Raw genomic sequence first — 461,373 nt, 5'->3', positions numbered from 1 at the left:
ATATTATCGGTTTCGATAATATTGAGTTGACACAGTATACGGAGCCCCGTCTTGCGACGATTGATTACTCGAAGCGAAAATGGGGATCATTGGCCTCCGAACAGCTATTAAAACTGATTGCGGATGAAGAGGTCGATCACGAACGCATCTATGTGACTCTAGTCAAAGGCGAATCTGTACATGCGGTATGAGAAAAGAGGTTATCCCTTAGTCATTCAATGACTTCTGGGACAACCTCTTTTTGCGATTTTACAATCTGCGCAATTGCTTTGGATAGTGTGTCAACACTTCGACCTGACCGTTTGGCTGCACGTACACATCGTCCTCGATTCGAACGCCGCCAAGCGACGGCAAGTATATGCCTGGTTCAATCGTGAATACATGTCCCGGCTCAATGAGCATCTCGTTTTCACCGTTAATTGAAGGATCTTCATGCACATCCAGACCTAAGCCGTGACCGATCCGATTATTAAAATAAGCGCCATATCCCTTTGCTGCTATGACACCTCTCCCCGTTTGATCGATGACTCCGTATGGCGTGCCCACTTTGACCGCCTGAATGGCTGCGAGATTCGCGGTTAACACCGTTTCATAAATCGTTTCCTGCTCTTTGGTTCCTTCCCCAACTAAAAACGTTCGGGTAATATCTGAGCAAAATCCGCCCGCATAAACACCAAAATCGAAGAGCAAAAAATCATTCTCCTGGATCGAATAAGCTCCTGGTTTGCCGTGAGGCAAGGATGACCTTTTTCCGGTCAAAATGATCGATTCGAATGACGGCTTATCGCCTCCGAACATCCTCATCTTATATTCCAATTCAGCCGCAAGTTCTTGTTCCATCATGCCGACTCTAACTTTTTGCACGGTACTTTCAAGCACTTTCTCGGCAATATCAACCGCCCGGCGGATGCTGACAAGATCTTCTTCGGACTTAACCAGCCGTTCTTGTATAATAAATGGTTCGATATCCTCACAATGCAAATCGGGAAACAACGCCTGCAGCTGCTCTACCCTGTAAAGGCTGATCGCCTTTTTTTCCAATCCCAACGTGCCGATGCGAGTTCTACCCACTTTGTCTTTCAACAGAGCGTAAGGATTCTCACTATCCGAACAGGGGATCAAATCGCGAACAAATGAATGCTGCTGCGCAGCTTCCAAGTCCAAGCCGGGAACAATCATGCTTTCACAGGCGTTGCCAATGTCGACGATAAGCGCCATGAATCGCTCATGCGGATTCGAATGGAACCCGGTAAAGAAATAAATATTCGTTGGATTCGTAATCAAGGCGATATCAATTTGCTTTTTCTCCAAGTAATCACGCAGTTTGTGCAATCTCAATTCATAAATGGAACTCATACATATACCCTCCCGTTTTCGTATCAGTCTTCTTTAGATTAGCAAATTACGTGCCAATATTTCCAGCTTTACCTTTGTCTGATCAGATTGGCGCGATTTTTGCTAGAAACGTGTAGGAAGGAATCGCACTAAACCGAAAAGAAAGGAATCCCATGAACATGACATCCGTTATTGTTGTATTTTGTGCAACAATATACCTTCCTTACGCCGGAGTAGCCTGCTATTGTTGTATTTCGTACAACAATTCGAGCTTAAAACGCCTATTTCTGAGCGATTCCCACCAAATTGTTGTACGCTGTACAACAAAAAGCCAATTTGACCAAAGAAACCGCTGGATTGTTGCACAAAATACAACAGTTCGGCGGGCAATGGATAATTTCTAGTCGGAATCGCACCATTGATCTCAAGAATGATTTTTTTGATCTAAATTTGTGAGTCCGAACTTTATCAACAATGAATCGACGGTCTCATATTCCAATATTTTAGACACTCAATTCCCCTCTATGTCTAATTCCTTAGACACTTTTTCACGCTTTCCTTTGCCCAAATCCTGCAAATGATCCATCACAACGTCCAAAGCTCCCACTGGAACATGCGGATCTCTTACAATCTGAATAGCTAAACATTCCTGCAGGCTTCTTCCCTCGACACCGCTTCCAGTTCATGCATACCAAAAAGCTGCTGATAAACGAATTATCAGCAGCTTTCTATACTTAATTAGATAACCGTTAACACATTCACCGCGAGCTTACTGATCATTTTGATCGTTCTGATCGTGCCTGCCCTTTTAATTTGACGGCACTGCAGTTACACTATGCCCTATTGGCACTTTGACTTCTGCGTAGCTAATCGTAACACCGTTCACGCTTTTGGTTTCTGCCGGTATGGCCGACCCATTCACTTGGATATAACGGTATGAACCCGCAAACTGCACTTCCCAAGCGACCCCTTTTGTACCGGCATTGTTTCTTAAAGTACTCTTTGTCGCACCGTCGTGTCTCAAGTAGACATCATGATCTCCCAAAGAAATATGGTTGAGTTCCAGCCACTGAATGTCTTGCGGTAAACGGGATATAGTAGACAACTTGTTTTGAGGCGCATTCGGAGTCACTCCCATCAATCCTTCCACCGTTTGGCTGATTAACGTATAAGAGACTTCCGGATAATCCCCGTTCGTTCCTTGGCTGCTTACCTCATGCGGTTCGTTTAACCTGTCGATGATATACTTCATCCACTTCCAACCGAGTTCATTTTTTCCATAAGGGAAAAAGGTATCCGGCAAATACGTGATTGCTTCGATATTTACCGGCGCCGTTCCTAGAGTTTCACACTTGTTGTCGATCAGCTCAAGGAATTGATCTGTCCGATCGCCCGCTTCGGTGATTAGCTTCATCGGCATGAACCAGCTTGCTTCTCTTCCGAAGTTACTGTAAGCTTTGCTCCCCGCTTCATAGCCTCGCACATAACTGGACTCAATGCCTTTTACTCCCCAGTCCGTGTTAAAGTATTTTTTTAACGCTCGCGACTTTTCTTTAAACTCCTGGTACTTTTTCATGTCGCCTTTTTCTTTGGATAAATAGGCATAAGCCATCAGCGCTTGATACTGGGATGCGATTCCATCCCCCGATTCTACAATAGCCTCACCGTTGCTTTCATCATAAGAAGCTGTGCCATCGAAAATGCCTTTTCCTGTTCCTTCAGCGACTCCGTTCTTTATTTGTCCGTCATGCAGCGCAATAAATTCCGTCACTGCTTTATCGTAGTAGGTCCAAAGCGTCTCATCGGTCAAATAGTGCTTGTCGCCGGTCCATAAATACATGCTGTAGGCTTTTTCAACGAGCTCGAACACAGCGGGAACTTCTCTAACAAAACTATTTGCGTTGCGATAATCCAATTTGAAAATCGAGCCATCGAAATTGAGCGCCCATGCTGGGTACCATTTATGCGTTTCGTTCGCAGTTCCGGCAAATGCCTTCAACATGGAGAAATTTTCCCGATCCAGTCCTAGTAGATGGGCGCCCGCCATCTGATGAGCCATATCCCTGGAATAGAAGGCGTATCGGTGAGCATACCCGGCCCAGTAGGATGGCATATAACCCTTGGTTTCAGGTGAGTTTCTAAAGGTTTCATCCCTATTAATCAGGCCTTGTCTACCCGTTCTTACATATGACTTTGCTTTGGGCTTAGCCCAATTGAAAGCATCTTTGATTTTCGCATTGGAGGAATCGATCGTGATTTCTTTGTCAGCTACTGAACACTCCACTGTCCACAACTGCGTTGTGCCGTTCTTCCCTTTGACCGTATAGGTAACCGGATGGGTAAAGTCTTTCACCTCTCCTGTTGACGGAGTAACGGAAGCCCCCTCTGAAACCGTAATTTGCGGGGCAATCGCCTTCACATTCGTACCAAAAGGCATTGTAAACGAAACTTTCCTAGCTATTCCATCTACCCTCGAAACGCCGACTTGATTCTGTACCGCAAAAGAGACGATATTGGCAAGTTCAGGCAGTGGATTCGTATTTGAGATGTCGCGCAGCAAATAAGAGTCGTCAATTTCAACCCATTTGTCATTAGCGTTAATGCCTGTGAAATACACTTCAACAAGAGCACCTTTTTCCAGTAATATGCCATTAATCGTCTGTGTCATAGGTACACTACTCTTAGGTACGTCGCCGTTTTTGATATCACTGCCCTCAGGGAACCTGATGCCGAACTTTGCACCGGTTTCATCGGCCATGTTAAATAAAGCCTGTAATTTATAATATCCTGTGACAGGCACCGTTACGTTTTGGGACAAGTAAGACGCCCCCGGATCCAAGTAGGCAATAACATTATCGCCTGAATTGTATGTAAACGCACCATCATAAAGCCAATGTAGTTTCGCAGCATCAAAATTTGAATTTCGGATCAAATTCTCAGCTAGTGGTCCAATCGGATTGCTCATGGCTGCTTGCCCCTCCTTACCAAATAAATCTACGGGAGTTACTTCAAATCTCACATCTCTTATTTGTAACTAAATCCATAACGTTCCATACCATCTACAAGATAAACCTAGCCTGCGACTAGGTCCTTTAAGATAGCGGATTAGGTAGAACTGAGTAAGCAAGCTCAGTTTGCTTACTCATTCTAATATCGTGGCATCTCGTCATATTAAGAGCACAGCACATGCTTATTAGTTATTAAACGTTACTTTCATGGCGTATTAGCCAACAATAAGCACGACAAGCTTGCTTATGCAAGCAGAACAGGACTATGAAGTGAAAATAAGCAACTTTAGTTGCCTTACTCACTTCTTAACCCACATGCTTACTCCATAACCCAAAACATATTAATTCTGGCGTGTAAAAAGAGGGGGAATCCCCCCTTTTTTACTTGAACGAGGGAAGCCAACTTCCGTGTGCTTCAATGAGTTCGTCGCACAGCGCAACGGTATCATCGATAGACAGTTCAGCAGCCGTGTGCGGATCCAGTAAGGCAGCATGGTAAATATGTTCTTTCTTCCCAGTCATAGCAGCCTCAATGGTAAGCAATTGCGTATTGATATTCGTTCTGTTCAGCGCAGCGCATTGCGGAGGCAAATCTCCTACATAGGTCGGATTCACGCCACTTGAATCAACAAGGCACGGTACCTCTACGCAAGCTTCCTTCGGCAGGTTTGTAATCAAACCTGTGTTCATGACGTTTCCGCCGATTTTAAACGGATTGTTCGTTTCCATCGCTTCAAAGATGTACGACGCATATTCAAGCGTCCGATTATGTGTCAAGTTTTTATTGCTGACAAGCTCTTCCCGCATCGTTTTCCAACGCTCGATTTGGTTTACGCAGCGGCGAGGATATTCGTCAAGCGGAATATTAAATCTGTCAACAAGTTCCGGATACTGCCGCTTGATGAAATACGGATGGTATTCCGCATTGTGCTCGGATGACTCCGTAATGTAATACCCGAAACGAAGCATCATTTCAAAACGAACCATATCATCATGCTTCTCTTTTTGTTTCTCGCGCGCACGTTGTTTGATTTCCGGATATAAATCGACGCCATCCTTCTTCACTTCAAGCAGCCATGCCATATGATTAATACCCGCAATTTTCCACTGCACGCCGCTGTGGTCCATGCCCAAATGCTCGAAGATGTGAGGCACACATACTTGAACGCTGTGGCATAAGCCGACCGTTTTGACACCGCCGTAGGTGTTCATGACATTGGTCAACACAGCCATCGGATTCGTATAGTTCAGAAACAAGGCATCCGGGCATACTTCCTGTATGTCTTTTGCAAAATCAAGCATGACCGGAATCGTACGCAGATTGCGGAAAATCCCGCCAATACCGATTGTGTCCGCGATCGTTTGCCGTAAACCGTATTTTTTCGGAATTTCAAAATCGGTAATGGTACAAGGATCGTATCCACCCACCTGAATAGCATTGACTACATAAGCAGCTCCACGTAAGGCTTCCTTACGGTCGGAATAGGCTTTGATGTTACAAGTGCTTCCTACCGTTTGCTTCAGATTATTAAGCATATTTTCGGAATCCTTCAAACGCTCCGCGTCGATATCAAACAGCGCCAGTTCAAATCCTTGAAGCGCTGGTGTGAGCATACAATCCCCTAAGACATTTTTTGCGAAAATGGTGCTTCCTGCACCTAAGAATGTAATTTTTGACATGTATGGTTCCTCCATAATATATAGGGATCTTTGAGCTTGCTCAAAGTCTCTCCTTATTTTTCATCAAACACAATTAGCCCTTAACTGCCCCGAGCGTGAGCCCTCCGACAAAATATTTTTGCATGATCGGATAGACGAAAAAGATCGGTAATGTAACAATCATCGTTAATGCAGCACGCAGTGTAGTTGGCGATAAATCTCTCATTTTTTCGCTAAGTGCTAGCGGATTTCGTAACTCTTCGAACGCTTCCACTTCAAGCAGCAGTCTTTTCAAGTAAATAGGCAGTGTATCCCAGTTCCCGCTTGAATTGTAGATCACTGTATCCAGCCAATAGTTCCAGTGACTTACCGAACTGAAAATGGCAATCGAAGCAAATACAGGAATCGAAACAGGGACCGCAATACGGACGAATATGCCGAGCTCGCTTGCACCGTCAATTCTAGCTGATTCAAATAAGGAGTCAGGTATACTTTCCATATAAGAAGCCATATACAGCATCCAAGTCGCGTTAAACATGGCCGGAATCCAGTACACATTGAACGAATCCGTCAATCCGAGGCCAAGAAATACCAGATAAGTTGGGATCAACCCGCCGCTAAAATAGATCGTTATAATAAAGATGACTTTCATCATCTTTCTTCCGGAGAAATGTTTAATCGTAACGATATAAGCCAAGAGTCCAGTCGAAAGCACACAGGTAAGCGTGCCGATAACTACCCGCATGATAGAGATCGATAAACTGGAAATGAGTCGCTTGTCCTGAAACAGAAACTCGTATGCGCTGAACGATAATTTGCGTGGCCACAAATAGATGCCGCCTTTCAATGCATCAGTTCCATCATTGAAAGAGAGCGCAAGCAAGTTTAAAAAAGGATATACCACCAGCAAGCCAAAAATTAATAAAATAATAAGATTTACGATATCGAATATTTTGCCGCCTAGCGATTGTTTCGAGAATGTAGTGACCATGTAGGCACCCCCTAGTAGATTGACGTATCCATCACTTTTTTCGTAAAGCGATTGGCCCCGAATACTAAACTAATCGCAATGATTGATTTGACTAATTCAATGGCGGTTGCAAAAGAATAGTTCCCGAGCTGAAGTCCATATGTGAACACATACGTATCTATGACTTCCGAATAGTCTCTGGTTTGAGAATTCCCGATCAAGAGAGGGGCTTCCAGTCCTGCCGTAAAAATACTGCCCAAGCTCAGAATCCACAATACGACAATCGTGGGGCGAATAGCGGGCAGTGTAATGTGCCACATGCTTTTGAATCTGCCGAGACCATCCACTTTTCCTGCATCATACTGCTCCGGGTCAACACTTGTAATTGCCGACAAGTAAATGATGGAGTTCCATCCAACATTTTTCCACACGCCGAGTCCCGTGATAATCCCCCAGTAATATTTCCCGCCTTCACCCAGGAAGGCTATAGGCTGATCACTGAATCCGAAACGCAGCAAAAATTCATTGAAAATCCCTTCATTACCAAATAGGGTAAAAGTAATACTGGCAATGACTACCCATGAAAGAAAATAGGGCAAGTATGATGTGGATTGGATAAATTTACGAAAAGGCTTACTGCGAACTTCATTTAGCAGCAAGGCCAGAATAATCGGCGCCGGGAATCCAAACAAAATATTCAGCCCGCCAATTGCCAGCGTATTCCGCATAAGCATGGGGAAATCCGGCGATGCAAAGAACGTTTTGAAATGCAATAGGCCTACCCATTCACTCTTGAAAACAGAAGTTCCGGGAATGTAATTCATGAAGGCTGTAATCACGCCTAACATCGGTAAATACTGCATGATCGCAATAAAGAGGAGGATGGGGATGCAAAGCATCCATATTTGACGCTCTCTATAAAATCGTCTCTTAATCAATTGAAACTTTGTCTTCTTTTTCACCATAGAACTTGTTCGATAGTCATTCAGTTCATGCACAGTGCTCTCCATAAGTACCTCCAAATCCGATTGTTTTGATTTACTGAGACAATTCGGACAAAGGAAAGGAAGGCGTGACCCTTCCTTTCGTTATTGTTATTTCCACTCTTTTAATCTTCTTTGGTATTCATCGGTTTTATATTTTTCAATCTTATCCAAGCCTGCCGCATTCAGCTTTTCTTTCAAGGCTGCGTAATTGCTCCGGCTCTCTTCTTCCGTCTTGCTCATAACCGCTTTAGCCCACTGCGACTCCAGCAAATCTTTTACCTGCTTATCGGTTATTGCAAGCGGATCGTTGGCAGGAATTTTGATATCCCCAACGGTATTGTCATAAATCGTATCTTTCAAATTATCGTTCATCATCTTTTTCCATTTCGCATTATCGTTGAAGTTTTGATCAAACCAATATGCGCTCTTACCGTCATCCTTCGTAATGCCTTGGCTAGTCACCAGATTATACATATCCATGCCGAGCAGATCACCAGCATCGTAATCAAATTTGGAATCAATAATTGCTTGTTTCTGTGATTCAACAAAACTAGCTTTCCCGTCTTTGAAGTTCCATGTCGACTTTTCGGTATTCGGAACTCCCCAGCCGATTAATCGAGTACCGGTATCCGTCACAGAGAAGTTTAACCACTTCATTATTTCTTCTGGATTTTTGGCTTTATTCGTTATCACCGTCATACCAGTGCTTCGCGAATTCTTCCCTGACAAGTATGCTTTATCAGCAGTCGCAGCTTTAGCGCTCACTTGCATAAAACGCTTCTCTTCATTCCAGTTTGGATCGCTCTTCTGCCAAACTTCATGCCCTGCGTTCCAACCAATCCACCATGCGCCAATGAAGCCCATAACACGATCCGTTGACATTTTAGCTTTCATATTCTCGTACTTGTTAATAAATGTATCCGGATCGAGCAAGCCATCGCGATAGATCTTGTTCATGAAAAGCGTAAGCTCAAGACCTTCAGGCGTGTTAATCCAATGCGTAATCTTGCCGTCAGCGCTGATTTTATTTCCGTCTTTCAGTCCCCACATGCCGGCCAGCGTCGGAACGATCTTCTCCGTAACCGGTGCAAAACCAGAAAGCGCGTACGTCTTTTCACCTTTATCATTCTTCGGATGCTTCTCCTGAATTTTCTTCAGTACATCATAGTATTGATCTGGTGTTTCAAACTTCGGCGTCCCAAGTTCTTTCCAGTAGTCATAGCGAATATGTGCTGAGAAATCCGGGATTGGCAGTGATCCCCAATAACCTGGAAGGGCATACAATTTGCCGTTCGTTAAGTATGTTTTATACAGATCACCCAATTGCGTCTTTACATTCGGCGCGTATTTGTCAACATATGAGCCCATTTCAAGCACTTTACCTTGTGCGACCCACTTGGCTACCGTCGCCTCGTCCATATTGGCAATCACTTCAGGATAATCACCAGAAGCAAGCATCAAATTCAGTTTATCTTCTTTCTTCGCATCAAAAGTAATTTTATTTATGTTGACATTAAACTTCTCCAATAGGAATTTATGCATCAAATCGCTATTCTTTTTGGTCTTGTCCGGGTTGATCGAATCTGCATAATAGTAACTAAACTCAATCGGCTTACTAGGCACTTCCCAGCCAAATTCGTTCGTTGCGGCTTTTGCTGTTTCCGTTTTTGTTTCCGTCGTAGCTTTTGGTGTTTCTGATGCTTTGTTGTCAACCTTCTGTGTGGAGCATCCAGCAACAACACTCATCGTTAGTGCAGCAGATAACATAACCCGCAAAGTCTTTTTCAAATCCGACCCCTTCTTTCAATTAAAGTAGTTTAAAATGATTGCGCTTTCAAAACCATCCTTTAAGAATTTCCTCCTGCATCTCAGCTTCCCAATTCTGTGACCGTGCATTCTGTTATAAGCAAGTTGTCTTTGCAAATTTAAGTGGTGAATCATTCCACTTTTTTATTTTACTAATTATTTTCTAAATATACAATAGTTTTTACTAAAATATTTTATGTTTTATTCTTATTTAGCGAATAAATTTACTAAATATAATAAAAAGTAAAGCGAAAGACTCATCTATTCGCTTTACCATGCCTTAATCGTTCATTATCATGCGTCCGCAGTGTTCGCACCACAGCTCTTTCTCACCATAAGTTTCGTTGGAATGGTTACATGCAGCGGCAGTCCTCTACCTCTCAGGCGGTCAATCATCAACTTAACGGCTGTTTCCCCCATTTCTTCCATGTACACTTTGATACTTGTTATTGGAGGAGTCACAAACGAAGCTAAATGAATATCGTCAATACTGACAATGGCTATATCGTCAGGCACCTTATAATCGGATTCGCTCACCGCCTTAAGCGCAGCTATCGCCATAGGATCGCTGCCAATCACGAAGGCGGTAGGCACATCTTCCGCTTCCAGCGCTTGTTTCATTAGCTCATACCCAACTTCGGCGCGCCAATCACCGACAAACACATAATTAGGATTGAATAAGTTTAATTCTTTCATCATGACTTCAAACTCTTTTTGCCGAGCATCCGTATTAAACACTTTGCCTTCCAAGGTTCGAATATAGCTGATTCCGCCCATATAACCAATCTTCCGATGACCTAATTGAAGTAAATGATCCAATGCTTGCCTGGCCGCTTTGGGCAAATCGAACATCACGGAATCAAATTCATCACTAAGCACATAATCGATAGAAACGATATTTGGCGTACGGGTCGATTTGTTGATGATATCGATATCCACCTTTCCAATCAGGAATAATCCGTCCAACTGATGGGCATCGATATTCGTGTTAGAGTCATCCATAAATCGGAACACTCTGCTAATGTTAATCCCGTACTTGACGCATTCCTTCTCGATGCCTTGGCGGATAGACAAATAGAAGGGATCCGAATATTCCATTTGCTCGGAACACCAGATCAGTAAACCAAACTTTAGCTGCTGCATGTCATTTGGTTCCGTTTTCTGCTTCCGCTCATTTCTGCGATAGTTCAACTTACCTGCCGTCTCCATAATTCGCTGCCTTGTTTCTTCAGGTACACTGAACGTCGTATCGTTGTTTAATACCCTTGAAACCGCAGCAGAAGAAACTTTAGCGATTCTGGCAATATCTTTAATCGTAGCTATCTTTATCACATACTCTCCATACATTTTTGACGCTATTCGTATACCGTTGCCACGCCGCAAGGGGGAATATCCAAACGATGAATGCCAGCTTTCAGTTCCAAACGTTCCTTAGTGATCAATTGCCCCTTACAATCACGAACCTCAACCCATTTCGCGCCCCAATCCTCTTCAATCTCCACATAAATCCGCGAGTTCAACGTTCCGTTCACGAACAAAACAAGCTCGGGATGAATGCTTCCTTGTTTGACAGTTACATCGCCATAGGCGCAAACAATCCTTTTATGCCCGTTATCGGCGATAACTAATGGATAAAGAAAGTCTGGATGCTGGGGTCTCAAACGGCCGTCTAACAATACATCGCGATGCTCTCTCCAAAAAGATAGCCAATAACGCACCATTTGAAGATGCTCTTCCGGTAAGCGATCTAGCAGAACAGAAATTTGCGGAACGGAAAATAGCGTGTTGACGATTTGGAGCGCAGAGCTTTCAACCGGCTCTTGAGGATGCCACATCACCATATCGGAATGAACAACCGTATCTCCACTAAGTAACCGGACATCGAGCGTTCGGATTCTATTTTCGATCGCATCATTCGGACAATCCGTTGCCCTAAACATGTTCCCGTATTTTCTCATTAAGGGGCCGATGTAATTTTGACGAAATTCGATCATGACGTCAGGCTTTATGAGCCTCAATCTGTCGATAATATTACTCATTAAGCAGTCTACAGCCTCAGGAATTGAGATGTAGTCCATCGAGCTATCTTCCTTATAAATCGTCTCTTCAGTTCCAACGAAGCTATCTACAAAATCAAGCTTAAAGCCGTCAAGATCCCACTCCACCAAAGCTGTTTCATACAAGTTAATAATGAATTCCCGCACATCAGGATACCGCGGATCCAGCACGCCTGTTTGCAAGCTATCGATCGACTTTAGCATTTTGCCTTTAAAGCGATCCCAATTCTTACTCTTGAATCCAACAAAAGGAACCGAATACCATAACAGATATTTCATCCCCAGTTGATGAACGCGTTCAACATGAGCTTTCATATCGGGAATTTTCTCATCACATACTTCCCAATCTCCGCAATAAGCGTAACCACGCGTGTTATCAGAGGTTTGCCAGCCATCGTCGACAATGACCGCTTCGCAGCCTAATTGTTTGGCTAGTCTACACTCTTGCTCGATCCCTTCCGAAGTAAACTGCTGATGGAAGCTGTACCAAGTTGAATACATGGGAAGTTTGGCTGATTCAGGTACAAGTGCAGGCGTATAGCCAGGAAGGGAAACCCACCACTTTTGAACATCGTTCAAGCATTCATAATACGCGATTTCTCTCGTGTCCAAGCGCAAAGTCGCTTCGTAAACAGACATGGGTGCACTTGGTTCAAAGAATAACTTGACCCCGCAGCGGAACGTGGCGGTCTCCTCATTGACACCTGCTGACAAGGCTACGGAATTGAGCGCATCAGAGAAGGCGAATGTGAGTCGGTTGCTGCCCTGTACGTTAAATAAACTAAAGACTGGCGCCGAATACGTTGATTTGGAAACGACTCCTTCTTCCCAATCTACACGAAGTCTCTTGGAACGATAGACGCTTGGGTACCAACTGCCCTGAATATCGATGCCCGGATGATGCCAAATTAATTCAATCGTTGGCGGTTGCTGCAGATTCTCCCCTTCCAACTTGATGTGAATAAGTTCTACACCTTCCTGAACGGTCGCCCGAGTCATTGAGCCGCGAAACTGCTCGTTGCAGCCCGATAATTGAAAATGATAAGGACCTACCTGTAACGTGTCATTGTTCAAAGCTTTCTCTTTCATGTTGATTCCTCCATCACAAAGTAGATAAAGTTTACTAAATATTTACTCGATTTTAGCATTTAAAATCGAATTTCTCAATCGTTTTTTATTCGGTATTCAGTAAATTCCAATAAAATCAAAAAAAGCCATCCCTCAAATCTATATGATCTGAGTAGACGGCTTCTTCCTATTTTTAAGATTCTATTTTGTTCCACAACTCTCACGAATAATAAGTTTGGTTGGAATGGTCACATGGAGAGGAACATCCCTGCCGTTGAAACGGTCAACCAGCAGTTTCACAGCCGTAACCCCCATATCTTCCGTAAGCACTCTTACAGTAGTAAGTGGAGGGGATACGAACGAAGCTAGGGGAATATCATCGAAGCTTACGATGGCAATCTCATCCGGCACTTTAATATCCGATTCCTGCAACGCTTTGAGCGCGGCTATAGCCATCGGGTCACTGCCAATCAAAAAAGCAGTTGGCCGATCGTCCAATTCTAACGCTTGCTTCATCAAAAGGTAGCCCTGCTCCGTACGCCAGTCATCCACAAATAGGTGGGCGGGTTCGAACCATCCTTTTTCCCGCATGATCGCTTCGTATTCTTTTTGACGTACATCAATGTTATACACTTTGCCCTCTAGCGTACGAATATAACTGATTCCGCCAATGTAGCCGATTCTTTGGTGACCAAGCTGAAAAAGGTGATCCATAGCATGTCTAGTCGCTTTGCGCAGATCGAACATAACGGAGTCGTATTCGTCATCTAACACATAATCAATCGAAACAATATGCGGTATCTGCGTCGATTGTCTCAGTAAATCTATATGCACTTTGCCGATGACGATTAAGCCATCCAACTCCTCTGCAATATTCATATCGAAGTCATCCATGAACATCACCTTGTCGACAGTAATCCCTTGCTTAGCACACTCTTTGCCGATCCCTTGACGAATAAACATGAAATATGGATCTGAGGACTCCAACTGCTCCGAGCCCCAAATGACTAATCCGATGTTTTGTTTTTTTTCGGCCTCTATTTCAAGGTTCTTATTTGCACGTGATTTCGTTTTTCTATAGTCCAGTTGCTTGGCAACTTCAATAATTCGCTGTCTGGTTTCCTCTGCAACTTGCAAAGTCATGTCGTTATTAAGAACGCGTGAAACTGTGGCGCTTGAAACTTGCGCTTTATTGGCTATATCCTTAATCGTTACCATGCTATCACATTCTTTCGCCATTTAAATAAACAGATATTTACTAAACATTCTACAGACTAACGGCAGCAATGGCAATCATTTGACATTCCAAAAAAAACTGTGAGTTCATCATTATAAGTTAGAAGACAACCTTTCCCTTTTTGAACATTCAAGCATCTTCCCCTTGTGGCGTTCTAATTTCGTTAAGTCTGATTTTATAAATCTCCCCCCATTCTTTCATAGATACTATGATCGGTACTAACGTCTTTCCAAAATCAGTTAGCGAGTATTCAACTCTTGGTGGTACTTCTTTATAAACTTCTCTATGAATGATCCCATCCCGTTCAAGCTCCCGTAACTGCAGTGTAAGCATAAACTGCGTAATACCCGGATTGAGACGCCGAAATTCATTAAATCTTTTCGTTCCGTCAATGAGATGATAGAGAATGACCCCTTTCCAAGCCTCAAGATGCATAGTGAAGGTGGGGCAAGAATTCGACAATTGAAAAGAAAAAAAATCCGACTTGCCTATTGAAAGGAAAAGTCGGATTTCTCTTCAATCTATCTTTGCACCGTATGAACGCAAAAAACTAACAGCTTGTTCTCTGTCCATCCGTGCGCCTTTGACAACAAGCGTTTTAAAGTCGATTCCATCCATATTGGCGCCACGCAAATCCGCACCCTGAAAATTTGCTTTTCCAAAAATTGCACTTGTCAGGTCGCAATCTCTTAGATCGGCCTTCTCCAGGTTAGCATTAGAAAGATCTGCTCCATGAAAACGAACTCCTCGCATAACCTGTTTTGCTAATCTGGCTTGTCTCAAATTGGTATAGGACCAATCCCCTTGAACCAATGTAACACCATCCATTTGTGCACCTGCAAAGTCTGAGCCTGTCATTTTACAATAGTTAAATTCTGAAACGAAGAGATTAGCTTCAGTAAAATTGCAGTTTTCAAAAGCAGATTCTGTGTGAATCGAACCATTCAACAAAGCTCCGCGAAAATTGCATTCTATGAACCGGCATTGGTTTATCGTGATTTCCTCCATCGAGCTGCTAGTAAATGTACAACGTTTAAAGGTGCAGCGAATGAGTTCGCCGTATCTTAAATCCCGCCCGTAGATAGGAATGAAAAATTGGTTGAGAGGGATAATTAGACCCTACTCAACCAATTTTCTTTGTTTTCACCGATCAAAGTACGTCGAATGGAGCCATCATAGCCGGTGAATATTGAATTCAAACGCTAGGTCTTGATCGGCTTTGATCAGATACTCATCATGTACCGGCGCACCCCAGCTGTCGTCACCACCAACGCCCATCTGTCTGCCCGCTACCGTGACGACCGTGTAATGAACATTCGGCAGCTCGTAATGATGGTAGGCATTTTCCAGCTCGAATGCCGTAAACGGCGAAATGTTACATTCCACCGGCTGAGCAGCTGGTGCGGTTATCCGAATACCGTGACCATCGTCGTTCGTAATATTCACACGGCGGACACCCGTGCGGTTCCCCGACTCTTGCGGTACGACATATCCAGACACATTATCAGCAGCGTCATTCTTGAACACCCCGAGCCTAGCTCCGAAGGCGCGATCGATATAGTTCTCCTCCGGTCCCATCGCGTACCAATCCAAATGGAAATAATCAGCTGGAACCTTGAACGACAACGCGAATATCGGCAGTTTCGGAAGACCTGTTGCCCCCTCGTAGCGAGATCTGACGTTCAAACTGCCGTCGGCATACACCGTGTATGCAACCGTCACTAGAACGTTCGCGCTGATGCTAAGCTTGTAACGAAACGTTACCGTAACGATTCCCGTTTGCTCCGTCAATTCGACTCCTATGCATTTGCGCGTTAAGCTAGCCGCGAACCAAGCGCCTGAATCAAAGCCAAGCGAGAATCCTTTATCGTTATCCGTTGTCGCACGCCAGAATAACGGCGCTGGCGGAATGGCGATCATCTCTCTGCCGGCATAGTTCAGTGAAATCAGGCTTCCCGCCTGCTTCGAGAACATGATACTAAAATCTCGTCCATGAATCCCTATGTTTACATCGCCATCCACGACTCTGAATGATCCTTCAGGTTGTGCAGACGAAGCCAGATCATCAACCAGAATTACGTACTGCCCGAACGAAACCTCATATCCAGCTTCAGCCCATAGGGTACTCTCCTTCAAATTGAGCGACGCATGTACGACATACTCACCTGGCTCATCAACAGTCGGCAGCTCAAGCGGCACATAAGCCTCGCTTTGCGCCGGAACGTCGATATTCCTCTTGCCTCGGAATATCTCCTTGCCTTCTTTATGAAGGACAACTAGGAGATCATAGGCCTCAGTACCTTCGAACAGGTTCTCGTTCGTCACCTTCACACCTTGGCGATCCAACACAAGCTTGATGTTCTGGTACAAGAACTTCACTTCCTGCATCTTTGGCGACACCTTGCGGTCCGCATAAACGATACCGTTCGTGCAGAAATTATAGTCGGTGGCGCGGTCGTCGAAATCGCCACCGAATGCGAGAAACTCTTTGCCGTAACGATCTTTCTTGACGATCACCTGATCGATATAATCCCAAATAAATCCACCTTGATACATAGCATATTTCTGTTCGAGCTCTGTATATTTATGCATACCGCCTACCGAATTACCCATCGCGTGCATATATTCGCAGCTTATATACGGCTTCTGTGGGTTATCGTTTAAATAGGCCTCGATGTCCAACGGCTTCGCATACATACGGCTCTCCATATCGCTCGTATCGTTATACTTGCGGTTATGAAAAACCCCTTCATAGTGAACTAGCCGACTAGGATCCATCTTTCGGAAATAGTTGGACACGCCCAGCAGGACTTCACCCGCATAGGCTTCGTTACCGACCGACCAGATCAGAATAGAAGGATGGTTCTTGTCGCGCTCGACCATCGAAATTGCCCGGTCCATCACGATTTCCTGCCATTCTGGCTTATTCGCCGGAATATTCCAAGACGGCTCAACTGCGCCCATCTTCTGCCATGAACCATGTGTTTCCAAATTCATCTCATCAATGACGTAGATGCCGTAGATGTCACACAATTCGTACCATAACGACTGGTTCGGATAATGTGACGTCCGAACGGCATTTAAGTTGTTCCGTTTTAGCGTAGCGATATCCCACAGCATATCTTCCTTCGTAATGGCCCGTCCTCTGCGGCTGTTGAATTCATGACGGTTCACGCCCTTGAAGACGATCCTTTTGCCATTGAGGTGCATGATTTTATTCATCATCTCAAATTTGCGGAAGCCAACCTTCTGCGGAATAACCTCAACGAGCTTGCCTGTATGATCATATACGCTGACATACAGAACGTACAAATAAGGCTTCTCTGCACTCCAAGTAGTAACTTGCCCCGCATCGATAGACAACGATATAGCTTCGAGGGTTGACACTTCGGAGCGAGCTGTTGCAACAGTGTGCCCCATCGCATCCTTCAATTCGAGCAAGAAGCTAGCTGACTGCACGCTCGTCAGCTTCAAATCCGCACGAAGGCTGCCATTCTCATATGCAGCATCAAGATCAGTATGGACAAAAAGATCGCGAACGTGAATGCTCGGTACGGTATATAAATAAACGTCACGGAAAATGCCTGAGAAACGCCAGAAATCTTGATCTTCCAGCCAGCTGCCTGTGCTTCTTTGATACACTTGGGCAGCAAGCTTATTCTCACCCTCCTGCAGGAACGGAGTCAGGTCAAATTCCGCCGGCGTAAAGCTGTCTTCGCTATAGCCGACAAATTCTCCGTTCAACCACAAGTAAAAGGCTGACTCCACACCTTGAAACGATATGTAGACGGGCCTGCCCTTCATATTATCAGGTAGTGTGAAGTACTTCACATAACTACCGACCGGATTATCATTTTCCGGAATAGCTGGCGGACGAATATCATGATGTCCATCCCATGGATACATCGTATTTACATACTGCGGCTTTCCATAACCCTGCAATTGAATGTGTCCTGGCACTTCAATATTGCTCCAACTGCCGCACTCGTAATCGAGCTGGTGGAACAACTCGGGACGGTCAGCAGGCTTCACGGAATAGTTGAATTTCCAACTACCGTTCAGGTCGTGCCGCAGCTCCATTGGCGCTGTCGCTTCTGCTTCTTCAAATGTTTCGTAATAACGGTGATCTGAGTGCGCCGGCAGACGGTTCACAGCAAATACGCCTACATCTGTGAGCCAGCTTAGGTTTGGCTTCGTCAATTTCATTACATTTCCCCCGTAAAGTTATTTAAAAGCCAGGTGATATGCGCTGTGTGCGTAATCACCTGACTTTCTTTTTTTCTATTTCACCGAGCCTGTCATACCTGCTACAAAATGCTTCTGCATGAGGAAGAAGACAAGTGCAGTCGGAATCGTCGAAATCACGATTGCCATCATAATAACACCATAATCAGGTGAATAGCTTGATCCCAAATTCGATATGAGCATGGGTATTGTTTTTTTCTCTGGTGATTGCAGAACAATGAGCGGCCATAAATAGTTGTTCCAGCTCGACATGAACGTAATGATGCCCGCTGCGGCGTATGTCGTCTTCATCGTAGGCATGAAAATACGGAAGAATAGGCTTAATTCATTCAACCCGTCAATTCGACCAGCCTCCAAGAGCTCCCTCGGAAACATCTTCGTATTTTGACGGAAGAAGAAAATCAGGAATGCCGTAGTGAATGTCGGCAGCACAACGCCGGACACCGTATCCAGCCCGATAAATGGGATAACGCGTGAGATACCACCGAACATTTGAAACAACGGTACCATGATAGCCGCGAACGGAATCATCATCGACAGTAATAGAATGTTAAATACGACGTCCTTCGCCTTACTTCTATAAATTTCAAAGCCGTACCCGGCTAAGGAGCCGATTAACATGGCTAATACGGTCGTTGTAATCGAAATTTTTGCGGAGCTCAGCAAGGCTGGTACAAAATCTACGGAACTAAACAAGTTTGTTATATTTTCCACAAGGTAGCTTCCCGGCAGCAATCTTCCTTTGGTTACATCGGCCGACTTATTCGTAGCGCTGATAATCATCCATAGAAACGGAAATATGGAAATAAACGCAGCGACACTCAGAAATATATAAATAAAAAGACGTTTCCATTTATCCATTTTTATCACCTGCTGCTTTAAACTGAACAAACGCCAATATAATGATCATAATCACGATGGAATACGACACGGTTGCCGCATATCCGAAATCCGCAGAATATTTAAAAGACAAATTGTAAATATACTGGGAAATGGACATCGACGAGTTCCCCGGTCCACCCTTCGTAATGTTAACAACCTCATCAAACAACTGCAGCGTACCAATTGTGGATGTAATGGAAGTAAATAAAATGATGGGCTTGAGCAATGGCATCGTTATTCCGAAAAACTGTCTCGTTGATGAAGTTCCATCAATTTTTGCAGCCTCGTAAATCGATTGATCGATATTTTGAAGCGCGGACAAGTAGAAGATCATATTATAGCCTGTCCAGCGCCATGTGATTGCAAGAATAACCGTCACTTTCGCCCAGAACGGATCCGTGATCCATTGAATCGGACCTGCTATAAGATGAATCTTGATCAGAAGTTTATTAACCAAGCCCTCCGTAGCAAACAAATATTTAAAAATAACGGAATACGCTACAAGCGAGGTAACAGCCGGCAAGAAAATCGCCGTACGGAAAAAGCCTTTAAATTTTAACTTACTATCGTTCAGTAACACAGAGATAAACATAGCTAGAACAATCATCACTGGAACTTGGATAATCAAATAAATAAACGTGTTCTTAACCGCGGTTATAAACGTTTTATCGCTAAACAGACGAGCGTAGTTATCGAAGCCGACGAAGGATAAATTCATTCCCTTACCCGATTTAAATGATAAAATAAGAGCTTGAATCATGGGATAGAAATAGAACGCTGCAATCATGATGACCGCCAAGATAATAAACATCCAACCAGTCAAGTTAGCTCTTGTGCGAATATTTACGCCAGGCCGCGCTGCTTTCACGTTAGCCTAACCCCTTTCTTTACGGAAATAAAACCATGGAACTTCCTCCAACTCCTGCTGCCGGAACGTTAACTTAGGAATCAGGAGAAGGCGAAGCTCCAGGTTTTATTAATTGCCGTATGATCTATTTAACTTGTGTTTCTGCTTGAGCTTGAGCGTCAGTTAACACTTTGTCGATATCCGCACCTTTTAAATAATTTTGCATTTGGACGACAAGGATATCTTCAATCGCATACGTATGCATACCATAGTTCACCTTTGGAATTTGCTCTGTCCATTTGGCGAAATCAGCAATTACTTTTTGACCACCGAAGAATTCGTCAGCTTGCGTGTACGCCGGTCCGGATGCCGCGGCTTTTAACGTACCGATTGCACCAATCTCCGTAACAAGCTTCTGATACAATTCAACGTCAGATCCAAATGTTTGTTTCAAGAAATCTGCCGCAGCTTCTTTTCCATCGACATTCATGACGTACCACGAGCTGCCGCCAAGGTTCGATGCATGAACGGATTTTGGGTTGTTTGTCAGTTTAGGGAACGGTACGACAGCCCATTTGCCGGACTGTGAAGCTTCTTTTTTAACCGAAGCCGTAATCCAGTTACCGGTTGGAATCGTAGCTACATCACCACTGTTGAATGCGCCAACGAACTGGCTCCAATCCGATGTTGCCTTCACAATGTCCGCTTTCATGATTTCTTTATAGGTTTCAGCCGCTTCCTTCAAGGCCGCGTTGCCTGCCAAGTTAGGCGTCTTTCCATCTTCTTTTAAATACCACGAGCCTGCGGACTGAATCATCATGCGAATAAGCCCAAGATCGTTCGGATCTTGCGTTAGCAGTTGTTTGCCCGTTTTGGCTTTCACTGCTTTACCGATCTCAATCATCTTCTTCCAGTCGATATCCTGCAGATCCTCAACCTTGTATCCCGCTTGCTCTAAGTAATCTCTTCTTACATACAATCCAGCAACGCCGGAATCAAATGGAACCCCATATTGTTTGCCATTTACACTTGTAGGTCCGATTTTGTAATCGGCGAAATCAGTCGGTTTAATCACATTTGTTAATTCAAAGAACGAATCAGGATAAGCTTGCAGGAAGCTTTGTGCACGATAATCTTCTATCAATACGATTGTCGGCAAGCTTTTTGTCGTGCCTGCATTCAATCCTGCGTTCAATTTCTGAATGATATCGGCTTGCGCGTTTTCCACAATGTTGATCTTCAAACCGGAATTGGGATTTTTCGCCTCGTAAGCTGCTTTTGCACGTTCCATAGCGCCAACATTAAATACTTTATCCCACGCCCATACTGTAATTTCCTTTGCAGCTGCAGGCGTAGCTTCAGCGGTTTTTCCACCCGTATTCGGCACATTATTCCCTTTGCTCGAGCATGCCGTCAATAGTACTAAGCTGGCCAATAGGATGGCGAGTACCTTTTTCACAAAAATTCAGCCCCTTTTAAATTACTATAAATTAGTTTTGAAAGCGTTTGCCCCGCTAACAATTGTCATTATAACAATTCGTTAAAATGACCCGTTAGTAATATATTTGTGTGGATTTGTCATTCTATTGTTAGCTTTCTATTGGTTGTTTATGTAAATAGTAATTAATTTGTTTATTGGTATTTTTTTTAGGTATGAAGGAGTGGAAGCTTTATTTTCACTCTCGTTCCCTCGCCAATGTTACTCACAATGGTAACGCCGTATTCCTCTCCGTAAAGCAGTGCTACACGGTCATGTACATTTCGAATTCCAATACCGGAGAAAAAACGACTGCTGCTAACGGAGCTCTGCGAATTATTCCCATTATCAAAGCCTTTCATTCCAATACCGTTGTCGATGACCTCGCAGACCAGCGCATTTGCCTCGCGCGACACCAGCACATAAATGTACCCTTCGTTCCTTTCATGAAAGGCATGAAAAAATGCATTTTCGATAAAAGGCTGGATGATGAGCTTAGGAACATGATAGGACATACAATCTTCGGATACAAAATAATCGACTTTGATCTGCTCACCGTAACGTATGTGATTAATAAATACATAATTTTTCAAATTAACAAGTTCTTGCTCCACGGTTATTGTTTCACTAATGTTGCTGACGGTATTCTGGAGAAGGGAGATAAGGGAGTTGATGGTAGCAGCGGCTTTCTCCTTATTCCCCTGCTGGACCAAAATTTTCACGGATGCCAACGTATTGTATAGAAAATGCGGGTTAATCTGCATTTGCAGAGCGTATAGCTCCGCGTTGCGCTGGTCCTTCTGTGTCTGAATCAGCTTCTTTATATAATCGTTAAGCTCATCCAGCATGTAATTGTATGCATGTCCGAGCTCCATGATTTCATAGCTGCCAGTAACCGTTATATAATTATCGAAATTATTTTCCGTAATTCTCGACATTTGTCTGGCTAGCAGGGTCAATGACTTTGTCAAACGTCTTGAAATCAGAAATACAATGAGCAGAGCCGCGAACACGATAGCCATACAAATAAGCGCAACCCTTTTGACATCAACCATCTGGCTAAGCACCATTTGTTTATCAATGAGATTGACTAGATAAAAATCATACGTAGGAAGGTACTCCGAAAGCACTAGACTGTTTTTCCCCATTACACTTACATCTTTGACATTTATCTTTTTTTGTTCAATTTCTTTAGCGTAACCAAGTAAATCATGCGCCTCTTCGCCAATGAACTCATGGCGGTTACTTGATACGACGTTGCCTGAACGGTCTAATATGATAACGTCGTTGCCTTCGCTTGTGAAGTTCGTGAAGAACCGCTTAAAGTCACTTTCTCGTATAGCAAAATAAAGAACACCATATGGATTACCGCTCGTTCTCTCCATAAGTGCCCTAGAAGCGACAATCACCGGGTCAGCTTCAGACGAATTGGTGATGCTTTCTTTATCCAATTGGTAGATAAGCCGCTTTGGCGTGGCCAGGGTATTGACAGTTAACTTGCTGTTTCTCAGCTTTTCCAATGAGCTCGGCCAATAATAGCTATCTGTCGAGTGGCTTTTCCTATTCATTCCACTGATCGTAATTGTAACTGGGTATGCTGCTACATTAGACTGAATCCGTTTCATCTCTTGGCTAGCCTCATACTGACTTCGCACCGTAGAAAGTGTGTCCATATCCGTATTCGTCAGAAACTCTTTTATCGTGCCGTTCTGCAGCACATTATTCGATGCCGTAACGATAGAATAATTGAACGATTCGAAATTCTCTTGAATCTGGCTAATGATTTTTGAGTTCGTAATACTGAACGTATTCATGAAGAGCCGCTCCGACATTTGAATCATGACAAGTGAAGTTAGCAACGATACGGAAATAATACTAACCACCGTGACGATAAACATTTTAATAAAAAGACCATGATATTTAAATTTGTCCAGAAGTCTCCTCATAACCTAGTTCCTTTTCTTGTTGAGATGATTTTTTTTGTATTGGCTCGGTGATATGCCCGTTAATTTCTTGAATACTTTTGTAAAATAACTATGGTCCGAATAACCTACTTTCCCGCTAATTTCGGATATGGATGCGAAATCCTGCTTCAGAAGATCCGCTGCCTTCTCGACTCTGATCTTGTTCAAATATTCGCTGAAGCCTTCTTTATTATGCGATGTGAAATAACTCGACAAATAAGAAGGATTAAAATGAAAATGCTTAGCTATTTCCGTTAGGCTGAGTGGCTCAGCGTAATGCTCGTGGATATAATCAAGAAGCATCGTCATATTCGGATTTCCACCCGTTGACCGCTTCGTTTTTATTACAGCGTTTGTCTCCTGTATAAATGTCTCAAGAAGCCTGATAGCTTCGCTGACATGCGACGCCTCACCTATCGATTTGAAATAAGCATATTTCGCTTCTTCCAAATTCTTCATATCCAATTCCAAACGGCCAAGCACAATGGTTATATTAAAAATGATGTTTCCCAAAAAGGACTTGAACTCAAACACATCCGTTTGATACTGGTTTGACGCGGCTTGAATGTACCTGAGCAACTCCTGAAGAGCCTCTTCGAACTGTTGTCGATTCATTTGTTCGGTAAAGCGAGTCATATTAAATTTCGCAACCTCTTCAGAAAATTTCGGCAGTTCCCCATATACAATTAAATTGTTGGTGGCAGGTAAAAAAAAGCGATAAGCGTTTATTTTCAGAAACCCATCCCTAAAGTTCGTGCCGATCTGTTTCAAATCGCTGAATACCTCACCGACCGTCCAACCAATCTCCGGCTGTTGATTCCTTGTCCATGCGGCAAGTTTCCGAACGATAAATGTGAAACGATCCCACTCGCTCTTGTCCATGTTTACCAGCACAACAACCATGTTAGGGTCCGCGGGAACGGGATAATAAACCGCATGATCGAAGCCACTATCTAACTCAGCAGCAATCTTCGCCATCCATTGTGAAGCGGTATGTTGATCCTTGCTCTTGCTCGGCAATTGCTTGAGATCAGCGCCAAGCAGGATGTAATTAGGATATGGAAAAGCAGCGGTGATATCTTTGAAATCGTCATCGACCTCATAACCGGAAATAAGCTTATCGATGATATTTTTAATAGACAAGCTGCCATCGTCATTGGACTCTTCCAGCTTTAAAGAGGGAATCTTACGCGCGGTGCGCTTCAATATGTCGAGCAGCTGTTCAGCTTCAAGCTTTGGCTTTAAGATATAATCAGCAATCCCGCTTTGAAAGGTGGACCTCACATAATCAAACTCACCAAAACTGCTTAATATGATCACTTCAATTTCCGGGAACTGCGACTTTATCACACGAGTAAGCTCCGCTCCTCCCATTACAGGCATCACGATATCGGTAATAACGATATGCGGCTGCATGCGCTCTATTTGTTCAAGAGCTTCTTTGCCGTTGGAAGCCTCTCCTACGATCTGAAACCCCTCTTGTTCCCAGTACAACAAGTGCTTGATACCCTGTCTGACTAAAATTTCATCATCTACAATAAGTACACGACAAGAACGAGCCATCCCTTTACCTCCGCATTGAATATCTATGGCTTTCTTTAAATCATTCGTAATAACTTCGAATCACGATGTCTTGATCATAGTTGCCGAATCCCCTACCGAATAAGGTTAATCCACCTCGACCTCGAGCGGTATCTTCAGCACTTATTCGCAATGTCCACTGCGTGCTATCCCATTGTACATCCTTGATCGTGACATCAGAAATTTGCTGACCATCTATGAATGTACCGTTTGCATTTATTCGAAGTACTTTCATTAATCCATATTGATTGACGTCAGAATGCCACCAGTCTGGTGACAATCTACCTCTCATTCGACCGAAATCTCCGGGACTCGTCCACATTCCCAGTAATTTATCATTGATTGTAAATCGGATGTCCGAAGGCCAGTTTTCATTAATATGGGGAGCTTCGGAACCGATTTCCATGGAGATTTCAATTTCTTGTACGATTTGATCTTTGAAGAGATAGTTGGGTAATTTATATTCGACAAACCCTCTAGCAAACCACAAAATGCCTGCATGAACGCGTTCAGGATCCAAAAAATAGGTCGGATTATCGTAATAACCGATCATCTTTTCTGTTGTTGCAATTCCACACGTAGGGGATGCCGCGAAATCCGTGTATTGGCCGACAGGCATAGCAACCTCAACGAATTTTCTTTTCAAAATAGAAAAACTTGATAATTTTATTTGTAGGTACTCCGTTGACAACGAACAAAATTTATAGGTCCCGCCGTTAACCCTTTTCATTTTATAGCTTACAAGCCCTGCTCTCTGCAGTTTGGTAACGTGCGTACTGACAATTGCACTGCTTAGGTAAAGCTCAGAAGCCAATTCTTTAATATGCATCTCCTTTGTATATAATAAATCAATAATCTGCAGCCGCACCTCGCTCGCCAATGCTTCGTAGACCCGAAGCGATTCCGAATCCGTTGTTAAATACATGATTACACACCCATTCTTGAATTAGTAATTTAGTTAATTCTATGTTTTTCACATCCAACGCATTGAAAGTATTTATCTATTATGATAAATATTATATACAATATCAACAATTATGATTTAACCATTTCATTAATTCAACTAGGAGGATTATATGCTATGTCCATGAAATCGACTATGCTTATTGATAAGAATTTCACCATTTCAGAAGTAGATCCAAGGCTCTATGGGTCATTTATCGAACACCTAGGACGTGCCGTATATGGCGGAATTTACGAGCCAAACCATCCAACCGCAGATGAGAACGGCTTCCGACGCGATGCTCTGGATGCTATTCGTTCACTGAATGTTCCAATCATTCGCTATCCAGGGGGAAATTTTGTTTCCGGCTATAACTGGGAGGACGGTGTTGGTGCAAAGGCCGAGCGGAAGCGTCTATTGGATCTAGCGTGGTGGACAACAGAAACCAATGAGATGGGAACAAATGAATTCGCGGATTGGGCTAAACTAGTCGGTTCAGAAGTCATGATGGCCGTTAACCTTGGTACCCGCGGCGTTGACGCGGCTAGAAATCTCGTCGAATATTGTAACCATCCTTCTGGTTCTTACTGGAGTGATCTGCGAATATCACATGGTTATAAAGATCCGCATAATTTCAAAACGTGGTGCCTTGGGAATGAAATGGATGGCCCTTGGCAAATCGGAGCAAAAACGGCTGTCGAATATGGCAGATTAGCGAATGAAACGGCCAAAGCTATGCGGTGGGTTGACCCTTCCCTAGAGCTTGTTGCATGTGGCAGCTCATCAAGTGGGATGAGTACATTCGCTGATTGGGAAGCTACCGTGCTCGATCTTACCTACGATCAAGTGGATTATTTATCCTTGCACACCTATTACAATAATAATGAGAATGATTCCTCTAATTTCTTGGCGAAATCGCTTGATATGGATCAATTCATTTACAGTGTAACAGCTATTTGCGATTACATGAAAGCGAAGAAACGGAGCAAGAAAAAGCTCATGCTTTCTTTAGATGAATGGAATGTTTGGAATTCCATTGGAACAAGCCGTGCTACTGAACGCTGGCAGGTTGCACCGCCGGAATTCGAAGATGTTTATACGTTGGAGGACGCTCTTGCAGTAGGCTGCTTCCTGATTACACTGCTGAAACATGCAGATCGTGTTAAAATGGCGTGCATAGCCCAATTGATTAATGTGATTGCACCGATTATGACTGAAAATGGGGGCCCTCTTTGGCTGCAAACCACTTATTATCCGTACCTTCATGCCTCTTTGTACGGTAGAGGAACGGTGCTTCACCCCATTACTTCATCACCTAAATACGATTCAAAGGATTTCACCGATGTTCCGTATCTAGAGGCCATCAGTGTTTTCAATGAAGAGCAAGGTGAAGTTACGATCTTCGCTGTAAATCGTCATTTATCAGAGGGGCTCGAGCTTACCGTTGACGTCCGCAGCTTCGGCGAAGTTAGCATTCTCGAGCATTTAGTGTTGGAGCATGTAGATTTAAAAGCGACCAATACAAAAACGAAGCCTGATAATGTCGTCCCTCACAAAGGCGGTAACGCCAAAACAGACGATGGATATGTAAAGGCTGATCTCAGCAAAGCTTCATGGAATGTTCTTCGACTGCAAATAAAAAAAACCTAGAATAAATAATATTAACTGATCCAAGATATCCGCGTGGACGTACCCAGGTTCCATCAAAAAGAGTCTGCCACCATAAAAAAAACGCAGCCGAGTTGACTGCGTTTTTTTGTATAGTGGAGCCTAGGGATCTAACCCCTGACCTCATCCCTGCCAGTGAGGTGCTCTCCTGTCATACCGGTTTCACTATGCTAGTCGGAATAATTTCTAACCATTCAAGCCGAACGGGAGCACCTTTAGCTTGAACTACAATGCGATGTGTACCTGGCTCAAGCGTGAACGGTTCTCTACTATTTTTGTTCTCGCCATCTATCGAGATTGCAAGACTTCCGTTTTCATCAAGCTCGTTAAGGTATACGTTGATCTCATAAAGCGTATAATCCATAAACTTAGGCACATAAATTTCATAGGCCAGCCAATCGCCTTCAGCTAAGTGTACTTCTAGGCGCTCGTTCTCCTGCCATGTCTCACCTTTGCCATGTTCGAAGTTTGCTGTCTCCCTTGCACTTGCGACAAACCGAATGTCAGTGCGGTCATTGATGCGAAAGCCAACATTCTGATTCGACGGCTGCTGGATGCCATAACTGACACCTTCTCCCCGATACCCGTAGAAAATAGCAGGTATTCGAACAGGAGGTCTGCCTAACATGGCGTCAACAACATCGCGGTAATACACACATTGGTCGAAAGCTAAATTAGTTAGATATTCCCATAAGATCCGTTGTGCAGTTATCTCATCTGGCTTCGGACCGCCTTCTAAGTACTCGACAAGTATCTCCCAATCGCGGGGCACCCTAACGCTGCAAGGTGAATTATCCTTGCCCATCTTCTTCCAAGTCCAGAAATTCCATGAGATATTGTGATCTTCAAAAAGGCGGAAAGCACCGGTGTACCATGCTTTGTTATTCTCACCGCCTTCACCCATGTAAATGGGCACGTTCCACTCTTCACGCTTTTCTAAGTAGACTCTGATGCTCTCCGTATCTGGATTATTCCAATATTTATGGAACTGGAGCATCAGATTATCATCGATTTTTTCCGTAAAAATCGACCAGTCCGTTGCCCAATGGGCACCCTCTAGAATAATAAGGTGGTGATCGTCTACTTCTCGGATCGCGTTGACGATGTCCCGGTAAAGAGGCATTACCTCACCGTTATAAGCAGAGAACCAGTTGGGCAGCGGCTCATTGAGCAGATCATAGCCGGCAACAATCCACTCATCCTTGTAGTGCTCTGCGAGAAAACGCCATAACTGAACCGTAAGACGCTTATTATGTTCTTCTGTAAATAGCTCTGGCAAGTCGCGTTCAGAGTCGTCAATATTCGTACCCGTCTGGCCCCCAGGTGCCCCGTGTAGATCTAGAATCACATAAATTCGGTGCGTACGGCACCATCCGATAAGCCGATCAATGAGTTTCAATCGATGTTCTTTCACCCGAAGGGGCTCGCTGTCTTCAATTAAAAATCTTGCGTTTATTGGCACCCTAACGGAATTAAACCCTTCAGCGGCTATCTGCTGAATATCTGCCTCCGACGTGTGAACATCATAGTAAATGTTCCAAAATCTTTCGGCCTCCCGTTCGCCGATCAGCTCTTGTATCATCTTTTCAATACGCCTCGGACGATCCCCCTGCTCCGGAAACATCCACATGTAGCCCTCTGGGAGCAGCCAGCTTCCGAAGCCAACGCCTCTAAGCAGCAACTCGCGACCTTCACCATTAACGAGTCTCTTCCCCTCCGCTTTAAGGAAGCCGACAACTTCATTCTCACGAATTGAGCTCAATAATTTTCACTCCTATCCCTTTATTGCACCGTCTGCTATACCCTTCATAATGTATTTTTGCAGTAATAAATAGAAGAGAACGACTGGCAGCATGGCCAAAATCAATGAAGACAAGATGGCCGACCAGTCATTATTCCCGTATTGACCGAAGAGCATGTTGGTGGATAATAGCAGGGTATACGTCTTATAGTTGGTCAACATCAGTAACGGCAGAAGAAAATCGTTCCATATCCATAACAGGTTTAAAATCGCAATCGTAGCCGTAATAGGCAGTAATAACGGAAATATGACAACAAAAAATAATCGGAACTCACCGCACCCATCGATGACAGCTGCTTCATCCAGATCGCGGGGGATAGACTTCACAAAACCATGGTACAAAAAGATCGCAAAGGCGACACCTGTGCCTATATATATCAACCCTAGACCCGTCGTTGAGCCCTGCACGGATAGCGCTTTAGAAATTTTAGTCAGCGTTATCATAATAGAGTGAAATGGAATCAACGTGGACATGACGAACAGCAGAAATATAAATGCACTTAACTTTCCTGGTGTCCTAGATAGTTTATATCCAGCCATCGACGCGCAAATGATAATGCCTAACAAACCAACCGATGCGATATATATCGTATTTCCTAAGCTTCTAACAAAATTAGTCTTATGGAATGCGCCAATATAATTTCCTACTTCCAAATGGGTAGGCAGCGACAAAATATTGTTCATCATGGCGCCTTCCGTCTTAAAGGAGTTAAGCAGTCCCATGTAGATCGGAAACAACGTAAATATGGCAGCAGCAAGGAGGAGCAGCAGAATCATAAAGGAACCGATTCGCTTCATGATTCCACCTCTCTTCTCTTCATCAGCCACAGCTGAATCAAAGTGATCAAGAACACGACTAGAAACAAGATCATCGCCTTAGCATTCGCGTACCCATATCGATTACTTGATTTAAATGCTTCTTCAAAAATATTCAGCGCGATGACCTGCGTTGATCTGCCCGGACCACCGCCGGTTAATGAGTAGACAGCATCGAATGCTTTAAACGAGCCGTTAAGAGTAAGAAATATACCAATCGTTAGGGCCGGATAAATCATCGGAAGCGTCACATAACGAAACGTTTTAAAAGCATTCGCGCCATCAATCGCAGCCGCTTCTTTCAGATGCTGGGGCACTCCCTGTAAGGAGGCGATATAGATCACCATCAGGTAACCGACGCCTCCCCATAGGGACACGATAACGATGGCGAAGAACGAATAAGCTGGATCACCGATCCAAGATTTATCCAAAAAGGCGAATACCGAATGTTCAGCTATATATGGAAGTACTTTGGTGAAAATAAATAACCACATAAAGCCGCCAATGATCAAGCTAATCATATTGGGCATGAAAAAAATCGTCCTGAACCATACCTTGCTGCGCCGTCTGGATTCCACGAGAACCGCCAAAAGCAGAGCGATCACATTCTGAAGCACAACCATGAACACGACATATTTAAGGGTGAAGCCTACCGACTTCAGGAAGAACGGGTCCGCCGTTAATGCCTCGATGTAATTAGCCAATCCCACCATCCGATACGTGCGATTCAGTCCGTTCCAATTCGTAAGGCTGTACCATGCGCCCCCGAATGCGGGGGCGAGTACGAATACAGCGTAGAATAATAGAGCGGGAAACACGAAGGCTAATAGGATGACCGTCTTTTTTCGTTTCGTTGTCATTAGCCTATTCTCACTCCCGGTCACCATAAATATCCATGCTATTGCTGAGCCTTAATCGCGTCTGCCCATTTCTTATCCAGCGCTTTGATAATCTCGTCTTTCGTTACTTGCTTCGCATAGTAACTTTGCAGCAGTTTCGCTTGTTCATCAGTAACGCCATTAGGAAGAGACAAGTCCTGATAAGCCTTCCCTTGAGAAACGTAGGTCATCGCTTCATCGATCCAAGGGAATGATTTATACGTGTGAACCTTAGATACGGGATTGAACTTTAATTCTTGGAACAAGGCTGATGAATCCTTCGGATCAAGGATGTAATTTAGAAGATCCATAGCAACCTCTTTGTTTTTGCTTGTTGGAGATACTGCTAGAGACGTGGACGTTGATAGGTTGATCATCGTACCTTTCGGGTTATTGCTCACCGGAAGCGGTGCAACGCCGAATTCAATTTTCGGGTTAACCTTTTGAATGGCCTCTGCTTGCCATGGACCTTGAACCCACATTGCCGCTTTCCCGTTCGCGAAATCAGTAGAGCCTTGGGCGCTGCCTACTTCGAATGGCTTATCTGTCCCATTTTGCATAACAATATCAATAATATTGAATACGTCCTGTACGTCTTTGTAGGAGGCTTCACCCTTGTTCATCTTTTGGATCCAATCCGGATGCTCCGAAGTCACAATCCCACCGAGCGACAGCGCCATGATCAGCTGCGGAATCCATGCCTCTTGGAAAGACAACTCGAAGGGTGTCACTTTATTCGCTTTCAGCTTCTCTACAACCGCTTTCATTTCATCAACTGTTTGAGGAGCTTTCAGACCTAAATCATTGAACACTTTCTTATTGTACAAATAACCCCATTCCAAGCTTTCAAGCGGTAATGCTACAATTTTTCCATCAAAGGTTACCGTCTTTTTAACGTTATCGAACAAGCCTGCCGCAAATGGCTGATTGGATAGGTCACTCAAGTAACCGGCTTTGTAATAGCTGGGGACGTCTGCTACAGCGTGCAGGGTGAACAAATCCGGCGCATCATTAGAAGAAAGGCGAGTCTGCAAGATTTGCTTGGCTTGATCCGGATTCGGCATTTCAAGATTGATGGTGACATCAATATTTTTTTCCGCTTTTTCCTTTGCCTTAAATTGTTCGAAATATTTGTCAAATTGATCCTTAAATCGCGGAAAGCCCATAAATACTTTCAATTCTACTTTCTTAGCTGGAGCTGGGGCAGTTGCTGCCGGTTTTCGAATCTGCCGGAGCTGGCGTAGCCTCTTTTCCGCCATTACTGGAGTTGGTGTTCGTGCCACAACCGACCATTGCGCCCAATAAGGTAACGCTTAGCATGAAGTGAAGCGCTTTCTTCATTCTTCATTTCCCCCTAAAGAAGATTAGTAACTACAATTTCAGTATAGAGGAGAAGGGTTTTATGAATCATTTGATGAAATTAGCATTCGTTATTGCACTTTATTGATTTCCGAGCTAGTCCTTACGCATCTCCCCAGGGGTGAGTCCAAAATGTTTCTTAAACACGCGATAAAAGTAAGCAATATCGACATAGCCAGTTAGCTCTGCTACACGTTTGATGGCAAGTCGTTGATCCATGATTAATTCCTTAGCTTTTTCCATTCTCTTACGAACGATATAGTCGGATAAATTCTCTCCAATAGCAGCCTTGAATGCTCGACTTAAATGCTCCTTGCTCACAAAAAAGTGATGAGCTACCGTCTCAAGGGAAATCGTTTCTTGGTAGTGGCGGTCGATGTAAGCCTGCACGTCCTCAGGGGCTAATCGATTTTTATTTTTGCGGTACGCCTCTATAGCATCTATGGCATCAATTAACCACTCACGCAGGATGGTATGAATTTCTCCCAAAGAGTACCCACTTAACAATGCAGCACGTTCACGTCGCTCCTCGATCCAAGTTGAATCCAAACCATAATCCGTACCAGCTGTAAACTCTTCCAGCAAATGCAGGAAATCATGCACAATTCTAGCCGGTATTCTTCCATCCTGTGTCACTGTATATCCTTCGGATAGGAGGTCCTCTATTTTTTCCAGCGTGTGGAGCACTGCAGGGCGATTGAGTTCCAAGAGATATTCATAAACCTGCTGCCGATAATTCACATAGGTGTCGAGCATCTTTTTATCCGTAAAGACATGCGTATCCCATGAAGTTGGTAGTTGTAGTGAAGCTTGCAGCTCCTCCACGCACCGAGAAAGGGCAGCGTTCAATTCGACTGGATTGATTGGCTTCAAAAGGTATTCAACGGCACGGGAACGTATCGCCTGCTTCAAATAAACGAAATCGTCATAGCCGCTCATCACGATGATTTTAACTTCGGGGTATCGTTCATTTAATACCTGCAGGAGCTCCACACCGTCCAGTCCCGGCATTCGCATATCGGTGATCACGATGCTCGGATGCAGCATCTCAATCAGAACAATTCCTTCCCGCCCGCCATCTGCTTCCCCAATGATATTCAGTCCGAGTTTGTTCCAAGCTCCCAATGATCTAACGACTTGTCTGGACCATAGCTCATCATCGATGATCAATACGTTCAGCATCCGTTTTGCCTCCTTCCTCCTGCTTATCAGCAGCCATTACTATTACAACCAAGGTCCCCACACCTGTCTTGCTAAATATGCGAACACCGCAGCCCTTGCCGAATTGCAGCTTGAGCCTTGCATGAACATTTCTTAAGCCGATTCCCCTTTTCTTTCTTACATTGTTGTTCCTTGTTCGAGGCGCCAGTCGTCCATCTCTCAAATCCGTTCGCAACTCACTTAAATGCTCCTCGTCAACGCCTATCCCGTCATCCTTAATGAAGATATAGACTCGTTTACCTATGAGCCTTATCCGAATCTCGATATTCCACCTGCCTTCCTTACGCTGCAGTCCGTGTTCAAACGCATTCTCGAGGATCGGTTGAAGTGTGAATTTAGGAAGCCTTGTAAGAAGTGCCCTCTCATCTGTAGATATATGCATACCGCAACGATCAGCGAAGCGTTGTTCCTGAATATATAGGTAATTCCGCATATGCTTGATTTCGTCTTCCAGAGGTACCAAATCACCATCTGCGCTGATGGAATAGCGTAAAAGCTCTCCCATTACCCGGGTAATTTCATAAATTTCAGGAGCATCCTTCACCAATGCCATGCCCCCCATCAAATTCAGGGTATTATTGAGAAAATGTGGATTGATTTGCGCCTGCAGGGCCATTAATTGCGCATTCTTCAGATCAATTTCCTGTTGATATTCAACCTCGATCAATTCCTTAATACGTTTCATCATGGAATTATAGCCGTTTTCCAGCAATCCGATTTCGTCCCTGCTTTGGACCGGAGACATTTTAAAATTATGAATATGTGTCATCTTCATGGTTTTGGCAAGCTTGACAATCGGCCTGCTAATCCGAAGCGATACGAAAATGGAAAGCAAAATTGAGGCTATAGCAAATAGGGTACCTGTTAAAATCCCTGCTTGGATCGTCGGTTGTGCGCTTTGGTTGACTGTGCGAAGTGGAATAACCTTCACCACCGTAAGTTGACCGTCTCCGACCCGTTTCAAGAAATAGAAATCCGTCTTGGTTCTGCGAAATGCCAATTCAAAATCATTCTGGTCGAGGCTTTTAAGTTGGGACTGAAGCTCTGCAGCATTCATTGTCTCCGTTGAACCAGACAAAAGCTCCCCTTGATCATTAATCAAGTAAACCGAGCTTTCCGATTCTGATTTTAAAATATTACTGACTTCCCTCCACACTTGCTTGTTTATACGGACGGAAATACCGCCTAACAACATACGATCCTCAAATCGATTCATACTGTGATATGCATAAATGGCACTGCCGGATTGTTTAAAATACATATTGATGGGTGCTTGAAGCATACGTCCCCAATTGCCTTCCCGAATGTTTAAGGAATAAACGGTTCCGCTGTTTGCATAACTGACTGAGAATGCCTTTTGGATTGGATGAATATATAAATTCAACTCGTCTATCTTTCTGGAATTTGCATAGAAGGCAGACGTAAGTGTGTTTTTGATATAATTTTGCGTGTTAAATTGTACCCCGATATCAGGGTTGTTCATATCATTAAGTCCAGCCATGAGCGTCTGATTAATTTGCAAGGAATAAAACAGAATATCGATTTGCTGATGGAGTTCCTCCAAATATTGATCGGCCCATAACATCCTCGAATTGTTCGCATTAATGATTTCCTTCTCTACGGAACTCCGTGTATTATTCGTAGCAATCCATGTGACGGTGACAACCGGCAGCGTGGTTAAGCAAATCATGAGTACCATCAATCGAAGACGTAGGCTTGTTCGCATCGCAGTAGAGTTCCTTTCTGAACGAAGATAGCGCTTACCTTCATGTTACTTTATCTTTTGAGGAATAGCATTCCTATTTTAGGTTTCATTTTTTATTATTTTTTACACGAAAAATAAATCGAAAGTCTTGATTTAAAGCGCTCTCATATTTTAATTTTAGAGTTGCAGCATGCTGATGTCATTCTAATTTATTGATTAACACTATTAGAACATATTGATTTCGTGAAAATAATAAGAGCTGTCCCAAAGTAGTTCATAAATCTACTTGAGGACAGCTCTTTTAGGTCTTTTGACCATATGGAACATTCGAATCGGTATTCAGCTCGAAATTATAATTCCATTGGATTTTTCCAATGGAATTGACTCTTAGACCTCGAAATTCGCGTTCCTATTGGAAATAATCCAATGGAATTGACTTTTAGGCGGCCAAATCCCTACTTCCACTGGATTAATCCAATGGAAGTAGCATTCGGGCATTGAAATTCACAAAGCAGGAACTGAATATACCAAATATGATTTTTGGGATAGCCCCTAGCCTATAACGAAACTAGACGTTTCGAAGATCATTCAAACACGGCTCATCTCCTAATTTTCATATTCACAATATATGTAAGCGCTTTTATAATGAGGAAAAAGAAAAGCGCTTCCTCGCGCTAATCTTACAATCGATGACCTGCTTACCCTTCCGTTGTTAACTTCCAAACGTCCAAGCTTTCCAGAGATACTTCTCCATTCCTGGCAAACAGCTTGATTCCCAGACTGTCAGGTTTTGGGTAAATGCGGTTCGTTACGGTTTTTAGCCCGTTATTAGCAAATATCTCGACAGAAGAGCGATCAATAAATATCTGCAGCTTAACGCGGCCATCCTCTAGAGGAGTCAACTGCACTTCGCTCACACCCGCTTCGCCTGCACCGGAGTGACTGCGATCCACTTTCAGCTTGCAGTCGGCTGCTGAATAGCTCACTTCCGTGTACTCGGAACTATCCTCTGAACAGCGAAGCAGCAAACCGAACTCAGCATCACCAGATGATTGATTTGTATCAAATACAGCGATAAGTTCAAGCGCGTCCCCATGAATTTCTGGCAAAGGTACTTCCGTATCCGCACAGATGGATAGATTACTGACACGGTGATGAGTCCCGCGCATGGCTTTCAATTCCTCCACAGGCTCTATCCGCAGCGTTCCGTCCTCTGAAAGTGTCAGCTCCCGAGGTAATGTAAAAGCCCCCATCCAGCCATGCTCCTGCTCCGGCATTTGAGCGCCCCAAATATTCATCCAGCCAATGAGAATACGTCTTCCCTGTCCGTCCATGAACGTTTGCGGGGCATAGAAATCGAAGCCATAGTCCAGCCGCTCTGCGTAGCGGTAGTCGAAAACGCCGCTCTCATAGCTAAGCTTGCCAGTTAGATACATCGTCTTGGTCGTTCCCATATTCATTGGGGAAATCACCAACACGTGGTCATTTCCGCTCCCTAACGGAAACAAATCCGGGCACTCCCACATATCCCCCATCGTGCCATCGCTTTCAGCTGCGACCCCGATATAGCTCCAATCCCGCAGATTTGAAGACTTATACAGCAGCGCTTTGCCCAAACCGTCTTTCCCGAATCCAATAACCATGTACCATACACCTGCATGCTGCCAAACCTTCGGATCCCGAAATCCGAAGCCACCTTCCTCTGGCGCGCCAGCAATAACCGGGTTATTCGCTGCTTTGTTAAAGGTAACCCCATCTGTGCTTGTCGCTATGCACTGAACCTCAGTGGGTGTGCGTCCATCAACATGCCCCGTGTAGATCAACGTCAGCACACCGTTATCGTCCACAGCACTGCCCGACCAGCAACCGTATCCACCGGTTTCTCCCATATCGTAATTTTCTGATGGCGCCAACGCTACGGGCAGATGCTCCCAGCTCACCAAGTCTTTACTTTTAGCATGTCCCCAGTGCATCGGTCCCCATTTGGGCTCATAAGGATAGTGCTGATAAAACACATGATATTCATCATTAAAATAAATCAGGCCATTCGGATCATTCATCCAGCCTGCTGGAGGCATCAAATGATAGTAAAGCCTGAAGTTGTCCTCTGCCACTACTGTTGCTGCTGAAGCTTGCTCCAACGCCGTATTGGCTAGAACTACTCGTTCCTCGTGAACCTTATTCCGTTCCTTGTCACCTTGATGACTCATCCTATTTCCCCCTCATTCCTACGCTTCTATCACACATTCCCGGATCGCATTAATGCTTCAATTTCTTCAATTGTACCAAGCGATGGAATGGCACCTTTCCGAGTCGTCGCTAAAGCACCCGCTGCATTCGCGAATCTCAAGGCGCTGCTTAGTTCATCTTCGCTCCAGGCCTGTAAAGGTTTTCCCAACATTAACACTTGGTATAGAAAAGCTCCGAGAAAGCCATCCCCAGCACCCGTGGTATCAACGGTATGAACCGAATAGCTGTCCACCTTCCCCCACCAATCGTTCATTCGATAAAATGAGCCTATAGATCCAGCGGTTACTAATAGCAATTGAATGGAATACCGCTCCATTAACTGTTTCGACGCAATCTCTATGTCCCCTTGTCCTGTGAGGAAGATGACCTCTTCTTCGGATACTTTCACCAGATCAACCAATCTCAAGCCCGCATGAATAGCCTCCCTAGCATGCTGCTCATCTTCCCACAAAGAAGGACGCCAGTTGGGATCATAAGAAATAAGCGCGCCCTTCTCCTTGGCTTTCTGCACAGATTTAATCGTAGCTGTGTAGGAGGGATCCGCTGTCATCGAAATCGATCCAAAGTGAAAAACCCGCGTTCCCTCAAGCATGGCCAGATTCACTTCTTCCTCTCTCAACAGTTGATCTGCACCGGGCTTTCGTGAGAAATGAAAGGATCTCTCGCCTTGCGAATCCAAATGTATGAAGGCCATTGTCGTATGAGCCTCGTCAGACGCGACAAGCCCGCTATCTGACACACCTTGCTGCAGCAAGGCTTGCCGTAAATACCTACCAAAGGGGTCATTGCCTACCTTCCCAATGAACCCGGTCTTCATGCCAAGCTTAGCCATAGCGGCCACAACGTTCACGGGAGCTCCTCCCGGATTGCGCTCAAACACAGGCTGTCCGGCTTCAGATAATCCTTGAGGTGTAAAATCAATTAAGTACTCCCCTAGAGCAACTGCATCATAGTTCATCTTAAGCTTCCTTTCTCCGCAATATGCAAACTCCTTAGATCAACCCTTAATACCTGACATTGTGATACCCTGAATATAGTAGCGCTGCAAGAACAAGAACAGCAGCAGAATCGGCACTGTCGATAGCGTGTTTGCCGCTAATACTTTGGACCAATCCGTCCCTTCGTTAGAGGAAAATGTGGAAATACCCACTTGAATCATTTGCATCTTTTGATCATTGATCACAATAAGCGGCCAGAGATAGGAATCCCAGTTGCCTAGGAACGTCATCAGACCGAGTGTAATTAATGCGGGAACTGCCGCCGGAAGCACGATGGATACGAATGTACGCGGTAAACTAGCTCCATCTATACGTGCCGCTTCCATCATTTCGTTCGGAACCTCTGCGAAAAATTGCCTCAGCATAAAGATGCCGAACACGGACAACATCGAAGGTACGATCAGCGCTTTATAAGAATTAAGCCAGCCTAGATCATGCATGAGCAAGTAGTTTGGCACGAGCGTAACTTCACCCGGTATAATCATCGCCGACATAAACAATGCGAAAACGACCGTTTTGAAGCGAAACCTGAGTTTAGCAAACGCAAAAGCCGCCATCGAGTTAATGATAAGCACTAGCGCCGTCACGATCGAAGCCACGAACAAAGTATTCCAGATATAACGAAGAAACGGATTGCGTGCATTGAAAATAACATTATGAAAATTACGTCCCGTCCATTCCACAGGGATCAGCAGATGAATATTCAGAGACGTATATTTAAAAAGCTCCTGGTACGGACGAAATGAGCCAGCGACCATCCATAGGATCGGAGCGACAGAAATCAAAGCGATCACAATCATGATGATCATTCTTACGATGCTGGTTACCCTCTTCATGGCAATTCCTCCTAATATAGGGATCTTTGAGTGGAGCTCAAAGTCTCTCCTCTTTGGGATCTTTGAGCGTGCTCAAAGTCTCTCCGCTTTAATCAGCGTCTTTGTTAAATAACTTCATTTGGATAAGTGAAATGGCTAGCACGATCGCAAAGAGCACAAAAGCCGCCGCTGTCGCATACCCCATTCTCATTTGCGTGAAAGCCTGCTTGTAAATATAGAAAACAACAGTTTCCGTCGAGCTGTTCGGCCCCCCATTTGTCAATACGAAGACGAGCCCTGACAGCTTAATCGCATCTATCGTGGTCATAATGACAACAAAGGCCATGGTCCGATTCAATAGCGGAAGCGTAATTTTGAAAAACTGCTGAATCCTAGAAGCGCCATCCACTCTAGCAGCTTCGTACAGGTCTGGAGAAATATTGTTCAAACCTGCCAGAAAGATGATCATGAAAAATCCGGCGCCTTTCCAGATCCCGAGCACAATAATGCCATTCATCGCCGTGTCCGGATCAGATAGAAAGCTTGTAACCGGCAGGTGCAGAGCCTTGAGAACACTGTTCAAAAGCCCAAACTCTTTATTGTAAATCAGCTTAAAAACCGTTGCAGCCACCGCTGTCGAAATAATAACCGGGATAAAATAGAGCGTTCGGAACAAACCTGCCGCCGCTGTTTTCTTTTGGATCAATAACGCTAACCCCAGAGCGATGCTCGTTTGAATCGGAATCACAATGATAGCAAAATAAAACGAATGCTTCAGACTGTTAAAGAAAGCGCGGTCCTTCATCAAATGAACATAATTATCCATTCCGACAAATACATCGCCTGCACCAACCAATGAGTAGTTTTTGAAGCTGATGATGAAGGCTTGCAGCATTGGGTAGAACACGAAGACAAGCAATAAGGCTATCGCCGGGAAAATAAACCAGAATGCGGTTGCTTGCTCATGCTTTCGGAAACTTCGCGATTTTATTTTGGTTTCTACCGCTGTTTGTATCGCTGTATCCATGGTCTATCTCTCCATTCCACTTATTTATTTTCCGTCGTAGACAAAAACCTTGAAGCTCGAAACCACGCTGCCATCTGGGCTGATCGCCTTGATCTCCGCCTGTCCAGCCTGAACACCCTTCACCATAGCTCCACCATCAACCGCTGAAACTGTAGCTATCGCCTCGCTGCTAGACTGCCATTTCAATAGCTGCGGAGCGCTTAATGGAATGACCGAAGCTTCGACCTGCTGACTGCTATTCACTGGCACATCGAGCGTGCTCTTACTTAACACAATCCGCTGCGGCTTGGCAGCATTCACATCCTCATTCCGCCATACCGTCTGCATCGGATAAAAATGAGCATTGTCCAACGTGACGCTGCCTTCCAAAGCGGTTAACTCAAGTCGGTTACTCGTCGGATCCGGGAATATCAGACTGGAGACGACAGCCTCGCCATCGTTCGCAAATACCTCAAGACTAGATTCATCTACGAAAAATCGGAGCTTGAGCTTGCCGTCCTTCAGCTTCAGCGGCGCTGAAACTTTCTCAGCGAAGCCCTTCTCGAACGAGGTGATGCCGGAGCGTGTTCGATCTACCGTCAGCTCCTCCGTCTTGGTATCGTAACTGACGCTCGTTTCTTGGTCGCTTCCTTTTCTAAGCTTGAACGCTAATTTCGCATTCGGCTGAACAGATAGTTCTGTAACCAACTCATAAGATGTTCCTTTGATGGCGTCGAACGGATTATATCCTGCAGATAACGCCTGCTTGGAGACAATAACTTCCTTACCTCGCAAAGTCTGAAGTTCCTTAATCGGCTCCTGAATCAGCCGCAAGCCTTGATCAGGGATATTCCTCAGCCTAAGCTCGCGGGGAATGGACATGTTCCCCTTCCAGCTGCCCGTCGGCATCGCGAACGGATAACGCCAATTCGACATCCACCCTAGCCAGATGCGGCGTCCATCTTTGACTGGAATATCCGAATAGGACACAGCGGCATAGAAATCTTTACCGTAATCCGTCCATAGCACATCCGATGGCTTATTATCATTCTTGAACGTTCGCCCGTCGAACGTACCGATGAAGTATTGCGCAGTGGAACCCTTCGTCGTATCGTTGCTGCCGATACTTACCGCTAGTACCCACTTTTTTGCTTTGGAGCCCTCGACAGGCAGCTCGAACAAGTCCGGGCATTCCCATACGGCCGCGTGCGAACCTTGATCGCTTCCGAACTCGCTCGTCATTTTCCATGATTTCAGGTCAGGCGATGAATAGAAACGAACACGGTTATCCACAGACACTACCATCACCCAAGAACGGGTAGGCGCATGCCAGATGACCTTCGGATCTCGAAAATCCTTCAAGCCCGGATTCGGAATCACCGGATTTCCTTCATATTTGGTCCATGTCCGACCTTTATCCGCGCTGTAGGCAATGCTTTGCGACTGAACACCGCCTTTGAAATGGGTAAAAATCGCGACCAAGCCTGCTTTGCCGCCAAAAAATCCACTCGTATCCTTGCTATCTACCACAGCGCTCCCTGACCAAATCTCTCCCAAGGAATCCCGAGCTAGAGCTACAGGAAGATGCTCCCAGTGGGTCAGATCCTTACTTACCGCATGTCCCCATTGGCCGCTGTTTTGATAAAATTGGTGATACTCACCTTCGAAATAGACCATCCCGTTCGGATCACTCATATTGCCGGATTCTGGTGATAAGTGATACTGAGGACGGAACTTTTCTGTATAATAATTCGGATCACTCGCATACGTAAAAGCTGAGCTATCTGCTGCATCCGACGATCTGCCATCCCATTTAACCAGAACCGCCACCCCCAATCCTAGAAGTACGACTGCGGCAGCACCAACTGCCCATAATCCTAATTTCTTCCGCATACTTCCTCCTTGTGCATGTCACCATCATTTTCTGTATGATAATTGTACCGAGTCTGCACGAAGAAAGATTTCAAAATCATCGGGTATTGCCTTTCAATTTTATTTGCAGTAGTTAAACACTTCCAAGTAGCTAGCTTTCCCACCCAATCAACGACAAATAAGAGCCCCTAAAGACTCTTATCCCGCTCCTATAGCCACTTTCCGCGCAAATAGAAGCTCCCAGAGACTCTTATTTCTCCAAGTAGCTATCTTTGCCCTCATGGTCGAATTGACCTTTTGGAACAGCCCCATTTCAAATCTGCATCTTTTAGCTGCTACACTTTCTTACTTAGCAGCTCTTCCCGATACTCCTTCGGCCCTTTGCCATAATACTTTTTAAAAGCTGTGCTAAAGTAACTTGAACTGGAGTAGCCAACCAGCGTAGCGATATCCGTTAGCTTCAGCTCATTTTCTTCCAGCAGCACCGTGGCCTTACTTAGACGTAATTTCGTGACATAATCACTAAAAGTAACGCCAACGCTCGTCTTAAACAATCCGGACAAGTAGGTCTCATTTAGATGAAACATGTCCGCAAGTGAAGCCAGCGTGAGCTCATAGGAGAAATTCTCATCTACATAGTTGCGAATCGCTTCGATCATCTGCTGGCCGCTGGAGAACCTCGTTTTCCTCACTTCGTTCATCACCAATTGCGCCATTTCATGAAGCTGCTCCAGCACTTGCTCCCTAGAGGAATAGTCTCTCACTGTCATCTGACAGTTCCATAGATAGCTTTGCAGCGAGGCATCACCAAGTTCGAACTTCTTGGCTATCGCATTAAACAGCAAAATAATCCGCAGCGTCAAAAAGGTAAATACAAACATCGGCGTGTCCCGATCAGCGGAGAAAATGGTATGCAGCTGCTTAGTGAATGCAGGCATATCCAGACTTTCAATGGTTTGCATCAGCTTGCGCTCTACTTCCGGCGAAAAAGCATGAGTCATTGCGAGCATATTTCGGTTCGGCTCAGCCTTGTCTGATTGGATCGTGCTTTGGCTCCAGGCCAGCATGCTCGATGCATAACCATCCTTCAACTGCCTCAATCCGTTGATGGACTCACCTATGCCGACTACACTCTCCACTCTCAGGTAGCTTTTGATATTCCGCTTGAGCTTGCGCACGAAGTCCTCCATGAAACGACCATGCTGCGCAGGATCTTGAATAAGGATCAGGAAATGCATCATGGCAGGATGACTAATAGGATAAAAGGGATACACCTGCTCCCAATTTTCGGCAGACTCCCGGCAAATCATCTGGAATGCCAGGTAGAGTAAGTCTTTCCGCTCACTCCAATCGTCCAAGCGGCCTTGCGGAATTCTCATCTCCACCGTCACAAACTGCGCATGCACATCATCTATGGTCAAAGAAGACAGCTGTAATTGCTGCATCCGTTCTTTCACGGTTGATACACTAAACCATTCATCCTTCACCAGCTGCCAAATTAATTGCTCCTGCATGAGTTGAAGCTGTTGATGATTCTTCATTTCCTCTTGGTCTTGTTCGCGTATTCGATTGCGGTCATCTTCCAATTCTTCGGACAGTTTGGCAAGGAGTGCCGTTAATTCGCTGCGCACCACAGGCTTTAGCAAATAATCTTTCACACCCAGCTGGATGGCTGCCTTCATATATTCAAAATCCGAATAGCCCGAAAGCACGATGATACGAAGATGAGGGAACTTCTCCTTACTAGCTTTGATGAACGCTATACCATCCATTTGCGGCATTCGGACATCCGTAATCACAACATCGGGCAGCGGCTGCTCACTAAGAAGCTGCATGGCCTCCAGCCCATTAGCTGCTTCTAATTCAATTTCGAATCCGGCGGATTTCCAATCGATTTTGGCTTTAATACTGTTTCGTACGCCGACTTCGTCATCAATCAGCATGATTCTGTACATCTATGTTGTCAGCTCCTTAGCAGAGGAAGGTACAAGGTCATTTCCGTCCCCTCGCCCAACCTGGAATGTAAGCCTAAGTGAAATTGCTCCCCATAATTCAACCGACATCGTGATAAAACATTGCGAAGTCCTATGCTTTGCCCCTCGCTGCTGAGAATGGCAACGGAATCACCCGTCTTAATCTCTGTCAGTAAATCTTGAACCAACTCGGGGGACATACCGATACCATTATCTTTGACACAGATCAACAATCTATCGTCCAGCACCTGTGTACGCAGCATAACCTGTGCGACGCCGTCCTTCTCCAGACTATACTTCACTGCATTTTCCACCAGAGGCTGAATAATGAACTTGGCAATCATGAAATCCTTTGCAGCCGGATCTTCCTCTATCACGACTTGTAACCGAGCTTCATGTCTCAAATGGAGAATGAACAGATAATCACGAATATAGCTCATTTCCTCGGCTACTCGGACCAAATCACTGTTCAGGTTCAGCGAATACCTCATCATTTTACCTAAAGCCTCGGTGGCGTCCATCACTAGGTCTTCCCGCTTCATGGCCGCCAGACCGCTAATGATTTCAAGCGTATTATTATAGAAATGCGGGTTAATTTGCAGCAGCAGCGCCTTATATTCAGCATTCTTTCGACGGAGATTCGTTTCGAACTCGGTTTCGATCAAATATCTCAGTCTGTGCGTCATTTGCTCGAAAACACCCGTCACATAGCCTACTTCACTATGTCCTTCCCTGACTTTCGGCATCACATGCAGAGCCTGATTAAATTCGCCGCGCTGCACATGCTTCATCGCTTTGCCCATCACACTAAGCGGTTTGGTAATACCTGCGGACAACCAGAAGGCCGTCAGCATAGCGAGAATAAGCAAAAATGCGGTAACCAAAAGCATCGTTTGCCTGATATGGGTGATCTTCTCATACAATTCACCTTCGGGAACGGTGCCTACAATCGTCCAATTTTGAGCAGGCAATTTTCGGAAAAAGAGCAGATTCGTACTCCCTTTATCCTCAATTGGGAAAATCCCGCTACTCTCCTCCACGAATCGTTTATCGATTTGCTCAAGACCACTCCTTAGAATGTCCCGTTCCTCTGAAATATCTTGATCCAGCACACTATTGCCTTCTCTCGTTAGCAAAATCACTTTCCCCGTCTTCCCGACCCGAATCTTCTCAATTGCATTTCGAAGCAAAGTTGTGGGGTAATTGACTTTAATGAACCCGACATTCTTTAACGACTGCAGCTGCACCAGTGGAAAAAGAAAGCTGTTAATCGATCTTGCTCTCATGAATTCGTCTGATTGATCGATATCTTTATGCGCTGTCGTCCAGCGCTTACCCTCAGTCATAAATGCCGTAAACCACTCGCTATTTTTATAGCTTCTATCTTGCGTCCACAATCCACCGGCATCCTCAGCAAAAGCGCTAATCGATATGCCATTAGAGTTGTTAACGGCATACGAAGAAAAATACTCCCGCAATCTCTGCTTTGTAAGAACTCGCTCCTGAATCGTATTATCGGGATTCAAATGAACCGTAAGCCATTCCTGCGTCGTTCGGCTGCTCACAACCTGATTGCCCGTATCTTCAACCTGAGTAAGCAGAGTCACGACATGCGAAGCAAATTGTTCGATGGTTTGAGCGGTTGAAGATTCAATCGACGCTTTAATCGTTTTCGACGCTTCCTCACTAAGGATATAAGCGAGTGCGGCAAAAGGGAGGATTAGCAATATAGAGAAAACAGCCATCAGACGGCTCCTCAATGAAAAAAACATGAAATCCCCCGTTTCTTATCCAGTCATCACACCATCTATTTATCATACACGTCAACCTTCTAGGGAAACAACGACAAAGAGACGATCATCGAAATGATTCGTCTCTATGAACTTCAATAACCTACTTTTTCTGCTGCGCCTGCACATCCGCATAAGCCTTATCGATCGTCGTGATCGCTTCAGCAATGGATGCGTCAATATTCCGTTTGCCGATGGTGACATCTTCAAACATTTTATTCACAGCATCGGACATTTGCGGGAAGATCGGCGTAATCGGACGCGGTCTGCCGTACTTCTGATTTTGAATGACGAAGATGTTCTTCGGATACTCATTCAATTCAGGGAAATCCTTCGCTGCCGAATAACGGGACGGGATATCCTTAGTCATGCCGGCATACGTCTTTTGTCCATCATGCCCAGTTACCCAATTGACAAACTTCCACGCTTCATCGGGGTGTTTGCTTTTGGCTGAAATGCCAAGCGCCCAGCTGCCATTCGCTACGGCTTGTGCAGTTCCTTTTGGCAGAGGAGCAATGTCATAGTCTTCCCCAAGCTTGAAATTCGGGAATTTCTCTTTCAAATTTGCCAGTGACCAGGAGCCATCAATCGTAATTCCCAGTTTGCCGTTCGGGAATGGATCCGGTGGATACTCCAGAGCAGATACTTTATCTTTGTTATACAAGTCCGAGAAGAATTGAATGGCTTTCTTCGTTTGCGGTGAATCCAAAAAGCCTTTCGACGTTTTACCGTCAGGACTCATAATTTCTCCGCCAAGCTGCCAGATGATCGGATACTTGAAGTAGGCCGTGCCTCCCGCATTGCCGAAGCCTTGTGCAGGATCTATACCGAAGATGCCACTCGCTGGATCATTGATTTTCTTTGCGGCATCGAGCACCTGATCCCAAGTCCACGGCTCATCCGGATTTTTGGAAGGAAGCGGAATGCCCTTCGCTTGAAACATCTTTTTGTTGTAGAACATGGCAATCGAAGATTCCGTTAATGGCGCCATGTAAATTTCATTTTGATACGTGTAAGTCGCAAGTGTTGATTTAGGAACATCATCGATATTCCCGTCCGTTTTGAAGTATGTCGTCAACGGCTTCAGAGCCCCGGCATTTGCATACGAACCGACCGTAGGAGCATCTAACGCCATAATATCCGGCGGGCTGCCCGAAGCAATGGATACTCGTAATTTCGTGTCATAATCGGAGTACGGAATCGGTGTCATTTCAACAGAAATGTTCGGATACTTTTGCACGAAGGAAGCTACAAGCTTGTCATAGGCTGCATTCTCCGTATCATTCCCCGAGTTTCTCCAGAACGTCAGTTTGACTTTCTCTTCTTTTTTAACAGCATTATCCGTTTGGCTGGGCGCTGAAGACGACTTATTTCCACCGTCACTTTGCGTTGAACATCCCGCCAATAAACCACCGACTACGATAGCGCTTACTACTGTTTGACTTAGTTTTTTCAAAATGTAAATGCCCCTTTCATATATCTTTGTTGTTGTTCTTGTCATCATCATATCAAAGGGGACGGGATATTAAATTCAATATTCTCTGCTTAGAACTTATAAAATTATCATGATCTATGACTAATAAAGTCTCTTTGAATAGCTTTCTTCTAATCTTTCAGTAATTACCTCAGCGGTTACTCCCTCAAGGTTTGCATGAGATGATAGTATCTTTGCAGCTGACGGTAATTCATCTTTATTCAACCAAGATTCAGGCTCCCACAATCTTGATCGTCTAAATGCTTTTGCGCAGTGAAGAAAACACTCCTCAATGGCAACCACAATACCTAGTAAGGGTATTTTTCCATTCACAGCCATCGTATTTAACAATTCACTATCTTTAGTTACAAATGCACGCCCATTTATTCGCAGTGTTTCTCCAAGCCCTGGAATTAGAAAAATTAGACCTATTTCTGGATTGGAAATTATATTGGTTAAGGTGTCCATTCTTTTATTTCCTGGTCGTTCAGGGATTACAATGTGCTTATCATCAACTACCCGGATAAAACCAGCCGAATCACCTCTGGGAGATACGTCACATCGGCCTGTAGAATCAGAGGTTGAAATAACTATGAAAGGTGATTTGGCTATAAAGTCCCTGCAATGTTCATCGATATGAGAAATGACCTTGTGTTGAACAAGTTCGCTTGGGTAGCCAATAAGCGATCTAAGCTCTTCGACTGTAGTAATGAGCTCTTTATTATCAACTTTGATCTCCATGATTTAGCTCCATTCCTTATCCATCTATTCTAATCTCCTATGTTCATTACATTCTATCTAAAAGAATACCAAATTTGATAAAAGCTCCTTAGCGAATAATTATTTCGGTATGATTGGAACCCATAGTTCATGCCTTGGTTTGTGCTTTGGTCCGTAATAACACTCGATACATGGTAAATTAGCCAGTTCATAACCTGAAGTTGGAACCCATTCTGAATATAAACGTTTCCATGCCTCCGTAATATTCGGAAAAACTGCCCATGTACTTGGAGGAATTATAAGAGTTTCCATATCACTTGGAGATTCCCCTTCATAACGAACCCCCATAAAGTAATCAAATGTATCTTCCGTTATAGTCGCTTCTTTTCCACAAACCCCCAGGAGGCTTTCAAGTGTACATTTTGGATTTTCCCATGACATATCCATTAGCTTTTGCATAGATCCATCTTTTTTTGCACTGTTCCAAAGCGTAGGGATCGTTTTAAATGCTTTGCTTGTTTTAACAGACTGACTTTTCCCTATAATTCTTAATTCGAAATCAAGATTCTCAATTCTGTACTCCATTTCAGTGTCCCCTTTAATTGAAATTTGAAAGGATATCCTTGGAAAAGCTTTTAATTGCACCCCTAAATTGCGGCTTTTTCGTCCGACATTTCATGCACAAAGACGTCGGATATCTTTATTTCCCAACTGGTTTAATTCTAATAATCTTAGGAAATATCCTTCTTGTACTATCCTGATAGTTACTTTAATAAAACAAAAGAGGAGCTGCCGCGATGCAAACTCCTCCACTATAGTTGTCACATTCACATCTATGCCATCTCTTCCGCCCCACGCTCGCCACTTAAGTCATTTTCCTGAACCCATGCCCACATAGCCGCAAAAATAGGCTGCAGATTCCACCCTCGCTCAGTTAGCTCATATTCGATGTGCAGGGGCACACCGGGGTACTGCGTGCGCGTTATAATCCCCTTCTCCTCCAACACCCGCAGTCGATCCGTTAACGTCTTCGGGCTAATCGGGTGTAGCTTCCGCCGCAGCTCACCAAATCGCTTGGTGCCGACAAACAACTCTAACAGAAGAGGAAGGGTCCACTTACCATCCAAGATTTCCAGCAAAGGATCAATGGCTTCAATACAAGAGCGATCCAACATTGACGTTTCCTCCATAGTTCATTTTTTGAAACTATTGCACTTTATTGTAACTACTTTTCAAATATACCACAGTGTTGTAGTCTTAATGAAGAGCCGAAACACAAAATTCTTCTTCATATCGATAGCAACCCCTGAGTGGTGCGCGCAACCGGGGTGCTTAATCGATATTAACAGGGCTTTGAAACACATCAATAATCTGAATATTTAGACAACTATCCCATGCGATTTAAACGCTGCTTGAAACAATTAGCAGATTGGAGGCATACATGCAAAGACCGTTTGATGTAGATGCATCGGAGTATCCGTTCAAGGACCACTGGATGCCTTATCGCGATGGCATGATTCATTACGTTGACGAAGGGCAGGGGCCTGTCATTCTTCTCCTACACGGAAACCCCACCTGGTCGTATCTTTACCGGAACGTCATCAAAGAATTGAGCGGCGAATGCCGTCTGATTGCATTGGATTACCCGGGACTCGGAATGTCACGAGCTCCTTCCGATTATGGCTATTCGCCGAAGGAGCATTCTGAGGTAGTCACCGAATTCATCCGACGACTGGATCTTAAGGACTTCGTACTAGTAGTCCAAGATTGGGGAGGCCCGATCGGATTCAATTACGCCGTAAGACACCGTGAGAACCTGCGCGGAGTTGTCGTGATGAATACCTGGGCATGGCCGGCCACGCTCCCTGCGATGAAGCTATTCTCGTTTGCCATGGGCGGATGGCCCTTTGGATATTGGCTGCAGACAAGACGAAACTTCTTCGCCAAGAAGATTGTCCCGCATGGGATTTATCATTCCGAGAAAATCACGGATATCTTGAGAAAGGCCTACACCGATCCATTCCCAACCCCAAAATCCCGGAAACCAACATGGGTATTCCCAAGGCAGATCCGAAAAGCGCGTCCGTGGCTCGCGGAAATCGAGGCGAAACTGCCGGTTCTAGCCAATTTACCAACACAGATTCTGTGGGGGATGAAGGATAGCGCGGGTTTTCCACCCGAAGAGATGGCTAAATGGCAAGGTTATTTGAAATTGAACGAAACCGAAACGTTAGACGATGCCTCCCATTACGTGCAGGAAGATCGGCCGGACCGGGTGGTCGCATCCATCCGCAGAGTCCTAGAACGAACATCGCAGCAATCAAGAAAGCTAGGCTGAACTTAATCATTATTTATTTTCATCGACTATTAGGAGGCTATCCAATGAAAACAATTCTATGGGCAACACTAACAGGCAATGGCAACTATGCGCAATCGAGTCCGAATAATCCCCCAAAAAAGGAAGCACTCGGCGATTTTGCGGCACATGTTCAAGCAGCTGGTAATTTCATTGTCGGAAGACGCACGTTTGAAGGGATGCAAGCGAGCGGAGGCGGGGGTGCATTTGCCGGCATGGAAATCGTCGTCGTATCGGCAAGCGTGAAAGAAATTCCCGGTGTGACGGTTGTCGGCTCGCCGCTCGAAGCCTTGAGCTACCTGCAGGATAAAGGTTATCAAACCGCCCTCATCTCGGGGGGCGCGGACCTTCACAATGCTTTTCTGGGTCAAGGGCTTGTTGACGAACTGATATTCAATGTTGCACCGGTACTGGAAGGGAAGGGACTCAATCTATTGATTGACACGGAGAAGTACCAATACAAGGAAGTGGAATTGTTGAACTTCAAATCACTCGGAAGCGGCGTCGTTCAATTGCACTATGCTATTGGTAATTAAAACGGCAGCCAGGTAGATCGTACCATATGTATGAGTAGGGCAATTGAGCAATGATCAAATCTTAACAGTTCAACGAGGCCGTCGATCGTTTCCGCGGCAGCCTCGTTGTGTATTTGCTGCTGAAGAGGATAAGGAGAAGACCATCTCTGCAATCTCTTCAGGTTTAGCAATAAAGATATTTGACGTGAAGCGAAATCCACAATTATCTTTTACGATAAAGTGGGTAAGCCACCGTTGTTGGAACCTTGATGAGAATCAGCCGCATTGCCTCTTCATCCGTGTTCGTAATTGTTACCTCTGTCGCTGACTCAGCTGCTGCAAGGATGAAATCTTTGTGATGAAACTGTACAGGTTGTTTCGATGTTCCCGTCTCCCCCCAAGTTCCCTGCCCGCGAATTGCTAAAGCCGTTAATGTATAGTCGGCATCAATCTTATGTTGATAATGAGCACCGCTATTTACTTCAACATCCCACATTTCAATATCAGCAACCAACTCTATAGGAGCATCTGCACCAATGACCGTTTTCACTTTATATCCTGCTTCATGGCTTACTTGTGGAAATTCTTCATGCTCATACTGGCGATAGGTTGGCTTTCTCCGCATTGCTTCCGTCAATTCAGGCTCGAACCAAATTTGAAAAAGCTCCGCATTGGCACTTAGCTTTTCTTGATGACTAACACCAGAGCCTGTTTGCATGACCTGCGCCCCGCCTGCTCCCACTGTGCTGTTCGTACCCAAGGTATCCCCGTGAAAAGCACTGCCTTCAACCACATAAGTCATAATCTCAAAGCCTTGATGAGGATGCAGGCCGATCATGGCCTCGCTGCTTGAAGTGGCCCATGCCCAATAAAATAAGGGACCCACTCGCTTGATAACTGATCCTTCGCCTGAAAAGCCAATCGGCTTTTGTTCTTTGATTTTCCCACCGTCAAATTCACCAATTCCCTGCATGGCAGGTGTGTATACTCGTGCTTGCATATGGAACAACCTCCTAAATGTTAATTTTCATCTCAGCCAACCAGCCTACCCATGCCTACCCTTCCAGCACTCCTTTCCCCAATTTCTTGATCAGTTCAATTGCCACTTGCTGCTCCTCTTGCGTAACAGCCTTCATTAAAGAATGGATTTTAGCGGCATGCTCGGGAAAGATTCGATTAAACAATTCATTCCCAGCGTCCGTAATTTCAGCATAGATCACCCTGCGATCTTCATTGGAAGGCACCCGTCTCAAAAGATCCTTCTTCTCCAATTTGTCGATATTGTAAGTGATGCTTCCGCTTGTAATTAATATTTTCTCTCCAATTTGCTGCAAAGGAATCTTCCCCTTCGCATACAGCACTTCAAGAATCATAAATTCTGAAGATGACAACCCGTATTGTTTCGCATCCTTTACAGCTTGCTCCGTGATCGCTTTGTAAGCCTTGGAAAGAACAACAAACAACTTAAGGGAAGTCTCATGAGCATCATCTAGTTGAATGGGCATTCCTATCACCCCGTGTATATATCTCGGATTCAAATATCTTTAATTTAAGATAAATATATACCTTGAACCAGTTATTGTCAACATGTATATGAAAAATAGTTTAGGTATTCGCTTCTGCTCTTGTGGCTTCCTACTAAATAAACACGAAGGAACAGGAACTGTTCTTATTTCGTCGAACACCTAATAAAGAATATCCTCTATAGGGAGCAGATATGATGACCGATAAGAAGCACCTGATGATCATAAAAAAATATAAAAATCAGATTATTGCGAAGTGGATTCGCGAGTTCATTCATTGTTATCCTGAATATGACAGAAAAGTTCTGAAAAAAGATGCGGAAGGCTTCTATACATATATGTCAGACCTTCACATTCCCGCGGCAGAGCATTCTCGTTTCCTAGCAATCCCTGAGTCCCAAAAAGTGTTTTTGAAGAGAAATGTTTCTATTAGCCATGTTGTACATAGCAGTCAACTGTGGATTGACGCCATTTTATGGTTCATTCAAGAAAACCCTAGAGGGAAGACGATTTCCATGAGTCTGACTAGGAAAATTATTGCTCGGGTCAGCTTATATGAAAGATATTTTCTCCATCAATACAACACCATTACGAAAGAACTGCTGTCGGGTCAAGAACAGACGATCACGGAGCTGCATGAAGCCCGCCTGACGATTATCGGAAAGATGGCGGCAAGCATGGCGCATGAAATCAGAAATCCATTGACAGCCATACTTGGGTTTTTAAAAATCTTGCGCAAGCAACTATCGATTCAAAATTACCAAAAAATCAGCTCGTATCTGGATACGATTGAAAGTGAACTTCTAAGCATTCAGATGCAGATCGCAGGATTCCTCAGTTTTTCAAAAAAGGATGCCATTGAGGAAAGTTTTGAAGAAGTGTCTTCTACATCGATTATCGACAATGTCCTAGCAATGCTTGCGCCTAGATTAGTAAACGATAATATTGAGTTAATTTTTCAGCAAGGGGATGATATTAAGCTCAAGGTTCAAAAAATAGCCATTCAACAGGTTCTTTCAAATATTCTGAACAATAGCTTGGACGCGTTGTCAGAAAAGGAAGGCGAGAAAGGTTTAAAGATCGCTTCCATGCTGGAAGATGATGAATTCTTAATTATAATTTCCAATAATGGCCCTGAAATCCCTACAGAGATAAAGGACTCACTGTTTATTCCATTTGTGACCAACAAAAAGGATGGTACTGGTCTTGGGCTCGCCATATGTAAGCAAATTATGACCAAAAATAAGGGAGACGTCACGTTTGATTCCAGTCCGAATGAAACGTCATTTCGCTTAAGTTTCAAACAAAGGTGAGATGGACTTTTGCTAAATTAGATTTAATTGACCATTCGTCAAAAAAAGAATGGAATCGACATCACAATTGGTTCGATCAACCCATGTTTTTTATGTATTCTGTCACTTACAATTTATTAGAATGGAAATTTTTCACAAATTGAAGGAGGACTACTATGAAGCGTAAGTGGACAACCCTGGCCGTATCCAGCATTTTGGCTGTCTCAACTGTAATGGGTGGCGGCATATCTGCAATGGCAGCATCGAAGAGCAGCACAGGTGGAACAACAGCTTCAGCCAAAACATATGCAATCGCTTTCTCGAAGCAGCTTCCAACCGATTATGAAGCAATGATTCAAGCGGCAGGCGGGCAAGTTGTTCGGGCTATTCCTGAGATTGGAGGATTGGAGGTGCGTTCGTCCAGCACTGAATTTATGACCAAGCTGCAGTCAGTCAAGGATATTGCTGCAGCTAACGTTCAGATGGTACATAAGCTAAGCGATGGTACAGTAGATCCCTCAGCAGCTGACGGTCAGCCCGTTACAGATATTCCCCAGCCGGAAGCAACGAGCAGCTACTGGGATTATCAATGGGACATTAAGAAAGTGACGAATAACGGAGCTTCGTTTGCCATTGAAACCGGCGGCTCAGGCAGCACGCATAAGGCCATTGTAGGCGTTATCGACAGCGGTATTGATGCCAATCATCCCGACTTAAAAGCTAACTTCCTCGGTGGCATGAACTTTGTACCTGCAGGAACAGATACCAGTGAAACTGGTGATCCTAACGATCTACTGGACCGCGAAGGACACGGAACACATGTGGCAGGTTCCATTGCTGGGAACGGCAAAGTCAGAGGTGTCGGCCCGAATCTTGGCATCCGCTCCTACCGTGTATTTCCCGGTGGACAAGGTGCGCCTACGGCCTGGATTGTGGCTGCTATCGTTCAGGCAGCGAATGATAAGGTTGACGTCATTAACATGTCGATCGGCGGCTTTGACTCCCAAAAGTATTATATTGATGGAACCAAATATTCGGATATTGCTGACATTTTGCTTTGGAAACGTGCTATTCAATATGCTGTGAACCATAATGTAACGGTGGTAACAGCAGCTGGAAATGAAGGTCTCAACCTACGCGATAACAAAGCGATGACTGATTATCTAAACGCTACATACGGTTCCCCTAGCTTTGTATTTAAAGGGAAAACAACAGAAACACCAGGCCAAATCAATGGTGTCATCAATGTTTCTTCCTCGAACAAGTGGTCGACGAACAGTATCGCATTTTACTCCAATTATGGAAAAAATCAAATTGATGTAGCCGCACCAGGCGGCGACAATGGGCCTGTATATGCGGCAACTCTGGATTTGAACCAACGGGATTTCCACTATCGCGCGCTTAGCACATGGCCTACCTATTTGCCTTCGTACTTCACTTCTAACCTGCATAGCTACGCGCTGCTCCACGGTACATCCATGGCAGCTCCGAAAGTGGCTGGTATTGCAGGCGTCATTAAAGCGGCTCATCCGGAGTTGAACCCTGCTCAAGTTGCCGCGTTAATCGAAAAAACGGCGATCGATTACGGCCCAACCGGCAATGATGCTTTATACGGCGCAGGTGAAGCGAATGTGTACAATGCTCTAGTCAAATAAATTCATGATCAAACAAGCCCAGTGCCAATAACGGCACTGGGCTTGTTTGATCTACCTCTCGGTAGGTCGAATTCACCTCCGCCAATCATTTCTTTGAATTAGATAACCACTACACATCCTCTCTCTGATAACTGATTATTACATTGATCTTATCGACAATATCAGAACGTAAGAATGCTTTTCCTTCTTCGTTCCCGGTTAATTCAAGCAAGATTGGTTCGTCTTCGTTACGTGAGATCACAGTAAATGCCTTCCCAGATACTTTTGTATTGTACTCGCTTCTCTTTTGTAAAAACAGTATGGCAACAAGCAACCGGTATTTCTTTACCCATGTTTTTGTCCACTTACACTATTACAAGAATTACAGCTGCATCCGGATATATTACAAGCTGATCCGCTTGCCTTCCGTCGCCTATAGACAATGACTCCTACAATCACAAAAATTAGAGTCAACACCGCAATAACTACCGGATTAAAAAAGAAAGATGAGATGCCTAGGACTGCTGCACCTCCGAGCAACGGTATCGCGCAGCATAAGGCACATGCTCCAATAAGTCCAAGACCAGCGAGCAAATCCTTTTTCTTCATTTACTTCATCCTCCCATGCGAGCTATAATTATATCATAAAACTTAAAGTTAACTTTAAGTCAAGGGGTGAAATTTATGGCGGAGTTAAGTATTGGTCAGCTGGCGGTAATGGCAGATGTGAACGCATCAACACTTCGTTATTATGAATCCATCGGTTTGTTACCTTCTCCGAACCGGAAAAACGGTCAACGCCGTTATGATGAAAGACTACTTGACCGGATCAATTTTATTAAAGTTGCACAGCAGACCGGATTTAGCATTCAGGAAATAGTAGTTTTATTAGAGGGCTTTGAAACGGATAATTCACTTTCCCAACGATGGGAGCAGATGGCGCAACAGAAACGCTTCGAGTTAGAGGAAAAAAAGAGACAGATTAATTCAATGATCCAAATTTTAGACAACGGCTTAAGCTGCAAATGCATTACCTGGTCAGAATGCATTGAGAAGATTCAAACCAAAGGAATGTGTTAGGAAGGGGAATTTCTTTGTGCTGTTAGCTATATTCATTTTTGTGCTTGCTGGACTCGCTGAAATTGGCGGTGGTTACATGGTTTGGCTGTGGCTACGAGAATCGAAGCCCCTTTGGTATGGTATTGTCGGAAGCATCATCCTAATTTTGTATGGTATCATTCCAACCTTGCAAAGTTTCCCATCGTTTGGACGAGTCTATGCGGCTTATGGCGGCGTATTTGTTATTCTGGCTGTTTTATGGGGATGGCTAGTCGATAAAAAAACACCTGATATGTACGATTGGCTAGGAGCTGCTATTTGCATTGTAGGCGTGTCTGTCATGTTATGGGCACCAAGAAGTTAGTGCTCTAATGGTACATATCCACCACACAAACCTGCTCGTTAGATGAACGAAATGCTGCCGTTCATGCCGGCAGCCTTGTTCTTATTTAATGTTCAACTATCGTTTCCCGTCCCTCACAATGCAGCTTAGGCAGTCATCTTTCATTTTAAAATAAAATAGGTCCCCTAATGTCCATAACAACGGCCGCCAGCTGCGAACTTACGGCCTAGCGGCTCGCCGTCTTTCTGGCTCCAGTCCTGGTCCAAACGGCGTCGATGCAGAGAAGCCACACAAAAATCGTTCAAGTACACGATAACCTGATTATGAAACATTTTTCGGTCTGCTAGCCAATCCTCTACTCTAATTGCAGACTCTTTTATCTGGGTATGTTTTAATTTCTGATGGATGAATTGCTCTCTTGCAGCGTCTCCATCATGGTATAAAAATATTTAGAGTCGCCAGTATTGAAGTAGTTATACCACGCTTCTAACGTTTCATTTTTAAATAGATCCAGCAGCGCAATAACCTCACGCGCTAATAGAAGTCCCCCGGCAGCACCGGTTGTGATAAGATTGCCATCTGCAACGATCTTCTCGTCTTTATAATAGGCAGCGCCTTTGTATGTGGGGCAGAACAGAGTCAAATACTCCAGACTGTTGCTCGTGTGTTGACGATCATCCAATAAACCGGAATCGGCAAGTGCGGTGGTCGCTCCGCATATGGCTGCAACATTGCCGCCTACGTCCAGCAGTTGTTTTGCTTTTTCAACAACTGGTGCATGTTCGGGATCCTTCCAATTGTCTGCCCCCGGCAAGAGCAATATCGCGGATGTTTCATGCGTGATCTCATCTACCGTCAGATCCGGTAGGATCGTCATGCCGCCCTTTGTCGTGATCGGACGTTTGGAAGCCCCCACCATTTTGACAGGAATACGGCTCCCTTGATTTTTGAAATATTGACCCGAGTTGAGCTCTGCAATTACAAAGCCAAGCTCCCAATCCGCCATCGTATCTAGCACATAAGCATAAGCGTATTTCATGTACTCCTCCTTGATTATCTATGATTTCGTCACTTGAACGGATGTCGAATCTAAAGTCAGTCCGATAATCCCGCAATATCGCCCGGCAGTCGACTTGACCGTCGAAAATGATGGTTGGCATAAATACTCCCAGGGACAATTTTGCGTGTATACTCCGCTCTCCTTTCCTATAGCTAATTGTAAACGTCTAATGTTGACAACAGTATGTCAGTGATCCTAGGTCTGTCAGAATCTTTTTCCAGTTTATAACTTTACTTTCTTTAGGTAACTATTCTGCCCATTCAATAAACAAAAAGGAGCTACATCGAAGCAAGCTCCTTAACTATCGTTTTCCGTCCCTCGGTTTTAAGGGTTTATCTCACGTATGCTCACTCACTCGCAGGATTTCATCACCTTATAAATCAGTATTTTTCAGAAAGTAAGTTGATTAAAACCGTTGATTCATATTTTGGGCGTGCGGGAATAGAGGAACATATGGAACATTTCCCCAGATCCTACTCTACTGCACGCATGCTCCACAAAATCCTTGGAGGTTCACCCTCCCACGGCTCAACGGGTCTATGCCCTTACATTCCTTCGTTATACCTGACCAAGGTGTGGAGGCCGATAGCGTTTAGCGGATGGGTCTGTGCCCTTTTGGAAAACGAACTCGGTACTCCGTGCTTTCTTTTTGAAAACTCCTGCGAATGAGTCAATTTACGTTATATTTAAGAAGTTTTAGGCAGCTAGAGCGTAATTGGGAATTACTTTTCCAGGTAAAAATGACTCACCTCTTTGAACAATGCCAACGAGGATTCGTGCCAATTTTCCAAGTAGCTTAAAAAGAGACTGTTGTTTCTTCATTTGCTTGATCTGAACATTATTCTCATGCATCTGTCGAAAGACTGGATTCGTTCCTACGAGCGTGATCGTTGCCAGATACATATACTTGCGCAACGTTGCATCTCCCCGTTTCGAAAGCTTGATTTGTCCCTTGTGTTTTCCTGACATCCTTTCAGCTAAGTTTAGACCTGCTTTACGCAATAACTGACGTCCATGCGCATACTGTCTAAGGTCACCAGCACATGATAGTATGGCAGCTATGAAGATTGGACCCAGGCCTTTAATCGATCGAAGTTGAATGGCCATTGGAATCTCACTAAGCAGTGCTAGAATGTCCTTTTCAATCTTTTCTAGTATTTCAACAATACGTTCAAACTCCTCTAGTAACCGCCGTAAATCTTGCTTGGCTTCATGAAGAGCTGTCTTCTCTCCTACACTCTGCTTGGCTTGCGAAATTAGCAACGCAGCTTTCTGAGTCCCCGTAGAACCACCCGCTCGTTTCATATGCTTTCTCCAACTTGTAATCACCTCAGATACCGTCAGAGACTGTAGATCTAGCGGGGAGGGTAAATCTTTAAGCGTAGCTAAGGAACGTTTGGAGGTCCAGTCTTTAAACACCGAGGTATACTCGGGGAACCGAATATCTAACCAACGGATGATCCGGTTCTGCATTCTTACACTATTCGTCACCCAAAATTCCCGGTCACTCATAATGGTACGTAACCGTTGAAAGACAGTAGACTGTCGCGTGTATTCATAGTAATAGCCTCGGCAAACGACATCTGCAATGACAAGTGCATCTTTAGGATCACTCTTGGAAGGACAATTATCTCGGTTTTCCTTGTTTCGTTTGGTGGTAGCAGGATTCACCATGACAACGTTTATCCCCTTGTCGGAAAGCCAATTAGCCAGGTTAAACCAGTAATGTCCGGTCGGCTCCATACCGATGATTAGGGTCTTCAACTGGTGCTTCTGTTGTAATTCAGCCATCCAACGTTGTAATCTTTCGAATCCTTCTAAGTCGTTTGTAAATGGTAAATGCCGCTTAGCAAGAACGATACCTCGAAAATTAGTAGCCTGTGCGACATGAATTTCCTTCGCCATGTCGATACCTACTACAAGATGAGAGGTGGAAATTCGTTCAATACGTTGATTTTGTCCATCGTTTTGTTTAAACTTCATAGTAAGAGCGCCTCCTTGATGGTATTGGGTTTCGAACCCGTGCACAAACCCATCATACCGAGGCGCTCCTTTTTTGACAAAGTCCAAATCTTAGTCATTACAGGAATGTTTAGCGCAACAACCAAGCATACATAAAGAGCTCTCCAGCCCCGTGCCAAAGAGATAAAAAATGAAGACATCTGCTCGAATTTGCAAAGGGCAGATGTCTCTTTGATTTTTAGAGGTTCCGCTAGGATGAGAAGCGTTAGTTCTTCAGTAGTTCACCGTTTTGTTAAAATTATAGCCCTATCGAGTCATGCTAAAAAAAGAATACAGACTAAGGTCCAGTGGCCGCTCCAACTTTAGGCGAGCCCCTCTACCGAACCACAGACAGATGTTATATTCATCTTGTCGTGGTAAATTTTATGGGCAAATAATCTAACTGTAAGGAGCGAAGCAAGTGAAAACTGTATTACGCATCATTATCTATCTCATCGTTTTTGTCGCCGTGGTAGGGGGGACAGGCGCGGTCGGGTTCGTCAATACGATGAATGCCGGAATGTCGGTTTACGATAAAGCCCCTCCTGCATTGACGGATGTGCAGATACCGAAATATGACGTGAACAAACCGACAGTGGCTGTGCTGCTGGCGAGCGAAGCGACGGAAGTGTTCGATTTTCTCGTCCCGTACGAGATGTTTGCGATGACTGAAGCTTACAATGTATACGGTGTTGCCCCCGATCGCGAAATTAAATCACTAACCGGCGGACTCGATATCGTCCCGCATTATTCGTTTGACCAAATGGATGTGATGCTCGGCAAAAGCCCGGACATTATCGTCATTCCGTTTATGCCGATTTTGGATGAAAAAAAATATGCGCCTGTCCGTGAGTGGATTCAGAAGCACTCGGGCGCCAAGACGACATTAATCTCCATTTGCAACGGGGCTGAAAACCTGGCGGATACCGGCTTGCTGAACGGTAAATCGGCCGCGACGCACTGGGGAGACATCAACCGGCTCATTAAAAAATATCCGGAAATCCAGTGGGTGAAAGATCGACGCTATGTACCGCAAGGCAATATCGTATCTTCTGCCGGTCTGACATCGGGAATCGATGCTACGCTATACGTCATCTCCCAGCAGTTAGGCGAGGCTGCGGCGAAGAAAGTGGCAAAAGAGATGAACTATCCCTCTTACGATTACGTCACAAACCCGCAAATGAAACCGTTCGTTGCCGGGTTGAGCGATATAACGTACGTACTGAACAACGCTTATCAATGGAATAAAGTAAAGGCAGGCGTGCTGCTATATAACGGGGCCGATGAATTGAATTTGTCTGCCGCATTCGATACGTACGCCGCTTCCGGTACGACGACAACGTTGACCGTTTCCAGCGCGAACGAACCAATAGTAACGAAGCACGGCCTCAACCTAGTCGCGCGTTATCAGATAAAAAACGTGCCGAAGCTGGCGAAGATGATTGTCGTCGGTGCCGATGCCGAGTCTGCAGCCGCCGAAGACATCAACCAATGGAAGAACAGCGGCAACAGCGCTAAACTGCTGTTCCTGCACCGCGATGCGGCGGATCGGTTTTCAATGGATCCCGCATTCGAGGATTTGGCTGGGCAGGAGGATATCCAGACGGCGAAATTTGCCGCTAAGCGACTCGAATATCGCGCTACCGACCACCTGAAGCTGGAAGGCAACTCCTTCTCCTTTGAAGCGTTTAGCGTACCGGTTTTGCTCGGCGTACTTTCCTTGCTAATCGCCTTTTTCATCGATCGGCGCTTCATCCGTAAGAAAAAGGGATTGTCCTCTGATATAAGCGCATCGAGGTAGTGCTCTATACTAAAAGAAAGCAATCGAGGATTGAGTTTGAGGAGGCTCTGCTATAGGTACTGGGCATGTACCAGTCCTCGATTCTGTATTCCGTTTATTTCCAAGTTTAATAGTGTAACCTGCCAGTTAGGTGAACAAAGAGTGGAGCAGCTGCTGCGGCATACTGCTCCACTATCGTTACCCGTTAGTTTAATGAACACAAATTTATTTCCTTAAGGTACATCGCAGGAACAGCAAATCGTTTTACTAAAAGGAGAAGTTCTGCCTCTCCTGAAATCCTCAAAATTATATGCAGCCATCTGACTCACTGCCTTAACAATTTTAATAATGATTTTACACTACTGGTCATCTGAAGTAACTTGGACACAATATAAAAAAAAGCGATGGCACTTCACAGACCATCACTTTAAATTTTTTTCTTATTATTTTTTGTAAAGAATTGGGTTTAGGTGACTTTCGATCAAATCCCCGGGCTTTGCACCAGGAATCCAAGCTGCCAAATCACCCTGGCGTGGCCTTGTTTTTACCGTCTGGGCTACTCTGGCCCCATCGGCTACATAAATGATGGTCATTACTTCGCGTGTTCGGTCTGTCGGATTGCCGGGGGCGGCGTGCATCGTCCATCCATTATGAAAGGTAGCATCTCCGGCAGCCATAGCACCGTATGTGACGGTCTCAATTGCTTTGGCTTTGATCAGGTCTCTCAATGTGGTGTGGGATTCATCGTTGATTGATAAATCTGCGGCATATCCAAGCTTCTGGCTACCTGACGCGAAAGTCATGGAGCCTATCTCTTCAGAGATATCAACCAAAGGCATCCACATCGTAATCGTCTTCTCATCAATCGGCCAAAGCACCTGATCCTGATGCCAAGGTGTGTGACCACCGCCAGGTTCCTTGTACAGAGCCTGATCATGGTACATCCGCACCCCATCAACACCCATAAGCTCTGCAGCAATCTTAGCAAATCTGCGGGCAAATGAAAATTTCTTTACTTCTTCCGAGCGCTCCCATATGTTCATAACTTGTATGAATGCTTTCCCATACGTATTTCGTGTTGAGATTGGATCGGCTTGTATCGCGCTTTGCTGAACAATTTGTCCAATTACTTTTCTGTAAGCCGTAACTTCCTCCAAAGAAGCTACCTCTCTTAAACAAATATGGCCTGTTTTCTCAAAATGCCGGACTTGCTCCATGGAAATATCGTAATTCGACGCTAACTCCGGCAACGGCTGTTTTTGAGCTTTTTGCATGTGGATCTCCTCCTATTATGAATTGCAGCTTGTATGGTTATTATAACTATTTCGAATGGCAGCAAGATTAGTTATATTAAGATCCTTGTGTGTTTTTTTGATCTTTTCTTGATTATTTTGTTATAATCAAGGCAATCAAAAATCTCATTCATGAAGGAAGAGGGATTATATGCATGACATCATTAGAGAAGAGCATTCATACGATCCTATATTTCCATTTGTTTGGTTCTATCATATGAGGGGTAATCCTGCGCACAAAGTGAACTTTTATCATTTTCATGACTGGTATGAAATCGTATTCGTGCATGAAGGCGGTGGCACATTCTTTATTGACAAGGAATGGTATTCCATGAAAAAGGGGGATGTTTACACCATTACAGGGGATGTCATTCATAAACCTCTTCCATCTGAACCTGATCCTTATGATTGCAGCGTTATATTATTCCACCCCTCCCTCATCCACTCCCATTCCCTCGGAGAAGTATTTACGCTATTGCAGCCATTCGAAAGAAAAACAGATAACACAGGCTACCGGCATACCCTATCGGAAAATGAATTAAGTCGTTGCGAATCTTTGCTGGATGAAATCAATGAGGAATTGCATAGTGGGCGAAGTGGAGGCCGGCATGCGGCAATGATCCTGCTGCATCGAGTTTTGCTTGAAGTCAACCGTGGACAGAACCGTAAAGACACTTCTCCAACCATGGGTAAGCTTACCAAAAGCGAGATTTGGCTGAAAGAAGTGCTTGTGTACATCGATGATCATTTCTTGAAAACACCGCTTACCTTGAATCTTCTAGCCTCCCAGGCGCTGGTAAGTCCGGAGCACTTCAGCAGGGTTTTCAAACAGGTTACCGGTTTCACCCTGCCTGCCTATTTGGGAGCAAAACGAATCATCAAAGCCAGAGAGCTGCTTATTCAAACGGAGCTTACCGTATCTTATATCGCGGATACCTGTGGATATAGCAGTGTTTCTTACTTTCATCAAACGTTTAAAAAGCATGTGGGCTGTACACCGGAAAGCTTCAGGCACAAAAATGGTATTGGTTTCTAAAATAATGGAATCCCGTATTAAGGTCGTTATATCTCGATAGCTCTTTTTTTAGGGACGGTGTTCAGAACGTCGATGGTGAAAGCAGGTCATTAAACTACCATGAAAGAACGGATTAACTTTCATGCTCTGTGGTGTAACGCAGGGGGATGCATGGATTGCTAACGGGTAACGTTAGTGCAAGAAGATTTCCATCAATATTTTCCGATAGGTTATTCAACTAATCTGCCCGTTAGTTCAGCGCCACCATGGAGTCTAATACTTTATTTTTCAGTCTAACACTTTATTTTCACAGAACATTTCCCATTTCCCCGCTCCGAATATAGGACGCGGCGCCGTTTACTTCTCAAACCAAAAGCAACTGACCTCGTCTTGAGAAGATAGTTCAATCAAACTAAGCTTTCATTCCATCAATAGCTTCCACTAAAAATATCTAATAAACAATAGAAACCATACCATAAAGGTGTGGTTTCTTTTGTTTAACTAAAACAGGACAAGTAGGCCGTCAGAAATCCGATCAGCCTTACAATCGCTATCAGAATAGGCACAGTATGAACGATTTCTGAGTAATAGCTAGGATTTTGGTCACAATGATTTCATGCACGAGCTGCGCGAATTTTTACGTAAGTAGACGCAAAAGTGATGTAATGCGCCATTTAAAGGAGCTGCTTTAGAAAGCGAATTTACCGGTAGAGCAAGCGGCGCAAATCATCGTGACCAAACATCCTAAAGGCACTATGCAGGTCGCGGCGTTTAATGCAACGGTTTCTAAGCCCGATCTTGTACTAAAAAAAAGTGGGAATCATCTCTTCTTTTTCCGTCGAAAGTGTCACAACTCAGTTGTTTTGCTATCAGTATTTGTAATAGTCAAACTCCACTTGGATTCAGATACAGGAAGCTTGCTTTTAAGGGTAATTCGATAAAGAGTGGGGCCCCATACCGCTTGCAATTTGGGATCGGACACGACAATTTCTTCTTTAGATGCGGCTAGTAAACTTTTATCATAATCCATCTGCACCTGGCTGTCTTCTGTACTCTTTAAGACAATAGTACCTTTCTCTTCTATTTGAGGATCCCATGGGGTTATAAAGTGAAGCTTGATATCATCTGTAGCACAGTTAAGCTGAAAATCTTCCTCAATCAAAATTTGAGCAGCCTTCTGACGCAAAAAGGTAAATGTACGCTTCCAAGAGACAATTCCCGATGATTCAGGGTATGCGGAAGCTATGTTCAAAGAGAACCGGGCTGAGTCCGGAGTCGAATTGTAATGTACATCGCTCGCCTTGAAGTTATTTCCTGGCAGTTGCTGGATGCCATTTACCATTGGTACGTTGTGGTACGCCGACTGCATCGTCCAAATGTCATAGCGATCCTTGCTAAACGTTTTAGCACTGTATGTTTCTACACCGACATCAATCAGATAAGGGATGCCGTCGGAATAGACCATAAAGTGACCGAGGTCATTATGATTGTGACTCTCTGCATTATGTCCGCCTTTCGCTGCCAAGTAGAGCCCGCAGCTCGAGCCTTCTTGCTCCCTTGCTGCCATGACCTCGATTTCGTTCAACCAAACGTCTTTTATATATGGAGCCGAAGCATCATCCTTCAGCTTGTCTCCTACCTCGAAAAGCGCAGGCAGAATGCGATGCATCGTAAGCCAGCCTGACAGCGGTTTGGCATTAGGCGAAAATGCGCTTCTTGCCAAACTAACAAGATGCTGATCCCCGATCCGAACCCCGTACCGATAAACGAGATCTGATTCTATTTCCAGCATAGCGCTTCCATCTGCGAAATTGACGTAATAATTTTCATCAATATGGACTCTGTACAAGTATCGCCCTAACTCTTGAATGAGTGGCTCATTGTACACATTTATTTGCCCTCCAGAAGCTTCGTATAATAACTCCAAGCAATCGAATAACGATCCTGCGGCACGATGCCAGTAAACTGGCCCCTCTTCACATCCGCCATCCCTTTCGGAATCATTAATAAATCGATCCAAGCTGGTTATCATCTTTGTGATTCCCATAATGCGCTTCTCCTCATCCGCTTCCAATAATAAGAAGCAGAGAAGCACATTCGAATTTACCCACGGATTCCAATTGTTCATTTTTCGATTCGGATCCATACCCATCCACCATAAATCGGTACGTTCCAAATACGGATCAAGAATGCGACGATTTATTTCATGTTGAATTCGCTCGCAAATGCTTGTGCTGACTTCATCAAACGACTCTTTTAAAAGGAAATATGTCGTAGCAAGTAAGCTCGCAGTCTCGCCTGCGCATAAATCAATAAACACATCCGTTACATCAGGTAGCGATAATTTGGCGCTAGCCTTGGATAAAACCATATGGGAAGGGATGATCCATGTGGTTTCTTCACAGATGCTCCATATTCCGTTAATGATTATATCTAGAAACCGGCCGCGCCCCTCGATACACTCTGCCAAAACTAGCGTAGCTAGCACAACTCTACGTTCTCTTAATTTATGTTCATACCGCACAACGTTGCCATCTCGCGTGTATGACAAAAAGTCGGTAGCGGAAAGCGGAAGCCAAGGATATGCCAGGAATTCCTCTCCTCTAGTAACCCAATCCTCCTTTACAGATTCATTGAGGGATTGCCACATATCCCTATCGCTGAATTTAGGATATGGAAGAAAATTCGTCTGCGGAAGTAACAGATTCTTTAGATTATCCAAATAACGTTCTTTTAGCATAAGCGCACTCCTCTACTTTACCTCTACCAGTATCCCTTCAACCCTTTTTCCATACGCACAAGAGCTTCCAAATAATAATAGTCGCCCCAAATCATATAATCGTCTGGTCCGCTGTTTCCGCGTACGTGATACGAACCATGCTGCAATAAGCCTTCGGCATCGGGCAAATGCATTGTCGAGTAATTCTCGACCAGTGATGTCATGGAGCGCTGAAGTCCAGCCTCGAGCAATGGTCGATCAGAGTCGTCTGCCTCAAGTACATCCAGAAGTTCGAGCAAGCCCGCTGCAACAATCGCCGAAGCGGAGCTGTCCCGCGGTGTGTTCTTTTCAATTGGAACGTCGAAATCCCAATAGGCAACGTGGTCTTCCGGTAAATACTCCAAAAAGAATTTAGCCATTTCTTTTGATGTCTGTAAGAAAGCTTTATCTTTCGTGTAACGATAGCTAAGGGCAAATCCATAAATGCCCCAGGCTTGCCCCCTTGTCCACGTCGATCCGTCCTCGTAGCCTTGATGCGTTCCCCCGTGCAATGCATTGCCATTTGTTTGATCAAAATAAAACGTATGATAAGAGGAATAATCTCCTCGAACCAGAAACCGACGGCTTTTATGCGCATGACGATAGGCTATATCATAAAAATCTTTCTCGCCTGTTTGTTGATAAGCCCAGAATAATAGCGGGAGGTTCATTAAACAGTCGATGATAATGCGTCCTCCATTTTTGGGATCGCCTTCTTTTCCCCATGCTTGAATAGCGCCAATCGTAGGGCGCCAAAGATCCCTAAGTTCGCGGGCCGCTTGCAAGGCTACAGCCCGAGCCTTTTCATCTCCGGTAATCATCCACTGCGCAGTAGCAGAAAGTGAATATAGAAATCCCAAATCATGATGGTCAAGATGGTAATGCTGATCCAAGCGCTGACTAAAGTTTTCCAGAAAGGACTCCGCGCTTTGTTTAAACTCCTCATCTCCGCTGTATTCATAAGACAACCACATCATGCCGATATAAAAGCCTTCTATCCAATCACCGTTTTCTCCCCATTTGTATCTTTGATTTTCCGTAATATGGGGGAGCAGTCCAGGATGGTTATGGATATTATTTTTTATTTTTTGCATTGCATCTTCAATTGCCGAGCGCCACATGAACTCCACTTCCTTTTTGTTGAGTATCATTCAACAGTAGTTGATAGTAGTCGTGTAATGAAATAGACTGACCATGATTCAGACGAGATTGCTCAGCCGCAAAAGCCATTAAGTGACTTCGAACAGATGCGGAAGCGGAGGTAAGACTGTCACCGCCGTTGTAATTGCGAACCTCATTTAGAAAGCGCTTCATAATCCCGCTGTCTCCCCCTCCATGTCCGCTTGTCTGCTTAGCAATCTTTATTTCAGTTTCCTCATGAGTCAAGAAATCCATCAGCATGATTCTTCCCTCTTCACCGCGGATTTCTCCTCTTGTTCCCATGATCTGAATACGGCGCTCCTGGTGTCTTGTGAACCCGGACATGCTGAATATCGCAGTGGCACCATTGGCGAAGTTCATATTGACTACCTGATGGTCAACCACGTTATTGTCAGATTGATAAACACAGCGGCCATAGTCGTTTTCCTGCAAACATTTAATAATATTTTCTCGCGTTTTTTCTTTTGTAAAATGTCCTGCCCACCCTATCCCTTCGCCTAAATAAAATCTAGGAGCCGAGTAAGGACATTGCAATTCCACGGCGCAGCCGTCCAAACAGCGCGAAGTAGAACCCTCGGGAGCATTCCCTTTATGAAAATGCATGAGGGATCCATAAGAGCTCACGTGCGTACAAGGCTGATCCATCAGCCAAGATATTGCATCCATATCGTGGCAGGATTTAGCCAAAATCATCGGACTTGATTTGTCAGAATTGTTCCAGTTACCCCGAACAAAGCTGTGCGCGATATGCCAATACCCTACGTTCTCATTTAGCTGAATAGAAACAATTTCGCCTATTCTTTTTTCAGTTATCAGCCTCTTAATCGTTTGCCAGAACGGACCGAAGCACATGGCAAATCGTCAGCAGCTTTCCTGCTTCTTTCGCTGCTTGCTCCATTCTCACGCATTCAGCTGGCTCCGGAGACATCGGCTTCTCAAGTAGAACATGATAATCCTTACTGAGCGCCTGCAAAGTCGGCTCAAAGTGCATGCGATCCTGTGTACAAATCAATGCAAAATCTGCAAGCTTGGGCTGGTCCAAAATCTCTTCCCACGAGGAATAACAATTCTCTTGTGGAATGTCGTGCTCCCGAGCAAATATCTCAAGCCGTTCCGGATCGGGCTCCGCTACGGCGACAAATTTCAATTCATGAGGGAAATCGAGTGCATATGGCGCATAGCTGCGTGCTCCACGCGCTCCGGCACCAATCAATATAGCTTTCACTTGCTGCATATCAGTCACTCCTCTAAATAGATATATGTTAACGATAGAGTTGGCTCACTTCATGTGGTCATTGTTGCAAAGTCTTTACATGCTTGGCCCTGTATTCCCCAGGCGTAACTCCTGTAAGTCGCTTAAATGCGCGTATAAAATTTTGCGAGTTGTTATAACGAAGCCGGTCGGCAATATCCGTCACTTTTAAATCCGTTTGCGCGAGTAATTCTTTCGCTTTATCAATTCGAAAGGCGATCACGTAATCGGTAAACGTTACGCCAACCTCTTGCTTGAATATGCTGCTGAAATGTGAAACCGGCATCATGACCATTTCTGCGAGAAACGGCTGGGATAAGTCTTCATCATAATGTTCGTGAATGTAGTGCAGAACTTTATCCGCGATTAACGAGTTCCGTTCACTTCGCAGATGACGAATATGAGTAATAATCGTCGGGAACATGACCTTCTTGAGCCATTGAACAACGTGTTCCATCGTCTTAAAACCATTTACGGTCTGGTAGACATTTTCTTCAAACAGCGTTGGCCCTTCCGTGGGGTCAAGTTCATATAACGTACGCATTGTCGCTGCGACAAGCTGAACGAAAGATTGACGGACATGGTCTGTCGTTAGCGAACCTTTCATTTTTAACGATACAGCGAAATCATCGACCGCACTGCTTGCTTGTTCAAGATTTCCAAGTCTTAGATTTGTTAATAACGATTGTTCTTGCTCCACCGGATACGTTAGCGTAGTTGCTTCCGGATTAACCTGTTCAATAAATAGAACCGTACCCGTTCCTTCCAACAGCTGGTATTTAAGCGCTTCAACCGCTTCTTTATAGGATCGTTGAATGTTCTCAAGCCCCAAATAGCTGTGGCCGACACCAATGGTTGCCGTTACTCGAAGCACTTGCTCGATTAAGGTTCGTATTTCTTCAGAAATACGAAATATTTCTGCTTGCAGAAGACTCGGCTCATCGCTTTCCAAGCCGTGATTGATAACAACAGCAATTTGATCGGATTGCATTCTAACCACCATGCCGTTTGTATAATGGCTTATGATCTCTTTAACAATATTAATCGCCCCATAAAAGAACAAATTAACGTCTTGCTCAGATTGGCCGCGCAGATTATCCAGCTCGATACATAATACCGTATAAAAAGAGCATTTTACCGGAATTTGATAATAATTGAGCTTTTCATTAAACTCACCGGAACGAAATGGCTCTGTAAGCAGGCGCTGAATAAAGTTGGCGCGCAAGAGCGGCATCGATTCTTTTATTTGATTTTCAAGCTCATCATTCTCTGAACGTATCGTTTCCACGTAATAATGGATGAGACCGAACTCGTCCATTTTTCGCTGTGACGTCGGATTAAACTTTCCAATCACACGAATCGACTCGGCAATACCCGAAATAATCCGAAACAACCGCTTTGACAGCAGAATAGAGGCAAACAAGCCCATCAAGATAAGAGCCAGACAAATAATAGTAGTCGTATATTTGATAGATTGAATTGGTTTTGTCAGCTCTCTTAGCGACAGAATAGATACATACCGCCATCCATTGTAGTCCGATTCCAGCGAGCTGACCAACATCGAATCTCCGTTGATCATGATCTTATCGGATGATTCCGGAATATCGGACGCCATTAAGGCGCGGATGGAGTGATCGCTGAGTAACTCCCGATTGAGCGGCTTATGCCAATCCGACAGAACACTCCCTGACGGTGTTAGAATCAGCATCTCACCGTTGGTGCCGGCATACAAGCTGCCAAATACATTAAAGATCGCCTGTTCGTTCAAATTGATAATCAAATAGCCAAGCGCCTGATCGGACGAAACTGGCAAACGACGTACCAAAGTAATGACATGAGACCCGCCATTCAATTCTGATCGAGTCGTATTGTGTTCATACCAAAAAAAAGGCTCTTTGCTTTCATTAATGCGTTGAAGTAGCTCCGCTCCGAGCTTGGGTGCATCTACAATGCCCTGACTTGGATTAATAGCTAGCTGCTGGCGGTTCATGTATAAATAAACGGAATCCACATTGTCGATCAGCATTTCCATCGTATTTAATATGGTCGTTACATTTTTTAACGATTGTATATTGTCTAGAGGATCCGGCTCTTTTAAAAAATCAGTTAACGTCGGATTGAACGCTTGCTGCAAGACAATCTTGTCATTCGTCACCAGCAGCTTGTCAATTCGCTCTTGGACTTGCCGCATCGTTTCTTTGTTCGTCTTGCTAATTCCCTGCATGATACTGGAACTCGCGATCATGTAAGTTATGAAGCCAAGTACAATGACTGGAATGATAGAAATAAGCGAAGCAGCAAGCAGTACTTTTAACTGCGTGCGATAAGTTGACTGTCTATTCCATATTGTACGTAGCACTTTGCACCACCCTTCGAGGAAACAACTGGAAGACCATTTCCCATGAGGAAATGACCTTCCCTTGTTGATGATTATTGATTGCTTTTATTTTTTGTTTGCTTTATACCAGTCATTTACTTCCTTCGTGAGTTGACGGCCACCTTTATCCAGCCATTCATTCGCGAACTTGTCGAAATCCTCGACCGGTCTCTTGCCCATCACTACGCTGACGAAGAATTCATCGCGCATCTTGTTCAGATCAGCACCCTTTTCGATCTGCGTAGGCGCCAGGTAACTGATTGCCGGGTTTTTTACGCCTTTATCTAGATCATAGTCAAGCATATCATGCTGCTTTTTTTGGACTTCAGGCGCAGCTGTTTTCGAAACATTCAAATAAGGATCGAATTTGTTTTGGGAGAGCAAATTTCCAACGGCATCGGCCTTCAGCTTGTCGGTATTTACCTTTAAGGTTCCATCGGCATTCTTCGTATAATGGACGCCTTCTAATCCGTAATCCTTGAACGCGGCTCCTTCATCGCTCATTTGCCAATCCAGGAAACTGATAACCCGTTTTACTTTTTCCGGATCCTTCTCAAGCTTGGCTGGGATCGCTTGCAAACCATAAAAACCGATCTGTTCGTTCACACCCGATTTACCGGTTGGTCCAGTAACAAGCGGGATCATTTCGAATTTTGCATTCGGGTTAATTTTTGTTGTATCCGCCACAAAATGAGCATAATCACTGATGTTACCAATGTAAATACCCGCATTGCCGTTGTTGATTTTATCCCAAACCTGTGTTGTTTTTAACACAGCAAAATCTTTATCGATGGCGCCTTCCTTATACAGGTCTCTATTAAAGGTGAGCGCTTGTTTGCGCCCTGGAGTAATGGCGCTGTTCATTAAAGTGCCGTCCTCCATCACTCGCCAGGCGTTTCCGGTATCGAATGCGTGCCAAACCGTTTCGAGGAACGCAAGGTTTTCACCGACGGCAAAGCCGAACGTATCCGCTTTCCCATTTTTATCAGGGTCGTTCTTAGTAAATGCTACCGCCGTTTTAAACAGATCATCCGTCGTTTTGGGAACTGGCAATCCTAGATTATCGAGCCAATCTTTGCGAATCATGATCACGGTATTCGCTAATGGGCGCGGACGAGGAATGCCATAGATTTTACCGTTAATTTTTACGTTGTCCCAAACTGACTTAGGCAACTTCATAATATTTGGCGAATTTTTGATATAGTCGTCAAGCGCGAGGAATGCGCCTTGTTGTGTATAATTGTAGAAATCGGCTGAAGGGAACGATTCCCATACCATGAAATCCGCCATATCGCCTGATGCAACGGCGAGCTTCTCTTTTTCTTCCGAGCTATTGTTCGGGATGGCTAGTGGCTCATAATCAATGTTGAATTTATCTTCAATAAATTTCCATGTCTCTGTCTTTTGCGCCGGATCGCCGTAGAGCGGGAACATCGAGCTGATCTTGATATGCTTGCCGGTGTCTGCCTTAGCCGTAGACGAAGGCTGGGTCGAGCTGGCCGTATCATTCTTTGAGCAGCCGATTGCGGAGCCCCCAAGTATCGCTACCACCATTGAAAGGTAAAGAACGGTCTTAAATTTGCGGTTGTTGTTCATGCACTGACCTCCTGAATATAAGATGATATGGTAAGAGAGCGATGTAAAGAATTAGCTCCCTCTAAACCCGAAGGTAAATCTACCCTTTTACTGAGCCTAGCAAAACTCCCTTTGCAAAATGCTTCTGTAGAAACGGATAAATGATCAGGATCGGCACGGTTGCAACGATCGTTGCCGCCATTTTAATACTTTTGGGCAACACTTGCGCACTGGCTTCGAGTGCAGCATTTTGAAATTGCTCGACTGAACCCTCGATGATCATTTGACGCAGCAGTACCTGAATTGGCCAGAGGTCGGACTTGTTTATATACATAACCGCCGAAAAATAGTTGTTCCAGTGACCGACCGCATAAAACAGTGTAAATGTAGCTAAGGCTGGCATGGATAGCGGGAGTACGACTCGAAACAGGACACCAAAATTGCGACAGCCATCAATCCGGGCGGCCTCCTCCAGCTCTTCGGGAATACTCATAAAGAAGTTTCGCATAATGATCAGATTAAATGCGCTGATTGCGCCTGGCAAAATTACGGACCAAACTGTGTTGAGCAAATGTATGTTTTTAACAACAAGGTAAGATGGAATCAGACCGCCACTGAACAACATGGTTACGACGACTAAAAACAGAATTACACCGCGACCTTTTAGTCTTTTTTTCGAAAGCGGATAAGCCATTAAGGTTGTAAACAAGAGATTGACGAATGTACCCGTTACCGTAATAAAAATGCTTACCCATAACGAATGGACAAAATGCGTATTGGAAAAAATCGTATAGTAGGCGCCCCAATCGATTGTTTCCGGCCACAGGATAAGCCCGCCTTGCAGCACCTGTTTCAATGGAGCGAGTGAGGTCGCAGTAACATATAGAAACGGAATTAGTGTGATGATCGAGAAAAGAAGAAGAATGCACACATTGCCAATATCAAAAGCTCTGCTGCCAATAGACGGTTTATAGTGTAACAAATCGGTGCCTCCTATCAGAATCAGGGGCTCTACTTGATTAGTAGACGCCTTCTTCGCCGAATTTTTTAGTCAACCAGTTAGCTCCCATAATGAGAATCAAACCAACAAAGGATTTAAATAGGCCAACAGCCGTTGTATAGCTGAACTTTCCGCCAATGAGTCCTTCACGGTACACATACGTCTCAAACACATCGCCTACGTCATTTACCGTCGAATTAAGCATGAGGAAAATATGCTCGAATCCGATATCAAGAACGCTGCCCATGCGCAATATGAGCAATATGAGTATCGTGCTGCGAATCGCCGGAAGCGTAATGTGCCAGAGCTGTCTCCACCGTCCAGCTCCGTCAACGATGGCCGCTTCATAAAGCTGCGGATCGACACCTGCTAGTGCTGCAAGAAAAATAATCGTCCCCCAGCCGGCTTCCTTCCAAATGCTTTGGCTGACAATCAATCCTCGAAACCATTCTTTGGTCGTTAAAAAAGCAATTTCTGTTCCGCCGCCTGCTTTAATGAGCTCATTAATGAGACCACCCTGCGTGCCAAGCAGCATGTAAGTTATGCCGACCACGACGACCCAAGAAAGGAAGTGGGGTAAATAAATAACCGTCTGAATGAATTTCTTGAATACGGTAGCTCGAATTTCATTTAGCAGTAGCGAAAGCACAATCGGAACTGGAAAAAAGAAAATTAGATTATAAAAGCTGATAAGCAGCGTGTTGCGAAGCAATAACCAGAATCCATTATAATGAAATAGCGTTACAAAATGCTTAAATCCGACCCAATCGCTCCCTGTGATTCCTTTATAAGGGCTATAATCTTGAAAGGCAATCACAATTCCCCACATAGGGACGTACTTAAATATGATAAAAAACAAGATTCCCGGAACAAGCATGATATACAGTTCCCAGTCGTTAATCATATGAAATCGTTTCTTCTGCGAGATTGCATTCGACAACTTAACATGTTGCGCCGTTGTTGAATCCATGGTGTTTCCCCTCCCATCATTTTTCATCTCTATGTGTCTCGTCGATGATAGTCACATTAACATATGGTTATATGAAATTAAATAATCTTTTTAAATGAGTATTGATCATGACTTGTGTGGAGTGCTAAATAATGGCGGAGAAGCGAAAAACAAAAAAACACCGGGAGACCCGATGTTCCACAACAAAGGAATAGCAATTCCTCTCCAACAAATTTCGCCCTACTTTCGTGTTGAAGCAGCCATTCCTTCCACTTGTATTCGGCAATACCTATTTATATTTCCCTAGTTTCTTCCCTTAGCCATCCGCTCTCTTCTTCATTTAAATAAGGAGCTAGCTTCGTATATACCTCTTGATGATAATTGTTTAACCATTGCTTTTCACTCTCTGTTAACATATCTTTATTGATACCGGCTAAATCAATTGGGCAATACGTAATTGTTTCAAACCTCATAAATTGACCAAACTCTGTTTTCTCGTCTTCAACTACTAACATCATATTTTCAATTCTAATTCCATATTTACCTTCAAGGTATATTCCCGGTTCATTCGTAATAATCATGCCTTTTTCTAATGTAACATTATTATTATTCCTTATACTTTGTGGTCCTTCATGAACATTCAAGAAAAAACCTACCCCATGTCCTGTCCCGCATTTATAGTCTAAACCATACTGCCAAATTGGTTGCCTTGCTAAAACATCTAAGTTAGAGCCTGTAGCTCCGTATAAATATTTTACTGAGCTTAATGCAATAAATCCTTTTAACACCAAAGTAAAATCTCTTTTTTGTTCATCGGTAAGTTTTCCTAAAACAATCGTTCGTGTAATATCTGTTGTTCCATCATAATACTGTCCGCCTGAATCAATTAAAAAAAGACCTTCATTCTTAAGTGTAAATTGCGTTTCTTTATTGGCTTTATAATGCATCATCGCAGCATGTTCACTATAACCTGCTATCGTATCAAAGCTAGGTCCAACATATCCTTCCTGCGCCCTTCTGAAATCTTCTAATCTTTCTTCTGCAGTAATCTCTGTAATTTCTTCTTTGTCTACAACGTTTTTTAGCCATTTTATAAATTTCACCATGGCTAAACCATCTTTTATTTCACACCATTTTACATTTTTTATCTCAACTTCATTTTTAATAGCTTTTAAATTAGTCGTGATGTCAGGACTTTCAATTTTCTTTGTAATACTGTTAATGGCATTATATAATCTGCTATTTGTTTTATTCGTATCTAAAATAATGGTATCTCCGCTTGAAAGATTTCCTAAGAAAGTTTGTATTTCATGATTCGCTTTGAACTCGATTCCTTCAGCCTCCAGTTCTAATTTAACCAAAGAGGGAACCTTGCAAGAATCAATGAATAAATAACATTTATGTTCTGCTACAATTACATTTGCTATTACAACTGGATTGTTAGGCACATCGGCTCCTCTTATATTCAAAAGCCATGCAATGTCATCAAGGGAAGTTAAAATATAATAATTGGCTCCTATATTTTTCATTTCTTCTCTTACTTCATTTAATTTTTCTACTCGTGATTTGCCTGCATATTTTACGTCATGAGTAAAAAATGGGCCTTTAGGAATCTCCGGTCTATCTTCCCACAGATCACCAATTAAATCTTGATTCATTTTTAATTCGATTTTCTTTGCTTTTAGATCTTTTTCCATATTTTTAACCATATTCATTGAAAAAACATTTCCATCAAAGCCCACAATGCTTTCTTCTTTAAGAACATCCGCTAGCCATTTGGTATAAAATGGAACCCCGGGATCCATCATTCTAAATAATCTGATTCCTGATCCCTCAAGCTGCTTTTCAGCTTGAATATAGTATCTGCCATCTGTCCATAACCCAGCATCATCTAATGTAATAACTACTGTACCTGCAGACCCTGTAAACCCTGATATCCATTGTCTACATTTCCAATGTTCTGCTACATATTCACTCTGATGTGCATCAAAACTGGGAATGATATAAGCATCCATTTGATTTTCTTTCATTTGCTGTCTTAACTTTTCGACCCTATCCCTGATATTCATTACGAATTCCTCCATTTTTCTTAAGACTAAATTCTTTATTTTCACGATCATATAGCCATGCAGCTAGTACTATACTAATTATTCCGGCTGTAAGCTTTGATATGATGAACGCTCCTAACATGTCTGGGGCTACTCCTGATACAAATCCTAACTGACCACCAAATACAAATGCTCCACTTACGCCAAAGGCAGCACATACCACTTTTCCTTTAGGATTCATTTCCTTATATGTTCCAAATATCAACAGATTACTAGCCAAATTTCCTAGTATGCCTGCTACTGACACTGAATTAATTCCAAATCTCTCTCCTATTCTTTCAAAACTATTTTTAAAAATTCGAATAATAAGTGCTAGCATAGGATAGGCTCCACCTAAAATTAATGCGATTTTGCCTACGATAACTGTACATTCAGATAGGGGTGCTAATCCTGAGACAAGCCTTACACCAAATATCAAATCTATACCCTGTAAAAGCAATCCAACAGTACTCAAACTCATGATAAGCTTTCCAAATACATTAAAAGCCTTTATAAAAACATGATGAGCTTTTAATAATCCAACCCCTAAAATAATGGCAAAAACAAATATAGGTACCAGATTCCATACTAATATGCCGATATTTATTTTTTGCCATAAACCTGCTGCAAGACATCCTATAGGTATAGTAATAATTCCAACAAGTACACCCTTAGAAAAATATTTTTCATCTTCTTTAGAAAGCATCCCTAACGCGACGGGTATTGAAAAACTAATTGTGGCCCCTAAAGTAGATGCGATGATAATTCCTGAGAATGCCCCCATTTCCTTTGTTAATGCTAGCTTATCAGCGATTTGATATCCCCCCATATCTACAGCTAAAAGTGCTGCAGGAACGATAGAAGGATCTAAATTAAACACGCTACAGATTGGAATAATCACAGATGATAACAAATTTGTAAATAGAGGGACTAAAGAAAGTATTCCTATCATGCCAAGCCCCAAAGTCCCCATGGTCTTTATGCCTTCTTCAAATTTCCCACCCAGTTTCAAATGATTTCCGGTAATATAATCAATAGCTCCGATTACAAAAAAAGAACCGATGAGACATAATACAAATTTATCCATTTTTTATCTCTTTCTATTAAATTTATATAACTTTACTAATCAGCATCTTTAGTAGATGACCTACTATTGTAGATATAATTAGGCGTATTAACAGCTATAAGCTGGACCTTTTTGTTCGTATAATTAGCCCAATTGTGTGCAATATTTGAGTCCATATGAACACTGTCACCAGGATACACTTCATGCCTCGTACCATTTATGTAAACTGTTAATATACCCTCTAAAACATAAATGAACTCTTCTCCCGCATGCTTATAGGATAATATTTCTTCATTTTTCTTTTGAGGAAGAATTTCTATAAGCCTTGGAAAAAGTTGTTTATTTTCTAAATTTGTACTTAAACTATACTTAATAAAACCACCTTCTACTGAATCCATTAATTCTTGTTCATAACTTCTTAAAACCATATCTTTCCTTTTAAGTGGATAATCAAAAAAATGTGTTAAATGTACTTCCAAGATATCAGCTAGTTTTTCAAGTGAATCAACTGCTATGGTAGTAAGCCCCCTTTCTAATTGAGACAGAAATCCAACAGATAGTTCGCTTTTTTCACTTAACTCTTTCAAAGTAATTCCTTTTTCAGTCCTCAATTTCTTTATTTCCATTCCTATATTCATCACTTCACCCCGAATTTTCATTAATGTGAATAATGTAATATATATTAGAGTAAAACGCAATATATTATAAAATAATTTCATGAATATGAAAATCAATTAATTAACGTAATCATCTATTCTCTCGAGAACAGTCCGTAGAATTACACAATCTGGCACAAAAAAAGACGCTTGATCTATTAGATCTATGCGCCTAGATTGTTAAATAATAAAATACGAAAAAGAGCTATCTTATTGTGCTTTACTCAACTAAAGCGCCAATAACTCGAAGGAGAGTAAAGATACAGTCTGCCTACAATTTGATTAACCAACCTCAGTCTTCTGGTTAGGTCATGTTTTTTAGGTACAGATCTATATTTAAATGAGGAAAAATTTTCTAGTTTTGAGCAAGTTTTGAAACTTCCCCCTGATTTTGTTGCATTGCAAATAGTTGAATTTGGATGATTACTTTCAAAAACAACCACCTAAACCGTTGTCACAATAACGTTCTAAGTGGTTCTATTTTTAACCTCACTTACTTATGATACGGTTCAGCATATCACAATTAAACTAATCTGCCCTTTAGCTTAATAAGAACAAAGAGCAACGGCAAACTGCTAATGTCTCTTTTCTGTAATGGATGGTCGAACTAATCACATTGTCATTCTTAGGTCTAACAATAACATCACCTACGTTATATGATTTGGTTGGTTCAATACCAAGCAATTGCGTAACTTCATTTACAGGAAATCTGTCCCCGAAAATACTGAAATACGCCATGACAGTGGTTTTATCCATTATCAGTCACCCCAGTCAATTCATATATTTATCTTATTGCAATTGTACCTTTTACTTAACAAATCTGCCCATTACTTCAACGGACAACGGCAGCTGATCGTATACCGGCTGCCGTTGAGTTGTGATTGAACTATCGTTTTCCGTCCCTCGGTTTTAAGGGTTTATCTCACGTATGCTCACTCACTCGCAGGATTTCATCACCTTATAAATCAGTATTTTTCAGAAAGTAAGTTGATTAAAACCGTTGATTCATATTTTGGGCGTGCGGGAATAGAGGAACATATGGAACATTTCCCCAGATCCTACTCTACTGCACGCATGCTCCACAAAATCCTTGGAGGTTCACCCTCCCACGGCTCAACGGGTCTATGCCCTTACATTCCTTCGTTATACCTGACCAAGGTGTGGAGGCCGATAGCGTTTAGCGGATGGGTCTGTGCCCTTTTGGAAAACGAACTCGGTACTCCGTGCTTTCTTTTTGAAAACTCCTGCGAATGAGTCAATTTACGTTATATTTAAGAAGTTTTAGGCAGCTAGAGCGTAATTGGGAATTACTTTTCCAGGTAAAAATGACTCACCTCTTTGAACAATGCCAACGAGGATTCGTGCCAATTTTCCAAGTAGCTTAAAAAGAGACTGTTGTTTCTTCATTTGCTTGATCTGAACATTATTCTCATGCATCTGTCGAAAGACTGGATTCGTTCCTACGAGCGTGATCGTTGCCAGATACATATACTTGCGCAACGTTGCATCTCCCCGTTTCGAAAGCTTGATTTGTCCCTTGTGTTTTCCTGACATCCTTTCAGCTAAGTTTAGACCTGCTTTACGCAATAACTGACGTCCATGCGCATACTGTCTAAGGTCACCAGCACATGATAGTATGGCAGCTATGAAGATTGGACCCAGGCCTTTAATCGATCGAAGTTGAATGGCCATTGGAATCTCACTAAGCAGTGCTAGAATGTCCTTTTCAATCTTTTCTAGTATTTCAACAATACGTTCAAACTCCTCTAGTAACCGCCGTAAATCTTGCTTGGCTTCATGAAGAGCTGTCTTCTCTCCTACACTCTGCTTGGCTTGCGAAATTAGCAACGCAGCTTTCTGAGTCCCCGTAGAACCACCCGCTCGTTTCATATGCTTTCTCCAACTTGTAATCACCTCAGATACCGTCAGAGACTGTAGATCTAGCGGGGAGGGTAAATCTTTAAGCGTAGCTAAGGAACGTTTGGAGGTCCAGTCTTTAAACACCGAGGTATACTCGGGGAACCGAATATCTAACCAACGGATGATCCGGTTCTGCATTCTTACACTATTCGTCACCCAAAATTCCCGGTCACTCATAATGATACGTAACCGTTGAAAGACAGTAGACTGTCGCGTGTATTCATAGTAATAGCCTCGGCAAACGACATCTGCAATGACAAGTGCATCTTTAGGATCACTCTTGGAAGGACAATTATCTCGGTTTTCCTCCCTCGGTTTTAAGGGTTTATCTCACGTATGCTCACTCACTCGCAGGATTTCATCACCTTATAAATCAGTATTTTTCAGAAAGTAAGTTGATTAAAACCGTTGATTCATATTTTGGGCGTGCGGGAATAGAGGAACATATGGAACATTTCCCCAGATCCTACTCTACTGCACGCATGCTCCACAAAATCCTTGGAGGTTCACCCTCCCACGGCTCAACGGGTCTATGCCCTTACATTCCTTCGTTATACCTGACCAAGGTGTGGAGGCCGATAGCGTTTAGCGGATGGGTCTGTGCCCTTTTGGAAAACGAACTCGGTACTCCGTGCTTTCTTTTTGAAAACTCCTGCGAATGAGTCAATTTACGTTATATTTAAGAAGTTTTAGGCAGCTAGAGCGTAATTGGGAATTACTTTTCCAGGTAAAAATGACTCACCTCTTTGAACAATGCCAACGAGGATTCGTGCCAATTTTCCAAGTAGCTTAAAAAGAGACTGTTGTTTCTTCATTTGCTTGATCTGAACATTATTCTCATGCATCTGTCGAAAGACTGGATTCGTTCCTACGAGCGTGATCGTTGCCAGATACATATACTTGCGCAACGTTGCATCTCCCCGTTTCGAAAGCTTGATTTGTCCCTTGTGTTTTCCTGACATCCTTTCAGCTAAGTTTAGACCTGCTTTACGCAATAACTGACGTCCATGCGCATACTGTCTAAGGTCACCAGCACATGATAGTATGGCAGCTATGAAGATTGGACCCAGGCCTTTAATCGATCGAAGTTGAATGGCCATTGGAATCTCACTAAGCAGTGCTAGAATGTCCTTTTCAATCTTTTCTAGTATTTCAACAATACGTTCAAACTCCTCTAGTAACCGCCGTAAATCTTGCTTGGCTTCATGAAGAGCTGTCTTCTCTCCTACACTCTGCTTGGCTTGCGAAATTAGCAACGCAGCTTTCTGAGTCCCCGTAGAACCACCCGCTCGTTTCATATGCTTTCTCCAACTTGTAATCACCTCAGATACCGTCAGAGACTGTAGATCTAGCGGGGAGGGTAAATCTTTAAGCGTAGCTAAGGAACGTTTGGAGGTCCAGTCTTTAAACACCGAGGTATACTCGGGGAACCGAATATCTAACCAACGGATGATCCGGTTCTGCATTCTTACACTATTCGTCACCCAAAATTCCCGGTCACTCATAATGATACGTAACCGTTGAAAGACAGTAGACTGTCGCGTGTATTCATAGTAATAGCCTCGGCAAACGACATCTGCAATGACAAGTGCATCTTTAGGATCACTCTTGGAAGGACAATTATCTCGGTTTTCCTTGTTTCGTTTGGTGGTAGCAGGATTCACCATGACAACGTTTATCCCCTTGTCGGAAAGCCAATTAGCCAGGTTAAACCAGTAATGTCCGGTCGGCTCCATACCGATGATTAGGGTCTTCAACTGGTGCTTCTGTTGTAATTCAGCCATCCAACGTTGTAATCTTTCGAATCCTTCTAAGTCGTTTGTAAATGGTAAATGCCGCTTAGCAAGAACGATACCTCGAAAATTAGTAGCCTGTGCGACATGAATTTCCTTCGCCATGTCGATACCTACTACAAGATGAGAGGTGGAAATTCGTTCAATACGTTGATTTTGTCCATCGTTTTGTTTAAACTTCATAGTAAGAGCGCCTCCTTGATGGTATTGGGTTTCGAACCCGTGCACAAACCCATCATACCGAGGCGCTCCTTTTTTGACAAAGTCCAAATCTTAGTCATTACAGGAATGTTTAGCACAACGCGGATACCTTTTTATTCCAATAGCCGTGTCAGATATATGTTTCTGCTTTCCGTTAATGCAATTTGAGTGTTAATTCAGCCAATACCTTCCTACTAGGATAGTCCTTACAGAGCTGATTATCTTTTCCTTAGTTGCGTAATCAGCAGGCTCAGACCTAAAATACCCGCAAGCAGGCCGAACAGGTAGGAAAGCGGGATTAATCCGAATGGTTCCACCAGTCTTCCGTCCGACGCAACGTAGCTGCCGATGGCGTGATAAGCACTCAGGCAGCCGAAGCAGGCCAGGATCGAAACAAGAAGCGCGCCTTTGAGAAACGCAGATTTTTTGCTTTTTTTCCATGTCTTTGCTATATTACGGATCGGTTCCGCGTCCCTCATGTTGTCAACTCCCTTGATGTCGTCGTCGATTTTTTCAAGCTCAACCCTGCACGATTCGCAGGTCTTAAGATGATCCTCGATCTGTTTCTTGCTCTCCTCACTGCAAACCTTGTCGTGATAGAGCGGAAGCAGGTCCCGGATCATATCGCACGGAATATTCATAAAAGCATCTCCTTCAGTTTGATTTTCGCCCGGTGATACGTGACACGCGCCCAACTCTCAGTTTTGCCAAATAGCTCCGCGATCTGTGCGAAGGATAGCTCGCCGAATATACGAAGCGTCAGGACTTCCTTGTAGGGCTCGTCCATTTTGTGCAGGGCCTTGTGGATTTCAAAGGCCGATTCATCGATCAAAAATGTCTGTTCCGGTTCGTTTCCACCGGTATGTTTTGGTATTTCGTCGCAGGAAACGTAGCGATTTTTCTTTTTGCAAAGAGAAAAATACGTATTTTTCGCGATCTGGCACAGCCATACGTACACCTTGCACTCGCCCTTGAATGCGCCAATGCTCTGCATAGCCTTGAAGAAGGTCTCCTGCGTGACTTCCTCGGCCTCCGCTTCATTCCTGCATAGTGAAAGAGCATATTTATATACATCACGGAAGTACCGTGCGTACATATCTTCAAAATCGGTCACATTCTCACCTCGCTTTTCCTTCATAAGACTCTTGAACTCCCGATTCGTTACAAGTTTAGGCTCATAAAAGCGAATTCTTCCTTCTCTAAGCGAATGTGATGCTATCTATGAATTTATTTGGAGTTGCCCGAAGCAAACCCCTTAACTAAAGTTCTCCGTTAGCGTAACGAGAGTGTAATTATATTTTTTCAACTGGAAAGTATAAGTACAATTCGCCTGTGTTATCTTTAGGATTATAAAATTCTTGAATTGCTCCAACGATTTGATAATTGTTTTGAGGTAAATATTCTGCAATCATATGTTTAAAAATGTTTTGATAAGAATCTTGAGTACATTTTGTTACAACGTACTTGAAAGCTGGAATGACCCATTTTGTCCATCCATTTGGGACAATAGCGTCGTCTTTAACTTCGCATCCTGCTAAATACTTACCTTCTACTTTCCACCTTTCAAACTTCTCATCAACATCACTCATAGCACCCCAAATCCCAGTAATGTTACCTTCAGCATCCAACTTCGCGAGATTGCTTATCTCAGCAAAATTACTATTTGCCTCTTGCCATAATGGAGGTATCCACTTTGGACCTTCAATCGCAAGTCCTTCTCCCAATTTGCCAATAACTGAAAACTGCTGTTTTTCGATTATATCGACCACTTTTTCTTCCCTCCTGTATTAACGATTAAACATATGTTTTTTTGTACATTTTACCATATTATACTTATCAAGATTTATTGAACTATGCTGCCTGTTAGCTGAGAAGGCTGCCGTTCTATGTAGTCGGCAGCCTTCTCCTGATGTCTATTGAGCTACAGTTCTCCCGTTAGCTTAATAAGTAAGGATGAAGTCTTCCATGGTCGGGATTGGGATCAAAGTCTTGTCATACGACAAAGCAGCTAATGTTGTTAGATTTTAATGTTAAAGTTATAATTATCATTTGGCTTGTATCTGTCGAAAGTTTTTTGCTTCCAAGATGGCTTTTTACATACTCCTGTTTCGACCAAACAACTCCTAAAAGAGTATAATTATTTTTTATGTATAGGACAAGGTCATATTAATTCTAATAAGGTGGTAATTCAATGAAAGAACAAGAGGACAATACAGGTGATTCTATTCTCCACAACGCTGGTCTAGTAATGGCACTGGGAACAGCTGTTTTTTTACTTGGATTTATCCGTTTATTTGGTGTTCAAGTATCTAATTTATTTCTTCTAGGTATATCCACTTCTTCCCTATTATTAATAATAATGGAAGCTTTACGTATAAAAGGAAGAAAAATATTACTTTATCAATCGCTTGCGCTAATCGCTTTGATCTGTCTCCCCAATATCCCTGCTTTACAGAAAATTGATAATAACTATTTAGCACAATATAACGACTCTTTTTCTCTATTTGTAATGGGACTTACGCTTTTTCTCATTAGTCAGAAAGGATTACGTGAGATTGTTTCTATTCTAGGATCAAATAACCAAGTTATACACGATCTAAAAAAACAACTAGAACACTCTGAAGAAAAATATCACCAATTAATAGTTAGAATTGAGGAAATTCAAAACGAAGTTAAGGATGCGAAAACATTGGCTGAAGAGGGCATGGCTATTCTTTCAGAACTAGATCACGAAGAAAATGAAGAAAAGTGACCAATTATGTTATTAAAATGCAGCTGTACAATTAATACTCTTAAAGATACAAGATTAAACATATTTGTTACTCCAAAATGAAGTCATGGTAGTAACATGCATTCAAGATACAACAATATAAAAGAGGAGTGGCTGCAACCACTCCTCTTTTGTTTACAACGGCTTTTGGAATAACCACTAGCTGCTGTATTTTCCAATTTAGTATTATCCTTACAGTTACTTCAACAGACAAAGGTAGCCAATCGAGTGCCGGCTACCGTTATGTCGTGATTCGTTTAGCGGAATGGCTGCTTGCCAGAATTCCTAAATAACTTCTGAAATAAAATAGCTTAGAATGTTGAAACAATTATCATCGCTTTTAGAATGATTATTATCAACAGAAACAAGCTTATTATGAAGGTCAACTTTATATATATTTTCTTTCTTAAGACTTGACTCAGCGATCATCTTTTCAAATTCAACCCACTGTGAATTAATGATTCTTTTACTTGAGATAAAAATGAAAATGTTCGATTTTCTTATAGCGTCCTCAATTTGAATATGTAAGTTCCCTGACAAATCTAAATCCTTCATATCAAACCATGTTTCGAATCCATGCTCCTCCATTATAGTTTTTAAAGACTCAGCGTAAGCTCTATCTTCATGAACATAACTTATGAAAACCCGTTGTTTAAGCGTTGCCACTGTCATCACCCGTATTTTTAGAGGATATTGGATTTGGGACATTGTCGATTTCTACGCTTCTAGCCCCTTCCCTAATTTTCTCAATTGCATTAGCATAATTAATTCTACGTTTGCTATCTTCGTCGCCAAATGATTCAGGATCATTCTTCATTTTCCTTACCAACGTATATACAGACGACTCAAATAACCTGTATTTTTGATAAAGTTCTTTCATTTTAAAAGTGGAATGCAAGCCAAACATAATTGCAGAAAAAGCCGTTGCAACTTGAACCAGAATCTTAGAGTAATTTCCGTCCCCAATATATGGTATTATAAAAGGCAAGGATAAGGATATAATAGCAGTCCAAATTACTACAAAATAGTGCATCGCACCGTATCTCCATGCTCTTCTCTGCCATATTGTTAATAAGGGAATAAGGCTTTCGTAATGCTTTTCAAGCCATTGCTTTAGCTCGTCCGAAACTAATGGTATTCCATCAAATGCATTGTTTTCCTGTTTTTGACCAACTGACTTTACATTAAATTTTGGTTTAAATACTTTGCAGATAATGATCACTGAAAGCAGAACACAAATAAAGAACAAAATCATTATTACGCCCCAGAAGTCATTTAACATCCTTAAATCCCCCCAAAAGATTTCCGCAACCGGTATAAATTTAGCTATTTGAAAGTCTTCTCTTCAAAGCCATAATAATTCATATTTCCAAAGAATCAGGTGTCCATGTCCGAAATTCCATCCTTCCCTAGAACAGTATATTCCATAAATAGACTGCATTATCCTCCCGTTGCTTCAACGAAAAATAGGAGCTGCATCGTTGCAAGCTCCCTCACTATCGTTCCCAGATAGCGCAATGCGAAACGTTATAACACATGTAAATTTTAAATTGTAAAAGATAAAACATTTATTGATTCGCAAGATAATGCTAAGTCGCTTCATTGCTTATCGATCCAAAGTTCAAATTCCATAACATATCCGGAGTCATCGTTGTACTCAATATAATTTGTTTTTTTTAAAACTAAATCAGGGAGAAGAGTTATTACTACTTATTGAATACGTCACGGCTTATCTTTATAACTTTGTATGTAGACTTTCGCTCGTGTTATTCCCATGCACTTCCCTATTGTCAACCGATGGTTCCCCCCACCATCAATATAGTAGTGTCCATTATAGTAGATAACAGAAGGGAGATCGTTATCCGGTGAAGAACTTAATATGTTTTGATACGTTTCTGGGGGATGTTCAAAGTTCGTCATTTTGTGAAGAGAACCCAAATACTCTATCCAATCTATAGCTTGGGTAGAACGGCATGTACCTACCAATAAATCTAGATCAATAGTATCTGGCCCTGTCGGGCCTGCGCTATCCTTACAAATGTCATTGAGGTCCATTTCTTTAAAGGCTAGTTCTCTCATTTTGTGCTCCTGTGCTGTATTTATATTCAAATGTAAAAGCCTCTCTTGTAAAGTTAGAGGTTCTTTGATGACTGATTTAAACATATCCGGATAATTTTCACGTAATCTTTTTAGCAACTTCCCCATTTTTCCTCACTCCTGATTTACTCATAGATTTCCTCCACATGTCAGAAGCCTTCAATGCTGCTTTGTTAAGTTTGAATTTGTTTTTTTATTTTTGAATCGAATAATCAACTCAAATGCGTTAGTTGTATCACAAGCGCTTCTTCTCTCGGGAAGAAATTTTCGTGATGTATAGCTCCTGATACTCTCTCATTTGGGGCATAAAGGGTGTATATCAAAGGATAACTTACGAATTCGCCAGAATTCACTTCCTCGAAGGTTGGTGCCATCCAATCACGTAAATCAAGCGTGTTGTTATCAAGTTCTTTCTTAAAAATTTCGAGACCGGCAGCTCGGTACTGGTCATGATTAATTCCGACTGATAACAGCTCGTTTTCCTCAATATTATTTAGCTCCCGAATGTCTGATTTACAACGGCTCTCGCACATGAAAGGACCACTGGAAGTGTCATACCCGAAGATAATCAGAGAGCTAGAGGCTCCGTCTTTAACTTCGCGGTTATAATGGTAGTCATGTTTCTCCTGAATGAACTTAATCATTTGATCCAGATTTAAAGACAACCTATCCAATTCATCACAAAGAGAACTATTTAGCCTTTGGCCAGCCTCGTTGTGTACCAACCGACCAACTGAAGCAATACTCAAAAAATAATTCTTCATTCCCCATAATTTAGGCTGGCTTGTATTACGCTCTTTTAAATCCAGGCTGAATGAAACGGAATCAATAAACCCAAATGCAAGATCGTTTGTGCGAAATCCTAAAAAAATTGTCATTGCGTCCCCTTCTTTCCACGAATGTATAGTTAAATAAAACTAGAGGGAGCCGCTGCCGCGTGGCGATCTGCTCCCTGGTTATAACACCCAATATATTCCGTTTTCATTCTACATTATCCTACCCGTCCCTCAGTTTAGGTTAAAAAGCCCACCGATCCGCTGGCAGCCTTGTTTTGGTAGTCTAATTAGCTATCGTGTCCCGTTAGCTTAATTTCCGATGGGTTTAAGGTGCATTACACCGAGGCAGACGAACTTAGCCAGTGCAGGGTGTCAGCAGATTCCAATTTACCGAAAATCCTCTTCAGACCAAGGGCCCTCAGGCCCGTCGCGTGAATACGGTGTTAGGCGACTCCTTTGAAGTACCAACAAAATCTTTAAAATTACATCGAATCTATCCAATCACTAAACTCTTTTATGCTTTCATTTGGATTTATTTCTTTATTAATTTCAGCTATCAAATCGTAATATTCTAATTCGTGAATAATTATAGGAATCTCTTTGTTGAACTTGCTTACAATTACACCATTTGCGTGTAGTCTTCTAACTACATTTTTTATAATTTTATAAAAATCATCTTTCATTCTTTCACCTAACTCAAGTATTCGGTCAAAATTTTCCTCTTCTTCTTTGTCAGTATAATACCACGGAGATTCTAATACCCAATTCTCCCTCATCAATTCTTCTTCCCAATTATCCTTTAGAGATGTATTGCCAATTACTACTTCTTCATTTTGTAACCAGAATGCATAATTCCATCTAGCCTCTAGATCACTTGATGCCTTCGAGATATTATTAAGGTAGTTACTAGATGTGTTGTATCCAAAAATTAACCGGGGTTTCCTATAATCATCATTTTCAAAATCAATATAGAATGATAAAACATATATTTCGTTAACAAGCTCTGAATCAAAACCGAAAATTCTATTCTTTACTGTTTGATAAATATATTCTTCCATGAATTCGTCCCCCAAATTAATATTTACTTACGAGAGTTTCGCCAATCTGCTATTACATGAAATTTGCAGATATTTAAGTATTCGCAACCAAACAATAATTTCCTTTTTTTGTAACTATCCTGCCCGATCGTATAGTTTAATCATAAGTGAGCAAAAAACTTTAGAAAATCGGGCTATCTTATGCCTGCTGCGTCGATGATCATAAGCGGGTGCGGATTATCCATGGCACAGCCGTCAACGATGAGTGTTGCTATCGGATCAATCTCACCGAACGAAATCGGCAAAACATCTGGAGTTAATATTGAAATGAAACTTGATGCCGTAACCAGCGTGAAGCCCGTGTGAACATGTCAATCGCATTTTGAGAACAAAACAAAAAAAGGTCTGTCCCTGGATTTGGACATCCATGACGACAGACCTGACTACTCACATTCTCCAGCTTGTTTCTCCAGAAACGCACGAATGGAGGGATCCATGCACAATCCGATGGCGCGGCTATAAGCGGCACGGGCTTGTTCGTACCTCTGCATCCGCTTGAACAAATGGGCGCGCAGGGCCCAATAAGGTTGATAGCTCTTGACCGCATCGGCCGGTACTTCTTCCAGCAGCGCCATCCCGATTTCGGCTCCATGCGCCTCAGCAACGGCTGCCGCCCGGCCGACGATTGCGCCGATCGTTGGCGCGATACGCACGAGCCCCTCGTATAGCAACGCGATCGCTTCCCACTCCGTTCGGCCAGTCCAGGCACGCTGGGCGTGCACGGATTGAATCGCCGCTTCAAGCTGGAACCGCCCAATGCGGTTCCCTTGCGCGGCAACACGCAGGCAATGCTCCGCTTCCTCGATCATCGTGACTGACCAACGAGAATGATCCTGTTCAGTTATCGGAACATAGTCACCTGCCTCATTGCGCCGCACATGGCGGCGTGCTTCGCAGTGCAGCATAAGCGCCATCAATCCCAGCGCTTCTGGTTCCCCCGGCATGAACCGTAAGATCAGTCTTCCCATGAAAATCGCTTCTTCGGCCATTCCTTTCCGGCGTGGATCTACGCCGACCACATCATCCCAGCCGCTTCCATAGGCTGCATAGACAGCTTCAAGCACAGCTTCAAGGCGCTCAGGCCATTCGTCCTTTCCGGGCAAATCGAAAATAATGTCGTCGCTTTTCAGTTTTGCTTTCGCGCGGGTAAGGCGCTGCCCCATCGTTGCAGGCTTAACAACGAAGGCAGAAGCAATGCGGGCTGCGTCAAGGCCAAGCACGGACTGGAGCATGAGCGGTGTACGCACGACTGGATCAATTTCGGGATGGGCACAAATAAACAGCATCTTGAGCCGTTCATCCGGAAAAGACGCTTCGAGTTCGGCCCATTGCTGCGTATTTTTCGCCATTGCGATCAAAATCTGCTCCGCACCGGCATGCACTCGGGCATGCCGGGTACCGTCGATCAGTCTGCGCTGCGCAGCAGTAAGCAGCCAGGCCTCGGGATTATCCGGCACTCCTGCCGCAGGCCATGATTCCAGCGCGGCCAGGAAAGCGTCGGCAAGCGCATCCTCCGCTGAGGCTAGGTCACGCCAGCGCACAGCCAGAAAAGCAACCAGACGGCCGTAGGAATCACGGGCCGTCTGTTCAATCAGTTGATGAGCATGCATGGCGCTCATAACGAAACTGGATGCAAGTTAGGGCGAACCTCAACCGAGCTGCCGGGACAACGTGCTGCCCATTCCAATGCGGTGTCCAAATCTGGCACGTCGATGATCATCAAACCGCCAAGATGTTCCTTGGTTTCGGTGATCGGGCCATCCTGAACCAGCAATTCACCCCCCCTGAGGCTAAGCGTGGTTGCGGTTTCGGGGGCCTCGAGACCTGCACCGTTTACAACAATGCCTGAATCGAGCATCGCTTTGACATAATGGGCCCAGCTTGCGGCATATGCCTCCTTGTGAATCGGATCGTTTCGTTTGGCGAAATCCTCCGTCGTTTCATACATTAGCAGTGTGTAATTCATGGTTATTGCTCCTCTCACATTCATAATGCGTTGTTTCATGTCTTCACTATAATGACGATCCAGTTCGATGAATTTCTACATCATGAGAAATTTTTTTTTTGAATGTCAGATGACGCAACTCAGAATAAAAATTCCAATCCATCCATCGTGCAGAGCTAGGCATTAGTTAATTAGAAAATCAGTTGACCTGCTTTCGCCTGCTATCATTTCGGCTCCGGAGCACACCTTTGGTATAAATTTTTCGTCATCCTATTATGCTAAAATAATACCATATATTAGGACTATCCTGCCCGTTAGCGGAGTAAAGGGCTGCCACGCGGCAGCCCTTCAATTGTTTAACTAGCGTTCTCCGTTTAGTTTAACAATTTCCTTTTTAAAATAATATATTTTTACTTGTATATAGGATAGGTTCTTACTTTAAGTTAAAAATGCCCTTCCCAGTTTCCATACTTATTGGCAATGATGAATGTGTATGTGTTATAGTCCAAGATTCATTTTCTTTTCTTAAACAGAATGTGAATCTATTTGTCATCTGACGAAGTTTCTCTCTAGATTCGTTGTAAGCAGCGAACGTAACAGCACAATGAACGAAAGCGAGATTCGAATTTTCTTCAACTACTACATCATCAATATCGGTTTTGAGTAAAACACCTTCCTCGATTAAACCATTAAACCATTCTTTCACTATTTCCTTCCATTGAGAAATGCCGACGCACTCCCAGTTTTCCCAACAATCATAAATATGTATGTCAGAAGCGAATGTAGATACAAATCTCTCAACATCTTTCTCATAAATTGCAGATTTATAATTTTCCAGAACGTCCTGAACTTTATTAAAACCAAAACTCATGAATTCATCTCCTTTATTACTCTCATAAATTTATTTATTACAATTACTATCTTCTATGTCTACAACATGTTTTCCTACTTTCACTAAACTCCCGTTACTTGAATGAACAAAAAAAGAGAAGCTGCTACGATACAAGCTCCTCCGCTATCGTTCCTCGTTACTTCAACAAATTATTTGGCCGGCGGCGTTCTTTGGCCCATCAGCCGACAAAACCAGTCGTTGAAAACAATAGAGATAATGCTTTCTTAAGATAAAGGAAGTATCAGACCATCTGCATTAATGATGGTTAGAATGATGATTAACGCAGTAAAAACGATGGCCGCTGCTGTTTTACTGATTGGATCTTTGACCCTGAAATGCGCGAGACACGCCAATAACATAGTGACTCCAAGCCAAATGCCAGCCCATGCGACCGCCCCTACATACCAGTAGCCGATGATGAGTAATGCTGCTCCGACTAACTGGACGATACCTGTGACGACACGAAACCACTGCGGTAGTCCAAGATTCTTGAAAATATCAACCCAGTATTTGGCCCCTGCGATCTTGGCGCCTCCTGAAAAGGCATAGTATACGACTAGCAAACTTTGAAGAACGATGGAAAATACAGTCATTAGGATTTCCTCCCTTTTTTTAAGTACCATAAATTTCGTATTACCATTCTGCCAACATCTTTTCGAGCTGCCCACTCACTCCCACCTAATTGATTACTGGCGACCTTTTGTAAGGATTCGGAACGTGATGCCGAATTTATCCGTAACATTGCCGTAAGCGGGGCTGAAGAAACTAGCTTGAAGCGGATCGTTCACTTGACCATCTTCCTTCAATGCTTCAAAATATTTGGTAGCTTTATCTTTATCGTTGGTTTGAACAACGATGGTGATTTGTGTTCCCTTCTCGTAGGTGCTTCCAGTGATATGATCTGTAATCTGTAGTTCCGAATCGCCGATTTTCAAGATAGCGTAATTAACCTGGTCCTTCTTTTCCGGAGGCAGTGGAGCTTTGGGATCTTCCGGCATGTCACCGAATCGCAGCATATAGGCGACCTTGGCATCCAATGCCTTCACGTAAAAATCTATTGCTTCCTGGGCACTTCCGTTCATTTCAAGAAAAGGGATCAAACAAGTACTCACAACAATCATCTCCTTAGTTTAAATGTTCTTTCCGGGAAACCCTCGGTATTCTTCGTATGATCAGTTTTCCCTTGTCACTTACTATGTCGTAAGTCAGCAAGGAAACGTGACGGATACGGTGAAATTTTTTTTAGGATAAGAAAATGCAGATTTCGTACATCTCCGTTGTCACGTTTGCCCAGTTTCGTACGACATATAAGTAAAAAGGAACCGAAGGAAGGAATGTGATGTATGAACGATCATGATTGGCTTGTGGGACAATTCGAGGCGCATCGAAATCATCTGCAAACGGTGGCTTACCGGATGCTCGGATCTTCAAGCGAAGCGGATGATGCTGTACAGGAGTCATGGATTCGTCTTAGCCGCACCGATACTAGAGATGTCGAGAATATGGGGGGATGGCTGACAACGATCGTCTCTAGGGTGTGTCTGGATATGCTGCGAACTCGTAAATCGCGGCGTGAGGAACTTACGCTGGTGAATGTACCTGAACCGGTTAATAGCCGTCAGGACGAAAGCAATCCTGAGCACGAAACATTGTTGGCCGACTCTGTTGGTCTTGCGATGCTGATGGTCCTTGGAAATTTGAATCCCGCCGAACGCATCTCATTCGTATTGCACGATATTTTCGCCTTATCTTACTCGGAGATCGCCCCGATTATAGGGCGTAACGAGGTTGCAGCCAGACAACTTGCGAGCCGTGCACGCCGTCGGGTACAGGGAGCAAAAGCGACAGCGGATTCGGAGGAGTTCAAGCGAAAACGGGAGCTTGTAGATGCTTTCCTAGCTGCGTCGCGCTCAGGAGATTTTGAGAAGCTTCTTGCGGTATTAGACCCCGATGTCGTGCTCCGAAACGATCCTGCATTTCCACCGGTCGCAGCATGGCCACTTGTTCACGGTGCGGAAGCTGTGGCCAAGGGCTTCGCTGGTCGCGCCCAGGGTGCACGGCTGGTGCTCGTGAACGGATCTGTAGGCGTGGTTGTTGCTCCTCGCGGTCAAATGCTTTTCGTACTCGAACTCAAAATTGTGGATGGCAAGATCACCGAGATCGACATGATTGCCGATCAAGCGCGCGTTCGCCAGCTCGACTTAGCAGAAATGAAGGATTGATGGGTGTACAACTTTATATGATGACCCGTCAATAGGTACAGATTCTTGTTATGGCACTTCCGCAAGATGTTATACCGGTAATAGACCGCGATTTTCGCGGTCTATTATTTATGACTCTCAACAATTGTTGTCCAACGAGAATGGTACCAGCTTCCAAGTCTTCACCTGATTTGTCGAAATTTTTTAGAAAAAGACGTACGCTTGCGTATGGTCAAATAAGTATGCTTGATCCCAGATGTATCTTTGATCCTTGTTGTTTTTTGATGCCCGTCCAAGTTTTCCATTTAGATCCATTAATGCAGACTCAATTAATTCGGATCTCACGGGTCCCCATGCCTCTTGTTTTTGTCTAACGTAGTTCAAGCTCTCAACCAAGGTCAGACCTTTTATTCGCTGAAAAGGAGCAGCCCACAAAACCGTATCACACTTCATGCTTTTACAAGGGATCGCAAATCCCCTTAACCCACATGCTCCCGTCTTTGTAGAGAGAGCAATTAGCCCACAGACATAAGCTGTGCTGTGTTCAAATAAGAGCTTTTCTGTAAGCTCACTGTCAAATCGAAAACATTCTATTTGGGTAATCTTACAATGCTTCAAACTTTCAAACGAAAGATCTATAACCGAATTTTTCAAATTTAACGAAGAACTACGAAGGGTACGAGTATCCTGGTGATACTCGATTGTCTCATTCATCGTAAAAGTGATCCCTTGGTTTAAAATCTCTTTGGCTGGCAGATTGTCAGGTATCGTGATCGCCATCCTGTTCCCTCCTATTACACTAGTTTTGTTTGTTAATGCAAACAAAAATGACCTTCCCTGGAATTAGAGAAAGGTCATAAAAATTCAAAGTCATATCCTCACTCTTATCTCCCAGATTCGCTTAAGATCAGCGTTTCCGCAAGAATTAGCACCGTGCATTCCTTGTTTAACAAGGGTTTGTCGGTTGCCGGGTTTCATCGGGCTAGTCCCTCCACCTGCTCTTGATAAGAAAATTCAACATATTCAATTATTTCTATATTACTATAAAGTTCTCCGATGTCAAGGGATTTAACACTCCCTGATCAATCAGCCCAATTTGCCTACTCAATACCAACTTGTAAATACAGAAGAAGTCCCATAGGCTAACGGAAATGCTGCTCCGACCATCAGTACTGGTCCCCACCAAGTGAAGAAAGAGATCCCCATGCATAGGCTGATTAAGATCAGCGCCGGCAATACAAGGATAGGAATTGCAGATTGTAGAGCTTGATGTTTCGTTGTGTCCTGTATAGGAAACAGAGTCAGAAACGGAGCTGTCAATTCATCCTTACAGAAAGATTTTCTCCAAAATACCAATAGGCATGCAGCAAGGATCCAGATCGTAATTTTAAGGGCACCCGGCAAAATAAACATAGCTCCACCGATCACAGCAACGAACTGTATCGTTTGTTTCCACTGTGTACCATTTCTAAAAAAGGATTTCGTTAATAAATCAGCGATTCCGTTGCCGGCACCTTTCCCTTTGAACAAGCGCTGCGATTTCCCGAATAAAAGGGGATACTTCCGTGTCGGTTTTCTTTTCCGCTCAACAACACGAATTAACATCAGGGAGACAATGCGCATCCGTGAATCTCTTTCTCTAGCGATATCAGCGAAGAAAGCGCCTTTCTCTTGCAGCCGTATTCGGCTTAAGAAAACAACCAGCACTAGAAAAAGAAGAATTGCCGCCCAACTATAGGAAGTGTTATGACTTACCTCTGTAACTAACACTTGATACAAGAAGAAAAGTCCGACAAAAATCACAATCCGCAGCAACCAAAACACAATGCCATATACACGAAGTGCAAGCAATTGGCGAAGCAAGCCTAGGTTAATTTTCAGCAAATAGGTAAGCAACCATAAACAAATAACTTGCAACACGCTATAGGAATACGTTTGAACTAATAATGGAAGAAATACGAGCATCAATATTAACGTCGTGATTCCTTGCAACACTAGAGAGTATCTATAGCCAAGGAGCATGAGATGCCGAAACCATTTCTGGTTCTGTCGGAGGAAAAGCTGGTCCCCCTCTTCAACAAAGTATCGAATGGTTCCCAGCCATGTGAACACATAGAAGACCGCCGTAATCATAAACATCGATATCCAACTAAACCAAGATGGCTGAGTCGCCCACCAGGAGTAATATTGATAGCCAGCCACAATCATCAGTGGAATGACAAAATAAATCGCAATGACCCAATCCACAGCCATTCGCAAAGCCCGATACTGGAAATGCCAATCCGAGCGCACTCTTCGTGTGAAAACTTGAAAACTACTCTTCAACCCATGGTCCCCCTTCATAGTAACGAATGGAAGCAGTCGAACAATGGCGCGTCAGGCATGCCGCATTGCTGCTGAATGTCCTGCAGTGTTCCATTTGCTACCAATCTGCCACCTGAAAGAAGTACAAACGAACTGCAAATCCGCTCTGCTGTATCTAACACATGGGTACTCATCAGAATGCCTGCACCGCGCTTGCGTTCCTCATCCAACATCCCTAGGAAATCTTTGATCGCTTTCGGATCCAATCCAATGAAAGGCTCGTCCACAATATACACATCTGGTTTATTCAAAAAGCCGAGGATGAGCATAATTTTCTGCTGCATCCCTTTGGAAAATTTTCCGGGCAATTGATGCTTCTCGTCCAGCAGTCGAAACCGATGCAAGAGATCGTCTGCACGCTCTAGGAACACCGTTCGATCCAGATCGTAGACGGAAGCAGCAAATTCCATATGCTCCCATAATGTCAACTCATCATACAGGATTGGATGCTCCGGAATGTAACCATAGCTTTTTCGTTCACCCATAAAGGAGATTTTACCCTTAAAATCCTTCAATAATCCAAGGATGCTCTTAATCGTCGTACTCTTCCCAGCTCCATTTGGACCTAATAGCCCCACCAGTTCACCTTGTCGAACATCAAAGTGAACATTTTTAACAATATCTGGAACCTCATCATAACCAGCCTGATCGATATGCACTTCTAATACAGCTAAACGTTCTTCTGACATTCTCGGTCACGATCCCTTCTATCCCCATCATATATCACGGATCTACACATTTCCAATATCATATATTGGATTGATTTACGGAATATGAATATCGGGGCTATACACCAAATCCAAACCTGATGTTAAAATAAAGGAAATGGTTCTTTAGTCCTGGGAGGTTATTCATGTTTTCCTTTGTCCGTCTGCTCTGTTCCTCTTTCCTTCAGTACAAACTGCAGACTGCTCTTCTGCTTGCTGCTCTCTTGGTAGAGCTGGCCTTCGAAACGTTCATGCCGCTCAGCTATAAATTCATAATTGATTTGGCCATCGTTCCGCAGCAGTATAACCTGCTTCTGCTCATTCTGTCCTTGATGATTTCCGGCGCTCTTGCTTCAGTCGTGGTGGGCATGTACCGCGATCGCATGTTTGCAGGTCTCGGTTCCCGCATCGTGACGAATTACTATAAGCAGCTCTTTGAGAAGCTGCAGAGCCTATCTACCGACTTCTTCCATCGAATGAGCGGTGGCGACATCGTGTCTAGGTTCAATAATGATCTCATTTCCATCGATACGTTTATCAAGCTGATCCCCTATGCGCTTTTATCCATTCTAGGGCTTATTTTGAACGTAGCGGTGCTATTCGTCCTGCAATGGCAGCTTGCGCTGCTTGCAGTGATTGGATTGCCGCTCTGTCTGATTGGACCGAAATTATTCGGTCAGAAGGCTTACGATGCCAGTTATCAGTTAAAAGAAGAGCAGGCCAGCATCGCCACTGCCGTTCAGGAAAATGTGAGCGCACAACCGGTCATTAAAGCGTTCGGGCTTCAGCCGTTAATGATTGGGCGCTTTGCCGATCGTATGCTGCAATACGGGAAGTTATCCACCCGATCCAGCTTCTTAAATTTCCTGATCGACCGTACGACCAATTTGGGCACGATGATTTTGAACTTGATGACGATTTGCGTTGGATCGATGTTAGCTTACTACGGCATTCTCTCTATTGGTTCGCTGCTCGCCTTCAGCGCGATTCTACTGAGCCTGAGCTACCTGGTTGCGGCTATAACATGGCTTGCCCCTCAATTTATTGAAGCGACATCCGGTATGCAGCGAGTCCGTGAGCTGCTCGATGAGCAGCCGAGCGTTCCAAGCAACGAACAAGCCGATCTGTTGCCACATTTTGAACGCGACATTGAATTTCGCAACGTCACGTTCGCTTATAGCCCGGAGCAGCGTAGTTTGAACGGCATCAGCCTGACGATTCCCAAAGGCACCTTTGCTGCATTTGTTGGAGCCAGCGGCTCCGGTAAAAGCACGATCATTAACTTGCTGATGCGCTTCTATGATCCGCAAATGGGCTCCGTGCGCTACGACGGAACTGACATCCGTGAAATCGCGCTGCCATCGCTCCGTTCTCAAATCGGCATCGTGTTTCAGGAAAGCTTCCTCTTCCGATCCTCGATACGTGAAAATATTCGTCTCGGCAAACCTGAAGCTAGCGACGAGGAAGTGATGGAGGCAGCTCGCTTAGCCGAAATCCACGATTTCATCATGAGCCTTCCAGATGGGTACGATACGGATGTCGGCGAACGTGGTGGACGTCTGTCCGGTGGTCAGCGGCAGCGCGTCGCGATCGCCCGTGCCATTATTCGCAACCCGGCCATTCTTATCCTGGATGAAGCAACCTCGGCGCTTGACCCGTCCACAGAAGCAGCCATCAACAAGACGTTACAACAAATAACGGCCAATAGAACCGTCATATCCGTGACCCACCGACTCGCTTCGGCTGAGCATGCTGATTGTATCTATGTGCTGAATCAAGGCGAAATTGCCGAACAAGGCAGTCACCAGGAATTACTCAAGCTGCCGGAAGGACGTTATAAGCAATCGTGGACGAAGCAGACTGGCTTCGACATTAGCGAGGACGGCTATCATGTAGAGGTTAGTTCGGGGCGTCTGAAGCTATTTCCGATTTTTTCAGAAATGGATGAATCGTTATTACGGGACATCTCCCACTTTTTCGTGACGGAATCCTATGCCAAAGAGCGGACGATCATCCACGAAGGTGATCTGGGGGATAAGTTTTACATTATTGTAAGGGGCAAGGTCGAAGTGTTGAAAAAGAACAGCACCGGAACCAATGATCGGCTTGCCGTGCTGTCCGACGGCGATTTCTTTGGGGAAGTGGCGTTACTTCGCAACATTCCCCGAACGGCAACAATTCACACTCTAACACCGGTCGTCTTTATCACGCTGCAGCGCGAATTTTTCCAAGACTTAATGAAGCGTGCTCCTCATTTGACAACATTCTTGGAATCACGGTCAAAATGAATGGCCCGAATGGAATCCACCAATCGCTGCTCTTTAGCAGCGATTTCTACTTTATTTTGAAATTCCGGGCGAATGAGATGCGCCAGTGGCTGTACGACCTCATAGTAATGCTGGAAAGCGTCTAACGCCTGAGCATCCCACACATCAGCGTATTGCTGCAAATCGCCGGGCATCACTCGCGTTCGATCGGTTCCTTCCTCCGGGAAGCATTCAAACGGTTCATCCACATTCAGCGAGCCGTAATCATCGGTTAGCTGCTCCCCAGGGTGAATATCACGGACCGCGATTTCAATCTCGTACGCCGTTCCAATACAGTTGGCATGGAAGCTGTGATTCACATAACGGCCATTGTCCCAGCAAAGGATGTACTTCCCATCCTGATTGCGATAGGAGTACTTTAGAACTAGCTTCTTCCTATCTTCCTCGAGCGCCTGAACCGCTTCTGGCTCCAGAATTTGATCCAAATCATCGAGTGCCCAAGTAATCGTCCCTTTGGGAATAAGCCTGGTAGCGAAAACCCCGAAACCGATCTTGTCATCAATGTATCGCAATTCCGTATGCGGATGCATCATGTTTGTACTCTCCTTACCGAAAATCGGCGAAATTTGTCTTTTTATATTATATTATCGATTGGTTTGTCGATTCCTGCTTTTCCCAAGAAATTCATGATTCAAAGATTTCAAGAAGGTTCCGGTTCCCGATAAGCATCGACAAGGAACGCTGCGTGATCTTTGATGCTCTCGCGTAACGATTGTGGCTGTAACACGCGTGCGTACCGCCCCCAACTGAGTACCCATTGCAGAATATCTTGTTCATTTCGACAATGCAGCGTCGCAAGGACATCGTCCTCTCGTTCCTCCAAATTTGTTAAATAGAAAGAGGGATTTTCTCGAACCCAAGAAGCTGCCTCTTTTGCGAACGATACGGTCACTTCTACAAGAAAGTTTTGTTCTGGCTCATACTCACTCATCCGAAATTCGGAGGGACGCTCAAAGGTGCTTGTTAACAGAGCAACAGACTCCATACGTTCCAAACGAAATTGACGCAGTTCATTGCGCATGGTGCAATGACCCACGAAGTACCAGATTCCTCTCAAATGAATGAGTCCGTAAGGATGAGCGTTTCGTGTACACGAGGGTTCTTCGGATACATAAGGGGAAGATCGGCGGCTTCTATACGTAAAAGAGAGCTCACGTTGTTCCAAAACGGCTCTGCGTACAAGCCCTAATATTTCTTGATAGGATTCCGTGATGTTCGGGGCATGAAAAGCTTCGTCCAAGTTCAGAAGATGAATACTGTCACGCAGCTGTTGAACCTGTATCCGTTGCTTTTCAGGCATAATTGCCTCTATTTTCTCTTGTGCTGTATGCGAAACTTCAGCATATGTGCTGTCAAAAGTAGCAGCAACATAGTCGCTCCCGAGTAACAGCATGGACGCCTCTAGAGCCGTAAATTGAATCGGTGGTAGAAAGAACCCTTCCATGAGCTCATACCCAATACCTGGTGTTGAGCGGAGTGGTATGCCTGATATCGAGAGGGCCTCCATATCACGGTACACCGTACGGATGCTCATTTCGAAGCGTCTTGCCAAATCTTCGGCACGTACTACCCCTTTTCTCTGTAGTTCCAGAAGAATCGCTAGCATACGATCTGAACGTGTCATGAAAAATCCTCCGTTCTGCTCCTGACAATATGTTGTCAAGAGCAGGTTGTTATAATGAACATATTCTCACTTCAAGTAGGAGAATCCTACATCAGAAAAGGAGAAATTTCTCATGACAATCAAGATTGGGACCGACATCCAAGAATTTACAGCAGACTAATCATAAAAAGAGGAGCATTAAATTGTGGAAATTTGAACACAGCGTTACAACCTATGCGAAGGCGGAAACCACCTGGGGTCTTTACAGCAACATCGACACATGGAAAGAATGGGACGAAAAATTGAACTCGAGGCTGTGTGAATTATATGGAAAATAATAATCTTCGTTATTGGATCGGAGTTGTCTCTAAATCGCACGTCATGAGAGGAGTAGAAGGCGGGTTTGCACAATTGTGTCACGGAAAATCCTCTCCCTTAAAGCGAATGAGACAGGGAGATTGGCTAATCTATTACTCCCCAAAAACGGATTTAAACGGCGGTGAACCTTTACAGGCATTCACAGCAATTGGAAGAGTGAGAGATGACGAAGTGTACGAGTATCCTATGAGTGAAACCTTCATTCCATTTCGACGTAACATAGATTATTTTGAGTGTACGGAGGCTCCCGTCCATTCCCTCTTGAACAGAATGAGTTTCACCAAGGGAAACCGAAATTGGGGATATCGATTTCGCATGGGACACTTTGAAATTGATCTAATGGATTTCACAATTATTTCAGAGGCTATGAGAAAGCAATGAGTTTTCTACAATTGAATTCGTAAATGAATAAAGTGGGATCCCTTATTAAAATAAAGGATTCCACTTTTTGTTTTTAGAGTTTGTCCCTCACGTCCGTTTGGCTAATGGACTGTTCCGTTACTTGCAAACAAAAAAGGCCCCTCAAGGAGCCTTCTCTGTTCAAAAATAATTATTTAGGATAGCAAGATGAAAACGAAAGAGCTATTTATACCGGTTGAGTCTTTTTCAAATACGCCCGCCAAGTAATGCACCATTGCTTCGGATCGTCTAGAGACGACTCGTCGTTCCGGTGAACAGTACTGTTATGCGGAGCTGACCGCACAATATCCGGCTGTGTGTAGGCTTCATTCGAAATATGCTCCAGCGCATGGATGTATTCGTCCAGATCCTCTTTGGAATACGACTCTGTCGGTTCCAAGGTAAACGGCTGCTTCACGATATATGGGTGATGGGACGTCCAGTAGTGCAGGCCGAAATCACACATGCGGCGAGTGATATCCTCTGTCGTGACACCTGTCTCATCGGTAAGCTGCTTCCAGCTGTAGCGAACCTGCTCGAGGCGGCGTCCTTTGATATAAGGTGCGCTCGCTCCGCGGATTTGCAGGATTTTATGATACAGATAATTGTTGTTCAGAACCGCAATTTGGGCGACATCCTTCAGCCCATCCGGACCGAGGCTCATGATCCAAGCGTAAGAACGCAGGACCGTCTGTGCAACCCCGTGGAAGCTCCGTACTTTGCCAATGCTGTCTGCCGTCTGATTCGTCAAAACATAACGGCTTCCGTCGTAATCCACAAGCGGTCCAGGCAAGAAGCGTTTCAATTCCTCGCTTACACCAAGTGCACCCGTTGCTGGACCACCGCACATATGAGGAGCCGCAAATGTCTTATGCAGATTGAAGAAGCACATATCGAAGCCCGCTTCCTTCGCTCGCGTGATGCCAAGCAAGCCGTTTGCGTTGGCCTGATCGTAGAAGCAGACTCCGCCTGCTTCGTGGACAAGGTCGGTAAACTCGCGGATTCGGTGGTTATAGATGCCCGTATCCTCCGGGTTCGCAACGACAAAACCAGCTGTTCGCTCGGAGATGACACTCTTCAGCTTCTCTATGTCTGGGAAGCCATCTTCATCAGGATGCAGCGTGATGATTTTGTAGCCCTTAACTGCAGCTGTCGCCGCTTGGGAGGGGTGGGAGAAAATCGTCGTAATGATCTCATCCCGCTGATCCCCCTCACCCCGCGAATCATGATAAGCGCGAACGATGGAAGCCATCGCTAGCAAGGCTTGTGTGCCGCTGCTCGGTTGGAACGAGAAGGCATCCATTCCGCTGATCTCACGCATCGCAAGGTCCAGTTTATAGAAAATCTCCAGCATACCCTGCACGGAATCAGCTTCCTGTAGAGGATGGAGCTCCATCATATGGGGTGTGCGGATAAGCATTTCGTTGATGCGCGGAATATACTTCATCGTACATGTGCCTTGTCCGATCTCGACATTCAAATCGGAGCCAAGTGTCTCTTGGGATAGGCGTAGATAATGCCTAAGCACCTTTGCTTGGCCTATTTCGGGTAAAGCCGGCGCTGATTTTCGCTTCATAGAAGAAGGTATTCGTCCAATACCATCTCCCACTTCATCTGCAATGCCAGCCTCCGTTCCTGGCGGAATGACCCCTCGCTCACCCTGACGGTGAAGCTCAAATATAACCGGCTCATCCCATTTGGCTTGATGAAAATTACGGACTTTATGGTCTCTGCGAATTCGTTTCATGGCGTTCCGTCCTCTCTATATATGTCGATCACGGTTTGCGAACAATGGTTTGAATGGTATCTGCCAGACGATCTAGATCAGCCTGCGAATGAATTTCAGTAACGCAATAGAGGGCACATTGTCCCCAAGCCGGGAAAGAACCGGACAAATCTTTGCCTCCGAATATTCCTGCTTCTGACAGTTGCGCATTAATTTCAGCTACCGTTAGGCCTGTATCGTTGAAATCAACAACAAACTCCTTGAAGAAAGCTGTTTCTGCGAACCTAAGGGAAATGCCCGGAATAGCGGAGAGTTTCTTAGCCGCGTACTGCGACTTCTGCATGATGGTCTCGCCGACCTCCTGCATACCAGTTGGCCCAAGTAAAGATAAGTAGACACCTGCTGTTATGCCCCATAATGCGGTCTGGGTACCGACGGACTCCTTCCCTTTCTCACGAAGCGCGAAGGATGTGCGCTCATAAGCTACATCGCCGAAGCCATATTCGCCTTCTACCTCCGTCGGCACGATGCCGAACAACCGTGAAGGATATTCCATGACATAGGTCTCTTCATCGCGCGTCGCGATAAATCCGGCTTGCCCGCCGCCGTAGTTCATATGCATCCCCAGCGGCTGCAAATCTCCACAGACGATATCTGCGCCATATTGGCTCGGAGGCTGAAGAACGCCAAGTGAGATTGGGTCCACGCCAACGATGGAGATGGCATTCACGGAATGAGCAAGCTCCGAGATTTCTTGTCCTTGGTCTTCGATGATCCCGAGGTAACCAGGATTCTCGAAGTATACCGCAGCTATTTCGTTGGATAGCTTGCTGCGCAAATCATTCAAGTCCATTTTGCCGGTTGCCTCATCAATTTCAACAAAACGCAGCTCCATCACGGGTGTGCAGTAGTTGGTAATGATCATGACTTTGTCGGGATCGACTGACTTTGGAAGCAGTGCAACACTGCGGCCGGTAATGCGGCCCGCCATTCGAATCGCTGTTGAAGCCGCTTGTGCCCAGTCAAAGGTAGGGACATTAACGACGTCCATATCAACCAACTCAGCCATTAAACTTTGGTACTCGAAAAGGGTTTGGAATCGTCCGTGATCTTCATAAGGTTCACCGGCATATGCCGTAACGAACTCGGAACGCTGATTGATTTCGTCACAGACAGCCGGAATAAAATGCTGCCAGCAGCCCGCTCCGAGGAAATTCAGATAAGCGGAGCCGTGTTTGTTCTTGGCGAGCAATCCATCTATATGACGGCGCAGCTCATATTCCGTCATGGCTGGCGGGAGGTTCATCTCCCGATTCAGCTTCAAGCTATCTGGAATGGCGTCATGAAGCTGATCCATCGAGGTCAGGCCGATTTCCTTCAGCATCGCATCACGAACCTCAGGCACGGTATTCGGTATATAAGGATGGGCATAATTTCTGTTATTAGGCAAAGGTAACGCCTCCATTCGTCGTTTTCTAACTCATAGATTCTTACTACCAAGCGGAAGCTGGACGTGAATCGCCCTTAGGCAATGCCCCCGCCATCTACAACAAGCACGCTTCCCGTTACCCAGGAAGACATGTCACTCGCCAGAAATAGGACCGCATTAGCGATATCTCGCGGTGTTCCGAGCCTCTCCAGCGGGCGGCCGCCAGCCGAGGCGATTAGGAATTCGGCCTCGTTTCGCTGCAGCTGCTTCGCTTCATCACGCAGCAGCGGCGTGTCCGTATCGCCTGGCGATACGCAGTTCACACGAATGTTCGCGACGCCGTGATCGATAGCCATAGCCCGCGTTAAATTCACAACGCCAGCCTTGGCAGCGCAATAAGCAGCAGCGCGGTCTCCGCCTTTAAGGCCCCAGCCGGAGCCGGAGTTAATGATGCTGCCTCCGCCCTCACGCTCCATGATCGGAATGATATATTTGGACAGCAGATAAACGCCCTTCAAGGAGACATCAATGACTAGGTCCCAATCGCGTTCTTCCAGCTCAACGACCGTTTTACGGCGAATAATACCAGCATTGTTGAATAAAATATCAATTCGTCCGTGTGCAGCATCAATTTCTGCTGCAACACGCTGGCAATCTGCTGAGGAAGACACATCACAGCGGTAGAAACTCGCTTGACCTCCTTGCTGTTTGATTCCAGCCACCGCTTGTTCACCCTGCACTTCATTAATATCTAGAAGGACGGAATATGCTCCAAAGCTGGCCAGAAGTTCAGCGGTCGCAAGGCCGATCCCTGAGGCACCGCCGGTCACAACCGCTATTTTTCCCGATAAGTTCAAAACGTCCTGTGTATTAAGCATGGTTTGTACCCTCCTGTTGTAGCTGTTTCACTTCAAATTTCATTTGATGGCTCAACCGCTCTGGTGAAGAATCTTCGGATAGATATGGCTTAAGCAGCATCTGGAAACGGAATGCTTCTGATGTGACTGTGTTCTCCGGAGACTGAGCCGGCCCACAGCTGTTGCTGCCCAGACCATTCTGCCTGTAATCCAAGTTGAGTGTAATGAAATCCCGCGGAACAAGATCACTTGCATGCTTGGCTGCTTCTAAATCAGCGTCGGTATAGCGTCGTGCACTGAATTCAAGTGTCGGTGCTCCTACCGCGAGTAGACCGATTCCGGCACCATCTGTAATGGATACCCACCTTACATCTGTGCGGTTGCCGTTTTCCTGCGGATAAATATATGGCGTGAATAGTTCATCTACAGACTTCCGATACACACCGAACCGCCCTGCTTCTTTACTATCGGAGTAGTTCTCCCCCGGACCACGGCCGTACCATTTCACAGCGTCCATGTCTCCCGGTATCTCCATTTGGAGTCCAATCTTCGGAAGCATGGCAGGCGGCTTGCCTTCTGGAATGCCGTGCACGTCGATCACGATAAGACCTGAGCCCGTTATGGTGTAAGTCGTTTCACATCGGAAGCCCCAGTCGAATACTGGTGGTGCAATGCGAGACTCCCAAGTTATACGAACCGTCCCTTCGTCCAACCGCTCCCAGCGGCAATCATCAATTCGTTCGCTGAGTCTATTGAGATGCGCCTTGTACCAGTCAGGCAGGACATACATATCGTTATCAATCGGCGCACGCCAAAAATTAAGACGCGGCCCCGTATTCACTAGCTCTTGGCCGTTCATTCGCAGCGAGCTTATTCCTGCACACCGGGTGTCGAATGCGATACGGAATGAATCGTTTGCTAGGATGAGCTTGCGCCCTTCCTCTGCGCAGGATAAGCTCCGCATAGGCAGACTAGCTGCTTCATAAGCGGACGAATCGGCGCTAACTCCGGCATTTCTCGTTTGCTCACTATTTCCAACTGCATCTAGAGCGAGCTGCGCCCAAGCTACCTCATGTCCTTGCTCACCCCAGATGCAATCTGCCGCAAGCGTGAAGCCGACATTCAACCAGCGCTCAGCACCTTGATCCAATAAGGCTAGCTGCATATCTGCTCCAACGGGAACATACAGCTCTGCACTTTCGCCAGGTCCAATTCGCGGCAGAACAAGCACGCCGCTTTGAACGGTTCGCCCGTCTACCGTCACACTCCAATCTGCATAGAGGTGATCTAGCGTTACAAAATCATAGCGATTCATGATGAGTATGCGATTATTTTTTATATACTCGACCCTTACAGGCTCAATAATTTTCTTGTATTCAATAAGACCTGAGGAAGGTGTCCGATCCGGACGAACAAGACCGTCAATGACGAAATTGCTGTTATTCGGCACATCGCCGTAGTCTCCGCCGTAAGCGTAGTCGTCTTTGCCATCCGCTGTCTTCCTGCGGATACCGTGGTCGATCCATTCCCAGACGAAACCGCCCTGCAGCCTTCTATAAGCATCGAAGGTATCAAAATACGGCTTGAGTCCGCCTGGACCATTCCCCATGGCATGGGCGAATTCGCATAGGATATGCGGTTTAGGATGGTCCACTAGCTGACCGAAACCGGCCATCTTTTCAACAGAAGAGTACATGGTGCTCACAATATCGCACACTTCCGCTTCGCGATCTTCTTCATAATGAATGAGCCGCGTTGGATCTGCTTGTTTGCACCAGGCCGACATCGCACGGAAGTTGCAGCCGAAGCCGGACTCATTGCCAAGTGACCAGAACAGGACAGAAGGATGATTCTTATCGCGCTCCACCATACGGCGTATGCGATCGACATAAGCTTCCTGCCAGGCAGGATCATCGCTTAGCCGTGAAATATTGCCCAGAGGCTCGAAGCCGTGTGTTTCCAAGTCGGTTTCTTCCATGACATATAAGCCATATTCGTCACAAATATCGTAGAACCGCGGATCATTCGGATAATGAGCGGTTCTGACCGCATTGATATTATGCTGTTTCATCATCTTTACATCTTGAATCATGGTCGACAGCGTCACCGTGCGTCCCGTATCCGGATGGTGATCATGACGGTTTACGCCTTTCAGCATGATTGCCTTGCCGTTCACCAAAAACTGGCCATCCTTCACTTCGATCTTGCGGAAACCTACTCGTTGAGCAACCGCCTCCACCAATTTACCGTGCTGATCCATTATGCCTATCGTCAAATGATACAGAGTTGGAGCTTCAGCGCTCCATAATGCAGGCTTCGTCACTGGCATTGAAAATTCCAGAATCGTCTGGCCAGCAGCGGCGTCAGTGATTTGTTTTTCGGCCGAAACAACATGTACGCCTTCATGATCCAGCAGCTGCAGTTGGAGTTCCCCTTGCAGAGCATCTCCATGCAGTTCAACTTGAACCGATAGAGTCGCATCGCCGTAGTCCGCGTCCAATTCGGTAACGATTCGATAGTCCACGATCCGCGTGGAGGATGGCTCCGAAATTAGATACACATCCCGGAAAATACCGCTCATATACCACATGTCCTGGTCTTCCAAATAGCTGCCGTCTGACCACTGATAGACGCGAACCGCCATACGATTGATCCCCTGCTTAACATATGGCGTCAAATCAAACTCTGACGTCAATCGGCTTCCTTGGCTGTAACCAACGAATGTCCCATTGACCCATACATGGAACGCACTATCCACGCCGTCGAATTTCACGGCCAGTTTTCTGCCGTCCCATTGCGGTGGAAGCTCAAACTCTCGCACATAGCTGCCTGTCGGATTATCGTTAGGCACATGCGGAGGATCAACCGGGAATGGATAATATAAGTCCGTATAATGCGGATTGCCATATCCTTTCAGCTGCCAGTGGCTCGGAACTTGAATCTCATCCCAGCCCGACATGTCATAATTCTCAAGGTAAAAATCATCCGGCGCCCATTCAGGCCCCTTCGCATAATGAAACTTCCAACTGCCGTTCAATGATTTGAACCAAGGGGAGCTCCCTCGGTCATAGCTCAAAGCTCCGGCCGGGTCGGAATGTGGGATGAAATACGCGCGGCTCTTCGCGCGGTTGCGTTCCAGTACCGTAAGATTATCCCAATCGCGTGCCGCTTTCTCGTTACGCATGGTTGTCTCTCCTCTCGAATCTCTCTCTATGGATCTATGGATCTACTGTTTAAAAAAATCTAAAATTCCCTCATCGCGGAAAAAGTATACTGCGAGATCGAGACGCAACACGTATCTATTGGAATAAATACAATGGTTTTGCCCAATCAAGCCTTGGATAACATGCTCTATTGGAATTAATCCAACAGAAGCTCCAATAAAAGCTCAATCTAGGCGAAAATGCATGTAACTCATTGGATAATTGCAATAGAATGATGATATTCACTGCAGGAAATGGGATTTGATTGTATAAATTCCAATGACTTTTATCATAGAATGGACCAATCTACCCCTTAATCCCCGTACCCGCGATGCCACCGACAATATAGCGCTGTGCGAAGAAGAACACAGCCAACGGCGGGATAGAGATCAGACAGGTAATAGCCATAATGGACTGCATATCGACGCCAAACATCCCTTTGAACTGCGACAATCCAAGCGTCAGTGTATATTTCGATTGATCATTAAGGAAAATGAGCGGTCCCAGATAATCGTTCCAACAGCTCATAATCTGGAAGACACCGACTAAGATGAGCGATGGTCCCATGAGCGGAACAATGATTCGCACAAGAATGGCAAATTTATTAGCTCCGTCAATCGTTGCCGCCTCATCTAGTTCACGCGGAAGCGTCAGAATGAACTGTCTCAGCAAGAAGATAAAGTAAGCCGAACCGAACCACGACGGAACAATAAGCGGTTTGAGCGTATTGATCCAGCCCAGGTAGTTAAACTCCATATACTGCGGAATCATGGTGACTTCCCAAGGGATCATCATCGTAGCAAGCACAATCAGAAACAGCAGATCGCGCCCTTTAAATTGGAATCTCGCAAACCCGTAAGCTACGAGCGTACAGGAAATCAGTTGGCCGAGCGTTGACATCAACGTCACGATGACGGTATTTTTCAGGAATAAGTTAAAAGGCTGAATCGTCCATGCATCGGCGAAATTGCTGAATTTCCAAACGGAAGGAATCCATTTTGGCGGGAAAAGGTACAGCTCAGCAGGCGATTTCACCGCTGTCGTCACCGCCCAGAACAGCGGAGCGATGAACAGCAGCGAGCAGATAATCAGCATCAGATATACGATGATCCGTTTCATGCAGACCGCCTCCTTCCGCCGGATATCACTTTCTTCTGTGACTTTTGCTTCATTTCACCTTCATAGAACACCCAAGCCTCTGACGATTTGAATACAAGGAAAGTCAGACTGAGGACAATAAGGAACATGAACCATGCGTTAGCCGCGGAATAACCCATTTTAAAAAACTTAAAAGCATTCTCGTACATGTACATCGCATAGAAATACGTTGATTTCAGCGGACCGCCCCCGGTGAGCAGGAGCGCAAGGGTCAACTGTTGGAACGCCGCGATGATGGACGTAATCAGATTGAATATAATGGTCGGGCTGAGCATCGGAATCGTCACGCTGAAGAATTGTCTGAGCTTACCCGCACCATCGATGGAAGCAGATTCGTATAGATCCTTCGGTATCCCCTTGAGCCCTGCGAGAAAAACGAGCATCATCGAGCCTTGCCCCCATAGGCTGGCAACAACCATCGCTACCAGAGACCATTGTTTACTATTCAACCAGTCTGGACCCTGGACACCGATGATCGACAGAAAATAATTCAGAATGCCGTAATCTCCGCTGTACACCCAGGACCAGATCATAGCTAGCGCCACGCCTGAGATCACAGAAGGCAGATAAAATGCGGTTCGAAAAATCGCGCTGCCGCGAATTTTCTGATTAAGCAGAATCGCTAGTCCAAGAGCAACCGCTATATTGAGCGGAACAAACAGCGCTGCGAACTTGATAGTCACCCAGAACGATTTCCAGAACAGCGGGTCTTTCGTAAACATATCCACATAATTGCCTAAACCGATAAAGCGCACTTTACCTACAATCGGCCAATCGAAAAACGAAATAATAAGCGAGAATAACAACGGCCCTAAAGTGAACACTAGGAATCCGAAGATCCATGGGAAAATGAAGAGGTAGGGAGCTACCCCACCCCAACTTCGTTTCCTTCTAGGCTTAAGGCTGGCCATTTGTTTCCCTGCGTTTGCTTGCTGCGGGTAGGTCTGAGCCATCTCCCTAACCTTCTTTCTGTAGAAATCTTATTTCAAATAACGCTCACTGTCTTTGACGGCTTGATCCAGCGCATCCTGTGCATTGCTGCCAAGCACGGTAGCTTCTACGGCCGAAGATAGCTGACGGTTCACTTCATTCCACTTGGCATTAAGCAGGAATGCCGGCGAATTATCTGAACGCTGCAGCATCGTGTAAAACGGCTTGTAAAGTGGATCCTGATCCTTCTTAAGCTCGTTAACGACACTTACTCTGACCGGTAAATCCGCTACGCGCATCTTGATCGCTTCATTGGAAACATAATATTTGATAAACTCCCAAGCAAGATCCTTCTGTTTCGAATCCTTCGCAATCGATAGGGCAGATTCAGCAATCACGCCTTTGACAGGTTTGCCTGGAAATGCCGGCATCTCCACTGTGCCTACATCAATCCCGGCTTCCTTGAACGATTCCAGCGGCCAGATACCGCTTTCCCACATGGCGATTTTGCCGCCTTTGAAGATATCTTCACCGCTTTGCTGTCCTTTGCCTCCGGCCAGCACGGCCGAACCGTTCTTGACCATATCCCCGAACATTTGAATGGCTCCGGCTGTTGCTTTACTGTTCATAAAACCATTTATCGTCTTGCCGTCATTAGAAATATAAGAGCCGCCGTTACTCCATACAAATCCTTGCAGATCGTACGTATCGTTATCCGCTCGAACACCGAAACCATACTGTTTCTTGGCTTTATCCGTCAGCTTCTTGGAAATTTCCTGGAAATCATCCCATGTCCAGCCGTCCTTCGGATAAGGAATCTTGGCATCATCAAACATCTTCTTGTTGTAATACACTACACGAGTCGTGAAGCCAGCTGGGATTCCATAGAGCTTGTTCTCGATCGTAGCGTAATTGAACAACCCTTTGTAGAAATCATCCTTTTTCAAGTCCTTGTCCCCGTCAGCGTAGCTGCCCAGCGGCTCAAGCGATTGATGATACGTTGGGAAATCCCACATGTACATCACATCGGGAGGATTCGTTGCGCCGAAACCCGCAGCTAGCTTCTGGTCGAAACCGTCAGCGTACGCTTCTACCTGAACCTTCGTTCCAGGATGGTTTACTTCGAACTTCTTCGCGATATCCTGCTCGATCTTCAGCGCATCCCCGGTATCCCATGTAGCGAATCGAAGCGTCTTCTCTTTGGCAGCATCGTTACCTTTCGCCGGTTGTGTCGCCTTGCTAGTCGTACCTTCGTTAGTACTGCTGCATGCTGTAAGCGCAGTCATCGCCAGCGCAGTCGTAAGAACAATGATTGATAGTTTCTTCTTCATTCTGTCAGCTCCCCTATCAGTGAATGAGTAGATAATAATTGAACCGCTTTCATCATAACTAAAATGAAAGCGGTTCAAAACCGATAACTATTCGAATGTTTGTGCGTTTTTGTTCGATTCACCGAGGCGGGTGTCCATATGTTCGGAGCGTGCCGTCTTTATGTTCGGCGCGGTACTGGCTTGGCGTTTGGCCTGTGCAGCGCTTGAACCATTTGCTGAAATATTTGCTGTCTCCAAGCCCCGTACGCTCAGCAATATCCTGCATCGTCAGCGGCGTATCCTTTAATAATCCATAGGCCAGCTTGAGCTTACGTTTGTATTGAAAAGCCACGAAGCTGTCTCCCAGCGTTTTCTTGAAAATGATGGAGAAGTGGCTTCGGCTAAGACCAACCTGTCCAGCCACATCGCTGACAGACCATTCCGCCGCCGGATTGTCATGCAGAAGCTTAACCGCTTTCCAGATCGGCTCCGGCCAATCTGCGGCTGTTACGCCATAGGCTTTCTCCAATTCCGCTGCTTTATGCAGGGCTAACAACGCATCAAGACGTTCCTCTGTGCTTGTGAGCGGTCCTTTTCTGGCCCACTGCAGCTTCGCATTCTCGCTCTTTCTCTCCACAAGCAAGCCCTCCGCAGCATTCAGAAGCGATTCGGGCACAATATAGTAGCAGCGCTCATCCCCATAAGGAATGACTGCTCCTTTACATAGCTGGCGATCTTCCTCTAGCACTTCCTTCAACAGTTCCAGCCATGACGCCTCACACCCGGAAGTCTTGATCAGATAGACATAAACCGGTTCACCATGGAAAGACCACACCTCGCGGGTACGTTTTTCCATCTCCCCAACAAGTTTGTCATTATGGCCATTCAGCCAAGCATATAGCAGGGTACCCAATCGCTCATCTTCGTCTTCGCTGCCAGCAGTCTGGGCGACTATTGGTGACGAAGGAGCTATACCAAGCTCATGTTGAAACTTCGCCAGCATGCCTTCCAGCTCTTCATCCTCGAAGGCGGTTTTGAGCAGATAGCCAGCTGCTCCCAGCTTCATCCCCTGCTGCGCGTACTCGAAATCTCGGTGGCAGCTGAGCAGAATGATTTTCGTATCGGGAGCTGCTTCCTTGACTCGGCGCGACAATTCAATGCCATCCATTTCGGGCATAACAATGTCGGTAATGACGACTTGAGGCCGATGCTCAAGGAAAGCTTCCCAAGCTTTGCGGCCATTCGGGGCGTCCGCCACCACTTCCATCCCATATTTATCCCAAGGAACCGTGGAACGAAGTCCTTTACGGACGATGCTCTCGTCATCTGCGATGATTACCTTAATGGTCTTGATTGTTTCCATGCGGACTCTCCTCCTTCTTAGGCCATTCTATGATGATCGTTGTCCCTTCACCTTGGATAGATTGTACCGTTAGCCCATGCTGCAGGCCAAAATGCAGTTTAAATTTCTGATCGGCATTTTGCACACCCAGACCTCCCCTGCCCTTACGTTTCGTATCGCTTGGCCGAAGCAGGCGCTTCAGCTTATCCGCAGGAATTCCCGCTCCATTATCGGTTAATGTAAGAAGCAATTGATTGCCTTCTTCCCGAACAGTTAAGCGGATCACTCCCTTGCCGTCCTCGAAGCCATGGAAGAAAATATTTTCGAACAAAGGCTGTAGTGTCATGCGGGGAATCAAATAACGTTTGAGCACTTCATCGCATGCCAGTTCATACTCGAAAACGGGGCCATATCGGACCTCTTGGATTTTCAGAAAATGCTCAATCATCCGCAGCTCTCGACCAAGTGGTATCAGCTCCTGCGAGATATCCAGATTGCCTTCGAGCACCATCGTGAGATGGTACAGCATTTGGCGGATGTCCTCCGCTCCCTGAAGCCTGGCTTTCCATTGGATGGAGTTGAGGGTATTGAAGAGCAGATGCGGGTTGATCTGATAATGAAAGGCCTTCAGCTCCGCTTCCTTCTTGAGCCGTTCGCTCCGTTCAACCTCGCCAATCAAAGTCTGTATGCCGCCCACCATATTGTTAAAGCTTGTATCCAAAATGCCCAGCTCATCATTGGCTTCGACCGAAGTCCTTGTATGCAGCTTACCGAAGCTGACCTTCTGCATCGCATCCTTAAGACGACGAATCCTTGCAGTGAATCGGGAGGAGAATAGATACGCAAGACCAAAAGCCAGCAAACAAGAAGCAACAGCAACCATAATGGTATTCGATCTTATAATGCCGGAGGAGCGATAGAACGACTGGGCAGGCAGCCTCGCCTCGATCGTCCAATGATTAGCCGCAAGTGTTTTGTTCCAAACAATATCACTGGTTTGCGATGTGAAGGCAGCTGCTGTCTCATATATAATTCGTCCCTGCGGATCTGCTATTCGGAGATGAGCCTTCGTATCGTTCTCGAACAGCCTGAACATATGAAGCAGGTCTTCCGCATTTTCCTCAATAAGAATTTTGCTGCCCCGCAGCGCTCCGTAAGGATTGTTAATCGGCACGGCTAAGCCCAGTACGGTCATCCCGGAATCTTCGGTTTCCTTCATCCCATGATTTTGAGCATAGAATCCTAGCCAGTACTTCCCTTCATTAGCGTCCGACATGGATTGCCAAGCCGGTATTCGGCTGAGCTTCGACACATCGAGATTATTTTCTCCATAATAGTAGCCGGAGCTGGTGATAATGTAGATGCCTGTCGTTCGGTCCGTTTTAAGCGCTTTCAGAAGGACTTCAAAATCATTCTTATCCATAATTTCTTTGTAAGTCGTCGGAACTTGGTTCCCTAGATCGACCCTTGCTGGATCAAGTAAATAGGAATAAACCGTTTCCGTCGTCTGATTCATCCGGTTCAAATAAGAACTCATCTGCTGCTCCAATTGCGCCACAGCATTTTCCCCGTATTTGCCAAACTGAGAATTAATAACCTTTGCGGACTGGTAATAAGACAAGGCCCCAAGCGAGAGCAGCGGAATTATCGTCACAATGAGAAAACAGAAGAGCAGCTTCGTGCGAATACTTCGATAAGAGCCGGACAAAAGGCGGATGTTGAATCGCTTATGCAAATAACCTTTGATGATCGCACCCTCCCTCCAGCTTCTCTGAAAAATCTTACTCTTAAGTGTAGCATGGAACACTTTCAGCGAACAATGTATCTTCCATCCATGAGATTCCGTGTAAATGACGATGGCTTCACCATTTTGAGATGGAACCCCCGAAACCGGAAAAGCACCTCCCCTCTGCTCATTTTGTAACAGGAGGAAGTGCAGGTTTTATTTAAGTTGTGTACTCATTTCCTAAAATCAAGAACACGCTCGATGTCCAAGTAAAGGCCCGATCGCGCAAGCCTTGTCCTGTAATCGCGTCAAAATTCTCGGCCATTCCGCTGCGATCCAGCATGGTGCAGAATCGACGCGCTACCTCTTCTGCCAATTCACGATCACCCGCCGCAGCTACTCCTTCCACGAGCAACATAGTTGACGGCGCCCAGATCGGACCTCGCCAATAGCCGTCCGGATTGTAGAAAGGACTTTTCACGCTTTCTGTCGCCCAACCATTATGGGTTAAGAAACGTTCTTCATCCCTCAGCCCCTTCAACAAAGCTGTGCAGATCGGCTCGGGCAGACGTTTGCCCAGAAGAATGGGAACGAACAAGAGGAGGCTATCACCTTCGGATAACTCGTGCGTGCCTGAGCGGCAGGCCGTAAAGCGGTCATCCTTCCAGAAATGACTAATCATCTTCTCCAGTGTGCCCTCAGCAAGCTGCCGCCATTCTTTCGCATCTTCTGCATGTCCTAGCAGTCCCGCAATCTCAGCAAGCAGTTCTGCTTGAAGAATGAGAAAGGCCGCTAAATCCGGGCTTTCAACTGGAATGCCATTATTGAAGGCTGTGCTGTTATCCCAACCAGAGTCATTGCCGTGATTGTATTGCGGAATGCCATCTCCATCGCCGTCGCGATAGCGGAACCACCATTTCGTCCATTTGGAGAGTGGTTCATAGACCTCCCGAAGCTGTGCATCCTTAATATAGTCCGTTCTGGCCATCATCCAGGAAAGCGTCCAACCGTGTATTGGCGGCTTGTTGCAGTTCCAGAGCTCATACTTATTGTTGATAAAATCCGGAATCAAACCGCTCTCATCCTGGCGGTCAAAGAAAATCATGAATTGATCCCATGCCAGCTTCGGATCATGGCGAACGAGCGCCATCGCGTTGAAGCAGTGATCCCAGCTCCAAATATTCGTCATCCAGTTCTTCGACATATACATCGCCGGCCTGGTCAGGCACCCCCCTGCAGGAACGAGGCAGGACCACGTGATATAAGCCGCAAGTTCCCGACTTTCATGCCAGTGCTCAGGCAGAGGCAGAGAGCGATCCAGCCATTGGTTAAACTCTTCCTTTACTTGCTTTACAGCGTCATCGAAGGATTCCCAAGCCATGCGCGGCTCCCACACGGTGTGGAATTCCTCTACCGCAAACTCGGAAATGCCCGATTTACCGTCAGGCAAGAAATCTGCGATTACGTAGGAGCTTTTGATTTTGTCCCATGGCACTTCCATATTCAAATCGCCAACCAGCGCTGTTAGCATGAACCTGCATTCATGGGTGAAACTGTTCACTTCCCAGCTGCTGGAGGCTGCTTGATACGCGTAATCATAGGCAGCCGTGCGGAAAGTTAAGCGAATTCCACAGCCATTCGTGCGAATTCGAAATGTTCGACGATCGGAGATACAGATCTCAGCCGTTAAGCCGGTCGTCGATTCTAGCCGGATCAGCTCAGGGCAAGCTATAGCCTCGAATGGCACAGATTGACCGCTTTCATCCAACATATCCATATGAAACGCCTCGCCGAATTTATCATCGCCGCCGCGCACCGTGCGCAGGTATAGGCCTTGTTGTCGATCTTGGGCTTCAGGCAGAATCGAAATCGCTAGGAAGGATTCTTTCCGGCTGAAGGGTACAACGTTCAGGTCAAAGTTCATGATCAATTCTCCTTTACGAAAGCAGTATGCGCTTTCATTGTATCGAATGGAGAACGGGGGAAGAACCGACAGTTGTTTGTGATGGGTAGGTAATTTGTTGCCTATTGAGAGTTGTGAGGGACTGAGGGGGCATTTTGTTCGGTCTGATTAGTCCTATTGTTCGAAATATAAAAAAACCTCCCATCATAGGAGGTAAGTTTTGAGAATATCGATTTACAAATAGATGATAGCTATTGCCGTTGTTGAACCTTCACACCTTTAACCAGAAGCCAGAAAGCTAAGGATAGCTCTCCAATCACACCAGGTACGGCTACAATCAGTTGGAATATCGTTTGGTAGTCGGCGTAGTTGGATAGAAGAAAATGTGCAAGACTATCTATGACATATCCCGCAGATGCTAGAATCAAGAAGATCCCAATTATTCTTGGTATATAGCCTCCTGACTTGATGATTAAATAACCAACGACCAACAAATGAACTCCGAAAAACACCAATCCAATTAGCCATCCATTGTTAAATGCATTGATCAGCAACATCACCTGAGCGTATAACTTTAACTGATCTGTTGTGAATATCGCGAAGTAATTAGCACCGCTTAGAAGTGGTAAAACATTCAACAAATTAGACAAGGCGACTCCAAAAATAGCGGTGTATACCAACCTAAACCACGCCGCGAGCATGGCAAGGTTCTTATTAACGGGTTTGAGTAGAACATACAATGCCCAAGCTACCAGCACATCAAGAATAAGCACGATGACAAAGCTAATAAATCCACTCCGAAATAACATCTCATTGGCTATGATATTATTAGCAGTTGCGGCTCCATCATCGGGTACAATAAGACCTTCAAGAACAGAAAAATTTGAAAACATAGCAAGTATTGCCATGAGTAGAAGCCCGAACCCTGCGACTCTAGCATAAAAAAGCGGTGAAGCTTCTGTGCTACGGTTTGTCATTATTAACCCCTCCTAATTTTCCTCAAAAGAGAACACTTCTTCCAATTTCAAGCCGAAGACGTGAGCAATACGAAAAGCCAATTCCAGGGACGGGGAGTAATTTCCTTTCTCGATTGCAACGATAGTCTGTCTTGTCACCCCCGATTTATCTGCTAATTGTTGTTGGGTCATTTCATTATGGTTAAAACGTAAGGTCCGAATATTGTTGCTAATATGCGCTTTGCCCATCTTAGACTCCTTTCCGATAAAGGTACAGCTGTGTGATGATTCCAATCACTTCTGATAATAACCCTGAACTAATCAGTATGATGAACATGACATAGGGAGGTTGGTCCATGACCAGCGATATCATCGATAGAAGAAAACCAATGATAAAGACATAATGAGAATTTCTCGTAGATTTCAATGCAATTAATTTGTCCAACTCATCCGTAATTAATGGTTCTTTCTCCTTCGTTGCTACGGTATTGATTATGCTGAATACGATATGAATGATGACTTTTGCTACAATCGACACCGGGATTAAGATTAAAATGAAGGCTCCCCAGAAGCTGAATTCATTCGATGTATGAAAACTCCCTTCCTGGTACTTTTGAAACACATACAAGCTATAGACAGAAAAAATGAGTAAGGTGGTAAATAAAGATACAATATTTCTCTTTTCTTGAAAGGACATGTTCACCTCTCCTTTTTTGTTATATTATCGATGAAAAGTAAAGTATTATTTACACAGTATATTGTTAACCATACATGATGTCAAGTATTCTTTACACGTACACCTGACCTCTCGTTTGGCGGAACGTCGATTCGTTATTTTGGGGAATCTAAGCTAGAAATCGAATAAGGGGAACGTGGGTGCGCTATTTGATCCATATTGGACGATCCGGAGGCAAAAATCACGAAATAACGCATCGTCATTCCTCTTCCTCATGATTTCGGGTGTTTTTCGTCCAAATAGCGGATCCTCGTTCCCTCAGCAAATTCTGGTTACCATAGATTGGGAGAGAGGCATAACATCCAAAATGCCTTTGGGACAACCACTATGCAAAAAGAGCAAAGGCGGTTTAAGGCCCTTGCTCTTTTTTTCAATTAATCTTCTGTAGAATCCAACTGGCACTCTTCCAGTTTTAACACTTTTGTTTTGTATTTCCACTTGTAGCCCAGCCAAAATGCCAAGAACAGGGGAATTCCAATATAGGAAGCCAGTAACAACTTCCAGTCCACCTGACCATCCGAAAACGCGCTAATGCTTTGGCCAATAATGACAATCATACACATTACGCCTGCCAAAATCGGCCCAAACGGGAACCATTTGGAGCGGTATGGAAGATCAGCTACTTTGCGCCCTTGTGCAACGTAAGCTTTCCGGAAGCGGTAATGGCTAATTGCAATACCAAGCCATGCGATGAATCCGGACATACCGGACGCGTTCAATAGCCAAATGTACACTTGACCATCGCCAAAGAAAGAGGCAAGGAACGTAAGCATTCCGAGCGCGGCCGTCGCGAACAGAGCGTAAACGGGAATCCCGCCTTTATTTAATTTAGCGAACAATTTAGGCGCTTTGCCTTCTTTGGCCAATACCCACAGCATTCTTGTGGAGGCGTACATCCCTGAATTACCCGCAGATAAAACCGAACTTAGGATAACGGCATTCATCACTGATGCTGCTATACTTAAGCCAGCTTTTTCGAAAATAATCGTAAAAGGACTTGCTGCAACGCTGTCGCTAGCCAATGTATCAGTGGAATACGGAATCAGCATCCCAACAACGAAAATAGCCAAGATGTAAAACAATAGAATTCTCCAGAATACGCTGCGGATCGCGCGAGGTACGCTCTTCCGTGGATTCTCGGACTCCCCTGCTGCAATACCAACTAGCTCTGTACCTTGGAAGGAGAAGCCGGCAGCCATACAAACACCAAGTACGGCAAGCAAGCCGCCCGAAATCGGCGCGTCACCTGCTGTAAAATTACTGAATCCAATCGCTTCTCCGCCCCAGATGCCGACGATCATTAGTAATCCGATACCGATAAACACAATAATTGTTACAATCTTTATCATAGCGAACCAATATTCCGACTCGCCATAGCTTTTAACCGACAATAAATTAAGACCAACCATCAAGGCAAGGAATAAAGCACTCCATAAGAACGACGGACTGTCTGGCAGCCAGAACTTAATAATTAATGTCGCCGCGGACAACTCTGCCGCGATTGTAATTGCCCAGTTATACCAATAATTCCACCCTAGCGCGAAGCCAAGGGATGGATCTACGAATTTCGTTGCGTACGTACTGAATGTTCCGGATACCGGCATATATGTCGCCATTTCTCCCAAGCTTGTTACCAAAAAGTAAACCATAATTCCAATGATGAAGTAGGCTAACAGCGCGCCGCCTGGTCCAGCCGTATGAATTGCCCCACCGCTGGCTAGGAACAACCCTGTTCCAATTGATCCGCCGAGTGAAATCATCGTCATGTGGCGAGACTTCAGACCTCTACGTAACTTGTTCTCTTTCAATTTCTGAACGCTCCCTTTACATGTTTCTTTAAATAGAAGGCTAACAACGCAAAAAAGCCGCCTCTCTTTCATAAATAAGTCAGGCAGCTTCTACTCCCTCATTTATCCTGGTTCAAGATAGCACAACACACTGTTTTGGATGCAACAGCATGACAGTTCCGTCCCTTTCGGAAACGGCCCCAGCCGGGCGCGGTCAGTACACCGTGCGGCTTCGGCAATGTTGCCTTTTCATCAGAATCAGCAGTCTTTACTGGACTTCCTCTGATGTACTCTTCAACATCGCGACCTCTACCTCATCTAGGTTGATGAGGGCTTCTATTTAGTTTTCAATAACTTTTACTATTTTAATTAGCTTCAGGTGATTAATCAATAGATATTTATTCCAATTTGAAATACTGACAACACAATTGATATTGTGTTTTACTGTCACTTACTGCATATTTATATGGACAAGCCCTTATTTTCAAGTTAAATCAATATGTTGAGGTGAACTGCTATGAAAGAACAAAAAATACATACGTATGAAGAAGCCGTTCAACTTATTCATAAAGTCGGTATTCTACCTTTAGCTCCATTAATCCCAGATCACCCATCACTCTATCAGGTCACTCACGGTGAGCCGTGGTTAACTGGCACTGATTTAGATCCTTGGGTGTGGCGAGCACGGTTTCCGAGCGACGGTACGGCTGCCTATGGCAAATTCCTAAAAAAAAAATCAGTTTTCATTTCACGCGAACTGTTTCCATGGATCAAAGCCATATTAGGAAGCCCTCAACCCATTGCAGATCGATATAAGCACGGCCTTGTTTCAAAAGCTTCTGTAGAGCTCTTCCAGCAAATCAAAGAAGACGAAGGGATTGAAACAAGGTCGTTAAGATTTAAATCGGGCATGAACGCCAAAGAAATGAAAAAAGTCTTTGGACAAGGTTTATTGGATTTACAATGCACGTTGGATATCGTCATTTCCGGTGTCAAAGAAAGTAGAATTTCGTTAAATGAGAACAGCGCATGGCAAAGCACTTCATTCGAAACAGCGGATCATTGGATGGAGAGCGTTGGATTACACGAATTCGACATTGACCCCAAGATTGCCAAAGAAGAATTGCACGCTCGATTAAAAAGCAGTTGTAGTCCCGATTCAATGAAATTTTTCACTAAACTGTTTCGGTTCGAAGCCTAATCTTAGGTTAACCTGTTAAATGATAAATCAATTAAATAATACCGATGTATCCTGAGATTCATACATTTGAGCCGCACAATGATCCAATAGGTTGTTAACCTTCCGGTACAATGCACCTCCAATACTTAACCGTTTGACTCCAAGCTCCTTGAGCTTATTGCAGTTAGTAAGTCCCGGCAAAGACATAATATTTAGTGGGGCATTTATTTGTGATATGATTGCTCTGATTTCGTCATCTTCTTTCAATCCAGGAACAAAAATACCGCTTGCTCCGCTTTCGACATAGGCTTTTGCTCTGTAAATCGTTTCATTTAGAGGATCTTGATTTTGTAAATAAGTATCCGTCCTCGCGTTTATATAAAAGCCTTGATATCCATTCTTCTCTAATGCGGTTCTAATTTTCGATAAAAGATTGCATTGTTGGTCCAGTGGTTTGAGACCTGCTTGGTTCTTGAGCGAATCCTCTATATTGATTCCTGATGCACCTAAATCTGCAAGTTTTAACACATTATCGACTACCGTTTGATCATCTTTTCCATAACCTGACTCAATGTCTGCAGTGACAGGTATCTTCACATGATCTACGATCATTTTCACAACGTTAAGCTGTATGGCAAATTCAATCATTTCGCCGTCCGAAAACCCTAAGCTTTTCGCTACTCCCCAACTCGTTGTACCGATTGCTTTGAATCCGGCTTTCTCAAGTGATAGAGCAGATAATAAATCCCAGGCGTTCCCCAGCAATAAAACTTCATTTGATTCATGCAATGCATTAAACTCCTGAATTTTATTCATTTTAGCACATCCCCTTTACTATTGAACTTATAATTCTCTACTAATGATGCAATAAATAGTTTTAAAATAGAAGCTAGGATTTGATTTTAATTAAAATATCCCTCTCGTTTGAGCTTTATCTTTTATCTGAGAGAGGAGAGGCTCCCCAACTCATCTCGTAGATGAGTTGGGGAGCCTCTTCAAAACTTAACTACTTCGTATAATCATAACTGCCCGGGGCTAATGCGAACTGGATCCCATCCGGCACACCTTTTCAACTTCTTTGGCAATTTCATTGAGGTTCATCTGCAAAATCTAGGTATAAATATTATTTATCGTAGTATATAGCCGGTTCCCAATCAATAACATCATATGCCGTATTGCTATTCATATTAACAAGGAAATATATGGCATCTCCTTTCGAGACATCTACGGTAACATCATGGACAACACCGGTATTGCTGATTTCGTTCCAAGGTACTGTTTTAGGCCCCCATATGACTGTCCTATTTTGTACGATTCTGACATTAACGCCATCTCCGCCATCAGCAGTAAATTTATGAGGTCCGCCGGAAATTGTGATGTGCCCTGCTTTTGGCGCAATCCAAACTCTTGCAGCATCGTAATTTGTACCTGGGATTTGCCAATTCGAACTAATTTTTAGGTCCGAATCCGTACCATACCACAGATTGTTTATATTGTCCCAGCTCAAACCCGGATTTGTGGTGCCATTCCACTGCTGATACAGCCAGTTATTGTTTCCTTGAGTATTACTAAAACCTTCTGTCGCTTTCACAGGTAATGTCTCCCTGTAAGCTATTGTAGGATCCCAATTCGTTGAGTCATAAGAGTTAGTTCCATTTTTATTTACAATAAAGTATATGGTATCCCCTGCCATAATGTCTGTTACTATGTTTTGATTTACGCCTGTCACCGTATCGGAACCTGATATCGATTGGGGACCCCATATCACATTGCTATTTTTCATAATCTTAACGATAACTCCATCTCCGCCTATAGAGTTCATTTTAGCATTTCCAATAATTGTTATTTCTCCCTCTTTGTTTGAAACCCATTTCCTTACAGAATCATATGAAGTGTCAGGGTGCTGCCAGTTGTCTCCTATAAGCGCATAGGCTTGGCTTCCCATCCACCTGTTATTTGTTGCATCCCATGTCATATTGCTATATGAGCTTCCATTCCACTGCTGGTAGTACCATTGATTCTGCCCCTGAGTCGAACTAAACCCTGATGATGCAAGCGATTGCGGAGGAGGGGACGGTTTGCCGTAATAAATGGTTGGATTCCATGACGTACTGTCATATTGATTATCACCATTCATTCCAATCCTGAAATATATGGCATCTCCGGCATTAACATTAGTGGTAACTTCATGGGTTAGCCCAATCATATCATTGCCTCCTATTGTATACCGTCCCCATATGGGGGCATTATTCTTCAAGATCATCACGGTAACACCATCACCGCCAACTATCCCCTTTTTAGGGTTACCTGTAACGGTTATGGTTCCTGAACTTGGCGCAACCCATTTTCTCACAGAATCGTAAGAAGTGTCAGCGTGCTGCCAATTACCTCCTATAAGCGCAAAGGCTTGGCTTCCCATCCACCTGTTATTTGTTGTATCCCATGTCATATTGCTATATGAGCTTCCATTCCACTGCTGGTAATACCATTGATTCTGTCCCTGAGTCGAACTAAACCCCGATGACGCTGTCCACGATGAAGGCGATGGGGGCGGTGTCGGGCCTGGTCCCACAGCGATTGCCGTAGTCTGCGATGATACATTGCCATCACCATCTACCGTACGAACTTGATAAACATCTGAATAGCTTCCGTTTTTGTCAAAATAGAACATACCCTTGGATACTTTGTCTACAGATACTCCGTTCCTGAATATCTCGTAATAGGATACCCATCGATCATCTGTGCCAGCAGTCCAATCCAGTTCAATGCCATTACTACTCATATATGTTCCTAATTTCATACTAACGTTCGTAGGGCTTGTTGGCGCAACAGTATCAGTGCCTGCTCCGGGCCTGTCAGTTAAATTGAATAGGATCGTATCACCACTTTTATATGGGGTCAGGCTTATTCCGTTTGTCATCCAGTATGACCCCGTCTGTGTTGATGATGAACGGCTCCCCTTCAGGGTTGATATTGTATAGTTTGAGCCTGCAGTAAGCCCTTTTGGATAAACGGTTATATTCTGTCCTACAAACGGATTTCCTTGCTCAAAACTTATTATACCTTTTGTTGAATCGCTGCTCATGCTTTGTAATAGGAATGTTTTGTCGCCTGAACTCACAGCCGGTCTATAAACCTTTACATATCTACCAATGACACCCTTGCTATTCAAGTAATGAAAGAGTTCAACATCTTTTCTTATCGTTTCCTTATCATATGTCAACATAGATCCCGCAGCATCAGCCATATTCACAGCAGTAACAATGCCACTATTCTCTTCATTATACCTGGTTCCCCAAGTTTGTTGGCTGTTGCCCATTTTGCTTAAAGGTACGATTAAAGATGTCCAATACCTGGTAAAATGGCCGCTTTCACCGTCAGTGACCTGCTGAGAATCGCTATACCGAACTGATTCTATGCTTATTGCCTCTCCCCCTGAGGAACATCCGTTTATTCCTGCATTAGGATTGTTATCCTTGAATGCTTTCAGCAAATCATACCAGTTGCTGGATTGCATCAGCATATCATTATCGCTGCCGTTTGACGGCCAAGTTATATTACCATCATAGCGCCAAGAATAGGAACCCCAATTGGTTTGCTTGGTGTTCAGTAAATTACTTATCCATGTTATGACGCTTGAGTTCGCCATATTCAAATGCCAGCCATAGAAACCAGAGGTGTCTTGACCCACCTGCCAAGAAGGGTTATTTGTCAGTACGGAAGATCCCGCACCCACTTGCCACGGGGGCATCCATACCATCATATTCATCCCATATTTCTTCAAGTACGTATTAACTGCCGAAAAATCACCATCGGTTCGGTTATTCCAGTCTCCTTTTATATCGTACCAGTTATCATCAATATGAATAATATCACTACCCACATATCGAGCATTATTAATCATATTGAAGGCATTTTTCATCTGGTTGCCTTGAATCCATTGATATGCTTCTGATTTTCCAAAATAATTATCGCGTGTATAATCCCATTTATATTTGTAAATATAATCATTAATCGTGTTTCCCATATCATCCAAGTCACCGGAAAATACACCAGTCATACTTTTCGGTGAAGTTATCGTATTGTTTGCCTCTACTGCAAGGTTTACTATTTTTGCTGCGCCTTTCAGCAGCACATTCCCGCTATAGTTTCCAACATTTGAACCCCAGTGTCCCATATAGTCAAATGTAAGAAATACACCTTCAGATAAAGAGCTATTCCTTATTGCATAAAATTCATTCCAAATAGAAGATCCTTGTTTATTGTCATTCGTCCAATCCCTAATAATGCCATCAACAGTCGAAAGTTCCGGTGAATCATAGGAGTCGAATGCACGTGTATAACTCGTAGTTAAATTTACGGTTTTTAACATCAAGCTCCCTCTAAAATTCCCGCCACCTGTCATATAATGAAAATCGAGATTGCTGATATCATTAGACATAATTCTTTGATTAAAAATGGACATATCTGTAAAACTTTCAGTGCTGCCCGAAATATTTTTGAAAACGGACCATTCTTGTATGACTCCTGTACTAGGATAAATAATATAGTATCGGGTCACCTGTACAACACCATTATGGAATATAATACTTAACTGTATTTCTCCCTGGCTCAACATCGATTCCAAATAGCTGTCATACACCCATCCTGTGCTTGCTCCCGTAAATGAAGTACCATTAATAGTTACAGCGAATTCCTCCGAAATCTGTCCCCCCTGAATATAATCATGTCCGGTTATCTTATTCTTGAAGCTTGTCAGCAAAAACTGTCCTTGACTATTTAACTGTACCTTTTTTTCAACCTTCCCTGTTCCCATCGTCCAAGTTTTCGATCCCGAATCGTAGCTTGTGTAAGCGTCACCAGATGTTGCGGCCTTTGCCGTTGATGAACTTAACAATAAAAAGCTGCCGAGAACCCCGATCATCAAAAAGCTGAACATCGATAATCCTAACCACTTTTTCACCTTTTTCTTCATATTCGTCATCCTCTCCTTTTTGATGGAAACATTCATCGCCGAATTTGACCCATTTTTCACCCCCTTTAGATTCAATTTCTGGCTCTACCCCTTTACTGCTCCTGCGGTAAGGCCTTCAACGATGTATTTTTGAGCAAGGGCATAGACCACAACCATCGGCAGCAGAGCAATCGTCATGCTCGCGAAAACAAGATTCCATTCGGTGCTGTGCTGAGACACATTCTTGTAAAGCCACATCGTAATCGGATAATGAGTGGAAGTGCGCATGTAGTAAAGCGGCGTCTGAAAATCATTCCAGATCCCGATGGCAACAAATACCCCGAGTGTAACTGCGACAGGCTTTAATAATGGCACAATAATAGAGAAAAAGGTGCGGGACGCGCTGCTGCCATCGACAAAAGCCGCTTCATCTAAGGCGATCGGAATATTTCTAATGAAGCCGGTCATCATAAAAATCGAAAACGGAATCGACGCACACACATAAATCAGAATAGCACCTATAAAAGTGTCCATTAAATGCAAATTTTGCATCACACGAATTTGTGTAATGATAAAAGGAGGGAGAATCAAGCCGGCAATAAATGTGTAATAGATTAGAATTGTCAGTTTGCTTACCCGCCGAGCGAGCAAATAGGCACACATGGCGTTAATGAGCAGCGATATGGCAACGCCAATCGAGGTATAGGCAATCCCATTGAAGATGCTGTGGATAAAAGCGCCGTTGCCGAGTAAGCTCTGAAAGTTGCTGAATACCCATATCGACGGAAAAGTGAAGCTGAGTTCCGCCGCTTCGCGGCCATTCTTGAACGCACCGAGCAGAATAAGCAGCAGCGGGATCATTATGAGCAAAGTACAGATAAAAATAAGCACCTCTGAGATCCAACGTCCACCCGATTTCAGAAAGGAAATATTCATTAGTGCTGTACCTCCCGTTTTCGCAATGTAGGCAGAACAAGCAATGTGATGGCTAAAATGATAATGAATAAAACAACGTTAGCTGCGACGCCATATCCAAATCTACCCGAGGCAAGCTGTTTATAAATATAGGTGAGGAATACCTCTGTTGCCGAACCGGGCCGCCTCCGGTTGTCACATAAACCAAATCAAACGTTTTTAAAGAGCCAATCATCGATAGAATGAAATTAACGGTTATAGCGGGTCCGACTAAAGGGAGAATGATATGGTAAATCCGTTGGAATCCATTGGCGCCTTCAACTTTGGCCGATTCAATTAATTCCTGAGGAATGTTTTGCAAGCCCGCAATATAGATGGACATACTGAAGCCTGTCCATTGCCATAAATTGATGAAGATCAACGCCGTCATGGCTTTATCTGGTTCGCCTAACCATCCTTTTACCCAAACGCCTAATCCGAGCCAAGTCAGCATTTCATTAAACAAACCATGTGTGTCAAGTATCGCCGTAAAGGCATAGCCAATGACCAATGGACTCAGAATACAAGGCAAGAATAAAATGGTTCTTGCCCAATTACGTACAACCAGCTTTTTCATCATGAGTAGAGCTAAGAAAAAGGCTAATATATTTTGGAGAATAACGGTTGAAAATGCAAAGTAGAACGTATTTTTCAAGATCAGCGTTAAATCAGCACCTTCTTTAAATAAAAGCTGAAAATTTTCCAATCCGCTAAATCGGATGTTCTTGTTGTAAAGATTCCAATCCGTGAATCCATAAAACATACCGCTCAATAGAGGATAAAGGGCAAAAATAAAGTAGATCGTGAATGCCGGTACGATAAACATTAGCGGATATTTCATGGACATACCGCTCGATTTCATAGAGTCCCACTCCTTCCGTAGGTGAAGAAGGTTGACGTTTCCATCAACCTTCTTTTTCGTGTTTCAACTGTGTTTAGAAGCCCGGGACGTTTTGACTTTTTGCAGTCGTGTCAAGAATAGTTTGAATTTTCTTGGCGACATCCTCCGGTTTTTGTCCTGCGATAGCATCCTGCAGACTATTTTCAAATCCAGCAAAGTTTACAACAAGTGAATCTTTAAAGTTCAAAATAACCTGACCATTCTTTACATATTCGTTTCCGTCTGTACTAATTGCAGATAATTGGTTCGTTACACCCTTGTATACAGGGATGGAGGGATTAGCATCATAGAACAATTTCAAACCTTCAGGGGATGCCACAAATTGCAGGAACTTCTTAGCTTCCTCAACATGCTTGCTCTTATTGAATACCATTAGACCGCCGGTGGCAAAGGTAGAGACAACCGGTTTATCTGCGGCCAAAGGATTAGCAAACAAGCCTATTTTTGCATCAGGAAACTTTTTAGCAAAATCGCCGTTTAAAAAAGTCGCCATTTCCCACATCGCTGCTTTACCAGTTGAGACCTTCTCCATCGCAGATTCAACCGTGGTGGAGAGCGCATCGCTATTCATATAGCCTTTTGTCTTCAATTCATTCATATCCGCGAGCATTTGAACGAAAGCTGGGGTTTTATCAAAGGTGGTTTTATGCGAATTGATATCGCTAATCCAATTTTTGTTTGCCGCTACATATGCGCTGAATGAATCAAACGCCATCAGTTGTGTGGACCAAGCGTCCTTCGCTCCCATCACATAAGGAATCAGGCCAGCAGCTTTGATTTTTTCGCTAATTGCATAAAACTCTTGTTTATTTGTTGGAATCTTCAGTCCAAGCTTCGTGAATACATCTTTATTGTAAATGACTCCGCCGACATCCAAGCCTCCAAGAAGAACAGAGTATACTTTACCGTTGAATTTCGTCCAATCCTCCACGCCGGAAACCAGCTGTTGATTCAAATTCAAACCGCCTAAATCCACTAAAGTCTCTTCAGACTTCAAGGATTTATAGCTCGGATCGCCCGTATGGAAATAAGTAAGATCCGGAAAATCTGCCGTTGCGATACGAACAGGAATCACTTCTTCAAACTTGGGCACTGCATCGATTTGAATTTTGATATTCGGATTTTTCTTTTGGAAAGCATCAATAATTTCAAGCAATCCCTTGTTTCCGCCCCAGGTTGGATCACTTGAGGTAAAAAGCTTTAACGTGACGGGCTGAGCATTCTTGGCAGGCGCTTCAGTTGCTTTTTCTGTGGCCTTTGTGGTGGGAGCCGTGCTTTCCGTGCTGGTGCTTGTTTTGGTGCCCGACGAACATGCAGATAATACGACTAAAGTTACAGCCATGAGTAGAAAACTTATACGTTTTGCAGCTTTTTTCATTGTTAGAGCCCCTCTCGAATCGTTGTATGATGTGGATTCACCTTTAGATTACTTAATATTGCCCTACTTGCAAATAGAGAAAGCATACTTGTTTCACATGTAAAATACATACCATTGTCGCACCCTGATGTTAGCCCTTATAATAAGTTAAGTTCATTCCGGTCGTTGGAGATAGGGGGAAGCAAGATGAGTCGGATGAGTATACGAATGCGGCTGTTTCTATCCTTTACGTTAATGAACTCTTTGATCATTTCCATGCTCAGCTTTTTCTATTATCAGCATACCTCACAAGCGGTATGGACGAATACGATTCAAGTTACGCATCAAGCACTGCTCGAGCAAGCAGCTACATTAGATAAAATGATTCAGGACATGGATCGAATCTCAACTCAGGTTACCTTTAACCCCGACTTTTTGAGCTACTTCAATAACCCGGTTTCACTGGATGGAGAAAGCATCGAGTCCCTATCTGTTCGTAGAAAATTAGAGCAGATTCTGGAATCGTTTAATGGTCCCAGTTTTACCACAAGCCAAATCAACGTATTTAATACACAAGTTGATATCGTGAGTGTTGGGCTTTATACCTCTGGAAACTTGACTCAACAAAATCTGAATCAGACGTTTCCATGGATCGAAGCCATAGCAGCGAAAAAAGGAGAACGCACCATAATCCCCCCTCATGTGACAGACTGGTATATTAACAAACCTTTTATATTCTCTCTTTGCCGTACACTCCCTGTAGCAAAGGCGAAAGGCCCTGCAATTGTTGAGGTGCAGCAGCCTTATATTAAGCTGAAGGACTTGGTTGAGAAAATCCCATTTCCTACCGTTGAAGTGTACATCTATAATGATGAAGGTAAACTGATGTATCCCTTAAATCAAAACGATCCATCGGATAAGCTGCCTTTTAATCGCGAAGATGCAGTACCTTCCGGTTCGGAACAGATTTTAGATAAAACGATCAATAAAAGCTTTATCAGCTTAAATCGTTCCTCCTACAGCGGCTTAACACTGGCCTATGTGCAGCCTACGGAGCAATTTTTGCTGCCCATCAAAAAGCTGCAATACACCACCCTCGCGGTTATTCTTGCGGTTGAGCTGATTTCCATTATATTGTCTTATTGGGTAGCGGCAGCGTTAAGTTCGCCTGTAAGGCTTCTTACCAAGTATGTCAAAAAGCTCGATTACGAGAGCTTGGCCGGACCGTCTCCACAAGGGTATCTTAAGCTAAGCGGGGAAATGTATGATTTGGGCCAGGCCTTTGACACGATGAAAAATCGTTTGAGCGATTCCGTTTCCACGATCATTGAATCTCAAAAGCGCGAAAATGAAGCCTATATGCAAGCCATGCAAGCTCAAATGAATCCGCATTTTTTATTTAATACGCTGTATTCCATCGGTAATATGGCGGAAGAGTCAGGTGCGACGGCGTTTGCGGAAATGTGCTATAAATTGATTTCAATGATGCGTTACATCACACAGCCCGTAGAGGAATCGAGTACCCTCGAAAAAGAACTGGCATACACGTTGGCTTATTTGGATCTGATGAAATTGCGGTATGAGAGCAGTTTTGCATTTCAGGTTCATCTGGATCCCGCATTGAAGGATAAAGCCATTCCTAAATTAACCATCCAACCCATCATCGAAAATGCGTTTAAACACGCCTTTCATCTTGTCCCTCCGCCATGGGATCTTTCTATTATTGTTGAGCAGGCATTGGACGCATCCGACTCGTGGTCGATTACGATAGAGGATAACGGAAGCGGAGTTGACGCTTCTATACTTGTGCATTTAAGAGAATTGGCGGAAAAAATCCGCAAAGGCCAAACCAAAGAGATGAATCAGCTTAGCAAAAAGTCTTTAGGCGGCATGGGGTTAATGAACACCTTAGCAAGAATTAGATTATTTTACGGCAATCGTGTTAGGATCACATTGGATAATTTGCAACCGGGCATGAGAATTGTCATTCAAATCGGAGAAAAGGAGGGGCAATTCGATGTTTAGATTAATTATTGTGGAAGATGAGCCTCCTATTCTTCGAAACATAAGAGAGCGAATTAAAGCCGTGGATTTGGATTTCAAAATCGTTGGAGAATACTCTAATGGTGAAGACGCTCTATTGGAAATTGAAATCCTTAAACCGCATGTGGTGTTGTCCGACATTCGCATGCCTGTCATGGATGGTATCGCATTTATCGAAAAGCTAAAGCTGAACCATCCCGAAATACAATGCGCATTTCTTAGCGGTTATCAGGATTTTGAATACGCGAGACAGGCGATGATGCTGGGGGTCCAGGATTATCTATTAAAGCCGGCGACAACAGACACAATTCGAGTCTTCTTGCAAAAAATGAAAAAAAACCTTACCGAGAATCAACGCTTTGTGGAAGCGGAGCTTCTTCGTGCATGGGCATCTTCACAATCCTCAATGATCGTAGAGCATACATCTATGGAACAAGAATATTTTTACCATCCCGTCTACATTACATGCTACGTATGGAACAAGCATCCATTTTCTTCGCAGGAGCAAGCAGAATTTTCAACCCTATTCCAGAATTTGTTGTCAGACGGAGAGAAATATTACTCATTTTCTAATATTTTGGGCAATGAGTGGATTTGTGTTCTCGGTGTCTATCAGTTATCTGCGCAGCGAATACAGCAATGGCAGGAAAAACTCGAAAATGCATTTACTATGCAAGTCTCCAGTGTCTTACTGCCTACTATGAAGCTCAAACATCAACTCAAGGAACTTTTGGAGAAAGCGCGCACTTCCGCTAAGCTCATTAATCGGATCGGCCTCTCCACGGTAAGGTTTGTGAATGAGACTGAGGGTCAGCCTGTTGAATTACCTCCTGTCATGCCGGAAGAAGATCATCGTTATCTCATTTCTTTCTTTGAGAATAAAAGAAAACAAGAGTTCCTTAGCGAATTAACCAACTATATTCGTCAAATCAATCTTTCCTCAATCACACGCGGTCAATGGGTACAATCCCTGAGGCTGCTTCTGAATACCTTATGGCTTAAGGCTTCCATGGCTAAGGAACAGCTATTGGTCATGCAGGGGGATATAGAGAATGTCATTTGGCAAGCTGATTCCATCACAGATCTGGAAACCAATTTGAATCAATTGTTTGCTTCCCTTTTTCAGGATGCCCTTCCAGAGCCGGAGGCTTCATGGGTTGAAGATATGGAACAATACTTGCATTTGCATTACGCCGAAAATATTACTTTGCACTCCTTATCCGAACGTTATCACTTAAATGCGTTGTACTTAAGCAGAGTATTTACTCGTAAAAGAAACCTTTCTCCCACGGATTACTTAATTCAACTTCGAATGTTGGAAGCCCAGCGATTAATTAGGGAATATCCACGGTTGTTGTTTAAAGAAATCGCCGTTCAAGTTGGCTATACCGATCCTTACTACTTCAGTAAGCTCTTTAAACAGTACTTCGGAGTAACCTTAACCGAATACAAAAATAGTCTCTCCTAATCGTGGAATAATAGCGTTGGATCTCGTGATCATCCAACGCTATTAACACGTTCGCATTCAACCCATATATTCGTAAGCAGGGGGGGTTCCATCTGGATACCTCCCATCCCCCCCACTCAGCAATCCAAAGCATTCCCTCCTGGTCAATCGTCATACCATCAGGAATCCCCTTCTTATGTGACAAATCAATGATTGTTCTGCCATTTTCAATGCCTCCTGTTTCCACATCATAATCGAATCCAATAACCTTGCGGGTAGGGGAATCAATAAAATACATCGTATGATTAGAGTTACCCCATGCCAACCCATTGGATATATGGATGTTATCGCGTATTTTATGGCAAGTATGGTCTTTATCCAAACGGTACAAGGCCCCTTTACCTTCTTGCTCTTGGATATCCATGGTCCCTGCCCAAAATCGTCCCTTCGGATCACACTTCCCATCATTAAATCGGTTTGAAACGATATGATATTCAGGATCACAAATTGAATCCAGCGTTTCACTCTCCAAATCCAAATGAAAAAAGCCATTCTTTAATACCACTGTCACGTCACCTGTGTGTCTAGGCACAACTGCTCCAATGAACTGACCCAGGTGAATACTCCGATTCGTATTCTTTAACGGATCATAGAGGAATAAATTCCCGTTTAAGATATCAACCCAATAGAGAACTCGTTTTCTTGCATCCCAGCATGGACCTTCCCCTAATGCGGCTTTTGCATCAACCAGCAATTCCAACCGTTCATTCATTCAAACCCTCCCTCGCTCCGTTACAATTCGGCTGTCATTCCGCCGTCAGAAACCAAGGTGGCTCCGGTCATAAATGAATTTTGTTGGCTTGCCGCAAATAGGATAACTGCCGCAATCTCTTCCGGGGTTCCCACTCGGCCCATGGGTTGGGACTCATTCCAGCTTTGCATAATCTGATCTCTGGGTGTATCCAGGTTCTTAATGCTTGATTCAAGCATAGGCGTGTGGACAGCCCCTGGGAGAACCGTATTCACTCTAATATTTTGCTTGGCAAAATCGAGCGCAATAGCACGAGTTAACGACACAATCCCGCCTTTGGAAGCAGCATAAGCCGAATAGCCTTCCAAAGTGCCGATGGCATGGACGGAACTTACATTGACGATATTGCCTCCGCCGGCTTGCAGCATATGCGGAATGACTTCTTTGCAAAATAAAAATACAGAGGTCAGGTTGCTTGCAATCACGTTATTCCATTGCTCTAAGCTTAATTCCGTCAATCGTACCTGCGGGCAAACAGCCGCACTATTTACCAGAACGTCAATTTTCCCGAATCTGTTCATGGTCTCAGCGACAACTCTCTGGATATCCGCTTCTGAGGAGACGTCACCCTGAAGCGCAATTGCTTCAAAGCCCTCATTGGTAATTTCTTCGGCAGCATCTTTCCCTTTTTGTGCCGTTCGGTTTACGATAACAACACGGGCTCCTTCTCTAGCAGCTTGCCGACAAACGGCTTGGCCAATGCCGCTGCCTCCACCCGTTACAATCATTACTTTACCTTGCCAACTCATAGCGTATTCCCTCCGATTGATATACGAGAGTACTAGTTTCTGGATATGAACTGGTTACGCAACGTGCCAATCCCTTCAATTGCAGCTTCTGTAACATCACCATGCTTCAGCCATATCTGCGGTTTTTTCCCCATCCCAACCCCTGGAGGCGTTCCCGTGCTAATGATATCTCCTGGCTGCAACGTAATGGTATTCGATAAGAATGAGATTAAATAAGGAACGTTAAAGATCAGCTCTTTCGTATTCGATTGTTGCATGACGTTACCGTTCAAGGTCAAGGAGATGGACAATTGATGCGGATTAGGGATTTCATCAGCTGTTACGATCCATGGGCCTACTGGAGCAAACGTATCGATCGTCTTGCCACGAGTCCACTGCGGTTCATTCAATTGAATATCCCTTGCGCTTACATCGTTCAAAACCGTATAACCAAACACATAATCCATCGCTTCTTCTAGTGGAACCTGTTTGGCTGTTTTTCCGATTACAACAGCTAATTCAACTTCGTAATCACACTGCTCAACCTCTTCAGGGATGATGACAGGGTCATCATTTCCAACGATACAGTTATTATATTTGGGGAAGAGTACAGGCTTCTTTGGTACCTCCATCTTTGATTCTATCACGTGATCATAATAATTCAGTCCGATGCAAATGATTTTCTCTGGATCGGTTAAAGGTGACAGCAGTTTTACAGTATCCAGTTCGTAAGTCTCTTTTGCGTGTTGGATTTGCTGCTCGATTTCCTTATTGTCGATTGCCGAAGTGGAAAGACTGCGGATAAAGTCTCGCATATTCCCATGTACATTCAGTTGAATAATGGTCCTCTCACTGATTAAAACCCCAACATGTACAGTCTTATTGGGATCTAACAAATGACAAAATTGAAGCAGCTTCATAGTATCCTCCCGATTCAATCATAGATTCTATCTTAAACTCAATAATATTTTTGCAACTTTTCCGGACCGGAGATTAATTTCTCAAAGCAAGCGCTTCCTTCTTCAAGCGGAGCCACCTCTGTCCAAGGCGTTAAGTTCACTCTTCCTTCACCAATCCATCTCAGTGCAACCTCGAAATCATTCGGGGCATAGGCAAAAGCTCCTGTCATTTGGACTTCGTTACGAATCACATGATTAATCGGAAGCCTGCTGTCTGCTTCGTGCAAACCAGTGAAAATGATTCGTCCACCTGGTCGAACGGCCTCTATACACTTTGTTCGGGTTACTTCCATCCCTACTGCATCGACTGCGGCGTCAAACCCATCATTCCTGACGGAATCGCCCAACTTTTCTACACCGGTTACTGCAATTCCTCCAAGCTCTTGTGCGATTTCCAATCTGGACGTATTCAGATCGACAATTACAATATCACGAAGCCCATAAACTTGAGCTGCCTGAAGAGTAAACAAGCCAATGGGGCCTGCTCCAAAAATAATCAAGCGATCCGTAGGAGATAGCTGCAGCAAACGGCAAACATGCACCGCGCATGCAAAAGGTTCGACAAACGTGCCCTCCTCCAGGGAGATATGATCGTCCAGCTTGTATGTGCTCGCTTCCGGAACAACAACAAACTCAGCAAAAGCGCCTGGCTTATGTGCGCCAAGCAATTTTCTTTCCTTGCATAGCTGGGCCGAGCCTGATCGGCAATAATAGCACCCCCCGCAGGAAATAAGCGGATTCGCAGTAACCCTGTCGCCCTTCGTAAACTGGGTTGCACCACTTCCCGTCGCTTCTATAATTCCCGAAAACTCATGCCCCATAATAAGCGGTGGTTTACGCAATGAATTATGACCCAAATATCCACTTAATTCAGAACCGCAAATACCTGCTTTCTCCACGCGTATTAACACTTCTCCTGCGCCAAGAGTTGGAACCTCCACCTCTCGAATCACCATGTTACGCGGACCCTCATATACGAATGCTTTCATCTTTTCAGCCATTTCCCATCCCTCCATGGTTAGTCATTTCTTTCCCGCCGTTCCCAGCCCTGTTTAAAAAGCGGAAGCCAATTCCCTACATGATAAGGATGCTTTTGCAGTTCCTCTAAATTCAATTCAACGCCCAATCCAGGAAGTTCAGGCGGTTGCAAATAACCATTCTCTACCTTCAAAGCGGGCAGCAAGACGTGTTCTTCCCAAGGCTCATTAAACTCATCAAAAATTTCGTGAAGATAGAAATTTGGCGTAGCCATATTCAAATGGGAGCATACCACAGAGCAAACCGGTCCTTGTGCACTATGCGGAGCAGTAACACCGTTAAACGCATGGACCATCCCGCAAATTTGTTTGGAAGCAGAAATACCTAGAAATTGCGGCTCCAGCTGAATAATATGCACCGCATCATGCTGCAGCAGCTCGGCGAATTGCTCCCGCGAATAGTAATCTTCTCCGCAGGCAACAGGTACCGGACTTCGTTTTGCTACCTCGACCATGGATGCTACGCGATGTGGCGGAACAGGCGCTTCAAACCAGGTTGGTTTATATGGCATCATGGCTTCCGCAAACTGTAAAGCCGTATGAACTGAAAAACGATTGTGCCCTTCGATGAGAATATCTACGCTCGGACCAACAGCTTCTCGTACGGCTGCAATATTGCGCAGAGCCAGTTCAAAGTCGTCCCGCTCCACTGTTCTCCACGCTGCCCCGAAAGGATCAAACTTTAAAGCCGTATAGCCTTTTTCGACGACAATCTTAGCCTTCTCATAAAAATTTTCCGGCGATCTTGGCCCACGGTACCATCCATTTGCATAACAACGCAGTTTATCGTGGCAGCGACCTCCCAATAATTTATATAACGGCAGATTTGCTGCCTTACCCATGATATCCCAACATGCTGTCTCGATAGCTGCCAATGCGGAGCCTTGTATTTGACCACCATCTGAAAATACGTCTCGTGTCATTCGCAAGCCGATGGTTTCGACGTCATAGGGATTCATGCCGATGACCAAATGCTTTAATTCATGAATGGCAGCCTCTACCGTTTTGGCAAATCCGTTTAGGGTGCCTTCACCGATACCGGAAATTCCTTCACTCGTTTCCACCTTAACAAACAACCAATTTTTCCACGGATTCCCTAAAATATAGGTCTCGATATTTGTTATTTTCAAGCTATGTACCCCCTCTTACTTTGATGAGATTATCGTAGCATATCGATAAAATATGCTCAATATGTCTAACTTGTATACATTAAATAATTTTGCATAGAATCCCTTCATTAGGATTCCCTTTGTCCAAATCTTACAGCATAATCGTCTTCACATATTCAATATGTTTGGCTACCAAATCTTCCGTAACTCGCGGATCCTCACCCGCCAGGGCTGCTCTTATGGCAAGATGCTCCTCCAAACTCCCCCACAATCGTTCCTTGTTTTTAATAAACGTCGCCCTCACCGCCATTAAAAACTTATCTTGAATTCTTGTCATAACCTCGTTAAATTCTTCATTATCCAAGCCTGAAATGAGCATCTCATGAAATTTTTCATCCAATTCAACATAACGAACGATATCCTCACTACGAATAGCATGGGCCTGTTCATCGAGATTCTGATCAAATAAGTCAAAATGCATCTTACCCAGCTTACCCGTTAACTGCCGTGCAGCAAAAGTTTCCAACGACAGACGAAGCTCGTAAATCTCCAAAACCTTTTTTAACGATACTTCCTGCACAATAATTCCTTGCTTTGGCGAGAGCTTCACAAGACCATTCATCTCTAAACGGTCCAAGGCGGAGCGAATCGGAGTCTTGCTCATTTGCAATATCTCGCTCAAAAACTTTTCCGTTAAAAACGTTCCTCCTGTCCATTCTCCAGACACAATCCGTTGTTTGATTTGATCATAGGCTATATCTTTTAATGTTTTTTCCCGAAATATTGCCGTCATTCCCCTGACTCCTTTCATTTCTTTCTAATGAAAAGAATATGGTATAATTCGAATAGAATCAAGCTACTAGGAAAGGTTTGACGTCATCATGTTACCTTCTTCATTACAAAAAAAAGCCTATGAATCTATCCACAATATGATCATTCAAAATGAACTTTCCAAGGGGGCCGTTACTTCCGAGGTTCACCTAAGCCAGCTGCTCAGCATGAGCCGTACCCCCATTCGCTCAGCGCTTCAGCGTTTGGAGTTGGAAGGTTACTTGCGTATTATTCCTAAACACGGCATTTTAATCTTGGATCAATCCGCACAAAAAGTCGGTGACCTCATTGATCTCATAGCTGCCGTCTTCCTGTTTACACTCACATCCCTGCGCCATTCAAAACAACTGCTCCTTGCTACGTACATAGCAGAACAAGAACGATCTTTCCAAACACTCATCTCAGAACATGCCGCGCATTCCATTGAAACCTCGAAAGCATTGTGTGATTTTGAATTCAGCATGTTTCTTGGGCTTATTGATTTCACTCATAATATGGAGATGAATCATCTCTTTTCCCAAACGGCTAACCGGTTATATTGGCATAGCAATACCAGACGCTGGAACCAACCTCACTTTCATTCTTCAATTACATGTTTTCAAGCGTTTTTTCAAGGTATCCTTAATCCGGAGTTAACGGTTTATGAGGCCATCCATCCCTACATTCAATTATTAAAAAAAACATGGGCTTAGGTAATCTGACAGTCAAGCGTTTGTTCGCATAAAAAAACCTCCGCCGCATGGTGAGGGGAGGTTAAAATATGGCTTTTATTCATTAAATATATTGTCCAACTGATGTTTGACCTTACCCTGATTCCAGATTCCACTCTCAGCTGACCTTCTTCATGATCATCCGATGTGATCCCGATTAATTAATTGCGAAGTGATCGCCCCAACGATCAGAGCATTGCCCTTTCCCAAATCATTATGGAAACAACTCCGTCTTGCAGCATACGAGAGACTACTTGGTTACATTTACTATCATCTTCTCATATAAATTGTACGTCCCGCCATTGGTTCCCCACCACATGTTCATGCTGACTTTAAAGTTGCCGTCACCATCCCAGTTATCATTGGAAAGAACCGATTTTTACGGTGCTGCTTTCGTTACTGTTACCACGTGTGTAGGGCTCGTTGTTGATGGCAGCCAGTGTAACTGTAACCGAATTCACGTACCAGCCATTTTGTCCATCTGGCTGGGCAGGTGAAACGGCCGCTACGAAACCATGTCGTAGCCGCTTTCTGGAATAACGTTTTGCTATACAGCCCCCGTTTTCTTTTCCATATGCTTGAATATCCCTTTACGTGCGCCCATGCGGGTCGCACGTAAAGGGCAGTCGAAGTAATAAGTTCGGCTGCATCCTGCGCCATGAAATTTATGCTGCCTTATAATGCTTGTGCATCCCGAATCAGGTATTTGGCGGCAGCCGTTGAGACGTGTTTCCCACTCTGCGCCTGCACCTCGTTGATGAAAGCACCTAGATTCCCTTCGTCCAGTTTCTTCTGCAAACTGTTTGAAATTCCGCCGTTATCAATCCATCCACTACCCGTAAAACGTGTGACCAATGCCTTTAACGAGGCAATGCTTGTAGTGGTTTGAAATGTCACCGATTGGATCGAACTATTTCCTGCCGTATCAACTGCTGTTACCATCGCTACGTGTGAACCCAGTGACAAGGTATAGAGAGGAATTGTGGTTCCCTGCTGCATGTTTTGACCATCCAAGGTCAAAACAGTCTTACCATTATCAACTCCGGATAAGTCATCCGTAACCGTAAACTGCGGTGTCATGTCATCCGCATCGCTATAAGATTGTGCTGCCGGTGCGGAAATGGAAATCGTGGGAGCTACCCTATCCACGTTGAAGCTAATCATCTGTGATATCTCTACATTTCCTGCATGATCTGTCGACCTATAGCTGAAGGTGTACTTGCTATCCCGATCAAACGTTATTGGTACCATAAAGGTCTGCCATGTGGTTCCGCCATCCAAGCTATACTCTGTCTTCGCCACACCCGACAAATTATCAGTGGCGCCCAGTGTTACCGTGACCGGATTCACGTACCAGCCATTCTGTCCGTCCGGCTGGGCAGGTGACAAGGTCGCTGTTGTGACAGGGGCTGTTTTATCGACATTAATTGTCAATGTGCGTGCAACTTCCACATTACCCGCTTTATCTGTTGAACGGTAGCTCAATACGTTTTGCGCATCTTTATCTAAGGTTAGCAGATTCGCATAAGGCTCCCAAGTCGTTCCGCCATCCAAGCTATACTCTGTCTTCGCCACACCCGACAAATTATCGGTGGCGCCCAGTGTTACCATGACCGGATTCACGTACCAGCCATTCTGTCCGTCCGGCTGTGCAGGTGACAAGGTCGCTGTTGTAACAGGGGCTGTTTTATCGACATTGATAGTCAATGTGCGTGCAACTTCCACATTACCCGCTTTATCTGTTGAACGGTAGCTCAATACATTTTGCGCATCTTTATCTAAGGTTAGCGGATTCGCATAAGGCTCCCAGGTCGTTCCGCCATCCAAGCTATACTCTGTCTTTGCCACACCCGACAAATTATCAGTGGCGCCCAATGTTACCGTGACCGGATTCACGTACCAGCCATTCTGTCCGTCCGGCTGTGCAGGTGACAAGGTCGCAGTCGTAAGGGGGGGCGTATTATCCGCCGTTACCGTTATCGCTATGCTGCCGACGAAGGGACCGTACGATGCTTGAATGATCGCGCTGCCTTCCCCAATCGCCTTCACTGTGCCATAAGTATCCACGGTTACGGTTGATGCATCGGATGAACTCCAAGCAGCCTTGCCGGATAAATCTACAAACCCGCTTGCCGTCAGTCCTCGGGCACCCAGAGTCTGTGTTTGCCCCTTTGTCATACTCGTTTGAACTGCTTCAACAACTAGCCCATTCAACGTCCACACTTTCCCATATTTCGCCGGATTTTTATCACTGCCTATCCCGCTGCTCCACTCAAGCCATCCAAGCCGACCGCTGCCATTATTGTTGTTGACCAACACCGACAGTCGAAGCGGATTTTTCGGATCATGTACATAAGGATACAATTCAGAAGAATTCACATGGATGTAATAGGTCGTTTCATTGGGGACCGTTTGATCTACCTTTAAGGACGCGTACTGTGCTACGCTGTTCCCCGGTGTCCAATTTGTTGGCAAATTGCCGCCAACATAAGGCACCAATTGTTTATAAAGCACGGGACCCTGCGGTGTCAATGCTGCCTGGAATTCCACCTGATCTCCCGTAAAACCCTGTCCGAATGTATCGATTGCGAACTGTACGCTGTCCCCTTTCCAGAAGCTTCCGAGTGGATTATCCTGAACAAATGTCCCATCCTTCACGCGAACGATCAGGTCCAGTCCGCTATCCGAATATCCAGCCGCAAATGAAGCGTCAAAATCCGCTGGTTTCGTCGGCTGGGCTGCTGCTTTATAAGCCCAATTATCGGTAATCCAAACCGCATGGTCAGCGACTTCTAAAGTGGTAGGATTGAAAAGTTGTCCGCTGGTTCCCTTCGACTCAGGGACTACGATATGATTCGTATTACGGTCGAAATCCGAGATCAAAAACGGCTCTGAGATCGGTAGTAGCGCTAATGCTGCGCTATCCGCATTACTTATCCAATATACCTTGCCAGGGTGTACGCTAAGTAGGTTATTGGCACTTTGCGCTTTGCCCTCCCAGTCCGTAACGAGGGTTTCACTCGTGAAAGCAGCCGCTAGACGCGCATCGATCGGAGCATCAGAAGATGCGTCAGACCACAAACCTATGAGCCTGGCTCCGTCATTATCAAGTACAACTGCTTTTTGTCCTCCCTCGAGAACATACTCCCCTTTATAAACGAGCGATTGGCCAGCAAGATCGAGAAAATGGTGGGCTACTGACGCTGCGAGTCTCGGTTCCACTCGCGGCTTTGAACGGAATAAACCCGATGCGTGCGTAAAAGTACCGGTGCTCTTTGCATAAGATAAAGTTTCCATCTCCGATAAATTCAACATATGAAAAAAAGCGATTTTTTGCGTTCCCCATTTGAGCTGCGACAGGAAGTCAACGATCATGCGCTTGGCGATCTCAGATTCCGTAGGCACTGTGCCTGTTACCGAATTCGAATTGACCAGAACCGCATGACTCTCCGAATCGGCCCACTGCTTGGAAGCGATTCCAAAAGCCTGATCTATGCGCTGGAATTCGCGCGGATCTGGCTGGTAACCATGCAGCGAGAGCTTATCAAAATAGGACGCTCCACCCAACCTGAGCACCTCTTTATAAAAGTTCAAATAGTTGCGTCCTGCGAGTCCCCCAATCCATACATCTGAATCCGGCTGCTCCTCTTTAATTGTCTGATACGCAGTTTTCAACAGCTCAACGAAACGTTCCGTCGAATCCAGCCAAAACCCGCTCAACCCTGGCAAGTTTGGCTCATTCCATACTTCCCACGTCTTAATCCGAGTATCGTACCGGGTAACGACGGCACGAACAAAATCTTCCCAGTCCTTCATATCCACAGGAGCATAAGCGGAATATGCCGGGATACTGATATTCACCTGCGTTTGCTCGGGATGCGGCGATGCCCACTGCGGCGTGTATAACAGATTTCCAATCAGATCGAAGCCGTAACTTGACAGCTTGTTGATTTCCTCATCGAATCTCGACCAATTATAAACACCGCGGGACGGTTCAATCGCCCAGCTCGTATCACGGAACTGCGTTCCCCATGGCACTGCATGAATCCGCGCAAAGTGAAATCCCACTAAATCAGCCAGTTTCATGGCATTCTCGCCTTCCGAAAGCTGGTAGCTAAAGCCCATTATCGGCCACCTTTGCGATATTGGCTTCGTTGGACCCTGACTTACTACCAATGAATACCGCTCACGCGAAAACGTAGTCAGATCCGTCTGTGAATATGTATATTTAACGGGCAAATCCGTTAAATCCGTAGAACCGTTCTGTTGATACGCAAAAGCAATTTCGTAATACCCCGGCTCCGAAGGCGTCCAGCTCCAGCCTTGATCGAGAAACGTCTGTCTCGATACAGGCACTTGTGCAATCAATTTATTATCAGAATTGTAAACGCTGCCAAATATAGATTTAGCGGAACTCGGTACTGCTCCGGCGTTCAATTGATACACTACGGGGTCCCCCAGATTCCACCAGCTTGCAAATTTATTGGATTTCAAAGTAAAAACAACGGGTCCCAGCGATTGGTTCGACGCTTCCGCCTTCACATCATCGAAGTAAAGTTTGCCGCTTGCCGGTGTCGCAGCATTTATGCTGGTGGTCGTCAAATTCAGCACAAGCGTGTTGGTGCCTGCCGGAAATTGGCCTCGATCCACGGTAAACGATACCTCCGTCCAATCTGCCAGCGACAACCCCTCCGTCTTATCCGTCGTGTAGGACCCTAAGAACGTCCCGTTATTCTGGAAGGAAACCCACAAACGCGGTTTATTGCCCGAATAATCTGGGGATGCCTTCAACTTGGCTGTAATTCGAAACGATGTCATATTCGAAGGAAGTGTTAGGGGACTCGACACCCATCCCGCGTATCCGCTGCTGACACTGTTTATGAACACCGAGCGCAGACCACCGCTTTTTTCGTTCTCTGTATAATTAGCAGCCGAAACTGGCGGATTGTTCGCGGTTCCGTTCCACCACCAAGTTTTCCAATCTTTTGGACTGTTAACACCATTCGTCACGGTCAATGTCTCGAAGCCCGGATTCGAAACCGGCAGTTGCTGAACAACCGGAATCGGTTCATCCGACGCCTCCACCATCACATCATCGTAGTAAAGTTTGCCGCTTGTTGGAGTCGCCGTATTCAGGCTGGTTGTCGACAAGTTCAGCACAAGCGTGTTGGTGCCAGCCGGAAATTGGCTTCGATCGACGGTAAAGGACACTTCCGTCCAATCCGCAAGTGACAACCCCTCCGTCTGATCCGTCGTGTAGGACCCTAAAAAAGTCCCGTTGTTCTGGAAGGAAACCCACAAACGCGGTTTGTTTCCCGAATAATCTGCCGATGTCTTCATTTTGGCGGTAATTCGAAACGAACTCATATTCGAAGGAAGCGTTATGGGATTCGATACCCACCCCGCGAATCCCGTGCTGACACTGCTGATAAATACGGAGCGCTGCCCTCCGCTTTTCTCATTCTCCGTATAATTCGCTGCCGCAATCGGCGGATTGTTGACGGGCCCGCTCCACCACCACGTCTTCCAGTCTTTCGGACTGTAAACGCCGTTCGTTACAGTCAGCGTCTCGAATCCCGGATTCGAGACCGGCAGCTGCTGTATAACCGCCGCATGAGCGGCGCGTGCTCCAATTACCATAAAAAATAATAGCCCCAAAACACAAACAAATTTCTTATACTTCCCCATAATACCCCTCCTCATATTCGTGTAAGGATAACGTAAAGCTGAGGACCGCAAATTGTATAACGGCCCCCATCCTTTGTTAAATGCGCGTTGCTTATTTCTTCATTTGCGCTTGTTTCGCAACGGTCTCCCATAAATCTTTCATCATGAAACTGTTGTCCTTACTGGTTTTATACCACTCGATTATGAAGTCGTCCATTTGTTTGCCACCGGCTTTATCCCATGCAGTCTGAACGTCCTTGTAGGCTTGATCAGCAGAATATTTGTCCCCGCTTATGACTGCTTTCAACCACGTATCGGTAATTTGCTTTTTGACGGTGTTAAATGACGGTTGCAAATCCTTGGGGAAAGACGGTATTAGCTCTTGCAAGGTGACGAAACGGTATTTTTTAGTCGAATCGAGATATAAGGACTCGGCTTTTTTGAACATGTCAAGTCCGGATTTTTGTTCCGGAATCTCAGGATTGAATTGATTTTGTAAGAACGCACACTTCCCGAGCAGCAAACGGGAATAGAAATGAGCGTAGTCGCCCGCCCAGCTAACTTCTGCTTTCGTTTTATTCGGATCTATGTTTTGCGGACATCCGTTTGCATCCTTCTTATAATGCGTGCCTTCCAATCCGAAAAGCAGGCTGGTACCCGTCGAGACACGATTGATAAAGTCGATGTATTTGATCGCTGCAACCGGGTCTTTAGTCTTTGCATTAATCGCAGTTGTCATTTGCACTGGGCTTTGTACGTCCGGAATAAATTCACCTACTGGACTTTTTGGCAGTGCGATAGGAATCACATCAGCTTCTGGGACAGCCTTTTTCAAGGTTTGTATATCCGTTACTGTCGATTCGAACCAATTTCCTACAAAAGTCGGGTAAATACCCATCTTGCCATTTAAAAAGTCTTGTTTGGCCTTTGCCCCATTTTTGTCATTCACGAAGTCTTTATCGATTAGCCCCTCATCAAACAAGCGTTTTTTGAACTCCGTCGCCAATTTCGCATTTTCAAATGCACGGCTCGGTTGATCGTTTACAAGACCATACAGCTCAACAGGGTTCCCGAACATCATATCGATCGCAAACTCGGAACGAAAACTCAATGCCATTCCGTATGTGTCCTTCTTTCCATTGCCGTCAGGGTCTTGCTCCGCAAACGCTTTTGCTACTTTATACAACTCCTCGGTCGTTTTGGGAACGTCCAGATTTAATTTTTTCAACCAATCTGCACGAACGAAGACCGCATAACTTGGAGCTGATTCCAGTACCCGTCCAACTTTGTACATCTTCCCGTCGGGATTGGTCGCGACTTTCTTCAATGCGGGATAATCCTGAAGAACCTTCTTGTATTCAACGCTGTTCTTGTCGATTAGGTCGTTCAGCGGCATAAGCTGCTTCTGATCGATGAGCGGGTTCAGTATATTCGGATCAAACTCGTTAATAATGTCAGGCGCCGATCCCGATGCAAACAGCACATTGAATTTTTGTGCCGCATCGTTGCGCGGAATTGGCACGTATTTGACATTCGCAGGACCATTTTCATTAATAAATTTTGTCCAACGATTATCTTCTAATGTTCCTTCTGCAGCAGGAATATTTCCACGATCATACACCGATACGGATATATCCCCTTTCTTGGCTGGCGTTGTTGATGCAGTTGGCGTTGTTGAATTAGCAGAGGAACTCGGTTGTACAGTAGGTTTCGTGCTGCATGCCGTTAGCACCATTGAAGTCGATAATGCCATCGTTAGTGATGTCGCAAACCATTTTTTCATGTTTGATAAACCCCTTTTGAATTCGTTATTTGTTTGCCTAAGCTTACCTCATCGGATCTTTAAGAACCACATTTCCCTTTGCAGCACCACCTCCTTATCGCCCTCATACTCCTATCCTTTCACAGAACCAAGCATAACGCCTTTGACAAAGTATTTTTGCAAAAATGGATAAACGACCAACATCGGGGTAATCAGGACGATCACGCCTGCAGCTTTAATTCCTTCTTCCACCACATGAACCTGTTCGTCAGGCTGCACTATAAAGGATTGCTGCAGCACGCTCTGATTTTGAATCATTTGCTGTACGAGCACGGTTAAGTTGTGCTTATCGGTATCGTTGATGTAAATCAGCATACTAAAAAAAATATTCCAGTACGCAACACCATAAAAAAGCGTTAATGTCGCGAGAACAGGCATAGAAATGGGCAATACAACTTGAAGTAGAAGACGTACTTCGCTGCAGCCATCCATTCGTGCCGCATCGTCAATTTCAGACGGGATGTTCTCGAAGTACGTGCGTAGAAGCAACATGTTATACGTACTTACTAAACCAGGCAACCAAAGAGCCCAATAGGAGTTAACTAGTCCCAAACTTTGAATAACCAGGAAAGTTGGGATAATGCCTCCTGTAAAGATCATCGTAAAGATCATCCAAAGCGTAAAAAAACGTCGTGCATAAAAGTTGGGACGCGATAAAGGATATGCGGCCATAATTGTGGTGAGCATACTTAACGTAATACCTACGAACGTGATCACAGCACTGTTGCTGAATGAGCGGATGATCGGTGTTCCCTTGAACAAAACATTAAACGTATCCCAGGTGAAGCCGATGGGCCACAGATTTACTTTCCCGGTTTCGACGGCGGACGAACTGCTAATGGAAAGCGCAATTAAATGAAGAAGTGGAAACAAGCTTGAGCAGGTAATTAAGGCTAATACAATATAATTTATGATGTAGAAGATTTTATCTCCATTGGATGCACGCATCTCGATTCCTCCTTTCTAAAATAGACCCTGCTGAAAGCGACGTGCAATCCAATTGACAGAGAGCAGTAGAATTAAAGCAACGACTGATTCAAACATGCCCATTGCTGTAGTTAAGCTAAATTGCGCGCCTTGCAGTCCAACGCGATAAATATACGTGCTGATGACATCCGAAACGTCGTTCACCGCAGCATTTTTTAAGACGTAAATGGGGTCGAATCCGACTTCCATCACGCGCCCCATAGAAAGAATAAAGACCAAAATGATGGTCGGCGCAATTCCGGGAATCGTAATATGAATAATCTGTTTCCACTTATTAGCACCATCCATACTTGCTGATTCGTAAAGCGACGGGTCGATTGTTGTCATTGCCGCCAGATAGATGATGGCACTGAAACCCATATCTTTCCATATTCCCGCACCAACAAAGATGGTGATCCATGATTTGATATTGTATAAGAATGGAAATGGTTCCATCTTAAAAAGGGTCATCAAATGACTTAACCAGCTTCCTTCGATTCCGAAAATACTAAAGACGATCCCACCGACAATAATCCATGAATAAAAGTAAGGTAAATAAACAAGCGTTTGAACGATCTTCTTGAACCACATTTTTCTCACTTCGTTCAAAAGAATAGCTAATAGGATCGGAAACGGAAATCCCACGAATATGTTTAGACTGCTAAGTAGAAGCGTGTTTCGGATAATTTTTAATGTATTTACGTCATTGAACAGCTTTTGAAAATTTTCAAATCCAACCCAAGGACTGTGAAACACCCCATCAAAAAAGTTATAATCTTTAAAAGCAATGATCAGTCCAGCCATTGGCACGTATTTGAAAATTAAGTAAAATAAAATGACGGGTATGAACATAAGGAGAAGCGGAATATTCTCCCTTAATCTCTTCATGTCGACTCCCCTTCGGTCTATTGCTTTCATATCGTTCCCTCTTTCTTTGTTGTAGCCTGCGATCCAACTGTACAACTGAAAAGTGAGGTAGAACAATCGTTCATTTTCCCTCGATCAACAATATTCTCAAATAAAAAAAGAACCGTCATCCCTGGCTTTTTCACCAGTGAATCCGATTCTATGGCCATCCAAATCCTATAAATCAACAAAAAAACACCAATCAACAAAGTTCATCTTTATGATTTCACTTGAGCAGTCTTCCGAAAGTCTCCTGGGGTTTGACCAACCAGCTTTTTAAATGATCGAATGAACGTGTTCGGATGCAGATATCCGATTCTGACCGTAATCTCTTGTATGGAATGTTCGGTTTGAACCAAAAGCTCTTTCGCGTGTTCCGTACGAATTCGCGTCAAATAATCAATAAAATTCTCGCCAATTTCTTCTTTAAACGTACGACTAATGCTTTTCATATGCACATGGAACACATCACTTAAATGAAGCAATGAAAGATCCGGATTCTGGTAATGTTCCTCCATATACAATTTAATTTTGCGGATAAGCATATAATTGCTGCTCATCTCACGCAACGTCGCGATTGCTTCAGTTGTTTCCGTAAGAACACTTCTCAACATTTGCTGTAGTTCGTCCACGGTGTCCCAGTCGTCTACTGCTTTTTGCAGTTTATCCTGCACGCCGTTTGCCCATATTTTTTGCACATCAGCTGGTAGGTCCGTAAACTCCTTATCAAGAAAAAATATCATGTAGCTCATTAAGTTGTCCAATTCCTTACGCGCATACAAACCGGCTCGAATACCATCGAAAAGTTGTGCGAAGCTGCCCTGCCAATCGCCTTCCCCCGTTCGTAATGAAAAGGCAATCTCACGGATATATTCGAGCAGATCGAGCGACTGTTGCTTGCCCTCGGGCTTAATCTGCCAATAACAGATCACACTATCCTCACCTAGTGAAGGTTTGTATTGAAGTGCTTCCAAGGCTTCGACGTATGCGTAATGTACAAGCTCTATGCGATCGACTCCTGAACCTATGCCCATTGTAATATTGAAATCAAGGTTGGACTTCACCCATTGCATCATGTCATTCGCTATATCACTCGCGATCTGCTCGGGCTTACTTTCCGACGATACGTTCTGGACCAAGTGCAGCAAAGTCAATTGATCCTTGGACGTCCACTCTGTCCATATGGTTACATTTCGGCCAATTGCGATTTCCTTTATTACGCTACACAAAACGAATTTAAGCAAATTTTGATCATGATCGGAATAAAGACTAGCGAATTTACTGTATTTATTAATTTCGAGCACACTAACACATAGCGAGTCAAAATCGCAAGGCATTCCAAGGCTCTCCATCTCCTGCTGCCACTCTTCATACTTCAAAGGACGATTCCCATCCATCCATTCAAAAAAGAAATGCTTTCGCTTAAAAATCAAATCTTCCTCGTGCTGCTTCTGATAGGCATTTGACTGCTCCATCAAATTCACCAAGGCGGTATCGATGAACTTAAATTCATCTTGATTGCCTTTACGAAACAGTTCGGCGCTTTTTTGCTGGGAGAATAATTGGATACGCTGTATGATCGTTTCTACAGGCTTATAGTTCCGTCGGGTAACCACAACAATCCATACAACGCCGATAAAAAAGAAAACTGCACAAACGAATATCCAATATTTGGATATCGCGGAGACAAGACGAAACAAATTACCATTCGCCACACTGCTGGAAATGGCCCATTCGGAATAATCGGAATGCATCTCCGTCATTAGGGAATCGTTCCCATGAATATCACCATAAATAGGCGTACCCTCGCGGTCATAAAGGCTGAGATGATTGGAATTTGCCGTCGTTAGTGTTTGAACAAAATGGGCAATCGCTTGAAGCTGCACATTGACAACGATTAGTCCGTCATTACCGAAATTCAATGGGACATATCGCACTAACGATACGAAATCGGTGGGTTCGCCTTGTTCCGTGTAACCTTTCCGAACATCTGTCCATAGATGATTTGGCACGGATTGCTTCAAAGCTTCTACAATCAATTGTTTATCGTTAAATGCAGCTAGCTTGGAAACGGAGTATGGCGTCTGCACCGTATCGTCCGACAGCCTGTATAAATAGATCGAATCGATGAGAGGCATCGTTGCCATGAGACTTTTCACTTTTAAAGACGACAAATAGCCTGAATAATATCGATCGCTCTGTAAGGCAGGATTAAAAAAACCCAATAGCGTATCATCGCTGGCGATCTCATTCGTGATCGTGTTATCGATCAACTTCATCTGATTGTCAATGGATTGGAGCAATTGCTTGGTGAAAATTTTATTCGATTCGACTGCAGTTTTTCGTGACAATTCACTGAATGCCATCAAGAGGACGAACATGAGAAGAGGCACAATAAAAAGGAAAATCGTTACATAGGAAAACAGGAGACGACGAAACCATGTCTTGTTCATCGAGATATTCTTTATCATCGTTTACTCTCCTTTTCTACAAATGTTTCTATGGTCAGTGTCTGATCACCCGTACCTGTTGCGGAAAATCGTGGGCCCACTGTCCATGGTTGTATGCAAGGCGAATCAATCCAGAAGGGACGCGGACTTCCAGCGAAAAATGCTCCCAGTGAGCTGGGATTTTTGGTGAAAATAAAATCTCCTTCCACCCCGGTTTTGATGGTTTCAGTCCGATGATTTCCTCAATCAGCAAGGGTACCGGAGCGCTTGCCCAAGGATGACAAAGACTAGTATTCCACTTTTGTTCTTTCCCCCAGGCCTCAAAACAAGTCGTAGCGCCTTCTTTCAGCATATTTCCCCATGAATGTTCTTCTTCTGAGCTCATAAGCTCATATATCAACGAATGTTCTCCAACCCTCGCCAAAGCTTTTAAGACAAAATAGGAAAAGTACACGCCGCACGAAAATCTTTTCTCGCGAATTTGATCTACGATGGATGGAACGGATTCCTCCGGAGCCAGGTCAAACAGCAATGGCAGCACATTGGCATGCAGCGCGTGATGTCTGCTTCCCTCCGCATCTGTAAATAAACGGCTGGTCGGATCATAAAAAACTTCGATGAAGCGTTTTTTTAACCGTGGAAGATCATCCTCGTAAGAAATACCGAGCAAATCACGTATCTCATTCACTGCATGGATGCAGCCAAGATAAAACGCATTAACCACGTTATGGCAGCCAGGACCTATCGGCTTCGTTAGCTCAAAATCGTATTCATCGCGCAGCTCCTTCGGCCAATCCACCAAATTCCATTTATCGGTGATTTCGTGTAACAATCCATCACCTCGATCATAGGCTTGAAAATGACGGAGCAGTTGCTCCGCATACGGATACATGTCCCGCAAAAAGGTCAGATCCCCGCTGTATCGATAATATTCCAGCAGCTGCAGCGGCCACTGAAGTGAAAAGTCAGCAATCTCCTGCATAAAGTTCCCTGGAACGACTGACATGAGACCAGGGCACGTAGAGGAACTAAGAGCAAATTGCTCAATTGCCTTCTTATACAATCGCAAATCACCGCTGAGGAGCATGTGAGCATGCCCGATCACCGTATTATCGCCCAAATATTGTCCCTTCTCACGGGTCGGACAGTCTACAAAGTTTTCTTGGGAACCATATTTGACTCCGTTTTTACATATTTGAAAAATTTGGTTCATCAAGTCATCCGAGCTTTGAAAACGGCAGCTTTCTTCATCCAAAGGATAGTGTCTGACGATCGCTTGAAACGAATCGGGACGAATCGCTTGTTCAGGACCGAACACTTCCACGTATCGAAAGCCTTTGTAATCGTAAAGGTCCAATTTATCGTTATCCCCTGATAGCGTCCAACGATCTTGATAAGTACAGTTGCAGCGCATGTTAAATCTGACCGCTTGTCCATCCTCTTCCAGTTCTTCCCCACAGCGGATTTCGATTTCTGCGCCTGCTTCCCCTTCCGCCTCCATGGTAAACTGGCCAGTGATTTCCTCACCAAAATCAATCCAGTAATGACCGGGAGCCCTTCTTACTACGCTATGCGGTTTCTTCTCATAAACCGACAATATCGGTGTCGGCTGCTCCACAAGCGTATAATCCGTTTGATCGTTCGTCTGGACGGGAAGCCAAGCGGAGTCATCAAAGGAAAGATCCTTCCAGCCTTTTTCCGACTTTCTGGCATCGATATGCTCGGCAAATTGTGTCAAATAGCCAAAAGTCTCTCCTTTCAGGAATTCTGCTGCCCGTTTAGCTCGCCAAGTCTCATCGGTTTTTACGAGAACACGGTCACCCGCTGTTAGCTCTGCTATAAGCCCCTGCCTGTAATCGCCGCTGTTATATGCCCGATTAACTAGCCCTTGGTAATACACGTGGACAGCGATGACATTGTTCCCCGCTTGGAGAAAGGGACTAACCTCGATCCGATTGTAATAGTAGTGGCCGGCATCGTTTTGAGCAGGTCCTTGAGCAACAAAACGGCCGTTAAGGTACAGCTTGTAGTAATCGTCTGCCGTGATGTTCATATATAGGGGAACGCTTTCAAGATCAATAGACGCTAGATCAAATGTAGTCCTCACAAGCCAATGATGATGCTGCAAATCCTCGCGATGAGTCTCTGATTCAACTGCATCCATTTCTTTATGAAATAAATCCAATGGTTCCATCGAACTAAACGAGTTATCCGTAATCCAACGTGCTTGCCAATGCTTAGACATTCTTATCTCTCCCCTTAAGTTGAAATCGAATATTTGTAGTTGAACAGAAGAACTAAAATTCTCCTGCGATCCAACTGTACAACTGAAAAGTGAGGTAGAACAATCGTTCATTTTCCCTCGATCAACAATATTCTCAAATAAAAAGAATCGTCATGATGCTGCAAATCCTCGCGATGCGTCTCTGATTCAGCTACATCCATCTCTTTATGCTTCCGATTCCACAATATGGGTTTCAGAAGCCAAAGTCAACACTTCAGGAGCTCGATGGTACGCCGGCATGAACGCCAATATTTCTTGACATGCAATCACAATTTGTCCGTTTAGCTGACGTTCATTATTCGACTATCTTCTACACCCTCATTCGTGAACAACATAACGAAACTTATAATATTGAAACAATTATCATGATTAAAGGAGCATCGAATGCTGACCAATATGGAGGAAAGAAAGATCACGAATGGAGATATCGACCTGATGATTGCCGAGATAGAGGAAGGCTGGAGAGAGTTGAGTATGATCAGTAGGTCTTGTAGGGATATTAAGGAGGATCTCGTTCGGCTTTCGCAAGTTTTGGATGAAATCAATTATTGACCTGCCGGTCTGCGATCCCGTTTGACATTTCCTGGTGATTCTCGCTTAAATGGAAACATAACCCAATGCACTTGAAAGCTATTTATGTTTTAATTAATATATCATTGATTGAAATTTGAGAGAAAAGGAGTTTATAACTATGAAAATAGCCTCTTTTCTATTACCTAAAGACAAAGTTGCCTTTATCACATCGTCAGCTTCCATGCGGGAAGCATTGGAACAATTAGAAAATCACTATTACACGGCTCTTCCCCTTGTTGATAATGATGGGAAATATACAGGTACATTGTCGGAAGGTGATCTGTTGTGGGCGTTAAAGAATACACCTGGGATTCATTTTGATAATTTGGATCAAGTGCAAGTGAGCGAAATCGAGAAGCATATTCACAATGAGTCCGTTTCGATTAACGCATACATGGAGGATATGCTGGCACTTGCAGCTGATCAAAATTTTGTTCCCGTTGTAGATGACCAAAATATTTTCATTGGAATTATTCGTCGAAAAGATATTATTGAATACTATATGAGAAACATAACTGATTGATGAACCGAATGCCCATGATTCAAGTTCCATGAGGATTGACTCGGCAAGGCAATATCCTTTCCCCTTTCTCCACTACCTCGAAACCTCTTTTTAAACACTATTGCCTCCTCAAATTGCCGAATTAACAGTCAATCCCACCTTTTCATCTAAGCTCAAAAATGACGGAACAAGCTGCCCAATGACATTGCGGCAGCTTACTTGTTCGTCATATCTTCATCACGATTTAGTTAGTTGTCTTCTATCTTCAACTTGTGGTGATTCCTCCATCCATCCGTTTTTGATCATTATTTCTCCACCGTCTTTGATAAAAGGCACAATTTTCGAAGTAAGTCGAGCCATCGTCACCAGCAAATCACTTCGCAAACTAAAAGCTCCACCAAGTGCATTGCTCCCAATACTAAATGATCCTAACAAGTTAGTGATATACATCATTAACTTATCCGAAAATGGAGCAACCGTAGAATTCGTCGCTTTCCCTGCATGAGTAGCAGGCGGCTCTATGTAATCCTGACGTAAATATTCACCTAGTGTTGTTTCAACTTCCTTAGACAATTTCATTCCTTCAACAAAATATTCTTTTACTTTCGTATCATTAGCTACTTGGGCGAAACCAATCATTAATTGCATGCCTGTAAGGTTGGTCTCTATGGCATGATGTATAAGGGAAATTTCAATGGCATTTAATGCTCTTGTTTCCCTTAGCAAATTAGACCCTGATAAATAATTTTTATCTTTAACAAAGGTAACTTCTTTGGGCATTGTCATAAAAGGCGGGCGGACAAGAACCCCTTTATCTAAAAGAAATTGGGCACATTGGTCAAACATTTCTTGTGCGTTTGCTGTTAATTGCTTAAATAGTTGTCTTATGTCTTTACGATAGGACATCGTTGAGTACAATGCAAAAAGACTAGCTTCTATCTTGCTTATCATATGTAAAAACATGGGTTCATATAGAAAATCGAATAACTTAGGAACTCCTTTATTAACGTCATTCTCCGTAAAGCCAAGTGGAATAACGGCTCCTTCTTGTTGGAAAATATGTTTAATGGACTCTACACTTTGTTGCGTTGAATCGTAAGTCGACTTTAAGATTTGTTGAATTTCTTCATCCTCAGCATGTTCAAGGAAATACTCTAAGAACCTCAATAACATTGTTTTTTCTTGATAAGTCATCCACAAGTTTCCTATTTCTGATGATGTCAATGGTACATGGCTTGAATTCATATGCTATACTCCCTTGTTTTAATAATTTGTTGTGGTTATTATTCCCTCCAACTTCGTGGTTTAGTATTAAAGTACCCGATACTTGAACTAGAAATAAAAAAGAAGCCGCTTCAATAGCAGCTCCTGCATATACTCAAGTATAATTTGGTATAAAGCGGTCGCAATTGACCTATCCGAAGGTGAGGTCGACCCTATTGTATAAGATGCTTGAAACGGATGCGGATCTATTTGTTGCAGCATTATCTCAAACCCCGGTTACCGTGTTGCAGACGGACGCCGATGGTGTTTACTGCGAAGTAGATCGCGGAATCATCGAAAAGTTCACTAAGAAATCCGTAAGACTAAGCACGAGAACGGATGATATCGCCTATTACTTTCGTGATGATGGGACCATTTTTCGAGTTGAAACGTAAAAAAGTCCAGGTTAGGTTCCGATGTACTGCTCATAGGCTTTCTTCGATAAACCATTCTTCACTCCTTTTCAGCGTCCGGAGCTCCATCGATATAAGCTCCTCTAGTATCGTTCTCCGTTGAACAAATTAGCTTTTGTCGTCTATAATAATATTCGTTGGCCCAGGCGTAAATGTCACAATAACACTGTGAATCAGAAAAGTTGTCACGTTAAATAGAATCCCCCCATTTCTCTTATCATGGTGCATATTATATAAAGGAAGCGAGAGTGAAGATGTGAATATTAGAGTAGCAAATGAATTTGACTACCCAGCTTTAAGAAAGATATATTTGGAATCCCGTCGTAAAAGTTTTCATTGGGCGGATATAGAAACAATGACTTTAGATGATTTTGATAAGCATACAGAAGGAGAGTATATCTTTTTAGTAGAGGAGAATAATCAAATCCTCGGATTTGCTTCTCTGTATTTGCCGGATAACTTTATCCATAATTTATTCGTCCACCCCGATTTCTCCGGTAAGGGTGTTGGTGGTCTGTTGCTCCATGCCTCTATAGAAAAAATGAAAAAACCGATCAGATTGAAGTGCGTATCAGAAAATCACGCGGCGATGAAATTTTATGAGAGTAAGGGCTGGAAGAAAGTCGTTGAAGAAGGTAATCCGCACGAAAAATATTGGGTTATGGAATACAATTGACCTCTCCGCGCATGAAAGCAAGGATACTCCGCCGCCTTACCCATACCCAATTTTTCGCCGTCACTTATGATACGATTCACCGCTCATGATCTTAAACTATCCTGCCCGCCACTCCTCCTCCTCCTCCACTTTACCATGTATCTCCTTTTTCTTGCGATAAAACAAAACCCGCGGTGATTCTAAATCACCACGGATCGCCACTCCCAGAACACCACCGCCTCCGCAACTACCTGCCTGGTGGTCTGTCTATGTTCAGTTCACTAAAGAACTTTATTTTCAATTAAAGAACTTTATTTTCTTTCAAAGATAATTTGCTTATCCCCGCCCCATGCGTTACAATTTTTATATCGACAAATTTGCAGGTCTATACAAGGAGGTTTACGCGTCCATGTGCCCCCGTACCAAAGAACAAAATGAACTCATCCGCATGCAGCGCAGTGAACAGATCCTTGACGCCGCCGCGCGCACCTACTTCAACACGGGCGGCAGCTTTGATATTCGCGACGTCGCCCGCGAGGCCGAGATCGGTTACGGCACGGTGTACCATTATTACCCCAACCGGCATTTATTGATAGAAGATGTGCTGGGCAGCGGCTTCGAGCGATGCGAGCAAGCCCTGGCAGAATGGGCGAACATCAGCGGCGGCAGCCCGGATGACAGGCAGCTGTTGACGTATTGCAAGGCGCTGCTCCGGCTGTGGCAGTCGGACGCCCGCGCATATCTCGTCTACAAGATGGCGGCGGAGCATTATGCAGGCTTGCCTGAGAAGGATCGGCACGCCGCCAAGAGACGATTCATGGAACGGCTGTACGTTCCGCTCCAATCGATCGCCCAACGCGAAGACGACAGCGTCGACCATATGCTTGCTGTGCTGGTCGGCTGCTGCGGACTGCACTACTATGCGGGCACTTCCGAGCTGGACGTCGATCGAATCGCCCAGCTCGCGATGCAAGCCATTACGAAGGAGTCCTGATACGAACATGGTCATCTTAAAAAGCAAGCATGAAATCGAGGCCATCCGCAAGGCATGCCAAGTGGTGGCCGAATGCCATCGCACAATCACCCCGCTCATTCAACCGGGCATCACGACGAACGAGATTGAGCGCATCTTCGAGGACATTATCTTGAAACACGGCGCCAAGCCCTACACGAAGGGCTACAAGGGCTATCAATATGCGACCTGCGCCTCCGTCAACGACGTGATCGCGCATGGCTTCCCTAGCGATAAGCCACTTGAGGAAGGCGATATCGTAACGATCGACACGGTCGCGGAGCTCGACGGCTGGCTCGGCGATTCGGCCTGGAGCTATGCGGTCGGGAAGATCTCGCCGACGGCCGAGAAGCTGATGCGCGTCACGAAGGAATGCCTTGACCTCGGCATCGCGCAGGCGCAGCCCGGCAATCGGCTCGGCGACGTGACGAGCGCGACCCAGCGGCATGCCGAATCGAACGGCTTCGGCGTCGTGCGCGACCTTCTCGCGCATGGCATCGGCCGGGACCTGCACGAGGCGCCGAACTATATGCATGTCGGCAAGCCCGGCAAAGGCCTCCGCATCAAGGAAGGCATGGTGTTCACGATCGAGCCCATGATCACCGAAGGCACCTACTACATGACAATCGATGCGGACGGCTGGACCGCGCGGACGCTGGACCGCAAGCTCGCCGCCCAATACGAGCATACGATCGCCATCACGGCTGAAGGTCCACAGATCCTTACCGCGCAATAGAATAATTAGAGGCCGACCAACGAGATGGTCGACTTCTTTTTTACGTATTCGGCATAGCATCTTTCTTCATCCGATACATGCGTTCATCCGCTCTCTTACCCCGATCCGCTTCCTGCTGGCCCCACAGGACCTTGCGGTCCTGTTGCACCCGTAGCCCCAGTTGTACTTGCTGGACCCTGCGGGCCAGTTGGTCCGTTAGTTCAATAAAATAAGCAGACACGAGGGTCTGCTCATTCGTTTTAATCAACATGAAAATCACTGATGAACAGAATACGTTTAGTTATTTGTTACTTCAATCGAAATTCTATTAATAACACTTTTAACGCCCAAAACCAACCTTTTTTTGCGGTTGAGCGCGGATAGACGGTAATTACATCTTCGTGTTAGTAAATTGAAGTCCGTAGTATCTTTCAGTTCATCCAACCCAATAGGTTCATTATTTAATCCTTCAAAAGGGGAAGGTTAAGAGAGAATACGATCGTCTAATTATTACAAAAAAGGCGACTTAATAGTCATTAATCAATGCTAGCTTAGATCATACACACAATCACTCTACTATTTTTTTCATATATTGAGGTATCAAAAAATAGGAGTGATTAATTTGGTGCGTATTCTTGATAAACAAGCCGTTCAGCCGCTTCGTAGATTTAACTTATCAAAGTCTTTCATTATCCCACGTTCCCCAAAAAGGGTTCTCCTTGCATCCATTCGTATAAGAATTCCATCGGTCAATGCTCAACCTAATCGGGTTGAACTGGTTGCAACAGTTGGTGTAAGGGGTATTACGGGCATTGCTCAAATTCTCTTTAGAATCTTCCGCGATGGCAGAGAAATTTTCAATACATTACAAGGGATTGAATCTGCTGCTTCTGAACAAAACTATGCTGTTACATTTCAGGCAATCGATAGAAATGTAAGTTCAGGAAATCATGTTTATACCGTGACCGCGGAAAACCAAACCGCAAATACAAGAGCTGATGTTGTTGGTCCGATTTCTTTTAGTGGGTTAGCTGTTAAAACTAGAAGTTAATTCTTTGAGCACCTGAATAAGGTGCTTTTTTTCATGTAGAATGGACTCATAAAGTGCTATCGTCACCCGTTAACGTAATAACGGTTTCTTGAACTCTCTTGCCCGAGAGATGCTTAAGTGATCACTTCTTGAGTTCGTAATGGAGCACTACGTTACCTGATTGGAAGGCTCTCGCCTCTACAAGAGAAAGATCGAACTGGTGTACATGCTGGAACAACGGTTTACCTTCCCCAGCGATAACGAAACTCTGTTTAACATTTTGATTTTTCTCATTTTTTGTCACTCCTTGGTTTAAGTTGATTATATTGTAGTTCTAAGTCCGCTGCTTATACTTGTAAAATGCCGTCCATTTATTCTAAAACATGAAGATGAACGTATCTTTTACTCAAAATCACGTTGGACGTACAGGACGATCAACTTGGAACTCCATAACTTTCAATAAAAAAACTCCTCTCCTTATGTTCTATCCCAAACATAAGAAATCGGAGCTGCAAAAAATTGTATTAAGCCAACACTTTGCTATAAATAAGAAGCGCCTGCTTCGTCACTATGAAATTCTCTTACCTTCATCATGATGCTTTTGGGACTTACCCAGGAGAAGGCTTTGATATCACGGATAAAATGTGACTGGTCGAAATAATTAAGCGCGCTGGCTATATCCACAAACCGCTCAAAGCACCCCGACTTCATCATCTGCAACGCCTCATTCACGCGCACAATCCTGATATATAGTTGAGGCGACATACCTACAACACGGGCAAATCGCTTCTGCCGCTCCGAGATATGAAAAGCAGCCACGATATCTTTCACCGAAATGGAAGAAACCCGTTCTCGAATAAATTCCAACGTCTGTTCAATCAATTCATCCCGTTTATCCGTTTCTTCCATTTTCTTCGTTAAGAATGTACAAAGATAGGTAGTCCGATCTTCGTCTGTCGATGCTGATTTTAACTGATTTTCGAGTTCACTTGCACCGAATTGACCGGAAAGCAGGAAACCTTGATGGAGGGAATTAGCTTCCAAGCCGAACAAAGAATAAAGAGCGTGCGGCTTTAACACATGAGCTGTAAAATTACAAATCGGATAATTTCTAGGAAGCTATAGCTTTTTGTTAGCGCAATGATACGAAATAAATATTCCAATGATAACAACGACAAGGATACCTGCACCCTTCCATAACCGCGACAGCAGACAAACTCGTAAAATAAACAGAATAGCCCTCCCTTTCGCTTTTCTTTCGAAGAGAACTTCGATCAAGAAAACAGGGATTTTTTTGCGATTATTTTATAAGGCGTTCTTCCGCGAATTAACCGCTGCATGCGCCGTCTCTCTTTTATCAATAGACCATATAACTGTACAGTATAGGGCTTTTTTCATTGGAGGGAGGCGGCTGATATCCGGGGGATTTCCATCATCACTAGTACGAATCGGGCGCATTTTAAAAAAAATATATTTAAAAACTACAAGAGGCAAACATGGAAAAAAAAGGAGCTTATTATTATTCTAAACAACGACGACTTCGACATTAACATCTATCGAAAAATGGCAAAAAAATATAAACATATATCGGTTTACCGTCTTCCGGAAAAAAAATCGTTGGGGAAATGTTTAAATCTGGGGGTTAGAAAATCCAGGCACGGGATTGTAGCGAAATTTGACGATGATGATTATTATGCACCCGCTTATTTAAAGGATTGTATGCGGGCATTTAAAAAAAGCCATGCGGATATCATCGGCAAACGTGCGCATTTTGTCTGGCTTAAGGAATCAAAAGCACTTATTCTCCGTTATCCCAATGACGAAAAAAAGTTTGTGTCTATCCTGCCCGGCGCTACGTTGGTTTTCAAAAAAAAGGTATTTAAAAAGGTCCGTTTTTCAAACCTGACGGTTGGGGAAGACGACAAGTTTTGCCAGGACAGCCTGGCAAAGGGCTTTAAAATATTCTCCGCAGGTAGATATCATTTTGTTGCCATCCGGAGGGAAAGCTCCGTTGGCCATACCTGGATCGTAAGCGACAAAGAACTATTGGAAAGCGATATCAGGCTGATTCCCGGGGTGAAAAAATATAAAAAATATGCGGCAAGGAAACGGACCTAAGAGGAGTCAAAGGAGGAGAAAGAAGTGAGCATTCGTTACAGCGTAAGCGTCAAGCAGCCCCCACCTTGTCATTAAGTTGAGAGCTGCTCTATGTTGTAATCAAGATTTGAACACGCGACAAGTCAGTGGCAGTGACGGCGACCAAGGCAGCAAGCTGATCCCCTGGTCTTACTTAAATAGTCTATCTTATCATTCCAGTCATATAACTTGCATCAATTCTAACACGCTTTAAAACGTTAGAACCCACAATTTTCGAATAAGGTGATTCTGTTAAATAAACAGCACCTTCTCGCGCTGCCTCCTCTATTTCCGCCTTATATTCAGCCGTTTAGGTAAGAAATGCCTGAATTTGCTCAATGTTCGTTGCGGCATACCCTCCCACGCACATGGTCAAATACATTCCAAAAGGAGCTATCGCGATAGCTCCTTCATCGTTTGTATAAAGCCTTTTATTGAACTTCCTCGGTACGATTCAGTTTTATCACGAATGCTCGATTATTCGCAGGATTTCGTCCTGCTCAAAATTCCTAGCTACAGTAAAGCCATCGGGACAGTCACGTTTTTATCGTCCATTCTAATCCTCTCTTCTCAACATTTATATACATATTATTCCTTGGTGGGGATATCAAGTATCCTGCCCGTTACTTCAATGAGAAAGAGGGAGCTGCTTCGCTGCAGGCTCCTCCAATTCGTCTCTGTTTGTTAAGTCAGGAAAACCTGCTTTTAACTTCTTCTACTATTCAATCAACTATGAAATCTGTATGTGATGTAGAACCTGTACTACTCATTCAGCCGTTGTACCTGGTCTATCCATTGCATAAACGATTGTACATAGCGCTGCAGATATTTGCGGGTCGTTTCATCTATGAGCTTGCGAGTATCTGAATCAATCTTATCCAAAACTTGAGATATATACATTTTTTGAGACGGCATAACATATGACTGGGTGGCATCCAACGTTTGCCTAATTTGCTGCTGCGACAGAATCGTTCCTTTTGCGCCAGGCGTTGCACCTATCACACCTGCAGGCTTATGAATTAGGACGGCTGTTTTGGTTGGTGTCGATGCCCAGTCCAGTGCATTTTTTAGTACACCCGGTATTCCTGAGTTATACTCTGGGCTAACGATGATGATACCATCCGTCTTTTGAATCGCCTCACGATAATGCATAACTGGGTCTGGCCCTTCTCCATGATCCAAATCCGCGTTATACAAGGGAAGATTCTCAATCGATATGTATTCATATTTCGCGGAATCTACGAGTTCAGGGATCGTATTCGCAATCATTTGATTAAACGAATTCCCTCTTAAACTACCAACAATAATCCCTATTCTTTTCAAATCAGCCAACCTCCTCATAGAATTTAGAAGCCATTTTCTTCAATCATATAATATTTTCCTCATTTTGTGTGCAATGGCTTTAGTTTATGGTGCTTTATAACATAAATTTAACAGAGCCTTCTAATAAGGATTGCGGTTTGGAGAAATACTTTTATGGAATAAGACCGGAGGTGAACAATAAACATGAGCAAAACTAAAGACACTAACAACCCAAAGCATGCCACGTCATCAGGTAAAACTGGAGAACAAAAGAAATCAAAGTAATGCTGTTACGTACCAGGTCAAATACATTCAAAGCATCAACAAGGGTGAAATCTAATCCCTCCTACTGATCATTGAAGAGTTCGACGAGCTTCTATGCGCGGTGGCGGTTGATAAAGTCATAGTCATGTAGGACAGCAAGATGGTATTCAGGTCCAAGGTCTGCTCGGAAATTGAGGGTTATATTGCGCAAATTACTACATTCATACCGATGCCTACACCGATGTATAAGTCGAAGTGGGCATCGGTATATTTATGTTCTTTATACTGGCTGATTTCATGTACGCAGAAACTTTTCTTTTCAAACAAAGTATTTTATTTGAAATACTACCTTGACAGTCATAGTAGTATTTCGTATTATAAAAACACGGAGGTGATGAAATGAGCGAGAACAAAATTACATCCGACCTGCTGCGCGGACATACCGATACGATGATTTTACGGCTCTTATCCGAAGCTGACCGCTACGGGTACGAGATTGTCAAACTGATCGCCGAGCGCTCGGGCGGTGAGTATGAATTAAAGGAAGCCACGATGTACTCCAGCGTCCGGCGGCTTGAAACAGACGGCGATATCGAGTGGTATTGGGGCGATGAATCTCAGGGCGGACGGCGCAAGTATTTTAGAATTACCGAAAAAGGCAAGGATGCTTACACACGGAACAAAAGCAATTGGGAGTATTCGAAGCGCGTACTAGAAAATTTATTATAAAGGAGACTGGATAAGATGAATCAGAAATTAACGAACTATGTAAACGGCGTTTTCACGCCATACGATGGGGTAAAAAGCGTCACCGAATTAAAGGCGGACCTGCACTCCGATTTGCAGGAGCGATATCGTGAACTCAAAGCCGCGGGCAAAGACGATGAAACAGCGTTTGATATGACCATTGAGAGCATCGGCGACTTCGAACAAACGATTCTGGAGGTCGCCAACCTCTCCCGCTCGCTGGAACGGCAAGTAGTGACAAACTTTAGCGGAAGCAACCTAGTGAAAAGCGACTTTGCAGGCGTTACGGCCCATAAAGGACAGTTTAAAGGTAGCGCATTGCACGGTTCCGATTTTTCTGGTGCAGATTTGACCGGCAGTTCGTTTAAGGGCAGCGACGTACGTGAAGCTAATTTTGACGGTGCAAATCTGACGGACTGCAGCTTCTCCGCGCTTGACCTGACAAATGCAAGCTTCAATAAGTCGATCCTTGTACGAACCAATTTCAGCAGTTCGGGGCTAGACGGAGTTAAATTCACAGGAATAAGACTAACTGACGTTACGTTAACGACAACCGATCTTAGAAAAACGATTTTTAAAGGTTGTATATTTGATGGGGTTGACTTCAAGTACTCTGATCTGAGCGGGCTATGTTTTGACGGACAGACGTTTATCGGCGTTAAGTTTGACAAAGCTGCATTAACCGATGTTTCGTTCAGGGGCGCAACGCTTAAAAATGTATCTTTTCTTCCAGGTTTTACGTTGACGAAGAAATATTTTCGCCTCATTAAAAAGATCTGCTTTGACGGAGCGATGATGGATAAGTTGACTTATGCCTCTCTTAAGGGCTTAGATGTCGATCTGTCAAAGGTTACTGTAATTTAAAAGGGGGGTAAAAATATGCAAAACACTTCAATTAAAGTAACGGGGCTGAAAAAGTCTTATAAGGATCTTCAGGTCCTAAAAGGTGTAGATTTTGAGGTTGAAAAAGGCAGTATTTTCGCCTTACTTGGCTCTAATGGAGCTGGTAAGACAACGGTTGTTAAAATACTCACTACCCTGCTCAAACAAGACAGCGGAACCGCCATCGTAAACGGATTCGATGTTGCGTCAAAACCCGAGAATGTGCGGCAGGCAATCAGCCTGACCGGGCAATTTGCCGCCGTGGACGAAATTTTGACCGGACGGGAAAATCTGATTATGATTGCCAAGCTGCGATACCTCAAAAATCCGCGTCAGGTTGCGGACGACTTGCTTACACGCTTCGGCTTGACAGACGCCGCCGACCGCAGGGCGTCTACTTATTCGGGTGGTATGCGCCGCAGACTCGACATCGCCTTGAGCCTTGTGGGAAAACCACAGATCATTTTCCTCGACGAACCGACCACTGGGCTTGACCCCGAGGCACGCATCGAGGTTTGGAAGATTGTCAAGGAGCTGGCGGGCGGCGGTACGACGGTACTCCTGACCACGCAGTATTTGGAGGAAGCTGAGCAGCTTGCCGACCGAATTGCTATTCTGCATGAGGGTAAGATTATCGCCAGCGGCACACTCTCGGATCTAAAAAAGCTGTTCCCATCCGCAAAGGTGGAGTATGTTGAAAAACAGCCGACATTAGAGGAGATATTCCTCGCAATCGTCGGCAAAAAGGAGGGAAAATAAATGGAGACGGTAAAGAAACACTTTTTCAGCGATATGGGCGTTATGCTTGGACGTTCCATGCGCCATATTTTCCGCAGTATGGACACCATCTTCACGGTCTGTATCACGCCGATTGCGATGATGCTGCTGTTCGTCTATGTGTTTGGCGGCGCAATCCAAACCGGTACGGATAACTATGTGAACTACCTGCTGCCCGGTATCCTGCTGATTGCGATTGCAAGCGGTATATCCTATACGGCTTACCGCCTGTTTTTGGATAAGCAACGAGGCATATTCGAGCGGTTTCACACCATGCCTATTTCACGTTCCACCTTACTGTGGGGGCATGTGCTGACCTCGCTGGTATCCAACGCCCTATCGGTTGTCGTCATCATTCTCGTAGCGCTCGTTATGGGCTTTCGTTCGTCCGCGGGGATATTGTCATGGCTTGCAGTAGCCGGCATACTCGCTCTGTTTACCTTGGCATTAACTTGGGTCGCGGCGATTGCCGGACTGTCTGCAAAAACGGTGGACGGTGCAAGCGCCTTTTCCTACCCGATCATCTTCCTGCCGTTTATCAGCTCGGCGTTTGTGCCGACCGAGTCGATGCCGTCGGTCGTTCGAGCCTTTGCCGAAAACCAACCGGTGACCTCGATCGTGGAGGCCATCCGTGCACTACTGTCGGGTCAGTCGGTGGGCAATGATATATGGATCGCTCTTGCCTGGTGCGTCGGAATTTTGTTAGTAGCCTATTTCTTTGCAATGAGAGTGTACAAAAAACAGGTGTGAAAAAAGATCAGCTTTTTCTGAATCGATTAATGTCGTTATAAACACTTATATGGGCTTACGCAGCCCCAAGTGCTGAAATATCAGTTCAGCTTAAAGCACCTAAGTGGTGCTTTTTATTTTGCCTTACAACTCATTTTTGTAGTCTCCTTTGCCGTTTAAATTATTAACTTTAAAAGTTTTCATTACCTTATCATGCATATAAATTCACTTCAAATAGCCCGCCACCACAATAATTGTGTTTGATGGGCTATTATTTGTATGCTCAATTATTGTTACAGCTTCGTAATAAAAGTCTATTACTCGGTCACGATATGGTAAATCAATACAGGAGGCTCCGCATGATCTGCAATTCGAATATTGTCATAAATTTTCTTGATTACTTCATCAACATTCTCGCGATTCGCATGAATGGTAACTAGCGATTCTCCCTCTTTGACACGGTCACCGATTTTTTTATTTAACATAAGACCTACAGCGAGATCAATTTGCGATTCCTTCGTCGCACGACCTGCTCCTAACAGCATAGCAGCAGTGCCGATTTCATCGGCTACAATCTCAGCGACAACGCCGTCTTCACGGGCAGGCACGTCGATTAAATATTTCGCTTGCGGCAAATTCTCGGGATGATCGACCAATGAAGCGTTGCCGCCTTGGTTTGCAACGAATTCTTTGAATTTTTGCAGCGCCTTGCCGTTACGGATGACTTCTTTCAGCATGTCTTCCGCTTCCTCAAGCGAGCTTGCTTTATTAGCTAAGAATACCATTTGACGACCAAGCGCAAGACATAGTTCTTCTAAATCCTTAGGACCTTTACCTTGTAACGTATCGATCGCTTCTTTAACTTCCAACGCGTTCCCGATCGCGAATCCAAGCGGTTGGCTCATATCAGAAATGACAGCCATCGTCTTGCGGCCCACGTTGTTTCCGATGCTTACCATCGCATGCGCAAGTTCTTTGGCATCATCAACGGTCTTCATGAACGCGCCAGCGCCGGTCTTCACGTCCAATACAATGGCATCTGAACCCGCAGCAATTTTTTTACTCATAATCGAACTTGCAATCAGCGGAATGGAGTCGACCGTTGCCGTTACATCGCGAAGTGCATACAGTTTCTTATCTGCTGGCGTCAGGTCACCGGACTGACCGATTACGGCGATCTTGTCCTTATTCACCAAATTCACGAATTCCTCTTTGCTGATTTCAACATGGAATCCTTCTAAAGCTTCCAATTTATCAATCGTGCCGCCAGTATGACCGAGTCCTCGGCCGGACATCTTCGCAACAGGAATATCGAGCGCAGCAACGAGTGGTGCTAGAACTAGCGTCGTCGTATCGCCTACTCCGCCTGTGGAGTGCTTGTCTACCTTCACGCCTTCAATAGCGGACAAATCGATAGTATCACCGGAATTAACGATGGCCATCGTCAAATCCGCACGTTCCCGATCATTCATATCTTGGAAGAAAATAGCCATAGCAAATGCGCTCATTTGATAATCTGGAATTTCATCTTTCGTGAAACCCTGAATAATGAAATTGATTTCTTCGGTAGTCAATTCATTCCCATTGCGCTTTTTCTCAATAAGATCAACCATTCTCATGGGGAATTCGCCTCACATTTCATAGATTGTCTAATTCTGATTACAGTGACGTTACCGTATAAGAAATTGAGTCCAATGAAGGACTCAACATATGCACTAACGTGTTATAAGAATATGCCGGCAATCGTTGCAGATAGGAGGCTGACCATCGTCGCACCGTATAGCAATTTCAGGCCAAATCGAGCTACAACGTTACCTTGTTTTTCATGAAGACCCTTCACAGCGCCGGCGATGATGCCGATTGATGAGAAGTTCGCGAACGAAACCAGGAACACCGAAACAATACCAATTGCTTTTGCTGACATTGCAGTATGTTTGCCAAGATCAAGCATCGCCACGAATTCGTTGGAAACCATCTTCGTCGCCATAATACTTCCCGCTTCAACTGCTTCGTGCCACGGAACACCCATGACGAATGCGAATGGTGCGAAAATATAACCGAGGAATTGTTGGAACGAAATACCGAAGATTCCGTCGAAAATGCCGTTGATTAAGGCGATCAAAGCTACGAAACCGATCAACATTGCCGCAACGATAATTGCAACTTTGAAGCCGTCCATGATGTACTCACCAAGCATCTCGAAAAAGGATTGTTTCTCATCTTCATGAACATCAAGAATATCTTCTTCTTTCGAAACCGTATACGGGTTAAGAATTGACGAAATGATGAATCCGCCAAACAAGTTAAGGACAAGTGCTGTTACAACGTATTTAGGGTCAATCATCGTCATGTATGACCCAACGATCGACATTGATACGGTCGACATTGCCGAAGCGCACAACGTATACAGGCGTTGTTGCGGAAGCAGACCAATTTGTTTCTTCACTGAGATGAACACTTCAGATTGTCCCAAAATCGCGGAAGCAACTGCGTTATAGGACTCCAGCTTACCCATCCCATTAACTTTGCTCAAAACAAGACCAATATATTTAATAACAATCGGTAAAATTTTTGTGTACTGCAGAATACCGATCAGCACGGAAATGAACACGATTGGAAGCAATACGTTCAAGAAAAACGTGAATGAGCCCTCATTAACTATTCCGCCAAATACGAAGTTCACGCCTTCCGCAGCGAAAGTTAAAAGTTTCTCGAAAACGGATGAAAACCCTTTAATTAAGAGAGCTCCTGCAGACGTATTCAACAATACATATCCGAGAATGATTTGTAAGATTACCATCACGATCAGCGGGCGATATCGGATTTTGTTTTTATTGTTACTTGCGACGAAAGCAAGTGCAAACACAACGAGCAGTCCCAACAGAGCAATTAGATATTTCATGGTGTATCTCCTAGTTGTAAATTAATGTGTTTAACTACTTTTAAGCGTTTACATATGTTTCAGAGTGAATGATCCCGGCAACAGTTGTGCCATCGTCCATTCTTCCGTGTTGCCATGAAGATTGGTTAAATATATTTTAGTATGCTCATCACAGAACTCAGCTAATACTTGTCTGCATGCACCGCAAGGTGAAACCGGACCTTCCGTATCCGCGACAATGGCGATGGCTTCAATCTTGTGATCACCTTATCAATTGTTCCTTCATCGTAAAATCCTCCTTCTAATACGAAGATGTTGATACGCCGCCATCCATAATTTTCACGCCAGAACTCGCACCGATTCGTGTTGCTCCAGCCACAATCATCTTCTGCATATCTTCAAGACTGCGAACGCCACCCGACGCTTTAACACCCATGTCTGGACCGACCGTTTTACGCATAAGGGCAATACCTTCAGCAGTTGCGCCACCAGTCGAGAACCCCGTTGACGTCTTCACGAAATCAGCACCAGCTTTCGCTGAAAGCTCACATGCGCGTACTTTTTCTTCTTCTGTTAAAAGGCAAATTTCGATTATCACTTTCACGATCGCTTTGCCAGCCGCTGCTTCGACAACTGCTTTAATGTCATTCTCGACAACATCATTATTCCCATCTTTCAGGGCGCCAATGTTAATAACCATATCGATTTCTGTCGCACCGTTCGTGATTGCGTTCGTCGTTTCGAATGCTTTGGTTGCGGAAGTTGTTGCTCCTAATGGGAATCCGATTACCGTACATACTTTTACGTTACTATTGGCTAATTGCTCAGCTGCATACGATACCCACGTCGGGTTAACGCACACTGAAGCAAATTCGTACTTCTTCGCCTCTACAATGATTTGTGTAATTTCAGCTTGTGTTGCATCCGCGCGCAATTGCGTATGGTCAATCATTCTTGCTAACTCCATCATTTCCATCTCACCTATCTCATATTCAAATTAAGAATTACTTGCATATAATAACACGGTTATGAACAAATGTGTAATCTGTATTGAAATTTTGTTCATGGTAATCTACGGTAAGATAGCAAAGGACTCCCGCTTTTCAGCAGAAGGCCTTTGCTAGACCAATGATTCATAACACTCGAGAACTGTGTAATAATACCTTACCAACTTATTCAAGTTCACAGAATTAATCTTGCGTTCTCTTTAGTGTTTTTTCTTTTTCAACGATTGTCTGTTCATATCTGGCAATTTTATCATCTAGGCGTGCCAACACTTTCTTCATATCTTCCATTCTTGTTATGAGCTGCTTATGCTGCTCGACTAGGAGTTCTTTTCTAGCCTTCATGGTTTCATCACCTAGTTGAAACAACCCAACATACTCAATCAAATTTTCAACTGGAAGACCTACGCCTCGCATACATTTGATAAATTCAACCCATCTGCAGTCTTCTTCCGTATAATCTCTGATTCCGCTTTTATTGCGGTTCACCCGTGGAATAAGTCCAATTCGTTCATAATAGCGGAGTGTATCCTGTGACAATTCAAATTTCTCACTTACTTCTGCTATCAACATGCAAATTTCACCTACTAATCTGCAGTATGTGTTTTAGTTAGTCTAAACAAAAAAGAAGCTGGATCATTGATCTCAGCTTCTTCATTCTTGCGTCTTACCTGAAAGGAGAAATTAACCATATTGCAGGCGATACTTCATTTAATTTCAATTCCAATATGGATGCATTTTTTAATACGAACATTATCCGGTAAACAGGTTTCTTTCTTTTCCGTTTTTAACGCAATAATTTATATTATTGCCAAAGAAAAAGCAAAGTATACATGGATAATATTTTTTATTTTTCGTTACTCCCACTTGAATGTTAGGCTGGCAATAATGAAAGCTACAAGCATCCAGCCGCCAAGCAGCGCGGCTTCATGCCACACGTCGGCAAGCGAAGCTCCGACATTCATGATTTGGCGCAGTGCTGTGGACAGATGCGAGATCGGCAGCAACTTGACTATGGGCTGCAGCCAGTCAGGCATATTCTTGATTGGAAAGAAGACGCCGCCTAGAAACAGAAGCGGGAAAGAGACGAAGCCGGCAATCGGCCCGCGCTTTCCGGTGTTTTGGCGAGCGCGGCGATGATAAAGCCGATCGACATGAACGTCAGTGTACCGATTATGACGAACATGAGGAGAAGTATCCACGAACCGTTCACCTGCGTTCCGAAAATTAGGCTGCCGATTAGAAGTACGATTACCGCCTGCAAGCCGTTCAACAGCAATCGGGCCGTGATTTGCGCGGCAATGAAGCTCCGAGGTTGAAGCGGCGTACTCTGAAGACGCCGTAGGATACCCCGCTCGCGCCATGATGCGATTTGGCCGGCGACGCCGTTCAGATTGTTATTCATAATCATCATAGCAACGATGCCTGGGACGAGGAAATCGATATACTTCAGGTTAAGAGATTGGACCGCCTGTGATTGAATCGTGATGACAGGGGTGTAACCCAAGATCTGCTTGCTAATGCCATCGGCGATTTGAGACATGATCGGGAGCCCGATCTGATTGGTTGTTTGGCTTGTTTCATCGTAATAGACGGTGAGCTTGGAGCCTTCCGCAGAGGGGGTTTTAGCGCTCACAGCAGCTTCATACCCTTTTGGAACAGAGACGACAAGCTGCCGATCGCCATGCTTAAGATCTTTCATCGCCGCGTTGAGATCTGAGCCTTCAGTTAATTTTAATATGGATAGCTGTTTCATCGATGATAAAAGCGCCTTAGACGCAGTCGTTTGGTCTTGGTCAATTACAGTGACGGAGAGCGATGTGCTGTCCCCTTTTCCTAAGAATGAACCAAGCATCGCCATGAAAAAGATCGGAAAAACGAGCGTCCAAAATAATACTTGCCGATTTCGCCCAAATAGACGCAACTGGGCTAAGGTCAATTGACGATACGCTTTCATTCTTCTCTCAAGCTCCTTCCCGTCATGTGGATGAACACGTCCTCGAGCGTTGCCGTGCGCGTTTGCAAATCGGAAACTCGGATATTCTGCTCAGCAGCTTGTTGCACAAATGCGGTCAGCGCATTCTGCAAATGATCCGTGTACAGCACAAACGTGTCTTTGCGCTGGTCAACTTGCTTCACATCAGGCAATGACTGGACAAGCGTCAACACTTCCTGCTTGCGCGTCTCATCTTCTCGAATCTGCTCCGGCAAGCGAAACTCGATGGCACTATCTGACTGCAGGCTTCGGACGAGCTGCTCCGGCGTGTCCAGCGCAACGATTTGTCCTTTATCCATGAGGCAGATGCGGTCGCAAAGCACATGAGCCTCTTCCATGTAGTGCGTTGAGATCACCACAGTCTTACCGCGCTCCTTCAGGCGGAGCACGATATCCCACAACGTACGCCGGGCTTGAGGATCGAGTCCGGTTGTCGGCTCATCCAGAAAAACCACCTTTGGATCGTTCACGAGCGCCAACGCAATGGCGAGTCGCTGCTTCTGACCGCCGGATAAGTTTTTGACGCGGTCGTTCTTTTTTTCCCGCAATATCATGTCGTCGAGCAGCGGCTCGATCTCCACAGAGCTTGGATAAAAACTTGCGTACATACGGATGATCTCGTGAACATGGAGCAGGTCAAATAGTGACGTCGATTGGAGCTGGACGCCGATGATTTCCTTGACCTTCTTCAATTCCTTTTTCGTATCGAAGCCTGCGACAAGTGCTCTCCCTTCATCCGGTCTCCGCAGACCTTCGATCATTTCCATCGTTGTCGTTTTGCCCGCCCCATTTGGCCCGAGCAGTCCAAACACTTCCCCCTCCCGTACTTTGAAATTAATTCCATTCACCGCAGTGAATTTCCCATACCGTTTGACGAGTCCGTCAACTTCTATGATGGCGTTTGCCAAGGTTGGTTCCTCCCTTTCGATTTTCCTGCTAGTATTTTTTGTGCCAGTTATAAACTTCGGTTAATAGTATGTTCTAGCATTTATAATAATTCAATAAGCAGCCCATTCTTTCCTTTTATTGCCTATTTCCACTAAGAATATCTGCCTCTTTTTTCAATAAACCAAAAGGAGCTGCCTATAGCAATCTCCTCCATAATCCAAAGCTCAACTTAGAAAATACCTCTTTACGTGCTGTGCCACTTCGACTGGTGCGTATTTATTGTCCGGAGAGAGATGATCTAGATTTGGTAAGTTCAACGTTTGTGTTTGTGGAATGGTTTCGTCCAATACTCGAATCATTTGATGCACAGAATCAGGACTCTTCCCCCCAGCAATTAATAGGACATTCGCATCAATGATTTGGTAATTACTGAAAGTGGATGCCAGACGTTTCACTTCTCTGTGCTCAATTAAATTTTCTGGCAATAGTTTTTCTATTTGACTCCAATGATCTCCGCGTATCACCGAACGTAAAATAAGTTTTGCATACCATTTCGGCAACTTTTTTAAGGGCGAATGAGCTGCACCCTTTACAAAGCTGGCAAATGCCCCTCTAAAATCATTCTTATTCATATCATTTTCATATTCAGTCAGCCAATCCCAATCTGTTGGTATCGACTTAATTGAAACGCCAGGTTCATAGACGGCCATTTTCTTAAAAGTATTAGTTCGCGCAGCTTCTAAGGTTACAAGGCCACCGTAGCTATGACCGAATACATAGGTTGCTCCCGTTGCTTCTTGTACGCTTAAAACATCTTCACATTCCTTACTGATGGAGTAATCACTCCCTTGCGGTCCGCTCAGTCCGCGCCCACGTCGATCCATAACATGGACAGTAAAAGAATCCGACAATTCTTGGGCCAACTTAGTAAAATCATTCGAAGCACTAAGCGCCCCGTGGATGACAATGAGACTCGGACCCATGCCTATACTTTGGTATCCAATTGTTGTTCCGTCCTTCGAAACTACGGTTGAATGGGTAAACGAATCCAAAAAGTTCGTATTTGTTTTTGCACTTACCATATCCTTTTCCCTCCCCTACAACCCAGTCTCCAGGCTGAATAATACTCGTGTTTCCATTATATAATTACGACACTGTTATTTATTCAAACCCGGGTATGAAATCATACTCCGTCTTGAGACCGAACCAAAGGAAAAAGACATGCAGAGCTCCCAGCATGCCTCCCTTTAGCACTGTCCTATGGAAAAGTATTATTCAACCAGTTCTACATTCAAGATATCGTCAAATGCTACCCAATCCGTACCATTTTCGTGAGATAGCTTTACTCTTCTTATCTCTTGATCAATTTTAGTTATTAGACCTGTCATTTGCCCATCCCCAGTCTCATTATAAATCTTTACACGAATAAATTGCTGGTTAAGTAAGGCATTAGCCATTATGTTGGCTATCTTTTTATTCTCACGATTACTACTACTCATTATTACTCCACCCCAATCAAGAACATATGTTCTTGATTCATTATACTTTTAGAAGTAAGAGTAGTAAAGAGGACCCCACAAAAGAAACAGCGGCGGACTAGGACTCAAAAATAAGTCTTAGACTGCCGCTGCTATTATTGTGCTACCACTACTCGTCAAACTACATTGAAACGGGGATTTGAGCACTTTTTTTTTGTTTTTCGACTAGTTTTCCATTCTCAAGAAAAAGCACTCGATCACAAAGAGGCAGTACTCGGTCATCATGCGTAACCATAACCGCGCTCTTTCGCTGATCCTTTACTTGCTTCGCGATCATACTCACTATATCGTGCCCTCGTGAGGCATCTAAGCTTGCTGTTGGTTCATCTGCGAATAGGACAGCTGGGTCATTCATTAAGGCTCTAGCAATAGCTACCCGTTGACGCTCCCCCCCTGAGAGTTTCTCAGGATATGCGGTTCGTCGATGAGACAATCCCATCTTATCGAGTAACTCTTTTGCTCGTTTGGCTGCCTTCGCCTTTTCCATCCCGGCAAGCTTGCTTACCAAAACTAATTGTTCTTCAACTTTCAAGTACGGTATCAAGTTGGCGCTTTGAAAAATAAATCCGATTTTTTGAAGTCGTAGTTCAGAAAGTGCTTGCTTGTCTTTACCGATAATGGATTCTCCATCGAGTAGAACTTGCCCACTCGTTGGTTCAAGAAGTGCTCCTGCTATGGACAAAAATGTACTTTTGCCTGAGCCTGAAGGGCCCATTACCGCAACTAGTTCACCTTCGGCCACCTCGAGGTTTAGCTTATCCAAAATCGTTCTTTCCATACCGCCATCCTCAAAAGTCCGAGTAATCTCCTGTAATACAAGTCTGTTTTTCATGCTGCTGTCCTCCCAATCGCATCCAAAGCGTCAATTTTGGCGACTTTCCATACCGAAAATAGTGAACCGGCCAAAGACATTGTTATAAAGGACAGGCAAGTAAGTGCCAAGGTGGAAAAGCCTAATTGAAATGGCATGGAACTTGGCAATACAGCCTCAAACAATTGAACCAACAGGACGCTAAGGACCAAGCTGCCGACCGATAAGACCAATACCTGCAGCGTCACACTTCTAGCTAGATAGGCAGTACGTGTACCGATGGCTTTCAATATACCAAATTGACTGGTTTTCTGAATCGTGATGACATAAAAGAATACAGCCAGGACAAAGGCAGAGATTACAAATAAAAATACAATCATCATCATAAGCGAGCCTTGCTCTTCTTTGTAACCAGGAATCCCAGATACTGCCTCAGACTTCGTTATCACTTCCGTATTGGGCAGCGCGGACTGAAGCTCCTTAACTTTTTCTTTCGAGGCTTTAATGGCGACTGCATTGTAAATTTTACTGTCTGCTGCTGATTCAGTTCCTTGACGTGTAAGTGTCTGCGCTTGAAGATTAAGCCAGTCCTGCTTATTTAGAAAGACAGCCGGAGCATGACTGAATGACTCGTTTTTTACAAAACCGCTTACTGTCCATTTTGTTCCCGAAGCTTGATCTACAATGATTGAGCCAATTTTGACTCCAGAATTAGACAGCTTTTGGTCAACAAGAACATGTCCTTTGGTCTGATCCGAGATGGGTGAACCTTCTGTTACTGTTGGCGCCAGCCAGCTTTCGAGATTAACGGCGAGCAAAGCAACATCAATCTTCCCAGTTTCTCCTGATGGAACAACCGTTGTCATTTTCAGACCAAGTGGCTCCGCATTCTCTTTTCCTACTAGTAAGCCAGCCTTTTCAAGCTGATTCTGATCGACCTGGGATCGGGTGAAACGGTGATTAGAGTCCTGTCCTAAGACAAAATGTGTTGCAGCCATATTCTTAACGGAAGCGGCGTTGTCATACGCAAGCCCCTGTGCAAGCCCGGTGACAAACAGAACAAGAAATGCAACAAGCACCATAATTGTAGCGATTAACGAATACCGTGCCTTAGCAAACCTCATTTCTCGAATAGCTAGATACATTGTGCTTCCCTCCTTCGTAATGACTAAAGTATAGGAAGCGAATATGAACGGAAAATGAATAACAGGTTACAGCTGAGATAATGATCACCTGTATCCGTATTTAATCCGAATGCTCAAAGTAAGATTTAAACATAAAAGTACACAAAAACAAGCTTACCCTTAGGATAAGCTTGAGCCTTTGATCGCGGTCTTCGCAACAGTCGGATGATAGTTGATGATTTTCACCAACTGCTCCTGCATGTAAGCCGGAGAATGCTTAAAACCGCTCTCCACCCAATGGAATATAAGCCCCAGCAACGCATTAAGCGAATAGATAATCAACAGTTCTTCATCGATGTCTTTTCTTGTATAGACAAGCTCTTCAGTGGAGATCTTCTTCAGCGCGATAAACATTTTCTCCCGGAGCGCCATTAGCATGTCGCTCTTCATAAACACGGTGTAAATCGCGGAATGCTCATAGATATGCTCGAAAAGCATAACGGAATGCGCCTTGAGCTGATCGACGTGGAAGAACTCTACCTTCTCGTACGGCGCGCGGAAGGAGAGCAATAATTTCTCGATCAGGTCGGAAATAATATCGTCAAGCAGTGCGTCCTTGCTTTCATAATTGGAATAGAACGTCCCGCGGTTATAATTCGCAAGCTCCACGATTTCCGTAATGGATATCGCCTTGAACGGCTTGTCCGCCATTAGCGTCAGCAGCGCATGCCGTAAGGCCGCCCGGCTGCGGACGATGCGGCGGTCCGTTTTTTTCCCTTTGTCGATCATGCCTGTTATTCCTTTCTTTCCGACTTATTAAACAAAATTAGCTGAATTGTTCGTTACCTGACAAACTCACCATTTTTACTGATTGTAATCCCTTTCAATACTTCATTATACTCGAAGTAACGGATGTTCTCTATTGAACATGTGTTAATTATCTTTTTGGAACAGCCAGGATGATTTATCAAATGAAGTTAAATAATTAAGAAAATGATGGAGGGATTTCGTCATGAGATTATCCGGAAAAGTTGCTGTTGTTACTGGTGCCGCTTCAGGCATGGGTAAAGCCATCGCGGAATTGTATGCTGCAGAAGGGGCGAAAGTTGCTGTGTCCGACCTTCGCGTTGAAGCCGCGCAAGCCGTTGTGGACGGGATTACCACCAAAGGCGGTATTGCTTTCGCAATTGCGGCTAACGTCGCTAATGAAGATGACGTCCAATCGCTTATTGATATAACCGTCGAGAAGTACGGAACAGTAGATATTCTCGTTAACAACGCCGGCATTATGGACAACTTCGTACCAGCCGGAGACCTGACGGACGAGCTGTGGGAACGTGTTTTCGCAATCAATACAACGGGCCCGATGAGAACGATCCGCAAAGTTCTTCCGATCTATCTGGAGAAACAAAGAGGTGTCATCGTTAACATCGCTTCCGCAGGCGGCTTGATGGGCTCCCGCGCCGGTGCGGCTTATACAGCTGCGAAGCATGCGGTCGTCGGTCTTACGAAGAACGTCGGTTTCCAATATGCGCCTAAAGGCATCCGCTGTAATGCCATCGCGCCAGGTGGCGTCAATACCAACATTGGCACATCCATCACGAGCCCGAACCCATTCGGTATGGAAAGAGCGATGGCCGGCATCAACCTCAACCCGCGCGCAGGCGAGCCGGAAGAGATCGCGAAAGTGGCGTTATTCCTCGCCTCCGATGATGCAAGCTTCGTAAACGGAACAGTTGTAACGGCCGATGCTGGCTGGACCGCTTATTAAGATACATCACAATTTAGGAGCAGGTCGCCGCGGCGCCTGCTCCTATCCATACATTTCACTAATGTTTTCCGTTTGTTTAATGGTAGTCTCTAAATTTTCGAGTGTTTTTTTCTAATCATATTCCTTTAGTGTGATCCCCTTAGCGGCTTTGGCAATCATTTTTACAACCATTTTAAACATGGCGGTCATCAGGAATGGCACTCGCAGCATCCAATTGCGCAGCAAGATTTTGAAATGTGAGTTTTCGACCATACTTTCCGCTGCAAAAAGTCCTACCTTCTGGTTCTTCTCCGCAAATGTTCTCATCTCTTGTTCGTAGAGGGCAGAAGCTTTGGCGTAATCACCTTGAGCAGCCTTCAGCTTCTCCGGCGAGTACATAAGCTCCGACTAGCGCAAGGCTAGTACCTTGACCGGAAAGTGGGGACGGGCAATATGCCGCATCACCTACGAGCGTAACACGACCTTTGGACCATGTCGGCATTTGGATCTGGCAAATCTCATCAAAGTAAAAATCTGGCGCGTCTTTCATCGCATGCAGCAGATGCTGTGTTTCCCAGCCCATTTCGTTACCGAAGACGCTGTTGATAAGATTTTTTTGTTCTTCCGCATCATGTCTGTCGTACGTTAAGCTCCCCGATTTGAATATGAATAATCCTTTCGCTTCGGTATTGTCACGTGCGCTATATATGCCCACCGTTTTGCCGGGAATCGTATAGAACTGCTGATTGTGATCAAGATTGAGATAATTATCAGTGGTAAAGATCGCGATATAGCAGCCAAGCGTACGCTTAAACTGTGCTTCTTCGCCAAAAGTCAGCCTTCGAACGTTGGAATGAAGACCATCCGCGCCAATCACCATATCGAAAATCTGCGGCTTGCTATGGGCAAATCGAACCTCTGCACCCGCTTCAGTTTCTTGAATGGCTGTAATCGAATCCCCCCAAATGTAGTTAGCCTTATCCTTTGTTAAATTGTACAAGATGTCACCCAGATCGTCGCGCATGATTTCGATGTCCATGCCCTTCTCGTTCCCAATACTCGCCTCACTTAATCGACCTTCAATCTTGCCGCTGCTGTTCACAAAATAAACACCTGTCATGTGTGTGTCTGCCGCACGAACTTGTTCGAGAATGCCCATTCGTTCAAGCACTGATATGGCCGCTCCACGGATATCTACCCCGTAACCGCCCTTACGCAAGGCGGGGGCACGTTCTACAATCGTCACTTCGAAACCGTAGCGGTGCAGCCAATAGGCAAGTGCTGGCCCTGCAATGCTAGCTCCGGAAATTAGAATTCGTTTTGATTGTGTCATATTCGTCTCACTCCTATTATTTATTGAAAATAAGTCAAAATAAAATCAGTCACTCATAACTGTGTATTGTATAAACAGTATATATCGCATACAATTAAAAAACAATAGGAATTTTGCAAAGGGAAAATGACACCTAAAGCAAGAATCTTGACTTTAATTTTTGATTTGTTTAAGTTAGGTAAATTCAGATGTAATTTTGAACGTTGTACTGTCTAAAGCAGAAATGCAGTAATGAAGGAGGGCGATTCTATGGATAACGAATTTGAAGGAGGTCTGCCACGCGGTGTGGCTCTCAGTTGGGGGCTAGTCAAACCGCCCCAGAGAGGACCGAAACGGGAAATGAGTCTGAAGCAAATCGTTGATTCGGCCATTGCCATAGCAGATAAGGACGGGCTTTCCGCCGTTTCTATGAATCGAGTCGCTGCATCCTTGGGATATACGACCATGTCTATCTACCGGTACGTTCCAAGCAAGGATGATCTTGTGCTTCTTATGCAGGACGCCGTGTGCGATATCTTCATCTCAGCAGAAAGCGAATCTGCACATTGGCGTGAAAATATGTTCAATTTTGTTCGGACCATTGTCCTCTGTTACCTTGACCATCCGTGGCTTTGCGATATCCCTATCTCGGGTGTCCCGATGACGCCAAACAACTTGCGGATTGTTGACTGGGCTTTGCAGATAATGAATGAACTTCCTTTAAATCATCAAGAAAAAATTTCAATTGTCGTCTTATTAACAAATCAAGCACGTGTTTACGGCTTTTTTAAACGGGATATAGATCGGGCGATCCGGACAGGCGTTAACACGGGACCGGTCCCTGGAGTCGACTATAGTGCAATGCTTAAACAACTGGTTACCTCCGAACGCTACCCTTATCTGCAGCCAGTCGTTCAAGCGGGGGCATATTCCGCCGAAGAGAAGAGCGAGGACGACAATAAGAACTTATATGGGTATGAATTCGATTTCGGTCTCGAAAGAATCCTAGACGGAATTGAGCATTACGTCATTTCGAAGACATGATGGGGCCGGGTTTATCTGCTCAAGAGCATGTGAAGAGTCTATAACAATCAACTTCTTGCTTATGCAAAACATAACCAGCTTACGCCAGCCTTAGTCGAGAGGGCAAATGGGCTATAGTGGTTACCAATGTTGTATTCTCTACAACAATTCACACGACAAACGGCTATTTCGCAACTTGAAGTTGCAGTTTGTACAACATTTCGAGCCCATTTCTTGTGAAATAGCCTACAGAGGACCAAATTGTTGTACATAATGCAACAACGAAGGGAGAGAAGCGAGAATTAGGCAGCAATTGTTGCACTTTTTACAACATCATTCAAACGTTGTGCAACTTGCCTTCCTAATTCTCCATTTCTCACAAAAACCAGAAAACAAAACCCAGGCAAATATGGTCAATCAACGAAAGATTAGACATGCATCCACAGCATGTATCCACAATCTCACTCAGCTCAGCAATATCCATAGCACCCCAAAACATATAAATGCTTATCTGTAAAAAAAGGGCCCGTACGGAAGTTATCCACTTCCATACGGGCCCTTTTTAATAAAGAGGGTTCAATGCGATTGTCCGGTATCATCATCTTGCCGATATAACATCGCGATCGCTCACTTTTTAGATATATAAATTTAACCTTATCTTATTCTCACACACGGGATCTTGAACTGTCAAAACGGCTAAAGTACGGATTATGGCTATTTATGTTGAACCCCTACAGTGTCAAGCCACCATCCACCAGAATAATGGAGCCGGTCATATAGCTTGAAGCGTCAGAGGCGAGAAACGCCACGACCTCCGCAATTTCTTCAGGCTCGGCATACCGTCCCATCCGCATGTTCGAGAACTCCTCCGGCACATAACCACTCTCCTGAAGCTGCTGCGGCACACTTGCCGTAAGTCCGGTCGCCACGCCGCCCGGACAAATCGCGTTGACCCTAATGCCCTTTTTCACATATTCGAGCGCTGCTCCCTTGGTCAGTCCAACTACGGCATGCTTGCTTGCGGAATACGCAGAGATACTGTGCTCCGGTCGCAGACCAGCCGTGGAGGCGGTATTAATGATATTGCCGTAACCTTGCTTGCCCATCACCTTCAAAGCGTACTTCATGCCGAGAAAAACACCTTTGAGATTGACATTCATAATCCGGTCAAAATGCTCTTCATCAATATCCTGCAGCAGCGAGAACTTCTGGATAATTCCCGCATTGTTGAACAGGCAATCAATTTTGCCATACGTCTCAAGCGTTTGGTTCAGGTACCTCTGCACATCCTCACTTTTAGATACATCCGCCTGCACGAAGATGCCTTCTCCGCCTTGTTCCTTGATCAAACGCAGCGTTTCCTGACCAGCTTCCTCATTAAAATCAACTATCGTAACCTTGGCTCCGCCAGCAGCCAGCTTAAGCGCGCTGGCTCTTCCAATTCCTCCGGCTGCTCCGGTCACGATGATGACCTTGCCTTGATGCGATAATGAGCCTGCGGATTGTGCTTTTGGCGCGGCCAACACCGGCTTGGCGGGAGCCTTTACGATGTCCACTGAGGCCAAATCGGCTTTCAAAGATCCCAGCCTATCCTCAGACAAGCTTACCTGGGGGATCGCCGCCAGTTGATCGAGTGTATGCATCGACGCCATCTTGAAAGTCGGCTCGCTAACAAATTCCGGCAGATGCTTGGCCAGAATTGCCGCCGCTTGTTCGTTGGCCAGAAGCTCGCCGATTGTCCATTTTTCATTGAAAGACATGTTAAATAACCTCCTTAAATGATTCCCACAAATTAATTAATGATAGTTGAACTATCACTATAATATACAATATATCACTACCTTGATTCCTATACAACTTCTAGTGATTGGCAGAGTAATTGACAGATGCTATCAAGTTTGTTAGCATGTCTACACAATCAATCAAGAAGGACGGAGAAGTGAAATATTGAACGCAAAGATCAGATATGAGCAGGAACGCCGCAGCATCAAATCGATGCGCGAGGAAAGCATTATGGCGGCAGCCAAAAAGCTGTTTGTCCGCAAAGGCTTTGATAAAACAACGATGCAGGAGATTGCGGATGAAGTGCCTCTCGGCATCGCCACCGTTTTCCGTTATTACTCTAAAAAAGAGAAGCTGATCGTGGCGATCGCAAGCGCCATCATCGCTTCCCAATGGGAAGCCTTCCGCTCCGTGAGCGAAATGAGCGGTTCCTGCATGGACAAGCTCGGCTATCTATTTGATCTGTTCATATCCTTCCATGAGGAAGAGCATCGCGAGAACATACAGCTTATTGAAGCTTTTGAAAGCTGGGCTTCCTTGGCTCATGAGCAGGAAGATATACTGGAGGAATACCATGCGGTATTCGAGAGTAATAAACAACTGTTTAGAGTGATTATTGAACAGGGCCGCACCGACGGCTCCATCCGCAACGATATTTCCGTCGACGATACCTTGATGACCCTGATCAACGTTTTCGGAAGCTTCGCCAAAAAAGTATCCATGTCCTACAATCTGGTTATTTTCAAAGAAAATACTGGAACGACTGTCCAACTGCAAGTGTTGAAGAATGTTTTTTTGGACTATTTGCAGCCGCCGAGCAACGCTTGATATAACGAGAAGTGGCGATAACCTTCTGGTCATCGCCACTTCTTATTAACGCATTTTTGAATAGTAAATCTTGCAGATGTTTTTGCTTGGCTATGGTGTGAAAATTTGCTTTTCGCCACTTTCCAGCCAGTGAATCCATACACTTTGTGTTGGAATGGTCTCATTCATATAAACAAAGGCCTGAGATGAATAATTCCCAACGATTTCTAGTTTATTCCCAAATACAGTTTTTTGCACGAGACGATCTGGAGAAAGCCAATCAAATTGCGTCATTTCTAATAGAGCAGCTTGCTTATGCAGCGGCGAAAAGAAATTGTAATATTTCTCGATGGTTTCTTTTTGCTGATCCCAAGTTTTAAGATTCAAGTGATATAAAGGAGGTACCGTATACAGCAATTCGGTTAGCGAACGTGATTTGATCTTGTCACTAATTTTTAAACTCCCCATCCCCCAATGATGTGTTGTGATCACAGAATCGTGATAGACAAGCTCATACAATGGAAATTGGAACTGCGGATCGATATAAATTTTATCAAAAATTGGCTTTAATGGTACGGGTTTAATAAAGACATCCGGGCCCTCAGGAGGCCAGTAAGAACCGAGATAATACTTGGATGATTTATTTCCCAAGTCTTTATCCATCCAGGCGCCGAGCGCCGGAGTTGTCATTCCATGAGCAAATGCCACTGATGAAGCCGTATACCATTCGCCCTTTTCCGTGCCCACTACCATCTGCTGATTAGCAAACCAATTTAATCGTTTGATTTTGGCATTCATATCGTCTTGCTCAGTTGCAGGATGCTCGGATGAATAATCCTCATGCAACTGGCCGTCGCCATCCGCATCAACGAACCATGAGTTCAATTTGATATTATTCATAATGGTCGAATACCGTTTTTCAATATAAGGCATCGTGACAAGCGGGCTTGCCGTATAGCCTTTCTTTTGGAAGCCGGGGACTTTTTTGCCGTTGGCATTAACGATAGCCCCATGATCATACAACCATTGATCAAAAATAGCTGTCGTAAATGAGGGATCTGCCGGGTTCACTGGATCTAGAACCGTATTGTAGGAATCATAGGTTCCTGCTAAATATCCCATCGACACCGCTTGTTTCACAAACTCAGGGTGTTTGTAGGCCATCTGCCAATCGGATACGCCCAGCCATAGACGGTCCAAACCAGCAGTTTGAAACTGTTTTAGCATTTTTGTGGAAATCCCATCCCCTCAAGAATCCACTGGCGTAAATAGTCCTGGAAACGCATCGAAAAGTAACAAGTTATTTCGCTGGTAGAGCTCCGTCTCCGTTAAAATGGAAGCAGATTTACTCAACAAAGTCTGTACGTTCGGATCTAGATGGATGTCCTTCCATGCTTCCTCCTGATAGAACTCTCTCTTGCTCAGTACATCATCCAAGCTTCTTATGACGGACATTTTCTGAAATTGATCAGCATAATTTGCCGAAGCAATGGCTGAGAGCGCATTCTGTCCCTCTTTATCAAGCAGCTGCCAAACTCGTTTTCCAGGAGAGAGACTGCTCGACTTAGCTTGGTCAGCAATTAATTTAGCAAGTTTACCCCAATCCGTAACGTCCTCCGGTGATAAATTTCCGCTTCCCCACATGTACACATGAGCAGCTCCGAGCAGCTTCTGGACAGCTGGATTTTGCTTGATTTTATCCTGCAGCGTTACGAATTGTTTCCTGTCCATGAGGGTTTGACGAAAGATTTTTGCAGGTTCACTCAAATTCTCCATTCCCAAGTAAATGGCGACTCCATATGGCTGATGAACGGACTTAGCAGTGAAATCATGCTTCATACCTAGCCCTAATTGATCATGATCGTTCGTAAAATAAACAGAATCATTGAACGGGTTGTCAACTCGATAAGTAAGCGTGAAGTCCTCACCTTGCACTCCCCAAAAAGGCATGGAAAACGCTTCGTTAAGTGACGATTCACCGCTATCTGTTAGGAATTGAATCCATTCCTTGTCCTTCGTTGGCACGTAACGACCTTCTCCAAGTGGAAGCAGCAGGGCCTTGCTGTTCAACTCTTTTCCGATAATTGGCCATGTGATTGATGTTTCTTTGGTGGACTCCACCTTTACTTTTACCGATTGATTAACAACTTGAATAAGTACCTTTAAACCATCCGAAGGATCTTCCCAACTGGCGCTTCGACTGCCCAACTTCAAGTTTTGAATCTTGATTGCTTGCTGAGCTTGAGAAATCGTTATCAATGACTTACCAGGCTTTCCTATCTTGAACTCCCAGGTACTTGGGACAATACGAACCGTCATGTCACTCGTTTGTAAATCGACTTGCGATCCGGTTATCGGCTGTTCGTCCGGTAAAGGTTCTATTTGAGATGCATCCGCGGTATCTAAATTCCCAATTTTAGTAGTATCCCTGATCTTGTCGGCTAATTGTGGGGAAGATGAGGGTTGAACGGAAACCGGATCAGGGCTTTTTCGATCTATGATAGTGTACATGCAGAAACCTACAACCACCGTAATAGCACCTATTAAACTAAAAATACGATACTTAATTCGCATTACTATATACATCTCCTGACTATTCCAATGTTTGTCCCTTTAACGTCATTACTGTGAATTCTGACCGACAATTAAAGCGTATAGGAATTCGAGTCATTCCTATGCCACGTGTTGTATAAACCTGTAGCCGGCTGTTGGGGATTTGATACAAACCGTTTGAATATTTGCTCCCATGAGGAGGCGTGTATAACGCCCCAATCAAAGGGATACAGATTTGTCCTCCATGACTATGTCCTGACAATTGAAGATCTACTGGAAATCGGCCATATTGATCGGCAAAATCAGGCTCATGTGCGAGGAGAATGGTGCAAGAGTCCTCAGGTATGTGAAGTAACGCGGCATCGATATCTGGAGTTCCGACCCAAGGATCATCTACGCCGGCTACATAAAGTTTATCCTTACCCTTTCTAACTACAGCGTGCTCGTTATGCAGTACTTGGAATCCTGCTTGTGATAACCCACGAGTAACAGCTTGCCGATTTCCAAAAGCATCGTGATTGCCCAAAACGGCATATTGTCCAAAGGGGGCTTGCAGCTGGGATAACGCAGCTACTGCTTCTGAAATGACCGTTACGGACCGATCCACAAGATCACCCGTAAAGCAAATCAGATCTGGTTTTATTTGCCGGACACTCGCCACCAATTCCGATAAATGTTCTGGTTTCGAGTGGAAACCTAGGTGTAAGTCACTAAAATGAACAATTCGAAATTGGTGAAAGGATGAAGGGAGGTTTGCGAGCACAACATCTACATGTTTGATTTCAATCCAATAGGGTTCGATCCAACGTGAATATATACCTGATAAACCAGCAGCTCCAAACAGCCCCAAAGTCCCCTGAACACTCTTCTTCAGAAAATCTCGTCGACTAATAGGCTTTGAAGTTAATCGCATACTACCTCCGATCTGTAAATCTGTACGAATCACAAGAACAATCATAGTTTCCGTATGTTACATCAATATGACAAAACAAAAAAAGACATCGCAACATGATCCTGTCGCAATGCCTTATTACTCCTTCTTACACACTGGCAATGAAAAATGAAACTCAATTTCTCCATTCTGAACATGGAGCCCAAACCGTGAATCATGTTTTTGCAAAATGGTTCTTGCAATCGACAAGCCTAAACCCGTTCCGCTAAGCAGCTTATTGCGGGAACTCTCCATAACGTAAAATGGTTCCCATACGTTATCCCATTGAGATGGCTCCTCATTCGTAACACCATTGGCAATTGTGAAAAGCAGATCGCTTTCCCTATTTCCAATCGTGATCTGGATCTGTCCATCGGAAGAATATTTCAAAGCATTGGAAATAAAATTGTTAAGCACCATCTCTATCTTCTGCTCATCTGCCAATACCCATGAATCTTGAAGCGAGCTGTCATCCACAGAAATTTCAACATGCTGCTGCTGAATTGAAATATGATGCTTCTGCATTATTTTATGAAACAAAGGCCTGAAATCAAAGGACGTTATCTGATATTGTTCTGTTTGCAGCTTGGAAAGCTCAAGTAATTTGCTAATCAAACTCGAAATATCATCGGTTTGCTGCTGGATGACATCCAAATAAGTACCGTCGTCCATGCCATCTTTGATTCCCATTGTGTAGGCTTTAATTAAAGAGATCGGAGTTTTCAATTCATGTGAGATATTGGCAATAAAGTCGCGTAAATTTTGATTTTTCTCTTCCATGGCTTGATGCGCATGCTTTAATTTATCACTCATCTGATTCATGCTCATCGCTAAGGACTCAATTTCATCACCGGTTTGAATATCCACTTTTGTGAACGATAACTTTGAAATCCCTTCTGCGGCTTCTTGTATTTGGGTCAGTGGTCGAACAATTTGTTTCGTAAATAGCCCTGACAATAGAATCAACAGCAGCAGCTCTCCAATATAGACATAAATGTTGAACTGATTAACGATAACTAGTGTATCTGTTGAATGCGATATCGATTCACCTACAACGAATATGTATTTATCTTTTTTCAAAAAGGTAACGAGAAAGCTCGATTTCAATTTTTCTTGATTGTATATTTTTCTAACCATGATGTTTTCATTAAGTTTGGCAATGCTTTCTTCCGTTATCCAGAATTTGCTCAGCGTAATTCCTTTTTTGTTCAATTTATCACTAATAATCGTGTTTAAGTTATCATTTTTTTCAGATATGGATGTATATACAACGGTTACACCATGCTTATTTTCAATGTCATCGACATCGCGCAGTAACTGACTTGTATCCATGATTTCAAGTTGTTCAGTTAGTAAAGCTAGCGCATGCTTTTTTTGGTACAAGAGATATTTGGATAAGAAGAACGTATTCATCCCAAAAGAAAAGATAGAAACAATAACAAACACCAGTGAAATTCGCAAAATTAACTTTTTATTTAACTTATTCATTCGTTTCTTCCAAACTGTAACCCATTCCTCGATGGGTCTTGATCCGATGATCGCCGACTTTCTCCCTTAACCTCCGGATATGCGTATCCACCGTTCGTTCTTCCCCAATGTAATCGAAACCCCAAATACCGTCTAACAAGGCTTTCCTAGAGATGATAATCCCTCTGTTTTCAATCAAATATTTCATGATATGAAACTCTTTATTGGTAGCCTGCAAGTCCTTGTCATTTCTGAAAATCTTTTGACCTTCCATATCAATTTTTAAATCCCCAATGAAAATTTGCGTATCCATATGCAATAGTTTTTTGGCCCTCAAAATCAATACCCGCGGGTCAAACGGCTTACTCACATACTCATCAGCGCCCGATTGCAAGGCAATCAGTTCATCTTCAGTCTCGTCTTTTGCTGTTAACAATAGTACTTTCGTTTTACTTTGTTTTTTAATTTCCTTGCAAACCTGAATACCGTTCACCTTAGGCATCATCCAATCGAGAATCGCTAAATCAATTTTATTCATATAGAAAATCTCTAATGCCTCTTCACCGTCCTGTGCAAGAAAGGTCTTAAAGGATTCTTTTTCAAAATAAGCCTTTAAAATCTTAATCATGAAGGGTTCGTCATCGGCGATTAATATATTCATAAAAGACTCCTTTCGAGCAAAAGAATTCTAAAAAATGGGGAAATGCTGATGTCTGGAGGTCAACCTTATTGGGATGTATGTATTTTATCATAATAATGTGCTTCCAAATCTATTGTGTTTATTTCATTATTCTGCCCGAAACCTTACTAGGTAAAAAATAATTATAATTATTCTTAGAGAGGCAAGGAAGCTCTTCATTGTGATACTCTGGAAGTACTTTAAGGAAACGGAGGGGTTACGTGTGGTAGATTTTATCCGAGTTAGATCTTTGCGCGGCTAATTGAATAGCGCTTAAGATTCTGTCTGTGTACAGAGGACTCAGGATAAGTTTGTCCATTTATAACCCTGAATTGATACTTTCTATCGGTGATCAAACAACGCGGCTTGAAGTAAGGTGAAACATCCTTATCGACCAAATCGTGGATTGTTTTCTTTCGTCCGATACGATAGTCATTGTCCTCAACTACAGACAACACAAGCACCTTGCTTGTGTTGTTTCTTTTTTACTCCATAATTTGAAAGGATGATGAACGATGGAACAACTGAGGCATGCTTACCCTCTGTCAAAAGATGATTTCGTCTACCTCTCTGCCCAGCAGAAGCGAGGAGCTCACTCAAATGATTCGCGAACGCGTTTTCCAGAAATACATGCAATGTGAAATCGTGATTCCATATGAACAAGGCCGATTAGTGGCCTATTTCAATGAACATGCCCAAGTTCATTCAACGAACTATGAGCCGAATGGTACCCGTCTTAAGTTGGATTGCCGAGTATCCGATTTTGAACAGTATCGAGATGACTTCCTCCAGCTTTGATTTATGAGATTCTCCCTTTAGCCAAGGAGTTAATTCTTCAGCCCAATAAAAGAATAATGAAAGACTTGGCATAAAAAAGAACAAAAACCACGTAGCATCAAGGCTTCGCGGTTTTTGGGGAGTGATGTAAATATTCATTGTTTTCCGGCTATCATTTTCAAGGCTGCCGACAATGCTCATTGGTGTTTATGGTTTTCTTTAGTTTTGAGGATCATTCCATACCTTTCATAACTTTATAAATTTCATTAATCAGGTATACAAATCATTTTTATTGCTAGTGTAAAATTGAGGTGCCATTTGTTGGACCGGGTACATGTGACGGGATGTTTCTACGTAAGGCATGGTTGGCTGCCCAGGGGACAAAGGATAAGATGTTCCCTGATACGGTTGGCGGAAAAAGAAGGGATTACCAAATGGGACTCCAAAGCCAAACGGGCTTCCAAAGCCTCCAAAGCCAATTGGGCTTCCAAAGCCTCCAAAGCCAATCGGGCTTCCAAAGCCTCCAAAACCAAATGGGCTTCCAAAGCCCCCAAAGCCAAACGGGCTTCCAAAACCTCCAAAACCAAACGGACTTCCAAAACCTCCATGTCCAAAACCTCCGTGCCCAAAACCTCCGTGCCCAAAACCTCCGTGAAAGCCCATATTTGTTGTCCTCCGTTTATGATGATATAGAAACATTTAACGATGTATTGTATGGGCTTCTGTCATAACAAGTTCGTAGTTAGATGTAAAATAGGCGGCCTTTTGGATTATCACTGATAGGAGGACACTGCGGCAGATTATCACACTCCCAGGTATTGAACTCTTTTGTCAAATCGCTCAACAGGCTACCAATGTTATGCCGGCAGCCTGTGTCATGTTGCTATCGTTTCCTGTTAATCATTCTCATTAGTATATTTTTAATTCTATTTCTTTTCTTCACGATTTCAAATGGTCGCATCATATCGTAATCTTCATGTTCGAGCATGTGACAATGCCATACAAAAAGTCCAGCGAAAGGTTCGAATCTCGCGATAAAAGAGGTAACGTAACCAGCGGGAGCACGAATCGTATCTTTAAAGCCCCTCTCGTTAGGTTCAGGAGGAACCGCAGGTCCTGTAAACTTAAGTTTACCTGTGGCTTGGAAATGAGCATCGTCAAAAGGCTGACGCTCTAGAATTTGCATGTCAACGACATGTAGATGAATGGGGTGGTCATCCGTAGACAGATTAATTAACCGCCAGATCTCAACAGTTCCTAAGTCCATTTTCTCGGATATAGGATCATTCCACATTTTACTGTCAAGTAAGTTTAGCGATCTTCCATATTCATCCTCCACCCTAACGAGTGTGAGATCTCTTGTCCTTGTTGCCATCTCTCTAGAAAGGAAATCAATTTTCGTTAATTGATCCGGTAGCGAACTGGTATCTTTGCCTTTTAACGGAGTGGTTACTCTAAACTGTATCACATCGGTTGTTTCGGGGGAGGCACCCTTGAAGACATTTTTAAGAATGATCGTCTTGCCAAAGGATCGAGAAAAATCAACGATCACATCCGCACGTTCGGTCGTTAGAAGGAGGATCTCATTCATTTTCACTGGTTTCTCCAGTAAGCCGCGATCTGTTCCAATTTGATAGAATGGCTGTCCAGAGTCCAATTTGAATGTAATAGCTCGACTATTACAGTAATTTAACATCCGAAATCGGTATTTTCGCGGTTCTACTTCAAGATAGGGGGATACTTTGCCGTTTACCAAAATGTAATCTGCGTCAAAAGGTGTGACAATTGAAGGATATGGAAGACGATGATTGTGTTTATCGGGAGTAGCGGGGTAAAAGAGCGAACCGTCCGGGTTAAACGAGCGATCCTGAATCATTAGAGGGATTTCATATTTTCCCACAGGTAGATTCAGGGATTGTTCATGCTTATCACGAATGATAAAAAAACCTCCAAGTCCCGCATAATTGTTCAATCTAGTAATACCCATGGTGTGGTCATGATAAAACAACGTAGTGGCTTCAAGGTTGGGATACTCGCATACTTTTCTTTGAAACATAGGCCCTGTTTGTTCAAAATTTCTCGTAAACCAAGCATCAGGGTAACCATCACTATGATCATGCTGTTTTCCGCCGTGTAAATGAACTACGGTCCTAACCTGTGGAACTGTTTTTTCTGCACCATGAATGGTCGTATCGATGGGGAGAAAATGCTTTTTGGGCAGATCATTCATCCATTTGACATATGACGTTTCACCCTTCATTACATCGAAAGTAGGGCCCGGGTACATACCATTGTAGCCCCATAAGCGGGTAGGCCCTAGATCACGATGTAGTTTTTGTGTAAATTCCCTCATGGTCACTTCAAAATACGAACCTTTCTTGTCTCGTTTTATCGGGGAAATGGTTTTGGGAATCGGCAGTTTATCGACGAATTTTTGAAGTTTTACTTTTACGGGCATATGAGTGGAGACCTCCTCACGGTTAATACCTTAAGAAAGCGTATGAACGACAGATGTCCCACTATGTTTAATTGTCGATTTTTCATTGATCTATTCCAAAACAATTAATGATTTTATAGATGCATCATGGGCATGACTATACTTAAAACGGTTCCCGCCTCACCTTTTCCTATCTGCGTACATAATCTATTATCAAAAAAGCGGCCCAGAGGTGGATTAGGATGATCTATTTTTGTCCCCAGTACGGTGTTTGGCGTGAATACAGCACGCCATGTAGTCACTGGCTTCGTGTGAACTATTACGCTGGAAATAAGGATTCAACTATCATAGATGAATGGAACGCTGTTCCCGCTCCTCCTCCCCCTCAGTCTGCAATCCGTTTCAGTGGACCCCAAAACAAGTGCACTCCTAATTTTGGATATGGAGACCACTATATGTAATAATCCTCGTTGTATTGCCTCCATCTCTACAATTAATCAACTACTGGCGAGAAGTCGTGAATGTGGCATGCTTGTCGTCTATAGCCTTACACATACGGGAAGCATATCGGATATTGCCGCGCAGATAGCCCCCTTGCCAAGTGATCCTGTTGTGAAATCAAACGTTGATAAGTTCTACAAAACTGATTTAGAACAAATATTACATGAGCATGGCATTAAAACCGTTCTGATTACCGGTTATGCCGCTAATGGCGCAGTCCTTCATACAGCCACTAGTGCTGCATTCCGGGGATACAATGTCATTATTCCAGTTGATGGAATGTCAGCTCTCAATCCTTATGCTGAACAGTATACCGCTTGGCATATGTTAAATAGCCCTGGAACCCGAAACCGGGCCATTTTAACAAAAATCAATCTGATACATTTTAGTCATCCATACCGGCGATCCGAGGACTGGGAACTCGGAGTCATGAAGCTCTGGATCTGACTTCCTTTGAGTGACTAGTCACAGCACGCTTCGATCCTGTAAAATAAAGATATCAATCTATCCGATCGGAGAAACCCTCATGTCAAAGGTCTTCCCTGAGCAGCAAACCCTGTCTAACATTTTCCCTTGTTTCCAAGCTATCCCAGCTGATGAGTGGGCAGCCGCGAAACCTCAACTTAGAACATTTTCTGTTAAATCGACCTTATTTCGTAAAGAGGATGCCGCTGAGTATGCTTTGTTCCTCATTGCAGGAACAGTACAGATCTCAAATGTGACCGAAGAGGGACATGAAACGCTTTCCAACCGGCTGTCGACCGGTGATATTTGCGCCATTATGGTGCTAAGCGGTTTAAGCGAGCGCGAATACCCCGGCACCATTAAGGCGGAGACCGAGGTGACAGCCCTATTCGTGGCGAAGAGCTCGTTTATACGATGGATTCAGGTGTATGCTCCTATTCGGAATGCGGTATTTGGCAACATCTTGGATGGGTTGATCCGTATGGGCAGCATCCTTTCAAGTAAAATGGCGCAGCCGTTGGACTCTCGGCTCGCCGGAACCTTGTTGAGGCTGACGTTGGAGCAGCAGCCGACCGTCCGGATTACACATCAGCAGTTAGCTGTTGAACTAGGGTCCGCTCGTGAAGTAGTCAGCCGCGTTTTGAGCCGAATGCAAAAGAAAAGTTGGATCGCTATGGGACGGGGTTGGGTATCAGTTCTGCAGCGGGGAGCATTGATGGAGCTCGTTGGTGACCAGGTCACAGAAGGCAAGAGCATCTCATGGTAAAGTAAAGTCAGTCGGGCCAGACTGAGGTTTACCCATTACATGGATAGGAGGCTTATCACAATGAGAATTCCATTATCTAAAGGGGATGTCGCCCCTGATTTCACGTTCACAGGTGTCGACGGAGTTCCTCTCCAGTTGTCCGATCTTCGTGGCCGCAAGGTGCTGCTCGCGTTCTTTCGCAACGCCGCCTGTGCGATGTGCAACTTGCGGGTGCGGCATTTCATCCGGCGCTACAACCATTGGAGCCTGCAAGGACTGGAGATAGTAGCGGTGTTCGAGTCTCCGGAAACTAACATGTCCCAGAATGTCAACCTGCAGGAAGCGCCTTTCCCGTTGATTGCTGATCCTCAAGCCGATCTCTATGACCAATACAGCGTCGAAGTGTCCGAGGATAAGGTGCAAGCGACGATGACTGATACGAATACACAAAATTTCGTAGCTGAGGCGGCGGCTGAAGGTTTTGCTTTGATTCGGGAGGAAGGATCCAACTTCTATCGCATCCCGGCCGAATTCTTGATCGACGACAACGGCATCATACAGGAAGCGCATTACGGCCAACTTGTGACAGATCACTTACCGCTCGACGTAATTGACCGTTTTGCTGCTGGTAATTACAGAGCAGTCGATTCAGAAGTGTCTGTTGAATCTAAAGTGAAGCCGGTATAGAACATGTTATTTACTTAGGTTAAACCGCGAATAAGACTTTAACGTCGGCACACACCCGATGTTAAGGTTTTTTTCTTTTGCGATTTCTGCGAAAACTTCATTATTTTTTACCTAACAAAATTCAGATTGTTATTATCATGTAATCTAATCAGTTTCTTATTATATAGTTTTAACTTGGTTTCAAAATTGGCTCTATTTTGCTCAATCGTGTTGCCAAGGTTGTTTTACCACTAGCTACAGTTCCAATAATGAGAACTTTTTTCATATTTATTTAACTCCTCACGTTGGCAATATCACTAATCATGACTCACTTTATTTGGGCAATGAGCTTTGTTAGATTGGTATAGCTGGTCGACACGCATCCCATCGGATCCGTCCGGCACATGTCCTGCTCCACCACATACCACTCCACACCGTAAGCTTCTCCCCATATCAAAATCGGGGCATGGGCATGCTGTATTTCCTTTGCAACGACAACCGTGTGCCCGAGGCCGTCCGCGAAGAAGCCCGGAAATGGGGGTTACCGGCTGACGAATATACAGATTTCGGAGGCTGGTCTCCACAACTTTACATTCGCGAAGCGCGAAGAATGATTTCGGATCTAGTGATGACCGAGGACGACTGTCGTGGCTACCGCAAAGTGTCCGATTCTGTAGGGGTCGCCGCCTATCAGATGGACTCTCACAACTGCCGGCGCATCGTCATTGATGGCCGTTGTATCAATGAAGGCAACGTTGAGGTTCGACCTTCGGCCCCTATCCCATTTCGTACCGATCCATCATTCCCAAGGGTGAAGAGTGCCTCAACTTGCTAGTGCCTGTCTGCCTCTCCTCCTCCCATATCGCGTACGGCTCGATCCGGATGGAGCCGGTGTTCATGACCCTAGGACAATCGGCTGCTACCGCAGCGGCGTTAGCCATCCAGCACGGCACATCGGTTCAGGATGTCGATTATGCCGAATTGCGCAATCGCTTGTTAGAGGACCGACAAGTATTGGAAAGCTAGTTGCGGCTTGAACGAAAAGAAAAGAGGCTATTCAAGAAGCAATTTTGTGCTTTTGGGATAGCCTCTTTTTATGCTATTTAAAATGCTTTTTGTTGCTCAGGTAACCTCCGCCAATCTCAGAATCTTACGTCAAATGGATCTGGCTCCCGCCTTTTATTTCAACAATCTGATTGTCGACTTGAAGCCATACAGATAACGCGGAGGGATTATACACAAATTGACATGAAGCGGAGAATTTGAGATTTTGAAAGGCTTGCAGATAATCCACGATCTCCACATTGGTCGCATACCAGATATCCGACCTGTTCCCGATAAACGCACAGAAGCCTTCTATCAATGGCCAATTCTGATCATGATCGAACTCATAGCTGTGCCCCCATACATACATCATGTACAGATATTGCTTTTTATTTAAGTTTACAAAAGTTTCCGCCACATTCATCAAGTCCCCATTGTGATGGCATGTGGGTTTCCACTCGAACAAATCGTCTGGCATCGCAAATTGCCCTGTACTCTGTGTAGTTCTTGCATACTCCACTCCCAGGTAAGGCAGCATCTCTTTGATAGTCATGTTGTAAGAGCCGTTGGGATAGGACATGCCCCTTACTGTATACCCAACCAAACGCTCCAATCTCTTCCTGTCTTCGACGATTTCTTCTATGATTTGCGCCTTCGGACACCTTGCAATTGTAGGATGCGTCAACGTATGTGCCGAAACCTCATGTCCACGATACAGCGCAGCAACCTCCTCTTCCGCAATACGGCCATCTGTGCCAAGAATCCCCGAGTTCAGATGGAATGTCCCTTTTATGCCATGTTTATTGAAAATTCCCACTAACTTGACGTCCGCGGTTTGACCGTCATCATAACTCATTATCAGTACTTTATGCTTTCCCCCAGGAAAAGCCATCATGATCTTTGGCATATTTACAGCCCCTTCCCTATGTAATGACTGCTAATATCCATAACCCCAACATGGAGCCGATCATGCTCATCCGAAAATGTGAATGTAACCTTAAGGCTATCTGGACTTAAGGATGGATGCGGGTGTCCAGGATGCATGCCACGGCATGGCAGCTCGCATAGCGGCTCGGACTGTTTCGTAGCCGTGTTGATGAGCACGATTTTGGAAATGGCCGTCTCCTGCGTATCCGCTACCGCATACCGACCGTCAGGACTGATGCCGACATGCCAATACCTGTAGTCTCCGTTAATGAACTCGTGCTGCTCGCCCCGACGATCCACGAAAAACACGCCTGTCGGTTTATCCGGACTATGCGGATATTTAACAAAGTACAATCCGCGTCGAACGCCCACATTTCATGCCCCACATATTCGACTGGCCGTCCGCTCTCCTCCAGTTTCTGCGTAAAGAGATTGCGCATGTCTCCAGTTCGCGTATCGACCACCCAGAGACGATCCGGAATTTGCTCCGTAGCTGACGGGGCTGAACTGCCGCTCGCTCCTTGCTCCGTTTTACTGCAGCCAGTTAAGGCCTCCCAGCGTCATTGCCAAAACCGTTGAACCTAACACCCATCGTTTTGTTCTCTTCATACTCTTCATACGATGACCTCCCACATGGATTGATTATATCACAAGGCGTTTAGCGCCATTATGAACGGAGCTAATAACTGACGTTAAATAAGCTAGCCTTTGACCGAGCCAATAGGTTTCTGCTTGTGGGATAGCCTTTTTATCCTTCAACGGCGAACTTTTTTTTCGAAAATTAACATGATAAATCTTTTCTAATTGGGACAATCTAACTTTTAGAGGTGACGGAGATATGAACAAAACTCAATTAAAACTAACATCGACGGAAATCGGAGCTTTATGGGGGCAATACGTAAATGGCACAATGGTAAATTGTGTGAATAAATATATGCTTTCCACTATAGAAGATACGTCCATTAGAGAGGTTTTTGACGATGCAATAAAAATAACTGAGAATCAAATGCAGCAGGTTTCGACTTTTATTCTTAACGATGGATTTCCGTTACCCATAGGGTTTACGGATGAAGATATCAACCCCAATATAAGCAGGTTATTTTCAGATATTTTTTGTTTAGATTATTTGTATCTCATGACAATACATGGTTTAAACGGTCACATATATTCGCTTACTACATCAGTTAGAAAAGATCTAAGGGATTTTTTTGATTCCTGTTTGGTGGATGGAAAAAATATGTACAATCGTACCGTTGATTTATTACTTGAAAAGGGGCATTTTCAAAGAGACCCGTATTTTTTCCCCCGTGCAAACCCAGAGTTTATTGATAGTAAAAAATATCTCGATGGTTTTTGGGGAGATAAACGTCCTCTTTCAGCCATAGAAATAGGTAATATTTCACTTAACTTAAAGAAAAGTATTATGGCAAAAACACTTGGAATTGCATTTAGTCAAATTGCCGGAACCAAAGAAATAAGGGAATTTCTAACAGATGCAGTTCAAACGTCAAATGACCACATTCAATTGCTAAGTAAAAAACTAAAGGATGATAATTTACCTGTTCCGATGTCATGGGAAACGGAAATAACCGAATCTACTGATTCACCGTTTTCAGATAAACTTATCATGTATCATACTGGTTTTTTGTTTCTGACTTCTCAATCATACCATGGATTAGGACTAGCGGGTTCCATGAGGTCTGATCTAATTCTTGATTATGAGAGAATAATTCTCAAAGACCTAACCGTATCAAAAAATTGGTTTGATCTCATGATAAAAAATAAATGGTTAGAACAACCTCCAATTGCACCAAACAGAAAAGAAATTGCTAAAGACCAATAACTATCCAGCAAATTATACCGAAAAGCCCTCTTGTAGATGTTCATAAGAGGGCTTTTCGGTATAGTGGAAAATTAAAATCGTGTGGGTTTGCAGAATCATGAGCGAAACATGCTTATTTGGAAAAACTTATTCTCTCTCAATTTGAGAGAGATAATACGCATATTCCAACGGTCTACTATAAATTTTGCGTTTATAACACTTAAGGTTTTTGTATATATCTTTTTGGGGTTTTCCGTTAAGTTCAATAATCCATAACTTACTTTGTTCGTCTAATACAAAATCGACACTCAATTCTCCCAATGAACCCATATGAGTTTCTGCTTCTTGTGCGGCCTTTACACTTATCTCATGCAGAGATCGGAGGATTTCATTGATATTTTCCAGCGAAACTAATTGGGGAAGAATTTCAACCACATCATAAATGGTTTCACACATACTCGTGTTAAAGTAATTCTCATAAGCCACTCTACTTGTTATGGCGGAAACCGTCCATTCTCCAAGAATATCTTTTTGAACAAGGACCCGGATATCAACATACTGATGATCAAGTTGACTCAAACGAATCCCTTGCTGAACCATGTATTTCTTTGGTCCGAGAAATTCATTCAGTTTTTCCTGAACGCTTTCATCTTTTCTACAAATATATCTTGGATTCAAGCTGTGCAAAGAGATGTGAATATCTCCATTATCCGTTAGTTCAACCCGATACACAGACTTCCCCTCAGATCCGTAAGAAGGCTTAATGTATACTAGTTTATATTTCTCTAATAGTTCTGATATATTCACTTCATTATATAAAAATGTGTCTGGTACATAGGGTTTAAGAATGGACTGTTTTAATAGGTTATAGAGATCCCATTTATTAAAAAAATTGATATTGTTGAAACATTTGTTTCTACCAATCGCCTTCTCTAGGCGTTGAATGGTTACTAATTTTTTGTTAAAACACCGGTTATAAACGACATGAGGAAAAGGAAACGAGCTTTGTTTCCATATACCCTTTTTCAGGCTAAGTCCAATAATACGTTGTTCCTTCCAAAGAATATCTGCTGGAGTAAAGGCGTAAAGCTTCAGGTTTAGACTGTGATAACGTCTGTAAAGCTCCAAAATTCTTTTTCTACTGCTTCTTTTCGTTACCAGAATACCTATTAAAGGGCGACTCTCCAATCTCATCACTCCTATGCCTTCGATCCCTTTTACTATTTAATGCGAGCATAGACAAATTGGTATGGGACAATCACATAGGAGAATAGAAATTAGCGAATTTATTACTACTCTATTTGCCTATTTTTCAGTTGATAGGTATCTGCTGTGTTTATCTTTTTAAGCTTTTAATATGATACAGTACTTTGATAATAGGGAGATGAGACTATGGGAAGATGTAATTGTCCACCAGGACCTCCAGGACCAGAAGGACCGCGAGGGCCACAAGGACCTCCAGGACTAGTAGGACCGCAATTGCTTCAAGAGCTTGGAGGAGCAATAGCAGCAGTTGGACCCACTGGACTTGCAGGAGCACTTGGACCCACTGGTCTAACAGGACTTGTAGGAGCAATTGGCGAAGCTGGACCCGCTGGACTTGCAGGAGCACTTGGACCAGCTGGACTTGCAGGAATTGCAGGAGCAATTGGCGCAGCCGGACTGGCAGGACCAACTGGACCTGCTGGACCAGCTGGAGCAACAGGACCCCAAGGTCTGCCTGGACCAACGGGAGCTACTGGTCCGGCAGGACCACCAGGGGGAGGATTAATTCCATTTTCAACGGGTATTATCATAAGTGGTGCTACAGTAGTATCAGCAGCTCCAATTTTAATGGGTTTTGGTAGTCACACGGTTGAAGTTATTGGCGCTACTGGAGAATCAACTATGCCACCCGAAGCAGGTGGTTTTGCTTTCCCAATTCCCTTTGCAGGTACCGTTCAAAATTTACAAATAAGTGTAGATTTATTGGTTGCTTCTGTGGTTTCTATAAATACTCTCGGTCTTCAATATGATTTTACAGTATTCCGAGCACCGTCAGTTCCTAATAATGGGATTGATCATAGTTCATCACCTTACGTAACCACTCCGCTGACTAGTTCGGTTAGATTCGGATTTCCGAATACGGTCATTACACCTGGTAACCCATCCGGTTTCCGAACCGCAACGAATATAAATGTTGGGGGGTCATTAGTAGTTGCTGCGGGTGATCGTATTGGTATTCGTGTAAGGACGCTTGCGTCGACGGATCCCTCAGCAGCTGATATTACCCAACTCTCATTTAGCGCTAGTTTATCTTATACTCCTTCTTAAGAAGCCTCCAGCATTGTCATGATAGATTAGCCTGTTGATAAAGTTCAACAGGCTATATTTTTTTCTCATTTTTTGATATATCACAGCATTAATTTGATATACACGCCCCTATCCATTTTTCATAGTTTCTCAATATTTCCATCTCTATATATTTTTTTAATATTTTTCGGCTAACCCTTAACAAATTCATCCTAATCTATAGAATGAGTCTTTCTCATAGGAAGACAACAATATAGAAGAAGGTGAATTTCTTGTTTATTGTAAAACCATTTAATTCACCAAAACTGCATCCCCATCTACGCCCGCTCAGCAAAAAGTAACGATTAATACATCAACCGGCAGCTTTCAGTTGAAGTTTATTTTGCACCGGTAGATAATCCGATTCAACCGCTCATTGATGTTGTGAACAATGCCAAATACAACTTATACTTCGATTATTTTTCCTTTACAGATGATAACCTAAGAACGGCGATCATTAATGCTAAAACTAGTGGAGTTAATGTTGAGGGTATTTTCGATTTGAGCCAATATGGTTCTTGAGGGGTATCTATCTTGAAGATGGTTACACGAATCAATGAGGACTTCCGCCAATAAGGGAGGTCCTACTTTAGTGGAAGTCTACCTCTTTGGTAGCTAGATGCAAAATGAAGAAGCTGACCCTCTAATGTATTCATCAAATTCTTGGGCCAGCCCCCTTTCTTATATTTTACCAATTTCGATCTGTGTTCATTACTTCGCATCGTGAAAAATAATACCCAAACTGTATCTTGTACCTGTTGTAACAGTACTTACACCGTGTCGAAGAGTCGTTCTATAGTAGCCGCGCGTTCCCAAAACCGGACGATGATTAGTTGGAAAAATTAAGCCTTCTCCTTGTTTCAACGTGATGACATGGCCTCTGCTTTGCGCCCTCGGACGCTGCTCCACCAACAGTAACTCCCCGCCTGTGAAATCTTCTTCTCTTTGATTAAGAGCGAATACGACCTGAAAAGGAAAGAATACTTTCCCATACAAATCCTGATGCAGACAATTGTATCCCCCCGCTTCATATTTAAGGATCAATGGGGTTGAACGAGTCTGCCCCTCTAGATGGCATTGATCGAGGAATTCCGCTAATGTTGCCGGATAAGTAGCATTGTGACCTACTTGTTCTAGCCAGCGATTAGCTGTTATGGCAAGTTCCGGATACAATCCTTCGCGCAGCTGTTGAAGCATAAATGGAAGAGGAGCGTTGTAATACTTGTACTCCCCGATCCCAAAGCGGTAACGGGCCATGTCTATGGTCGCACGAAAGTTACCTTCTTCCTCGTAAGTGCTTATGATCTCCTTACATTCCGTATGGCTTAACAGGCCAGGTAGTTTGGCATAACCGTGCTCGTCCAGCGATTGCTGGATGAAATTCCAATCCAGATCGGCTAATCTTTGTGATAGATTCTCAGGCATGCTGTAAGCCCCCCTTCGTTTTCATACAGTATAACCCCGAGAATCAGCTTTTGTACGCGTTCTAGAATGAAACAGCAAGATAACGAAATTGCTATATGTCGTTTTATGTTACAACTACAATAGGGGGGTGAGTTGTCATACATGAGTGAAAATCGCATTGAGAACAACGAAAATCAATCCTTTTACACATTAATAGGGGCTGATCGCCGTCCATATCAAAGCGGAACTCCAGCGGGCGAAATCATTTGAAATTCCTCGAAAAAGCTTTTCTTTTTTTATCGTTTTTCGTTAGTTGAAGTCCAGATCGTCTTTATCCACCGAAAGCGATGCAATAACCATTATTATCTCGGATGGTCATTTCACTCCAACCTTCGGACCAATGAGGTCCATTGACAATTTCCACACCCTTAGATCGGAATTCTTCATATAAATGTTTCAATCCCACTGGGCTCGTATAGCAGAAGGCATCGAAATATAGTCCCCCCTCAACGGACGAATTGGGTCGAACATCTCTTATCTGTTTTGCCTCGTGTAGTATAAATGTCACAGCCCCATGGTTCATATGCATATGACCACCAATATTTTCTTCGGTGAAGCCAATTCTTTTGTAAAAATTAATTGAATCCTGTAGATTAGCAACAAGCAAAACAATAGACGGCCCTTTCAAGTTAACCGAAATTTCGCTATTCTGTCCCACTTTCATCCCCACTCTCAATTTAAGGATATCACCGAAACTATAATACCATATTTAGGTAATTTCTTCCGCTGAAGAAGTTATAAGAATAAATCCTTTTTATCTGTTTGAGAATTGAGATACCGTCTTTATGTATTTCTGCAATTTTAAAAAATCTTTAAATATTCCTTTACAGGAATATTCCCATTGTGGTATATTCAATACACAAAGAAGAAAAACAATTTGGAGGAGGATTATATGAACAACGCTCAAGAAACGAACAACACGCTCACATCCATTGTTGGTCAAGATCTCCGTGTCACCCGAGTCTTTCATGCGCCGCGGGAACTGGTTTTCAAGGCTTGGACAGATCCGGAGCATTTGCCGAAATGGTGGGGACCCAAAGGCTTTACGACAACGGTTCAAGAAATCGATGTGAGACCCGGCGGAGTATGGCGTTATGTTATGCATGGTCCGGACGGCGTCGATTATGACAATAAAATTGTCTACCATGAGATCGTGACCCCTGAGCGACTCGTATACGCCCATGGCGGGGGCGATGATGAGGAACCATTTCATGTGACGGTCACGTTTGCGGAGCAAGCTAATACAACGACAGAGCTCACGATGACGGCGCGCTTCAAATCCGCCGCTGATCTAGAGAAAGCGGTCATGGAATATGGTGCCGTCGAAGGCGCCAAATCAACAATGGATCGTCTCGCAGAACAACTGTCCACTATGTAAGAAACCAAAATCAAATCAAATTTATCATTCGAAGGGAGTACTAACTTTATGAAAAAAACGAAAATTATGTATTGGATTTTTACAGGATTGTTGATCGCCTTGATGGGCCTTGGTGCTATCCCGGATATCCTCTATGCATCAGATGCGGTTACCTTATTTGCTCATTTAGGCTATCCCTCTTACCTCCTGCCCTTTCTGGGCGTGGCCAAATTATTAGGTCTTGCAGCGATACTGATTCCCGGCTTTCCTAGATTGAAGGAATGGGCGTACGCGGGCTTGCATTTGACCTTGTAGGTGCAATGTATTCAAGTATCGCGGTAGGTGATCCTGTCGGCGGCTTGGCGTTTTTTATCCTCGGATTTGTTATTATCGGCGGGTCTTATGTGTGTTATCATAAGAAACAAAGAGCTGCATCACTAAACCAGCCACCCCGCTTAGCGGCATAAACCGAACTTCACAAGAACTCCCTTGAACGGTTTGTGTTGAAGGAAGGAGCGCATGAACATGGGCTTGAACACAACACCCTGGAGCGCACTAGCAGAGCCCAACCGATTGTACATCGTCGAACTCCTGCGCAGCGGTCCCCTCACCGTAGGGGAAATCGCCGAGCGCCTCAGCCTCCAGCAGCCACAAGTTTCCAAACATCTCCGCGTCCTAAGCGACGCGGGGTTTGTTGAAGTACAGCCCAGTGCCAATCGGCGCATTTATAAGCTTCGGGCCCAGCCCTTCAAAGAAATGAACAACTGGCTGGAATCTTACCGCCGCATGTGGGAAGAGCGCTTCGATCGTTTGGACGAATATTTGGACGAATTGCAGGGAAAGGGGAAGAAGTAGGGATTCTCCCCCGTTCCCGCACAAAAAGACAAAAACCGCGCACCATCAAGGCTTAGCGATTTTTGTCTTTTTTTAGTTTCTAAGGTAATATCTTGCCTGCAGAAGTCTACTCACTCAGATTGAAAAATTTTTCATCAATGGCATGATAAAAGAAATGACACCCATGCCCATTTTAAAAAAACTGCCTATGTTACCAAAGAGACCTCCACCCCCACCAGTACCTGCTGCAGCACCACCTTTACCAAGACCACCCAGTAATCCGCCAAGGCCACCTTTCCCCCCGCCACCAAGAAGGCCAAGCATGCTTCCTAATCCGCCTCCGCCAAGTAAGCTTCCCAGACCTCCTAAACTCGATATTTGTGCTTTGGCTTTGGCTTTATTTCGGGGGAGTTTCCGATTTGCCTTGAAGCCTTGAAGAATAACTTGGTCGCCATGTATTTGGTCTAGAACTCCGTAATACATAGAACCGTTCTTGAGCACTACACATACTGGTGTTCCTAAGTTCTCTCTAACTTGCGAAGAGATTGAGGGCAACGATGCAGGGGTGGCTTTTTGCCCGGCTTTGACGCGTCCGTACCTTTTTTTACGCTGCTGTAAAGTTTTCATTCCCAGCTCACTCATCCTTTTAAATGAAATCATACTTCTTGTCATCTTATGTTGATTTGTTAGGTTTGGACTATGCTCTTTTAAAGATGAGTCATTATTGAAGCAATGTTTTCAAACTTTTAGGCAAATAAACAAGAAAAAGACAGCTTACGCCATCCTTCGTCGTTTTGTATAGGTTGATGCAGCTCAAATTACGTATATGTTTAAACATTTGTTTGCTAGTCCGTGTAATGTTGTATTTTCTACAACTTTAGACAGGAAAATCCATGTTTTCCCCGCGATTGTTGTAAAAAATACAACATTTCTAGCCAAAAGTAGCTCTATGACACGGAAATAGGATAAATTGTTGTACAGCGTACAACATCTGGAGCTTTCATAGAAAAAATCAAGCAAATTGTTGCACGAAGTACAACTTCGCGAATCCTGGGCGCGATTGAATACGGGCATCCGTCATAACCAGTTCGTAGTTAGATGTAAACTAGGCTTGTCGGATTCAGCAAAACCTGGTCTATACTGAATTATGGGGTACCCAAAAACATAGCCGTAAGGAAATCCCAGATACATTGGTGTGATCATAGGATAGGGTGCATAAGAATGGCTGAGAATAGGGCCAAAGAATTGCGTTCCTGGATAAAAGCTTTGGTTGTTAATTTGGAGACCCGTTATTCCAGGTGGCCATATGGTTCCAATATTCCCAATTGCCTCTGGTCGCCCAAATTTCATTTCTTTTTCAATGTTTTCCATTAGCATTCAGTCGCTCACCCAACTTATATGATGGTATGATGCTAGCATATGCTTGATTAGGTGATACAGTTCCTATAAGCTCATTATCTCATCCTCACAGAATCGGTTTCCTTTCGTTGAACAATGTGAAAAAACGGACCTATCGCATCATTTCGCGAAAGGCCCGTTTTTATTTTCTCGATTTTTCTCGATATTCTCGGTATTGGATTAAGGAATATTAAATTGAATATTAAATTACGAAAGCGGTTGTGATGATGACTAAAAGAATAAAAAGAACCAAGATAAATGCTACGTTACGTCCATGACCATATTCTGCGCTCATGTTTACTCATTCCTCTCGGTGATTTTTCTTCACTACGTTATATCTATACGTTCGGTACATCGTGCTTGATTGGACGTTTGTCACGGGGTGGCAAATGAACTTGAGAGTGAAATGGCTGCCAAATTGGGCAGTATTGAAAAGGCTTGAAAGGTCATATATCCAATCACCTAATAACTACAGACATATGATAAAACTAGATTTTATCTTAAAGGAGGTATGAAGGCAGGTGGAGAGAATATTTCCGATTTGTGAGGCAAATTGTAGGCCTTACCTAGGAAGTCCAATTTGTGCAGTTTTGCATGATGGAACGCATTATTACGGGACTATTGAGGGTATTGATGGTAATCAATTGATTATTAACGGCTATAGGGGAGAACCGGGTGAAGTTGGCATATACGGTTTGAACAAAAATCCGGCCGGCAAAAAACAGTCCGGCAAAAAAGCCAAGCAAGTAAAAACATCCGCTTTTTTTCCTGGTTTCGGTTTTGAAAGATTCTTCTTTCCATTTGCAGCACTGGCTTTTTTATTTGCCTTTCCGTTTTTCGGGTTCCCGTTTTTCTTTTAATTCAATAAGTAAGTAAATGTTAAGCAAGGATAAACGACTCCGTCGTCCTTCAGGGACGAGCGCGTTTGTCAAGGTAGATGCGAAGCAAAAGTATAAAACTTATACTTTCCTATCTACTAAACAAAAAAAGACGGCGGCCATTGCTGGCTTCCGTCTTTTCTTTTAAGGAATATTAAATTACAAATGCTGTTGTGATGATAACCAAAAGAATAAAAAGAACCAAAATAAATGCTACGTTGCGCCCAGTACCATAACCTTCACCATAACCTACGCTCATGTATACTCATTCCCTTCTGTAATTTTTCACTACCGTATAATTATACGTACGGTACATAAGGTATGCTTGTATACATGCCACGGAGGCAACCGCCATTTGTTTGGTACGAAGAAAAGACCGACTACTCAAAGGAGCCTTCCCTCCTGCTACAGAAACTTGTTGCGATACTCAGTCGGTGTCAATCCGTACTGCTTCTTGAAGCTCTCCCGGAAATGATCCTGATCGGTATATCCAATCCTATCGCAGATTTCGTATATTTTTATGGTAGGATCCTTCAGCAATCGCGCCGCCTCCTCCATACGGAGACGAATAATGGCGTGGTTGATCGTCACTCCGGTTACTTCTTTAAACAGTAAATTCAAATATTTATCACTTAATCCGACTGCAGCCGCTACATCTGACAGCGTCAGTTCCTTGCGCGTGTATCCTTCCTTCACAACCTGCATCGCCTGCTCAACCAGCTTCTTCTTTTTCAAGCTTCCGGTCCATTCCACATGAGGCAGCGCTTCCGTCAAATTCGGAAGTTTTTCCTTGACGGCTTGTTCCGCGATCGTCAATGCGTGACGCTCTTCCCGTTCTTTGGACAGTACTTCTACTGCATTCACAAGCACTTTTTCAATTGCCTCAGGGTCGATCGGTTTCAGTACATAATCCAGCACTTGAAGCTTAATCGCCTGCCGAGCATGCTCAAATTCATTCAGCCCTGATAAAATGATACAGCGGATATCCGGTTTACGAGATTTTACGGCTTCTATCAACTCTAATCCATTCATCTTTGGCATCCCAATATCGGTCAGGAGAAGGTCCGGTTCCTCGTGCTCTAGCCAGTCTAGTACCTCTTCCCCATTCTCAACGGCCCCAAGCAGAACGATACCTAATGCCTGCCAATTGATAGCGTTCACCAAAGTTTCACGAACAATTTTCACATCTTCCGCAATCAGCAGCTTAAACATGCGCAGCATCCTTTCTGGCTGCCGGCCGCTCCGGGCGATAAGGCATAACGACTTCGACGCTGGTACCCGTACCCTCGCCCACTTCCACATAACGCAAACCATACCCCTCCCCGTCATGCAGTTGTATTCTCCGGTGAACATTCAATGTGCCATAGCCGCTTCCTGCTTCATTCGATTCATTAGTATCTAGCACAGGCGGCTGCCTAAGCATACGATTCATCTTATCCGCATCACAGCCACGACCGTTGTCTTCGACACGGAGTACAAGTCCCTCCCGCTCCAATCTAGCAGAAATAGCGATCCGGCAGCCGGACTTGCGATCTGCAAACCCGTGAATGATAGCGTTTTCCGCGAGCGGCTGCAAAATAAGATGCACGATCGTTGCCGATAATAGATCGCCCGGTATTTGTATATCCACGTGCAAATCATTCATCATCATCTTTTGAATATGGAGATAGGCCTCGACCTGCTTCATCTCTTCTTCCAGTGAAATCCAGGTTTGACCCCGATTCAGACCGTAACGAAATACGTTGGCAAGGGAACGAACGATCTGACTCGTCTCCCGATCTCCTGTCATAATGGCTCGGCAGTTAATCAAATCCAAGGTGTTATATAAGAAATGGGGATTAATCTGAGCATGCAACAGCTCCAATTGAAGCTGGCGGCGTTCAATCTCTTCGGTAAAAGATTTCTCGATCAGACTATGAATGGTGACGAGCATAGACGCGAACTTCTGGTTCAGCTCATCGACTTCATAGATCCCCGTGTTTAGATAAGGAAGCGCTTCTTTAAACTCCACCACTTCCGGACGTTGGATCGCGGTAACCAGCTTGGTGATGGGAACAGTGACCCGCACGACAATTCTTCGGAGCCAGAAGCCTGCAATGAGTAAGGCCGCCGCTGCTGTCGCAGCGCCAAATGCCGATATGGCAAAGGTGTACCGGCTGAAATGGCTCTCTGGAACTACCGCAAGCAGCTTCCACCCGTTATCCAAGGTCTCAAACATAACCCGATGATTCTCACCGTCGATCTTCGTAATGATCGAACCCTTGGCATCAGCAAGTGCACGGACATATTGAAGCTCACTCGCGTCATCGAGAAAATTATAGCGTTCACTGTAAATGACCCGGTCCGATTCATCCAGAAGCAAATGAAAGCCTTCATCAAGCCGCGCATTGTTGAAGATTCCTCTAATGCTGCCCGTATCTGCGCCTACGATGACCATACCTACGCTTCGACCGTCTTTGAGGCTCGTTTTTTTACGCGCTGAATAGATCATAGCCGTATCTGCATCTGACTTCTGGCTCCACCATACGATCTGTCGTTCCCCGCGGTTCAGGCTTTGAAACCACTTTTGATTCTGCAAATCATTATTCTTATAAATCCCCGTTATCGGGGAAAAATGTTCCGTAGCCATGGCGTAAAGTCCGCTGCCCGGTTCTAGCGCGACAGAAACGACATACGATTGCTGTACAACATTGCCTGATCCGAAGTCATTTAGAAGAGACAATAGAGAGAGATTTTGCAAATTTGCTTCCAACGTATAGAAATCACTAACAGCCTCGAAGGGCATCTGATACGTGCTCATGAGCAGATTTTCAATCGATTGATTACTCATCAGGAAAGCAGCTACATTGTTCATTGTGTTAAGCTGATATTCCATATTACGGTAAACAAATTTGGTTGATTGCTCTGCCATCTTCAGTGTATGGTCGTTCTGTACCCGGATGAGGATGTAACTGGCCGCCGTGGCAAATAGGGCGATGAAGGTCACAATCAACACGAAAATGGGAAGACTGAGCCGAGACAATAACCCTGAATGACCGCTGCGTTTCTTGAAGCGAATCGCCATGAATGACACCCTCCTTCTCCGGTATGATGGCAAAAGCCCCCTCATCAGCAGGTGCCGAACGAGGGGCTCTCCAAAACTTATTTACCTGATTTCTTTTTGAAGGAAGCTTCCAGCTCGGTAAGAATCTGAGTGCCGCCTTGTGATTTCCATTTCTCTGCGAATTCATCGAATTTCTTGATGTCTGCGCCCATAATAATTTGTGTAAAGACAGAATCGCGCAGGGTGTTCAGCTCCACGAGCTTGGTGATTTTCGTCGGAGAATCCAAGTAATTGGAAGCATCTGTAATCTGGAATTTATTGTTAATGGCAACATCCAACGCCTGCGAATGGCGCAGTGGCAGTGATTCCAGATAACGTGGCCAGCCTTTCAAGCCAGGAGCAAACAGGTAGCTTTGAATACCCCGGAAGTTCCCATTCTTATCCTGCTGCGTCTTAGGATCGATCAGATCGGTAACTACCTTCATCTTCCCATTGTCGATCTTGTAATCTTCCCCTTCAATACCCCATACAGTGAGCATTTGATTCTCAAGCGACAAGGAATTCTCAATGATGGCCAGCACCTTTTTCGGATCTTTCGTCTTCGCGCTGATCGCGTTCATTTGGCCGAATGGAGCGCCTGCTGGAGCTACCGCTTTGCCATCTGGACCGACAAGCGAGCTGTTCAAAGACAAGTATTTGAACGGTACATTGGACTGATCTGGTAACTTGCCGTCAGAAGCCAATTTACCGCTTTTCTTAAGCTCGTTAGTTTCCACTTGCGTGTCATAATCATTCGGTGTGGACCACCAGCCCATCCAGGAGAACAGTTTTCCGCTGTAAAGCTTCGCACGCAGCTGCTCTTCCTTGATCGTGGCGAACTCTTTATCGATAAGTCCCTCTGCGTACATTTTTTGCAAATACTGCAGGGCCTCTTTCATTTTCGGATCAATATCATAATTGCTGAATTTACCGTCTTTCTCCGTGAAATAACCCGGTGTTATGCCAAATGCGCCAAAAATATGATCAAATGAATTGTTCGCATATTTCTGCTGACCAATCTGTGCCGTATAGCCGCCGAGCGGGATGACATCCGGTTTCTCTGCTTTTACTTTTTTGAGCAAATTGTAGTACTCATCCAGTGTTTTTGGGACTTGAGCGCCCATTCCCTCCACGTAGTCCTTGCGCAGCACCACATTCCAGCGATAGCCCGCCCCTGGTCCTCCTTGATAAGGAATACCATAAATTTTACCGTTTACTTTCGCTTGTTCGAATACCTCCTTGGGCACTTCCTTGAGGATATTCGGTGTATCTTTCTCATTAATGAGACTCGTCAGATCGACGAAAGCGCCTTGCTGAGCATACTTTTGGAAATCGTCAGCGAAATCAATACGTACGACATCGGGAATATCCCCGCTGGACATTTTGAGATTAAGCTTCGTTTTATACTGCTGAACGTCCACCATCTCCGGCGTGATTTTGATATTCAGCTTTTTCTCTACGGCTTGCTTCACGGCATCCTTCGAAGGATCATAAGGCTTGGATATATCTTGGGCCTTCAGCCATTTTAGTTCATAAGGCTCCTCTACTTTCGGTGCCGCCGATGCCGTATTTGCGGAAGACGCTGGAGTAGTCGGTGACGGATCACCCGTTTTACTGCAGCCTGCGAGGGTTACGGTTCCGGCTAATAGGGCAGCAAGTGCGCTGTACGACCAAACTTTCAATTGATTTGACATGACAAATCGACCTCCTTGAATTATATTTTATTTTTGCCCCAATGGGAATGAAGCCGACAAACAAATTAACTAGCCTTTAACAGATCCGATCAACATCCCCTGCTCGAAATGCTTTTGAATAAAAGGGTAAATAATGAGCATCGGCAGGGCCACGATCACAATCGCTGCCATCTGGATGCCGATCGTCGGCGGAGGCGTAGAGCCTGCCGCTTCAAGCAGCTCCGGCGGAAGGCTGGAACTGGCAATGATGGTGCGGAGGATAAGCTGCACAGGCGCTTTGTGCCAATCCGTCACATAGAGCATGGCGTTGAAGAAATCATTCCAATAAACGACCAAGTACAAGAGTCCGATCGTTGCGATAACCGGTTTGGATAGCGGCAGCACAATCTGCCACAGGATTCTGAACTCCGAGGCGCCGTCAATGGAAGCCGATTCACGCAGGCTCTCGGGAATGCTTTCGAAGAACGATTTCATAATAATCATATTGAAAGCGCTGTAGGCCATGACCAGAATAAGCACATAGTTCGTGTTTAACAAACCTAACTGCTTAATGGTGATATAGGTAGGAATCATCCCGCCTTTGAACAGCATGGTGAATACGAAGATGAGCATGAAGATTCGCCTGCCGGGCAGTTTTTTCTCTGCAAGTGCGTAGGCGGCTGTTGTTGTCAGAAACAAGGCGAGCAGAACGCCCCCCGCTGTGTTGCGGATCGTATTGCCGTAGGCTGTGAAGATCAGCGAGCCTTCTTTTAACAAATACGTATAGTACTCAAAACTGAGCGAGCTCGGAAACAAAATCAGGCCGTTCTTCTCGCTGAAAATATGATACGGTGTCACGGAAACCGAAATCACGTACCAAAAAGGAATTACAATAATAATCGTCATTACCGTCAGAACCAAATAGTTCGTAGTGACAAAGGCACTCTCGCCTTTCGTTAGCTTCATCGCATTCTTCCCCTTTGTCAGAAAATACCGGAATCATTGATCCGCTTGGCAATTTGATTGGCAACCAGCATCATCACTAGTCCAATAAAACCCTTGATCACGTCCGCTGCGGCAGCAAGGCTCAAATTAAATTGCTCGATGCCTACACGGTAAATGTACGTATCCAGAATATCTCCGACTTCAAAGACCATCGGATTGTACAAGTTGATGACCTGATCCAGCCCTGCGCTCATGATATATCCGACTCTCAGGATGAAGATGACGATAATGGTCCCGGTAATTCCCGGTAAAGTTACGTGCACAATTCGCTGAAAACGCGTTGCTCCATCCACAATGGCGGCTTCATATACCTCTGGGTTCAGCCCAGCGATCGCAGCCATATAGATGATGGCCGCCCATCCCATCTCCTTCATCGCATCCGTGACGACCAGAATGGTCCGGAAGTAAGCGGGTTCGACGAGCAGATAGGCCGGATCGCCGCCAAAAAACGCTATGATCTTGTTAATGACCCCAGTTTCCGGCGAAAGGAGCAGCGTGATGATCCCTCCATAGACGACCCAAGATACAAACCTCGGCAAGTAGACGGCTGTTTGGAGCGACTTTTTGAACCATACCACGCGTATTTCATTAAGTGCAAGCGCTAACAAAATGGGGCAAAGAAAACCGCTGATCATTTTATACAAGCTAATAAGCAGCGTATTCTTGAAGGCATTCAGGAACATCTCCGATTCGAACAGCATCCGGAAATATTTGAATCCGACCCACTGGCTTCCAGAGAAACCCTGGATAGCGTTGTAATCCATGAAGGCAATAGTTATCCCGTAAAGTGGGAGATAATCAAAAATGAAAACCCATGCTAATGCGGGAACCAGCAGAACATAGAGCAGCTTGTATTTCCAAATCCTCCTTATCTGCCTATGTAACGGCGGCTCTTTTGTATCGGTGATCTTGGCGGTCACCAGTTCCATCCCGCTTCCCTCCTGTCCGATCTCTATATCTAGCCTCTCTCGATAAAGAAAGTGTTTACATGTATTAGCTTATCGGAAATCGGCTAGCCGGAAAACAGGAGTGGAGGACAATAATACAGGGGAAAAGTCTTAAAAAGTCGGATTAAAACCCGGAAGCAAGGAGCGAATCTCAATGATGGTAGAAAAAGTGAAACCTGCCGGTAGCTGAAAAGGCTGCCGATCAATTTACTGTCGGCAGCCTTCTCCTGATGCTTATTAAACTATTGTCTTCGATATCAATCATCATTTTGTCATGGGCAGCCTGATCTCTATCAAGGTCCCTTCATTAACCCTGCTCTTATACGTAATATTGCCTTGGTGTTGTTTAATAATCCTATGACAGATCATGAGACCGAGTCCTGTTCCCTTTTCTTTCAAACTATAAAAAGGCTGACCCAATCGAGGCAGCAGTTCCTCAGGGATCCCGCAACCTTGATCTTTTATAGAAATCATACATACATCATCTGATTCTTTTCTCAAACTGATGTCGATCTCCCCGCCACTTGGCATTGACTCTATGGCATTCTTTAAAATATTCAGAAACACTTGCTTTAATTGATTTTTTTCGCATGTAATGGGGAATTTGGATTCTTCATAATTACGTTTAAATTCAATATTGTTCAGCAGGGTCTGAGGAGACAGAAATTCGAGCGTATATTCAATCAATTCCTGTATATCCGTGCGGGCAAGCTGAACAGCTTGAGGCTTTGCCAAAGAAAGAAGTTCACTAGTAATGGTTTCAATGCGTTCAAGTTCACTGAGGAGCAAATCACTAAACTTTATCAAATGATTCTCCCTTTTGTAAACCTGAAGAAATCCTTTTATGGTTGTGAGGGGATTTCGAATTTCGTGTGCCACTCCTGCGGCCAGTCTCCCCGACAACGGACAGCTTCTCAGATTGCAAAAGAATTTCTTCCGCTTTTTTGCGTTCGGAGATATCCCGGCTGATAATGACGATATGCTTGATCGTACCTTCTTCTCCCTTAACTGACCGAAGGCGGGACTCTAATTCGATCCAACTGCCTTCTTTATGTTTGAATCGGATCTCCATCGAGTGGGATTCCTTATCTTCGAACATCTTCTTTATCGTACTCTTAAAACTCCACACATCGTCTGGATGTATCAGCATACATAATTCAATACCTTCCAATTCAAAGCCTTTATATCCCAAAACGAGCTCGTGAGAAGGTGAAAAGTAACTAGCCGAATGATCCTTATCCATCACCATGATCAGGTCGGACGTATTCTCAGCGATTAGCCGGTATTTCGATTCACTTGCTTCTAGTGTCTTCTCCATAAGGTTTTTTTCTGTAATGATTCTACGAAGCCTCTCATTGGATTCAATGAGTAAGCCCCCAAAGATTACTCCTAACATTACAAACAATAAATACTGAATGTGAAAGAGTGGCCGGTTTACTAAAATATGAAATGAAAATACCGTAATTAAATAGAGAACAATATATGTTCCAAAAAAAGTCGCGATTTTTTTAAGAGGTGTGAATCGTGAACAATATACATGTAAGACAGAGAAAACACTCATGATTAATGTCCACCCAATGATGGCAGGAACCCAATTGCCGCTTGAAAATAGTCTAGTCATCAGGGAAAATAAACCTGTAATTAATCCAGATACCGGTCCAAGATAGGCAAAAACCAGAATTACGGGGGCATATCTGATGTCATAAGAATAACCTTGTTGCTTAACCGACAAAATAACTAGGATTACGGAAACAAGCCCGGCATATACGCCTGCCCAGATGTGCATTTGCTTAAGTGGCTGATGATTAATGAAAGAACGGATAACTAAGGGCGTACTAACTAAGAGTGAAAATATGGAGAGATTAACAATGTAGTCATAAAGAATCATTATACCCTCACCCGCATATTAGTTTTTATCATGAATATTCATATCTATCATAAACCATGGTGATGAGTATTTCTATAAAGGCCCAGAAAAAAGCGTTCACCAAGTAGAGTGAACGCTTAATTACTTCAAAACTTTTGATATCGGTAGACTCTTTTGGATTAGGCATTTGAAGAATTTTACAAAGGCAACTATGAGCAAAGAAAACGCGATGAATCATATTAAATACTGAAGAACATGAGGAGGTTATATCATCGATTCCGAAAAAATACACCGACATTTCCTTGCTCAACAATCGTAAATCCATGTTGGAGCAAACATAATACAGCATCTTTGACTGGGGCACCTACTTTAATAAATCTCTGGCAAGGTTTTGCACTTCCGATAATCCGGAATCTGCCGATATTCGCAAAATTTTTTTTAGATCGAACAATAATTACGACATCTGGAAAGCAGGCCACGATATCAACTCCTACGAAGGGATATCATATGGTATTCATCTTCGCATTATAGCTCTTGGGCAAATACTAAGGACTTGAGGAGGTAAACGGTGGGAGATTACTTTGAATGTAAACTCAAAACTAACAATGCGGAAGAAACGTCAGTGACGACCGTCTGGAGATAATAAGTTTTGAAGCCATGGGGCACAATAATTCGGGCACCGGAAAACCAACAAAATAAGTAAAAGCAAATAAGAAGAAGGATACAATTTGAATGAACCTTCGAATAAAGTCTTTTATACAAGATACAGGATTGATATGGAAAACCCCGCTAGCTGCTGCACTCTCATGGGAGTTAGCTAAATGGGCAGGATCGAAGCATCCATATCTGGCTCCGCTTACAGTGATACTATGCATTCAGATAACAGTTAGCAAATCCATTCAATTTGCTTGGCAGCGCATTTTGGGTACGATTCTCGGCGTTGCACTAACTTCCTCATTCGTATCTTTTTTAGGGTTAACTGGCTGGAGTATTGGACTTATGATCCTTTTGGGATCGGTTTTCGTCAAGTTATTGAAGTTGGATAATGTCGTTATGAGTCAAGTTACTCTTAGCATTCTGTTAGTGATGTACTTTCAAAGTCAAATGCCTACTTATCCTTTTGATCGCATTCGTGATACCGTTATCGGAGCTGCAGTTGCTTTACTCATCCAAATATTATTATTCCCACCCGATTCCGTTAAGAAAGCTAAAAACCTTATGAGTAAATTTGCGGACCATTTAACTACATATTTTTTCAAGACTGCTCAATGGGTTGAAGCCGGTTGCTCCTCGATGGAATCACGGGACATGGAAAAAGAAATTCAACAGTTATTCCAAGAACTGCATCAAGCCACGACTGAAATGGATAAGGCGAATCAAAGTCTAAGTTATCATCTTTTCGCTTCAGAAAAACGTGATACTCTTAAGCGACAAACTCAGCATTTGCAACAACTCCGGCTAGGCTTTGCCAATCTCTCAGATATGATCCGGATATTTACTGAATGGTCCGAAAGTAAGCACTGGAGGGCGGAGGATCAACAGATTTGGGCAGATCATTTATATACGATTGCCTTATATGTGAAAGAATGGAATTCACATCTCGATAACCTAACCAATTCCAACCTCACTTTTAGTACTCCTGTCCTTAATATCAAAACACCTTTCACTCTAGAGAAATATCAGTACCCTCTTGCTTTGTATAATAATGCTAACCAGATTATTCAAGATTTCCAAAAGATAAGTTTAACGAAAAGCTCCCGTTAAAGGCCAGATATTCCTTACACAAGGAATATCTGGCTTATTTCTTTTTTTGAAACACAAGTAGAGTGAACAGGATTAGCAACAGGATTGATAAGGTCTTTTATTTATGGCTGGATTAATATGGATCATAGATCAGTAATATATATGGACTATAGGAGAAAATGCGAAATAATCATTAGTTGGAGGAGGGGACTATGGACGAAAGATCAATTGGAAAAAGCACGATGAGGAAGGAATCTTGGGAAAAGGTAACCGGAACAGCCCAATATACGGATGACTTCTTGAAAATTGGATTACTACACGCCAAATTAGCGGTCAGTCCTCACGCCCATGCAAAAATCATATCCATTGATTCGTCGGAGGCCAGGAAAGTTCCAGGTGTGAAAGCAGTCTTTATAGGTAAAGATCATCCAATTCTAACGGGTTCACCTTTAGAAGACCGCCCTCCCCTTGCCATTGATAAAGTCAGATATTATGGTGAACCAGTTGCAATCGTCGTTGCGGAACAAGAACACGCGGCTGAGATGGCAGCACTGCTAATCAAAGTGGATTATGAGCTATTACCTGTCCTCCTCTCCCCAATGGAAGCCTATCAACAAGGTGCTCCTCTCCTTCATGAGCATCTTGCCACTTACAAACGCCACGAAGAGGTCTACCCGGAGCCTGGAACTAACATTGCAAATCGAACCAAAATACGCAAAGGGAATATGAAGGAAGGTTGGGAAAATAGTGATCATATCATTGATGTTCACGTTACCTTACCGCAGTCAGACCATGCCGCTGTGGAAACACGGTGCTGTACAGCGGAAATTGGGCCTGATGGAAAAGTGATTATCTCTTCCGCTTCACAATCCCCCTATGTCATTCGAAGATCAATCAGTCATTCTTTTCACATTCCTCTTCAAAAAGTTATCGTTCATACACCTTTGGTCGGAGGATCGTTCGGTGGAAAAGCCGCCATTCAGTTGGAATTTCTCGCCTATTTGGCTTCCAGTGCCGTTGGAGGAAAAACCGTTAAACTCGTTAATTCCAGAGAACAGGATATGATTTCTTCACCCGTTCATATTGGACTAGACGCTAAAATTAGACTTGGTTGTACAAACGAAGGGAAACTCAAGGCGGCAGAAATTCTATATTTGTATGACAGTGGAGCCTATTCGGATCGGGGAGCAGTGATGAGTCGCGCGGGAGCTACCGATTGTACGGGGCCTTATCGAATTGATAATGTTCAATGCGACTCTTTATGTATGTATACAAACCATCCATACGCTACGTCATTTCGTGGATTCGGTCATCCGGAGTTAACATTTGCGATGGAAAGAAGCATGGATGTATTGGCGGAACGATTGGATATGGATCCTTTGGAGCTTCGTTTCATAAACGCTATCGGAATAGGGGATACCACGCCGACACAAACCATTCTGAACAGAAGCAACTTGGGCAATTTGCCCATGTGCATTGCAAAATTGAAATCTTTAATTCACTGGGATAACTCGCCCATAATAAAGCATGAAGGTCACTTCATCAAGGCGAAAGGAGTGAGCTGCTTCTGGAAAAATTCAAGTACACCGACAGATGCAGGTGCTGGGGCTATTATTATGTTTAATCCCGACGGAAGTGTCAATCTGCTTTGTGGAGCCGTGGAAATCGGTCAAGGTACGAGGACCGCGCTTACTCAAATTTTGTCCGAACGGTTAAGCATGGATGATCGGATGATACACATTTCCATGGATGTGAATACCGAAATTGATCCCCAACATTGGAAAACCGTGGCGAGCAGAAGCACATTTTTGGTTGGCAATGCTGTTCTTGCGGCAGCTGAGGATGCCATCATACAGCTAAAAGATATAGCATCTCAAGTACTAGAATGCTCTCCGGACGAGTTGGATGTTGGTAAGGGAAGAGTATTCTTCAAAAATGGTTCCGACATCGGGTTAGACGTTGAAAAAATCGCCAATGGATATAAATTCCCTGATGGCCACACGATAGGTGGACAGGTAATCGGACGCGGGAGTTACGCCATGCGAAATTTAACGTTGCTGGATCCGGAAACTGGTAAAGGAAACCCCGGTCCCGAGTGGACGGTAGGCGCTCAGGCAGTTGAAGTAGAATTGGACACGAGAGAGTATACTTATAAAATCATGAATGCGGCAACTGTCATCGACGCTGGTAAGGTAATCAATCCAGAATTCGCCCGGAGCCAAATCACTGGCGGTATGAGCATAGGCCTGAGTCTAGCCAGTCGGGAAGTATTTCTTAGTAATGATAGCGGGGCCATATTAAATCCGCAACTACGGACATACAAGTTGATTCGCTATGGGGAGCAGCCGAAGTACTTCGTTGATTTTGTCGAGACTCCTCATTTAGAAGCGCCTTACGGATTGCGTGGAATAGGCGAACATGGTGTGATTGGAATGCCTGCCGCATTGGCGAACAGCTTGTCGACTGCCATCGGTGTAGGACTTAATCAATTACCTCTAACGCCCGAAGTGATCTGGAGGACGATCCATGATTCCTTTTGACTTTGAGTATTATAAACCTGCTTCAGTTCAGAAGGCCGTGGAATTATTTCAGTATCTGCAAACACAGGGGAAAAATCCTCTGTATTATTCCGGTGGAACAGAAGTTATTACATTTGCCCGTAGAAACTTCATTCATCCAAGAGCAGTTGTCGATTTGAAGGCCATTCCGGAGAGCAACGTTATTGAATTACAAAAAGATAGTCTTGTTATCGGATCTTGCGTCTCGTTATCGAGTTTATCCGCATCGAATCTGTTCCCGTTACTGAGCGAAGCCGCCCAAGGAGTCGCGGATCAAACTGCCCGGAATAAAATTACGCTCGGAGGGAACATTTGCGGCGAAATCTATTATCGGGAGGCTGTACTCCCGCTGTTGTTGGCAGATAGCCGTATGGTTATAGCAGGACCAGAAGGGTTTAAAGTGACTAATATACATCATGTATTCTCACAACGGATGAGATTGGAGAAGAATGAATTTCTATTACAAACGATCACAGATCGTGAATATTTAACTTTGCCATATATTCATTTAAAAAAAAGGCAAATCGGCAACGTAGGCTATCCTCTCGTTTCCGTGGCTGCGTTAAAAAAGGAAAAACAGATTCGTATAGCATTTAGCGGCGTTTGCGCATTCCCTTTTCGATCTATTGAAATCGAACAAATAGTAAACAACTCAAGATTGTCCTTAGCAGAAAGAATTGATCAGATCATCTGGAACCTTCCGGCTCCCGTTTTAAATAATACGGAAGGCTCTGCCGATTATCGAACTTTTGTGCTCAAGAATACGTTATTCGAAACAGTAAAAAAGTTGGAAGGGAGGTAAAGTATGACACTACAGGAATCAAGTATGTATCCAGTGAAATTTCAAATTAACGGAGAAAGAAAGACAATACAGGCACGAGGTGCAGATACATTGCTGCATGTACTTCGAGAAGGTCTCGGTTTAACGGGGAGTAAATCCGGTTGTGACAATGGCGATTGTGGATCTTGTACAATATTGATTAACGATCTCCCAATGAAAGCCTGCCTCATACTCGCAGTGGAAGCGGAAGGGCAGCATATAACAACGATTGAGGGATTGAAACATTCTCCTGTACAACAGGCCTTTGTTCAAAAGCAGGCGTTCCAATGCGGGTACTGCACTCCCGGGTTTATTATGAACTGTCATGGTTTGGCGAATTTACATCCAAATGCAAACGAGGAAATGGTTCAGTTATGGCTTGAGTCCAACATTTGCAGGTGCACGTCTTATGTAGAAATTCATGAAGTAATGAAAACGATCTTTGCTTTTGATAGTCGTATAGAACCAAAATCGTTTGGGGATTGAAGAAAATACTTCATCATTTGTGTGGATACCTATGTCAAATTCCTATTTTGAAGGATTTACAACGATAAATGGCATGCATCCACATACTCATCATTATAATGGAACCACGGGAAATGAAGTTGACTAGACTGTCAGGAAGGTGGCAAAACTAGAATATTCATCTATAATCGATGAATGTTTTAAAAGAAAATGTATGTAAGAGAACTTTCCTATGTTTATTCCTACATGAAGGTAAAGTTCTCTTTGGGTTTTTTAGGATCTTTTATTTCCCCTGTAAAAGCTTTTTAATCTCCGTCAAATCTTCTTTCACTTCATTCCTAAATTCAGCAAAATCTGCCTCAAGTCTATGCAGATGACCCTGCATATCATCAATTTCTTGCTCCGCTTTATAATTGATTGCAAAATCAATTATAGCTTCTTGTTTATCTCTTGCTGACTGTCTATTCTGACTCATCATGATAATTGGAGCTTGGAATCCAGCAAGAAAGGATAATAAAAGATTTAACAAAATAAAAGGCGGTTCATCAAAATGAATAACCTTAGTGATCGCCAATGTGTTTAAGATAACCCACGCTACCAAAAATACAACGAAAATATTAATAAATTTCCAGCTTCCAACAAACTCCGCTACACTATCGGCAAGTTTATCTGACCATTTTGTTGATTTTTCATAATCTTCGTTTAAATGTTCATGTATATTGCTTTGAAAATTTTCAACCAATTGTTGAATTCGTCCTGCGTAATCCTTTAAATCCTTTGTGTTTTCCTTCTCCATGTTATCACCGTTCCCATTTGAATTTGTCCATGCAAATCACTCATATCCCCCTACCCATTCCAAAAGGATATTATCAACAATAGTTTACCACAATCTATTCCACTATCCTGCCCGTTTAGTTCAATCGCCGCGAGGGCCATCACATTACATACCCGCCTGACAAAGAATCGTTCATTCAGTTAATCCCCCACCCCACCCAGCTAAAAAAACCTGAGGCTCTGCCTCAGGTCCTTTGTGTGCTAATCCATATGTTTGAGCTTGGGGAGGGAATTGGATATAGGGCTCCAACCGCCCATATCCGCTCCATGATCATCTTCTTTTCTCTGCAGACCGATTTTGGAAGCTGTCGCAGAGCTAACGAACCGTGCACACGCAATTGTCCTCATCATGCGCATACTCGAATGGCTAACGAATCGCAGCCTCGTTACGTTAGCGAAAAAGCGTGATTTGGGGCTGTCTTTCCTGCAATAGCGTTTTCTCGATTCGTTAGACTATCAAAAGCCCGCTTTTGGGCTTCATAACGTTTTCTGAGTTCGTTAGCGTTTGTCCACAATGAATCGACAGCCGACTTTGCACAATTGCAGAAGTTTTTGAATGGCCACCTTAGAAAGGGGATACCCTTAAGCTCTACCTCGAAACTTATACTTTCTATTATGTTAAAAAAAGCGTTCACCCAGAAGAGTGAACACCTAACTGCTTCAAAACTTTAACACCGCTGTCATATGCTCGTTCGTAATCGCCCAATGGGATGTCGTCCAGTATTTCTCTTTATTTTCCACATAAATGATTTGTGGTGATTCGTGCTTAACTCCCAGATCTTCGGCAATCTGATTGGAAATAGGGCGGGATTCAATGACTTTTACCAACAAATATTCAACATCTCTGTTTGGATCAGCCGCTAAGTACTGCTTGATTTCATTCATCGCGTTAGCGCTAACCGGACATGTAGTGCTATGTTTGAATATAACTTGTCCCCGTTCAGACTGATTGCTCCAACACATCTTTCCATTCGTCCAACGTCGCGATTTCTTTCCATTGCATGGATAAAGTCACTCCTTTTCTTTGTCATAAGATAGATCGTTAGTACCGTTACATGGATTGGATCTTTTCATGTACCGCCTCATGCTCCAGGAACTTCTCGCAGTCGATTGCAGCCATACAACCGCTGCCTGCAGCCGTTATGGCTTGGCGATACTTGTGGTCCTGCACGTCCCCGCAGGCGAATACGCCGGGAATATTCGTTTCGGAACTTCCAGCAGTCACAACGATGTACCCAAGTTCGTCTATCTCCAGTTGGTCATTCAAAAAACCGGTGTTCGGTGTATGGCCAATCGCTACGAAAATACCGTCAGTTTCGATGACTTCTTCAGCACCGGACGCAATATCTTTCACCTTTAGCCCGGTCACTCCTTTGTTATCGGAGACGACCTCAAGCGGCGTCTTGTCCAAGCTCCATGTAATTTTACTATTGCTGCGGGCGCGATCCTGCATGATTTTCGAGGCGCGCAACTCGCTACGGCGATGTACAACTTGAACTTCTGAGGCGAAGCGCGTCAGGAAATTCGCTTCTTCTATGGCAGAGTCGCCGCCGCCGACAACGATGATTTTCTTGCCGCGGTAGAAGAAACCGTCGCATGTTGCACAGGTGCTTACACCGCGGCCGATGTTTTCCTTCTCGCGCGGAATACCAAGCAATCTGGCCGATGCCCCGGTGGAAATGATCAACGTCTCCGCCATCAGCTCTCCAACGCCTTCCGCCTTCAGCTTAAACGGTCTTTGCGACAAATCGAGTTCGTTTACCCAACCTGTGCGAAACTCGGCGCCGAAGCGTTCCGCCTGCTTGCGCATGTTGTCCATCAGTTCCGGACCCATGATTCCATCTGGAAATCCGGGAAAATTCTCAACTTCCGTCGTCGTCGTCAGCTGCCCGCCCGGCTCCGGTCCTTCAATCACCAGCGGGTTCATGTTAGCTCTCGCCAAATAAATCGCCGCCGTCAAACCGGACGGCCCTGTTCCAATAATGATCGATTTATATGCCATTGTCGTCTCCTCCTTATTTCGCAATTGTCTTTATTCAAGTATTCAATTGAATAATAGACTCCATTTATTTCATTGTCAATACTTAGAAAAACACGAAATGAGGGAATGCCATTATAGAGAAAAACAAAAAACCCTTCGGTATCTGCCGAAGGATTGGATCTGTTACTATTCCTTGAATGGGTTACTCCTGTTTGGATATCGCCCCAAAATATTCGACAACGACCTCACGGAATTCCAGAGCAGCCCGCGAGATGTACCGACTTTTGTGCCGTAATAAAGCAATCTCCCGTACCAATTCGTGTTCCTCTATTTGGAGATAGTGGATATGTTCCCGTGAATTCATTGCCGTGCTTGGTATGAAGGCAATGCCAATTTCGGCTTCCACTAGAGCGCTTAGCCTGGCAGGCTCGTTTCCCTCATACACATAGTTAGGTGCAAATCCAGCCGATTTACATACGGAATCTACTAAATCGCGAGTACTGTAGCCTCTCTTTACTCCGACGAACCATTCATCCTTAAGTTCTGTCAAGGTTACGCTGCTTCGGTCTGCCAGCCGATGCCCCTTTGGAACAGCTACAAGGATGGGGTCGATAAACACGATTTGACATTCAATGTCATCCCCTTGTATGGGAGGTGAGGACAAGCAGAAATCGACCTCTCCTCTATGAAGAAGCGTAACCATTTCCTGAGTGCTCAGCATTTGTACATGAAATTGAATATGGGGATGCTTTTTCCGAAACTCTCGAAGGATATTTGGCAACGTGCTTGCGTTGGTCACCGCCAATTCGATTATGCCATGTTCCGGGCTGGACAAATCGCTAATCTCTTGCTTCCCCTGTTCCAATTCAAACAAAGCCCTTTCCGCACGGCGAAGGAATCTGCTTCCGAACTCATTCAATCGCAGTTTCCTCCCAGTTCGATCGAATAGAGGAACCCCTAGATCCTCTTCCAGGCGTTGAATCGTTTTGCTTAGTGAAGATTGCGTAACATGCAGACTTCGTGCAGCTTCGGTCACATGTTCCAATCGAGCTACCGCGAGAAAGTATTGCAGTTGTAGTAGTTCCATTTCATCCCCTCGATTCATTCCTTCAAGTCAATGAAATCATAACATAAAATGCGTTGGAATAAATAATCGATTTCAAGTAGGATGACATCAATACACTTAGAGGGGTGACCAAAAATGAATGCTCGCAGCAGGTGGTTGATGATTTCCGTTGGCCTTGGGATACTATTGAACCCATTAAATTCTTCCATGGTCTCAGTTGCTATTCCAAGACTTCAAAATGTGTTCCAACTTGACTTTACAGTAGTTTCCTGGATTATTTTTTCTTTCTATATTGCAAGTGCTATCGCTCAACCTGTCATGGGAAAAGCCAGCGATTTATTCGGTCGCAGGAAGATATTTCTTATCGGGCTTGTTGTAGCCTTCGTTGCATCCTTATTAGCTCCACTATCACCAAGTTTTGGGTGGCTCATCGTGTTCCGCATTGTGCAATCCATTGGAACAAGCATGATGGTTGCAGTTGGAATGGCCATTGTGCGAATTCATATTACGGAGAAACAAGCGACCGCATTGTCTGTTTTGTCCATATTTCTATCCGGAGCGGCAGCAATTGGACCCTTTATTGGTGGGGTCATCATTCACTGGTGGGGCTGGTCTGCGATCTTTTTCGTCAATATTCCGTTCGTGGTGGTGAGCTTTCTATTATCTTGGAGGCATATTCCTAAGGACGAACCGTCAACATCCTCCCAACGGGGCATGTCCTTTCGAAAATGGTTTGATTTGATTGATGCGTCAGGGATCCTGCTATTTACTGTGGGTCTGGTTGCCCTGCTTACCTCCTTACTTTCAGCAAAATCATCTGGGCAAATCTCATTAAGTAACGTTATTGTCGGGCTGATAAGCCTCGTTTCACTGGGGGCTTTTGTACGACATGAGTTAAAAACGAAGTCTCCCTTTATTCCTTTGCGCACATTCGCCAAATATCCTGCGATGACTTGGGTTAATGTCGAATTCATGCTCGTTAACGTACTTTTTTACTCGCTCTTTTTCGGGCTTCCGTCCTACTTGCAAATGGTACGCCATGTCAGCGAGTTCCAAACAGGGATTCTCATGCTAAGCTTAGGCTTATGCTCGCTAGTTACTTCACCAATAGCAGGACGATGGATCGATAAATCAGGTCCCAGGCCGGCATTGCTGGTGTCCGCAATTCTGATGACATTGGGGTCGGTGTGGCTCGTGACATTGAATCAAAATTCACCGGTAATCAGTGTATGTTTGGCTTTGGCAGCATTCGGTATTAGCAACGGGTTGAACAATGTCGGTATGCAGGCGGCCTTGTTCAAGAGTTCTCCAAAAGAAATTATAGGTGTAGCATCCGGATTATTTAATACATCAAGATACCTGGGAACCATTCTCTCTTCATTGCTGATTGGCATCGTAATGGGAAATAAGTTCAGCTTCGAGGGATTTCAAGTGCTTGGGATTATCCTCACGGTCATTGCATTGTCTTTGGTATTCATGAATCGGCGACGCCGGGAGTCAGGGAAATTGGATGAGTCCGTAGGTTCAGTGTCTTGACAACTGTCAACATTAAGGATTGCTCCTCGTGGGATGGAGCCTGGCAAGAAACGCATAAGCAACACGGGGATCAAGCCATCTCCATGTGGGACTCCCGTGCTCAATCCTTTGCCGGGAACGCCCTCGGAAATACGGGTTAAGGACCGACAGAGCAAGTCATGGGGTGGCTGGATCAGCTCGGCGTACGTTTTGAGGGCGCCACGGTACTTGACATCGGTTCCGGCCCGGGAGCTTTTGCCATTCCCTTTGCCCTGCGTTCCGCTCAAGTGACGGCTGTTGAACCGTCTTCGTCCATGATCGAACTTCTGATGGGCGGGGAACAGCCAGCCATGCGTTTGGATATCGTCTACATGTTGAATCTCCTCTATGCCCGTCAATATCAATTCGACTTTCGCGTGTTCGAAGAAAAGCGGGAGGATACGATGGCACCTGAGCAGGCGTTGGCATACATCCTGCAATTGTTGCCCGGTTTCCGTATCCCGATTCAAGCCGACACGAAACAAAAGGTACAAAGCTTTATAGCAAAAACGTATCTGAATGAGGTGCCGATTCGGACGGCGACACGCCTTGGCCAAATTCTTTGCTGGTTTTATTCTTAATAATAATTTACAAATAAAGTTTTGAAGTGATGACTTTGGTCAAAAAGGCTGAATTACAAATAAGTTTTGAAGTACTTCTTACAACCAATTGCATCGTATATGGGCGTTAATTTACCTGCGCAGAACAATTGAGGAAGTCGCACCGTATCCCGACGATCCGTCTGGTCTGCTCACCTGGTTCCCCGAGGGAGTTCAATAAAAGCAGCGGCAGTCTAGCCTGACCGCTCTTGCCGGTTAAAACTCAACTACATTCTAAACACCATCGACACCCCCAACATGATCAGACCAACGGCTCCTAGCATAACCAACTGTAACAAGAATCATAATATGTACTTTGGTAATGGAAGAAGTCTTTTAAACTCTCCAGTAATGGATATGTTTTCCGTTTACTTGCTCTGCACAGCAAGCCAATCCATGAGAGATACTTGCTTACCCTCCACCACGACCGACTTCCCGTCATAATCCAGGTGACAGTCATCGTTCAGGGCATATATCCAGGAGAAATGCCCTATGTAGTTAAACGGCTCTCCCTTTTCATCCGCAAACAAGCCATGGATGTCCACAACCTTATCAAAGAACGAGAGATGCACATTCTTCGCACCGGCCTTAATCAAGCGCTTATAAGTCGGTATTACAGTTTCCTCCGGTTTTACAATCAAATCATCCTTGGAATGGGTAAACCAAATCGGCACATGCTTAATCGCCTCGATATCCGCATCACTGATAACGTCATTGAACAGCGCTTCGCAAACAGGATATGCAGCAGCGAAGAAATCCGGATAGTCCAGCACCATACGCATGGTCATAAATCCCCCATTGGAGCAGCCGCCGATATAGATCCGGTTAGTGTCGATTGCCGCATCATTCCTGAAAATGAACTCATCAATCAGAGCCTTCAAAGTCACCCCATACTTGGACTTACCTGATCTGCCGTACTGTCCGCTGCCGTCGTTCATCCAGAAGGTCGGTGTCTGCGGTACCAACATGTAAGCTCCGCCAAATTTCGCTTGGATTGCATCGCTGGCCAGGTTCACCACCTTGTTGCCCGTATAAGCGATGGTCGGATCCTGTCCGCCCTCTCCAGCTCCGTGCAACCAGATGATGAGTGGCCGCCTGCCGTTTCCAGTCTGCGGCACGAAGTAGCCATACTTTAGCGGCTCCTCTTCATAGGAGGAAATGCCGTGCAGGAACTTCTCCGCCTGTTTCATGGTATTGCCTGCACACAGATCGAATACCAATCCCGTCAGCCTCTCTTCCTCCGCTGGAATTTCCGCAATCTGTGTAATTCGATAATCGCTGAAGATAAACTCGTTGAAGTCGCTCGGACAGGCAATTGCCGCGGATAAGGAATCGAGCGGCCCATACTTCATTTCCAAAGTCACGAATTCCCCTTCCTCTCTCCGTACACCATGGATACAGGAAGGATATGCGGCTTTCACCACGCAGTAGCCCTTGCTTAACTCCTTTTCCGTCTTCTCTAACCAGTTCCTCGAAAGCTTCAGGATCTCGCCCTTCTTGTCCTTCCGCTCCACATATACACTAAAGCATTCCGGCTTCACTTCTTCAGCCTTCACGTTCACCGATATGGGCAGCACCAGTTTGGTAACGTATGGACCATGATCTGTTATCTCGATAATTGAGTAGTAACTTCTTCCCATAGCAAATTCCTCCTTTTTCTCAAATGAAATGTTTGACTCCCGCCAGAAATTGTCTCGCGCGGAAACATAGCGGGTCCGGGATTCCAATTCCAGCCCCATCAAGGAATGAGAGCGTATTTTCATTCTACCGTAAACATATGGAGGCTCACATCCAATATGACGACCTTTTTATTTCATTTTTGCGATCATTTGATGCCATTCAATAGCAGATAGGACAACATAGCCATCCATATCTAGTAGCGCGATCCGTCGGGATGTCATAATGTTCTTGTCAAAATCGGGAATGTCCTCAAGTTCTTGTCATCTGATTTTACAAGCTAAAATAAAAAAGCTCCCGCCTCTTAAAAGTAAAAGACGAGAGCATGATTCCCATGATACAGTTGCCACAAATGTGACGTTTTACCGTTGATAACGGGGCCTCCCCGATAAATTCCCGAGAATATATTTTCGTGAACCTTCTCATTCGAAATGAACAGGTTCACAAAATCATCTACAACCTCAACTTCAACCTCAATCATCATTGCCCTCATCCTCCAAGAAAGGTTAGTTTGTCAGTTCTACAATCTTTGTCGCGATATTCTTGCAAAACTCGCTGTCATGCTCCACGAATAGAATGGTTGGGTTATACTCAAGCAGCAGTTCTTCGATTTGCATACGCGAGATGACGTCAATAAAGTTAAGCGGTTCGTCCCAAATATGCAAATGCACTTGCTCGCTCAGGCTTTTGGCGATCAGCACCTTTTTCTTCTGGCCGCCGCTAAACGCCGACATATCCTTTTCAAACTGGGGTCTGGAGAAATCAAGCTTCCTAAGAATCGATTTAAACAAACTTTCGTCAATTCCATGCTCCCTAGCATAGTCCGACAAATTTCCACGAAGGTGGGAAGTATCCTGCGATACGTACGATATTCGAAGCTGGCTATCCTTCCGTAAGCTTCCGGTGTAGCTTAGCCCCTCACCACATATCAGCTTGAGAATCGAAGATTTTCCCGAACCGTTCGGGCCTATTAGCGCAATGGATTCGCCTGGCTCAATCGTAAAGCTTACATTCTCGCATACCTGTCTTTCCCCGTAATAAATCGAAACCGCATCCAGCTCCACAAGTTGAGGCTTATGATAAGAGAGCTGCGTAATCTCCAGACTTTCTGAGCTTTCAATATTTTTCAGAAGCTTGGATTTCTCTTCGATGGCCGATTGCTGCCTTTGTTCAATCGATTTCGAGCGCTTCATCATTTTGGCGGCTTTGTGGCCTACATAGCCTTTGTCGATTTTGGAGCCGGAATTTCTTGTGCCGTTTTTGCTTTTTTCTACTGCATGCGCCCAATCCCCAGTACGTCTGGACGAATCGGACAACCGTTTGATGTCCTTACGGAGTTTTTCGTCCGTCGCAAGTTCGAACTGATCCTGCCTCCGCTTATTTTCCCACCAGCTCGAAAAATTGCCTTTCTGGATCTCGATATTGGTTTTGTTGATGGAGAGAATGTGATCGACGCAATGATCGAGAAACGCTCTGTCATGAGATATAAGAATGAACCCGCTCTTTGATCTCAAATATTGACTTACAAGCTTCCTCGCATTCATATCTAGGTGGTTTGTCGGCTCGTCAATGAGCAGGAAGCTGTTTTCCTTAATGAACAAGGTCGCTAGCAGCACCTTGGTCTGTTCTCCGTTGGACAACGAATTGAAAGGGCGATACAAAACGTCCTCGGACACTTTTAGTAGCGAAAACTCCCGTATTAATTGCCAGTGCTCATAGTCCGGGAAAATATCTTCAATTACTTCATACGTTAGACTTTCCTTGCGCTCTACATGGAATGGAAAATATTCAAACTCTACCTGCGACGAAATATAGCCGCTGTATTCATGCTTTCCGAGCAATAGTTGGAGAAACGTCGTTTTCCCCCGGCCATTTCTCCCTGTAAAGCCCAATTTCCAGTCAGTATCCATCATAAAACTGACGTTTTCAAAGATGTTGTCGTAGCTGCCTTCATAGGCAAACGTTAGGTTTGATACGTTAATAGTAGACACTCCGATATCCTCCTTTGTCGAAAAAAAAAATTAAGCTGCAAGAAAGTTACCTTTCCTGCAGCTCAAAAAAATACGACAAATTCAACCCGGGCCAGGGTATGAAAAAGGATATAGTTTGAGTGAAAAGAATAAGGTAACTTTCTTGCCAATAAGAAATAAAACAAACACTGTTCTATTCTTAGAAAAAGGGCAAGAAATATTACATTATCCTCTTCATCTCCAATCGTTAAATGTAGCTGAATATTATCATATTCTTTTCCTTGTTGCAACTTCCTTTAGGGACCTCCGAACTCTTTTTTCTTCATTCTTATGCCCAATATGATGAAAGCGACATAGATTAGGATGGCAATCGAATCGATTAACGTATCCGTAAGTGCCGAAACATCATAAAATGCCGTTACGCCAAGAATGACCATCAGACGAACGAGCAGAAGTGACGCGATCGTCCATGCAGCAGACCGGATCTTCGATCGCTCGCTTTGAAATGACAGGATAATGAATACAATGCCGAAGACCAGATTCTCTGCGGTGATAATGTGCCAGACATACCTAAATATTATCCGTGTATCCAAGGCTATATCATTCACAAAGAGCGTCGGCAATACAGCGGATTGCCCGTTCCAAGCGTGCGTAACGGCAAACAGTATCGCAAGAACGCCAGCAATCAGATAATAATAATTCTTAATTTTTATGTCCATCACAATCCTCCTTAGTTATTCCAGGATCCTTCTTGTGAAGATCCCGGTAAATCTCCCGAACGAACACTGCCAGCCGCTGATCACTTTCATGATTAAAGTCCCTTAGCGTTTCAACTGCTACGTCGAGCAACTGACTGACCTTTTCAAGATGTGCAATTTTCTTGCGCGTTTCTGCTTTTTTGGCATCAAGGAATTCAGCGACCTCTTGGCAATAAGCAGGATCTACACTCTGCATTCTGTGGAACTGAAACTTCCCCTTGATTTCTTCTAGTGAAAAGCCCGCATACTGCATGATTTGAATATTCATCAAATCGACGAGGTCGTCCTTAGAATACCTGCGGTAAGAATTGTGTTCCCGGGACGGCGATACGATTCCAATACGGTCATAGTACCGAAGCGTATCCTTCGGAATACCAAGTATCCGTGAAACCTCTTTTATAGAATATTGTTTTTCCATACATTCACAATAACATTGGAGTAAACTCCAATGTCAATTCGTTTCTACTATTTTTTTCACGCGGTATTCAAGCAATCCTTACAACTATCCTGCCCGTTTAATCACCCCGGGTTGACTGACTTGCTTCCATACGACTACTAAGGACTTCCTCAATACAAGAAAATATAATAAGCGTTCACCCAATAAAGTGAACGCCTACTTTACTTCAAAACTTTATTGTCTACTTCAAAACTTTGTTTTGAAGTACTTTTTACAATCGCGCATGCTGGTCATTCAACCAAATCTCACTTCATTTTTTTATAAGCATCTAAAAGATTGATCATTCTTTGTCTAAGCTCTTCTGGATATACATATTCCATGATCGAATAGGGCGTTCCACCTTCCTCATAGCGCACATCCACGTTAGCACCAGTTTTAAGAAGCAATTCAAGATTCTCAGCGGTTTTATCTGTGTAGTTTCCAAACATTGGACGTAGTGCAGCTAAAAGTGGAGTATATCCACGATCAGAATTTACATTTACATCAGCGCCTGCATCAATAAGCATTTTGACAAGATCGGGTCTTTGTCTAGAACTCATAATAATTAACGGAGTTAATTTCGAATGATTAGAAAGGTTCACATTAGCTCCTGATTTTATAAAGACTGGTACAAGATCTTGAGCAAAAGTAGTGGCATAATGTAGAGATGTATCTCCCGTTTCTTTATCTTGGATATTAATATCGATTGGAAATTTTAAAAACTCTGGAATAATAACTTTCGCAACAGAAGAATCGTGGGTAAAAGCGCTTTGCATTACTTGCAAAAATAAAAGATCTCGTTGTTCTTTATTGACAGATTTTAAAATGTTATAAACTCCAGTGCTATTCTTTTGAACCGCTTGATCATATAGCGAATTTACTACGTTTTTAACCCCTTCTCTGGTCTCGATTATATGAAATTCAACTTTCTTGTATCCCGATACATCACCATTGGTACTAACGTCAAAATTTTGTAGCCCTTCGCGAAAATCGTTGTCAACACGTAGGGAGCCTAACACTTGTTGTTTGTCATCGTAAAAAGTAAGCTCTCCTTTTACATAGGTTATTCCTGGATGATCGACATTAATTTGACCAAAAACATGCGTCGTCACTTTAAACTCGCTCGGAATCGTCACGAGATTACCGATAGAGATAAATGGAGAGCTTGAGTCCGATACGTTTAAGGGTCCGTACTTGATTTGAATAACGTTTTGTTGATCATCAAAACCAACAACACCGCCCATACTTTCTGCAATGTACCTTACGGGAACATAAGCATGGCCATTATAATTTAATGTTGTATAATCGCTATCTAATTGTTTGGTTTGACCATTAAATTCGTACGTGACTGAAAACAAGTACGCTTGTATCGTATCTGACGCATAAACAGCAGTTGTTACGGTTAAACCAATTCCGCAAATTAGACCAAGAACAAATTTTCTCAGAATCCATCACCCCCAATTTTTAATTCTAATGAATTAGACGATTCGAGCAAGCATTAAGTTTCCATTTTATAACAATGCCTCTGGTTGTTATGTTTATTAGTCTCCTTTTAATTTCTTCATATGGGACATGTAACCTAACCTTCGTCACAATAAAAGCTCCTCCGCTTTGTTTTCATTTAATTACCAACACATGGTGAAATTAAGGGAATTAATGGAAAATCAAACCTTATTGATCAGCATACTTTGTGATAAAATGGAATACGGAGGTCCACGCAGACCTCTCTTTTCTTTTAAACCATTAGAAATATTGGAAGAGCACATCGACTAATGTAGGCAGATAAAAATAATTCGAATTTTTTTCGAAAAATGATAGAAATTGCATGTCCTTTGGCATCAAACATTGTAGAGGGATTATGAAAGGATGGCAAGTCATTGGAAAAGGTTGCGTTAAGAAGTCAAGAACCCATACTCTTTATCGAATCTCAGAAATCAATTGGCTTGAGTATGGAGACAAATGATGAGCAACAGGAACTCGTACATCGCGCGCGCTCTGGTGATCGTGAGGCATTTGGTGAATTAGTACGTTATCATCGAAGTAAAGCTCTCGGATGGGCGAATACAATAACGCAAGACAAATGCATTGCCGAAGATATCGTGCAGGAAGCACTCATAAGGGCATTCATGCACATCGGTACTTTAATGAATGCGGAGCGCTTTGTTCCTTGGCTGCAACGTATCGTACGAAATCAGGCATATATGAAAATGCGACGCGGTGGACCCTACGGTAAGGAACGCCCGTTCTCAGACTTCAGCCAAAAATCTGGAGACACGTCGGTTGTGGATACCGATTGGACCGACATCGACGAAATCTTATTACACCTATCTCGCTCTGCTACTGAAGAAGCACGGTTTCGTGATGATCCGGCGGTTTCATTAGTAAGAGCGGATATGTTGCAGTGTTTACGAGATTTGCTTTCATGCCTTGGCAAGCGTGAAAGAGCTATGTTTGAAGCTCATTTTTTTGACGAACTGACGCCTACCGAGATTGCCTCACTGTTCCAAACAACGACTGCCAACGTTTACAACACCTTGTCCAGATCCAAATCCAAGGTCTATAGAGAGCGGATCCGTATTTCCCTTAACGGATATGTGCAGAAGCGAGCAACACTTGGTCTCCCGAAACGTGTCATCCTGACCTCTCCCCCAATCTAACATTATCATGAAGGTGGTTACCTTAATATGATTTCTGAACAACTTATCAATCGTGATTGGACGAAGACATTGACTTCTGCTGCTAGTGCCGTTTATGGATCGGTCAGTTACACCGATAAAAAAAACCTCTCACTTATAGACGTTATGGGGCTCACTGGTCATGCCTTCCGACTTAATATCGATCCAACCGAAGTTAACGTAGCAGGTCCAACCTCTTTTCCTGGCGGTTATATTCTTCGCAGAAACTTATGCAACTTAGGTTATACCAGCAATATGGGAGAAGCCTCTACTCCTGTATCTCCTGATAAGCTGGAGCAAACGATAGCACTTATCCAGCGATCTGTTGACAAAGGCTATCCAGCTATTGCTTTTGATCTATTTATTCCAGAATTCGGACTGATTTACGGTTACGACGACGAGCAGCAAATGTTTAATGCAAAGGATGTCTCCCAGGAAGGCACAATTTCATACGCAGATTTCGGTCGACCCAAAATTCCAGTATTATTCTTAGTCACAATCGAAGATAGCCTTCCCCACTCCAAGTACGAGATGCTCCGAATGGCACTGGATATGATTGTGGATCACTCTCGTGGGCGGGAATGGACATATAATTTCAAAGATCGTTATGCTCAGGGTCTAAAAGGGTATGATGCATGGATCCAAGTCATGGAGAATCGAAACGCCGACGAGTTCGGTAATGCTTACAACATAGCGGTTGCAGCCGATGCGAGAGAATTTGCATTCCAGTTCCTTCGGGAAATGACCATCAAATGGGACAGCAGCAATGTCGTTGAACGAACTGTACGAAGCAAAGCTGCAGAAGCAGCCACTCATTATGAAGCAGTGGCAGAAGCATTAAGCGGTTTGCGCGAAATGTTCCCTTTCCCAGAAGGTGGTAAGCCAAAGGATCCAATAATAGCAAATAGGGCCATTGAACTATTAAAAAGTGCGAGGGAAGCGGAGACTAAGGGTGTAGAGGTGTTAGAGAAGCTTCTGTCATTTATGAAGGCATATCACTCCGATATTTGGATTAAACCAACATCTAATTGATTTATAACTCAACTTAAATACAAAAACGAAAGGATGATTCAAATGGAAATTACAGATAAGAAAGTTATAGATTCGAAGAATGGATTAGAATTACAAGACTTAAGAGATCAGAGAATACATATGGCTACATTTAAGGGATCAGATTTCAATGGAATAGATATGAGGGACACTACATTTGCTGATACTAACTTCGTAAGTTCCAAATGGGAACATATTTACTTTTCTAATTTGTATATAAATATGATTCAGATGGGTGGAACGTTATTTGAGAATATTATTCGTCCCAAAGATCAAATAAGTCGATTGGATGGAGAACATGGAACAGATGGATGGGTCAATTTAGAGCCAGTGAGATTTAAAAACAGTGACTTATCTACAGCGATTTTTGAGGCATGTAAGCTTCAAAACGTTGAAATTAATAATTGCGATATCGAAGGACTAAGAATTAATGGAATTTTGATTAAAGACCTATTAGAACACTACGAGAATAAGAAGTAATTGAAGGTATTTAGAGGAAGTCCCCCTGACGATATTCTTATTTGGTTATTGCCTCAGTTTCCCATTTAAATAACTTTATTAGGTCAATGATTCCCCCTTTTAACCTTCGTGTGAAGGCTGCCGTCATGTCGTGATTGAACTATCGTTTCCGTTAGTTCAACGGTGTGGTCAAACAGCTGAGTAAGATCCCTGTGTAGTTTCAATTACTTAAACAAAAAAGATTGGTTGGACACTAAATAACCTGATTTTATTTGTAGTCAATAACTTATGTAATCGCTGTGAGATGATGACTTCTCTATTTGCTGAACAACGATAAGCATCACTTGTTCCGAAAATTTCTTTGGTATAACAAATATCTTGATTGGACCATGTTTTTTTCTCAAAATATAAAAGCCCTTTTCTTAAGTTAATATCATAAGTATCACATTGTAGACATTTTTCCCCTTTCTGTTCAACAAGAGTTGGCTGAGTAACTTCCCCCAGTCCAATTTCGAGTTGTAAATTAAAATACCCCTCGATTTCTTGCTTAGTTTTAATATCATAAATTTTTGCTGTTGAATAACCAATAATACTATTTTCCTCAAGTAAAGTCTTAAGCCGATGAGAAATAAATATCTCAGAATTTGGCGGATTCGATATCGATAAATCATTTTTTTGAATGTATTTTCTATTAACATATATTTTTTCCCGAAACATTTTGCGGAATATCTTCCCACAAAATTGGCATTTATGAAAAAGCGACTCCTCTGACTCTGAAACATCCGCATTCCCATCGATAATTAACTGTAGTGCCTCAGCAAATTCCTTTTCCTTTTTACTAAAAGAATATTCTCTCGAATAAATTTCATAGGGTATTTTAAGTTCATCTACTTTTATCATAAATTCTGATAACTCTTGCTGCCCATTAATAAAATTGTATGCTACAACTGAACCAAAAGAGCCGAATGGATCGTTCTCATCCACTCAGCTCTTAGGGTTATTTTACAATAATTTGTATCACATCACTTACCGTTGTTCCACTTCCATTCATAAACTCGCCGCGATATTGATAAATGCCAGGAGCCTTTCCCGAAATTTGTGTAATTGCCGATTGGGCACTTGGTGTGTGTGAAGATAATGATTGCGTTTCAATAAGCTCGTCATTTTCATATAATCGATATTGTGTTGCGTTCGTGCCCCACCACATATTAGCAGTAATGGTATAGTTCCCATCTTGATCCCAGTTATCGCTGGACAACACAGGTTTGCCGGGATTCGCATTAGTCACGGTGACGGTGTTTGGAGCGCATGAAGTCGTTCCATACAAATTCGATAACTCACATGTATACACATAGGTTCCGTTTGGCTTACCTTGAATAGGTATGATGGAAGCCTGGACTGCTGGCGATGCATCGGCCAGTGATTTCGATTGGATCAGTTGACCATTCTCGTACAACTTATACAGTGAGCCATTGTTTCCCCACCACATATTCATCGTAACCTCATAATTGCCATCATGTAAGCCTGTCGCAACACCGCTATTATTCGATAGCATCGGTTTACCTGGCACCCCGTTCGCAAGCAATACCGGACTGACGGAATGCCGTTCGAACTTGACTGCATCAGCCCTCGTATAGATCATATCGGCAGGAAGGGTTGGCGGATCTATTGTTGTTTGAGTCTCCCTGGTTAAACGAACATACTCGCTGCCATCTCCTGTAAAGTCGAACGTTCCCAGATTAACCCAACCCGACGAGCCGACTGTCGCATCGATATACGTGACCTCGGTAACCGACTGATGCTTCAACTCCACTTTGACATGATTATCGTTTGCCGTCGTATGGACGAGTTTGTAGATAGAGACCGTATATCTTCCCTCAGGAAACTGGGCCTTCCACGTCGCCGATGATCCTTGAACTGTAGAGTAACGGGACTTAACACCAATTTTGTATCCGGCTAAATTACTTTGGCTCCAAGACCCTTCCGTAGCGTATAACCCGGTCGTATTCGTGCTGTCGACAATAACCGTTAGGTCCTTGATCGTGATTATCAAAGGCGGTGTTGTTAAGGTCACACCGTCAATCGTTACAGTAGCCCACACCGCAATGTGATCCGTGGCTCCATCGAGGCTTTGAAGGGTCAACAAACCGCTGCTGTCCACTGCAGCCAGATCGCTTCTATCAACAAAATACTGCACAGTTGCATGTGCCAGATCACCGATCAGGCCGTTAGCCAAATAGCCGGTTACGCTCAGCCGAGCACCTTGAGTCATCTGCAGTTCGTCCCGATCCGACAGGATGGCCACCGACGCCAACGGCGGAATCCTATTCGGGTCCACCCACATCATCGCATCGGCAACTACCCGTGACTTGTTGGCCTTGTTGGTTAATTCGACATACCCGCTATCGCCTGCTGCAAAAGGGTAAGCTCCCAGGAACACCCACGACCCATTGGCTGTTGTCTCATCAACGGTAACCGTCTCGGAGCCCCCGCTATAATAAACAGTAAAAGAAGCATTCGTTGCCCAATTTTCGCTCGTGGCGGTTATTTGCGGAAGCTTGTAATACACGCTATAAGTGACACTTTCCGGCAGCTCCGGCCGCCAGAGAATCTTGCTAGTCGCTGTACCTGCAGTCGATTTGGCATACACATAGTTATCGTAGTAATAGTCATTAGCCGTAGTATCCCGTATCCAGACGCCTTCTGTCTCCGCCTCCGTATTATCGACAATGATGGTTGACCCCTCCTGCCAATCCGGTTGGACCGGAGTTACCGCTACCCGATCAGGCAGATATAGCGTTCGCTTGCGGGTCTGTTTTCCGTCCGATTCCACATAGTAAGTGAAGGTTTGGGATAAATTGTTCACCCGTATCGACCATTCCATCGGATAGATCGTATCTGGAACGGTCGTGTATGTGGCCCCGCCATCCAAGGAGTAATGGATCGTCGCTTGTTTCGTCGTTTTTGCCTCCACATAAGCATCGTAGGACGTTTCGTCGGGCTTGACGATTAGCATGCCTTTAACAGCATCTATTGGACTGTGAACATCGAAGAAATAGCTTGCATCCGATGTATCAGCCGTTCTGAGCTGGTGCAGCGGCACATCAATGCCCAGTCCCTCCACAATGATAGCTGTTATTCCCTTGCTTGAAACCGTGGCCTGAATGATTCCACCTCTCATAACCGCTTGCTCTGGTGTGCCATTATCGCGGATGATGGTCACGGTATAATCTTGCGCCGGATTAAACCCGATCATTTGTGCATTCAATTCGATTGGAGTGTGCACTTCAGCGGTCGATTCGTTGCTTAATCCGATGTAGAACTTATTTCCGCTCTCACCCGTTATCCAGTTCAATTGTGGATGGTTGGTCTGGATAATCCCTTTGGGCATCCAGAGCCAAACGTTCGAATTGCCATAAAATTGACCTGGTTTATTCCCATAGAGGTGATATTTGAACCATAAAAAATTAGTTTCGAATACAGAAGGAAATGAAATACTCCCATTCGATTTCAGTGATTGTTCACTGATCAGATAATCCATCGTTTGCCCGAGCTGCGCCGGCATATGGTGATAATAGATGGATGTAGCCCCGCTTGGACCTTCAAGAGAAAAATCCGGTTCAAGTTGACTAACGGCGAAGCCCTTATAGTAATAACCTGGATAGCTGGAATATCGTCCGATGACCGCATTATGAGCGATATCCTGCAGCAGTTTGTCGCCTGTGTAGAGCGACAATCTCAGCATGAATGGAGCCTCCTGCGCATTCATCCGATAATAGCCGGTTGTACTTCCCGCCTCAAATGTCAACCCGTTGGGTGAAACAAGCCAACTGTCCGCTTGTACGCCCCCGGCTACATCTTCTGGGAGCTTGCTCCTAGGATAATCGTATTTACCGCTTGCCGGCCAATGGAATGACTCCGCGTAATTATACGTCTCCGGCTGCGGAATCGTAACGGTGCCTCCGGGAACCGGTCGAGCAACGAACATGGTAGCGTACTGTTTGGCTTCCTTGTACGCGGCATTCAAGTATTTGGGATCCTTCGTTTCCTCGTAAAGCTCCAAGATCTCCATCCACAGCTTGCTATAATAATAAATAAACTCATTTTTACTCACATTCACAGATTCAGGAGTATCGATATTTTTAATAATATAGCTGTCGGCTGCATCCTTGGCAGCCTGTAAATACTGCGCATCCCCGGTCATACGATACATCATAAGGGGCTGAATGACAGGTCCGCGATCTTTCTGATCCGGATTGCGCACAAGGTACTCTTGTTGTCCTAACGCTTGAATTCCAGGCGATGTGCCCATCATCTGATTGACAGCGGCTACGCTTGAAACATCGAACGGCAAGGTTGCCATTTTCCATAACGACGGTACGCCATATACGGGCTTCTGTGTCGGTGACCAACCGATACCATTTCGCGATACACCGTACTGGATGGACGGCAGCGCCCTCGTATCGTAAAGTTGGTCGTCTCCGGTCAAATAGTAAGCTCCCAGAAGAACCGCATTCGATGTTGTTCGAACGCTATCCTCGTTCTCGATGTCAATGAAGCCCTTGGCTCGGTTCCACCACCCGCTGGGCGACGGAACATAACTGACAGAGTCGTCACCCTGAGGTTCAATCTTGAGCAGATCGATCATATTGAACATCGCATCCGTAAGCGACTGTTCAGCGACATTTTCCCGGTAGGCCGAATAACCGTATTCACTGCGGAGAATATCCCCGTAGGCCTTATATAGACTGCTGCTTTGAGCGATTAGCCCCATATGAAATTGATATGTGCTTTCCGCAGTCATTTGCGAATAAGTCCCTAGTTGAGGAGCATACAGGATCGGCTGCACGCTGCCTTCGTTGTTGACAAGACTCATGCCAAGCCGTTGTTTCGTAACGCCTCCCGTCGGTTCAAATTCGACCGGAAGCTCGTCCGACGGTACAAATACGCCATACGTCAAAGCGTTTCCCGCGCCGTCATTCTTTTCAACCAGACTCATCGGAGCGCTCAGCTCTCTTAAGCTTGTTGATTCCACTGAACCTACCATTTTGGCATGCGATCTGAAACCATTTAACACTTCATTGATGCCAGAGATTTGCTCTGTGGTGAAAGACTGATAGCCGATCACATAATTGCCATCCCTATGAGGTGTAAAGACGAAGGACACATCTGGTTTGTCCCCGGACAAGGACCAGTTCACTTGTAAATCGTAATCGCTTCCAAGAGAAGAATCGGTTAATACTGCCGTGTGGCTATCTGGGAAATTAATCCCGTCGAATGTAATCCAGCGTTTGTTCATCGTATCGTAGTAATTGGTACGACTTCCTGCATTCCCATCCAACAAGACCCATTGTTCTTCAAGTCTTTCCGCCACATTATTGATTGCCACCCAGTTCCCCGTAACCGCGTCCTTGTAGAACAGATCACGAACGATAGATTTGCCTCCATCCCAAGCAGCTTCATAGAAAGTTGCCTTATAGTTAGCGTTCTCGATGCTGCCTTTGTTCGTATAACTGAGATTCGCCAATGTGCGGCTGCGCAGCGGAGGCAGCGGTGGAGCCTGCTGCCGAATATTTCCTTCGAACTTGACCGCATCTGCCCGCGTAATGATGGTGCCCGTCGTTGGCTGCGTTCGAGTCAATCTGACAAATTCGGTGTCATTGCCGCTGAAATCATACGTTCCCAAATCAACCCATCCGGCAGCTGGTCCCGACGAGGGCCTGAGATCCATAAACATGACATCCGTAATCCCATTGTGCACAATTTCGATTTTGACATTACTATCTGCTTTATCCACCCAATTAAGCTTGTTGAACGATATTCTCGCCGTTCCTGCTTCCAAACGCGGATTCCATGTGATGCTTCTTCCCACCGCATCCGTATAGTTGGAACTGGAGTTATTATACCCCTTCACTCCTGTACTAGTGCTCCAATAAGGAGCCGAGTATCCGTTATTCTTGTTCTCCACATCGGTGGTGACGACACCATCAATCGTGATGCTTCCATCATCAATAATGATCGTCTTATGAGGCTCTTTCTGCTGAATATTCCCTTCGAACTTGACCGCATCAGCACGCGTAAGTATCGTACTGGTGCTGCTGGTAGACCGTGTCAATTTAACGAATTCTTCACCCACACCGGAAAAGTAATACTCTCCCAAATCAACCCATCCCGCAGGTGCTCCGAATGAAGGCCGCAGATCCATAAATCGTACATCCGTCATTCCGTTATGAACGATTTCTATTTTTACATTACTATCCGCTTTGTCCTCCCAGTTAAGCTTGTAGAACGATATTCTCGCCGTTCCTGCTGCCAAACGTGGATTCCACGATATAGTTCTGCCTACCGTACTCGTATATTGGGAACTGGAATAATTATACCCCTTCACCCCTGTACTTGTGGTCCAATTCGGAGCCGAATATCCGTTATTCACGTTATCCGCATCAGGGGTCACAACCCCATCGATCGTGATGCTCCCGTCATCGATGATGATGGTCTTAAACGGTACAGTGTCCGCACTAGCAGTCCTTATTCCGAATAGGCTTAAAGGAACTATTATCGTCATGATGAAAACGATTAAGAAAAACAGCTTCCTTTTTATCATACAACTCACATCCTCCCATAAATTGACAACGCTTTCAAAACAATAATACCCTCCTTTGCTCGAATGATCGTAAAGAAGCAATTAGCCTTATCCGTCTGGCTAATCCCGCTCCGTCTTTTTTATCATAGCATGTCACATTACCGTGAAATTTCTTTAATTTCTAGAATTTCTTATAAGATTTTAAGTAAAAAAAGAAACCTACACGGTATTAGACTGCTCAACTGCAATCAGATACGTTGTAGGTCTTACAATGGGAACAAAGCCGATTTTAACTATGATAATGGCGGCTGCACCAACAACAACTTCCCAAGCTGGATCACCGTTTGATCGTACCATTCCAGATGCTGCCGAATATGCTCCATGCTTCGTTCATTGCCGGATGCCTCAAACACTGCCGCTTTGTCTGTCTTCTCGTTATCGACTTCGAAGCGAACCGTATGGTTCCCATTCGGAAGCTCCGGCAAGAATACATACTGATTCCGATTATGATCGTTGTACGGTGTGAATCGGTCGACAACGAAGGGCTCCCCGCCATCCACCGTCACCTTCAGTCTGCCGGAATCAGGTCCCCCGATATCGAACAGCCCGATGTGAGTGCCTTCGAATTGCACCGTGAAAGCCTCACTAGGATCGACTGCTCGCCATAGGCCGGGGAACAACCAATCGTACTTGCGGGCCAGCGCAAAATCATCGGGAGTCACGTAGGACCATCCTGCCGATAACTGGGCATGGCCATCCAGCGGCAGCATTGCTGCGAACTCCCAGGGGTTGGCCGGGACCAGAGGATCCTGAGGCAGGTTATGTTCAACACTTCCCGAACTAACCTGAAGTTCACGAATCCGCTCAAACGAACGGGTGATCGTATCCGTATAAATCTGGTGTCCTTCTGGAATTGTCGGATGGATAGAATCATGCGTAAAAACAATGGCTCCGGGAATGGACTTGTCTGCCCCTGAGGTAAAAATGAGCTTTCCCTCCGACACCAAATGACTGACCGCTACGCCTAGATGAATCGAAGGAATACCGTAATAATCGGCCACTTCCTCTTGCATTAGAGCCCCCTTCTGGTATTCCCCGGACTGAAATAGGGCCACATCCCGCTCTTTCAGCGTATAAACGAACAGGATATCGGTAAACCGGCCCCGCTTGCGGATTTGACGGACGATCCCTTCGATCCGAGCCTTTGACTCGGGCACTCCGCCATCGTTACCGACAAATTCAACAAACACTAGATCAGGCTGGTGACGCAGCACATCCCTCTCCAAACGGGCGCAGCCCAAATCCGATCCAGTTCCGTCAATGCCTGCATTCACAGAACGGATATCCGCCTTGGGATATTGCCCACGAAGCCAATCCGCCGTCATGACCCTGTATCCTTCAGAACGCGTATTACTGCCGCCAAAATAGACGATTGTCACGGTTTCCCCATTTTCCAACTTCTGAATTACATTAGGGAGCCCTCTTCGAGGGAATAATTCCTTCATCGCTACTTCACCTGACCTCACTTATCGTTGTAGGAGCAAACAATTTTACAGCAAACACTTCATGATAAGGCGAACCGTAAGTTGCGCAGAAGTTAATCCGAATTCGGGTTACACCTTTCGCATCCACCTTATGTTTATTCAACGTGAGATAATTGCCACGGATTACGATTTCCCTCTTGGTTCCGTCTTCTAAGGTCAAGATCACATCATAATCTTTGATAAGGGACTCGATCGGATCGTCGAAATGCTCCAAATCCAGCTGCGAATTGAAAACAAGATGGATTTCGTCCAGATTTTTTGGGTTTACAAAACTGAATTCCAACCATTCCTGTCCTTCTGTACGTTCGGAAATCCAGCCGTTCGGCAGACCATAAGGTCTAGAGTAGCCGTTGACGACATTATCGGGATTATACATATTTTGGGATGGCAGCAGGTCCTTAAAGCAAATGCTCTTATTAAATTTCTTCAGCCTGGACGGCTCTTCCGGCCTATAATGGAAGCTAACCGCTCCTGTCATTTTCTCTTCGTTGCCGTATACGGCAAGGCTCGCCGTACCTTCCAATACGATGTAAATTTTGTCGTCCGCCGGCTTCTCGCAGCCTAAGTCCAGCGTAATCCAGTCGTCATGACCGGCTGCAATAGCCAAGCGGTAGTCTTTCAACTGGCTGGTGGGGATGTAGTTTTCCTTCCGTTCCCCGCCAAACAGCTTCACATGCAGAGTTTCCGAATGCTCGGAAACATTTTTAATTTTGATCCGTACACTCTCTGCCACGGATGTCTGAATCGGCAAGACCAAACATAACCCTTGCTCCAAGGGAATCGCTTCGGTTGGATGAAGATTGTCATAGCTGCGCTGAGACGAGGCACGAATATGTAATCCGTCAGCGAAGTACGGATCCAATTCCTCATTAAGCCCTACAATCGTTTGCCCGTCTCGAAGCAGAAGCGCCTGCAGCTCCCCCATATGAGCTTCGACTATCGCTGCGGGGTCTACCTCATATTTCAAGCATAACGAAGCGGCCGTTCCAACCGCCTGACCCATACAACCGCAGGTTGCCATTACCCTTGTTGATCCAAAAGCAACATGGGTAGCGCTTATATTGCGACCAGCGAACATGAGATTAGGTATATTTTGGGAAAATAAACTACGGAACGGAATATTGTACAATCCAGGCACGAAATTCCATGCTGTAGCCGGCCCCTCATCGTAGATGCCCTTAGCAGCATGCAAATCCATATACCATCCCCCGACGGATACAGCATCTTCGAAATGCGGCTTTGCTGTAAGATCGTTCTGAGACAACATGTGATTCCCAATAAATCGCCTCGATTCCCGCTTTCCCGGAATTGGGCATACATAATCCAAGATGAGATTGTCCACATTATCAAATTCACCGCTATTTTTGATATAATCCCAAATCCCGTAAACCAATTTCCGCAGCTCTAATGCGATGTCTTCATTGTTTTTGATAACATCCATATGCCCGCCGTATTCCAGCCACCACAATCCGCCAAGCCCGTTGATTTTTCTAGGAAAAGCCCGATGGTTCAAGCCTTTTCTGATACTATCGAAAAAGGCCAACTTCGTAATATCATACGCAAAGCCAGGCCTCTTGTACGGAACGGAATATTCTACGTCACGGGCTTGAAACAGGATCGTGTCTCCCATGGTGTAATGGTCAGCCACTTCAGGAGCCAAGTCCTCCATGAATTCATGCTTCGCTTCTCTCCCCCATCGGAAGAGAGCACCTGCCTGATATCCAACAACCCCGTCTCCGGAGCAATCGATGTAGGTTCGGCTTTCAAAACGGAATTTCCTTTCGGAAGCCAATTGAAGGCCCTCTACCCATTTGATTCTGCCGTTCTCCATTCCCGTTTCATGCACGCATGTATTCAGAAATAGAGCAATGTTAGGCTCATCATAGACCATATCCAACAAGACCGTATCCGAAAGCGAAAGCATAAGCTTCTTGTTATATAACGGATTATAGTGGAAAATCTTCAGCTTGAGTTCTTCCACCAACCCGCCCTCACGCGCATAATAGGATGGACTTTTTCCAAGATAGGCCGACCCGTTGATATGAACCCTAACCTCGCTGCTGGCATTCCCCCCAAGTACTGGTCTGTCATTAATAAGTGAAACTTGCAGCCCTTGACGAGCGGCAGCAATGGCGGCGCATAGCCCAGCAATACCACCGCCTACGACGGTTACATCCGCTTTAATAAGCTCCATTTTGATAACCTCCATGATTAGATACATCTATCATGGTAATCCTTTTGACCCCCGTTTTTTTACATGATTTCGAGAAAAAATCATACATTTTTTGCAACCTTATTTGGATTCATACCTTGTCATTTTTATCCGATATTGCTTAGGTGTATCCCCCGTATATTCTTTAAATAATTTGCAAAAATACCCTTCATTTACTATGCCTACTTCCTCGCACAATTCCAATAAAGAATAATCCTGAACATTTAACAGTTCGAGAGCCAATTGCATTTTTTTGCGATTGATGTAGCTGATAACGCCTTCGTTCATTGTTTTTTTGAATAAACTGCTAAAATACGATGGAGCTAAATTCACATCCTCGGCAATAGCCTCCAACGTTAAACGCTGTTTCAGGTTTTTCTCTATAAACCGCATGGCACTCATGATTTCTGCGCGATATAAAAGTTGGCCAGCGTGTACGTATTCGAATGTGAAGTCGCTAATATACGCAAGCTGCTCCCGAAATGCCATAAATTCGATGGGAAACTCTGCTACATCCGTGGTTAACGTGTTCCCTGATTTAAATTTCGCAGTAATGTCTCTGTAGAAGTCTCGAAGCATAGGAGCCATGATGGACTTATGAATTTTATGATCCGTAACAAATTGGTTTAAATCAGCAAATTCTTTCTCCAGCTCTTCTTTGGAAACCTGTCTTTGCACCCATACAAGAAAATCAGCCAGTTTCTGCTGAAAGTCCTCTCTTCTATCGTTCCGGTAATGGAACCGATGCGCGGGTGTTTTGACTACTTTCTCTGCATGATAATAGAAATCCTCACTCACATTTTGAGCTTCCGTGTAAGCTTGTTTGATGGATTCCCAGCCTCGATGCGGACCGCCAAAAGCGACGGATACCCTTTGATTCAAATATTGATGCAAATGGGATACGATCTGACTCCCCAATGTCTGGCAAGCGTATTCCGTATCCATATCACTGCGATTATTTTCCCAGGAAAGAAATCCAATAAAACGATTATCGGAGAGATCCGTAGCTACACCCCTGCCACAATTCATCACCGTTTCTTCAATTACATTCGTAATCGCATATTTCAAGATGTTTTGGTCAACCGCTGAATATTCATTGCGGAAACTTTCATACAGATTCATTTCAACAATAAAGCAGCAATAGTTGGCTTGAAAGAAATGGAACTGCATACGATTAGCGAAATCGGATGCCCGATGAGAAGGTATTTCGCCTCTGATCAGCTCGTTAAAAAATTGCTTGCGGACTCTATATTTATTTTCAAGAACGGATACGTTTAAAGATTGGAATTCCTCTTCTTTTTTCTTAACCTCATCCAAAATTCCGGCTGCCTTATCCAAAGCTCGATCCAAATCCGCTTCCCGGAGCGGAACCTTAACAATGTACTCCAATACGTTGGCATGAATAGCTCTCTGTGCGTATTCAAAAGACGAATAGGCGGTCAAAAGAATGTATTGAGTATGAGGCAGCTCCGGCTTTAACTGCTCAATCATGGATATTCCATCCATTCTCGGCATAACGATATCGGATATCACGATATCAGGCTTAAGCTTTAAGATCTCCTCTATCCCATTCAGCCCATTATTCGCTTTGCCCACCAAATGGAACCGTCTTTCCTTATGGGAAAGCTCGCTAAAAAACAGTTCCAATCTTTGGATGATTAGATCTTCATCGTCGACGATGAAGCAGGTGTAGTCTCTCACCATCATGCATCTCCTTTAAACAATCCTGCCGGGAATACGGCGCGTACACGGGTTATTTCCTTCGGTATGCTTATGATTTGGAGCCCGAACTGTTCCCCGTAATGAAGTCTTATTCGACCATGAATATTATTTAACCCGATTCTTTTCCTTTTTACTTCCAGATCATTAGGTTCTGAAATTAAAATATGCTTTATTTTATCCGTTGGAATTCCCTCGCCTTGATCAACTACTTCTATCATGACGATGCCGCCCTCCCTGTACGCATGAATAGTAATAGGGCCTTCGATCCCCCCTCCGTTATAGCCGTGGAAGATACTATTCTCCACAATGGGCTGCAGCAGCATCCGAAAAACTGGAAAATCCATTAACCCATCTTCGATATTCTCAATCAAGTGGAAGTGCCTGTTATAACGGATGTTCTGGATCGCGATATAGTCCGATACATTTTGCAATTCCTGACGTAGTGAAACCTTCTCCGAAGCGTCGGCTATCCCGTATTCCAATAATGAAATGAGAGACGCGATCACCACATCTACCTTCTCTATTTGTCCGAGTCGTATGACATTGCTGATAGAACCAAGCGTATTATATAGAAAATGGGGGTTTATTTGAGACTGCAGCACTTGGATTTCCAGCTTCCGCTCAAGTTCATTATGAAGCTCCGCTCGCCGAATCAGCTCCCACAATTTGCTGCAGCATACGGTCGAAGGCTCGGGAAAGGTCGCCGAATTCATCATTTCGGTTAATCGTCATTGTCGTTGTCAGATCGCCTTGCTCTACCCGTTTCATTTTTGTTTTGAGCGCATAGAGCGGATTCCTTATATATTTGGCAATAAAAAAGGAAATGAACAGACTTAATAGAAGACCTGCAGCTAGAAGCCCGATATAATAGGTTTCCAATCTGGACAACGCAGCTTCCAAGCGAGATTCATCGTTGATCGAGATGATGGACCAATTGAATTTCGCCGTCGGTTTCTTCAGAATGGAGACTGGCATGCCATCCTTGGTATGCAGTTGAAGGCTTGTTCCCGTCGTATCAAGGATTTGTTCCGCCGACGTTTCCCCGATTGAAAACGTATGATCTTGAATATTCAGGGGTCCTCTATTTTCCGAAAATCCAGCAATTATTTTACCCGATGTGGTGATCAGGGCTAGATTCATTTGTTCTTTTTTATTAATCGTAAACAAGGTTTCTTCAATGGCATTAAGATCCAAATCTACAGCAATGGCCATTGGAAGCGGGGAACCGTTTAGATATCGAACCATCGTAACTGTCCAGCCGGAATACTTAGATTTATAAGGATCACTGACAATTGTAGTCCATTTGTTCTTGTCGGCCGCATCAAACAAAGGTTTTCTGTCAGATAAAGGTTCATCGAAAATTCGAGTAGGCGTACTTCCGCCTAGAATGGATAAATCGCTTTTGATCAAGTAAATGTTACTGACGTAATTACTATTGAGCTCATATAGCTCTCTTAATTGCTTTTTAATCACTTCCATATTGTTAATGTTTGCTTTCACCGATGTTTCGACCGAGAACAAGATCGTCTGGAAGGAGGAAAAATTAACCGTTAAATACTGGTCTACCTTGTCCAGTATCTGATTTGTGTAATAAATGTCATTGGTTCTTATTTCCTTTTGGACATATCGATAGGACAATTGGCTTATCAAGACTATGCAGCTTAATACAAACGCAAACACGATAAAAAATAATTTTAAAGGCAAGCTGATTCTTCTTCGCATCGGTCATCTTCCTTTTAACATCTGTATTAAACTAAGAATAGCATATGACAACAAAGAGAGGGGCTATTGATCGCCACTCTCTTTGTTTATTTATTTGATTATGCCTGCTTCTTTAAACTGTTTGGTCACTGTATCCTTATATTTCTGCATGTCAAATTTGGTATCCAACGTTTTGAGGAAATTATCCCAGTTGGAAAGAGGGTCTTTGCCCATCATAAATTTGACCAAGCTTTCATTAATGAAACGTTGGCGGTCAGCTGCCAATGTATCGCTCGGGTCTGTAGTCAATAAATTCCCAGGCAAAGTAGGCGCCACATATTTCTGGTTGTCATTAAAAGCTTCTGTCGTCTTTGGATTCTGGAAGCTGAAATACTCGGCATCATCGCCACGACGCGCCATTTTATAATGTTCGACCCACTGGTACTTTTCTCTCATATCCTTCGATAACTCGGGGGTTTTGTTTTTGACCTTGCCGTCCACCAGGTCCCAATGAATCCCTTTAAGTCCGTATGCGAAATACGGGTATGCTTCTTTGTCCGTAAAGAGATATTCCAGCATAGACAAGATCCGAATGATTTTGTCCTTGTCCGCTTTCTTGGAAATGGCCCATGAATTGACTTGGAACGATTTTCTCTCCAATATTTGATCGCCGTAAGGCCCTTTCATTGGAGGAATGACGATCCATTCCGGTACCTCTCCGCCGATTTCTTTCATTTTCTGTTGGGCATCCGGTTCCAGCCTACGGGCATCTCTGATCATGAAGCCGACTTTACCCTTATATAACTTTTGATCCAACAAATCGGGCGTATTCATCGTCACCCAGTCTGGATCCACAACTTTGGCTGTCATCATTTTATTGATATAAGCCAACGCCTCCTTCATTTTGGGATCGGTAAACAGGAACACCGGTTTATTGTCTTTCACTTCAATAGCTGAAGGTGGATTGACACCAAACATCCACATTAAATAATCGAACCCGTAGGTTTGCAAAGTGCCCTCTTTATTCATACCGCCAATGAAGCCATACGTATCGTTCTTGCCGTTGCCGTCCGGGTCTTTCTCCGTAAAGGCTTTCATCACTTCGAACAGCTCGTCAGGGTTTGTTGGCACTTTCATATTCAACTTTTTCAGCCAATCATTTCGGAGGAAAAGGCTTCTTACACCATTTACATTATCATAACCTGGAACTCCTATTGTTTTTCCTTGATAGGTCACCGCATCCCAGGAGTCTTTACCAAAACGCTTTTTCAATTCGGGAAATTGATCCAGATACGGCGTCAAGTCTGCAAGAACGCCTTGGTCATAATATTGCGCGAGATCGGACCGACTCTTCAAGAAGAGCATATCTGGAATATCTCCACCTGCAATGAGCGTATTCAATTTGGTCGTTGCTTGCCCCGCTTGGGGAATCATCATATCCAGTTCGATATTTACCGCCTTCTCTAACATTTGGCGTTGGACATCTTCTTCACGAGGAGGAATCGGAGCAGCAGCGTTGAAAGTACCTTGGTTAAACATCGAGATTTTCATTTTGTTCGCAAACTTGTTAGCCCCAGATTGAGGGCTGCTTGAAGCTGTCGGCTTAACTTCTTCTCGGTCCCCGCATCCTGACAATAGCGTTCCCAGCCCTACTATAGCAGCCAGAATAGTAAATGAAATCTTATTACGTTGCATATTGACCTCTCCTTTTGCTTGTATATATATTATCACGGTTTCCCCGTAACAACCTAGGTAGGCACTGCCTTTGCCGTTTAACCTTTAATCGATCCCATGAGCATACCTTTAGTAAAATGCTTTTGCATAAATGGGTAAACGATCAAAATCGGAACCGTAGTCACGACTACAGCAGCCATTTGCACAGCGAACTTACTAACCATTCCGGTACTGGCAATCGAATCAGCGCTTTGCGTCGCGGCGTTAAGCAGAATGTTGCGCAAGACCACTTGAAGCGGCATTAAGTTCGAATCATTCAAGTAAACAATTGCATCGAAATAACTGTTCCAATGCCCCACTGCGTAAAATAGGGAAATCGTGGCAAGGACGGGCATGGACAGGGGCAAAATGATCCTCCATAGCGACTGAAGTTCACTTGCGCCGTCTACCCTCGCCGACTCCTCGATTTCAGCAGGCAATTGCTCGAAAAAGCCTTTAATGATTACCAGATTAAATGCACTAATGAGATGCGGAATAATCAATACCCACGGACTGTTTAGCAATCCCAGAGAGCGGATTAGCAAATACGACGGAATTAATCCTCCGCTAAACATCATGGTAAACACAATGAATAGTAAAAATGATTTGCGTCCCGGCAAATATTTTTTGGATAACGGATAAGCAGCTATGATCGTAAAAAACACATTAAGCGCAGTGCCTACAATCGTTCGAAACAACGTAATTTTATATGCTTGCCCTATACCATGAGAAATGAATACTTCTTTATAGGCCACAAAGGTAAAGGATTCTGGTATAATAACAATTCCTCTTCTTAACACTTCCGATTCTGGCGTCACTGAAACAGCAACCACATATAGAAAGGGAAGTAAGCAAATTAGGGCTAGCAAAATAAGAATCATATAAACGACTGCTTGCCATACTTTTTCCCCGATTGTCAAATTGATCATTTTGAAAACCACCTCACCAAATTTGCCCATCGAATTTCTTGGCGAGCTTGTTCGCAGCCAAAACTAACACAAATCCGATGACAGCTTTAAACAATCCCACAGCAGTAGCCAAACCAATCTTAAGACGCTCCAACCCTTCACGGTATACCCATGTGTCGATAATATCGATCTTCTCCTGGTTAAAGCTGTTGGCAAACATGAATATTTGATCAAAGCCAGCGTCCAGAATATGACTTAATTTAAGGATCAGCATCAGAATAATGACTCCTCGAATGCCGGGTAATGTGACATGCCATAGCTGTCTCCACTTGGAAGCGCCATCAATTCGAGCTGCCTCATATAAGCTAGGATCAATTCCTGCTAATGCGGCAAGGTACAATATTGCTCCCCATCCAATATCCTTCCATATTTCAGATAAGATGATCAGCAATCTGCCCCAAGCAGGTTCCGTTAGAAAGGAGATAGGTTGAACACCATTTTGCTTTAGTAGCATGTTAAAAAGACCATCTCCTGGGGCTAATAACGCCACCATCAATCCATAAACAATGACCCATGACAGAAAATGGGGCAAATAAGTAATCGTTTGTACGACTTTCTTAAACCATTGGGTGTACACCTCATTGAGAAGTAAAGCTAGTACAATGGGAGCGGAGAAACCGAACAATAACTTATACAGCGATATGATAATCGTATTTCTCATGATATCCCAGAAATAAACGCCGTTAATAAAATCTTTAAAATTTTTCAATCCAACCCACGGGCTATCCCATAGTCCCAAGGCCAAGTTGTAGTTTTTAAAAGCAATAATGATTCCCGCCATAGGAATGTATTTGAATACGGCAAAGTAAACTAATGCCGGGAATAAAAGAGCATACATCACTTTATACTTTAGTATCGTTCTTATCCATGAATTCCGCTTTTGGGGGAGGGGAATGGCGTCCGCTGCCAATTTCGCTTGCATATCATCACCTCGTCTTTATTTATATTTGTATAATAGCATCCCCCTATCGGATAAATTTCTGTAATTTCAAGAATTTCTTATAAGATATTAAGTAAGTGGGGCCTTGGATAATTCCAATACAATAGGTATGAAAAAACGGACAGAGTGACCTGCACCGTTTCTAGGTGCTTTCACTTGTCCGTAAATTTTTTTCATATTCACTGCAATCCGTACTTCAAAACTTTATTTATTACTTCAAGAATTTATTGTCCTTCAACAATCTTCTTTTCTTCTGTAGTACAAAAGCTTTTTTTAACTTTAGTTCTATTTTATAAATCTTGAGATAATCGAACCATATCCCTACACTGTATTCCGTATCTGCACTCTCCTTTAATCCTGAATAAAATTCGGAACCGGAGAGATCGAAACAACCCCGCCGCCGGAACGGATCGATTGTGTGGCCGCACAACCAACAGCAACACTCATCCTGCCAGCGAGCGGCGATGCGAGCGGTTCTTTACCATACAGAATCATATCGACGAAATCCTGGCATATTCGCGGATCGGCCCCACTGTGTGATCCTTCCGCCTTTTTGATCTCGTACGTCCGGTCGGACAGCTCGCGCTGCGTATTGGAGCGGCGCGTCTTGACGTATACTTTCCCATCAGGCTCGGAATTTTCCATCCGTCCTTCCGTTCCAATGAACGTATAATTGCGGTGGTAATCCGGCGTGAAATGGCACTGCAAATAGGATGCTTTGATTCCGCCCTCCAGTTCCATAATGACCATGTTATTGTCCTCAACGTCTACTTCCTTGCGAAACGCGCATTGAATGAGCGTCCCCGCACTTGCTTCCGTACAAGTAGACCGCTCATCACACCTAGGACAAGTCAAATCGTTCGGCTTTTCTCCGCCGTAAAAGTCAAGCCCGCCGAACGCCGATACTTTCGTAGTGTTCCGGCCTGTAATCCAGTGGATGATGTCGATATCGTGGGAGCCTTTTTGCAAAAGCAGAGAAGTCGAGTTTTTTGCATTAGCATGCCAGTCGTGGTAATAGAAGCTGCCTCCCCATCCAACGAAGTGGCGAACCCATACTGCCTTGATTTCCCCTATAACGCCGGAATCAACGATTTCTTTCATCGTTTGGAACATATTCATGTAACGCATATTGAAGCCTACCATCAATTGCTTGCCCGACTGTTTCCACTCTTTCAAAATGCGGTCACAGCCTTCTACCGTGATTGCCAACGGCTTCTCACAAAATACATGCTTTCCAGCCTTCAGCGCAGCCACCGCATGCTCCTCGTGGCAAAAATCCGGGGACGTGACGGCAATCGCATCAATATCATCACGTTCCAGCAGTTCCAGGTAATTCGTGGTGACAAACGCATCCGGATTAATAGTCTCTTGAAATTCTTTCAGCTTCTCCGGGTAAATGTCCGCTCCCGCTACGACAACAGACTTCCCATTCGGCTGATGCCAATACTTAGCTATTCCTCCACGCCCACTTACGCCAACAATTCCGATTCTGATCTGATCCATACCATTTCCCCCCTCTTTAAAGTCAGTTAATCTGGTAAAACGTTAATACCGGTTTCTCTACCAGGAACAAAGTCGGCGGATGACATTTTTCTTCTGAACTCCTGTGGAGTCATCCGATTTTGTTTTTTGAAAAACCTAATAAACGCCATGCTCGATTGATAGCCCGCTCTCATTGCGATATCCTGAATTTTTAATTTGTTACCCTTCAGCAGCTCCTTCGCCTTCACATTGCGAATATCTGCAATGTAATCAGATAGCGAAATCCCCGTCGTCTGCTTATAAAAACGGGAAAAATAAGAAGGATTGAAGTTCACCTGCGCCGCCAGTTTAGGAAGCGCCAGGTCTCCCGCCAAATGCGCCTCAATATACGCATGGACTTTATCGATCCACTCTCGCGCATTTCCGTTCGTCATAGTTCGCTTATACTCGAAAATCGCAGATGCAATCTGCCTGTATTGCTGTTGCAGCTCTTCCAACGAGCTGACTCCTCCAAGCTGAACCCTTTTATATATCTCTAAAGCCATTTCCAGCTCGTCAGTCATTTGGCATGCCACGATGTTCGATACAAAAATGGCATGAAGCTCGTTGAGGCATTCCAGCTTGTGCAGCCGAAACGTTGAATCAGCCGCAAAAAAAACTTCCAATTCTTGAAACAGCTTGAAAAATTCCGCTTCGTTTCCACTCTGCAAATGATTGTCTAATAAACGAATTTTATACAACTGAAAATAATCCGTGTTGTACTCTGCTTTCGTTTCATCTGTATCCTGCTGTATGGCCATCTCAGCAGAAGCTTTCCTTTCTTCGAAAGCTTGATGAAGCCCGCTCCATCCTGCCGTTAAACTTTGCAGCGCCAGATCGATCCGGATATCCAGCAGTTTTCGGCACGTTTGCCGAATCGGTTCCAGCGCGCTGCAAATGAAGGAAGCGTTCTCATTTTCACCGTATTCATCGTTGTGCGGTTGAAATAGAAGCATAAATTGGGAGTCCTTGCAGCACATTGTGATCAAACGGGCACACTGTCCCATATATGTTTCCATAATGTTTTGAAGTGCGGAGAGCAGTCCAGCCTTGTCTTGATCCTTAATACCGTCCCACTCTCGAACATTTCCCAACACCATCAGTAGAGGCAAATCGGTCCGAACAGGTAGATCCATCTCTGACAATGCTTTGCTTACATCGTTCACATTTGTTTTCGCTTCGCTTAGCAACTCCCATACAATTGCTTCTCGGGAAGTTGTATCGGCCAAAGTCACTTGCTTGTCAGCGCCGTAAATTAAAGTTTTAACGACATTTTCTTCGTTCAGGCTGTAAATCGCTTTTTCAACGGTTAGAACGATTTTTTCGTCGCCTTCAATTTTCAAAATATAATCGAAACCACCGAGGGAAATCGCGCTGCGCACATACTCAAAGTCATCGTATGCCGTCAGAAAGATCACCTTGCAGTTTGGCCAATTAACGCGAATCTCCTTGAGCAGATCAACACCTTGCATACCGGGCATTCTAATATCGCTTAGCACGATGTCAATTTCTTCCGTTCTCAGGATGTCGAGCGCTTTGGTTCCGGAATATGCCTTGTACAGCTTCAGGTTCAAATGCGTGTTGTCTTGCAGCAACCCTACCAAGCCGTCCGCTACAATGGGCATATCATCAACGACGAGCAGTCGATACATCGGATCCCCCTCCCTGCCATGGCCTAAGTTTCATCCGTACGTGCAGTCCGCCTAGAATCGATCTCTCGAACGTAAGGCCGCAGTCTTCCCCGTACCGCATTTGAATGCGTTTGTGAACGTTCACGATGCCGATCGAGCTTTCGATTTCATCCGCCTCATTATTCAATTTCTCGTTCAGAAGTGTGATTGCCTGATCATCCAAACCGCTACCGTCATCCTCTACATGAATGTACAATTCGTCGCCACTCTTTTCAAAATGAATCCATAGAACCCCGTCGCCCTCTTGCTGCTCAAAAACATGTTTGTACACGTTCTCAATAATGGGTTGCAAGACGATTCGAATGACAGTCCCCCCGCTTACAATCCAATTCGGCACCTGGAACTCAACTTTAATGCGATTGCCGAGGCATACGCTCTGGATATCCACATAAGTGCGGGCATGCTTAATTTCCAATTCCAACGGGATTTCATCCGACTTGTCGTGAGTCACAAATTGGAAATAGTTTCCCATATATAAACAGAATTGATAGGCTTGTTCGGTGTCAACCTTCTTGATCAGCCGGCACAGGACAAAATAGCAATTATACAAAAAATGAGGGTTGATTTGCGATTGCAGCCACTTCAATTCTGATCGTTGACTTCTGATCTTTTGCTCGTAAACCTCCTGGATTAAGCATTTTAACCGTTCTACCATTTTGTTAAAACCCTGATATAAATAACCGAACTCATCTTTTTGATCGGCCGGTAATGTCGGATACGTATGAATGTCCCGCATTCTGTTGAATGCTTGAATAAGCTTCCTCATCGGGCGTAAGATCACTTTATTAATGGAATAGGAAAAAAAGATAATAATTAACACGGATACACAGGACATGACCCAAAACCAGTTTCTGAGGGTAGTCAACGGACCGAGCAAATACGCTTCCGGTGTAAATGTAACAAGATAGGTATTAATCGCAGGTGAAAATTTGTACGATACGATGGTTCGTTTTTTATTAAGAGTAATTGTCGACAAGCCGCTCTGAATTCCCTTTTCCTGTCGACTTTGCAAGAAAGACTGTAACCCCTGCACTTCGATTTTGCTCACTTGGTCACCGATTGACCAATTCTGCTGCAGATTGATGAGCATCGCATTGCCTTGACCCGGTCTTGCCACGGAATTTAGCATCTCGTGCATTTGCTTAATCGACAATTCGATTCCAAGTACGAATATTGGTTTTCGCTTCGCGTTCGCCGGATATGCCAGACTTAAGAATAGACGATCGTTCCAGTAGATCAATGGCCCGCCTCTACTCTGCTGCTGCAGCGCTGCAAATTCCGGTTCGTTGATGCCCTCCTCGTAATTGACAGGCGTTACGGTTCTTTCGATTAAGGGGACATATGCTTTGGCATCCGCTATGTACAGGCTAGAGTACTTCATTAAGTAAAGCCGCCTCTGTAGAGCATTGACAAGCGCTATCCGCTCATACTGGCTAATTTGGTCGCCGACTGAGCTAAGGTTTCGAAGGTCCTGATCAACGACGTATTCGGGAAGAGAATCGGATATCCGGCTAATTTCACTCTCGAGCATGTTCATAAAATAATCTGTTCTTGCTTGAATGGACTCGGACATTTCGTATCGGATTCCTTCCGATCCCTGCAAGTTAATTCTTAACGTAATCAAATAAAGAGGCGTTATCACTAGAAAAAAAGTGAGAAACAGCTTTAGAAAGATCGAAGGGGGTTTCATTGATTTCAACTGATTCATTATGTTCATAACATCTACCCCCGCTCAGCTCGTACTATGAAATTAGCTTCATCCTCTCTTATCATGACATGGGTGAAAACGTTTAGGCAATAAAACATGCACAGGAAATTTTAGACTCCCATTATTCTTTAACGCTTCCCATGACAATTCCTTTTATAAAAAAGCGTTGCAAAAACGGGTATATCATCAGAATGGGAAAAGCTGCCACGAATATTTGTGCGGCGGTGCTTGTTCTGTCGGATAGCTGCTTCAAAATGTCCAGGTCATCCGAGGAAATGAAACGAAAATCTTTCTTAATAATGATCGTCTGCAAAAAGGTTTGCAGCGGGTAATGTTCGGGACGATTCATAAGCACAAGCCCGTCAAACCAACTATTCCAATGTCCTACGATCGTGAACAGGCCGATTGTCGCTAAAGCCGGCGCCGATAATGGCAAATAAATCCTGAAAAGGGTGACGAAATGGTTGGCGCCGTCCATTTTAGCCGACTCCTCCAACTCCTTGGGCAGCCCACGATAAAAGTTTAACAGCAAAATGACGTTAAAAACCGGTACAGCCGAAGGTAAAACTAGCGCCCAAATCGTATCTATAAGCCCAGTCGCTTTAATCGTCATATACCAAGGAATCAATCCTCCGCTGAACAAAATCGTGATGACAAAATACCAGGCATATACAGTCCGAAAGCGAAAATGACTCGGCTCCTTTGATAACGGATACGCCGCCAACACGGTTAACAGCATACTGATGGATGTACCTAACAACACCCTTTTCATCGTAATCAAGAACGCCGTGAAATACTGCGGTTTGTTCAAAATATTTTCATAGGCTGCGGTCGTAAATTCAACGGGCCATAGCGATACTGTCCCTGCAGCGGCAGCTGAGCCCGAGCTGAAAGACAGAGCAAGAATATGAATCATCGGCAGAATGCATAGCAAGGAGAGTGCGCCAAGAAAGAGATAGTTGATCATCAAGAATAGCAATCTGCTCCGAGTGATATGGTGTGTCACAAGGCCTTCCTCCTTTCCCCTTAAAAAATTCTGTAATTAGCTAACCGGTAAGCGAGGAAATATGACACCGATATGAAAACCAGGGATACGACCGATTTAAAGAGTCCGATAGCTGTCGCGACGCCGTATTGGAACTGTTCCAAGCCGATCCGATAGACGAGTGTATCAATAATATCTCCGCTTTCATATACTTGCGGACTGTACAAATTAAAAATTTGGTCAAAGCCTGCATTCAATACGTTTCCCAAACTTAATGTCGCTAGTAAGATAATGACGGGAAGCATCCCTGGCAGTGTAATGTGCCATGTTTGTCTCCACCTGCCTGCGCCGTCCATGGAGGCGGCCTCGTATAGGGAGGGATTAATTGACGTCAGTGCCGCTAAATAGACAATTGTACTGAAACCGAATTCTTTCCACGTGTCCGAAAGCACGATAACGAAAGGAAACCAGTGGTTGTTCCCCAGAAAGTAGACGGGGGAGATTCCGCACATAGCCAGCACCTGATTGACAAGCCCTGTCGAAGGCGAAAGAATATCGATCAAAATGCCTCCCAGCAGCACCCAAGACAAAAAATGCGGCAAATAAACAAGTGTTTGAAACACTCTTTTGAACAGCACCTTACGAACCTCATTCAATAAGAGGGATACGATGAGCGGCACGATCAAACCAGCTGCCATTTTCATTAACGCAATGCTAATTGTATTGTACATGATGCGCCCAATATCGGGGTATTCTATGAAAAATTGGAAGTTCTTCCACCCTACCTTCGGTGAATGAAATATCCCTTTTGTTGGAATGAACTTTTCGAAAGCGATTGTAACCCCAAATATGGGTATGTAGCTATAAATAAAGAGAATAATAACACTAGGAAAAATCATCAGATGCAGCGGCCATTCTCGTATCCACCGTTTACCCAGCAAGCTTTACACCACCATATCCGTTCTTATTATTAATAAAGAAAGACGGCAGGAGGGCCTCCCCTCCTACCCCGTTATAACTTGCCGCCATTATTTTTGCTTCGCATACCAATCATTGACTTCCTTCGTAATCTTCTCGCCACCAAGGTTATTCCAATCGGTAACGAACTTGTCGAATTCATCAATGGATACTTGATTCATAATGATTTTGGTGAACACTTCTTTCTCTTTTGAATCCAATACCGCTTTTTTATCCTGCATCGTTTGCGTCGGTGCTCCAAAGAATTGGTCCTGCTCATAACGATTATCCTTCAAATATTGATTCATGATCGAGAAGGATCCCCCCGGCTTGGAGATCATCCAGTGCAACCAGCCGCTCATGTCACCCTTCAAATAGTTCTGCACCGCATTATAACGATTCGTCATATCCGGATCGTTTTTCAAAATGCTCGGATCTTTCGACTCGATCGCTTTTGGCAGAATGCCTCCTGCTTTAACATTGCCGTCTTGTGCGAAAAGGCGGATCGGATTGACTTTGAAATAAAGCTTACCCTTATCTTCAAGCTCTTTCCCGTTAATATACACTCTCTCTTTATCTGTCATGCTGATCTGCAATTTAATCCACTGGTTTAAAATCTGAATGACCGCTTCCGGGTTTTTGCATTTTTTTGAAACCACCACATACCCGTTAACGCCTAAACCGACCTGTGATTTGGCAGGTGTTCCATCCATAGACGGCAGCCCGTACACTTGCCAGTCCTGGACCAACTTGCCATCCTTAATCGCGGCGCTTGCTAGCGGCCATGCGCTTAAATAGAACGCACCGTAAGCCATCCCGATTTTATTAGCAGCTACCAGTTCATTTTCTTTATCCGGATCTTTGGTACCGAATTCCGGATCGATTTGACTTGATTTGTACATATCCTGCAGTTGTTTCAAAGCGACTTTCATCTGCGGTTGTATACTTCCGTAGACCAGCTTACCGTCTGCGCCCTTCTGCCAGATGCCCGGATATGCATGGTAACCGTTAAAAAATCCAGTCAGTCCATAATCATCGAAAAGATCCTTCTGCAAGGTCAGTCCAAACGATTTGCCCGTTCCCCCCGGATCCTTCTTCGTAAACTCCTCGGAAATTTTCAATACATCCTGCATCGTTTTCGGCTCCGGAAGGTTGAGCTTATCGAGCCAATCCTTGCGCACCCACAAGTAGCTCGATGAATTGTACGGACTATCAGTCAGCGGTATCGCCATCAGTTTACCGTCCACTTTCGCGGATTTCATCTGGTTTCCGCCATCTTTGGTGAACCATTCTTTGGTTTCGCTGCTAGCGTATTTGTCGAATACAGCGCTCATATCCATCAGCATATCCGCGTCAATTAGCTGTTGTAGTTGAACCTGGTCACCAACGGAGAAAAAATCGGGAATATCGTTGGATGCAATCATCATGTTAAGCTTTTGAGCAAACTGCTTCGAATCCGCAACCCACATATTCTTAATACGAATACCCAAATCTTGCTCGTAGGCGTCGTATACGGAGTTTTTGTCCATCGACTCGCCCGAATCCCATTTAATATCTGATGGATTACTGCGAACAGTCGTCAACTCAACGATTTTCTTTTCCGAACTAGCCGACGACGTTGGTGTCGAAGGGCTTTTTGTTACATCTTGGGAGGTTGCGGAACTACAAGCGCTTGCAAGTATAAGCGTACATGCGACGAGGCCAACAGACGTTGTTTTCTTCCACTTATTCATTGTGTGTCCCCCTAAATAATTTTCATTAAGAATCCGCTTTCACAAATAATAATAAAGCTACTGGGTAATGAAATCCATCTACCTGTTTTTACTTTGTATACGTTTGTTTACTTGTTTCCTCGTTCACAAACTCTAAACCACGATCGCCGCTATATGTAATTATAAAACGGTCAAGCAAACCCTTTTTCTTAACCTTCGTGCGGTTCTCTGCTTCTTTTCTTGACCCCTCTCTGGTCTTCTTAATTTGCTCTTCAGTCCATGATTCTGCCCAAATTATACGATTACCCTTCACCCAATAATGGGATCTGCAGCGATAGGACCAATCACAGATAGTGCTCCGTTCAGTGCATTTAGATCCGCAATTTGAATATTTGAGAAGTACTCATCTTTTACTCCATCCGCAAATGATACTCTGTCATAGATATGATCGTTCTTTTCGGGTGTGCCCATTGTGATTCGAACTTGACCAATTAAAGAATCATCCAGTAATTGAACACCAATTCCAGCATCGATGTAGGGCTTATTGTTCAATTCCAAGTGATTAATTATTGATCTTTTGGTACTTCCTTCATCCATGGAGATAAAGTAAAAATCTGCCGAAACGAGATCCCTAACGTCTCTCGTAGGTAATCTACTTTTAGCTTTCCTGCATTTAATTGCTCCTCCAGGCTGCTTAAAAAAGCGTTCCCCCCAGTAGAGAGAACGCCTAATCACTTCAAATCTTTTTTTATTTACATCAAGACTTTATTTGTTACTTCAGAACGTTGTTTGTTACTTCAGTGTCCATAATCACTACTTTATTTACGAGAATATCTACCGTTCCATATTTCTGTACGTTGTGCCGCCAAGCGCCTGAACTTCAGCTTCTAGAGCCACGTTGACTGCAATTGCAAATGCACTACCGCGGTGATTCCGTCCACAGGTCAGAAACAACTTTAGCGTCTTCTGAAACAAAGGAAAATGGTCGTGAGTATGTCTCGTAGAGGAAACTGTTGGGATAATGCTTGTATAGAAAGATTTTTCAGTCATCTCAAATCCGAGTGCTTCCATCTCCACACTTTTGAATCCGAGGAACAACTTATTCAAGTAATTGAAGAATGGGTAACTTCAAATCGCCTTGACGGTCCTTTTGCACGTAAACCCTTACGTTTAGCATGTGGGAGGGAATTTGATATGGGGCTCCAACCGTTTCTTGAAATCGTGTTTCTTTGAAGTGATTTAGCGGTAATAACACGATTTTAAATACGATCGCGGGTCAAAGTATAAAGCCGATGTGGGGGGCATCGTATATCAAAATGATTTATTCTGTTATAGATGTACTCTTGATCAGATCAGTCTATTTGAACGAAAAAAATAGGCTGCTAGATTTATCCAACCAAAATCTGCTGCACCCTAGTAAAAACGAGCTCTCATATATAAATTGTCCTACCCATTTGGATACGACTACCGCAGCCAAGCCGTTATCGACCACGTTACTCGCCGTTCTCCCGCTAGCGAGCATGCGGTCTGTCGCGGCGATCAATGCCACTCCTTCAAAAAGAAGATTTCCAGATTAGCAGTGCTATCAACACTACGAGCGATACGTCCGCATCCCTTACCATTCCTATGGAAACTCAACATCAAGATCAGCAAACATAGCACTCGTTAGATTTTTCCAAACGATATCTGCTGGAAAAAATTCAAAAAAGGCGAACTCGAACCTTTCAAATAAATCAAATCGATTCTGATTGAAATATCAACTTCGGGAATAATCTCAACACGAGACAATAGACCGTTTTCAAACTCATTCCTGACACAATGCTCAGGCAAGAAACTGATCCCCATGCCCTTCAGAATGAGCACCTTAGCCGCTTCCATGCTGTCGACTTCCATTACGATGTTAGGATTCATATTCTCAAAAAGCCGAGTAATCATTAGCCAGTCCATGGAGCCATAGTCAAAGAAAATGAGAGGAAACTGGCTGATTTCATTGATTGCAGCGCTTCCCTTTTCTAATAGAGGGTGTCCTGGAGGTACGAACAATCCGATGGGGTCTTTATGAAACAAAATATTGTCAATATTAGGATGAGTAACAGTGCGGACAATACCCAAATCGACTTCTTTATTCAAGACCTTCTCCAGAATCACGTTGGAATGACCTGTCATAATTTTTATCTTCACATCTGGAAATTTTTCACTAAACAGTGGCAGGATGTCCGGTACCAGATAATTCGAAACGGAAATAGCGCAGCCGATTTTTAATTCATAGGATACCGCCAAATTTTGCTGAAGTTTGATTTTGATTTCCTGATAAGTCGTCAAGATCAGCTGTGCATAAGGAAGAAACTGTTTCCCATTTTCTGTGATCAGGATATGTTTCCCTTCCCTAAAAAAAAGCTGACTTCCCAACTCCCGTTCTAAGGTTTGTATCCGCGCCGAAACAGAAGGCTGCGTCAAAAACAGCGCTTGAGCTGCTTTATTGAAGCTGCCTAAATGGTGTACGTAAACAAAAGCTTCAATGTTTTCTATATTCAGAATGCCCCCGCCTTTCAATAGATTCATTTTATAGAATATAACATAAGTATATAGTCAAAATACTTAGTTTCTTTTATTGATTCAGTGTTAGGAAGTAGGCTAATTCTATTCCTTTGTTTTTACTTACAAATTTTTCTTTTTCCATTGTTAATTATAGACACTCTTTCATCCAAACGATGAATACAACCGCTTTTCCTCAACGTATTTTTTGTGCCGATTTGCAATTATCGACAGTCAAAATCTTTATACAACACATATTCCTGGTTAGCGATATCTACAACCTTTTTAGCCAAAATATGAGTCGGGTCAATCACTTTAATCTCTTCAGTATCACTTAAAACAATCGGAATCTCGGTGCAACCCGCAATAACCGCTTCCGCTCCTTTTTCAATCATTATTTGAGCTGCGTTAATTAATAAACTTTTACCTTTTGCAATATCTCCGGCTTTTACTGCATAAATGCCTTCCATTATCTTTGCTTGTGTAATCTCGTCAGGCTCCAGTACATCTAGTCCTCTTTCACGGAGGGACTTCTGATAAAGCATGATTTTCATAGTGCCATCTGTCGCTAACAACGCAACGCATCTTAGGCCGACTTCATGAATGTATCTAGCCGTCTCATTTGGCATATTAATAATCGGAACTTCAATCGTATCTTGAATTTCTTGTAAATAATAATGTGCAGTATTGCAAGCTATTACGAGTAAATCTGCCCCAGCCTTTTCTAATGTCTTGGCTGATTGTTTCATATAGGGGAGTGGGTCATTACCTTTACCCATAATTGCTGATGTACGGTCAGGAATCTGCGGATAGTTATCAACAATTAAATGAATATGTTCCTGATCATTCTGGGCAGGAGTTAATCGTATAATTTTGTTCATCAAATCGACCGTGGCAAGCGGACCCATTCCTCCCATAATCCCAACAGTTCTTATCATGATGTACCTCCACCTTTTACTCTTGCGTATTTAAATTATAATTCCAGAGTAGGGGGTGTCGTATATCGAAAGGATTTATTCAAATATAGAAATTCTTTATATCTGCAGTAAACAAACGGAAAAACTGTTGAAGATCTGTATAAACCAAATCTCCAACAGCCAAGAATAAATAAGCATTTAGCTTACATCACTTTCAGTGTTGAATATCCTTCAGGGTCAAGTCTGCTTTTTCGCTATCAAATTTGCCTTCCCATTTGGATATTACGACTGCAGCTAAGCCATTACCAATTACGTTAACGGGGTTCTCCCCATATCTAGAATACGGTCAATTCCAGCAATTAACCTTCAAGAGGAAGGCCTACGGAATCCAGGGTCGCGAGAAGAACCACCAAGGAAGCACCTGACACCCAAGACACCCCTGTAGGGATCACAAAGGAAGTAATCGATTTTGGACATCCAAAAGCGTTCCATTTTCTCTATAAGTCTTGGGAGAACTGTTTCTGAACTTGCTGAGGAAAACGCCAATATTATTTCATCCTTTAGTAATTTTAATATCGATACAATGCTAGTACCACAACAGTTTGGCAACAATCCCCAACACGACTAGCACAAACACAGAAATACTCAAATAGAGCACAAGTACTAACTTTCCAATTTAGAGACTGTTACTCCAATCAACGCAAAAACACCAATTGGAGCCAATTTCATGATTTGATTAGTCACCTAGAACATCGCCTTCCATAACCGGCTTATTCTTTTCACCAATTACAGAAATACCAATTCCAAACAAAACAGAGAAGAAAACAATTGCAAGCAAATCACCGTTACCCATTGCTTGTATAATGTTTGTCGGAACAACGAAGAGCAATCCAATCCCGCTACACCCGCCCATTGACATTTCATCTTCCACGTAATAAAATATTTTTACGTAACACACACTTTGTATTGGAGGCAATCCACTCCATGCTAAAAGATATTCAAGACAGTTATTACATCGAGTCCCCAGAGCAAGCTACCGTCTTGTTGAATCCTATTCGCGGGGAGATCATTGCTCAGCTGCTGGAACCTGGTTCTGCTGCTGAAGTGGCTCGAACGCTCGGGGAAACGGCCCAACGCATTAACTATCACCTCAAAGCTTTGGAAAAAGCTGGCTTGGTTGAGCGTGTAGGCACTCGTCAGGTGCGTAATCTGGTCGAAGTCTTGTACAGAGCGATAGCCAAAACATTCGTACTGGCCGAATCGTTAAGTATGAAGCCTGAAACCTTGCAGAGGTTGAAGGACCAAAGCTCTTTGGCTCACCTTGTGACAACATCCGAGCGGATTCGAAGAGATGCAATGCTGCTTATGGAACAATCCGATGTAGGCGAAATGATTCCCAGTGCAACACTTCAACTGCAGGTACATCTGACTGATGAACAGCAAAGGCAAACATTCGTTGAGGAGTACGCTGCAATGGTACAGCAATTGGTCGATCGATATTCGGGCTGCAAAGACAATAATAATGCCTATCAAGTCTTGTTAGCCGTATATCCCAAACCGAAAGAATGAGGAGGCAACCGCCATGAGCCATGAGCAACAAACAAGTAAGTCGCAGAATGACGAAGTACCTGCAACACCTGTTATTGCTTGGGAGCAAGCCGCCCAACATACTCCAGAAACCTCAGGAAGCAACGTGATCTCGATCGATTCTTATCGTCGTCAAGGCACCTCGCCTAATGAATCAGAAGCTACCTTCACCGTTCGTGAATTTCAAACCACCCATGGCGAAGAACCGATCCGTTTAATCATGGTATCCTCTGGTTTTGGTCAAAAACGTACTGTCCACAGTCATACCGTCCAAAGCAAAGCTTCTTAAATATAATACTTAAAAATGAAAGGATGATTCCTATGAGTTTCATACCTATGGTAGTCGAACAATCTTCGCGCGGTGAGCGCTCTTACGATATTTATTCCCGACTGTTGAAAGACAGAATTATCTTCCTGGGTACGGAGGTTAATGATCAAGTAGCCAATGCAATTGTTGCCCAGTTGTTATTCCTTTCCGCGGAAGATCCGGAGAAAGATATTTCTCTTTACATTAATTCACCCGGCGGTTCCACTTCTGCAGGACTCGCCATCTACGATACGATGCATTTCATTAAGCCTGACGTTTCCACCATCTGCGTAGGTATGGCCGCTTCCATGGGAGCTATTCTCTTAACGGCAGGTGCACCTGGCAAAAGGTTCGCTCTCCCTAATGCCGAGGTCATGATTCACCAGCCATGGGGAGGCGCTCAAGGCCAAGCCAGCGATATTCACATTCGTGCCCAGCACATTCTCAAAACACGGAGAACACTCAATCGTATACTTGCTGATACAACTAAGCAGCCGATCGAGAAGATTGAATTAGACACTGACCGTGATTACTTCCTAACCGCTGAAGATGCAAAAACATATGGATTGATTGATAAGGTAATTGAGAAAATCTAATCGTTCAACCTATAAATTAATATTGAATAAACCCCAGCCACTGGCTGGGGTTTATTCAATATTAAATGAGCAAGCATTCCCTTGCTTTAAGAATAACGAAACCCTGCGAATTAGCGAGCATACGTTAGAATAACATTGCTAACAGAGGGAGGGAACGTAGAGGCGTTAATTAGTTATAATGCAGCAAAAATTCCATTTTGGAGGAACGACGATCCGCTATTTTGCTGTTTCGGGCATGATTGTCATCATTTCCTAACACATAGAGCACTCACGTTTGAGTGTATACCGTATCCACCACACCTGCATACGCCTCTAATCCACCTTAACCCTTTACCGCTGAACCTTTAATTCCTTCTACGATATATTTCTGCCTCTTATATCCTAAGTATTCCTTCTCGGGAAATCGTCAGCTTTTCGTACCCCGTATCCGTAATCAGATACGTATCTTCTATACCCACCACTCCGCGACCGGGGAAGGTGAATTTGGGTTCGATCGCGATGACCATGCCAGGCGCCAGCGGGTACTTGAAGCCTTTGGCGAGAACGGGCAGTTCATCGATTTCGAGCCCGATGCCATGACCAAGGAATTTCACTTGGTCGGCGCCGTACCCCATGAAGTGGGCGCTTAGCCCCGCTTCATGCATTTGATCCAGCGCGAGCAGATACAGATGCTCGGCAATAACGCCAGGCTGCAGCCTGGCCTCCGTGGCTCGGAGCACCTGCTCCGCCACGTCGTAGGCCCGCTGCAGCTCAGGGTCTAGATCGCCGATCACGAGCGTGCGCGTCTGATCGATCAAATAGCCGTCGATCGAGCAGCCGATATCGACGAGAATCGGTTCGCCGCGCCCGATCAGCGCGCGGCCCGAGCTTTGCGGGCTGGACGGGTGAAGCCCCGTGCCCCCGGCCCGTCAAAATAGGTGGGCACCGCTGCCGCCGCGCCTGCCGCTACCATTCCGGTTATCAACTCGGAATTGTACGCGCGCATGCGCATCAGCCCTTGGTGCCCGCGCAGCCGGAGCTGATGCTCGATGAGCGCCATCAGCTCAAACTCCGCCATCCCCTCACGAATGTGGGGGATGACCGCTTCCAGCGCTGCGTCGACGACGCGCGCAGCCGCTCGAATCGCCGTGACTTCGTCCGGCGATTTGATCATCCGCTGCTCGCGCACGAGCAGCGAGCCGTCCTCCCAGGCCGCGCCGGGCAGCGCGGCCTGCAGCCGCAAGTACAGCTGGACGGGTAACACGTCCAGCTCAGTCGCGATCCGCAGCACTCCAGAAGCCGCGGATCCACATCCACCCGCGCAGCGCGCGCGAAGACGCTCGCCCAGCGTCTTCAAAGACCCCAGCGCTTCCACGGCCGCTGACGCTTCCTCCTCCGCTCGGACCAAACTTCGGCGTACGAGGTAAAGCGCGTCTCCCTCCGCCGGAATAAACAAATACCCCGTCTGCATCGATCCGCAGTAGTAATATATATCGACGTTGTTCGTGACTAAGAAGCCCGACCAACCCCGCTCGATCATCTCACGCTGCAGCGCCTGCTGCCGTTGCTCGAAAATAGTCATATGTATCTCTCCTCGTAACCCTGAATTCACACCTCACCCTCTCATTATACTTACATATATGGTCAAAACACCATCTCCGCCGAAGACTTAATCGTCCACGTAATCGGCTGCAAAACCGTATAAGTCCGCGGAAACTCCAAGCGAATAAACATAATCACACCAGGACGATCCAGCGTTACGGTGTAGCCATTCCCCGCATTCACATACGTATAAGGAAAAACTTCATTATCATTAATAATCTTAAATAAGTCCACGACAACCCTGCTGCGCAAAAACGTATTCGGCAGCGGATCATTCACCTCATTTAATCTTAAATTAGCCTGCAAATATTGCATGGCTACATCTCTAGCCTTCGTCTCATCAATACTGTGAATACCGCTTGCTAGCTTTACTTGATCACTTTGCTGAGCCGCCGCATGCACCGAATTATTCAATGCATGCTTCCCGTGAAAAAGCGTATGCATCGCTAATTCTTCATCCGTTTGCAGCCCATATAGCGACATAAAAACGACGCTCATCAAGACTATCAAAAGCAGTTTGTACAAGACATCACCTCGGGTCCCTTAAGGCACATACTCACTCATCTTCATGCCTGTTGCCCCCATCCGATCCGAGCTGGAAGGAATCGTAATTCCGACAAGCTGATCAATGACAAAAAGTCGATGATACGGATACGTCATCTTCAAACTCAATCCCGTTCCTCGCCAAACGGGCATTCCCGGATCCATGCCCCCGACCCCCGTTGTCGTATTTACCTTGTAAACGAGATCTCCCGGAATGAAGCCTCTTTCCGCCATCCGATCCTTTGATTCCTGAATCATCGTGCTATTGATATAGCCGTGCCTGCCATTAGCACCGATTTCAAGCAAATAATCGACTTCTTTTTGCAAAACAGCCTGCCGAACAATAATGACATGCTTATAAACCGGAGCAAACATAAACCAACAAAGCATAGTCGCAAATAAGATAAACACCAATATCTGCTTCATGGATTAATCCGTTCAATCGTCCCATTGATTCTTGCTCCGCTGTTGCTTACTTGCCTCCGAGTCCCTGTGCTGCCACCAACCACACTGTTATATATGACAATCACCACCATAATCAACATCACCGTAACGAGGATCGTTCTCACAACAAATCTTCCCTCCTTACGGCCTTAATGCCGTAATATCCGTATTTGCCTGCGTTCCGTGATTCGAAATATTCCGTCTCATCCCTGTCGACCCATCATTAATAATCGATGTAAAAAGCAATGCCACGACAATTAGCATCATAACTGTGATCAATATATTCCTCATAACTTCCCTCTCCCTTTAGTTAATCGCATTAAATAATCGCTGGCCTTCAGCAATCCACGGGTACATGAATACCCGAAATGTGTTCAAAATCGGCAATCCCGCTAATACAAACAAAAGATAAGACACGGTTTCTTTTTTACTATCTCGAACTAGTTCCATTTTTTCTTTGTAATCCTGAATTCTTTGCTTTAACAACTCGTAATAGCTGCCATGTTCATTCAACCTCAAAGCATTCAGCGTTTCTCCAAAGCTGTGTGCTTCATCTGTCCCTAGTCTGATTTTAAAATGATTAATAGCTTCTTCCGAGCCTTGATACCATTCATTCAACATCAATTGAAAGTGCGGCCGAATGGAGCGCGTTTGTGAAACACATAGAGACAGCTTGGCATGTAAATTCAGCCCAGAATCGTTGTAATAGAGAAGATGATGACTAATTATGTAAATCTCTCGGACTATTCGATGGGCTCGTTTTTCCTTTAATTGAGCCAGTACCTTTTTGTCAAAAAACAAAAAAATAAGTAAGCAGGCCGCCCCCGCCATGACATAAATCGGCTGCACATTCAATGTTAGCATCGGATACTCCAGAGCCAAGTACCCAACAGCACCAAGCATAAGTGAGCACCCCATTCCTATCCTTCTCACACCTTCATATAGGTTAGCGTTCATCCAAATCCCGCATCCCAGCAGCAGTTGACGCTTTTCCTGCACGATTTTCGTACTCATACCTAAGCATGAGAACATCCATGAAGGAAGTTTTGTTTCTTGCAGCGTTCTTTTGACATGTAGTGATCTCCACCTCTTCTTACGTGCAGGCATATGCATGAAAAAGTGATAAAAAATCGTCATGAAAAGAAGAAAGAGCAGCAAATTAGAAACCATCTGCAGATTGGCTAGTTGTGTGCTTTCAATAATCACGGAAGCAACTCCCTCACATTCTTCGCATAGATAAGTAGATGCCCATTAAAAACGAGACAAAAATGAGCAGAAGCGCATCCAGAATCATGTTTCGCCCGCCAGGATCAACAATATAATACAAATAAGCGTTCTCTGTGTTTACCTTGAAATTAATAAATAAGAATAAGGCAAGAAACAATATCGGCGTAAAATTAGCAATACGTATCTCCAAAAGTCGATTTCTTTCCAACTGATCGAATCGCTGCGCTTTCCGCATATCGACAATCAACTCTTTTAGGCTTTCTCCGACAAAGCTCCCTTCCGTCAAAGCAACACGCATAACACCGACAAAATAATCGGCCCATGTATGGCCCAATGTGAGTGAGAAAATGCGCAAGCTCTCCTCCGTATCCCTTTGGGTCATGAGATTACGATATAATTGCTCGAATACAGGCTTGATCGGATAAAGAATGCGATTCTCCTCTAAACAATACTTAAGAGCCATTTTCATATTTTTATTTGGATCGACCATATAGTACTGATAGAACACTTCAACGGCGGGAAGGAACTCCAGTCGGGTTTGCAGTCTGACACTGACCAGCTTTAACCGAAGCAGCATATAAGGAAGTGAAACACAGATCGATGTGACGATTACGACTCCTTTTAACGTCTGAAAAAACAACGTCCCCGCCAATAATCCTGCTAAAAATAAAACGAAACTAACTGTCATAATGCCTCGCATGCTCATTTTAGATTCGACGGATTCCATCATTTCCTTTATATGCTTAAATAAAGAGCTCCTATTTCCCAAATATTCGCTGAATCTAGCGACGAACGTGGAGGTTTTGACATAATGCAGCCTATATCTGGCCTTGCGTTGTCGGATAACTACGTGTAAAAGCGATTGTATTAGTACAAAAACTAGAACGAATAACAATAATAGAAAGACATATTTGGCGAAAATCATTGCTGTGACTCGCCTACTTTCTCAATAAAACCGAGTTCCCTCAACAAAGCAAACCCCTCTTTGTCGTTCTTGCCTATTTTCCGCGATGCATGATGCGACAATTTCCCGGGAAATGTCCATTCCTCTGTCGACTTGTCATAAACTGCGAGATCCGTGACGCAAACCTCTTCATTTTCATATCGATATTCGACGATTCGCACAATCTTTCTTTTTCCATCAACGACAGCCATCTCCATACCGATTTGTGTCACAAACTCTGTAATCCGTTTCGTTAGACGAAGTGGATTCATCCCCCTGCCATCGAGCATACACATATCTGTAATCGCATCAGGTACATCCTCAAGCTCACTCACATGTACCGAAGTAATACTGCCCTCGTGCCCCCGCGTACAAGCCCTCACATAAAGATTGGCATCATCATCCCGAATTTCAGCGTGACAAATGCGCTTTGGCGATTGCCTCAATGCCAATTTAAAAGCTTGCAGTCCAGAATGCCGAGGATCCTCCTCGTCAATTTCGTATTCGACGATATTTTTATGCGGAAAATCGCGCTTTAAATTCAACTCGAATCTCGATTCGATCGTAATAATTCGTTCATTATCGTCCATTTCGGCAATTATCGCCTTGATTAAATTCGTTTTCCCCGAGTTAGTTGGGCCAATAACCACCATATTGAAATAAGATCGGATCAAGATCAGAATCAGCTTCTCCATCCTTTTATCCATCGTGGCTAGTTCTGCAGCGGCAAGGGATGCCAAATCAAACCGTTTAATCGTGTAAAAACGAATCGTTAAGGTCGGTTCAGCCGTGAACCCGAACCCAGTCATCGTAACGCGGGATCCATCCCGCAGAACAACCTCTGCCCATCGCTTCCTGGGATTCAAAGTGTCATTGTTAAAAAGAACTAAATTCTGCTGAATCCTCTCTAATTCACGCACAGAAGGCAACGTATAGGCAGACGGCATTGCCATCCCGCCACGCACTTCAAAAATCTGTCTCCCCACAACCTGAATTTCTTCAAGTCCTTCCTTGTGTTTGAGTACTAGTTCAAGAACGTTAAGCCCAATAATCTCTGCAAAAATGGCTTCCGGCAAAGTCGTATAACCAATCGTCCTCGGAGGGACATCCGAAAGCCTTCTTTTCGAAACCAGATCATGAATTATCGCAAGAAGCTTGCCTCGATCCTCCTCATAACCAAGAATCGCACGATTCAACGTCTCGTTATACAGCTGCTTTTCGGCCTCCGTCCTGCCCTTCATCGTAACAAGCTCACTTCGAATATCCTGCACCCATTGGTTAAAAAGAGCATCCCCCTGCATCTGCGGTTCAGTTCTCTCTCCACCGACAGCACCGCTAACCATACTTGCTCTCAGACTTCCCTCGCCATCTTCTTCTCCTAAAGAGCCCTGTGACCGCCTTCCCTGATCTTCCCCAAAGCCAAATCTCACCGAGTTATTATCTGATCTTCTTTTCTTTTCCAGCTCCGTACCTAAAGCCAAATCAACCACTGCACCCTCGCTTTTGCGTTCATGCATGTAAGTAATGATTGAAAACCTTTCCTCGCTCACTCCCTTCACCTCTTCCCTGCTTGATTTAAGTTGCAGCTCGTCTGCCTGTTATGATCTTCTGCAGCCATGTTACTTGTCGTAAACTCACCTTCCTTGGCAGCTTATAGTAGTCAATGAATTTTCGAGAAACTGCCCTAACCTCCTCATGCATGGCGTGGGTTGGTACGAACATGTCCAACAATTTGCCTTGATTACAACGCGAAAGCGCATCAGCATGCCGAGATACTTGACCAATCAGATGCAGCTGTGTTTCCTTGCGAATATCTTTAATCGTGAACTCACTATGCTTGGCATGACGATCCGTTTGAACAGCCATTAACTCAAAGCCATCCGGTTGAAGACCAAAAACAGCGCCAACCTGCCTGATCCACCTCGAAAAATCCTCTTGAAAATGCGCGATATCCGCTGTCGTTACGACAATTTTGCTATCTGCTTCCAAGAGTCCACAAACCGTAGCAGCATTGTCCCAATAAGCGCTCACTTCGATGATACATACATCAAAAGTGGCTCGTGCCACACGCAACAAATGAATAATCTCGGATGGCGTAAAAAACTCCGCCTGCTCTCGAAGCATATTCCCATATAAGATATGCAGCCCATGTGCCTCTTTCGGCTTATCGCAAACCTGCTGCAGCCTTTCCGGTGTAAGACTTTGCGCCTTCAGCTCCGCTCTCAGACCATCCAACGTAAAAACATGCTCATCTCGACCTAAATAACGATGAAGCTTAGAGCTTTTTAGATTAAGGCACATATATCCGACATTCATTGATGTCTCTAAGGCTAGCGCGTGTGCTACACCAAAAGAAGCTAAGGTCGTACCTATGTTAGGTGTAGATCCGATAAAAGTAATTAACTTTCCTGACGATTGTTGATTCGTATGATCTACCCCAGAACCATCAACCCAAGCCCGAATATCGTCAGCAATAACAGCGGTGCTGCGCCCTGGCTGGACATAATCAAGCTTCATCAGCTTGCACATTTTTAAATATTTTTCATTTATGGAAGCATCGTGATAGTTCGAGAGCAGAACTATAATTTTTAAACCTGAATACTGCTGCTGTAATTCCTCTAGAAACTCTTCAAAATCCCCAAAATCCATCTCCCGATCCGAAATGATCGTATGCGAGTAAGGCATCTCCGTTAATTTACGACGTAAATCATCCGGAGCCGAGCAGATCATCCAGCTTAACGGCTTCGAATAAACGACATTCGTAATCTCATCGATTAATCGTTGATCCGTTGATAGCAGTCCTATATGCAAATTTCATACCTCCTTTCATTCTCCTGCCAAAATTGAAGAGGAACTGAACGCGATGACTAACCTCGCTTTCTTCGAGCTGCATAATTGATCAATCTGAAGCCACTCACTCTCCGCTAAATTAAGGTTGATCTGATCGATAGCCCCGTTCGCTTCCAATCGGGAAGCATACATCTTTTCCTTATCGCCTTCCACTTTGGATAGCAGATTAGAGTTCTTCGGATTATCCACCTCCACATTCGCCGATGATTTCACAGAAGCAACCGTAATTTCCTTCTCATCAAAAAGCCTGCGCGAGCTACTATCAGCTCCAGAAACATAAATTCGCACTCGATCCCCGGCACGAATACCATTTGAAACCGACAGCAAATATTCCTTGGGAATTTGAAAAGTAGCCTGCTGCTCATTAGGGAGCAGATGATAACGATTTACTTTCCATTTCAAAATAGGCTCCTGCTTACCAAGCGGTATCAACGTCTCAAGCCCAACCACCTCCGTCAGTTTCGTCATCATGCCTTCTGTGTAACTTCCCTTCTGAACTGCTCTAAATTCCACCATATCCTCACGAATCAAGACACCGGCCCGAATAAAATCCTTCGGAACCGCAACCTGAACAGTCTGCTGCAGCTCGACCTGATTCACCTGCATGATATACACCCCATACACAAGCAACCCCGCCATAACCGCAGCAACCAAACTAATAAGCAGGCTCCTCCTGCGATTCAAAACCTCACCCCCTTTTTCTCGCCAAAACAAAAAAAGAACGCAAACCCCGGACATTCATCCGAAATCTGCGTTCTTCGCAAATAAAACATAGCATACGATCTTCCATTTTTCAACATATTTTTAAAAAACTAAGATTTCTACCTAATGTCATATGACATTTTGGCACTAGATTAATTGACACGTGAAACAGTAGGATACGGCTATTACATGGAAGGGACGATGATTCATTCATGAAAAAGAAGATCATAGGCTTCATCCAAAATGGCTACTTCTTACTGTTCACATTTGCGACAGGATTATTTTACTTTTGTTTTTATCTAATTACCCTTACCCTAGGTTTAGGTCTTTCTTTTACAGTGGTAGGTATTCCACTACTCACACAAGTACTGCGAACCACGCCGACCTTCGTGCAATACGAACGGATACAAACGAAGATCTATACCGATATCAGCACTCCGCCTTACGAACGGAAAATAAGACTAGAGGTGTCTTTCTGGGGGCAAGCCAAAAAGGAGCTTCAAGATCCCCGTAACTGGATCGCTATCTGTTGGTTGATGTTGAAATTTTTGATTGGACTTCTTTGTCTCCTAAGTGTAGCCATCCTCTATGTAACGCCTCTTTTGTTTATCCTAGCTCCGTTGCTCCTTCTTTTTTTGGACATACACATCATGGGTATAACGATAGGTACATTCACGAAATCTCTTCTTGTTTCGGCTATTGGGATTCTTCTTACTTTTGTGAGCGCTTGGTTAGCAAATGGGTTGGTACGATTAATCGGCGGTTACACACGTCTAATGATCAAAAGGTTAAACCAATCCCACGACTAGCCAAGGATAAACGACTCCGTCGTCCTTCTGGGACGAGCGCGTTTGTCAAGGTAGATGCGAAGCAAAAGTATAAAACTTATACTTTCTTATCTACTGAGAAAAGTGTCGTTTGATAAAAATTTGTTCTATACTGGTTAGGAACAGCAAGAATCTGAAGGTTTAGTAGGGGATGATGGACTTGTTTGAAACCGTAAAACAGTGGTTCTGGTATGACTGGATTATGCTCATATTCCGACTTATTGGTAGTAGTTCTCTCATGATTACCACCGTACATTTGCATGCTGACATACCGCTGCCGCTGTGGGCTTTGATTTTTTGGCAGATTATTGCTTTTTCCGTTCCTTGGCTTTGTTTGTTGCTCAACTATAAGTATTATCTACTTACAGAGATCATTTTTTCGGGCGGACTAATCTTGTATTTAACTTCTTTGTTCCCGGAAGCTTATCTCGCATTTCTGACATATGCTTTCCTGATTGCAGTGAACAGCGCTCACCAATCCTATCGATGGTCAGGGCCCGTCACGATCTTTCTCATACCTCTTTTCATAAATTTGCTTTCTCATCAAAACAATTATTGGATCATGATGAGCCACTTCGGACTCGCTTATGCCATTGGGTTTACCTTTCATTTACTGGTGGTCAATCATCGGCAAAGTCAGGTCATCCGTGAACAGAATACCGTTTTAGAACAGTATTTGTCCCAAATCGAACGCATCACGCTAGCTGAAGAACGCAATCGGCTATCCAAGGATCTTCATGATACGGTTGGACATTCCTATACCTCTATTATCATGGGATTAGAAACATTGCGTCCGGAACTTTCTATGGAAGCCGGGGAACAGAAACTCAATTCTCTGTTGAATTTAGCTCGCAAGGGCATAGAGGAAGTCAGAGGATACTTGCATCAATTAGAGTCACCACAGGAGACGCTTCCGCTGCTCCAGTCGTTACAACAATTACGAGAAGAATTTCAGGCACATGCCAAAGTGAGCGTTCGCTTCCGAACTTTTGGTGAGGAGTACCCGTTACCCAAGCAAGCCAAAATGGCCTTCTTTCGTTGCTTGCAGGAATCGTTAACTAACGCTGTACGTCATGGGCAGTCTACGGAAATTACCGTTTCACTGCAATTTGAGCAGCGGCACACTAGACTCGAAGTACAGGACAACGGTACAGGGATGGAGAAATGGCAGGATGGCTTCGGCTTGAACGCGATGAAAGAGCGAGCCATGAATCTACATGGGCAAGTCTCTGTTTATACAAAGCATGGTGAAGGAACGCTCGTTACCTGCACATTGCCAAGGCAAGTGGAATTATCGGATGAGGTCATTCGCTTACTGATCGTCGATGACCAACCCTTCATCAGAGAAAGCCTCCGGACCATTCTGGAGGTACACAAGGATTTGCAAGTGGTGGGATTGGCCGAGGATGGCGAACAAGCCATTGAGCTATGCGAACAGTTTCAGCCTCAGTTAGTGCTTATGGATTTGGATTTGCCCAACATGGATGGGATTTCAGCATCAAAAAAAATAAAGCAATCTTGGCCTCACATCCGTATTCTGATTCTGACCACATTTCAAGATACGGAACAGGCCCTGGATGTTCTGCGAAGCGGAGCGGATGGTTACTTATTGAAATCGATTGAACCGCGTGAGCTTGCTGAGAACATTCGACTTATCTATCGTGGTGGCACACTGATTGATCAGGAGATGTCCCATAAATTGTTTGAGAAGCTCGAAATGGACAAGAATGAAATTCTATTATTTAAACCGAAAACAACCGAGAATTACGACCTAACTCCACGGGAAATCGAAATTTTACAGCTTGTATCTAAGGGTCTACGTTATAAAACCATCGCTTCGAAATTATACTTATCTGACGGTACAGTGAGAAATTATGCCTCAACGGCCTATATGAAATTGGGGGTTCGCAACCGGGAAGAAGCTATACAGAAGGCATTGGAAGCCGGATTTCTCTCATAAATCCAGGCTTTCTTTCCTTACCTTCTCATTCACTTCGTGAGCCTACAATTGGACCTGGCCAGGAGACTTGGCTCTCGATACAATGTCTCCAATCCCCCTCGCTTCTTTACCCAGCAGCTCATCCGTTCGCAGACATTTCAAACCCTTCATTTGAATTTCTTCCAAAACTTCTTTCAGAACTGCTATCATGTGCCGCGGTGCTTCTTCATCTGCTCCAAGTGTATCGCCGCTATCGTGTAGAACGACGATGGAACCAGGCTTAATCCTTTTCAACAAGGCACGCTTCATTTTTTCAGCGCTGACCGATAATTTCCAATCTCCTACAATAACCGACCACAGTGCGATCCGATAAGACTTTCTCATTAAAAGGAGATCGCCTAGATTGAGAAGCCCCCAGGGCGGGCGGTAAAAGGTCGGCCGCTCTCCTGTGGTTCGCTCGACAATATCAGCTGTGCGATCTGCTTGCTCCCGTTTAGTCGTCCATGGGGACAAAATCCAGTTGGAAGTGTGCGTATAATTATGAATGCCGATTTGGTGCCCCTCCCGGTACATTCGCTGAATCAGCTTCCGGGTATTTTTCGGCCTTGCTGCCCAGTACGAAGAAGGTGGCCTTTACCTCACGCTCTTTTAACAAGTCCAGTAATTTAGGCGTATAGCAAGGGTCAGGACCATCATCGAAAGTAAAGGCAATTCCCCTCGCCACTTTTCCTTTGGAGTGAACGCCCCACCTACATATTCGGGTAAGTATAAAGGGAACTATCATATAGAGAATCATCATATCTATGGATAAATTAATTAGCTTTTGTATCATGAGACCGCCTCTTTCTTCCTTTGACCCTGCAGATCCTGGCTGCCATCAAGAGATGATGGTTTCGAATCCTTTTTCCGTACCGTAAAACGTTCCTTCAGAGACTGTTTGCTTACCACTATCATTATGGGAGATAACTTCTCGATGCTGTGCCCGACTCGCTGTTTCCCTTCCGGATGCAGCATACGAAGAAGAAAGCGAAGATACATCGCATAAAATCGTTGCTGCCATTTGGACTCGATGGAATGGTGTTCAAAGCCTATTCCGTGAATGATCCCCCGGTGAAGCAACGTGATCCCGGTTAAGGCTTGGACTTTCACCAGTTCCGGATTGCTATCCAGCTCCTGACTTATTTGCTTCATTGCAATTCGAAACAAGCGTGCAGTACTCAACCCGGCTCGATCTGCACCGACCGTACGTGTAAGCCTCAGCACCTGCCGATTATCCAAATGAAGTTCGCCCACCCAATCTCCGGCGAGTATCCGACGCCCGTCTTGACAGGTAATACTGTTCCCGCGATGCTGCCTGACCACCAATTTACATATGCCATATTCCAACACAGACTCGCTTCGAAATCTGTTTAAGAAGTCAAACACGTGCTCCCACATCATCCAAAGGGACTGTAAGGATGTTTTCCTAAGTGACGCTGTCATAATCTTCCCCCACTCTCATTTGATATGCATATTCCTTTAATGCTAGACTAGCTGTAATTCTAAATCATATGTTGTTATCACTTTATTTTCCAGCTATCGCTTTCCAATTACGCACATCGGTTAGTTCAGCTTTAACCTGATCCCATAAGCTTCCTTCCTTTCTTGTTCGGTTTGGAATTGGACCAATGGAGATATTAGAAATCACTTACAACTCTTATGCTAGTTCTTGTGATGTAAAATCGGCTAGTGCCATAATGTCATATGACAAACTTTCTCGATAAACGTTATCGGACAAGGGTCATTCCACATCAAAAACACCCTATCGTCTATTTCCGGAAGGACTTTAGAAGGTAGGATGCTTGTTTATTCGTTTATTCTGATGGCCAAGTACTTTATGAGCCGCTTGTGATCAACTTGACGTTGAATGTGGATATTTCTCACTCCATCTAAACAAAAAGAACGCAACCCCCGGACTACATCCGAAATTTGCGTTCTTCTAAAATCTAATTTACTGGGGGCTACGGCCTGCATCAAAATGTTTGTGCCTTGGCCTCTCTAGTGAACCACTATCCCTTTCACTCAGAAATGCACATACGTCAGGAAAATATTTCATCCCGTTAACTTTCGGTTAATTGGATGAAATTTTTCCTACATCCGTTTCTGAGCTGTTGGGATAGTGGGCACAGGCTTGGCTTCCATGAATTGATCACCAGCATTGATAATTCTTGCTGCTCAATCTCACACCACTATCCCTTTCACTCAAAATTGAACATACGTCAGGAAAATATTTCATCCCGTTAACATTCGGTTAATTGGATGAAATTTTTCCCACATCCATTTCTGAGCTGTGGGGATAGTGGGCATAGGCTTTGCTTCTCACAAGTTAGCCTTGTACTTCCGCAAGCGTAGGGAGCGCAGGAATCGCTCCCCTGCGCGTCGTAGTAATTGCGCCTACGCGGTTGGCGAAGGCGAATACCTGCTCAGCGGCTCCTGCATCAGCGAGCGCGTCAACGATGTTAGCTGGCGTAGCGCCAAGCGCCACCAGCTGATAAAGCATGCCGCCGACAAAACTGTCGCCGGCGCCAGTCGTGTCCACGGCTGCCACAGGCGTGCCGGGGATGACGACATCCTGCCGTGCGGTCACGACACGGCAGCCCTCTGGGCCTAAAGTGATGATAATCACTTTAGGTCCGCGCTGCAGCAGCTGCTGCGCACCAGTGGTCGCGTCAACGCCGAGGAGGAATTCGATTTCCTCCTCGCTGACTTTGACCACATCCGCAAGCGGCAGCTGCGCAAGGATTTCTGCCCGAGCTGCGTCAGCGCTCGGCCACAGCGCCAAGCGCACATTGGGGTCGTACGACACCAATGCGCCAAAATCTCTCGCTCGGCGCGCTGCGTCCAGCGTCGCGGTGCGGCAAGGCTCGGCGATCAGTGATACCGAGCCGAAATGATAAACCGCGGCATCCTCCAGCCACTGCGCCTGGACTTCGTCTGCGCGCAGCAGCATGTCCGCCGCCGGGTCGCGGAAAAACAAGAAATCGCGCTCACCATCCGCGCGCAGTGAAACAAACGCCAGACCGGTCTTCGCCTCATCGGTCTGCACAACGGCCGTATGCACGCCGACTTCGTTAAGCGTGCGCACCAAAAAATCGCCGAATGGATCGCGGCCGATTTTGCCAATAAACCTTGCGTCGCCGCCTAGCTTGGCGACCGCCGCAGCAACATTGGCCGGCGCTCCGCCCGCCGCCCGCTGGAAGCCCGTAACGTCTGCCAGCGCTTGTCCGTTTACCTCCGGTATGAAATCAATCAAAAGCTCACCCAAACATACGATACACGTTTTCCCCATTGTTCCATCAATCCCCTTTACTTTGATATCCTAATGCGTTCATCACATAGGCTGTTGTTTGCGCAATTAACGTCTGCGCATCCGGTCGCTCCTCCGTAAACATAAGCTCAAAAAACTCCCTCTGCTTATAAAAAAATATGGAGCCCAGTACAAACATGAGCGTACTATCCAAGGATTCAAAATGAAAAATCCCGTCCTGCCTGCCTTTCTCTAGTAAATCCCTTACCTTTTTCCATAAAGGATACACGAGCTCTCTCATTTTTTCCACACGTGGGGTGATCGTAATAATCTCCATTTGCATAATAGTAATCATTTGAGGATCAGTACTTCTGATCTCTATTACGCCCTGAATAATCGTCCGGATACCTATAATGGGATCCTCAACGGCAAAAAAATCAATTAACTTATTTTTAGGGAAAAACTGATTAAATATCTCATAGAAAACGCTCTCTTTTCCGCCAAAATAATAGGAAACCAGAGCCACATTGGCCCCGGCCTCCTCACATATTTGACGAACACTTGTCGCATCATAACCATTCTTCGCAAACAGCTTCTTTGCTGCCAAAAGAATCTTCATTTTCATATCTAATTCGGGTTCAGCCATTCAATCAATGCCCTCCTCGTTATTGGGCTAAGCGGTTTGTGGACGTTGTTCCATGGCAGGCACAGCCTTTGCCTTTTTCGCAGATACAACCAAGATATCGATAACTAGTGCAGCTGCAGCAATAAGAAACAAGAATCCGACTTCCTTCGCTACACCTGGCCCGCCAAACAAGATATTCATTAACCCATTCACGGCATAGGTAGCTGGGAAAGCATTACTAATTGTATGGTAAAAATGCGACAAAAGCTCTCTCGGCACAATAGCGCCAGAAGACACCAATTGTAAGGACAACATCGCGATGTTAAATAGCATACCTGCGTTCCCAAACAATGTCAAAAACATTTGTGCGACGAGCGCAAAGGTGAGTAAGAATAAGGTTTCGAACGCCCAAAGAGAGACAAAGCCTTTCTCCACATGCCCGCCTAAGGAAACGACCATCGTTGCACTGATCAGCCCTACAATAACAACAGCTATGACAGTCACAACGATTCGTGCAGTCATTTTGCCCATTTTAGTTACAGATGCACCTAGAATATTCGTTGATACATTAAAATTCATTCCCATGATCATGGTACCCACAATCGAAGCAAGCACCAGCATCATAGGAAGCATTTGATTCGGCATATCCTTTACTTTATTCGTGCTTTGAATGTCAGAGGTCACCTTAGTTGCAAGTCCTTGTGCGATTTGCCCTGCTTGCTCGGCTGGCAATTTAGGATTCATCTGTGTAAGAACGGCTGATGCCCCAGCCGCTACGGCCTCTTTGTTCACAGACGCTGTGACGTTCCCGGCTACAGCCTGCATCACAGACTTCGTCATCGAAGGATTAGACTCATTAATTGTATATGTAATGGGGACCGTCTGTCCTGGGGTTTGAAGCTGTTTGGAAAAATCAGCCGAGATGTGCATAACCATCTGGACCTGACGATCATTTAACAGATTCTGTGCTTGTTCATTAGAAGCCACTAGCTCTGTTTGAAACGGCAGGTTTCCTTGCAGGTTCTGAACAATTTTGCTCCCCAAACCTTGATCCTCATTAACGATCGCGATCTTCAATTGGCTCGTGTTATCGGATACTCCCGCGTAACCCGTCATCCAAATCAAGCTAAACAACAACTGAAACGTAATGGCTGTGATAATCCCGACCTTTGTCGTTGCTTGTTTTAGAAATGCACCTAGTGCGTGTTTCATTTTAATCACTCCTCTTCCTTAAACGATCGTTTAAATTAAACGTTTGTTTAAATTATAGGTTGGAGTTGAAAAGTTGTCAAGATATGACTTCATCACGTAAAAAAAAGTCTAACGACAAGAAAATACCCTCATTAGCGACAAGAAAGTCCCTACAACCATATAATGAGTGGAATTTCACGACATGAAAATCACTCGAATATGAACAGTCATTTTTAATTCCACATGGGGGAGACGAATACGTATTTATTGGCGCGCATCACCATTTCGGTAATGTCGTTAAGGGCATTAACTTTCTGCCGTTCCACGGGACTCAGCTCGGAGAAGTCCAGGCGCTCTTTTCTCAATTTCTCCCATGCCCGCACGACATCGCCGTCGACCGTCTGGAACGCTTCTTGGTAGACATCGAATACACGTACGTCGTCGTCCGGATTATGCAAGTGAATAACGATGCTACGAATAACAACAAGGGTCTCGCTGCTGACGATGATCCACGAGGCCCGGTCGTTCGCTTGCTGATGAGAAAAAGCAGGGTTGAAGATCGCCCATTGATGATTCTGAAAGAACGTTACTCAAGGGGCGAAATCACCGAAGAGGAATACAAGGAAAAGCGAATGAGATAAAAGATAGGGGCAGATGAAATTTCAGTCCCTCATTTTTGCAATTACCTCGATTTTCTGTTAGTGGCTTCACAAAATCAACAAATCGCAACATCCGGATTTTCCGGCAACTCGAGCCCTATGCGGTAGTGATGGATTTGGCCCGGCCGACCAGTCGACCGCTGCTGAACATAAACTTTTATCGTGAAAATGAAGAAATCCGCGGTTTACGTGGATCTGCCCCTTCCTGCCTTGAGATACGGGAGCGCAGCCTTCGTTATATAAAAATGAGGAAACAGATTTGTAAGAAAGATATCCAACAATTGTAAAATTAAATAGACTCCCGGATGCTCTTAGGAAGGCTTTTAACAACCAAATCGTAAGAGTGGTCAATCATTTCAAAGATAAACGACTCTGGCAAAGAACCCTCGAGAATAATCGTATTCCAGTGCTGTTTGTTCATATGATACCCCGGTCGAACGTCCTCATGCTGCTCTCTCAAGTTTTCCGCAATCACCGGGTCGCATTTTAGGACTAAGTACCCTTTTTTCTCAAAAAAAAGAGCGAATATTTTACCTGCAATTTTTATAGCGATTGGATCGGGTCCCGAGGGATAATCCTTACTCGTTCCTTTTTTGTTTAGACAGTATTCAATTAAATTATTTTTCAAACCGGCTTATCTCCTTCGTAAATGACATTGTATAGAAACTACTTATAACTCCATGTCTACTTGTGATGTTCTGCAATGATTCTTTCAGCATCACGGTAATAAGAATCCGATAATCCCCTTATAGAAGCCGCGAAGCGCTGGTAACCAGCATTCTCTACATCTTCAGCTTGAAGTCTATATTTTACTGCAAGGTCTCTTACTGGCTGTCCAGTCGGATCTACCCAATGGCCCCCTCGAGAATTTAATAATTTAAGGGTGAATCCTCTTCGCATTTTATCTGCATCTTTAGTATATAAGGCGTCTGCAACAACTTCATTGATCCATAAACCATCAAGGTCAGGCGGAGAATAAACCAGTACCCCACCTATATGTGTAAGTGCCACTTCAAAATGGCCAGATTCATTACATAACGATTTAGTTAGCTCTAACCAACTACTGAAATCTTCTTCCGAGAAACTTCCATCTTTCTTCATTCCCAGTGGAGTTTTCCAATCATCAAGTAGCCGATATGCATTTGTGGCAATAGCCTTTTCCTGATCATTAAGTTCAGTATCAGTTTGTGATTCCTTCTTAGAACGATAAACCAAGCGAATCACTTCACAGAAAAACTTCGAGTCAGAGGCCTACAGCATTTAAAACCGACCCCACCGAAGACACGGGCCTTCTCAAGCAGCAGCTCAATTCAATTTCTTCCAGGATAGCAAGTTTCTCCAATGCTGAGTATTGTCGTCTAGGCAAAATAAAGCTCCCCTTTCAGTAGCAGGTTTTTATATTTCACCTGTTTACCTTAAGAGGAGCATATCAGTCTCGGCGATCTACTCCTGTTTAAACCTAATGTTTGCATTAACACTAGAATGATCCCAAAAACATAACGGTGCTATGACGGCTCTTCCCATCCGGCATTTAATCTCATCAATCGGGCCCCCGAAACATCAATTGTATGGTACTATGCCGATGATGCTCTTCAGGTTTGATACGGATAACAATCAATAATTGTGAAATGACTGCTGTCCGGTCATCCCTGCTTCCAGATAGATTGAAAATTCACGAAGGAAAAATAGTAAACAAATCTCTTAATTCATGAAGCATAACTTCCTGATATTCGTTGCTAGCATGATAGAGCTCGCCGATCTCCCGATATGTTTGGTTCAATTTCTCCTTATAACCGGCTTCCTGTTTATCTGGATTGTTCTTTTTAAACCGATCCATTACGGCCTGAATATAGGTTGGACGCGCTCCCCATCTGCCTAGAACATCTCCGGACCCATTCAAGAAAACCGCTATCGGTTGCGCTCGCCCGCCATCCGTGAGAAAGAGATCCATGGTTTCCATATGCTCTTCCATGAGCAACACTTCAGTCGAAATGCGGCTCTGCTCCATAACTCGAAACAGTATGGGGACGTTCCAGATGACGTCCGGGCACCAATCCGTGCATAGAATCAAACAGTGCAGGTCGGAGCGATTGTTTAAAGCGGTAAAGAATGCTTTCTGGTCTTCTTGCGTCCATGTGAAATTCTCGTAAACGGAGATAAACTGCTCTTTGGTATTCGGGATATTACTGTTTTCTATCGCCCGAATCTGCATGTCATCCATGAACTGTTGAGGAGAAATCCCTTGACCGATTTTGTGTGTTAAGTTCAATCGTGCTTCCATTTCTTCACGCACCTTCTTCATTATTTTTGGGAAACGGCACTTTTAATTGCATTCACAATCACTGCTGAGATCCTCCAGTGACCGGTGCTGTTTTTACAGATAAGGCTAAATAACTCATTTTCGAGCATTTCCTTTAATACAAATTTCATTCATTCCTATTTTAATTTACCACCCAATTCTTTTATTATCTGTAACCCAGATTACAATTGGCCAACAAAATCGCGGGTATTCAAAACTTACTGTCAAATATTCACTCATTGAAAACGCTTCGATGACGAGTCGCGTTTATTATGTCAGAAACGCCTTAACAGAGGTTCAAAAAATGTGATGAATATTGAAGTGATTGTTAACTCGTTTTTATCATGAAGAGACCATTTGCCTCCACCGTTTCCACGATGCTGTAAATGATCGCTCTTGCCTTGGCTCCGCGCGGCGTGTTGCTAAACTTTCTTCCAATCACAGTCGACTTAATCAAGCGTTCGCTTCGATTATTTCTAACGTTGTGCATGAAAAAAAGCGGAGCAAGGATTCATCTCCCCTACGCCGCTACACATGCCACCATATTATATTTATTTGACCCACTTCACAACATCATCAAACGGTCTACGTGTTTTCGGTCCCGGCTCTTTTTTGCGATAACCGAAGGCAATCATGACCGAGATGGTAAAGTGTCCGTCTTCCAGCAGCCCTTCCTCGTCTAACAGCTGGTTCATTTTCTCAATGTCAAAGCCTTCGATCGGACATGAGTCAATGCCGATTTGCGCCGCAGCCGTCATCATGTTCGCAAGCGGTATATACGTCTGCTTGACGGCCCAATCGGTAAGAAAGCGTTCATGATCCAGGAGCTTGAAATCATGTCTCTGGAACTCTTCAAGTATTTCAAGCCGCCTTGTTAGGTATTCCTTCGGAACGTCTCTGACCTGCTGCTCTTTCAAGTAGGCGGAGTCATATCTTATATCCAGTGGGGTCCGGGCCAGAATAATGACGAAATGACTGGCCTCCGGCAGTTTGCTGGCCGCTCCATACGAAGAGTTTTTTATTTTGTTCCGAAGCTGTTCGTTTTGAACAACAACAAATCTCCACGGCTCAGTGCTAAACGAGCTGGGCGAGAGCCGACCCGTTTCCAAAATAAATTCAAAGTCGTCGTCGGAGATAGTTTTGCTAGGATCGAATTCTTTGGTTGCATGCCGAAAACGATGAACTTCCAAAATTTCTTCCTTGGTCATTGTCATGATATATTCTCTCCTTCTTAACTTACTTTAATATAGAACCCCCGTTGCCATGTAGATCTTAACGCCTCGACGGCTTCACAGAGCAACTGCGGATCAAAGTCCTCCTCTAGCGTGATGCGGGCGTACCAACATGAATGAAGCGAAGCGTAGGTGCGGGTAGGAACGGATTCAGCTGCGGACACACACTCTGGTCTGCAACGTTTGCATGTACGATACCAATAATCTTTTGCTTCCTCCAAACGATAAAATATTCGGACATTTTTTTACGGCGTTCTCAATCAAATTCTGCAGTATACGCTTCAAGTGTCTCGTGGGCATAAGAACCCCTAGGGATCGTTCCGGAGCAAGCACCCGAAGCTGTAGCAACTTGGGTTCAACTGCGGCGAAAATCGCGGAAGCAGCTCGATCAGACATGTCAGTTCTTATCGTACGGCAAGATAATTATACATGTGATCATCCAATATAAAGCTTCGCTTCTTCAGACTTGTTCTTATCATAATCGATTATTCTACTCACAAATGAATGATGCAAAAAACGTTACAGCTTTTTTAGCTTTCGCTAAATTTCCTCCGGGCTTTGACGCTTGATTATAATTCTCAAAAAAATCGGAGTTATGTAATATAGTTTACAATTCTCCATTTTTATTTTTGAAATTGTGTAAAACGGCAGAACTATGTAAAGTAGATTACTGACACCGATTCGGCCGGCATGTTAATCTGCAAGAATCAGGCAGCATGCATCGGTACGTATTGATCATAACTACATAACCAATTGACATCTGTAAACTATATTACAGAACCATTATTTTATAATTGCTACATTGTTACGATGAAAGACTAAAAAGAGGTGTGAAACCAACATTGAAGAAGGATTGGAATTGGAAGTTCAGGCCATAAACTCAAACAATTCGTATGCATCTGCCGTTTTTGGAAAATTCTTAGAAGACTTTCGAAACAAAGGTGCAGGCAAGGGACTAAACATCTGTAATGTGTCACCGGATTTCACATTGGAAAACGCGACTGGAAAATGGATCACGTTATCAGAGGAATTGATTAAAGGTCCTATCATTTTCATTTTCCACAGAGGAGAATGGTGTCCATTTTGTAATTTGCAATTAAAAGCCTATGAACGCATCATGACTGATATTAAGTCAGCGGGTGCCCAACTTATAACTATCAGTCCTCAGACGCCAGATAATTCTTTATCGCTAAAAGAAAAGCAAGGACTGAGTTATATTGTGGTAAGTGATCGCCAAAATAAAGTGGCTGAAATGTATAACTTGAAATATACACTCCCCGATTTCATGCAAGGCATTTTAAGCATGTTACCGAATATAAATGGAGATGATTCGTTTGAACTACCTGTCCCTGCGACTTATGTCATCGATCAGAACAGCCGAATCAATGCCTGCGTTTCAGATATTAATCACAGAAAGAGAATGGAGCCGTCAGAAGTTTTGGAAATCGTGACGTCTCTATAATTGAGAATCCTAGGATGCATTGGCATCATGAGTTTAGAGCATGATGAATGGACAAAGACTTCTATAAGATTGAGATACCTATTTCCTGAAATGGAGGATTGTTACATGGAGGAATGCCAAATGAATAAATTATGGTATTTATCTCAAATCAGCATTTTTGAAGAAATGACCAGTGAAGAAATGAAGGAAATTGATTTACTAAATACCATTCGCCATTTCCATTGGGTACCGAAAGACACATTGGTTCAAACACCTGATACTATTCTCGAAAGTCTTTCTTTCGTCAAAGAAGGCAAGCTTAAAGTATACAAATTAAATGACAGTGGGAAACAGTTCACTCTAGGTATATTGACTCATGGGAACATGTTTGGGGAAATCAATTCCTTCTCGTTTGGTACTAAAGATGTTTACATTGAAGCCATAGAACCAACACTGGTTTGCTCAATATCCGAAGCGCAATTCGACCGACTTATGATAAGCAGACCGAGGCTGGCGTTGAAATTTCTAAAAGCGGTCAGTGAACGGTTGAAGGAAAGAGAAGAACAGTTAGAACAAATTGCATTTAACGGTCTCCGCGAACGGGTGATTCATCTGTTGACGATGCTTAGTTCAAAATTTGGTATCATCGTAGATGGTTATGCTTTAATCGATCTCCCTCTTACGCACCAAGAGATAGCCAACATGCTTGGTGTAACTCGGGAAGCCGTCAGTGGAGTCATGAGTGGGCTTGTGAAGGATGGAGTTATCAAAACGTCTCGTAAGTCTGTTCAGGTAGATGCCGCGATGCTGATACCCGGCGATACCTGAACCAGCATCTCTTGCACGGCATTCACCCAGCCCAGACTTGCATCGAGTTGAACCGGCACAGTCGGCATGTTCATTGACACGCTCATTCCCCGCCAATCATTGTGTAGTGTGAAGAAATTGGGCAGCAGGCTTGATCTTGATAAGAAAAATGACACCATATTGATGTCTAAATCTGATCTTTTATCGATATTTGCCTGTAAATCAATTTTGAATCCTTCAATATCTAACGCACCTCAATTGTAAGTTGGTGATTCAACAGACTACGGCATCCAATCGTGAGTCGGCTGCCGTCATGTCATGATTGAACTCGGTTTGCAATAGGTAAGCATTTGATGTCATCTCCAGCTTTTCCCCTGCTCCACACCGGACGTGCCAGTTTCCCAGCATCCGTCGTTCCCTCTAACTGAATTTACTAAATCATAAGTTGCCGATGATGCTCTTCAGGTTTGATACGGACAACAATCAATAATTGTGAAATGACTGCTGTCCGGTCATCCCTGCTTCCAGATAGATTGAAAATTCACGAAGGAAAGGTAGTAAACAAATCTCTTAATTCATGAACAATAACTTCCTGATATTCGTTGCTAGCATGATAGAGCTCGCCGATCTCCCGATATATTTGGTTCGATTTCTCCTTATAATCGGCTTTCTGTTTATCTGGATTGTTCTTTTTAAACCGATCCATCACGGCCTGAATATAGGCTGGACGCGCTCCCCATCTGCCTAGAACATCTTGTTCAGACTCAGGCCTGCTCGATAGCCGCCTTCAATCGATCTTTCGGTTGCACCCCGACGAGTTGGTTCACGACTTGCCCGTCTTTGAATATTAACAGGGTGGGGATACTCATGACGTTGTATTTGGCCGCGGATTCCGGATTATCGTCCACGTTGATTTTTACGATTTTGGCTTTATCGCCGATCTCGGCGGACAGTTCGTCCAGTACCGGAGCGATTATTTTACAAGGTCCGCACCAAGGCGCCCAGAAATCGACGAGCACAGTGCCCGCTGCGGTCTCATTTTGGAAAGTAGCATCTGTTATCGGTTGAACTGACATGGCATATGCCTCCCTTAGGAATGATTGGTTGATTCGTTATGCGAAAATATTAAGCGTGCTGCTCGGACAAGAACCGTTCCGCATCCAGCGCGGCCATACAGCCGGTGCCTGCCGACGTAATGGCTTGGCGGTAAATGCGGTCCTGCACGTCGCCGCAGGCGAAAACGTCAGGTATAGCGGTTTGGGATGTGCCCGGAATGACTTGCAGGTAACCGAGCTCATCGGTTGGCAGCTGCCCGCCCAAGAAGCCCGTATTCGGCGTGTGGCCGATCGCCAGGAAAATCCCGTCGGCTTCCAGCAGCTCCTCTTCGCCTGTTTCGTTGTTACGAACTTTCAGTCCGCTTACGCCCATCGGCCCCGCCGTTACTTCGAGCGGTGTCCGGTTCAGGCTCCAAGCGATCTTCTCGTTACCGCGCGCGTGATCCTGCATGATCTTGGAAGCCTTCAGTTCATTGCGGCGATGCACGACGCGAACTTCGGACGCGAACCGGGTCAGGAATTGTGCCTCCTCCATCGCGGTATCTCCGCCGCCAATCACGATGATTCTCTTGTTGCGGAAGAAGAAGCCGTCGCAGGTCGCACAGGTGCTGACACCTCTGCCGATATTCTCGGTTTCGCCGGGGATGCCCAGCTTCTTGGCCGATGCGCCTGTCGAAATAATCAACGAATCAGCCGTCAATTGACCGCCGTCCTCCAAGAACAGCGTGAACGGCCGCTTGGACATGTCCACTTTCGTCACCCGTCCCGGCTGAATCGTAGCGCCGAAGCGCAGCGCTTGCTTGCGCATGTTATCCATCAGTTCGGGACCCAAAATCCCGTCCGGGAACCCCGGGAAGTTATCGACCTCGGTTGTTGTCGTCAATTGGCCGCCGGGTTGAATTCCTTCAATAACAAGTGGAGCAACATTCGCTCTTGCCAGATAGATCGCCGCCGTTAGACCAGGACCTGTACCAATAATAATCGTTTTATAATGCATAGAAAGGCCTCCTCTTCTGTTTTCATCCATATCGCGGAGCATTTAAATTGTTTACAAATAAATATGAAGCAAAATTTACTTTGTCTGCAACTATATTGTATACAAATTAAATAGTTGCAATTGTGTGCGTCGTTGTCTAGACTTTCCCTCACTTCCACAACTCACCTGCATGTTCATCAAACATTCGTCCTATATTAATTATCCACCGCCTTCTACCATGTGAGAAACAGCCGCCTGGACGGCGGTAAAGACTGCACGCAATTTATGGAGACATTGTAGTCAAATTCCTCAATAGTGAATTGATCATAAGGTTTAAATCGAAGAGGTAGCGGCATTGTTAATGAGAATATCAATGCCTCCGAAAGCGGTGATCGTGTCTGTTACGGCACTTTTAATTGCATTCACGTCACTGCTTAGATCCACCAGTGACCGGGTACTATTTTTCCAGATAAGGCTAATTAACTCATTTTCGAGCATCTCCTCTAATACAAATTTCGTTCATTCCTATTTTAATTTACCACCCAATTCTTTTATTATCTGTAACCCAGATTACAATTGGCCAACAAAATCGCGGCTATTCAAAACTTACTGTCAAATATCCTTAGGAGCATACCAACTTTGATATGAATAGAGACCTAATGCAATTAATTGTTAAGATTTCCGATACGAGAAACTTCACAAAAGCAGGAAAAGAACTCTATATGACGCAGCCTGCGGTCAGCCGTGAGGTGGCAGCACTTGAAGCTGATTTGGGGGTAAAGCTTATTGCCCGCGATCGTCGTTATGGCGTTTATTTCACGGATATCGGGGAACGTATTTTGGGAATTTTCAAAGAGATTTGGACCTACTTTGAGAGAATTGATCAAGAGATTACTCGCGAAAAAGGACTTGATACGGGCATTGTGAGGATCGGCGCTTTTCCTTTAGCCTCCTCCTACTTCATTCCCAAAATTATAAGCAGTATAGCTGAGAAGTATCCGAAAATTGAATTCACACTTCATGAGGGAACCATTACTGAAATAAAGGAACGGCTTGAATCCAGGGAGGTTGATGTTGGACTTATCGTTCCTTCCGGCCATCACGATGAACTCATAACATTCCCTTTGTACCGTGAAGAAATATACACGGTATTTAAGGAGAATGATCCTCTTGCCGCGAAGTCCGTTATTAAGGCGGTCGATCTCATGGATCAACCCTTGATTATTTGCAATGCCGGCTGTAAACCTCCCATAATGGATTGGTTTGAGCAATCCGGAAAACAACCTCAAATAAAATATGTACTCAATAATTACATGACAACATTAAATATGGTCCAGGAAGGATTAGGTATTGGAATCATGTCTGAACTGGCTACAATAAATCTTCCTACTAACGTATCTTACGTAAGTTGTGCCCGAAGTGTCATCGTGAAATTAATCTTGCCGTATCCTCATTAAAGGATTCTTCGATCGCTGTGCAGCTGTTTATTAGAACGGCGCTTCAACTATTCCAAAGTCGCTCAGGCTCTAAGGTGAATCTTCAATGACTTTAATACCAGAATGCGGAACCCAATATCTGCTTTCTGGTACGACTTCCTAAAAAATAAAACATGAATTCATGAAGCATTCTTCTTATTACACATAGCCATAGCTTCCCTTATCGTCACAAAAAATAAAGCTTAGGCCAAGAGAATCTGGCCATAAGCTTTTAGGTGATAATGGGAGTCGAATATGGATATTTTCGCAGAATATTGATTCGTCCGTTGTATCTGTGTTACGAACTGCTCATACTCAATTATGACAGCTTTATTACACGAATACAGATTCCAGATATCCCCTCACTTGAACAGGTGTCTTTGCATACTTACTGTGCAAATGTCCCAATTTCACTCCGTTTTTATAAATGAGTAAACTTGGAATTCCCATAACCTCGTTTTCTTCCGCAACCGTCTGGAATTGTTCCACATCGATTGCATAGAAATCCTTATCTCTATTTTCCGCTACTATATCACCAATAAACCGGTCCATGTTTTTGCAATCGGGACACCAGGTTGCGTCGAACTTAACTATCGTATATTGATCCCGATTAACCAAATCGCGAAAACGTTCTGCCGATTGCAGTCTTTCCATTATTAGTCGCTCCTTATAAAGTGATTTCATATTACACATTTAATTATTCCATAGAGTATCAATACATAATACTCGCCTAATTCCTAATTAACTTATCGGATGTTTCTTCCAAAAATCGTTCGCAATCCATCGCAGCAATTGCACCGCTGCCGGCCGAAGTAATCGCTTGCCGGTAATGAGGATCCTGTACGTCACCGCAAGCGAATACGCCTGGAATACTGGTTTCCGATGTTCTGGGCTTTACAATCAAATATCCTTGTCTATCGGTCAGAAGTTGTCCGTCAAGAAACTCGGTATTCGGATGATGGCCAATCGCTACGAAAATTCCATCCACTTCGAAGATTTCTTCGTCGCCGGTTTGATTATCGCGCACCTTAAGTCCAGACACTCCCTTCTCGCCCGGGATAACCTCGAGAGGTGTCCGATCTAAACTCCATTCGATTTTTTCATTGTGTCGTGCCCGGTCCTGCATGATTTGAGAAGCTTTCAGTTGGTTTCTTCTGTGCACGACACGGACTTCTTTGGCGAACCTCGTCAAGAAATGCGCTTCTTCCATCGCGGAATCGCCTCCGCCTACAACGATTACCTTTTTGCCTCGAAAGAAAAAGCCGTCGCATGTAGCACAAGTGCTCACGCCTCTTCCGATATAATTATGCTCGTACGGTATGTGAAGTAAATTCGCGGTAGCCCCTGTCGAGAGGATGACGCTCTCGGAGATAAGCGTCTCACCGCTTTCCAAGAACAAACGAAACGGACGGCTCTGTAGATCGACTCGGCTCACCCGCCCGGATTTAAACTTGGCTCCGAATCGCTACGCTTGTTTTCGCATATTATCCATCAGATCCGTTCCCAAAATCCCTTCTGGAAAGCCGGGGAAGTTTTCAACTTCTGTTGTCGTGGTCAGTTGTCCGCCGGGTTGGGTACCTTCGATAACAAGAGGCTCCAGATTCGCCCTTGCCAGGTAGATCGCTGCGGTTAAACCAGCTGGTCCAGTACCGATTACAATTGTTTTGTACATGATAAGCAACTCCATATTTAGATTATATAAAATAATATTGCAAACAATTTAATGGGGTAAAGATGTACAAGTAGCGTTAATTTCGAGCTTGAGAACAATACACCTTTATTTACCGCTAACACGAATAACATTGTCCGATAAATGATTGATGGTTTCGTTCAATGTCCTCAGTTCATCTGTCGACATGCCGCTGGCTGAGAGTAGTGATAAGGGAATACATAACGCCTTTCCCTTCAATGCTGTACCTGTGTTGTAAGCTTGATCATAACTACTCTTTCATCTTCCTTCGAACGTTCCCGACGAATTAGCCTCATACGTCAGGATGGCAAGGCCTGCGAACCCACCTTGGATGTAAGACCTTCCGCCTGAGCTTGCGTTCCGTTTCTGGTGGAATAGTACCGAGCAAACCTTACGGAATAACCCAATATGTAGAGAACCACCAGGGAAGCGAGAACATTCAGGACGATCAGAGACACGTACAAGTCAAATAAGTAGCTTAGGAGACCGACTCCCACGATGGGAACAATAAATCCGATGTAACCCGCAAAGTAATAAGTCGTTATCACCTTCGGCCGCTCCGATGCATTCGGAAGCTCGCCCGCCAGTCGCAAGCTAATCTGGAACGTCCAACCGCTGCCCAGCGCCTGAACGAGCACCCCGATCCACATTAGGCTTATGCTTCCCGACGTCCCGGAGAGAACGACAAGCCAGGCTCCGCAAGCCAATAAAGCGATACCGATCCGAAGGCGTACGACCGGCTGTTTGAACCAAGGCAGCATTTGCATCATCGTGCCGCCCCCCATAAGTAGTAGAATCAGGAGACCGGACACGGCAAGGTTGGAAGTGTGAATCACGTTTTTCACGAACGAAGGAATCAAGGAGAGAACGGTTCCGTTCAAGGTAAAAAGCGTGAAAACGGGTAGCGCACTAAACGACCAGAAATGAGGCTTAATGTCGTTAGACACCCCGAGCGAGATCGATGTCGCTCGACGGCGTTCCTTCCGAGCTTGAAAATCCTCGTCCTGCAACGTTTCCAGACTGACCCAAGCGCTCAGCAACAGAACGGTCAAAAGCCAAAACGGTGCGCGCAGCGGCATCAGATGCAGATACTCGATGATCAAACCGGCCAAGGCAGGTCCTAGACCGAAACCAACGGAAACGGCCATACCCGATAACAGAATCGCCTTGCCCGCTTTCTCTTTGGACGTATGCTTCAACAAGAACGCGACTGCGGTGCCCGTAAAGCTTCCATAAGCGATTCCTTCCAGCATTCTCGCCCCGTAAACGAGCCAGGCCTGATGGCTTGCCATAAAGAGAAGCGTGGCCAGGATCGACAACAGGATGCTGATGCGAAGAACCCGCTTCAGCCCCCAACCGCTTCCTCTGGAGCCGATAATGAGCAAAGTGGGCAGCAGGAAGATCGCATACATAGCGAATAAAATGGTGATTTGCAGACTGCTTAATCGGTACTGCTCCTGATACAACGGAAATAAAGGCGCCGTAAAGGAAGTTCCGGTGGACATCATGAAGATGACCCATAACATTTTTTTCATAGAGAACGACCTCTCTTTAATTGGATGATGATTTTATTGCTTTCTTTTTACTGAGGACCGGATGGCATTCGCCATACCAGTCCTCTATCATTACTTTGCCCAATAAGGGGCAATCTCTCCGGAGTCAATCACGCCCATTACGCGGTCGATAGCCGCCTGCATCTGCCTCATTAATCCGCTTCAGCCACTCGCTCCGCCCAGGCATTGACCTCTTCAAGCCGTATACGCTGCTTGAGAGCCAACACAGGAATCTATGTCCGTCTGCAATAGCCATCCACCCATAAATCGTTGTTTGCGAATAATTGATGTACGCAACCGGACTTCCTGACAATCTGCGAAGCAGCGTCAATTGGCCGATATGGCTGGTCGCGTCCGCTAACGGTCCATGAACAAGCTTTTCGACAATGCTTTGCTCCGGTATAAATTGCAAGATGGCTTGATCCAATTGTTCGACTATTTTATAAAATCGCTCCACTTCTTCCTACCAACCTTTAGATTCACTTTCGCGAGCTCTTCAAATAAAATTACATCCCGGCCTAGTGCGTTTGTTAATTTAAAATCCACCGCCTTTTCGCCTGGTTGCTTCCCGGAAGCGATCCCTGATTTCTGAAGTTCCTCAATCATTTGACCGATCCTGATCTGCGCTTCAATCGGTGAATTGGCCTTAAACTGCTGAGTGGCCGTTTCCAGCTGTTCGGTTAAATTTTGGTTGCTCATCGTTCTGAAACCTCCAATATCGAATGGATAGCTTGATTATAAATTCAAATTAAAGCGGAGTTCAGTGAAGTAGATTACAGTTCTCCATCATAGTTTGAAATACGAAATACGAAAGAACAATGTAAAGTAGATTACTGACACCGATTCGGCCGGCATGTTAATCTGCAAGAATCAGGGAGCCTGCCATGAACAATGGGTTATCAATTAACCGCATCTTTTTCCTGGCGGGAGAAAATTCTCTAATTAAAAAATAAGAATGCAAACGTGAAAGGAGAATATGGATGAAGATACTCGTTTTAGGAGGAACAGCGTTTTTCGGTCGCCGGTTAGTCCATTTATTACTCGGGGACCGCCACGATGTGACCATTGCAACAAGAGGTCAGACACCGGATGATTTTGGCGACGCCGTGACCCGAATAAAGGTGGACCGGACGAATCAAGATGCCATGATGGAAGCGTTCGGGAATTGTTATTATGATGTCGTCTACGATCAAATCTGCTTTAATCCTCAAGATGCCAAAATTGCCCTGGAAGTGTTTGGAAACCGCGTTAAGCGGTATGTATTAACCTCAAGTATGGCGGTTTATAACAGTAAAGATACCGAAATTACCGAAGACGATTTCATGCCGGAACAATACAGCTATGATTTAGACGCTCAGAAATATGATTATGCCGAAGGAAAACGTCAAGCCGAAGCCTATTTCTTCCGGAATGCGGTATTTCCCGTCGTTGCGGTTCGCGTAGCCATGGTCATATCGGGAACCGACGATTATACAGGCCGTTTTGATTACTATGTGAGGCATGTTGCTGAACATAAATCGATTGGCGTGTTGGAATCCGAGCAACCTATTACTTATGTGACAGCGTGGGATGCGGCCGAATTTCTTAATTTTATCGGAGCCAAATCTGATTTTGTCGGACCAATCAATGCAGCGAATAGCGGTTACTTAAGCATCCAAGAAGTCTGTTATGAGATAGGGGATTACTTGAATACGACCCCGCTGTTTCATGTAGGCCGACATGAAGAACAAACTTTATCCCCCTACGCCATGTTTCCTTATACTTGGAAGATATTGAATGCCAGAGCATCATCTTTAGGATTTGAATTTCCGCCAATCCAAAAATCGCTTTCGCTTATGGTCCAGGACAGTATTTCTAGATGGGAAAGAAGCTTAAAAGATGAATTTGATGCACTCCAGGCTCAAAACCGTAATATGTCGCCAGATGCCGCGGCGACATTTGCCAGATTGATTCAAGACCTTCGAGATCAAGGTGCAGGCAAAGGACTGAATATCGGAGATAAGGCTCCCGATTTTACCCTGGAAGATGCTACGGGCAAACCCGTCACATTATCTGAAGAACTAGCCAAGGGCCCCGTCATCATTGTGTTCTATCGGGGTGAATGGTGTCCGTACTGCAATTTGCAATTGAAGGCCTATGAGCGCATCATGAATGAGATTAAAGCTGCCGGTGCTCAATTGATTGCCATTAGCCCGCAAACACCGGATCATTCTCTTTCCATGAAAGAAAGACATGAACTGAGCTTCTTCGTCCTTAGCGATTCGAACAACAAAACTGCGGAAAACTACAATCTTAAATATAAGCTGCCTGACTTTATGCAAGCCATTCAGAAAAGATCTGGTATTGAGCTACATCAATATAACGGTGACCATACTTTTGAGCTTCCTGTCACAGCCACATATATTATCGATAAAAAAGGAACCGTCATAGCAGGTGCTTCAGATTTAAACCATAGAACGCGGATGGAACCGTCCGAAGCCTTAAAAATAGTCCGTTCGTTGCAATAATGTTATTGCAACGAACGCCAATGACTTTGCCACCATTATTTTGGAGGACCGATATATCCGATGAACAAGCTTTGGTATTTATCGCAAATAAGTATTTTTGAAGAAATGTCACGAGAAGAAATTAGAGAGATCGATCAGCTAGATACTATCCATCATTTCAATTGGATCACAAAAAACACATTGGTCCAAACCCCGGAGTCCACGCGCGAGGGACTCTATTTCGTCAAGGAGGGCAAGCTTAGACTCTATAAACTGAACGACAGCGGAAAACAGTTCACGCTTGGCATTCTTACAAGAGGAAATATATTCGGAGAGTTAAATTCATTCTCGTTCGGAACCAGGGGGGTTTATATTGAAACGATGGAATCGTCGCTTCTTTGCACCATGTCCGAGCCTCAGTTCGAACGGCTGATGATCAATCGGCCTCAGCTCGCGCTCAAATTTCTTAAAACACTCAGTGACCGGTTAAAGGAACGGGAGGATCAATTGGAACAGCTTGCGCTTCATGGTCTTAGAAAACGCGTGCTCCATCTCCTTTCCACACTGAGCGCCAAATTCGGCGTCATTCAAGACGGATATGCCCTGATCGATCTGCCACTTTCCCATCAAGAGATTGCCAATATGCTCGGTGCTAGCCGCGAAGCGGTCAGTAGCGTGATGAGCGAGCTTGCCAAGGAGGGCGTCGTTAAGACATCACGCCTGTCTGTTCAACTTGCTGTTACAATACTTGAAGAAAATATTCCTCGAAACTCTACACATTGATATGCAAAGATCACCGGAGTTCCGGTGGTCTTTGCTGGATCATCGATATGGGACCGGACGGAGGCAGCAAGGGTCGACAGGTGGTGTTCGAGGGGCACGCCTTCGCAGATCATCCATGTGGAGCAGTCGATCACGGGAAGGTTCTTGGCATAATGCATCCAATCACTTTGATAAAAGGTAAAACTCAACCAGGTCTGCCGGCAGAATCGGGCAGCTTTTCGCTTAATTAACGGATTCTATTTGAAGATTGCGAACGTTCGTTTTAGAATGTAATGAAACTGAAGATGCTTGCCGACGGTTTAGACAAACGGCGTGGACTATACGATGTCATTTACGAAGGAGGTGAGCTGGTTTGAAAAATAATTTCATCGAATACTGTCTAAACAAAAAAGGAGCGATTAAGGATTATCCCTTGGGAACCGATCCACTCGCGATAAAAATTGCAGGTAAAATATTCGCTCTTTTTTATGAGGAAAAAGGGTACTTGAACCTAAAATGCGACCCGGTGGTTGCGGAAAACTTGAGAGAGCAGCATGAAGACGTTCGACCGGGGTATCATCTGAACAAACAGCACTGGAATACGATTATTCTCGGGTTCTTTGCCAGAGTCGGAAATCTTTGCAATGATTGACCACTCTTACGATTTGGTTGTTAAAAGCCTTCCTAAGAGCACCCTTCTCCCATTCGGTAACTCCACTTCAAGCAGCCCTTCCTCACCTCGAGCGGTGAATACCTGACGCCAACGCAACAGACTCTTCTTTGGTTTGTCATGTCCAATGGCATCTAGATGAAAGCCTGCCTCCAAGAAGATCTCCATCAGCGGTTGACCAGTGAGATACGCCCGTACTGCAGCGACTTTAAAAGCCACACAAATGACCCGCAAGAGGGGCACTTTTTTCAAAGTGTCCATCTTACGGGTACAGTTCAAAGGATGATCAGCAGCCTTGCCCCGTTTGTGACTATTTACTAAATAACCTGGCTGCATTATAATCCATTCGTTTGCGAGTGGTATCAGCTGTGCTACTACTACCCTTTATTCCAATTTTTCCTTACCTGCGTGACTACGTACATAATCGGGATATATCCATAAATAAAATAAAGTCCGACGTCTGAATAAAACTCGGAAATCCATCGAAATATGCTACGGTCCTTCAAAAAATACTCTAATATCAGAATTCCGACCAGAAGAGCAAGCAAGCTCGCACGCGGTTTGATCTGAAAAACGTTTTTCATTCCACGGCATGCCGCCCATAAGCTTAAAGATATGCCTGCTATTATTTTTATCAACCATATTGAAATGGCCAGATATTCTATTCTCTGGAACACAGGTCCCTCAATAATCTTGAGCATATTAAGCGTCGGCCAAAAGATTTCGCGCAGTTGCCCTTCACTAAAATACATAAACGTTATGATTATTATCATCAAATACAGTAATGTAACAAAAAAAACCGTCAAATGTGCCCATTTTTGAGATTTTTCCGTGATTTAATGAATGGGTAAAAGAGCAGAAGAGCTTCAAATCCCATGAATTGATATAGCATGCTTTTAGAAGAGAGTAGTATGTCGGTTATTGAATGGTTAAAAAGAGGCATCAAGTTTAACGGATCTGTATACGGCAAAACTAACAAATTCTCTGGAAAAATGAAAATAAATGAAATTAGTAATCCCAAAAAACTTAGTCCGGTAACGGACCGAAACCCGCCGGATACGGTATAGTATATAAACAACACCAAAATGGTGCTTATGGGTAAAATTTTTATTGAGGGAAACACCCAGACTTGAATAACTTCAATATAGCCTTTGAATTCAATAAAAGCTCCAAAAAAAAAATAAAGAACGATTGCGAAATTGATTATGTTCCCTGCAATTTTCCCGAAACATGTAGTATTGATTGTAGTTACATCTAGACCTTCTTGATTAGAACGTAAAATTCTATATATCATCCATAAGATTAAATGAATGCTAAACCCTACTAAAACAACAGAAATGTAAGCATTATATCCTGCATGTTCGGCAACTTCTCGTTGGAAATTCAGAACTCCGACCCCGACCATACTGACATACATAAGAGGTACAATTAAGAAGGGAGATATTAAGTATTTTTCGTCAACGGGATTTTTCATATACAAAACACCTCACTAAACTGTACTTCCAGACACCGTTCAACTACTGCCAGTATTGGCAATTTTAACCTGTACACTTACTGTTGTTTTTATTACTTGATAAATTTTTTCAAAATCTTGGGCACTCCATTCCTTAGACCGACTTCTTACTAAGTTGCCCAAGCCGACTGGATCAACCTTATTTTCCTTCAATAGTGACAGGAATTTTTCAATTTCTTTTTTAAAATAAGAACCCATCGTTTTTTCAAGCTGTGTAAGCTGCTCTTCTGATCTCAAATCCACCCAATCCGGGACATTCTGAAGTTCCGTCACCAATTTCAACCGAATTGAAATAGAAGGGATTGGATTAACTTTGTTCACAATATAGTTTGCCTTTGAATGCATGCTTCTCAATAAAATAAAATCTTCATCACCCTGTTTGTTTGATGCCTTTCCTGCAACTGGAACCTTGTAGTTTCCATTCTTCGAATTCTGAATAAGCATTTTTAATAAGAAAGCGTCCTTCATGCTAATTTCGGTTATCTCTTTATCACTTCTAAATAAAGCCAGACCATCGATTATTACTTCTCCGTTGTCTATTTTAAAATACGGTAAAAACATGTCTCGTCCTTCACCATAATAATTAAGCGAGGATACATGAAGGTTCATCAACGGTAAATTTCCGTTTCTCATGTTTTGCTCAATCATATCCGATAAAAAAAAAGGTTCATGGTTTTTTTTGGTGATTTCCAACAGTTCCGAAGCGTCCCGATCTACGACTCCAAGCTGAAGCCGCGATGAAATTTTAGGATCGCGGAGAAAATGATGGATTATAGTCCCAGTCCCTTTTTCTGCACGCGTTTTTCCGAATAACACCATCCTTAGCTGTCCCCTTTCAAGGGGATCATTTGTCCGCGTATTTAGTAGTGGCAGAGCGCCAATATTAGAGTTGGATTCCGTATGTAAAACTTCTAGTTCTGTTCTTCCCTTTTCTTTAAAGTGAGAAATTAGAACAGCGCTTTTTATGCCATTCGCAACGGTATCAAAGCTAATTGTATGGACAAGACAAATCTTATTCACAATTTTGGGATCGACACAAGCCGATAAAACAGTAAACAAAATGATAACCAGAAAAATTTTCCTCCTATACATAATGGCCTTCTTTCCATAATTTATTCTTCATCTAATTCATTTTTCTGTTTAACTGGTTTAGGCGAATACTTAACTGAAGATTTTGGTCTTAAATGTTGAGGTCTTTTATTCAGAATTTGAAAAGATGAACGTATAAAACTGTCTTTAAAAGACATAATCCTAAAAGGAAAAATCGGAACAGCGTAAGGAGAGCCTAATGATTTTATACGAGTAATATGGATGAACAGAAAACCCACCCCGATAAATAAGCCAATTTCCCCCCATATCGCTGACAGAATGATGAAAGGAAAGCGTAAAAATCGTATCGTATTTGACATCTTATATATCGGTGTCGTAAATGAGGCTAAAGCCGATAGCGCGACAAGAATTAGTAAAATATTACTTGTTAAAGCTGCAGCGACCGCAGCTTGACCGATAACAATTCCTCCGACAATACCTAAGGTTTGTCCAATTTTTGTTGGTAATCTGGCCCCTGCTTCCCGAAGAAATTCAATTGTTATTTCTAAAAAAAGCACTTCAAAGAAGGGAGGAAATGGAACGTTTTGTCTGGAAAAAATAAGGGGACTAAGCAAATCTTTTGGAATGACTTCATAATGATATGTGGTTATCGCAACATACATTGACGTGGTAAACAGCGAAAAAATGACACCAAAGATTCGAATCAATCGAAAAAAAGAACCTAATATCCATGGCAAATAATAATCTTCCGCGGAAATAAAAAAATCAAACAATGTAGAGGGTCCCGTAATAATATAAGGTGATCCGTCGCTAATGACCGCGACTTGCCCGCTAATAAGTGAATACACCACTCGGTCCCTGCGTTCCGTGGATACAAACAATGGAAATGGTGTCAAAGAATTGTCTGACATCATTTGGTCCAGTAAGGACGAATCAAACACGAAATCGATATCAATATCAGTAAGCCTTTGCTCAACAGTTTGAATATACTGTTCATTTGTCAACCCATCGATATAAATTATTGCGACTTTTGTTTTTGAAGTTGTACCAACGATGATTTCTTTTATAATCAAGTTTGGGATATTGATTTGTGTTCTTAGCAAACCGATGTTTGTATCCAGGTCCTCTACGAAACCGACTTTAGGGCCGACGACGCTAAACTCGTTTTCTGTATCATTGTTTTCTCGTAATCCATGATTGTCGGCTAAATTAACCAATGCACACTTTTGATCGTTTTCATGAAGTTGAACGATCGCATAACCTTTCAGCAGTTTGAATTGAATATTTGTTAAATCGTCGGTAATCTCTATATCATTAATGGGAATCCAGTCCTTAATCTCCTCAATTTCCTTGATTTCGGAATCCAATGAGCGATTTTGCAACACAAGAATCAAATGTTGCTGCATCCACTTCGCATCGATTAAGGTACTATAATAGAAAATACTCACTTCTTGTTTACCAAGTAAAATCACTGTTTTCTTAAAGTCACTCGATTGTCCGGATAATTTTAATAATTGATCGAGGTTTTTAAATTCTGTTTTCATTGCGAATAAATCCTTTCTAGATAAAGTATCCAAAATGTTCTTTATAGGGACATGCTATTTTATGGAAAAAACTCTTTTTTTATACAAGGAGTGGAATCACAAAAAATTTCGACTGATCAAGGTCGGCGAGCATTGATCTGTACGTCGTTCAGTCAGGCCGTTGGATGGGTACTGGCGGCGGCTACGGAAAAAAGCGTAGCAATAAGTCGTAGAAGTCGGTCAAATTTTCGTTCTTTGCTTTCTGTTGACCATGTCGCCAGTTTGCTTTGCATTTCACTGATTATCAAAGGTCTTCACCTCACTATGGTCAGTTAATGAGCCAAGCAAACCACCTAAATTGTCTCCCTTCGCCGTGTGACCGGCTTTCCCGCCCTCGGACTACTACGGAGACTCCGTCATTCTACATGTCCAACTTTTCAAACTTGCGGCTCCACATCAATCGATACCTTCTGGTCCACTCTTCCACTTCGGAAATCACCACCGGATTTAGTCGATAGATGCGCTGCTTCGCCTGCTTCTCCATCGTGACGACGTTCGCCTCGAGCAGCACCTTGAGATGCTGCGACACCGCAGGAGCGCTGATCTGAAAATGTCCGTAAATTTCCGTAGCGTGAGTTGCCAATAACTCGATGATCCGGCGCCGTCGTGCAGCCCTTGACAGCGAAAAACCATGTGACGTATTGTTTTAATCGCTCCTGTTCCCTAATTAAATTAAAACTAAGTTTCACTTGCACACTAAGATCAATTCAAGTATGTAATTTACTTCACATAACTTTTTTTTTGTAATGGTTATAATAAATTTATGTCCCGTGAACACAGGAACATGGAAGATTGAAAATCGAAAAATATGGTAAGGAGAGGCATCATGGAAACCTTGGAGGAACAGGCGAAGACTATACAGGGAGTGTCCAAATGAAAGCGATTGTGGTGACGGACGAGGCCGCGGGAACTGCCGGGATGAAGCTGGTGGAGCGACCGAAACCGGACGTGGCGAGACTCGCCAGCCTTTCGGGCGCGAGCTACGGCGATGTCGTTGTTCAGGTTCATGCATCGGGATTCACCTGGGATGAGCTGACGTGGCCCTCGACCTGGACCGATCACCTCGGGCGGGACCGAACGCCGTCGATCCCCGGCCACGAGGTGGCCGGAGTGGTCACCGCCCTCAGAGGCACAAGGAAATGTGCTTCCATGTTCGCAGGGTAGTTGTCATTTGCGAGCCTGGTTCGGCGAGCAGTTTCGTTTCGTTCAATTTGGTAATTGTTCTTCGTTCCCTTCATTTGATTTGAGGTTCAGCTTCTTCATGCGCTTCTGGTACAAAATGTCCAACTTTTCAAACTTGCGACTTCACATCAATCGATACTTTCTGGTTCCACTCTTCCACTTCGGAAATCGCCACCGGATTCAGTCGATGAAAATCGAAAAATATGGTAAGGAGATGTATCATGGAAACCTTGGAGAAAGATTTATTCACTGCACTACGCGAACGGCGCTCCATTTATGGAATTAGCAAAGAATCACCAATTTCGGATCAAAGTATCCAAGAAATAATCGAGGAAACCGTTAAACATACACCATCGGCGTTTAACAATCAAACTACCCGCGTTGTTCTGCTCTTGGGTGAACAACATAACAAGTTATGGGATATTACGACCGAAATTCTCAAAGCAGACATTCCTGCCGAACAATTTTCTTCTACTCAGGAAAAAATGAACGGATTTCGGAACGGATACGGTACAGTGCTTTTCTTTGAAGATCAGTCAATTATTGATAGTTTTATGAAACAATATCCATCTTATCAAGAACACTTCCCGATTTGGTCACAGCAAACAAATGGAATGCACCAATTGGTGATCTGGATGGCGCTGGAGGCTGAAGGGCTGGGTGTAAACCTACAGCATTACAATCCATTGATTGATGAACGGGTAAAAGCAGAATGGAAGTTGCCGGAAAGCTGGAAACTGATTGCCCAAATGCCGTTCGGTAAACCGTCTGCCGCAGCAGGTGAAAAGAAATTTAATCCGGTACAAGAACGTATAAAAGTTTTTAAATAAACTTAACCTTGAGGCTGTCTCAATGACGGTCTCTTTCTTTAATAACATGATATCCCATTTTATATAAATAAGGATATCCGCGCTAGCTCGGCCAATTCCCGAAAATAGACATGATGAAGCTGTGAACGTCAATTCGTCAATAAGCGTTATATTGAGTGTACTGATATTCTTCACTTATAGTTCGAAGTAAATAGTGCAGAGTCATTGTTCGTTCGGGACTCCAGATTCTGATGGGCAATAGCGATAGCCCATTGATTCGTGTACGTTCCACTTCTCGAAGGCAAGTTAATCTGCAAAACAAAAAAAGTGAAGGTGAAAAATATGGTGAAATATAAGGCATGGACATTTCTGATCGGGGCTAATCTGTTTTGGGCCGGTAATATCATTTTTGGAAAATTGATTGTAGCTGAATTACCTGCTGAATGGACAGTCTTTCTAAGGTGGGTCGTCGCACTGATTCTTCTTATTCCCATTGCCCAATTTATTGAGAAGCCTTCATGGAATCAAATATGGAGGAATAACTGGGTGTTGATCATTTTGCTAGCTACTTTATCCATTGTGCTCTACACTTATCTCTCGTATGCTTCATTGCAGTTCACATCTGCGACGAACAGCGCTCTATTTACTACCCTTGCGCCTGGCTTGATTATGCTCTTTTCGTTGATTTTCCTGAGAGAAAAAGTAAGTGCCTTTCAGTTCATTGGATTAATCACCTCGTTTATTGGTGTTCTGATTGTGTTGACGAAAGGCAACCTGCTGCAGTTGTTTCATACTCAGTATAACGAGGGCGATGCGATCATGCTATTGGCCGTCTTATGTTGGACTGCTTATTCATTGCTTTTAAAAAAAGCAAAAGGTATTCCGCCTGTGACATTGGTTGCGATGATTGCGCTGGTCGGTGCTATTCTGATGATTCCTTTTTTATTTTTCCAGCCGATTCACTCCGACAAAATCACTTCTTTGGGGATCGTAGGGGTTATATACATGGGAGTGTTCCCGTCAGTCGGTTCGTTTATCTTTTGGAATCAAGGAGTTAAGATACTAGGTGCGAGCAAGGCCGGCATAACGATGAATCTGATTCCTGTCTTTACAGCAATTATTTCAGTTATCTTGGGGCATGCTTTGGAGATGTCGCAGATGCTCGGGGGACTCATGACGATTGCCGGTATGTTATTGATTGCAATAAAACGGAAACAGGTATCACAGATTAGCGCTCCCGTAGCTCAACAGCTAGGCCTAAAGGAAACAATTTAAAATCCGTGACCATCTTCAATTCCGGTTTGCAACAGTCTGGCTCTATCTGCCCTATTACAGTAACTTTGAACACTTTGTTTGGCCGTTGATCCAAACCTTAATCAGGTTTTCTAATGAAAGCCGTAACTTAATTGAAGGTTTGCATTCTAAGACTTGGTACATGCATTGCAGTATATTGGAGTTGAAATTTATCGGCGAATAATCATGTCGCCATTTAAACAAATTTAGGAGTGGAAAAATGGAAAAATTACTTGTTATCAATGCGCATGCCAATGTTGATGCCCCTGATTCAGTTAGTCTTGAAGTCGGCAAATATTTTATTGAGAACTACCGCAAGATGAATCCGAACGAATTGATTGAGCAAATTGATCTTTATGGTGAAGAAATTCCGGAAATAAACAGCACCGTTCTGAGCGCTTGGGAGAAATTTGAATCGGGTGGAGAGTTGACGAACGAAGAGAACCGCGTTACCAGCAAAATGAACGAAATTTTGCACCAATTCAAGAGCGCGAAAAAATACGTGATCATCATGCCGCTTCACAACTTCAATATTCCCTCCCGGCTTAAGGATTACATGGATAACATCATGATTGCCCGTGAAACCTTCAAATATACAAAAAATGGAAACGGAGTAGGTTTACTAACTGACGGACGTAGTCTACTCGTGATTCAAGGAAGTGGCGCTATCTACACGAATAACGATTGGTATACAGATAACGAATTCTCACACAAGTACCTCAAATCTATGTTTAACTTCCTCGGCATAGAGGATTACCAAATTATCCGAGCTCAAGGTACAAGCAAGCTTGACAAAGCGGACGTGTTGGATAAAGCAAAAAATGAGGCTCATGAAGCGGCAGCGCGTCTGGCAAAGAAAGTAACTGTCTAGCCGTGTCTAATGCCATTTGTGACCATCGCTATAGTCGAAGATAATCGAGTAGGAGGGAGAGATTAACTCCCGACCTCTCACACCACCGTATATACCGTTCGGTATACGGCGGTTCACGAAATATTCCGTAAGAATTTGTATCTATCTGATAAATTCTTCAATCCATTGGTTTTCCAGTATTGGTTATCCAGTGATCTGTGAAGAATTGGACTACAAGCTACACGCCAATATCCCTTTCGGGTATTTCCCCATTCGAAGGCTTTATCTTTAGGAACTCCTAAAGATAGAAGCCTTTTTACTTTGGTTTTAGGTTTCTTCCATTGTTTCCAGAGACACATTCGCAGACGTCTCCGTATCCACTCGTCTAGTCCTTGAAAGATGGATGGTGTATCCGCTAAAGCAAAGTAACCACACCATCCAGTCAGGTATTGATTCAGTTCTTTAATTCGTTGCTCCAACGAAAGTGGTCTTTTCCGCGAGGTAATCTCCCGATTTTTCGTTTTCATTTTCTGCGAAGCAATTCGAATCTTAGGGTCATTGTTCCATGTAAAGCTGCAACGTTTTTTGGTCGTCGGTTGGTATGGTCTTAGAAAACGCGTTCTCCATCTCCTTTCCACACTGAGCGACAAATTCGGCGTCATTTAAAACGGATATGCTCTGATCGACCTGCCTCTTTCCCATCAAGAGATTGCCAATATGCTCGGTGCTAACCGCGAAGCGGTCAGTGGCGTGATAAGCGAGCTTGCCAAGGAAGGCGTCGTTAAGACATCACGCCTGTCTGTTCAACTTGCTGTTACAATACTTGAAGAAAATATTCCTCGAAACTCTACACATTGATATGCAAAGACCACCGGATTTCCGGTGGTCTTTGCTTTTACTTTAAGGATATATGTTAAATGCGAACCGGAGCGGCAGCCAGTCGTACAGGAAGCGGCGGCTGAATGCCGGAAGCAGCTCCGGCGGTACCCCGAGCAACGGTGTCTCGAAGAAGAAGACCAGCACGAAGAGCAGCATGCCCGCGACGCCCAGCCAGTCTGACGACGGTCGTCTGGACCAGGAAGAACACGAAACAGACGAACAATAAGTACCAGCCGATGGCCTCGTAGTCGGGAATATGCAGGCCGAACATTTGGCCGGCGATCCAGAGAATGCTGAGCGCAGCCATGCCCATCAGGATTTAGGATACGCGGATGCCGAAGCGATGCAGGCGGAACCCGTTTGCGGTCGCCCTGTTCGCCGTTACGAAGAGCATCATCGTCGAGACCATCGCGGCGAACCAGGCGAGCTACGTCAGCACGACGGGTGCGTGGAGCCCCAAGCATCTTATCGCTTAATAAATAAGGAATGCTATTATCACAATTTGGACAGGCATCAACCAGTTTTATCTGGTGAATCGGACAGTATTGTAGACGTGCAAGATATGGAACAAATTAGGTGTTCATTCTTCACCTCTGTTCCTGCCTGCCCTGTATACTGCCCAAGCCATCATCTCCTTCGTGTATCTTCTTCTCTCACACTTAGCCAAGGGTGAAATCCTGCGAATTCATGAGACTGAGTGAGAAAACTGAATCATTTCGAGGAAGCGTGATTAAATCCTAGCTTATCACCTTTATTAACTACATAATTGACAACAAAACGATCAAGGGTTAGTGTGCTCCGTGGATCAATAAAAACGCATCAACAGTTTTAAACTGCCCCCGTCAAGTAGACAGTAGAAAAAATAAAATGCGGTTAAACGGCCTTTGTCCTGAATTCCATGGGATTGAGGCCGTTTCGTTTTGCCTGTAATCGCTCGTTATTGTTAAAACTCAGTATGATTCAAGTATGCACTGATTTTTTGTGAATGAACCGAGATCTGCATTCGACCGGTTCGAAGGACGCCTTTTTGGGACAAGTCCTTCAAAATCGTGGTCACCGATTCGCGCGTTACGCCGATCATATTGGCAATTTCTTGGTGGGTCAAAGGAAAATCGATTTTGACGAAGCCGTCGTTTTCCGTGCCGAACTGCTCGGATAATTTAAGCAGCAAATGCAGCACGCGATCTTCGATATTACCGATGGCCAGCTTTTCACATAGCTCCTCTTTCTCCTTCAGCTGATTGCTTAAAACCTTCAGAAATCGCATGGCCAGCTCCGGTCTTTTCAGGAGGAACTTTTCGAAATGCTCGCGCAGAACGGAGCAGATCAAAGTCTCTTCGATCGTTTCGATGTACATGTCGTGCGTTCCGAGCGATAAGGAGTCGATTTCGCCGAACATATTGCCGCTCCCCAGGATCGCAGCCGTAAACTGCTTGCCTTCTGCGTTCACTTTGTACATCCGGAGCTTGCCTGTTTTTACGAAAAACAAGCCGTCGCGATGATATTCAGGAGTTTGGATAAGCGTGCCTTTGGGAACTGCATTAAAATGGGAAATCGGAGCCATCATATCGAGTTCCTTAAAATCCTCCGGAGAGAGAGAGTCAAAAATGCTGATTCTCGATAAATACCAAAGCTTATCCATGCGGTTTCAATGCCTCCTTCAATTTCTGGCGGTCAAACGAATGAAATACGTGCGTACCGGCTACGATGAACGGCGTCGCGATACCGCCGAGACGAAGCATTTCGGCGAAAGCCTCCTTGTCGGTTCCGACACTCTTGTATTGGTAAGGAATTCCTTCCTGTTGAAAGAACTTTATGGCTTCGGCGCATGCGGCGCAATGATCGGCACCATACAATACGACATTCTTCATTTCCATCTCCCCCTTGCTCCCGCTGAGGTCATAAGAACCGGCCAGTCACGGCCGGGCTATTGAATAAGCCGATTGATTTGTTTGAAAAAAACAGGGGATAATTTCCTTCCGAATACCCGCTGATATTGCAAAATTCCTTTACCGCCTGCCAATATCATGATCGCAAGCGGTTCGATTTCCGCTGCAGAGTCGATGCCGCCTTCTTCCTGAATCGCTTTAAGAATTTGGATCAGGATAAAAAGTTCCTTTTCGCTCACTTCTTTTACTTTGTTCTGCAGCGAATCAGGCAGCGATTCGAAATCCGCTTGCAGGGAAGATAGGGGACATATATCCTGCATTCCGAAGCAAGACAACCGATCGGAAAAATAATGCTCCAGCCTCTCTTCTGGCGGTAATGAAGCGATACGAAGCAACAGCTGTTCCAAACGCTCCATCATTCGCTCCAGGATTGCGGCTCCTAAGTCCTCCTTTTTTTCGAAATGGTAATGAATGCTCGCTTTGGTCACGCCAAGCGGCTTCGATAAATCGTCGTAGCTAATGGCAACAAAGCCTTTTTCTTGAATCAGCTTGAACGCCAACGAAATGATTTGATTTTTTCTGCTCTCCATGACTGTATTCTAACTATTTAGTTGGTAAGGAGCACATTTTAAACAACTCCTGCGGTATGATGGCCGAAACGGGAGAGAGTCAAGCGAAAGCGAAAACGGGCTGATCAAGGTGTCTTGACCAGCCCATCTTCCTATTGTCAAACGGTGTTTACGCCGCTTCGAAATTAAAGGGTGATGATTTGGTAATCGTCCGCAATCAATTTCGTTATGCTGAGGTGTCCTTCAACTTCGGCGAAAGTCGGGAGGCCGGCGGATTTGGCATCCTCGGTCACGCCGAAAACGTTCGCGCAGAAATTGCAAACTCCGGCGATGAGGCCCAGCCCTTTAGCGGCTTTGTAAAGGGGATTGAACATGTGGGATGGATCCTCCAGCGTTTTGACCCAGGTCGTACCTTGGCCGTCGAAATAAATTTTGACATCGAAATTAGCCTCGTGCAGCTCTTGGCCATACAGCAGGGCATGAGACACTCTTCCCCCTTCATTCTCCGTGGCGTGTACGATAATAGCTACTTTTTTCATGATGAACACTCCTTGTTTTTGTGATTTGTATTTCATGTGTTTATCATAACCGGAATGAGACGAATCCTTCTGCGAAATATTTCACATTACGGATGTGATTTTTCGGGTTGTGCCTTATGTATAGATATGGGTTTCCCGCAGTAAAATAACATGGCTCATCATTCTAGCCCTGGAGTCGGTATATGAAGCTGAACAATCGCCTTAAATCCGAACAGCATGTATCCGAACTACAACCTGAGCTGGAAAATCCGGATCAACTGAAGCAGCTATCCGCACAATCGAGCGATTTTAAGACGACGACGGTTTTACTGGGAAAGCAAGAAGTAGTCATTTCCTATTACAAAACATTAGTCGATGAGAAGCTGCTCCAGCAGGTTATACTTGCGATGCAGACTCGTGCGCTGGATTCGGAATTCAAACGGATCGAGGATATTAAGGTTTGGATTCCGATTGATGATATCGAGATTACCGATCAGATCAAAAACATTCAATTTAGGCTCCTGAAAGGGTATGCGATTGTGATCTTATTTAACATTTCTTATTGTAAATTGGTCTAATAAAAGATATTAGTATTTTATATCTTATCCCAAGAAGCTAAAATAAATTTATAAATACTAACCTTTGCTACTCTTGCTATAATTGAAAGGATGAGCCAAAATGGCAGGAATATCGCACAAACAAATCTCGATTGACATTGTGCCACTAAGAGCAGAGGATCGTAACAGCTGGAACATCTTGGCTAGAGGTTATAAAACCTTTTACGAGACTGATCTCCACGACTCAATATATGATGAGGTGTGGCACCGATTGTTGAATGCTGATGGTATATATGGTTTTGGCGGGCACTTACAAGGAAATTTGGTCGGTATAGCCCACTACCAGTTCCATCGCACTATCTGGATGGAAGATGCCTGCTATCTGCAAGATCTATTCGTCGACGAGGCTTCCCGGGGGCATGGGGTGGCTCGGGCACTCATTGAACGGGTAGCGCAATCGGCGCGAGAAAATAACGCTTCCCGATTCTACTGGCATACTCGTCAAGACAATACCACAGCTCGTTTGCTCTATGACAAGGTTGCCAATTACAAGGGTTTCATTCGTTATGATTATCCGCTTGAGTAAAACCACTACTTTGTAATCTCAGATAAGGTTGTTCCTAAATAATAGTTGAACAGGCTCCCGGAAATGCCGGCAGCCTGCTCTTCATGATACTATCGTTACCTATTAGTTCAGTCCATGGTTGTCGTCAATTATCCAATGAACAAGCCAAGCACCATGAGGATCATCCGGACTGGATCATCTAATGGAAGCGAGACCGGCTCCGTCGTGCAAAATAGGGCCATTTACCATTTCACGTTCGAATAATCCCTTCTGGCCGACGACGACGAGCAGTGCTCCGCACTCGGAAACAGCGCCACGAGCTGGGGGGCGAAATCGACATCGTGATTAAAAAGTCATCGCATGCTTTTCTGCATCCGATATACCCTTGCGAATAATTTCATCTGCTCGCTCTCGGTCAAAATCATGTCCTTCCACATATAATACTTCTAGATTATGAATACCTATGATGTTAAGCACTTGTTTTAAATACGGGTGACTATGATCCAATTTCGTTAAAGGTCCTTGCGAATAAATACCGCCGCTAACTTGAATATGAATGGCTTTTTTATCCATTAAATGTCCGACAGGACCATTTTCGGTGTAATGAAATGTTTTTCCGGCCACCACAATGGAATCGATAAATTCTTTTAATCGTGGTGGAATACTCCAGTTCCACATAGGAGATACAAATACGTATTTATCAGCGCTCGTTACTCGATCTATAAATTGATTTAAAGCATTGATTTTTTGCTGCTCGACTTCACTCAACTCTGAAAATGGCATTCCCCCTCGACGCATTTTCTCCCAACTGTTAAGGATATCGCGATCTACGATTGGAAATTCCTCTTCATATAAATTTATTTCCTGAATCTCATCATTTGCATGAGTTTCGCAATAAGCTTTAAGAAAAGCTTGTCCTACTCGATGACCAACTGAGTTTTCAATTGATTTTGGATTAGCAGTAATGTATAGAACTTGTGCCATGTTAAATCAAACGCTCCCTTTTCTTAAATTGATGAAATCCCAAATAAATGGCATTTTCTTTCTTTTAGCGTTGTTATATTTTGCAGCCAATCTTAAAGCAGCTTCTTTATTGTGTCAGGTCTTTTTGTCGTCATGGGTAGAATTGGGATGACTCCATTGTTATTCTTGACAACATAAGAATGCCCTCACGCACGGGAAAATACGAAAAGCTACCAGGGGGCGCATTGAGATCTCAGCCGTCAGAATTGGCGAAGATATTATATAGACAGTCACTGACGACGGCTCAGGCATTTCTTGTGAGCGGCCGTTACATTCTTGTACTAAAATGTTTTTTCACAATCCCCCAAAGAATCTTACCCGTTAGCACCATAAAAAAGGAGTTGCCGCACCCGCAGCAACCCCATTCTTAAACTTGAGCACCTGTTAGCGAACCATGTCCCCTGATGCCGAGAAATATCATCTTAAGTTTATCGCCACTCAACAATCTCATCGAGATGTTGTCTTGTTTGTGGACGTTTGGGATCCTTTTGACGATATCCGAAAGCGACCATACAGGCTACACCGAAATCGTCGCCGTTAATGATACCCTCATTTTGTAAAATAGCGGTCACCTGCTTTTTATCAAAACCTTCGATCGGACAGGAATCAATACCGATTTGAGCCGCGGCTGTCATCATGTTTCCCAATGCTATATAGGTTTGTCTGATTGACCATTCAAAAAGGAGACGGTCATTATCTTCGAGTTCTGTTTCGACGAAGGATTTGTAGAAATCGTACCAATCTTGCACAACTTCTTCAGGCATATGATGAATGTCTTTCCACATTTTATTCACGTGAACCGAGTCAGGCCGTAAGCCTTCTTCTCTTCTGGCCAATATAACTACAAAATGGCTGGCAGTGGGCAGTTGTCCCGTGGCACCGCCAGATACAGGTTTCAATTTTTCGCGAAGAGCTGCATTCTGGATCACGACAAACTTCCACGGCTCGAAGCCAAATGAACTTGGAGACAGTCTTCCTGTCTCCAAAATAAAGTGAAAATCTTCATCCGAAATCTTTTTGTTGGCATCAAATGCCTTGCTAGCATGCCGAAAACGATAAGCTTTCAAAATTTCTTCCTTGGTCTTTGTCATGTTATATTCTCCTTCTTAACTAACATTTAATATAGATGCATAGCTGCCCCATGTACAACAGCCGCCTGCGTCTGCCTCATTAATCTGCTTCATCCGCTCGCTCCGCCCACGGAAATCCAATACTAAGCATCGCTTCTTCAGACTTGTTTTTACCATAATCGATTATTCTGCTCACAAATGTATGATGCAAAAATCGTTACAGTTTTTTTAGCTCTCGCAAAATTTCCTCCGGGCTTTGACGCTGCATGAAATTCGGATTGACATAAGCGGAGCGAATAATGGCGCTCTCATCAATCATGAAAGTAGCCGGAACCGGCAAAACCCATTTCGAGGTATTATTATACTCCGCAAGATCGACTCCGATACCTTCCATGAGTTCTCTTACTCCCTGCGGAACATCGAAGAGCAGATTGTACTTGGCCGTTACCAAGCCGTTCGGATCACTAAGGACTTGAAATTCCAATCCTTCCTTTTCCTGAAGGGATAACGAATGCGTTTGTTAATTTAAAGTCCACCGCCTTTTCGCCTGGTTGCTTCCCGGAAGCGATCCCCGATTTCTGAAGTTCCTCAATCATTTGACCGATTTTGATCTGCGCTTCAATCGGTGCATTAGCCTTAAACTGCTGTGTGGCCACTTCCAGTTGTTCGGTTAAATTTTGGTTGCTCACCATTCTGAAACCTCCAATATCGAATGTAGCTTGATTATAATTCTAAAAAAATCGGAGTTCTGTAATGTAGTTAACAGTTCTCCATTTTATTTTTGAAATTGTGTAAAACGGCAGAACAATGCAATGTAGATGATAGATGCCGATGGTTGGCATGTTTATCTGTAAACTAAACCGCCAAGTACCATTGAGTTATCAGTCAATTTTATTTTGTCTTGGATGGCAGGAGAAAATTCGCTCAATTAATAAAATAAGAATGCAAACGTGAAAGGAGAATATGGATGAAAATACTCGTTTTAGGAGGAACAGCGTTTTTCGGTCGCCGGTTAGTCCGTTTATTACTCGGGGATGGCCATGATGTGACCATTGCAACAAGAGGTCAGACACCGGATGATTTTGGCGACGCCGTGACCCGAATAAAGGTGGACCGGACGAATCAGGATGCCATGATGGAAGCGTTCGGCAATTGTTATTATGATGTCGTCTACGATCAAATATGCTTTAATCCTCAAGATGCTAAAATTGTCTTGGAAGCGTTTGGAAACCGCGTTAAGCGGTCGATTATGAAGCTATGTGGTAAACTCGCCCGAATTTTAGTTGGTATGGCACGCACCGGTCAGGCGTACATCCCTCATAAAACACTGCCTCTTCAGCAAGCTGCTTAAACAACCATTGCGTTGCACGTAGATTGGCTTATTCGCAGGATTTCAAAAAGAAAGCACGGAGTAACGGATACATTGAACCAAAGGGCACCGACCCGTAACGATAGCAAGACCGGCCTTCACCCCTTGGACATTGCGGATTGGTGCATCGAGCAATTTTGCCTTATATAAGCTGCCGGCTATTCTGAAGCATTTCGTTGAACTTTATCCGAACGTCCAAATCCATCTGAATACCGGGCTCAGCTCCGATATTTTCCGGTTGCTGCAGAACGATGAGGTCCAAATCGCGTTCATTCGCGGCGATTATCAATGGATTGCGGAGAAATATTTGATTAACGAGGAACGGATCTGTTTGATCGACACCTGGTGGCAAGAACAGTTCAGCACACCTCCACAAATGACGATGCAAGTCGACAGCGTGGAAACGTGCAAGGAGCTAGTGAAGCACGGATTAGGCTATGTCATTATCCCGCGGATATGCCTGACGGAAGAGGACGATCTCCACACCATCGACTTAGCCCGGAAGGACGGACAATTTCTTCTGCGCAAAACATGGATGATCTATCGGGAGTCTGCCATGGAGCTCGCATCGTTGAATCAGTTCGTCAATGATGTGAAATCATGCTTTCCCCAAACATAAAAGACCGAAGGACAGCTGCTCGCGCAGCCTGAACTTCGGTCATAAAGCAAAAAAACCTTGATTTAACAAGGTTCTTTTGCGAGGATTTTCTTGTCGTTAGACTATAGATTAGACCGCTATTTCAGCGATGATCTCTTCATCCAAAGATAATTGGATTTGATCCCAAAAAACTCGCATCTGGTACTGATTGAACAAATATTGCACGATGGCTTCAAGCAGATTCCCTTGCGTGAGGATTTGACTGCGACCTTCGGCGAATATTTCGGCCGAGAAACCTAAGTCCTCGTCCCACATCAGCTCAACATCTACATCATTTGGCTTGAGACGTTTGCGTTCCGCCATATACAAGCAAATCGCATTAACGATTTCTTGTTCCGTTAATCGCATGCTTCTTACCTCTCCTGATCCTGATTCAACTTCCTTCTTTGTCTAAAGAAAGAAACGATCTTCATAACAACAGCTACCAGGGCAACAATGGCAAGTACGTTCACTAATAATCCAAGTATATTGCCAAGTGCTCCCATGCCTCCAAATAAGCCTCCGAACAACAGACCCGCCATTCCCCCGATGAGCAACCCTTTCATTAAACCCCCGCTGAAAAATCCAGGTTTTGTTGCTGGCGTTGCAGCGCCGGGCGTTTTTGACGTCGAATTACTAGGTTCGTTTTTAGAAACGTTACTTGAAGGCGCTTTTTGTTGATCTGTCGGTGTGTAGCTTTTGCGCGGCGCTTTATAAGAAGATTTCGCTTCTACCAGCGTTGGCACGGTAAAGGAGAAAACCAACATACTAGCCATAATCAGCATTACAAATTTTTTGAACATCGTGTCATGACCCTCCAGGTGTATAGTTAATATGAAAGTTTTAGCACTTTCGTCCCATTCTATACGTTTCACCTGAGATTTGGTTTCAGAAGTGCCGCAGCCAGGAGTCATTCTCATAAACTAATTCTTTGACATAAAGGTTAAACGAAAATTTCATAAAAACCAATGACAATCAGTAGAAGACATCCCATCAGTTCTGAATATTTCCCAAACCACGATTTCGCTATCTGACTGCCCAACCGAACGCCAATGTCTACTGTTAAAAGTGAAAATATACCGACTGAAAGGGCCGAAAACAACGGAGAAACCCCGCTGACGCCAGCAGCCAAACCGCTCGCCATACAGTTGACTGACAATGCAAATCCTAACGAAATCGATTCGCCCCATGATATGATGTGATTCCCGTCCTTATCTGATCTTTCGGCCATACGTGTCATTTGTTCACCTAATTCGGCATCAGAAACCAACTTTCTGCGCTTTTTTAAACTTGAACGAAGCCCCCAGGCACCAATGAAGACAACAACAAGACCTCCGATCAGATTGCCCCAGGATGGGGAGATCAGATGAGACAAGTATATACCTGCTGACATGGCCAAATATGTCGCAGCCAATGATAACAAGGCAATTAGCAGATTTGACAATAGCGGTACTTTGGTTGAACGCGCCCCAAATGATAAGCCGATTCCTAAATTATCTAAATTTGCAGCAATTCCGATGGCTATGATTGAAAACCAATGCATCTCTCCGCCCCCTAGATTGATCTGTCATTTTACTATATGCGCGAAGAGCCCAGAGGGAACTTTTAGCTGAAAGCAACTCCATAAGTATACCAACTTTCAAAATAGCCTGCTAATGGCAAATTTCGCGGATCGTTGGATTGGCAACAAAAAAAAGTAATCCACTCCGGTCGAAAGTCCCTGAGCTGGATTACTTTTTTATTGATGATCAGCGAATTATTACCTACAAAGTCCACGAGTAATAATCACAAGCAAAATGAACAGAACGAGAATAATTCCTACTGAGTTATAGTTATAAGAGCAAACTTTGGCTACAGGGTGGTGTACAGCAACCGGTTTAGGGAAAACAAACGATGTTTGTTGGTAAGATGCGTGCAAATGAATATCATTGTGTACCGGGCTTTGCATAATTGGAGCTGGCATCGGCATCGGCATCGGCATCGGCATTGGCATTGGCATTGGCATTGGAGCTGGCATTGGAGTTGGCATCGGCATCGGAGCCATCGGGTACGTTGGAGTTTTAACATGTTCCATGAAAGAGCACCTCCTCATAGTTTTCCTTAGGGAAAACTTTCATTGTAAATTTAACGGTTTTAAACTGCTTTGTTTTGTTTAGGTTGGGTGAATAGCTTACAACATCAGTCTATGGGGGTGCACCTACCTTGAACACGGTAAATACCCAGATCCAAATAAAATGGTTGGGTGTCATGGGCGAACGAGCATACATGCAAAAAAAAAACTGCTCCATTAGCGGAACAGTCCTCTCCTATTTACACGTAAGGATTATTATCTTTTTCGAAGCCAATTGTTGTTTTGGCGCCATGTCCGGGATACACAATGACGTCATCATCGAGTAGAAACAGCTTATCTTGGATGGAATCCATCAGCACGTTGTTATCCCCACCGAGAAGGTCCGTTCGACCTACCGATAGTTTGAACAGCACATCTCCACTGAACAGGTGCTTCTCGTATAAGAAGCTCACACTTCCCGGTGAATGACGGGGGTATGGAATACCTTAAGCTTAATGCCAAGAAACTCGAGCGTTTGCCCTTCGTCTAGCGCATATTCAGCCGGTTCCGTTTCAATCGGAGCACCGAGATCAGGCCAGCGAGCAGAGCCATTTTTCTTCGGATTCGTCAGCCAATCGGCTTCTAGATCGTGAATATACACAGGGCAGCGTTTGAGCTTACGGATCTCATCAACACCGCCGATATGGTCAAAATGAGCATGCGTGAGGAGAATCGCAACGATATCCAAATCGGCAATCTTTTTGATAAGTGATTTAGGATTCATGCCAGGATCTATGATAATGCCTTTTTTCGTTTCTGGATCCGATAATAAATACGCATTCGTACTTACCGGTCCTAGAACAAATGATTCAATTTTAATCATATGTATTCACCTTAGAACGACTCGATTAATTCACGAAGTTCCTTCACAATAACAGCATGATATCCGTTACCTTCACCATATTGACGGCCCATTTCGGCTCTGGCTATTTGAATTTTTTCGTTATAATCTGCCGCTTCACGATCTGGATTTTCTTTTTTGAATTGGTTCATGACAGCTTGCACGTGTTTCGGACGCGGACCCCATTGTCCCAATACAAAACCGCCTGTATCTGTAAAAATAACAATTGGAATCGCACGACCGCCACCCGTTAGGAACTGGTCAATTACGTCGTAATTTTGTTCAATAATAAGTACTTCCGTCGGAATACCGCTGTTCTCCAGCGCTTTGAACACGACAGGTACGTTGCGAACTACGTCGCCGCACCAGTCCGCAGCAACGATCAGACAGCGCAGATCATCCCGATTGTTTAGAGAATCAAAATACTCCTTATCCTCTTCGTTATCCCATTCAAATCCATTGTAATAAGCTAAAAATTGCTCTTGATTTTTCTCCATGCTGTCAATGAATTGCTGGGGCTTTAAGCCTGTGCGCAGCTTGTTTGCAAGATTCTTACTCATCGCTAATCATCCTCTCTTATCGTCATTCGTTTCTTTTATTGTAGCAAATTGCAAGCAAAAGCTCCAAATCTTTACGGCTTATATCTTCGATTTTCTTTTCAAAATTAATTGGTAGCCCACATATAAAAGAGTTAAGATAACAGCCGCGATAATTAATGGCTTAATATACGGTCCTGCCATTTGGTTAATCGCTTGCCAGTTATCTTTGAGCTTCATGCCCAAGTAGACATAAAGAATGGAATATGGAATTAAAGCTAGTCCTGTATAAAGTGTAAACTTGCCTAGCGGCATTTTGGCCATACCACCAGGAAGCGATATCGCATGACGAACAATGGGAATGAATCTGGCTGTGAAAATCATACCTGTTCCATAGCGGTTAAACCAAGATTCTGCAACATCAATGTGATGCTTGCTGATAAGCAAAAATTTACCGTACTTCTCAAGGAAGGGTCTGCCACCGTAGCGTCCGATCCAATAGAGCACCACTTGGGCTAAGGTACCGCCAATCACTGCGCAAATAATTGCACCTATAAAATTAATTTCACCTTTTGATACCAGATAGCCTGCATAAGCCAAGAGCAGTTCGTTAGGGATAACTTCCAGCATTAATCCGAGGAAAATCCCCCAGTACCCAAGCCCTTCCAAATAAAGCAATACATTGTGAATCATCTCACTCATTCTTGAAACCTCTCTCCACTTAGAATATCCGTTTCTAGTCTATAAAACATTCTAACACAGACGGGCTCTTATCAACCAGTTTCACGCTCTTTTTGCCACAGATCATAATCATGCGCTGACAAGCCTCCGCATAAGATGTACAAGAACCTTGTACAGGAGGCGGACCAACGATGTCCCGAGTATGGATTATTAAGCGTAAGCAACTCTATCTGGCAGCCGCTGCTCTGCTGCTGCTCCTCTCCGGCTTGCTGTATATGAACCGTGGAAGCATCGTTTCAACGGCAGCCGAACCGACTGCGGAAAGAATGATTCACATGGTTGTCGGAGAGTTCAAATCAACCACGGCAGACGGTAAAACAATCGAAGCCTATCGATGGGATCCGGGAACCGTCGTTGTCCAAAAGGGTGAGAGAATCAAGCTTAGCATCTATGGCGTGAACGGTCAGAGCCATCCTTTTCTCATCGAAGGGCTAAATATTAGCGGTGAAGTCAAGAAAGGGAAAGAAACTGTTGTACATTTTACAGCCAATCAAGAAGGGACCTACCGCATCATTTGTTTGACGCACACGGATATTGCCCATAGCGGTCCGATGATCGGCTATATCGTGGTAGATTAGCCCCCTTTTCTGCCGAAAACCTTATCTGCTCTTTGATTTCTTAACTCCTCTCGCGGCGTTCTGATATCAGGAGTGGCAATAAGGTTTTTTTTCGTTTACACTGTTGCAAAGTTCAATGATTTTAATGAAGAAGGTGCTGGGGTCTTGAAAACTCATATTCTAGTTGTCGATGACGATGCTCACATTCGGGAATTGCTCCGTTTTTTATTTTCAAAGGAAGGCTATGCGGTGTTTGAAGCCAGTGACGGAGAACAAGCGTCCAAGGTGATGGAAACCGAGCAAATTCATTTGGCGGTGGTCGACGTCATGATGCCGCTGCGCGATGGCCTGGAACTATGTTCGGAGATCCGCGAGCATTATGATATTCCTGTCCTTCTTTTAACAGCCAAAGGAGAAATCGAAGATAAAGAGAAAGGCTACCTGTCTGGGACCGATGACTATATGGTCAAACCCTTTGAGCCCAAGGAACTGTTGTTCCGGGCGAGAGCTTTACTGCGGCGTTACCAGCTTGTCTCCTCTGAGGTGATTACCTTGAACCAAACGATCATCAATCGGAAAAGCTATGAAGTAACCGCAAAGGGCCAAACTCTTCTTCTTCCCCTCAAAGAATTTCAGCTTTTGGCCCAATTAGCCAGTCATCCAGGACGCATATTCACACGGGAGCAGCTGATTCAAATGCTCTGGGGAACGGATTATGAAGGCGACAGCCGTACCATTGATGTTCATATTAAGCGTTTGCGGGAACGGTTCAGTGAGATGACCGATGATTTCTTCATTACAACCGTACGGGGACTTGGGTATAAGCTCGAGGTGACCGAACGGTGAAGACACTCTATACACGCATCGTTGTTACCTTCATTGTCATTGCTATGGTCAGCAGTATGCTCGCCCTGCTCCTCTCCAATAGCTATTACTTGGCCAAATTAAGAGACAAAAACGAAGAACAAATTTGGAAGATCACGAACGAAATTCGTACGTTGTATGAACAAATGCCTGATCTGGAGCCGGCAACCTACTTCACACATATCGCCAACATGGGATTTCAACTTTATGTCGTTAACGATCGGATGGAAGGAACCTTCTACGGGACTCCGTTCAAGCATACCCAAATGGATCCCGAGCAGATAAGGCTTGTCTTAGCCGGAGAACCGTATCGGGGCGTTTTGCAAGAGCGTCATTTTCTTATGGTGACCGGTTTTTTTGAAGATAGCCTTCGAAATAGCATAGGGGTCCCTATTCAAGTAAAGGGAAAACCTTATGCGCTATTTGTGAGGCCTAATTTGGAGCAGCAAATTGGCGGCGTACGTATCCTCATGGCCTTTCTGTTAGGGCTTACGTTTCTTTTTAGCATTATCTTAATCATAATTTTCTCACAATATATTGTTAAGCCTGTCAAAAAGCTAACCGAAGCTACGAAACGGATCGTCGGAGGTAACTTTGAGATTACCATGGACGTTTCTAGGCAAGATGAAATTGGAGAGCTGGCAAGAGATTTCACCTACATGGCTCAATCGCTCAAACAGCTGGATGACATGCGTCAGGAGTTCGTAGGCAACGTTTCCCATGAAATTCAGTCTCCGTTAACATCCATCCAAGGCTTCGCTCAGTCGATTTTGGACAAGGAAACCTCCGAGGAAGAAAAAGAACGGTATCTTCATATTATTTTAGAAGAAAGTAAACGATTGTCCTCGCTTAGTAAGCAGCTGCTAACGCTGGCCTCTTTAGACAAAGAAAGCCATGTCATCAAGCGAAGCGTCTATCGACTAGATGAGCAAATTCGCCAGATTCTAATTGTCACCGAGTGGCAATGGACTGAGAAAGAGATAGCGATCGAACTAGAACTGCCGGAGACAGACATCTCTGCGGACGCCCAGCTGCTCCATCAAGTTTGGCTGAACTTCATTACGAACAGCATCAAGTTTTCGAGGCCTGGGGATACATTACGGATCGAGATTCAGAAGCTGGAGACGGAAATCCTCATTCAGATCAGTGATACAGGGATTGGGATTCCGGAATCTGAGCTACCGCATATCTTTGATCGCTTCTACAAAGCAGATAAGGCCAGAAACCGTGCTCGTTCCGGCAGCGGCTTGGGATTATCGATTGCACAGAAAATTATCCAGCTCCATCATGGAAGCATTGATGTGCAGAGCGAAGTCGATAAAGGCACTACGTTTACCGTGCACCTGCCAAGATTGTAATTGAACATTCATCGTTGCTATCGACTGCCTGTCTACACTTTCGTCTTTCTCATCGCGTTAGGCGTCGATTACAACATTGTGTAACTATAATCCTGTACCCAAATGGGCGGCTTAGGTTCTTGTCCCCAGTGGCTCTGCGCCCTCTCCATGCATACAAATAGCATAGAGGGAGTGTGGATACTGTCATGACCAATAATAAGCCGAGTGAAAAACATAAGCAGCAGTTCCCCAGTGCTCGCGGAATTCGGAGAGCTTGCAGCAAGGAATTATACCGTACAATCAAGCGCTTGAAAGTATGGATTTCCCCCGAGCAGGTTAGGGCTGCAGAAGAGCTCTATGTGAAAAAGGTGATGCTGAATCTTCCATTCATTACGGAGAATGGCAGCAACCGCAAAGCGCTTTCCGATTGGTTCGACGAAAACGTAGGGCCAGAAATTGCCCCGCTTTGGAATGTGGAGCTTGAAGTACTCAACCATGCGTTTCGTGACGCATTCGGTGGTTAAAGCAAAGAAGGCCATGGGTATGTTAGACATACGCCATGACCTTCTTTTTCATATGAACAATTAGTGATATTCAGGCAGCCATTTGCCGTGTGCTTCAATTAACTCATCGCACATTGCAACGATATCGTCCATCGACAGCTCTGCTGAAGTATGTGGATCCAGCATAGCTGCATGATATATATGCTCGCGTTTACGTGTGATTGCAGCTTCAATCGTCAGTAATTGTGTATTGATATTCGTGCGGTTGAGCGCCGCTAACTGTGGAGGCAGATCGCCAACGAAGGTTGGTGTAACACCATTGCGGTCTACTAAACAAGGAACTTCAACGCATGCTTCGCGCGGCAAGTTCGTAATTAAACCGGTATTCATCACGTTTCCGCCGATTTTGAACGGAATATCGGTCTCAATCGCTTCGAAAATATACGAAGCATATTCGTGTGAACGCTCATGCGTCAAATTCGCATCATTCACGAGATCCTCGCGCATTTGTTTCCATCTGCTAATTTGCTCGATACAACGGCGTGGATACTCGTCGAGCGGAATATTAAAGCGGTCAACCAGCTCTGGATAATTACGTTTAATGAAATACGGATGATACTCAGCGTTATGCTCGGACGACTCCGTGATATAATGACCAAATTTCAGCATCATTTCAAAGCGAACCATGTCTTTATGCTTCTCTTTCTGCTTCTCCGCAGCCCGCTTCTTAATCTCAGGATAAAGGTCAACACCATCCTTAGTTACTTCCAGCAGCCACGCCATATGGTTAATACCGGCGATTTTGGCTTTCACGCCTTCCTTTTCCAAGCCCAGACTTTTGAAAAGCTCCGGAATACACGCTTGTACACTGTGACATAAGCCAACTGTGCGAACACCGCCGTATGTGTTCATCACATTGGTTAATACCGCCATTGGATTCGTATAGTTGAGGAACAGGGCATCTGGACAGACCTCGCGAATATCCGCTGCGAAATCCAGCATCACTGGAATCGTACGCAGATTTCGGAAAATACCGCCGATACCGACCGTATCGGCAATCGTTTGACGCAAACCGTACTTTTTAGGGATTTCAAAATCGGTTATTGTACATGGATCATAGCCACCTACTTGGATAGCATTCACCACATATTTAGCTCCGCTTAGAGCTTCCTTACGGTCTGTATATGTTTTGATAACTGACGTACTTCCGCTTGTTTTTTTGATGTTATTCAGCATGTTGGCTGAATCCTGCAGACGTTCATGATCAATATCAAAGAGAGCGATTTCAAAGCCTTGCAGCGCGGGTGTGTGCAAACAATCACCAAGTACATTTTTGGCAAAAACCGTACTTCCGGCACCTAGAAAAGTAATCTTGGACATGTGTGAATCTCCTCCATAGTGAGTTCTTTTTTCTTATCTTCACTATAGCGCAGGACGACTCCCAAAGACATGGATTGAATGAACTCCTATATGGACATTTGTAGTTTATTCATGTACCCTAGAAACAAAAACTAAAAGAGGCTTCTATGAATCAGGATCATTCCTATTTCGCCATTCATATCAATCCGCTCCATAGTACCAATGAATTATCCGTGCTTTTTAGCGGAGAAGGCAAGCCTATTCCTTTACATAAAATGGGACCGGCTGTGCATGATTATTACCTTATTCATACTGTATATGCGGGTGAAGGCACGTTCGAGATGCATAACCGCACTTATCGATGCTCCGCCGGAGACACCTTCGTTATTTATCCCGGAGAGTTATTCAGCTATATCGCAGACAGCCATCAGCCCTGGCACTATACGTGGGTTGCCTTTTCAGGCCGCGCAGCAGGAACCTTGCTTTCGCAAATTGGCGTTTCACCCCATCAGGCTGTCATTTCGGGGAGCAACCCCCACTCTATACGTCATTATTACCGACACATTCGCACCAGTTTTCAGCATTCTGACACTCCTGTGCTTGTGGATATGGAATCCGCTGCTTGGCTTCGCCTCTTAATTCGGGAACTCGGGCGCATGAACAGCCACCAAATTGATGTTAAACCAACGACCGAAACCGATATTGAGCGTCAGGTCGGTCAAGCCATCCGATATTTAGAACTGCAATACACACAGCCGGTATCTATCGAGGAGCTCGCACACACACTAGGCTATCATCGTACGTATTTATGTAAAATGTTCAAACAATCTACAGGCTTATCCCCTATGCAGTATCTGTTAAAAATTCGTATGGAACGTGCCCAACAGCTGTTGGAGACTTCCATGACGATAGACCAAGTAGCATCTTCCGTAGGGTTTAACGATGCCCTCTATTTTTCAAAACAATTTCGCAAATGGAGTGGATCAGCACCTTCGGTTTATCGCAAAGAACAGAAAATTTAAAAGTAAAAAAGCCTCCAATAGATTGGACAAAATAATCATTTAAGGAATGATCCGCATAAAAAAACTGCTGACAAGGACGAATCCTTATCAGCAGTTTATTCGTATATTAAATTTCAATATCAACAATCAAGCTATCTTCTCTGCCTACTTCTCTAATATATGCAGCAACCGCTTGGTGCTCCGGATTTGGACCATAAGCTTCAAGAGCTGCTCTATCCTCAAAACGTACAGATAAAACAACCTGGTACCCTTTGTTCTTCTCTGAAAAGTTAATGCCCGCTTGGATATCTACAATACCTGTTAGATGTTCTTTTAACGCTTTAAATCTATCAACGACTTCTTGGAGCTGCTCCTGCGTCGTCGTTTCACCGAATTTTACAAGTACAATATGATCGATCATGATATAAAACCTACTTTCCCTAAAATGATTTCGTACGTTTATGCGTAACGTTCGATTAAGCTCGGAATCCGAGATTAACGTCTTTCATCATATCAGGAAGGCGTCTAATCGTCGATAAGGAGTCGACATATTACATTTCTAACCGTTGATATTCCTCTGAAATCGTTTTTTGATAAAAGTCCAAACCGCACCCAGAGCAAGCACGATAAGTACCGCAAACTTTTTAAGAAAAAGAATAATGACGGCCAGTATCCCTACTTTCTTAGCGACTGCTAGCCCTGCTCCGCCTAAAATGAGCGCGCTTAATCCATACTCTGACATCTTATCCTTAGCTGGGTTGAAATCTTCATATTTTTCTCCCGTTTTCATGTTCAGCTTGGGCAACAATTTCTCAGCAAGCACCTTTTTATCTGCTTCTCTATGAGTTGGATCAGAGACCAAAATAACAGATATATTGCCCTCTCGCGACAAAATACGCGTATTGTAATTAAGAAATGTTACTTTCTTGTCATCCTCAGCCAACAAGGACCAAGTGAGCCCATGTGTCTTTTCATCATAAAAAGGTTCAATATCCCAACCCTTCACATAAATCTTTTCCCCATCCTGACGCTGTTTATTTGCCGCTTCTGTTCCCTTTTTATAGCTGTTAAGCAGTTCTTTAGCATCTATCTTTGTTTTTTCATCATCTTTGATGTGACCGGATTTCTTATATTCCAAAATGACTGTCCATGTCTGATCCTGACTCTTCGGAAAAATACTGCCAATCTCGTCCCCCGTGACATTGTCATGGTTGTCTTTACTCATTTTCTTTGTGTTCTCCGCGTCAAGAAAAACAAAATCCGAATCAAGATCAATAGTGGCTATTTGCCCCAAATCAACGGTTTTGCCGCCTTCAATCCACGCGTATTTACTCTCTGCAGCTGCTGCGCTGCTGCTCACCACCAAACATACAATCAGTGTCATCCAACATAATCGTTTTTTCATCCATAATCCTCCATACCCGCTCAAATGTTATTTATATTTTCAATAATCTACCATTTTTAGAGTATAGCATGAACAGATTGATTTAATAACCATTATTTTACTAAATTCGACAAAAAAGATAGACAGTCGGAATATAAATCATCCCAACTGTCTATTACTTCGCGTCATTCCCATATAAGCCGTCTTAATTAAACTTCCCAATCGTTCCTCAGCTTCTCATAAAGCTGGGCTAAGTATGCAGCAGGATCCAGTGTAAACCCTAGGTCATGACCTAACTTCTTAGCAAAATGCTGCGCAATCGGTAAGGCTAACTCCTGTAGTTTTGCATCATGCATTGTTGGTATTCGTTCGACCCAGGCTTGCAAAAGCTGCCAGTCTACCACAGTGATCTCTTGTCTTTTGGCTTCCTCTATATCCAGAGTGAGGATGGGATAATTCTTTTTGGAGATTGCCTTATCGATATGTTTTCGACGTTTCATTCGCTCAAAACGAGCTTCAATCACAACAATGGTTCCTGCTACCATATCACCGATGCGCTTATCTTTTGCGCTAAAGATGATGCTGACTGCACCAATGAAGTAGAATGTTGGCATCATATCCAACAGACGAAACAAGTTACGAATCAAGATTGATAATAAGGTTGCAGACTGCCCGTTATTTTGGAGCACGCGAAGTCCTAGGATTCTTTTCCCTGGCGTTTGCCCTCCCATGAAAGCTTCTGTGAAGACAAAATAGCCTAAGTTCACTACAACCCAAAGAATGAGGGCAATCGCGATCAAATAATCTGCAAGAGCAGGCAGCCAATCACCCGAATATAACCTGCTTATCAAAATAGCAAATACGAATAAAAGGCCATTCATCACAAGCAAAATCAAGCAATCAATTAAATGCGCTAACGTCCTGCTGCCAATGCCTGCGGTTTGAAATTGCAATTGCACCTGCTCAGGTGTCACGATGGTTAATTCTTTATCCAGAGACTCGTTCATAGCATCTCCTCATGATTTCAAAATTATGGTAACGAATGTCATTGATATGCTAAAATGAACAAGCAAAACACTGAGATTAAGCTTACGATGCAAAGTTTTCTACGAAAACTCAACGCTTATGCTTACGATGAAAGTTTTGTTAAAGCAAAACTCAAAGCCCATGCTTACGATGCAAGTTTTCTACGAAAACTCTTAGGAGGTTCCCCCCATGAATATCTCGCGCTTCATTCGAGAACATAAATCACAATGGACAGAGCTTGAGCAGCTGCTGATTCAGCTTAGTAAACGGAAGAGCCGTTTGCAGGCCAGCCATGTGAATAGATTCACTGAGCTTTACAAAGTCGCATCCGCACATCTTGCTACCTTACAAACACACGTGCCTACGGATGAAACAACCCTCTATTTGAATCATCTCGTATCCCAAGCCCATAATGCAATGTATAAAGAAAATAACAAAAGCAGTAAACAGATGAAGGAGTTTTTCCTCCACTACTTTCCATCGTTAATACACGCGAGAAGTCTTTTTGTCGGCTTTGCTTTTTTCTTATTTTTGCTTGGCGGGCTGCTGGGCTTCCTGTCCGTATGGAACGATCCGCTCAATCTATCCATGATCATGCCTGGGACAATGGCCGACAGTATTGATCCTTCCAAAACTGCCGATCCACGCGGGGACCTGCACTCCCCACTCGTATCCACAGCCATTATGACGAACAACATTCGGGTAGCTGTTCTCGCCTTCATAAGCGGTGTAACGCTCGGAGTCGGGACTATCTATTTAATGATAAGCAACGGACTTATTGTAGGAGCATTGGCTGCGGTCTTCATGCAATCTGGGAAAAGCTATGTATTCTGGGCCTACATACTGCCGCATGGCATTATTGAGCTCACCGCTATTTTCATCGCTGGCGGCGCCGGTTTATATATGGGGTATCGCTTCTTCGTCCCAGGGCCCTATCCGCGTAAGCTGCGTTTTCTGGAGTCGGCCAAGGAATCCGCCCAGACTTCTGATCGGCACGATTCCTTTATTCATCATTGCAGGGATTATTGAAGGTTACATTACACCGTCTACGATGTCACTTGAGGTCAAATATCTCATAGCCGGAGTGACTTTATTGTTACTCGCGCTTTATTACGGTTATGGCATTAGTAAACGATCTAAACAAAAACAATTAACGCTATAAACGATCTCGCGATTTCAAATCCAAATAGGCATTAACAGCGCTAAGCGTCAGTTGGTCGGCAGGGACATCCATCACCGGGATGCCTCGGCTGGCCATTTTAGTTACATACGCATAACGGTCTGTCGTAAATTGGTGGGCAATACTTTGCCGATAAGCCTGACGGCTATCCTCAGCGCGAATACGTACCCATTGATGAAGAAGCGGATCCTGCAAGGACAAGAGCAGAACATGGTGGCTTCTGCGCAATCGCTGCACATAAGGCAGCAGCTCTTGATCATACAGATAACTTTCCATATCGGAAAATAGCACGACAAGCGAGCGTTTTTTCAGAAAACGCAGCACATGAGAGAAGGCAATCTGTGTGTTCGACTCCACGAAATCCGTACGCAGATCATAAACGGCTCTCGTTAACTCCTGAAGATGGGAAAGCCCTTTTCCAGCTGGCACGTACACTTTCACTTGGCTTGCATAAGCAATTAACGCTACTTGATCCCCTTGCTTAAGAGCTACGGCAGCGAGTGTTAATGCTGCTTCCAGTGTCCGATCAAGCTTCACTTGTCCCTCAAGCTCGATAGCCATTTGCCGACCACAGTCGAGCACTAGAGTCACGATCTTCCCTTTTTCCGGCTGAAAAAGATTCGTCATCAGCTTCGTCGTGCGAGCCGACGCTTTCCAATTGATATGCCTAATATCGTCGCCCTGCACATAATCACGGATATAATGAAACTCCGAGCCGCTGCGCTGCTTTTTGTAAAGCCGCTGGCCTTCTAAAATTAATGCATCCTGTACAGCACCTAGTACACCTCGTACCTGAGATAAATCTGGATAGATATCAATCTTATCTACTTGTTTCAATCGCACTTGCTTCTTCCAAAGCCCCATACCTCCGAAGTAGCGCAAATATACGTATTCGAAAACGTATTCCCCTCTCTCGAGAGCCAGCGTTGTATAAAAGAAAGTGGCTGAAGTTCCTCGGAAGGCACCGCTCATATGATTACGGACCATGCTGAATGTTTGCGGCAAATGATCCATTAATTCAACGTGAACAGACGTTAATTCCTTGGATTCAAGCTCAAGACCCACCTCAAAGCTGTTTCTGACATCCATCTGCTCCGGAAGATTGCGCCGGATTCCCCAACTGCTGCGTTTAGGAAGCAGCAACAAATCAACGCCACTTAGCACGCAGAGCAGGGCATTCCAGCTCCAGAAGACAGGTAGAGCGGCATCAAAAATAGAAGCTATTAATGTGACTACAGCACCTGCGAATACGAGTCCAATGAATCGGTTCGTTGGCAGGATAAAATCCTGAAGCAGAAAGTTATCGAGGAACCGGAATAGAGCCGAGCGTCTCTTGGATGATGTGGTCACTTGTTCCGCCCTCCAATTCCGCTTGCGGTGTTAACAGAAGTCTGTGTCGCAGCGCAGGCCGCGCTACAAGCTTGATATCGTCAGGCGTCACATACGTTCGTCCATCCAGCAAAGCCCAAGCTTTGCTAGCCATCAGCACAGCAATTCCCGCTCGGGGACTAGCCCCAAGCTGTACGCGTTTGGACTCACGGGTTTTGCGAATAATTGTAGCAATATAGGTGTATAAGGATTCCTCCACAACGACATCGGAAAGCCGGCGCTGCAGCTCCGAGATGCGTTCTGGGGTCAGAATGGCCGCGAGTGACTCCTCTTGATGCTGCCCGAATGGTACGTGGCTGCGTAGAATTTCTACTTCAGCTTCTTCGCCAGGATAATCAAGCACCAGCTTGAACAAGAAACGATCGAGCTGAGCTTCCGGAAGCGGATAGGTACCCTCGTACTCGACTGGATTTTGAGTAGCAACGACAAAAAAAGGATTAGGCAGCTTATACGTATTCCCCTGAATCGTTACCTGACGCTCTTCCATCGCTTCAAGCAGAGCCGCTTGTGTCTTCGGTCCGGAACGGTTAATTTCATCAGCCAATAGAACATTCGTGAAAATAGGACCTTGAATCGTTGTGAATGAATGATCCTGCATATGGTAAATGACACTGCCCGTAATATCACCGGGCATCAGGTCTGGCGTAAATTGAATACGGCGGTAGTCGCAGCCTGATAATTCCGCAAGGGTGCGCGCCATCTTGGTCTTTCCTAAACCTGGCACACCTTCCAGCAGTACATGACCGCCAGCCAATAGTGCGGTTACGAGCAGCCTTATATTCAGCTTTTGGCCGAACAAACGCTGCTCCATCGATTGGATTAATTCGTTCATTGCGCTCACTCCTTCTCCAAGTAGGCGATCATCTCGCCCATCTCCCGCGTTCGCTGCACGAACGCTTGGGTGGTTGGGCCCCGCTGCTTCGCAGCGCGGGGCCCAGCTGAGCCGCCGCTAGCAGGCGGCTCTTCCAGCAGGCGCGCGAGCAGCGCCGCCTGCGCCTCAGACATACGGCCGCGTGCAGCATCCGCGGCCTGCAAAGCACTTGCGCTGGGGCTGAGCCCCCAGCGCTGATGCAGCAGCTGCCGCAGGAACAGCTGCTGGTGCGCAAGCGCCTCGTGCTGATAGCCGAGGCGCTCGTACCAAGCGGCGACGGCGTGCACGCCTTCGTCGCCGCGGCGAACCGTCCACGCCCGCGGCGTGTAGACGGGGCCAAAGCGCTTGCCGCGCAGCCAGAGCCACAGCAGCAGCGCGAGACCAAGCTGCACGCTCGCGAGCACGAGCCACGCGGGGTAGACGGCAAGCAGTCCGGGCTTCGTCCCGAAGCCGTGATGGGTCTCATCGACCCACACGGCGTCCCACGACTTCACGAACAGCGGCCAGATCAATTCGAAATGGGACTCCTGATCAATCGTCCCATTCTGCATCCAGTTCGGGGTCACCACCACGGTGATGCTGCCCGAACCTTCTTCTATACGGCTGGCGAGCACGCCGTATTCATCTTCGAACAGCACCCGCCCGCCACCGGGCTTAATCCGGTACGGTGTATCCACCCGCCCCGTCAGCAAGCCACCGGCTGACGAATAATCCGGCGAGACCCTAATCGTCGAGACAGATGCACTTTCTTTGTTGTTTTCCTTCGCCGTACTTCCCGGCCCAATTTCCCCCGCCAACACAGTCCCCCAAGGCTCCCACCCTTCAGGATTGCGATCAAACAGAACAACATCATTGCCCTTCCGAACCCAATCGAGCAGCTGCTCGCGATCGGCCTTTGACACACCAGACGGCTGTACAGCAACCAGCAGCATCGCTTCACCGTTAGGCAGATTTTTCCAGCTCAAACGCCATTCCTTAACTGCCTTCTGCTTCGTACTCAGCAGTTCTTTCCAAGCCTTCGTACCGTCGATATCCGCCGAGAAAGACAGATAAGGAAGTTGGTCTGGGAGCTTGGGCTTCACGAGCCAGTAACCTAATCCGAGAAATAGCAGGATACTGAGTGCTAGTCCCGCATGCAGCTTATTCAGCCCTCTCATGTGCAGCCCCCTCCTCCCTGCTGATAACAACGGCAACCTGTTCATACATGGAAGTAAACTGCTCCTCCGTTACAACTTCCTTGCCATACCAAATACGTTCAAATATAAGCGAGCTAGCATGGAACAAAGGGACTAGGGAAGAAGCTGAACCTCCCAGCTCCTCCGCATACTCCCAGTTTGTCTTCCATTTCTCCACACGAATCATTCGTTTAGCTTCCATAAAGAACAGAAGTGATAGAAAGACCGAGCGCACACCCTCTCGCAAGTCCCCTGCTCCCCTCAGCTCCGCTGCTTGCTGCCAATAGAAGCGATAAGAACGGCTTATTTCCCCTACAGGCAAATAAGCGTCAGATCGGATTCTCTTTTGCCAAATAATTTGCTTCACGAACCAATAAATCGCGAATGCAGCAATACCCAGCAGCGTAACGACAACACCAACGGTCAGCCAGTTCGTTACCGAATCAGAAACTTGAAAATCAGGCAGCCAGCTCTGTATTTTTCGAAAAAGCGGCTTCAACCAAGCCCAAATCGAGCCGTTCTCTTTGACCTTATAAGCTGTGTATTCGCTTTGATTTAAGATTTGTTCTAATTGCCCTTTATCCTGTTGCAAAGAAGTCGCTAAAACGGTGTTAATCATTCTTTTTATCCAAGTCTATCGGAGGACGATCTTCAAACGTATCAAACGGCTCCAGTTCTTCCGTTGGTTCCGATGAAGAAGTTTGTAGGGTACTTTCAATCAACGATTCTAGTCCTAGACCCTCATTACGAACCTTGAGATCGAAGAAGCTAACTGCATAAGGCAGCACCCATAGAGGTGTAACCAAGATTGAAATTAAACTTTGCAATAACTGCCCGCCAAGTCCCAAACCAAAAATTGCAACAATAATCAAATCAATGACGGCTACGAAAAGATACAAAATGAGCGTAAGTACAAAATACATCAAAAATAAGCGCCAGAAGCTCTTGCGAGTCAACTTCCAACTGCGGCCTAGACCAATAGACTCTTCATCCAGCGCGACAAAAGGCAAATAATAACACCAGCGAATAAAAAAATAGGAAAAGGTAAAGATCGCTCCAAGACCAAGGATGACGAAGAATATGATGGATAGTACAACTGCACCTCCACCCAATCCTCCTACCGAACTAGATAAGTTTCCTCCTATTGCAAAGACGATAACAAAAATGACAATTATAATTGCGAGACCTATGTATATTCCGAACATGATAAGTGCATCCAAAAACGTGCTTCCTGCTAATGGCCAAAATCGGCGGAAAGATTTGCGCAATAGCCCCCCGACTCCCGTTGTCTCTTCGCCGAAGAGGCTTGCTTTAACCAAATGTAAGACGGAAGCTATCGAAGCTGGCATAAGGCCAAGAATCATGATTGGAATAAGAACCAACAAGAGGAGAAGTACTTTCCCTACGTCTATCGGCGTCTGTTTATTTTGCATGAAAGCACCGGATCCAAACAAATCTTGCATGGATGCTCCGCTGCGGATCTGGTCAAGAATGGATGATGGCGTACTTACCGCCGCCTCTTGATACGTAAGCAGTTGCTCCAGTAAGTAAAATGGACCATACAAGATCAACATGATCAATGTCAATGTCACAAAATGCTTACGGTACAACTGGAAACTGCGATCTAATATTCTTCCAATTCCCATTGGTCTTAATGATGCGTTTTGCATGCAGAACCCCCTAAATGTTGGTAATTCAAATACTCTTTGACTATTATACACCAAACTCTCAAATTTCTGACCATCAATTTCACACCAAAAAAACTAGATCAATACCCATCATCGATCTAGTTCTACTCGGTTTCGTCCACCAGATTTCGCGCGATAGAGGGCATGATCTGCTCTGGAAACCATATCTTCAAGCACCATCGTACCGAACTCCAGTGTAGGAGAATATTCTGCTATGCCTATGCTCGCTGTCAGTTGTACGGTAACCTGCTCATCCGAGTATGGTTCTTCCATGATATGCTGTCTCAGATCCTCCGCTAAGGTTACACTTTCTTGTGTATTTTTACGCATGGCAAGCAGGATAAACTCTTCACCTCCATAACGTGCAACGATCGTATCTGTTCCTGAATGCTGCTGTAGTATAGAAGCAACGTGATGAAGAACGCGATCACCTATTAAATGCCCGAAGGTATCATTGATTTTCTTGAAATGGTCAATATCGAACATCATAACGGAGCACATTTGCCCAGCAGCAATACAGGCTTGAAGCTGTTTATTTCCTTCTTGCATCATATAACGGCGATTAGGAATCTCAGTCAGTTGATCCACCAATGCAGAATGCTCCAGTAGAGAAATATTCGCCTTAAGCTTATCAGACATTAAGTTGAATGTATTGACCAACATACGCAATTCAATAGGAGCCATTCTAATTTTATCCACATCAATCTGGTAGTCGTAGTTCCCGTTCTGAATAATCTTGGTTCCGCGAAGCAAGTATCGAATCGGTCTCTCAATTCTAGATGCAATCGTAACGGCAGCACCGATACTAAGAATAAGTGCTACAAATGAAATGATAATAATCGCTATACTTAATTGATTTACTTTCTGAAATACTTCTCTCTGCGTGATTTCACCTACGACAACCCAGTTTTTTCCCGCAGACCATTTATACTGGCCATATACCCTTTCACCGCGAAATCCGATGTAGGAATCATTCGAAGTACTCCCTGTCTTGGCTCTTTGCATAATTTCAGTTTTCATCGGGACATTGACGAATTCTTCGCTTTTGCTTGTATCATTTGAGGCTGTAACAATATTCCCTTCCGAATCCAACACATAAACTTCCCCAGTTTCACCAAAGCTTAGCTGCTTCATTAAACTATTCATCATTTCCAGTGTTACTATTCCCAGCACAGCACCTTTGAAATCATTATGGTCGCCAAGCACGGGGGCAGAGAACGTTATGACAGGCTTTCCTGAATCTTTGGATATGATAACGCCGGAGATAAAGCTTTTCTTCTCAAGCGCTTGTTTAAAATACTGCCTATCTCCCACATAATACGAAACAGCTGGATCTGCATCCGAACGAATAAACCCGTCTTTTTCCACGTAAGTTATCGACAAGAATTCAGAATTCACACGTGAATAATCTTGAAATTCTCGTTTTAAATCGCCTATACGATGAAATTTAGCATGATCCGAAATGGCGAAGCGTTTAATTGTATCCAGTTTTTCCTGATTCCATCTTTCAATATACAGACTTTGCAAGGTGATTACTTGCTTTAACTGGTTTTCTGCTTCATCTAAACGATCTTTCTTCTCTATAAAATAAAAAGGGACAATTATGGAGAGGGCTAGTGTCACAATGACAACTACGATCCATAATTGAAACCTCATTTTTATCGTTTGATTAGTAAAATAGGAAAACATGGGTCTCATTCAGATTATTGCTCCTCTTCATCCCTTATTTCTTCATTATACCCTTATATTAGGACAAGAACAGACAATTTTCTCCTTTTTTTGTAACATAAAAAAAGCTCTCATCCGAATAGATTCGATCTTCATTTTCGAACTGCAGCGCATTGAAAAGCGTGCTTTTTTCGCTTATGCTAATTTGTAAGCAGAAATGAGGTCATTTTCCCTATGAAAATTCTTGTACTCACCGAAAAACCAAGCGTCGCCAAAGAAATTGCCCGTGTCCTTGGATGCAACCAAAAGCAAAAACACCATTATGAAGGTGCCAAATATGTCGTCACTTGGGCACTGGGCCATCTCGTTACCCTTGCCGAGCCCGATGATTATGATCCCAAGTACAAAACTTGGAATCTGGAAGATCTCCCCATCATCCCTGAGCGCATGAAGCTTAAGGTGATGAAGGAAACATCGCAGCAATACCGTGCGATCGAACAGCTCAGCCGCAGGGGTGACCTTGCCGAGCTGGTCATTGCGACAGATGCGGGGCGCGAAGGCGAGCTCGTCGCGCGCTGGATTATGGAGCTGATCCGCTGGAAGAAGCCGTTCAAACGGCTTTGGATCTCGTCGCAGACGGATCAGGCGATTCGCGAAGGCTTCGCGCAGCTGAAGCCGGGCACGGACTACAACCGGCTGTACCAAGCAGCCGTCTGCCGTTCCGAGGCCGATTGGCTAATCGGCCTGAACGTGACCCGCGCGCTGACCAGCAAGTTCGGCGCGTCCTTGTCGGCTGGGCGTGTGCAGACGCCCACGCTTGCCATGATGATCAACCGCGAGGCGGAAATCCGGGATTTCCGGTCCGTCGACTATTGGTTGATCGAAGCCGATCTGGGCTCTTTCCGCGCGGTGTGGCGCGACCCCAAAACAGGCGATACGCGCATTTTTGACCGTGAGCGCGCAGACGCCTTAAAAGCAAAGCTGCAGGGCCACAGCGGCAGAATCCTGCACGTGCAAAAAACCGAGAAGCAAATTCCGCATCCGCTTGCTTATGACCTAACCGAATTGCAGCGCGATGCCAACCGCAAATTTGGTTTTTCAGCTAAGCAGACGTCGAATGTGCTGCAAAGATTGTATGAGCAGTACAAGTTGGTCACCTATCCGCGTACGGATTCACGTTACTTGACCTCGGACATGGTGCCGACCCTGCTTGGCAGACTTAAGGGCGCAGCTATTGGCCCCTATGCAGCACTAGCTGCTCCTTTTATACGCAAACCGTTAACGATTACGAAACGCATTGTCGATGATTCCAAGGTCAGCGACCACCATGCGATTATTCCTACGGGGGAAGCCATTTCACTCGTAACCTTAAGCGCTGACGAACGCCGTCTTTATGATCTCATTTTGCGGAGATTCCTAGCCTTGTTCTGCGGTCCCTGCCGCTATGATGAAACGAAGCTGACTGTGGAAATAGCCGGAGAAAAGCTCTATGCATCGGGTAAAGTGGTTAAAGAAGCCGGTTGGAAAGACGTCTATGGAGCCACTGATTTCACGGATCCAGATCGGGAAGAAACCGAGTCTGATGACGACTCTGCTCAGCTGCTGCCCCAAGCTGCCGAGAAAGACGCCGTAACCGTCCGCAACGCCCGTCAATTAAGCCGCCAGACGAAACCGCCCGCTAGGTACAACGAGGCTTCCTTGCTTTCTCAAATGGAAAAATGGGGCCTCGGAACGCCCGCTACACGCGCTGACATTATTGAGAAGCTGGTGTCCTCCGACACCATTGAACGTCAAGGCTCCTTGCTCGTTCCGACTGGCAAAGGCACTCAGCTCATAGAGCTCGCTTCGGAAGACTGCGTTCTCCTGAGCTTACAGCTCGCTGGGAGCTTGAGCTAGAACGCATTTCCAAGGGCAAAGGAAGCATGGAGCAATTCCTGAGCGGCATTCGCAAAAAAGCAGCCGAGCTGGTCGATGAGGTCAAGAAAAGCTCTGCGGCCTATAAGCCGCATAATTTAACGGGCAGCAAATGTCCGGATTGCGGGGAGTTTCTTCAAGAGGTAAAAGGGAAACGAGGCCGTTATCTCGTTTGTTCCAGCCGCGAATGTTCCTATAAGCGCGAAGCTGACGGACAATTGACCAACCACCGTTGCCCGCAGTGTCACAAAAAAATGGAAATCCACACCGGCAAATCCGGCAAGTATTTTCAATGTCGTCCATGCAACGTCGTGGAGAAAATAGACAACGAATCCACCGGCGGCGGCCGTCGCGCCTCTGCCAAAGCCAACCGTCAGCTGATCGAGAAGTTTTCCGATCAAACCCAGCTGGGCAGCTCGCTGGCTGACAAATTGATGGCTGCGCTGCAGCAGAAGAAAGACGAGTAGCGTGCATGCAACCAATGGGGTATCTACCTTGAAGATGCTCACACATATCCATGTAAAGATGTATTTGAATATACATTGAAAGGCGCCAAATCGTTTATACGAAGCTCGAGAGAAGTTGACAAACCGAGTCTTTATTGCAGGACACATAAAATACCCCAGTGCGCCATTATTAAAGCTCCTGGAGTATTTTATATTGCAATGAGAGGCACCGAAGGACACTATCTTTTATCTATTGTTTTTCGCGTATAGCCAGTTATAGTAACTAGCATGCTTGATCTCATCGGTCATGATTTCAAAGATCATATTGCGATATACTGGTCGAATGTTCAAATATAGGGTACGATACTTTTCAAACGCCTTTAATTCACCGAATAAGGCATTCTCAATACCGCTTAAGTAATCGCTAACATGTTCAATCGGTTCCGTCGCTTCTATTACGGTAGGTGATGTACCCGTAAGTTGCGTATAAATATTTCGAAACATTTGATTGTGTTTTCTCTCGTCATCTCTAATGCCTGTAATAACTTCCTTTTCTTTCTCCGTAGGAGCAAGCCTTATCAACTTTTGATAGAAGAGCTCATCATTTCTTTCCCCAGCAATGGATTGAAGAATTAAATTCAGCACCATATCTTCACTACGTGCGAAATGCCCCAGGTAACCTTGATACGGGACGTAAGTGGGCGCTTGTAATGTGTAATACATGTTTTAACACTTCTCCTTTGGCGTAAACTACACATTAGAATATTCATTCACCACCATTTCGTTCAAAAATAATTTAGGTTAAAAGGAGCTATCATAGTGCTTCAATATTTAGGTTTCATAGGTTCATTTCCAATTCGTTCTTACAGCATTTTGTTTGTTCTTGCCATTATATTGGGCTATGGGGTAACTCTTACTTTGGCTAAATTGCAAAAGAAGCATGAGCTCGCAAATCATCTTTCAAATTTATTAATCCCTATGATGATCGGTGCCATTATTGGTTCAAGATTTTGGCAAGTTTTCTTGTTTGATTGGGGTTATTATTCCCAGCATCTTGAAGAGATTATTGCCATTTGGCATGGCGGCCTTTCGATTCAAGGGGGAATTGTCGGAGCCGTGTTGGTGGGGATTTGGTATGTTCGAAAACATAAATTATCTTTTTGGGAATTAGCTGACTTGTGTGCTCCCGGATTAATATTAGGGCAAAGTATTGGACGAGATGCAAATCTTATGAATGGAGATGCTTTCGGGGATCCTACGGGTGGAAACTGGGGGATTCTTTATCCTGAAGGCACTATTGCAAGAGATACATACGGGGATAAGCCTCTTTACCCTGCAGAAGTATGGGAAGGGCAAATGGACATTATTATTTTTGCCCTTGTCGTGATTCTTCTTCAGCGAAAAATGAAACGAGGATACTTATTTTTAATCACAAACTCAGTCTATAACGCCGGTCGATTTATGTTGGAAATGCTTAGAGGAGATACTCCAAAATATTTATTTCAATGGACAACCGCACAATGGACTGCTGTAGGTGTCATTTTATTATGTATCGTTGCTGGCATATATCTTCACTACAATGATAAAAAGCGCTCTGAGGCAACCGAATTATGAAAAGGAATTCATAACCTCGCTTGAGGGTTACATAGAACATTACTAAGTAGCAACAAAAATAAGTATGTGTAAATCAATCAAACTTATATTAAGCAAAAAATCATTAACCCACGGGGGCTAATGATTTTTTATTTATTCGGTTAACTTCCCTTTCCAGGATATAATTCCGCCCTGTAAATGAGATAATTTGTTAAAACCATTCTTTTTTAGAACTCTTGCTGCTTGTTTGCTCCTCATTCCACTCCGACAATATAAATATACATGATTATTTTTTTGAATTTCGCTAACTCTTTGTTTCATTTGGGATAACGGTATATTGATCGCACCTGGGATGAATCCTTGCTTTACTTCGCTAGGTTCACGTACATCAATCAGAACATAATTACGCCTTCCCTTCAATTCTTCCTGAAATTGATCCGGTGATAGATTGTTTAGACCCTTTAAGCTTGCAAACCTGGAATAAATAAACCAGACTAAAAACGCTAACGCCACGATATTAAAGATGGATGTATAATCCATACGCTAACCTCTTTCCTGATCCTCTTACCGGCTTTTAACTAACAATTCAACGGCCTGTTTGACCATTCTGCTCGAATCTCTTCCAGCTTCTATTTCCTCCAGAATACACTGTTCCAAATTGACCGCAACAATGAGGGCAATGGCTTTGTCCGCGGCGCTCCTGACTGCTGAAATTTGGCTAACAACATCCTTGCAATCCTGTTCTTCCTCCATCATCTTTAAAATACCCCGGATTTGTCCTTCAACACGCCTTAATCTCTTTTTCACATCATCATCGTATTTCATATTCTGCCTTCCTTTCATTGATACCTGTATAGGTATATTATTGCTGATATGACTCACGAAAACAATATGAAGGTAGGCGAAGAAAAGGCTTAAATAAACAAATTTACTTTAGCATCAGCGGCATCACCCAAATATGCCGCAACACCCGCATATTGAATGCCGTCGAGCAATTCTTCCTGCTGCAAACCGAGCAAGTCCATTGTCATTGTACAAGCAACCAGTTTAACGCCTTGCTCTTGAGCTAACTCAATTAATTGCGGAAGCGACAACGCATTATGCTTTTTCATTACATGCTTAATCATTTTTGGCCCCATGCCACCGAAATTCATTTTGGAAATTCCAAGCTTTTCAGCTCCGCGAGGCATCATTTTTCCAAACATTTTCTCCAGGAATCCCTTTTTCACCGCAATTTTTTGATCTTTACGAAGTACGTTCAGTCCCCAAAAGGTAAAGAAAATCGTGACTTCGTGATCATATGCGGCAGCTCCATTCGCGATAATAAATGCGGCAATAGCTTTATCCAGCTCTCCGCTAAAAAGGACAATTGTTGTTTTCTCTTTGTTGTCTTCCATGCTTCCCACATCCTCCATTTATACATATACACGTATAGGTATATTGAGTATTCAAAAAAAATTTGACACCCAATTTTTAGATAACTTACTTATCAATTAGATAAGTCACGATCCTTTTTTTACCGTAAATGTAAAAACCCCATTTTCTTCTTTTGCATCAATGAGCTCGTGTTTGGTCTGATTGACCCAGGCCTGGAAATCCTTCATCGACCCTTTATCCGTCGTTTGCAATTCCATAACTTGTCCTGACTCCAAAGAATCGATGCCCTTTTTTGCTTTAACAATCGGCAGTGGACATGCCAATCCTTTGGCGTCAACAATCAAATCTACCATATTAAACTCCTCCTTATGATTTGTAAATTCAGTTAGTCCTTTTCTTCACAATGAACCCACTGAGACATACCGGGTATTACATTCTTAATATTATTAAATCCTCGCTCCGTTAGCATATGGCATGCCATATCACTACGATTCCCGGTACGACATACGACGTAATATTCATTATGTGGATCAAACTGCGTCATCTTCACTTCGAGTTCACCTAAAGGGAGTGATATAGCCCCAGGAATCCGTCCGAAAGCATATTCTGCCGGCTCTCTTACATCAAGTATATTGAGTTTCTCTCCGGCTTCTACTCTTGCTTGTAACTCATCATTCGTTGCCGTATTAGGAAATTTCATCTCCACTTTGGTTCCGGATGCTTCAGCTTTGCGAATGAAATGACGATAGATGCCGTTATCCTCCTTTAACCCAATGTATTGGTGTCCTGTGCGACTTGCCCAGCCCTTTAGGTCTGCTATCGATCCTTTATCCGTCGCACGAATTTCTAATACTTCGCCAGGATTCATATCATCTATTGCCTTTTTGGTACGAACCACCGGAAGTGGACAAGCCAGTCCTTCACACTCGAGCGTGCGATCTACATGCAATGCAGTCATAAGTTAAAGACCTCCATTATTCTTTATTTGAATTGATTTATTTCCCATACTCCACTTCGCCAGACCATTCGGACATGCCACCAGTCATATTCGTAACGTGATAACCCATAGAAGATAAATAATCACAAGCCATTCCGCTTCGATTACCGCTGCGGCAAACAATGATCGTTTCTTGTTTTGGCTTTATTTCGTTAAGTGCTCGAGCGATCTGGCTAAGAGGAATATGTTTGGCGCCATATATATGTCCAGATTCCCATTCGTCGTGATCCCGGACATCAAGGATGGTTACATTGTCTTTCTGTTTGATTCGCTCTAGAACTTCGTGTGGCAATAGCTCTTTATAAGTTTTATTAGGCATTTTGATTCCTCCATATCATCATTTTGTTTTGTCATCATGAACGGCACAACGGTTTGGTCCAATTTCCATTTCTCGCTGTTCCTCAGTTGTCGGACTTATTTTCCCCATGTTCGTTTGGCGTATTTCCTGATAGGCATTCGGTTGTGGCGGCAGATTCTCAGAAACGGTGCGTCTGAATTCGGATTCGTCGTGTATGTTTAAACCAGGATTTTCTTTAAACAAATCGCCAAGACGTGCAGCTACTTGCCCTCTATCACCTAATTCCGCAATTGTACCAAAGTGGGCAGGAAGCACGATTAGATCTTCAGACAGCTGTTTATATCGCTCATACAATGTCGTTCTGAGGTCAGCGACCCAATCTTCTGCTTTCCCAGCCAAGTCAGGGCGGCCAATCGACTTCACGAATAGAATATCCCCGGAAAGCAAATATTGATTATCAATAATAAGTGATGTGCTTCCAATCGTATGACCCGGAGAATAAATCGGCTGGATGTTAATTTCTGTTTGGCCAACGACAAGATGGCTGCTTTCTTCAAGCTTCTCATAGTGGAACACAACCTCTGTCGCATCTTTTGGCGGAAGCCAGTAATATCCTCCCGTTTTCTCAGCTAGTTGCCGGCCGCCTGAAATATGATCGGCATGAAGGTGCGTATCCATGGTATGTTTGATGACGGCATGATTTTCATTGGCAAAATCCTCATACACCGCGGTAGTCCGAACCGCATCAATAACGGCAGCTTCACCATTAGAAATCACCATGTAAGACAGACAACCTTTGCCTAACCGTATAAATTGATACAGGGTGCCCCCGTCTTTCAAATTAGCAATTTTAACAGGCTCGAGATACTCACTCCAAGATTTCATACCATCAATTAAATAAGAAATGTTTTGTTTTCCGCTTTCGACCAACTGTTCAGCTACAAACTTGGATGAACCCTCTTTCGCGCAAACAACCAAAACCTCTTGGTCATCCGGAATTTGATCAAGAATTTCATCTACACCATCAAGAAGTTCGAAATAAGGCACGTTGATAATATGGACGTTCTTACCTTCTATTTTCCAATCGTTGAAGTCACTTTCATTCCGAACATCTAAAATAAAAATAGGCGTTTGTTTCAAAACCTTTTTTGCTAGCTTTGCAGCATTCATTCCATGTATCTGTTTATCATTCATTTATTGTTCCCCTCCGAAGGTTAAAGTCAGTTGATTCTAAAGTGAAATAGAATACCAAATTTTAAAGACAGTTGCCGTTATCAAAGCAGCCAGAATCCATTGAAGAATCTTCGTGTTGATTTTCTTACTGAGCTTAGCTCCAATCGGTGATGCAATCGTACTTGCAACGACAAGTACGATTGATGGAACCATAAGCATATGCCCTCCCAATAGTTTTCCGGTCGTAGATCCAATTGAGGATATAAAAGTTATAGCTAAGGATGAAGCGATAGCAACCCTCGTTGGGATCTTAAGAACCACTAACATTACCGGCACCGTTATGAAGGCACCCGCCGCGCCTACGATCCCTGATACCGTCCCAATGATTAAAGCTAAAATAACTGCTAATGGTTTATTAAATGTAACTTCACTTACATCTTGGACATCTGTTCCTCGTTTAGGTAAAAACATCATAATCGCGGCAATCAGCGCCAAAATGGCATAGATGAGATTGATGATTGAACTTGATAATGCGTTGGATACAAAGCTCCCCATAAAGCTGCCAATGATAATTGAAGACCCCATATAAAGCACTAAGGCTTTATTTAGAAATCCCCCTTTTCGAAACACAAGCATTCCCATTAAACTTGCAAAGAACACCTGTATGGCACTAATTGCAGATACTTCCTGTGCGGTAAAAGCAGTAAATCCTAGTGCCACTGGTATAAATAACAACATCGGATAGTTAATAATGGAACCGCCAATTCCCACCATTCCTGAAATAAACGAGCCCAAAAATCCAATTATGAAAATAGTTATGATCCATGTTAAATCCATAAGGCACTGCCTTTCCACATTACATATTAAGTCAACCATATACCCATATGGGTATATAAAATTGCAAAAAAAATTCTCTTACCTCATACCTATTAGTTCGGAAATTTTTACACCACCTTTATAAATCATCGTCATTACTTATACCCGTATGGGTATATCGCTACTATAAACAAGATTTTCATTTTCGTCAACTCCAGAAATTACAAACTCATTTGATTGATTGTTTGACTTAGAACAGGACAACATATTCAATGTGTGTTGTGGCGGGGCTTAATTGGATTAGCACCAATTGTTACAGGAACAATTCGTTACTGTCCAATGAATGCGGTTTTGAGAATATCGAATTGCATGGCTAATAGTAAGTCTTGAAATTAAAACAAATTGTTAAAAAACAGAAGGAAAGCTCAGAATCTGAGTTTTCCTTCTGTTTCTAATTTTACAGGACCAAGATACAAATTTAAGTTTAATTATCACTAAAACTATGTCGATCAAGCCTGCCCCTGTCTTTCTGAAAATAGCTATGCATAAAGAACTCAATGATGCCAAAAACCAATGCAACTATCACCATAGTCGTAAAGTTTATGGACCAATGAAAAAAGAATTTCTCGACCAACCAAAAGAAAACAAAGGCTAGTCCTACATCTGCTAAGGTAGCAACCCCATTGTTGGTAACTCTTAATAACAATTGATCAATTGCAACATAAGACATAAGAGAAAAAGTATAAGTTGCAAAGAACGCCTCGATGAGTGTGGCTTGCGTTAAATACATCAATAGAGGGATTAAAAAAACTCCATTTAACAGTAACTTCAAAAACAGTTTCCCAAGCATTCGCAACATTTTCTTTCCTTCTTTCACACAGAATGTACTTCTATATCTTAATATGGCTTCTTCGCGGCCGGAATATTAAATGGTAATTTCCACCCAATGGATTATGTGTCCCTCTCCAAACAAAAAAACCAAGCGAGACTGTCGTCATCGCTTGGTTTAACTCTATTTACTACTCACAGCTACTGTACCTTTTACCGCTAGTTGAAGCTGCTCCAAACTCGTAATTCCTAAACTAATGAGCGCTTCTCCCGCTTCCATGTGGACATTCGCTAGCATATGCATACTCGTATTGGGTACAAGTGATTTTCGGAATTCATGAAACAAGACTGCGTTATACGTTTTAAGAACCGTCATGAATTCTACCGTTGGAGGGATAAATGAACGGATCTCGGAAGCTTTCCAGAAAAAATCCCTCACTAACATAATATCTGCACCCGTACGCGTCAATTTTCGAATCATTGCAAAAAATTCATCGATCAATATCTGTTTATCAGGCCTCATGTGACCATCCTCCAATTCAGCGTCTTCTCGTTCAAAAACCGTCTACTTGAAGGATATCACAAATAGTACTTTTGATCTACCTATATAGTTTAATATACCTACATTATTGAAAATTTTTCTGTTTTGGCAACAGCTTATGCCGATAAGAGAGAAACATATCCAGTACAAAAAACACCACACCCAAATTAATCGCTAAGTCAGCTAAATTCATCACACCATGGCCAGATCGAAACACGATGAAGTCGGTCACTTTGCCAAATAATAATCGTTCGATGCCATTGCCAATAGCCCCGCCTACGAAAAATGCGGCACCAACCTCTTTGAAGAATCCTTGAAAGCTTCCTTTTTTCCGGTAATACAAAATAACAGCAATAATCACAACAGCAAGAATTCCTAAATAACGAGCTGAGCCCTGCAGCGAACTGCCCGCTGCTCCACTATTTTGATAATGCGTAAATGAAATCAAGTCTTTATAAAACGGCATAGATTCGCCTACTTTTAAAATAGACCGAATCCACACCTTCGTAAGTTGATCCACAGCTGTCACTACAAATATGATGAGATAAAATAACATTAGACGCCTCCTTCCGCAAATATCACCTCATAATTCTATTTTACATGATGACACCACTCGACTGCGAATGTTGCCAATAGCACTTACAAAAAAGCAAACATAAATAACTATCCCAGACTCAGTCTGAGATAGCTAATTGCTCCCTCTTTTACCATCCTATCAGGTTAAGGACAGAAGTGTTTTTAGCAGCTCTTCGGGTGAGTTTACCAAGTAATCGGGCTTTCCACTGAGCAGTAATTGCTGAGAATCATAGCCCCAAGTAACGGCAACTATGGGAACGCCTAGTTTCCTGCAAGCCTCGATATCCCTTAATTCATCTCCAACATAAATCATCCGAGAAGGGGAAGTCCCCCATTGTTTCATTACTTTGCGAATGGAATGATGCTTGCCAAAAATATGCTTAGCCGAAATGATTTCCTTGAAGGCGCCATCCAGCTTGTTATTTTTAAGAATCTGACGAATATTCACCTCGGAATTGGAAGAGAGTATAGAGCTTTTCATCCCTTGCGAGGACACGCTGGCAATAACCTCTTTCATCCCAGGCACAATGTGAAGTGTACGAATATTTTCTTGATAGAGCTGTCTTCCGGCTGTTACTAGCTTTGGAATTTGGAGTACCGGAACACCTAAGTGATCCATCCGCTCAGAGATCGAAAGTGATCTCAGAAGCGCAAGGTCTTGATCTCGAATCCTGCGAAATTGATACTGCACGGCCATTTCATTATAAAGCTTAACTAGCAACGCTCTAGAATCGACCAGTGTCCCATCAAAATCAAAGAGGATGTGTTTTACCATTCTGTCGTATATAGATATACGGCCGGTCCCTCGGGTGGCACTTGGCGAATTTGATTGTGAATAAACTCCTCAAGCGGATCCACAGCGATATGCGGATTGCTCACGACACGTACATCTTCCCATACACAGGATACACCATTCCCATGTTCATCGGCATCACCGGCAAACATTTTACATCCATTGCAAAACTGCTCTTTCTGTTGATCGTCAAGCTTCACAATTTTATTACGAAGACAGCAGTAAATTTCATTCTCTGTATTACATACATTAACATGGGTGATTAGAGCCATTGACTGTCAACTCCTTGCGGCACTATTTGTGTGTAATAGTAAGTTTATCGCGCTACTATTAAGTGTATGACAGTTTTTTGTAAACGAAATAATTTTTTTTCTAACAAACGGCTTAAATTTGTTACAATAGAAAAATACTACGATTCTCTTGGAGGAACCCTCATGCAAAACTGGATGCATTATGCCATTCCTTTCCTATTTATTGGCTTTTTTATTTATCGAAGAGTGAAGCGAACGATTGGTTTTCAAAAGTTATCCCGGGGCAGACTTAAATTCCGACTCACTCTCTTTAGTATCCTCGGAGTCCTCATTTTCCTGCTAGGCTTTGTCCACCCCATCCATTTCATTGGTTATATCATCGGCTTAGCGGCTGGTATTGTACTTGGGCTCACCGCGATTCGCCACACCCTTTTCGAACATCGAACAGACGGATGGTACTATCGCACCCACCTATGGGTCGAAATTACGGTTCTGGTACTATTTCTTGGCCGGATCGTCTATCGCCTGGCATTTATCAGTCTTTCAACGAACCCTGCAACCAACCCAGCAAACATGAATCCGATAGATCCAACTCAATTTACCAAAGACCCCATAACCGCAGGTGTCTTCTTCATTATCGTGTCTTACTACATTTTATTTTTTGGCTATCTGCTTCGCGAAGAGGATAAATTGGGCCCCGCACCATTAGACACAGCTGATTCAAGCGACCTTCCGAGCCCACAGTCAAACATTAATGTGGTTAAGTAATCCCTACCTTCAAAAAAGAAGAGGCTGACTCAAAAGGTTAATAACCTAGCGAGCAGCCTCTATTTTGTATCGATTCGGAGCGAAATCTAACAGGATTTCCTCCTGTTCATTTGGCGTTAATGATTAAAATTATTAATGAGGAAGGGCGCGCGAAAGATGCAGCTGGCAACATTGAACTCGTTATTTGTTGTTTACACTTTAACGATATCTGAACAAATAACATTTGTATGAACGATGGATGAATTGGAATAATAAGGACTTAACATAAACAAAGGAGTTCGAAATCCCTTGGTTGCGATTTTATACTCGGTTTTATGGCTACTAGCTGCTCTTTGGTTTGCGGACCGAAACTGGGAGCAGTACTATCCAACACTCCTCTTCGCTGCGTTAAGTAATGGTCTCTATGAGTTGATCTGTTATAATTATCAACTTTGGCAAATGGAGCCTAATGGTCTTCCGGTTGCCACGATTCCGATCCTATTGCTTATTCTGATTGGCATGCCTGTATCGACTTGGATATACCTATCGAACTACCCGCGAAATCGCAAACTTCCTTCCCAGGCTTATTACATCATTTTTTTCACTGGTATTTTTGTGTTGCTTGAATTTGTAGCTGTAAAATGTGGATCAATCACATATCACAACGGATGGAACTTACTTTGGTCATCTTTTTTCGATATGATCATGTTTATCATGCTGCGTATTCATTATCGCAAACCGTTATTGGGCTTGCTCATGTCGGTACCCTATACTGGATTATTGATGATAATTTTTAAAGTAGGTTTTGATAAAATGAAATGAACCTCGTGCTTCACAATGAATAAAGCAGGCCGCCGCAGCGCCTGCTTTATTTGTGTTAAACATTCAGAACAGCTTGCTTCGAGCTGACACTTCGGAATTTAATAAAACTAATGATCCGCCAAGTCGCGATGTAGCCAAAGGTTATCAGGTTGCACATAAAGCTAAGTGTGCTTGGATCAATTGATTTTATAGTCGCAATCGCGAGGAAACGCAGTGCAAATATCACAATTAGCAGCACAAAAACCGTTTTGTTACGCTTAATAAATGTGTTGCCATTGTCTCGAACTTCAAAATTGGTCGTCATGATAAGCGGAATCGAAACAACCATACCAATCAACAAAGCAATGATGACTTGCTCTTCACTGATATGCAGTGATGGATCGAACAATTGCATAAGTGAAGTAGAAATGTATAAGATAGGCAGCAGTAAGGTTACTCCCGATTTTTTTAGCGGCTTACGCATGCCGCTTAATTGTCCACGCAAGATAAAAAAGAAAATCAAAGCCGAAATCATCAAAGATACTGTTGAATTCATAGTAATGAACACTCCCTTAAAGGATTTTATAGTCTTATTATCACCTTTAAGAGTGTGTTTCAAAAGTGAATCAAGTCATTGGATCGAGGTGACAATCGTCATATTCGTATTCGTTCTGTCCTAGGAGTCAATCCAATCTGAATTGATTATTGTTCATAATTTCTTCTATGACCTGTTCCAAGTCCTCTGCGCTTTTTTTACTTGTATCAAGCAAATGTTTGGCGTCTAATCCTGATTTGTTGAACTCTTCCATTAGTATCAGGCATCGTTCTCCCATTTGATGTTCTTTCTTTCTCAATTGGTCTCTTTTTAAAAGCGTCTCAATATCTGTCCACAAAACCACATAGACAACATTAACATTAAATTCCGCCAGCTTATCTTTTAACCAATGAACATCTTCTGGAAAAGTAACATAATCGACAACAACATCAACACCGTAGGTAACGAAATTTTCAGTTAGACTCAAGATATTATTCCAAATGAGTGATAGCTCATCTTTGCTTTCCCATGGCTTCTTACGACCATTTACATGCATATGGCTTATATGATCTCCTGAAATATAGGCACTGTTTTTCAATGCATTTACCAATGCACTTGAAGTCGTTGATTTTCCAATTCCCGCTGGTCCCGACAAAACATAAACGGTTTGCATGAATAATCCCCTATCCTTTTGTTTATTAAGCACTTATTTTTTGTTAGAAAATCGTTCGAAATTTATATTAAGAATGACTTAGGATACACTAACTCACCTTTTATTTGTTGGGTTGCCGTTCCTTCTTTTAAATCACAGAACATAAAGACTTCATCAGGTACACGAAATTGCTTCAGTTCAAAACCATAATTCTTCGCTGGTTTAAATCCAAATTTAGGATAATAAGTGGGATGTCCTATCAAGAAAACAAATTCATAACCTAATTCTGCACACCTTTTTAAACCCTCTTGAATGAGTTTGCTGCCTACTCCTCTTTTCTGGTGACTTGGCATCACTGCAATAGGAGCAAGTACAATGACTTCATGACTATTTTCTTCGTCGACTACTTCGGCTTTACTAAATATAACGTGGCCTACAATATGATGATTTTCTTCTGCAATAAGAGATAATTCAAGGATAAATTGGTCCGATAATCTAATTCTTTCAACCAGCCTGGATTCATCTTCCCTGTTCTGAAAAGCCAAATAATTCAACTGAAACACTTCTTCATAGTCACTAATTCTTTCCGTTCTGATTTCCATTAATGGATATCCCCTCCTCTTAATTCATTTGTTAATAATTTTACCACGCATTCTGCCCACCATTTTGGAAAGTTTCTGTATGATTAGAACTCTCCTGTTTCTAAAAGAACAAATAAGCGCGGAAAACGCGCTTAATCGTACAGCTTCGAGCTAATAAGCGCGAAAAACGCGCTATTATTGAAAGTTCATCGAGCCGAAGCTCGTTGAAAGAGTCTAAGTGGCATCTTGAATAATTTCCTATACAGTAAAGAAAGACCTGAGGCTTTGCCTCAGGTCCTTTGTGTGCTAATCCATATGTTTGAGCTTGGGGAGGGAATTGGATATAGGGCTCCAACCGCCCATATCCGCTTTCTCCATGATCATCTTTTTTTCTCTGCAGACCGATTTTGGAAGCTGTCGCAGAGCTAACGAACCGTGCACACGCAATTGTCCTCATCATGCGCATACTCGAATGGCTATCGAATCGCAGCCTCGTTACGTTAGCGAAAAAGCGTGATTTGGGGCTGTCTTTCCTGCAATAGCGTTTTCTCGATTCGTTAGACTATCAAAAGCCCGCTTTTGGGCTTCATAACGTTTTCTGAGTTCGTTAGCGTTTGTCCACAATGAATCGACAGCCGACTTTGCACAATTGCAGAAGTTTCTGAATGGCCACCTTAGAAAGGGGATACCCTTAAGCTCTACCTCGAAACTTATACTTTCTATTATGTTAAAAAAACAAGGACCGCTGCACGAGGCAACTGCTCCTTGTTTTCGTTTTAATAATGTCCGTGTTCCGTTAGAAGGGTTTGAACACCATTAGTAAAATCGAGATGAAAACGGCAAAATTCGCGACCCCCTCCAACCTGGCGGAGCGTTTGCGGCTCACTCTGTACGCGTCAGGCAGATCATCGCCCTGCGTCTGCTGCAGCAGCGTAAGCTGCTGCTTGATGCCGGCGGGAAGCAGGCCAGCAAAGATGACAAGAATGACAATGAAGATAGCAATCGAGACCACATACCACACCTCTCGGAACAAATAGGTTTCCATAAAGCCAAGCGCTAGGCCTGTAAGAAGCAGCAGTGTACCGCCGAATTTCAGCAGGATCGCCATCTTCTGCAGCAGCGCAAGTGCGAACTTGGCCTGAACCACTGTCCGGGCGCTGCTCATAATCAAGGGATAGCTTATGACTGCGGCTATAGCCGTCACGGCGGAGATGATATGGATGAATAACAGGTAAATATACATGTAATGCCCCCCTTAATTTGGAAAATGCTCTGCTAATGATGGTACGGTTCTATGCTGTTTTGGCTCTTTGTTCTTCTCGATACAACATCCAACCTATAACGAGTCCATATACTGCAGTAATTATATGAATCCAGGAAGGTGTTTTATCTACTGCATTCGTTATTACCAATATTGCATCTATTATAGGCACTAAGATGGAAGTTAATATAATAACAAGTAATGCTTTTCTCATACGAAGTACCATCAAGGCTAGTAGGAAGATACCAATAAACAGATCACGATCGGCTTTTATTTGAACAAGATATCGATCAGCATTGTCATGCAGTGGTATACCAAAACCTCGAATCGCAGCTTCTGGCTGGATAAAACCTCTTACTCCTAAAAACAACATCAACAGCGTAACAACACCCACTAACCAATATGTTACTGACTTTGGTCCCCAATAAGTTTCACTCATTTATCTGTCTCCTTTTTCCATTTTATTTGATTGACTTTATTGTATATCGGTAATAATATTCTGTTAAGAACGCACTTTAAAGTACGGCACTTACTTAGAGTAAGGGAGTGATTTATCAATGATTCATCAGCGCGAATGCCCAATCGAAACAGTTATTCATGTTTTAGGTGGAAAATGGAAGCCGATGATTTTATGGCATTTGATGGAATCCACTAAGCGGTATAACGATCTGGAAAAGCTAATACCTGACGTCTCCCAAAAAATGCTTACGCAGCATCTTCGAGACCTGGAACAAGAAGGCGTGATCGAAAGAACGGTATACCCTACCGTCCCTCCAAAAGTAGAATATTCACTTAGTGGTTATGGTAAAACATTGATCCCTGTAGCAGAGGTGATGTGTGCTTGGGGAGAAAATCATAATGAGCGGAAACAAGAAGAACCAGCCTCTTAAGCTGGTTTTTTTTCTGCCATTTTTCATGCTTATGCCTAAATAATCAAAAAAACACCGCCGGATTTCTCCAATGATGTTTCGCTCTAAATCAGTGCAATTAGAAAATTAAAGGTCGGGAGTTTCATGGATGATCATGATATTGGTTCATTAGATCCAACAATTTGGCTGCAGCATCATCAGAGAAGATGAGCTTGAGATTCGCATCCGATTCCTCGGCTGATTTGGACGAATATACGTACATTTTCTGTTCGTAGGCTTCGACAGCTTTATTGACATCGCTATGCTGAACGATCGACAACGCCAGTTCCATGGCATCCCGCATCGCTAAGTTCACGCCTTCTCCGGCAAAAGGAGACATCAGATGCGCCGCATCACCGATCAGCGTCACGCCCGGTTTGTGGATCCACTTGAGACCGACTGGCAGCATATATATGCGTCTAGGGAGCATAGGGCCATTAGCGGCTCGGATATAATTCTTAAGCGACTCGTCCCAATCGTTAAAATGTTGCAACAGCTGCCGTTTCACTTCCTCTGGCTGATCGAACGGAATGCCGCAAGTATCCAGCCAATCTCGTTCAATTTGAAATGCCAAATACACGCAGATGCGGCCGTCTCCATTCAGCTGCCCCAGTATACCCTTATGATCCGCAAGGGCAAACAGTTTTCCTCGTCTGTTAAAAGCAGCGATCTCCGGATGAGCGATAGCGGCATTATCCAGGTAGAACTCAATCATGCTTAGACCGGTATATTCAGGTACAGAATCCGTAAGAAGCGGACGAATGCGGGAGAAGGCGCCGTCTGCAGCTATGACAAGATGGACATGATCAACATGCCCGTTCTCAAAGCGAAGTTCATGCATGCCATTTTCCAAAGGAATCGCTTGGATCAAATTGTGTCCCCAGTGAATGCAATCAGAGTCGACGGAGTTTAAAAGCAGCTCGCGCAGCGTTCCGCGATCTATTTCTGGACGATCCCCTTCATTGGATTCAGCTATCTCGTCCAAATAGATTTTACCTGTTTTATCAAGAACGCGAAAGTCTTGCCCTTCATACCGGGCGAGCGCTTTAAATTGTTCTAATAAACCCGCCTCTCTTAGTACCTTTTGTCCAGAATCGTGGTGAATGTCTAATGAACCGCCTTGCTGGCGGCTGGCGCGGGATAGCTCGCGTTCATAGACGACGGCTTTTACGCCGTGCTGCTGTAGGATCCGGGCTAACGTCAACCCTCCTGGACCTGCCCCTACGATTGCAATGCGTTGTTGTTCTTTTGCATTTATTGTTTTCATGATTATCAACACCTCGGAATTAAAATGATTTGTTCAACTTCCGATAGCATACGATGATTGTATAAACTGAATATATACGGATTATGGAGGCGGCATTCTGCAAATGATATGCTAATGGATATCATTAGAAGGAATGAAACCGACATGGAGCCATACAATCTCGCCGATGTGAACGGCGACATCGCGGTTAATCATGAAGCATTGCGTTTAATTTTCCGCAATTGTGCGGTTAATCGTGACGCTTCCGGTCGTGATTCTGATCATAGGGCTTATTCGCAGCAAATCGCTGCCCGCATCCTGACGAAAAAACCTCCGAACGCGGTTCACCTACGTTCGGAGGTTTTTTCGGCGTCAACGCCGCTCGCTTCATTTCAGTTCCATCCCTTAGCGATAACTGTTTTCTTTTTATGATTAAACATCCTATCAAATAAACTCAATTTCTTTTTTCGTTTGAGAGTAAGTTTAATACCTTCAATCAGTAGTCTTGATCTCAATTCGTCGCGACGATTGAGCGTGTGTAACCTCTTTATGAACTGCTTGTCCATGTTGACTATCCCTCCCAAGTATCTGTAAATGAGAAGCAAGACTTCTGAATCTGATATATATATATTATAAGTTTTAATTGGATAAAAGTTTGTCACATTATAGATGAGCGAAACGCTTAATTTGTCGACATTTAGGCAGCACAAAGAGATCGGAAGTACCCTCCCGACCCCAAGTGTCCTGTATCTACTAATGCTCATGCAATTGGTGTACCGTTTTTAACAGGTTCATCCGGTTTTAAGAGAACCACGTCACCTTCTGCTGGAACACCGCCAATGACCAACACCTCAGATTTAAAACCTGCGATGCGTCTAACAGGAAAATTCATGACGGCGATGACTTGTCGTCCAATAAGCTGTTCGCATTCATATCTTTGTGTAATCTGAGCAGAGGAGCGTTTAATACCCATCTCTCCAAAATCGATTTCTAATTTTATTGCAGGTTTTCGAGCTTCCGGAAAAAGTTCTGCTTTAATTACAGTACCGACACGGATATCTAATTTCATAAAATCCTCAATTGTAACCACGATTGCTGCCTCCATTTTTGTCAATTAAGCTATATATGTGTTCAGCAAAAGCCGAAGCTGTTGCATAACAAACCCTACATGTTTACTGTCTCTGCTCAATCTGCTTGCCATTACGCTACCTTCAATTCTTGGAACTAAAGTATGGGCCACATAAGCCCGTTTCGTGGGTTATTACATATGTCCAGTTAAACTCTTTATCTACAATATAAATATCAGCTTCATCCATGAGCTCATCAGCCGTTATCATCGATAAATTTTCAATCATGTAGGCCTCGTCTTTATACTGATAAAATACATAACAAGCATTCTTCTCTGTTTGATTAAAGGCTCTATTAGCGTCTTGACTCCTCAAGCACTCTCTTTTCTTATAACTAAACAAGTGCCATAAATAACCACAGTATCCTCTGTCATCATGGAGAAAAATAGATTTTTTCTCATCATCACTTAGATGATTGGCGAAGTGCAATTCCCATTGCTCTCTTAAGTAAGGTCTCCCATTCGGCATTTGTTGCATTTTCACTTGTTTGTTGTTACATAAATCAACTATATTCACTGGGTCCCTCCACAAAATAAATCAATCATGTCTGTATTTCTTCAAATCTCGTTTCCCGTTACAAAGAATTTAGTGCATTTACGATTTTATCTCTAGTTCCTCTTAAACGTTTTTCTGCACCATTAGGGAATAGCGGTTCGCTCCAGGTGAATCCGTCACCTTTGTATCTTGGAATAATGTGCATATGATAGTGTGTTAAGTCGTTAAATACTCCGCCGTTCTGGCATATAGAAATGCCGTCTGGCTGAAATATTTGTTTTAATATCTTAGATATTTTCATTGAAGTTTCCATTATGTAGTAGGCAGTGCCAATATCCATATCTTCGACGTCCCAAAAATGTGTTTGGGGAGTATTAGCGTATGACCTTCGTTAAAAGGAGCGATATCAAGAACACAGGCTATCAACTCATTCTCGAAAATAATATTTACGTTTGGCTCCATCCCATTAGAAATTCGACACCCGAGGCAATCCATTCGTATCGCTCCTTTCTTAAGAGTTCCACTATTTTCTTTTGTAAAATGTCTGACTTCAATAATACCACATTATTCCAAATCGAATAGCACACCACTGACCTTTAACTGAGCAAAGGGCTCCATGTAACAGGATCTGGTCCGAGAAATGACAAGACTTCAGCCATTAATTTAGTCAACTATGCTGCGCGTTAAATTAGAAAAGGCAGCCGTCTATCGGCTGCCTTTTCTTACCCTTCCAGCACATCCGCTCCCAAATCGCCCGCAACCTCCATCATTTTGGGGATCACTGCTTCATTGGTTCCAGATACGTAAATATCTCCCTGATAATGCCGGAATGGAATCTTTGTACCGCCGTAGCTCCACATAAAGAAATCTCCCTCAATAGACATGCTGGTAGTACCTGTCACCGTAAACACGGATGTATAGGAAAAGTCCGGTTTAGAGGTAAAATACTGTTTGCACTCTTCCAAAGATATTGTTTTCTCCGAATTGTCCTTTTCCTGAAGTGCTCTTGTAATCCGATAGCGTTGACTCATTTGAAACTCCTCCAATATAAAAATAACCCATGTGTAGAAACATGGGGGTTCTCAACCATCTGAGATTGTTACTTAAGCAAGCATTCTCTTATTTTTCAAGAAATCCAGTTGAAGGGTTCGTTATAAAAAAACCTTCTTCAGGCACATGAAAATATTGAATCCAAACCCCATCTAAAAGGTTTTCTCGCTTATCTAGTAAAATTTCAATGTCTTTGTCTGTTTCTACGATTTCATCATGTTCAGTAGGTGTATCCAACTTCACATCATAATGAGCATGATTTCCATGATTCAGCGTAATAAATACACGAATCATCTTCCCTGCAGCTTCTTCACTACTCAGCATATTTTTTAAAACCTTAGCGGCATTTCGATTGATTTTACATTTCATGTTGGATGACCCCTATTCATTTTTATACTGTAATACTATTAGTTACAGAATGTTTTGTCAAGATATCTGAATGATAGCTTCCAATTTCTCTTTGTCATCAAGCAAACTCCTTGAAGTTAGATTGACCATGATACCTTTGTTTATCTTATTCCCCTGAGTTAGTGCCGTTATTCTTTGCGTTATTTCTTTCGCGGAACGACATGCCGCTAAATTGGATTAAATACGCTAATTAATGAATTTGCGGAACGTATAGGCGTTATTCGTTGAAATTAAGCTATCCGAAGGTACAAAACAAAGACATAGCGCATCGTCGTTCCTCATAAGCTCGAATTCGTGCTAATTTCAAGTAAATAGCGCTTCTACGTTCCTTTAAGTGGAGCCTACCCTTGGAAAATGGATAGACCTATCTATGAAGAGGCTAGAGGCTAGCCCCTCTATTGTATTTATCTACTTTGGGACAGCCCGTGACCATGACCATGCATATGGACTATCAACAGCCGTGGTCGCGTACATCTACTCCTCAGTAACACTAGCGAACTGCGTGCTGTACAGCCGCGCGTACAGCCCATCCAGCGCAAGCAGCTCGCTGTGCGTGCCCCGCTCCACGACGCTGCCCGCTTCGATCACCAGAATGTGATCAGCAGCCAGCACCGTGGAGAGCCGGTGCGCGATCACCAGCGTCGTGCGCCCTTGCATCAGCTCCTCGAGCGCCGCCTGCACATAGGACTCGGACTCCGAGTCCAAGTGCGACGTCGCCTCATCGAGGATGAGGATGCGCGGGCGCTTCAGGATCGCGCGGGCAATCGCGATCCGCTGGCGCTCGCCGCCGGAGAGCCGGTGACCGCGCTCTCCCACCATCGTGTCGTACCCTTCGGGAAGCGACACGATAAAGTCGTGGATGTAGGCCTGCCGACACGCGGCCTCCATCTCCTCACGCGTAGCGTCCTCCCGCGCGAAGCGCAGGTTGTCGCCGATCGTCGCGTGGAACAGAAACGACTCCTGCGTCACGTACGCGATTTGCGCTCGCAGCGAAGCCAGCTGAACGTCGCGGACGTTCACGCCATCGACCTCGACGACACCCGACGTCGAGTCATACAGCCGCGCGATCATGCCGATCAGCGTCGATTTCCCCGCGCCGCTCGGCCCGACGAGCGCTACCATCTCACCCGGCTGCGCCTCGAACGTGACATCCCGCAGCGCATACTGCCCTGGCTTATAAGCGAAGGAAACCTGCTTATAAGCCACACGCCCCTCGACCTGGTCAAGCGGCCGCGCCCCATAAGCATCCATGACATCGGGAACCATGTCCTGGTATTCGAAGATGCGCTGGAATACGCCCAGCGCAGTAGCCACCTCGACATGTAGGTTCAGCAGCATACCTACAGGCATGTACAACCGGCCAAGATACGCCGCGAAGGCGACGATCGAGCCCAGCGTCATGCTGCCGGATATGACAGAGTAGCCGCCGTACATATAAATAATCGCTGTGCCTAACGGCCCCAGCGTGCTCGTCGCCATCCCGAACCAGCGGCCCACCAGATTTAGCCGCAGCTCCAAATCCATCACCTTCTGGTTCATAGCCGTAAACTCGATTTCCTGCTGCTTCTCCCTGCCGAAAATACGCGTCAACAAAGCACCGGAAATCCCGAAGTTTTCGCTAAGCTGAGAAGTAATATCCGAACGCACTTTCTGTGTTTCCGTACGCAGCTCCTTCCGAACCTTGGATACTTTTTTCACAGGTAGCACAAACAATGGAAGAATAAGCACAGAGATAATGGCTAGTTTCCAATCAAGCGCAAACAAAATACCAATGGTCGAAACTACAATGACTATCTGTGTGATCGAGGACACAACCAGCGAAGTCACCACACTTTGCACAGCTTGTACATCCCCCGTGATCCGCTGAACAATTTCCCCCGACCGAGCCTCCGTAAAGAAAGCCATCGATTGCCGCTGCAAATTATGAAACAAGGATTGTCCCAAATCCCGAATAACTCCTTGGGTTACTTTGGTATTGAGATGATTTTGCCACACACCAAGTACACCGCTTACGACAGGCAGAAATATCATTAACAACGCCATCCCTGCCAGAAGCTTCATATTACCCAGCGGGATCGCTTTATCAATAATTTCTTTCATAACAAGAGGTGGGATTAAACCAATCACGGCTGCGAACAGCGCCAAACCAATAATCGCCAGCAATTGTCCCCAGTACCCCTTGAACAACCGCAAAATCCTTTTTACCGAAACATCCTTTAACTTCGCTTTAGGCCGATTCCTATCGGAAAGCCGCCCCATACTACCTGGTCCCACGATTCATCTCTCCGTTCTACCTAAGCTGCCTTCTAAATGGGAAAAGCATGCTCGATTGCCTTGGATACTTCATCTGCCATCTTCAACACGCTGTACAGCGATGTCGTTTGTAGAACACTATACTGTCTAGGCCCGTCAGCATTGACGATAGCCGCGATCGTATAATCCCCGACTTGAGGCAGCACCTTCCCTACTGACTTTCCCGGAGCCAATGGCTGATTAGACACCTGATACATGCCCACTGACAGCTTCTGTCCCAAACAAGCATCAATCGCTATTACCACACAGCCAAGCGGAATTTCCTGCAAACGCGCTGCTAAGTTACTCGCATCACAAGGTGCTTCAAGTGTTCCTATCACATGCGGATACCCCAGTTCCACAAGTCTGCTCCCGACAAGCGGGCCCAGTGCATCACCTGTTGATCGATCAGTTCCTATACATACAAAAGCCAACGAATCCGGCTTCATCACCGACTTATTCCCAATCGCCTTGAGAAAGATGGCCAACTGTTCGCCATTCATCTTTTTCCAATACTGCTCCCGCGGTTTAGTCCCTTCTTCCCCCATCAGATCCTCCCTTAACACGCATCCAGCAAAATTTCCCCTCACTCCTGATGAATGATATAATGCGGTCAACTCTATTCTTTCAAGATTATGCTTACGATGCAAGTTTTGCTAAGCAAAACTTTAAGGAGGCACACCATGTCCACCCTAGGAATGATCGCGATCCTGACCCTCCTCTACTGGCTTTATATCACTTTCGATGTGCATAAAGGTATACATTTGCTGCATACACTGCCCAAATCCACGAAACTCCCGGACAAGCCTCCCCTCGTTTCGGTCATTATCGCCGCCAAAGAAGAGGAGAGTACCATCCTAGAAACCGTCCGGCATCTTCTCACGCAAAATTATCCGCGCCTCGAGATCATCGCCGTCAATGACCGCTCTCAGGACGCTACCGGTGTCCGGCTTGAGAGCTGCGGAAGTGGTCACAGCACAAAACGGATATACACACACCGCTGCAAATCATTCACATCACCTCTCTGCCTGAAGGCTGGCTTGGCAAAAACCATGCCCTCTACCAAGGGTATCAGCAAGCGAGAGGCCAATATTTGCTTTTTACAGATGCCGATGTCATTTTTGCACCAGGAACGATTTCAGATGCGGTTACTTATATGAAGGAACATGACGTACAGCATCTCACGTTGACTCCTAACATGATTGCTCGAAGCTCGCTACTTAGAGGGTTCGTTCATTTCTTCCTCTTCTCTTTTTCCTTATTCGTTCGCCCGTGGCGTGCCAACCTTGACAGCGCCCGTGAACCGGGCATCGGAATTGGTGCCTTTAACATGGTTAGCCGCAGCGCTTATGAAGCGATTGGCACGCACAAATCGATCGCCCTAAGACCTGATGATGACCTTCAATTAGGCATCTCCCTCAAACGAGCTGGATTTAAGCAAAAGGTTCTGTCCGGCAAACACATTCTACAAGTCGAATGGTACCGCTCCCTCAAGGAAGCGATCATCGGTCTGGAGAAAAACCTTTTCTCCGGCTTTTCGCTACAGCTACTCCATTGCTTTACTCGCTTGTTTGGGACAGCTCATCTTTTTTATATTCCCTTGGCTCGGCCTGATCTTCCTTTGGGACTGGAGAGGAGCCGCCTATGCTGTCGCTGTCATTTTACAAATATGGCTATACCGCAAGCTAATGTTCCGCCTCATGAGCAAACGCGGGGATGAAGCTTTCCTGCTTCCTGTCAGCGCCTCCCTGCTCCTTTATACGATCGTCCGCTCCGTTTGGCTAACTTGGAAACAAGGTGGCATCAATTGGAGAGGAACGTTCTACTCCTTGCGCGAATTAAAAAAGAAGTAAATTCAGAAAGGATGATAGCTGCTATGCCTCATGCGCGTTTCCGCATTCTTACTTACACCGCGATGCTCATCTGTCTGCTCTCAGCAGCCCTTATCTTCCCAGCATCTACTTCCGCACAAGGTACCGTTCAAACCCAAAGCCGAACGATTGCTTATAATGGCAAGTCGTTTACTGTACAATGGGTCACCGTCGATCTCACCGATCCTTACTTGCGCGTTAAGCCTGTAACGGCTGAGGACGGCATTGGTCATGATGAGCCCTTCTCCTCCATGTTAACGAGGAACCATGCAATTGCAGGGATCAATGGGACTTTTTTTGACGCCTATGAAAAGGATGATACCCAGCGCTACCCGAATGGTTTACTCATTGGCTCTGGTAAAATCATGCACTCCGGCGTTAATCCTGCCCTTCTCGTTCATGCCGACAAAACCGCTAGCTTACAGCGAATCCAAACGGAGCACCAAATAAGCGTTACTCATCAGAGCAAAGCCTACACATTCACAGCTTGGGGTGTGAACAAATATTACGGTGATTCCGCCAATGATCAAGTCGTCTGGTACACGCGCGCCTTTGGGCCGACTATCGATTTTCCTAACTCAACCAAAGTTGTCCTCCGCGAGGGCAAAGTTACAGCCGTAACGACGCAAAGTGTCGATATGCCAGAAGATGGACAAGTGTTCCTACTCGGAAATAGTGCCAATAATAAGACACACGTGCTGCCTAATATCCATATTGGCGATACCGTGAAGCTGACTTCATCACTTCATAATCAAGATACCGGAGCAAGCTCCATGCTTACATCGGTTGATGCTGCTATTGGAGCAGGACCTCATCTGCTTACCAATGGCGCTGTTGATTTGGACTTTGAACGGGATGGCTTTACCGATCCAAAAATCACAACGAGTGCGAACGTACGCAGCTTCATTGGGTTAGACGCTTCCCATCAATTTGTCATGGGGACACTTTCCACAGCTACGGTGGCAGATATGGCGCAGGTTCTTCTAAAGCTAGGTTTAACAGATGCGATGAATATGGATGGTGGTGCAAGTTCATCCCTGTATGCAAATGGCTCCATGCTGCGAAGTCCCGGTAGGGCGCTGAGCAATGCACTTGTCGTTGAGCGTCTAGATCATCCACAAATCCAATTAGAGGTAAATGGACAATTCGTACATGAGTTCAGAGGGTATTTATTGCAAGAAACAAGTATGGTACCCTTCCGGGGCATTCTAGAAAGAATTGGTGCTAAATTCGAATGGAACGGGACAACTCGTACATTAGCCGTTCATCATGGTTCTACTAATCTTGAGCTTCGGCCGGATCATTCCGTGATGACGGTGAATGGGCAATCGGTCGTACTCCCTGAAGCTCCTACCATACTAGATGGTCATATTTATATGCCCTTACGAGCCATTATTGAATCCTTAGGCGGACAGATCCAGTGGGATCCACAGCTTTACCGGGTTTCACTTCGTTTTTAGTGCACGCGATTCATTCGTACAATTCGGTAATACAGTTGGCTGCTCACCTCTTGCTCCACTTCCAAATAACCTTCCACATGCACATAATCACCCAATATAAAGGTGGAGGCATCGGCAGACCCGGAGTGTGTTAGAAAGAGGAGAGCGGCTTTATCATTTCCAACCACGAATCCCGTTTGCTCATTCACTTGAAACTTATCTAGAACCGTCCCATGGTGCGACCTTGCGATATGATGAAAGCGCCAAGACTGATCCTCTTTTATTAGAAAATAAAGCACGCGATTTCGCTGATTATTACTGAATTCCCTCGTCACGCCAATCATGCAAACCTTCTCGCCTATGCGAAGATACTCATCGACAACATACGATTTCAATCGCAATCGATGCACATTTTTATGCTGAATATAGGCTTCCATCTCTTCAATCGACCTTTGATCCTTCGGATCCTGTTTCGTTGCGTAAAAGACTTCTTTTATAAACGTATCCGTCTGTAAGCTTCTAGCCCCTTTGAATTGATTATACGTAAGGAAAAATCGATCAATGACTCCCCGAATCTCCTCTGGTATGGCAGGACCTTTTTCCACGATATACATGCTATTTGCTTTATTCGAATGTCTTTTTTTATAAAACCAACTTTTCCAGACACTTAATTGCATGCGGTTCGTGTCACCTGCTTTCTTCCAAACATTTCTTCATTATAGGCTAAAAACCATAAAATTTCGATAAAAATCGCAATATTTCGCATAAAAAAAGAACATCTGCCTTCTATGCTTTCATTCGAAAGATTCATAGAAAACAAATGCCCATGGAATTAATCCTTTTTTCACCACATGGCTTACTTACAAAACTCTTTTGGCTCCCACATATCTGGATCCCCAGTATGAACTGGCGAGACTATCTATCCTTACACCTCTTGACGTTGTCGCCGAAATGAATTGATCATTTCCCAGATAAATCCCTACGTGGTTCACACTTCCTGCAGCAAAAAACACAAGATCTCCAGCCTTCAAGTCCATAACCCTGGTTCCTGCTTCATCGTACATTTGGACCGCAGTTCTGGGTAGATCAATACCTTTAGCTTCGTACAAATAGCGTACAAATCCGGAACAATCAAACCCTCTGGGTGTTGTGCCTCCCCAAACGTATGGCGTTCCCATGAACGTATTTGCTGTTTGCACGATTTGATCAGACATGGACGGTATAACTGCCGCTGCTACCTTTGGAGCTGGTGCTGGTGCTGGTGGCGGTGCAATCCAAGCTGGTTTGTGCGACTTGCCATCGACATTCACCATTGCAATACGATTCGCCTCATTCCATTCAATCGGAGAACCGAATGTTTCAGTGATGAAACGTAAGGGTACATAAGTATTACCTTGATAAAGCGTCGGACTGCTTTCCAGACTAATCTTCTTGCTGTTAACGATCGCTTGCTTCTCGTCGGTTGTCAGTTGAATCATCTGCTGCTTGTTCACCAACGTGACCACAATTTCGCTTTCTTGCTTCGCCCAGCCTACTTGATAACCCAATTTCTCAGATAATACGCGTAGAGGAACTTGCAATGTTCCTGTGTTGTCAATAAATGGCTGTACTTCTGGGAACTGAACCAACTCATCATTGACCTGGACTTTTACATTAGATGCAGATGATGCTGCTTGAACCGATGGAGCCGTAAACATGGATACTGCTGCGCAAACAAGTGCGCATGAACAAATAAAGCTTTTTGTAAAAAGTTTCAAAAATTGTTCCTCCTTGAAGCCTCCGAGGTTAGTTGACGGGTTCGGGAAGAGGTTTCCCTAGCGCGCTCAGTTTATTAAAACAGCTGAGCATTCATTCACCCCAAATAAAGAAGTCCCCCGTACCAGAGCTTTTGCTGCTCCGAGATTCGGCATTTTTTGTCTATGTTAGACTAGCATAATTTGACTGTTAGTTTCAACTTTTGCGCAGTGGTAATAGTATCCAAGAAATTATAAGTGCAAGACAAAATCTGAAATAAAGGAGGCAATCAACAGAACGGCCATGACTCCCCCTGCAAGATGTGCACGCCATATGAAGTTATCGTCTGGTGTCTTATATTTTGACAGTTTAGCGGTATTACGAAGTGTGCGAAAGTAAAGAATAGCCCCTACAATCACGAGAATAATCTCAATAGCCGCACTCACCCACGGCCACTGCCACAGACTAAATCCTACTAATGGAAGTCCTCCAACATTCCCCGGTAAGAATGGCATATCTGCACGATGAACGAGAAGATCAAGTATCCAGTGACTGAAGGTAAGCACTCCTATAGCTGCGCCTCCTCTTTTCCCCCATAATTTCCAAGCCAATAATCCCGATAAGATAGCAATGAGCAGCGCCCCAACTAATGAGTGTGTGTAATCAGCGTGAATAATCCCTTCCCCATAACCCGTACCCAGGCTTGTATCGATCGTTTCAATACTAGAAAGAAATAAGGGTACAAATACAACGTCAAGCAGCTGAGTACTAAGTATGAGCGCCCAGATCGGCACCTCCGGTGTTCTTGCTTTCAATGCTGCAGCAAGCCCAAAATGTCCAGCAAACATTTACATTCCCTCCCTTTTCGAACGCTTGAGAACACGGCTTTCAAGCCATCCACCTAAAACTGTAAATAAGAGCATAAATACAATAAATGACATGTCGAGACCCATTCCTTTCTGAATACTAATATAATTAGTATTTTAACTAATATAATTAGTTTATGCAAGTGCTTTTTCAGCACAAAAAAGAAGAAGCCTGAACGTCATCGTTCAAGCTTCGATTTCATGCATATGTGATTATGTCTTGAGACATGTCTAATTCGATATCGGTCCACGTCCGTTTCAATGCGATAATGTTGAAATTATCACTTTGAGAAGTTATTACGCTTTTGATTTCGCTTGTTGAATGATTCCTCTATTCGCTCCCATTAGAACCAGGTCAGACCGCCATTGAATCTCCAGAGTAATAAAGTGACTGGCTCCGTACGAAAATCAGTTGTCAGAGTCACAGGCTTGGATTAGCCTTGGCAAGTGAATCATGCAAAAAGTACATCAAATTTCATAACAATGATCTCATTTCTCAATATTCCTGCATTTTGTACATCAAAATCAGCTGAATTCGAACGTTTGGGCTCACTTTGGGAGATTTTGCTGTACTTTCTGCAGCTTCTGCCTCTCAAAAGTACGTTTATATTCAAAATACATGCACTTTTTGCATCTGTATTAGCTCAAAATCAGGCTCATCTACTCCGTTGAATTCAAGGACCGCTTGCTTGTCCTCCACGGGTTATCCTTCGATGCCTTCACGTACGGGATGCTAGTTCTTTTCAGCTTATCCTTAAATTTTCACCGGTGTGATGCACGTCCTACTCGGGTTTAACCTTCGAAGCCGTCACGTATGGTCGAACCCCTGCGGATTCTCATCCCTTCCCGCACAAACAACTAAAGTTGTACTACGTACAACTTTAATCAACCAAATCAAGCATTTTCTCTGCACATGTTGCAAAAAATGCAACAATTTAGACCCAAAGTGGCCTTTTAGTACGAATTAAGGCTAAATTGTTGTACAGCATACAACATCTCTTGCTTAGAGAGTAGAAAGCCAAAGAAATTGTTGCACGAAGTACAACTTCCCACTTATAGACAAGAAAAAGCACTCATACAGGCTTCCTAAATCCGACCGCCCCCTTCACCCTAAACCATACAGCGAACCCAACCGCGTTAAATAGGGTGGAATCCCTTCGTTTACCCCAAAAGAAAAAAAACCACCCGAAGGTGGTCTTTCTTTCACTTGCTGTTAAGCGGGCGGCGGGAATCGAACCCGCGCGATCAGCTTGGAAGGCTGAAGTTCTACCATTAAACTACGCCCGCGTATTAATAAAGGGATTGATGGTCGGGACGACACGATTTGAACATGCGACCCCCTGCTCCCAAAGCAGGTGCTCTACCAAGCTGAGCTACGTCCCGATGCGTTTTATGAAAATGGCGCGCCCTGAGAGATTCGAACTCCCGACCTTTTGATTCGTAGTCAAATACTCTATCCAGCTGAGCTAAGGGCGCAAATGAGTTGGAGCGGAAGACGGGGATCGAACCCGCGACCCTCGCCTTGGCAAGGCGATGCTCTACCGCTGAGCCACTTCCGCATCGTATAATTGCATGTCATTCTCGCTAACGTTTCTCCGAGGCGACAAGGAATAATATATCAGGAATTGAGGACAAATGCAAATGTTTTTTCTTACCTTTTTTTATTTGATGAAAATACCGCCAAACGGCAGTACTTCTCTGGCAATGCGGCGCAGTAAACTGTCATTTTTCATATGCTCATCTAATTTGCGATCTGGCTTACAGGGCTGCATGAGAACGTGACCATGTCCCGTTATTTCCCAATGATAATTCATATGCTGACTGGCCAATGTATTGCCGTACACACATAGACGCAGCTGAGCGTTCCGCGGATAGGCAACAAGACAGCTTGTATCGACATATAAGGGCTGCTTGGCATCCAATGCCATTTGATAAATCGGTCCTGCAGTCAGAAGTCCTAGTTTGCCTGGACCTTTAAACTGCATTTTCACGAAATCCTGCGTAATCAGTGTATTCTTAACATTTTGCAGATGAGAAGAGTAGCTGACTCCCTCTGTGTAAAACAAAACATGTCGGAATTCATACAGAAGATCATCATCCGTTCCTATAGGTATAACAGCCATGCTATAGCCTTCAGGCAGCCCTAGCATGACATTGGCAGGACCATGCAGCCGTGACTGGACAAAACGCTTCTTCCTATACATACTCGGCAACTTCATGAAAGAATCTTCTCTCTGCTCAGACTTCCCTTGAAAAGCGACAATTTGGCTCGGATGCAGCACATGAACAGACTCATTCTGTTCGATGCGCAACGTGGCTATCTTCGCATGTGAGCTTACTTCCTCGAAAGATACCTCCATACACACCGGACCCCCTCATAGACTACATCTATCTCATTCCGCGCTTCTGTCTCCGCCAAACCATGAATCGAAACACGCGGCCAAGCACAAAATAAAAAACAATTAGCAAAACAGCCGTCACAACCATATAGGTTAATTTCCGATTTCGCTTATCTTTATCTAAAGCAACTTGTTCCATGGCCTTCAAACGTTCTTGCAATTGTTCATTTTCCCTTTTAAGCGTTTCGTTTTGCCCTAGAAGCCGTTCCTCAGTTTCTTGCGAATGCCGTATGGCTTCGGAAAGCTTGTCCTTCTGATCCTCTAATTGCTGCTTCGTACTCTCATAGTCTTTCTGAATTTGTTGCACATTCTCTGGCAATTGATAGATGTCTTTCACCCGATCTAGCCACGAGGCTTGGACAGCAGAAGCTGGATACATAAATCCGAACAAGATAACAAGGATGCCAAAGACTTTTACAGCCCCCGCCAAATATCGTGTCTGCATCTGCCGTTCCTCCCCATATTCATATCGACATATTCTTCTATTTTACAGCAAAAGTCACCCCTTCACCACTTCTGCAGCAGCTATTGGATATCGCAAGATCGTCTTCATTTTCGAAGGATCTACTTTTCTCGGGTCTGATAAATAAATCTCATGATGGAGGCCGCGGATGCATTGACTATGTTCAGCTAAGAAATCCTCGATTTGCTTCAAAGTTTCCGGTTCTGTTGCATAGGGCCCCACATGAAGCATTTGCACACACGTTCCCTCATGCAAGGTTTCATACTTGATATCCGAAATAACGTTCAGTCCCTTTTTCTTCGACATCGCGGTTGAAAGGGCTTCTTCGACACTTTCTGCCCTCACATAATCAGGCATTCGAATCAATAGCTTCCAGTTCCACTCATCCCTTGGTACATCTAGGGCTTTTCTATCCCCATCCACCCACCATAAGCCCTCCAGCTTGGCCACAGTAAAGTCTTTCTCCTCTTTCTTATAAATACCTTTGATGCTGTAGGAAAGCGTGTAAAGTGCTTCAGTGGCATTTGAGAAGGCTATGTCATCCGGATCCCCTTGTCCTTGAATTGTGACATACCAGATAGGATCAAATTCGACCCATTGCGGTTTCGTGGGAGCTGTGTAATAGCTTTTATACGTTCTAGCTAAATCTAACTTATCCATGCTGCACATCCTTCACATTTTTCTCCTAGTATATAAAAGGATTCCTGACAGCTGCATGTCAGCAAACATAAAAAAACTTACCCTTCGCCAAATTTCGCGAAACAGGTAAGTCTCAACCTCATAAAAAGTCGTATGTAATTATTCCGCTGCTGGTGGCGTGAACGAACGCTGAGCAAACTCCGCATCCAACATGAAGAAGGCGTTACTGTCTTTATCAATACGTTTCAATTTATTAATAATGCTGTCGAACATGGCTTCTTCCTCTACCTGCTCATCAATGAACCATTTCAAGAACTGCATAGTCGCATGTTCTCTATCGTTCAATGCCAGGTCTGATAGATGATAAATACGTCTTGTTACTTCTTGCTCGTGTTGATAAGCATGTTCAAAAGCATCTAAGATCGATTTGTACTCATTGACAGGCGTATCCATACCGGCAAAGCTAACCTTTTTTCCACGGTCATTTATGAATTTGAAAATTTTCATCGCATGGAATTTCTCTTCCTCAGCTTGTACAATAAAAAAGTTGGAAAAGCCGTCTAAGCTTTCCGCAGCACAATAACCAGCAATAGCCAAGTAGACGTGCGCGGAGTAAAACTCATAGTTCATCTGCTCATTGAGCGCTTCTGTAAGTGTATCGTTTAACATAGATGCACACACCTTTCTGTATGGTTATCTCTTGCGTATTCCCCATATATACAAGATTACCAGAACTCCGCATACAAATACAAACGGAAGAAACAATTTTAGAAGGGTTAGGTTCAAGCCATCACGCTTTCTGCCCTGGATTCAGCAATAATTTGTTTGATCTGAGCATAAAGTAAGTCAGGCGAAGCTGCGCACAGCAGTTCCTTTTTACCGATCATGGCGATACATTCTTTTTTACAATGCTTACAATTGCCTAAGCAATCTTTCTTTTTTTGCTTTAGGTCTGGATATTCATTTTTCAGGGACTTATATATTTGTTTGGATCCGAATTTTTCATTTCTACAGCAGTATTTAATCGTTTTCAATTCGATCTCTCCCCGCCATCGTCATTTACCACTATCCTTGATATTAGTGATAATAATAATCAATGTCAACTTAAAATTGGGTGAGCTTGTACAAAAAAAGAGTTTTCCTTAGTCCTCATAAAGGATTAAAGAAAACTCTTTGGGATGCGGTCAAGAGGACTCGAACCTCCACGGGGGGTTAGCCCACACGGACCTGAACCGTGCGCGTCTGCCAATTCCGCCATGACCGCGAAATCAGGGATCTTTAGACATTAGTCTAAAGATCCCTGTACTTACTGAGTCATGTAGGATTCGAACCTACGACACCCTGATTAAAAGTCAGGTGCTCTACCAACTGAGCTAATGACTCATGTCCAGAAATAAAAAAATGGCGGAGCTGACGGGATTCGAACCCGCGGTCTCCTGCGTGACAGGCAGGCATGTTGGGCCACTACACCACAGCTCCACACTATGTAAAACAACTCTCAGAAAGAGTTTGGTTGCGGGGGCAGGATTTGAACCTGCGGCCTTCGGGTTATGAGCCCGACGAGCTACCGGGCTGCTCCACCCCGCGACATTACTAGCATGATATTTGATTAGGAATATATGGTGGAGGCTGACGGGATCGAACCGCCGACCCTCTGCTTGTAAGGCAGATGCTCTCCCAGCTGAGCTAAGCCTCCATGGGATAAAACTAGAAAATTGATGGTGACCCGTAGGGGACTCGAACCCCTGTTACCTCCGTGAAAGGGAGGTGTCTTAACCACTTGACCAACGGGCCGCGTAAACAGGCTTTTCTTATGTAAAAGTTATTGGTGGCGGAGAGAGAGGGATTTGAACCCTCGAGACGCTTGTGACGCCTACACGATTTCCAATCGTGCTCCTTCGGCCAGCTCGGACACCTCTCCATGAAAAGCCTGATATGTTATAAAAAATGGCTCCCCGAACAGGACTCGAACCTGTGACAACTCGATTAACAGTCGAGTGCTCTACCAACTGAGCTATCAGGGAAAACTGCTTGGCAACGTTCTACTCTCCCAGAACCCTGCGGTTCAAGTACCATCGACGCTGGAGGGCTTAACGGTCGTGTTCGAGATGGGAACGCGTGGGTCCCCTCCGCCATCATCACCAAACAGTCAAAGCGTGTTTGCGCCTTGAAAACTAGATACGAAACTTGCGTAAAGGTTTGAATTGCTTAGGTTTTCTGGGCCCCAATCAAGTATTCGGAATTCGCTACAAAGCTTATCTTCACTTGGTTGGGAATTGGTTAAGCCCTCGACCGATTAGTATTCGTCAGCTGCATGCATTGCTGCACTTCCACCTCGAACCTATCAACCTCGTCGTCTACAAGGGGTCTTACATACTGGGAAATCTCATCTTGAGGGGGGCTTCGCGCTTAGATGCTTTCAGCGCTTATCCCCTCCGTACATAGCTACCCAGCGATGCCTCTGGCGAGACAACTGGTACACCAGCGGTACGTCCATCCCGGTCCTCTCGTACTAAGGACAGCTCCTCTCAAATTTCCTACGCCCGCGACAGATAGGGACCGAACTGTCTCACGACGTTCTGAACCCAGCTCGCGTACCGCTTTAATGGGCGAACAGCCCAACCCTTGGGACCTACTTCAGCCCCAGGATGCGATGAGCCGACATCGAGGTGCCAAACCTCCCCGTCGATGTGGACTCTTGGGGGAGATAAGCCTGTTATCCCCAGGGTAGCTTTTATCCGTTGAGCGATGGCCCTTCCATTCGGTACCACCGGATCACTAAGTCCGACTTTCGTCCCTGCTCGACTTGTAGGTCTCGCAGTCAAGCTCCCTTATGCCTTTGCACTCTGCGAATGATTTCCAACCATTCTGAGGGAACCTTTAAACGCCTCCGTTACATTTTAGGAGGCGACCGCCCCAGTCAAACTGCCCACCTGACACTGTCCCCATACCGGTTTACGGTACCAGGTTAGAACTCCGATACGATCAGGGTGGTATCCCAACGGCGCCTCCACCCAAGCTGGCGCTCAGGCTTCAAAGGCTCCCACCTATCCTGTACAGATCGTACCAAAGTCCAATATCAAGCTGCAGTAAAGCTCCATGGGGTCTTTCCGTCTTGTCGCGGGTAACCTGCATCTTCACAGGTATTAAAATTTCACCGGATCTCTCGTTGAGACAGCGCCCAAGTCGTTACGCCATTCGTGCGGGTCAGAATTTACCTGACAAGGAATTTCGCTACCTTAGGACCGTTATAGTTACGGCCGCCGTTTACTGGGGCTTCAATTCATAGCTTCGGGGTTGCCCCCTAACCACTCCTCTTAACCTTCCAGCACCGGGCAGGCGTCAGCCCGTATACTTCGCCTTGCGGCTTCGCACAGACCTGTGTTTTTGCTAAACAGTCGCTTGGGCCTTTTCACTGCGGCCCCCTCGGGCTATTCACCCTACCGAGGCACCCCTTCTCCCGAAGTTACGGGGTCATTTTGCCGAGTTCCTTAACGAGAGTTCTTCCGCGCGCCTTAGAATTCTCTTCTCACCCACCTGTGTCGGTTTGCGGTACGGGCACCTTCGCCTGGCTAGAAGCTTTTCTTGGCAGTGTGAACTCATGACCTTCGGTACTTAAAGTTTCCCTCCCCATCACAGCCCAGCCTTACGGTTAGCGGATTTGCCTACTAACCAGCCTCACTGCTTGGACGAGCATCCATCAGCTCGCGTCACTATCCTTCTGCGTCACTCCATCGCTCATAACGGCTACGGTGGTACAGGAATTTCCACCTGTTGTCCATCGACTACGCCTTTCGGCCTCGCCTTAGGTCCCGACTTACCCTGAGCGGACGAGCCTTCCTCAGGAACCCTTAGGTTTTCGGCGGATCAGATTCTCACTGATCTTTTCGTTACTTATACCGGCATTCTCACTTGTATGCGCTCCACCTGTCCTTACGGTCAGAATTCAACGTACATACAACGCTCCCCTACCCATGCACAAAGTGCAAGCCATAGCTTCGGTGGCGTGTTTAGCCCCGTTACATTTTCGGCGCAGAGTCACTCGACCAGTGAGCTATTACGCACTCTTTCAATGGTGGCTGCTTCTAAGCCAACATCCTGGTTGTCTGTGCAACTCCACATCCTTTCCCACTTAACACACACTTGGGGACCTTAGCTGATGGTCTGGGCTGTTTCCCTTTTGACAATGGATCTTAGCACTCACTGTCTGACTCCCGGATTTAAGTTTGTGGCATTCAGAGTTTGACTGGACTTGGTAACCCTTGGCGGGCCCCGCACCCAATCAGTGCTTTACCTCCACAACTCAACATCCGAGGCTAGCCCTAAAGCTATTTCGGGGAGAACCAGCTATCTCCGAGTTCGATTGGAATTTCTCCGCTACCCCCACCTCATCCCCGCATTTTTCAACATGCGTGGGTTCGGGCCTCCAGTGAGTGTTACCTCACCTTCACCCTGGACAGGGGTAGATCACACGGTTTCGGGTCTACGTCCACGTACTCAAGCGCCCTATTCAGACTCGCTTTCGCTGCGGCTCCGCCTTTTCAGCTTAACCTCGCACGGGAACGTAACTCGCCGGTTCATTCTACAAAAGGCACGCCATCACACATATAGAGTGCTCTGACTTTTTGTAAGCACACGGTTTCAGGTTCTTTTTCACTCCGCTTCCGCGGTGCTTTTCACCTTTCCCTCACGGTACTGCTTCACTATCGGTCACTAGGGAGTATTTAGCCTTGGCAGATGGTCCTGCCGGATTCCGACGGGGTTTCACGTGACCCGCCGTACTCAGGATACCTCTAGGGGTTTCGTTCGATTTTGGCTACAGGGCTTTTACCTTCTATGCCGGACCTTTCCAGATCGCTTCGCCTACCGAACTAACCCCATATCGAGGTCCTACAACCCCAAGGAGCAAGCTCCTTGGTTTGGGCTATTCCGCTTTCGCTCGCCGCTACTGACGGAATCACTTTTGTTTTCTTTTCCTCCAGGTACTTAGATGTTTCAGTTCCCTGGGTATGCCTCCAATGCAGCTATGTATTCACTGCATGGTAACTGCGCATTACCACAGCTGGGTTCCCCCATTCGGACATCCCCGGATCAAAGCCTGCTTACGGCTCCCCGAGGCATTTCGTCGTTCGCCACGTCCTTCTTCGGCTCCTAGTGCCTAGGCATCCTCCGTGTGCTCTTTCTAGCTTAACCACTAAAAAAAGTTATTGATTCTTGTATAGTCCGAAGACTACACAAACCTAAGTTCTTACTTTACGTTTTGTATCGTTATCTAGTTTTCAAGGAACAAAAGTTGAAGGTAAATTTATCCTTCAAAACTGAACACGAGTGAGTAAGCTGTTTTGTGCTTTCGCACTTGACTGGTCTTATCAAGACCGAGTCTCCATAGAAAGGAGGTGATCCAGCCGCACCTTCCGATACGGCTACCTTGTTACGACTTCACCCCAATCATCTACCCCACCTTCGGCGGCTGGCTCCCTTGCGGGTTACCCCACCGACTTCGGGTGTTGTAAACTCTCGTGGTGTGACGGGCGGTGTGTACAAGACCCGGGAACGTATTCACCGCGGCATGCTGATCCGCGATTACTAGCAATTCCGACTTCATGCAGGCGAGTTGCAGCCTGCAATCCGAACTGAGATCGGCTTTTAAGGATTGGCTCCACCTCGCGGCTTCGCTTCCCGTTGTACCGACCATTGTAGTACGTGTGTAGCCCAGGTCATAAGGGGCATGATGATTTGACGTCATCCCCACCTTCCTCCGGTTTGTCACCGGCAGTCATCTTAGAGTGCCCACCCAAAGTGCTGGCAACTAAGATCAAGGGTTGCGCTCGTTGCGGGACTTAACCCAACATCTCACGACACGAGCTGACGACAACCATGCACCACCTGTCTTGGGTACTCCGAAGAGGGGCACTATCTCTAGTGCTTACACCCAGATGTCAAGACCTGGTAAGGTTCTTCGCGTTGCTTCGAATTAAACCACATACTCCACTGCTTGTGCGGGTCCCCGTCAATTCCTTTGAGTTTCACTCTTGCGAGCGTACTCCCCAGGCGGCATACTTACTGTGTTAACTTCGGCACCGAGGAATCGAATCCCCAACACCTAGTATGCATCGTTTACGGCGTGGACTACCAGGGTATCTAATCCTGTTTGCTCCCCACGCTTTCGCGCCTCAGCGTCAGTTATAGGCCAGAAAGTCGCCTTCGCCACTGGTGTTCCTCCACATCTCTACGCATTTCACCGCTACACGTGGAATTCCACTTTCCTCTCCTACACTCAAGTCAACCAGTTTTGGATGCGAACCGGGGTTGAGCCCCGGGCTTAAACACCCAACTTAATTGACCGCCTGCGCGCGCTTTACGCCCAATAATTCCGGACAACGCTTGCCCCCTACGTATTACCGCGGCTGCTGGCACGTAGTTAGCCGGGGCTTTCTTCTCCTATACCGTCACACAAAGAGCAGTTACTCTCCTTGCTGTTCGTCTAGGGCAACAGAGCTTTACGATCCGAAAACCTTCATCACTCACGCGGCGTTGCTCCGTCAGACTTGCGTCCATTGCGGAAGATTCCCTACTGCTGCCTCCCGTAGGAGTCTGGGCCGTGTCTCAGTCCCAGTGTGGCCGTTCACCCTCTCAGGTCGGCTACGCATCGTCGCCTTGGTAGGCCGTTACCCTACCAACTAGCTAATGCGCCGCAGGCCCATCTATAAGCCACAGATTGCTCCGTGTTTCATAATTCTCTCATGCGAGAAAACCAATTATCCGGTCTTAGCTATCGTTTCCGATAGTTATCCCGATCTTATAGGCAGGTTACCTACGTGTTACTCACCCGTCCGCCGCTAGCTTACCCCGAAGGATAAACCCGCTCGACTTGCATGTATTAGGCACGCCGCCAGCGTTCGTCCTGAGCCAGGATCAAACTCTCCATAATAGTAAAACTATTTGAAAGCTTAATTGCTCATTTGCGTTGCTAGCGAGATTTTGCAATCTCTTTTCGAACGATTTCTCGTTCGTGCTTACTCACTCGTTGTTCAGTTTTCAAAGATCAATTTCTTTCTTTCTCTGCCGTGTTACCGAAGCAGCGAGAAGTAATATACCACAGCTCGTCCATCAATTGCAAGCACTATTTTTCTTGTCAATTTCTGTCGCTCTCTGTCGGAAAGCTATAGTAACATAGGTTGCTGTTTGAATGCAAGTTCCATTTAATGACTCATGGTGATTTGCCGCTTCAAAGCAACGAGGAATAATGTAACACGTAGAGAAACCAAATACAACCCTTTTGGAAATGTTCCATAATTGCAATTGTTTTGAATTGTTCCTACATAAGAGTCCAAACAAAAAGGATGCAGTCCTCTGCATCCTTTGGAGCTAGTATTCCATTCTATCTATAGAAGGAAAATTCAAGGGGGGGGAATCTACAACTCTAGTAAAAGGGTTGCCTTATCTAGCCGATTAGCAACGACTCAGCGCTTAGATTGAAAGAATTCGATTCGCTCTCCGTCTAAACCATTAAAGAAGAAGTATCCGGAGCCATTCGGAAGAGTCGTAATCTCAGTATCCAACTGCTCGACTCCCAATCCTTTGATTCTTGTAAATTCCGCTTCAATGTCATCCACAGTAAAAGCCAAATGGTGAACCTTGCCTTCTTGCGGTAAACCCGCGTTATAACCTTCTATTAATTCAACTTCAGTTTCATTCAATGCTTCAAAGCCAAGAAAACCGAGTTTGATTACACCGTTTGTATGCAGCAAGGTACTTTTGTGTTTAAGTCCAATCACTTCTTCATAGAAACGAATCGACGCTTCCAAGTTCGCTACCATGACACCAACATGCTCCATTTTCAAAACTGCCATCTGTACAAAACCTCCTCTATTCATCTCCTTCTATTGTAACGAAAAGAGTACGAGAGGGCTAGACCGTCTTTAAGTGATAAGGAGCGTTTCCATTTCGCCATCCAACGAGAAGAGCGTTACTTCTTTATTCGTAATATTGACCAAACCAATGTCATCAAATACTTTTCTCACCTGAGCATTGGATAAATGATTCATTATGGTTTGGGCCGCTATCTGTAAATGATCCTGGTACATAGATTCAAAAAACATAAGAACTTCTTTTTCTCCGACAAGGATTTTTGCGTGCATCATCCCATCAACACCCCCAATATCAATGTTTCAATTGTATATTTGGGAATCTAGGAAAGTGTCAGAACTTTATTAGGTTTATGTTAGGTTCGTAGATTTCGCCATAGAAACAAAGTCAGTGTATACTAGAGTATAATGAAGATGAAGTAGGGGAGTACGAAATATGAGATTACTAAAGCTTCTTCAAATCTATGAAGTGGATGGGATTACACCCAAGCATCGATCGGAACGATTCAATTTCGATGAAATTCAAGGGCAGACATTTCGAGAAATGAACCCCACTGAAGTTGGGTGCCCAATGATCTTATCAGGCGTCCATCATTATATACCTTTCAAAACAACTAGAGTTCAAGCAATAGATCGGGACGGATTGGATTTCCGGGTACTGACACGCAATACCATCTATCATTTTGAAGTTTATACGGAACGCCAAGCCACGTAGCCTTTGGAAGGTTAGTGGTTTTTTTGTTCTTTCATATAATAACAATTTCTTTACTTCTCAAAATCTACCATTTCCCCTTATACTAATAGATGGGTTTATTAACCGCGGTTCTATTAATTTGAAGGAGGAATTTTTAACACATGAAAAAAACATTGACTACCCGCCTTACTGCGCTTGCTCTTGTTACCGTTCTTACTAGCTCTTTCGCTAGCAGCCTAGCATTTGCCGAAACAGCAGCCCCCTCTTCTCCCGTTTCAATGAAATCAGATATGCGTCTTGCCATTGATAACGGCGCAATTGAGGGCTACGGGGATACGGACTATCGTGGTGCGAATGCCGCTACTCGCGCTGAAGTGGTAACAATGATTAACCGTGCTGCCAAACTGAAAAGTGCAGATCTTGGTTCTGTCACGTTTACGGACCTTGCGAATTGGCAAAAACAAGCGGTTGCGAATGCCGTCGCTGCTAAACTCATTAGCGGCTTCGCCGACGGAACGTTTCACCCGAACGCTGCCGTTACTCGTCAAGAACTAGCTGAATTGATCGTTAAAGTCGTAACTGGCGGCCAATTGCCAAAAGTGAACGAGAATGTGTTGAACTACTTCAAAGATTCCTCATCCATCGCTAAAGAATCCCGCCCTTATGTCGCTTATGCCGTCATCAGCGGAATTTTCACACCTACCCTTGACGGTAACTTCAACCCAACAGCGGAAGTAACGCGTGATGAAGTAGCTAAGGCGCTTAAGCCTATTTTATTTAAAGTGGTTGATATTTTAACAACGAACGATATTCACGGCAAAATCGAAGTCGGCTTCGATAAAAAGCGTAATCAAGGTCAAGGAGGTATCGAAACACTCGGAGGTATCGTGACTGATTTCCGTGCTGTAAATCCAAAAGGAACAGTCGTTGTTGACGGCGGTGACGCATGGCAAGGTACGCTGATCTCCAATACGACGAATGGTCAATCCGTGATGGATACGATGGCGCAAGTGCAGTATGATGCCGCGGCTATCGGAAACCATGAGTTCGACTTCGGTCGTGACGTTCTGATCGACAATATTAAGAAAGCTAAATTCCCTATTCTAGGGGCAAATATTATCGATGATAAAACGGGTAAACGCGTCGATTGGACACAGCCTTACGTGATTGTTGAAAAAGATGGCCTGAAAATCGGTATCATCGGCTTCGCAACGCCACAAACGACAACAACAACGAAATCAACAAACATTGAAGGCCTTTCCTTTGTAAATCCAGTTCCTATGGCTAAAGAATTGTCTGCAGAGCTGCGCGCTAAAGGTGTCGACATCATTATGGTTACCTCCCACCTACCAGGTGAGCAAAACCAAAAGTCTGCTGAAATCATCAGCGAGCTTGCTGATCTTGCAAAAGGCACTGGGAATGGTACTCTAGATGCGATCGTTGGCGGTCACTCCCACATGCGCGTTGCCGGTATCGTGAATGGTATTCCAGTTGTTGAGGCTCAAAGCTGGCTGTATGCGGTTGGGCACATTCAACTATTTGTAGACAAATCCACAAAGCAAGTCGTATCTTCGAACGCAAGCTTGCTAGAAACATATACGAACCTAACAACGGCTGATGCGAAGATTCACCAAACGGTTGAAGATTATAAAGCCAAAATTTCGGCGAAATCCGGAGAAGTTGAAGTTGTTGCTGCAGAGCCGCTAACTCGTAAATCTTTCCGTTTTGATGTCAATGGCGGAGTTGATCGTGACGGTGCTTCCCAATTAGGAAACAGCATCACAGATGCTATGCGTGCTTCTGAGAAATCCGATATTGCTTTCACTAATATTGGTGGTATTCGCGCTGATGTTGACAAAGGCGAGCTGACGTATGGCAAAATGTTTGAAGTGTTCCCTTTCGGCAATTACAACGTTACAGGTACAATGACTGCTGCGCAAATCAAAAAGGCACTCGAAGTTACGGACAAGTATACGAATCTTCCGGCTATTCAATTCTCAGGCTTAAAAGTAGAATGGGACAGCACGAAGCCACTAGGTGAGAAATATTCCAAAATCACTCTGGTTGATGGCACTCCTGTCTATGTCGATGGCAAGTTTAATACAGACCGCACGTTCAAAGTAACAACCAATGATTTCATGGCTACTGGCAGCGGCGATGGCTTTACCGTATTTGGTGAAGTGAAGGATTGGAAAGATGGCGCCATCATGCTGGACGCTTGGGTGAGTTACGCTAATTCCCTAAAAGCGGCTGGTAAAGAGTTGTCGGTTAAGGACGATGGTCGCGATGTGCGTTTGGATTTGAAGAAATAAGCTATCATTTAATGATCTCATCAAATAAAAAGGACCTTTGACCGCATCCAAGTATGGATAGGGTCAAAGGTCTTTCTATTTGGTCAACCACACACGCATCAGGGACAGCAATTGGCTTAAATTAAGCGGCTTGCTTATATAATCAGAGGCTCCTGCTTGCAGGCAAATGTCTCTATCCTGTTTCATTGCTTTGGCCGTCAAAGCAATGATCGGCACTTTCTCAAATCGGGTATCTTTCCTAATCATTCGCATGGCTTCGTAACCGTCCATCACAGGCATCATAATATCCATAAGTATGAGGTCGATATCTTGATCTTTCTTCATGATTTCCAAACATTCTTGTCCATTATGGGCAACGATAACCAGTATTCCTTCTTTCTCAAAAGCATTGCTTAGTGCGAACACATTCCGAACGTCGTCGTCGACGACAAGCACCTTTCTTCCGCTGAAATTGTTCCTCTCTGCTGGATCAGCAGCTTTCTTATAGGCATCCCTAAGCAGGAAGTCACTTATCATTGGGGAAGTCGCAGCTGCTGCTTCCTTCTGCATGGATTCAGTTTCGTTAAAAGCTTGCTCCAAGGAAGGAACATAAAGCGTGAAGCTGCTGCCTACCCCCTCTTCACTTTGCATCGTAACCCTGCCACCAAGAAGTCGGGCTAATTCACGGCTTATCGATAAACCAAGGCCTGTCCCGCCATATTTACGATTCGTTGTTCCATCCGCTTGGCGAAACGGCTCAAAGATCAATTGCTGCTTCTCAGGAGATATTCCAATCCCTGTATCTTTTACGGATATGGCTAGAACTTGTTTATGTTTAGCCAATGGCAGAACCTCTCTAATCTGCTCCTCGCTGCACATACCCAAATTCACCTGAACGGAGCCCTTGTGTGTAAATTTAAAGGCATTAGAGAGTAGATTTTTAATAATTTGGCTTAATCGTTGCTCATCTGTATAGAAAATGTCTGGAACCTGAACATCGCGTACGATGCTGAAAGTGAGATTTTGCTGTTCAGCCACCTTTGCAAATTGACTTCGCAATATATCAGGAAGCTCGGATACATTCATTTCACAGACGTGAATATCTAATTTGCCGGCTTCAACTTTGGATAGATCAAGAATATCGTTGATCAGATGCAGAAGATCATTTCCTGAAGAATGAATCACACGGGCGTACTCTTGCTCTTCTTTGGTCAACGAACCCTGTTTATTTTCTTGCAGCATTTGGGAAAGGATAAGCACACTATTTAATGGAGTACGGAGTTCGTGTGACATATTCGCCAAAAATTCCGATTTATATTGCGAACTTTGCTGCAGCTGAATCGCATGTTCTTCAAAAGACGCTTTAATATTCTCTAATTCCCGTGACCTTACTTCCGCATAGCGATTCTGTTCTTCCAACTGTTCATTCGTCATGTGCAGTTCTTCTTGCTGTGTTTGAAGTTCTTCCGTCATGATCTGGTATTCTTTTAGAAGCCGCTCAACTTCCACACGCGTTTGCACACTATGTACAATTGTACCTAGTACTTCGAGAATATCTTCAAGCAGCTCAAGCTGCAGCGGAGTAAATTTATCAAAGGAGGCCAGCTCCATAACCGCAATAACTTCATTGTTATGTAAAATAGGTACGATCAGAACACTTTGAGCCTTCGCCGTTCCGAGTCCAGACGCTAGGGTAATGTAACTGTCTGGTACTTTGGTTAGGTGAAACATTCGCTTCTCAACTGCACATTGACCGACTAGTCCTTCACCTAATTGGAAGTGATGAACCCCAATGCCATCGCTCCCCCCCATGACCGCATAAGAAGCCAACTTAACCATAGATTCCTTGCCTTCATAAGAAGAACGAAGATAAAGAAGACCGAAAGAAGCATCAAACAGCTCAGACCGCTTTACTAATAAAGGATTTACCAAGCGTCTCCAGATCCGAAATCCCTTGAAGCATATGTACGACTTCCGTTAATTTTCGCTGCTGCCACTCCATCTCTTCTTGATTCTCAAGCAGAACATTCGTTGCTTCAGCAAGATCCCTCACCTCATCATTTATCGTGACATGTATACGCTTAGAACGATCTCTCTTCGATGAACTTAAATTCATAATACTTCTTGTTACTTGTTTAATCGTCCCTACGATAGATCGGGAAATTAATATTGAAGCCGCTATTGAAAATATAAGAACAAGCGCTAACATGACGAATAAAGACTTAGTAAGCATCTGATTCTGTGCATCTAAGTGCGCCGCTCTTTGCTTCGTAAATCCCATTTCAACACTGCGAAAGCGATCCAACTGTGAGCGGATATCATCAATAATTTGCTTCCCAAGTAAATAGTTATAATCCGAATACTTTTCGTTGCTAGGATTATTTCTTATCGAAGACAGGGAGTTTCCTCCGCTCTGCTGCAGCCATCGTTCGATTGATGCCTTAATAGATGAAAGATTTTGCTCCTGTATGATATTATCTCGCGTTAGCTGACTGAGACGACTGTAGGATTCCCTCCATTTCGACTCTCCTAGGTTGTAGGGTTCTAAATAGCTGAGAATACCCGTAAGTAAATAGCCCCGCTGCCCGCTTTCCATATCCATCACATATTTTTCGATACGATTCGTTTCATTATGGACGGCAAAATCATGCTCGATGATATAATTTCTATCTTTCTGCATGGAGGTCACCTGAAAATTGACTAATACAAATGAAATGGTTAAACAGACAATGATGAACATATACCCAATCATAATCTTGGAACGGATACCAAATCTATTTTTCCCCATCATGCTGCAGTTCCTTCCCCTAGTAAGAATTTTCCTTATACGTTTATTATACTATGTTCTCCAAAAAATGGGATATGGAGATTATCTAGACTTTACTACATTAACGAGGTAATGTATTATTATAGTAACGCATTAAACTAACCTTACTAAAATGAATTAGGAGTGATTCGTATGAGTCGGACAATTAAAAACATTCGCCCTCGCAGCGTTCTTTCACGCATGAAGCCATATTCTCCTGGGAAACCCATTTGGGAAGTTCAACGAGAATTAGGTATCGAAAAGGTCACCAAGCTTGCTTCTAACGAAAATCCTTTAGGTCCTTCACCATGGGCACTAACAGCCATTCAATCTTATCTGACCGATATCCATCGCTACCCAGACGCCGACACGGTTGATCTTAGGGGGGCAATTGCCGAGAAATTACAGTTTTCTTCTGATGAAGTCCTCATAACCAATGGAGCCGATGAACTAATTACGCTTATTTCGGAAACATTTCTGGAACCAGGGGATGAGATTATTGTTCCTTCTCCAACGTTTAGCGAATATGAATTCGGGGCTAATCTAATGGGCGCTCGTGTCGTGCAAGTACCGCTTCGCGAAAATTACCGCTATGATGTTGACGATATACTCGCTGCTGTAACGGAACAAACCAAGCTGCTTTATATTTGCTCGCCTAACAATCCAACCGGCACATATATGAAGAAACAGGATTTATGCCGGCTTATGGATGAGCTCCCTTCCCATGTTCTTGTTATTTTCGACGGGGCTTATAGTCACTTTGTAACAGTGGATGATTATAGTGATGGGTTGGAGCTTGTGCGTTTGGGCTACCCCATCGTCGTCACACAAACCTTTTCCAAAATATACGGATTGGCTGGTATTCGTGTTGGGTATGGCATCGCGTCCCCAAGTATTTTGCATAATATCCGTCAGGTCAAAGAACCTTTCAATGTGAATGCATTAGCACAAGTTGGCGCTACTGCGGCGATTAAGGATGATCAGCATCTTAATGCGACACGTGAGATGAATGCTCGCGGGAGAGAGCAGTTATATGAAGGCTTGCAGGCAATGGGATTGAATTTCACACGCAGCATGAGTAATTTCCTATTGGTCGAGCTTGGACCGGAAGCTAAAAACATCTATGAAAAGCTGATGAATAAAGGCATTATTATTCGTTATGGCGGAGCTTGGAACCTCCCTAATCATGTGCGGATTTCAGTTGGGACGTCCGAAGATCATACAATATTAATCGAGGCGCTTAGCGAGATATTCATTAAGCAAACCTGATTTGATAGCCACAGCTCAAAAATGCCTTTAACGGATCCGAGACCTACCGCCAATTGTTTGCGTGCAATCAAATATGCTACAATACTAACAATTATTGTCTCATGGGGGTAAGCGAAGCGATGCTTAAGGAATTTAAAGATTTTGCATTCAAAGGGAACATGGTAGATTTGGCTGTTGGGGTTATTATTGGCGGGGCTTTTGGGAAGGTTATTACTTCGATTGTAAATGATTTGATTATGCCGCTTGTTGGGCTGTTAATTGGCAAAGTGAAGTTCAATGATCTATTTATTTCATTAAATGGCAAGCATTACGATACCCTTAAAGATGCGGTTGCAGCTAGTGCGCCTACCTTTAATTACGGACAATTTATTTCGACCTTCCTAGACTTTCTAATTGTTGCTTTTGTTATTTTCCTTGTTATCAAACAGCTTAGCAAGTTCCGCAAGAAGGAAGAGCCGAAAGAAAAAGTGGTAACATCCAAATCTTGTCCGCACTGCTTGTCCGAAATTCCTGTACAAGCTACTCGCTGTAAGTTCTGTACTTCAGAGCTGTCATCAGGTGCTGCAGTTTCCGGTAGTATTCAATAATGCTAAAAGCCCGAATCATGTTGATGATTCGGGCTTTTTTGTGCGCAGATCGGCGATCTCGCCTTGCTCGAAGGCATTCGTCTGCAGCAGGTCGAGCAGCTGCCTCGCTGTCGCTTCGGGCGATTGCAGTTCGCCCTGCTCTTTGAGCTGGACGAACCGGCTCACCTGCGGGAAGTCCTCTTCCGCAGCAGCGCGGATCTCCCGCTGCATATCCGTGTCAACCACACCCGGTGCGATGGAGTAAATCTCCACCGGGTGCGGTTGGTTCATCTGCTCGACGCCCACGCAGCGCGTCAGCATATCGAGCCCGGCTTTGGCGGTGCAGTAGGCACCCCAGCCGGGATAGGGCTTCTTCCCCGCGCCCGAGGAGATGCCCACGATCCGCTTCATGATCGGCCACGCCTGCGTGAGCCGAATGAAGCTGTTCGTCAGCAGCGCGGGCGCGATGAGATTGACCTGCAGGCTGCGCTGCAGGTCGTCATGGTCTGCTCGGCCGATCGACGTCATCGGCTCGAGCATGCCAGCATTATTGATGAGCGTGATGGCATCCGCTCCATCCACCGTGCTGAGGATTCGCTCCATGAGCGAATCTAGGCCTTGCGTGTCCGCCAAGTCGTAAGCGTGGAAGGTAAGTGTACCTTCCGCGCGCAGCGCCTCTTGGCGCAAAGCTTCACTGTCGCTGCGGGAAATGCAGTGAATCGCAGCTCCCTGCTGCAGTAGCTGCTGGATGATCGCAACGCCGAGTCCTTTTGAACCGCCTGTAATGATATACGTATCCATTTACGGCACCTTTACGACAAACGGAACTGTTATCACTTGACCATCCCGTTGAAATTCGCCCCATATTTTATAGATACCACTCTTCGGAAAGGATGTTTTGAATTTGGCTTCTGGCCCTGCCGATTTCTCATCTACAGGATGTACATGCAGATATTGGTCCGCTTTCTCATCAAGAATAACCACATGCCCTACAGCACCTAAATAGGGCTGCAAATTGGTTATTGGCTTTTTCGTAGCGGCATCCTTGAAAGTATAGGTCAAATCCAGGTCCATTCCCGCCATGAGATGATCAACCGCCAGTGATATCTCCATACCATTCACCGTTGCGGTAAGTTTGCTGTCAGGCTGCAAAGCTGTGGCTGGCGCAGCCTCTCCGCTTGCTTTTATGACGTAACTTTTAACGATTTGCGCCTGTCCGCTAGGCTTAAAATCAGCAAACAACTTATAGTTGCCCCCTGCAGGAAGCGCTGCACGAATCGTGAACAACCCCTTACCTTGATAAGTCGGGTGTAAGTGTTTGTAGTAAGCAAGATCTTGGTTAACAAGGATCAGATGCATCTTTTTCTCATGGTTCAGATCAAAATCATCTATAGATTTTCCATTTTTATCAAGGATCTGTACCGTCATCTCAGTTTCTTGTTTAGCTTGAACAGGGTCGGGAGAAAGCTTAAATACAGCCTGAATGCCTTCTTTATCCGCCGCCGATCCACTACTTTCGTGACCAGCGTGTCCCTGCTCTTTATTTTCTGAATGCACGGAGTGATCGGTGGTTGCGGCTTTACCGCAAGCACTCAACAAAATAGCCAATGTGAGGAGAATTACGCCTATTTTCTTCATTATTGCACCACGTCGTAGCCTTGCTCTTCGATCGCATCTTTGATGGCTCCCACACTAAGCTTAGTCTCATCGAACTGTACTTCGACTTCCTTGTTAGCCAGATTCACCTTACCTTCTGCACCTAGCTCCTTCACCGCTTTCTCAACCGAATTCACACAGTGATTACAGGACATTCCTTCAACTTTTAAAATAATACTAGACATATTCAACGCTCCTTCTATTATGTAAAATTATTTCATTAGGGTATTCAATGTTTGAGCCGTTCATCCACAACGGCGAGGTCGCCTTCTTGAATACCGTTATACATTTTATAGTATACCCCCCTACCCTATAATGTCAAGTATCCATAACCAAAAAAAGAACCCGTTGCCTGATCGCAACGAATTCTTCTCGCTTTAGGCTGCTAGTTGAGCACGCCCAAACTGCTCATTTCATCTTCCATCTCTCGTTTTAACGACAGTTTATCATGCTCCTCCATAAATGCGGCATCTACGCCATTCATAATGAGCTTAACCAGCTCGGGTGTCGTAAAGCCAAAGCGGTCTTTGAGCACCCGGTATTCATTCGTAATATTGGTACCCGAAACACTGGGGTTATCCGTATTAATCGTTACGACTAGCCCTTGCTCCAAATATTCGCGAATCGGATACGCTTCCCAACCGGAGACAGCCTTCGTTTGGATGTTGCATGTCGGGCACATTTCGAGCGGGATACGGCGATCCTTGACCATTTCCAATATAGCTTTGTTCTCCTTCAATCGAACACCGTGCCCAATTCGAACAGCGCCGAGGTTCGTAACGGCTTCATACACGTTCATCGCTCCGGCCGCTTCTCCGGCATGGATTGTGACAGGAATACCAAGTCTTCCTGACTCCGCAAAAACCTCTCGGAAACATTCCGGCGGATACGACGCCTCATCACCAGCTAAGTCGACAGCGACTAAGCCTTTCCCTACATACTTAGCAGCCGCTTCGATCACTTCCAGGTTGCTTTCGCAAGAATGATTTCTCATGCAGATCGCAATGACGCCGGTTCTTACACCGAAATCACGCTGCCCCCGCTTCATTCCCTCTACCACATGATGAATCGTTTCCTCAACCGTCAAACCGTTGTTCCTATGGAGCTGCGGTGCAAAACGAACTTCCACATATCTGCAATTATGCTCAGCAGACTGTTCGACGACCTCATAGGCAACCCGTTCCAAGGCTTCAGCAGATTGTAAAAACCGTGTAGTAAAATCAAATTTACTTAGATATTCAATGAGACTTCCGCACTCCTCACCTACTCGCATATGTGGGATGAGTCCATTTTTATCATAAACAGGAAGTTCAATGCCTTGCCTACGAGCGAGATCCAGAATCGTCTCTGGCTTCACACTGCCATCCAAGTGCAAGTGAAGATCAACCTTGGGTAATCTCGCTAATAGATCGTTAGCCCGCATGTTATTCATCTTCCATCTCTCCTTTTTCTTTTAATCTGGTAATGCGCTTTTAAAGAATTTTTATAACTTTAACCGAATGTCATGGACATGTCAATATACATGACAAATGTTGGTTTTATCAATATATGCGTCAGATATAATGACATTGCATGGATTTCTGGAAATAAAAAAAGATCCACACTAAGAGCGATCATTCTCCCCACTGTGGATCTTCTATTTATTTCTCCTTACGATGAATCACTTTCAACGCTTCCCGCACGCTCAGCGGCGAAAGCTCCGTACTTGCAACGAAAGACTGTACCGCCGCAGGGTCTGTCTTCGAATACTCACGAAGCGCCCAGCCTATTGCTTTGCGGATGAAGAATTCCTTCGAATCGGCCATACGCTTGATGCAGCTAAAAAGAAGTGGTACATCCGTCCGTTGTTTATACTTTAGCTGGAACAATATCACCGTTCTTTGCAGCCACATATGATCCGAAGCTAGCCACTTATCCACATAGGATGGAATCAACTCAGGAAATCTCTGCAGGTGAAAGCCGATTAAGTGATCAGCGATCATATCCACGGTGTCCCACCAAGATTTGGTCACGACGAAATACTCCAAGACATCGATATGCTCTCGATCAGTGGTTTTTCGCAGCTGGGCAAGGATCAATAATGCCGTGTAGGCAAACTCGCGCTCCGGCAATTCCCAGAGCTCTTTGGCAACTTTGACCCCCTCCTCCCCTTGAGGGAAGCCATGTTCCTTCGTGTATTGCTTGGTCAATGCTACTCGTTCTGGATTTCGAATCCCGAGAAATGGGAAATGATTTTTCATGTAGGCTTCCATGCTCGGCGCATTTGCCGTGCTGCGGTGAGCTCTTAACCAAGCTTCTAGCTTGTCCGTATATGGGGATGCCATCGGTAACGTACCTCCTTTTTAACCTATCAACTATTCGCTTTATTGTAGCAATTCCAAAGTAATTCGGGTATGCTTATAGCAGAATTTTTCATATAGACTACTTATCGGATCGGAGAGAACTACATGACTTACAAATTAGTTGCTGCTGACTTAGATGATACGCTACTGCGTGATGATCTAACCATCTCACAAGAAACTATTGATGCTATGCATCAGGCTGTCGCCAAAGGCGTAACCGTAACGATTGCAACGGGAAGAAGCTTCCCATCCGCCGCCAAAATTGCCAACCAGATCGGACTTAATGTTCCGATTATCACTTATCAAGGAGCCTTAATCAAGAATCTACTTGATGAAGAAGTCCTCTACGAGCGTACAGTTCCAGTGGAAAGCGCCCGTCTACTGCTTGATTTCTGCGAAAAGCGCAATCTTCATCTACAGCTTTACCATGGGGATCAGCTTTATGCAGGTGAAGATAACGAAAAGATTAAAGCCTACGTGCGTCTTTCCAAGACGCCTTATATCATTGGTGATCTGCGCCAATGGATTGATATTCCACAGCCAAAGATGCTTATCGTCGATACGCCGGAAGTTTGCGACCAGCTGCGCGAAGAGCTGCTGCCCCTGCTAGGTGACAAGCTGCACATTACGAAGTCCAAACCGCACTACTTGGAATTCATGCACAAGGAAGGCACCAAAGGACATGCGATCACTTTCCTTGCTGAGCATATCGGCTGCTCCTTAGATGACGTCATTGCCCTTGGTGATGCTTGGAATGACCGTGAAATGCTCGAAGTCGCTGGACTTGGGGTCGCCATGGACAATGCGCTGCCTCAGCTCAAGGAGCTGGCGAACTACGTAACGAAGAGCAATAACGATGATGGCGTCAGACATGTTATTGAAAAGTTTATTTTGAATACGTAAGTGTAGCTAATCGCACGTACGAGTTAAACCGATTCCATCTGCATGATTCACATGCCGGAGTCGGTTTTTTATTTAAAATCGCTTGTTATTTGGACATATCTTGTCCCTCCGGCTTATATATTACAATAGAATCAGACTATCTCCGGAGGTGTCTCCACATGAAAAATTTCCCGTTAACGCTGCGCTCTCTCTTTGAACGTTCACAAACCTTGTTCCCCAAAAAAGAGGTTGTTTCACGTACAAGCACCGGCATCCATCGGTATACATACGCCGATTTCGGGAGACGAGCGAAGCAGTTATCCAGCTCCTTGCAAGCACTTGGCGTGAAACCCGGAGATCGGGTTGCTACTTTTGCCTGGAATCATCATTGGCATCTGGAGGCTTATTTCGCCATCCCCTGTATGGAGGCTGTGCTGCATACCGTCAACATCCGCCTCCCCGCTGAGCATATTGCCTATATTCTTAATCATGCGGAAGATCGTTTCCTCTTCGTTGATGAAACCTTACTCCCTATTATCGAGAAGATTCAGGATCAACTTACGACGATAGAAGGCTATATTTTGATGACGGACAAAAAGGAAATGCCGCCTACTTCTTTACATCCCGTCTATTTATATGAGAACATGATAGAGGGCGGCGACCCGCACTATACATACGCTTCCGACATTAATGAAAGCGCTCCCGCAGGCATCTGCTATACATCTGCGACAACAGGCAATCCCAAGGGCGTGGTGTATTCTCATCGCGGGATCTATCTGCATTCACTCTCCATTGGTCTGTCGGATACACTAGGACTTTCTGAACGTGACACCGTCCTGCCTATTGTGCCGATGTTTCACGTTAATGCTTGGGGACTCCCGTTCGCATCTGTCTGGTTCGGCAGCAAACAAGTGCTTCCGGGTCCTTCTCCGACACCTGACATCCTGCTCCGTTTGATCGCGGACGAGAAAGTGACGATTGCTGCTGGTGTTCCTACGGTATGGACGGCCGCACTTAAGGTGCAGGAATTACTGCAAGCAGATTTATCATCCCTTCGCGCCGTTGTCTGTGGCGGTTCTGCTGCCCCGCGCAGTCTGATTGAAAGCTACGAACAGCGGCTCAAGGTTCCCTTCTATCATGCCTATGGGATGACAGAGACGTGTCCTCTCGTTACCGTTGCCCGCCTCAAAAGCTATCAAGAAGATGCCTCTTACGACGAACAGTACGATGCAAGGGCTACTCAGGGCTTACTTGTGCCAGGGCTTGATATGAAAATCATTGGACCTCGGGGCGAGGTAGCTTGGGATGGGAAGGAAATGGGCGAAATCCTACTTCGTGGACCATGGGTAGCTACGGAATACTACAAAGATGCCCGAACGCAGGAATCGTTCCAGGACGGTTGGTTTTATAGCGGAGATATCGCGGTTATTGATCCTGAGGGATTTGTGAAGCTGGTGGATAGGGCCAAGGATCTGGTCAAAAGCGGTGGGGAATGGATCTCATCTCTCGACTTAGAAAACGCATTAATGGCGCATCCGAATGTGTTCGAAGCTTGTGTCATCGGCGTGCCGCATCCCAAATGGGCTGAACGGCCGCTCGCCTTCGTCGTCCTGAAGGACGCTGTGTTACAAACTGATGACGTCAAAGAGGAATTACTCGATTTTCTGAAAAACAAATTCACGAAGTGGTGGATTCCAGACGATGTTGTGTTCCTCCACGAAATACCTAAATCGTCGGTAGGTAAGTTTATGAAACGCGAGCTTCGCGAGAAATATCAAGCCTATTTTACAGGAGATTAGATAGCCATGAACAATTTCGAATTAGAAGGCTTCCGCTTTTATACACCAACGAAAGTTCGTTTCTGTGAAACCGATGCGAACGGACACTTAAGTCACCTTTCTTCCGTCATTTACATGGAGCAAGCCCGCTGTGAGTATATGAACGGTTTGGGTTTATTTTATGCAAATTCAGATGGTAATCTGGCTGATAAAACCTTCTTTCTCGTCAGCCAAAGCGTCGAATACAAGTCGCAAGCACATTTTAACGATGAACTCGACATTTATATGAAAGTGAGCCGGATCGGCACTTCGTCGATTGAAACACAGTATGCCATTGTTAAGCGGGCGAATAAGCAGCTTGTGAGCTTCGCTACCAGCACTGGCGTTTATATCGATGTTCATACGCAAAAAAGCACTCCGCTCCCCGAAGATTTAGCAAGCCGGATCGAGCAATTCGAGGCTACGTTCATCGAGTAGCAATTGCAGTACCAGTACCAGTAACAATAGCAATAGCAATAGCAATGGCAGCACATTCACAGCATTAATCATTAGCAGCGTAAATTGACGATGAAGGGCGCGATGGATATGTTCGAGGCAACCTTGCTGAAGGATAAAGTCATTCTTATTACAGGCGGCGGTACTGGTCTAGGCCGTGCTATGGGCGAGAAATTCCTGACTCTAGGTGCTAAACTCGCGATTACCAGCCGACGCGAGGAGGTGCTCGCTAAAGCAACAGCCGAAATGGGCACTGACGGCAAAGAAGTATTCTACAAAAGCTGTGACGTACGTGACCCGCTTCAAATTGCCGAGATGGTGGCCGCTGTGGAACAGCACTACGGCCGTATTGATGTACTGATTAATAATGCGGCCGGCAACTTCGCCAGCCCGACAGATAAATTATCTCCGCGCGCCGTGGATGCGGTGCTGGATATCGTCCTTCACGGGACGTTCTACACCACGTTAGAAGTGGGTAAAAGATGGATCGAGCAAGGCGTCGGCGGTACGATGCTGAACATCGTCACCTCTTACGCCTCCACCGGATCGGCCTTCGTTGTACCGTCGGCTGCGGCCAAGGCCGGCGTGCTTGCGCTGACGCGCTCGCTTGCCGTCGAGTGGGCGCGGCACGGCATCCGGCAAGTCGCCATCGCGCCGGGGCTCTTCCCGACCGACGGCGCGTGGAGCCGACTGGCTCCGACGCCCGAGCTGTCGGAGAAGCTCTTGAACCGCGTGCCGCTGCGGCGGGTCGGGGAGAAGGATGAGCTCGCGAACCTCGCGGCTTATCTGATCTCGGACTACGCCGCCTACATTAACGGCGAAGTGGTCACGATCGACGGCGGCGAATGGCTGCAGGGCGCCGGGCAGTTCAACGATCTGCTCGAGGTGACCGAGGAGCAGTGGGTTGAGCTTGCGGAGATGACGCGCAAGGGCAAGTCCTGAGCGTAGGTATGATCATTTCTCATTTGCGTAATGTTGTATTTCGTACAACATTACGCAAGTTAATCCGTGTTTTCCCCGCTAATGTTGCAAAAAATACAGCATTTTTAACCAAAAAGTAGCTTTTCAGCGATAAATAGGCAAAATTGTTGCATGTTATACAACATCTTCTGCTTTTCTAGTGAAAATCAAGGAAATTGTTGTACGAAGTACAACTTGCCTTCCTTTTTCCCTACCTGTTTACCTGTTTACCTGTTTACCTGTTTACCCATTTACCTGTTTCCTGTTTCCTGTTTACCCGTTTATCTACTCACCACTCTCCCCTCCTCTATTCACTTTACCAATTTACCCACTCATCGCCTATGCGTCCTACCTATTCACATACTCACCATGTTCCTACTCCCTAATTACCTTTACCAATACCTCTACCTACTCCCCCGACTCACTTATTAGCCTTTGCCAATTTTCTATTTACACGCTCTCCTGCTTCCCTACTCTCTTTCTTCCCTATTTCTCTTTACCTATTATCCTATTTTCCTATCTCCCTACTCACCTACTTCCCCAGTTTCTCACACCAAAAGGTAAAAATGAGGAAATCAACATTACCTACCAAGTGATCATACATTTCTCCACAATCTTTCTCGGACAAAATCCGTTACCTCGCAAGCTTCAGAGAGGATAGCTGCCAAAAAACCGTCAGGCTACCTGTGATAAGACCACCTGACGGTTTTTGGAGTTAATATGAACTTATATTCAACCAACCAGCATATGTTGGGGATTTCAGTTGAAATATTTTGCAGATTATTCTCAAGGGCACCTTTAATCATGATTGTGTCTTTATGCTTCATTCAAGCGGACTGATTCGAACAAACCAAATTCCTACCGCAAGATTTGGCTTTATACAGCGCCTTATCCGCTTCTTCTTTGATATTCCCATTGGTATCAGGGTACGTGGCAACACCCACTGATACAGTGATCTGTATGACCTTCCCCTCATTAAGCAGAAATTCATTGTTTTTAACAGCCATTCTAATACGCTCCCCAATGATTAAGGCATGTTTATGAGGACAATCGTATAGCAAGATAGCGAACTCTTCCCCTCCTATACGTGAGACGATATCGAAAGATCGAGAAACTTCTTTTAGCAATTTGCCCAATTGTTTTAACACGGTATCACCATTAGGATGACCGTAGGTATCATTCACTTTTTTAAAATGATCGATATCAATAATCATCAAAGTCAAGGCTTCGTTCTTATCCTTTGCTTCCAGCAGTAACGAATTAAATGCTTCATCAAAGGTACGATGGTTATTGAGCTCTGTCAGAAAATCAAACGTAGCTGCCTTTTCAATCATCAGGAAATGGGTTTTCGCTTTAATCAGAAATTGTGTCAAATAAGCGGTGAAAATGCCGCCTAAAGTCATCATGATCAAATAGATGAGGGACGGAATCGTCCCCTTTGTCCCTAGATTGATATGAAAAATGATGATCGTAAAAAGATTGCTAACCATTAGAGAATACGTCCACTTTTTCCAATAGCTCAGGTTTCTTGTACAAATCAACCCAAGCATGATCGACATTAAAAGAGTGTTCGAAGCGGCGAAGATGGTAGCAGGACTTAGCGTGCCAAAAGCCAATAAACGCATAAGGGACATAATGATCCCAGTAACAACGGCAGAGTAAACTCCACCGAATAGCGCTGCTATTATAATCGCCAGCTGTCTAAAATCTAAAATCGTACCGTTCAGCTTAACCGTGAATTCCATTAGTATAATACCTAATATGCCAGTTAAAACGCCTATATGAAGTTTCGTATACAGAGTTGTAGGCGTGCCCAAGTTCCAATCCTTATAAATCACTTGGCTGGCCAAAAACAAATAAGCGGTGACGATAGAGAAGTTGGCAATCAAAGCCTGTAATGTTTCAAAAGATACGTCATTCATGCTATCCACCCCCTATAATCGTAGCATAATTTTGTTAGCAAACTATGAGGACGAGCTTGAGGGATTGGCATAAACACAAATAAAAATCGCCACCCTCAGGACTCTTTTTGGAATCCAAGGATGGCAATTTTTTATAATATCTCCGTACACTTAATGTAATTACCCTTTGACTGCTCCAGCCGTCATCCCCTTCATAATCTGCTCCTGGAAAAGCAAGAACACGATAATGGTAGGCAATACGGCAATGGCAAGCGCAGCCATCGTCAATTCGTAATCGGTCATATATCCCGTAGCAAAAGCGGATAAACTCAGCGGAACTGTCTTAAGCGCAGGCTTGCTGATAAAGACTAGCGCGAACGCGAAATCATTCCAAAAGCGTAAAAATCCTAAGATCGCAACCGTAGATAGCGCCGGCAAGCTAAGCGGAAGCATCATCCGAAAGAAAATGCCCCAATAGCCCGTACCATCGATTAACGCCGCTTCCTCAATTTCCTTGGGAATCGTAATTAAATAAGCCGCGATGACGAAGATGGCTAGTGGCAGTTCAAAGGCCGCATAAGGTAAAATGAGTGCACCGTACGTGTTCAGAAGGCCTATTTTTTTCATAATAATAAAAAGGGGTACAAGTGTGCTGTGGATCGGAATCAGCATTCCGAGCAGGAATAAGCCCATAAAAAATGGCTTCCATTTGAATTCAAAACGCGATAAAACAAAGGCTGCCAGTGCTCCAATAACTAGGGTCAGCACGAGTGAGACCACCGTTACTACGGTAGAGTTCCAGAGCGAGAGACCCATACCCGATACTTTCCATGCCCGGACGATATTGTCCCATTTCCAAACAGTCGGCAGTAAAAAGGGCCGCGAATGAAATTCCTCATTGGACTTTAAAGCACTCATAAATAACCAAATCAGCGGGTAAAGCGTGACAAGTGCATACAGGGTCAAACAGACGTTGATGACACCGCGCCCCCACCCTCTTCGCCTCTTACCTCCAGCGGGAAAACCCGTCTGCATCGATACAACCTGCTCCATAGATGTCCCTCCTGAGAGAATTTATTTCCTAACGGTAATCTCGTTTCATGAGATATTGGCTGCCAACGATTAAGATCAAGCTAAGAATAATAATGGCCGTGGAAATGGCGCTGCCAAAACCGAAACGATATACATTGAATGTGCTGTTGTACATATAAGAAGCAAGCAGTTCCGTGGAGTGAGCCGGTCCACCGCCTGTCATGACATAGATAAGATCGAACGCCTTCAAGCTTCCGGATATGCAAAGCACGACGGCCACCTTGACGGTATCCCAAATCATAGGCAGTGTCACTGCAAACAATTTGCGCACCGGACCCACACCATCAAGCTGAGCAGCATCGTCAATCTCCGGTGAAATATTTTGTAGAGCGGCAATGAACATAATCATGTAGGGACCAATATAATTCCAGATGATCGGCACCATGAGCGCGAACATCGATACTTTCGGATCGGAGAGCCAAGATTTCTTCCAGCTATCAAGCCCAATGCCCTCTAGTAGGAAGTTGAGAATACCGATTTGCGGGTGGTAAATGTACCCCCAGATGATCCCGACAACAACCGAGGACAGCACCATGGGCATGAAGACAGAAGCTCGAATAACTCGTTGAAATAGTGTGCTGCGCATAAGTAGAAGCGCTAATACCATAGCGATCGGTACCTGACCGAAAACGGAAGCTGCAACGATTAGCATGTTATTTTTAAAAGCTTTCCAGAAGATTGGATCTTTGAACACTTCTACATAGTTGTCAAATCCGATAAATTTGGCTGCACCAATACCTTTCCAGTCGAAAAAGCCGTAGTAGGCCGACCAGAAAATCGGTACAATGACAAAAAACAGATAGAGTACTAAGGCCGGAAGCAGCCCTATGGTAATGAATCCTCTGATTCTAGCGGATACGGTCATAACTTCCCTCCTTGCTATCTTTTTTGAAAAAAGGCTCCAGCCGGGCTTTGGCTGGAGTCCTGTGGCCGTACTTTATTTGCCGACGGCTTTAGCTTGCGCGTCTTGAATTTTTTTGGCAATATCCTCAGGCTTGCCACCCATGAGGAGCTCTTGAAGACCATTGTTCACGACATCGGCACTAGCGGAGCTAAGCTTGCCATCGTAAACTGGCGTTTTCTTGACCGTGTTCATCATTTTGTACACTTCTGCAAACAAGGATGATACTTTGGTTGTATCCAAGTCTACTTTGTAGCTTACGAGCTGATTGCTTTCCAAGATGGCTTTCTGTGCTTCTGGGCCAGACAGAGCATAGATCAATTCATAGGCGGCCGCTTTCTGAGCGCCTGTAACTTTCTTGCTCATCCCTAGACCTGTTCCCACTACGCCTGAAAGGGAGTTCGGATCACCTTTGCCGTTAGGCACGGTTGGCAGTACGGTAACAGCCATGTTAGCTAATGCTTCTTTGGATGTATTCGACGCTAAGTTCGGCAATGCCCAACCACCATCGATCATCATGGCCGCTTTACCTTGCGCAAACATTTGTTCCATTTGTGTATTATCAATGCTGTTGAAGCCTTCTTGGAAAGCGCCAGCTTTGCCAAGCTGTTGAAGATACGTCAGAGCTTGTACGAATTCTGGATCCGTAAATTTGGCACCATTCTGATCCACTGCTTTCAGGAACCAATCCGTACCTGTTACACGGTCTGCAAGTGAGCTGAGAATGCTGGACTGCGCAACCCATGCCGCTTTATTGCCCAGTGCGATTGGCGTAACATTATTCTTCTTGAACGTATCCACCAGCTTCATGAGATCGTCCCATGTCTTAGGCGGCTGTACATTATATTTGTTAAAGATTTCTTTGTTGTAGTAAAGGATCGAAGTCGGAGATAGAGCCATCGGTGCGCTGTAGGTTTTGCCTGAGATCGTGAAATCATCAAAGGACCCTGGCATAAAACCGTTCTTCCATTCCGTTTTGCTATCCAGCAGCTCATTAATCGGCTGAATCAAGTCACCACCGACGAATTCCTTCGTCATAACACCTGGCCACATGACGAATAGATCTGGCATTTCATTAGCGGCAGCTACCGTTTTTAACCGTGGACGGTAACCATCGGGCGGAATTCCCTGAATATCTAATTCGACATTCGGGTGATCCTTCTTGAATTTTTCCATATATTCACGCATGGTTTTGGCGCGAAGATCTTCGCCTGTATAGTTGTGCCAAATCGATAATTTTACTTTCTCAGCTGGTTTGGCTGCATCCGTCGATTTGGGAGCCGTGGTACCTGCTGCACCCTCTTTTGTTCCACTAGAACCACAACCGGCCAATAAGGCTAGTGACATCGTAGCCGCCAGTGTAACGATCAATGACTTTTTCATTTGTTTAGACCTCCTAAAAGTTTTCGTAAATACGTAAGCTCAAGCTCTCTCTATGAACTTTAGTATAGAGGACATATTCAGGAGGCGGTACGGGAGAAACTTCGGCGCAGAGGGGGACATTATTCAGTCTTTATTCCCTTGTCGAAATTCAGACGGCGTTCTTCCCGTATACTTTTTGAACTGCTGCGTAAAGTATTTGATATCTTCATAACCCACTCTTCTGGCAATATCGCTGACTTTGGTCTGAGTGCCCTGGAGGATATCCACGGCGCGTTTCATCCGTTCCTGGGTGACGAATTCGATATACGTACAGCCTGTCTCCCGCTTGAACACCTCGCTAAAATGATTGGGATTCACATGCACGAATCCAGCCACCTGTTGAAGCGAAATCGGCTGATGCAGATTGTCCCGGATATAGGCAATGGACTTGTGAATATACGCGTAGCGATTCTGGTCCAAGCCCTGATGAAAACGCGTCATCACGGCAGAAAGCACCTTAAAGACTTCTTCTTCGGGACGTCCTTCCCCCTCATAGGCAGGCAGTGTGCTAAGAGGAATCGTCTCCTCTTGGGAAGAACTGGCCCGTTCAAGCCATCGATGACCCGCTATGATCATCGACTGCAAATAGCCCTGAACCGTAAGCGGCGTCGCTGCGGCATCTTCCATCAGAGCCCGCACCTTCTGGTTCACCCAGTGTCTCAGCTCTGTAGCATTGCCGCTCATCAAAATCGCGGTAAGCTCCGCTTCCTCCTTCTCGGTGCAAACCGTGCGACCTCCGCTGCGCTCCTTGATATCTTCCACCGTAAACAGTCCTTGTGCACCGAGCAGCCCTTGGTAAGCAAAAACTTCTTTCGCCGCACGATACGATTCCCGAAGCCCTTCGTAATTCTGCGTTACGGTTCCGAGTGCTGCAAAAGCCGAGCATTTGAGCGTTTCGGTAACGCGCTTAAGCGCCTTTGTCAGCCCAGCTTGATCGGTCATCCCGACTTCGTGGCGCACGACAAGCAGCAAATGGTCCTTTTTCATGAGCGTAACGCACGGGAGCAGCTCGAAAAGGATATTCTCTGCGGCTCCTTGCAGAAGCTCCATGATAGGCGTCTCCCCCCATCCAGAAACAGAGATAAGGAGAACTTGCATCGCTGCAGACTCACCTGACTCTGGGTGAACATCTACACCATTCTTGCGAAACCATGCTTGCAGCTGCTCATGAGCTTCTCTATCATCGTTCAAGCCACGACCCAGCACCCGTTCCAACAACTGATTGCGCAGTGCAGCCTGTTGAAGATTATCCTGTTTGATCGACTCCCATTTATCCATAATGTTCTGTTTCGCTTTCAGCGCAGCTTTAATAATCTCTTCCGGACGGCTTGTCTTCAACAAGTAATCGGTCACACCTTCGCGCAGTGCCTGCTGGGCATAACTGAAGTCATCGTACCCCGTAAGAATAACGATCTCCGTGTCCGGCAATATCGCTTTCACCTCACGCGCAAGCTCAATACCGTCCATACCTGACATACGAATATCGGTCAGTATAATATGCGGCTTCTCTGCAGGAATGCGCTCTAAAGCCTCTTCAGCAGAAGCGGCGGCCGGAAGCAGTTCAAGACCGAGCTCTTTCCAATCAATAACGGTACAAAGACCTGTTCGTATAATAACCTCATCGTCTACAATCAAGATTCTCATGTCGCTAATTCTCCCATCCTAAGAGGAATTGAAAATGAAATGCTCGTCCCAACACCGGGCGTACTCTCAACAACAAGCCCAGACTCTACGCCATAATGCAGTAATAATCTCCGGTGAACATTGATGAGTCCGTAGCTGGTAACAGCTATCTTCGATTCTTTAGCGACTTCGCTTAGCATACCCAGTTGACGATTGGCCAAAGCAAGCTGATCTTGAATCGCGCGTTGCTTCGTCTCATCCATACCTATTCCCGTATCCTCAACTACGAATTTCATTTGACGATCCCGCAGTTCTCCGTGCACATAGATGTGACCTTTCGCTTTTTTCTTCTGGATACCATGAATAAGGCTGTTCTCAATCAAAGGCTGTAGAAGCAGCTTCAACATCGAATTATGCACCATCGCGGGATCGATAAAAAATTCAATCTCAAACTGGTCTGGAAACCGAATAGCTTGTATATAAGCATAATTTTGTGCATGAGAAATTTCCTGCTGAACAGCGCAAAACTCCTCGCCCTTATTCAAACTGAATCTTAAGAAATCACTGAGCGCACCAACCATTTCAGCAATTTGACGATCCTTATTCATCAAAGCGATCCAGTGGATGGAGGAGAGTGTATTATACAGAAAGTGCGGATTGATCTGCGCCTGCAGAGCCATAATATCCGCTTCCTTTTTCATCGCTTCGTTCAGCTGTACTTGATCCTTCAGTCTGCCTATCCGTTCACTCAGCTTATTATAACTGTGGACAAGCAGCCCGACTTCGTCGACGCTTTTCACCTCATAGGTAGGAATCGTCTCGTCTGGATTCAGATCCTTCAGATATTTGGTCAGCTTCATCAAAGGCTTCGTTACCCATTGCAAGAAGTAGAGTACCATCCCCATAGCGAGCAACAGGGCAATTACGATCGTAACAGCTGTCACCGTGAGCACGTAACCATTTTGCTTTTGATAGATCTGTGTAGGAATGAAACCGACCAATTTCCAACCTAATCGAGGAATCGGATTATACAAAACCGTATGCGGTTGTTCCCCTTTTTTCACATTAAGCACACCGTTTGCAGCTGCTAGCTCCCCCATTTTCGGAAAAACTTCACCGACGGTTCGTGCTAACCAACTCGGATCGCCCCCCGAAATGATCTGATCATATTGATCTAACAAAAGAACGAACCCATTGCTTTCCCAGCCCGCACCTGTCAAATAACGCTCGATCTCTGCCTGATCTAACGAAACGATCAAAGTACCTATCGTCTTAAAAGTACTGAAATCACGTATAGGTCTGACGAGTGAAATAACCTTCTTTGGTCCGTCCGATGTTTGGTTTTCATACAGTGGAGACCACCATTTGGAAGCTGGCTTGTAAACGGATTCATATTGTTGTAAGAGAGGATATAATCCTGAATTGGTTATGGTCGTTGTTGAAAGAGCAGGATTGCCGTTTTTCGGAGTAATCGTAATGTTGGAAATATATTTTTTGGAATACGACAAATTCCATAGGGTGCCAACAATAAGGGAATAGCTGTTGACGTCTCCTTCTTCGTTATCGAGATACGTTTGAATATCCTTTTGCCCGATCAGAAAGACCGACATATTCTCAACGTCTTGAATAATAAAATCAAGCTTATCCGACATCTGCTTCAGTGTGTTCATCCCCGCCTGCTTCGCTTTCTCTTCCGATACCGATGTTGCGATGCTATAGGAAACGATCCCCATTGAAAGCAGCGGTAATATAACTGCGAATAAAATAAGCAAAGACAGCTTACGTTTCAGGGATTTGGCAAACCAGCGTCTCATGGATGATCCCTCCTTCGGTCCTGCAATGATCTTTTTTACATAGTACCATGAGCATTGGCAGAAAATCATACTTTTTTTTAGTCAAACAAACTTTTTGTTTGACATTCAAACCGTTTGTGTTACTATTTTGCTCAGAATAACCTTACACGGGGAGATGACAGGCGTGGAATCAATTCAAGATGAATTCGGGTTTTTGACCGAACTTGTGACAGGACTTGCCGCTCAATTCGGAGACAATTGTGAAGTCGTGCTGCATGACTTGACAGGTCCTTACGATAGCTCCATCGTCGCAATTGCGAATGGTCACATTACTGGACGCAAAGTCGGAGATCCCGGAACGAATCTGGGTTTGGAACTGCTGCGGGGCAATCATGTAAACGGCAACAAGTTTAACTACTTAACGCAAACCAAAGATGGACGCATTCTGCGCTCTAGTTCGATGTATATGAAAAATAAAGCAGGCACTATCATTGGCTCGCTATGCATTAACTACGATATCACGGAGCTTATGATCGCTGGGAAAACGCTGCAGACACTGATAAGTCCTGGGGAACAAACAGAAGTAAAAGAATCATTCGTTACGAGTGTAACCGATCTGCTCGATGCCCTTATTCAAGAAGCACAAGAGCAAGTAGGCAAACCCGTGGCCGTCATGACCAAGGAAGACAAAATGCGCATGATTCAGCTTCTGGATGCCAAAGGTGCTTTTCTGATTAAAAAAGGCGGCGAGAAGATTTGCACGTATTTGAATATTTCAAAGTATACCCTATATAGTCACTTAGAAGAAGGCAAAAAAACCGTGAAAGAGAGTGTGGAGGGATGATGAACAAGATGGAGAGCTTGGAAACATTGGAGACAACAGAAACATTAGAGACACCTTGCCTGCTTATTGACGCAGATCGCATGGATCGTAACATTCAAGCAATGGCTAATGTTATCAGTCAACATCATGTGAAGCTGCGTCCGCATGCGAAGACGCATAAGCTCCCATCCGTCGCACTTCAACAAATTGCGGCTGGCGCAGTCGGTATCACGGTAGCAAAAGTGTCCGAAGCTGAGGTAATGGCGGCAGGTGGCGTTGCCAATATATTCATCGCTTACCCGCTTGTAACCGCAAGCAAGATTGAAAGAGCGATTCGTTTAAGCGAGCGGATCGAGCTGATCGTCGGCGTCGATAGCTTGGCAGGTGCTCAGCAATTAGAGCAGTGCGCAAGCCGACTTGGCCACTCGCTGCAAGTCCGGCTAGAAATCGATACCGGCTTCCGCAGAACCGGTGTACTCTACGAGCAGGCTCCTGCGCTCGCCGCGGAGATCGCCCGCATGCCGCATTTGCGGCTGACCGGCATCTACACATTTCGCGGCTCCCTGCTGGCAGGGAAGCCTACCCTCGACGTCGCGGCCGCCGGTGAAGAAGAAGGCACGCTGATGGCGCAACTGGCCGAGCGTCTTAGAGCGCAGGGCATCGCTATCACGGACGTTAGCGTCGGATCCACACCGACGGCCGCTTCCGCCGCTGCGGTAGAAGGCGTGACGGAGGTCCGGCCCGGCACCTACGTGTACCACGATCGGATGCAGGCCCGCTTAGGCGTCTGCGGCATCGAAGACTGCGCAGGCAGCGTGCTCGTCACCGTCGTAAGCCGCCCGTCGGCGGATCTCGCGATCATCGACGGCGGTAGCAAAACCTTCGCTACCGATGTGCAGCCGGATACACACCCGCTTCAGCTGCGGGGCTTCGGCCACATCATGAATCTAGAAGATGCGATTCTCGTTCGCATGTCCGAAGAGCATGGCATGCTTGAACTTGGGCCTCTCGCCCAAGCGGCCAACCTGCAGGTAGGCGACAAGCTGCGTATTATTCCTAATCACATTTGCAGCACCGTCAACCTGCACAATCAGGTTTTTATGCAGCGCGGCGATGCGTATGAGCGCCTTCCGGTGCTGGCACGAGGTATGTTGGAGTAAGAGTCAGGCAGACAGTCTCGATTTAATCATCATTTAACTTGGAGGTCAACACTATGTCCCAAATTGAACAACGTTTACAAGAGCTAGGCATCACGCTCCCCCCATCCCCTGAACCGCGTTTCACTTATATTCCCTGCAATCAGACAGGGAATCTCATTTACTTATCCGGTCAGGATTGCCGTATTAACGGTGAACTTATGTACGAAGGCAAACTTGGCCGCGAAGTAACGATCGAGCAAGGGCAAGCGGCAGCCCGTCAAACCATTATCAATTGCTTAGCGGTTATGAAGGGCTATCTTGGAGACTTGGATCGTGTTGTCAAAATCGTGAAAATGCTCGGTTTCGTCAACAGCGCTCCGGGATTTGGCGATCAGCCCTATGTCATTAACGGCGCTTCTGATTTGTTAGTGGCTGTGTTCGGTGAGAAGGGCAAACATGCTCGCTCAGCGATTGGTACAAGTGATCTGCCTTTTCACACACCGGTGGAAATTGAACTTATCGTAGAAGTGCGCGATTAGTATCGAGCTCAACAAAATAAAGGACCGAGGCGCTGCCTCAGGTCCTTGTTTTATGCTAAAAGCTAGTTGCGACTGCTTCATTCCGCAAAAGGGACGTAGAAGCCTTATTTGACGAAAAACGCCCATTTCATCCGGGCAAGAGGAACGAGGAGCCGCTATTTCGCTGCTTCGAGTCCTGAGAAGCCTTATTTCCCTAAAATAAGGTCCTCACGTTCCGTTAGATTCGACTTTCAGCACATTTTTCCCGAAATAGGGTCTTGTCGTTCCTCTTGAGCACTCTTAAGTACTCTCTTAAGTACTCTTAAAAACTCTTAAGCCACTCTAAAGCAGCCAAATTAGTCAGCCCATCCTACCAAACCGAGGAATTCCCCAAAATTCGGAGTTCGCCATTCGCCTCACACTCGGAATCTTCCGATTAAAGTTTGCAAATCAGCAGCCATGCTGTTCAGCACGGTCGCCGAGGAGAAAATCTCCTCCATGCTCGCGTACTGACCCTCGATGTTGGAAGATACATTCCTCGCTCCCGCAGCGGTCTGTCCAGCAACTTCATCGATCGCGCGAATCACATCTACGGCTGCGCGTGTTTTCTCGGAAATCGCGGCCGAACTGCCCGCCACTTCCTCGATCTGCCTCGCAACTTCGTCCATCGCATCGCGAATACGTTTGAAGGTATCTCGCGCTACGCCGACCACCTCAAGCCCCGTCTGCACCTCTCGGCTCCCAGCTTCGGTGGAACTGACAACCTCTCTTGTTTCATCCTGAATGCTGGAAACAAGATTAGCGACCTCCTCCGCAGCTGCAGTCGTCTGCATGGATAACTTGCGGACCTCGTCGGCGACGACCGCAAAGCCTTTACCAGCGGCTCCGGCACGTGCCGCTTCAATGGATGCATTGAGCGCGAGCATGTTCGTCTGCCGCGCGATCCCTGCAATCATTGCGTTCGCATTGACGATTTGTTCAGAACGATGACCGAGCCGCTGTACCGATTCAGCAAGCTCCATCATCTTTTGATAAATAGCATTCATCTGCGTTATCGCTGTCTCGACAGCCGCATTGCCCTCCCCTGCCTCTTGCTGTGCGAGGAAAGACTGATGGTTAGCCGATTGCGTAACGCTTGCAATTTGAATGACGGCTGCTGACATTTCCTCCATGATGGAGACTCCCAAGTGGACACTTCGCACTTGCGCATCCGTACCTTGCGAAATGTCCTGTACCGTATACGTAATGCGTTCCGAAGACTCGCTTACTTGTTCAGAATTGCTGCTAAGCGCTTCCGAAGCGGCAGCGACGTGCTGGGCACTGCTCCCTACCTGACTAATTAAGCTATGCAGATTGGCTTTCATTTGATTAAAAGCGGTAGCCAAATGTCGTAATTCGTCCCTATTCCTCACGTTAATGTCATTAACCGTTAAATCACATGCCGCAATTCGCTCGGCTGCTTGTACCATAGAACGTATGGGATTAACGATCATGCGGGACAGCAGGAGGCCGATGGCCAAGGCGAAAAGAAAGGCTGCTACACTAACCCAGATCAACGTTTGAACGGTAGATACAACCACATCATGATTGCGGGCAGAAGCTTCCTCTTGGACTTTCCTTTCCAGCTCTTCAATCTTCGCGGCAGCTTGCGTCAATGTTTCCGTTGTCGGAATAGCCCATTGCATCGCTTCCGCTTTGGCTAGAGCCACATTCCCTTTGTCGGCGTATTCCGTCACTTTCTTCACTAAGCGAGCAAACGTCATGTTCGAATCTGCCAAGGATTGGATAGCACTCTGCTCATCCTCGTTCTTCGAAACCTCTCCCATCTGAGTAATGATTGATGAAAGTGTTACATTCATTTCTGTCAAAAGCTTTTCTTTGTCCTTCGATGGATCTAACACGTACCCAAACAACATACTGTTCTGTATTTGCGTTTTCTCTTTGATCTCAGAAACATTGCGAAGAATAGTGACATTATCATTCAAAAGCTTGGAATAGGAGCTATCCACTTTATTCAAGTATGTATACGACATGCCGCTCGTTACTGCAACGAGTAAAGATACAATAATAAATGTGCCCACAATCTTGCTTCTCAAAGAAACTGAAAATATTCGCTTTCTCCAGCTAGCCGAATTATGATTTGCCATGACTATGTCCTCCTGAGACGTCAGTAATCGCTTTCATTTATTACAGGATAACAGGCTGTCGTTAAATCGCGACAGCCTGTTTCACATTATTACCTATAACCAAATGAGATGAAACGTCTTGGTGTTTAAGATCATTATTTGGAATTCATGTATTTACGCATATCGAAGGCCACAGCCGCAACGATAATAATACCTTTAATAATCAACTGCCAGTAAGGACTAATTCCGATAAACGTCAAACCATAGTTGATAACGCTGAAAATTAATACCCCTGCAAGAACACCAGGTACAGTCCCGATACCACCGGAAGTGGATACGCCGCCGACTACGCAAGCTGCGATCGCATCAAGCTCGTACATATTCCCGTAGTTATTCGTTGCGCCACCCGTTCTTGCTGCTTCCAGTACCCCTGCCAGACCATACAAAGCGCCAGCAATTGCGTAGATGTAGATAAGGTAACGATTTACGTTAATACCCGAAACGACTGCTGCGTGAATGTTGCCGCCGATGGCGTACATATATTTCCCCAGCTTCGTTTTGTTGAACACAATCCAAACGATGATAGCTACAACAATGGCAATAATGACAATGTAAGGTATGGAATACGTAGAACCGGTTCCGATCGCGCCTGTCCCCAACTGACTGAAATCTGGTCTCAATCCGCCAATCGGCTGTGACTGATTCGGTTTCATATCAAAGTATAAGGAGTTAGCTCCGTATACAGCAACCATCGTACCCAAAGTTGCAATGAACGGTGGAACCTTGAATTTTGCAACAATGATCCCGTTGATCAGACCTATCAATAGACCAGCTACAATCGCAATAACGATCGGCACGATCAATGGCAGCTCAGGCAAATTCGGGAAAAATCTTCGACCATACTCCTGTGTTTGCAGCATGGAAGCGGAGATAACGGCGGTCAAGCCGACGATACGTCCAGTCGAAAGGTCCGTTCCCCCTGTGATCAAGATGAATGCCGCACCTAAGGCGATAATGACGCGCGTGGATGACTGAAGTAGAATATCACGAAGGATATTTACCGATAAAAAGCGTGGATCATATATCGCGATACCGACAACTAACACGACTAGCACGATGTAGATTGCGTATTTGGTCACGAACCCACTAATGTCTCTGGATTTCATTGTTTCTGTCTTTGTACTCATGGTTCTTGGCCCCCTCCATTATGCCATATGCTGTGCAGCAAGGCGCATGATCTCTTCTTCAGTTGCTTTATTTCCTTCTACAATGCCTGTAAGGCGTCCTTCACACATGACCATGATTCGGTCTGACATCCCTAACAGTTCGGGCATTTCAGAAGAGATCATGATAATACTTTTCCCCTGCTTCGCAAGGTCAGCGATGATGGAGTAAATTTCGAATTTAGCACCTACGTCAATTCCCCGTGTCGGTTCATCAAGCAGGAGCACGTCTGGCTCTGTAAGCAGCCATCTGGCAAGCAGCACCTTTTGTTGGTTTCCACCTGACAGGTTCTTGATCAGCGCGTGCATATTCGGCGTCTTGACCCGAAGCATTTCGATACTTCGTTCGACTTCTACTTTGCGTTTAGCTTCGTTAATGAAGCCTAGTGGATTCATATATCTGCCCAAATTTGCAATCACGGTGTTCTCAAGAACGGATAGTACGGGGAAAATACCCGTTACACGGCGCTCTTCCGTGAGCAAAGCGATTTTCTGCTTGATAGCATCAATTGGCGACTTGAGCTTCACTTGCTTGCCATGCATCGAAATGCTGCCTGAAGCAACACCTCTCATCCCGAACAAAGCTTCAATCAGCTCCGTCCGCTGAGCACCAACAAGACCGCCGACTCCGAGAATTTCTCCCTTCCGAAGATCAAAGGATACATTCTTGAATGATCTTGGAATGACAGATGTAAGTCCTTCGACTTTCATTAATACACCGTTTGGCACATTGCTGCGCTCTGGGAAACGCTCCTTCAAATCCCTTCCGACCATCTTCGATATAATCATGTCAGTCGTTAACTCCGATGATGCCCACGTACCGATCTTGGTACCGTCGCGCATAATCGTCACTTCATCAGAAATTTCAAGAATTTCTTCCATTTTATGTGAAATATAGATGATCGAAACGCCACGACTTCTCAGGTCGCGAATGATGCGAAACAGCTGCTCAACTTCGTTACCCGTAAGTGAAGAAGTAGGCTCATCCATAACAATGACTTTCGAATTGAATGACACAGCCTTGGCAATTTCAATGGATTGCACCTTAGAAACAGATAACGTTCCTACCAGTGTATCCGGCTTAATATCCATCTGTAGCTGTTTGAACAAGCTCTCTGTATCTTTACGCATCTTCTTGTGATCCACTAATTTCAAAGGTCCAATCCCTTTTAGCGGAAATCGGCCCAGCCATATATTCTCCATTACGTTACGATGAGGAACGGGATGCAGCTCTTGATGGATCATGGAAATGCCGTTTGTTAAAGCATCTTTCGAACTTTGAATGGAAACAACTTCGCCATTCAGTTTGATTTCTCCGCCATCCGGTTTATAAATACCGAACAAGCATTTCATCAGCGTCGATTTGCCCGCACCGTTCTCTCCCATCAGCGCATGCACGCTTCCCGGGCGAACCTTGAGGGTAACGTTATCCAGCGCTTTGACGCCGGGGAATTCTTTGGAGATTTGATTCATTTCCAATAAATAGTCATGTACAGTCATGGTAACTCCCCCTACAGCTCACGATAATCCCCACAAAGTGAAGCCTTCTTCGTTGTCTCTTTACCTTTGCATGGGTTCCCAAATAAGGAAGGCAAGAGCGCCCGCGTAGTAATCATCGCTGCTCTTGCCCGCTTCTATTCGGATTACTTCGCTTCGTTCATGTTATCTTTCGTAATCTTTTTGTAGGAAATCCATACATATTTACCGTCTGTTACATCGTAGCCAGTTGTTTCTTTGCTAGGCGTTTTGCCGTTAGCAAGTGCTGTTGCAACATTCGTTGTTGCCGCACCTTGGTTTTTCGCATCGTTCAGAACAGTTCCTAGCAAAGTTCCATCGCTAAGCGCTTGAAGTGCAGGAGCTGTAGCATCTACGCCTACGACTGGCAGGAATTTACCATCTTTGAAATAGCCTTTTGCTTTCAAAGCTTCGATAGCGCCAAGTGCCATATCATCGTTGTTCGCAAGAACAGCTTCGATTTTGCTTTCGTTGGAAGCTAGGAAAGCTGCCATTTTTTCTTGACCTTTAACGCGGTCCCACATAGCTGTATCTTCCGCTACTTTTTCTACACCCAGACCAGCATCTGTGATCGCTTGGATGGAGAACTTCGTGCGAAGCTCAGCATCTTGATGTCCTGGCTCGCCTTTCAGCATAACGTATTGGATTTTACCGTCATGGTTTTTGTCCGCTTCAGGATGAGCTTTGAAGTAGTCAACCAGCAGTTGGCCTTCCATCGTACCCGATTGCTCTGCTTTAGCGCCTACATAGTAAACTTTATCCCATTTCTTCATGTCGTCAGCAAGTGGCTCACGGTTCAAGAATACAACTGGAACGTTGGCCGCTTTTGCTTTATCGATGATAACGCCTGCCGCTGTACGGTCAACTGCGTTAATCGCTAGAGCGTTTACTTTTTTCGTGATGAAAAGATCGACTTTATCATTTTGTGTTGGTTGTGAGTTCTGGCTGTCAACGATATCAACTGTTGCTTTATCTTTAGCTGCATCAGCGATCGCGGCACGAACACCAGACATGAATGTATCGTCAAATTTGTAGATGGCTACACCAATTGTTGGTTTTTTTGCTGTATCTGCTGGTTTTGCCGTTGCTGCTGCGCCGGTAGATGCCGCTGGAGCTGGTGAAGGTGTTGCTTTAGTGCCACAGCCTGCTACGGTTGCAACCAAAGCGCCTGCTACTGCAAGTGTAATCAATTTTTTCAAGGTAAGACCCTCCCTAAAAGGTGTGTTGTTTATTATTTACATTCCTTACTATACTGGATCAAAACACCAAAACAAATGCAATATCCTCATGTGTTCTATCGAAATTCTCATCACTTTATAAACGGGAATAACAGCTTTTGATTGTCCGACCAGAACATATTATTCAGATCAATAGCTTTAATCCCTGTATCCACGCGGCTGGGCACCTTCTTCCCTTTCGAAGCTTCAACTGCGTTCTTTACACCTAAATACCCGATACTGAATGGATTCTGAATGATTGTCGCTTGAATGACACCCTCCTGCAGCAGTTCCAACTCTTCGGACGTACTATCAAATGTAATGATTTTCACTTTGTCCTGAAGGTCCATACTCTGAATGGCATGCGCAACGCCAATGGACGAGATTTCATTCAGAGCCACAATCCCGTCTAATTGGGGATGCTTCTCTATCATGCTATGGGTTAGCTGCGCGGCAAGCTCATAGTCAGTCAGACTGTAAACCTTCTCAATTACCTTCACATCCGGATATTTGGATAATTCCTCCAAAAGGCCCTGTTCCCGAAGCTCTGTGTTGCGCTCTCCTTGCATAAAGCTAACAATTGCAATATCACCGCTTGTCCCAGCCAGCTTGATCAGCTGTTTGCCAGCCAATTGCCCAGCTTCATAATTATTTGCCCCAATAAAGCTCTTCGCTTTACGATTCTCCACTTCGGAGTCGATTGTGATGACAGGAATTCCCCGCGTTGACGCATCATCCACAACCCCGGACAATTCCTTATAACCGTTAGCTGCCAACACAATGGCATCCGGTCCGCTGCTGATCGATTGCTCCATTAAGGCAATTTGACCCTTCACATCCGCTTCATCGCCTGGTGCACGGAAATCCAGCGCAACATCAAACTCCTTCGCGGCCACCTCGGCGCCCATCTTCACCGTTTTCCAGTAATCGCCGTTTTGACTGCGGAGTATAACCTCCAAATGTTTCTTTTGCTCGGTTGGAATGGTCTCCGTTTGCTTGGTACAGGAGGACATGGAGATGACGGCTACCAGGACGGCAAATAGAAGGGGTCTTATTTTCATTGTTTTATCCATGGCTTCTCCTTCCTATTCATCTTCCATAACTACTGGAATCCAAACCTTGACGGTAGTTCCTTCTTCCAGCTCACTTTCAACCTTAACCCCATACTCCGTACCGAAATATAACTGGATACGCTCATGTACATTTCGCAGCCCTACACCGGACCCTTTTTCACTTTTCACATGACCGGTCAGGATGTTTTTGAGCGTTTCTTCTGACATACCAACACCGTTATCCCGAATCTCAAATAAGATCTTCTCATCGACCTTGCCGACCGATATGTGAATAAGACCTTCGTCTACCATATATTCAATGCCATGATAGAGTGCGTTTTCCACAAATGGTTGTAAAATCAGCTTCAGCGTCTTGTAGGTAAGTACCTCTTCATCCACCTGAATCTCGTAATCGAACTTATCTTTATACCGCATCTTCTGGATAATCAAATAATTCCTAATGTGCTCGATTTCTTCTCCGATTGTAATGATATTCTTCCCCTTGCTCAGGGATATCCGAAAAAACTTGGACAAGGACGTAATGGTTTTGACGACGTCTTCATTCTTCCCATTACCGACCATGCGAACAACGGAATTGAGTGTATTGTACAAAAAATGCGGATTAATCTGAGACTGCAATACCTCCAGCTCATTCTTCCGCTTCGTCTCCTGCTCATGGATGCTTTGATCCATCAGCTCACGAACCCGTGAGACCATCAGATTGAATCTCCGTGAAAGCTGCTCCACTTCATCAGCGCCCCGAACATGAATATACGTGTCAAAATGGCCCTTTTCGACCATTTCCATCGACTTCTTCAGTCGCTTAATGGGCTGCGAAATACGTGCAGACATGAAGGACGAAATCAATAATATGAAAACAAGAACAATGACGAGAAGCCAAATCATGAACGTACTGATTTCCTTGCGTGTTGTAACCATTTCATCCATGTAGGAGACGCCAATAATTTTCCAACCGATGTTATTAACCGTCCTGACCACATTGAACCGCGACTCGCCATCGCTGACATCCATGTATTTTCCATACGAGAATTTGAGCGCTTGCTCTACATTTTCATACTTCAAACCAATATAAATAAGCTGCTGCTGCGGGTGATAGACAATGTTGCCGGCAGAGTCGTCGATGATGTAAACATAGCCCTTTTTGCCGAGAGAAACCGTACGAAACACGTCATCCAGCGTCTTGAAGTTAACATCTACGAGCAGCACAGCCTCAACCCATTTCCCATCCTTTTGAATGGAAACCCCTTTGCTCATGGAAACGACCCACTTGTATGGATCCTTGAACAAATTCTGTATATGCGGGAGGGAAAAAGTGAGATGGTTAGGATTATCCAGCGCAGACTTAAACCACGACTGCTCGAGAAGTCGCGTATTTTTGCGCATCTCGGTCGTGGGAATGCCCGTTACTAGTCCACCATCTGCTGTAAAAAGGTGAATGGACACGATATCCTCGCGCGTACTCGCGATCGTTTCCAACTGCTCGAGCAGCTTGTCCGAAGGAATGCCGTGGCTCTTAGCGATTTTCGCATCGACCACCTCGAAGGTATCCGCCATGCCTTTAATATAGTGTTCCAAGTTAAACTGTACCTGCTCAATCACTTGCTGTGTATTCAGAAAAGCACTCTCTTCCGCTGTTCTAGAAAATTTATTATAAAGCACCAGCGAGACGATCAACATGACGATCACCGTAATCAAAATAAACGACATCGTAATCGTAAATTGAATGCTTTTCACCCTCATCGTGTCCAGCAAAACAGTATATAAGGCCTCGAACATCGTTCTCACTTTGCGTTTCAAAACATTACCCCCCCCTTTAACACTAAAGCCCTTTGGAACTGTTATTTCGGTACTCTTTGGGGGAAACACCGACATTTTTACGGAACGAAAAGCTGAAATAATTGGCATCGGCATAGCCAACCTTCTCCGCGATTTCCAGCGCCTTCATATCCGTAGAACGCAAGAGCTCCTTGGCTGCTTCCATACGAATATGGTTCAAATAGTTCACGAAAGTCATTTTCGTCTCTTTCTTGAAAATACTGCTGAAATATCCCGCGCTGATATGCAGGTGGCCGCACACTTTATTAATCGTGATATCACCTTCGTGATAGTGGCTCTTCGTATAATCTTTGGCCATTTCGACCAGGTTTTTGTACGTATATTGACGGTCCGACGCGATATGATTCATCATGCTCGCACATAATTCGGCAAGCCAATGCTTGGCTTCTTCCAAGGAAGTGAATTTATTTATTTCTGTAAAAGGAATAAAATGATCGCCAAATACCTCATCGACGTTAAGGTTAGAGTCCTTGGCCGCTTTCAGGATACAAGTCAATATTTCGAGTAAATAAATTTGGTAGTCCTTAACGGAAACACCACCCTCTATCCCTTGAAAAAGCTCATCCATCGTCTCCCGAATCTCCTGACTCGTCCCGACCTTAATGCAGCGCGTCAAGGCATGCTCCTTCACATCGTCAAAACGAATCTTCTCCACGTTTCGCTTCTCCACATCATCGATGTAGATCATGCGGTTGTTGCCTAAGATAAGTCGGTAATCCAGCGCCAACACCGCATCTTCATATGAATAGCTCATCTTGGTTACGTCTTTCATAACGGTTCCGATCCCAACGGTAAGCGTAAACTTCAAATATTTCTCTACATTCTGACGCACTTCTTCCAGCACTTTCATCGTTTCTTGAAGCGCGGCTTCTCTGTCTATGCTCTCTCTAGCGGCTAGTACAACCACTTGATCGTTATGCATGAAAACAAGGCCAAGACGCCGTTTATCGACAATCTCCTCCGTAATATTCAGCAAGGCAAAATATTTCAGCGCCTGATCCTCGGAGTATTTCAAAGAAACGGACTTCGCCAATTCGCTGCGATTCTCCAAATCCTCTTCATGAATAAGCACCCCGTCGATGCTCAGCACCGCTACAACATAGCTATTGCCAGTAAGCTCAATCCCGTAGTTCGCGGCCTTCTCGTAGACTTCATCACGCGGGAGTTTCCGGTTCATTAACGTTGCTAAGAAATTTTCCTTAAGCACAGGCATGCTCTTACGGTAATGCTCCTTCAGCAGCTGTACATTTTCCCGATGAGACACTTCCTCTTGAATCTGCTCCTTCACCTTCAGCAAGGCATTGATCAGCTCTTGCGCGGAAAAAGGCTTCAGCACATATTCATCAATGTGCAGCTTAATCGCCTTTTGGGCATATTCGAACTCATCATGCCCCGTAAGGATGATGAGCTTAATCGTCGGAAAACGCTCCCGGACCGCCTCAGCTAGTTGGAGCCCATTCATGAACGGCATCTGAATATCCGTTACAACCACGTCCGGCTGCAGCCGCTCAACCATTTCCAGCGCTTCCCTGCCGTTCTCCGCTTTCTCAACCACTTCAAAGCCAATCGCTTCCCAATTTATCTCACGGACGACACCTTCCCGCACGTCCTCTTCGTCATCAACTAGTAGCAGCTTGTACATGCTCGTCCTCCTAAAGCTCTTCTTATAAAAAGCTTACTTCATAAGCGCTTCTCGTAAGCGTATTCTTAATCACCATCATTGTACTAACTGCCTATGGAATACACAACTAGTTGGTGCGTGATGGAGGAAATAATGGTAAAAATCACCTTTTGTCTGTTAAGATTAAGTAAGAGTAAAGCAAACCCACTAAAAATGCATCAAACTGGGACAATCCCCTGCTTAGCATGGTGCGGCCTTACGGTATTAAACATTAATTGAGCTGTTACTGGACTGGGGCTTTTAAGAACAAACTCCAATCAGCCGTCGCTGGAGAGAACCCTTTGCGATGATTAAGGGAACCTGAGTACGCTATTTCATGCAAAATGCTTGTTTTCGGCCCCAAAGGGAACTACGAGGCGCTATTTAGTCCAAATTGGAGGAAATTACAGCGATTTTCGAGGAATAGCGGAACGTGGTTCCGCTTAGGACCCTGAAAAGAGCTAAACGTAAGAAATAGCGCTTCTACGTTCCCTCAATAGATAGGAAGTGCAGTAAAACCGCTCACAAGACAGGAATTGCAATAAAACTGCTCGCACTAACAAGGAGGAAAACCATGGATTTCGCACAAATAGGACGAATCGCTTCACTTATTAAAGAAAACGTAGGTAAAGTCATTGTTGGAAAGGACGATACCGTCGAGCTTATGGTCATCGCCCTCATTGCTTCCGGGCATGTGCTGCTTGAGGATGTTCCCGGTACAGGGAAAACGCAGCTAGCCAAAGCGCTGGCCCGCTCCCTCGATGGCACAATGAAGCGCATCCAGTTCACGCCCGACTTGCTGCCGTCAGATGTAAGCGGAATCAATTTCTTCAACCAGAAGCTGGGCGAATTCGAATTCCGCCCAGGGCCGCTATTCGCTCACATCGTGCTAGCCGATGAGATTAACCGAGCGACCCCGCGCACGCAGTCCAGCTTGCTGGAAAGCATGGAGGAACGCCAGGTGAGCATCGACGGTGAAACGCGCATGCTCGAAGCTCCGTTCCTCGTCATCGCCACGCAGAACCCTGTCGAGAATCAGGGGACGTTCCCCCTCCCGGAAGCTCAGCTCGACCGCTTCCTGATGAAGCTCTCCCTCGGCTATCCATCCGCAGCCGAGCAGGTTCAGATCTTGAAGCGCTATCAGCAGCATGATCCACTTGATCAGCTGCTGCCGGTTGTGGGCCGTGCTGAGCTGCTCGAAGCTCAGCACTTGTTCACACAGGTGCGCGTCAGCGACGAGCTGCTGCAGTACATCGTGCAGCTCGCGGAAGCGACGCGCACGCATGCGGATGCCGCGCTTGGCGTCAGCCCGCGCGGCGTTCGCGCCTTGATGAAGTCGGCGCAGGTGTACGCGGCGCTTCGCGGCCGCGACTACGTGCTGCCTGACGACATCAAAGCGCTGGCTGGGCCCGTCTGGGCGCATCGCATCTTGCTGCGTACGCGATCGCGCCAACAAGACCAGCAGGTGCATGCGCTGCTGGTCAGTATCCTTGCAGCTACCCCCGTTCCTACGGAAGTGAAGCTGGGGTAGCCGATGAGCATTAGCTGGATTCTCATCATCACTGTCGCTCTGTTCCTCCTCCAGCATCTGCTATTTGCCCGCTGGGGGTTTCGCGGGCTTCGCATTGAGCGAGCCTTCAGTACGACACATTGCCATGCCGGGGACGACATTGTCATGATCGAAACGATCGTTAATCGTAAGCTGGCTCCAATTCCTTGGCTTCGCTTGGAATCAACGATTCACGCGGGGCTCCACTTTGCGAAGATGAGCAATCTCGCAGTGAGCAGCGGAGCTCTTTTCCAGAATCATCGCAGTCTGTTCAGCCTTATGCCCTATACAAGAATAGTCCGACGCCACGGGGTACACTGTGCGAAGCGAGGTTGGTATAAGCTCGAAACGGTGGCAGCTTCCATCGGCGATCTAGTTGGTGTGCAAGCTGCTTCTTCCATCCACCGCATGCCGCTGGAGTTCCTTGTTTACCCTCGCTTGGTAAGCAGAGATGACATCCCGCTCCTCTCCAGCCGATGGCAAGGCGATATCACCGTCAAACGCTGGATTATGCCTGATCCGTTCCTCGTTTCCGGCGCACGGGAATATCGTTTTGGTGATACGATGAACAGCATCCACTGGAAGGCGACAGCACGCAGTCAGAAACTCCAAGTATATAATCGAGATTTCACCGCTGACCCCAGGCTGCTCTTGGCCGTAAATACGCAAATAACGGAAACGATGTGGGATGCCGTGACTGATCCCGAGCTTGTTGAGAAAGCTCTCTCATACGCGGCTACACTTGCTGAATACGCGGTGAGTCAAGGTATTCCTGTCGGCTTCGGCTACAACGGCTCTCTACAGGGGCAGCCTGGAGTTCCCGTGTACCTCGCTCCCGAGGGTGGTTGGCCACATTTGGAACACCTATTCGAAACGATGGCGAAGCTGGCCATCACCTGCTCACGCTCCTTCGAAGACTTCCTCGATCATGGAATCGAGCAAGAAGGGACCGCGATGGACATCATCCTACTGACTTCCTTCGTGTCTAAGGGGATCAAGGAAAGTATTGCCCGACTTGAATCGTTTGGACATTCTGTCTTTATCATCCCCTTACAGCACGGACTTCTTGAACTGAACGGAAAGGAGGTAGGTGTTTCCAATGTTAGCGCCCATTCAACCGCCTTCTCGACGAGCTAATTTTAATTTTCTTGTGAGAGAATTCAGCTTAGCGATCTTATACGGTTTACTCGAACTCATTATCTTCTTTCCCATTATAGTTCTAATCCAGGTCTATCTGTCAGAGACCTTACTCTGGATGACTTGCTTTCAGTTCCTGCTCTGTTATGTGTTGGGTTGCTTCTTTGGACGAATGAAATGGCTATCTCGTACATTCTACGAGCTAATGCTTTGTGCAGGAGCAGGTTCAACGATAGCCTTCCTCCTGCAAGGCAACAACAACTGGCATAGCTGGACCTGCGCAGCCGCCGGGTTACTACTTGTCTATCGCGGTATTCGCTGCACCAAGGATGGATGGTTCTCGCTCTTCCCAGCGAGCATATTTGTTACCGCAGGTTTGGTTTATTTCATAGGTGTCCCCATTATGGGACGGTTCGTTCTTTTCCAGCCATATATAGGTTGGATGAATGGATTCGGTTTCTGTTCGCTGGTTATTTTTCTCTTAGCTGCGAATCGCGCTCAACTCCTTAACGCCACGTTAGCAGGCAATGAACGTGCTGCAGCATCGTCACTATCTGAGTCAGTGAAGCGCTCAAGCCGCATTTGGTTAATCACATTAATTGCTTGTATCGCAGTTGTTGCCTACTTTCAACAATTGCAACAAGGAATTGGCTCCTTTCTCCGTGCTTCGATCGCTTGGCTGCTGCGCCTCTTGCTGTCCGAGCCATCATCTGATCAACCGCCCGAGCCAATTCCTTCAGCACAACCATTGCCGCTTCCGCCTCCTGCTCCAACTGGTGAACCAAGCTGGTTTGACATGCTGCTTCACTATGCCCAGGTTATTTTCGGCTATCTCATTGTCATCGCCCTTATCCTTGGTGCCATTTATATCATCATTGCCAAGCTGACACCTGCTCTGGTCTCGCTTATCCGGCGCTTGATGAACCGTTCATTTAGCAGCAAGAAAGGTGAGGGAGCCGAAGGTTTCACGGATGAAAAAGAGAATCTTCTTGCGTGGAAAGAACTACCCCGAATTTGGTGGCAGCAAACGACGAGGCGTTGGTCGAGGGGGAAAACAAATGAACCAAAATGGTCACATTTGCCAAACAATCGGGAGCGCATCCGTTTCCTTTATCGTGTTTTGATCCAGCAAGCAGCTGAGGGAGGCTATACTTACAACAAAGCCCATACCCCAAATGAAACAGAACGGGAGCTATCCAGCCAATATCAGCTGTCCAACCAAGCCGTTCATGCCATCACTTCTGCTTATAACCAAGCACGATATACAGATGACAATGTATCTGATTCAGAGCTTAATCAAGTACTACAAACTCTCGACCCTCAAATTCGCATTCACTTAAAATGAACACCTTCAACCTAAACTGATAGCATGAAGTTTCATCACTAAAGTGAAGAATCCCAGCACTCCCTACACTCTAACGATGACATTCATCGTCTCAGACGCTACTTCCGAGGGAAATCAACTTTTCCCTCAGCCTTAGTGATGTTTTTCATCACTAAACTGAAGAATCCCAGCACTCCCTACACTCTAACGATGACATTCATCGTCTCAGACGCTACTTCCGAGGGAAATCACCTTTTCCCTCAGCCTTAGTGATGTTTTTCATCACTAAACTGACGAATCCCAGCAGTCCCTACACTTTAACGATGAAATTCATCGTCTCAGACGCTACTTCCAAGGGAAATCACTCTATCCCTTAGCTTTATTGATATCTTTCATCACTACAGTGACGAATCCGAGCACTCCAAACATTTTAACGATGTTTAACATCGTCTCAACCTTAACAAGCCCGCTCCATCTCGCCATCGCTTAGTCATCCCATAGCTCTCCGATGCCAAACAAAGAGGCTGTGCAGCAAACCACTGCTCAGCCTCTTCCTTTTATTTTTACGCAACATTTATCCGATTCTTCGCAATCCCACACAGCACCCCAGCATTCACATTCAAAAAATCAGTCACATTTTTGCACCCAGCTGCATATATATAATTGTTTGAATACATTCGATGAGGTGGTTTTGAGATGTTAGCAATAAAAACCGGTTGTGAAAAAGAAGAAGTCGTTAACACATTATGCGAAATGGGATTGGATCAAATCGCAAGATGGATCATGGTATTACCCGAAGACAGGTGGGAAAACATGTTTCTTTCAACATGGCCAACACTTGCCAAAAAATGCGGCTTCAATAGATAGCTGCTTTTACATAAACATACGAAAGACCATGTTCGCATTTTGCTCTGTGCAATCCTTGCATAGAGCTTTTTTGTCGTCATGGCAGTCAAACTCCATTAGCCGTTTGGTGACCATCTTTTTAGCTTATGAATATTGCGTGTAAAAAGGCCTGTAAGAAACCGCGGAAAACCAAACTCGACCAGCTTCTGCTTCACCAGATCCTTCATCTGCTCTACGGTTAAATCAGGCATTGTGAATTCACCATTTTGGTAGCAATGACTGCAGTATACCTTGCTCTTCATCCCAGACTTCTCTGTTCCTCCGCCTTGCTCATCACGAGCGAGTGGCATCCCGCAGCTTTGACAGTTTTTGTAGGTGTCCATGTTGTTTTACTCCTCCTAAAAGCTTCTCCTATTATCATATCAACAAAGCATTTAATTGCAATGAAAAGCTGGCGATTATTTTCAAGCGCTTTCATAGCAGGATAGTAGCCCTTCGCAAGCGAATCTACTAAGGATAGACTGTCAATATCAACTCATATAGTAAAGTAAAACTTTAAGGAGGACTGTTGTGAAGCCCGTCACAGTGAAAGATTTGGTTGAGCGTTTCTCGCTCGAAGTACTTGCCGAACATTCGGAACTGCACCGTCCGATTACCAAAACAAAGGCACATCGCCCGGGACTTGAATTTGTCGGCTATTTTGAATATTTCCCGCAAGCTCACGTTCAGCTTTTAGGCAGGAAAGAAATTACCTATTTGCACAGTCTCAGCGAGAATGAAAGAAATCTTCATATCGGTAATATTGTCAAATATCACCCGCCTTGTTTCGTCGTGACGAGAGACCAGGAAGGTTTGAAATATTTAACCAAATATTGCGAAGAAGAGAAAATCCCGCTCCTCCGTACGGCTTCCCCTACGAGTAAGTTTCAGGACTTAGTGGATTTGTATTTGAGTAAATCGCTCGCTCAGGAGATTGCCGTTCACGGTGTTTGCGTCAATGTCTCGGGGATTGGCATTCTGCTTCGCGGTAAGTCAGGGGTTGGCAAGAGCGAAACTGCCCATACGTTAATTCGCAGAGGGCATCGCCTTGTTGCCGATGATATTGTCGTACTGAAGAAAATCAGCCCCGAAACCCTGCTCGGTACCCACAATGGGAAAACGAAGGAATTCCTGGCGCTGCGCAGCATCGGACTGATTAACGTCTCGCGGCTTTACGGCCGCAAAGCTTTTCAGGACGAAACGCGGATCGTGCTCGATATTGAGCTTACGAAGTGGCAGGAGGACGCGCTCAACAACGATTTGGAGCTTGAACCCTGTTTCACCGAGTATATGGATATTAAAATTCCACACATTGAAATCCAACTTCAGCCTGGACGTGATGTTGCCGGACTCGTTGAAGCCGCGGCTAACAACTGGTATTTGCGTCAGCAAGGGTACCGTGCTGCCGAGGAATTCATGCAGCGTCTGCAAAATGACAACGATTAAAAGAAGCCGCCCCCATCCTAGGACGAGGCGGCTTCTTCATTTAGCTTTTTCTCTTTTCGTTAACCAAGTCGGGGTATTGATCCTTATCGTGATATCATCGTGGTCACTGCTGTCCAGATTTTTCCATGCTCGTTCTTGCCATAGCTGATACGGATACAGGATGAGTGAAAGTCCCACCATTAGGAGAAGTATGTGATAATGTTTCAGACTGATAAGGTCCGCTATGCCAAGCTTTTCCTCAATCCGATGAAAAACAAAGGCATAAAAGGCATCTAACACCAGATTAGCAACAATATATAACCAAAACCGACCAAATGTAAAGTGAAAAACCCACATCGTTCCGACAAGAAAAATCCCATAGGCAAAGGCTGTATTTGTCACATGGCCCCATGGAACAATGGCATCTATTAATATCCACCACTTATATGTATAGCCAATCTCATACACGATCGTGACCAACAGAACCGAGAAAATACAGACAGGCATATACCTGTGAATACTTTGCTTCTTCATCAAAAATAAAGATAACCAGGGCAGCACAAATCCTGACCAAAGCAGCAATTTATTTAGTATGTGGACAACCTCCCCTGCGGTTTAGCTGATTTTACCATTTCCTTATCTTGTGTACTTTATGTATGGTTTAGGCTCGGTCAGCTCTGTTATTGGCTTTTCGACAATGCGGGGTACCGTCCCAAAACAACCTTTCGAATCGAAAGCTGTTACTGGAGGTGCTTCTTATGCGCAAAAGATTAACAATCACGATACTTTCTATTACCCTAGTCGTTTTGATGCTTTGTGGGTGGACGGCCTATGCGGCGACTTCACCTAACACATCGACTTCGACTTCCGTCCTGGGGACATTTAAATCCATCACTTCGGATGCTGTCATTGTAAACACTAATACCGGTGATCAAACTATCGCTTTGGCGAAATCCGTGTGGGTTTACCGTAATGATCAAAAGGCCCAACTGGCTGATTTAAAGCCTGGGGATCAGATCGAATTAATCGTCAATAGCAAGCAGCAGGCTGCCTATGTAAAAGCGACCTCAACTGGAGCTGGAGCTCCAGTGACTGAAGCTGTACCAGCGACACCTGTGACCCCTGAGCCTACGTCGACACCAGCACCGTCAGCAACGAGCGGGCAAGCTGCAGCAGCTGTGCCAAATCAACCTGTACCTAGCACACAACCGCCTTCCCAGAACAATGAGGTTTATCCTAACTTGGAGGACATCGATCTGAAGGTGGATGGCAAGCATTTCAAACTGCATATTACCCAAACCAATGGTGCAAAGGGTACCTTGTATGATTTGAATATTAAGCCTGAAAATAGCGGTACGATTCATCTCAAAGGGGACCAAGCAGCCGCTTGGATCAAAATGCTCCTAGCTTCCATCGACCTCAAATCTTCTAATGCTGAGCAGGCCTTAACACAACTGCTTGCCGAGCACTATAACTTGGATGCTAGCAAACTAAATGTCCATCTGAAAACGAAATGGGAGCAAGTGCAAGCGCCCAACAACACGTTAAAACAGCAGGATTCCCATGAGGGTGAAACTGCACAACAAGATGAAGATAAAAATGAAAATGAGGATAAGAACAAAGATACAAAAAAAGACGACAATAGCAAAAACAAAGTCGAAAACAACAACAACAACAACAACAACAACAACAACAATAATTACAACAAAGAAAATGACAACAAAGAAATTAACAACTCTAAATCCAAAGCCCATGGTAACAATGAAAATTCAAGAAAAAATGATGATCGCAAAAAGAGTGAAAAGCAGAACCGCAGCAACCACAATGATGACTAGCTTTTAACACCGTCACGCTGGTAACGATCACCGCTCCCGATAGAAGATGCTAAACATACATCAAAATTGTGGCGGAAGGGTTCCTTTCCAACTTATCCTGCAAAAAGTGCATCAAATTTAAGTCTCAATAGCTCATTGAGCCCATAACGGAAATTTTTGATGCACTTTTTGCAGCAACTACCTGCTTTTCCTGAGCTTACACGTAAAAATGATGCACTTTTTGCAGCTTCTCATTCCGTAGAAGGCTCAAGCAGCCTCTTCTCATCTGAAAGGCAGCTCCAAAGCCATCACAATAAAAGCCGCCGATATCCATGAAGGATTCGACGGCTTTTTGCTGTTTTATCTTTATCTTTATCTTTATCTTTATCTTTTCTTCCCTTTGCCATGTCCGTGCTCACGTTTCACTACCTCGTCGATCACATTAGAAGAGTCCGATGAACTCGATTCCTCCGTCGTTAAGGTCCCAGCCCCCACAATCGGCATATCAAAAGGAACAATAGGTGCTTGGGCCAAGGCCCTGCTCATCATCTCGCGAAACAAAACAGCAGGGACAGCACCGCCGGATGTCGTTAAGTAATGCTCTTTATCCGTCCGGTCATAACCCACCCACACCGCAGCCGTCAGCTCTGGAGTGTAACCAACGAACCACGCATCTTTAGCGCTTCCGCTGCTTAAACCTTCGAATTCCTTCGTCTGCGGCAGCTGCGTTGTGCCCGACTTACCAGCAACGGGGCGATTCATAGCGGCATTCTTGCCTGTCCCCTGCGCAACAGCCACTTGCAGCATGGTAGTCATCGCATAGGCTGTTTCCGGCTGCATCACGGGAGTCCCCTTCGGGCTTGCCCCAACGAGCAAATGACCGCTGCTCGTTTCGATCTTCATGATCGTATGCGCTGGATGCAGAACCCCCTTGGCGGCGAAGGCGCTGAATGCTTGTGCCATCTGCAGCGGTGATACCCCTTCAGAGAGTCCGCCAAGTGCAATGCCAAGCTGACGATCCTGAGCTGGTAAAGATATGCCCAGGGATTTAGCAAATTGGAGTCCACGATCAATCCCTATCTCGTGAAGCAGCCACACAGCCGGCACGTTCCAAGAAGAAACAACCGCCTCCTGCATCGTCACCTGTCCTCTTGTCCGATGATCCCAATCTTGTGGCTGGTAGCCTTCGATGTTTAAGGGGCCATCAAATAAGATGGAAGATGGCTTATAACCGCTGTCCAACGCGGGTCCATAGACAACAATCGGCTTAAAAGATGAGCCTGGCTGTCTCTTTAACTGCGTTGCACGACTGAACCCACGGAAGACGCCTTCTCCTCGTCCTCCAGCTAGGGCACGAATCCCGCCAGTTCGCTGATCTACAATGGCAGCGCCGCTTTGAATGAGCTGATCTGGTTTGCTTTCCGGAAATAGACTCTCGTCTTTAAAAACATCCGCAACAGCATTCTGCACCAAGGGGTCTAGCTCCGTCGTGATTCGCAAGCCCCCCGTCAGCAGCTGTTCTTCTGTAAAACCATACTCATGAACAGCTTCATTAATGACTGCATCAACATAAGCCGGATAGCGTCCCTTCAAGTCGTTGCCTTTATCGGACTTAACGACACCAAGCGGTGAAGATTTGGCTTTCTCGTAGTCCTGCTCAGTGATTTTACCTTCATCACGCATCAATACAAGCACAGTATTCCTTCGCTCGAGTGCCTGACCTTCATCCTGGAAAGGGGAGTACCGGCTAGGAGCCTTAGGAAGAGCGGCAAGAACGGCTGCCTCAGGCAAGGTTAGATCCTTCACATTTTTATTAAAATACGTTCTAGCCGCCCCCTGTACCCCCCAGCTGCCTTCCCCGAAATAAATGCTGTTTAAGTACAACTCCAGAATTTCATTTTTACTGTAGGTTGTATCTATTTTTATCGCATATGCGGCTTCTCTGAGCTTTCGGCCCAGTGTTTTGTCTGCATTGAGAAACAGATTACGAGCCAGCTGCTGCGTGATCGTACTGGCTCCTTCCGAATAGCTGCCTCGCAGCACATCACGAGCGACTGCACGGAAGATTGATCTCATATCGATACCCGTGTGCTCATAGAATCTCTTATCTTCCACAGCCACAACCGCATCCGTTAACACCTTCGGCAATTGTGAAAACTGGACAGGCTCAATTTTTGAAGCTGATAGCTGCGAAGCCGGTTTACCGTATTTGTCCAGCACAAGTGTTGCCTCTGGCAGCGGCTGGTTTAACTTCGATACATCAAGCCCACGAATGTAGGAATAGCATGCAACGAATACGATCACACATCCAGTTAGCACAATACCGCTGCAAATTTGCCAAAACCTTTTCTTCTTCCAAAATGATTTAAACATCTTACCTTCCTCCTTACGTACGCTTATATATATTCGCAGGATTCTTTCAGTTAGCGACGCACGAGGGAAAGGAACCCTTACCCATAAACGACGTAAAAAAGCCCTCCAGTACATTAACAACTGAAGGGCCCATCATTTAAAATATATGATTTGTTAAGCGATTGAGGTCGGCGCTCCGAAAATACTGGTGTATCCGCTGATACTGCTCAGGATACGCTCCGCTTCCTCATCGTTCATGGAACCATATCGTTCCACGGCATCGACGATTTTAGGAAACAAATGGATGTCTCCTGCGCTTGCGAATCCGCTCACACCAGGGAACGACAACACAAAATGCACACAAGCATCAATAATCTGCTGTTGGTCAAAAGGTTCATACCAGGTCGAGTAAGAACGCTTCTCCCCTTCCGCCCATGGTGCCTTAGCGATCGCTTTGATGACCCTTACAGCCGTATTTTGCTTATTCGCTTCCTCCATGAGTGCATCGAAAGCTTCCCGATACTCCGGCAAACTATACATATAATAATTGAGAGGCAGGAGCACGGTTGCGAAAGGAAATCTATGTAACGCTTCCAAATGTACCGTTGGTGCATCATGCCCATGTCCAGTTATCCCAATCTCCTTAACAATACCTTCAGCTTGCGCTTCAAGGGCTGCCTCCAGTGAACCGCCCTTACCCGTGCAGCGGTCTAACTCCTCCAAAGAGCCTACCGCATGCAGTTGAAGTAAATCTACAGAATCAACCCGCATCCGTTCCAGAGAGCGATAAATTTCTTCTTTCGCTTCCTTCTTCGTTCTTTGCCCTGTTTTCGTAGCTAGGAAAATATCCTTGCGAATTTGACTGATCATAGGACCCATACGTACTTCGGCATCCCCATAACTGGCAGCGGTATCAAAATGGTTAACCCCATGCTGCAAGGCAAAAGAAATGGATGCATCGGCTTCCTCTTGCGTCACATTTCCGAGACTTGCTGCACCAAACATAACGACTGAGCTTTCGTAATTCAAACGACCTATGGTTCGTTTCAACATGAATGAAGTGCTCCTTCCTTAATGTTCTTACTCTTCCTCACCATAACATGTACGAGGCCAAAAATACAGGCTTCACCCAACCATGATGCAAAAAAAAAGCTTTTGGATACAAGCATCCAAAAACTTTTTACTCATCCCTCAAAGTATGTCCCTTAATACGTTGCCCCCTGCAAGAACTTAACTCGTTCACCCATTGGCGGAATTTCGTTGCCATCCACAATAACTTCAACAACCACAGGACCTCCATGAGAAAGCCACTCTTGCACGTGCTCTCCTTGTAGTTGATCCAGCGATCTAACCTCGGCATGACGCAAGCCAAGCGATTGGGCAACACCCGCAATACTAACTCTCTCTTGCGAGAAGTCCTCCAGACACCTTTTGTATTGCAGCATGTGTCCATGATAGACCATCCCGAGACGGGCATTGTTAATGACGACAAATAGGATCGGAAGATTATATTCCTTAGCAGTTAGCACTTCGAGACCATGCATGAAGAAACAGCCATCGCCTGTAATACAGATCGTCGGTCGCGTCGGTTCCGCCAATTGAGCTCCTAATGAGCCTCCGATTCCAGAGCCCATGCCTCCGAAATTGATATCAATATCGAACTCTTGTCCGCTCTCGATCAATATGTTTTGGATCGAATAGGTCATGAATTCACCGATATCTAGGAAGAATCGAGCATTCTTCGGTGCTGTTGCACTGAGACGACGGATCGCCGATAACGTATTCCATTTCTCTTCGCCTTGTTCGGAAACTGCCGCTGCTTCGCCTAGCCCTTGGAATACCTCGCTTGCATACGATTTATCTTGTCCATCAGTCGAAAGCTGCTCTAACAATTCAGCAATGACAAGCTTTATTTCACCAAGTACAGGATACTGGGTTTCGTAGCACTTACCTAATTCATTTTGATCGTAATCGATGTGAATGAGCTCTCTACCCGCAACCAATCGCGGTTCCCAGTTGCTTGTTGCTAGCTCGCCTAAGCTTGAACCGATGATCAGCAGTACCTCATGATCATTACTGTTCAAATAATCACTCGCTTTGATATTCGCTGATAAGCCATAAATCCCTAAGGAAAGCGGGTGATTTTCGGGAAAGGCTCCCTTACCGCGTGGTGTGGTTGCCACTTTCCACGCAAGTGTTTCAGCCAACTGTACGATGCTGTCAGAGGATGCCTTAGCGCCATTACCCAACAAAATCGCACCACGTAGACCAGCTGCTTGGATCCGCTCAGCAGCCGCCTGAGCTGCTGCCAAATCCATTGTAGGCTGCTGCACTGGAGGTAACGCTGGAAGCTCTCTTACGCCTATATCCGTCATTTGGATATCAATAGGAATCGCCAAATGCACAGGACCTGGCACGCCGCTAATCGCCGTGTGATAGGCCTCTGCCAGAATCTCCGGCAGTTGATTAGGGTCAAGAACCGTACGGCTCATCTTCGTAATCGATGCAAAGATCGGCTCCGCATACAGCTCTTGCGCGCCCCCCTTGCCCATTTTGCCTGATGGTACAGAGCCAGTAATGAATATGACAGGAAGCTTCTGCTTCCAAGCATTCGCAGCCGGAGTCACGAGGTTCGTCGCTCCCGGTCCGCTTGATGCCACGCAAATCGATGGAAGACCGGTAATTCTTGTATAAGCACCTGCCATGTAACCGGAGCTGTTCTCATGCTTAGCTACAATCGGCTCAAGCTCAGGAATGTCCAAAAGGGCGTCATAGATCGCATTGATTGAGCCTGCTGGAATACCGAACACATAGCGCACACCTTGCTGCACTAAAAATCTCAATCCTACTTCAATCGCCCGCATATTGGTTACTCCCTTCCTTTAGGTAAAGTAAATTTGAATACCGAACCTTGACCTTCCGTGCTCTCAAACCAAATCCGACCGCCATGCAGTTCGATCAGCTGTTTTGAAATCGCAAGACCTAGGCCTGTCCCGTTAATTTGATTATTGGCTTGATAAAATTTCGTGAAAATATTTTTCTGCTTCTCATAAGGGATGCCAATGCCACTATCATGGACTTCAACCGTAAGAACCGTTTCTTCGAAAATCGTTTTAATTGTTATCACACCCATAGGAGGTGTAAATTTAATCGCATTGGAAAGTAAATTCAATAGAATTTGCAGAATGCGTTGTTTATCAACGCTTACAACCGTATCCGTTTCGGCGTCTGACTCAACAACCAGAATCAGCTTCTTCTTATTGATCAGAGACTGTACGATAGTAACAGATTCCTTGATGATTTCTTTGAAATCAGCTTCCGTATACACCAATTCAAATTTACCGTTTTCCATTTTAGCAAAATCCAGCAATTCATTCACTTGATCCAGCAAACGCTCGATCGACTTGGACGCAATATCCAGTAAGTCCTTCTGCGAATCGTTGAGACCACCGAGAATCCCTTTGCTAAGGATATCTACGGACCCTTTAACCGCAGTAATTGGCGTACGCAGCTCATGCGAAAGTGTCGCGATGAAATCACTTTTCAACTCATTTAGATGCTCTAGCTCTCGTACTAGACCCTCTAACTTGAAGTTAGCGTGCTGCAGCTCTATGGAACGCTCATTGACGGAGTGATCCAATGTTTCCGTATGCTGGGCATTCGAAAGCGCGGTTGCTGTAGCATCAGAAATCGATTGGCAGAATTCTAATATGCTCGCTTCATACTTCCTCGGTTTCCCGATTGAAGGAATCGCCACGACACCATAAACGGAGCCTTTGGCAACGAGCGGAAACACCATAATACTCCGAATATCAAAAGAGACGAACGCTTTATGATTAGGCCGCGGATCCGCATAGACATCCTCGATTGCCGCTGATTTCTTCTGAGTAATGACTTCATACAAAAGGCGGTCATTTTCAATCGTTAACTTGACTTCTCTATGCTTAACCTTCCATTCGTCAACCGTTACATTCTCAGAAGACAATTGGTAGGGTTCAATCGTATGCTCTTTTTCATTATATAGATGAATCCCGATATCCTTAGACCCACTAGCTTTACGCATGTAATAGAAAAAAGTGTTCAGAACATCTTTGACCGACAATGACTCCGACAAAGCCTTCGTCGCGTCGAGAAGAAGCTGCTGCTTCTCCATCAGAAGCTGCCGTTGTTCGAACATACGGATATTGCGAATCGCTACACTAGCCATGTTAACAAAAGCTTCCGTAACTTCCATCTGCTCTTGGGTAATATTCATCGGCTTTCCGAAATCGTGAACGAAGACAAGCCCAAACACGTCATTTTCAACAATGACGGGAATGCCGAGGATTGATTTAATTTTTAACAATTGTCTCTTGGACTGATCCAATCTTAGATCAACACTCGTATCCGAGATATAGTCGCTAGCTTGATTGCGTAAAATATCCCTAACAAACTCATCTTCTCTAGGATCAATGAGCAGCTCAGTAATATCCACAGGCAATTTATTGCCTTTATATCCTTGAAAAGTGCCATCCGGCTGTTTCAAGAAAAAACCAACAAGATCTGCTTGCGTAATCTCTCCTGCTATCGCGTCAACGAAGACTTGCAGGATTTCTGACATTTCAAACTGAGAATTAATGACCTTCGTCATTTGAAATAACTTTTGAAAACTTTTCAATTCCATGACCATGCCCCACCCATTCCCCTTTTTATTAGCGAATCTTTATTTGATGTCTTCCATTGTTCTTTGCCCCAAGAAGTGCAGAATCAGCTTGCATAATGATTTGATCAAACGAGGTAGGGTCGAAATTATTCGTCAACCCAATGCTCACTGAAAATTCCTGTGATTTATGCGGTGCCAGGCTAACCTTCAAACCGTCCACAGCCTTAATAATGCTGTCTGCAATTTCGACACAGTTCACTTCATTTTGGAGTAGGACCAAGTACTCATCCCCGCCATACCGAAAGGCTAAATCATGCTCGCAAGAAATTTTCGACGATATGATCGTTGCCACTTCTCTCAAGACTTGATCCCCAACCAAATGACCATAGTTATCATTAATGTCCTTAAAATAATCCATATCGACCATCATAGCGGCTTGAAATTTCTTGGTTCCCTCTTTAATCATCCGAATGGTAATGTCCAAGTACGCTCGATTATATAAACCAGTTAGTGCGTCCACATACACCAATTTGGCTAATTGTTTATTGTCTTTCTTCAGGTTCTTAACCTTCGCTTTTTGGTGGAGCGCAATTTCAACCTTTCGTTCCAACACATCCAGATCGAATGGCTTGGTCAAATAATCAATGGCTCCTAATCGTAGTCCTTGCAAAATGTCTTCCTTTTGCGCATTTGCTGACAAGAAAATAATCGGAATATCAAAGTCGCTTTCGGCTGTTAATTGTTTGCATATTTCAAATCCAGTCACTTCAGGCATCATTACATCAAGTAAAATAAGATCAGGTGCCGTCTCTTTGACCATCGAGAAAGCCTCTTTACCATCCTCAACCGTGATGATTTCATAATGTAACGAATTTAAAAATATACGGAGTATATTTAAATTATGGGGTTCGTCATCGACGATAAGAATGCGACATTTCATTAATCTATCCCAGCTTTCATTCCTAAAATAGTTGCCTGTTGATAAGTTATTATCCATTCATTTGCATCTGCTCATCGATGATACTTAAGAAAATTCGCACCAATTCCTCATCAAACTGCTTGCCTGCGTGAATAAGAAGTTGTTCCCTGACTTCATGCACGTGCAGCGAATCTCGGTAAACTCTCGTAGAAGTCATTGCATCAAATGCATCTGCAATACTTACAATGCGTACAAGCAAGGGAATCTCTTCACCCTGCAGATTGTCTGGATATCCTCTCCCATCCATGCGTTCATGATGCCATTTTACAATTGGCAGAAGGTGCTCAACATCCGGCAAATCTTTTAACAGCTCATAGCCGATTACAGGATGCTGGCGAATGACGCTAAATTCTTCATCCGATAACCGCCCAGGTTTCATTAGAATATGATCGGGAATTGCTATTTTACCAATGTCATGCAAAAGAGCCCCTAACTTCAGTCGTTCCAGTTCAGTCTCGCTTACACCCGCTTTCGCTCCAAGCAAAGTAGAGTAGAAAGCAACATTATAACAATGATCAACCGTAAAGCTATCTTTAACCCTCAACGTATTAAAAAGATTCTCGTAGGCTTTCTGTTTCAGTACTTGTCTCCGGAATTGAATCTTTTTTATCAATTGCTCCATATGCAATTTAATGAGGTTGCACAGATGCAATTGATCCTCCGTAAGTTGAATATCAGAAGGAAATGAAAACATTAATGCCCCGTATGAAGGACCATGTTTTATATGAAAACCGTATATACACTCGTATTTACTCATGATAAGATATTTTTTTATATGTCCTTCTGCCTTATGTACAGACAAACGTATACCATCTGGATTTTGGAAAAAAAACTGCGTTTGGAGCACAATTTGTTGTAACTGTTCCATGACTGCGGTACTAATATTAACCGAATAAGATGCTGGGGTGCTCTGATGTTTCTCGTCTATAAGAAAGAGAGAGATATGCTCGCAGCCAATTGTTTTCTTGGCGATATCACTCAATTGTCCAATCGATTCGAAGATGGAATCAGAATTTATCACATTTTTAAAAAACAATGAATTCTGCATAGATGTACCTCTTATTCTTCTCAAGTAAACTTCCCCAACTATATAAGTAGTACTAGTTCTTCTTAATAAGGAGATTCTCCTCTATTATAAATAATATTTTCCATTATTTTAATATTTTTTTACTCCAATCGTAATAAAATTGCTCGCTTTTTGTTAATTTCTTGGATTTTTCTCTCGATTCCTGTCAGATCACTTGCGAAGTTTTCCTGCAAAAAAAGGAAAAAGGCCAGTCTATTTCTATGAAATAGGCTGACCTTACATAGTCATAAAGTTCTAGTTAGCTGACATAATCGGCTTAATGAGTGATAACAAGACCTGTGTGTCCTCTTTACTAATTTGGGAGAAGGGGTTGGACGGATTGCTGAGAGTTAGTAGAATCTGCTTGATGTCGATTGCTGTAATTCCTGTGAAGTAATTTTGTTTAAGCGCATTTTGTACCTGATAAGAAGAATAATTGTCTTGAATATAGACCGGTGTGCCATAAGGTGACAAGTGATTATTATAGTCCATTGTAAAGATGGATATAAAATTTGCTCCTTGCGGAATCGTTAGAGACGTAGGGATAGATAACCTCCATGGTGCCCCTTTTGTTACATGGCCTATTTCAACGGAACTCACATTATACCCTGTAAAATAAGCATAATAAGCCTTTATGTTCGTCTCATCGTTATCCTGATTCCAAGTGATATGTCCACGGATACTACGGTAGTGCTCGTCCCAATCTGTAAATTGAATCGTTGGGGGAAGCGGATAATAGGCAGGTATGTCATTCTCTTTGCCATTGTCTAGAACAGAGTATATCGCAATCTGAGTTGCGCCATTCGGGATTGTGATAGGCTCATTAATATTTAAACCGTTGTAATTCATTATATTATTGTTTTCTATACGAGGTTCCAAGGCAGTACCGATCAATTGTAATTTCGTTCCATATGCATCGCTAAAATAAATCGTTTGACCAGCTAGTTGAAGGAGTATATTACTGTTTGATGATACTTCCCATCTTAGCCAACCACCTATTTTCCCTGCTTGCGGGTAATACAGTTGCCCTTCGGAAATTCTCGGAACAGGTAAATTCGATGTTGTAGAGACAGATGTTAAGGGATCTGATAAACGATTATCATATATGGATACAATGGGCCAACTTCCAGGTTCTTCTCCAATGCTGTTATTTACGACTACGCCGATTTCTGCGACATCTGTTGGCAGCGTTGGCAAAGTAAACTGATAAGCTTTATCCGCCCTCTTTTCGACAACACCCAAATGATGGTATATATTTGATGCATTCTTTGTACGATAGTATACACGGTACCCTGTAACTTGAGATTCATTCATAGAACCAGTCCAATTCAGCACTCCATCAATAATTCCGCCGACCGGATTGGTATCTTTGAAGAGTAATTGACCAGGCGCATACATGGACGATTTCCATATTGGACTTGTTACTTGAGCCAAGACAGAGGATTCCGACTTCAACTCCAAACCTATTCTTGTCGCTCCCACTGGGATGGATTTCCCAACTGGCAACGTATAAATATTAGCTTGAGGATTAATACCAGAGTAAACATTACTAATTACCGTGTTATTGCTATCAAAGAAATTAATATTTATTTGGCTATCCGTTGGGATTGTACCGTATGTGCTCCAATAGACAGTCCCTTTAATTTGATCTAAAGAAGAGTATTCAAAGGGGTCGAAATAAAAATAATTCGTTATTCCAACTTGACCGTTGTTATGACCCAACGTCACGTCATGCTGGTAGTTACTACTAACTTGACCGCCGATATACGTATCATCGAAATATCCAGGAGCTGAGACGTAGATGTTATAATTTGCGACTGATAAATTTTCTAGTTTGCCATGACCGTTTCCGTCTAGCTGAATTCGTAATGGAAACGGTAAATTCGGAGAGGTAACAAGAACCTTAGCTGAGCTAATTGGTTGTGACTCTGTATTTTTTATGTTGACTTCAATAGAAGCATCTGAAATACCTGTGACACCCGGCAAAACCGCAGCAGAGACCTTATCAAGATTAGGTAACGTTAGCAACAATACGATTGTAATAATCAAAGCTGCAATCCATTTTGGATGACTTACTTTCATCTAACTCTCCCCTTAAACCAATAATCTGTTCATATTTCATTCGACATGATCTGACATTATCCTCTATTTGTATAGGTAAAAATAACCTCTTTCTCAGTTAATGAACAAATGAGAAAGAGGTTTTCATTTGGGTATATTCAATAAACTCAATTCCTCGAAAGTGAGTCTTGATCGCCTTCATCCACACTGAAAATGTCATCTTCACTTCCTTAACGGTATCCACTGTCATTCAAAATGCCGCTCCCAGCAGAGCTCCGCCAACAAAAAAAGCATAATCTAGCAGTGAACTCACTACTAGATTATGCTTTACTATGATCGGGATGACACGATTTGAACATGCGACCCCCTGCTCCCAAAGCAGGTGCTCTACCAAGCTGAGCTACATCCCGAAACTACTATGAATTTCTAAAAAAAATGGCGCGCCCTGAGAGATTCGAACTCCCGACCTTTTGATTCGTAGTCAAATACTCTATCCAGCTGAGCTAAGGGCGCTTAATAAAATGGAGCGGAAGACGGGGATCGAACCCGCGACCCTCGCCTTGGCAAGGCGATGCTCTACCGCTGAGCCACTTCCGCATAGGGATCCCCAAGGCGTATAGTACGACTTGGGGATGATTGATGCGCGTAGAGGGACTTGAACCCCCACGGTCACCCGCTAGATCCTAAGTCTAGTGCGTCTGCCAATTCCGCCATACGCGCATGCTGTAAATAAGGCTATATGAGAGACTTTGGTCTACGACCAAAGATCCATATATATGGTGAGTCATGTAGGATTCGAACCTACGACACCCTGATTAAAAGTCAGGTGCTCTACCAACTGAGCTAATGACTCGCATCATTGGTTGCGGGGGCAGGATTTGAACCTGCGGCCTTCGGGTTATGAGCCCGACGAGCTACCGGGCTGCTCCACCCCGCGTCATAGTTAGATGTGATCCCTACATTATTGCTAATACCCTTGCGGGTACTGCTTGGCAACGTTCTACTCTCCCAGAACCCTGCGGTTCAAGTACCATCGACGCTGGAGGGCTTAACGGTCGTGTTCGAGATGGGAACGCGTGGGTCCCCTCCGCCATCATCACCAAACAGTCAAAGCGTGGTTTGCGCCTTGAAAACTAGATACGAAACTTGCGTAAAGGTTTGAATTGCTTAGGTTTTCTGGGCCCCAATCAAGTATTCGGAATTCGCTACTAAGCTTATCTTCACTTGGTTGGGAATTGGTTAAGCCCTCGACCGATTAGTATTCGTCAGCTGCATACATTGCTGCACTTCCACCTCGAACCTATCAACCTCGTCGTCTACAAGGGGTCTTACATACTGGGAAATCTCATCTTGAGGGGGGCTTCGCGCTTAGATGCTTTCAGCGCTTATCCCCTCCGTACATAGCTACCCAGCGATGCCTCTGGCGAGACAACTGGTACACCAGCGGTACGTCCATCCCGGTCCTCTCGTACTAAGGACAGCTCCTCTCAAATTTCCTACGCCCGCGACAGATAGGGACCGAACTGTCTCACGACGTTCTGAACCCAGCTCGCGTACCGCTTTAATGGGCGAACAGCCCAACCCTTGGGACCTACTTCAGCCCCAGGATGCGATGAGCCGACATCGAGGTGCCAAACCTCCCCGTCGATGTGGACTCTTGGGGGAGATAAGCCTGTTATCCCCAGGGTAGCTTTTATCCGTTGAGCGATGGCCCTTCCATTCGGTACCACCGGATCACTAAGTCCGACTTTCGTCCCTGCTCGACTTGTAGGTCTCGCAGTCAAGCTCCCTTATGCCTTTGCACTCTGCGAATGATTTCCAACCATTCTGAGGGAACCTTTAAACGCCTCCGTTACATTTTAGGAGGCGACCGCCCCAGTCAAACTGCCCACCTGACACTGTCCCCATACCGGATCACGGTACCAGGTTAGAACTCCGATACGATCAGGGTGGTATCCCAACGGCGCCTCCACCCAAGCTGGCGCTCAGGTTTCAAAGGCTCCCACCTATCCTGTACAGATCGTACCAAAGTCCAATATCAAGCTGCAGTAAAGCTCCATGGGGTCTTTCCGTCTTGTCGCGGGTAACCTGCATCTTCACAGGTATTAAAATTTCACCGGATCTCTCGTTGAGACAGCGCCCAAGTCGTTACGCCATTCGTGCGGGTCAGAATTTACCTGACAAGGAATTTCGCTACCTTAGGACCGTTATAGTTACGGCCGCCGTTTACTGGGGCTTCAATTCATAGCTTCGGGTTGCCCCTAACCACTCCTCTTAACCTTCCAGCACCGGGCAGGCGTCAGCCCGTATACTTCGCCTTGCGGCTTCGCACAGACCTGTGTTTTTGCTAAACAGTCGCTTGGGCCTTTTCACTGCGGCCCCCTCGGGCTATTCACCCTACCGAGGCACCCCTTCTCCCGAAGTTACGGGGTCATTTTGCCGAGTTCCTTAACGAGAGTTCTTCCGCGCGCCTTAGAATTCTCTTCTCACCCACCTGTGTCGGTTTGCGGTACGGGCACCTTCGCCTGGCTAGAAGCTTTTCTTGGCAGTGTGAACTCATGACCTTCGGTACTTAAAGTTTCCCTCCCCATCACAGCCCAGCCTTACGATGTGCGGATTTGCCTACACATCAGCCTCACTGCTTGGACGAGCATCCATCAGCTCGCGTCACTATCCTTCTGCGTCACTCCATCGCTCATAACGGCTACGGTGGTACAGGAATTTCCACCTGTTGTCCATCGACTACGCCTTTCGGCCTCGCCTTAGGTCCCGACTTACCCTGAGCGGACGAGCCTTCCTCAGGAACCCTTAGGTTTTCGGCGGATCAGATTCTCACTGATCTTTTCGTTACTTATACCGGCATTCTCACTTGTATGCGCTCCACCTGTCCTTACGGTCAGAATTCAACGTACATACAACGCTCCCCTACCCATGCACATAGTGCAAGCCATAGCTTCGGTGACGTGTTTAGCCCCGTTACATTTTCGGCGCAGAGTCACTCGACCAGTGAGCTATTACGCACTCTTTCAATGGTGGCTGCTTCTAAGCCAACATCCTGGTTGTCTGTGCAACTCCACATCCTTTCCCACTTAACACACACTTGGGGACCTTAGCTGATGGTCTGGGCTGTTTCCCTTTTGACAATGGATCTTAGCACTCACTGTCTGACTCCCGGATTTAAGTTTGTGGCATTCAGAGTTTGACTGGACTTGGTAACCCTTGGCGGGCCCCGCACCCAATCAGTGCTTTACCTCCACAACTCAACATCCGAGGCTAGCCCTAAAGCTATTTCGGGGAGAACCAGCTATCTCCGAGTTCGATTGGAATTTCTCCGCTACCCCCACCTCATCCCCGCATTTTTCAACATGCGTGGGTTCGGGCCTCCAGTGAGTGTTACCTCACCTTCACCCTGGACAGGGGTAGATCACACGGTTTCGGGTCTACGTCCACGTACTAAAGCGCCCTATTCAGACTCGCTTTCGCTGCGGCTCCGTCTTTTCAACTTAACCTCGCACGGGAACGTAACTCGCCGGTTCATTCTACAAAAGGCACGCCATCACACATATAGAGTGCTCTGACTTTTTGTAAGCACACGGTTTCAGGTTCTTTTTCACTCCGCTTCCGCGGTGCTTTTCACCTTTCCCTCACGGTACTGCTTCACTATCGGTCACTAGGGAGTATTTAGCCTTGGCAGATGGTCCTGCCGGATTCCGACGGGGTTTCACGTGACCCGCCGTACTCAGGATACCTCTAGGGGATTCGTTCGATTTTGGCTACAGGGCTTTTACCTTCTATGCCGAACCTTTCCAGATCACTTCGCCTACCGAACTAACCCCATATCGAGGTCCTACAACCCCAAGGAGCAAGCTCCTTGGTTTGGGCTATTCCGCTTTCGCTCGCCGCTACTGACGGAATCACTTTTGTTTTCTTTTCCTCCAGGTACTTAGATGTTTCAGTTCCCTGGGTATGCCTCTACTAAAGCTATGTATTCACTTTAGAGTAACTGCGCATTACCACAGCTGGGTTCCCCCATTCGGACATCCCCGGATCAAAGCCTGCTTACGGCTCCCCGAGGCATTTCGTCGTTCGCCACGTCCTTCTTCGGCTCCTAGTGCCTAGGCATCCTCCGTGTGCTCTTTCTAGCTTAACCTAGAAAAACATTTAAAGAATTTTGCAAGATTCGTTAGAATCAAGCAACCTAAGTTCTTACTTTACGTTTGTTTCGTTATCTAGTTTTCAAGGAACAAGTAGTTGAAGGTAAATTCATCCTTCAAAACTGAACACGAGTGAGTAAGCGATTTTGTATCCGAAGATACTTGACTGGGTCTATCAGACCCGAGTCTCCATAGAAAGGAGGTGATCCAGCCGCACCTTCCGATACGGCTACCTTGTTACGACTTCACCCCAATCATCTACCCCACCTTCGGCGGCTGGCTCCCTTGCGGGTTACCCCACCGACTTCGGGTGTTGTAAACTCTCGTGGTGTGACGGGCGGTGTGTACAAGACCCGGGAACGTATTCACCGCGGCATGCTGATCCGCGATTACTAGCAATTCCGACTTCATGCAGGCGAGTTGCAGCCTGCAATCCGAACTGAGATCGGCTTATAAGGATTGGCTCCACCTCGCGGCTTCGCTTCCCGTTGTACCGACCATTGTAGTACGTGTGTAGCCCAGGTCATAAGGGGCATGATGATTTGACGTCATCCCCACCTTCCTCCGGTTTGTCACCGGCAGTCATCTTAGAGTGCCCACCCAAAGTGCTGGCAACTAAGATCAAGGGTTGCGCTCGTTGCGGGACTTAACCCAACATCTCACGACACGAGCTGACGACAACCATGCACCACCTGTCTTGGGTGCTCCGAAGAGGGGCACTATCTCTAGTGCTTACACCCAGATGTCAAGACCTGGTAAGGTTCTTCGCGTTGCTTCGAATTAAACCACATACTCCACTGCTTGTGCGGGTCCCCGTCAATTCCTTTGAGTTTCACTCTTGCGAGCGTACTCCCCAGGCGGCATACTTACTGTGTTAACTTCGGCACCGAGGAATCGAATCCCCAACACCTAGTATGCATCGTTTACGGCGTGGACTACCAGGGTATCTAATCCTGTTTGCTCCCCACGCTTTCGCGCCTCAGCGTCAGTTATAGGCCAGAAAGTCGCCTTCGCCACTGGTGTTCCTCCACATCTCTACGCATTTCACCGCTACACGTGGAATTCCACTTTCCTCTCCTACACTCAAGTCAACCAGTTTTGGATGCGAACCGGGGTTGAGCCCCGGGCTTAAACACCCAACTTAATTAACCGCCTGCGCGCGCTTTACGCCCAATAATTCCGGACAACGCTTGCCCCCTACGTATTACCGCGGCTGCTGGCACGTAGTTAGCCGGGGCTTTCTTCTCCTATACCGTCACACAAAAGGCAGTTACTCCTCTTGCTGTTCGTCTAGGGCAACAGAGCTTTACGATCCGAAAACCTTCATCACTCACGCGGCGTTGCTCCGTCAGACTTGCGTCCATTGCGGAAGATTCCCTACTGCTGCCTCCCGTAGGAGTCTGGGCCGTGTCTCAGTCCCAGTGTGGCCGTTCACCCTCTCAGGTCGGCTACGCATCGTCGCCTTGGTAGGCCGTTACCCTACCAACTAGCTAATGCGCCGCAGGCCCATCTATAAGCCACAGATTGCTCCGTGTTTCATAGTTCTCTCATGCGAGAAAACCAATTATCCGGTCTTAGCTATCGTTTCCGATAGTTATCCCGATCTTATAGGCAGGTTACCTACGTGTTACTCACCCGTCCGCCGCTAGCTTACCCCGAAGGGTAAACCCGCTCGACTTGCATGTATTAGGCACGCCGCCAGCGTTCGTCCTGAGCCAGGATCAAACTCTCCATAATAGTAAAACTATTTGAAAGCTTAATTGCTCATTTGCGTTGCTAGCGAGATTTTGCAATCTCTTTTTTGAACGATTTCTCGTTCGTGCTTACTCACTCGTTGTTCAGTTTTCAAAGATCAATTTCTTTCGTTCTCTGCCGTGTTACCGAAGCAGCGAGAAGTAATATACCATATTGAAATTTCATTTGCAAGCTTTTATTTTTATTTATCCATTCGTGAAGATGTTCAACACGTTCAGACTCATTAATAATAATCGATTGCCTTGCTTGTCCGTTTGGAACAAGAATCATAATATAGCACATACGATTTCGTAAAGCAACCTTTAATCATTATTTTATGAAGGAACCTTTCGAGGTGTCCGAACGTCTGACAACCGAAAGGTTCAGTATGACTATTTTATGAAAAGGTGTCCAAATCTATTTATCATTTTAACCTAATGCTTTTGAGCAATAAATCAAGGGGTTCCCTCTCTTCAGTTTCTCCGCGATGATCATGCTCCACAAGCTTATCCAACCGCGTTATTTGATGACCATAATCATACATAGCCGCAGCCACTACTGACAATCGCAGCATTCCTTTCGGCTGCTTATGATAACGGTCGATGAGTACTGTCATGAAGCGCTCGTTCTCTGCTTCCATTTCCAAACCCTCCGAGCAGTCATCCTTGAGCTTATCATCGAATTTCAACAGAACGTGCTCGTGGAACTTTATTAGCTTTTCCAAATGATCATCGAAATAGTCATCGATTGCCTCTGTACGGGACGTTTGAAAATAGTGCTCATCCACGGCTTCGAGAACCTCAAGCCCTTTGTACATCACGAGAAGCTTCTGCTTGTAAACAACGAGTTCACGAATGCGATTTAACCCGCTTCCCTTGATTTTCTTAATCTCTTCTTCCATGAGCCTGTACTTATCCGACAAAGACTTCAAGCTGCTGCGCAGGCTTTCTTTTTCCTCACGGAATACGGTCTCTTTCATTTCATTAGAGATAACCGTGCGAAGGAGGAGCGACATTTTGGCAAAAATAGTACGAATCTGTGCGGCGAATTGCTCTTTGGGCTTAGGTGGAAAGAAAAGGACATTCACTACGAATGCACAACCGATTCCAATCAAACTCAGCAGCAATCGATTGATGGCAAATTGCAACTCTCCTGAAGCCTCCATGACCGCTACAACGGTGACTAAGGTAAGACCGATCGTTTCCTCCATGCCCACTCTTAAACTTATGATGATAACAATAATACATACAATTCCAATAGCAATCACATTATTAGAAAAAAACATACCCGCAAGTAATGCCAATGCCGCGCCTAGAATATTCGTCTGCAGCTGCTCTAGGAAATAGCGCCAAGATCGGTAGATCGAAGGCTGCATAGCAAAAATTGCCGCTACTGCCGCAATAACAGGAGGAGAGAAATTGAGCCAAGCACTTATGTATAAGGCTAATGCTACAGCAATCCCCGTCTTCCACACGCGCGCACCGAAAACCATGAAACCCCACCTCATCCACAAAAATCATATTCAGTATTATCTTACACAGGTACGGATATGGATGCAAAGATGTGTTTTAGAGGGAACCACTGGGCAAGTTCCGCTTGAATGATACCTCCTTCGAGCAGCCATACTGTAAAGATAAATTCCAATGCTGCAGGAGGACCCCAATGATCAAACAAAAATGGCGAATTCCCTCTACGCAAGGGCTTGGTTTTATGCTGGAAAAAGGGCAAGTTGTCCGTATAACAGATGTAATGGGTGAGCAAATTGCCGACTTTGTTGCTTATCGTGCCGACGATACCAGTGTGCGTCTGGATCCAGGTGTTACTATGGATGTGCTGCGTACGATGAAGATAAAACCTGGAGATCTTCTCTATTCCAATACCTATAGCCCGCTACTCTCCGTTGTGGCTGATACCGTAGGGCAGCATGATTTCATTAACTCCCCCTGCCGCCCTGAAATGTATGAATTGCTATACGATAAACAAAACCATGCGAGCTGCTATCATAATTTGAATCAAGCTCTTGCTCAGTTCAACATTCCTATTCCGGATCAATACTATTCGTTGAACTTCTTTATGAACACGGTTATTCAGCCTTCTGGACAAATCAAGATAGAACGGCCGCTATCCAGAGCTGGCGACTATGTTGAGCTTCGTGCAGAGACGAACCTATTCGTGGCGGTATCTGCTTGTCCCTGTTCAGAAAGCGCCTGCAATGGATATGTTTGCACACCTATTGATGTGGAAATTAGAAACTAGAGACATTCACCCATTTTTCACCCATCGCATAGTATGCTCCGAATGGATGAGGGAGGGTGTTGACATGGTTAAATTAGTCTCCAAAGACTGGCTTGAGGATCATCAAGCGGATCTGCCGGAATGGCAGCAGGATGCTTTTCACAAATTTGGTCAAATGATTAATGATCCAGACCAGATGTACCCTTGCATACCCGGGCGTCTTGGTTATATCTCTAATAGTCTTCGTTTCGGATTTGCTGCAGATCCTACATCTGAAGAAGCCATCAATAATGTCGCAAAGCTCTTGCAGCAATACGGAGATTGTTCGCGTGAAACGGGTAAATATGCTTCTCTAGTCATTTTTTTTAATACACCTGACGAACTAGCCAACGGCTTTTCTATAGATATGTATGAACAACTGTTTTGGTCTATTTTAAGCCGGGTAAGCGCTATAGATCAGGCCCCATGGCCTTCCCATATTTCGTCTGATCCTTCCCATCCTTCTTGGGAGTTCTGTTTTGACGGGCATCCGTATTTCGCTTTTTGCGGGACTCCTGCGCATGAGATTCGGAAGAGCCGACGGACTCCATGTTTCCTCATCACATTCCAGCCCCGGTGGGTGTTCGAAGAAATCAACGATTCGACCCCTTTTGGCCGTAATATGAAAAAGTTGATTCGTCAGAAGTTAGTCGAGTACGATGGTGTTCCCGCGCATCCCTCTTTGAAATGGTACGGCCAATCCGATAATCTAGAGTGGGAGCAGTATTTTTTGCGTGATGATGAGAGTGTCGCTTCTCAATGCCCTTTCGCTTCAATGATAAAAAAAGTTTAAAGAGCAAAGAAAAACCAGCATGGGTTGATGAGACCGATGCTGGTTTATGTTCAATTTAGTGTACAGTTCCTGCCCTGTTATTGGGTGGCATTTGCGGCATTCCTTGTGCCGGAACGAAGCTGTTAAGCATTTTTTGCATATCTGAAGCTTCGAGTTGTGGAACTTGGTAGTAGGCATTTCTATTTTGATACAAGAAAATCTCATAGGCCATTTCTATAAAGTTCTGTACTTGAGAAGCCATAACACGACGTACGGCAGGGTTGGTCACTTCAACGGAAGTCATCGTTAATAGCGCAGCATGGGATTTCACAAGGCCTAGCATATGCGCGCTAATGCCTGCATCCTTCACATCAGCCAGAGATTGATTCGGCTTTTTGGGCTGTGTAGGCTTGATCCCGTAGATCGGCTGCGATAGATTTCGGATCATATACGTCTGCGTTTCTTGACTAGGTTTCTGCCCTGTTGAAAAGCACTCTGCCGTTATATTGTAATGGAATAGCGTAAAGTTGTACTGGCGATCCAAAATATCCAGAAGTTCGTTATCTTGGACGAATTGTCGGAAGATCATAAACTGGTCTAGCACATTGATCGTAGAGGCTAACACCTCGTGCAAATCAAAAAGCTCATGCCCCCCATGATTCATGTTCGGCATGCCTTGTGTCATATTGTTATTAGGCGTTTGCTGCTGCATCTCGAAGTCTCCTTTTATGAATGGAATAGTGACTTCGATAATATGAGTTATGTTGAGCGATTTTATTCATTTTGCAGGTAAATACCCCCGGCAGGATGCCGAGGGTTAGATATTTATGAGCTGCAGCCGCTAAGCTTTAGATTTGTCGCCATTGCTGCTGCTCGCGGCTTTGGCAGCTTTGGCTGCTGCTAATAGGCCTTTACTTTTATAAGGTTTTGGGGCACTCTTTGCTCTATTCGCACTAGCTTGCCATCGGTTCCAGCCCTTACTGTCTGTCCCTCTGCCGGTTCCGCCTTTCCCCTTCGCTTTACTCATGTATTCACTCTCAACAACGACGCCCACGTGGTTTCAAGCCATTGATCGAAGTCAGGCCCTTTATCGCCTTCATAAGTATCATATACGTCACTTCTGGTCTTCTGTAACTTCTCTTTAAACTCTTCAAACGTATGGCCTTCCGGCAAGCTCTTCTTAATGCGCACAAAAACTTTACCTGCACCTTTAATCAAGTCGCCTTTTTTCCTTGGCGGCAGCTGAACATCCTCACCAAATGCCCGGAGTTTGCGGTAAGCAGCTTCTTGAATGGGATAAACAGCATCGCTGCTCATCATACGCGCTAGTATGTTAATGGTTTGTTGGTCGTTATACTGGCCTAATGCTTCAACGGCTTCTAGACGTTCTCTCCAGTTGGAAGTACGATTGGCCGATTTTTTTAGTTCCTCAAAATTGGGAGGTATTTCGTTTTTTAATTCGATGGTCAAATGATTCAAGCTCCTTCTGTCTGCTGTTATTAGATTGATGTTACACTTTTTTGATGTGTAGCGCCAACTTTTTAGTGATTATATTTAAAATCGGTGCATCAAAGTACCATTTATACAGGATTTTATAACTTTTATCATATTATACGGGTATCTCTTTTTATCAACGATTTCAATAACCTCGTTTTTGAGGTGAATGAGATGTCCGATTTTTTAAGACTCGTTGGCGAGCGTTTAAGAATGGTTAGAAAGTTAAAGGGCTTAACACAAGATCAGTTGGCTGAAAAAACAGGCAAGGATAGTATGAGTAAATCTCACATTTCGGATATAGAAAGAGGGCAAAGAAATATTTCACTTCTTACGTTGGAAATTCTAATGAATGCCTTAGAAATCGATCCCAGCGAGTTGTTCAATTTTCAGAAGCTTGATGGTGAAGGAATTCATGAGAAAAAGCTGATCCTTGATATTCACAAAAGTATGCTCATGGAGAGAGGGCTTGATGAGGTTAAGTATGTCGTTCGGACAACGAATGATTTCCTGGATACTATAGATGCCAAGGAGTCTGGTAGGAAGAATAGGAAGAGTTAGGGTTTCGTGTTGATACACAACAATCCAAAAAATACAAAAAATAACAAAGTCAAGTGAATAGGTGAAGGTATTTGCACTTTGATAGAGAAATTGTATCATGCAATTAATCTGTCATTCGAGGAGCACTATACATGTCTTTCAATTCTAAGTGCAGTCTACTCAAATTGGTGATGCCGATAGCCTTATTTTTAACTGTCATTTCGGTTTCCGTTCCTAACGCACAAGCTGATGAGATGGCAAATGGTTGGAAAGATATTGTCGCCGGAGGTACATTTAGCTTAGGCGTTAAGGCAGACGGAACAGTCTGGTCTTGGGGCGAAAGTAATCGAAACGGCGTTTTTGGTAATGGAGAAAAAGGGGAACAAGCAAACAATTCTAAAGTACCTGTTCAGGTGAAGGGGCTAAACAATGTTAAAGCAATAGGTGCTGGTTCTATGCATGCACTAGCAGTTAAAAAGGATGGAACTGTCTGGACATGGGGCGATAATACCGATGGGCAAATCGGTGATGGTACGGAAACGAAACGAGAAAATGGGTCCGGCAAAGTAGGGATAGATAACAATAAAGGTGAACCCACTCAAGTTCAAGGATTATCGCATGTAGTAGCGGTATGGGGAGCATGGGCAAGAAGCTACGCCATTAAAGATGACGGCACGCTTTGGGCTTGGGGAGGACTCTATTATAAAAAATCTGACGGCACAATTGGAAATTATATAACTCCTGTACAATTAAGATTTGAAAACGTTGCTAGTATCTCTACTGGATACGGTGATAACTTGATAGTCTTGAAGAAAGATGGTACCATTTGGACGCTTGACCAAGGCAAAGTTGTACAGATTGAAGGTTTGAGCGATATTACAGCTGTTGCTGCCGCGGGAGCCGATTCCTATGCCCTAAAGAAAGACAACACCGTTTGGACGTTCGGCTCCAACGGGCGTGGTAAAATTGCCGGGGATGATACATCTAAGAAATCGGCCCCTAAAAAAGTAGAGGGTATCCAAGATGTTATTGATATCAAGGCAACAGGTGGTGGTCCTCTATACTTAAAAAAGGATCGTACGGTCTGGACTAGTGGTAAAAATACAGGCGGCCAGCTTGGAATCGGATCCTATGAGAACAGCGATGTTCCTGTACAGGTCAAAAATCTGATTAAAATTGAAAAGATCGCCGCTCATGGCACAGGGTTAAGGTCTATGGCTCTTAGGGAAGATGGAACTCTTTGGTCCTGGGGCAACGGCTTTACCGGAGACGGGACTCAGTGGTATAGAACGGAGCCAGTATGGATCAAAAGCAATAATGTGGAGCCTGTACCTCCAATCGATCTAATTAGCGTAAAGGTAGACGGATCAACGTTAACCTTCGAAGAGCAACCAACCATTATCAACGGAAGCACACTTGTACCTTTACGCAAAATTTTTGAAACCCTTGGGGCAGAAGTGAAATGGGATAACACCACCTCCACTATTACAGCTACCAAAGGGAATGATGTCATTACCCTAACCGTCGGTAAAGAGACAGCTACTATTAACACAAAAACCATTGCTTTGGAAGCACCTGCAACAATTTTAAATGGTAACATGCTCGTCCCTGTTCGTTTTATCGCGGAGTCCCTGGGTACTAAGGTAGAATGGGATCCTGAGACAACTACAGTGAAAATAACGAACAAATAATGATAGAGGCCATCCTCCTTATCTGGGGATGGCCTCTATTGCTTTTCCATTTTTATTATTGGTAAGAAGTAAAATCAAGCAAGCGATCTTGTTGAATTCTGTCCTTTTCTTTTGCCGTCAACACCGTAATAAAGACCTCTTCATCCATGTCAATTTCAGCGAACTGATAACCGGTGTTCTTCATCATTTCATTCAGGTCTTTTAGAATTTCAGTATCTAGATAATCATACATATACTTGGGATGTATCGTTTTCTTTTGTCCATTTAACATAAAGCTGACCGTTATTGGCCCCTCTTCGGTATCCCATGTTTCAACAATGTCAGATGGCAGAAACGAGCCGCGAGAGATAGCACTCCATTGTTTCAATGTTTCTACATAGAAGTTCTTATCCTTAGAGATAAAATCTGCTTCTGTGTACTCTAACCAAACTCGATCTTTATCCTGTTGTAGTACATAAAGATCTGCGAGCGCATCGTAGTACGCTTTTCCTGAATCAAACGGATCCCAATTCTTGGTTGCAAATCCTTTGTAGAACTCGAGAAACTTGTCATCAAACTGCTGATTTGTCAGAGTCTTGTCTTTTTGAAAGAAGCCCGCTTCCCTGTAGTAATGAGCAGCGTCTAGTAACCGCTCTTTCGGAGACAAGGCACTAAACTTTTCCTGATTTAACTGTGAAGTAGTTTTAATCTCTTGAAACGTGTTGACGATGTTTTGGTACTCTTCATTGACCTTGGAATACACCAAATCCCCTGTAAGCACAATGAGTCTAAAATAATTGTACTTCCCTTTAATGAGCGTCTGGACAACGGTGTAGTTGACTCCATTTTTCCCATTAACGGAATAAGAGAATTGGCTAGCTTCCAATCCGTTAATCTTCATTAAACGATCTGGACCATACTCCTTAATGTTTTGCGATTCCAGAGATTTTTTGATTAACTTATCATAATCCCCTAGTGATTTGATTGGCGATTGGGCATACGGCGTGTCTGTTATAGATAATATCACATTGTTTCCATTGACGATGAATATTTGAGAGAGTTCTATAGTAGGTGTTTTATTAAGCCACTGTCCACTTACTGTAATTTGGGACTTCCCATCAGGACTTATTACGTTATGAACGGGCATGAGGTAAATGGTCTTGCTCGAACTCTCCCAAGTTACATCATATTTGGATGCTTCTCCAACAAAACGTAAAGGAACGAAAATACTACCTTCGACATTCATAGGTACTGCCGGTAAAACATAGGGAGACCCATTCAAGTTAGCATTCAAATTATCTACTTGCAGGGTAATACGCAAACTTTCTTTCTCAGCTTCAATGGTTTTTGCCTCGTTATCCCAACGGATGGTAAAACCCAGCTTTTCAAATAGTGGTCTAAATTGTACTAGTGTCGTTCCAGCCTCTACTATTGGCGAATGATCAAATAAAACTCTCTCCTCATTGACCATAACAGTAATATCAGATGTGCTGTCCGACTTGTTAGGAGCCTTATTCACGGTTATACCTGATTGTTTAAGCTGCTGGAGCATGAACTTCGACTTCTCATTCAACTTATCCTCTTCTATAAATAACGTACGTAACGCCTTCATAGAGTTAATTGGTGTAATATCTGAAACAGGATTGTTGGTAACATCAAGCCACTTAATTGGCAACTTAGATAGCGAAGCAATATCTTGTATTTGATTTTTGCTGGCAAGAAGATCAGTGAGCCCCGTTAATCGAGATAAACAACTAATATCTTTAATTTGGTTATTACTTATGAGCAGCTGTTGTATTTTTGTCATATTGGAGATCGGGCAAATATTTTGGATTTGATTACCATCCAAAGCCAAAAACTCTAATTGATACAGATTTCGAAGAGGACTGATATCCGTGATCTCCTGGTTGGGTAAAAATAATTTTGTAAGATTAGAAGCCCGCTCCAATCCTTTCAAACTCTTAATCTTCTCTTTTCCTTTTGGATATAGAGAAGTTAATTTCTCTAAATTATCTAAATTTAGCGTCTGATCAGCTTCCAGCTTCAACTCATTTCTGATTTCCTTCTCTAAAATAGGATCTTCGATCTTAACATCGGAGTTAGCTGAATAAGATTGTGCAGGAAATAATAATGTTACTAAAATCAAACAAAAAGCGATGGAGCAAGCTTGAAATCTCATAAGTTTAATGTTCCTTTTCAATTATTTTTGTAAAAACCTTTTATTCCAATAAATGGATTGACTACATTAATTATAGTAAAAGAGATTCTGGCTGTATACTATATTTTACAATTATTCAAGGGAGCTAGCTCATGAATGTTGAAGACCTACAAAACAAAACAACGACCAGCTCACACTAATGCGAACTGACCGCTGTCTCATTTGCTATTCATTCTATCAGCCTCAATTTACGACAACACCCCTACAGTACTTGCATACAACTGCATCAATTGCAATTTCCTCGTTACAATAAGCGCACGACTTATGTGTTTGCAAATCAGTCACCGGAACCACCTTGCGCTTCTTCACGTTCATGAAAATCAATAAACCAACCACAACCACAATAACGGCCAACAACCAATAAATCATACCGAAACACCTCCTAGTTGATAAACAACTTCTGATGATTCCGTATAAGTATATTCGCTCATTCTTGTCCATTTGTCTTAGTTGTGAACAAGATTATAAACCATTTACATCCTTATGGTCCGTTGCTGTAATGACGTCATACTCGAGTGCTTATGCATATAGAGTAAAATCATGCACACCCTCACTTTCGTGTTGTTCTAAAGTACTTTTACTCGATGCATCATCCATAAATTTTAAACATAAACTAATAATAAAGCGCTTCCAAAACCATTGTCGTGGAGAATTTGTAGGAGACATTTATTAATAGGGAGTTGATGTCCATGTTCAACCCAAAAGAATGGACCAAACAACTGAAATACATTCAAGGCGTTGTAAGAACTATCTACATCAACGAACACACTGGACTACCAAAACTAAGTTGTACCTTCACCAAAGAGCAGCAGAAAGCCTTAGAACGTGAAGACAGAAAGTTATCACTCTCGTAATTAGAATAAGAACTTCAAATTTGAAAAAGAAAGAGGACCCCTTCCGGAGTCCTCTTAACTCTACCCTAGTACTTAACTACAATAATTATTAATCTAGATGAATACCAAAATGCTCTTGCAAGGCCGCTTTATACTGTTCTTCTGTCTCAGGAGTGAAAGTCCTTACCCCGTCGGATGTGAAGATACGAAACTCCCGGCCAGCCAGTGTTTTCCGTCCCTCCAGGGTGCGCATGGCTACCATTGGACTCTTGGTAAAAATCGAATCCGGGGCGTTCTCACACCAGAAGGTCGCAAAGATATAATCCTTCGGCAGCTGAGGCTCCTCCGTAAACGAGTAAATGCGGTTCCATTCCTTGTTCTTCTGCTCACAAAGCATCCAACCATAATAGGCATCGCGCTCGAGTCGATAACTCTCTTCTCCTTGATGCTGTTCAAGACCTTCTATCCATGCGATCGGCCTGCGAGGGACGATCCCGCCTACTCCGACATCGCACAAAAAAGCTGTGCCTTCTGCCTCTACCCTCAGGACGTGATGACGTCGTTTCGGTGGCGAATTCGGCTCATCGCGCCAAAATCGAGCGACCAAGTCAGTGACCGAATAACCAAGTTCCCGCAGTAGCCAGCCGAATAAAGCATTCAACTCGAAGCAGTACCCTCCGCGCCCGCGCACGACAATCTTCTGATATACATCCTGAGGATCCAACGATAAAGCTATGCGGTTCATAATGTCCAAATTTTCGTACGGAACCGTGTGCAGATGACACTCCTGCAGGTCGGCCAGTGTTTTTGCGCTGCCATCGAGCGAACCTTCAAAACCGATACGTTCCAGATAGGTCTGAATCTGACTATTTTTACTGAACATTTCGAACAACTCCATCCTTTGAGAGTCTCCCCGATTGCTATAGTTTATTTCTTTTTTCATTGATAGACAAGGTCGTGAGATTTAACAACAATATACGTTTAAAAATACCATCATTACCCTATTTCTGCCTTATATTCCGTTTAACTCTTCATAAAAAGCTTACAAAACGACAACGGTTTTCGAGCGACATTTTAGTTCTAATCCGTTAATCTATGAAAAAAGATTCATAGGAGGTTAACTTATGATTCAAAACTTAGAGTTATGTTTAACGGGATTGTTAATTATCTCCATCATGTTTCATCTTTTTATAGATATAGTCAAAAAGAATAAAATCATTAACTATCCAATTCAAGAAGAGGAATCCATCAAAGTTGTTTACCCACAGTACATCGACTGCAGCCGAAATATTAATCTTTCACTTGTTCCCAAAGAATATCTCTTTACGGATGGGCAGCTCAGTGAGATTCATTAATTAAAGGAGGCCATACTGTGTCAGACAAGGTAAACAGTGATGAAGTGTTGATGATGCTGCTGTCCCCCACTAACAATAACGAAGAAAATGAGCCATCAGAGAAACCGAAGCTCACCATGAAATTACTATATGAGCTTATTAAAAAGCTTAAGCAAGAGAACATGCTGCTTTCCAAACGTGTAGACGAATTAGAACAGCAATTGGATTTGCTGCATCAGATTCGAGATGAGGTGGCCACCACCCTAGACCTGCCAATGATCGAGGAACCCGAAATAACAGTCGGGATGGAAGCTGAGCTCGTTTCCGGCCTCCCGCAAACCATCCTAACCTCCCGCGCCGAACGTCATCCTTCTAAAAAGAATAAAAAGAATACGTTCTTTTGGACCTATTTATTGTCCCACTTAACCAATTTCCACTTCAATTAGCTTGAACTGCGTAACATCGACAATACCTCGGTTTGAAATCCGAATTTCAGGAATGACGGGTAATGCAATTAATGAGAATGTCATAAACGGGGCGTTCAATGGACAGCCAATTTGTTTCCACGCTTTTTCGAGCTCTGCAACCTCTTTAACGACCTCAAGCAATGATTTATCTGACATGAGGCCTCCGATGGTCATTGGTACTTGAGCCACCACTTTACCGTTCTCTACAACGATCATGCCGCCTCCCATTTTGACAAGCTCATTAGCTGCGAAAGCCATATCCTGCTCATTGATCCCCATAACAATTAGATTGTGACTGTCATGCGCCACTGTAGAGGCTACCGCACCTGCCTTCAATTGAAAGCCATGCGTAAAACCAAGTGAAATTTGACCCGTTCCACGGTGTCGTTCGATACAGGCTAAACTGATAATATCTTGCTCCGTATCTGGTTGAATGAACCCCTGCTCAACACCTAGAGCTGCAGTCATTTTCTCTGTTCTTGCACTGTTTTCAATAATGCGGATGACATTGACCTTCGTCTTATCCTGATGACTGCGACTTACAAGCTTGAAATCCTCTGCCGTAAGCTCCCGCTTAACGTTCATGGAATTACGAATGTGCTCAGGATAGACGAAATCCGGGAAAGCAACCGTAAGTTTGCCATTATCATAAACAACTTGGCCATCGGTAATGACAGTCGAAGGCTCGACCTTCTGTAAATCATCCAGCAATAAAATGTCAGCACATTTACCGGGAGTAATGCTGCCCAAATCTTTTTCCATTTTAAAATAGCGCGCCACATTAATCGTTACCATTTGGATCGCTGTTACTGGATCGACTCCCTCTTCGATCGCGCGGCGCACGACATGATTGAGATGCCCCTTCTCCACTAAAGTTTGCGGATTTACATCATCTGTGACAAGGGAAATATTGGCCGTGTTGACCTTATCCTCGGTTACCACCTTAATAACCTCTTTGACATCATGCCAGGCCGAACCTTCACGAATCATAAGGTGCATGCCCATGCGGACTTTATGAAGACCTTGTTCCCGAGTTACGGTTTCATGATCAGATGTTACACCGGATGCTATATAAGCCTGCAGCATACGATCATCATCACTTGGAAAATGTCCTGTGACGGTTTTACCACTTTTGATCGTTTCTTCAATCTCCCCGCACATTTTCGGATCGCCATAAATGACTCCAGGGAAATTCATGACTTCGCCCAGTCCGACCACGTTGTCCCACTGCAGTCCCTCTTTAATATCGGTCACTTCTAAGCTTGCACCTGCATCTTCCAAGTCCGTAGTCGCTGGTACGCAGGATGGGAAAGTCGTGAAAACTTTGAGCGGCAGCTGCTGCCCCTCTTCGTGCATCAGCCTTACACCTTCTGTTCCAAACACATTGGCAATTTCATGAGGGTCCATAAAAATCCCCGTTGTTCCTTTGGCTAATGCCGCTTTGGCGAACTCGGTAACGGAAAGCATCGTGCTTTCAACATGCATATGACCATCTAAAAATCCCGGAGACATATACTTCCCTGTGGCATCGATAACGACCGTTTGAGCCCCAATGGTGTGGTCTGCGTTCCCAACATACGCTATTCTCCCAGCCGCAACAGCAACATCAATACGCTCAAGTAATTCACCAGAATACACATTGACGAGTGTTCCATTCTTAATAACTACATCGGCAAAAGCTTCGCCTATTGCAACCTTAGCTAGTGTTCTGCTAACATCAATAAGCTTATTTCTCTTATACAGCGTACTTTTATTTTGAGTTCTTTTATTTTGAGTCATGGGTTCTGTACTCCTTTATGTAATTAAATTTTAATGACCTACTCCGATTAGGTGACAAGCGTCACATCCGCCTGATCATCGATTCATATTAAATTTACCATGAAAATGGTTTTTCTCAAGGTGCTTACGTTCAAACGAAAAAAGACCACCCGAAGGTGATCTTTTTCTTTAAAGCGGGCGGCGGGAATCGAACCCGCGCGATCAGCTTGGAAGGCTGAAGTTCTACCATTAAACTACGCCCGCGCGTCTATCGGGACGACACGATTTGAACATGCGACCCCCTGCTCCCAAAGCAGGTGCTCTACCAAGCTGAGCTACGTCCCGATAAGGTTATAACATATAAAAAAATGGCGCGCCCTGAGAGATTCGAACTCCCGACCTTTTGATTCGTAGTCAAATACTCTATCCAGCTGAGCTAAGGGCGCTTAATAAGATGGAGCGGAAGACGGGGATCGAACCCGCGACCCTCGCCTTGGCAAGGCGATGCTCTACCGCTGAGCCACTTCCGCATGGGTACCTCAGGAGTATGAATGCTACTGAGGATTGAATGCGCGTAGAGGGACTTGAACCCCCACGGTCACCCGCTAGATCCTAAGTCTAGTGCGTCTGCCAATTCCGCCATACGCGCATGCTGTAAATAAGGCAGTGAGTCATGTAGGATTCGAACCTACGACACCCTGATTAAAAGTCAGGTGCTCTACCAACTGAGCTAATGACTCATGTAATTTATTGGGGCCCCCGGAAAGTAATTGGAATTCGCTTTAGAGCTTACCTTCACTTTATGGGGTGTAGTACTGGGGATCAAGGATTTGAACCTTGGCATGACGGAGTCAAAGTCCGTTGCCTTACCGCTTGGCTAATCCCCAACGTAATTGGAAATGGAGGCTGATGGATTCGAACCACCGAACTCGAAGAGAGCAGATTTACAGTCTGCCGTGTTTAGCCACTTCACTAAGCCTCCACATATACAGCCTTACCGGACCCCGAAAAAGTAATAGCCGTTGCTACAAAACTTTGCTTCACTTTTTTGGGAATTGTGGTGCCGTCGAGAGGACTTGAACCCCCAACCTACTGATTACAAGTCAGTTGCTCTACCAGTTGAGCTACAACGGCATATATTTAAGTTATGGGGTCCCCGAAAAGTAATCGGAATTTACTCCAAAGCTTAACGTCACTTTTTGGGGTATTATGGCGGAGCTGACGGGATTCGAACCCGCGATCTCCTGCGTGACAGGCAGGCATGTTAGGCCACTACACCACAGCTCCATACTAGTTAAAATAACTCTGAGTAAGAGTTTGGTTGCGGGGGCAGGATTTGAACCTGCGGCCTTCGGGTTATGAGCCCGACGAGCTACCGGGCTGCTCCACCCCGCGTCATTGAAAGCATAATTTCTTTATGGGCCCCGAAAAAGTAATCGGCGTTGCTACAAAGCTTCACTTCACTTTTTTGGGTAGTATGGTGGAGGCTGACGGGATCGAACCGCCGACCCTCTGCTTGTAAGGCAGATGCTCTCCCAGCTGAGCTAAGCCTCCATGGGATAAAACTAGAAAATTGATGGTGACCCGTAGGGGACTCGAACCCCTGTTACCTCCGTGAAAGGGAGGTGTCTTAACCACTTGACCAACGGGCCAAACTTAAAAATTATCGACGGAGAGAGAGGGATTCGAACCCTCGCACCACTTACGCAGTCTAACCCCTTAGCAGAGGGTCCCCTTATAGCCACTTGGGTATCTCTCCATTATCTAGTAGCGGCAGAGGGGCTCGAACCCCCGACCTTACGGGTATGAACCGTACGCTCTAGCCAGCTGAGCTACGCCGCCATAAATGTCTTTCATTTATTTAAAGAAACGGAGAAGGAGGGATTCGAACCCTCGAGACGCTTGTGACGCCTACACGATTTCCAATCGTGCTCCTTCGGCCGCTCGGACACTTCTCCATATATATTATGGGGTCCCCAAAAAGTAATCGGAATATGCTACGAAGCATCACTTCACTTTTTGGGGGTTTGACTCCCCGAACAGGACTCGAACCTGTGACAACTCGATTAACAGTCGAGTGCTCTACCAACTGAGCTATCAGGGAATATGGTGGAGCCAAGCGGGATCGAACCGCTGACCTCCTGCTTGCAAGGCAGGCGCTCTCCCAGCTGAGCTATGGCCCCATAAAAGAAATTAATTGGTGGGCCCTAGTGGACTCGAACCACCGACCTCACCCTTATCAGGGGTGCGCTCTAACCAGCTGAGCTAAGGGCCCTAATGAGTAAAACAGTCTACAGGGTGGTAAAAAAAATACCCACTAGGGGTATTCTGCTTGGCAACGTTCTACTCTCCCAGAACCCTGCGGTTCAAGTACCATCGACGCTGGAGGGCTTAACGGTCGTGTTCGAGATGGGAACGCGTGGGTCCCCTCCGCCATCATCACCAAACAGTCAAAGCGTGTTTGCGCCTTGAAAACTAGATACGAAACTTGCGTAAAGGTTTGAATTGCTTAGGTTTTCTGGGCCCCAATCAAGTATTCGGAATTCGCTACAAAGCTTATCTTCACTTGGTTGGGAATTGGTTAAGCCCTCGACCGATTAGTATTCGTCAGCTGCATGCATTGCTGCACTTCCACCTCGAACCTATCAACCTCGTCGTCTACAAGGGGTCTTACATACTGGGAAATCTCATCTTGAGGGGGGCTTCGCGCTTAGATGCTTTCAGCGCTTATCCCCTCCGTACATAGCTACCCAGCGATGCCTCTGGCGAGACAACTGGTACACCAGCGGTACGTCCATCCCGGTCCTCTCGTACTAAGGACAGCTCCTCTCAAATTTCCTACGCCCGCGACAGATAGGGACCGAACTGTCTCACGACGTTCTGAACCCAGCTCGCGTACCGCTTTAATGGGCGAACAGCCCAACCCTTGGGACCTACTTCAGCCCCAGGATGCGATGAGCCGACATCGAGGTGCCAAACCTCCCCGTCGATGTGGACTCTTGGGGGAGATAAGCCTGTTATCCCCAGGGTAGCTTTTATCCGTTGAGCGATGGCCCTTCCATTCGGTACCACCGGATCACTAAGTCCGACTTTCGTCCCTGCTCGACTTGTAGGTCTCGCAGTCAAGCTCCCTTATGCCTTTGCACTCTGCGAATGATTTCCAACCATTCTGAGGGAACCTTTAAACGCCTCCGTTACATTTTAGGAGGCGACCGCCCCAGTCAAACTGCCCACCTGACACTGTCCCCATACCGGATCACGGTACCAGGTTAGAACTCCGATACGATCAGGGTGGTATCCCAACGGCGCCTCCACCCAAACTGGCGCTCAGGCTTCAAAGGCTCCCACCTATCCTGTACAGATCGTACCAAAGTCCAATATCAAGCTGCAGTAAAGCTCCATGGGGTCTTTCCGTCTTGTCGCGGGTAACCTGCATCTTCACAGGTATTAAAATTTCACCGGATCTCTCGTTGAGACAGCGCCCAAGTCGTTACGCCATTCGTGCGGGTCAGAATTTACCTGACAAGGAATTTCGCTACCTTAGGACCGTTATAGTTACGGCCGCCGTTTACTGGGGCTTCAATTCATAGCTTCGGGTTGCCCCTAACCACTCCTCTTAACCTTCCAGCACCGGGCAGGCGTCAGCCCGTATACTTCGCCTTGCGGCTTCGCACAGACCTGTGTTTTTGCTAAACAGTCGCTTGGGCCTTTTCACTGCGGCCCCCTCGGGCTATTCACCCTACCGAGGCACCCCTTCTCCCGAAGTTACGGGGTCATTTTGCCGAGTTCCTTAACGAGAGTTCTTCCGCGCGCCTTAGAATTCTCTTCTCACCCACCTGTGTCGGTTTGCGGTACGGGCACCTTCGCCTGGCTAGAAGCTTTTCTTGGCAGTGTGAACTCATGACCTTCGGTACTTAAAGTTTCCCTCCCCATCACAGCCCAGCCTTACGATGTGCGGATTTGCCTACACATCAGCCTCACTGCTTGGACGAGCATCCATCAGCTCGCGTCACTATCCTTCTGCGTCACTCCATCGCTCATAACGGCTACGGTGGTACAGGAATTTCCACCTGTTGTCCATCGACTACGCCTTTCGGCCTCGCCTTAGGTCCCGACTTACCCTGAGCGGACGAGCCTTCCTCAGGAACCCTTAGGTTTTCGGCGGATCAGATTCTCACTGATCTTTTCGTTACTTATACCGGCATTCTCACTTGTATGCGCTCCACCTGTCCTTACGGTCAGAATTCAACGTACATACAACGCTCCCCTACCCATGCACATAGTGCAAGCCATAGCTTCGGTGGCGTGTTTAGCCCCGTTACATTTTCGGCGCAG

General features: G+C 44.6%; 413 protein-coding genes, 37 tRNA genes, 8 rRNA genes, 20 pseudogenes and 3 riboswitches (2 of these 481 running past the window's edge). Of the genes and pseudogenes, 119 read left to right on the top strand and 359 right to left on the bottom strand.

Annotation, left to right across the window (positions count from 1 at the left end):
* Nucleotides 1-191 carry the final stretch of a LacI family DNA-binding transcriptional regulator gene (locus ACBP55_RS06340; protein ID WP_464650567.1) on the top strand. Its footprint begins 775 nt before the window's first position, so the window shows 191 of its 966 coding nt (coding positions 776-966); the start codon falls outside the window, past its left edge; it ends in the stop codon at nt 189-191.
* Nucleotides 192-249: 58 nt separating this feature from the next.
* Here ACBP55_RS06340 and ACBP55_RS06335 read toward each other — a convergent pair whose 3' ends face one another.
* The 19 genes and pseudogenes from ACBP55_RS06335 to ACBP55_RS06245 all read right to left on the bottom strand — a co-directional run bounded on the left by ACBP55_RS06335 (nt 250) and on the right by ACBP55_RS06245 (nt 26,047).
* The gene (locus ACBP55_RS06335) at nt 250-1,356 is read right to left on the bottom strand and encodes a M24 family metallopeptidase (protein ID WP_464650566.1); all 1,107 of its coding nucleotides are present in this window, start codon (nt 1,354-1,356) and stop codon (nt 250-252) included.
* Nucleotides 1,357-1,846: 490 nt separating this feature from the next.
* A pseudogene (locus tag ACBP55_RS06330) lies at nt 1,847-1,999 on the bottom strand (RNA polymerase factor sigma-54); the annotation flags it as partial.
* A gap of 144 nt (nt 2,000-2,143) precedes the next feature.
* Nucleotides 2,144-4,300 (bottom strand): DUF5018 domain-containing protein, encoded by a 2,157-nt coding sequence (locus ACBP55_RS06325; protein ID WP_464650565.1) that lies wholly within the window; start codon nt 4,298-4,300, stop codon nt 2,144-2,146.
* 424 nt (nt 4,301-4,724) lie between these two features.
* A complete protein-coding gene (gene melA, locus ACBP55_RS06320) occupies nt 4,725-6,023 on the bottom strand; it encodes an alpha-galactosidase (protein WP_464650564.1) in 1,299 nt (432 codons plus the stop codon).
* Between the two features lie 73 nt (nt 6,024-6,096).
* The gene (locus ACBP55_RS06315; RefSeq protein WP_029193862.1) at nt 6,097-6,993 is read right to left on the bottom strand and encodes a carbohydrate ABC transporter permease; all 897 of its coding nucleotides are present in this window, start codon (nt 6,991-6,993) and stop codon (nt 6,097-6,099) included.
* An 11-nt stretch (nt 6,994-7,004) separates the two neighbouring features.
* Nucleotides 7,005-7,982, bottom strand: coding sequence for an ABC transporter permease (locus tag ACBP55_RS06310; RefSeq protein ID WP_464650563.1), 978 nt, complete (start codon nt 7,980-7,982; stop codon nt 7,005-7,007).
* 84 nt (nt 7,983-8,066) lie between these two features.
* The gene (locus ACBP55_RS06305) at nt 8,067-9,746 is read right to left on the bottom strand and encodes a type 2 periplasmic-binding domain-containing protein (RefSeq protein WP_464650562.1); all 1,680 of its coding nucleotides are present in this window, start codon (nt 9,744-9,746) and stop codon (nt 8,067-8,069) included.
* Between the two features lie 312 nt (nt 9,747-10,058).
* Entirely contained in the window at nt 10,059-11,096 is a 1,038-nt protein-coding gene (locus ACBP55_RS06300; RefSeq protein WP_464650561.1) for a LacI family DNA-binding transcriptional regulator, read from the bottom strand.
* A gap of 23 nt (nt 11,097-11,119) precedes the next feature.
* Nucleotides 11,120-12,910 carry a glycoside hydrolase family 36 protein gene (locus ACBP55_RS06295; RefSeq protein ID WP_464650560.1) on the bottom strand — a complete coding sequence of 597 codons (1,791 nt, stop codon included), beginning with the start codon at nt 12,908-12,910 and terminating at the stop codon, nt 11,120-11,122.
* 180 nt (nt 12,911-13,090) lie between these two features.
* Complete coding sequence (locus tag ACBP55_RS06290) at nt 13,091-14,107, bottom strand: LacI family DNA-binding transcriptional regulator (protein WP_464650559.1); 1,017 nt, start codon at nt 14,105-14,107, stop codon at nt 13,091-13,093.
* A gap of 148 nt (nt 14,108-14,255) precedes the next feature.
* Complete coding sequence (locus ACBP55_RS06285; RefSeq protein ID WP_464653249.1) at nt 14,256-14,561, bottom strand: winged helix-turn-helix transcriptional regulator; 306 nt, start codon at nt 14,559-14,561, stop codon at nt 14,256-14,258.
* 81 nt (nt 14,562-14,642) lie between these two features.
* Entirely contained in the window at nt 14,643-15,239 is a 597-nt protein-coding gene (locus tag ACBP55_RS06280; protein ID WP_464653248.1) for a pentapeptide repeat-containing protein, read from the bottom strand.
* Nucleotides 15,240-15,299: 60 nt separating this feature from the next.
* Complete coding sequence (gene lacZ / locus ACBP55_RS06275; RefSeq protein ID WP_464650558.1) at nt 15,300-18,332, bottom strand: beta-galactosidase, LacZ type; 3,033 nt, start codon at nt 18,330-18,332, stop codon at nt 15,300-15,302.
* A gap of 75 nt (nt 18,333-18,407) precedes the next feature.
* Nucleotides 18,408-19,232: a carbohydrate ABC transporter permease gene (locus ACBP55_RS06270; RefSeq protein WP_464650557.1), complete on the bottom strand. Its 825-nt coding sequence runs from the start codon at nt 19,230-19,232 to the stop codon at nt 18,408-18,410.
* Nucleotides 19,225-20,064 carry a carbohydrate ABC transporter permease gene (locus ACBP55_RS06265; RefSeq protein WP_464653247.1) on the bottom strand — a complete coding sequence of 280 codons (840 nt, stop codon included), beginning with the start codon at nt 20,062-20,064 and terminating at the stop codon, nt 19,225-19,227. Before ACBP55_RS06265 ends, ACBP55_RS06270 begins: the two co-directional genes overlap by 8 nt.
* Nucleotides 20,065-20,245: 181 nt before the next feature.
* Nucleotides 20,246-21,559, bottom strand: a complete 1,314-nt coding sequence (locus ACBP55_RS06260; protein ID WP_464650556.1) for an ABC transporter substrate-binding protein — start codon at nt 21,557-21,559, stop codon at nt 20,246-20,248.
* Nucleotides 21,560-21,747: 188 nt separating this feature from the next.
* Nucleotides 21,748-23,523 (bottom strand): cache domain-containing sensor histidine kinase, encoded by a 1,776-nt coding sequence (locus ACBP55_RS06255; RefSeq protein ID WP_464650555.1) that lies wholly within the window; start codon nt 23,521-23,523, stop codon nt 21,748-21,750.
* 3 nt (nt 23,524-23,526) lie between these two features.
* Nucleotides 23,527-25,104: a response regulator transcription factor gene (locus tag ACBP55_RS06250; RefSeq protein ID WP_464650554.1), complete on the bottom strand. Its 1,578-nt coding sequence runs from the start codon at nt 25,102-25,104 to the stop codon at nt 23,527-23,529.
* A 40-nt stretch (nt 25,105-25,144) separates the two neighbouring features.
* Nucleotides 25,145-26,047, bottom strand: a complete 903-nt coding sequence (locus ACBP55_RS06245) for an ArsR/SmtB family transcription factor (RefSeq protein ID WP_464650553.1) — start codon at nt 26,045-26,047, stop codon at nt 25,145-25,147.
* Between the two features lie 156 nt (nt 26,048-26,203).
* Between ACBP55_RS06245 and arfA the strand changes: the two genes are divergently transcribed.
* Complete coding sequence (gene arfA, locus ACBP55_RS06240) at nt 26,204-27,715, top strand: arabinosylfuranosidase ArfA (RefSeq protein WP_464650552.1); 1,512 nt, start codon at nt 26,204-26,206, stop codon at nt 27,713-27,715.
* A 169-nt stretch (nt 27,716-27,884) separates the two neighbouring features.
* Here the strand turns inward: arfA and ACBP55_RS06235 are convergent, their stop codons facing one another.
* The 17 genes and pseudogenes from ACBP55_RS06235 to ACBP55_RS06155 all read right to left on the bottom strand — a co-directional run bounded on the left by ACBP55_RS06235 (nt 27,885) and on the right by ACBP55_RS06155 (nt 49,586).
* A complete protein-coding gene (locus tag ACBP55_RS06235; RefSeq protein WP_464650551.1) occupies nt 27,885-29,495 on the bottom strand; it encodes a cellulase family glycosylhydrolase in 1,611 nt (536 codons plus the stop codon).
* Nucleotides 29,496-29,507: 12 nt separating this feature from the next.
* The gene (locus ACBP55_RS06230) at nt 29,508-30,332 is read right to left on the bottom strand and encodes a carbohydrate ABC transporter permease (protein ID WP_464650550.1); all 825 of its coding nucleotides are present in this window, start codon (nt 30,330-30,332) and stop codon (nt 29,508-29,510) included.
* The gene (locus ACBP55_RS06225) at nt 30,329-31,210 is read right to left on the bottom strand and encodes a carbohydrate ABC transporter permease (protein WP_464650549.1); all 882 of its coding nucleotides are present in this window, start codon (nt 31,208-31,210) and stop codon (nt 30,329-30,331) included. The genes ACBP55_RS06230 and ACBP55_RS06225 overlap by 4 nt, the downstream gene beginning before the upstream one ends.
* Before the next feature lie 38 nt (nt 31,211-31,248).
* Nucleotides 31,249-32,569: pseudogene (locus tag ACBP55_RS06220) on the bottom strand (ABC transporter substrate-binding protein).
* Between the two features lie 114 nt (nt 32,570-32,683).
* Nucleotides 32,684-33,769 (bottom strand): response regulator, encoded by a 1,086-nt coding sequence (locus tag ACBP55_RS06215; protein ID WP_464650548.1) that lies wholly within the window; start codon nt 33,767-33,769, stop codon nt 32,684-32,686.
* On the bottom strand, nt 33,744-35,534 hold the full coding sequence (locus ACBP55_RS06210) for a sensor histidine kinase (RefSeq protein WP_464650547.1): 1,791 nt from the start codon (nt 35,532-35,534) through the stop codon (nt 33,744-33,746). Before ACBP55_RS06210 ends, ACBP55_RS06215 begins: the two co-directional genes overlap by 26 nt.
* 677 nt (nt 35,535-36,211) lie before the next feature.
* Nucleotides 36,212-37,723 (bottom strand): glycoside hydrolase family 32 protein, encoded by a 1,512-nt coding sequence (locus ACBP55_RS06205; protein ID WP_464650546.1) that lies wholly within the window; start codon nt 37,721-37,723, stop codon nt 36,212-36,214.
* Nucleotides 37,724-37,752: 29 nt separating this feature from the next.
* Nucleotides 37,753-38,721 (bottom strand): carbohydrate kinase family protein, encoded by a 969-nt coding sequence (locus tag ACBP55_RS06200; protein ID WP_464650545.1) that lies wholly within the window; start codon nt 38,719-38,721, stop codon nt 37,753-37,755.
* 39 nt (nt 38,722-38,760) lie between these two features.
* Nucleotides 38,761-39,597 (bottom strand): carbohydrate ABC transporter permease, encoded by an 837-nt coding sequence (locus tag ACBP55_RS06195; protein ID WP_464650544.1) that lies wholly within the window; start codon nt 39,595-39,597, stop codon nt 38,761-38,763.
* A gap of 88 nt (nt 39,598-39,685) precedes the next feature.
* Nucleotides 39,686-40,603: a carbohydrate ABC transporter permease gene (locus ACBP55_RS06190; RefSeq protein WP_063891977.1), complete on the bottom strand. Its 918-nt coding sequence runs from the start codon at nt 40,601-40,603 to the stop codon at nt 39,686-39,688.
* Nucleotides 40,604-40,627: 24 nt separating this feature from the next.
* Nucleotides 40,628-42,475 (bottom strand): GH32 C-terminal domain-containing protein, encoded by a 1,848-nt coding sequence (locus ACBP55_RS06185; RefSeq protein WP_464650543.1) that lies wholly within the window; start codon nt 42,473-42,475, stop codon nt 40,628-40,630.
* Between the two features lie 314 nt (nt 42,476-42,789).
* Complete coding sequence (locus tag ACBP55_RS06180) at nt 42,790-44,409, bottom strand: response regulator transcription factor (RefSeq protein ID WP_464650542.1); 1,620 nt, start codon at nt 44,407-44,409, stop codon at nt 42,790-42,792.
* Between the two features lie 8 nt (nt 44,410-44,417).
* A complete protein-coding gene (locus ACBP55_RS06175) occupies nt 44,418-46,172 on the bottom strand; it encodes a sensor histidine kinase (protein WP_464650541.1) in 1,755 nt (584 codons plus the stop codon).
* Between the two features lie 148 nt (nt 46,173-46,320).
* The gene (locus ACBP55_RS06170; RefSeq protein ID WP_464650540.1) at nt 46,321-47,673 is read right to left on the bottom strand and encodes an ABC transporter substrate-binding protein; all 1,353 of its coding nucleotides are present in this window, start codon (nt 47,671-47,673) and stop codon (nt 46,321-46,323) included.
* 120 nt (nt 47,674-47,793) lie between these two features.
* Nucleotides 47,794-48,432: a pyridoxamine 5'-phosphate oxidase family protein gene (locus tag ACBP55_RS06165; protein ID WP_464650539.1), complete on the bottom strand. Its 639-nt coding sequence runs from the start codon at nt 48,430-48,432 to the stop codon at nt 47,794-47,796.
* Between the two features lie 99 nt (nt 48,433-48,531).
* Nucleotides 48,532-49,071 (bottom strand): annotated as a pseudogene (locus ACBP55_RS06160) (GyrI-like domain-containing protein); the annotation flags it as partial.
* A 173-nt stretch (nt 49,072-49,244) separates the two neighbouring features.
* Nucleotides 49,245-49,586, bottom strand: a complete 342-nt coding sequence (locus tag ACBP55_RS06155) for a winged helix-turn-helix transcriptional regulator (RefSeq protein WP_051253113.1) — start codon at nt 49,584-49,586, stop codon at nt 49,245-49,247.
* Between the two features lie 266 nt (nt 49,587-49,852).
* Between ACBP55_RS06155 and ACBP55_RS06150 the strand changes: the two genes are divergently transcribed.
* Together ACBP55_RS06150 and ACBP55_RS06145 are read left to right on the top strand one after the other, a co-directional pair.
* Complete coding sequence (locus ACBP55_RS06150; protein ID WP_464650538.1) at nt 49,853-50,749, top strand: alpha/beta fold hydrolase; 897 nt, start codon at nt 49,853-49,855, stop codon at nt 50,747-50,749.
* 44 nt (nt 50,750-50,793) lie between these two features.
* A complete protein-coding gene (locus tag ACBP55_RS06145; RefSeq protein WP_464650537.1) occupies nt 50,794-51,303 on the top strand; it encodes a dihydrofolate reductase family protein in 510 nt (169 codons plus the stop codon).
* A 202-nt stretch (nt 51,304-51,505) separates the two neighbouring features.
* Here ACBP55_RS06145 and ACBP55_RS06140 read toward each other — a convergent pair whose 3' ends face one another.
* Complete coding sequence (locus ACBP55_RS06140; RefSeq protein WP_464650536.1) at nt 51,506-52,282, bottom strand: pirin family protein; 777 nt, start codon at nt 52,280-52,282, stop codon at nt 51,506-51,508.
* A 55-nt stretch (nt 52,283-52,337) separates the two neighbouring features.
* Nucleotides 52,338-52,787: a MarR family winged helix-turn-helix transcriptional regulator gene (locus ACBP55_RS06135; protein ID WP_464650535.1), complete on the bottom strand. Its 450-nt coding sequence runs from the start codon at nt 52,785-52,787 to the stop codon at nt 52,338-52,340.
* Nucleotides 52,788-52,999: 212 nt separating this feature from the next.
* Between ACBP55_RS06135 and ACBP55_RS06130 the strand changes: the two genes are divergently transcribed.
* The 4 genes from ACBP55_RS06130 to ACBP55_RS06115 all read left to right on the top strand — a co-directional run bounded on the left by ACBP55_RS06130 (nt 53,000) and on the right by ACBP55_RS06115 (nt 57,154).
* Nucleotides 53,000-54,118, top strand: a complete 1,119-nt coding sequence (locus ACBP55_RS06130; RefSeq protein WP_464650534.1) for a sensor histidine kinase — start codon at nt 53,000-53,002, stop codon at nt 54,116-54,118.
* A 155-nt stretch (nt 54,119-54,273) separates the two neighbouring features.
* Nucleotides 54,274-55,752 (top strand): S8 family serine peptidase, encoded by a 1,479-nt coding sequence (locus tag ACBP55_RS06125; protein WP_464650533.1) that lies wholly within the window; start codon nt 54,274-54,276, stop codon nt 55,750-55,752.
* A 663-nt stretch (nt 55,753-56,415) separates the two neighbouring features.
* Nucleotides 56,416-56,811: a MerR family transcriptional regulator gene (locus ACBP55_RS06120; RefSeq protein WP_464650532.1), complete on the top strand. Its 396-nt coding sequence runs from the start codon at nt 56,416-56,418 to the stop codon at nt 56,809-56,811.
* Between the two features lie 16 nt (nt 56,812-56,827).
* Nucleotides 56,828-57,154: a YnfA family protein gene (locus ACBP55_RS06115; protein ID WP_464650531.1), complete on the top strand. Its 327-nt coding sequence runs from the start codon at nt 56,828-56,830 to the stop codon at nt 57,152-57,154.
* A 164-nt stretch (nt 57,155-57,318) separates the two neighbouring features.
* Here the strand turns inward: ACBP55_RS06115 and ACBP55_RS06110 are convergent, their stop codons facing one another.
* From ACBP55_RS06110 to ACBP55_RS06100, 3 genes are all read right to left on the bottom strand, one after another.
* On the bottom strand, nt 57,319-57,465 hold the full coding sequence (locus tag ACBP55_RS06110) for a hypothetical protein (RefSeq protein ID WP_464650530.1): 147 nt from the start codon (nt 57,463-57,465) through the stop codon (nt 57,319-57,321).
* 59 nt (nt 57,466-57,524) lie between these two features.
* Nucleotides 57,525-58,172, bottom strand: coding sequence for a DJ-1/PfpI family protein (locus ACBP55_RS06105; RefSeq protein WP_464650529.1), 648 nt, complete (start codon nt 58,170-58,172; stop codon nt 57,525-57,527).
* A 717-nt stretch (nt 58,173-58,889) separates the two neighbouring features.
* Nucleotides 58,890-60,176 (bottom strand): IS110 family RNA-guided transposase, encoded by a 1,287-nt coding sequence (locus tag ACBP55_RS06100; protein ID WP_464644311.1) that lies wholly within the window; start codon nt 60,174-60,176, stop codon nt 58,890-58,892.
* A 439-nt stretch (nt 60,177-60,615) separates the two neighbouring features.
* On the opposite strand from ACBP55_RS06100, the gene ACBP55_RS06095 reads away from it, so the two are divergent.
* Nucleotides 60,616-61,995 (top strand): DJ-1/PfpI family protein, encoded by a 1,380-nt coding sequence (locus tag ACBP55_RS06095; protein ID WP_464650528.1) that lies wholly within the window; start codon nt 60,616-60,618, stop codon nt 61,993-61,995.
* Nucleotides 61,996-62,417: 422 nt separating this feature from the next.
* Here ACBP55_RS06095 and ACBP55_RS06090 read toward each other — a convergent pair whose 3' ends face one another.
* A complete protein-coding gene (locus ACBP55_RS06090) occupies nt 62,418-63,248 on the bottom strand; it encodes a phytanoyl-CoA dioxygenase family protein (protein WP_464650527.1) in 831 nt (276 codons plus the stop codon).
* A gap of 169 nt (nt 63,249-63,417) precedes the next feature.
* Here ACBP55_RS06090 and ACBP55_RS06085 point away from each other — a divergent pair, with 169 nt between their 5' ends.
* Nucleotides 63,418-64,302 carry an AraC family transcriptional regulator gene (locus tag ACBP55_RS06085; protein WP_464650526.1) on the top strand — a complete coding sequence of 295 codons (885 nt, stop codon included), beginning with the start codon at nt 63,418-63,420 and terminating at the stop codon, nt 64,300-64,302.
* 826 nt (nt 64,303-65,128) lie between these two features.
* On the opposite strand, the gene ACBP55_RS06080 is transcribed toward ACBP55_RS06085, so the two are convergent.
* The 17 genes and pseudogenes from ACBP55_RS06080 to ACBP55_RS06000 form a co-directional block, all read right to left on the bottom strand.
* Nucleotides 65,129-67,021, bottom strand: coding sequence for a heparinase II/III domain-containing protein (locus ACBP55_RS06080; protein ID WP_464650525.1), 1,893 nt, complete (start codon nt 67,019-67,021; stop codon nt 65,129-65,131).
* A gap of 23 nt (nt 67,022-67,044) precedes the next feature.
* The gene (locus tag ACBP55_RS06075; RefSeq protein WP_464650523.1) at nt 67,045-68,160 is read right to left on the bottom strand and encodes a glycoside hydrolase family 88 protein; all 1,116 of its coding nucleotides are present in this window, start codon (nt 68,158-68,160) and stop codon (nt 67,045-67,047) included.
* Nucleotides 68,141-69,434, bottom strand: a pseudogene (locus ACBP55_RS06070) (Gfo/Idh/MocA family protein). The gene ACBP55_RS06075 and the pseudogene ACBP55_RS06070 overlap by 20 nt, the downstream one beginning before the upstream one ends.
* A 58-nt stretch (nt 69,435-69,492) precedes the next feature.
* Nucleotides 69,493-71,811 (bottom strand): helix-turn-helix domain-containing protein, encoded by a 2,319-nt coding sequence (locus ACBP55_RS06065; RefSeq protein WP_464650521.1) that lies wholly within the window; start codon nt 71,809-71,811, stop codon nt 69,493-69,495.
* 84 nt (nt 71,812-71,895) lie between these two features.
* Nucleotides 71,896-73,425, bottom strand: coding sequence for an extracellular solute-binding protein (locus ACBP55_RS06060; protein WP_464650519.1), 1,530 nt, complete (start codon nt 73,423-73,425; stop codon nt 71,896-71,898).
* A 79-nt stretch (nt 73,426-73,504) separates the two neighbouring features.
* Nucleotides 73,505-74,386, bottom strand: coding sequence for a carbohydrate ABC transporter permease (locus ACBP55_RS06055; RefSeq protein ID WP_464650517.1), 882 nt, complete (start codon nt 74,384-74,386; stop codon nt 73,505-73,507).
* A 37-nt stretch (nt 74,387-74,423) separates the two neighbouring features.
* Nucleotides 74,424-75,374, bottom strand: a complete 951-nt coding sequence (locus ACBP55_RS06050; RefSeq protein WP_171691013.1) for an ABC transporter permease — start codon at nt 75,372-75,374, stop codon at nt 74,424-74,426.
* Between the two features lie 272 nt (nt 75,375-75,646).
* Nucleotides 75,647-77,422: an aminopeptidase P family protein gene (locus ACBP55_RS06045; protein WP_464650515.1), complete on the bottom strand. Its 1,776-nt coding sequence runs from the start codon at nt 77,420-77,422 to the stop codon at nt 75,647-75,649.
* A complete protein-coding gene (gene eutH / locus ACBP55_RS06040) occupies nt 77,406-78,527 on the bottom strand; it encodes an ethanolamine utilization protein EutH (RefSeq protein ID WP_464650513.1) in 1,122 nt (373 codons plus the stop codon). The genes ACBP55_RS06045 and eutH overlap by 17 nt, the downstream gene beginning before the upstream one ends.
* Before the next feature lie 35 nt (nt 78,528-78,562).
* Nucleotides 78,563-79,144, bottom strand: coding sequence for a helix-turn-helix domain-containing protein (locus ACBP55_RS06035; protein ID WP_464650511.1), 582 nt, complete (start codon nt 79,142-79,144; stop codon nt 78,563-78,565).
* A gap of 558 nt (nt 79,145-79,702) precedes the next feature.
* A complete protein-coding gene (locus ACBP55_RS06030; RefSeq protein WP_464653246.1) occupies nt 79,703-79,900 on the bottom strand; it encodes a DUF4279 domain-containing protein in 198 nt (65 codons plus the stop codon).
* A gap of 543 nt (nt 79,901-80,443) precedes the next feature.
* Nucleotides 80,444-81,166, bottom strand: a complete 723-nt coding sequence (locus ACBP55_RS06025; RefSeq protein WP_464653245.1) for a transposase — start codon at nt 81,164-81,166, stop codon at nt 80,444-80,446.
* A 24-nt stretch (nt 81,167-81,190) separates the two neighbouring features.
* A pseudogene (locus ACBP55_RS06020) lies at nt 81,191-81,358 on the bottom strand (IS110 family transposase); the annotation flags it as partial.
* Between the two features lie 413 nt (nt 81,359-81,771).
* A complete protein-coding gene (locus tag ACBP55_RS06015; RefSeq protein ID WP_464650509.1) occupies nt 81,772-83,058 on the bottom strand; it encodes an IS110 family RNA-guided transposase in 1,287 nt (428 codons plus the stop codon).
* A gap of 236 nt (nt 83,059-83,294) precedes the next feature.
* Nucleotides 83,295-83,717: a zf-HC2 domain-containing protein gene (locus ACBP55_RS06010; RefSeq protein ID WP_464650507.1), complete on the bottom strand. Its 423-nt coding sequence runs from the start codon at nt 83,715-83,717 to the stop codon at nt 83,295-83,297.
* A complete protein-coding gene (locus ACBP55_RS06005; RefSeq protein ID WP_464650505.1) occupies nt 83,714-84,214 on the bottom strand; it encodes an RNA polymerase sigma factor in 501 nt (166 codons plus the stop codon). The genes ACBP55_RS06010 and ACBP55_RS06005 overlap by 4 nt, the downstream gene beginning before the upstream one ends.
* A 154-nt stretch (nt 84,215-84,368) precedes the next feature.
* The gene (locus ACBP55_RS06000) at nt 84,369-84,845 is read right to left on the bottom strand and encodes a GyrI-like domain-containing protein (protein ID WP_464650503.1); all 477 of its coding nucleotides are present in this window, start codon (nt 84,843-84,845) and stop codon (nt 84,369-84,371) included.
* Nucleotides 84,846-85,267: 422 nt separating this feature from the next.
* Between ACBP55_RS06000 and ACBP55_RS05995 the strand changes: the two genes are divergently transcribed.
* A complete protein-coding gene (locus tag ACBP55_RS05995; protein WP_464650501.1) occupies nt 85,268-85,828 on the top strand; it encodes a hypothetical protein in 561 nt (186 codons plus the stop codon).
* Between the two features lie 128 nt (nt 85,829-85,956).
* Nucleotides 85,957-86,139, top strand: coding sequence for a hypothetical protein (locus ACBP55_RS05990; RefSeq protein ID WP_464650499.1), 183 nt, complete (start codon nt 85,957-85,959; stop codon nt 86,137-86,139).
* Here the strand turns inward: ACBP55_RS05990 and ACBP55_RS05985 are convergent.
* From ACBP55_RS05985 to ACBP55_RS05965, 5 genes are all read right to left on the bottom strand, one after another.
* Nucleotides 86,132-86,512, bottom strand: coding sequence for a toll/interleukin-1 receptor domain-containing protein (locus tag ACBP55_RS05985; protein WP_464650497.1), 381 nt, complete (start codon nt 86,510-86,512; stop codon nt 86,132-86,134). The two genes, ACBP55_RS05990 and ACBP55_RS05985, sit on opposite strands and share 8 nt — an antisense overlap.
* The gene (locus ACBP55_RS05980) at nt 86,499-87,128 is read right to left on the bottom strand and encodes a DUF4231 domain-containing protein (RefSeq protein ID WP_464650495.1); all 630 of its coding nucleotides are present in this window, start codon (nt 87,126-87,128) and stop codon (nt 86,499-86,501) included. The genes ACBP55_RS05985 and ACBP55_RS05980 overlap by 14 nt, the downstream gene beginning before the upstream one ends.
* Before the next feature lie 440 nt (nt 87,129-87,568).
* On the bottom strand, nt 87,569-88,051 hold the full coding sequence (locus ACBP55_RS05975) for a hypothetical protein (RefSeq protein WP_464650493.1): 483 nt from the start codon (nt 88,049-88,051) through the stop codon (nt 87,569-87,571).
* A 104-nt stretch (nt 88,052-88,155) separates the two neighbouring features.
* Nucleotides 88,156-88,821, bottom strand: a complete 666-nt coding sequence (locus ACBP55_RS05970; protein WP_464650491.1) for a hypothetical protein — start codon at nt 88,819-88,821, stop codon at nt 88,156-88,158.
* A 380-nt stretch (nt 88,822-89,201) separates the two neighbouring features.
* The gene (locus ACBP55_RS05965; RefSeq protein WP_464650489.1) at nt 89,202-89,777 is read right to left on the bottom strand and encodes a hypothetical protein; all 576 of its coding nucleotides are present in this window, start codon (nt 89,775-89,777) and stop codon (nt 89,202-89,204) included.
* A 222-nt stretch (nt 89,778-89,999) separates the two neighbouring features.
* Between ACBP55_RS05965 and ACBP55_RS05960 the strand changes: the two genes are divergently transcribed.
* Nucleotides 90,000-90,122 carry a hypothetical protein gene (locus ACBP55_RS05960; RefSeq protein WP_464650487.1) on the top strand — a complete coding sequence of 41 codons (123 nt, stop codon included), beginning with the start codon at nt 90,000-90,002 and terminating at the stop codon, nt 90,120-90,122.
* A gap of 77 nt (nt 90,123-90,199) precedes the next feature.
* On the opposite strand, the gene ACBP55_RS05955 is transcribed toward ACBP55_RS05960, so the two are convergent.
* The 5 genes from ACBP55_RS05955 to ACBP55_RS05935 all read right to left on the bottom strand — a co-directional run bounded on the left by ACBP55_RS05955 (nt 90,200) and on the right by ACBP55_RS05935 (nt 93,774).
* Nucleotides 90,200-91,435, bottom strand: coding sequence for an RNA polymerase sigma factor (locus ACBP55_RS05955; protein WP_464650485.1), 1,236 nt, complete (start codon nt 91,433-91,435; stop codon nt 90,200-90,202).
* The gene (locus ACBP55_RS05950) at nt 91,432-91,782 is read right to left on the bottom strand and encodes a YciI family protein (protein ID WP_171642403.1); all 351 of its coding nucleotides are present in this window, start codon (nt 91,780-91,782) and stop codon (nt 91,432-91,434) included. Before ACBP55_RS05950 ends, ACBP55_RS05955 begins: the two co-directional genes overlap by 4 nt.
* A gap of 412 nt (nt 91,783-92,194) precedes the next feature.
* Nucleotides 92,195-92,632, bottom strand: a complete 438-nt coding sequence (locus ACBP55_RS05945) for a YybH family protein (protein WP_464650483.1) — start codon at nt 92,630-92,632, stop codon at nt 92,195-92,197.
* Between the two features lie 245 nt (nt 92,633-92,877).
* The gene (locus tag ACBP55_RS05940; RefSeq protein ID WP_464650482.1) at nt 92,878-93,246 is read right to left on the bottom strand and encodes a DoxX family protein; all 369 of its coding nucleotides are present in this window, start codon (nt 93,244-93,246) and stop codon (nt 92,878-92,880) included.
* 93 nt (nt 93,247-93,339) lie between these two features.
* Nucleotides 93,340-93,774, bottom strand: a complete 435-nt coding sequence (locus ACBP55_RS05935) for a VOC family protein (RefSeq protein WP_307720068.1) — start codon at nt 93,772-93,774, stop codon at nt 93,340-93,342.
* Between the two features lie 222 nt (nt 93,775-93,996).
* Between ACBP55_RS05935 and ACBP55_RS05930 the strand changes: the two genes are divergently transcribed.
* Nucleotides 93,997-94,875 (top strand): sigma-70 family RNA polymerase sigma factor, encoded by an 879-nt coding sequence (locus tag ACBP55_RS05930; RefSeq protein WP_464650479.1) that lies wholly within the window; start codon nt 93,997-93,999, stop codon nt 94,873-94,875.
* Nucleotides 94,876-95,058: 183 nt separating this feature from the next.
* On the opposite strand, the gene ACBP55_RS05925 is transcribed toward ACBP55_RS05930, so the two are convergent.
* From ACBP55_RS05925 to ACBP55_RS05915, 3 genes are all read right to left on the bottom strand, one after another.
* A complete protein-coding gene (locus tag ACBP55_RS05925; protein WP_464650477.1) occupies nt 95,059-95,634 on the bottom strand; it encodes a hypothetical protein in 576 nt (191 codons plus the stop codon).
* Between the two features lie 101 nt (nt 95,635-95,735).
* A riboswitch (SAM riboswitch) is annotated at nt 95,736-95,865 on the bottom strand.
* Nucleotides 95,866-95,958: 93 nt separating this feature from the next.
* Nucleotides 95,959-97,179: an ABC transporter permease gene (locus ACBP55_RS05920; RefSeq protein WP_464650475.1), complete on the bottom strand. Its 1,221-nt coding sequence runs from the start codon at nt 97,177-97,179 to the stop codon at nt 95,959-95,961.
* Between the two features lie 14 nt (nt 97,180-97,193).
* Complete coding sequence (locus ACBP55_RS05915; RefSeq protein WP_464650474.1) at nt 97,194-97,907, bottom strand: ABC transporter ATP-binding protein; 714 nt, start codon at nt 97,905-97,907, stop codon at nt 97,194-97,196.
* Between the two features lie 164 nt (nt 97,908-98,071).
* Here ACBP55_RS05915 and ACBP55_RS05910 point away from each other — a divergent pair, with 164 nt between their 5' ends.
* A complete protein-coding gene (locus ACBP55_RS05910; RefSeq protein WP_464650472.1) occupies nt 98,072-100,213 on the top strand; it encodes an ATP-binding cassette domain-containing protein in 2,142 nt (713 codons plus the stop codon).
* Here ACBP55_RS05910 and ACBP55_RS05905 read toward each other — a convergent pair.
* Together ACBP55_RS05905 and ACBP55_RS05900 are read right to left on the bottom strand one after the other, a co-directional pair.
* Nucleotides 100,177-100,785, bottom strand: coding sequence for an SET domain-containing protein (locus ACBP55_RS05905; protein ID WP_268616433.1), 609 nt, complete (start codon nt 100,783-100,785; stop codon nt 100,177-100,179). The two genes, ACBP55_RS05910 and ACBP55_RS05905, sit on opposite strands and share 37 nt — an antisense overlap.
* Nucleotides 100,786-100,892: 107 nt before the next feature.
* Nucleotides 100,893-101,876 (bottom strand): helix-turn-helix transcriptional regulator, encoded by a 984-nt coding sequence (locus ACBP55_RS05900; RefSeq protein ID WP_464650469.1) that lies wholly within the window; start codon nt 101,874-101,876, stop codon nt 100,893-100,895.
* Between the two features lie 306 nt (nt 101,877-102,182).
* Between ACBP55_RS05900 and ACBP55_RS05895 the strand changes: the two genes are divergently transcribed.
* A complete protein-coding gene (locus ACBP55_RS05895; RefSeq protein WP_464650467.1) occupies nt 102,183-102,614 on the top strand; it encodes an EVE domain-containing protein in 432 nt (143 codons plus the stop codon).
* 205 nt (nt 102,615-102,819) lie between these two features.
* On the opposite strand, the gene gcvPB is transcribed toward ACBP55_RS05895, so the two are convergent.
* The 14 genes from gcvPB to ACBP55_RS05825 all read right to left on the bottom strand — a co-directional run bounded on the left by gcvPB (nt 102,820) and on the right by ACBP55_RS05825 (nt 121,674).
* Nucleotides 102,820-104,379, bottom strand: coding sequence for an aminomethyl-transferring glycine dehydrogenase subunit GcvPB (gene gcvPB, locus ACBP55_RS05890; protein ID WP_464650465.1), 1,560 nt, complete (start codon nt 104,377-104,379; stop codon nt 102,820-102,822).
* A gap of 28 nt (nt 104,380-104,407) precedes the next feature.
* The gene (gene gcvPA / locus ACBP55_RS05885) at nt 104,408-105,808 is read right to left on the bottom strand and encodes an aminomethyl-transferring glycine dehydrogenase subunit GcvPA (RefSeq protein WP_464650463.1); all 1,401 of its coding nucleotides are present in this window, start codon (nt 105,806-105,808) and stop codon (nt 104,408-104,410) included.
* 74 nt (nt 105,809-105,882) lie between these two features.
* Nucleotides 105,883-106,665: an SDR family NAD(P)-dependent oxidoreductase gene (locus tag ACBP55_RS05880; RefSeq protein ID WP_464650461.1), complete on the bottom strand. Its 783-nt coding sequence runs from the start codon at nt 106,663-106,665 to the stop codon at nt 105,883-105,885.
* A complete protein-coding gene (lacZ, locus tag ACBP55_RS05875; protein WP_464650459.1) occupies nt 106,658-109,828 on the bottom strand; it encodes a beta-galactosidase, LacZ type in 3,171 nt (1,056 codons plus the stop codon). Before lacZ (ACBP55_RS05875) ends, ACBP55_RS05880 begins: the two co-directional genes overlap by 8 nt.
* A 325-nt stretch (nt 109,829-110,153) precedes the next feature.
* Complete coding sequence (locus tag ACBP55_RS05870; protein WP_268616439.1) at nt 110,154-110,966, bottom strand: carbohydrate ABC transporter permease; 813 nt, start codon at nt 110,964-110,966, stop codon at nt 110,154-110,156.
* Complete coding sequence (locus tag ACBP55_RS05865; RefSeq protein WP_464653244.1) at nt 110,963-111,916, bottom strand: carbohydrate ABC transporter permease; 954 nt, start codon at nt 111,914-111,916, stop codon at nt 110,963-110,965. Before ACBP55_RS05865 ends, ACBP55_RS05870 begins: the two co-directional genes overlap by 4 nt.
* Nucleotides 111,917-111,985: 69 nt before the next feature.
* Nucleotides 111,986-113,266, bottom strand: a complete 1,281-nt coding sequence (locus ACBP55_RS05860) for an ABC transporter substrate-binding protein (RefSeq protein ID WP_464650457.1) — start codon at nt 113,264-113,266, stop codon at nt 111,986-111,988.
* Between the two features lie 118 nt (nt 113,267-113,384).
* Nucleotides 113,385-114,608, bottom strand: a complete 1,224-nt coding sequence (locus ACBP55_RS05855) for a response regulator transcription factor (RefSeq protein WP_464650455.1) — start codon at nt 114,606-114,608, stop codon at nt 113,385-113,387.
* Nucleotides 114,586-116,322, bottom strand: coding sequence for a sensor histidine kinase (locus tag ACBP55_RS05850; RefSeq protein ID WP_464650453.1), 1,737 nt, complete (start codon nt 116,320-116,322; stop codon nt 114,586-114,588). The genes ACBP55_RS05855 and ACBP55_RS05850 overlap by 23 nt, the downstream gene beginning before the upstream one ends.
* A 211-nt stretch (nt 116,323-116,533) precedes the next feature.
* Nucleotides 116,534-118,237 (bottom strand): amylo-alpha-1,6-glucosidase, encoded by a 1,704-nt coding sequence (locus tag ACBP55_RS05845; RefSeq protein WP_464650451.1) that lies wholly within the window; start codon nt 118,235-118,237, stop codon nt 116,534-116,536.
* 230 nt (nt 118,238-118,467) lie between these two features.
* Nucleotides 118,468-119,193 carry a DUF4386 domain-containing protein gene (locus ACBP55_RS05840; protein WP_464650449.1) on the bottom strand — a complete coding sequence of 242 codons (726 nt, stop codon included), beginning with the start codon at nt 119,191-119,193 and terminating at the stop codon, nt 118,468-118,470.
* 12 nt (nt 119,194-119,205) lie between these two features.
* Nucleotides 119,206-119,421: a helix-turn-helix transcriptional regulator gene (locus tag ACBP55_RS05835; protein WP_464650448.1), complete on the bottom strand. Its 216-nt coding sequence runs from the start codon at nt 119,419-119,421 to the stop codon at nt 119,206-119,208.
* Between the two features lies 1 nt (nt 119,422).
* A complete protein-coding gene (locus tag ACBP55_RS05830; protein ID WP_464650446.1) occupies nt 119,423-119,869 on the bottom strand; it encodes a hypothetical protein in 447 nt (148 codons plus the stop codon).
* A gap of 413 nt (nt 119,870-120,282) precedes the next feature.
* Nucleotides 120,283-121,674, bottom strand: a complete 1,392-nt coding sequence (locus tag ACBP55_RS05825) for an amino acid permease (RefSeq protein WP_464653243.1) — start codon at nt 121,672-121,674, stop codon at nt 120,283-120,285.
* Nucleotides 121,675-121,826: 152 nt separating this feature from the next.
* A riboswitch (Lysine riboswitch) is annotated at nt 121,827-122,015 on the bottom strand.
* Between the two features lie 197 nt (nt 122,016-122,212).
* On the opposite strand from ACBP55_RS05825, the gene ACBP55_RS05820 reads away from it, so the two are divergent.
* Nucleotides 122,213-122,896 carry an AlkZ-related protein gene (locus tag ACBP55_RS05820; protein WP_464650444.1) on the top strand — a complete coding sequence of 228 codons (684 nt, stop codon included), beginning with the start codon at nt 122,213-122,215 and terminating at the stop codon, nt 122,894-122,896.
* A gap of 27 nt (nt 122,897-122,923) precedes the next feature.
* On the opposite strand, the gene ACBP55_RS05815 is transcribed toward ACBP55_RS05820, so the two are convergent.
* The 5 genes from ACBP55_RS05815 to ACBP55_RS05795 form a co-directional block, all read right to left on the bottom strand.
* Nucleotides 122,924-123,691: an isocitrate lyase/PEP mutase family protein gene (locus ACBP55_RS05815; protein WP_464650442.1), complete on the bottom strand. Its 768-nt coding sequence runs from the start codon at nt 123,689-123,691 to the stop codon at nt 122,924-122,926.
* Nucleotides 123,692-123,998: 307 nt separating this feature from the next.
* A complete protein-coding gene (locus tag ACBP55_RS05810; RefSeq protein ID WP_464650440.1) occupies nt 123,999-127,850 on the bottom strand; it encodes an alpha-amylase family protein in 3,852 nt (1,283 codons plus the stop codon).
* A gap of 84 nt (nt 127,851-127,934) precedes the next feature.
* Nucleotides 127,935-128,765 (bottom strand): carbohydrate ABC transporter permease, encoded by an 831-nt coding sequence (locus ACBP55_RS05805; RefSeq protein ID WP_464650438.1) that lies wholly within the window; start codon nt 128,763-128,765, stop codon nt 127,935-127,937.
* A gap of 52 nt (nt 128,766-128,817) precedes the next feature.
* Nucleotides 128,818-129,645: a carbohydrate ABC transporter permease gene (locus ACBP55_RS05800; protein WP_464650436.1), complete on the bottom strand. Its 828-nt coding sequence runs from the start codon at nt 129,643-129,645 to the stop codon at nt 128,818-128,820.
* Between the two features lie 73 nt (nt 129,646-129,718).
* Nucleotides 129,719-131,062, bottom strand: coding sequence for an ABC transporter substrate-binding protein (locus ACBP55_RS05795; RefSeq protein WP_464650434.1), 1,344 nt, complete (start codon nt 131,060-131,062; stop codon nt 129,719-129,721).
* 186 nt (nt 131,063-131,248) lie between these two features.
* On the opposite strand from ACBP55_RS05795, the gene ACBP55_RS05790 reads away from it, so the two are divergent.
* Together ACBP55_RS05790 and ACBP55_RS05785 are read left to right on the top strand one after the other, a co-directional pair.
* Entirely contained in the window at nt 131,249-133,066 is a 1,818-nt protein-coding gene (locus ACBP55_RS05790) for a histidine kinase (protein ID WP_464650432.1), read from the top strand.
* Nucleotides 133,059-134,552, top strand: coding sequence for a response regulator transcription factor (locus ACBP55_RS05785; protein ID WP_464650430.1), 1,494 nt, complete (start codon nt 133,059-133,061; stop codon nt 134,550-134,552). The genes ACBP55_RS05790 and ACBP55_RS05785 overlap by 8 nt, the downstream gene beginning before the upstream one ends.
* Here the strand turns inward: ACBP55_RS05785 and ACBP55_RS05780 are convergent.
* From ACBP55_RS05780 to ACBP55_RS05755, 6 genes are all read right to left on the bottom strand, one after another.
* Nucleotides 134,500-135,303, bottom strand: a complete 804-nt coding sequence (locus tag ACBP55_RS05780; RefSeq protein ID WP_464650429.1) for an SMP-30/gluconolactonase/LRE family protein — start codon at nt 135,301-135,303, stop codon at nt 134,500-134,502. The genes ACBP55_RS05785 and ACBP55_RS05780 overlap by 53 nt on opposite strands.
* 20 nt (nt 135,304-135,323) lie before the next feature.
* Entirely contained in the window at nt 135,324-136,091 is a 768-nt protein-coding gene (locus tag ACBP55_RS05775; protein WP_464650428.1) for an SDR family NAD(P)-dependent oxidoreductase, read from the bottom strand.
* A 32-nt stretch (nt 136,092-136,123) separates the two neighbouring features.
* Nucleotides 136,124-136,990, bottom strand: a complete 867-nt coding sequence (locus ACBP55_RS05770) for a fumarylacetoacetate hydrolase family protein (RefSeq protein ID WP_464650426.1) — start codon at nt 136,988-136,990, stop codon at nt 136,124-136,126.
* Nucleotides 136,991-137,028: 38 nt separating this feature from the next.
* Nucleotides 137,029-138,030 carry a zinc-dependent alcohol dehydrogenase gene (locus ACBP55_RS05765; protein WP_464650424.1) on the bottom strand — a complete coding sequence of 334 codons (1,002 nt, stop codon included), beginning with the start codon at nt 138,028-138,030 and terminating at the stop codon, nt 137,029-137,031.
* Between the two features lie 17 nt (nt 138,031-138,047).
* Nucleotides 138,048-139,196, bottom strand: a complete 1,149-nt coding sequence (locus ACBP55_RS05760; protein ID WP_464650423.1) for a mandelate racemase/muconate lactonizing enzyme family protein — start codon at nt 139,194-139,196, stop codon at nt 138,048-138,050.
* A 130-nt stretch (nt 139,197-139,326) separates the two neighbouring features.
* On the bottom strand, nt 139,327-139,968 hold the full coding sequence (locus ACBP55_RS05755; protein WP_464650421.1) for a GntR family transcriptional regulator: 642 nt from the start codon (nt 139,966-139,968) through the stop codon (nt 139,327-139,329).
* 88 nt (nt 139,969-140,056) lie between these two features.
* Here ACBP55_RS05755 and ACBP55_RS05750 point away from each other — a divergent pair, with 88 nt between their 5' ends.
* Entirely contained in the window at nt 140,057-140,698 is a 642-nt protein-coding gene (locus tag ACBP55_RS05750; protein WP_464650419.1) for a GntR family transcriptional regulator, read from the top strand.
* Between the two features lie 693 nt (nt 140,699-141,391).
* Here the strand turns inward: ACBP55_RS05750 and ACBP55_RS05745 are convergent.
* From ACBP55_RS05745 to ACBP55_RS05720, 6 genes are all read right to left on the bottom strand, one after another.
* Nucleotides 141,392-146,404 carry an OmpL47-type beta-barrel domain-containing protein gene (locus tag ACBP55_RS05745; protein WP_464650417.1) on the bottom strand — a complete coding sequence of 1,671 codons (5,013 nt, stop codon included), beginning with the start codon at nt 146,402-146,404 and terminating at the stop codon, nt 141,392-141,394.
* 91 nt (nt 146,405-146,495) lie between these two features.
* Entirely contained in the window at nt 146,496-148,166 is a 1,671-nt protein-coding gene (locus ACBP55_RS05740; protein WP_464650415.1) for an extracellular solute-binding protein, read from the bottom strand.
* Nucleotides 148,167-148,277: 111 nt separating this feature from the next.
* On the bottom strand, nt 148,278-149,153 hold the full coding sequence (locus ACBP55_RS05735; protein ID WP_464650413.1) for a carbohydrate ABC transporter permease: 876 nt from the start codon (nt 149,151-149,153) through the stop codon (nt 148,278-148,280).
* 15 nt (nt 149,154-149,168) lie between these two features.
* Nucleotides 149,169-150,059 (bottom strand): ABC transporter permease, encoded by an 891-nt coding sequence (locus tag ACBP55_RS05730; protein WP_464650411.1) that lies wholly within the window; start codon nt 150,057-150,059, stop codon nt 149,169-149,171.
* 236 nt (nt 150,060-150,295) lie between these two features.
* Nucleotides 150,296-152,548: an AraC family transcriptional regulator gene (locus tag ACBP55_RS05725; protein ID WP_464650410.1), complete on the bottom strand. Its 2,253-nt coding sequence runs from the start codon at nt 152,546-152,548 to the stop codon at nt 150,296-150,298.
* A gap of 34 nt (nt 152,549-152,582) precedes the next feature.
* Nucleotides 152,583-154,772, bottom strand: a complete 2,190-nt coding sequence (locus ACBP55_RS05720; RefSeq protein ID WP_464650408.1) for a family 78 glycoside hydrolase catalytic domain — start codon at nt 154,770-154,772, stop codon at nt 152,583-152,585.
* A gap of 423 nt (nt 154,773-155,195) precedes the next feature.
* Here ACBP55_RS05720 and ACBP55_RS05715 point away from each other — a divergent pair, with 423 nt between their 5' ends.
* Both ACBP55_RS05715 and ACBP55_RS05710 read left to right on the top strand, forming a co-directional pair.
* A complete protein-coding gene (locus tag ACBP55_RS05715) occupies nt 155,196-155,363 on the top strand; it encodes a hypothetical protein (protein WP_154669540.1) in 168 nt (55 codons plus the stop codon).
* Nucleotides 155,364-155,502: 139 nt separating this feature from the next.
* A complete protein-coding gene (locus tag ACBP55_RS05710; protein WP_029193810.1) occupies nt 155,503-155,907 on the top strand; it encodes a CBS domain-containing protein in 405 nt (134 codons plus the stop codon).
* Nucleotides 155,908-156,123: 216 nt separating this feature from the next.
* On the opposite strand, the gene ACBP55_RS05705 is transcribed toward ACBP55_RS05710, so the two are convergent.
* Nucleotides 156,124-157,131: a DUF3231 family protein gene (locus tag ACBP55_RS05705; RefSeq protein WP_464650405.1), complete on the bottom strand. Its 1,008-nt coding sequence runs from the start codon at nt 157,129-157,131 to the stop codon at nt 156,124-156,126.
* Between the two features lie 194 nt (nt 157,132-157,325).
* On the opposite strand from ACBP55_RS05705, the gene ACBP55_RS05700 reads away from it, so the two are divergent.
* The 4 genes from ACBP55_RS05700 to map all read left to right on the top strand — a co-directional run bounded on the left by ACBP55_RS05700 (nt 157,326) and on the right by map (nt 159,965).
* Complete coding sequence (locus ACBP55_RS05700; protein ID WP_464650403.1) at nt 157,326-157,544, top strand: hypothetical protein; 219 nt, start codon at nt 157,326-157,328, stop codon at nt 157,542-157,544.
* 274 nt (nt 157,545-157,818) lie between these two features.
* On the top strand, nt 157,819-158,238 hold the full coding sequence (locus tag ACBP55_RS05695; RefSeq protein WP_464650401.1) for an N-acetyltransferase family protein: 420 nt from the start codon (nt 157,819-157,821) through the stop codon (nt 158,236-158,238).
* A gap of 388 nt (nt 158,239-158,626) precedes the next feature.
* Nucleotides 158,627-159,211, top strand: coding sequence for a TetR/AcrR family transcriptional regulator (locus ACBP55_RS05690; RefSeq protein ID WP_464650399.1), 585 nt, complete (start codon nt 158,627-158,629; stop codon nt 159,209-159,211).
* Nucleotides 159,212-159,218: 7 nt separating this feature from the next.
* The gene (gene map, locus ACBP55_RS05685; RefSeq protein WP_464650397.1) at nt 159,219-159,965 is read left to right on the top strand and encodes a type I methionyl aminopeptidase; all 747 of its coding nucleotides are present in this window, start codon (nt 159,219-159,221) and stop codon (nt 159,963-159,965) included.
* A gap of 40 nt (nt 159,966-160,005) precedes the next feature.
* Here map and ACBP55_RS05680 read toward each other — a convergent pair whose 3' ends face one another.
* Nucleotides 160,006-160,185 carry a hypothetical protein gene (locus ACBP55_RS05680; protein WP_464650395.1) on the bottom strand — a complete coding sequence of 60 codons (180 nt, stop codon included), beginning with the start codon at nt 160,183-160,185 and terminating at the stop codon, nt 160,006-160,008.
* A 381-nt stretch (nt 160,186-160,566) separates the two neighbouring features.
* Between ACBP55_RS05680 and ACBP55_RS05675 the strand changes: the two genes are divergently transcribed.
* Nucleotides 160,567-160,995 carry an exosporium protein C gene (locus ACBP55_RS05675; protein WP_464650393.1) on the top strand — a complete coding sequence of 143 codons (429 nt, stop codon included), beginning with the start codon at nt 160,567-160,569 and terminating at the stop codon, nt 160,993-160,995.
* 519 nt (nt 160,996-161,514) lie between these two features.
* Here the strand turns inward: ACBP55_RS05675 and ACBP55_RS05670 are convergent.
* The gene (locus tag ACBP55_RS05670; protein ID WP_464650391.1) at nt 161,515-162,054 is read right to left on the bottom strand and encodes a helix-turn-helix transcriptional regulator; all 540 of its coding nucleotides are present in this window, start codon (nt 162,052-162,054) and stop codon (nt 161,515-161,517) included.
* Between the two features lie 336 nt (nt 162,055-162,390).
* On the opposite strand from ACBP55_RS05670, the gene ACBP55_RS05665 reads away from it, so the two are divergent.
* On the top strand, nt 162,391-163,092 hold the full coding sequence (locus ACBP55_RS05665) for a glycosyltransferase family 2 protein (protein ID WP_464653242.1): 702 nt from the start codon (nt 162,391-162,393) through the stop codon (nt 163,090-163,092).
* 780 nt (nt 163,093-163,872) lie between these two features.
* Here ACBP55_RS05665 and ACBP55_RS05660 read toward each other — a convergent pair.
* On the bottom strand, nt 163,873-164,433 hold the full coding sequence (locus tag ACBP55_RS05660) for an NADPH-dependent FMN reductase (RefSeq protein ID WP_464650387.1): 561 nt from the start codon (nt 164,431-164,433) through the stop codon (nt 163,873-163,875).
* Nucleotides 164,434-165,075: 642 nt separating this feature from the next.
* Between ACBP55_RS05660 and ACBP55_RS05655 the strand changes: the two genes are divergently transcribed.
* The 4 genes from ACBP55_RS05655 to ACBP55_RS05640 are packed head-to-tail and all read left to right on the top strand — an operon-like array spanning nt 165,076 to nt 167,832.
* Nucleotides 165,076-165,405, top strand: coding sequence for a PadR family transcriptional regulator (locus ACBP55_RS05655; protein ID WP_464650385.1), 330 nt, complete (start codon nt 165,076-165,078; stop codon nt 165,403-165,405).
* A 15-nt stretch (nt 165,406-165,420) separates the two neighbouring features.
* Complete coding sequence (locus ACBP55_RS05650) at nt 165,421-166,287, top strand: pentapeptide repeat-containing protein (protein WP_464650383.1); 867 nt, start codon at nt 165,421-165,423, stop codon at nt 166,285-166,287.
* A gap of 15 nt (nt 166,288-166,302) precedes the next feature.
* Complete coding sequence (locus ACBP55_RS05645) at nt 166,303-167,064, top strand: ABC transporter ATP-binding protein (RefSeq protein WP_464650381.1); 762 nt, start codon at nt 166,303-166,305, stop codon at nt 167,062-167,064.
* A complete protein-coding gene (locus ACBP55_RS05640) occupies nt 167,065-167,832 on the top strand; it encodes an ABC transporter permease (protein ID WP_464650379.1) in 768 nt (255 codons plus the stop codon).
* Nucleotides 167,833-168,128: 296 nt separating this feature from the next.
* On the opposite strand, the gene ACBP55_RS05635 is transcribed toward ACBP55_RS05640, so the two are convergent.
* The 12 genes and pseudogenes from ACBP55_RS05635 to ACBP55_RS05580 form a co-directional block, all read right to left on the bottom strand.
* A complete protein-coding gene (locus ACBP55_RS05635) occupies nt 168,129-169,430 on the bottom strand; it encodes a pyrimidine-nucleoside phosphorylase (protein WP_464650377.1) in 1,302 nt (433 codons plus the stop codon).
* 104 nt (nt 169,431-169,534) lie between these two features.
* Complete coding sequence (locus ACBP55_RS05630; RefSeq protein WP_173189259.1) at nt 169,535-170,713, bottom strand: NupC/NupG family nucleoside CNT transporter; 1,179 nt, start codon at nt 170,711-170,713, stop codon at nt 169,535-169,537.
* A gap of 48 nt (nt 170,714-170,761) precedes the next feature.
* Nucleotides 170,762-170,959 (bottom strand): annotated as a pseudogene (locus ACBP55_RS05625) (cytidine deaminase family protein); the annotation flags it as partial.
* A gap of 34 nt (nt 170,960-170,993) precedes the next feature.
* Nucleotides 170,994-171,659 carry a deoxyribose-phosphate aldolase gene (gene deoC / locus ACBP55_RS05620; protein ID WP_464653241.1) on the bottom strand — a complete coding sequence of 222 codons (666 nt, stop codon included), beginning with the start codon at nt 171,657-171,659 and terminating at the stop codon, nt 170,994-170,996.
* Between the two features lie 223 nt (nt 171,660-171,882).
* Nucleotides 171,883-172,269, bottom strand: coding sequence for a MerR family transcriptional regulator (locus tag ACBP55_RS05615; RefSeq protein WP_464650375.1), 387 nt, complete (start codon nt 172,267-172,269; stop codon nt 171,883-171,885).
* A 284-nt stretch (nt 172,270-172,553) separates the two neighbouring features.
* A pseudogene (locus ACBP55_RS05610) lies at nt 172,554-173,653 on the bottom strand (ABC transporter permease).
* Complete coding sequence (locus ACBP55_RS05605; RefSeq protein WP_464650374.1) at nt 173,650-174,600, bottom strand: ABC transporter ATP-binding protein; 951 nt, start codon at nt 174,598-174,600, stop codon at nt 173,650-173,652. The pseudogene ACBP55_RS05610 and the gene ACBP55_RS05605 overlap by 4 nt, the downstream one beginning before the upstream one ends.
* A 204-nt stretch (nt 174,601-174,804) precedes the next feature.
* Entirely contained in the window at nt 174,805-175,662 is an 858-nt protein-coding gene (locus ACBP55_RS05600) for an alpha/beta fold hydrolase (protein ID WP_464650372.1), read from the bottom strand.
* Between the two features lie 189 nt (nt 175,663-175,851).
* Nucleotides 175,852-176,079 carry a YolD-like family protein gene (locus ACBP55_RS05595; protein ID WP_464650371.1) on the bottom strand — a complete coding sequence of 76 codons (228 nt, stop codon included), beginning with the start codon at nt 176,077-176,079 and terminating at the stop codon, nt 175,852-175,854.
* A 160-nt stretch (nt 176,080-176,239) separates the two neighbouring features.
* The gene (locus tag ACBP55_RS05590; protein WP_464650370.1) at nt 176,240-176,950 is read right to left on the bottom strand and encodes an ABC transporter ATP-binding protein; all 711 of its coding nucleotides are present in this window, start codon (nt 176,948-176,950) and stop codon (nt 176,240-176,242) included.
* On the bottom strand, nt 176,947-178,074 hold the full coding sequence (locus ACBP55_RS05585; protein WP_268616462.1) for an ABC transporter permease: 1,128 nt from the start codon (nt 178,072-178,074) through the stop codon (nt 176,947-176,949). The genes ACBP55_RS05590 and ACBP55_RS05585 overlap by 4 nt, the downstream gene beginning before the upstream one ends.
* Before the next feature lie 159 nt (nt 178,075-178,233).
* On the bottom strand, nt 178,234-178,842 hold the full coding sequence (locus ACBP55_RS05580; protein WP_464650368.1) for a TetR/AcrR family transcriptional regulator: 609 nt from the start codon (nt 178,840-178,842) through the stop codon (nt 178,234-178,236).
* A gap of 223 nt (nt 178,843-179,065) precedes the next feature.
* Between ACBP55_RS05580 and ACBP55_RS05575 the strand changes: the two genes are divergently transcribed.
* Nucleotides 179,066-179,824 (top strand): SDR family oxidoreductase, encoded by a 759-nt coding sequence (locus ACBP55_RS05575; RefSeq protein WP_464650366.1) that lies wholly within the window; start codon nt 179,066-179,068, stop codon nt 179,822-179,824.
* Nucleotides 179,825-179,935: 111 nt separating this feature from the next.
* Here the strand turns inward: ACBP55_RS05575 and ACBP55_RS05570 are convergent.
* Nucleotides 179,936-181,136 (bottom strand): annotated as a pseudogene (locus tag ACBP55_RS05570) (FAD-dependent monooxygenase).
* Between the two features lie 249 nt (nt 181,137-181,385).
* On the opposite strand from ACBP55_RS05570, the gene ACBP55_RS05565 reads away from it, so the two are divergent.
* A complete protein-coding gene (locus ACBP55_RS05565) occupies nt 181,386-182,159 on the top strand; it encodes a TetR/AcrR family transcriptional regulator (RefSeq protein WP_464650364.1) in 774 nt (257 codons plus the stop codon).
* Nucleotides 182,160-182,869: 710 nt separating this feature from the next.
* Here the strand turns inward: ACBP55_RS05565 and ACBP55_RS05560 are convergent.
* Nucleotides 182,870-183,790: an SDR family NAD(P)-dependent oxidoreductase gene (locus ACBP55_RS05560; RefSeq protein ID WP_464650362.1), complete on the bottom strand. Its 921-nt coding sequence runs from the start codon at nt 183,788-183,790 to the stop codon at nt 182,870-182,872.
* Between the two features lie 295 nt (nt 183,791-184,085).
* Between ACBP55_RS05560 and ACBP55_RS05555 the strand changes: the two genes are divergently transcribed.
* Entirely contained in the window at nt 184,086-184,748 is a 663-nt protein-coding gene (locus ACBP55_RS05555) for a TetR/AcrR family transcriptional regulator (RefSeq protein ID WP_464650360.1), read from the top strand.
* A gap of 90 nt (nt 184,749-184,838) precedes the next feature.
* On the opposite strand, the gene ACBP55_RS05550 is transcribed toward ACBP55_RS05555, so the two are convergent.
* The 5 genes from ACBP55_RS05550 to ACBP55_RS05530 all read right to left on the bottom strand — a co-directional run bounded on the left by ACBP55_RS05550 (nt 184,839) and on the right by ACBP55_RS05530 (nt 190,339).
* Nucleotides 184,839-185,954, bottom strand: a complete 1,116-nt coding sequence (locus tag ACBP55_RS05550; protein WP_464650358.1) for a glycoside hydrolase — start codon at nt 185,952-185,954, stop codon at nt 184,839-184,841.
* 21 nt (nt 185,955-185,975) lie between these two features.
* The gene (locus ACBP55_RS05545; protein ID WP_464650356.1) at nt 185,976-187,301 is read right to left on the bottom strand and encodes a hypothetical protein; all 1,326 of its coding nucleotides are present in this window, start codon (nt 187,299-187,301) and stop codon (nt 185,976-185,978) included.
* 19 nt (nt 187,302-187,320) lie between these two features.
* On the bottom strand, nt 187,321-188,193 hold the full coding sequence (locus ACBP55_RS05540) for a metallophosphoesterase (protein WP_464650354.1): 873 nt from the start codon (nt 188,191-188,193) through the stop codon (nt 187,321-187,323).
* 117 nt (nt 188,194-188,310) lie between these two features.
* Complete coding sequence (locus tag ACBP55_RS05535) at nt 188,311-189,699, bottom strand: sensor histidine kinase (protein ID WP_464650352.1); 1,389 nt, start codon at nt 189,697-189,699, stop codon at nt 188,311-188,313.
* Nucleotides 189,692-190,339: a response regulator transcription factor gene (locus ACBP55_RS05530; RefSeq protein ID WP_464650350.1), complete on the bottom strand. Its 648-nt coding sequence runs from the start codon at nt 190,337-190,339 to the stop codon at nt 189,692-189,694. The genes ACBP55_RS05535 and ACBP55_RS05530 overlap by 8 nt, the downstream gene beginning before the upstream one ends.
* A 618-nt stretch (nt 190,340-190,957) precedes the next feature.
* Here ACBP55_RS05530 and ACBP55_RS05525 point away from each other — a divergent pair.
* Complete coding sequence (locus ACBP55_RS05525; protein WP_464650348.1) at nt 190,958-191,155, top strand: hypothetical protein; 198 nt, start codon at nt 190,958-190,960, stop codon at nt 191,153-191,155.
* 329 nt (nt 191,156-191,484) lie between these two features.
* Here ACBP55_RS05525 and ACBP55_RS05520 read toward each other — a convergent pair whose 3' ends face one another.
* A complete protein-coding gene (locus ACBP55_RS05520; RefSeq protein ID WP_464650346.1) occupies nt 191,485-191,742 on the bottom strand; it encodes a hypothetical protein in 258 nt (85 codons plus the stop codon).
* A 275-nt stretch (nt 191,743-192,017) separates the two neighbouring features.
* A complete protein-coding gene (locus ACBP55_RS05515; protein WP_464650344.1) occupies nt 192,018-193,592 on the bottom strand; it encodes a multicopper oxidase family protein in 1,575 nt (524 codons plus the stop codon).
* A gap of 330 nt (nt 193,593-193,922) precedes the next feature.
* Here ACBP55_RS05515 and ACBP55_RS05510 point away from each other — a divergent pair, with 330 nt between their 5' ends.
* The 3 genes from ACBP55_RS05510 to ACBP55_RS05500 all read left to right on the top strand — a co-directional run bounded on the left by ACBP55_RS05510 (nt 193,923) and on the right by ACBP55_RS05500 (nt 195,969).
* A complete protein-coding gene (locus ACBP55_RS05510; protein WP_464650342.1) occupies nt 193,923-194,519 on the top strand; it encodes a cysteine hydrolase family protein in 597 nt (198 codons plus the stop codon).
* Between the two features lie 79 nt (nt 194,520-194,598).
* Complete coding sequence (locus ACBP55_RS05505; RefSeq protein ID WP_464650341.1) at nt 194,599-195,303, top strand: Crp/Fnr family transcriptional regulator; 705 nt, start codon at nt 194,599-194,601, stop codon at nt 195,301-195,303.
* Between the two features lie 60 nt (nt 195,304-195,363).
* Nucleotides 195,364-195,969, top strand: a complete 606-nt coding sequence (locus tag ACBP55_RS05500) for a peroxiredoxin family protein (RefSeq protein WP_464650339.1) — start codon at nt 195,364-195,366, stop codon at nt 195,967-195,969.
* A 169-nt stretch (nt 195,970-196,138) separates the two neighbouring features.
* Here the strand turns inward: ACBP55_RS05500 and ACBP55_RS05495 are convergent, their stop codons facing one another.
* Complete coding sequence (locus ACBP55_RS05495; RefSeq protein WP_464650337.1) at nt 196,139-196,234, bottom strand: EutP/PduV family microcompartment system protein; 96 nt, start codon at nt 196,232-196,234, stop codon at nt 196,139-196,141.
* A gap of 180 nt (nt 196,235-196,414) precedes the next feature.
* On the opposite strand from ACBP55_RS05495, the gene ACBP55_RS05490 reads away from it, so the two are divergent.
* Both ACBP55_RS05490 and ACBP55_RS05485 read left to right on the top strand, forming a co-directional pair.
* Nucleotides 196,415-196,783, top strand: a complete 369-nt coding sequence (locus ACBP55_RS05490) for an FAD-dependent oxidoreductase (RefSeq protein ID WP_464650335.1) — start codon at nt 196,415-196,417, stop codon at nt 196,781-196,783.
* Nucleotides 196,783-196,974, top strand: a complete 192-nt coding sequence (locus tag ACBP55_RS05485) for an FAD-dependent oxidoreductase (protein ID WP_464653240.1) — start codon at nt 196,783-196,785, stop codon at nt 196,972-196,974. The genes ACBP55_RS05490 and ACBP55_RS05485 overlap by 1 nt, the downstream gene beginning before the upstream one ends.
* Before the next feature lie 124 nt (nt 196,975-197,098).
* Here ACBP55_RS05485 and ACBP55_RS05480 read toward each other — a convergent pair whose 3' ends face one another.
* On the bottom strand, nt 197,099-197,899 hold the full coding sequence (locus ACBP55_RS05480; protein WP_464650333.1) for a polysaccharide deacetylase family protein: 801 nt from the start codon (nt 197,897-197,899) through the stop codon (nt 197,099-197,101).
* A 2-nt stretch (nt 197,900-197,901) separates the two neighbouring features.
* The gene (locus ACBP55_RS05475) at nt 197,902-198,291 is read right to left on the bottom strand and encodes a TolB-like translocation protein (RefSeq protein ID WP_464650331.1); all 390 of its coding nucleotides are present in this window, start codon (nt 198,289-198,291) and stop codon (nt 197,902-197,904) included.
* A gap of 466 nt (nt 198,292-198,757) precedes the next feature.
* On the opposite strand from ACBP55_RS05475, the gene ACBP55_RS05470 reads away from it, so the two are divergent.
* Complete coding sequence (locus ACBP55_RS05470; protein WP_464650329.1) at nt 198,758-199,762, top strand: DUF3231 family protein; 1,005 nt, start codon at nt 198,758-198,760, stop codon at nt 199,760-199,762.
* Between the two features lie 126 nt (nt 199,763-199,888).
* On the opposite strand, the gene ACBP55_RS05465 is transcribed toward ACBP55_RS05470, so the two are convergent.
* Nucleotides 199,889-200,935: a YheC/YheD family endospore coat-associated protein gene (locus tag ACBP55_RS05465; protein ID WP_464653239.1), complete on the bottom strand. Its 1,047-nt coding sequence runs from the start codon at nt 200,933-200,935 to the stop codon at nt 199,889-199,891.
* A 198-nt stretch (nt 200,936-201,133) separates the two neighbouring features.
* On the opposite strand from ACBP55_RS05465, the gene ACBP55_RS05460 reads away from it, so the two are divergent.
* A complete protein-coding gene (locus tag ACBP55_RS05460) occupies nt 201,134-202,054 on the top strand; it encodes a hypothetical protein (protein WP_464650327.1) in 921 nt (306 codons plus the stop codon).
* A gap of 729 nt (nt 202,055-202,783) precedes the next feature.
* Here ACBP55_RS05460 and ACBP55_RS05455 read toward each other — a convergent pair.
* Nucleotides 202,784-203,497: a 2OG-Fe(II) oxygenase gene (locus ACBP55_RS05455; protein WP_464650325.1), complete on the bottom strand. Its 714-nt coding sequence runs from the start codon at nt 203,495-203,497 to the stop codon at nt 202,784-202,786.
* A 310-nt stretch (nt 203,498-203,807) separates the two neighbouring features.
* Nucleotides 203,808-204,200 carry a VOC family protein gene (locus ACBP55_RS05450; RefSeq protein WP_464650323.1) on the bottom strand — a complete coding sequence of 131 codons (393 nt, stop codon included), beginning with the start codon at nt 204,198-204,200 and terminating at the stop codon, nt 203,808-203,810.
* Nucleotides 204,201-204,428: 228 nt separating this feature from the next.
* On the opposite strand from ACBP55_RS05450, the gene ACBP55_RS05445 reads away from it, so the two are divergent.
* From ACBP55_RS05445 to ACBP55_RS05435, 3 genes are all read left to right on the top strand, one after another.
* Complete coding sequence (locus ACBP55_RS05445) at nt 204,429-204,914, top strand: SRPBCC family protein (protein ID WP_464650321.1); 486 nt, start codon at nt 204,429-204,431, stop codon at nt 204,912-204,914.
* Between the two features lie 48 nt (nt 204,915-204,962).
* Nucleotides 204,963-205,208, top strand: coding sequence for a DoxX family protein (locus ACBP55_RS05440; protein WP_464650319.1), 246 nt, complete (start codon nt 204,963-204,965; stop codon nt 205,206-205,208).
* A 210-nt stretch (nt 205,209-205,418) separates the two neighbouring features.
* Entirely contained in the window at nt 205,419-205,748 is a 330-nt protein-coding gene (locus tag ACBP55_RS05435; RefSeq protein WP_464653238.1) for an ArsR/SmtB family transcription factor, read from the top strand.
* Nucleotides 205,749-205,862: 114 nt separating this feature from the next.
* On the opposite strand, the gene ACBP55_RS05430 is transcribed toward ACBP55_RS05435, so the two are convergent.
* Together ACBP55_RS05430 and ACBP55_RS05425 are read right to left on the bottom strand one after the other, a co-directional pair.
* Nucleotides 205,863-206,387, bottom strand: coding sequence for a hypothetical protein (locus tag ACBP55_RS05430; RefSeq protein WP_464650317.1), 525 nt, complete (start codon nt 206,385-206,387; stop codon nt 205,863-205,865).
* Nucleotides 206,388-207,327: 940 nt separating this feature from the next.
* Nucleotides 207,328-207,420 carry a YjcZ family sporulation protein gene (locus ACBP55_RS05425; protein ID WP_464650315.1) on the bottom strand — a complete coding sequence of 31 codons (93 nt, stop codon included), beginning with the start codon at nt 207,418-207,420 and terminating at the stop codon, nt 207,328-207,330.
* Between the two features lie 226 nt (nt 207,421-207,646).
* On the opposite strand from ACBP55_RS05425, the gene ACBP55_RS05420 reads away from it, so the two are divergent.
* Nucleotides 207,647-207,985: a hypothetical protein gene (locus tag ACBP55_RS05420; protein WP_464650313.1), complete on the top strand. Its 339-nt coding sequence runs from the start codon at nt 207,647-207,649 to the stop codon at nt 207,983-207,985.
* Between the two features lie 423 nt (nt 207,986-208,408).
* Here ACBP55_RS05420 and ACBP55_RS05415 read toward each other — a convergent pair whose 3' ends face one another.
* The 8 genes and pseudogenes from ACBP55_RS05415 to ACBP55_RS05380 all read right to left on the bottom strand — a co-directional run.
* Nucleotides 208,409-209,215: a response regulator transcription factor gene (locus ACBP55_RS05415; protein WP_029197469.1), complete on the bottom strand. Its 807-nt coding sequence runs from the start codon at nt 209,213-209,215 to the stop codon at nt 208,409-208,411.
* The gene (locus ACBP55_RS05410; protein WP_464650310.1) at nt 209,208-211,067 is read right to left on the bottom strand and encodes a sensor histidine kinase; all 1,860 of its coding nucleotides are present in this window, start codon (nt 211,065-211,067) and stop codon (nt 209,208-209,210) included. Before ACBP55_RS05410 ends, ACBP55_RS05415 begins: the two co-directional genes overlap by 8 nt.
* A 77-nt stretch (nt 211,068-211,144) precedes the next feature.
* Nucleotides 211,145-212,779 (bottom strand): extracellular solute-binding protein, encoded by a 1,635-nt coding sequence (locus ACBP55_RS05405; protein ID WP_464650308.1) that lies wholly within the window; start codon nt 212,777-212,779, stop codon nt 211,145-211,147.
* A 69-nt stretch (nt 212,780-212,848) separates the two neighbouring features.
* Nucleotides 212,849-213,724 carry a carbohydrate ABC transporter permease gene (locus ACBP55_RS05400; protein ID WP_029197466.1) on the bottom strand — a complete coding sequence of 292 codons (876 nt, stop codon included), beginning with the start codon at nt 213,722-213,724 and terminating at the stop codon, nt 212,849-212,851.
* Nucleotides 213,725-213,741: 17 nt separating this feature from the next.
* Nucleotides 213,742-214,692, bottom strand: a complete 951-nt coding sequence (locus tag ACBP55_RS05395; RefSeq protein WP_464650306.1) for an ABC transporter permease — start codon at nt 214,690-214,692, stop codon at nt 213,742-213,744.
* A 282-nt stretch (nt 214,693-214,974) separates the two neighbouring features.
* The gene (locus ACBP55_RS05390; protein WP_464650304.1) at nt 214,975-215,589 is read right to left on the bottom strand and encodes an ATP-binding protein; all 615 of its coding nucleotides are present in this window, start codon (nt 215,587-215,589) and stop codon (nt 214,975-214,977) included.
* Nucleotides 215,504-216,028, bottom strand: a complete 525-nt coding sequence (locus ACBP55_RS05385) for a PAS domain S-box protein (RefSeq protein ID WP_464653237.1) — start codon at nt 216,026-216,028, stop codon at nt 215,504-215,506. Before ACBP55_RS05385 ends, ACBP55_RS05390 begins: the two co-directional genes overlap by 86 nt.
* A 192-nt stretch (nt 216,029-216,220) precedes the next feature.
* Nucleotides 216,221-216,496 (bottom strand): annotated as a pseudogene (locus ACBP55_RS05380) (LytS/YhcK type 5TM receptor domain-containing protein); the annotation flags it as partial.
* Between the two features lie 813 nt (nt 216,497-217,309).
* Between ACBP55_RS05380 and ACBP55_RS05375 the strand changes: the two are divergent.
* The 4 genes from ACBP55_RS05375 to ACBP55_RS05360 all read left to right on the top strand — a co-directional run bounded on the left by ACBP55_RS05375 (nt 217,310) and on the right by ACBP55_RS05360 (nt 222,184).
* Nucleotides 217,310-218,341 carry an FUSC family protein gene (locus ACBP55_RS05375; protein ID WP_464650302.1) on the top strand — a complete coding sequence of 344 codons (1,032 nt, stop codon included), beginning with the start codon at nt 217,310-217,312 and terminating at the stop codon, nt 218,339-218,341.
* Between the two features lie 191 nt (nt 218,342-218,532).
* Nucleotides 218,533-220,860 carry a xanthine dehydrogenase family protein molybdopterin-binding subunit gene (locus ACBP55_RS05370; protein WP_464650301.1) on the top strand — a complete coding sequence of 776 codons (2,328 nt, stop codon included), beginning with the start codon at nt 218,533-218,535 and terminating at the stop codon, nt 220,858-220,860.
* Nucleotides 220,847-221,680: an FAD binding domain-containing protein gene (locus tag ACBP55_RS05365; RefSeq protein ID WP_464650299.1), complete on the top strand. Its 834-nt coding sequence runs from the start codon at nt 220,847-220,849 to the stop codon at nt 221,678-221,680. The genes ACBP55_RS05370 and ACBP55_RS05365 overlap by 14 nt, the downstream gene beginning before the upstream one ends.
* A 3-nt stretch (nt 221,681-221,683) precedes the next feature.
* A complete protein-coding gene (locus tag ACBP55_RS05360) occupies nt 221,684-222,184 on the top strand; it encodes a (2Fe-2S)-binding protein (protein ID WP_464650297.1) in 501 nt (166 codons plus the stop codon).
* A gap of 262 nt (nt 222,185-222,446) precedes the next feature.
* Here ACBP55_RS05360 and ACBP55_RS05355 read toward each other — a convergent pair whose 3' ends face one another.
* From ACBP55_RS05355 to ACBP55_RS05340, 4 genes and pseudogenes are all read right to left on the bottom strand, one after another.
* On the bottom strand, nt 222,447-222,959 hold the full coding sequence (locus ACBP55_RS05355) for a DUF1003 domain-containing protein (RefSeq protein WP_464650295.1): 513 nt from the start codon (nt 222,957-222,959) through the stop codon (nt 222,447-222,449).
* A 698-nt stretch (nt 222,960-223,657) separates the two neighbouring features.
* Nucleotides 223,658-224,000 (bottom strand): annotated as a pseudogene (gene ytxJ, locus ACBP55_RS05350) (bacillithiol system redox-active protein YtxJ).
* Nucleotides 224,001-224,048: 48 nt separating this feature from the next.
* On the bottom strand, nt 224,049-224,999 hold the full coding sequence (gene trxB, locus ACBP55_RS05345) for a thioredoxin-disulfide reductase (protein WP_464650294.1): 951 nt from the start codon (nt 224,997-224,999) through the stop codon (nt 224,049-224,051).
* 181 nt (nt 225,000-225,180) lie between these two features.
* Nucleotides 225,181-226,065 carry a LysR family transcriptional regulator gene (locus ACBP55_RS05340; protein WP_464650292.1) on the bottom strand — a complete coding sequence of 295 codons (885 nt, stop codon included), beginning with the start codon at nt 226,063-226,065 and terminating at the stop codon, nt 225,181-225,183.
* A 114-nt stretch (nt 226,066-226,179) separates the two neighbouring features.
* Between ACBP55_RS05340 and ACBP55_RS05335 the strand changes: the two genes are divergently transcribed.
* Both ACBP55_RS05335 and ACBP55_RS05330 read left to right on the top strand, forming a co-directional pair.
* Nucleotides 226,180-227,580, top strand: a complete 1,401-nt coding sequence (locus tag ACBP55_RS05335; RefSeq protein WP_464650290.1) for an MFS transporter — start codon at nt 226,180-226,182, stop codon at nt 227,578-227,580.
* Nucleotides 227,581-227,738: 158 nt separating this feature from the next.
* The gene (locus tag ACBP55_RS05330; RefSeq protein ID WP_464650288.1) at nt 227,739-228,179 is read left to right on the top strand and encodes a class I SAM-dependent methyltransferase; all 441 of its coding nucleotides are present in this window, start codon (nt 227,739-227,741) and stop codon (nt 228,177-228,179) included.
* Nucleotides 228,180-228,565: 386 nt separating this feature from the next.
* On the opposite strand, the gene ACBP55_RS05325 is transcribed toward ACBP55_RS05330, so the two are convergent.
* The 6 genes from ACBP55_RS05325 to ACBP55_RS05300 form a co-directional block, all read right to left on the bottom strand.
* Nucleotides 228,566-229,837: a prolyl oligopeptidase family serine peptidase gene (locus tag ACBP55_RS05325; protein ID WP_464650286.1), complete on the bottom strand. Its 1,272-nt coding sequence runs from the start codon at nt 229,835-229,837 to the stop codon at nt 228,566-228,568.
* A 341-nt stretch (nt 229,838-230,178) separates the two neighbouring features.
* Nucleotides 230,179-230,358, bottom strand: coding sequence for a hypothetical protein (locus tag ACBP55_RS05320; protein WP_464650284.1), 180 nt, complete (start codon nt 230,356-230,358; stop codon nt 230,179-230,181).
* Nucleotides 230,359-230,380: 22 nt separating this feature from the next.
* Nucleotides 230,381-231,865, bottom strand: coding sequence for an Lsa family ABC-F type ribosomal protection protein (locus tag ACBP55_RS05315; protein WP_464650282.1), 1,485 nt, complete (start codon nt 231,863-231,865; stop codon nt 230,381-230,383).
* A gap of 275 nt (nt 231,866-232,140) precedes the next feature.
* The gene (locus tag ACBP55_RS05310; RefSeq protein ID WP_464650280.1) at nt 232,141-232,563 is read right to left on the bottom strand and encodes a hypothetical protein; all 423 of its coding nucleotides are present in this window, start codon (nt 232,561-232,563) and stop codon (nt 232,141-232,143) included.
* Nucleotides 232,547-233,020: a MerR family transcriptional regulator gene (locus tag ACBP55_RS05305; protein ID WP_464650278.1), complete on the bottom strand. Its 474-nt coding sequence runs from the start codon at nt 233,018-233,020 to the stop codon at nt 232,547-232,549. Before ACBP55_RS05305 ends, ACBP55_RS05310 begins: the two co-directional genes overlap by 17 nt.
* Nucleotides 233,021-233,304: 284 nt before the next feature.
* Complete coding sequence (locus ACBP55_RS05300) at nt 233,305-234,450, bottom strand: ankyrin repeat domain-containing protein (RefSeq protein ID WP_464653236.1); 1,146 nt, start codon at nt 234,448-234,450, stop codon at nt 233,305-233,307.
* A gap of 465 nt (nt 234,451-234,915) precedes the next feature.
* Here ACBP55_RS05300 and ACBP55_RS05295 point away from each other — a divergent pair, with 465 nt between their 5' ends.
* From ACBP55_RS05295 to ACBP55_RS05285, 3 genes are read left to right on the top strand one after another with little or no spacing between them, the layout of a single operon-like run.
* A complete protein-coding gene (locus tag ACBP55_RS05295) occupies nt 234,916-235,695 on the top strand; it encodes an RNA polymerase sigma factor (RefSeq protein WP_464650276.1) in 780 nt (259 codons plus the stop codon).
* Nucleotides 235,696-235,722: 27 nt separating this feature from the next.
* Entirely contained in the window at nt 235,723-236,745 is a 1,023-nt protein-coding gene (locus ACBP55_RS05290; protein WP_464650274.1) for a hypothetical protein, read from the top strand.
* A gap of 42 nt (nt 236,746-236,787) precedes the next feature.
* The gene (locus ACBP55_RS05285; protein ID WP_464650272.1) at nt 236,788-237,243 is read left to right on the top strand and encodes a pentapeptide repeat-containing protein; all 456 of its coding nucleotides are present in this window, start codon (nt 236,788-236,790) and stop codon (nt 237,241-237,243) included.
* Nucleotides 237,244-237,450: 207 nt separating this feature from the next.
* Here the strand turns inward: ACBP55_RS05285 and ACBP55_RS05280 are convergent, their stop codons facing one another.
* The 17 genes from ACBP55_RS05280 to ACBP55_RS05200 form a co-directional block, all read right to left on the bottom strand.
* On the bottom strand, nt 237,451-238,206 hold the full coding sequence (locus tag ACBP55_RS05280) for a hypothetical protein (RefSeq protein WP_464650270.1): 756 nt from the start codon (nt 238,204-238,206) through the stop codon (nt 237,451-237,453).
* Between the two features lie 13 nt (nt 238,207-238,219).
* On the bottom strand, nt 238,220-243,826 hold the full coding sequence (locus ACBP55_RS05275) for a golvesin C-terminal-like domain-containing protein (protein ID WP_464650268.1): 5,607 nt from the start codon (nt 243,824-243,826) through the stop codon (nt 238,220-238,222).
* A gap of 272 nt (nt 243,827-244,098) precedes the next feature.
* Nucleotides 244,099-245,310, bottom strand: a complete 1,212-nt coding sequence (locus ACBP55_RS05270) for a GDSL-type esterase/lipase family protein (RefSeq protein WP_464650266.1) — start codon at nt 245,308-245,310, stop codon at nt 244,099-244,101.
* Between the two features lie 7 nt (nt 245,311-245,317).
* On the bottom strand, nt 245,318-247,543 hold the full coding sequence (locus ACBP55_RS05265) for an FAD-dependent oxidoreductase (RefSeq protein WP_464650264.1): 2,226 nt from the start codon (nt 247,541-247,543) through the stop codon (nt 245,318-245,320).
* 99 nt (nt 247,544-247,642) lie between these two features.
* Entirely contained in the window at nt 247,643-249,268 is a 1,626-nt protein-coding gene (locus ACBP55_RS05260) for a response regulator (protein WP_464650262.1), read from the bottom strand.
* Nucleotides 249,265-249,948 carry a sensor histidine kinase gene (locus tag ACBP55_RS05255; protein ID WP_464650260.1) on the bottom strand — a complete coding sequence of 228 codons (684 nt, stop codon included), beginning with the start codon at nt 249,946-249,948 and terminating at the stop codon, nt 249,265-249,267. Before ACBP55_RS05255 ends, ACBP55_RS05260 begins: the two co-directional genes overlap by 4 nt.
* Nucleotides 249,914-251,005, bottom strand: a complete 1,092-nt coding sequence (locus ACBP55_RS05250) for a cache domain-containing protein (RefSeq protein WP_464650258.1) — start codon at nt 251,003-251,005, stop codon at nt 249,914-249,916. Before ACBP55_RS05250 ends, ACBP55_RS05255 begins: the two co-directional genes overlap by 35 nt.
* A 90-nt stretch (nt 251,006-251,095) precedes the next feature.
* Nucleotides 251,096-252,679 carry an extracellular solute-binding protein gene (locus ACBP55_RS05245; protein ID WP_464650256.1) on the bottom strand — a complete coding sequence of 528 codons (1,584 nt, stop codon included), beginning with the start codon at nt 252,677-252,679 and terminating at the stop codon, nt 251,096-251,098.
* A 77-nt stretch (nt 252,680-252,756) separates the two neighbouring features.
* The gene (locus ACBP55_RS05240; protein WP_464650255.1) at nt 252,757-253,626 is read right to left on the bottom strand and encodes a carbohydrate ABC transporter permease; all 870 of its coding nucleotides are present in this window, start codon (nt 253,624-253,626) and stop codon (nt 252,757-252,759) included.
* Between the two features lie 13 nt (nt 253,627-253,639).
* Nucleotides 253,640-254,587 carry an ABC transporter permease gene (locus tag ACBP55_RS05235; protein ID WP_464650253.1) on the bottom strand — a complete coding sequence of 316 codons (948 nt, stop codon included), beginning with the start codon at nt 254,585-254,587 and terminating at the stop codon, nt 253,640-253,642.
* A 369-nt stretch (nt 254,588-254,956) separates the two neighbouring features.
* On the bottom strand, nt 254,957-256,108 hold the full coding sequence (locus tag ACBP55_RS05230; protein ID WP_464650252.1) for a Gfo/Idh/MocA family protein: 1,152 nt from the start codon (nt 256,106-256,108) through the stop codon (nt 254,957-254,959).
* Nucleotides 256,109-256,134: 26 nt separating this feature from the next.
* A complete protein-coding gene (locus tag ACBP55_RS05225; protein WP_464650250.1) occupies nt 256,135-257,778 on the bottom strand; it encodes a response regulator transcription factor in 1,644 nt (547 codons plus the stop codon).
* Nucleotides 257,756-259,534 (bottom strand): sensor histidine kinase, encoded by a 1,779-nt coding sequence (locus tag ACBP55_RS05220; protein ID WP_464650248.1) that lies wholly within the window; start codon nt 259,532-259,534, stop codon nt 257,756-257,758. Before ACBP55_RS05220 ends, ACBP55_RS05225 begins: the two co-directional genes overlap by 23 nt.
* A 112-nt stretch (nt 259,535-259,646) precedes the next feature.
* Nucleotides 259,647-260,492, bottom strand: coding sequence for a carbohydrate ABC transporter permease (locus ACBP55_RS05215; protein ID WP_464653235.1), 846 nt, complete (start codon nt 260,490-260,492; stop codon nt 259,647-259,649).
* 59 nt (nt 260,493-260,551) lie between these two features.
* Nucleotides 260,552-261,409 (bottom strand): ABC transporter permease, encoded by an 858-nt coding sequence (locus ACBP55_RS05210; protein ID WP_464653234.1) that lies wholly within the window; start codon nt 261,407-261,409, stop codon nt 260,552-260,554.
* Between the two features lie 129 nt (nt 261,410-261,538).
* Nucleotides 261,539-263,200 (bottom strand): extracellular solute-binding protein, encoded by a 1,662-nt coding sequence (locus tag ACBP55_RS05205; protein WP_464650246.1) that lies wholly within the window; start codon nt 263,198-263,200, stop codon nt 261,539-261,541.
* A 288-nt stretch (nt 263,201-263,488) separates the two neighbouring features.
* The gene (locus ACBP55_RS05200) at nt 263,489-263,914 is read right to left on the bottom strand and encodes a hypothetical protein (RefSeq protein WP_464650244.1); all 426 of its coding nucleotides are present in this window, start codon (nt 263,912-263,914) and stop codon (nt 263,489-263,491) included.
* A gap of 249 nt (nt 263,915-264,163) precedes the next feature.
* Between ACBP55_RS05200 and ACBP55_RS05195 the strand changes: the two are divergent.
* Both ACBP55_RS05195 and ACBP55_RS05190 read left to right on the top strand, forming a co-directional pair.
* Nucleotides 264,164-264,251, top strand: a pseudogene (locus tag ACBP55_RS05195) (hypothetical protein); the annotation flags it as partial.
* Between the two features lie 2 nt (nt 264,252-264,253).
* A pseudogene (locus ACBP55_RS05190) lies at nt 264,254-264,412 on the top strand (hypothetical protein); the annotation flags it as partial.
* Nucleotides 264,413-264,536: 124 nt separating this feature from the next.
* Here ACBP55_RS05190 and ACBP55_RS05185 read toward each other — a convergent pair.
* The 4 genes and pseudogenes from ACBP55_RS05185 to ACBP55_RS05170 form a co-directional block, all read right to left on the bottom strand.
* Nucleotides 264,537-264,722 carry a hypothetical protein gene (locus ACBP55_RS05185; RefSeq protein WP_464650243.1) on the bottom strand — a complete coding sequence of 62 codons (186 nt, stop codon included), beginning with the start codon at nt 264,720-264,722 and terminating at the stop codon, nt 264,537-264,539.
* Between the two features lie 122 nt (nt 264,723-264,844).
* Complete coding sequence (locus ACBP55_RS05180; protein ID WP_464653233.1) at nt 264,845-265,714, bottom strand: LysR substrate-binding domain-containing protein; 870 nt, start codon at nt 265,712-265,714, stop codon at nt 264,845-264,847.
* Between the two features lie 224 nt (nt 265,715-265,938).
* The gene (gene cuyB / locus ACBP55_RS05175; RefSeq protein ID WP_464650241.1) at nt 265,939-266,652 is read right to left on the bottom strand and encodes a cysteate racemase; all 714 of its coding nucleotides are present in this window, start codon (nt 266,650-266,652) and stop codon (nt 265,939-265,941) included.
* 193 nt (nt 266,653-266,845) lie between these two features.
* Nucleotides 266,846-267,511: pseudogene (locus tag ACBP55_RS05170) on the bottom strand (cation:dicarboxylate symporter family transporter); the annotation flags it as partial.
* 104 nt (nt 267,512-267,615) lie between these two features.
* Between ACBP55_RS05170 and ACBP55_RS05165 the strand changes: the two are divergent.
* The 3 genes from ACBP55_RS05165 to clpP are packed head-to-tail and all read left to right on the top strand — an operon-like array spanning nt 267,616 to nt 269,121.
* Nucleotides 267,616-268,200, top strand: coding sequence for an ArsR/SmtB family transcription factor (locus tag ACBP55_RS05165; protein ID WP_464650239.1), 585 nt, complete (start codon nt 267,616-267,618; stop codon nt 268,198-268,200).
* 13 nt (nt 268,201-268,213) lie between these two features.
* Nucleotides 268,214-268,507 carry a hypothetical protein gene (locus ACBP55_RS05160; RefSeq protein WP_464650237.1) on the top strand — a complete coding sequence of 98 codons (294 nt, stop codon included), beginning with the start codon at nt 268,214-268,216 and terminating at the stop codon, nt 268,505-268,507.
* A 32-nt stretch (nt 268,508-268,539) separates the two neighbouring features.
* Nucleotides 268,540-269,121 carry an ATP-dependent Clp endopeptidase proteolytic subunit ClpP gene (gene clpP / locus ACBP55_RS05155; RefSeq protein ID WP_464650235.1) on the top strand — a complete coding sequence of 194 codons (582 nt, stop codon included), beginning with the start codon at nt 268,540-268,542 and terminating at the stop codon, nt 269,119-269,121.
* 374 nt (nt 269,122-269,495) lie between these two features.
* On the opposite strand, the gene ACBP55_RS05150 is transcribed toward clpP, so the two are convergent.
* From ACBP55_RS05150 to ACBP55_RS05100, 11 genes are all read right to left on the bottom strand, one after another.
* Nucleotides 269,496-269,930, bottom strand: coding sequence for a M24 family metallopeptidase (locus ACBP55_RS05150; protein WP_464653232.1), 435 nt, complete (start codon nt 269,928-269,930; stop codon nt 269,496-269,498).
* Between the two features lie 41 nt (nt 269,931-269,971).
* Nucleotides 269,972-270,682 carry an aminopeptidase P family N-terminal domain-containing protein gene (locus tag ACBP55_RS05145; RefSeq protein ID WP_464650234.1) on the bottom strand — a complete coding sequence of 237 codons (711 nt, stop codon included), beginning with the start codon at nt 270,680-270,682 and terminating at the stop codon, nt 269,972-269,974.
* A 62-nt stretch (nt 270,683-270,744) separates the two neighbouring features.
* Complete coding sequence (locus ACBP55_RS05140; RefSeq protein WP_464650232.1) at nt 270,745-271,227, bottom strand: hypothetical protein; 483 nt, start codon at nt 271,225-271,227, stop codon at nt 270,745-270,747.
* Between the two features lie 18 nt (nt 271,228-271,245).
* Nucleotides 271,246-271,671 carry a hypothetical protein gene (locus ACBP55_RS05135; protein ID WP_464650230.1) on the bottom strand — a complete coding sequence of 142 codons (426 nt, stop codon included), beginning with the start codon at nt 271,669-271,671 and terminating at the stop codon, nt 271,246-271,248.
* Nucleotides 271,668-271,814, bottom strand: a complete 147-nt coding sequence (locus ACBP55_RS05130; protein ID WP_464650228.1) for a hypothetical protein — start codon at nt 271,812-271,814, stop codon at nt 271,668-271,670. The genes ACBP55_RS05135 and ACBP55_RS05130 overlap by 4 nt, the downstream gene beginning before the upstream one ends.
* A gap of 16 nt (nt 271,815-271,830) precedes the next feature.
* Nucleotides 271,831-271,980, bottom strand: coding sequence for a hypothetical protein (locus ACBP55_RS05125; protein ID WP_164826783.1), 150 nt, complete (start codon nt 271,978-271,980; stop codon nt 271,831-271,833).
* Between the two features lie 15 nt (nt 271,981-271,995).
* The gene (locus ACBP55_RS05120) at nt 271,996-272,895 is read right to left on the bottom strand and encodes a hypothetical protein (protein WP_464650226.1); all 900 of its coding nucleotides are present in this window, start codon (nt 272,893-272,895) and stop codon (nt 271,996-271,998) included.
* A gap of 13 nt (nt 272,896-272,908) precedes the next feature.
* Complete coding sequence (locus ACBP55_RS05115) at nt 272,909-273,604, bottom strand: hypothetical protein (protein WP_464650224.1); 696 nt, start codon at nt 273,602-273,604, stop codon at nt 272,909-272,911.
* A 233-nt stretch (nt 273,605-273,837) separates the two neighbouring features.
* The gene (locus tag ACBP55_RS05110; RefSeq protein ID WP_464650222.1) at nt 273,838-275,409 is read right to left on the bottom strand and encodes an ATPase, T2SS/T4P/T4SS family; all 1,572 of its coding nucleotides are present in this window, start codon (nt 275,407-275,409) and stop codon (nt 273,838-273,840) included.
* A 25-nt stretch (nt 275,410-275,434) separates the two neighbouring features.
* Entirely contained in the window at nt 275,435-276,670 is a 1,236-nt protein-coding gene (locus ACBP55_RS05105) for a hypothetical protein (RefSeq protein ID WP_464650220.1), read from the bottom strand.
* 15 nt (nt 276,671-276,685) lie between these two features.
* Nucleotides 276,686-277,393, bottom strand: coding sequence for a CpaB family protein (locus ACBP55_RS05100; protein ID WP_464650218.1), 708 nt, complete (start codon nt 277,391-277,393; stop codon nt 276,686-276,688).
* Between the two features lie 230 nt (nt 277,394-277,623).
* Here ACBP55_RS05100 and ACBP55_RS05095 point away from each other — a divergent pair, with 230 nt between their 5' ends.
* Together ACBP55_RS05095 and ACBP55_RS05090 are read left to right on the top strand one after the other, a co-directional pair.
* Nucleotides 277,624-278,220, top strand: a complete 597-nt coding sequence (locus ACBP55_RS05095; RefSeq protein ID WP_464650217.1) for a sensor domain-containing protein — start codon at nt 277,624-277,626, stop codon at nt 278,218-278,220.
* 178 nt (nt 278,221-278,398) lie between these two features.
* A complete protein-coding gene (locus ACBP55_RS05090; RefSeq protein WP_464650215.1) occupies nt 278,399-280,198 on the top strand; it encodes a response regulator in 1,800 nt (599 codons plus the stop codon).
* 42 nt (nt 280,199-280,240) lie between these two features.
* Here the strand turns inward: ACBP55_RS05090 and ACBP55_RS05085 are convergent, their stop codons facing one another.
* From ACBP55_RS05085 to ACBP55_RS05060, 6 genes are all read right to left on the bottom strand, one after another.
* Nucleotides 280,241-280,750, bottom strand: coding sequence for a polysaccharide deacetylase family protein (locus tag ACBP55_RS05085; protein WP_464650213.1), 510 nt, complete (start codon nt 280,748-280,750; stop codon nt 280,241-280,243).
* The gene (locus ACBP55_RS05080; RefSeq protein WP_464650211.1) at nt 280,716-281,009 is read right to left on the bottom strand and encodes a polysaccharide deacetylase family protein; all 294 of its coding nucleotides are present in this window, start codon (nt 281,007-281,009) and stop codon (nt 280,716-280,718) included. Before ACBP55_RS05080 ends, ACBP55_RS05085 begins: the two co-directional genes overlap by 35 nt.
* Nucleotides 281,006-281,659 carry a YkoP family protein gene (locus tag ACBP55_RS05075; protein WP_464650210.1) on the bottom strand — a complete coding sequence of 218 codons (654 nt, stop codon included), beginning with the start codon at nt 281,657-281,659 and terminating at the stop codon, nt 281,006-281,008. Before ACBP55_RS05075 ends, ACBP55_RS05080 begins: the two co-directional genes overlap by 4 nt.
* Before the next feature lie 883 nt (nt 281,660-282,542).
* Nucleotides 282,543-283,505 carry a PfkB family carbohydrate kinase gene (locus ACBP55_RS05070; RefSeq protein WP_464650209.1) on the bottom strand — a complete coding sequence of 321 codons (963 nt, stop codon included), beginning with the start codon at nt 283,503-283,505 and terminating at the stop codon, nt 282,543-282,545.
* A 7-nt stretch (nt 283,506-283,512) separates the two neighbouring features.
* The gene (locus ACBP55_RS05065; RefSeq protein WP_464650208.1) at nt 283,513-284,109 is read right to left on the bottom strand and encodes a TetR/AcrR family transcriptional regulator; all 597 of its coding nucleotides are present in this window, start codon (nt 284,107-284,109) and stop codon (nt 283,513-283,515) included.
* 27 nt (nt 284,110-284,136) lie between these two features.
* Nucleotides 284,137-285,300 (bottom strand): YhgE/Pip domain-containing protein, encoded by a 1,164-nt coding sequence (locus ACBP55_RS05060; protein ID WP_464650206.1) that lies wholly within the window; start codon nt 285,298-285,300, stop codon nt 284,137-284,139.
* Nucleotides 285,301-285,692: 392 nt separating this feature from the next.
* Here ACBP55_RS05060 and ACBP55_RS05055 point away from each other — a divergent pair, with 392 nt between their 5' ends.
* Entirely contained in the window at nt 285,693-285,920 is a 228-nt protein-coding gene (locus ACBP55_RS05055; RefSeq protein WP_464650204.1) for an SHOCT domain-containing protein, read from the top strand.
* A gap of 307 nt (nt 285,921-286,227) precedes the next feature.
* On the opposite strand, the gene ACBP55_RS05050 is transcribed toward ACBP55_RS05055, so the two are convergent.
* The 5 genes from ACBP55_RS05050 to ACBP55_RS05030 form a co-directional block, all read right to left on the bottom strand.
* Nucleotides 286,228-286,566 (bottom strand): MmcQ/YjbR family DNA-binding protein, encoded by a 339-nt coding sequence (locus tag ACBP55_RS05050; protein WP_171647097.1) that lies wholly within the window; start codon nt 286,564-286,566, stop codon nt 286,228-286,230.
* A gap of 56 nt (nt 286,567-286,622) precedes the next feature.
* Complete coding sequence (locus ACBP55_RS05045; RefSeq protein ID WP_464650202.1) at nt 286,623-287,153, bottom strand: hypothetical protein; 531 nt, start codon at nt 287,151-287,153, stop codon at nt 286,623-286,625.
* A 457-nt stretch (nt 287,154-287,610) separates the two neighbouring features.
* Nucleotides 287,611-288,219: a thioredoxin family protein gene (locus tag ACBP55_RS05040; protein ID WP_464650200.1), complete on the bottom strand. Its 609-nt coding sequence runs from the start codon at nt 288,217-288,219 to the stop codon at nt 287,611-287,613.
* Nucleotides 288,220-288,788: 569 nt separating this feature from the next.
* Complete coding sequence (locus ACBP55_RS05035) at nt 288,789-289,451, bottom strand: NAD(P)H-dependent oxidoreductase (protein ID WP_464650198.1); 663 nt, start codon at nt 289,449-289,451, stop codon at nt 288,789-288,791.
* 17 nt (nt 289,452-289,468) lie between these two features.
* The gene (locus ACBP55_RS05030) at nt 289,469-289,690 is read right to left on the bottom strand and encodes a hypothetical protein (protein ID WP_464650196.1); all 222 of its coding nucleotides are present in this window, start codon (nt 289,688-289,690) and stop codon (nt 289,469-289,471) included.
* 638 nt (nt 289,691-290,328) lie between these two features.
* Between ACBP55_RS05030 and ACBP55_RS05025 the strand changes: the two genes are divergently transcribed.
* The gene (locus ACBP55_RS05025; protein WP_464650194.1) at nt 290,329-290,931 is read left to right on the top strand and encodes a peroxiredoxin-like family protein; all 603 of its coding nucleotides are present in this window, start codon (nt 290,329-290,331) and stop codon (nt 290,929-290,931) included.
* A gap of 120 nt (nt 290,932-291,051) precedes the next feature.
* Complete coding sequence (locus tag ACBP55_RS05020) at nt 291,052-291,738, top strand: Crp/Fnr family transcriptional regulator (protein ID WP_464650192.1); 687 nt, start codon at nt 291,052-291,054, stop codon at nt 291,736-291,738.
* Nucleotides 291,739-292,481: 743 nt separating this feature from the next.
* Here ACBP55_RS05020 and trxA read toward each other — a convergent pair.
* Both trxA and trxB (ACBP55_RS05010) read right to left on the bottom strand, forming a co-directional pair.
* Nucleotides 292,482-292,793, bottom strand: coding sequence for a thioredoxin (gene trxA, locus ACBP55_RS05015; protein ID WP_464650190.1), 312 nt, complete (start codon nt 292,791-292,793; stop codon nt 292,482-292,484).
* A 49-nt stretch (nt 292,794-292,842) separates the two neighbouring features.
* Nucleotides 292,843-293,769, bottom strand: coding sequence for a thioredoxin-disulfide reductase (gene trxB, locus ACBP55_RS05010; RefSeq protein WP_464650188.1), 927 nt, complete (start codon nt 293,767-293,769; stop codon nt 292,843-292,845).
* 623 nt (nt 293,770-294,392) lie between these two features.
* Here trxB (ACBP55_RS05010) and ACBP55_RS05005 point away from each other — a divergent pair.
* On the top strand, nt 294,393-295,205 hold the full coding sequence (locus ACBP55_RS05005; RefSeq protein WP_464650186.1) for a LysR family transcriptional regulator: 813 nt from the start codon (nt 294,393-294,395) through the stop codon (nt 295,203-295,205).
* A gap of 351 nt (nt 295,206-295,556) precedes the next feature.
* Here ACBP55_RS05005 and ACBP55_RS05000 read toward each other — a convergent pair whose 3' ends face one another.
* The 6 genes and pseudogenes from ACBP55_RS05000 to ACBP55_RS04975 all read right to left on the bottom strand — a co-directional run bounded on the left by ACBP55_RS05000 (nt 295,557) and on the right by ACBP55_RS04975 (nt 299,165).
* Entirely contained in the window at nt 295,557-295,877 is a 321-nt protein-coding gene (locus ACBP55_RS05000) for a thioredoxin family protein (protein ID WP_464650184.1), read from the bottom strand.
* A 76-nt stretch (nt 295,878-295,953) separates the two neighbouring features.
* A pseudogene (gene trxB, locus ACBP55_RS04995) lies at nt 295,954-296,895 on the bottom strand (thioredoxin-disulfide reductase).
* Nucleotides 296,896-297,128: 233 nt separating this feature from the next.
* Complete coding sequence (locus ACBP55_RS04990) at nt 297,129-297,209, bottom strand: hypothetical protein (RefSeq protein WP_464653231.1); 81 nt, start codon at nt 297,207-297,209, stop codon at nt 297,129-297,131.
* A gap of 3 nt (nt 297,210-297,212) precedes the next feature.
* Nucleotides 297,213-298,448 carry an MFS transporter gene (locus tag ACBP55_RS04985; RefSeq protein WP_464650182.1) on the bottom strand — a complete coding sequence of 412 codons (1,236 nt, stop codon included), beginning with the start codon at nt 298,446-298,448 and terminating at the stop codon, nt 297,213-297,215.
* A gap of 124 nt (nt 298,449-298,572) precedes the next feature.
* Entirely contained in the window at nt 298,573-298,923 is a 351-nt protein-coding gene (locus tag ACBP55_RS04980; RefSeq protein ID WP_464650180.1) for a hypothetical protein, read from the bottom strand.
* A complete protein-coding gene (locus ACBP55_RS04975) occupies nt 298,902-299,165 on the bottom strand; it encodes a hypothetical protein (RefSeq protein ID WP_464650178.1) in 264 nt (87 codons plus the stop codon). Before ACBP55_RS04975 ends, ACBP55_RS04980 begins: the two co-directional genes overlap by 22 nt.
* Before the next feature lie 281 nt (nt 299,166-299,446).
* Between ACBP55_RS04975 and ACBP55_RS04970 the strand changes: the two genes are divergently transcribed.
* The 3 genes and pseudogenes from ACBP55_RS04970 to ACBP55_RS04960 all read left to right on the top strand — a co-directional run bounded on the left by ACBP55_RS04970 (nt 299,447) and on the right by ACBP55_RS04960 (nt 302,472).
* Nucleotides 299,447-300,973: a redoxin domain-containing protein gene (locus tag ACBP55_RS04970; RefSeq protein ID WP_464650176.1), complete on the top strand. Its 1,527-nt coding sequence runs from the start codon at nt 299,447-299,449 to the stop codon at nt 300,971-300,973.
* Nucleotides 300,974-301,033: 60 nt separating this feature from the next.
* The gene (locus tag ACBP55_RS04965; RefSeq protein WP_464650174.1) at nt 301,034-301,735 is read left to right on the top strand and encodes a Crp/Fnr family transcriptional regulator; all 702 of its coding nucleotides are present in this window, start codon (nt 301,034-301,036) and stop codon (nt 301,733-301,735) included.
* Between the two features lie 352 nt (nt 301,736-302,087).
* Nucleotides 302,088-302,472: pseudogene (locus tag ACBP55_RS04960) on the top strand (MmcQ/YjbR family DNA-binding protein).
* On the opposite strand, the gene ACBP55_RS04955 reads toward ACBP55_RS04960, so the two are convergent.
* From ACBP55_RS04955 to ACBP55_RS04935, 5 genes and pseudogenes are all read right to left on the bottom strand, one after another.
* The gene (locus ACBP55_RS04955; protein WP_464653587.1) at nt 302,373-302,603 is read right to left on the bottom strand and encodes a hypothetical protein; all 231 of its coding nucleotides are present in this window, start codon (nt 302,601-302,603) and stop codon (nt 302,373-302,375) included. The pseudogene ACBP55_RS04960 and the gene ACBP55_RS04955 overlap by 100 nt on opposite strands.
* Nucleotides 302,604-302,761: 158 nt before the next feature.
* A pseudogene (locus ACBP55_RS04950) lies at nt 302,762-303,789 on the bottom strand (GerAB/ArcD/ProY family transporter).
* A 108-nt stretch (nt 303,790-303,897) separates the two neighbouring features.
* On the bottom strand, nt 303,898-304,989 hold the full coding sequence (locus ACBP55_RS04945) for a Ger(x)C family spore germination protein (RefSeq protein WP_464650173.1): 1,092 nt from the start codon (nt 304,987-304,989) through the stop codon (nt 303,898-303,900).
* A gap of 20 nt (nt 304,990-305,009) precedes the next feature.
* Nucleotides 305,010-306,491, bottom strand: a complete 1,482-nt coding sequence (locus ACBP55_RS04940; RefSeq protein ID WP_464650171.1) for a spore germination protein — start codon at nt 306,489-306,491, stop codon at nt 305,010-305,012.
* 400 nt (nt 306,492-306,891) lie between these two features.
* Nucleotides 306,892-307,122, bottom strand: coding sequence for an ArsR/SmtB family transcription factor (locus ACBP55_RS04935; protein WP_464653230.1), 231 nt, complete (start codon nt 307,120-307,122; stop codon nt 306,892-306,894).
* A gap of 281 nt (nt 307,123-307,403) precedes the next feature.
* Here ACBP55_RS04935 and ACBP55_RS04930 point away from each other — a divergent pair, with 281 nt between their 5' ends.
* The 4 genes from ACBP55_RS04930 to ACBP55_RS04915 all read left to right on the top strand — a co-directional run bounded on the left by ACBP55_RS04930 (nt 307,404) and on the right by ACBP55_RS04915 (nt 310,685).
* The gene (locus ACBP55_RS04930; protein WP_464650169.1) at nt 307,404-307,694 is read left to right on the top strand and encodes an alcohol dehydrogenase catalytic domain-containing protein; all 291 of its coding nucleotides are present in this window, start codon (nt 307,404-307,406) and stop codon (nt 307,692-307,694) included.
* A gap of 248 nt (nt 307,695-307,942) precedes the next feature.
* On the top strand, nt 307,943-308,542 hold the full coding sequence (locus tag ACBP55_RS04925) for a nitroreductase family protein (protein ID WP_464653229.1): 600 nt from the start codon (nt 307,943-307,945) through the stop codon (nt 308,540-308,542).
* 321 nt (nt 308,543-308,863) lie between these two features.
* A complete protein-coding gene (locus ACBP55_RS04920) occupies nt 308,864-309,796 on the top strand; it encodes a DMT family transporter (protein ID WP_464650168.1) in 933 nt (310 codons plus the stop codon).
* A 238-nt stretch (nt 309,797-310,034) separates the two neighbouring features.
* The gene (locus tag ACBP55_RS04915) at nt 310,035-310,685 is read left to right on the top strand and encodes an FMN-dependent NADH-azoreductase (RefSeq protein ID WP_464650167.1); all 651 of its coding nucleotides are present in this window, start codon (nt 310,035-310,037) and stop codon (nt 310,683-310,685) included.
* 113 nt (nt 310,686-310,798) lie between these two features.
* Here ACBP55_RS04915 and ACBP55_RS04910 read toward each other — a convergent pair.
* Nucleotides 310,799-311,305, bottom strand: a pseudogene (locus ACBP55_RS04910) (group II intron maturase-specific domain-containing protein); the annotation flags it as partial.
* A gap of 37 nt (nt 311,306-311,342) precedes the next feature.
* Between ACBP55_RS04910 and ACBP55_RS04905 the strand changes: the two are divergent.
* The gene (locus ACBP55_RS04905) at nt 311,343-311,522 is read left to right on the top strand and encodes a helix-turn-helix domain-containing protein (RefSeq protein WP_464653228.1); all 180 of its coding nucleotides are present in this window, start codon (nt 311,343-311,345) and stop codon (nt 311,520-311,522) included.
* 55 nt (nt 311,523-311,577) lie between these two features.
* On the opposite strand, the gene ACBP55_RS04900 is transcribed toward ACBP55_RS04905, so the two are convergent.
* Nucleotides 311,578-311,751, bottom strand: a complete 174-nt coding sequence (locus ACBP55_RS04900; protein ID WP_464650166.1) for a hypothetical protein — start codon at nt 311,749-311,751, stop codon at nt 311,578-311,580.
* Between the two features lie 48 nt (nt 311,752-311,799).
* Here ACBP55_RS04900 and ACBP55_RS04895 point away from each other — a divergent pair, with 48 nt between their 5' ends.
* Nucleotides 311,800-312,216 (top strand): hypothetical protein, encoded by a 417-nt coding sequence (locus ACBP55_RS04895; RefSeq protein WP_464650164.1) that lies wholly within the window; start codon nt 311,800-311,802, stop codon nt 312,214-312,216.
* A gap of 270 nt (nt 312,217-312,486) precedes the next feature.
* On the opposite strand, the gene ACBP55_RS04890 is transcribed toward ACBP55_RS04895, so the two are convergent.
* The 4 genes from ACBP55_RS04890 to ACBP55_RS04875 form a co-directional block, all read right to left on the bottom strand.
* Entirely contained in the window at nt 312,487-313,185 is a 699-nt protein-coding gene (locus ACBP55_RS04890) for a Crp/Fnr family transcriptional regulator (protein WP_464650162.1), read from the bottom strand.
* Nucleotides 313,178-313,414 carry a glutaredoxin family protein gene (locus tag ACBP55_RS04885; RefSeq protein WP_464650160.1) on the bottom strand — a complete coding sequence of 79 codons (237 nt, stop codon included), beginning with the start codon at nt 313,412-313,414 and terminating at the stop codon, nt 313,178-313,180. The genes ACBP55_RS04890 and ACBP55_RS04885 overlap by 8 nt, the downstream gene beginning before the upstream one ends.
* Before the next feature lie 56 nt (nt 313,415-313,470).
* Complete coding sequence (locus ACBP55_RS04880) at nt 313,471-314,022, bottom strand: TetR/AcrR family transcriptional regulator (RefSeq protein WP_464650158.1); 552 nt, start codon at nt 314,020-314,022, stop codon at nt 313,471-313,473.
* 164 nt (nt 314,023-314,186) lie between these two features.
* Nucleotides 314,187-314,540: a DsrE family protein gene (locus ACBP55_RS04875; RefSeq protein WP_464650156.1), complete on the bottom strand. Its 354-nt coding sequence runs from the start codon at nt 314,538-314,540 to the stop codon at nt 314,187-314,189.
* A 182-nt stretch (nt 314,541-314,722) separates the two neighbouring features.
* Here ACBP55_RS04875 and ACBP55_RS04870 point away from each other — a divergent pair, with 182 nt between their 5' ends.
* The gene (locus ACBP55_RS04870; protein ID WP_464650154.1) at nt 314,723-315,097 is read left to right on the top strand and encodes a spore germination protein; all 375 of its coding nucleotides are present in this window, start codon (nt 314,723-314,725) and stop codon (nt 315,095-315,097) included.
* 100 nt (nt 315,098-315,197) lie between these two features.
* The gene (locus ACBP55_RS04865) at nt 315,198-315,662 is read left to right on the top strand and encodes a GNAT family N-acetyltransferase (RefSeq protein WP_464650153.1); all 465 of its coding nucleotides are present in this window, start codon (nt 315,198-315,200) and stop codon (nt 315,660-315,662) included.
* A gap of 324 nt (nt 315,663-315,986) precedes the next feature.
* On the opposite strand, the gene ACBP55_RS04860 is transcribed toward ACBP55_RS04865, so the two are convergent.
* From ACBP55_RS04860 to ACBP55_RS04840, 5 genes are all read right to left on the bottom strand, one after another.
* Complete coding sequence (locus ACBP55_RS04860; protein WP_464650151.1) at nt 315,987-316,625, bottom strand: FMN-dependent NADH-azoreductase; 639 nt, start codon at nt 316,623-316,625, stop codon at nt 315,987-315,989.
* Nucleotides 316,626-317,092: 467 nt separating this feature from the next.
* On the bottom strand, nt 317,093-317,755 hold the full coding sequence (locus ACBP55_RS04855; RefSeq protein WP_464650149.1) for an NAD(P)H-dependent oxidoreductase: 663 nt from the start codon (nt 317,753-317,755) through the stop codon (nt 317,093-317,095).
* Between the two features lie 15 nt (nt 317,756-317,770).
* A complete protein-coding gene (locus ACBP55_RS04850; RefSeq protein WP_464650147.1) occupies nt 317,771-317,911 on the bottom strand; it encodes a hypothetical protein in 141 nt (46 codons plus the stop codon).
* A 40-nt stretch (nt 317,912-317,951) separates the two neighbouring features.
* The gene (locus ACBP55_RS04845; RefSeq protein WP_464650145.1) at nt 317,952-318,218 is read right to left on the bottom strand and encodes a thioredoxin domain-containing protein; all 267 of its coding nucleotides are present in this window, start codon (nt 318,216-318,218) and stop codon (nt 317,952-317,954) included.
* A complete protein-coding gene (locus ACBP55_RS04840) occupies nt 318,199-318,426 on the bottom strand; it encodes a hypothetical protein (RefSeq protein ID WP_464650143.1) in 228 nt (75 codons plus the stop codon). The genes ACBP55_RS04845 and ACBP55_RS04840 overlap by 20 nt, the downstream gene beginning before the upstream one ends.
* A gap of 275 nt (nt 318,427-318,701) precedes the next feature.
* Here ACBP55_RS04840 and ACBP55_RS04835 point away from each other — a divergent pair, with 275 nt between their 5' ends.
* Together ACBP55_RS04835 and ACBP55_RS04830 are read left to right on the top strand one after the other, a co-directional pair.
* Complete coding sequence (locus ACBP55_RS04835; RefSeq protein ID WP_464650141.1) at nt 318,702-319,085, top strand: NAD-dependent epimerase/dehydratase family protein; 384 nt, start codon at nt 318,702-318,704, stop codon at nt 319,083-319,085.
* 130 nt (nt 319,086-319,215) lie between these two features.
* Nucleotides 319,216-319,722 (top strand): substrate-binding domain-containing protein, encoded by a 507-nt coding sequence (locus ACBP55_RS04830; protein ID WP_464650139.1) that lies wholly within the window; start codon nt 319,216-319,218, stop codon nt 319,720-319,722.
* A gap of 108 nt (nt 319,723-319,830) precedes the next feature.
* On the opposite strand, the gene ACBP55_RS04825 is transcribed toward ACBP55_RS04830, so the two are convergent.
* From ACBP55_RS04825 to uptA, 7 genes and pseudogenes are all read right to left on the bottom strand, one after another.
* On the bottom strand, nt 319,831-320,109 hold the full coding sequence (locus ACBP55_RS04825) for a DUF2653 family protein (RefSeq protein WP_029197356.1): 279 nt from the start codon (nt 320,107-320,109) through the stop codon (nt 319,831-319,833).
* 5 nt (nt 320,110-320,114) lie between these two features.
* Entirely contained in the window at nt 320,115-320,543 is a 429-nt protein-coding gene (locus ACBP55_RS04820; protein ID WP_464650137.1) for a hypothetical protein, read from the bottom strand.
* Between the two features lie 140 nt (nt 320,544-320,683).
* Nucleotides 320,684-321,283: a manganese efflux pump gene (locus tag ACBP55_RS04815; protein ID WP_464650135.1), complete on the bottom strand. Its 600-nt coding sequence runs from the start codon at nt 321,281-321,283 to the stop codon at nt 320,684-320,686.
* A gap of 216 nt (nt 321,284-321,499) precedes the next feature.
* Nucleotides 321,500-321,814, bottom strand: coding sequence for a hypothetical protein (locus ACBP55_RS04810; RefSeq protein WP_464650133.1), 315 nt, complete (start codon nt 321,812-321,814; stop codon nt 321,500-321,502).
* A 236-nt stretch (nt 321,815-322,050) separates the two neighbouring features.
* Nucleotides 322,051-322,673 (bottom strand): annotated as a pseudogene (locus tag ACBP55_RS04805) (MBL fold metallo-hydrolase).
* Nucleotides 322,674-322,684: 11 nt separating this feature from the next.
* Nucleotides 322,685-323,251 (bottom strand): thioredoxin family protein, encoded by a 567-nt coding sequence (locus ACBP55_RS04800; protein ID WP_029197361.1) that lies wholly within the window; start codon nt 323,249-323,251, stop codon nt 322,685-322,687.
* Nucleotides 323,252-323,329: 78 nt separating this feature from the next.
* Complete coding sequence (gene uptA, locus ACBP55_RS04795; RefSeq protein WP_464650130.1) at nt 323,330-323,929, bottom strand: undecaprenyl phosphate transporter UptA; 600 nt, start codon at nt 323,927-323,929, stop codon at nt 323,330-323,332.
* 254 nt (nt 323,930-324,183) lie between these two features.
* On the opposite strand from uptA, the gene ACBP55_RS04790 reads away from it, so the two are divergent.
* The 4 genes from ACBP55_RS04790 (at nt 324,184) to ACBP55_RS04775 (ending at nt 327,250) form a co-directional block, all read left to right on the top strand.
* Complete coding sequence (locus tag ACBP55_RS04790) at nt 324,184-324,546, top strand: cupredoxin domain-containing protein (protein WP_464653227.1); 363 nt, start codon at nt 324,184-324,186, stop codon at nt 324,544-324,546.
* Nucleotides 324,547-324,690: 144 nt separating this feature from the next.
* Nucleotides 324,691-325,371: a response regulator transcription factor gene (locus ACBP55_RS04785; protein WP_464650128.1), complete on the top strand. Its 681-nt coding sequence runs from the start codon at nt 324,691-324,693 to the stop codon at nt 325,369-325,371.
* Nucleotides 325,368-326,747, top strand: a complete 1,380-nt coding sequence (locus ACBP55_RS04780) for a sensor histidine kinase (RefSeq protein ID WP_464650126.1) — start codon at nt 325,368-325,370, stop codon at nt 326,745-326,747. Before ACBP55_RS04785 ends, ACBP55_RS04780 begins: the two co-directional genes overlap by 4 nt.
* Before the next feature lie 185 nt (nt 326,748-326,932).
* Nucleotides 326,933-327,250 (top strand): dehydrogenase, encoded by a 318-nt coding sequence (locus ACBP55_RS04775; RefSeq protein ID WP_464650124.1) that lies wholly within the window; start codon nt 326,933-326,935, stop codon nt 327,248-327,250.
* A 60-nt stretch (nt 327,251-327,310) separates the two neighbouring features.
* Here ACBP55_RS04775 and melA (ACBP55_RS04770) read toward each other — a convergent pair whose 3' ends face one another.
* Nucleotides 327,311-328,609, bottom strand: coding sequence for an alpha-glucosidase/alpha-galactosidase (gene melA / locus ACBP55_RS04770; protein WP_268613377.1), 1,299 nt, complete (start codon nt 328,607-328,609; stop codon nt 327,311-327,313).
* 146 nt (nt 328,610-328,755) lie between these two features.
* Here melA (ACBP55_RS04770) and ACBP55_RS04765 point away from each other — a divergent pair, with 146 nt between their 5' ends.
* Nucleotides 328,756-329,610: a helix-turn-helix transcriptional regulator gene (locus tag ACBP55_RS04765; RefSeq protein ID WP_464650122.1), complete on the top strand. Its 855-nt coding sequence runs from the start codon at nt 328,756-328,758 to the stop codon at nt 329,608-329,610.
* Between the two features lie 106 nt (nt 329,611-329,716).
* On the opposite strand, the gene ACBP55_RS04760 is transcribed toward ACBP55_RS04765, so the two are convergent.
* The 3 genes from ACBP55_RS04760 to ACBP55_RS04750 form a co-directional block, all read right to left on the bottom strand.
* Nucleotides 329,717-330,010, bottom strand: coding sequence for a Dabb family protein (locus ACBP55_RS04760; protein WP_057307879.1), 294 nt, complete (start codon nt 330,008-330,010; stop codon nt 329,717-329,719).
* 138 nt (nt 330,011-330,148) lie between these two features.
* A complete protein-coding gene (locus ACBP55_RS04755; protein WP_464650119.1) occupies nt 330,149-330,994 on the bottom strand; it encodes a DUF2167 domain-containing protein in 846 nt (281 codons plus the stop codon).
* Between the two features lie 188 nt (nt 330,995-331,182).
* Nucleotides 331,183-331,980, bottom strand: a complete 798-nt coding sequence (locus ACBP55_RS04750; RefSeq protein ID WP_464650117.1) for an RDD family protein — start codon at nt 331,978-331,980, stop codon at nt 331,183-331,185.
* 208 nt (nt 331,981-332,188) lie between these two features.
* On the opposite strand from ACBP55_RS04750, the gene ACBP55_RS04745 reads away from it, so the two are divergent.
* On the top strand, nt 332,189-333,028 hold the full coding sequence (locus tag ACBP55_RS04745) for a stage II sporulation protein M (protein WP_464650115.1): 840 nt from the start codon (nt 332,189-332,191) through the stop codon (nt 333,026-333,028).
* A gap of 127 nt (nt 333,029-333,155) precedes the next feature.
* Here ACBP55_RS04745 and ACBP55_RS04740 read toward each other — a convergent pair whose 3' ends face one another.
* The 6 genes from ACBP55_RS04740 to ACBP55_RS04715 all read right to left on the bottom strand — a co-directional run bounded on the left by ACBP55_RS04740 (nt 333,156) and on the right by ACBP55_RS04715 (nt 340,000).
* Nucleotides 333,156-334,529, bottom strand: a complete 1,374-nt coding sequence (locus tag ACBP55_RS04740; RefSeq protein ID WP_464650113.1) for a DUF58 domain-containing protein — start codon at nt 334,527-334,529, stop codon at nt 333,156-333,158.
* Nucleotides 334,480-335,400: an AAA family ATPase gene (locus ACBP55_RS04735; protein ID WP_464650111.1), complete on the bottom strand. Its 921-nt coding sequence runs from the start codon at nt 335,398-335,400 to the stop codon at nt 334,480-334,482. The genes ACBP55_RS04740 and ACBP55_RS04735 overlap by 50 nt, the downstream gene beginning before the upstream one ends.
* Before the next feature lie 5 nt (nt 335,401-335,405).
* Nucleotides 335,406-336,596 carry a DUF4350 domain-containing protein gene (locus ACBP55_RS04730; protein WP_464650109.1) on the bottom strand — a complete coding sequence of 397 codons (1,191 nt, stop codon included), beginning with the start codon at nt 336,594-336,596 and terminating at the stop codon, nt 335,406-335,408.
* Nucleotides 336,580-337,233, bottom strand: coding sequence for a DUF4129 domain-containing protein (locus ACBP55_RS04725; protein WP_464650107.1), 654 nt, complete (start codon nt 337,231-337,233; stop codon nt 336,580-336,582). The genes ACBP55_RS04730 and ACBP55_RS04725 overlap by 17 nt, the downstream gene beginning before the upstream one ends.
* Complete coding sequence (locus ACBP55_RS04720; protein ID WP_464650105.1) at nt 337,226-338,284, bottom strand: DUF7847 domain-containing protein; 1,059 nt, start codon at nt 338,282-338,284, stop codon at nt 337,226-337,228. Before ACBP55_RS04720 ends, ACBP55_RS04725 begins: the two co-directional genes overlap by 8 nt.
* A 108-nt stretch (nt 338,285-338,392) precedes the next feature.
* Entirely contained in the window at nt 338,393-340,000 is a 1,608-nt protein-coding gene (locus tag ACBP55_RS04715) for a sensor domain-containing diguanylate cyclase (RefSeq protein ID WP_464650103.1), read from the bottom strand.
* A 204-nt stretch (nt 340,001-340,204) separates the two neighbouring features.
* Here ACBP55_RS04715 and ACBP55_RS04710 point away from each other — a divergent pair.
* Nucleotides 340,205-342,351: pseudogene (locus tag ACBP55_RS04710) on the top strand (DNA topoisomerase III).
* 225 nt (nt 342,352-342,576) lie between these two features.
* On the opposite strand, the gene ACBP55_RS04705 reads toward ACBP55_RS04710, so the two are convergent.
* Nucleotides 342,577-343,053, bottom strand: coding sequence for a ferritin-like domain-containing protein (locus ACBP55_RS04705; RefSeq protein WP_464650101.1), 477 nt, complete (start codon nt 343,051-343,053; stop codon nt 342,577-342,579).
* A gap of 96 nt (nt 343,054-343,149) precedes the next feature.
* On the opposite strand from ACBP55_RS04705, the gene lgt reads away from it, so the two are divergent.
* A complete protein-coding gene (gene lgt / locus ACBP55_RS04700; protein WP_464650099.1) occupies nt 343,150-343,944 on the top strand; it encodes a prolipoprotein diacylglyceryl transferase in 795 nt (264 codons plus the stop codon).
* 132 nt (nt 343,945-344,076) lie between these two features.
* On the opposite strand, the gene ACBP55_RS04695 is transcribed toward lgt, so the two are convergent.
* The 8 genes from ACBP55_RS04695 to ACBP55_RS04660 all read right to left on the bottom strand — a co-directional run bounded on the left by ACBP55_RS04695 (nt 344,077) and on the right by ACBP55_RS04660 (nt 348,605).
* Nucleotides 344,077-344,463 carry a rhodanese-like domain-containing protein gene (locus tag ACBP55_RS04695; RefSeq protein ID WP_464650097.1) on the bottom strand — a complete coding sequence of 129 codons (387 nt, stop codon included), beginning with the start codon at nt 344,461-344,463 and terminating at the stop codon, nt 344,077-344,079.
* A gap of 24 nt (nt 344,464-344,487) precedes the next feature.
* Nucleotides 344,488-344,748: a metal-sensitive transcriptional regulator gene (locus ACBP55_RS04690; RefSeq protein WP_464650096.1), complete on the bottom strand. Its 261-nt coding sequence runs from the start codon at nt 344,746-344,748 to the stop codon at nt 344,488-344,490.
* An 89-nt stretch (nt 344,749-344,837) separates the two neighbouring features.
* On the bottom strand, nt 344,838-345,320 hold the full coding sequence (locus ACBP55_RS04685) for a DsrE/DsrF/DrsH-like family protein (RefSeq protein ID WP_464650094.1): 483 nt from the start codon (nt 345,318-345,320) through the stop codon (nt 344,838-344,840).
* Nucleotides 345,321-345,425: 105 nt separating this feature from the next.
* On the bottom strand, nt 345,426-345,653 hold the full coding sequence (locus ACBP55_RS04680; RefSeq protein WP_464650092.1) for a sulfurtransferase TusA family protein: 228 nt from the start codon (nt 345,651-345,653) through the stop codon (nt 345,426-345,428).
* 32 nt (nt 345,654-345,685) lie between these two features.
* Nucleotides 345,686-346,258, bottom strand: a complete 573-nt coding sequence (locus ACBP55_RS04675) for a sulfurtransferase TusA family protein (RefSeq protein WP_464650090.1) — start codon at nt 346,256-346,258, stop codon at nt 345,686-345,688.
* A gap of 37 nt (nt 346,259-346,295) precedes the next feature.
* Nucleotides 346,296-346,616, bottom strand: a complete 321-nt coding sequence (locus ACBP55_RS04670) for a rhodanese-like domain-containing protein (protein WP_464650088.1) — start codon at nt 346,614-346,616, stop codon at nt 346,296-346,298.
* Between the two features lie 18 nt (nt 346,617-346,634).
* Nucleotides 346,635-347,789, bottom strand: a complete 1,155-nt coding sequence (locus tag ACBP55_RS04665; protein ID WP_464650086.1) for an MBL fold metallo-hydrolase — start codon at nt 347,787-347,789, stop codon at nt 346,635-346,637.
* A 36-nt stretch (nt 347,790-347,825) separates the two neighbouring features.
* Nucleotides 347,826-348,605 (bottom strand): sulfite exporter TauE/SafE family protein, encoded by a 780-nt coding sequence (locus ACBP55_RS04660; RefSeq protein ID WP_464650084.1) that lies wholly within the window; start codon nt 348,603-348,605, stop codon nt 347,826-347,828.
* Nucleotides 348,606-348,860: 255 nt separating this feature from the next.
* Between ACBP55_RS04660 and ACBP55_RS04655 the strand changes: the two genes are divergently transcribed.
* The gene (locus tag ACBP55_RS04655) at nt 348,861-348,974 is read left to right on the top strand and encodes a YgaP family membrane protein (protein ID WP_464650082.1); all 114 of its coding nucleotides are present in this window, start codon (nt 348,861-348,863) and stop codon (nt 348,972-348,974) included.
* Nucleotides 348,975-349,068: 94 nt separating this feature from the next.
* Here the strand turns inward: ACBP55_RS04655 and ACBP55_RS04650 are convergent, their stop codons facing one another.
* The 5 genes from ACBP55_RS04650 to ACBP55_RS04630 all read right to left on the bottom strand — a co-directional run bounded on the left by ACBP55_RS04650 (nt 349,069) and on the right by ACBP55_RS04630 (nt 351,594).
* Nucleotides 349,069-349,461, bottom strand: coding sequence for a DUF2512 family protein (locus ACBP55_RS04650; RefSeq protein WP_464650080.1), 393 nt, complete (start codon nt 349,459-349,461; stop codon nt 349,069-349,071).
* Nucleotides 349,462-349,596: 135 nt separating this feature from the next.
* Nucleotides 349,597-349,935 (bottom strand): hypothetical protein, encoded by a 339-nt coding sequence (locus tag ACBP55_RS04645; RefSeq protein WP_307434497.1) that lies wholly within the window; start codon nt 349,933-349,935, stop codon nt 349,597-349,599.
* 103 nt (nt 349,936-350,038) lie between these two features.
* Nucleotides 350,039-350,509: a signal peptidase II gene (lspA, locus tag ACBP55_RS04640; RefSeq protein ID WP_464650078.1), complete on the bottom strand. Its 471-nt coding sequence runs from the start codon at nt 350,507-350,509 to the stop codon at nt 350,039-350,041.
* A 159-nt stretch (nt 350,510-350,668) separates the two neighbouring features.
* Nucleotides 350,669-351,304 (bottom strand): HAD hydrolase-like protein, encoded by a 636-nt coding sequence (locus ACBP55_RS04635; protein WP_464650076.1) that lies wholly within the window; start codon nt 351,302-351,304, stop codon nt 350,669-350,671.
* Nucleotides 351,298-351,594 (bottom strand): hypothetical protein, encoded by a 297-nt coding sequence (locus tag ACBP55_RS04630; protein ID WP_029198956.1) that lies wholly within the window; start codon nt 351,592-351,594, stop codon nt 351,298-351,300. The genes ACBP55_RS04635 and ACBP55_RS04630 overlap by 7 nt, the downstream gene beginning before the upstream one ends.
* A gap of 162 nt (nt 351,595-351,756) precedes the next feature.
* Here ACBP55_RS04630 and ACBP55_RS04625 point away from each other — a divergent pair, with 162 nt between their 5' ends.
* Together ACBP55_RS04625 and ACBP55_RS04620 are read left to right on the top strand one after the other, a co-directional pair.
* Complete coding sequence (locus ACBP55_RS04625) at nt 351,757-352,341, top strand: CcdC protein domain-containing protein (RefSeq protein WP_464650074.1); 585 nt, start codon at nt 351,757-351,759, stop codon at nt 352,339-352,341.
* Nucleotides 352,342-352,629: 288 nt separating this feature from the next.
* Nucleotides 352,630-353,142 (top strand): CBO0543 family protein, encoded by a 513-nt coding sequence (locus tag ACBP55_RS04620; protein ID WP_464650072.1) that lies wholly within the window; start codon nt 352,630-352,632, stop codon nt 353,140-353,142.
* A 55-nt stretch (nt 353,143-353,197) separates the two neighbouring features.
* Here the strand turns inward: ACBP55_RS04620 and ACBP55_RS04615 are convergent, their stop codons facing one another.
* The 5 genes from ACBP55_RS04615 to ACBP55_RS04595 all read right to left on the bottom strand — a co-directional run bounded on the left by ACBP55_RS04615 (nt 353,198) and on the right by ACBP55_RS04595 (nt 356,589).
* Nucleotides 353,198-353,677 carry a CcdC protein domain-containing protein gene (locus ACBP55_RS04615; RefSeq protein ID WP_464650070.1) on the bottom strand — a complete coding sequence of 160 codons (480 nt, stop codon included), beginning with the start codon at nt 353,675-353,677 and terminating at the stop codon, nt 353,198-353,200.
* Between the two features lie 127 nt (nt 353,678-353,804).
* Nucleotides 353,805-354,329, bottom strand: a complete 525-nt coding sequence (locus ACBP55_RS04610; RefSeq protein ID WP_464650068.1) for an AAA family ATPase — start codon at nt 354,327-354,329, stop codon at nt 353,805-353,807.
* A gap of 62 nt (nt 354,330-354,391) precedes the next feature.
* Entirely contained in the window at nt 354,392-354,910 is a 519-nt protein-coding gene (locus ACBP55_RS04605; RefSeq protein WP_464650066.1) for a GNAT family N-acetyltransferase, read from the bottom strand.
* Nucleotides 354,911-355,685: 775 nt separating this feature from the next.
* Nucleotides 355,686-356,132 carry a DUF2269 family protein gene (locus ACBP55_RS04600; protein ID WP_464650064.1) on the bottom strand — a complete coding sequence of 149 codons (447 nt, stop codon included), beginning with the start codon at nt 356,130-356,132 and terminating at the stop codon, nt 355,686-355,688.
* Nucleotides 356,133-356,181: 49 nt separating this feature from the next.
* Nucleotides 356,182-356,589, bottom strand: coding sequence for a DUF4267 domain-containing protein (locus ACBP55_RS04595; protein ID WP_464650062.1), 408 nt, complete (start codon nt 356,587-356,589; stop codon nt 356,182-356,184).
* Between the two features lie 118 nt (nt 356,590-356,707).
* Here ACBP55_RS04595 and ACBP55_RS04590 point away from each other — a divergent pair, with 118 nt between their 5' ends.
* Nucleotides 356,708-357,040, top strand: coding sequence for a winged helix-turn-helix transcriptional regulator (locus ACBP55_RS04590; RefSeq protein WP_464650060.1), 333 nt, complete (start codon nt 356,708-356,710; stop codon nt 357,038-357,040).
* Between the two features lie 121 nt (nt 357,041-357,161).
* On the opposite strand, the gene ACBP55_RS04585 is transcribed toward ACBP55_RS04590, so the two are convergent.
* Nucleotides 357,162-358,325 carry an FAD-dependent oxidoreductase gene (locus tag ACBP55_RS04585; RefSeq protein ID WP_464650058.1) on the bottom strand — a complete coding sequence of 388 codons (1,164 nt, stop codon included), beginning with the start codon at nt 358,323-358,325 and terminating at the stop codon, nt 357,162-357,164.
* A 144-nt stretch (nt 358,326-358,469) separates the two neighbouring features.
* Here ACBP55_RS04585 and ACBP55_RS04580 point away from each other — a divergent pair, with 144 nt between their 5' ends.
* The gene (locus ACBP55_RS04580; RefSeq protein ID WP_464650056.1) at nt 358,470-358,736 is read left to right on the top strand and encodes a hypothetical protein; all 267 of its coding nucleotides are present in this window, start codon (nt 358,470-358,472) and stop codon (nt 358,734-358,736) included.
* 328 nt (nt 358,737-359,064) lie between these two features.
* Here ACBP55_RS04580 and csaA read toward each other — a convergent pair whose 3' ends face one another.
* The 7 genes from csaA to yyaC form a co-directional block, all read right to left on the bottom strand.
* Complete coding sequence (csaA, locus tag ACBP55_RS04575; protein WP_464650054.1) at nt 359,065-359,394, bottom strand: chaperone CsaA; 330 nt, start codon at nt 359,392-359,394, stop codon at nt 359,065-359,067.
* A 121-nt stretch (nt 359,395-359,515) separates the two neighbouring features.
* Nucleotides 359,516-359,947: a DUF4275 family protein gene (locus ACBP55_RS04570; protein ID WP_464650052.1), complete on the bottom strand. Its 432-nt coding sequence runs from the start codon at nt 359,945-359,947 to the stop codon at nt 359,516-359,518.
* 58 nt (nt 359,948-360,005) lie between these two features.
* Nucleotides 360,006-360,266 carry an HIT family protein gene (locus ACBP55_RS04565; RefSeq protein WP_464650050.1) on the bottom strand — a complete coding sequence of 87 codons (261 nt, stop codon included), beginning with the start codon at nt 360,264-360,266 and terminating at the stop codon, nt 360,006-360,008.
* Between the two features lie 382 nt (nt 360,267-360,648).
* Entirely contained in the window at nt 360,649-360,957 is a 309-nt protein-coding gene (locus ACBP55_RS04560) for a hypothetical protein (protein WP_173190230.1), read from the bottom strand.
* An 88-nt stretch (nt 360,958-361,045) separates the two neighbouring features.
* A complete protein-coding gene (locus tag ACBP55_RS04555) occupies nt 361,046-361,345 on the bottom strand; it encodes an iron-sulfur cluster assembly accessory protein (protein WP_464650048.1) in 300 nt (99 codons plus the stop codon).
* A 513-nt stretch (nt 361,346-361,858) separates the two neighbouring features.
* On the bottom strand, nt 361,859-363,547 hold the full coding sequence (locus ACBP55_RS04550; protein ID WP_464650046.1) for an ABC transporter ATP-binding protein: 1,689 nt from the start codon (nt 363,545-363,547) through the stop codon (nt 361,859-361,861).
* A gap of 143 nt (nt 363,548-363,690) precedes the next feature.
* The gene (yyaC, locus tag ACBP55_RS04545) at nt 363,691-364,224 is read right to left on the bottom strand and encodes a spore protease YyaC (RefSeq protein ID WP_464650044.1); all 534 of its coding nucleotides are present in this window, start codon (nt 364,222-364,224) and stop codon (nt 363,691-363,693) included.
* Between the two features lie 87 nt (nt 364,225-364,311).
* Between yyaC and ACBP55_RS04540 the strand changes: the two are divergent.
* From ACBP55_RS04540 to ACBP55_RS04530, 3 genes and pseudogenes are all read left to right on the top strand, one after another.
* A pseudogene (locus tag ACBP55_RS04540) lies at nt 364,312-364,653 on the top strand (glycosyltransferase); the annotation flags it as partial.
* The gene (locus ACBP55_RS04535; RefSeq protein WP_464653226.1) at nt 364,635-365,396 is read left to right on the top strand and encodes a glycosyltransferase family 2 protein; all 762 of its coding nucleotides are present in this window, start codon (nt 364,635-364,637) and stop codon (nt 365,394-365,396) included. The pseudogene ACBP55_RS04540 and the gene ACBP55_RS04535, both read left to right, overlap by 19 nt.
* Before the next feature lie 156 nt (nt 365,397-365,552).
* Nucleotides 365,553-367,007, top strand: coding sequence for a stalk domain-containing protein (locus ACBP55_RS04530; RefSeq protein WP_464650042.1), 1,455 nt, complete (start codon nt 365,553-365,555; stop codon nt 367,005-367,007).
* On the opposite strand, the gene ACBP55_RS04525 is transcribed toward ACBP55_RS04530, so the two are convergent.
* The 25 genes from ACBP55_RS04525 to ACBP55_RS04405 form a co-directional block, all read right to left on the bottom strand.
* A complete protein-coding gene (locus tag ACBP55_RS04525) occupies nt 367,004-367,663 on the bottom strand; it encodes a hypothetical protein (RefSeq protein ID WP_464650040.1) in 660 nt (219 codons plus the stop codon). The genes ACBP55_RS04530 and ACBP55_RS04525 overlap by 4 nt on opposite strands.
* A gap of 183 nt (nt 367,664-367,846) precedes the next feature.
* On the bottom strand, nt 367,847-368,743 hold the full coding sequence (locus ACBP55_RS04520; protein WP_464650038.1) for a C40 family peptidase: 897 nt from the start codon (nt 368,741-368,743) through the stop codon (nt 367,847-367,849).
* Nucleotides 368,744-368,745: 2 nt separating this feature from the next.
* Nucleotides 368,746-368,905, bottom strand: a riboswitch (cyclic di-AMP (ydaO/yuaA leader).
* A 66-nt stretch (nt 368,906-368,971) separates the two neighbouring features.
* Nucleotides 368,972-369,568: a permease gene (locus ACBP55_RS04515; protein WP_464650036.1), complete on the bottom strand. Its 597-nt coding sequence runs from the start codon at nt 369,566-369,568 to the stop codon at nt 368,972-368,974.
* 1,234 nt (nt 369,569-370,802) lie between these two features.
* Nucleotides 370,803-370,873: transfer RNA gene (locus ACBP55_RS04510), tRNA-Gly, on the bottom strand.
* Between the two features lie 19 nt (nt 370,874-370,892).
* Nucleotides 370,893-370,969 (bottom strand) — tRNA-Pro (locus tag ACBP55_RS04505).
* 16 nt (nt 370,970-370,985) lie between these two features.
* Nucleotides 370,986-371,062, bottom strand: a tRNA-Arg gene (locus tag ACBP55_RS04500).
* An 8-nt stretch (nt 371,063-371,070) separates the two neighbouring features.
* Nucleotides 371,071-371,145, bottom strand: a tRNA-Gly gene (locus ACBP55_RS04495).
* Between the two features lie 102 nt (nt 371,146-371,247).
* Nucleotides 371,248-371,946: an AIM24 family protein gene (locus ACBP55_RS04490; RefSeq protein WP_464650034.1), complete on the bottom strand. Its 699-nt coding sequence runs from the start codon at nt 371,944-371,946 to the stop codon at nt 371,248-371,250.
* A gap of 28 nt (nt 371,947-371,974) precedes the next feature.
* Nucleotides 371,975-372,430 carry a hypothetical protein gene (locus ACBP55_RS04485; RefSeq protein WP_464650032.1) on the bottom strand — a complete coding sequence of 152 codons (456 nt, stop codon included), beginning with the start codon at nt 372,428-372,430 and terminating at the stop codon, nt 371,975-371,977.
* 54 nt (nt 372,431-372,484) lie between these two features.
* On the bottom strand, nt 372,485-373,108 hold the full coding sequence (locus ACBP55_RS04480) for a GyrI-like domain-containing protein (RefSeq protein WP_464650030.1): 624 nt from the start codon (nt 373,106-373,108) through the stop codon (nt 372,485-372,487).
* Nucleotides 373,109-373,246: 138 nt separating this feature from the next.
* Nucleotides 373,247-373,756, bottom strand: a complete 510-nt coding sequence (locus ACBP55_RS04475; RefSeq protein ID WP_464650028.1) for a ferritin — start codon at nt 373,754-373,756, stop codon at nt 373,247-373,249.
* Between the two features lie 113 nt (nt 373,757-373,869).
* Nucleotides 373,870-374,121: a DUF1450 domain-containing protein gene (locus ACBP55_RS04470; RefSeq protein ID WP_029197887.1), complete on the bottom strand. Its 252-nt coding sequence runs from the start codon at nt 374,119-374,121 to the stop codon at nt 373,870-373,872.
* Nucleotides 374,122-374,266: 145 nt separating this feature from the next.
* Nucleotides 374,267-374,351: transfer RNA gene (locus ACBP55_RS04465), tRNA-Leu, on the bottom strand.
* 46 nt (nt 374,352-374,397) lie between these two features.
* Nucleotides 374,398-374,470, bottom strand: a tRNA-Lys gene (locus ACBP55_RS04460).
* A gap of 19 nt (nt 374,471-374,489) precedes the next feature.
* Nucleotides 374,490-374,566 (bottom strand) — tRNA-Asp (locus tag ACBP55_RS04455).
* A gap of 31 nt (nt 374,567-374,597) precedes the next feature.
* Nucleotides 374,598-374,674, bottom strand: a tRNA-Met gene (locus ACBP55_RS04450).
* A 33-nt stretch (nt 374,675-374,707) separates the two neighbouring features.
* Nucleotides 374,708-374,783, bottom strand: a tRNA-Val gene (locus tag ACBP55_RS04445).
* Between the two features lie 23 nt (nt 374,784-374,806).
* Nucleotides 374,807-374,881: transfer RNA gene (locus tag ACBP55_RS04440), tRNA-Glu, on the bottom strand.
* Between the two features lie 35 nt (nt 374,882-374,916).
* Nucleotides 374,917-375,008 (bottom strand) — tRNA-Ser (locus ACBP55_RS04435).
* 27 nt (nt 375,009-375,035) lie between these two features.
* Nucleotides 375,036-375,111: transfer RNA gene (locus tag ACBP55_RS04430), tRNA-Asn, on the bottom strand.
* Between the two features lie 5 nt (nt 375,112-375,116).
* Nucleotides 375,117-375,233: ribosomal RNA gene (gene rrf, locus ACBP55_RS04425) — 5S ribosomal RNA — on the bottom strand.
* 130 nt (nt 375,234-375,363) lie between these two features.
* Nucleotides 375,364-378,280 (bottom strand): 23S ribosomal RNA (locus tag ACBP55_RS04420).
* Between the two features lie 196 nt (nt 378,281-378,476).
* Nucleotides 378,477-380,018, bottom strand: a 16S ribosomal RNA gene (locus tag ACBP55_RS04415).
* The 16S, 23S and 5S rRNA genes sit together here with 8 tRNA genes alongside, the layout of an rRNA operon.
* A 532-nt stretch (nt 380,019-380,550) precedes the next feature.
* The gene (locus ACBP55_RS04410; RefSeq protein ID WP_173190881.1) at nt 380,551-380,940 is read right to left on the bottom strand and encodes a VOC family protein; all 390 of its coding nucleotides are present in this window, start codon (nt 380,938-380,940) and stop codon (nt 380,551-380,553) included.
* 69 nt (nt 380,941-381,009) lie between these two features.
* Nucleotides 381,010-381,231 (bottom strand): hypothetical protein, encoded by a 222-nt coding sequence (locus tag ACBP55_RS04405; protein ID WP_464650025.1) that lies wholly within the window; start codon nt 381,229-381,231, stop codon nt 381,010-381,012.
* A gap of 160 nt (nt 381,232-381,391) precedes the next feature.
* On the opposite strand from ACBP55_RS04405, the gene ACBP55_RS04400 reads away from it, so the two are divergent.
* Together ACBP55_RS04400 and ACBP55_RS04395 are read left to right on the top strand one after the other, a co-directional pair.
* Nucleotides 381,392-381,670 carry a hypothetical protein gene (locus ACBP55_RS04400; protein WP_029198451.1) on the top strand — a complete coding sequence of 93 codons (279 nt, stop codon included), beginning with the start codon at nt 381,392-381,394 and terminating at the stop codon, nt 381,668-381,670.
* A 140-nt stretch (nt 381,671-381,810) separates the two neighbouring features.
* Entirely contained in the window at nt 381,811-383,961 is a 2,151-nt protein-coding gene (locus ACBP55_RS04395) for a 5'-nucleotidase C-terminal domain-containing protein (protein ID WP_464650023.1), read from the top strand.
* A gap of 75 nt (nt 383,962-384,036) precedes the next feature.
* On the opposite strand, the gene ACBP55_RS04390 is transcribed toward ACBP55_RS04395, so the two are convergent.
* On the bottom strand, nt 384,037-385,872 hold the full coding sequence (locus ACBP55_RS04390; RefSeq protein WP_464650021.1) for an ATP-binding protein: 1,836 nt from the start codon (nt 385,870-385,872) through the stop codon (nt 384,037-384,039).
* Nucleotides 385,841-386,731, bottom strand: a complete 891-nt coding sequence (locus ACBP55_RS04385) for a CHASE3 domain-containing protein (RefSeq protein WP_464650020.1) — start codon at nt 386,729-386,731, stop codon at nt 385,841-385,843. The genes ACBP55_RS04390 and ACBP55_RS04385 overlap by 32 nt, the downstream gene beginning before the upstream one ends.
* Before the next feature lie 168 nt (nt 386,732-386,899).
* On the opposite strand from ACBP55_RS04385, the gene hisC reads away from it, so the two are divergent.
* Both hisC and mscL read left to right on the top strand, forming a co-directional pair.
* Entirely contained in the window at nt 386,900-388,015 is a 1,116-nt protein-coding gene (gene hisC / locus ACBP55_RS04380; RefSeq protein WP_464650019.1) for a histidinol-phosphate transaminase, read from the top strand.
* A 119-nt stretch (nt 388,016-388,134) separates the two neighbouring features.
* Complete coding sequence (gene mscL, locus ACBP55_RS04375) at nt 388,135-388,602, top strand: large conductance mechanosensitive channel protein MscL (protein ID WP_464650017.1); 468 nt, start codon at nt 388,135-388,137, stop codon at nt 388,600-388,602.
* Nucleotides 388,603-388,617: 15 nt separating this feature from the next.
* Here mscL and ACBP55_RS04370 read toward each other — a convergent pair whose 3' ends face one another.
* From ACBP55_RS04370 to ACBP55_RS04350, 5 genes are all read right to left on the bottom strand, one after another.
* Nucleotides 388,618-389,382 carry a (S)-benzoin forming benzil reductase gene (locus ACBP55_RS04370; RefSeq protein ID WP_464650015.1) on the bottom strand — a complete coding sequence of 255 codons (765 nt, stop codon included), beginning with the start codon at nt 389,380-389,382 and terminating at the stop codon, nt 388,618-388,620.
* On the bottom strand, nt 389,383-390,219 hold the full coding sequence (locus ACBP55_RS04365; protein ID WP_464650013.1) for a hypothetical protein: 837 nt from the start codon (nt 390,217-390,219) through the stop codon (nt 389,383-389,385).
* A complete protein-coding gene (locus ACBP55_RS04360; protein ID WP_464650011.1) occupies nt 390,219-390,422 on the bottom strand; it encodes a copper ion binding protein in 204 nt (67 codons plus the stop codon). The genes ACBP55_RS04365 and ACBP55_RS04360 overlap by 1 nt, the downstream gene beginning before the upstream one ends.
* A gap of 200 nt (nt 390,423-390,622) precedes the next feature.
* The gene (gene add, locus ACBP55_RS04355) at nt 390,623-391,669 is read right to left on the bottom strand and encodes an adenosine deaminase (RefSeq protein WP_464650009.1); all 1,047 of its coding nucleotides are present in this window, start codon (nt 391,667-391,669) and stop codon (nt 390,623-390,625) included.
* Between the two features lie 208 nt (nt 391,670-391,877).
* Nucleotides 391,878-392,561, bottom strand: coding sequence for a DNA alkylation repair protein (locus tag ACBP55_RS04350; RefSeq protein ID WP_464650007.1), 684 nt, complete (start codon nt 392,559-392,561; stop codon nt 391,878-391,880).
* A 123-nt stretch (nt 392,562-392,684) separates the two neighbouring features.
* Between ACBP55_RS04350 and ACBP55_RS04345 the strand changes: the two genes are divergently transcribed.
* From ACBP55_RS04345 to ACBP55_RS04330, 4 genes are all read left to right on the top strand, one after another.
* Nucleotides 392,685-393,482 (top strand): Cof-type HAD-IIB family hydrolase, encoded by a 798-nt coding sequence (locus ACBP55_RS04345; protein ID WP_464650005.1) that lies wholly within the window; start codon nt 392,685-392,687, stop codon nt 393,480-393,482.
* Between the two features lie 158 nt (nt 393,483-393,640).
* Nucleotides 393,641-395,260, top strand: a complete 1,620-nt coding sequence (locus ACBP55_RS04340) for a long-chain fatty acid--CoA ligase (RefSeq protein WP_464650003.1) — start codon at nt 393,641-393,643, stop codon at nt 395,258-395,260.
* A gap of 6 nt (nt 395,261-395,266) precedes the next feature.
* Nucleotides 395,267-395,716 carry an acyl-CoA thioesterase gene (locus ACBP55_RS04335; RefSeq protein ID WP_268617149.1) on the top strand — a complete coding sequence of 150 codons (450 nt, stop codon included), beginning with the start codon at nt 395,267-395,269 and terminating at the stop codon, nt 395,714-395,716.
* 108 nt (nt 395,717-395,824) lie between these two features.
* Nucleotides 395,825-396,676 carry an SDR family oxidoreductase gene (locus tag ACBP55_RS04330; RefSeq protein WP_464653225.1) on the top strand — a complete coding sequence of 284 codons (852 nt, stop codon included), beginning with the start codon at nt 395,825-395,827 and terminating at the stop codon, nt 396,674-396,676.
* Between the two features lie 845 nt (nt 396,677-397,521).
* Here the strand turns inward: ACBP55_RS04330 and ACBP55_RS04325 are convergent.
* The 6 genes from ACBP55_RS04325 to ACBP55_RS04300 all read right to left on the bottom strand — a co-directional run bounded on the left by ACBP55_RS04325 (nt 397,522) and on the right by ACBP55_RS04300 (nt 405,447).
* Complete coding sequence (locus tag ACBP55_RS04325) at nt 397,522-398,616, bottom strand: GGDEF domain-containing protein (RefSeq protein ID WP_464650001.1); 1,095 nt, start codon at nt 398,614-398,616, stop codon at nt 397,522-397,524.
* A gap of 159 nt (nt 398,617-398,775) precedes the next feature.
* Entirely contained in the window at nt 398,776-399,648 is an 873-nt protein-coding gene (locus ACBP55_RS04320) for a carbohydrate ABC transporter permease (RefSeq protein ID WP_464650000.1), read from the bottom strand.
* A gap of 28 nt (nt 399,649-399,676) precedes the next feature.
* Nucleotides 399,677-400,552 carry a carbohydrate ABC transporter permease gene (locus tag ACBP55_RS04315; protein ID WP_464649998.1) on the bottom strand — a complete coding sequence of 292 codons (876 nt, stop codon included), beginning with the start codon at nt 400,550-400,552 and terminating at the stop codon, nt 399,677-399,679.
* Nucleotides 400,553-400,624: 72 nt separating this feature from the next.
* On the bottom strand, nt 400,625-401,971 hold the full coding sequence (locus tag ACBP55_RS04310) for an extracellular solute-binding protein (RefSeq protein WP_464649996.1): 1,347 nt from the start codon (nt 401,969-401,971) through the stop codon (nt 400,625-400,627).
* A 123-nt stretch (nt 401,972-402,094) separates the two neighbouring features.
* A complete protein-coding gene (locus ACBP55_RS04305) occupies nt 402,095-403,654 on the bottom strand; it encodes a response regulator (RefSeq protein ID WP_464649994.1) in 1,560 nt (519 codons plus the stop codon).
* Nucleotides 403,651-405,447: a cache domain-containing sensor histidine kinase gene (locus tag ACBP55_RS04300; protein WP_464649992.1), complete on the bottom strand. Its 1,797-nt coding sequence runs from the start codon at nt 405,445-405,447 to the stop codon at nt 403,651-403,653. The genes ACBP55_RS04305 and ACBP55_RS04300 overlap by 4 nt, the downstream gene beginning before the upstream one ends.
* Before the next feature lie 163 nt (nt 405,448-405,610).
* Between ACBP55_RS04300 and ACBP55_RS04295 the strand changes: the two genes are divergently transcribed.
* From ACBP55_RS04295 to ACBP55_RS04285, 3 genes are read left to right on the top strand one after another with little or no spacing between them, the layout of a single operon-like run.
* Nucleotides 405,611-406,270, top strand: a complete 660-nt coding sequence (locus tag ACBP55_RS04295) for a helix-turn-helix transcriptional regulator (protein WP_464649990.1) — start codon at nt 405,611-405,613, stop codon at nt 406,268-406,270.
* Nucleotides 406,267-407,409 carry an alanine racemase gene (locus tag ACBP55_RS04290; RefSeq protein WP_464649988.1) on the top strand — a complete coding sequence of 381 codons (1,143 nt, stop codon included), beginning with the start codon at nt 406,267-406,269 and terminating at the stop codon, nt 407,407-407,409. The genes ACBP55_RS04295 and ACBP55_RS04290 overlap by 4 nt, the downstream gene beginning before the upstream one ends.
* Nucleotides 407,410-407,462: 53 nt before the next feature.
* Nucleotides 407,463-407,927 carry a RidA family protein gene (locus ACBP55_RS04285; protein ID WP_464649987.1) on the top strand — a complete coding sequence of 155 codons (465 nt, stop codon included), beginning with the start codon at nt 407,463-407,465 and terminating at the stop codon, nt 407,925-407,927.
* A gap of 395 nt (nt 407,928-408,322) precedes the next feature.
* Here ACBP55_RS04285 and ACBP55_RS04280 read toward each other — a convergent pair whose 3' ends face one another.
* From ACBP55_RS04280 to ACBP55_RS04250, 7 genes are all read right to left on the bottom strand, one after another.
* The gene (locus tag ACBP55_RS04280; protein WP_464649985.1) at nt 408,323-410,053 is read right to left on the bottom strand and encodes a methyl-accepting chemotaxis protein; all 1,731 of its coding nucleotides are present in this window, start codon (nt 410,051-410,053) and stop codon (nt 408,323-408,325) included.
* A gap of 134 nt (nt 410,054-410,187) precedes the next feature.
* Nucleotides 410,188-411,219: a galactose/methyl galactoside ABC transporter permease MglC gene (gene mglC, locus ACBP55_RS04275; RefSeq protein WP_464649983.1), complete on the bottom strand. Its 1,032-nt coding sequence runs from the start codon at nt 411,217-411,219 to the stop codon at nt 410,188-410,190.
* An 18-nt stretch (nt 411,220-411,237) separates the two neighbouring features.
* Nucleotides 411,238-412,755 carry a sugar ABC transporter ATP-binding protein gene (locus ACBP55_RS04270; protein ID WP_029195442.1) on the bottom strand — a complete coding sequence of 506 codons (1,518 nt, stop codon included), beginning with the start codon at nt 412,753-412,755 and terminating at the stop codon, nt 411,238-411,240.
* 143 nt (nt 412,756-412,898) lie between these two features.
* Complete coding sequence (locus ACBP55_RS04265) at nt 412,899-413,969, bottom strand: galactose ABC transporter substrate-binding protein (RefSeq protein WP_464649982.1); 1,071 nt, start codon at nt 413,967-413,969, stop codon at nt 412,899-412,901.
* 110 nt (nt 413,970-414,079) lie between these two features.
* A complete protein-coding gene (locus tag ACBP55_RS04260) occupies nt 414,080-415,060 on the bottom strand; it encodes a substrate-binding domain-containing protein (protein WP_464649981.1) in 981 nt (326 codons plus the stop codon).
* A gap of 12 nt (nt 415,061-415,072) precedes the next feature.
* Nucleotides 415,073-416,836 (bottom strand): cache domain-containing sensor histidine kinase, encoded by a 1,764-nt coding sequence (locus ACBP55_RS04255; RefSeq protein WP_464653224.1) that lies wholly within the window; start codon nt 416,834-416,836, stop codon nt 415,073-415,075.
* A gap of 43 nt (nt 416,837-416,879) precedes the next feature.
* A complete protein-coding gene (locus tag ACBP55_RS04250; RefSeq protein WP_464649979.1) occupies nt 416,880-418,538 on the bottom strand; it encodes a response regulator in 1,659 nt (552 codons plus the stop codon).
* A 592-nt stretch (nt 418,539-419,130) separates the two neighbouring features.
* On the opposite strand from ACBP55_RS04250, the gene ACBP55_RS04245 reads away from it, so the two are divergent.
* The 4 genes from ACBP55_RS04245 (at nt 419,131) to ACBP55_RS04230 (ending at nt 423,433) form a co-directional block, all read left to right on the top strand.
* A complete protein-coding gene (locus ACBP55_RS04245) occupies nt 419,131-420,087 on the top strand; it encodes an AAA family ATPase (protein WP_464649977.1) in 957 nt (318 codons plus the stop codon).
* A 3-nt stretch (nt 420,088-420,090) separates the two neighbouring features.
* Nucleotides 420,091-421,242, top strand: a complete 1,152-nt coding sequence (locus tag ACBP55_RS04240; RefSeq protein WP_464649975.1) for a DUF58 domain-containing protein — start codon at nt 420,091-420,093, stop codon at nt 421,240-421,242.
* 172 nt (nt 421,243-421,414) lie between these two features.
* Entirely contained in the window at nt 421,415-422,587 is a 1,173-nt protein-coding gene (locus ACBP55_RS04235) for a DUF4129 domain-containing protein (protein ID WP_464649973.1), read from the top strand.
* Between the two features lie 675 nt (nt 422,588-423,262).
* Nucleotides 423,263-423,433: a hypothetical protein gene (locus ACBP55_RS04230; protein ID WP_464649971.1), complete on the top strand. Its 171-nt coding sequence runs from the start codon at nt 423,263-423,265 to the stop codon at nt 423,431-423,433.
* Between the two features lie 95 nt (nt 423,434-423,528).
* Here ACBP55_RS04230 and ACBP55_RS04225 read toward each other — a convergent pair whose 3' ends face one another.
* A complete protein-coding gene (locus tag ACBP55_RS04225; protein WP_464649969.1) occupies nt 423,529-423,795 on the bottom strand; it encodes a zinc ribbon domain-containing protein in 267 nt (88 codons plus the stop codon).
* Nucleotides 423,796-423,982: 187 nt separating this feature from the next.
* On the opposite strand from ACBP55_RS04225, the gene hprK reads away from it, so the two are divergent.
* Nucleotides 423,983-424,897, top strand: coding sequence for an HPr(Ser) kinase/phosphatase (gene hprK / locus ACBP55_RS04220; RefSeq protein WP_464649967.1), 915 nt, complete (start codon nt 423,983-423,985; stop codon nt 424,895-424,897).
* 36 nt (nt 424,898-424,933) lie between these two features.
* Here the strand turns inward: hprK and ACBP55_RS04215 are convergent, their stop codons facing one another.
* Nucleotides 424,934-425,413 carry a hypothetical protein gene (locus tag ACBP55_RS04215; protein WP_464649965.1) on the bottom strand — a complete coding sequence of 160 codons (480 nt, stop codon included), beginning with the start codon at nt 425,411-425,413 and terminating at the stop codon, nt 424,934-424,936.
* A gap of 221 nt (nt 425,414-425,634) precedes the next feature.
* Between ACBP55_RS04215 and ACBP55_RS04210 the strand changes: the two genes are divergently transcribed.
* A complete protein-coding gene (locus ACBP55_RS04210; protein ID WP_464649963.1) occupies nt 425,635-426,711 on the top strand; it encodes a hypothetical protein in 1,077 nt (358 codons plus the stop codon).
* 363 nt (nt 426,712-427,074) lie between these two features.
* On the opposite strand, the gene ACBP55_RS04205 is transcribed toward ACBP55_RS04210, so the two are convergent.
* From ACBP55_RS04205 to ACBP55_RS04125, 17 genes are all read right to left on the bottom strand, one after another.
* Nucleotides 427,075-429,063: a transglycosylase domain-containing protein gene (locus ACBP55_RS04205; protein WP_464649961.1), complete on the bottom strand. Its 1,989-nt coding sequence runs from the start codon at nt 429,061-429,063 to the stop codon at nt 427,075-427,077.
* Nucleotides 429,064-429,216: 153 nt separating this feature from the next.
* Nucleotides 429,217-430,095, bottom strand: coding sequence for an aldo/keto reductase (locus tag ACBP55_RS04200; RefSeq protein WP_464649959.1), 879 nt, complete (start codon nt 430,093-430,095; stop codon nt 429,217-429,219).
* Between the two features lie 152 nt (nt 430,096-430,247).
* Nucleotides 430,248-431,906, bottom strand: coding sequence for a thiamine pyrophosphate-binding protein (locus ACBP55_RS04195; RefSeq protein ID WP_464649957.1), 1,659 nt, complete (start codon nt 431,904-431,906; stop codon nt 430,248-430,250).
* A gap of 5 nt (nt 431,907-431,911) precedes the next feature.
* Nucleotides 431,912-433,705, bottom strand: a complete 1,794-nt coding sequence (locus ACBP55_RS04190; RefSeq protein ID WP_464649955.1) for a GAF domain-containing sensor histidine kinase — start codon at nt 433,703-433,705, stop codon at nt 431,912-431,914.
* Nucleotides 433,706-433,733: 28 nt separating this feature from the next.
* Nucleotides 433,734-434,681: a GGDEF domain-containing response regulator gene (locus ACBP55_RS04185; protein WP_029197699.1), complete on the bottom strand. Its 948-nt coding sequence runs from the start codon at nt 434,679-434,681 to the stop codon at nt 433,734-433,736.
* Nucleotides 434,674-435,711, bottom strand: a complete 1,038-nt coding sequence (locus ACBP55_RS04180) for an HD-GYP domain-containing protein (protein WP_464649952.1) — start codon at nt 435,709-435,711, stop codon at nt 434,674-434,676. Before ACBP55_RS04180 ends, ACBP55_RS04185 begins: the two co-directional genes overlap by 8 nt.
* 273 nt (nt 435,712-435,984) lie before the next feature.
* On the bottom strand, nt 435,985-437,811 hold the full coding sequence (locus ACBP55_RS04175) for a carboxypeptidase-like regulatory domain-containing protein (RefSeq protein WP_464649950.1): 1,827 nt from the start codon (nt 437,809-437,811) through the stop codon (nt 435,985-435,987).
* Between the two features lie 315 nt (nt 437,812-438,126).
* A tRNA-Pro gene (locus tag ACBP55_RS04170) sits at nt 438,127-438,200 on the bottom strand.
* Between the two features lie 26 nt (nt 438,201-438,226).
* Nucleotides 438,227-438,303, bottom strand: a tRNA-Arg gene (locus ACBP55_RS04165).
* A 9-nt stretch (nt 438,304-438,312) separates the two neighbouring features.
* A tRNA-Gly gene (locus tag ACBP55_RS04160) sits at nt 438,313-438,387 on the bottom strand.
* Between the two features lie 43 nt (nt 438,388-438,430).
* A tRNA-Leu gene (locus tag ACBP55_RS04155) sits at nt 438,431-438,510 on the bottom strand.
* Between the two features lie 57 nt (nt 438,511-438,567).
* Nucleotides 438,568-438,643: transfer RNA gene (locus ACBP55_RS04150), tRNA-Lys, on the bottom strand.
* Between the two features lie 7 nt (nt 438,644-438,650).
* Nucleotides 438,651-438,727: transfer RNA gene (locus ACBP55_RS04145), tRNA-Met, on the bottom strand.
* A gap of 50 nt (nt 438,728-438,777) precedes the next feature.
* Nucleotides 438,778-438,894, bottom strand: a 5S ribosomal RNA gene (rrf, locus tag ACBP55_RS04140).
* Nucleotides 438,895-439,025: 131 nt separating this feature from the next.
* Nucleotides 439,026-441,940 (bottom strand): 23S ribosomal RNA (locus tag ACBP55_RS04135).
* A 199-nt stretch (nt 441,941-442,139) separates the two neighbouring features.
* A 16S ribosomal RNA gene (locus ACBP55_RS04130) occupies nt 442,140-443,681 on the bottom strand.
* A 421-nt stretch (nt 443,682-444,102) separates the two neighbouring features.
* Nucleotides 444,103-445,170 carry an FUSC family protein gene (locus ACBP55_RS04125; protein WP_464649948.1) on the bottom strand — a complete coding sequence of 356 codons (1,068 nt, stop codon included), beginning with the start codon at nt 445,168-445,170 and terminating at the stop codon, nt 444,103-444,105.
* A 170-nt stretch (nt 445,171-445,340) separates the two neighbouring features.
* Between ACBP55_RS04125 and ACBP55_RS04120 the strand changes: the two genes are divergently transcribed.
* The gene (locus ACBP55_RS04120; RefSeq protein ID WP_464649946.1) at nt 445,341-445,934 is read left to right on the top strand and encodes a DUF1989 domain-containing protein; all 594 of its coding nucleotides are present in this window, start codon (nt 445,341-445,343) and stop codon (nt 445,932-445,934) included.
* 64 nt (nt 445,935-445,998) lie between these two features.
* Complete coding sequence (locus ACBP55_RS04115) at nt 445,999-446,745, top strand: YqcI/YcgG family protein (RefSeq protein WP_464649945.1); 747 nt, start codon at nt 445,999-446,001, stop codon at nt 446,743-446,745.
* A 55-nt stretch (nt 446,746-446,800) separates the two neighbouring features.
* Here the strand turns inward: ACBP55_RS04115 and ACBP55_RS04110 are convergent, their stop codons facing one another.
* From ACBP55_RS04110 to ACBP55_RS04100, 3 genes are all read right to left on the bottom strand, one after another.
* Complete coding sequence (locus ACBP55_RS04110; RefSeq protein WP_173194027.1) at nt 446,801-447,436, bottom strand: spore coat protein; 636 nt, start codon at nt 447,434-447,436, stop codon at nt 446,801-446,803.
* Nucleotides 447,437-447,565: 129 nt separating this feature from the next.
* A complete protein-coding gene (locus ACBP55_RS04105) occupies nt 447,566-447,751 on the bottom strand; it encodes a DUF3934 family protein (protein WP_464649942.1) in 186 nt (61 codons plus the stop codon).
* Nucleotides 447,748-448,194: a HEAT repeat domain-containing protein gene (locus ACBP55_RS04100; RefSeq protein ID WP_409372032.1), complete on the bottom strand. Its 447-nt coding sequence runs from the start codon at nt 448,192-448,194 to the stop codon at nt 447,748-447,750. Before ACBP55_RS04100 ends, ACBP55_RS04105 begins: the two co-directional genes overlap by 4 nt.
* A gap of 198 nt (nt 448,195-448,392) precedes the next feature.
* Here ACBP55_RS04100 and ACBP55_RS04095 point away from each other — a divergent pair, with 198 nt between their 5' ends.
* Nucleotides 448,393-448,779 (top strand): helix-turn-helix domain-containing protein, encoded by a 387-nt coding sequence (locus ACBP55_RS04095; RefSeq protein WP_464649940.1) that lies wholly within the window; start codon nt 448,393-448,395, stop codon nt 448,777-448,779.
* 131 nt (nt 448,780-448,910) lie between these two features.
* Entirely contained in the window at nt 448,911-450,449 is a 1,539-nt protein-coding gene (locus tag ACBP55_RS04090) for a stalk domain-containing protein (RefSeq protein WP_464649938.1), read from the top strand.
* A 55-nt stretch (nt 450,450-450,504) separates the two neighbouring features.
* Here ACBP55_RS04090 and ACBP55_RS04085 read toward each other — a convergent pair whose 3' ends face one another.
* From ACBP55_RS04085 to ACBP55_RS04075, 3 genes are all read right to left on the bottom strand, one after another.
* Nucleotides 450,505-452,607 (bottom strand): stalk domain-containing protein, encoded by a 2,103-nt coding sequence (locus ACBP55_RS04085; RefSeq protein WP_464649936.1) that lies wholly within the window; start codon nt 452,605-452,607, stop codon nt 450,505-450,507.
* A gap of 222 nt (nt 452,608-452,829) precedes the next feature.
* On the bottom strand, nt 452,830-453,015 hold the full coding sequence (locus ACBP55_RS04080; RefSeq protein ID WP_464649934.1) for a hypothetical protein: 186 nt from the start codon (nt 453,013-453,015) through the stop codon (nt 452,830-452,832).
* 573 nt (nt 453,016-453,588) lie between these two features.
* Nucleotides 453,589-454,377 carry an arylamine N-acetyltransferase family protein gene (locus ACBP55_RS04075; protein WP_464649932.1) on the bottom strand — a complete coding sequence of 263 codons (789 nt, stop codon included), beginning with the start codon at nt 454,375-454,377 and terminating at the stop codon, nt 453,589-453,591.
* Between the two features lie 226 nt (nt 454,378-454,603).
* Here ACBP55_RS04075 and ACBP55_RS04070 point away from each other — a divergent pair, with 226 nt between their 5' ends.
* Together ACBP55_RS04070 and ACBP55_RS04065 are read left to right on the top strand one after the other, a co-directional pair.
* A complete protein-coding gene (locus ACBP55_RS04070) occupies nt 454,604-454,834 on the top strand; it encodes a hypothetical protein (RefSeq protein ID WP_464649930.1) in 231 nt (76 codons plus the stop codon).
* Nucleotides 454,835-454,851: 17 nt separating this feature from the next.
* The gene (locus tag ACBP55_RS04065) at nt 454,852-455,259 is read left to right on the top strand and encodes a hypothetical protein (RefSeq protein ID WP_464649928.1); all 408 of its coding nucleotides are present in this window, start codon (nt 454,852-454,854) and stop codon (nt 455,257-455,259) included.
* Here ACBP55_RS04065 and ade read toward each other — a convergent pair.
* The 22 genes from ade to ACBP55_RS03955 all read right to left on the bottom strand — a co-directional run.
* Entirely contained in the window at nt 455,236-457,059 is a 1,824-nt protein-coding gene (gene ade, locus ACBP55_RS04060) for an adenine deaminase (protein WP_464649926.1), read from the bottom strand. The genes ACBP55_RS04065 and ade overlap by 24 nt on opposite strands.
* A gap of 172 nt (nt 457,060-457,231) precedes the next feature.
* Nucleotides 457,232-457,302 (bottom strand) — tRNA-Gly (locus ACBP55_RS04055).
* Between the two features lie 7 nt (nt 457,303-457,309).
* Nucleotides 457,310-457,383: transfer RNA gene (locus tag ACBP55_RS04050), tRNA-Pro, on the bottom strand.
* 24 nt (nt 457,384-457,407) lie between these two features.
* Nucleotides 457,408-457,484 (bottom strand) — tRNA-Arg (locus ACBP55_RS04045).
* Between the two features lie 9 nt (nt 457,485-457,493).
* Nucleotides 457,494-457,568, bottom strand: a tRNA-Gly gene (locus tag ACBP55_RS04040).
* Between the two features lie 39 nt (nt 457,569-457,607).
* Nucleotides 457,608-457,687: transfer RNA gene (locus ACBP55_RS04035), tRNA-Leu, on the bottom strand.
* 18 nt (nt 457,688-457,705) lie between these two features.
* A tRNA-Lys gene (locus tag ACBP55_RS04030) sits at nt 457,706-457,778 on the bottom strand.
* Nucleotides 457,779-457,853: 75 nt separating this feature from the next.
* A tRNA-Gln gene (locus ACBP55_RS04025) sits at nt 457,854-457,925 on the bottom strand.
* A gap of 13 nt (nt 457,926-457,938) precedes the next feature.
* Nucleotides 457,939-458,020 (bottom strand) — tRNA-Tyr (locus ACBP55_RS04020).
* 76 nt (nt 458,021-458,096) lie between these two features.
* Nucleotides 458,097-458,172, bottom strand: a tRNA-Thr gene (locus ACBP55_RS04015).
* Between the two features lie 76 nt (nt 458,173-458,248).
* Nucleotides 458,249-458,325, bottom strand: a tRNA-Asp gene (locus ACBP55_RS04010).
* Between the two features lie 31 nt (nt 458,326-458,356).
* Nucleotides 458,357-458,433, bottom strand: a tRNA-Met gene (locus tag ACBP55_RS04005).
* Nucleotides 458,434-458,516: 83 nt separating this feature from the next.
* Nucleotides 458,517-458,592: transfer RNA gene (locus ACBP55_RS04000), tRNA-Val, on the bottom strand.
* A 23-nt stretch (nt 458,593-458,615) separates the two neighbouring features.
* Nucleotides 458,616-458,690 (bottom strand) — tRNA-Glu (locus ACBP55_RS03995).
* Between the two features lie 18 nt (nt 458,691-458,708).
* Nucleotides 458,709-458,797 (bottom strand) — tRNA-Ser (locus tag ACBP55_RS03990).
* A gap of 9 nt (nt 458,798-458,806) precedes the next feature.
* A tRNA-Met gene (locus ACBP55_RS03985) sits at nt 458,807-458,880 on the bottom strand.
* A gap of 28 nt (nt 458,881-458,908) precedes the next feature.
* Nucleotides 458,909-458,996: transfer RNA gene (locus ACBP55_RS03980), tRNA-Ser, on the bottom strand.
* A gap of 73 nt (nt 458,997-459,069) precedes the next feature.
* Nucleotides 459,070-459,142: transfer RNA gene (locus tag ACBP55_RS03975), tRNA-Asn, on the bottom strand.
* Between the two features lie 3 nt (nt 459,143-459,145).
* Nucleotides 459,146-459,221, bottom strand: a tRNA-Ala gene (locus ACBP55_RS03970).
* Nucleotides 459,222-459,236: 15 nt separating this feature from the next.
* A tRNA-Ile gene (locus ACBP55_RS03965) sits at nt 459,237-459,313 on the bottom strand.
* 55 nt (nt 459,314-459,368) lie between these two features.
* Nucleotides 459,369-459,485 (bottom strand): 5S ribosomal RNA (gene rrf / locus ACBP55_RS03960).
* A 130-nt stretch (nt 459,486-459,615) separates the two neighbouring features.
* A 23S ribosomal RNA gene (locus tag ACBP55_RS03955) occupies nt 459,616-461,373 on the bottom strand; it runs 1,157 nt beyond the window's last position.

Source organism: Paenibacillus sp. WG02 (genome assembly GCF_055396115.1).
This window is presented reverse-complemented; position numbering and strand designations above follow the sequence as displayed.

Excerpts from the sequence above, each read along its gene's own strand:
- ACBP55_RS04590 (WP_464650060.1), top strand. The coding sequence starts at position 356,708 with ATGATTCATCAGCGCGAATGCCCAATCGAAACAGTTATTCATGTTTTA.
- ACBP55_RS05650 (WP_464650383.1), top strand. The coding sequence starts at position 165,421 with ATGAATCAGAAATTAACGAACTATGTAAACGGCGTTTTCACGCCATAC.
- ACBP55_RS05900 (WP_464650469.1), bottom strand. The coding sequence starts at position 101,876 with ATGACACGTTCAGATCGTATGCTAGCGATTCTTCTGGAACTACAGAGA.
- ACBP55_RS04600 (WP_464650064.1), bottom strand. The coding sequence starts at position 356,132 with ATGTATATTTACCTGTTATTCATCCATATCATCTCCGCCGTGACGGCT.
- ACBP55_RS04115 (WP_464649945.1), top strand. The coding sequence starts at position 445,999 with ATGGTTAAATTAGTCTCCAAAGACTGGCTTGAGGATCATCAAGCGGAT.
- ACBP55_RS05600 (WP_464650372.1), bottom strand. The coding sequence starts at position 175,662 with ATGGTAAGTGCAAAAACAAATACGAACTTTTTGGATTCGTTTACCCAT.
- ACBP55_RS05220 (WP_464650248.1), bottom strand. The coding sequence starts at position 259,534 with ATGAACATAATGAATCAGTTGAAATCAATGAAACCCCCTTCGATCTTT.
- ACBP55_RS05490 (WP_464650335.1), top strand. The coding sequence starts at position 196,415 with ATGGGCATGCTGTATTTCCTTTGCAACGACAACCGTGTGCCCGAGGCC.
- ACBP55_RS04250 (WP_464649979.1), bottom strand. The coding sequence starts at position 418,538 with ATGTACAAGCTGCTACTAGTTGATGACGAAGAGGACGTGCGGGAAGGT.
- ACBP55_RS04175 (WP_464649950.1), bottom strand. The coding sequence starts at position 437,811 with ATGAAAGTAAGTCATCCAAAATGGATTGCAGCTTTGATTATTACAATC.
- ACBP55_RS04765 (WP_464650122.1), top strand. The coding sequence starts at position 328,756 with ATGAATCAGGATCATTCCTATTTCGCCATTCATATCAATCCGCTCCAT.
- ACBP55_RS05710 (WP_029193810.1), top strand. The coding sequence starts at position 155,503 with ATGAAAATAGCCTCTTTTCTATTACCTAAAGACAAAGTTGCCTTTATC.
- ACBP55_RS04400 (WP_029198451.1), top strand. The coding sequence starts at position 381,392 with ATGAGATTACTAAAGCTTCTTCAAATCTATGAAGTGGATGGGATTACA.
- ACBP55_RS04695 (WP_464650097.1), bottom strand. The coding sequence starts at position 344,463 with ATGGATTATACATCCATCTTTAATATCGTGGCGTTAGCGTTTTTAGTC.
- ACBP55_RS05705 (WP_464650405.1), bottom strand. The coding sequence starts at position 157,131 with ATGAATTCAAGCCATGTACCATTGACATCATCAGAAATAGGAAACTTG.
- ACBP55_RS06100 (WP_464644311.1), bottom strand. The coding sequence starts at position 60,176 with ATGAAGTTTAAACAAAACGATGGACAAAATCAACGTATTGAACGAATT.
- ACBP55_RS04850 (WP_464650147.1), bottom strand. The coding sequence starts at position 317,911 with ATGGTAAAAACAAGTCTGAAGAAGCGATGCTTAGTATTGGATTTCCGT.
- ACBP55_RS05745 (WP_464650417.1), bottom strand. The coding sequence starts at position 146,404 with ATGGGGAAGTATAAGAAATTTGTTTGTGTTTTGGGGCTATTATTTTTT.
- ACBP55_RS05865 (WP_464653244.1), bottom strand. The coding sequence starts at position 111,916 with ATGGCCAGCCTTAAGCCTAGAAGGAAACGAAGTTGGGGTGGGGTAGCT.
- ACBP55_RS04235 (WP_464649973.1), top strand. The coding sequence starts at position 421,415 with ATGAAATGGCTATCTCGTACATTCTACGAGCTAATGCTTTGTGCAGGA.
- ACBP55_RS05480 (WP_464650333.1), bottom strand. The coding sequence starts at position 197,899 with ATGCCAAAGATCATGATGGCTTTTCCTGGGGGAAAGCATAAAGTACTG.
- ACBP55_RS06080 (WP_464650525.1), bottom strand. The coding sequence starts at position 67,021 with ATGCTAAAAGAACGTTATTTGGATAATCTAAAGAATCTGTTACTTCCG.
- ACBP55_RS05310 (WP_464650280.1), bottom strand. The coding sequence starts at position 232,563 with ATGGACATAAAAATTAAGAATTATTATTATCTGATTGCTGGCGTTCTT.
- ACBP55_RS05630 (WP_173189259.1), bottom strand. The coding sequence starts at position 170,713 with ATGAAATATCTAATTGCTCTGTTGGGACTGCTCGTTGTGTTTGCACTT.
- ACBP55_RS05335 (WP_464650290.1), top strand. The coding sequence starts at position 226,180 with ATGAATGCTCGCAGCAGGTGGTTGATGATTTCCGTTGGCCTTGGGATA.
- ACBP55_RS05215 (WP_464653235.1), bottom strand. The coding sequence starts at position 260,492 with ATGATCAACTATCTCTTTCTTGGCGCACTCTCCTTGCTATGCATTCTG.
- ACBP55_RS05235 (WP_464650253.1), bottom strand. The coding sequence starts at position 254,587 with ATGCAAGCGAAATTGGCAGCGGACGCCATTCCCCTCCCCCAAAAGCGG.
- ACBP55_RS05530 (WP_464650350.1), bottom strand. The coding sequence starts at position 190,339 with ATGAATATATTAATCGCCGATGACGAACCCTTCATGATTAAGATTTTA.
- ACBP55_RS06195 (WP_464650544.1), bottom strand. The coding sequence starts at position 39,597 with ATGAAGAGGGTAACCAGCATCGTAAGAATGATCATCATGATTGTGATC.
- ACBP55_RS04340 (WP_464650003.1), top strand. The coding sequence starts at position 393,641 with ATGAAAAATTTCCCGTTAACGCTGCGCTCTCTCTTTGAACGTTCACAA.
- ACBP55_RS04300 (WP_464649992.1), bottom strand. The coding sequence starts at position 405,447 with ATGAGACGCTGGTTTGCCAAATCCCTGAAACGTAAGCTGTCTTTGCTT.
- yyaC (WP_464650044.1), bottom strand. The coding sequence starts at position 364,224 with ATGGGGGAAGAAGGGACTAAACCGCGGGAGCAGTATTGGAAAAAGATG.
- ACBP55_RS06265 (WP_464653247.1), bottom strand. The coding sequence starts at position 20,064 with ATGTTTATTATCTTGGCGGTCATCATGATTGCAGCGTTCTATTTCTAT.
- ACBP55_RS05870 (WP_268616439.1), bottom strand. The coding sequence starts at position 110,966 with ATGAAACGGATCATCGTATATCTGATGCTGATTATCTGCTCGCTGCTG.
- ACBP55_RS04735 (WP_464650111.1), bottom strand. The coding sequence starts at position 335,400 with ATGAACGAATTAATCCAATCGATGGAGCAGCGTTTGTTCGGCCAAAAG.
- ACBP55_RS05735 (WP_464650413.1), bottom strand. The coding sequence starts at position 149,153 with ATGCGTGCATCCAATGGAGATAAAATCTTCTACATCATAAATTATATT.
- ACBP55_RS05000 (WP_464650184.1), bottom strand. The coding sequence starts at position 295,877 with ATGGAAAGACTGCAATCGGCAGAACGTTTTCGCGATTTGGTTAATCGG.
- ACBP55_RS05560 (WP_464650362.1), bottom strand. The coding sequence starts at position 183,790 with ATGGCGTCGATGCATACACTCGATCAACTGGCGGCGATCCCCCAGGTA.
- ACBP55_RS06050 (WP_171691013.1), bottom strand. The coding sequence starts at position 75,374 with ATGGATTCAACAACGGCGCAACATGTTAAGTTGTCGAATGCAATCTCG.
- ACBP55_RS04745 (WP_464650115.1), top strand. The coding sequence starts at position 332,189 with ATGAATATCTCGCGCTTCATTCGAGAACATAAATCACAATGGACAGAG.
- ACBP55_RS05545 (WP_464650356.1), bottom strand. The coding sequence starts at position 187,301 with ATGCGAATTAAGTATCGTATTTTTAGTTTAATAGGTGCTATTACGGTG.
- ACBP55_RS05720 (WP_464650408.1), bottom strand. The coding sequence starts at position 154,772 with ATGTCTAAGCATTGGCAAGCACGTTGGATTACGGATAACTCGTTTAGT.
- ACBP55_RS05860 (WP_464650457.1), bottom strand. The coding sequence starts at position 113,266 with ATGAAGAAGAAACTATCAATCATTGTTCTTACGACTGCGCTGGCGATG.
- ade (WP_464649926.1), bottom strand. The coding sequence starts at position 457,059 with ATGACTCAAAATAAAAGAACTCAAAATAAAAGTACGCTGTATAAGAGA.
- ACBP55_RS04750 (WP_464650117.1), bottom strand. The coding sequence starts at position 331,980 with ATGAACGAGTCTCTGGATAAAGAATTAACCATCGTGACACCTGAGCAG.
- ACBP55_RS05095 (WP_464650217.1), top strand. The coding sequence starts at position 277,624 with ATGAAAAAGAAGATCATAGGCTTCATCCAAAATGGCTACTTCTTACTG.
- ACBP55_RS05765 (WP_464650424.1), bottom strand. The coding sequence starts at position 138,030 with ATGGCTGAAAAGATGAAAGCATTCGTATATGAGGGTCCGCGTAACATG.
- ACBP55_RS05825 (WP_464653243.1), bottom strand. The coding sequence starts at position 121,674 with ATGACGATGATTTCACTCGGCGGATCAATTGGAACAGGGTTGTTCCTA.
- ACBP55_RS06175 (WP_464650541.1), bottom strand. The coding sequence starts at position 46,172 with ATGGCTGTTTTCTCTATATTGCTAATCCTCCCTTTTGCCGCACTCGCT.
- ACBP55_RS06135 (WP_464650535.1), bottom strand. The coding sequence starts at position 52,787 with ATGCCCATTCAACTAGATGATGCTCATGAGACTTCCCTTAAGTTGTTT.
- ACBP55_RS04875 (WP_464650156.1), bottom strand. The coding sequence starts at position 314,540 with ATGAAAAAAGTAGCTATTATCGTACACGCCACGGAGAATGAAGGGGGA.
- ACBP55_RS06130 (WP_464650534.1), top strand. The coding sequence starts at position 53,000 with ATGATGACCGATAAGAAGCACCTGATGATCATAAAAAAATATAAAAAT.
- ACBP55_RS04580 (WP_464650056.1), top strand. The coding sequence starts at position 358,470 with ATGGAGCCATACAATCTCGCCGATGTGAACGGCGACATCGCGGTTAAT.
- arfA (WP_464650552.1), top strand. The coding sequence starts at position 26,204 with ATGTCCATGAAATCGACTATGCTTATTGATAAGAATTTCACCATTTCA.
- ACBP55_RS04610 (WP_464650068.1), bottom strand. The coding sequence starts at position 354,329 with ATGCAAACCGTTTATGTTTTGTCGGGACCAGCGGGAATTGGAAAATCA.
- ACBP55_RS05415 (WP_029197469.1), bottom strand. The coding sequence starts at position 209,215 with ATGTTTAAGCTGCTGATTGCGGAAGATGTGAAAATTGTTCGTGAAACT.
- ACBP55_RS05465 (WP_464653239.1), bottom strand. The coding sequence starts at position 200,935 with ATGAGATTGGAGAGTCGCCCTTTAATAGGTATTCTGGTAACGAAAAGA.
- ACBP55_RS05230 (WP_464650252.1), bottom strand. The coding sequence starts at position 256,108 with ATGGATCAGATCAGAATCGGAATTGTTGGCGTAAGTGGGCGTGGAGGA.
- ACBP55_RS05425 (WP_464650315.1), bottom strand. The coding sequence starts at position 207,420 with ATGAGCGCAGAATATGGTCATGGACGTAACGTAGCATTTATCTTGGTT.
- ACBP55_RS06270 (WP_464650557.1), bottom strand. The coding sequence starts at position 19,232 with ATGGATAAATGGAAACGTCTTTTTATTTATATATTTCTGAGTGTCGCT.
- ACBP55_RS04635 (WP_464650076.1), bottom strand. The coding sequence starts at position 351,304 with ATGGTAAAACACATCCTCTTTGATTTTGATGGGACACTGGTCGATTCT.
- ACBP55_RS05360 (WP_464650297.1), top strand. The coding sequence starts at position 221,684 with ATGACACTACAGGAATCAAGTATGTATCCAGTGAAATTTCAAATTAAC.
- ACBP55_RS04195 (WP_464649957.1), bottom strand. The coding sequence starts at position 431,906 with ATGCGGGCGATTGAAGTAGGATTGAGATTTTTAGTGCAGCAAGGTGTG.
- ACBP55_RS05455 (WP_464650325.1), bottom strand. The coding sequence starts at position 203,497 with ATGCCTGAGAATCTATCACAAAGATTAGCCGATCTGGATTGGAATTTC.
- ACBP55_RS04825 (WP_029197356.1), bottom strand. The coding sequence starts at position 320,109 with ATGCGATTAACGGAACAAGAAATCGTTAATGCGATTTGCTTGTATATG.
- melA (WP_268613377.1), bottom strand. The coding sequence starts at position 328,609 with ATGTCCAAGATTACTTTTCTAGGTGCCGGAAGTACGGTTTTTGCCAAA.
- ACBP55_RS06125 (WP_464650533.1), top strand. The coding sequence starts at position 54,274 with ATGAAGCGTAAGTGGACAACCCTGGCCGTATCCAGCATTTTGGCTGTC.
- ACBP55_RS06090 (WP_464650527.1), bottom strand. The coding sequence starts at position 63,248 with ATGCAAAAAGCTCAAAAACAGCCGTTGCCGGAGTTAGCGTCGAATTAC.
- ACBP55_RS05330 (WP_464650288.1), top strand. The coding sequence starts at position 227,739 with ATGGGGTGGCTGGATCAGCTCGGCGTACGTTTTGAGGGCGCCACGGTA.
- ACBP55_RS04095 (WP_464649940.1), top strand. The coding sequence starts at position 448,393 with ATGTCCGATTTTTTAAGACTCGTTGGCGAGCGTTTAAGAATGGTTAGA.
- ACBP55_RS04090 (WP_464649938.1), top strand. The coding sequence starts at position 448,911 with ATGTCTTTCAATTCTAAGTGCAGTCTACTCAAATTGGTGATGCCGATA.
- ACBP55_RS04895 (WP_464650164.1), top strand. The coding sequence starts at position 311,800 with ATGCAGGCCGAACATTTGGCCGGCGATCCAGAGAATGCTGAGCGCAGC.
- ACBP55_RS05945 (WP_464650483.1), bottom strand. The coding sequence starts at position 92,632 with ATGAGTTTTGGTTTTAATAAAGTTCAGGACGTTCTGGAAAATTATAAA.
- ACBP55_RS05035 (WP_464650198.1), bottom strand. The coding sequence starts at position 289,451 with ATGACAATGACCAAGGAAGAAATTTTGGAAGTTCATCGTTTTCGGCAT.
- ACBP55_RS05955 (WP_464650485.1), bottom strand. The coding sequence starts at position 91,435 with ATGAGCGCCATGCATGCTCATCAACTGATTGAACAGACGGCCCGTGAT.
- ACBP55_RS04685 (WP_464650094.1), bottom strand. The coding sequence starts at position 345,320 with ATGGAAGACAACAAAGAGAAAACAACAATTGTCCTTTTTAGCGGAGAG.
- ACBP55_RS05880 (WP_464650461.1), bottom strand. The coding sequence starts at position 106,665 with ATGCTTAATACACAGGACGTTTTGAACTTATCGGGAAAAATAGCGGTT.
- ACBP55_RS04555 (WP_464650048.1), bottom strand. The coding sequence starts at position 361,345 with ATGAAATGTAAAATCAATCGAAATGCCGCTAAGGTTTTAAAAAATATG.
- ACBP55_RS04705 (WP_464650101.1), bottom strand. The coding sequence starts at position 343,053 with ATGTATTACACATTACAAGCGCCCACTTACGTCCCGTATCAAGGTTAC.
- ACBP55_RS05405 (WP_464650308.1), bottom strand. The coding sequence starts at position 212,779 with ATGTCAAATCAATTGAAAGTTTGGTCGTACAGCGCACTTGCTGCCCTA.
- ACBP55_RS04085 (WP_464649936.1), bottom strand. The coding sequence starts at position 452,607 with ATGAGATTTCAAGCTTGCTCCATCGCTTTTTGTTTGATTTTAGTAACA.
- ACBP55_RS04110 (WP_173194027.1), bottom strand. The coding sequence starts at position 447,436 with ATGCAGCAGCAAACGCCTAATAACAATATGACACAAGGCATGCCGAAC.
- ACBP55_RS06310 (WP_464650563.1), bottom strand. The coding sequence starts at position 7,982 with ATGGAGAGCACTGTGCATGAACTGAATGACTATCGAACAAGTTCTATG.
- hisC (WP_464650019.1), top strand. The coding sequence starts at position 386,900 with ATGAGTCGGACAATTAAAAACATTCGCCCTCGCAGCGTTCTTTCACGC.
- ACBP55_RS05070 (WP_464650209.1), bottom strand. The coding sequence starts at position 283,505 with ATGGGGAAAACGTGTATCGTATGTTTGGGTGAGCTTTTGATTGATTTC.
- ACBP55_RS05540 (WP_464650354.1), bottom strand. The coding sequence starts at position 188,193 with ATGCGATTAACTTCAAAGCCTATTAGTCGACGAGATTTTCTGAAGAAG.
- ACBP55_RS04230 (WP_464649971.1), top strand. The coding sequence starts at position 423,263 with ATGTTAGCAATAAAAACCGGTTGTGAAAAAGAAGAAGTCGTTAACACA.
- ACBP55_RS05740 (WP_464650415.1), bottom strand. The coding sequence starts at position 148,166 with ATGAAAAAATGGTTTGCGACATCACTAACGATGGCATTATCGACTTCA.
- ACBP55_RS04945 (WP_464650173.1), bottom strand. The coding sequence starts at position 304,989 with ATGTATAGGAGGAAAATTTTTCTGGTTATCATTTTGTTTACTGTTTTA.
- ACBP55_RS04760 (WP_057307879.1), bottom strand. The coding sequence starts at position 330,010 with ATGATCGATCATATTGTACTTGTAAAATTCGGTGAAACGACGACGCAG.
- ACBP55_RS04660 (WP_464650084.1), bottom strand. The coding sequence starts at position 348,605 with ATGGATTTAACATGGATCATAACTATTTTCATAATTGGATTTTTGGGC.
- ACBP55_RS06315 (WP_029193862.1), bottom strand. The coding sequence starts at position 6,993 with ATGGTCACTACATTCTCGAAACAATCGCTAGGCGGCAAAATATTCGAT.
- ACBP55_RS05855 (WP_464650455.1), bottom strand. The coding sequence starts at position 114,608 with ATGGAAACAATCAAGACCATTAAGGTAATCATCGCAGATGACGAGAGC.
- ACBP55_RS05655 (WP_464650385.1), top strand. The coding sequence starts at position 165,076 with ATGAGCGAGAACAAAATTACATCCGACCTGCTGCGCGGACATACCGAT.
- ACBP55_RS05905 (WP_268616433.1), bottom strand. The coding sequence starts at position 100,785 with ATGATGCATCCGCATACGGAATTGCGATACATTGATGACAAGATCGGT.
- ACBP55_RS05520 (WP_464650346.1), bottom strand. The coding sequence starts at position 191,742 with ATGGAGGTTTTGGAAGTCCGTTTGGTTTTGGAGGTTTTGGAAGCCCGT.
- ACBP55_RS04990 (WP_464653231.1), bottom strand. The coding sequence starts at position 297,209 with ATGAGGCTAATTCGTCGGGAACGTTCGAAGGAAGATGAAAGAGTAGTT.
- ACBP55_RS04665 (WP_464650086.1), bottom strand. The coding sequence starts at position 347,789 with ATGAATGATAAACAGATACATGGAATGAATGCTGCAAAGCTAGCAAAA.
- ACBP55_RS06140 (WP_464650536.1), bottom strand. The coding sequence starts at position 52,282 with ATGCAAGCACGAGTATACACACCTGCCATGCAGGGAATTGGTGAATTT.
- ACBP55_RS04985 (WP_464650182.1), bottom strand. The coding sequence starts at position 298,448 with ATGAAAAAAATGTTATGGGTCATCTTCATGATGTCCACCGGAACTTCC.
- ACBP55_RS04310 (WP_464649996.1), bottom strand. The coding sequence starts at position 401,971 with ATGAAAAAGTCATTGATCGTTACACTGGCGGCTACGATGTCACTAGCC.
- ACBP55_RS05305 (WP_464650278.1), bottom strand. The coding sequence starts at position 233,020 with ATGGAAAAACAATATTCTATAAAAGAGGTTTCACGGATACTTGGTATT.
- ACBP55_RS04350 (WP_464650007.1), bottom strand. The coding sequence starts at position 392,561 with ATGGCATCCCCATATACGGACAAGCTAGAAGCTTGGTTAAGAGCTCAC.
- ACBP55_RS04920 (WP_464650168.1), top strand. The coding sequence starts at position 308,864 with ATGGTGAAATATAAGGCATGGACATTTCTGATCGGGGCTAATCTGTTT.
- ACBP55_RS04530 (WP_464650042.1), top strand. The coding sequence starts at position 365,553 with ATGCCTCATGCGCGTTTCCGCATTCTTACTTACACCGCGATGCTCATC.
- ACBP55_RS06075 (WP_464650523.1), bottom strand. The coding sequence starts at position 68,160 with ATGTGGCGCTCGGCAATTGAAGATGCAATGCAAAAAATAAAAAATAAT.
- ACBP55_RS05290 (WP_464650274.1), top strand. The coding sequence starts at position 235,723 with ATGATTTCTGAACAACTTATCAATCGTGATTGGACGAAGACATTGACT.
- ACBP55_RS06250 (WP_464650554.1), bottom strand. The coding sequence starts at position 25,104 with ATGGCTCGTTCTTGTCGTGTACTTATTGTAGATGATGAAATTTTAGTC.
- ACBP55_RS04125 (WP_464649948.1), bottom strand. The coding sequence starts at position 445,170 with ATGGTTTTCGGTGCGCGCGTGTGGAAGACGGGGATTGCTGTAGCATTA.
- ACBP55_RS05275 (WP_464650268.1), bottom strand. The coding sequence starts at position 243,826 with ATGATAAAAAGGAAGCTGTTTTTCTTAATCGTTTTCATCATGACGATA.
- ACBP55_RS05815 (WP_464650442.1), bottom strand. The coding sequence starts at position 123,691 with ATGAATAAAATTCAGGAGTTTAATGCATTGCATGAATCAAATGAAGTT.
- ACBP55_RS04880 (WP_464650158.1), bottom strand. The coding sequence starts at position 314,022 with ATGGAGAGCAGAAAAAATCAAATCATTTCGTTGGCGTTCAAGCTGATT.
- ACBP55_RS06030 (WP_464653246.1), bottom strand. The coding sequence starts at position 79,900 with ATGGCGTATTTCAGTATTTTCGGGGACAGATTTCCTGTAAATGAAGTT.
- ACBP55_RS05410 (WP_464650310.1), bottom strand. The coding sequence starts at position 211,067 with ATGGCGATTCGCTTCAAGAAACGCAGCGGTCATTCAGGGTTATTGTCT.
- ACBP55_RS06255 (WP_464650555.1), bottom strand. The coding sequence starts at position 23,523 with ATGAGGAGACTTCTGGACAAATTTAAATATCATGGTCTTTTTATTAAA.
- ACBP55_RS04225 (WP_464649969.1), bottom strand. The coding sequence starts at position 423,795 with ATGGACACCTACAAAAACTGTCAAAGCTGCGGGATGCCACTCGCTCGT.
- ACBP55_RS05935 (WP_307720068.1), bottom strand. The coding sequence starts at position 93,774 with ATGATTGTTGTGAGTACTTGTTTGATCCCTTTTCTTGAAATGAACGGA.
- ACBP55_RS05505 (WP_464650341.1), top strand. The coding sequence starts at position 194,599 with ATGTCAAAGGTCTTCCCTGAGCAGCAAACCCTGTCTAACATTTTCCCT.
- ACBP55_RS04820 (WP_464650137.1), bottom strand. The coding sequence starts at position 320,543 with ATGTTCAAAAAATTTGTAATGCTGATTATGGCTAGTATGTTGGTTTTC.
- ACBP55_RS05535 (WP_464650352.1), bottom strand. The coding sequence starts at position 189,699 with ATGAATAAGTTAAATAAAAAGTTAATTTTGCGAATTTCACTGGTGTTT.
- ACBP55_RS04675 (WP_464650090.1), bottom strand. The coding sequence starts at position 346,258 with ATGACTGCATTGCATGTAGATCGCACGCTCGAGTGTGAAGGACTGGCT.
- ACBP55_RS05640 (WP_464650379.1), top strand. The coding sequence starts at position 167,065 with ATGGAGACGGTAAAGAAACACTTTTTCAGCGATATGGGCGTTATGCTT.
- ACBP55_RS05755 (WP_464650421.1), bottom strand. The coding sequence starts at position 139,968 with ATGACGGCAATATTTCGGGAAAAAACATTAAAAGATATAGCCTATGAT.
- ACBP55_RS04105 (WP_464649942.1), bottom strand. The coding sequence starts at position 447,751 with ATGAGTAAAGCGAAGGGGAAAGGCGGAACCGGCAGAGGGACAGACAGT.
- ACBP55_RS05400 (WP_029197466.1), bottom strand. The coding sequence starts at position 213,724 with ATGAAGCTAACGAAAGGCGAGAGTGCCTTTGTCACTACGAACTATTTG.
- ACBP55_RS05925 (WP_464650477.1), bottom strand. The coding sequence starts at position 95,634 with ATGGCGATCACGATACCTGACAATCTGCCAGCCAAAGAGATTTTAAAC.
- ACBP55_RS06035 (WP_464650511.1), bottom strand. The coding sequence starts at position 79,144 with ATGAATATAGGAATGGAAATAAAGAAATTGAGGACTGAAAAAGGAATT.
- ACBP55_RS04370 (WP_464650015.1), bottom strand. The coding sequence starts at position 389,382 with ATGGATACGTATATCATTACAGGCGGTTCAAAAGGACTCGGCGTTGCG.
- ACBP55_RS05470 (WP_464650329.1), top strand. The coding sequence starts at position 198,758 with ATGAACAAAACTCAATTAAAACTAACATCGACGGAAATCGGAGCTTTA.
- ACBP55_RS06105 (WP_464650529.1), bottom strand. The coding sequence starts at position 58,172 with ATGAAATACGCTTATGCTTATGTGCTAGATACGATGGCGGATTGGGAG.
- ACBP55_RS05075 (WP_464650210.1), bottom strand. The coding sequence starts at position 281,659 with ATGACAGCGTCACTTAGGAAAACATCCTTACAGTCCCTTTGGATGATG.
- ACBP55_RS06205 (WP_464650546.1), bottom strand. The coding sequence starts at position 37,723 with ATGAGTCATCAAGGTGACAAGGAACGGAATAAGGTTCACGAGGAACGA.
- ACBP55_RS05550 (WP_464650358.1), bottom strand. The coding sequence starts at position 185,954 with ATGCTAAAACAGTTTCAAACTGCTGGTTTGGACCGTCTATGGCTGGGC.
- ACBP55_RS04475 (WP_464650028.1), bottom strand. The coding sequence starts at position 373,756 with ATGTTAAACGATACACTTACAGAAGCGCTCAATGAGCAGATGAACTAT.
- ACBP55_RS05810 (WP_464650440.1), bottom strand. The coding sequence starts at position 127,850 with ATGAAGAAAAAGGTGAAAAAGTGGTTAGGATTATCGATGTTCAGCTTT.
- ACBP55_RS04720 (WP_464650105.1), bottom strand. The coding sequence starts at position 338,284 with ATGCAAAACGCATCATTAAGACCAATGGGAATTGGAAGAATATTAGAT.
- lacZ (WP_464650558.1), bottom strand. The coding sequence starts at position 18,332 with ATGAAATTGACGAAGCCAAACCTAAGCTGGCTCACAGATGTAGGCGTA.
- ACBP55_RS04815 (WP_464650135.1), bottom strand. The coding sequence starts at position 321,283 with ATGCATTGGTTTTCAATCATAGCCATCGGAATTGCTGCAAATTTAGAT.
- ACBP55_RS06230 (WP_464650550.1), bottom strand. The coding sequence starts at position 30,332 with ATGAAGCGAATCGGTTCCTTTATGATTCTGCTGCTCCTCCTTGCTGCT.
- ACBP55_RS05440 (WP_464650319.1), top strand. The coding sequence starts at position 204,963 with ATGAAAAAAACGAAAATTATGTATTGGATTTTTACAGGATTGTTGATC.
- ACBP55_RS06165 (WP_464650539.1), bottom strand. The coding sequence starts at position 48,432 with ATGGAGATCAAAGTTGATAATAAAGAGCTCATTACTACAGTCGAAGAG.
- ACBP55_RS05715 (WP_154669540.1), top strand. The coding sequence starts at position 155,196 with ATGCTGACCAATATGGAGGAAAGAAAGATCACGAATGGAGATATCGAC.
- ACBP55_RS05580 (WP_464650368.1), bottom strand. The coding sequence starts at position 178,842 with ATGATCGACAAAGGGAAAAAAACGGACCGCCGCATCGTCCGCAGCCGG.
- ACBP55_RS04680 (WP_464650092.1), bottom strand. The coding sequence starts at position 345,653 with ATGGTAGATTTGATTGTTGACGCCAAAGGATTGGCATGTCCACTGCCG.
- mglC (WP_464649983.1), bottom strand. The coding sequence starts at position 411,219 with ATGAGTACAAAGACAGAAACAATGAAATCCAGAGACATTAGTGGGTTC.
- ACBP55_RS05165 (WP_464650239.1), top strand. The coding sequence starts at position 267,616 with ATGCTAAAAGATATTCAAGACAGTTATTACATCGAGTCCCCAGAGCAA.
- ACBP55_RS06185 (WP_464650543.1), bottom strand. The coding sequence starts at position 42,475 with ATGCGGAAGAAATTAGGATTATGGGCAGTTGGTGCTGCCGCAGTCGTA.
- ACBP55_RS06190 (WP_063891977.1), bottom strand. The coding sequence starts at position 40,603 with ATGGATACAGCGATACAAACAGCGGTAGAAACCAAAATAAAATCGCGA.
- ACBP55_RS05040 (WP_464650200.1), bottom strand. The coding sequence starts at position 288,219 with ATGGAAGCACGATTGAACTTAACACACAAAATCGGTCAAGGGATTTCT.
- lspA (WP_464650078.1), bottom strand. The coding sequence starts at position 350,509 with ATGTTATTTTATCTCATCATATTTGTAGTGACAGCTGTGGATCAACTT.
- ACBP55_RS04185 (WP_029197699.1), bottom strand. The coding sequence starts at position 434,681 with ATGGATAATAACTTATCAACAGGCAACTATTTTAGGAATGAAAGCTGG.
- ACBP55_RS05775 (WP_464650428.1), bottom strand. The coding sequence starts at position 136,091 with ATGAGTTGGCAAGGTAAAGTAATGATTGTAACGGGTGGAGGCAGCGGC.
- ACBP55_RS05060 (WP_464650206.1), bottom strand. The coding sequence starts at position 285,300 with ATGAAACACGCACTAGGTGCATTTCTAAAACAAGCAACGACAAAGGTC.
- ACBP55_RS05160 (WP_464650237.1), top strand. The coding sequence starts at position 268,214 with ATGAGCCATGAGCAACAAACAAGTAAGTCGCAGAATGACGAAGTACCT.
- ACBP55_RS04585 (WP_464650058.1), bottom strand. The coding sequence starts at position 358,325 with ATGAAAACAATAAATGCAAAAGAACAACAACGCATTGCAATCGTAGGG.
- clpP (WP_464650235.1), top strand. The coding sequence starts at position 268,540 with ATGAGTTTCATACCTATGGTAGTCGAACAATCTTCGCGCGGTGAGCGC.
- ACBP55_RS05975 (WP_464650493.1), bottom strand. The coding sequence starts at position 88,051 with ATGGGGAAGTTGCTAAAAAGATTACGTGAAAATTATCCGGATATGTTT.
- ACBP55_RS04645 (WP_307434497.1), bottom strand. The coding sequence starts at position 349,935 with ATGAGGCCTGATAAACAGATATTGATCGATGAATTTTTTGCAATGATT.
- ACBP55_RS04395 (WP_464650023.1), top strand. The coding sequence starts at position 381,811 with ATGAAAAAAACATTGACTACCCGCCTTACTGCGCTTGCTCTTGTTACC.
- ACBP55_RS05500 (WP_464650339.1), top strand. The coding sequence starts at position 195,364 with ATGAGAATTCCATTATCTAAAGGGGATGTCGCCCCTGATTTCACGTTC.
- ACBP55_RS04965 (WP_464650174.1), top strand. The coding sequence starts at position 301,034 with ATGAACAAGCTTTGGTATTTATCGCAAATAAGTATTTTTGAAGAAATG.
- ACBP55_RS04595 (WP_464650062.1), bottom strand. The coding sequence starts at position 356,589 with ATGAGTGAAACTTATTGGGGACCAAAGTCAGTAACATATTGGTTAGTG.
- ACBP55_RS04870 (WP_464650154.1), top strand. The coding sequence starts at position 314,723 with ATGAAGCTGAACAATCGCCTTAAATCCGAACAGCATGTATCCGAACTA.
- ACBP55_RS05895 (WP_464650467.1), top strand. The coding sequence starts at position 102,183 with ATGGAAAATAATAATCTTCGTTATTGGATCGGAGTTGTCTCTAAATCG.
- ACBP55_RS04565 (WP_464650050.1), bottom strand. The coding sequence starts at position 360,266 with ATGGATATTGGCACTGCCTACTACATAATGGAAACTTCAATGAAAATA.
- ACBP55_RS04305 (WP_464649994.1), bottom strand. The coding sequence starts at position 403,654 with ATGAGAATCTTGATTGTAGACGATGAGGTTATTATACGAACAGGTCTT.
- ACBP55_RS05795 (WP_464650434.1), bottom strand. The coding sequence starts at position 131,062 with ATGAAAAAAGCTGCAAAACGTATAAGTTTTCTACTCATGGCTGTAACT.
- ACBP55_RS05205 (WP_464650246.1), bottom strand. The coding sequence starts at position 263,200 with ATGAATAAGTGGAAGAAAACAACGTCTGTTGGCCTCGTCGCATGTACG.
- ACBP55_RS04560 (WP_173190230.1), bottom strand. The coding sequence starts at position 360,957 with ATGAGTCAACGCTATCGGATTACAAGAGCACTTCAGGAAAAGGACAAT.
- ACBP55_RS04240 (WP_464649975.1), top strand. The coding sequence starts at position 420,091 with ATGAGCATTAGCTGGATTCTCATCATCACTGTCGCTCTGTTCCTCCTC.
- ACBP55_RS04975 (WP_464650178.1), bottom strand. The coding sequence starts at position 299,165 with ATGAGCAACCAAAATTTAACCGAACAGCTGGAAACGGCCACTCAGCAG.
- ACBP55_RS05225 (WP_464650250.1), bottom strand. The coding sequence starts at position 257,778 with ATGTATCGACTGCTCGTCGTTGATGATATGCCCATTGTAGCGGACGGC.
- ACBP55_RS05340 (WP_464650292.1), bottom strand. The coding sequence starts at position 226,065 with ATGGAACTACTACAACTGCAATACTTTCTCGCGGTAGCTCGATTGGAA.
- ACBP55_RS04485 (WP_464650032.1), bottom strand. The coding sequence starts at position 372,430 with ATGCAGACACGATATTTGGCGGGGGCTGTAAAAGTCTTTGGCATCCTT.
- ACBP55_RS04075 (WP_464649932.1), bottom strand. The coding sequence starts at position 454,377 with ATGGAGTTGTTCGAAATGTTCAGTAAAAATAGTCAGATTCAGACCTAT.
- ACBP55_RS05995 (WP_464650501.1), top strand. The coding sequence starts at position 85,268 with ATGAAAGAACAAGAGGACAATACAGGTGATTCTATTCTCCACAACGCT.
- ACBP55_RS04930 (WP_464650169.1), top strand. The coding sequence starts at position 307,404 with ATGAAAGCGATTGTGGTGACGGACGAGGCCGCGGGAACTGCCGGGATG.
- ACBP55_RS05355 (WP_464650295.1), bottom strand. The coding sequence starts at position 222,959 with ATGGAGAAGGAAAACACAAAGGATTTAAAGGATTACGCAGGACGAATT.
- cuyB (WP_464650241.1), bottom strand. The coding sequence starts at position 266,652 with ATGATAAGAACTGTTGGGATTATGGGAGGAATGGGTCCGCTTGCCACG.
- ACBP55_RS04210 (WP_464649963.1), top strand. The coding sequence starts at position 425,635 with ATGCGCAAAAGATTAACAATCACGATACTTTCTATTACCCTAGTCGTT.
- ACBP55_RS04410 (WP_173190881.1), bottom strand. The coding sequence starts at position 380,940 with ATGGCAGTTTTGAAAATGGAGCATGTTGGTGTCATGGTAGCGAACTTG.
- ACBP55_RS04360 (WP_464650011.1), bottom strand. The coding sequence starts at position 390,422 with ATGTCTAGTATTATTTTAAAAGTTGAAGGAATGTCCTGTAATCACTGT.
- ACBP55_RS05270 (WP_464650266.1), bottom strand. The coding sequence starts at position 245,310 with ATGAAGGAATTATTCCCTCGAAGAGGGCTCCCTAATGTAATTCAGAAG.
- ACBP55_RS05595 (WP_464650371.1), bottom strand. The coding sequence starts at position 176,079 with ATGAGTAGTAGTAATCGTGAGAATAAAAAGATAGCCAACATAATGGCT.
- ACBP55_RS04290 (WP_464649988.1), top strand. The coding sequence starts at position 406,267 with ATGATGAACAAGATGGAGAGCTTGGAAACATTGGAGACAACAGAAACA.
- ACBP55_RS05950 (WP_171642403.1), bottom strand. The coding sequence starts at position 91,782 with ATGAATTACACACTGCTAATGTATGAAACGACGGAGGATTTCGCCAAA.
- ACBP55_RS04200 (WP_464649959.1), bottom strand. The coding sequence starts at position 430,095 with ATGTTGAAACGAACCATAGGTCGTTTGAATTACGAAAGCTCAGTCGTT.
- ACBP55_RS05065 (WP_464650208.1), bottom strand. The coding sequence starts at position 284,109 with ATGGCTGAACCCGAATTAGATATGAAAATGAAGATTCTTTTGGCAGCA.
- ACBP55_RS04190 (WP_464649955.1), bottom strand. The coding sequence starts at position 433,705 with ATGGAATTGAAAAGTTTTCAAAAGTTATTTCAAATGACGAAGGTCATT.
- ACBP55_RS04630 (WP_029198956.1), bottom strand. The coding sequence starts at position 351,594 with ATGGCTCTAATCACCCATGTTAATGTATGTAATACAGAGAATGAAATT.
- ACBP55_RS06045 (WP_464650515.1), bottom strand. The coding sequence starts at position 77,422 with ATGAATATCAGGGATAGGGTCGAAAAGTTAAGACAGCAAATGAAAGAA.
- ACBP55_RS05725 (WP_464650410.1), bottom strand. The coding sequence starts at position 152,548 with ATGATAAAGAATATCTCGATGAACAAGACATGGTTTCGTCGTCTCCTG.
- ACBP55_RS05940 (WP_464650482.1), bottom strand. The coding sequence starts at position 93,246 with ATGACTGTATTTTCCATCGTTCTTCAAAGTTTGCTAGTCGTATACTAT.
- ACBP55_RS05450 (WP_464650323.1), bottom strand. The coding sequence starts at position 204,200 with ATGAAAGTGGGACAGAATAGCGAAATTTCGGTTAACTTGAAAGGGCCG.
- ACBP55_RS05115 (WP_464650224.1), bottom strand. The coding sequence starts at position 273,604 with ATGACAGTTAGTTTCGTTTTATTTTTAGCAGGATTATTGGCGGGGACG.
- ACBP55_RS04330 (WP_464653225.1), top strand. The coding sequence starts at position 395,825 with ATGTTCGAGGCAACCTTGCTGAAGGATAAAGTCATTCTTATTACAGGC.
- ACBP55_RS04315 (WP_464649998.1), bottom strand. The coding sequence starts at position 400,552 with ATGACCGTATCCGCTAGAATCAGAGGATTCATTACCATAGGGCTGCTT.
- ACBP55_RS04335 (WP_268617149.1), top strand. The coding sequence starts at position 395,267 with ATGAACAATTTCGAATTAGAAGGCTTCCGCTTTTATACACCAACGAAA.
- ACBP55_RS05145 (WP_464650234.1), bottom strand. The coding sequence starts at position 270,682 with ATGACTATTTTCGAGCAACGGCAGCAGGCGCTGCAGCGTGAGATGATC.
- ACBP55_RS04755 (WP_464650119.1), bottom strand. The coding sequence starts at position 330,994 with ATGAAAAAACGATTATGTTGGATGACACTGATTGTATGTTTGGTGGTG.
- ACBP55_RS04480 (WP_464650030.1), bottom strand. The coding sequence starts at position 373,108 with ATGGATAAGTTAGATTTAGCTAGAACGTATAAAAGCTATTACACAGCT.
- eutH (WP_464650513.1), bottom strand. The coding sequence starts at position 78,527 with ATGGATAAATTTGTATTATGTCTCATCGGTTCTTTTTTTGTAATCGGA.
- ACBP55_RS06285 (WP_464653249.1), bottom strand. The coding sequence starts at position 14,561 with ATGCATCTTGAGGCTTGGAAAGGGGTCATTCTCTATCATCTCATTGAC.
- ACBP55_RS05080 (WP_464650211.1), bottom strand. The coding sequence starts at position 281,009 with ATGATACAAAAGCTAATTAATTTATCCATAGATATGATGATTCTCTAT.
- ACBP55_RS04615 (WP_464650070.1), bottom strand. The coding sequence starts at position 353,677 with ATGAATTCAACAGTATCTTTGATGATTTCGGCTTTGATTTTCTTTTTT.
- ACBP55_RS05085 (WP_464650213.1), bottom strand. The coding sequence starts at position 280,750 with ATGTACCGGGAGGGGCACCAAATCGGCATTCATAATTATACGCACACT.
- ACBP55_RS05240 (WP_464650255.1), bottom strand. The coding sequence starts at position 253,626 with ATGATCAATTTGACAATCGGGGAAAAAGTATGGCAAGCAGTCGTTTAT.
- ACBP55_RS05510 (WP_464650342.1), top strand. The coding sequence starts at position 193,923 with ATGAATGGAACGCTGTTCCCGCTCCTCCTCCCCCTCAGTCTGCAATCC.
- ACBP55_RS04120 (WP_464649946.1), top strand. The coding sequence starts at position 445,341 with ATGATCAAACAAAAATGGCGAATTCCCTCTACGCAAGGGCTTGGTTTT.
- ACBP55_RS06325 (WP_464650565.1), bottom strand. The coding sequence starts at position 4,300 with ATGAGCAATCCGATTGGACCACTAGCTGAGAATTTGATCCGAAATTCA.
- ACBP55_RS04255 (WP_464653224.1), bottom strand. The coding sequence starts at position 416,836 with ATGTTCGAGGCCTTATATACTGTTTTGCTGGACACGATGAGGGTGAAA.
- ACBP55_RS04180 (WP_464649952.1), bottom strand. The coding sequence starts at position 435,711 with ATGCAGAATTCATTGTTTTTTAAAAATGTGATAAATTCTGATTCCATC.
- ACBP55_RS04325 (WP_464650001.1), bottom strand. The coding sequence starts at position 398,616 with ATGAATGACGTATCTTTTGAAACATTACAGGCTTTGATTGCCAACTTC.
- ACBP55_RS05265 (WP_464650264.1), bottom strand. The coding sequence starts at position 247,543 with ATGGAGCTTATTAAAGCGGATGTAACCGTCGTAGGCGGTGGTATTGCT.
- ACBP55_RS04385 (WP_464650020.1), bottom strand. The coding sequence starts at position 386,731 with ATGATGGGGAAAAATAGATTTGGTATCCGTTCCAAGATTATGATTGGG.
- ACBP55_RS04810 (WP_464650133.1), bottom strand. The coding sequence starts at position 321,814 with ATGGAACATGTTAAAACTCCAACGTACCCGATGGCTCCGATGCCGATG.
- ACBP55_RS04725 (WP_464650107.1), bottom strand. The coding sequence starts at position 337,233 with ATGATTAACACCGTTTTAGCGACTTCTTTGCAACAGGATAAAGGGCAA.
- ACBP55_RS04245 (WP_464649977.1), top strand. The coding sequence starts at position 419,131 with ATGGATTTCGCACAAATAGGACGAATCGCTTCACTTATTAAAGAAAAC.
- ACBP55_RS05495 (WP_464650337.1), bottom strand. The coding sequence starts at position 196,234 with ATGAAAAAAGTTCTCATTATTGGAACTGTAGCTAGTGGTAAAACAACC.
- ACBP55_RS05250 (WP_464650258.1), bottom strand. The coding sequence starts at position 251,005 with ATGCGAAGAAGAATCAGCTTGCCTTTAAAATTATTTTTTATCGTGTTT.
- ACBP55_RS04915 (WP_464650167.1), top strand. The coding sequence starts at position 310,035 with ATGGAAAAATTACTTGTTATCAATGCGCATGCCAATGTTGATGCCCCT.
- ACBP55_RS05515 (WP_464650344.1), bottom strand. The coding sequence starts at position 193,592 with ATGCCCGTAAAAGTAAAACTTCAAAAATTCGTCGATAAACTGCCGATT.
- ACBP55_RS05585 (WP_268616462.1), bottom strand. The coding sequence starts at position 178,074 with ATGTATCTAGCTATTCGAGAAATGAGGTTTGCTAAGGCACGGTATTCG.
- ACBP55_RS04320 (WP_464650000.1), bottom strand. The coding sequence starts at position 399,648 with ATGGAGCAGGTTGTATCGATGCAGACGGGTTTTCCCGCTGGAGGTAAG.
- ACBP55_RS05375 (WP_464650302.1), top strand. The coding sequence starts at position 217,310 with ATGAACCTTCGAATAAAGTCTTTTATACAAGATACAGGATTGATATGG.
- ACBP55_RS05445 (WP_464650321.1), top strand. The coding sequence starts at position 204,429 with ATGAACAACGCTCAAGAAACGAACAACACGCTCACATCCATTGTTGGT.
- ACBP55_RS06015 (WP_464650509.1), bottom strand. The coding sequence starts at position 83,058 with ATGAAGTTTAAACAAAACGATGGACAAAATCAACGTATTGAACGAATT.
- ACBP55_RS06110 (WP_464650530.1), bottom strand. The coding sequence starts at position 57,465 with ATGTTTCATAATCAGGTTATCGTGTACTTGAACGATTTTTGTGTGGCT.
- ACBP55_RS06335 (WP_464650566.1), bottom strand. The coding sequence starts at position 1,356 with ATGAGTTCCATTTATGAATTGAGATTGCACAAACTGCGTGATTACTTG.
- ACBP55_RS04080 (WP_464649934.1), bottom strand. The coding sequence starts at position 453,015 with ATGATTTATTGGTTGTTGGCCGTTATTGTGGTTGTGGTTGGTTTATTG.
- ACBP55_RS05785 (WP_464650430.1), top strand. The coding sequence starts at position 133,059 with ATGTTTAGATTAATTATTGTGGAAGATGAGCCTCCTATTCTTCGAAAC.
- ACBP55_RS04835 (WP_464650141.1), top strand. The coding sequence starts at position 318,702 with ATGAAAATACTCGTTTTAGGAGGAACAGCGTTTTTCGGTCGCCGGTTA.
- ACBP55_RS04605 (WP_464650066.1), bottom strand. The coding sequence starts at position 354,910 with ATGGAAATCAGAACGGAAAGAATTAGTGACTATGAAGAAGTGTTTCAG.
- ACBP55_RS05690 (WP_464650399.1), top strand. The coding sequence starts at position 158,627 with ATGTGCCCCCGTACCAAAGAACAAAATGAACTCATCCGCATGCAGCGC.
- ACBP55_RS04855 (WP_464650149.1), bottom strand. The coding sequence starts at position 317,755 with ATGACAAAGACCAAGGAAGAAATTTTGAAAGCTTATCGTTTTCGGCAT.
- trxB (WP_464650188.1), bottom strand. The coding sequence starts at position 293,769 with ATGCATTATAAAACGATTATTATTGGTACAGGTCCTGGTCTAACGGCG.
- trxA (WP_464650190.1), bottom strand. The coding sequence starts at position 292,793 with ATGTCAGTTCAACCGATAACAGATGCTACTTTCCAAAATGAGACCGCA.
- ACBP55_RS05430 (WP_464650317.1), bottom strand. The coding sequence starts at position 206,387 with ATGATTTCATTTAAAAGGATGAGTGAGCTGGGAATGAAAACTTTACAG.
- ACBP55_RS06150 (WP_464650538.1), top strand. The coding sequence starts at position 49,853 with ATGCAAAGACCGTTTGATGTAGATGCATCGGAGTATCCGTTCAAGGAC.
- ACBP55_RS05635 (WP_464650377.1), bottom strand. The coding sequence starts at position 169,430 with ATGAGAATGGTTGATCTTATTGAGAAAAAGCGCAATGGGAATGAATTG.
- ACBP55_RS05770 (WP_464650426.1), bottom strand. The coding sequence starts at position 136,990 with ATGAAGCTGCTTCAATTTTGTCATTTGTTAGATCCCAATAAGACTGTA.
- ACBP55_RS05575 (WP_464650366.1), top strand. The coding sequence starts at position 179,066 with ATGAGATTATCCGGAAAAGTTGCTGTTGTTACTGGTGCCGCTTCAGGC.
- ACBP55_RS06005 (WP_464650505.1), bottom strand. The coding sequence starts at position 84,214 with ATGAAGGAAAAGCGAGGTGAGAATGTGACCGATTTTGAAGATATGTAC.
- ACBP55_RS05915 (WP_464650474.1), bottom strand. The coding sequence starts at position 97,907 with ATGTCAGAAGAACGTTTAGCTGTATTAGAAGTGCATATCGATCAGGCT.
- ACBP55_RS04285 (WP_464649987.1), top strand. The coding sequence starts at position 407,463 with ATGTCCCAAATTGAACAACGTTTACAAGAGCTAGGCATCACGCTCCCC.
- ACBP55_RS05005 (WP_464650186.1), top strand. The coding sequence starts at position 294,393 with ATGAATAGAGACCTAATGCAATTAATTGTTAAGATTTCCGATACGAGA.
- ACBP55_RS05750 (WP_464650419.1), top strand. The coding sequence starts at position 140,057 with ATGTTACCTTCTTCATTACAAAAAAAAGCCTATGAATCTATCCACAAT.
- ACBP55_RS05980 (WP_464650495.1), bottom strand. The coding sequence starts at position 87,128 with ATGTTAAATGACTTCTGGGGCGTAATAATGATTTTGTTCTTTATTTGT.
- ACBP55_RS05460 (WP_464650327.1), top strand. The coding sequence starts at position 201,134 with ATGGGAAGATGTAATTGTCCACCAGGACCTCCAGGACCAGAAGGACCG.
- ACBP55_RS04940 (WP_464650171.1), bottom strand. The coding sequence starts at position 306,491 with ATGAAAACAGAATTTAAAAACCTCGATCAATTATTAAAATTATCCGGA.
- ACBP55_RS04800 (WP_029197361.1), bottom strand. The coding sequence starts at position 323,251 with ATGAGTAAGAATCTTGCAAACAAGCTGCGCACAGGCTTAAAGCCCCAG.
- add (WP_464650009.1), bottom strand. The coding sequence starts at position 391,669 with ATGAATAACATGCGGGCTAACGATCTATTAGCGAGATTACCCAAGGTT.
- ACBP55_RS06295 (WP_464650560.1), bottom strand. The coding sequence starts at position 12,910 with ATGAAAGAGAAAGCTTTGAACAATGACACGTTACAGGTAGGTCCTTAT.
- ACBP55_RS04070 (WP_464649930.1), top strand. The coding sequence starts at position 454,604 with ATGATTCAAAACTTAGAGTTATGTTTAACGGGATTGTTAATTATCTCC.
- ACBP55_RS04730 (WP_464650109.1), bottom strand. The coding sequence starts at position 336,596 with ATGAGAGGGCTGAATAAGCTGCATGCGGGACTAGCACTCAGTATCCTG.
- ACBP55_RS06010 (WP_464650507.1), bottom strand. The coding sequence starts at position 83,717 with ATGAATATTCCGTGCGATATGATCCGGGACCTGCTTCCGCTCTATCAC.
- ACBP55_RS04365 (WP_464650013.1), bottom strand. The coding sequence starts at position 390,219 with ATGAAGAAAATAGGCGTAATTCTCCTCACATTGGCTATTTTGTTGAGT.
- ACBP55_RS06085 (WP_464650526.1), top strand. The coding sequence starts at position 63,418 with ATGCATGACATCATTAGAGAAGAGCATTCATACGATCCTATATTTCCA.
- ACBP55_RS04270 (WP_029195442.1), bottom strand. The coding sequence starts at position 412,755 with ATGACTGTACATGACTATTTATTGGAAATGAATCAAATCTCCAAAGAA.
- ACBP55_RS06225 (WP_464650549.1), bottom strand. The coding sequence starts at position 31,210 with ATGACAACGAAACGAAAAAAGACGGTCATCCTATTAGCCTTCGTGTTT.
- gcvPB (WP_464650465.1), bottom strand. The coding sequence starts at position 104,379 with ATGAAACGAATTCGCAGAGACCATAAAGTCCGTAATTTTCATCAAGCC.
- ACBP55_RS06155 (WP_051253113.1), bottom strand. The coding sequence starts at position 49,586 with ATGTTGGATCGCTCTTGTATTGAAGCCATTGATCCTTTGCTGGAAATC.
- ACBP55_RS04715 (WP_464650103.1), bottom strand. The coding sequence starts at position 340,000 with ATGAGACCCATGTTTTCCTATTTTACTAATCAAACGATAAAAATGAGG.
- ACBP55_RS05805 (WP_464650438.1), bottom strand. The coding sequence starts at position 128,765 with ATGAATATTTCCTTTCTGAAATCGGGTGGACGTTGGATCTCAGAGGTG.
- ACBP55_RS04690 (WP_464650096.1), bottom strand. The coding sequence starts at position 344,748 with ATGAAATACGATGATGATGTGAAAAAGAGATTAAGGCGTGTTGAAGGA.
- ACBP55_RS06210 (WP_464650547.1), bottom strand. The coding sequence starts at position 35,534 with ATGCGAACAAGCCTACGTCTTCGATTGATGGTACTCATGATTTGCTTA.
- ACBP55_RS04865 (WP_464650153.1), top strand. The coding sequence starts at position 315,198 with ATGGCAGGAATATCGCACAAACAAATCTCGATTGACATTGTGCCACTA.
- ACBP55_RS05930 (WP_464650479.1), top strand. The coding sequence starts at position 93,997 with ATGAACGATCATGATTGGCTTGTGGGACAATTCGAGGCGCATCGAAAT.
- ACBP55_RS04970 (WP_464650176.1), top strand. The coding sequence starts at position 299,447 with ATGAAGATACTCGTTTTAGGAGGAACAGCGTTTTTCGGTCGCCGGTTA.
- ACBP55_RS05370 (WP_464650301.1), top strand. The coding sequence starts at position 218,533 with ATGGACGAAAGATCAATTGGAAAAAGCACGATGAGGAAGGAATCTTGG.
- ACBP55_RS05320 (WP_464650284.1), bottom strand. The coding sequence starts at position 230,358 with ATGATGATTGAGGTTGAAGTTGAGGTTGTAGATGATTTTGTGAACCTG.
- melA (WP_464650564.1), bottom strand. The coding sequence starts at position 6,023 with ATGTCAAAAATTACATTCTTAGGTGCAGGAAGCACCATTTTCGCAAAA.
- ACBP55_RS05020 (WP_464650192.1), top strand. The coding sequence starts at position 291,052 with ATGAATAAATTATGGTATTTATCTCAAATCAGCATTTTTGAAGAAATG.
- ACBP55_RS04840 (WP_464650143.1), bottom strand. The coding sequence starts at position 318,426 with ATGGTGAGCAACCAAAATTTAACCGAACAACTGGAAGTGGCCACACAG.
- ACBP55_RS04525 (WP_464650040.1), bottom strand. The coding sequence starts at position 367,663 with ATGCAATTAAGTGTCTGGAAAAGTTGGTTTTATAAAAAAAGACATTCG.
- ACBP55_RS04885 (WP_464650160.1), bottom strand. The coding sequence starts at position 313,414 with ATGAAGAATGTCGTATTGTATGGTGCCGATCATTGCGCCGCATGCGCC.
- ACBP55_RS05845 (WP_464650451.1), bottom strand. The coding sequence starts at position 118,237 with ATGAACTTTGACCTGAACGTTGTACCCTTCAGCCGGAAAGAATCCTTC.
- ACBP55_RS05970 (WP_464650491.1), bottom strand. The coding sequence starts at position 88,821 with ATGACAATTTTTTTAGGATTTCGCACAAACGATCTTGCATTTGGGTTT.
- ACBP55_RS05325 (WP_464650286.1), bottom strand. The coding sequence starts at position 229,837 with ATGGGAAGAAGTTACTACTCAATTATCGAGATAACAGATCATGGTCCA.
- ACBP55_RS06180 (WP_464650542.1), bottom strand. The coding sequence starts at position 44,409 with ATGTACAGAATCATGCTGATTGATGACGAAGTCGGCGTACGAAACAGT.
- ACBP55_RS04260 (WP_464649981.1), bottom strand. The coding sequence starts at position 415,060 with ATGGATAAAACAATGAAAATAAGACCCCTTCTATTTGCCGTCCTGGTA.
- ACBP55_RS05910 (WP_464650472.1), top strand. The coding sequence starts at position 98,072 with ATGTTTTCCTTTGTCCGTCTGCTCTGTTCCTCTTTCCTTCAGTACAAA.
- ACBP55_RS05830 (WP_464650446.1), bottom strand. The coding sequence starts at position 119,869 with ATGTCCTTTCAAGAAAAGAGAAATATTGTATCTTTATTTACCACCTTA.
- ACBP55_RS05385 (WP_464653237.1), bottom strand. The coding sequence starts at position 216,028 with ATGGAGAAGACACTAGAAGCAAGTGAATCGAAATACCGGCTAATCGCT.
- ACBP55_RS05245 (WP_464650256.1), bottom strand. The coding sequence starts at position 252,679 with ATGCAACGTAATAAGATTTCATTTACTATTCTGGCTGCTATAGTAGGG.
- ACBP55_RS05365 (WP_464650299.1), top strand. The coding sequence starts at position 220,847 with ATGATTCCTTTTGACTTTGAGTATTATAAACCTGCTTCAGTTCAGAAG.
- ACBP55_RS05135 (WP_464650230.1), bottom strand. The coding sequence starts at position 271,671 with ATGAAGCAGATATTGGTGTTTATCTTATTTGCGACTATGCTTTGTTGG.
- ACBP55_RS05285 (WP_464650272.1), top strand. The coding sequence starts at position 236,788 with ATGGAAATTACAGATAAGAAAGTTATAGATTCGAAGAATGGATTAGAA.
- ACBP55_RS06215 (WP_464650548.1), bottom strand. The coding sequence starts at position 33,769 with ATGCTGAACGTATTGATCATCGATGATGAGCTATGGTCCAGACAAGTC.
- ACBP55_RS05210 (WP_464653234.1), bottom strand. The coding sequence starts at position 261,409 with ATGATTTTTCCTAGTGTTATTATTCTCTTTATTTATAGCTACATACCC.
- ACBP55_RS04625 (WP_464650074.1), top strand. The coding sequence starts at position 351,757 with ATGCAAAACTGGATGCATTATGCCATTCCTTTCCTATTTATTGGCTTT.
- ACBP55_RS04345 (WP_464650005.1), top strand. The coding sequence starts at position 392,685 with ATGACTTACAAATTAGTTGCTGCTGACTTAGATGATACGCTACTGCGT.
- ACBP55_RS04860 (WP_464650151.1), bottom strand. The coding sequence starts at position 316,625 with ATGGCACAAGTTCTATACATTACTGCTAATCCAAAATCAATTGAAAAC.
- ACBP55_RS04205 (WP_464649961.1), bottom strand. The coding sequence starts at position 429,063 with ATGTTTAAATCATTTTGGAAGAAGAAAAGGTTTTGGCAAATTTGCAGC.
- ACBP55_RS05780 (WP_464650429.1), bottom strand. The coding sequence starts at position 135,303 with ATGAATGAACGGTTGGAATTGCTGGTTGATGCAAAAGCCGCATTAGGG.
- ACBP55_RS05965 (WP_464650489.1), bottom strand. The coding sequence starts at position 89,777 with ATGGAAGAATATATTTATCAAACAGTAAAGAATAGAATTTTCGGTTTT.
- ACBP55_RS05645 (WP_464650381.1), top strand. The coding sequence starts at position 166,303 with ATGCAAAACACTTCAATTAAAGTAACGGGGCTGAAAAAGTCTTATAAG.
- ACBP55_RS06060 (WP_464650519.1), bottom strand. The coding sequence starts at position 73,425 with ATGAACAACAACCGCAAATTTAAGACCGTTCTTTACCTTTCAATGGTG.
- ACBP55_RS04280 (WP_464649985.1), bottom strand. The coding sequence starts at position 410,053 with ATGGCAAATCATAATTCGGCTAGCTGGAGAAAGCGAATATTTTCAGTT.
- ACBP55_RS04490 (WP_464650034.1), bottom strand. The coding sequence starts at position 371,946 with ATGGAGGTATCTTTCGAGGAAGTAAGCTCACATGCGAAGATAGCCACG.
- ACBP55_RS05525 (WP_464650348.1), top strand. The coding sequence starts at position 190,958 with ATGATTCGCGAACGCGTTTTCCAGAAATACATGCAATGTGAAATCGTG.
- map (WP_464650397.1), top strand. The coding sequence starts at position 159,219 with ATGGTCATCTTAAAAAGCAAGCATGAAATCGAGGCCATCCGCAAGGCA.
- ACBP55_RS04775 (WP_464650124.1), top strand. The coding sequence starts at position 326,933 with ATGACCAATAATAAGCCGAGTGAAAAACATAAGCAGCAGTTCCCCAGT.
- ACBP55_RS05615 (WP_464650375.1), bottom strand. The coding sequence starts at position 172,269 with ATGTTGATAGCAGAAGTAAGTGAGAAATTTGAATTGTCACAGGATACA.
- ACBP55_RS05790 (WP_464650432.1), top strand. The coding sequence starts at position 131,249 with ATGAGTCGGATGAGTATACGAATGCGGCTGTTTCTATCCTTTACGTTA.
- ACBP55_RS05590 (WP_464650370.1), bottom strand. The coding sequence starts at position 176,950 with ATGAAAAACAGACTTGTATTACAGGAGATTACTCGGACTTTTGAGGAT.
- ACBP55_RS05800 (WP_464650436.1), bottom strand. The coding sequence starts at position 129,645 with ATGAAATCGAGCGGTATGTCCATGAAATATCCGCTAATGTTTATCGTA.
- ACBP55_RS06120 (WP_464650532.1), top strand. The coding sequence starts at position 56,416 with ATGGCGGAGTTAAGTATTGGTCAGCTGGCGGTAATGGCAGATGTGAAC.
- ACBP55_RS05565 (WP_464650364.1), top strand. The coding sequence starts at position 181,386 with ATGGATAACGAATTTGAAGGAGGTCTGCCACGCGGTGTGGCTCTCAGT.
- ACBP55_RS04890 (WP_464650162.1), bottom strand. The coding sequence starts at position 313,185 with ATGGATAAGCTTTGGTATTTATCGAGAATCAGCATTTTTGACTCTCTC.
- ACBP55_RS05435 (WP_464653238.1), top strand. The coding sequence starts at position 205,419 with ATGGGCTTGAACACAACACCCTGGAGCGCACTAGCAGAGCCCAACCGA.
- ACBP55_RS06145 (WP_464650537.1), top strand. The coding sequence starts at position 50,794 with ATGAAAACAATTCTATGGGCAACACTAACAGGCAATGGCAACTATGCG.
- ACBP55_RS05260 (WP_464650262.1), bottom strand. The coding sequence starts at position 249,268 with ATGATGGTGAGAGACTACACCTGCTTCATCGTCGACGATGAAGATCTA.
- ACBP55_RS05395 (WP_464650306.1), bottom strand. The coding sequence starts at position 214,692 with ATGGAACTGGTGACCGCCAAGATCACCGATACAAAAGAGCCGCCGTTA.
- ACBP55_RS04790 (WP_464653227.1), top strand. The coding sequence starts at position 324,184 with ATGAACCGTGGAAGCATCGTTTCAACGGCAGCCGAACCGACTGCGGAA.
- ACBP55_RS04670 (WP_464650088.1), bottom strand. The coding sequence starts at position 346,616 with ATGCCTAATAAAACTTATAAAGAGCTATTGCCACACGAAGTTCTAGAG.
- ACBP55_RS05960 (WP_464650487.1), top strand. The coding sequence starts at position 90,000 with ATGGCACAGCCGTCAACGATGAGTGTTGCTATCGGATCAATCTCACCG.
- deoC (WP_464653241.1), bottom strand. The coding sequence starts at position 171,659 with ATGGAGTTAGCAAGAATGATTGACCATACGCAATTGCGCGCGGATGCA.
- uptA (WP_464650130.1), bottom strand. The coding sequence starts at position 323,929 with ATGAGTGAGATGATTCACAATGTATTGCTTTATTTGGAAGGGCTTGGG.
- ACBP55_RS05820 (WP_464650444.1), top strand. The coding sequence starts at position 122,213 with ATGAAAGAACAAAAAATACATACGTATGAAGAAGCCGTTCAACTTATT.
- ACBP55_RS05840 (WP_464650449.1), bottom strand. The coding sequence starts at position 119,193 with ATGACAAACCGTAGCACAGAAGCTTCACCGCTTTTTTATGCTAGAGTC.
- ACBP55_RS06290 (WP_464650559.1), bottom strand. The coding sequence starts at position 14,107 with ATGGTAACGATTAAGGATATAGCCAATAAAGCGCAAGTTTCAAGCGCC.
- trxB (WP_464650294.1), bottom strand. The coding sequence starts at position 224,999 with ATGGCATATAAATCGATCATTATTGGAACAGGGCCGTCCGGTTTGACG.
- ACBP55_RS05125 (WP_164826783.1), bottom strand. The coding sequence starts at position 271,980 with ATGAGGAATATATTGATCACAGTTATGATGCTAATTGTCGTGGCATTG.
- ACBP55_RS04405 (WP_464650025.1), bottom strand. The coding sequence starts at position 381,231 with ATGATGCACGCAAAAATCCTTGTCGGAGAAAAAGAAGTTCTTATGTTT.
- ACBP55_RS06245 (WP_464650553.1), bottom strand. The coding sequence starts at position 26,047 with ATGTATTTAACAACGGATTCGGAATCGCTTCGGGTCTACGAAGCATTG.
- mscL (WP_464650017.1), top strand. The coding sequence starts at position 388,135 with ATGCTTAAGGAATTTAAAGATTTTGCATTCAAAGGGAACATGGTAGAT.
- ACBP55_RS05730 (WP_464650411.1), bottom strand. The coding sequence starts at position 150,059 with ATGAAGAGATTAAGGGAGAATATTCCGCTTCTCCTTATGTTCATACCC.
- lacZ (WP_464650459.1), bottom strand. The coding sequence starts at position 109,828 with ATGCGTAACGAGAAAGCGGCACGCGATTGGGATAATCTTACGGTACTG.
- ACBP55_RS06200 (WP_464650545.1), bottom strand. The coding sequence starts at position 38,721 with ATGAACTATGATGCAGTTGCTCTAGGGGAGTACTTAATTGATTTTACA.
- ACBP55_RS05835 (WP_464650448.1), bottom strand. The coding sequence starts at position 119,421 with ATGGGCAAAGCGCATATTAGCAACAATATTCGGACCTTACGTTTTAAC.
- ACBP55_RS04515 (WP_464650036.1), bottom strand. The coding sequence starts at position 369,568 with ATGTTTGCTGGACATTTTGGGCTTGCTGCAGCATTGAAAGCAAGAACA.